Genomic DNA, 451,761 nt, shown 5'->3' with positions numbered 1-451,761 from the left:
CCGGCCCGCCGGCCCCGCCGCGCTCGCCCGTGCGCAGGGCGAGGTGCTCGATGCCGAGCGCGCAGGCGATCAGCAGCGGGGCTGGAGCGGGCTGTGTGCTCATCGACCCCCCTTGCCGGCGGCGGTCACGACGCGCGGCTCGCCGTGCACGTACCGGCCGAGCGCGGTCAGCGGGAAGACCTGCCGGTACAGGTGGTAGTTGATGGAGAAGTCCCAGGGGAAGCCGGTCCCGGTGAAGTACGGCTCGTCCCAGGAGCCGTCCTCGCGCTGGGTGGCCGCCAGCCACTCGACGCCGCGCTCGACGGCCTTGGAGTCCTTCTCCCCGGCCGCCAGCAGCGCCATCAGCGCCCACGCGGTCTGCGAGGCGGTCGAGGCGCCCCGGCCGCTCCACTCCGTGACGTCCTTGTAGGAGCGCAGGTCCTCCCCCCAGCCGCCGTCGTCGTTCTGCACCTTCTCCAGCCAGGCCACGGCCCGCCGGATCGCCGGGTGCGAGCCGGGCAGTCCGGCCGCGGTCAGTGCGGGCACCACGGAGCCGGTGCCGTAGATGTAGTTGACGCCCCAGCGTCCGAACCACGAGCCGTCCGGCTCCTGTTCGGCCAGCAGCCACTCGATGCCGCGCCGGGTGCGCGGGTCGTGCGAGAGGCCCTCGACGGCCAGCATCTCCACCACGTGCGCGGTGACGTCGGCCGACGGCGGGTCGATGACCTCGCCGAAGTCGCAGAACGGCAGCCGGTTGGGGAAGGGGCTGGTGTTGTCGACGTCGAAGGCACCCCAGGCGCCGTTCCTCGACTGCATGCCGAGGTTCCAGCGCACCGCGCGCCCGATCGCCTTCTCCACCCGCTCCGGGTCGTGGTGGGTGACCCGGCGCAGCGCGAGAGCCACCTCGGCGGTGTCGTCGATGTCCGGGTAGTTGTCGTTGTGGAACTCGAACGCCCAGCCGCCGGGCGGCAGTTGGGGCCGCTTGACGGCCCAGTCGCCGGGCCGCACGATCTCCTCGCCGAGCATCCAGTCCGCCGCTCTGACGAGTTGCGGATGGTCGGCGGGCACACCCGCGTCGGCGAGCGCGATGGTGGCCAGGCAGGTGTCCCACACCGGCGACTGGCAGGCCTCGATCATCCGGGCCCCGTCCTCGCGCCACACCGCGAACCGGTCCAGGGAGGCCAGCCCCTCGCGCATCACCGGGTGTTCGAGGTCGTAGCCGAGCAGGTACAGGGCGATGACGGAGTACACGGCCGGCGGCTGGATGCCGCCCCAGCAGCCGTCGTTCTCCTGCCGCTCGATGATCCAGCGGGCGGCGGAGTTCATGGCGGCCCTGCGCAGCCGGCGCGGCACGACCTTGCGCGCCCGGTGCAGCATCTTGTCCAGGCGCTGGAAGGCGCCGTCCCAACTCGCCACCGGGGCCAGGGGCTTGGCCGGGTTGGGGTCACTCGCGTCGGTGTGCAGCTCGTCCAGCGGGAAGGGCGCGGGACGTACCGGCCGCTTGGCGGAGACGATCGTGAGCGGCACGATCGTCTGCCGGGCCCAGCAGCCGAAGTCATAGATGTTCAGCGGCATCCACGAGGGGAAGTAGATCAGCTCCGGCGGGAGTTCGGGCAGGTCCTCCCACTTCCACCAGCCGAACAGGGCGAGCCAGATCCGGGTGAAGACGCGCGAGGCGGCGATGCCGCCCTGCTCGCGGATCCACGCCGAGGCCTTCGCCATGTGCGGGGCGTCCGGGGTGTCGCCGGCCAGGCGCAGGGCGACGTAGGCCTCGATGGTGGTGGACAGCTCGCCCGGTCCGCCGTAGAAGGTGGCCCAGGTGCCGTCCTCGCGCTGCTCGCCGCGGATGAAGAGTGCGGCGGCGGTCGCGGTGGCCTCGTCCAGGATGCCCAGGAACTGCCGCAGGAGCAGGTCCTCGGCGTCCATGGTCACGTTGGTCTCCAGGTCGCCCTTCCACCAGCCCTCCGCGTCCTGCCGGGAGAGCAGGAAGTCGGTGGCGCGCTGGGTGGCGCGTACGGCGACGTCGTGCACCCCGGCCGTCGCGGGGCTCGTGCTGTCGGTGTCGCTGGCCGAGGCAGGCCGGGGCGGGAGGGCCCCGGCACTTCCGTCGGTCGTCGCTGTCATGGCTTCCCCTTCGTGCAGTCGTGCGACTCGTGCTGCTGTGGGTCCGCCGTCGGCCGGTACCTGAAACCTCCTGTCCGGCACCGGTCGGCGACTACGCGAGGACTGTTCGACCGATAGTGATCATCTCTTTCGTACGACGACGAAGTCGGCGAGCGCCGCGAACTGGGCCCGTACCCGGTCGGGCATGTCGACGGCGTCGAGGGCTTCGATGGCGATGGTGTGCTGACGGCGTGCCTCCTCGGCCGTCCATGCGCGGCCGCCCGCCTCCTCGATGAGGGCGGCGCGGGCCGCGAACTCCTCCTCGGAGAAGTTCTCGAAGTCACTGCTCTTGGCGTCGGCGGCGAGGATCTCGCCGAGCCGCTCGGAGGCGGGACCGCCCGCCGCGAGCGCGGCCACGACCGGCAGGGACTTCTTGCGCTGGCGCAGGTCGCTCCAGGTCTGCTTGCCGGTGGACACGGGGTCGCCCCAGATGCCCAGGAGGTCGTCGACGGCCTGGAAGGCGAGGCCGAGGTGGTAGCCGTACTTCTCCATCGTGTCGGCGGTGCGGTCGTCCGCGCCGCCGAGCACCGCGCCGATGGAGGAGGCGCAGGCCAGCAGGGCGCCGGTCTTGTTGCCCTCCATCTCCAGGCACTCCTCGACACTGACGCGGTCGCGGTGCTCGTAGGAGATGTCCTGGGCCTGGCCGTCGATCAGGGCGCGGGTGGCGGTGGTCAGGCGGCGGGTGGCGCGGCCTGCCTCGGCCGTGCCGAGTTCCAGCAGCACCTCGTTGGCCAGGGCGAACAGCGCGTCGCCGACGAGGATCGCCTGTGCCGGGCCGTGCACCTTCCACACGGTGTCGCGGTGGCGGCGCTGCTCGTCGCCGTCCATCAGGTCGTCGTGCAGCAGCGAGAAGTTGTGGACGAGTTCGACGGCGACGGCGCCGGGGACGCCGACCTCGGGCGCGGCCCCGGTGACCTCGGCGGACAGGACCGCCAGGGCGGGGCGCACGGCCTTGCCGCCGTCGCCGTCGGCGGGGTTGCCCTCGGCGTCGATCCAGCCGAAGTGATAGGCGGAAACGGTGTCCATGGGAGGCGCCAGGCGGTCCACGGCCGCCCGCAGTACCGGTGTGGCAAGGGTCCGGCCGCGCTCCAGGAGCGCGGTCACGTCCACCGCGGTCCTCCGCGCGGCCGTCTCGGCCGGGGGCACAGTGGGCACAGTTTCTCCTCTTTCTGCGGTACCGGGGGTGCGGGAGCCTGCCGCCTGCTGCTCGAGCATCAAGCCGCCTCCTCGAGGTCGAAGAGGTCGTTCGGGCGTGGCCGACCCAGGGCGCCGAGCGCGGCACCGGCCGCGCTGACACCGCTGCGGACCGCACTCTCCATGGTCGCGGGCCACCCTGTGGCGGTCCACGCTCCGGCCAGGTAGAGGCCGGGGGCCTTGGTGCGGGCGCCGGGCCGCAACCGCCCGACGCCAGGGGTGGGGGCGAACGTCGCCGTGCGCTCCCTGGTCACGAAGAAATCTTTCACTTCGGCACCGTGAGTACCCGGAAGCAGGCGTTCCAACTCAGGAAGGTAGCGCTCGCGCAGCGCGGCGACGGGTGTGTCGATCTCGTCGTGCGCGGCCGACTGCGACAGCGCCAGGTACTGGCCCGCGCGCAGCCCGGACGCCTCGGTGCGGTCGAAGACCCACTGCACGGGGGTGCCCAGCGCGGCGAAGAACGGCCGGCTGAGCACCTTGCGGTCGTAGACGACGTGGATGTTCAGGATCGGTGCGGTGGCGATGTCCAGCAGTCTTTCCGGGGCGTCGAGCGCGCCGGCCGGCAGCAGGTCATGGGCCTCGCGCTGGGGTACGGCGAGCACGACGGCGTCCGCCTGGAGCGTCTCTCCGGGAACCTGAACGCTCCACCGCCCGTTTGCGTCAGTAGAGATGGAGGTGACGCGTGTACGGACCTCGGTACGCACGCCCGCGGAGTCGAGCGCCTTGCGGGCCAGCCGGTCATGCAGTTCCCCCAGCGGGACGCGCGCCCAGCCGATGTCGGCCGCGCCCGGGTCGGACAGCAGACCGGTCTTGAACACCATCGCGGCGAGCGACAGCGAGGCGTCGCCCGCGACCGCGTTGAGGGTGGCGACCCCGACCAGGTCCCACAGGGCCTCGACGGCACGCGCCGACTGACCGTGCGCGGTCAGCCAGCTGCCGAAGTCCTGGGTGTCCAGGCTCGGATCGGCGAGGTCGAGCCCCTTCAGCGCCAGTGCGGCACGCCCCACCCCGGCCCGCTCGGCGAGCGAGAGATGCGGATAGGTCGCGAGGCTGCGCCCGAGATGCAGCGGCACGGGCAGCGCGTCGCGCCGTAGTCTGCCCAGCCGCCGCCCGGCGGGCCGCGCGACGTCGAGAACGGGCACGTCGAGACGATCCTGCAAGGGCGCCAGCGCCGCGGCCCCGATGCGGTCGAGGAACCAGCGGTAGGCGGTGCAGCAGCGCAGGTAGACGTGCTGTCCGTTGTCGACGGTCAGCTCGCCGCGCCGGAAGGAGAAGGCCAGGCCGCCCAGGCGGGGCCTGCCCTCGACCAGGGTGACGCGGACGCCCGCGTCCGCGAGCGCGAGCGCGGCGGTGATCCCGGCGAGCCCGCCGCCGACGACGACGGCCTCCCTGCCGGAGCGTTCCGGCACGGCCGCGAGCGGCTCGTCGGAGCGCGTGTCGTCGCTCATCGTGCACCCTCCCCTGCGCGGCCGCCGCGGTGGTTGAACGGTGCACGGCAGGCCGTCGCAGTCAGGGACGCCACGCCGGCCCGGAGGGTTGCGTGCCGCGTGTCGCCGGTCGCGTCACCGTGACCCGTGCCGCCCATCAGGCGCGCCTCCTGACGGTCCTGCGGGTCACGTGCCGCGTGTCCAGGCCGGACAGCCCGCGCACGGCGACGTAGGCCTTCTCCCGGCCGGGCAGCGAGACCCGGCCGCGCAGCACGGCCTCCGGGTCGCGTTCGATGCGGTCCAGCAGACGGCGGTAGATGCCGGCCATGGCGGCGACGCAGGCCCCGCTGCGCCGGTCGAGCATGGGCAGCAGCCGGTAGCCCTCGGCGAAAAGTGCGCGGGCCCGACGCACCTCGAAGTGCACCAGGCCCGTGAAGTCGGAGCCCTCCGGTGGAGTGGGGCCGCTGAAGCCGGCCGAGCAGCCGAACTTCGCGAGGTCGTCGGAGGGCAGATAGGTGCGGCCGCCCTCGGCGTCCTCCCGGATGTCCCTGAGGATGTTGGTGAGCTGCAGCGCCAGGCCGAGGGTGTCGGCGTACTCCGGGGCGCGCTCGGCGCCGCGCGCCCCCGGTTCCGTGCCGAACACACCGAGCGAGAGCCGGCCGATGGCGCCGGCCACGCAGCGGCAGTAGACCTTCAGGTCGTCCCAGGTCTCGTAGGTCTCGCCGCGGACGTCCATCAGCACGCCGTCGATCAGCTCGTCCAGGCCGCCGAGCGGGATCGGGAAGGCGCCGGCGGCATGGGCGAGGGCGACCGCGACGGGGTCGGTGTCGTCCTCGGCGACCGCGCCCTCGCGCACCCGGGCCAGCAGCCCGCGGGTGTCCTCGAGTCTGGCCGCCTTGACGTCGTCCGCCAGCGCGCCGTCGCCGATGTCGTCGACGCGCCGGGAGAACGCGTACAGCGCCGACATCGCGCGGCGCTTGGGCGTCGGCAGCAGCCTGATGCCGTAGGCGAAGTTACGGGCCTGCTGCCCGGTGACGGCCTCGCAGTAGCTGTAGGCGGCGAGTACCGGCGCGGACACGTGTGGTGCAGACTCCACGGTCCGGATCACCCCTCTCCTCGCAGGGTCACGCCCACCTCGCGCAGCAGCCGGCCCTTGCCGGGCCTGGGCGGGCCGGGAAGTACGTCGTATTCGGCGGCCGCGATCGCGTGGACCGCCGCCCTTCCACCCGCCACGAACCCTGCCAGCAGCAGCTTCAACCTGCCGTGGACGCTACCCACGAGGGGGGCTCCTTCATTCAGGAGATCCCGGGCGCGTTCTGCTTCGTATGCGACCAGTGCGCGCACCGATGCGCCCGCGGTGGGTGTGGCGAGATCGGCCTCCTGGACATGAAAGTGTTTCATGTCCGCTGCGGGCAGATAGATGCGGTCACGACGGAGGTCCTCGGCCACGTCCTGGAGGTGCTCGACGATCTGCAGTGCGGTGCAGATGGCGTCCGAGAGGCGGATGCGTTCCGGACTCGAAGTGCCCGTGACCGAGAGAACCAAACGTCCCACCGGGTTGGCCGACAGCTCGCAGTAGGCGAGCAGGTCGTCGTAGGTCTCGTAGCGGCTGACGAGCTGGTCCTGGCGGTTGGCGGCGATCAGCCCGAGGAAGGGCTCACGGGTCAGCGCATGGCGCCGGACGGTGGGCTGCAGGCGGCGCAGCAGGGGGTGGCGGGGGGTGGAGTCGAAGACCCGGTTCAGGTCCTCCTCGAACGCGTCCAGAAGCAGCAGCCGGTCCGCGGCGCGCGCGGGCGGTACGCCGAGCAGGGCCGCGTCGGCGCCGCCGGGGGCCAGGTCTCCGTCGCCGATGTCGTCGACGAGCCGGGCGAAGCCGTAGACGGCCATGAGGTCGGCGCGCCAGGCCCTGGGCAGGAAGAAGGGCGCCACGGGGAAGTTCTCGCCCGCGGCCTTCTCGAGGGTGCCACGCTCCGGATCGGCGGCGTGCGGCGCGCCGGTTCCCGTCACCGGTGACCGCCCGTGGCGGGGACGGCACATGCTGCGCTGAGCTGGGGAGTTTCCGTAGCCATTGCCGTCACATCTCCCGTTCTACACTGCCGACCCAATGCATACTATTTCGGACACGCCAACCAGCCGTCCGCGCGGCCGCCCCCTTTGAGGGTGTCGTGCATTATCGCCCCACTTGCCGCCTTTCGGGACCGCTCCAGCTTACGTTGTACAACGCAGCCCGCTTCCCTGGGGTGTCCTGCACATCACAACAACACACCGATTGGCGTCAAGATTCCTTGGGCCGGACCGAGTTGACGTTTCCTTTGCAGACGCGGGGCCCCGCCGGAGCAGTTCCGGCGGGGCCCCGCGAAGCGTCCTGGGCCAGGGTGCCCACAGGTCGGTGGACTACTTGCCCGTGAACTTCTCGTACTCCTTCAGGACCTCTTCGGTGGGCCCGTCCATACGCAGCTCACCGCGTTCCAGCCACAGGACCCGGTCGCAGGTGTCGCGGATCGACTTGTTGTTGTGGCTGACCAGGAACACCGTGCCGGCCTCCTTGCGCAGCTCGCGGATGCGGTCCTCGGAGCGCTTCTGGAACTTGCGGTCGCCGGTGGCCAGCGCCTCGTCGATCATCAGCACGTCGTGGTCCTTGGCGGCGGCGATGGAGAACCGCAGACGGGCCGCCATGCCGGAGGAGTAGGTACGCATCGGCAGGGTGATGAAGTCGCCCTTCTCGTTGATGCCGGAGAAGTCGACGATCCCCTGGTAGCGCTCCCTGATCTCCTCGCGGGACATGCCCATGGCGAGCCCGCCCAGGATGACGTTCCGCTCGCCGGTCAGGTCGTTCATCAGCGCCGCGTTCACGCCCAGCAGCGAGGGCTGGCCGTTGGTGTAGACACGGCCCTTCTCCGCCGGGAGCAGACCGGCGATGGCCCGCAGCAGGGTCGACTTGCCGGAGCCGTTGGAGCCGATGAGGCCGACGGCCTCCCCGCGGTAGGCCACGAAGGAGACGCCCTTGACGGCGTGCACCTTGCGCACGCCGCGTGCCGCATCGTCGGAGCCCCGCTTGAGGATGCGGCTGAGAGCCGCCGTGGCACTGCCCTTGCCGCTCTTCGCGCCGTGCACCCGGTAGACGATGTGCAGTTCGTCGGCGATGACGGTGGGGATCCGCTCGCCGGTCCTGTCGTTGTGCCGCTCAGCCACGGCCGTACCTCTCCTCCGCCTTCCAGAAGTACAGGAACCCGCCCAGGGCGATCAGGACGGCCCAGCCGGCCGCGGCCGCCCAGACATGGTCGGGGAGGTTCTCGGCGCCGTAGCCGTCGATGAGCGAGAAGCGCATCAGGTCCATGTAGATGGCGGCCGGGTTCCACTGCAGCACGGTCGCCGTCCACTGCGGCTTGTCGGCCAGCATGATCGGGATGGAGAACATCACGCCCGAGGCGTACATCCACGTACGCATGATGAACGGCATCAGCTGCGCCAGGTCCGGGGTCTTCGCGCCCGCCCGGGCCATGATCAGCGCCAGGCCGCTGTTGAAGAGGAACTGCAGCGCGAGCACCGGGACGATCAGCAGCCAGGACAGGTCCGGCATGCTGCCGAAGCCGACCGCCACCGCGAACAGCACGACCATCGAGAACAGCAGCTGCTGGAGCTGCTGCAGCGCGAAGGAGATCGGCAGGGAGGCGCGCGGGAAGTGCAGCGCCCGGACCAGGCCGAGGTTGCCGGAGATCGCCCGCACACCCGCCATCACGGAGCTCTGCGTGAAGGTGAACACGAAGACGCCCGTGACCAGGAACGGGATGTACACGTCCTTCGACATGCCCCGGCTCGCGTTCAGGATGACGCCGAAGATGAAGAAGTACACGGCCGCGTTCAGCAGCGGCGTCGCCACCTGCCAGAGCTGGCCGAGCTTCGCCTGGCTGTACTGGGCGGTCAGCTTCGCCCGCGAGAAGGCGAGGATGAAGTGGCGCCGGTCCCAGAGCTGGCGGACGTACTCGACGAGGGAGGGCCGGGCGCCGCTCACGGTCAGGCCGTACTTCGCGGCGAGCTGCCCCGCCGGAAGGCCCTCGTCCAGCGGTACGGCCGCGCTCAGGGCGACCGTGCCTTCGTGTGTTGACTCACTCACTGGTGGAAACTTTCGTCCTCGGGATGCGCGGCCTGTGCGGGCACGGGCGGGAGCTCGGGACCCGGGCCGGGCCCGCGTCGCTCTCAGGAAAGAGCTTGTCAGATCACCGGAGGCCGGCCCAGTCGGGTCAGCCGCCACACCGTACGCCATTTCATGGGCCTGCGCGGCCCGCACGGAGTGGCCCAGCCTTCCCGGAACCCGCCGAACCAGGCCCTCAGGGCGGGCCGGGAGGGGCGGCGGACGAGGGTGAGCAGCATCCAGACGCCGAGATAGACCGGGACCAGGGGAGCCGGGAGGTTGCGGCGGGCGAGCCAGACCCGGTTGCGGGCGACCATGCGGTGGTAGACCGCGTGCCGCGAGGGCGCGGTCGTGGGGTGGTACAGCACCATGTCGGACCGGTAGTCGATCATCCAGCCCGCGTCGAGGGCCCGCCATGCCAGGTCGGTTTCCTCGTGGGCGTAGAAGAATGCGTCCGGCAGCCCGCCGACTTCGGCGAAGACCCGGGTACGCACCGCGTTGGCCCCGCCGAGGAAGGTGGTGACCCGGGAGGAGCGCATCGGGTTGGCGGCGCGCAGCCGCGGCACGTGCCGGCGCTGGGTGACGCCGGTGCCGGGGTCGGCGATGCGGAAGCTGATGATGCCGAGCTCCGGGTCGGCCTCGAAGGCCCGCCGGCACAGCTCGGCGGTGTCGTGGCCGGCGAGCAGGCCGTCGTCGTCCAGGAACAGCAGCACGTCGACGTCGCGGCCGCCGGGTCCGAAGGCCTCGATGCCGACGTTGCGGCCGCCGGGGATGCCGAGGTTCTCGGGGAGCTCGATGGTGCGTACGCCGTCGGGGACGTCCGGGACCGGCGAGCCGTTGCCGACCACGACCACCTCGACCGGCTCGCCGTCCTGCTTGGCGACCGACTCCAGCAGGGCGCGCAGTTCGCCGGGCCGGTTGCCCATCGTGATGATGACCGCGCCGACCTTCATGGCGCTCACTTCAGCCTGCTGGAGGCCAGGATGGACACCAGGTGCAGCAGGGTCTGCAGCAGCGCGATGCCCGCCAGCACCGCGACGCCGAGCCGGGAGAAGAACAGGTCCCCGCGCGCCTGGTCGGCTATCGCCAGGACCAGGATCAGCAGCGAGGCCTCGATGCCCAGGATCAGCCGGTGGAACTTGAACGCGGCGGCGGCCCGGCGGGCCAGCGCCATGCCGGAGGAGCGCATCTCGGCGGCGGCCTCCTTCACCGGGGGCAGGCCGGCCTGGTGCCGGGCGACGCCGACCAGGTCGGTCTCGGCCTTGATCAGGATCGCGCCGAGCGCGGCCAGCGTGCCCAGGAAGGCCCACAGCCAGTCGATACGGCCGCTGCCGAACAGGTCGGCGGCGCGCAGCCCGAAGCCGACCAGCACGGCGGCGTCGGTGAGGTAGGCGCCGACCCGGTCCAGGTAGACGCCGTTCATCGAGTACTGCTTCTTCCAGCGCGCGATCTCGCCGTCGACGCAGTCCAGCAGCAGGTACATCTGGACGCACACCACGCCGAGCACCGCGCCCCAGATCCCCGGCACCAGCAGCGCCGGGGCGGCGAGCACGCCGAAGACGGTCATCAGGTACGTGAGCTGGTTGGGCGTGACCCTGGTGGTCACCAGGTAGCGGTCGACCCGCAGGGACACCTCGCGCATGTAGAGGCGCCCCATCCAGTGCTCACCGCTGCGCCGGTCCTTGACCCCCGCGGGGTGGACGACCGGACGGAGTTCAGCTACCGATGGCCTTGACATAGTCGGCGTATCTGTCCTTGATCTGGTCGGTTGTCAGGTCGAGGTGCTCGAGGATGGTGTAGCGGCCGGGCCGGGTCTGCGGAGCGAACTCCACGGCGCGGACGAACTCGTCCACCGTGAAGCCGATCTCCTCCGGAAGCACCGGAAGCCCGTGCCGGCGCAGCACCTCGGCCATGTACGCCGACTCCTCGTGGGCGCCGCGCAGATGCATGGCGAAGGCGGCACCGAGGCCGCACTGCTCGCCGTGGGCGGCCGCGCGCCTGGGGTAGAGCAGGTCGAAGGCGTGGTTGATCTCGTGGCAGGCGCCGGAGGACGGGCGGGAGTCGCCCGACACGGACATGGCGATACCGGTGAGGACGAGCGCCTCGGCCAGCACCTGCAGGAAGGCGTCGTCACCGACGCCTCCGGGGTGCCTGAGCACCGCCTCGCCGGCCTGCCGGGCCATGGCGGCGGCCAGGCCGTCGATCTTCTCGCCCTTGACCCGGTTCGCCAGCTCCCAGTCCGCGACCGCGGAGATGTTGGAGATGGCGTCGCCGATGCCGGAGCGCACGAAGCGGACCGGGGCCTCACGGATCACGTTGAGGTCGATGACGACCGCGATCGGGTTCGGCACACCGTACGAGCCGCGGCCCGCGTCGTTGTCGAGGGTGGCGACCGGCGAGCACAGACCGTCGTGCGCGAGGTTGGTGGCGACGGCGACCAGGGGCAGGCCGACGCGCGCCGAGGCGAACTTGGCACAGTCGATGATCTTGCCGCCGCCGAGGCCCACGACCGCGTCGTAGTGGCCGGCCTTTATGTCGCCCGCCAGCCGGACCGCGTCGTCGATGGTGCCTCCGCCGACCTCGTACCAGTCCGCGCCGGGCAGCGAGGGGGCGATCCGTTCGCGCAGGCGGGCGCCCGAACCGCCGCTGACGGCGATGGCGAGCTTCCCGGACTGCGAGATCCGCTCGTCGGCCAGCACGCACGCCAGGTCGTCGAGGGCACCCGGGCGGATGTCCACGACGACCGGTGAGGGAATCAGCCTGGTCAGTACCGGCACGCGATCTCCCGTCCGCGGGCGAGATCGTCGTGGTTGTCGATCTCGACCCATTCGACGTCGCCGATCGGCGCCACGTCGATCCGGAAGCCGCGGTCGACCAGCTCCTGGTACCCGTGCTCGTAGAACTGCTGCGGGTCGCTCTCCCAGACCGTCTTCAGGGCGTCGGCCAGCTCGGGCGCGGCGTCGCCCTCGATGAGGGTGACGCCGATGTACTCACCGGTGGCCTCGGCGGGTTCCATCAGCTTGGTGATCCTCGTCATGCCCTTGTCCGGGTCGACGACGACCTTCATCTCCTCGTCGGCGAGGTGCTTCACCGTGTCCAGCGCGAGGATGATCCTCTTGTCCCCGCCGCGCGCGGCGAGCAGCGTCTTCTCGACGGAGACCGGGTGGACGGTGTCGCCGTTGGCGAGGATCACCCCGTCCCTGAGGGCGTCACGGCCGCACCACAGGGAGTAGGCGTTGTTCCACTCCTCGGCCTTGTCGTTGTCGATGAGCGTGATCTTCAGGCCGTACTTCCGCTCCAGGGCCGACCGGCGCTCGTACACGGCCTCCTTGCGGTAGCCGACGATGACCGCGGCCTCGCTCAGGCCGATCTCGGCGAAGTTGCCGAGGGTCAGGTCGAGCACCGTGATCGAGTCCTCTATGCCCGCGGGCCCCACCGGCACCAGCGCCTTGGGCAGGGTGTCGGTGTAGGGGCGCAGACGCCGTCCGGCGCCGGCCGCCAGCACGAGGCCGATCATGCGGGTTCTCCTTCGTCGTGTACGGCGGGCGCCCCAGCGGACACCCAGAAGCGGATGCTCTCGACGAGCACCACCAGGGCGACGGCCACGGCGAGGACCGTGAGCGCGACCTTGAACTGCGAGCCGGTGAGCAGCGCGGCGAGGACGGTGACCAGCAGCGTCCGGCCCTCGTGCCCCCCGATGGCGCGCACCAGGCGGGCCGGGGGCGCTCCGGCGTTGCCGCGGATGCGGTAGACCGTGTCGTAGTGATGGTAGGCGACCGCCGCCACCAGGCCGAAAGCCGCGGGCAGCACTCCGTTCACCCCGGACGTGGCCGCGAGCAGCAGCACGGTGCCGTACTCGGCCGCCCGGAAGACCGGCGGAACGAGCCAGTCCAGGGCGCCCTTCAGCGGCCGGGAGACGGCGGCGCCGGAGAGCACGACGTAGACCACGGCGCCCAGCACGACCTGCCAGCCGGCGCCCCAGGCCGCGGCGGGGACCACCACGAGGAGCCCGCCGATCGCGGCGCTCGCCGGCGCGGGGAAGCGGGGGGCGACGCGCGCCACCGCCTCGGCCAGCGGCCCGCTGTCCGCGAGGTCCGCCAGCGCCTGTGCGGCCCGGTCGGTGCGCCTGGCCTTGCGGGTCAGCGACCTGAGCACCCGGCCCGCGGTCGTGTACGTCGCGGCGAAGGCGCACCCGGCGAGCAGGACGTAGAAGGTGGTGCGCGGGGTCGTGACCGCGGTGAGGACGGCGATCAGCGCCCAGCGCTCGCCGATCGGCAGCACGATCATGCGCCGCACCCACACCGTCCAGCCGACGCTGTCCAGCCGGCCCGAAAGGGCCGCCGTGGGGCTGGTGTTGGCGGTGGCGTCGTGATTGGCCTCGTTGAAGGAGAAGTCGACGACGTGCCGACAGGTCTGCAGGACCATCGCGCCGAGCGCCAGGGCCCATACGTCGTCGCCGCCGCGGGCCGCGCCCAGGGCGAGGCCGGCGTAGTAGGCGTACTCCTTGGCCCGGTCGAAGGTGGCGTCCAGCCAGGCGCCGAGCGTGGAGTACTGCAGGGAGTAGCGGGCCAGTTGGCCGTCGGTGCAGTCCAGGACGAAGGAGCAGATCAGCAGGACGCCGGCGGCGACGAAGCCGACGCGGGTGCCGGTGGCCGCGCAGCCCGCCGCGATCAGCGCGGTGAGCAGGGAGGCGGTGGTGACCTGGTTCGGGGTCAGGCCCCGGCGGGCGCACCAGCGGGCGAGGTGGCGCGAGTAGGGGCTGACGAAGAAGGTGGTGAAGAATCCGTCGCGGGACTTCACGGCCGACCTCAGGCGGACGGCCTCGTCGTCCACGGCGGCGACGGCCTGCCGGGCCTCGTTGCGGGCCTGCGGGTCGGCCGGCACCTCGGCGACCAGGCTGCCCAGTTCGGGGCGGTGGACGTCGGCGCCGTCGGCGACGAGGGCGGTGACTATGCGGTCGGCGAGGTGGCCGGGACCGTCGGTCTCCCGCACACCGGCGTTCGCCCGCGCCGGGCCGCCGGCACCGGCCACGCCGCCGACCGCGGAGTTCTCCCGGGCCATGGCGCGGGTGAGCGCCTGGCGGCCGGCCGCCTGCGCGGTGACGGCGCCGGTGATCGCGGCGAGCGGGAAGCGGGGGTCGGTCAGGCCCAGGCGCAGGGCGTGCAGGTGGCCCACGAAGCGGGGGTCCACCACGGCGACCCGCTGGTCGCCGGGGACCTGGGCCAGGAGGGTTTCGGCGTCGGCGGCGTCGGCGGCGACCCGGAGGTCGAAGCCGAGCGACCGCAGATCGTCCTCGATCGACGATCCGGGGACCGGCTGACCGGTGAGGATGGCGGTCGACAACCGAACTCACTCCCTGGGTGCCGACGCGCGGGCGCCGGTCATGTGCACGGTGGTACGCCCCTTGGCTGCACCAGGCGGGCGGCATGTCGGCAGAGGTTATCGGATGCTCGCAGAGCACCGTTCACCGCCCGTTAACGGGCTGATCAACGCTGTCTGCAACGGCCTTTGCCGCGATCATCATCGGTGATCCGGGGGCCCGCCCACAAACCGCGTCGGCCGGAACAGGGGCATCCGGGACATTGGGGATCGCCGTAGCGGTGTCGGCATAGGGTGGACGACCATGACATGGCTGATCACCGGCGGAGCGGGATACATCGGGGCCCATGTGGCGCGCGCCATGAGCGGCGCCGGGGAGCGCGTCGTCGCGCTCGACGACCTCTCGGCGGGACACCCGGCGCGGCTGCCGGCCGACGTGCCGCTCGTCGAGGGCTCCTCGTGCGACGGCACCCTCCTGAAGCAGGTTCTCGCCCGGTACGGGGTGAGCGGCGTCGTGCACCTCGCGGCGCGCAAGCAGGTGGCCGAGTCCGTGGCACAGCCCACGTGCTACTACCGGGAGAACGTCGGCGGTCTCGCGACGCTGCTGGAGGCCGCGGCCGAGGCCGGCGTCGAGCGGTTCGTGTTCTCCTCCTCGGCGGCCGTCTACGGCAACCCGGACGTGGACCTGATCACCGAGGACACCCCGTGCGCGCCGGTGAACCCCTACGGCGAGACCAAGCTCGCCGGCGAGTGGCTGGTCCAGGCGGCGGGCCGGGCCCACGGCATGGCGACGGTGTGCCTGCGCTACTTCAACGTGGCGGGGGCGGCCGCGCCCGGGCTCGCCGACACGGGCGTCTTCAACCTCGTCCCCATGGTCTTCGACCGGCTCACCCGCGACGAGGCCCCGCGGATCTTCGGCGACGACTATTCGACGCCGGACGGCACCTGCGTCCGCGACTACATCCATGTCGCCGACCTGGCCGAGGCGCACCTGGCGGCGGCGCGCGGGGCGGGCGGGGGCGCGGGCGGCGACCTGACGGTCAACATCGGCCGGGGCGAGGGCGTCTCCGTGCGCGAGATGGTCACCGTGATCGGTGAGGTCACCGGCGACCGCCGCACGCCCGTGGTCGAGGCCCGCCGCCCCGGGGACGCGCCCCGCGCGGTCGCCTCGGCCGCCCGGGCCGCCGGGCAGCTCGGCTGGACCGCCCGCCGCGGGGTGCGCGAGATGATCGAGTCGGCGTGGGCCGGCTGGCGGCTGCACCACGGCGGGTGAGCCGGGTGGTGCGCCCCCGGGGCGGAACGCAGCCGTCCGGCGCGGGGAGGCGTCCTTGGGTCTCACAGCCCCGGCCGGACGGTTCCCCGCCGGTCGACGGGGCACGATCAACTACCGGGCCCCTCTCCCGGTCTCCTACCGGTGACGGCCGTGACCCGCGCCGTGCGCGGGACATGCGGGCGCACCGTGGAGTGCCGGGAGTGCCGGTTTCGTGCGGCACACTTGGGGCGCGAAGACCGATGCGAAGGATGGGTATGCCGATCACACCTGCCACCGCGACGCACACGCCGTCGAACGGCACCGCTGACGCGATTCTGCTGGAACTGGTCGACGAGAACGGCGTCACGATCGGCACCGCGGAGAAGCTCGCCGCCCACCAGCCACCAGGGCAGCTGCACCGCGCCTTCTCCGTCTTCCTCTTCGACGAGCACGGCCGGCTGCTGCTGCAGCAGCGGGCGCCGGGCAAGTACCACTCCCCCGGCGTGTGGTCCAACACCTGCTGCGGCCACCCCTACCCCGACGAGGCGCCCTTCGCGGCCGCGGCCCGGCGGACGTACGAGGAGCTGGGGGTCTCCCCCTCGCTGCTCGCCGAGGCGGGGACGGTCCGCTACAACCACCCGGACCCGGCCTCGGGCCTGGTCGAGCAGGAGTACAACCACCTGTTCGTCGGGATGGTGCAGGCGCCGCTGCGGCCGGACCCGGAGGAGGTCGGCGAGACCGCGTTCGTGACCCCCGCGGAGCTGGCGGAGCGGCACGCCGAGGACACCTTCTCGGCCTGGTTCATGACGGTGCTGGACGCGGCGCGCCCGGCGATCAGGGAGCTGACCGGCCCGTCGGCCGGCTGGTGAGGCTCAGGGCACCCGCACGGGTTTGAGCGGCAGGGCGGCCCAGATCACCTTGCCGCCGCTCGCGGTGTGCTCGACGTCGCACACGCCGCCCGCCTCCCGGGCGATCTCGCTCACCAGCAGCAGTCCGCGGCCGCCGGTGCGGGCGTGGTCGGCCTCCAGGGCGGTCGGGCGGTAGGGGTGGTTGTCCTCCACCGACACCCGCACCCACTCGGCGCCCACGGCGACCTCCACGGCGAGCACGGGCGACAGCAGCGCCGCGTGCTTGACGGCGTTCGTGGCCAGCTCGGAGACGATCAGCAGCAGGCCGTGGACGAGGTCGTCGGAGATGGGCACCCCCTGGCGGTGCAGCAGGTCGCGGACGGCGTGTCGCGCCTGCGGGACCGAGGCGTCGACGGCGGGGGCGGTGAACCGCCAGACGCCTTCGTACGGCAACGGGCCCGCTGGTTCCGGGTCGCCGGGCCCCTCGTCCCCGCCCTCCGGGCGTGGGCCGGTCCCGCGCCCGTGGTTGTCCATCGTGAGGTCGCCACCCTTGCGCTCGATTGTCACCACACGTCGAGTGTTGGTAATGCCCCGCTCCGCTCCGGATGACTGAACAGAAGTCAGCGGTAATCGAGCGTTTCTGACCGTTGGCGTATGACACCGTCAGTTGTGGGACTGCTCCTGTCACCCGTGGAGCGCCTTCGCGAACTTTTCGGGTTGTACGGGTTTGGTGGCAGGCTCGCCCATTCGTCCCGCCCGTGCCGATCACACGCCGGGCGGGGCGGCTAGCATCCGCCCCATGGAGCCCCAGCTGCTGCACGGCGTCGCCGACTCGGTCGCCACCGTCGTCATCCACCATCCGGCCAAGCGCAACGCCATGACGGCCGCGATGTGGGCCGCGCTGCCGCCGCTGCTCGACACCCTCGCCGCCGACCCGGGCGTACGGGCGCTGGTGCTGACCGGCGAGGGCACGACGTTCTGCGCGGGCGCCGACATCTCCACCCTGCGGAGCTCACCGGAGCAGGCGCAGGCGCTCGCGGTCCTTGCGGAGGAGGCCCTGGCCGCGTTCCCCAAGCCGACGCTGGCCGCCGTGCGCGGACACTGCGTCGGCGGCGGCTCGCAGCTCGCGGCCGCCTGCGACCTGCGCTTCGCCGAGGAGGGCGCGCTGTTCGGCGTGACACCCGCGAAGCTCGGCATCGTCTACCCGGCCTCCGCCACCCGGCGACTGGTGTCGCTGGTGGGGCCCGCGGCCACCAAGCACCTGCTGTTCTCGGGCGAATTGATCGACACGGCACGGGCGCTGCGCACCGGCCTGGTCGACGAGGTGCTGCCCGAGGGCGAACTCGCCAAGCGGGTCACGGAGTACACCCGGATCCTGGCCTCCCGCTCGCAGCTGACCCAGGCGGCGGCGAAGGAGTTCGCGGACGGCCGCGCCGGCCGGGACGCGTACTGGGCGGAACAGGCGCGCGGCAGCGGCGACACCGCGGAGGGGGTCGCCGCCTTCCTGGAGCGCCGCCGGCCGCGCTTCACGTGGTCGGTTCCGTGCCCAGGACGAACCGGCTCCGGGACCTGAGCAGCGCGACGACGTCCGCGGGCGCCCGGTCCGGGGACCCGGCGTCGTAGGGCGGCCGCGGGTCGTACTCGATCCCCAGCTGTACGGCCTGGGCGACCGTGTCGCCCGCCATCCGGCCGAGCAGCGCGAGCCCCATGTCGATGCCGGAGGAGACGCCGGCGGCGGTGACGTACTTGCCGTCGGCGACCACCCGTTCACCGGTGGGCTCGGCGCCGAACCGCTTCAGCTCCTCCAGCGCCAGCCAGTGCGAGGTCGCGCGGCGGCCGTCGAGCAGCCCCGCGGCGGCGAGCAGCAGGGAGCCGGTGCACACCGAGGTCGTCCAGGTGCTCGTGCGGTCGGCGCTGCGGATCCAGTCGAGGAGGGCGGTGTTCTCCATCTGCGCGCTCTGCCCGGGCCCGCCCGGGACGATCACGACATCGGGGTCCGCCACCTCCTCCAGGGTCCTGTCCGCGATGAGCGCGAGGCTGCCGCCGTCGGTGCGGACGGGACCGGTCCGCTCGGCGACGAACACGGTCTCGGAACCGGGCAGACGGCCGAGGGTCTCGTACGGGCCGACCGCGTCGAGCGCGGTGAAGCGGTCGTAGAGCAGGATCGCGAACTGCATGGCTTCCCCCTGTCGGTGAGGCGGGTGCTCAGTGGGCGGGCGCCGGACGGAACCGGCGCCGGTACTCGGCGGGCGCCGCGCCGAGCGTGCGGACGAAGGCCAGGCGCATCGCCTCCGGGGTGCCGTAGCCGCAGCTCCGGGAGATCTCCCCGATCCCGTCCGGGGTGTCCTCCAGCAGGCGGCGGGCGTGTCCGAGGCGGACCCGGTCGGCGTAGCGGCCCGGCGTCATGCCGGTCTCGGCCTGGAAGGCGCCGGCGAAGCGGCGGGGCGGGAGCCGGGCGCGGCCGGCGAGCCGCTCCACCGCCAGGTCCTCGCCGGGTGCTCGCGGGCGAGCTTGTCGCACACCGACCAGCGGCTGGTCCCCCGGGCAGTGCAGCTCGGCGCCGTCGAAGACCTCGACCGGGCCCGAGACGTCGAGGCTCTGCACGTCGTCGGAGAGGACGACCAGGACGGTTCGCATGCCCTCGATTCTTGGCGGTCCGTTCCGATGGCCGCAATGACGAGGATCCCACCTTTCCCGCCATGGCAGGATCACCTTTACCGTCCCGGCGCGGCCGGCCCTGGAGTTACGTACCAACCAGTCGGTAGCCTGCCGGTCATGACTACTGCCGCCCTCGACGCACGCGCCGGCCGCCGCTGCCACAACGTGCTCAACTCCCTGCACGCGACGCACTACTTCTCGCCCGACCTGGGCGAGGAACTGGACGCGCTCGGCATCACCCACCCCAAGGCCCGCAACTTCGCCGTCCGGGCGGCCGCGCTGGGGCCGGTCGGCCCGGGCACGGTTGCGGCGGCGTTCTACAACTACAAGTACGAGCTCGTGGCCCGGCACGTGCCCGCCGTATGGGAGAGCGCCACGCCAGCGCAGACGCTCGCCGCACGCGCGCGTGCCGCCGACGCGACCCTGCGCCGCCTGCTGGGCGAGGAGACGCTGGCCTCGCGGGAGATGGCCGAGGCGGCACGGCTGGCCCTGCGGGCCACCGAGGCCTGTACGCGCCCGGCCCGGCCGCTGTACTCCGCCCACGCCGACCTGCCCGTCCCCGACCGGCCGCACCTGGCGCTGTTCCACGCCGCCACGCTGCTGCGCGAGCACCGCGGCGACGGCCATGTCGCCGTGCTGATGTCCGCCGAACTGGACGGCCTGGAGGCCGTGGTGACCCACACCGCGACCGGCAAGGGCATGACGCCGAAGTGGGTGTTCGGCACGCGCGGCTGGAGCCAGGAGGACTGGGACGCCGCCTGCGCCCGGCTGCGTGAACGCGGACTGCTGGACGCGGCGGGCGAGCTGACCGAGCGGGGCGTCGCGCTGCGCGCCGAGATCGAGGCGGAGACGGACCGGCTGGACCGGGCCCCCTACGAGCACCTGGGCCCGGAGGGCGTCGCGCGCCTGACGGAGCTGGGCAAGACCTTCGCGGGGGCCGCGCTCGGCGCCGGAGCCTTCCCGGCGGACCTGATCGGCAAGGGCTGAGCGAAACGGGGTACCCGACCTCCCCCGGCCGTCGTGGCCGGGAGAGGAAAGGGGAAGTCCGTGTTCCGAGCGATAGCCGACGTGCTGCGCCAGATCGGTGGCGCCATCGCCACCGTCGTGACGCTGCCCTTCCGGGCCCTGGCCCGCCTCTTCGGCGGAGCCTCGTCCACCGCGCGCGGCCGCGGAGCCTGAGGGAGCCGTCCCGGCCCGCCGGGTGCCGCCCTGATCCCCGACTGTCGGTGCCACCTGCCACAATTGCGGCGCAACCTCAGTGAGAAGGCGGTACGGGATCGTGACGACACCCGGGTCCAGCACAGTCGGGACCATCGAAGGCAGGATCGCCGAGGAACTCGGCGTACGGGAGCGGCAGGTGAAGGCTGCCGTGGAACTGCTCGACGGCGGTTCGACGGTGCCTTTCATCGCCCGCTACCGCAAGGAAGCCACCGAGATGCTCGACGACGCGCAGCTGCGCACGCTCGAGGAGCGGCTGCGCTACCTGCGGGAGCTGGAGGAGCGCCGGACCGCGATCCTCGAGTCGGTGCGCGAGCAGGGCAAGCTCACCGAGGAGCTGGCGGCGCGGATCCGCGCCGCCGAGACCAAGGCCCGGCTCGAGGACATCTACCTGCCCTACAAGCCCAAGCGGCGCACCAAGGCGCAGATCGCCCGCGAGGCCGGCCTGGAGCCGCTGGCCGAGGGGCTGCTCGGCGATCCGAGTGTCGAACCGCTCGCGGCCGCCGCCGCGTTCGTCGACGCGGACAAGGGCGTCGCCGACGCGCAGGCCGCGCTGGACGGCGCCCGCGCGATCCTCACCGAGCGCTTCTCGGAGGACGCCGACCTCATCGGCGAGCTGCGCGAGCGCATGTGGGTGCGCGGGCGGCTGGCGGCCAAGGTCAAGGAGGGCAAGGAGGAGGCGGGCGCCAAGTTCGCCGACTACTTCGACTTCTCCGAGCCGTTCACCGAGCTGCCCTCGCACCGCGTCCTCGCGATGCTGCGCGGCGAGAAGGAGGGCGTCCTCGACCTGGTCCTGGAGCCCGAGGAGCCCACCGAGGGCCCGTCGTCGTACGAGGGCGCCGTCGCCGCCAGGTTCCAGATCGCCGACCGCGGGCGCCCCGCCGACAAGTGGCTCGTGGAGACCGTGCGCTGGGCCTGGCGCACCCGCATCCTGGTGCATCTCGGCATCGACCTGCGGCTCAGGCTGCGCACGGCCGCCGAGGACGAGGCCGTGCAGGTGTTCGCGGCCAACCTGCGCGACCTGCTGCTCGCCGCCCCGGCCGGCACCCGCGCGACGCTCGGCCTGGACCCCGGCTTCCGTACGGGCGTCAAGGTCGCCGTCGTCGACGCCACCGGCAAGGTGGTGGCGACCGACGTCATCCACCCGCACGTCCCGGCCAACAAGTGGGACGAGGCGATCGCCAAGCTGGCCCGCCTGGCCGGGCAGCACGCGGTCGAGCTGATCGCGATCGGCAACGGCACGGCCTCCCGCGAGACCGACAAGCTCGCCGGTGAACTCATCGCCAGGCACCCGGAGCTGAAGCTCACCAAGGTGATGGTGTCCGAGGCCGGCGCCTCCGTGTACTCGGCCTCCGCCTTCGCCTCCCAGGAACTGCCCGACATGGACGTCTCCCTGCGCGGCGCCGTCTCCATCGCGCGGCGCCTCCAGGACCCGCTGGCCGAGCTGGTGAAGATCGATCCCAAGTCGATCGGCGTCGGCCAGTACCAGCACGACCTGTCCGAGGTGAAGCTGTCGCGTTCGCTGGACGCGGTGGTCGAGGACTGCGTCAACGGCGTGGGCGTCGACGTCAACACCGCCTCCGCCCCGCTGCTGGCCCGGGTCTCCGGCATCACCTCCGGCCTGGCCGAGAACATCGTGGCCCACCGCGACGCCAACGGCCCCTTCACGTCCCGTACGGCACTCAAGGGCGTGGCACGGCTCGGCCCCAAGGCCTACGAGCAGTGCGCGGGCTTCCTGCGCATCCGCGGCGGCGACGACCCGCTGGACTCCTCCAGCGTGCACCCCGAGTCGTACCCGGTCGTGCGCCGCATGGTGAAGACCTCCGGCCAGGAGGTGGCGTCACTCATCGGCAACACGTCGGTGCTGCGCTCGCTCAGGCCGGACGACTTCGTGGACGAGACGTTCGGTCTGCCGACCGTGACCGACATCCTCAAGGAGCTGGAGAAGCCCGGGCGCGACCCGCGTCCGGCGTTCCGCACGGCCACCTTCAAGGAGGGCGTCGAGAAGATCTCCGACCTGTCCTCCGGAATGGTCCTGGAGGGCGTGGTCACGAACGTCGCGGCCTTCGGCGCCTTCGTCGACGTCGGCGTCCACCAGGACGGCCTGGTGCACGTCTCCGCCATGTCCAAGACCTTCGTCAAGGACCCGCGGGACGTGGTCAAGCCGGGCGACATCGTCAAGGTCAAGGTCCTCGACGTCGACATCCCGCGCAAGCGGATCTCGCTGACGCTGCGCCTGGACGACGAGGCGGCAGCGCAGGGGCAGCAGGGCGGCGGCGGTGAGCGCCGGCAGCGCGGCGGGCGCCCGCCCCAGCAGCGGCGGCAGGGCGGCGGCTCACGGCAGGGCGGGGGCTCACGGCAGGCGCCGCCGCCCGCCAACAGCGCGATGGCCGACGCGCTGCGGCGGGCCGGACTGCTGGATCCGAAGAACGGCAGGCGCTGAGGCCCCGGGCAACGGGCTCGTGGTCGGCCGCGGACCGGTCGCGGCCGGCCGCGACCGGTCCGCGGCCCCGCGCTCCTCGGGCCGGCCGTGCGCCGGGTGGGACCGACCTGTGCCGGGCCGGGCAGGGGCCGCGCCGCTCATCGGCTCCCGCGGCGCGTCAGCCGGACGACGACCGCCGTCGCGCCTGCCGCCGGCGGCGGCAGGACGCGGTGGCCTCGGCCGGGCGCGCGCCCTGGACGCCGTTCAAGGACCGCACCGGCTCGGGTGCCTTCGGCGACCTGGCGCTCACCCCCGTCCCCCGCTCCCTGCGGCCGGTCGGCGCCGTGGGGCGCCGGCCGCTGAGATCACCGCACCGTGCCTGACCTGGTGGTGTGCAGGGTGGCCGGGGCGTCGGCCCGCTGGAGTTCGGTGAGGAGCTGGTTCTGGCCGGCGAGCAGCTCGGTGAGGATCCGGCGGGCGGCGCGCAGGAGTTCGGCGACGTCTCCCCCGGCGAGCGCGTAGCGGACGGTGGAGCCCTCGCGCATGGACACGACGATGCCGGAGCGCCGCAGGACGGCCAGTTGCTGCGACAGGCTGGACGGTTCGATGTCGATGTCGGCCAGCAGGTCACGTACGGAGACCGGCCCGTGCTGGAGCAGTTCCAGCACCCGGATGCGCACGGGATGGCCGAGCATGCGGAAGAACTCTGCCTTGACCTGGTAGAGGGGGGCCTGCATGGGCTCGCTCCTGGTCGGGTGGGTGGGGCTGCGGCCGCCGCGGTGCGACGGCGTCGCAGGACGCCGCCGCACCCCGGACCGCCTTGGGTGCCGATCCTTCACGCCTCGGACCCGGCGGGGACGCACATTGGCACCATGCTGATGTGGTGACTTGAAGAATTCTTCACATCATGGGCAGACGTGGCCGCCGGCGTCCTCGGGCGCGCTAGATCTCGATCGCCTCCTCCACCCGCTTGAGTTGGTGGCGTGCCATCGCCAGGTTCGAGTTGGCCTTGTCCAGGACGAGGTAGAGGAACAGTCCGTTGCCCGTGCGGCTCTTCACCAGGCGGATCACGTGGTACTGGCGGTCCAGCGTGATCAGGATGTCCTCGATCAGGCCCTTGAGGCCCAGCTGTTCCATGGTGCGGACCTTCGCCCGGATGACATCTGTGTTGCCGGCCGCGGCGACGGTCAGGTCCAGCTCCTTGCTCCCGCCCAGCGTGCCCAGGGCCATTCCGCTGGTGTAGTCGACCACGGCGGCTCCCAGGGCGCCCTCGATCCCCGCCATCATCTCCTTCAGCGAAACTTCCACACTCGCCACAGCGCCTCCCATTGCGTGCCGTTGTGCGCGGGCCGTGCGCGACCCGCTCGGTCTCCGGACCGTACGCACGCCGCCGTCACGGCAGGAGGAACTCTCTGGGACTGACCTCCGACGACCGAACAACGGCGCGACCGGATCGTTCGGCGGTCCGCAACTGCCATGACAGGAGGCGAAGTTGACGCGGACGGGTGTGCCGCAGGCGGCTCAGCGCTCGGTCACCTTGCCGTCCGCCACCTCCAGGCGGCGGGTGACGTGGACCGCGTCCAGCATGCGGCGGTCGTGGGTGACCAGCAGGAGGGTGCCCCGGTAGGCGTCGAGGGCGGACTCCAGCTGTTCGATGGCCGGCAGGTCCAGGTGGTTGGTCGGCTCGTCGAGGACCAGCAGGTTGACGCCCCGTCCCTGCAGCAGCGCCAGGGCCGCGCGCGTGCGTTCGCCCGGGGAGAGGGTCGCGGACGGGCGCAGGACGTGGTCGCTCCCCAGGCCGAACTTGGCCAGGAGGGTGCGCACCTCGACCGGCTCGGTGTCGGGCACGGCCGCCCGGAAGGCGTCGAGCAGCGGCTCCGCGCCGTGGAACAGCTTGCGGGCCTGGTCGACCTCGCCGACCAGGACGCCGGAGCCGAGCGTCGCGGTGCCGGCGTCGAGCGGGATCCGGCCCAGCAGGGCCGCCAGGAGGGTCGACTTGCCGGCGCCGTTGGCCCCGGTCACCGCCACCCGGTCCGCCCAGTCGATCTGCAGCCGGACCGGGCCGAGGGTGAAGCCGCCGCGCCGGACCTCGGCGTCGCGCAGCGTGGCCACGACGGCGCCCGACCGCGGGGCCGACGCGATCTCCATGCGCAGCTCCCACTCCTTGCGGGGCTCCTCGACGACCTCGAGCCGTTCGATCATGCGCTGGGTCTGCCGGGCCTTCGCCGCCTGCTTCTCACTGGCCTCGCTGCGGAACTTGCGGCCGATCTTGTCGTTGTCGTCGCCCGCCTTGCGCCGGGCGTTCCGCACGCCCTTGTCCATCCAGGAGCGCTGCGTCCGCGCCCGCTCATGGAGCGCGGCCTTCTTGTCCGCGTACTCCTCGAAGTCGTCCCGGGCGTGCCGGCGGGCGACCTCCCGCTCCTCCAGATAGGCCGCGTAGCCGCCGCCGTAGAGGCTGGTCCGCCCCTGGGCGAGGTCGAGTTCGAGGACCTTGGTGACCGTGCGGGTGAGGAACTCGCGGTCGTGGCTGACGACGACGGCGCCGGCACGCAGCCCGGAGACGAACCGTTCGAGGCGTTCCAGGCCGTCCAGATCGAGGTCGTTGGTCGGCTCGTCGAGCAGGAAGACGTCGTAGCGGGACAGCAGGAGGGAGGCGAGTCCGGCGCGGGCCGCCTGGCCGCCGGACAGGGACGTCATCGGCTGGTCCAGGCCGACCGCCAGGCCGAGGGAGTCGGCGGTCTCCGCCGCCCGTTCCGCCAGGTCCGCCGCGCCGAGGTCGAGCCAGCGCTCCAGGCCGGTCGCGTAGGCGTCGTCGGCGCCGGGTGCGCCGTCGACCAGCGCCTGGGTGGCCTCGTCCAGTACGCGCTGGGCCTCGGCGACGCCGGTACGGCGGGCCAGGAACTCCCGGATCGTCTCGCCGGGGCGCCGCTCCGGCTCCTGCGGCAGGTGTCCGACGGTCGCCGTCGGCGGGGAGAGCCGCAGCTCGCCCTGCTCCGGTGCGAGGAGTCCCGCGAGCATCCTGAGCAGCGTGGACTTGCCCGCGCCGTTGGCACCGACCAGCCCGATCACGTCGCCGGGTGCGACGACGAGGTCGAGCCCGGCGAACAGGGAGCGGTCACCGTGTCCGGCGGCGAGGTTCTTGGCGACGAGAGTGGCAGTCATCAGGCCGCCGATCCTAGTGCCGCGGCAGGCAACGTTTGCCCGTCAAGGAGCGGCGTCCGGTGCGTGCTCTCGGTGTGCCGGCCGGAAGCCCTCGTACTGGACGTACTCGGGGTTTCGTCCGGTGCGGCGAGAGTGCGTGCCGGGCGTCGCGACGGGGCGAACGTTGCCTGTTGCGGCACTCGCCGTCGCCGCGGGCCCGCCGCCTCGGCGTTCTCAGCGGGCCGGCGCCTGCACCAGCACACTCCCCGCCGTCCGCGCCACCACGAAGGACTCGCCCCTGAGCGCCCTGGCGTCCAGGGCGATGCGGTGCCGGCCCGCCTCGAGGACGCCGTCGAAGACGTCGTGGACGCGGGTGCGGTGCAGCCGGTCCAGGCGGTAGGCGGTCAGGCGGACCCGGCAGGGCGCGCTGAGCTCGACGCCCGCCTCGCCGCCGGCCGCCACCAGCCGGGTCAGCCGGCGCCGCTCCACCGGGCTGCGGTCCAGGGCGTGTTCGATCTGGGCGACCAGGAGCGGGACGATCGGGGCGAGACCCTCGACGTACGCCACCTCGACGCCCGCCCGCTCGAAGCAGCGCCGCACCTCGGCCCGCTGCTCCTGGCCGACCGCCCGGCCGAAGGCGACCGCGCCGTAGCCGCGCAGTTCGTCAGCGGGGACGCCGCGCGCGTCCTGGGCGATGTCGGCGCCGATACCGATGATGCGCAGGGCCGCGGCCAGTCTGGCGAGCAGGGCGACCCGGGCGCCGACGAGCAGCACCCGGCGGCGCGTGCCCGGGGCGTTGCCGCCGTCGAGGAGCGCGGCGAGCGCCTCGCGGTACTGCTCACCCCGGAAGCGGAAGGGGCCTATTCCGCGGTAGCCGTTGAGCTCCGGATCGGCGTGTTCGCCGGTCTGCCAGGCGAAGTCCCGCCAGACGACGTCCTCGCCGTCCCGCTCGATGACCGCGGTGACCGCACCGCAGGCCAGGTCCGCGCACTCGGGGCAGCCGTAGACGACGTACCGGCCGTCCGGGAGCGGGGCCTCCGCCTCCAGCATGAGGCTGCGGACCTGCTCGGTGAAGATCGCGGGCGGCACGTCGGAGGCGAGCGGGGAGACGGCGTCGAGGTCGGAGAGCCGGAACAGCAGCGGCCGCCCGTCGACGATGAAGTCCACGAAGTCCCGGTGGACCTGGTAGTCACCGTCTGCGAGAAGTCCACCGGCACGCATCGCCGGTGCCAGGCCGAAGGTCGCGTATGCGGCAGACATGACCCGAGTATTCCCACCAGGGGAGCCCTCCGTGCACGGTGCGTCCGGCCGGCTGCCGTGCGGGCGCGGGCCGTGCGGAACGTGTGTGGCCGGATCGGGCCTTGTCACGAGGTGGTGCCTGACGGCCGAATGGCGATCGAGTGACAGACGGGGCCATGGACACGCCCACGGACTCAGGGACTCCACGGGCTCCGGACCGACCTCGTGCCCCTACGACTTGGAGCTTTCGTGCACCGCAGAATCATCGCGCCGGGCGCTCTCGCCGCGGCCTCCCTGATGCTGGCGATCCCGGCGTCCGCCGCGAGCTGGTCCCCCGGCGCTCCGGGCATCGGCGACCCCTACTACCCGGCCTACGGCAACGGCGGATACGACGTCTCCCACTACGACCTGCGCCTGAAGTACCGGCCCACGACGGACGAGCTGTCCGGTACGGCGACGATCCTCGCGAAGACCACGCAGGACCTGTCCAGCTTCGACCTCGACTTCCTGCTGGACGTCAGCGAGGTCCGGGTCAACGGCGCCAGGGCCTCCTTCACCACCTCCGGCCAGCACGAACTGGTCATCACGCCGAGGACCCCGCTGGCCGAGGGCACCCCGATCACCGTGGTCGTGCGCTACAGCGGGGTGCCGTCGACGAAGAGCGCCTACGGCTTCAACACCTGGCACCGCACCCCGGACGGGGCGGTCGCGGCGGACGAGCCCGAGGCGGCCTGGTGGTGGTACCCGAGCAACGACCACCCGCTGGACAAGGCGACCTACGACGTGTCGGTCGCCGTGCCGAACGGCACGCAGGCCCTCTCCAACGGCACACTGCAGTCCACGCGTTCGCAGCTCGGCTGGACGCGCTACAACTGGCGTGAGAACAAGCCGCAGGCCACCTACCTGACCACGCTGGCGATCGGCAGGTTCGACATCACGACCGGCACCTCCGAGGGCGGGGTACCGGTCGTCAACGCCTACAGCAAGGACCTCGGCGACGACGACGGGGCCGCGCGGGCGAGCGTGGAGCGGACCGGGGAACTCGTCGACTGGCTCAGCGGCTACTTCGGGCCGTACCCGTTCAGCTCGGCCGGGGGCTACGTCCCCAACACGACGACCGGGTACGCCCTGGAGACCCAGACCCGCGTCTACTACAGCCCGAGGCAGTTCGCGAGCGGCTCCAACGCGTCCGTCGTGGTCCACGAACTGGCCCATCAGTGGTACGGCGACAGCGTGTCGCTGAAGGGCTGGAAGGACATCTGGATCAACGAGGGCTTCGCGCGGTACGCCCAGTGGCTCTGGTCCGAGCACGAGGGCGAGGGCACGACGCAGGAACTCGCCGACTACGTGTACGCCGAGCATCCCGCCGACGACCCGTTCTGGAAGGTCGCGCCGGGTGATCCCGGTCCGGACAACCAGTTCGACATCGCCGTCTACGACCGCGGGGCACTGGCCATCCAGGCCCTGCGCAACGCCATCGGCGACGACGCGTTCTTCGCCGTCCTCAAGGGCTGGCCGCAGGAGCACGCGTACGGCAACGCGTCCGTCGCCGACTTCGAGGCGTACGCGGAGAAGGTGTCGGGCACGTCACTGGGGCCGCTGTTCGACACGTGGCTGTTCCAGCCGTCCAAGCCCGCGGCACCGGCGGCGAAGGGGGCGGCGATCGCCGGGTCCGCCGCCATGCCGCAGCCCAGGTCGTGGAAGAAGATCGCGGCTACGAACGACGTCCACTAGGGCCCGCCGGGTCCGGTGGTGCGGGGGCCGGGGGCCGTGCGTCGGCGGTCGCGCGGTTCCCGCGCCCCTCAAGGCTCGCCACGCCCGCAAGCAGTTCCTCGCGCGTCATCGACCGCGTCTCGGTGGACGGGACCGTGCAGGCGTGGGCGCCCGCGACCGAGCCGTGGACGGCGCTGCGGTGCGGTGTCTCCCTGTTCAGCCAGCCGTGCAGGAAGGCCGCCGCGAAGGCGTCGCCCGCGCCGTTGGAGTCGAGGACCGGCGCGGGGGGCACGGCGGCCGGTACGTGGGTGAGTTCGTCGTCGGACAGGAGGTAGGCGCCCTTCGCGCCCGCCGTGGCGACGACCACCTCGGCGCGGCCCCGGTCGGCGATGCGGCGCATGGTGCGTTCGGGGTCGGCGAGGGCGGTGGCGGAGAGGAAGACGAGGTCCGCCGCGTGGGCGAACGGCTCGTGGTAGGGGTTCTCGCCGTCCCAGTCGTGCAGGTCGGTGGAGACGGTCGCGCCCGTCTCCCGCAGCAGCGGCAGGGTGTCCGCGCAGGGCTGGGTGATGGTGACGTGGACGTGGCGGCTCGCCGCGGCCAGGGCGCCCACGGTGTCCTCGGGGAAACGGTCCTCGAACCGGGTGCGGCTCGCGTCGTACAGGGACAGCCGCCTGCCGTCGGGGCCGACCAGGTTGACCGCGCGCTTGGTCCCCGCGGGCTGCGGGACCGCCGTGAGGGCGATGCCCTTCTCGCGGTGCAGGGCCCGTACCAGCTCGCCCTCGGCGTCGTCGCCGAGCATGTCGAGGTGGTGCACGCGCAGGCCGAGCGCGGCGAGCCCCAGGGCGACGAAGTCGCCGGTCTGGCCGGCCCGGGTACGGATGCCCCGCTCGACCAGGTAGCTGTCGGCGTACGGGAGCGGCAGCCGCGGGACGTACACGATCGTGTCCACGCCCGCGCCGCCCAGCACGAGAACATCGATGTCACGGCTCATTCCGCGCCCTCCCTGTGGTCGCACACGGTGGCCCCGGCGGCCCCGGCCCGCACCCTACCCACGCACGGGCACCGGCCGCCGGGTGAGGCCGGCGCCCCGGCGGCCCGACGCCGAGCGCAGAGCGCCGGACCGGCCCGTGCGACGTCCCACCGGTTTCACAGTCCTGGTGAGACAGCGATACTGCTGCACATGACGACCGACACCGACGACGACCCCGGAGAGCCGACGCTCACGGTCGACGAACTGGCCAACCGGGCCGGCGTCACCGTCCGCACGGTCCGCTTCTACAGCACCAAGGGGCTGCTCCCCCCGCCGGTGATCGGTCCGCGCCGGGTCGGCCACTACGGGCAGCAGCACCTGGCCCGGCTGGCGCTCATCGAGGAGCTCCAGCACCAGGGCATGACCCTGGCGGCGATCGAGCGCTACATGGAGCAGCTGCCGGCCGACCTCAGCCACCACGACCTGGCGATCCACCGGGCCGTCGTGGCGTCGTGGGCGCCGGACACCGTGGAGACTCTGACGGCGCGGGAGCTGGACCGCCGGGCCGGTCGGCCGCTGAGCGGGGACGACGTCGAGCGGCTGACCGCCATGGGGGTCGTCCGGGCCGACGGGGACGCCTTCCGGGTCGACACGGGGCTGCTCCGGCTCGGGGTGCAACTGCTGGACGTACCCCTGTCCGAGGCGGCCATCCTCGCGTCGCGCAAGGTGCTGATCGAGCACTCGCGCGCGGCGGCGCACGAGTTGTCGCAGCTCTTCCGCGGCGAGGTCGGCGAGCGGGCCGAGCAGGACGTGAAGCTGCTGTCCGCGCACATGCAGCCCCTCGTGGTGCAGGCGCTGCTGACGACCTTCCAGCGCTCGCTCAAGGAGGAGGTGCACCAGTGGCTCGCGGACACCCGTCCGGAGCCGGGGCGGGACGGGGGACGACCGGGGTGGCCCGGCGGCCGGTGAGCGAGTGGCTCAGCAGCGCGGCGCCGGCTTGCTGTAGGTGGTGCTGCTCGGCGTCGCGACGTAGTGGTCGGAGACGTAGTGGCCGTTCTCCAGCCGGTCCCAGATCTTCGTGCTGCCGACCGCCGAGCCGGAACGCTGGCAGGTGACCCAGGCGACCGCGCCGTTCGCGGAGGTGCCGACGGCCGTGTAGCTCGTCCCCGGGCCGCTGCGCTCGGTCAGGCCGGCGGCGGCCGTCACCTGGTACGGGTAGGTGCAGCGCGGCAGGGGCGCGGTGTAACCGGTGGTGGAGGCGGTGTTGACGTAATGGTCCGTCACGTAACTGCCGTTGGTCAGCTTGTCCCAGACGCTCGTGGTGCCGATCTTGGCGCCGGGGGCCTGGCAGACGACGCGCACGGTCGCGCCGGGCGCGTAGGAGGTGACGACCCCGTACGACGTCGAGGGCCCGCTGCGCGCGTTGAGCGCGGTGGTGCTGGTCACCTTGTAGGAGAGGGCCACCGTCGCCGTGGGAGCGTCGACGCGGTCGCTGTCGATGTTGAGGGTGACGCCGCCGTAGGTCTCGTCGTGACCGCCGCGGAACTGCTTGGCGCGCTGGTGGACGGCCCACTTGGAGTCGGCGATGCCGGTCCATCCCTTGACGGAGTCGACCCCGTCGTAGCGGGCGATCCACAGGGCGTCCGGGCGCGCGTAGGCCGTGGAGGTGTAGACGTCGGCGAGTTGCCTCGCGCCCAGGTTGAGGTTCATGTAGACGCCGGAGACCCAGCCGAGGCGGTGCAGTTCCCGGGTCCAGGCCGACAGGTAGGTCAGGACCCCCGTGCGGCACGCGGTGTCCGTCTGGCTGTAGTTCTCGATGTCGTTGTAGAGGGCGCTGCCCGGCTGCATGCCGAGCGCCTTGGCGGCCGTGATCGCCTCGGTGGCGGCCGCGGTGCCCTGGGCTCGGGCCGTCGCCGCCGTCGTGCTGATCTTGGCGTCGGTGGGGCGGGCACCGCAGGGCGGCTGCAGCCCCTTGTGGATGGGCAGCAGACGCCACCTCAGCTGCGTCACGGAGGCCACCCAGGAGGCGGTCAACTGCGGCTGGGCGCAGGTGCGGTTGACGCCCGACACGTAGACGCCCAGGGCGCGGTACGGCGAGGCGCTCCACGCCTGGACGGACGCGAGCGGAGGGGCCGTACAGGTGTCGAGGGCCAGGCCCGAGTAGCGGGTCGCGCTCGCCCCGGACGGATAGCCGGCGGCCGTGGCCGGTTCGGCGGCGGCCGCCGGGGCGAGGACCAGCGCGGTCGTCGTGCCCAGCGCGCAGGCGGAGGAGACGGCGAGCAGTCTTCGCAGGACGGAGTGCAGGTGCGGCATGACGGCCCCCCGGCGGTGAGAAGTTGAGATGCCGTCAGGGTGGGCGCCGTGCTCAGGGCCCTGCCATGGGCCGAACGGCCTCGTGCCGGACCTGCCGGGCCCCTTCGGAGACGCTCGGAGGCCGCGGGACGCGCCGGTCGGCGGTGGCCGTGTCAGTTCCCTCGTGCTCACGGCGCGTTCGGTCGGCGGGAACGGCGACCACCGGGTGGCCGGGCTCGGGGAGGGCACGACGACGGTGTGCGTGTGGGGTGGTGACCCACAGGGTTCGGGGGTGACCTACAGGGTTCGGGGGCCCACAGAGCTCAGAGGCGGCCCATGGGGCTCTGGGGGCCGGTAGGACGGTGGGCCGGGAAGCGGGGCCGGTGGGCCTGGGAGGAGGGGCGCCTTGCCGCCCGGCGGCCCGGGCCCGCCGCCGGCGGTTCCGCTCGTCCAGGGGCGCCTTCCAAGGGCGCGCCGCCCGAGCGGCGTCGGCCTGCCCCCTCGGGGCGCCGTTCCGCCCGGACGGCTCGTCCTCCGGGCGCGGGACGGGCCGGACCGCCGGGCGGCACCGGGAAGCACCCGGGAGCGCCCGTCAGGCGTCCCTGAAGCGCCGTCAGGCGTCAGGCGTCCGTGAAGCGCTCCCCCTTCTCCGCCTTCTCCACCAGCAGCGCCGGGGGCGTGAAGCGATCGCCGTAGCGGGTGGCCAGCTCGCGCGCGCGGGCCACGAAAGCGGGCAGGCCGGTCCCCGTACCGGAGCCGCCCTCGTAACCGTTGATGTACTGGAGGACGCCGCCCGTCCAGCCGGGGAAGCCGATGCCGAGGATGGAGCCGATGTTGGCGTCGGCGACGGAGGTCAGGACGCCTTCCTCGAGGAGCCTGACCGTGTCGAGGGCCTCGGCGAAGAGCATGCGTTCCTGCATGTCCTCGAAGGGGATCTCGTGGCCCGGCTTGGTGAAGTGCTCGCGCAGGCCGGGCCACAGGCCCACGCGCCTGCCGTCGTCGTAGTCGTAGAAGCCCGCTCCCCCGCTGCGGCCGGGGCGGTCGAACTCGTCGACCATGCGGTCGACGACGGCCTCGGCGGGGTGGGCCTGCCAGGTGCCGCCGGCCTCCTCGACGGCCCGCCTGGACTCGTTGCGGATCTTGCGCGGGAGGGTGAGGGTCAACTCGTCCATCAGGGACAGGACCTTGGCCGGGTAGCCGGCCTGCGCCGCCGCCTGTTCGACCGACGCGGGCTCGACGCCCTCGCCGACCATGGCGACACCCTCGTTGATGAAGTGGCCGATCACCCGGGAGGTGAAGAAGCCGCGGGAGTCGTTGACGACGATCGGCGTCTTGTTGATCTGGCGGACCAGGTCGAAGGCGCGGGCGAGGGCCTCCTCGCCGGTGCGCTCGCCCTTGATGATCTCGACCAGCGGCATCTTGTCGACCGGGGAGAAGAAGTGCAGGCCGATGAAGTCGGCCTGGCGTTCGACGCCTTCGGCGAGCGCGGTGATCGGCAGGGTCGAGGTGTTGGAGCACAGCAGCGCGTCCGGCTCGACGATGTGCTGGATCTCCTGGAAGACCTTGTGCTTGAGCTCCGGGTTCTCGAACACGGCCTCGATCACGGCGTCGCAGCCGGCCACGTCCTGGGGGTCCGCCGTCGGCGTGATGCGGGCGAGCAGGGCGTCCGCCTTCTCCTGTGTGGTGCGGCCGCGGGAGACGGCCTTGGCGCACAGCTTCTCGGAGTAGCCCTTGCCCTTGACGGCCGCCTCCGGCGAGACGTCCTTCAGGACGACCTCGATGCCGGCCCGGGCGCACGAGTAGGCGATGCCCGCGCCCATCATCCCGGCGCCGAGGACGGCGACCTTGCGGACCTGGCGGGAGGCGACCCCCTGGGGGCGGTTGGCGCCGGAGTTGACGGCCTGGAGGTCGAAGAAGAACGCCTGGATCATGTTCTTCGAGGTCTGGCCCGCGGCGAGTTCGACGAAGTAGCGCGCCTCGATGACCTGTGCGGTCTCGAAGTCGACCTGGGAGCCCTCGACGGCCGCGGCGAGGATGTTGCGCGGCGCCGGGTAGGGGGCGCCGTTCGTCTGCTTGCGCAGGTTGGCCGGGAAGGCGGGCAGGTTGGCCGCGAACTTGGGGTTGGCGGGGGTGCCGCCCGGGATGCGGTGGCCCGGCTTGTCCCAGGGCTGCTGCGACTCGGGGTTGGCGTCGATGTAGGCGCGGGCCTTGGCGAGCATCTCGTCCCGGGTGGCGGCGACTTCGTGGATCAGGCCGTTGTCGAGGGCGCGCCGCGGGTTGTACTGGGTGCCCTGGAGCAGGACCTTCAGCAGGGCGTCGGCGATGCCCAGCAGGCGGACCGTGCGGACGACTCCGCCGCCGCCGGGCAGCAGGCCCAGGGTGACCTCGGGGCAGCCGATCCTGGAGCCGGGCGCGTCGAGGGCGACGCGGTGGTGGCAGGCCAGGGCGAGTTCGTAACCGCCGCCCAGGGCCGCGCCGTTGATCGCGGCGACGACCGGCTTGCCCAGGGTCTCGATGCGGCGCAGGTTGCGCTTGATCGCCATGCCGCCGTCGAAGAGGTCCTGCGCGGTCTCGGGGGTGACCCGGATGAGGTCGCGCAGGTCGCCGCCGGCGAAGAAGGTCTTCTTGGCCGAGGTGAGGATGACGCCGCGGATGGAGTCCTTCTCGGCCTCCAGACGGTCGGTGACGGCGGCGAGGGAGTCGCGGAACGCCTGGTTCATGGTGTTCGCGGACTGGCCGGGGTCGTCGAGGACGAGGGTGACGACGCCGTCGCGGTCCTGTTCCCAGCGGATGGTGGTGCTCTCGGTCATGAGGGGGTCTCCGTAGAAGTCTCGGGTGGCCGCTGGGGTCTTCAGACGCGCTCGACGATCGTGGCGACGCCCATGCCGCCGCCGACGCAGAGGGTGGCGAGGCCGTAGCGCTTGTCCTGGCGCTCCAGTTCGTCGACGAGCGTGCCGAGGATCATCGCGCCGGTCGCGCCGAGCGGGTGGCCGAGGGCGATCGCGCCGCCGTTGACGTTGACCTTGTCCAGGGACAGGCCCATGTCCCGCGCGAAACGCAGGACCACCGCCGCGAAGGCCTCGTTGATCTCGACGAGGTCGATGTCGTCGATGGTCAGCCCTGCCCTGGCCAGGGCCTTGCGGGTGGCGGGGGCGGGGCCGGTGAGCATGATCGTGGGCTCCGAGCCGGAGACCGCCGCGGAGACGATCCGCGCGCGCGGGGTGAGGCCGTAGCGCTCGCCGACCTCCTCGGTGCCGATCGCCACCAGGGCGGAGCCGTCGACGATGCCGGAGGAGTTGCCGGCGTGGTGGACGTGGTCGATCCGCTCCACCCAGTGGTACTTCTGCAGCGCCACGGCGTCGAAGCCGCCGAGGTCGCCGATGTCCGCGAAGGACGGCTTGAGCCTGGCCAGGGAGTCGGCGGTGGTGCCGGGGCGCAGGTGCTCGTCGTGGTCGAGGACGACCAGGCCGTTGCGGTCCCTGACCGGGACGACCGAGCGCTCGAAGCGGTTCTCCTTCCAGGCCGTGGCCGCCCGCTCCTGCGACAGGGCCGCGTACTCGTCGACGTCCCGGCGGGAGAAGCCCTCGATGGTGGCGATGAGGTCGGCGCCGATGCCCTGCGGCACGAAGCCGGTGGCGAGGTTGGTCATCGGGTCGTTGAACCAGGCGCCGCCGTCGGAGGCCATCGGCACCCGTGACATGGACTCCACGCCGCCCGCGAGGACGAGGTCCTCGAAGCCGGAACGGACCTTGGCGGCGGCCATGTTGACGGCCTCCAGGCCCGAGGCACAGAAGCGGTTCTCCTGGACGCCCGCGACCGTGTCGGGCAGGCCGGCCGCGATCGCGGCGATACGGGCGATGTCGGAGCCCTGGTCGCCCACGGGGCCGACGACACCGAGCACGACGTCGTCGATCGCGGCCGGGTCCAGGCCGGGGAAGCGGTCGCGGAGTTCGTGGATGAGCCCGACGACCAGGTCGATGGGCTTCGTGCCGTGCAGGGCGCCGTTCGCCTTGCCGCGGCCGCGCGGGGTGCGGATCGCGTCGTACACGTACGCTTCGGTGGTCACAGGCAAGCCTTTCGGGGGGTGAGGGTCGGCCGGCGGAGGGCTTCAGCCGAGCAGGGAGCGGCCGATGATCTCCTTCATGATCTCGGTCGTGCCGCCGTAGATGGTCTGGATGCGGCCGTCGGTGAAGGCCCGCGCGACCGGGTACTCGGTCATGTAGCCGTAGCCGCCGTGCAGTTGCAGGCACCGGTCGGCGACCCGCTTCTGCAGCTCGGTCGCCCACCACTTGGCCATGGAGGCGTCGACGGCGTCGAGCGCGCCGGCCCCGCCTTCTCCGTGAGCCTCGATGCAGCGGTCGACGAACGTGCGCGTGACGGCGCACTCGGTGGCCATCTCGGCCATCTCGAAGCGGATGTGCTGCTTGGTGGCGAGCGGCCGGCCGAAGGCCTCGCGCTCCTTGACGTAGTCGGTGGTGATCTCCAGCAGGTGCTCGGCGGCGGCGATCGCCGAGACGGCGATGCTGAGCCGCTCCTGGGCGAGGTTCGTCATCAGGTGGACGAACGCGCCGTTGAGCGTGCCGAGGAGGTTCTCCTTCGGCACCCGGACGTCGTTGAAGAACAACTCGGCCGTGTCCTGCGCCTTCTGGCCGATCTTGTCGAGGTTGCGGCCGCGTTCGAACCCGGGCGTGCCGCGCTCGACGACCAGCAGTGACAGCCCGTGCGCGCCGCCCTCGGGGGTCGTCCTCGCGACCACGACCACCAGGTCGGCGAGGATGCCGTTGGAGATGAACGTCTTGGCGCCGTTGAGCAGCCAGTGGTCGCCGCGGTCCTCGGCGTGGGTGCGGATGCCCTGCAGGTCGGAGCCGGCGCCGGGCTCGGTCATGGCGATCGCGGTGATGATCGAGCCGTCGCAGAAGCCGGGCAGCCAGCGGCGCTTCTGCTCGCCGGTGGCGAGCGAGGTCAGATAGGGGCCGATGATGTCGTTGTGCAGGCCCAGGGCGAGGCCGGCGGCACCCGCGCGGGTGAACTCCTCGGCCAGGACCGCGCTGTAGCGGAAGTCGGCGGTGCCGCCGCCCCCGTACTCCTCGGGTACGGCGAGTCCCAGCAGGCCCTGCTTGCCGGCCGCCCGCCAGGCCTCGCGGGAGACGATGCCGTCCTTCTCCCACTGCTCGTAGTACGGCAGCACCTCCCTGGCCAGGAAGGCGCGCACCGTCTCGCGGAACGCGTCGTGCTCGGGGGCGAAGATCTGCCGCTTCATCCGGGGTCCTTCATGGGTTCCTGGTCCTGCACGAGGTCGGGTACGTCCCAGTCGCGGGCCACGCCGGCGCTGTCCGCGCCGGGTTGCGCCGGGCCGGTCCGTACGGCCGTCGGGGTCGCGGAGAAGCGCGGCGCCGGCGCGGGCTGGGTGATGCCGCCGTGGTCGGTGAAGGTGCCGCGGGCGGCGAGGTGGGGGTGGTGCGGGGCCTCGCTCAGCGACAGCACGGACGCCACGCACGCGTCGGAGCCCTCGAAGCGGGCCGTCCACTCCCGCTGGGTGCGGGACTTGAAGCGGGCGGCCACCGCGGCCCGCAGCTCACCCCAGCGGGCCCGGTCCCTGCGGGCGCCGGAGTGCTCGGGGATGCCCAGCAGGGTCACGAACTCCTCGTAGAACCGCGGCTCCAGCGGCCCGACCGCCATGTACCTGCCGTCGGCCGTCTCGTAGGTGCCGTAGTACGGGCAGCCGCCGTCCAGGAGGTTGGCGCCGCGCCGGTCCTGCCAGCCGCCGGCGGCGAGCATGCCGTGGATCATCGCGGAGAGGTGCGCGGTGCCGTCGACGATCGCGGCGTCCACGACCTGGCCGGTGCCGCCCGCGCGCGCGTGGTGCAGGGCGGCGAGGACGCCGACGACCAGGTAGAGGGAGCCGCCCGCGTAGTCGCCGAGCAGGTTGGCGGGGACGGCCGGCGGCCGGTCCGGGTCGCCGATCATGCCGAGGGTGCCGGTGAGGGCGATGTAGGCGACGTCGTGGCCCGCGCGGTGGGCGAGGGGGCCGTCCTGGCCCCAGCCGGTCATGCGGCCGTAGACGAGACCGGGGTTGCGGGCGTGGCAGGCCCCCGGGCCTACGCCGAGGCGCTCGGCGACGCCGGGGCGGTAGCCCTCGATGAGGATGTCGGCGCGTTCGGCGAGGTCCAGGACGCGCGCGGCGCCCTCCTCGGACTTCAGGTCGACGATCACCGAGCGCTTGTTGCGGTTGGTGACGTCGTAGGCGGGATCGATCGCGAGTCCGGTGCCGCCGGGGCGGTCCACGCGGACCACGTCGGCGCCCAGGTCGGCGAGGAGCATGGCGGCGAACGGGCCCGGCCCGATCCCGGCCAGCTCGACCACGCGCACGCCGGCGAGCGGCCCCTGTCCGGGCGGCGTCTGTGCCGTTGCCATCCAGCCCCCAGCGCTGTGACACAACTGATGTAACACCAGTGATGCTAAGAACACGTTCCATTGAACACAAGACCTGGGCGAGCAAGCGCTTAGCCAATTTTCGGGGTCCGCGGCGGCCCCGCCGTCTCCTCACGCTAACCTCGGCCACCGACAACGGCGCGTGCTGCGGACCGAGGGGTGTCATGAGCAGGCTGAACAGGGCGGACCGTCCGTACGACATCGTGCTCTTCGGAGCCACCGGCTTCGTCGGGGTGCTCACCGCGCAGTACCTCGCCGCGCACGCGCCCGAGGGGCTGCGCTGGGCGATCGCGGGCCGCAACAACAGCAGGCTGGAGCGGCTGCGCGAGCGGCTGCCCGGCGGCGAGCGGGTCGGCGTGCTGCGGGCGGACGTGTCCGATCCGGCCGGCCTGCGCGAACTCGCCGGGCACGCGCGCGTGGTGGCCACGACCGTGGGCCCGTACATCACCTACGGCGAGGACCTCGTGGCCGCCTGCGCCGACAGCGGCACGGACTACCTCGACCTGTGCGGCGAGCCCGAGTTCGTGGACCTCACCTACGTACGGCACGACGCACGCGCGCGTGAGACCGGCGCCCGGCTCGTGCACGCCTGCGGCTACGACTCGGTCCCGCACGACCTGGGCGCCTACTACACCGTCCGGCAGCTGCCCGAGGACGTACCGCTGACCGTGGACGGATACGTGACGGCGGACGCCGCCTTCTCCGGCGGTACGTTCGCCTCGGCCCTCGGCCAGTTCGCGCGGGTGCGTCCGATGCTGGCCGCCGAGCGGGACCGCAGGCGCCACGAGCCGCGCCTGGTGGGGCGGCGGGCCGCCGTCCGCACGGGGGCGCCGCGGTTCGCCAAGGAGGTCGGCGCGTGGGCGCTGCCCCTGCCGACCATCGACCCGCAGATCGTGCGGCGCTCCGCGAAGGCCCTGGAGCGCTACGGCCCCGACTTCCGCTACCGGCACTACGCGGCGGTGCGCCATCTGCCCGTCGCGCTGGCCGGGGTCGCGGCCGTCGGCGGGGTGTTCGCGGCGGCCCAGCTGCCGCCCGCGCGGCGCTGGCTGTCCGGCCGCCTGAGGCCCGGCGAGGGCCCGGACGCCGAGAAGCGCGCGAAGAGCTGGTTCAGGGTCCGCTTCGTGGGCGAGGGCGGCGGGCGACGGGTGTTCACGGAGGTCGCGGGCGGCGACCCGGGCTACGGCGAGACGGCCAAGATGTTCGCCGAGTCGGCGCTGTCGCTGGCCTTCGACGACCTTCCGCCCACGGCGGGCCAGGTGACCACGGCGGTGGCGATGGGCGACGCGCTGATCGGGCGGCTGCGCGGGGCCGGCATCACCTTCCGGGTCGCCGCCCGTCAGTGAGGCGGTGAGCGGGCCCCGGGCGGACCCGGGTCCGTCCTAGAGCGACCACCCGGCCACGGTGCAGATCATGCCGGCGATCCAGCCGACCCCGGCCAGCACGGCCAGGACCAGCACGGCCGTGACGGCACGCTCGACGGGACGGCCGGGATCGGCGAGGGGCTTCGGGGTGCGGTGCGTCGTCATGCGCCACAGCCTGGCTCCCGGCGCGCCGGACCCACATCCGTACGGCTACTCAGTACACGTACTCAGGTCGCGGGCACTCAGTACGTGTACGCGGATCGCGCACGCTCGGTACACCTAGAGGCGGATCGCGCACGCTCACTGCACGCTCGCGGATCGCGGATCGCGCGCCGAGCACGCCCGGCGACGAGGCGGGGTCCGCTACGACGCGGCACGCCGGGGCGCGGGTCGGTGACCGGCCGTCGCCTCCCGCAGCGCCCGGCGGCACAGCGCGTCCGCCCGGCGTGTGGTCTCCGGGAGGCGGTAGGCCGGGGTCAGCGCCAGGGTGTGGGCGCAGGCGTTGTCCAGGCCGACGCGGTGGCCGACGGAGACGAAGACCGGCTTGACGGCGTCCCGGGTGCGAAGGGCGCGGCCGACCTCCTCGTCGCCCGCGAGCAGGGGTGACGTGCTGCCGCGCGCGGCGCCCGGCTCGTCGTGGACGAAGGTGAAGGGGTTCTTGGCGACACCGATCGTGGGCAGGTCCGTCAGGACCCCGAGGTGGCTGGCGAGGCCGAAACGGCGCGGGTGGGCCAGGCCGTAGCCGTCGCACACGACCAGCCCCGGCGGACCCGCCAGGGCGGTGAGGGCGGCGAGCACGGTGGGGATCTCGCGGAAGGCGAGCAGGCCCGGCACGTACGGGAAGGAGATCCGGCCGACCGCCGTCGCCTCCTCGACGACCTCGAGGCTCGCCGCGTCGAGGACCACCGCGGCGGCCGCGACGACGTCCCGCTCGTCGTCGTAGGCCACGTCGACACCGGTCACGCGCCCCGCGCCGGGCGGCGGCCCCGCCTCGTCGAGCACCACGCGCTCGCGCAGCGCGTCCTGGACGGCTCGGGCCTCTTCCCCGGTCGCGGGCCGGCCCGCCGGGATGCGTACGGTCGTCATGATGGCGACCAGCGTACGGGGCCCGGCCGGGCGGCGTAGGCTCGCGATCATGTTCGTACTGGAGCTGACCTACACCGCCCCGCTCGATGCCGTGGACGCGCTGCTGCCGGACCACGTGGCGTGGCTGGACCAGCAGTACGGCAAAGGCCTCTTCCTGGCGTCGGGGCGCATGGAGCCCCGCGACGGCGGAGTGATCCTGGCCGTCGCCGAGGACCGGGCCGGCATCGAGGAGGTCGTCGCGGGCGACCCGTTCGCCGTCGCCGGTGTGTGCGCGTACCGGATCACGGAGTTCCTCGCCACGAAGACGTCCCCGGAACTCGCGCACCACCGGCAGACGGCCGGCTGAGCCGCGCGGCTCAGCCCTTCTTCTTGTCCAGGGCGCGCCGCAGCTCGTCCTTGTTCATGTTCGAGCGGCCTTCGACGCCCCGCTGCCTCGCCTCGTTGTAGAGCTGGTCCCGGGTGGGGCCGTGCGAGCCGACCCGGTTGCCCGACCGCTGGCCGCCGCGCTTGCTGGACGACATGTCCTGCTTGGAGCTGCGGCTGGCGGTCCTGGACTCGCCGGAGCGGGCACGTTCCTTGTTCACGGTCCGCGAGGCGATCTCCTTGGCGCGCCCCGCGCTCTCCCCCCGGTCCTGTGCGCTCTTCTTGATGTGCTCGTACTGACGTTCGCGCTTCGGGCTGGAACCGGCCGGCATGATCGCTCCCTTCCTGCGTCGTCTTTGCGGCAGGGAACGAGTACCCGCTTTCCGGCTCCCTACCTCAGCGTTCCAGCCGGGCCACCCGGCCCTGCTCGCCCGCCGCCCAGCAGGTCGGACCGGGTGCGCAGTCGACGGTGTCGTACGAGCCGGTGTCGACGGTCCGCCAGGTGCGGCCGCCGTCGGCGGTCAGGTCGGTGCCGGTGGGACCGACCGCGAGGGCGGTGGTGCGGCTGTGCGGGAGCCAGGCGACGCCGGAGCGGTAGGCGGGCGGCGGCGCCGCGGACGGCCGCCAGGTGCGGCCGGCGTCCGCGGTGCGCGCGGCGGCCCGCGGCGAGGACCGGCCGGGGCGGTAGTCGCCGCCCACGGCGAGGCCGTGGGTGCGGTCGCGGAAGGCGAGGGCGAAGACGCCCTCGGCCGGGTCGCCCGCCGGGAGCGGGGTGTCGGCGGCGGCCCAGGTGCGTCCTCGGTCGCGGGAGTGCAGCACGCGCGCGTGTGCACCGCCTCCGGTGGCCAGCCAGACGTCCGACGGGCCGGAGGCGACCAGGCACTGGCCGCTCGCCGCGAAGCCCGCCTCCCCGTCCAGGGCGGCCGGCATGCCGTCGGCGGGCAGCACCGTCCAGGAACGGCCGCCGTCGGCGGTCGACAGGATGCGGAACCTGCCGTCCACCGGGTCGCTCACCGCGAGACCGTGGCGGTGGTCGAAGAAGGTCAGGCAGTCGTAGAAGGCCCTGGCATCGGAGTTGCGGAAGGACTCGGTCCAGGTCGCGCCGCCGTCGTCGGTGCGGTAGACGCGGGACGCCTCGCCCTCGCCGATGGCCAGCACCACGGCCCGCCGCGCGTCGAAGGCCTCGACGTCCCGGAACTGCAGCCCGCCGGCGCCCGGTGGTGAGACGTCGCGCCAGCTCGACCCCCCGTCGGTGGTGCGCAGCACGGTGCCCCCGGTTCCCGCCACCCAGGCGGTGTCCCGGCCCACGGCCGACAGCCCCCGGAAGCGCACGCCGCTCGCGCCGGTGTCCTTCGGCTCCCAGTGCGGTGCCCGGTGCCGCTGCGCGGGTGCCTGTGCCGGTGCCTGTGGTTGTGCCTCTGCCTGTGGCTGTGCCTCTGCCTGTGCCTGCGCCGGTACGGCGGTCAGCGCGGCCAGCGCCGCCGAACACACCACCCCCGCGGCCACCGTCCGGAACGTACGTCTCATCCGTCGCGAGCTCCCCGAGCGCCTCATGGCGGGCGAAGCTAGCCCAGGGTACGGACACCGTCCAGAGCGCCGCCGGAGACACACGGGCCCCGGCGGTGCGCCCAACGTGGACCTCGTCACTCCTGTGAATGAACGCGGTGACGGAGGTCACTCGGAATGGGGGTGCACGGATTGGCTGATTCCGGCGTCTCTAGCAGTGCCCGGCCCGCACGGCACCAGAGCACGGTCCGATCCGCCCCGCAGTCCGTGCGTCCATCCGTCCGTCCAGCCGTCACCGAGGGAGCAAGGCGTTGTCCACCGTCATCGAGCAGCCCGTGGAGGCCCGCCTCGTGGCCGCCGCGCCACGAATGCCCAGCATCCCGGCGACGCTGCACTACGACCGCCGCGATCCGTTCGCCGTCCGCATGACCTTCCCCGCCCCGGCCACCCTGGAGGGCGTGGACGTCTGCTGGACGTTCTCCCGTGACCTCCTCACGGACGGCCTGGAGGAGCCCGCCGGGGACGGTGACGTCCGGGTGCGCCCCTACGGCTACGACCGCACCGTACTGGAGTTCCACGCGCCCGAGGGCACCGCCGTCGTGCACGTCCACTCGGACGCGATCCACGGCTTCCTCGCCGCCACCAACGCCTTGGTGCCCGTCGGCATGGAGCACCTCCAGCTGGACCTGGACCACGACCTCGCGGAACTGATGCGCGACGCGGCCTAGACCTGGCCTAGATGTTCTGTCCACGGAGGTTGTGGACGGTGACAGGGCTCACGGCTGAGGGACCCCGGCGGGTACGTCCCCCGCGGCCCCGCCTCCTCGCGGGCCGCCCGCCCCCCGCGCCCACGCGGCCGCACGCTCCCCCGTCGGCCGCCCCGCCCCCACCGGCCGCCCCTGCCGGGTACACCACACGGCTGCCGCGATCACCCTGACCCGCGGGACCACGCCTCTGAGGGCGTCACCCGTCGCCGCGTCAGCCCCACCGCGGGCCTGCCCGCCCGTCAACGAGCCACACACCCCACGCCCACCGACGAGGCACACCCCACGCCCGGCGGCGACTCCCCGCGCCGCGCCGGACCCAGGCCACCGTGCGACCTGTCCGCGCGGTCGACTGGCCGCGCGGTCGCCTGTCCGCGCAGTCGACTGGCCGCGCGATCGCCTGGCCGCGCAGTCGACTGGCCGCACGGTCGCCTGGCCGCGCAGTCGACTGGCCGCGCAGTCGACTGGCCGCACGGTCGCCCGGCCGCACGGTCGCCCGGCCGCTCGGTCGCCCGGCCGCTCGGTCGCCCGGCCGCTCGGTCGCCCGGCCGCGCCGAGCGTGACCGCTCGGCGGCCCCCGCTGACGTCACGGCGCCGGCGTCAGGGCCGTGCACAGTTCGCCGAGGACTCCGCTCACCCCGCTGCGCTCGACGAGTTCCCCGACGCGCTCCTGGAACCGCTCGCGATCGCCGTCCGGGCCCAGGCCGGGCACCCCGGCGGCGGCCGCGAGGGCCGCCGCCGCGGCCTCCCGCCCGGAGACCTCCCCGCTCCCGGCCAGGGCTCCGCGCGCCTCCTGCCGCAGCACGCCCACGGCGTCCGCGCGCTCCAGTACGTGCTCCACGCTCGGGAAGACACCGAGAACCCGCTTCTTCTCCGCGCGCAGCCACCCGCCGGCGGTCAGCTGCTCCCGCACCGCGTCCGCCGTCACGCGCGCGTGCAGGCCCACCCAGCCCCGCCACCGGTGCGGCAGGGACTCGCGGACCAGCTCCAGCAGGCCGTCGAGGACCGGGTCCCCGGTGAGGGTGTCGAGGTCGGCCGGGGTCGCGATGCCGTCCTCGTCGGTGAGCAGGCCGCGGCGGACCAGCTCGGTCAGGGCGCCGGCCCGCACCAGACGCGCGGTCACCGACTCGGTCCCGGTGGGATCCCAGGCGAGCAGGCAGAGCCGGGCCGGGAGCGTGAGCGAACCGTGGGGCACGAGGTCTCCTTGGTGCGGCGACGGGATTCACGGTAGGTCGTAAACGCGTTGACAGCCTTCGCGGCGCCCTCCTACGGTGTGCAGCGGTTCTGTTGCCGTCGATCGGAGAAGGACGTTGCTCCTCTGAGGTCCTGAGACACCGCGTGACACACCACAGGTGTGTGCGCCGCGTGCGACCTCGGCTGTCGAGCCGTCCCGACGGAGCAGGGCTTTCTCGTGCCCCGGGCCGTTCCCTGAGGCTTCCTGCCCCGGGTCCCCCTCTCCGGCCGTGGGTTGCGCGGTGTCTCGATACGCGTTTGCCCCTGACCGCATCGAGCAACCGCGAGGCACGCATGTCAGCTTCCATCACGTGTACGTCCCTCTCCTTCGCCTGGCCCGACGGCACGTCCGTCTTCGAGGGCCTCGACGTCTCCTTCGGCGCCGGCCGGACCGGGCTCGTCGGGGTCAACGGCTCCGGCAAGTCGACCCTGCTGAAACTGATCGCCGGTGAACTCGCCCCGGCGGACGGCCTCGTCCGCGTCGCGGGCGAGATCGGCCACCTGCCGCAGAACGTCACGCTCGACACCCACCTGCGCGTCGACGAGGCCCTCGGCATCGCCGCACAGCGGGCCGCGCTGCACGCCATCGAGGCGGGCGACGCGTCCGAGGAGCACTTCGAGACGGTCGGTGACGACTGGGACGTGGAGGAACGGGCCCTCGCCACCCTCGGCGAACTCGGGCTCGACCACATCGGGCTGGACCGCACCATCGGCGAGGTCTCGGGCGGTGAGTCGGTGCTGCTGCGGCTGGCGGCCCTGCTGCTCGGCCGCCCGGACGTCCTGCTCCTGGACGAACCGACCAACAACCTCGACCTGTACGCGCGCAGACGGCTGTACGCGGCCGTGTCCGCCTGGCCGGGGGTGATGGTCGTGGTCAGCCACGACCGCGAACTGCTGGAACTCGTCGACCAGATCGCCGATCTGCGGTCGGGGGAGGTCACCTGGTACGGCGGCAACTTCTCCGCCTACGAGGAGGCCCTCGCCACCGAGCAGGAGGCGGCCGAACGCATGATGCGGGTCGCCGAGGCCGACTACCGCAAACAGAAGCGGGAGCTGGTCGACGCCCAGGTCAAGCTGGCCCGCCGCAGGCGCTACGGACAGAAGATGTGGGACCAGAAGCGCGAACCGAAGATCGTCATGGGGGCGCGCAAGCGCGCGGCGCAGGAGTCCGCGGGCAAGCACCGCATCCTGCACGAGGAACGGCTCACCGAGGCCAGGGAACGGCTCGACGAGGCGGCGGACGCCGTACGGGAGGACGACGAGATCCGCGTGGACCTGCCGTTCACGGCCGTACCGCCGGGCCGTGAGGTGCTCACCCTGCGGGAGCTGGAGCTGGCCCACGGCACGCGCGTGGCCGGCGGGCTGGACGTCCGCGGTCCCGAGCGGATCGCGCTGACCGGCCGCAACGGCGCGGGCAAGACCACGCTGCTGCGGACGATCGCCGGTGAGCTCGCGCCGGTCGCCGGCGAGGCCCACGCGCACGTGCCGCTCCGTTTCCTGCCGCAGCGGCTCGACGTGCTCGACGGCGAGCTGTCCGTCGCCGAGAACGTGGCCCGGTTCGCGCCGGGCGCCACCAACAACCGGATCCGGGCGCGCCTGGCCCGCTTCCTGTTCCGCGGCGCCCGCGCCGACCAGAAGGCGGCGACGCTGTCCGGCGGCGAGCGCTTCAGGGCCGCCCTGGCCGCCCTGATGCTGGCCGAGCCGGCCCCGCAGCTGCTGCTGCTCGACGAGCCGACGAACAACCTCGACATGGCGAGCGTCCGGCAGCTGACATCGGCGCTGGAGTCGTACGAGGGAGCACTGATCGTGGCCAGTCACGACCTGCCGTTCCTGGAGTCGCTCGGGATCACCCGGTGGCTGCTGCTGGACGGCGAGTTGCGGGAGACCGCGCCGCGGGAGGCCGGATGACGCGTTCCGGGAGCGCGTCTCAGGAGGGGCACATCCTGGCAACGGGGGTTTTGCCCGCACACATCCGGGCTGCATGATGGCGGACCGGGCCCCTCACCAAGGGGCCCGGTCCACAGTCCCGCCGTTACGGAGTCCCGTCGTGCCCAGCAAGAAGGCCCTCGTCCGCCGCCCCAGCCCGCGTCTCGCCGAAGGTCTGGTCACGCACATCGAGCGGGAGAAGGTCGACGCCGACCTCGCGGTGGAGCAGTGGGAGGCCTACGTGCAGGCGCTGCAGGCGCACGGCTGGCAGACCGTCGAGGTCGACCCGGAGGACGACTGCCCCGACTCGGTGTTCGTGGAGGACACCGTCGTCATGTTCCGGAACGTCGCGCTGATCGCCCGGCCCGGCGCCGACTCCCGGCGGGAGGAGACGACCGGGGTCGAGGAGGCGGTGGCCCGCCTGGGCTGCTCGGTGAACTGGATCTGGGAGCCGGGCACCCTGGACGGCGGCGACGTGCTGAAGATCGACGACACCCTCTACGTCGGCCGGGGCGGGCGCACCAACGCGGCGGGCGTCCAGCAGCTGCGGGCCGTCTTCGAGCCGCTGGGGGCACGGGTCGTCGCCGTCCCCGTGAGCAAGGCCCTGCACCTGAAGTCGGCGGTCACCGCGCTGCCCGACGGAACCGTCATCGGGCACATCCCCAACGTGGACCGGCCGTCGCTGTTCCCGCGCTTCTTGTCGGTGCCCGAGGACAGCGGCGCCCACGTGGTGCTGCTGGGCGGCGAGAAGCTGCTGATGGCGGCGAGCGCCCCGAAGTCCGCCGAACTGCTCGCCGATCTCGGCTTCGAGCCCGTCCTGGTGGACATCAGCGAGTTCGAGAAACTCGAAGGCTGTGTGACATGCCTCTCGGTCCGCCTGCGGGACCTGTACGCCTGACGAGTGACGCGCCCACCCTCACGGCGCCCGGACCTGCGGGTCCCCGGGCTTTTTGACATGACCTCGGAAGCCTTGGGCAGCCCGCCTGATCAGGGATCTTTACAGCACCCTTAACCTACGGCTTCGTAACCTACGGTTTCGTAGCCTACGATCCCGTAGGTTCCGGCACCGCTCGCCGGTCCGACCCTGTTGTCGCGTCCCCCTGGAGTTCCCGTGACGATCACTTCCCCGCACCTCGGCAGTCCCGCCGTCTGGACCGACGCCCGGCTGTTGTACGCCCTGGAGGAAGTGGTCGAGAGGGAACTCGACCGGCACCTGAAGGTCGCCAAGGACTGGATGCCGCACGAGTACGTGCCGTGGTCGGACGCCCGCAACTTCCCCGGTCTCTTCGAGGACGGCGAGGCCTGGGGCAAGGAGCAGTCCAAGGTCACGGACATCGGCCGCACCGCGCTCGTGGTGAACCTGCTGACGGAGGACAACCTCCCCAGCTATCACCACGAGATCGCCTCGCTCTTCGGCCGCGACGGCGCCTGGGGCACCTGGGTGCACCGCTGGACCGCAGAGGAGGGCCGGCACGGCATCGTGATGCGCGACTACCTGCTCGCCTCGCGCGCGGTGGACCCGGACCAGCTCGAACAGTTCCGGATGGCCCACATGAGCGAGGGCTTCGAGTCGGACAACCGCCACTCGATGCTGCACTCGATCGCCTACGTCGCCTTCCAGGAGCTCGCGACCCGCATCTCGCACCGCAACACCGGCCACCAGTCGGGGGACCCGGTCTGCGACCGGATGCTGGCGCGCATCGCGACCGACGAGAACCTGCACATGGTCTTCTACCGCAACCTTCTGAAGTCCGCCTTCGAGCTCGCCCCCGACCTCACCATGCAGGCGGTCCGCGACGTCGTGGTCGACTTCCGCATGCCCGGTCACGGCATCCCCGGCTTCGAGCGCGCGGCGGCCCAGATGGCCATCGGCGAGGTCTACAACCTCCGCATCCACCACGACGACGTCCTCCAGCCGGTCCTCCGCTTCCTGAAGGTCATGGAGATCGACGGCCTCGGCCCCGAGGGCCGCCAGGCGCAGGAGGAACTCGGCCTCTACATGGGCGGCCTCGACGCGGAGGCCCTGAAGTTCGACGAGAAGCTCGCCGCGCGCAAGGCACGGATGGCGGCCCGGGCCGGGGCCTGAGCGCACCGGGTCCGCGGTGCCGGTGCGGGCGGGGCGCCGCCCGCCCGCACACACACGCGCGGACGGCGCCGGCGGAACGGACGCGGCCGGTCTCCTCACCGCCGTCCCGGACCCCCACCGCGACACGGGCGCGTGACCGCGACACGAGTCCCCACCGCGCCCCAGGTCCCCCAGGGCGCCCCAAATCCCCGCCACGCCCCGGGCCCGCGCCGTTCACCGGTTCTCGCGCCGCCTGAGCTCCAGCCGCTCCTTCTCCGACAGGCCGCCCCAGACACCGAAGCGCTCGTCGTTGCGCAGGGCGTACTCGAGGCAGCGGGGCCGCGTCTCGCACAGGCCGCAGATACGCTTGGCCTCACGCACCGAACTGCCCGGCTCGGGGAAGAAGAAGTCGGCCCCGGTCTGCGCGCACAGCGCCTCGGCCTGCCAGGCGAGGTCCGTCGGGGTCATGTCGATGTGCATGACCAGAGCGTGCCGGGCGGCGAAAAACATCCGATCAACGTCCGCTCAACGCCTCCGGCCGAGGCCGCCGGGCCCCTCCGATGGTGCCGTGCCCGCACCTGGCGGCGCACGGCGGCGCGCGGGACGCGTCCGGTCCGTGCGGCACTCCGGCAGCGGTTGTCGGTGGCGGGTGCAAGACTCGGCAGTGCAGCCAACGGGACCCTTCCGAGGAGGGCGATGATGCTCACCACCCGTTTCGTCAACGGCGCTCCGAACTGGCTCGACGTCGGCACCTCCGACATCGACGGCGCCATCACCTTCTACGGCGGCCTCTTCGGCTGGGAGTTCCGGTCGGCGGGACCGGACGCCGGCGGTTACGGCTTCTTCCAGCTGGACGGCGAGACCGTGGCCGGCGGCATGCAGACCACGCCCGAGCAGGGCCCGCCCTCCTGGACCGTCTACTTCCAGAGTCCCGACGCCGAGGCCACCGCGAAGGCGGCGGAGCGGGCGCACGGCAAGGTGCTCGTGCCGCCCATGGACGTGATGGGCAAGGGCCACATGGCGGTCCTCGGCGACAAGGCGGGTGTGCCGTTCGGCATCTGGCAGCCGGGCCTGACCAAGGGCGTCGACAAGGCCAACGAGACCGGTGCCCTGTGCTGGGTCGAGCTCTACACCCTCGACATGGCCCAGGCCGCCTGGTTCTACCACGAGACCCTCGGCCTGGAGACCTCCGCGGTGCCCTTCCCCGGCGGCACGTACACCTGCGTCAACCCCGCCGGTGCCGGGGAGGACGCCATGTTCGGCGGCATCGTCGACCTCGCCGACGACCCCACCGAGGAGAGCGCCTACTGGCTGCCGTACTTCGAGGTCGCCGACACGGACGCCGCGGTCGCCCTGGCTCGGGAGCTGGGCGGCGGCGTCCGCGCCCCCGCCACCGACATCGAGGGTGTGGGCCGCGTCGCCAAGCTCTCCGACCCCTACGGCGCCCGCTTCGCCGTGATCAAGAGCGCCCCACCGCAGAGTTGAGGGGTCCGGCAGTGCCCCCAGGGGGCGGCGGCCGCACGACCGTCCACAACCTCCCCGGACAGAACGCCTAGGCCGAGGCGCGCCGTACCAGCGTGGTGGGCAGCACCACGCTGGACGGTGCGTCCGCCCGGCCCTCGCCCTCCGCCCGTTGCCCGAGCCGGCGCAGCAGCAGCCGGGCCATCAAGCGCCCCATCCCCTCGATGTCCTGACGGACCGTCGTCAGCGGCGGATCGCTCTGCTCGGCCACCGGCACCATGTCGTCGAACCCGATGACGGCCACGTCCTCGGGCACCCGCCGACCGTGCTCGCGCAGCACGCGCAGGGCGCCGGCGGCGGTGAGGTCGTTGGCGGCGAACACGGCGTCCAGATCGGGCCGGTGCTCCAGGAGCCGGCGCATCGCCCGCTCCCCGCCCGCGTGGGTGAAGTCGCTCTCGACGATCAGCCGCGGGTCGGCGTCGGACCGGGCGTCCCGGAAGCCGTCGAGCCGGTCCGCCGCCGAGGTCTGGTCGAGCGGCCCGGTGATGTGCGCGATCCGCGTGCGCCCGAGGCCGACCAGGTGCCGGACCGCCTCGCACGCCCCGGCGCGGTTGTCGCAGTCGACGTACACCACGTCGCCGCGGCCGTCGCTCCAGCCCGGCCGCCCGCCGAACACGGTCGGCACACCGGCGTGCTGGATCAGTCCGGGCAGCGGGTCGTCGAGGTGCAGGGAGAAGACGAGCGCGCCGTCGACATGGCCTCCCGCGAGGTAGCGGCCGACCCGGACATGGTCGTCGCGCCCCTCGGTGAGCAGCAGCACGAGCTGGTTGTCGTGGGCGGTCAGCTCCTTGCTGATGCCGCGCAGCTGCAGGGCGAAGAAGGGGTCGGCGAAGACCCGGGTCTCCGGTTCGGCGATGACGACGGCGACGGCGTCGTGGCGCCGCGTCACCAGGCTGCGGGCCGCCTGGTTCGGCACGTACCCGAGTTCCTCCACGGCCTGCCGCACTCGCTCGACGAGGCGTTCGCGCACCCCGTCGCCACCGTTCACCACCCGGGAGACGGTCGCCCGGGACACTCCGGCCCGGGCGGCCACGGCCTCCAGCGTGGGCCGCGGCGCTGTGTCGGTCACTTCGAAGCTCCTCATCGGCGGGTGCCGATCAGGATAACTCCGGGCGGGCGGGGAGGTCAGAGCGCTCACACGGCCGCCACGGACGGTCCGGTCCCCTCCGGCACGGGCACGGGGTCGTGCGGTGCCGCGGGGCCCGCGCGCGGCAGCGCGGCGGACATGATTCCTCCCACCGGGGCGCCCGGATCACGGAGTCGTCGGTTCTGCGGGCGGCGGCGTCGCCGCGCTCCGGGCGGGGGGCGCCTTCTTCGCCCGGCTCGGCTGCACCCGCCTGGGCTCCCCGGGCATCTTGGGGTACTCCGGCGGGTAGGGCAGATCACCCAGCCCGTGGTCGTGCTCGTCCCGGCGGGCGAGTTCGAGCAGGGCCTCCAGCGAGAAGCGGTGGTCGTCCATGTCCGCGTGCACGTCGCCGAGTTCGGCGAAGCGCGCCGGCATGGTCGCGAGGTCGAAGTCCCGCGGGTGGGCGACGCCGACCTCCTCCCAGCGCAGCGGCGCGGAGACGGGGGCGTGCGGGCGGGGGCGTACGGAATAGGCGGAGGCGATGGTGCGGTCACGCGCCGTCTGGTTGTAGTCGACGAAGATGCGCTCCCCCCGCTCCTCCTTCCACCACTTGGTGGTCACCCGCTCGGGCATCCGCCGCTCCAGCTCCCTGCCGGCCGCGATGGCGGCACGCCGGACCTGGGTGAAGCTCCAGCGCGGCTCGATCGGCACGTAGACGTGCAGGCCGCGGCCGCCCGAGGTCTTGGGGAAGCCGCGCAGGCCGCCGAACTCGTCGAGCACGGCGCGCAGTTCGTGGGCGGCGCGGACGGCGTCGTCGTAGTCGGTGCCGGGCTGCGGGTCGAGGTCGACGCGCAGTTCGTCGGGACGGTCCACGTCGTCGCGGCGCACCGGCCAGGGGTGGAAGGTGAGCGTGCCGTACTGGGCGGCCCACAGCACGGCCGCCTCCTCGGTGGGGCACATCTCGTCGGCGCTGCGGCCGCTGGGGAAGGTGATGTGGGCGGTCGGGATCCAGTCGGGCATGCTCTTGGGCGCCCGCTTCTGGAAGAAGGACTCGCCGGTCACCCCTTCCGGGTAGCGCTCGAGGGTGGTGGGCCGGTCGCGCAGGGCGCGCAGGATGCCGGGGCCGACCGCGATGTAGTAGCGGGCGAGGTCCAGCTTGGTGAAGCCGCGCTCGGGAAAGAAGACCTTGTCCGGACTGGACAGCCGGACCGTGCGGCCGCCCGCCTGAAGTTCCACCGCTGCACCCATGCGGCCACGGTAGGCGCCCCCCATGAACCTCGCATACCGGGCGAGACATGACGTATGCGAGCAGAATCGGGGCCATGGATCTTCCGGTGATGCCGCCCGTGAAACCGATGCTCGCCAAGCCGGTGGCGAGCATCCCCCCGGGCATGCAGTACGAGGCGAAGTGGGACGGCTTCCGGGCGATCGTGTTCCGCGACGGTGACCAGCTGGAACTCGGCAGCCGGACCGGCAAGACCCTGACCAGGTACTTCCCGGAACTGGTGGCCGCGCTGAAGGAGCGGGTGCCCGAGCGGTGCGTTGTGGACGGGGAGATCGTGATCGCCCGGGAGGGACGGCTCGACTTCGACGCGCTCACCGAGCGCATCCACCCCGCCGACTCCCGGGTGCGGACGCTCGCCGAGCGGACTCCGGCGTCCTTCGTCGCCTTCGACCTGCTGGCCCTGGCCGACGAGTCCCTGCTGGAGGCGGCGCTCACCGACCGGCGGGCGCTGCTGGAGCGGGCGCTGCGGGGCGTCACCGCTCCCGTCCACCTGGCGCCGGCGACGACCGACATCGACGTCGCGCGGGACTGGTTCGCGCGGTACGAGGGCGCCGGCCTCGACGGTGTCGTCGCCAAGCCGCTCACCCTGCGCTACCACCCGGACCAGCGCGCCATGTTCAAGATCAAGCACGAGCGCACGGCCGACGTCGTGGTCGCGGGCTACCGCTTCCACAAGAGCGGCCCCGTCGTCGGCTCCCTGCTGCTCGGCCTCTACGACGACCGGGGCCGCCTCCAGCACGTCGGCGTGTCCGCCGCCTTCGCCATGAAGCGGCGCGCGGAGCTCGTCGAGGAGCTGGAGCCGCTGCGGATGGAGGACACCGCGGACCACCCCTGGGCGGCCTGGGCCGACGAGGCGGCGCACGAGTCGGCCCGGCTGCCCGGCGCGCCGAGCCGCTGGTCGGGCAGGAAGGACCTGTCCTGGGTGCCGCTGCGGCCGGAACGGGTGGCCGAGGTGGCCTACGACCACATGGAGAACGGCGCGCGCTTCCGGCACACGGCCCGCTTCCGCCGCTGGCGCCCGGACCGGACCCCGGAGAGCTGCACCTACGCGCAGCTGGAGGAGCCGGTGCGCTACGACCTGGACGAGATCCTGCGCTCCCCCGGCTGACCGCTCAGGACCGGCGGCCCGCTCAGGGTGTCATCAGCACCTTCACCGCGCCGTCCCGCTTGTGCTGGAACATCTCGTACGCGCGCGGCGCCTCCGACAGCGGCAGCCGGTGGGTGGCGAAGTCGTCGACGCCGAGCGGGTCCTCGTCCGTCAGGTAGGGGATGATCTCGTCGCTCCAGCGGCGGACGTTGGCCTGCCCCATGCGCATCTGGATCTGCTTGTCGAAGAGCGTGAGCAGCGGGAGCGGGTCGGCCGTGCCGCCGTAGACGCCGACGAGCGAGAGGGTGCCGCCCCGGCGCACCAGCTCGATCGCCGTGTGGAGGGCGGCCAGCCGGTCGATGCTGAAGCGTTCGGCGAACGGTCCGCTGATCCTGCGGGGCAGCAGCGCCGAAGCCTGCTGGGCCAGCCGGGCGGCCGCGCTGCCGTGGGCCTCGGTGCCCACCGCGTCGATCACCGCGTCGGGACCGCGGCCGTCGGTCTGGTCGCGGATCGCGGCGACGAGTTCCTTCTCGCTGTCGAAGCTCCTGAGGTCGTACGTCTCCACGCCCCGGGCGCGGACCCGGCGCAGCCGGTCGCTCACCAGGTCGACGCCGAACACCTTCCCGGCGCCGCGCGCCAGGGCGACCCGGCAGGCCATGTCCCCGATCGGCCCGAGGCCCAGCACGGCGACGCTGCCGCCCTGGGGGACGCCGGCGTACTCCACCGCCTGCCAGGCGGTGGGCAGCACGTCGGAGAGATAGACGAAGCGGTCGTCCGGCGGCCCCTCGGGCACCTTGATCGGGCCGAACTGGGCCTGCGGCACGCGCAGGTACTCGGCCTGCGCGCCCGGCACCGCGCCGTAGAGCCGGGTGTAGCCGAACAGCGCGGCGCCCATGCCCTCACTCGACACCTGGGTGGTCTCGCACTGCGTGGGCAGCCCCGTCAGGCACATCCAGCAGTTGCCGCAGGCGATCTGGAACGGCACCACGACCCGGTCGCCCACCGCGAGGTCCGGCACCCCGGGGCCGACCTCCTCGACGATGCCCATCGGCTCGTGTCCGAGGATGTCGCCCGGCGTCATGAACGGCGTGAGCACCTCGTACAGATGCAGATCGGAGCCGCACAGCCCCGTCGACGTGATGCGGATGACGGCGTCGGTCGGCTCCTGGATCCTCGGATCGGGCATGTCCTCGACCCGTACGTCCCGCTTCCCCTGCCAGGTCACAGCCTTCATCGCGTGGCGCTCCCTCCGTCGTTCCGGTATGTCCGGTCCTGCGGTCCGGCCCGGGTACCCGGGCCTGCGCCTCCCGAAGCAGCTTCGGGGGCCAATGGGCGTATTCGACGCGCGCGACCAGAACGAAGCGGGTATGGCCACCAATGAACATATAAGCGCACAATCATTCACACGGGATGTGGTGGCCATGGTGAGCACGAGACGGAAAAGACGCCTGCGACGCGCCTCGACGACGGTGACCCTGCTCGCCGTCGCGGTGACGGCCGCGCTGACGGCGAGTTGCACGGCAGGGCACGGACCGGCCGACGACGGACGCGGGCGGCCGAGGTCGCCGGCCCCGCAGCACAGCGCCGTCCGCCCCGTACTCGCCGTGAAGATCGACAACGCGCCCGCGGCGCGGCCCCAGACCGGGCTCGACGCCGCCGACATCGTCTACGCCGAACAGGTCGAGGGCGGGCTGAGCCGCCTGATGGCCGTGTACGCGACCAGGCTGCCACCGGTGGTGGGGCCGGTGCGCAGCGCCCGCGAGTCGGACCTGGAACTGCTGCGCCAGTTCCACGACCCGACGCTCGCCTTCTCCGGCGCCCAGCACAAGCTGCTGCCCCTCATCGACCGCGCACCGCTGAACCCGCAGCCGCCCACGAAGGCCACCGGCGCCTACTTCCGCGGCACCGCGAAGCCCGCGCCCCACAACCTCTACCTGCGCCCCGGCCGCCTGATGCGGTCCGCTCCGGGCCCGCGCGCCCTCACCACCGGCTTCCGCTACGGCCCCGCACCCGCCGGCGGCAGGGCGGAGACGACGCGCACGATCCGCTACCCGGCCGCCGGTTTCACCTTCACCTGGTCCCCGCGCCTGCACCGCTATCTGGTGGCGATGGACGGCACGCCCACCGTGACGACCGGCGGGAAGCGGGTCGCCCCGGCGACAGTCGTCGTCCAGTACGTGAAGATGCGCAGGTCCGCATTCCACGACTTCCTCGGCAACAACACGCCGTACAGCGAGACGGTGGGCTCGGGGCGGGCCAGCGTCCTGCGCGACGGGCGCGTCTACGACGTCGGCTGGCGGCGCGCCACGGCCACGGACGGCACCACCTTCACGACCAGGGACGGCAAACCCGTCGATTTCGCCGAGGGCCAGGTCTGGGTGGTGCTCGCCCGGGCCTCCTGACGGGGGCCGGACCTGACCGGCTCAGCCGCGCGCCACGAGGGGTTCCACCGGGTTGCGGAGCCCCTCGGCCGCGTCGGCGACCCGCCGGATGAGATCGAAGAACACCGCCTGCTCGTCGCTGGACAGCGGCGCCAGGAACACCTGGCTCATCCGCGCCGTGCGCACGGTCAGCTTGCGGTGGGTGCGCAGCCCCTCGTCGGTCGGGCGCAGCAGGAAGCGGCGGCCGTCCTGCGGATCGCGCACCTTGTCCACCAGCCCGCGCCTGCCGAGCCGGCTGACGACCTCGGCGATCGTGGACCGGTCGAGCCCCACCCGCTCCCCCACCGTGCGCTGGTCGAGGCCCGGCTCGGCGACGAGCGTGTTGAGGACCGCGAACTGCGGCGAGGTGATCTCCTCCGAGACCATCGTGTTCCACAGCAGGTAGTGGGCCTGCTGCAGCCGCCGGGCCAGGTGCCCGGGGTGGGTGGTGAGGTCCACCGCGGCCATGTGCGCTCCCGAGGGTCGAAATCGTTGGTGCACTGACGATACCGGCAGACGGCTCAGGCTGTCCGCATCACCGTTCCCTGGATTGACCTCGAATTTCGTGGAGGCCTTGACGACCAGCGGCGGCGATGGCAGCGTGAAGGAAACTTCACCGAAATAGTCAGTGCCCTGATTAATCGATGGCCGGGTACATGGACGGGATGGGGCTTCACCGATGGACAAGGTGGTCGCCACGGCCGCTGATGCGGTGGCGGATGTGCCGGAGGGCGCGTCGCTGGCGGTGGGCGGGTTCGGGTTGAGCGGGGTGCCGAACGTGCTGATCCAGGCCCTGTTCGAGCGGGGTGTCTGCGGGCTGCGCGTGGTCTCCAACAACTGCGGGGCGATGGAGACGGGTCTGGCGGTGCTGCTGGCGGCCGGCCGGATCGCGCGGGTGACGGGGAGCTACATCGGGGCGAACAAGGAGTTCGCGCGGCAGTACCTCGCGGGCGAGCTGGAGGTGGAGCTGATCCCGCAGGGCACGCTGGCGGAGCGGCTGCGGGCCGGCGGCGCGGGCATTCCCGCCTTCTACACCCCGGCGGGCGTGGGCACCCAGGTGGCCGAGGGCGGGCTGCCGTGGCGCTACGACGGCGAGGGCGGCGTGGCGCTGGCCTCGCCGCCGAAGGAGGTCCGCGAGTTCGACGGCACCGAGTACGTCCTGGAGCGGGGCATCCGCACGGACTTCGCGCTCGTCCGGGCCGCCCGGGGCGACCGGCACGGGAACCTGGTGTTCAACAAGTCCACCCGGAACTTCAACCCGCTCGCCGCCATGGCGGGCAAGGTCACCGTCGCGGAGGTGGAGGAGCTGGTGGAGCCGGGTGGGATCGACCCGGACGCGGTGCACCTGCCGGGGATCTTCGTGCAGCGGGTGGTCGCGCTGAGCGCGGAGCAGGCAGGGGCGAAGAAGATCGAGCGGCGGACGGTGAGCGGCTGATGGCCTGGAGCCGTGAGGAGATGGCCGCGCGGGCCGCGCGGGAGCTGGAGGACGGCCAGTACGTGAACCTCGGCATCGGGTTGCCGACGCTGATCCCCAACCATCTGCCGGCCGGGGTGGAGGTGGTCCTGGAGTCGGAGAACGGCATCCTGGGCACCGGCCCGTACCCGGCCGAGGACGCCGTCGACCCGGACCTGATCAACGCCGGGAAGGAGACGGTCACCGTCCTGCCCGGGGCGTCCTTCTTCGACTCGGCGCTGTCGTTCGCGATGATCCGGGGCGGGCACATCGACGTGGCCGTCCTGGGCGCCATGCAGGTCTCGGCCGGCGGCGACCTGGCGAACTGGGCCGTTCCCGGCAAGCTCGTCACCGGGATCGGCGGCGCGATGGACCTGGTGCACGGGGCACGCCGGGTGATCGTGGTGATGACCCACCGCGCCAAGGACGGCAGCCCGAAGATCCTGCAGGAGTGCGCGCTGCCGCTGACCGGCAAGGGGTGCGTCAACCGCGTCATCACCGACCTCGCCGTGATCGACGTGACGCCCGGCGCACTGGTGCTGACCGAGCTCGCCCCGGGAGTGAGTGTCGAGGACGTGGTCGCCGCGACCGGCGCCGAGCTGACTGTCGCAAAGGAGCTGCTGTGAACACGGTCTACCTCGTCGACGCCGTGCGTACCCCGTTCGGCCGGTACAACGGCGCCCTGGCGGCGGTGCGCCCGGACGACCTGGCCGCCCACGTCATCCGCGAACTCCTCGCCCGCACCCCCGCACTGGACCCGGCCCGCATCGAGGACGTCTACTTCGGCAACGCCAACGGCGCGGGCGAGGAGAACCGCAACGTCGGCCGCATGGCCGCCCTGCTGGCCGGACTGCCGACCTCGGTGCCCGGCGTCACGGTCAACCGGCTGTGCGCCTCCGGCCTGGAGGCGGTCATCCAGGCGGCCCGGGCCATCGCGGCCGGCGACGCCCACATCGCCGTGGCCGGCGGCGTGGAGTCGATGACCCGCGCCCCCTACGTGCTGCCCAAATCGGACCGGCCCTTCCCCGCCGCGCACACCGAGCTGTACTCCACCACGCTGGGCTGGCGCATGGTCAACCCGAGGATGGACCCGCAGTGGACCGTCCCCCTCGGCGAATCGGCCGAGCTGATCGCCGAGAAGCACAAGATCAGCCGCGAGCAGCAGGACGAATTCGCCCTCGCCTCCCACCGGAAGGCCGCGGCCGCCCGGCAACAGGGCCTGTTCGAAGCCGAGTCGGCGCCCGTCCCGGTCCCGCAGCGCAAGGGCGATCCGGTCTTCTTCGCCGAGGACGAGTGCGTCCGCCCGGACGCCTCGCTCGCCGCGATGGCCCGGCTGAAGCCGTCCTTCCGCACGGAGAACGGCACGGTCACGGCGGGCAACGCCTCGCCGCTCAACGACGGCGCGGCGGCCCTGCTGCTCACCGACGAGGAGGGTCTGAAGGCAGTGGGCCGCGAGCCGCTCGCCCGGATCGGGGCGAGCGGCGTCCACGCCGTCGACCCGCACTACTTCGGCCTGGCTCCCGTCGAGGCGGTCAACCGGGCCCTCGCCAAGGCGGGCCGGAGCTTCGACGACCTGTCGGTGCTGGAGCTGAACGAGGCCTTCGCCGCGCAGGTGCTGGGCTGTGTGGCCGAGTGGCCGGAGTTCGACCCGGCGGTCCTCAACCCCCAGGGCGGGGCGATCGCGCTGGGGCATCCGCTGGGTGCCTCGGGCGCCCGGCTCGCCGGCACCGTCGCCCACCAGCTCGCCCGCCACGGCTCCGGCACCGGCGTCGCCACCCTGTGCATCGGCGTCGGGCAGGGCCTCGCCCTCGTCCTCGAACGCTGAGCACACCCGGGAAGCCGGAGGAATCCCCATGACTCTCACACAGCACGACATCGACCAGGAGATCGCGGCCGCACACGCCGCGTACGAGAAGCGGGTCGCCGACGGCGCCCCCGTCGAGCACCACCCGCGCCGCGACTACCCGCCGTACCGCTCCTCGGTCCTGCGCCACCCCCGGCAGCCGCTCGTCGCGATCGACGTCGGCAAGGACCCGGAGCTGGTGGAGCTGCACTCCCCCGCCTTCGGCGAGCGTGACATCACCGAGGTCGACAACGACCTGACCCGGCACCACCGGGGCGAGCCGATCGGCGAGCGGATCACGGTCTCCGGGCGGCTGCTGGACCGGGACGGACGTCCGGTCCGCGGCCAGCTCATCGAGATCTGGCAGGCCAACTCGGCCGGGCGGTACGCCCATCAGCGCGAGCAGCACGACGCACCGCTGGACCCGAACTTCACCGGGGTCGGCCGCACGATCACCGACGCCGACGGCGGCTACCGCTTCACCACCGTCCAGCCGGGCCCGTACCCCTGGCGCAACCACCTCAACGCCTGGCGTCCGGCCCACATCCACTTCTCGATGTTCGGCTCGGCCTTCACGCAGCGGCTGGTGACGCAGATGTACTTCCCCGCCGACCCGCTGTTCCCCTACGACCCGATCATCCAGTCCGTCACCGACGACGCGGCGCGGCAGCGGCTGGTGGCGACGTACGACCACAGCCTGTCCGTGCCGGAGTTCTCGATGGGCTACCACTGGGACATCGTGCTGGACGGTCCGCACGCCACCTGGCTCGAAGAAGGACGCTGAGCTGCCATGACGAAGATCGACACCAGTCGGCCCGAGACCGTGCTGCCCACGCCCTCGCACACGGTGGGCCCCTTCTACGGGTACGCGCTGCCGTTCCCGGGCGGCGGTGACATCGCGCCCCTCGGGCACCCGGACACCCTCACACTCCGGGGACACGTGTACGACGGCGAGGGCCGGCCGGTGCCGGACGCCTTCCTGGAACTGTGGGGCGCCGACCCCGACGGCAACGTGCCGACCACCGACGGATCGATCCGGCGCGATCCCGCGAGCGGCGGCTACCTGGGCCGCAACGGCGTGGAGTTCACCGGCTGGGGACGCGTCCAGACCGACGCCGGCGGTCACTGGTACGCGCGGACCCTGCGGCCCGGCGCGCGCGGGCGCAGCGCTCCGTATCTCAGCGTGTGCGTCTTCGCGCGCGGCCTGCTGACGCACCTGTTCACCCGGATCTACCTGCCGGGCGACGAGGCGGCGCTCGCCGCCGACCCGCTGCTGTCCCGGCTGGACGGGGCGCGCCGGGAGACGCTGGTCGCGAAGGACGACGGCCGGGGCACCTACCGTTTCGACATCCGCCTTCAGGGCGAAGGCGAAACGGTCTTCCTGGAGTTCCAGTGACATCTGCCGGTCCTTCCGACGCTCCTGACGACACCGGTCTGCTCGCGCCCGGGTGGGCAGGCTCCCCCGCCGCGTCGGCCACCGCCGACACGGCGTATCTGCAAGCCCTGCTGGACGCGGAGGCCGCCCTCACCCGCGCCCAGGCGGCCCTGGAGCTCGCCCCGGCCGGAGCCGCTGCCGCCGTGACCGAGGCGGCCCGCGCCGGCCACTTCGACGTCCGGTCCCTCGCCCGGCGGGCGCGAGGCGGCGGCAACCCGGTCATCCCCCTCGTCGCCGACCTGACGAAGGCGGTCGGCGAGGAGTACGGGCCCTGTGTGCACCGGGGCGCGACCAGCCAGGACATCATGGACACGGCGACGATGCTGGTCGCCGTGCGCACCCTGGACCCGGTCCTCGCCGACCTCGGGCGCACCGAGCGCGCGCTGGCCCGGCTGGCCGCCGCACACCGCGACAGCGTGCTGCCGGGCCGCACGCTCACCCAGCACGCCGTGCCGACGACGTTCGGGCTGAAGGCGGCCGGCTGGCGCTCGCTCGTCCTCGACGCCCGGGACCGGATCACGGCCGTACGGGACAGCCTTCCGGCCCAACTCGGCGGGGCCGCCGGCACGGCGGCGGCGTTCACCGCCTACGGCGCCCGGGACCCGCGGGCCCTGACCGCGGCCTTCGCCCGCGAACTCGGCCTGCGCGCGCCGCTGCTGCCCTGGCACACCCTGCGCACGCCGATCGCCGACCTCGCCGGCTGCCTGGCCTTCACGGCCGGCGCGCTGGGCAAGGTGGCCGCGGACGTCCTGGTGCTCGGCCGCACCGAGATCGCCGAGGTCGCCGAGGGCAGCGGCGGCGGGTCCTCGGCCATGCCGCACAAGGCCAACCCGGTACGCTCCACGCTGATCGCGGCGGCGGCCCGCCGGGCCCCGCTGCTCGCGGCCACGCTGTACGGCGCGCAGGCCGCCGAGGACGAGCGCCCGGCCGGTGCCTGGCACGCCGAGTGGGAGGCGCTACGGGACCTGCTGCGGCTGGTCGGCGGCGCGGCCCGGGACGCCGCCGAGCTCGCCGAGGGGCTGCGGGTGGACACCGGCGCGATGCGCGAACACCTCGCCCTCACCCACGGGTTGATCGTCTCGGAGCGGCTGTCCGCCGAGCTGGCTCCGGTACTGGGCCGCGCCCGCGCCAGGGAGCTGCTCACCCAGCTGGCCGGACGCATCTGCGCCGAGGGCCGCTCCCTGCGGGAACTCCTGGCCGAGCGGCCGGAGTTGAGCGACCTCGACCTGGACGAACTGACCGATCCCGCCCGCTACACGGGCTCCGCCGGAGTCCTCACCGACCGCGCACTGGAGCGACGTTGACCGACGAACTCCTCAACCACCGGGCCGAGGGGCCCGCTTCCGCTCCCCCGCTGCTGCTCGGGCCCTCGCTGGGCACGTCGTACGCCCTGTGGGACGCGGTGGCGCCCGAGTTGTCCCTGACCCATCGGGTGGTGCGCTGGGACCTGCCCGGACACGGCGGGTCGGCCCCCGGGCTGATCGGGCCCGGCGCCACCGTCGGCGACCTGGCCCGCCTGGTGCTCACGCTCGCCGACTCCCTCGGCATCGACCGGTTCGCCCACGCCGGTGTGTCGCTGGGCGGAGCCGTCGGCCTGCATCTCGCCCTGCACCACCCGGACCGGGTGACGTCGCTGGCCGTGATCTGCTCGTCGGCGCACTTCAACGGGGCGCGGCCGTGGCAGGAACGGGCCGGGCGCGTACGGCGCGAGGGCCTGGACTTCCTCGTGGAGAGCGCCGACGCGCGCTGGTTCGGCCCCGGCTTCACCGTGCCGCGGCTGGTGCGCGACCAGGCGGAGTGCGACCCCGACGCCTACGCCGCGTGCTGTGACGCGCTGGCCGCCTACGACCTGCGCGGCCGGCTCACGGAGATCTCCGTGCCCACGCTGCTGATCGCCGGCCGCGAGGACCGGGCCACGCCGCCGCCGCACCTCAGGGAGATCGCGGACGCCGTCGCCGGCTCCACCCTCGTCGAACTCCCGGGGGCCGCGCACCTGGCTCCGGCGCAGTGCCCGGAGGCCGTACTGACGACCCTGCGGGCCCACCTCGGCGGCGGCGCCAGGCGCGGGATGGCGGTCCGCCGCGAGGTGCTCGGCGACCCCCACGTGGACCGCGCGCAGGCCCGCCAGACGCCCTTCACCGCCCGCTTCCAGGACTTCATCTCGCGCTACGCCTGGGGCGAGATCTGGACCGATCCGACGCTCTCGCGCCGCGAGCGCAGCATGATCACGCTGACCGCGCTGGTCGCGCACGGCCACTACGACGAGCTCGCCATGCACGTGCGCGCGGCCCGGCGCAACGGGCTCACCCCCGAGGAGATCGGCGCGGTACTGCTGCAGACGGCCGTGTACTGCGGTGTCCCGGCGGCGAACTCGGCGTTCGCGGCGGCCCAGCGGGTCCTGGCGGAGGAGGACGGCCAGGGAGGGTGACCCTGGTGGTCGTAGCCCCAGCAGCATCTCGCACATGGCTGCACCGCGTGCCTACGGTGGAGCCATGTCCACCATCCTGATCACCGGCGCCACCTCGGGTCTCGGCCGCTACGTCGCCTTCGAGCTGGTCCGCGCCGGGCACCTCGTCCTCGCGCACGGCCGCGATCCCGGCCGGACGGAGCGGCTGGTCGCGGAGCTGCGCACGGAGGGGGACGCGGAGGGGTTCGTCGCCGACCTGGCCTCACTGTCACAGGTGCGCGAGCTGGGCGCGCGCGTCGCCGCCGCGCACCCCGGCCTGGACGTACTGATCAACAACGCGGGTGTGGGGGCGGGCGCCCCCGGCGCGGCTCGCGAGCTGAGCGCCGACGGCCACGAACTGCGCCTGGCGGTCAACTACTTGGCGCCGGTCGTGCTCACCCGCGCCCTCCTGCCGGTGCTGCGTGCGAACGCGCCCGCCCGCGTCGTCAACGTCGGCTCGGCCGGCCAGGACCCCCTCGACTTCGACGACATCGAGTTCCGCCGCGCCCACGACGGCTTCGCGGCCTACCGCCGCGCCAAGTTCGCCCTGGCGGCCCACACGTTCGCCCTGGCCGAGGAGCTGGCGGACACGGGAGTCGCCGTGAACGTCCTGCACCCGGCGACCTTCATGGACACGGCGATGGTCCGCGAAGGCGGCGTCACCCCCTGGAACACGGTGGCCGACGGCGCGCCGGGCGTCCTGGCCCTGGCGACCGGGGACCACGGGACGGGCGGCTACTTCGACGGCACGGACCGCGCGCGTGCGCACGAGGCGACGTACGACCGCGAGCTGCGGAAGCGCCTGTCGGCGGTGACGGACCAGCTGCTCGCGCTGTAGCGGCTTCCGGGACGCGGGCCCGGGCGGTCGACGTACGGCCGTCCCGCCTCCCGGACACCCTCAGCGCAGGCCGCGCCCCGTCTCCAGCACCTCCCGGGCCTTCGCCGCCAGCCCGTCCGCACCACACGAACGCGCCAGCGCCAGGCCCCGGTTGAGTTCGGCGACGGACCGCGCGGCGATCCCGTACTCCACCCGCGCCGCGGCATGCTCGTACTGGCAGGGCGAGGCCTCCAGATAGGCCACGGCCTGCGCGGCGAGACGAACCGCCCGCTGCCCGGTCTCCAGCGCCGCGGCGCACCTCAGTGCCTCGCCTATGGCCGTGTCCGTGCCGAACCGCTCCGCCTGCCGCCGCGCGTCCGCGGCCAGTTGCGCGGCCCGGACCGGGTCCTGCGTGGCGAGGGCACGGGCCAGGCTGAAGGCCCACGGCAGGACCACCGGATTGTGGTGGCCTCGCGCGGTCGCGTCCTTCTCGGCCTCCTCCAGTTCGTTGATGCCGTCCGTGGTGCGGCCCACGGCGAGCAGCAGGCGGCCGCGCACGGACCTCGGGTCGTGCATCACCATGGGGGACGGGTAGGGCGGTGCGAAGCCGTACTGGTCGGCGATCGCCCAGGCCTCGTCGACATGACCGCGGGCGAGCAGGACGTCGACGAGGTTGCTGGTGGCGCACCAGTACAGGGGCAGGCCGCGGCCGACGCGCTCGGCCAGGCGCAGCGCCTCGCGCAGGGACGCCTCCGCCTCCCTGAGCCGGCCGCGCCTGCGGTGCACGAGACCGATGTGGGCGTGGGCGAGGGAGAGGTGACCGCCGCTCCAGCCGGCCGTCTCGTAGGTGCGCAGGGCTTCGTTGTAGAGGCTTTCGGCGCGGTCCAGGCGGTCGGTGTAGGCGTAGGAGTTGGAGAGCATCAGCAGCAGCTCGATGCCCCACTCGGTGTTGGTCCAGCCGAGTCCCGGGGCGAGGCGGCCGTTGACCAGGGCCAGGTCGCAGGCCTCGACGACCTCCTCTGCGCTCTCGCCCCTCAGCAGGGCGTCGAAGCCCCGCAGCATCAGCAGGGCGCGTTCGGAGTTGTTGCGGCCGGTGCAGGTGCGGGCGAGGCCGGCCAGGCGCTCGGAGCGCCCCGGTGAGTTCGACTCGCCGGCGTAGATGCCCTCCCACATGTACTGCACGGCCTGCAGCCGGAGTTTGGCGGGCCCGTCCTCGTGCCGGGCGGCCTCCGCCTCGACGGTGCGCACGGCCTCGCCCAGCTGGTCGTTGTGGAGCAGGGCCTGGGAGAGGCGGACGACGGCGTCGACGCGCTCGTCGGGGTCGAGGCCGGGCATCGCGAGGGCGGACTGCAGGTGGTCGATGGTGGTGGCGGGCGCGGTCAGCAGGGTCGCGCAGCCGAGTTCGAAGAGCACATGCGCGTGGACCTCCGGGAGCGGCGGTTCCAGCAGGGCGCGTTCGAGGCAGCGGCGGGCCGCGTCGGGCGCACCGACGGCGAGGTGCTCGCGGGCGGCCTCGCGCAGTTGCCCGACCAGTTCCTCGTCGTCGTCCGGATGCACCTGGAGCAGGTGCCGGGAGGCCGCGGCGGCGCCGAGTCCGGAGTCCGTGACGACCTGGGCGGCGATGCCGTGCATGGCGGTGCGCAGGGCGTCCGGGATGGAGTTGTAGACGGCGGAGGCGATCAGCGGGTGCACGAACTCCAGGTCACCGTCGCCGAGCCGGGCGTTCACCGGGTCCGGTTCGGTCAGGATGCGGGCGCCCTGGAGCAGTTCGGCGCAGCGTGCCGCGTCGTCGTGGCCCATGGTGGCGAGCCTGGCCACCAGGCCGACGGAGATGCCGGTGCCGAGGATCGCCGCCGCCCATGCGAACCGGGTGGCGTCGATGCCGAGTTCCTCCAGGCGGGCGACGAGGCCGCCGCCGCGGGCCGAGCGGTTCAGGGCGCGCAGTTCGGCGGCCGCGTGCTCGGTCGGCTCCAGCTCGCTTTCGCGGACCTTGGCGAGGAGTTCCACGGTCTCGTACGGGTTGCCGCCGGTGACGGCCCAGACCTCGCGGCAGAACGGGGCGTCGGCGTGCGCGCCGAGCGTGGCGCGGGTCAGGCCCGCGGTGGCGTCCGGGGTGAGGGCGCTCAGCAGGGCCTGGGGCCGGCCCGCGGCGGCGGCGACCGCCTCCAGATAGCGGGCGCTCTCACCGCTGACCTCGCCGGGCCTGCGGGCCACCACGACCAGCACGGACAGGTCGTCGAGCCGCTCGGCGAAGGCGGCCAGCCAGCGCAGCGTCTCCAGGTCGGCCCAGTGCGCGTCGTCGATCAGCAGCACCAGCGGCCAGTCCCGGCGGGCCAGCCGGCGCACCCCGGCGACCAGGCCGTCGGTCACCCCCTGCGGGTCCGCCTGGCGGTCGCCGGGTTCCGTTATGCCCAGGGCGGGGCCGGCGATGTCGTACCAGTCGCCGAGGTATTCGCGCGCCTCCTCCGGCATCAGCGACACCAGCGCGGGCTGGAGCAGCTGCCGTACCACGTTGAACGGCACGGATTTGAGGGTCTCGCCGCCGCGGGCCGCCCACACCGTGCAGCCGCGCCGTTCGGCGATGCGGCGGGTCTCGCCCAGCAGGGCGGTCTTGCCGATGCCCGACTCGCCCCTGATCACCAGCAGGCTGCCCGAGGACGAGCGGTCGGCGCACAGGGCGTTGAGCGCCTCCTCGACGGCGGCGATCTCCGCCTCGCGCTCCCACAGGGGGCCCGAGGCGGCCTCCGTGGGCCCGGCCTCCGTCATCCCGCTACCTCCCCAAGTCGCCCGAACGACGTACAGACCTCGAGCGTAGCCGTCGGATCGGGGAAGCGGAGCCCGGTCGGGGCAGCTCTTGCCGTGATGGGTGACAGCCGGTGCGGGCAGGCGACGCGCCCGGCCGGTGATCTGCCCCCGGAAAGCTAACGGTCAGTCAAAAGCCGCTGAAATGGCGTCCTTTTTCGGACAACACCGGGCCGCGCGGGTCCGTCTGCGGTATGGGCTCCGGCGGCGGGGCCGGGCGGCGGCCACGTCGTCGAGCGGGGCAAGGCCGAGCAGGCCCAGGCCGGGCGGGACGGGGCCGGGCGGGGAGGATCCGGGCCCACGGCGGCTTCGCGGCCGGAACCCTCTCATCCGTCTTTCACCGACGCCTCATACGGTGGGGGCATGACGCAGGTGACTCCTCCCGGGTGGTATCCCGACCCCGGGCAGACAAGTGAGGGGCCCGCCACCGAGCGGTGGTGGGACGGCAAGGCATGGACGGACCGGACCCGCCCCGCGGGCTCGGCCGCCGTATGGGGTCCCCCGGCGCAGGAGCCGACGGCCGGGGCACATCCGGCGCCACCGCCCCATCCGGCCGGCGCGTCCGCCTTCCCGGCGTACCCGGCGTACCCGGCCCATCCCGGGCAGCCGCCGGCCGCTCCGCGGCGCGGGCTGCGCACCGGCATCGCCGTCGGGGCGGCCGTGGTCGTCCTGGCGTGCATCGGCGTGGGCGTGTACGCCCTGGCCGGCGACGACGGTTCGAACGGCGGCAGCGCCTCGCGGCAGGGGCAGGGACCGGGCGGCTTCGGGCAGGGCGGTTCCGGCGGGGAGGGCGGTTCGTCCGGCGGACAGGGAGGCCAGGGCGGCCAGGGCGGTGGAGGCGGGCCCTTCGGCGGCGGGTCCGGCGGCTCGGGCGGGGGCGACGGCGGGTCACCCGCACCCGGCCGGTCCCCGGCGCCGAAGATCAGGAGCGGGTCCGTGACCGACGGGGTCAGCGGGATCAGCCTGCCCATTCCGGACAACTGGTACGGGCAGCAGATGTCCGTGGGCGCGCAGATCACCTCCGACAAGTCCTACAAGTGCCCCGGCAACACCTCCCAGACCTGCACGAACGGCGGCGCGTACTCGGCGCCCGCGCTGGTCCTGGGAACCAAGGGCGACACGGCCGAGGCGGTCGCGAAGGCCGACATCCCGGCCAACGCCAAGGAGTCCTACGGCGGCAGGACCTACGGCTCGATCACGTCGCACCAGGTGCTCGCGTCCAGGGCGGTCACCGTGGCCGGGCAGAAGGGCTACCTGGTCCGCTGGAAGGCGGTCACCAGCAAGGGCTCGGACGGCTACGTCGAGTCGCTCGCCTTCCCCGCGCCCGCGGACCCGCAGCAGATCGTCGTCGTCCGCTTCGGTGTGGACGTCGCCGAGAAGCAGAGCGTGATCGACACCATCACCAAGGGCATCAAGGTCTCGACGGGCGGCGGCAGCGGCCAGAACGTCTGACCCGGCCGCGCCCCGCCCCGCTCCCGCGAAGCGGTCGGCCGGGCGGGACTCCCCTCCGCTCAAGGGGAACCCGCCCGGCCGGGGGTGCGCGCCGCCCCCGTCCCCACGGTGCGGCGCGGTCAGGTCCCCGTCCGGTCATCCCGCGGACGGCGACCCGGGTCTCAGGCGAGGCCGAGCGCCGGCAGCACGGCGGCCTCCACGAAGCGGACCAGGTAGTCGGGGTCGGCGTACTCCCCCTCCAGGACGGGCCGGGCCCGCATCACGCCGAACATCTGCGCGGGCACGTACGGCAGGGCCGGGTGGTCGGCCGCGATCTCGCCCCGCTCCACGCCCCGCCGCAGGATCTCCTGCAGCGCGCGGATCTCCGGTTCGACGAGCGCCTCGCGCAGCGCCTGCTGAAGGTCCGGGTCCTGGGTGACGGCGTGGCCGAGCGCCTGGTGGAGCTTGGTGTCCTTGCGCCCCCACTGCGCGGCGACCCGCGCGGCCCGGCGCAGGTCCTCGGCCAGCGACCCGGTGTCTATGCCGCCGAAGCGGACCTGCCGGGCGGAGCGCAGCGCCGCCGCCACGAACTGGGGCTTGGTCTTCCACTGCCGGTACAGCGTCGACTTGCTGCACCGCGTGCTCGCGGCGACGCCTTCCATGGTCACGGCGTCGTACCCGCACTCACGGATCTGCTCGAGCACCGCGTCGAAGAACTCCTTCTCACGCTCGGGCGTGATCTTGGAGCGGCGCGGGGAGGCGGCCGGTTCCGGGCCGTCCGCGGCCTGCGACGTCATGCGCCCTTCTCCCTCGCTTCCGGACCGGGATTATTCCCGCTTCCTCGTGTGTCGTACCTATCGATACGCCACTGTACCGGAACGCCGACGTATCGGTACACTCCCGTATCGGAACGCATTCGTTTCGGGACGGGCGCGTACCGATGAGTTCCGGCCCCGGCCGGGGTCTCACCACATACAGCACGGGCACGACGCACGACCGTCAGCAAGGGAGCCGGGGGATGAACGGACCTACTGAGCCTCCGGACGCACAGGCGGCCGCCCCGGCGCGGCCGCCGCTCGTCCGCGAGCTCCTGCTCGTCGCGGGGCTCTTCCTCGTCTACAAGTTCGGCCGGCAGCTCGCCACGGGCCACACCGGTGAGGCGCTGCGCAACGGGCACCGCGTCTGGGACCTGGAGCGGGCGCTCCACCTGCCCTCCGAGGACGCGGTGCAGTCCCTGCTGCTGCACGGCGACGGACTCGCGCAGATCGCGAACACCTACTACGCGACCGTCCACTTCCCCGCCACCGCCGCCTTCCTGATCTGGCTCTACCTGCGGCGCCCGGCCCACTACGTCTGGGCCCGCCGGGTGCTCGCCGCCGTCACCTCGGTGGCCCTGGTGCTGCCCTTCGTCTATCCGCTGGCACCGCCGCGGATGCTGGCCGGCACGGGTCTGATCGACACGGGACACGTCTACGGCCCGTCCGTGTACGGCCCGCCCTCCTCGGACCACCTCTCCAACCAGTTCGCGGCGATGCCGTCACTGCACTTCGGCTGGGCGCTGATGGTCGCCGTCGGCCTGATCGCGGCGACGCGGTCGCGCTGGCGCCTGCTGTGGCTGCTGCACCCGCTGGTGACGCTGCTGGTGATCGTGGGCACGGCGAACCACTACTGGCTCGACCCCCTCGTCGCGACCGCCATGCTCGGTGCCGCGCTCGCGCTGTTCCACCGCCCGCACCGCACAGCCGGCACGGCCGCAGGCGGCAGCGGGCGGGCCGCGCCGGCCGCCGACGACGCAGACGCCGACGCCGACGCCGACGGCAAGGCTTTGACCGGAGCGGGCCGATGACCGCCGTGCTCCTCGCCGTCGCCCTCTCACTGGTCTCCGCCGTCGCCTACGCGGCCGCGGCCGTGGCCCAGGAACGCCTCGCCGCGCGCGATTCCGGCGGCGGTGTGCTGCGGCTGCTCGGCGCGGGTGCCTGGTGGGCGTCGGTCGCGCTCAACGCCTCCGCGGCCCTGCTGCACGTCGTCGCCCTCAAGTACGGCTCGCTGACCGTCGTGCAGCCGCTCGGCGCGCTCACCCTGGTCGCCGCGGTGCCGATGGGGGCGCGGGCGGCCGGCCGCAGGGTCGGCCCGGCCGAGTGGCGGGGCACCGCGCTGACGCTGGCCGGGCTGGCCGCGCTGCTGGTCGCCGCGTCCGGTCCGGCGCCCGAGCGGGTGCTGAGCCTGACCGGGGCGCTGGCGGTCGCGGGCACCACGGCCGCGCTGATCGGCGTGCTGTCGTGGCCGGGGGCCCGGCCGGGGCTGCGGCACGCCACGGCGTCCGGGTTCGCCTCGGGCGTGGCCTCGGCGCTCACGCAGACGGTGACCGTGGCCGCGACGGACCGCTCCGGTCCCGCGCTGAGTCCGAAGGTCGTCCTGGTGGCGGTGCTGGTCGCCGCCTTCGCGGCCGGCGGGCTGCTGCTGTCGCAGACCGCGTACAAGGGCGGCCTCGGCGCTCCGCTCGCGGTGCTGACACTCTCCAACCCGGTGGCGGCCTCCGTGATCGGCCTCACCCTGCTCGGCCAGGGCCTGCGCGGCGGCGCGGCGGGCGTGCTCCTCGCCCTCGCGGGCGCGGCCCTCGCGTCCTGGGGCGTCGTGCTCCTGACCCGTCCGGGCCCCGCTCCGGCGGACGAGGAGCACCCGGTGGCCGCGGTCCTGGCCCTCGGGCCGGAGACGGCCGCGCCGGAGCCCGTGCTGGTGCCCGGGCCGTCGCCGGATCCGGGCCGGCTCACCCGGCTGTGAACCCCGGCCGGGGCGCCGGCGGATCCGCGCCGCCGGTCCGGTCCGTCCGCTACCCCAGGCCGCGCGAGTCCTGCTTGAGGGCCGTGTCCACGGTCAGCGCGGTCGCCACGACCAGGCTCAGCAGCGGCTCGGGCAGCTGGTAGTGGATCTGCAGGACGTAGTTGTCCGCGGTGGTGAACATCGTCTTGGCGAGGCCTTCCCAGGTCTTGGTGATCCGGGCGACCTCGTTGTCGGCGTGGTCCACGATGGCGAAGTTCCAGGCCCGCCAGTTCTCCGCCTTGATCGCGCCGACCTGCCCGCCGTTGGCGTTCATCGCGAAGTTGATCTTCCCGATCATGTTCTGCTGGACGATCTCGCCCACCGGTGAGCCGTCCGGGCGGCTCACCTCCACCCGCGACTTGAAGAGCTTCGCGGGCCGGGTCAGCACCAGCTGCGGCCGGCCGTGGGCGTCCCGGATCTCCAGCCGGTGCGTCATGAACTGGTCGAGGCTGGAGACGAAGCGCGCCACCTTCTTCAGCGCGCTCTGCCCGACCTCGGTGACCGAGCCGATCTGGTTGCCGTTCTGGTCCATGACCGTGTACTCGTTGGTCAGCTCGATCAGCTTGGCCTTCTGGTTCACCACCAGGACCGGCTCGGTGAACAGGCTGCCGCCGCCGGGACCGCCCGCGGTGACCCCGGCCTGCTGCCGCACCTGACGCTGCACCCGCGGGTCGGGGCCCGCGGGCTGCTGCGGCATCTGCGGCGCCTGCTGCGGGGCGGCCGGGCCCTGCTGCTGGTCGGCGTGCGTGTGCTGGGTCCACTGGCCGCCGTCCCAGTAGCGCAGGGTCCGGGGCACTCCGTGCGGATCCGGGTACCAGCCTGCAGGTGTGTTCGAATGCGTGGTCACCGGGGCACACTACCCCGGCCCCACCGACACCTCGCCACCCCTTCCATCCCGTTGTTCATCAGGTTTTACCCGGCACGTCAGGCGGTGATGATCGCCGGGTCGCTGACGCCGGACCGCCCGTTCTCGACATGTCCGGCGAATCGCCGCAGGAAGCCCCGGTCGGCCTCGCAGGTCACGGAGAGGTCGTACCAGCGCCAGCTCGCCGCGAGGCCGACGGTGTGCCTGACGGTCGCGCCGGGCCGCACCGTGAACGTCCGCGGCCGGACGCCGTAGCCGCCCGACAGTTTCAGCCGGACCGCGCCTGAGCCCTTGTTGGTGAAGGTCAGCTCGACGTCCTCGCGGGTGTGGCGGGCGGTGACCTCGGGTCCGGCGACCCTGTTCGGGCCCTTGAAGACGCGCAGGAAGCCGTTCGGGCCGTGCACGGTCAGGTCGTAGGAGCCCTCGGAGTACGCCGAGTTCCAGGTGTCCGCGACCGTCCTGCCGGCCTCGGTGGTGTAGGTCCACGGGCCGTCGGTGCGGTTGCCCGAGGTGACCAGGAAGGCGGCGCCCGCCTTCGCCCCCGAGGCGAAGGTGAGCGTGAACCTCCCGCCCGCCGTGTCCGCCGAACCGTCCACGTACGGGACGTACTTGAGGGGACGCGCCCGGCGCAGCCCGCGCTCCTGCACGGGCAGCACGCCCTTCGCCGGCGGGGTCGGCACGTAGTCGGGGTGACGGTCGTGGTCCGGCGGCCGGTAGCCGTCGGTGCCGGGCAGGGCGACCGGCTCGGTGTCCTCGCGGCAGAAGTCGAAGGCGGAGGTCAGGTCGCCGCAGACGGCCCGCCGCCAGGGCGAGATGTTCGGCTCGTGGACGCCGAAGCGGGTCTCCATGAACCGGATGATCGAGGTGTGGTCGAACGTCTCGGAGCAGACGTAACCGCCCTTGCTCCAGGGCGAGACGACGAGCATCGGCACCCGCTGACCGAGGCCGTAGGGGCCGGCCGGGTTGCTGCCGCTGCCCTTGAACAGGTCGAGGGCGGGGTCGACGGTGGACCTGCCCTGGGCGGCGGACCCCGGCGGGTACGGCGGGATCTGGTGGTCGAAGAAGCCGTCGTTCTCGTCGTAGGTGATGAACAGCGCCGTCTTCGCCCACACCTCCGGGTCGGCGGTGAGCGCGTCGAGGACCTGCGAGACGTACCAGGCGCCGTAGTTCGCGGGCCAGTTGGGGTGCTCGGTGAAGGCCTCGGGCGCGACGACCCAGGAGATCTGCGGGAGCCTGCCGCCCTTGACGTCGGCCTTCAGCCGGTCGAAGAAGCCCTCGCCCTTGGTCGCGTCGGTGCCGGTGCGGGCCTTGTCGTAGAGCGGGTCGCCGGGCTCGGCGTTCCGGTACTGGTTGAAATAGAGCAGCGAGTTGTCGCCGTAGTTGCCGCGGTAGGCGTCCGGGATCCAGCCCCAGCTGCCGTTCGCGTCCAGGCCGTCGCCGACGTCCTGGTAGATCCGCCAGGAGACGCCCGCCTTCTCCAGGCGCTCGGGGTAGGTGGTCCAGCTGTAGCCCGCCTCGTCGTTGCCGAGGACCGGGCCGCCGCCCCGGCCGTCGTTGCCCGTGTAACCCGTCCACATGTAGTAGCGGTTGGGGTCGGTGGAGCCGATGAAGGAGCAGTGGTACGCGTCGCAGATGGTGAAGGAGTCGGCGAGCGCGTAGTGGAACGGGATGTCGTCGCGGGTGAGGTACGCCATCGTCGTGGACCCCTTGCTGGGCACCCACTTGTCGTACCTGCCCCCGTTGAAGGCGGCGTGCCCGTCGTTCCAGCCGTGCGGCAGGTCCTGGATGAACGCCAGGCCGAGGTCGTCGGCGTCGGGGTGGAAGGGCAGGATCTCCTTGCCGCCCGCGTCCTGCTGGTGCCAGACGGACGTGCCGTCCGGCCAGGTCACGGGACGCGGGTCGCCGAAGCCGCGGACGCCCCTGAGGGAGCCGAAGTAGTGGTCGAAGGAACGGTTCTCCTGCATCAGTACGACGATGTGCTCGACGTCCTTGATGGATCCCGTACGACGGTGCGCGGGCAGCGCGGCAGCACGCTCGATGCTGTTCGACAGCGCGGTGAACGCGGTGGTCGCGCCCGCGAGTTGCAGGAATCTGCGCCGATTGACCTCAGGCATGGGTGGGTGCCTCTCATCCTGGTGCGGACGGCCGGAACATGACGGAATGCGCGCGAGCGAGTGTTCCAAGAGCAGCGAACGTCAGGGAAGGGTCGGGTGGCGCCCGTGTGAAAGTCGCCGGTACGGGCGGTGCGCCGGGGGGCCGCGGAGTGAGCGGCGGCAGAGCCGCGCGCCGGACTTCCGTCAGACGGAAGCGCCCTTGCCCTCGTGTGGCGCCCGTCACGAACCTGAGTCCAACCACGGCACGCGGGGCGAGGACGCCCCGCTCTCAGGGACGGGAACGCCATGCCTCACATGACCGCCTTCGCCAGGAACCAGTGGTACGTCGCCGCCTACAGCCACGAGGTCGGGCGCGAGGAGCTGCTCGGCCGGACGATACTCGGTGAGCCCCTCGTCTTCTACCGCACCGAGCAGGACGGGGCGCCCGTCGCACTCGCCGACCGCTGCGTGCACCGGCGCTTCCCGCTGCACGAGAGGCCGAGCCGGCTCGACGGCGACCGGATCGTGTGCGGGTACCACGGGTTCACGTACGACACGACCGGTACCTGCGTGTACGTCCCGGGGCAGAAGCGCGTACCGCGCACCGCCCGCGTCGCCTCCTACCCCGTCGTCGAGCAGGACTCGCTGGTGTGGGTGTGGATCGGCGACCCGGCGCTCGCCGACGCGGGGACCATCCCGCGGGCGAGGCACCTGGACTCCCCCGGCTGGGTCACCGTGCGCGGCATGGAGCCCATCGACGCCGACTACGGGCTGCTGGTCGACAACCTGCTCGACCTCTCCCACGAGACGTACCTGCACGGCGGTCACATCGGCACCCCCGAGGTCGCCGAGACGCCGATCACGACCGAGGTCGACGAGGGCGCGGGCATCGTGCGGGTCAGCCGGCACATGGACGACGCGGAGTGCCCGCCGTTCTACGCCAGCTCCACCGGCATCGAGGGGCGGATCACGCGCTGGCAGGACATCGAGTACCACGCCCCGTGCCTGTATCTGCTGCACAGCCGGATCGCGCCGGCCGGCGTGCTGCCGGAGGCCGACGGCAGCGACCCGAACGGCTTCCACACCGAGATCACGTACGCCATCACGCCCTCCGCCGACGGGCACGTGTACGACTTCTGGATGGTCTCCCGCGACTGGGCCGTCGACGACGCCGAGGTCACCGAGTTCCTGCGGGGCAGCAACCACACCGTGGTCATGCAGGACGTCGACGCGCTCAACCTGCTGCAGCGGACGCTCGGTTCGGAGCGGGCGGGGTACCAGGAGCTGAGCATCAACATCGACACCGGCGGCCTCGCCGCCCGCCGCATCCTCGCCCGGCTGGTCGAGGAGGGCGAGAAGCCCGTGGAGAAGGCCCAGTGAGCAACGGCACCACCGGTGAGATCTACCGCATCGACTGGCTGCCGGGCACCGACGTCCTGCACGGCACCTGTCACTGCGGCGCCGAGCACACCGCCCAGGACCCGGTGGAGATGTGGGAGTGGATGCTCGGCCATCCGGAAGGACACCGGCCCCGGGAGAGCAACGCGTCATGACTCTCTTCGAAGCCGAACTCGTCGTCGAGCGCCGGGAGTCGGCGGCCGACGGCGTGCTCGCCCTGACCCTGCGCCACCCGCTCGGCGAGGACCTGCCGGCCTGGCAGCCGGGTGCCCATGTCGACGTGCTGCTCGGGCCGGAGCTGGAGCGGCAGTACTCGCTGTGCGGGGACCCCGCGGACCGTTCGGCGTGGCGGGTCGCCGTGCTGCGCGAGCCGGCCGGGCGCGGCGGCTCGGCCCGTGTGCACGAGCAGGTGGGCGAGGGCGACAAGGTGCGGGTGCGCGGGCCGCGCAACCACTTCCGGCTGGAGCCGGCCGCCCGCTACCGCTTCGTGGCCGGCGGCATCGGCATCACCCCGATCCTGCCGATGCTGGCCGCGGCCGAGGCGGCGGGCGCGGAGTGGACGCTGCTGTACGGCGGCCGCACCCGCGGCTCCATGGCCTTCGTCCAGGAGCTGGCGCGCTACGAGGGCCGGGTCACCGTCGTCCCGCAGGACGAGTCGGGGCTGCTGGACCTGGACGCGGCGCTGGCCGATCTGCCCGACGGCACCCTCGTGTACTGCTGCGGTCCGGCGCCGCTGCTGGACGCGGTCGAGGAGCGCTGCCCGGCCGAGCGGCTGCGGGTCGAGCGGTTCACGCCGAAGGAGCAACCGGCCGGTGACAACGGCGCGTTCGAGGTCGAGCTGGCGCAGAGCGGCCGTACCGTCACCGTCCCACCGGACGTCTCCGTGCTGGACGCCGTCCGCGCCGCCGGTGTCGAGGTGCTGTTCTCCTGCACGGAGGGCACCTGCGGCACCTGCGAGACCGATGTCCTCGAGGGAACCCCGGACCACCGGGACTCGGTGCTCACCGACGCGGAACGGCGGAGCGGGGAGACGATGATGATCTGTGTGTCCCGCTGCCGCGGGAAGAGGCTCGTGCTGGACCTGTGACGCACGGGCCGGCGTCGGTCCGGGCGACGGCCGCGACCACCTCGCCGCCCCGGTCGCGCACGGGGGCGGCGGGCGGGCGCCGGTCATGGCGGCCGGCGCCCGGAACACCCGCTCTCAGCTGGTCAGATACGCCTCCACCTCACTGAACTGGCCGGCCGGCCAGCCGGTGTTGGCGCTGACCGTCAGGCGCAGGTAGCGCAGGCTGGTGCTCGCCGGGAGGGAGACCGTGGCCGTGTTGCCGGTGGCCGGGTCGAAGCGGTAGCCGGCCGAGCCGACGACCGTGGCGTAGTTCGAGCCGTCGGTGCTGCCCAGCACCGTGATGGTCTGGGTACGGGCGCCCCAGGCGGACGACGGCGGCAGCTTGAGCACCAGCCTGCGTACGGCCTGGGCCGAGCCGAGGTCGACCGTGAGGGACTGCGGGAAGGCGTTGTTGGTCGACTCCCAGTAGCTGTTCGCGTCGCCGTCGACCGCCTTGCCCGGTGTGTAGACGTCCTGCGAGCCGGTCGCGGTGGCCGGGCGGCCCTCGGCGAGGTTGCGGCCCGGGTCCGGGTCGGTGTTGCCCTGGCCGGGCTGCGGCCAGGACGAGCAGTCGCCCCAGGTGCTGCTCCAGCCGGAGTTGCCGCCGCCGTCCTCCACCGTGAAGACGCCCGAGCCGGACGGGTAGGGGCAGTTGTAGACGCCGGCCGCGCCGACCCCGGTGGCCTGGACGCCGCTGACTCTCGCCGTGCCCTGCGTCTCCGCCTGGACGACGACCGTGCCGGTGTTCCGCACCGTCGCGCCGCTGATGTCGACGTTGCCGGTCGAGTAGCCGTGGCCGCCGCCGGAGACGAACTCGAAGGCACTGTAGGGGCTGTCGGTGATCGTGGTGTCGGTGATGTCGACGGTCGCGTTGATCGCGCTGTCGTAGGAGTCGACGCGCAGCGCGCCCATCGGATGGTTCCAGTTGGGGTTCATGGCGCCGGTGCGCACGAGTGTGTTGCCGGAGACCGTGATCGTGCCGGCCAGCGGGGAGAAGGGGTCGAGGAACTTCTGGTTGGAGATCGCGATGCCGCTGCCGAGGGCGTTGGTGTCGGAGACCAGGTTGTCCTTGACGGCGATGTCCGTGCCGCCGTAGATCGCGATGCCGTTGGCGAGGTTCGGCTGCGAGACGGTGTTGTTCTCGAAGCTGCTGTCGGTGTCCGCCCCGTTCAGGGACCACATGGCGAGGGAGTCGTCGCCCTGGTTGCGCAGGAAGTTGCCGCGCACGCGCACCCCGTGGGCGTTGCCGTTGAGGTTGAGGCCGTCGGCGGTGGTGTCGAGGATGCGGTTGTTCTCCACCACCAGGTTGTCGTTGTCGCCCATCAGCCACAGGCCGACCTTCATGTGCTGCACCCACATGCCGGAGACCGAACTGTCCGGCCCGAGCGAGCCGTTGACGAAGTTGTCGGGGTTGGAGTCGACGCGCTCGGTGACCTCGCCGATGACCGCGAAGTCCTTGATGTGCACGCTGCCGGCGGAGCCGGACTGGTCGATGAAGCGGGAGCTGTGCACGATCGAGTACCAGCTGCCCGCGCCCTGGAGGGTGACGTTCTGCACGCCGCTGAGCGAGGACGTCAGTCGGTAGTCGCCCGGCGGGATCCACACCACGCCCCCCTGGGCCGCGGCGATCGCGTCCCGGAAGGCCTGTGTGGAGTCGCCGTTGCCGCTGGGATCGGCGCCTTTGGAGGTGACCGACACCGAACCCGCGGGCTGCGTGGCGGCCCCGTCGACCTGCTCGAAGTCCGCGACGTCCACGGTGACCTGGGTGCCGGCCGGCTCGAGGGCGACCTTGTCGCCCGGCTGGACGCTCCGGCCGAGCAGCATGCGCGTGTCGTCGAAGAAGTGGTGCCTCTTCGCACCGGCGATCCAGCCGGTGTCGATGTACGAGTACTTCGACGTCACCGGGAGCGTCTGCGCGAGCCTGGTGCCGTTGACGTACACGTTCAGCGAACCCGACCGGCCGTCCGGGACGCTGTAGGAGACGTTCACCGCGTTGGCGGCGCGCGGCACGGTGAACTCCACGCGCTGCCCGGCGTTCAGGCGTACGGCCTGGCGTCCGGACGCCTCGGAGGCGAGGGTGCCCTGGGTGTAGTCGGGGCCGATCTTCGTGCCGGTGGTGGTGGCGGACTCGGCCTCCACGGAGGTGAACGGCAGGCTCGCGCCGGCCGCCGCGTGGGCGGCGGGCGCGGTCGCGGTGAGCAGTCCGGCGGAGAGGGCGACCACCATGGCGGCTGGCATGCCCCTGACAGTCCTGTGCATGTGCTGATCCCTTCGTGTGGGGGTGCGGGGACAGCGGTACGGGTGCGCTACGGGCTCAGCCGCGCAGCCAGACCGCGGTGTCCTCCGGCAGCCGCCCCCCGGAGTCCAGGGGGCCGCTGCCGAGGAGGAGTTCGGTGTGGGCGGGCAGTTCGGCGGGGGCGTCGGCGAGGTTGACCACGCACGCGGCGCCGCCGCGGGTGAAAGCCAGGACGCCGTCCGGCGCGGGCAGCCAGGTGAGCGGGCCGGTACCGAAGACCGGGCGGAGCCCGATGCCCGCGCGGTAGAGGGCGAGCATCGAGGAGGGGTCGGCCGCCTGCAGGTCGGCGGCGTACGCGGACCAGCCGGCGGGCTGCGGCAGCCACGGCTCCTGCCGGGAGCCGAAGCCCGCGTACGGCGCCTGCGCGCTCCACGGCAGCGGGACCCGGCAGCCGTCGCGGCCGGGGTCGGTGCCGCCGGAGCGGAAGTACATCGGGTCCTCGATGCGCTCGCGCGGGATGTCGGCCTCGGGCAGCCCCAGCTCCTCCCCCTGGTAGAGGTAGACGGCGCCGGGCAGGGCGAGCGAGAGCAGGGCGGCGGCGCGGGCGCGCCGGGTGCCGAGGGCGAGGTCGGTGGGGGTGCCGAAGGCCTTGGCCGCGAAGTCGAAGCCCGTGTCGTCGCGGCCGTAGCGGGTCACCGTCCGGGTGACGTCGTGGTTGCACAGCACCCAGGTGGCCGGCGCGCCCACCGGGGCGTGCTCGGCGAGTGTGGTGTCGATGGACGTGCGCAGCCGCGCCGCGTCCCAGGGGCAGGTCAGGAAGGAGAAGTTGAAGGCCGTGTGCAGTTCGTCGGGGCGCAGGTAGCGGGCGAAGCGCTCGGCGTCCGGCAGCCACACCTCGCCGACGAACACGCCGTCGTACTCGTCGGCCACGGCCCGCCAGGAGCGGTAGATGTCGTGGAGTTCGTCGCGGTCGACGAAGGGGTGGGGTACCTGGCCCTCGACGAGGTCCGGCAGGCGCGGGTCCTTGGCGAGCAGCGCCGCCGAGTCGATGCGGACACCGGCCACACCGCGTTCGAACCAGAACCGCAGGATCTCCTCGTGCTCCTGGCGGACGACCGGATGGGCCCAGTTGAGGTCGGGCTGCTCGGGTGTGAACAGATGCAGGTACCACTCCCCGTCGGGCAGTCGTGTCCACACCGGCTCGGTGGAGCCGACGAACTGCGACGGCCAGTCGTTGGGCGGGAGCCGGCCGTGCGTGCCGCGTCCGGGCCGGAAGTGGAACAGCCCGCGCTCCGGGCTGCCCGGCCCCGCGGCCAGCGCGGCCCGGAACCAGGGGTGCTGGTCGGAGACGTGGTTGGGCACGATGTCGACGATGGTGCGGATGCCCAGCTCGCGGGCCTCGGCGATCAGCTTCTCCGCCTCGGCCAGGGTGCCGAACGCCGGATCGATCGCACGGTAGTCGGCGACGTCGTAGCCGCCGTCCTTCATCGGCGACAGGTACCAGGGCGTGAACCACAGGGCGTCAACGCCGAGTTCGGCCAGGTAGGGCAGTCTGGAGCGGACGCCCGCGAGGTCGCCGGTGCCGTCGCCGTCGCCGTCGGCGAAGCTGCGGACGTACACCTGGTAGATGACGGCGTCGCGCCACCAGTCCGTCTTCTCGTCCGTGGGGTTCTCGTCCGTCCGGTTCTCGTCCGTCCGGTTCTCGTCCGTCGGGTCCTTCACGTCCTTCTGGGCAGGGGTGGGCTGTCCCACTGTGCGTGCCTTTCTGTCGGGGGGAGGGCGTCAGCCCTTCGTGCTGCCCGCGCTGATCCCGGCGATGATGTGCCGCTGGAAGACGAGGAACAGGGCGACCATGGGAACGCTGGCGATGACCATGGCGGCGATGAGCACGGTGAGCTGGATGTTCTGCGACAGCTGGACGAGTGCCACGCTGATCGGCTGTTTGCCGGTGTCGGAGAAGACCATCAGCGGCCACAGGAAGTCCTGCCACACGGCGACCAGCGCGAAGATCGACACGACGCCGAGGACCGGCCGCGACATCGGCAGCACGATCGAGAAGAGGGTGCGCAGCTTTCCCGCGCCGTCCATCTCGGCGGCCTCCAGCACATCGCGGGGAAGCTGGTCGAAGAACCGCTTGAGCAGATAGAGGTTGAAGGCGTTGGCGACGGCCGGCAGCCAGATGGCCAGCGGGTCGTTGAGCAGGCTGGTGTGGATGAGGGGCAGGTCGGCGACGGTCAGGTACTTCGGTACGACGAGGGCCTGCGCGGGGACCATCAGCGTGGCGAGGATGCCGCCGAGCACGACCTTGCCGAAGGCGGGCCTGAGCCTGGACAGGGAGTAGGCCGCGGCCGTGCAGAACACGATCTGGAACGCCCAGGCGCCGGCCGCCTGGACCACCGTGTTCCACAGGTGCTCGGGCAGCTGCATCAGGTCCCAGGCGTCGGTGTAGCCGCCGAGGTGCCACGCCTTCGGCACCAGGGTGGGCGGGGTCCGCGCGATCTCGTCCGGCGACTTCAGGGCGCCGGTCACCATCCAGTACACGGGGAAGAGGAAGGCGAGGGCGAAGAGCAGCACGACGGAGGTGAAGACGGTCCAGTACACGGCCCTGCCGCGCGGGCGGGCGAGCGTCGCCGGGGAGACGAGGGTGCGGGTGGCGCTCATGCGTCGTCCTCTCCGGAGCGGGTGAGCCGCAGGTAGACGGCGGAGAACGCGCCGAGCAGCACCAGGAGCATCACGCTGAGCGCGCAGGCCCCGCCGAAGTCGTTGTAGAGGAAGGCGTACTTGTAGATCAGGTACAGCACGGTGACCGTGGCGCTCTCCGGGCCGCCGCCCGTGATCACGAACGGTTCGGTGAAGACCTGCATCGTCGCGATGATCTGGAGGAGCATCAGCATCAGGATGACGAAGCGGGTCTGCGGGACCGTCACGTGCCGCACGCGCTGCAGCAGGTTCGCGCCGTCCAGTTCGGCGGCCTCGTACAGCTCGCCGGGGATGGACTGCAGGGCGGCCAGGTAGATCAGGACGGTGCCGCCCATGTTGGCCCAGGTGGCCACGATCACCAGGGAGACCAGCGCGGTGTCGGCGCCGTTGGACCAGTTCGAGGTGGGCAGGTGCAGGAAGCGCAGCGCCTCGTTGGCCAGGCCCGCCCCGGGATCGTAGAACCACTTCCACAGCAGGGCGCTGACCACCGGCGGGATCATCACCGGCAGGTAGACCACGACCCTGAAGAAGGCCTTGGCGTGGCGGAGTTCGTTGAGCACCAGGGCCATCACGAACGGGACCGCGAAGCCGATCAGCAGGGCCAGCAGTGTGAAGGTCAGGGTGTTGCGCCAGGCGGCGGTGAACTCCGGGTCGTGCCAGACGCGGGTGAAGTTGGCGGTGCCGACCCACTCGGGCGCGGAGCCCGGCGTGTACTTCTGGAAGGCGATCACGACGGCGCGGATCGCCGGGTACCAGGAGAACAGGGCGAAGCAGATCAGGCCGCCGAGGAGGAAGGCGTAGGCGCGGGCCTGGTCGGCGAGGCGGCGCCGCCTCCGGTCCCCTGCCGGGGGCGGCGCCTGCACCGGGCGTACGGCGACCTCGCCGGTCGGTCGCCGTTCGGCCGTCTTCGTCATGTTCAGCCCCGTGCCAGGATGTCGTCGATCTTGCCGGACGCTTCCTTCAGCAGCTGGTCGATGTCCGCGTCCTTCTTGGTGAGGACGGCGGAGACGGCGCCGTCGAGGACGGAGTAGATCTGCTGGGCGTGCGGCGGCTCGATCTTCATTTGGAGCCGGTGGTTGCCGTCGAGGAAGGACTGGTAGTTCTCCACCGGCACGTTGGCGTTGGCCTTCTTGACCTGCTGGTCCTTGGCGTCGGCGGCGCCGGTGAACAGCCGTGGCTCGGGCAGGCCGACGGGCGCGTCCGCCTTCTTGGCGCGGGCGTAGTCGCCGAGGAAGCCCGATCCGGGGGTGAGGAACATGTGGTCGAGCCACTTCAGGCCGGCCCGGATCTGGGCGGGCGTGTCGTGCTTGTTGAACATGTAGCCGTCGCCGCCGATGAGCGTGCCCTTGCCCCCGGGCATCGGGCCGAGCGCGAGGTCCTTGTAGTTGCCGCCCTTCTCCTTGACCAGGATCGGGATGTTGTCGGGGGCGGAGAGGTACATGCCGAGCCTGCCCGAACCCATCATCTGCTGCACGTCGTTGATGACGAGGAGCTGCTTGCTGCCCATCGAGTCGTCCCTCCAGCGCATGTCGTGCAGGTTCTGCAGCACGGCGTGGCCCTCGGGGGTGTCGATGGTGGCCTTCTTGCCGTCGGCGCTCACGACGTCGCCGCCCTGGGAGTACAGCTCGGCGGTGAAGTGCCAGCCGCCCTGGTTCTGGGCGCTGTAGTCGGCGTATCCGACGGTGCCGCCGCCGAGCGCGGCGATCTTCTTCGCGTCGGCGCGGACCTCCTGCCACGTGGCGGGCGGTCTGTCGGGGTCGAGGCCGGCCTTCCGGAAGAGCTCGCGGTTGTAGATCAGGCCCATCGAGTAGCCGGTGCGCGGGATGCCGTAGATCTTCCCGTCGACGGTGTAGATGTCGCGCAGCTGCTTCTGCAGGGTGCCGTAGCTCTTCAGGTCCTTGACGTACGGGGTGAGGTCGGCCGCCTGGTTGATGTCCACCACGTGCCTGGCGTCGGTGAAGTAGGTGTAGAAGACGTCCTCCATCTGGCCGCCGGCGAGCTTGGCGTCGAACGTCTTCGGGTCCTGGCAGGGGAACGCGTCGTGCGCGACGACGTCGATGTCCGGGTTCTGCTTCTCGAAGGAGGCGACGTCCTGCTCGAAGAAACCGCGGTCGACCTTGGCGCTCTTGGGCGGTTCGCAGTTGACCGTGATGCGTGTCCTTCCGCTGGAGGAGTCGTCGTCGCTCGACCCGCAGGCGGACGCGGTCAGGGCGAGCGAACAGACGCCGAGCGCGGCGAAGGTACGGCGGAACCCGGTGCTTGTCATCGGTGGACCCCTCTGGGCAGGAGCGGTGGGCGACGCACACTCAAGCACCGCCGACATCTGGACGCAAGATGTCGCGCGCAATTTGAAATTATTCAACAGCTCGTCGGATCTCAGGGGCGGTGGACCTGCGCGGTCGACCCCCTGACCACCAGCTCGGGCTCGAACAACAGCTCTTCGGCGGCTACGGCACTGCCGCTGATCTGCGCGTTCAGCAGCTCCACGGCCGCCCGCCCCATGGCCTCGATGGGCTGGCGGACGGTGGTCAGCGCGGGCTCGGTGCAGTTCATCAGCGCGGAGTCGTCGTAGCCGACGACCGACACCCGCTCGGGGACGCCCAGTCCCTTGCGGCGCGCGGCCCGGATCACCCCGAGGGCGAGGGGGTCGCTGGCGCAGATGAACCCGGTGACGCCCCTCTCGACGAGCCGGGCGGCCGCCGCGTGCCCGCCCTCGATCGAGAACATGGCCCGGGCGACGAACTCGTCCGGGAGCTCGCCCATGGCCCGGGCGGCGGCGAGCTTGCGCTCCGACGGCACGTGGTCGGACGGCCCCAGCACCAGCCCGATCCGCTCGTGGCCGAGCGAGGCCAGGTGCCGCCAGGCCTGCTCCGTCGCCACCGCGTCGTCGCAGGAGACGCCCGGGAAGCCGAGGTCGCCGATGGAGGCGTTGACCAGCACGACCGGGATGTTGCGCTCGGCGAGCCGGCGGTAGTGGTCGTGCGGGGCGTCGGCCTGGGCGTACAGGCCGCCGGCGAAGACGACGCCGGAGACCTGCTGCTGCAGCAGCAGTTCCACGTAGTCGGCCTCGGAGACACCGCCCTTGGTCTGCGTGCACAGCACCGGCGTCAGGCCGAGCTGGGCCAGCGCCCCGCCGATCACCTCGGCGAACGCCGGGAAGATCGGGTTCTGCAGCTCGGGCAGCACCAGGCCCACGAGCCGGGCACGCTCCCCGCGCAGCTGCGTGGGGCGCTCGTAGCCGAGGACGTCCAGGGCGGAGAGCACCGCCTGCCGGGTGGACTCGGAGACCCCCGGCTTTCCGTTCAGCACCCGGCTGACCGTGGCCTCGCTGACCCCGACCTTCTTCGCCACCTCAGCAAGTCGTCGCGTCATGACCGCAAGAGTAGCGCAAGAAATGCAAGCAGTTTGCGTAATGGTGTCAGCGGGCCGCCCACAGACCGCGGACGTGCCCGAGGTGCCTGGTCATCACCTCGCGCACCCCTTCCGGGTCCCGCGCGAGCAGCGCGTCCAGCAGCTCCAGGTGCTCCTCCGCGGAGGCCCGCAGCCGTCCCGCCTCCACCAGGGCGGTCAGCCCGTACAGCCGCGAACGGCGCCGCAGGTCCCGTACGACGTCCACGAGGTGGCCGTTGCCCGCCAGGGCCAGCAGTCCGAGGTGGAAGTCCAGGTCGGCCTCGATGTACGCGATGAGGTCGCCCTTGGCGGCCGAGTCGACGATCTCGTCGGCGAGCGGGCGCAGTGCCTCCAGGTCGGCGGCGTCGGCGGTGGTGGCGAGGCCCACCGTCGTGGGGATCTCGATCAGGGACCGGACGTGCTTGTACTCGTCGAGCTGCCGGTCGGAGACGGCGGTGACCCGGAAGCCCTTGTTGGGGACGATGTCGACCATGCCCTCCTTGACCAGCTCCAGCATCGCCTCGCGCACCGGGGTCGCCGAGACACCCAGGCGGGGGGCGAGGCCGGGTGCCGAGTACACCTCTCCCGGACGCAGTTCGCCGGAGATCAGGGCGGCCCGCAGCACGTCCACGACGCGTTCGCGGAAGTTGGGCTTCCGGCCGCCGAGCGGCGGCAGAGCCGGGCGGTTCTGCGGGGCCATGGTGATCGTCCTCCTCGGGTCACCCGACAGTACCGAAGCGCCTACAGCACGAAGCCCGCGGGGAACGGGTCCTCGGGGTCCAGCAGGTACTGGGCGGTGCCGGTGATCCAGGCCCGGCCGGTGAAGCTCGGCAGCACCGCGGGACGGCCCGCCACCTCGGTCGTGCCGAGGAGCCGGCCGGTGAACCGGGTGCCGATGAACGACTCGTTGACGAACTCGGTGTGCAGGGGGAGTTCGCCGCGCGCGTGCAGCTGGGCCATGCGCGCGCTCGTCCCGGTGCCGCACGGCGAGCGGTCGAACCAGCCGGGGTGGATCGCCATCGCGTGCCGCGAACGGCGGGCGCTCGCGCCGGGCGCGATCAGGTGGACGTGGTGGCAGCCGCGGATCGACGGGTCCTCCGGGTGGACCGGTTCCGCCTCGGCGTTGACGGCGTCCATCAGGGCCAGGCCCGCCGCGAGGATGTCGTCCTTGCGGGCCCGGTCGAAGGGGAGCCCGAACCGCTCCAGCGGCAGGATCGCGTAGAAGTTGCCGCCGTAGGCCAGGTCATAGGTCACCGACCGCCCGTCGGCCAGCGTCGCCTCGCGGTCGAGCGCGACCACGAACGACGGGACGTTGCGCAGCGTGACCGCCTTGGCCGCCCCGTCCTCGACCGCCACCTCGGCCACGACGACTCCGGCCGGCGTGTCCAGGCGGATGGTGGTGACCGGTTCGACGACCTCGACCATGCCGGTCTCCACCAGCACGGTCGCGACGCCGATGGTGCCGTGCCCGCACATGGGCAGATAGCCGGAGACCTCGATGTAGACGACACCCCAGTCGCAGTCGTCCCGGGTCGGCGGCTGCAGGATCGCGCCGCTCATCGCGGAGTGCCCGCGCGGCTCGTTCATCAGCAACTGCTTGATGTCGTCGCGGTGTTCGCGGAAGTACAGCCGCCGCTCGTTCATCGTGGCGCCGGGGACGGTCCCGATCCCGCCGGTGATCACACGGGTGGGCATGCCCTCGGTGTGCGAGTCGACGGCGTGCAGGACGAGCTTGCTGCGCATGGCCGCTCTCCCTCCGGGCCTACGCCGGTCCGGCCGCGACGGCCCGCTCGGTGGCGGCCCGGACCGCGGCCTCCTGTGCGGGCAGCAGGGGCACCCGCGGCGGACGGCAGCCGCCCCCGTACCGCCCGACGACGTCCATGGACACCTTGATGGCCTGCACGAACTCCACCCTGGAGTCCCAGCGCAGCAGCGGGTGCAGCCGCTCGTACAGCTTCCTGGCCGTGCCCAGGTCTCCCGCGACGGCCGCGCGGTACAGCTCGGCGCACGCTCTCGGCAGCGCGTTCGGGCAACCCGCCACCCAGCCCTTCGCACCCGCGATCGCCAGCTCCAGCAGCACGTCGTCGGCGCCGACCAGCAGGTCCAGTTCCGGGGCGAGTTCGGCGATCCGGTAGGCGCGGCGGACGTCGCCGGAGAACTCCTTCACGGCCTGGATGCACCCCTCGGCGTGCAGCTCGGCCAGGAGTTCCGGCACGAGGTCGACCTTGGTGTCGATCGGATTGTTGTACGCCACCACCGGCACCCCCGCCTTCGCGACCTCCGCGTAGTGCGCGAGCACCGAACGCTCGTCGGCACGGTAGGCGTTGGGCGGCAGCAGCATCACCGCCCGGCAGCCGGCGTCGCGCGCCTGCTCGGCCCAGCGGCGGGCCTCGGCGGACCCGTACGCGGCGACGCCGGGCATGACGCGCTCCCCGCCGATCGCGCCGACGGCCGTCTCCACCACCCGGGCCCGCTCCTCGGGGGTGAGCACCTGGTACTCCCCCAGCGATCCGTTGGGCACCACGCCGTCGCAGCCGTTCTCGACGAGCCAGGCACAGTGCTCGGCGTACCGGTCGTGGTTCACGGAGAGGTCGTCGTTCAGCGGAAGCGCGGTGGCGACGAGAATGCCACGCCAGGGGCGGTGGCCGGTCATGAGGGTCCTCCATCGGTCGGGTGGGTGTCCGCGCGCCCCCTCGGGCGGGTGTGCTCACGGGCCAGGACGCCGAGCGGCACGGGGTGTGCGAACGGCCTTCTGGAGGGGGCGAGTTCGCAGCCGGCGAGCCCGGCGACCCCGGGCGCGCAGACCCGGCCCTGGCACCAGCCCATGCCGGCCCGGGTCAGCAGCTTCACCGTGCGCAGGTCCCCGGCGCCGAGCTCCGCGACGGCCTCGCGGATCGCGCCGGCGGTGACCTCCTCGCAGCGGCAGACGACGGTGCCGTCGCGGACCTGCTCCGTCCAGTGCGCGGGCGGCTCGTACACGGAGCCGAGCGCGGCGGCGAACTTCCGCAGCCGGGTACGGGACCTGGCGGCCGCGGCCCACTCGCGCGGGTCCGCCGCGCCGCCTCCCAGCCGGGCCGCGGCCGAACGTCCGGCGATGTGGCCCTCGGCGAGCGCGAGGGCGTGGCCGCCGACGCCGGTGGCCTCGCCCGCGGCCCAGACGCCCGGCACGTCGGTGCGCTGCTCGTCGTCGACGTCCACGGCCAGGCCGTCGAGGCGGCAGCCCAGGGTCTCGGCGAGGTCGGTGTGCGGGAGCAGGCCGTGGCCGACGGCCAGGGTGTCGCAGGGGATACGGCGCCCGGTGCCGGGCCTGACCCGGCCCCCGCCGTCCAGCGCGGCGACCGTCACGGCCTCCAGCCGGTCGCCGCCGTGCGCCTCGACGACGGTGTGCCGGGCGAGCGTGCGCACGCCGTGCCGCAGCAGCCGGGCGGCGTATCCGGCCCCTTCGGCGACCTTGCCCGGCTGCGCCGCCAGGGCCCGGGCCCGCCGTACGAACGCCCGGGCGGCGGCGGACTCCACGAGGGCGGCGATCTCGGTCCCGGCCGCGGCGAGGCCGGCCGCCACGGGCAGCAGCAGCGGCCCGGTGCCGGCCACCACGGCGGTACGCCCGGGCACCACGAGCGCGCCCTTGAGCATGGCCTGCGCGCCGCCCGCGGTCAGGACGCCGGGGAGGGTCCAGCCGGGGAAGGGCAGCACCTTCTCGTATCCACCGGTGGCCAGCAGGACGGCGTCGGCGTCCACGGTGGCCGGCTCCTGGTCGGGGCCGAGCAGGGCGTGCACGGTGAAACGGGCCGGCTGCCGCTCCGCGAACCAGACCTGATGCTCCGTCAGGTGGCGTACGGTGCCGGCCCTCAGATGCGCGTCGAGCGCCGCCTGCAGCCGCTGCCACGTCCGCCGGTCGTGGTGCGGCGCCTGCGGCCGGCGCGCGCGGAGCCCGGGGGCGGGCTGCCGGTGGAACTGGCCGCCCGCCCGCGCGGCCGCGTCGAGCAGCGTGACCCGGACGCCGTGTGCCGCGGCGGCCACGGTGGCGGCGAGGCCCGCCGGGCCCGCGCCGATCACGGCGAGGTGCGGGGCCGCGGAAGGCCGGTCAGCCATGGCGGCCCGTCCCCTCCTGCGTACGGATCGCGTCGCCCGGTTCCAGGGTGACCAGGCAAGCCCGCCGGTTCGGGCGGTCGTTGACGGTCACCAGGCAGTCGTGGCAGACGCCGATGCCGCAGAAGACGCCGCGCGGGCGGCCCGTGCCGCGCGTGGTCCGCCAGGAGGTGACGCCGGCCGCCCAGAGCGCGGCGGCGACGGTCCGGCCGGGCAGCGCCTCGATCTCACGGCCGTCCAGGGTGACGGTGAAGACGGGGCCCGGGTGGGCGTCGGCCAGGTCGAGCGGGGAGCTCACGAGACCTCCTCGGCGAAGCGGTCGGGGCGGAAGGGCGCCAGGTCCAGGTCGGGCCTGCGCGCGGTGAGCAGCTGCGCGATCAGGTGCCCGGTGCCGGTGGACAGGCCGATGCCGGCGCCCTCGTGGCCGCAGGCGTGGAGGAGGCCGGGGACCCGGGGGTCGGGGCCGACGGCCGGGAGGTGGTCGGGCAGGTAGGGGCGGAAGCCGAGGTAGGAGCGGATGGCGTGGACGTCGGCCAGGAAGGGGAACAGCCGGGTGGCGTGCGCCGCCAGGGCCCGCAGCGCGGGCAGGGAGAACGACCGGTCGAAGCCGACCCGTTCGCGGCTCGCGCCGATCAGGACCGGCCCGGCGGCCGTGCCCTCCACGACGGGCGAGGTCTGCAGCGCGGCCGAGTCACTGGCCACGTCGGCCACGTAGTCGGCGGCGTACACCTTGTGCCGGACCAGGCGCGGCAGCGGCTCGGTGACGAGGACGAAGCCGCGCCGCGGGAGGACGGGGAGGGTCGCTCCGGCGAGTGCGGCGATCTCGCCGCCCCAGGTGCCGGCCGCGTTGACCAGCGCCGGGGCGTGGATGTCGCCGTGATCGGTACGGACGCCGAGCACCGCGCCCCCGGGGGTGCGCAGGACGCCCGTCACGGTCCGCCCGGTCAGCAGGCGCGCCCCCGAGGCCCGGAGCAGACGCGCGGCCGCCAGGGCGGGCATGACCTGGGCGTCCTGCGGGTAGTGCACGGCTCCGGGCAGCCCCGGGGCGAGGTGGGGCTCGAGGCGGTACAGGGCGTCGCCGTCGACCGGTTCGGCGAGGACTCCCGCGGCACGCTGCGCGGCGGCGAGGCGCTCCAGCGCGGTCAGGCCGCCCGGGGAGGTGGCCACCACGACGCCGCCCTTGGCCTCGTACTCGATGAACTCGCCGAATTCCCCGGCCAGTTCGCCCCACAGCCGGTTCGACAGGAGCGCGAGGTCCAGTTCCGGACCCGGCTCCTTGTCGGAGACCAGGAGGTTGCCCTCCCCCGCGCCGGTCGTGCCGCCGGCCACGGGACCGCGGTCCACGACGACGACGTCCAGGCCCGAGCGGGCCGCGTACAGAGCGCATGCGGCGCCGGTCATTCCGGCGCCGACGACCACGACATCGCAGGTCAGCGGGTTGGCCACGGCAGTACTATGTCACATACCACAACCGTTGGGAACCACCGCGCGCCCCAGCCGCGCCGACCCGGCCCGCCGGACCACCGCTGGGGCGGCCTTAGACCCGGCTCCCGGTGGCCGTGTCCGAGGACAGCCGCTGAGCGACGTAGATCGGGACGACGGACAGCAGCACCAGCACGGCCGCCACCACGTTCACCACCGGCGCCTGCCGCGGTCTGGTCATGTTGTCGAAGATCCAGATGGGCAGCGTCTCGACGCCCGGCCCCGCCGTGAAGGTCGTCACCACGATCTCGTCGAAGGAGAGCGCGAAGGCCAGCAGCCCGCCCGCGAACAGCGCCGAGCGCACCAGCGGGAAGGTGACGTCGGCGAAGGCGCGGAAGGTGTCGGCGCCCAGGTCCATCGCCGCCTCCTCGTAGGAGCCGGCGGTCCGCCGCAGCCGGGCCACGACGTTGTTGAAGACGACCACGATGCAGAAGGTGGCGTGGCCGACGATCACGGTGAACAGGCCGAGCCCCAGCCCGAGGGGCTCGAGCACCGTGCCGAAGGCCGAATTGAGGGCGATGCCCGTGACGATGCCCGGCAGGGCGATCGGCAGGACGACCACGAAGGAGACGGTGCCGCGGCCGAAGAACCGGTGCCGGGCGACGGCGAAGGCGATCAGCGTGCCGAGGACCAGGGCGATGGCGGTGGCGCCGAGACCGGCCTTGACCGACACCCACAGCGCCGCACGGGCACCGGCGTTGTGCCGGGCGACCTCCCACCAGTGGAGGGTGAACCCGGGCGGCGGCCAGCTCGCGCTGCGGTCCGGGCTGAGGGAGTTGACGAGGACGAGCAGCAGCGGCACGTAGATCACGGCGAACCCGAGCGCGGCGGCGACGCGCAGCGCGATGCGGGCGGACCGGCTGAGTGTCATATGAGGCAGCACCCCGTTTCAGTCACCACAGGACTCCGTCCCGGACGGCACGGCCCCGCCTCACAGGCTGCTCAGCGCGCCCGTGCGGCGCATGGCCAGCAGGTAGACCACGATGACGACCACCGGCACCGTGCCGAGCGCGGCCGCCATCGGGAGGTTGAGTTCGACGTTGGAGTAGACGACGTTGCCGATGAGCTGGGTCTTGCCGCCGACGATCTGCACGGTGATGTAGTCGCCGAGGCTGAGCGAGAAGGTGAAGATCGATCCGGCGGCGACGGACGGCAGCACCATCGGCAGGACCACCGACCGGAAGGTGCGCCAGCTCCTCGCGCCCAGGTCGGCCGAGGCGTCGAGGAGGGCGGCGGGCAGCTGCGCCAGGGCGGTGTGGATCGGCAGGATCATGTACGGCAGCCAGAGGTAGGTCAGGGTCAGCACGGTGGCCGGCAGGCCGTATCCGGGGCCCGACATCCCGAACGGCCTCAGCATCCAGTCGGCCGGCCCGCCCTCGGACAGGATCAGCCGCCAGGCGTACACCTTGACCAGGTAACTGGCCCACAGCGGCGTGAGGATGGCGACCACCAGCAGCGGCCGCCGGGCCGGCCGGGCCACCCGGGCGGTGTAGAAGGCGAGCGGGAAGGCGATCACCACGCACACCAGGGTGACGGCGAGGGCCACACCGACGCTGCGCAGGACCACCTGCCGGTAGACGGGGACGGTCAGCAGCTGGTGGAAGTTGTCGGTCGACCAGGCCTTCACCACCTGGGAGGTGAAGGAGTTCGTCGTCCAGAAGGCGGAGACGAACAGGACGGCGAGCGAACCGAGGTAGAGGACCGTCAGCCACAGCAGCGGGGCGGTCAGCAGCAGGGTGAGCCGGAGCCGGGGACGGCGGTGCAGCGCCCCGGCGAGGCGCCGGACGGTGCCCCGCCCGGCGCCCGCCTCGACGGCGGTCACGCGCTCAGCCCTTGATCTCGGTCCAGGCCTGGACCCACTTGGCGTACGGCACGCACTTCACGTCCGTCCGGCCGTCCAGGCACTGCTCGATGGGGGTGTTCCAGAAGGCGATCTTCTTCCAGTATTTCTCGTCGGCCGCGTGGTAGACCGTGCAGAAGTTCCTGTCACTGGTCAGGGCGCACGCCTTGGAGTTGGCGGGTGCCTCGCCGAAGTACTCGGCGACCTGGGCGTTGACCTTCGGCGAGACGATCCAGTTCAGCCATTTGTAGGCGCAGTTGGGGTGTTCGGCCTTGGCGTAGACCATCCAGGTGTCGGACCAGCCGGTCGAGCCCTCCTCGGGTACGAAGGCCCTGACCTCGGCGCCCTCGTCGGCGGCGAGGTTGGCGATGACCTGCCAGGTGGTGCCGATCACGGAGTCGCCGCTCTTGAAGGCGGAGACCTCCTTGAGGTAGTCGCTCCAGTACTCGCCGACGTATCCGTTCTGCTTCTTCAGCAGGGCCACGGCGGCGTCGAACTGCTTCTGGTCGAGCGCGTAGGGATCCTTGATCTTCAACTCGGGCCTGGTGGCCCGGAGATACAGCGCGGCGTCGGCGATGTAGATCGGGGAGTCGTAGGCGGTGACATGCCCCTTGTACGGGGCGGCGTCGTCGAAGACGGCCGCCCAGGAGGTGGGGGCGGGGGTGACCTTCCGGGTGTTGTACATCAGCAGGTTGGCGCCGCGGCCGTGCGGGATGCCGTACATCCGGCCCTTGACGGAGTTCCAGCTGCCGTTCTTCAGCCCGGCGAAGACGTCCTTGTAGTTGGGCACGAGCCTGGTGTTGACGGGGGCCGCGTCGCCGGATGCGATCAGGCGCAGGGAGGCGTCGCCGGAGGCGGAGACGGCGTCGTACTCGCCGGTCTTCATGAGCTTGACCATCTCGTCGGAGCTGGCGGCGACCTTGGAGTTGACCCGGCAGCCGGTCTGCTTCTCGAAGCCGGTGACCCAGTCGGCCTTGGGGTCGTTGGAGCCGTCCTCGACGTAGCCGGCCCAGGCGATCAGGTTGACCTCGCCCTCGGTCCTGCCGAGTTTCGTGGGCGCCTTGAGGTCCGGGGGGTTGAGCCCGGTGGCGGAGGAGCCGCCGCCGGAGCCGGAGGAGCCGCACGCGCCGGCGGCGAGGAGCATGGCGGCGGCACAGGCCGCGGCCTTGAGGCTTCGGGTGAGACGCACGTCGTTCTCCCTGCGGTGTGGGGGCTTCGGTGCCGGGGCCGGGACTCAGCGGGTGTCGGGGAGCGGGACGGTGTGACGGCGGTGCCACCGCAGGCGCACCCGCGTGCCGCGGTAGGCGGCGACGTCCTCGGCGGAGGTCTCGAGGTTCTGCTGGAGCGCGGTGAGGCGCCCGCCGGCGTCGAGGTCGACCAGGAACCGGGTGCTGTCGCCCAGGTAGACGACCTCCGCGACGGTGCCGGTGGCGCCCGCGTGGTCGGGTTCGTCGCTCTCCGCGGACTCCTTCAGGACCCGGATCTTCTCGGGGCGGATGCTGTAGAGGCCGGGGGCGCCGACGACGCGCTGGGCGGCCTCGCCGTCGAGCAGGTTCGAGGTGCCGACGAAGGAGGCGACGAAGGGGGTGGCGGGGCGTTCGTAGATCTCGGCCGGGGTGCCCACCTGCTGGACGCGGCCCTGGTCGAAGACGGCGATGCGGTCGCTCATCGTCAGGGCTTCCTGCTGGTCGTGGGTGACGAGGACGAAGGTGATGCCGACCTCGCGCTGGATCTCCTTGAGCTCGACCTGCATCCGCTCGCGCAGCTTGAGGTCGAGGGCCCCGAGCGGTTCGTCCAGGAGCAGCACGCGGGGGCGGCCGACCAGGGCGCGGGCGAGGGCGACGCGCTGGCGCTGGCCGCCGGAGAGCTGCGCGGGGCGGCGGGCGCCGAAGCCTTCCAGGCCGACCTCGGCGAGGGCCTTGCGGGACCGGACCAGGCGTTCGGCCTTGGGCACCTTGCGGATTCTGAGGGCGTAGGCGACGTTCTGCTCGACGGTCATGTGCGGGAACAGGGCGTAGTCCTGGAAGACCGTGTGCACGTCCCGCTCGAACGGGGCGAGGCCGGTCACCTCCTGGCCCGCGAGCTCGATACGGCCGGCGGTCGGGGTCTCGAACCCGGCGATCAGGCGCAGGACGGTGGTCTTGCCGGAGCCCGAGGGACCGAGCATCGAGAAGAACTCCCCGTCGCCGATCTCCAGGTCGATCCCGGCCACGGCGGTCGTCTCCCCGAACGACTTGTGCAGACCGTGCAGCCGGATCGCGCTTCCCTCCATGCACGGGAACCTTTCTGGCGCTCTCGTCCGTTGCACGGAAAGATATGAAGTCATAGTTCAAAGCTCAAGTCCCCCTCAGGGCAAAGCTTGAGTCAACGCGCAAGGTGGTGGCCGTGATGCAGCAGCGGACGGACGGCGGGGCCCGCAGGGCCGTCTTCGCCCCGGTGGACAACCGGGCGCGGGTGGACGCGGTCGTCCGCCGGATCGGCGACGCCATCGAGCTCGGCCTGCTCGCCGACGGGGAGCAGCTGCCCGGTGAGAGCGAGCTGGCCGGGCAGCTCGGCGTGTCCACCGTGACCCTGCGGGAGGCGCTGATGGCCCTTCGCCAGCAGGGCCTGGTCACCACCCGCCGGGGCCGCGGCGGCGGCTCCTTCGTCTCCCTGCCCGAGGCCCCGGGCGCGGAGCGCCTCAGGGCCCGGCTGCGCGGCTGGAGCACCGAGGAGCTGCGCGACCTCGGCGACCACTGGGCCGCCCTGTCGGGCACGGCGGCCCGGCTCGCCGCCGAGCGCACCGAGCCCGGCGACCTCGTCCGACTGCGGCGCACCGCCGAGGAGTTGGCCCGGGCGGCGGACACCGCGGCGCGCAGCCGCCTCTACGGCCGCTTCCATGTGGAGCTGGCCGCCGCCGCGCAGTCGGCCCGGCTGACCCGGGAGCAGGTCTCGCTGCAGACCGAGATCGGCGCCGTGCTCTGTCTTGTGCTCGGGGACGACGCATATCGTGAAGAGGTGGCGGACCGTCACCGCTCCGTGATCTCGGCGGTGCACGATGGAGTGCGTGAGACGGCCAGGGAACTGGCCGAGCGGTGCGTCCAGGAGTCCACGGCGCGGCTCGTCGCCCTCCGCCTGACGCTGTAGGCCGCGCCGCGCCCGGTCCCCGTCCGCTGGAGGGCGCATGAGCCTCGCCACGGCGGCAGCCGGCACGGCACCGGAGAGGGCGGTCGCGGCAGGCGTCCGCTCCGCTCTGGAGAGCGTGTTCGAGGCTGTGGCCGCCACCCGCACCGACACCGCCCGGCTGCTGGACCGGGTGGCCGCCGAGGGCCGCCGCCCCGCGACCGTGGACCTCGCCGCGCTGCGTCCGGGGCTCCATCTGCGGCTGGCGCGGCAGGAGTTGATCTCCGGGGTCGGCTTCGTCGCGGCCCCGGGCCTGCTCGGCGACGTCCCGGCCTGGCTGGAGTGGTGGCAGAGCGACTCCGACGGCGGCGTACGGCCGCTGTTGCTCGACCTCGACCCCGAGCGGTCGGCGTACGCGGACTACACCCACTGGGACTGGTTCACCGTCCCCCGCGACACCGGCGAACGCGCGGTGGCCGGACCCTACGTCGACTACCTCTGCTCCGACGAGTACAGCCTCACGCTGTCCGTGCCGGTGCGGACTGCGGGACACTTCGCCGGGGTGGCCGCGGCGGACGTGTATCTGCGGCACTTCGAGGCGGCCGTGCTGCCGATGCTGCGCCGGCTGCCGGGGCCGGCCCACCTGGTGAACGCGCGCGGCCGGGTGACCGCCTCCGCCGACCCGGCCCGTCTCGCCGGGTCGCTCACCAGGGGGCCGGACTTCGCGGCCGTACTGGAGCGGGCGCGGCCCGGACGGTTCCGGGGGCTGCGGCTGATCCCGTGCCGGGACGTCCCGCTGGTGCTCGTGGTCGCGCGGGAGTGAGCGCGGTGCCGGTGATCAGGCCTGCTCGGTGGGCACCACCGTCAGGTGCGCCGCCGCCCGCCGCGCCCTGCGCGCCCGGGGCCGGTCGCGGCGGGTCTCCCGCAGCACCAGCGTGATCCGGGTGTAGCCCAGGTCCTGAAGGGCCGGCGGCGTCTCGTCCACCACGCGGCACTCGGTGGTGCCCCAGCGCGGGTCGGGGTGCTTCAGGGGGCGTACGGCACCGTCGTGCGCCACGGCCCGTTCGCCCACGGCGCGGATCCAGTGCGGCAGGCCCTGCCGGTAGGCGGCCTCCATGATCGGGTCCTGGGCGATGTCGCGGCGGATGGACTGCAGTGCGTGGTCGTGACCGTAGCGCTCCACGGCGGCCGCGAAGTGCGCCAGCATCGGCAGGCACCAGCTCGACTCGTGCGCGCCGAGGACCGTGGCCGCGTCGGGGTGGAAGAGGACGAACCTGAGGAAGTTGTCGGCCGGCATGGCCGTCGGGTGCGGGCCCACCTCGCGGAAAAGTGACGCGAAAGCGTTGTTGGAGGCGACGACGTCCCACCGGTGGTCCAGGACGACGGACGGAAAGGGAACGGCCTCCAGGAGGACCGCGTAGTCCTCCAGGTACGCCTGGGCGTCGAGACTCTCGGGGTCGGACAGCGGCGCCGACCGCTGCCCACCTGCCTGATATGCCATCGGGAGGTCACCCCTCTTGCCTCTGCGGCCTTCACGCGGCGCCTTGATCCTGCGGTCCCGAGGTGGATCGTGTCAACTATCGTGGCATTTCGTACTGGTTGACGGCTGAAATTGGCCACAGTTGTGGCGACGTCTGGATGTGAGTTCGAACTACCCGGTAATCTCCGTCGAGTTCACGGCAACCGCTTGTGAGAAGCCTGTGAGATACGTAGGAGATCTGTCGGTGACGGAAGGCTTCGATGGCCCGGGCACCACGGCGGCGAGCGCTGCTCTGCCGGCCGTCGTCGCCCGCGTCACCGCGCTCGCCGACCGGCTCGGCGTGGCCCACGCGGAGGTCTTCGACACGGGCCGCCTGTCCGCCGCCTCCGGGGTGCCCGAGCCCGTGGTCAGGGCGCTGCTGAACGGCCACCCGGCGGGCGAGCCGGATGTCCAGGCGCGGTTCCTGCAGCGCCTGGACCTGCTGCGGCGCACCCGGCTCAAGCCCAACGGGCGCAAGTACACCCAGCAGGAGATCGCCGACGGCGCGGGCATGTCGCGCCAGCAGGCGGGGGCGCTCATCAACGGCGACCGGCGCCCCACCATGGAGCACTGCGACGCCATCCAGCGCTTCTTCCGGGTGCACGCCGGCTTCCTCACGGCCGAGGACCCCGAGGCCCTCACCGGAGCGCTGCAGAGCACCGAGCAGGAGCTGCTGCAGAAGCTCGCCGAGCGGGAGGAGGCCGCGGCCTCCGACGATCCGCTGGAACGGCTGCTCCAGGACCACGGAGTGCGCGGGATCGCCTGGCGGGCCGCGCAACTGCCCACCGACCAGCACCGCGACAAGGTCGCCGAGTGGCTGGACATGCTCCTGGAGAGCGTCAAGCGGCCCGAGTCCTGAACCGGCGGCCGCAGCCGCGCGGACAGCCCGGGCCCTCCCCCCCACCAGGCGTTCCGCGGACGTGCCGGCCCCGTCGGGCGGGCGGGTCGTCGCACAGGACGCCGCCGCTCGGGCGACGCCTCGACCTGGGCCGGAGCCCCGTTGTCAGTGGTGGCGGGCAAGCTGGAGTCGCGCCCTTCCGTACGGGCGTGCAGAGACGACGCCGACAGGGGAGAGCCGACGATGCCCACCGCCGTACTGACCGACCGCGAGCGGACCGCCGTGCAGGCCTATCTGCGCCTGTTGCACACCGTACGAGCCGCCTTCGACGGTCCGCCCGGCGATCCGCGACCACCCGTCGTGCCGCCCGCCGTGCTCCAGGAGGCCGAACAGGCGCTGGCGGCCGCCGGCCTGACGGGCAACGAGGAGGAGTTCTTCCGCCTGCTGCAGACCTGGTGCCCGGAGCCGTGACGGCCGCTCAGCGGGACCTCAGGGGGTGCGGGAGACGGTGACCGCGGTCGCCACCAGCCCCCGCTGGACGGTCCACCGGCCCTCGAAGCGGCCGAGGCGCCGGCCGCCGACCAGCGGGCCGGGGACGAGGAGTTCGGCGCGGAAGCCGCCGCGCAGCGCCGCGCCCGGGTCGAGGGAGACCTCGATGTCGGCCTCCGTGAACTCCAGCCACCGCCCGGTGAGGGGGAACCACGCCTTGTAGACGGACTCCTTGGCGCTGAACAGCAGCCGGTCCCAGTGGACCTCGGGGTGCCGCCCGGTCAGGCGGCGCAGTGCGGCCGCCTCGGTGGGCAGGGCCACGGCCTCCAGGACGCCCTCTGGGAGCGGCTGGTGGGGTTCGGCGTCGATGCCGAGGGATGCCAGGTCGGTCGCCCGGACCAGGGCGGCGGCACAGTAGCCGTCGCAGTGGGTCATGCTGCCGGCGAGCCCGGGCGGCCAGCCCGGCGCGCCGCGCTCGCCGGGCAGCAGGGGCCGCGGCGGCACGCCGAGCTTGTCCATGGCGCGGCGCGCGCAGGCCCGTACGAGGGCGAACTCGCGGCGGCGCTTGGGCACCGCCCGCGCCACCACCGCGGCCTCCTCCGGGTACAGCGGCGCGTGCTCGCTCCCGTCGCCGTGCACCTCCACGGCCACCACCTCGGGCGGCAGCAGCTCCTCGATCACCCGGTGCCTCCCTCGGTCGGCAGGACGCGGCGAAGGCGTCCCGGCGGTTCGGGCCGCCTGCGCCACTCGCGTGGGTAGCCGACCGAGACCTCCTCGAAGCGGACGCCCTGGTGGAAGGTGGTCCGCGGGATGTGCAGATGCCCGTAGACCATCGTCTCCACGCGGAAGCGCCGGTGCCAGTCCGCGGTCAGCTCCGTGCCGCACCACATGGCGAACTCGGGGTACCACAGGACGTCGCAGGGGTGGCGGTGCAGCGGGTAGTGGTTGACGAGCACGGTGGGCAGCTCCGCGGGCAGTCCGGCGAGTCTGCGCTCGGTCTCGGCGACCCGGGCCCGGCACCAGGCCTCCCGGCTCGGGTGCGGGTCGGGGTGGAGCAGGTACTCGTCGCTGCACACGACGCCGGTGCCGTGCGCGTACTCGAGGCCCTGCGCCTTGGTGGCGCAGCCGGCCGGCAGGAACGAGTAGTCGTAGAGCAGGAAGAGGGGCGCGACGGCGACGGGGCCGCCGGGGCCCCGCCAGACGGGGTAGGGGTCCTCGGGCGTGGTGACGCCGAGTTCGCGGCACATCGCGACGAGGTGCTCGTAGCGGGCGACGCCGCGCAGGGTGACCGGGTCCCTGGGATGGGTCCACAGCTCGTGGTTGCCCGGCGCCCAGACCACCTTGGCGAAGCGGCTCGCGAGGGTCTTCAGGGCCCAGCGGATGTCGGACACGGTCTCCGAGACGTCGCCGGCCACCAGCAGCCAGTCCCGGTCCGACCCGGGGCGCAACTCCTCGACCAGGGCGCGGTTCTCGGGATACCCGATGTGCAGGTCGCTGATGGCCAGCAGCTGTCCGGCACCCCCGGCCGTCGTCGTCACCTCGCGTCCCCCTCCGCGCACCGGGCGCACTCGCGAACGGACACCACGACAGCACATGGCACCGCCTGCCGACAAGGCGGCCCGGCGGGTGCGCGGGGTCCGGCGACGACGGGTGCGGAGGATCCCAGGGGATCCGTAACACGGACGTTGCACGCGCGACCCTCGCGAGGCCGTATGATCGCCCCGACACCGCCGCCTCGCCTTCCCTTCCGACAGGGGCGGTTCGGTGACCCTCCAAACACCCCTGCCCGGGCACGGGCCGCTCCGCCCTGCCCGCGAACCGTGAAAGGCGGCCTGCATGGTCTCTCGCGTACGCGTCTGGCTCAACCGCACGTACGCGGAGAACGTGTTCTTCATGGATCAGCTGCGCCGAAATCCCAGCGATCGCGCGGTGAAGATCCACGCGACGCACGGGGACCCGGACTCCCCCGTGCTGGCCGCCGCCGACACCGCCGAGCTGGAGCCGGAGGGCCTGTCCCCGGCCGGGTACGTGGAGTTCGCGCTGGACCAGTGCCGGCGGCGCGGCATCGACGTGTTCGTGCCCCGGCTGCACCAGTCGGCGGTCGCGGCGCACCGCGCGGAGTTCGAGGCCGCGGGAACGGCGCTGCTGGCGCCGCCGCCGGAGGCCGTCGCCGTCTTCGAGGACAAGGTCATCGCCTACGAGGCCGTGCAGGCGATCGGGGCGCCGGTGCCGCCGTGGTGGCGGGTGCGCTCTGCGGAGGAACTGATCTCCGCCGTCGAGGAGTTGGAGGCGGACGGGCACACGGCGTGCTTCAAGCCCGCGTCCGGAGCGGGCGGGGTGGGCTTCCGCATGATCACCCGCTCCCCCTTCTCGATGACGCACCTCAGCGGCTTCCCCAGCCCGTACGTGCCGCTCGACCTGGTCGTCGCGGCGCTGCGGCGGGCCGACGAGCCCGTCGACTGGCTGGTGATGCCGCTGCTGGAGCAGCCGGAGGTGTCGGTGGACTGCCTCACCGGCCCCGACAGCAAGGTCCGGCTGGCCGTCGGCCGCACCAAGAACGGCCGCCGCCGCGGATTCACGCTGCACGAGCAGTGGCTGGAGCCGGCGCGGCGGATCGCGGAGGGCTTCGGGCTGCACCACCTCTCCAACATCCAGTTCCGCGTGTACGGCGACCGGCCGGTCCTGATGGACGTCAACACCCGCCCGGCCGGCGGGCTGCACCAGCTCTCCCTGTGCGGCCTCAACGCCCCCTGGGCGGCCGTGCAGCTGGCACTGGGCGAGGACCCGGGCGAGATCACGCCGCCCTTCCTCGGCCAGGACTACACGGTGGTGTCCGGGCCCCGCCCGCTGCGCCCGGTGGCGCTGCCGCAGCAGCGCGCCCAGGAGGCGGAGCCCCTGCTGCCCGCCGTGCCCGCCCCGGTGGCGGAACCGGCCCGGGCCGCCACCACGGACAGCGGCGTCCGGGCGGCCACGCGGACCTGAGCGCACGCGGAGCCGACCGCTCCGCGCCGCCGACCGGTATGGACCAATCAGCGCGCAGCACCTTGACACCGCGATTGGTCCATACCAACTTGGTTGCGCACCTTCCTGCACTCCCGAACACCCCCATTTCCCCTGGGAGATCGCATGCGCAACACGTCCGGGCGTCACAGACGCCGTTTCCTCGCACTGCTCGGCTCCGCCGCCCTCGCTCTCGCCGGAGCCATCGCGCTGCCCGGCACCGCCCAGGCGGCCAACATCCTGTCCAACCCCGGCTTCGAGTCGGGCGGCCTCTCCCCGTGGACCTGCTCCGGCAACCTCGGCTCCGTCGTCTCCTCCCCCGTGCACGGCGGCTCCAAGGCCCTGCAGGGAGCGGTGACCTCCAGCGACAACGCGCAGTGCACCCAGACGGTGTCCGTGCAGCCGAACACCACCTACTCGCTCAGCGGCTGGGTGCGCGGCTCCTACGTGTACCTGGGCGTCGACGGCGGCGCCTCCACCTGGACCACGTCACCGTCGGCGTACAGCCTGCTCTCCGTCTCCTTCACCACCGGCGCCTCGCAGACCAGTGCGAAGATCTACGTCCACGGCTGGTACGCGCAGGGCACGTACTGGGCCGACGACATCAGCCTGGACGGCCCCGGCGGCGGGGGCGGCGGAGGCGACACCCAGGCGCCGACCGCGCCCACCGGGCTGACCTCGACCGGCAAGACCTCCTCGAGCGTGTCGCTGAAGTGGAACGCGTCCACCGACAACACCGGCGTGACGGCGTACGACGTCTACAGCGGCTCCAACCGGGTGCTCAGCGTCTCCGGCACCAGCGCCACGGTCGGCGGGCTCTCGGCCGGCACGGCCTACACCTTCACCGTCAAGGCGCGTGACGCGGCCGGCAACACCTCCGCGGCCTCCAACTCCGTGAGCGTGACGACGGACGCGGGCGGCGGTGGCGGTGGCGGCTTCAAGCAGGCCGCGCCCTACCTCTACGAGGGCTGGGGCGATCCGCCGAGCCCGTCGACGGTGATGAGCGCGACCGGCGTCAAGTGGTTCACGATGGCCTTCGTGCTCGACTCCGGCGGCTGCAACCCGGCCTGGGACGGCAGCCGGCCGCTGACCGGCGGCGCCGACCAGAGCGCGATCAACGCCATCCGCTCCGCGGGCGGCGACATCGTGCCCTCCTTCGGCGGCTGGCAGGGCAGCAAGCTCGGCGCCAACTGCTCCTCCGCGAGCGCGCTCGCCGGCGCCCTGCAGAAGGTGATCGACGCCTACTCGCTCAAGGCGATCGACATGGACATCGAGAACACCGACGAGTTCGAGAACGAGGCCGTCCAGGCGAAGATCCTCACCGCGCTGAAGACGGTCAAGGCGAACAACCCCGGCCTGAGGACCATCGTCACCTTCGGCACGTCGACCACCGGCCCGACGTACTACGGCAACCGGCTCATCGAGCAGGCGCAGTCGCTGAACGCCGGCATCGACGTCTTCACGATCATGCCCTTCGACTTCGGCGGCGGCTCCGACATGTACGGCAACACCGTCAACGCCGCGGAGGGGCTGAAGGCCAAGCTGAAGTCGACCTTCGGCTGGGACGACGCCACCGCGTACTCCCACATCGGAATCTCCGGCATGAACGGTCTCTCCGACCAGCAGGAGACCACCACTCCGGCGATCTGGTCGCAGGTCCGCGACTGGGCGAACAGCCACCACATCGCCCGGCTCGCCTTCTGGTCGGTCAACCGCGACCGGCCGTGCCCCGGCGGCGGCGTGGTGAGCAACTGCTCCGGCATCAGCCAGAACAACTGGCAGTTCACCTCGATCACGGCCGGGTTCACCGGCTGACCCGGCCCGTCCCGTCAGGCGCGTGGGGGTGCCCCGACCGGGTACCCCCACGCCCGCGCGATCTCGGCGAGCCGCGGCGGCAGTCCGGCCGTGGTGTCCGCGGAGCGGGCCGGCTGGACGCGGCCCGACCGGATGGTGCTGGACCAGTCGCCGAGCTGCGGCCGGAAGGTGCCGTGGTCCTTGGCGCCGTAGTCCAGCATGCCGCTCTCCCACTCGACGCCGAGGTACCCGCACAGGCCGCGCGTGGTCCGCTCGGGTTCGGCGGTGAGGTCCTCGTACGTCACCACGTGGGCGTCGAGCGCGTGGCGCGCCGCCTCCAGCTTCTCGCTGTAGTCGAGGACCTCGGCCAGGATGGCCTCGTGGTCGGGGTCCGTGCGGCGGTCGGTCAGGGAGGCGATGACCGCCGCCGGGTGGCGCAGCAGCAGGATGTAGCGGGCGCCCGGCCAGCACCGGCGCAGCCGCGGCCAGACGAGGGTGTTGGGCGGCGTCTTGTCGACGATGACGTCCTTGCCGCTGCGGGTCAGCTCCAGGTGCAGCACCCGGTCCCACAGCAGGTGCTCCAGTTCGTCCTTGTCGAGCCGCAGTTCCTTCATGGCGTCGGCGGTGAACTCGCGCGAGAGGTGGACGTGCAGCGTCCGCAGGTGCATCTCGTGCGGGGCGCGGATCCGGCTGTGGCTGTTCAGCAGGACGCGCAGCAGGGTCGAACCGGAGCGCACCGAGGACAGCACGAAGACCGGCGACTCCACCAGGCGCGGAGCGGGCGGGGCGGTGTAGGAGGGCACGGCGGCGCGCGGGGAGGGCACGGCGTCGAGGGTGCGGCGCGGCGGGCTGACCGCCTGGGCCATGAGCCTCCCGCGACGCCTGAGACCCCTTCGTATCGCGGACATACGACGGTCACTCACGTGGACACCTTCCTCTCGCCCCTGGGAGTCGCATCCCAGGGGTTGCGGGCGAACCACAGGTGTCGCGCGGGAGAACACGACGGGTCACGGGCGCCGTGATCGCACCCGTGACCAGCGGACTTACCGCTCTCTTAATTTTTGGTGGAAATCACGCCGCCCCGCGCCGGGCCCGGCCGTCGCCACCCGGTCATCCCCTCCGCAGCCTCAGCGTCAGGATCTGGAACGGCCGCAGCGCGACGGGGACACCGCCGTCGACGACGTCGGCGTCCTCCAGCGGGCGCTCCAGCAGGTCCGTCACCTGCGCGCCGGCCAGGGGGAAGCCGGTGCGCAGCACGCCCCGGCCGCGGCCGCCGCGCGACTCGTACAGCCGCACCACGACATCGCCGGAGGTGTCGTCGGCCAGCTTGACCGCCTCCACGGTCACGCCCTCGCCGTCCACCGAGACCACCGGCTCCGGCGCCCCCTGGGCGTCCGCGATCCGCAGCGGGAGGTTGAGGGCGTAGCCCTCGGCGACGGCGTCCTCGATGCTCGCGCCGGGCAGCAGGGAGTAGACCAGGCGGTGGCGGCCCTGGTCGGCCTCCGGGTCCGGGACGCGCGGGGCGCGGACCAGGCTGAGGCCGACCCGGGTCGTCGTGCCGCCGTCCTCGCGGACTGTGCGGGTCACGTCGTGGCCGTAGGTCGAGTCGTTGATGACCGCGACGCCGTAACCGGGTTCGGCGATGTGCACCCAGCGGTGGCCGGAGACCTCGAAACGGGCCGCCTCCCAGCTGGTGTTGGTGTGCGTGGGCCGCTGGACGTGCCCGAACTGGATCTCCGCGCTGGAGTGCGGGGCCCGGATGTCGACCGGGAAGCCCGCCTTGAGGATCTTCTCGGTCTCGTGCCAGTCGATGTCGGTGGCGAAGTCGACACGGGGGCTGCCCGCCCGCAGCGTGATCGTCTGGGTGATCTTCGAGCCCGTGCCGAAGGAACGCTCGACCCGGACCGAGCCGACCAGTGGGTCCGCCTCGGTCACGGTGACCGCCTCGGCCCGCAGCAGATCCGTGTAGCGGTTCCTGTAGTGCTTGTCGATGTCCCAGGCGTCCCAGTAGTTGGGCAGGTCGGTGTGCAGGCGCAGCAGGTTGCCCCGGCCGGCGAGGACTTCGCGGCCGGCCCGCAGGTCGAACACGGAGGCCAGGGTGCCGTCCTCGGCCACCTCGACGCGCACCAGGCCGTTGTCGAGGACACGGCCGTCGACCATCACCGGCCGCGGTGGTTCGGCTGCGGCCAGCGGCGCGCTGCCGCTCGCGGGCACGCGCACGTACGCGGGCGCGCCCCCGGGCGTACGGACCACCTCGGCTCGGGCGTACGGGCTGGTGTTGAACACCCGGGTGCCGCCCCCGCCGAGCGCGCCGATCGCCTCCGCCGTCAGCGCCTCCAGCTCCTGTGCCACGCGCGCGTACTCGGCCTCCGCCTCGCGGTGCACCCAGGCGATCGAGGAGCCCGGCAGGATGTCGTGGAACTGGTGCAGCAGCACCGTCTTCCACAGCCGGTCCAGCCGCTCGTACGGGTAGGCGTAGCCGCTCGCGTGCAGGGCCGCGGTGGTCGCCCACAGCTCGGCCTCGCGCAGCAGGTGTTCGCTGCGGCGGTTGCCCTGCTTGGTGCGGGCCTGGGAGGTGTAGGTGGCGCGGTGCAGCTCCAGGTAGAGCTCGCCGTTCCAGACCGGGGCGTCCGGGTACTCCTCGCGGGCCTTGGCGAAGAACGCGTCGGGGTGCTCGACGACGACCCTGGGCGAGCCCTCCAGGTCGGCGAGCCGGCGCGCCCGCTCCATGATCTCGCGGGTGGGGCCGCCGCCTCCGTCGCCCCAGCCGAAGGGCGCGAGCGACCGCGTACCGCCGCCCTTCTCGGCGTAGTTGCGCACCGCGCGGTCCATCTCCGCGCCGCTGAAACGGGCGTTGTAGGTGTCGATGGGCGGGAAGTGGGTGAAGATGCGGGTGCCGTCGATGCCCTCCCACCAGAAGGTGTGGTGGGGGAAGGTGTTGGTCTGGTTCCAGGAGATCTTCTGGGTGAGGAACCACTCGTTGCCGGCGAGCTTGGCCAGCTGCGGGTAGGCGGCGTTGTAGCCGAAGGAGTCCGGCAGCCAGACGCCCTTGGTCTCGATGCCGAAGTGCTCGAGGAAGAACCGCTTGCCGTGGACCAGCTGGCGGGCGATCGCCTCGCCGCCGGGCAGGTTGCCGTCGGACTCCACCCACATGCCGCCGACCGGCGCCCACTGGCCCTTGGCGACGGCCTTCTTGATCCGCTCCCACACGTGCGGATGGTTGTCGCGCACCCACTCGTACTGCTGGGCCTGGGAGCAGGCGAAGACGAAGTCCTCGTACTCGTCGGCGAGCGCGGTGACGTTGGAGAAGGTGCGGGCCGTCTTGCGCTTGGTCTCGCGGATCGGCCACAGCCAGGCGGAGTCGATGTGCGCGTGGCCGACGCCGGAGATCGTGTGCGCGCTGGCGTGGGCGGGCCTTGCCAGGACGGGCGCGAGGACCTCGCGGACGGCCGCCGCGCTGCCGGGGACGTCGTCGAGGTCGAGGGCGTCCATGGCGCGGCCGAGGGCGTGCAGGATCTCGTGGCGGCGCGGCTCGTGCTCGCCGAGGTGGGCCATGAGCTCGCGCAGCACCTGCAGGTCCAGGTCGAGGTGGAAGACCTCCTTGTCGAGGACGGCGAGGTCGGCGCGCCGGAAGGTGTACAGCGGCCGGTCGCCGGCCGTGAGCACATCCCCCAGGGGGGTGGGCACGGCGAAGTCGTCGGCCAGGATGTCGGGGTTGGAGGCGGCCTCGACCAGGTAGTGGACCTCCTCGCCGCCCGCCGCGGGGTCGGCGACCGGGACGTACTGGTTGAGCGGGTTGACCGCCTTCAGCGGCGTCCCGTCGGTGCGGTGCACCAGCGCCTCGGCCTGGTTGCCCGGCCAGTCGCCGACGAAGCCGAGGTCGATGACCGCCTCGACGCGCCGGCCGGTCCACTCGGCCGGCACCCGTCCGCGCAGCCGGAACCAGGTCGTGCCCCAGGGCGGGCCCCAGGGGGTGTCCGTCGCGAAGGGCTCGTACGTGGCGGCGGCCGCCGCCTCGAACGGGACCGGCTCGCCCGGCGCCTGCCAGGCCTCGACCGTCAGGGGGACGGTGGCCGCGTAGAGCGCGGGCTTGATGCGCTGGGTGTGCAGGCGCGCGGCGCGCTCCTCGATCAGGCGGCGTTCGTCGTGCATGGCAGGTCTCCAGGGAGAGGGCGGCGGAAGCACCGGGGAAAGCGCTTTCCAATCGGAGCTTACTTCAGGTAGGCAAGGCCGGGGTGAACGTCCGTGTAGCCCTCGACCAGGCGTCGGGCGACGGTCACGGAGTCGACCAGCGGATGCAGCGCGAACGCCTTCACCGCGGCGGCGCGGGAGCCGGACTCGGCGGCCGCCAGCACCTCGCGCTCGACCGCCTTGACCGCGCAGACCAGGCCGGTGGCATGGCCGGGCAGCGGGGCGACGGCGACCGGGTGGGCGCCGTTGGCGTCGACCAGGCACGGCACCTCGACGACGGCCTCCGAGTCGAGCACCGGCAGGGTGGCCCGGTTGCGGACGTCGAGGATCAGCGTGGTGCGCTCGTCGCGGGCGATGGCCCGCATCAGGGCCAGGGCGACCTTCTCGTAGCCGCCGGAGAGGTCCTCGGCGGCGCGTTCGCCGGCCCCCGCGGCCTCCCGGTTCTCGGCCATGTAGGTCGCCTCGCGCTCGGCGCGGGTACGGTTCCAGGCGGTCAGCGCCCGGGCGCCGGGCTCGCGCATCTCCGCGTAGAACCGCGCCTGCTGGTCGCGGAGGAAGGCGCCGCGGGTCCGCTCGGCCCGCCGGTAGGCGTGCACGGCCTCGCGGTTGAAGTAGTAGTAGTGCAGGTACTCGTTGGGGATCGCCCCGAGGGAGCGCAGCCAGTCGGCGCCGAAGAGCCTGCCCTCCTCGAAGGAGCCGAGCAGGCCGGGGTCGGCGAGCAGGCGCGGCAGTTCGTCGCGCCCGGCGATGTGCAGGCCGCGCACCCAGCCGAGGTGGTTGAGGCCGACGTAGTCGATCCACGCCTCCCGGGGGTCGCCGCCGAGCACCCGGGCGATACGGCGGCCGAGGCCGACGGGCGAGTCGCAGATGCCGATGACGCGGTCGCCGAGGTGGCGGGACATGGCCTCGGTGACCAGGCCCGCCGGGTTGGTGAAGTTGATGACCCAGGCGTCCGGCGCCAGGCGGGCCACCCGCCGGGCGATGTCGGCGGCGACCGGCACGGTGCGCAGGCCGTAGGCGATGCCGCCCGCACCGACCGTCTCCTGGCCGAGGACGCCCTCCGCCAGCGCCACCCGCTCGTCGTTCGCCCTGCCCTCCAGGCCGCCGACGCGGATCGCGCAGAAGACGAAGCCCGCGCCGCGCAGGGCCTGGTCGAGGTCGGTCGTGGCGGTCACCGCGGGGGCGTCGGGCACGTCCGCCGCCTGCTCGGCCAGCACCCGCACGACCGCGTCCAGCCGGCCGGCGTCCAGGTCGTGCAGCACCACCTCGGTGACCCGCCCCTCGGCGTGGTCCGTCAGGAGCGCCCCATACACGAGCGGCACCCGGAACCCGCCGCCGCCCAGAATCGTCAGTTTCACGACCGCACCTCTCCTGCCAGGACCGCCTCGGCACCCGCCGCCTCCGGCGAGGAGCCGGGCGCCGTGCCGACCGGACCGTCCGTCACCACCGCGTCCGGGTCCCCGGCCCCGCGGAGCCTCACGGCACCCGAACCCGTACCCGTCCCCTACCCGTACGCGTACCCGCACCCGCACCCGCACCCGCACCCGCACCCGCACCCGGGAACATCGGCCGGCCGCGAGGAGCACGATCGTCCCGCCCGCCCCGGTCGTGGCGCACGTGACCGGCACCTCGACGGCCGTCGTGTCCATCATCCGGCTTCGCCCCCGGACCGGCCCGCCCGGCGCGGCCCGCCGCCGTGATCCCGGCCCGGGGCGCGGCCGCCGGCCGGCGCGTCGGCCCGGCCGTCCCCGGCACCGTCCGGGACCTGTCCGGCCCCGGCGACGGCCTCACCGAGGTGTCCCGGAGGTGTCCCCGTCGGCGCAGGCGCGCTCGGCCGATCGGCGGGCCACGGCGCCGGCCGGCCCGGCCGCGGCAGCCCGGCCTCCCGGCGGTACCGGTCGCCGCCGGAGGCGCGCCCCCGGAAGCGGGCGGGCCCACCGCCGAACCGGGCCGCCCTCAGGGGCGGTTGCACCATCGGCACCTTCGACCGGCCGCCCGGGCCGACGCGTTCGCCTCCCCCAGGGTCCTCGGCGCCCGGGACGTGCGGGGACCCGCCGGTACGTCGAGCGGTCCCTTCCGCACAGGTCCGGAAACGGTGACCCCTGACCCGATCCGTGATTGCATGCTCACCTCATCTCCGGTGACATGGCAGGTGCCTGATGAAGCGTCAACTCGTCGCTCTGGCCGCGGTGGCCTCCGCCCTCGCCCTCAGTGCCCCGAGCGCCCTCGCGTCCGGCGAACCGCACTGGACGCCGAGCGGTACGTCGTACACCGGCACGCTGGGCGGCGGGCAGGGCCTGGCGAGCCGTGCGGACGGCTCGGTGCTGTACCGCGGCCTCACGGACATCCCGCTGGGCCTCAGAGTCAGGGGCTGGAACCACGTCGGCGACCCGGACATCGCGCGCGGGTACACCTTCGACGCCTACCAGGGCGCCGGCACCGCCACGTCGAAGATGTTCGCGGTCACCACACCGGCCGGGAAGCGCTACGAGTACGTGCACCGGCTCGACCCGGGCGAGAAGGTCAACAACTCCTTCGCGGCCGTCTCGCCCGACGCGCGGTGGCTGGTGTCGGGCGAGTGGGGCGACCAGAACCGGCTCCAGGTCTTCCCCGTTATGTTTTCCGCGGTCCTGCAAGAGGGCCGCTGGCCTCCGGGCCCGGCATGACTGTTGCCCCCTGTCGAAGGCATGACCTGGGGGGTGGTGTCACCGGGCCCGGGAGGTGCCGTCGGAGACGCTGATCAGAGGTCCGGCCACCGCCCGGTCCGGCGCAACGCCGGACAGTTCGCGGGCGGCAGGTCTGCATAACGTGGATGCGCGAGCACGACACCCGAGCCGAGGCCGGCACCGTCAACACCCCTGGGGAAGGGGCACGATGTTCGAGATCGAAGACGTGGGCGTGTTCCTGGGCCTGGACGTCGGCAAGAGTGCCCACCACGGCCACGGACTCACCCCGGCCGGGAAAAAGGTCTTCGACAAACCGCTGCCCAACAGCGAGCCCAAGTTGCGGGCCGTCTTCGCCAAGCTGCGCGAAAAGTTCGGCACCGTCCTGGTGATCGTGGACCAGCCCGCCTCCATCGGCGCCCTGCCACTGACCGTCGCCCGCGACGCCGGCTGCCAGGTCGCCTACCTGCCCGGACTCGCGATGCGCCGGATCGCCGACCTCTACCCCGGCGAGGCCAAGACCGACGCCAAGGACGCCGCCGTCATCGCGGACGCCGCACGGACGATGCCGCACACCCTGCGCTCGCTGGAACTGACCGACGAGATCACCGCCGAACTCACGGTCCTCGTGGGCTTCGACCAGGATCTCGCGGCCGAGGCCACCCGCACGTCCAACCGGATACGCGGCCTGCTCACTCAGTTCCACCCGTCGCTGGAGCGCGTTCTGGGTCCCCGCCTCGACCACCAGGCCGTGACCTGGCTGCTGGAGCGCTACGGCTCCCCGTCCGCCCTGCGCAAGGCCGGCCGCCGCAGACTCGTGGAGCTGATCCGCCCGAAAGCCCCCCGCATGGCCCAGCGGCTGATCGACGACGTCTTCGACGCACTCGACGAGCAGACCGTCGTCGTCCCCGGCACCGGCACCCTCGACATCGTCATTCCCTCCCTGGCCGCATCCCTGGCCGCCGTCCACACCCATCGCCGGGCGATGGAAGCCCAGATCAACGCCCTGCTGGAGACTCACCCTCTTTCCCCGGTCCTGACGTCGATGCCCGGCGTCGGCGTCAGGACCGCCGCCGTCCTGCTGGTCACCGTCGGCGACGGCACCAGCTTCCCCACCGCCGCCCACCTCGCCTCCTACGCCGGCCTCGCCCCCACCACGAAGCAGTCCGGGACCTCGATCCACGGCGAACACGCACCCCGAGGCGGAAACCGGCAGCTCAAACGGGCGATGTTCCTCTCCGCCTTCGCCTGCATGAACGCTGACCCCGCCTCCCGCACCTACTACGACCGCCAGCGAGCACGCGGCAAGACCCACACCCAGGCCCTCCTCCGCCTGGCCCGTCAACGCATCAGCGTCCTGTTCGCCATGCTCCGCGACGGCACCTTCTACGAATCCCGGACACCGAAAGGCGTCGAGCTCGCCGCGTAACCTCAGCAACCCCGAACCACCCCAAACCCGACAGGAGTGCCTTGACGAAAGACATAGAGGCACCCCCCTGCTCAACCCGTCCACGCCGCGGCGGGGCGGCGAACTCCCGGAGACCCGGCAGATCACCCTGGACCGGCCGGTGCGCGACATCCAGGGCTGCGACTTCGTGACGGACACCCGCCTGGTCTGCGCCTCGGACGACGCGTCGGGCAGGCTCTTCCCGGAAAGCCGCCCCCTCCTCCAGGTCGACCTCCCGCACAAACTGGACGGGCAGCCGGTGACCGGCTCCGTGACGGCCCTGTTCGGCCTGCCGCAGCGCAGCGTCTGCACGAACGGCTCGTTCGAGGCGGAGGGAGTCGACTACGACGTGCGCACCGGCACACTGCGGGCCGAGGTCGTCCCGCCGGGGGTGTGCGCGCTGGTGACGGCCGTCCACGCGTACCGGCGGACGACGAGCTGATCGAGAACGACGTACGGTGGCCGCATGACAGGTGAGGAGTCGTTGCGGCCCCAGTCCCTCCTGCTGACGTTCCTGGGCGACCAGGTCCTCGGGCGGGACGTCTGTGTGTACTCGGGCAGCGTGATCGACGTGTTCGAGCGTGCCGGGGTGGGCGAGCAGGCGACCCGTTCGACCCTGACCCGGATGGTCAACCGGGGGCTGCTGCGCCGCCAGCGCGAGGGCCGCCGGATGTACTTCGGCCTGACCGAGCACTCGAGGGCCGTCCTGCACGACGGGGAACGGCGCATCTGGCACACCGGCGCGGTCAACCGCGACTGGGACGGCACCTGGACCCTGCTCGGCTTCTCGCTCCCCGAGTCCTGGCAGCGGCAGCGGCACGACCTGCGCTCCAAGCTCACCTGGAGCGGCTTCGGACCGCTGTTCAGCGGGCTCTGGATCGCGCCGGGCGAGACCGACGTGGCGGAGCTGGTGTCCGAACTGGGCCTGTCCGCCCATGTGAAGGTCTTCCGCGCCCACGCCGACGCCGGCATGGACATCGGCGCGATGATCGAGGAGACCTGGGAGCTGTCCGAACTGGCCGCGCGCTACGAGGAGTTCGCGCAGCGCTGGGAGGGCCGGGAGAGCCCGCTGCCGGACCCCGAGGACGCCCTCGTGCTGCGGCTGCGGCTGCACGCCGAGTGGCTGGGCATCATCCGCGGCGACCCGCGCCTGCCGGTCAAGCACCTGCCGGACGACTGGCCGGCGGAGCGGGCCGAGAAGACGTTCCGGACGGTGCACGACCGCCTCACCCCGCTCGCGCGCGAGGCATCGGAGCGCCTTCTCGACCTGGTGCCGGTCCGCCCCGATCAGGCGTAGAGACCACGAGAGGCCACGAGAACCGGGAGAGACCCGGCGCAGAGATCAGCCGCAGGGTCAGGCGTAGAAGCGGGACAGGCTGCTCAGCACGGCCGCCGGCTTGGTGCCGCCCTCGATCTCGATCGCGCCCTCCACGGTGATCTGCGCCCCGCCCGGCACCTCCTCGACCTCGGCGAGCCGGGCGGCGAGACGGATGCGGGAGCCGACCTTGACCGGTGCGGGGAAACGCACCTTGTTCAGGCCGTAGTTGACCTTCGTCGTCACGCCCTGGACGTCGAGCAGCTCGGTGAACAGGGGGATGAAGAGGGAGAGGGTCAGATAGCCGTGCGCGATGGGTGCGCCGAACGGGCCCTCCTTCGCCCGCTCGGGGTCCACGTGGATCCACTGGTGGTCGCCGGTGGCGTCGGCGAAGGTGTCGACGCGCTGCTGGGTGACCTCGATCCACTCACTGGTGCCGAGGTCGCTGCCGGCCAGCTTCTTCAGTTCCTCGATGCCGTTGACGGTGACGCTCATGAGCAGCCTTGTTCCTTAGGGGAGTCGGGGGTTCCGTAGCGCTTGCGCACCCGGGACTTCAGGAGCTTGCCGGAGGCGGTGCGCGGGAGTTCGTCCGCGAGCACCACGGATTTGGGGATCTTGTACTTGGCGAGCCGGCCGGAGAGGGAGGCCAGCACCTCGTCGGGGTCGAGCACGGCGCCCTCGCGCGGTACGACGACCGCGCGCGGCACCTCGCCCCACTTGTCGTCCGGCACGCCGATGACCGCGCACTCGACGATGTCGGGGTGGCGGAGCAGCAGGTCCTCGACCTCGGCGGGGTAGACGTTCTCACCACCCGAGATGGTCATGTCCTTGATGCGGTCGACGATGTGGACGTAGCCGTCCTCGTCGACCCGGGCCGCGTCCCCGCTGCGGAACCAGCCGTCGGTGAAGGAGCGAGCCGTCTCCTCGGGCAGGCCCCAGTAGCCGGGCATGACGTGCGGGCCGCGGACCACGACCTCCCCGGTCTCGCCGACGTCGACCGGGGTGAGGTCGGGCCGTACGACGCGGACGTCGCTGAAGAAGTGCGGGACCCCGGCCGAACCCGCCTTGTCGACCGCGTGCTCGGCGTCCAGGAAGAGCGTGCCGGGGGACGCCTCGGTCATGCCGTAGCCCTGGAGGAAGGTCAGGCCCCGCTTCTGGTAGGCGGCGATCAGCGGCGTGGACACCGGGGAGCCGCCGCAGGTGAGGACGCGCAGGGAGGACAGGTCCGCGTCCGGCCAGCGCGGGTGCCTGGCCACCTGCTCGAACATCGTCGGCACCCCGAACATGAAGGTGATCCGGTGCCGTTCGATCATGTCGAGGGTCGCCCCCGGGTCGAAGGCCTCCACCAGGACGCAGGTACCGCCCTTCAGCAGCACCGGCAGCGTCAGCATGTTCAGACCGGCCGTGTGGAACAACGGCGCGGAGACCAGGGCCCGTTCACCGGCGATCAGATCGGTGTCGACGAGGACGTTGAGGGCGTTCCAGGTGAGATTGCCGTGGGTGAGCATCGCCCCCTTGGGCCGGCCGGTCGTCCCCGAGGTGTACATGATCACGCAGGTGTCGTCGGGGGTGACCGGCTCGTCGATCGGGTCGTCGGCGGCCGCGGCCGTCAACGCGTCGTACTCGGCGCCGACTTCGACGTACACCCGTACGTCGGTGCCGCCCGGCAGACCGGCGACGAGGCCGGCGTGCGAGGGGGCGTGGACGAGGGCCCTCGCCCCCGAGTCGGAGAGCTGGAAGGCGATCTCCGGGCCCGCGAGCCGGGTGTTGAGCGGGACGAAGACGGCGCCGAGCGTGCCCGCGGCGAACAGCGTCTCCAGGTAGGAGGGGTGGTTGGGACCGAGATAGGCGATGCGGTCGCCACGCCGGACGCCGCGGGCGCGCAGCGCGTGGGCGAGGCGGGTGGCACGGTCGTACAGCTGCGCGTACGTGAACGAGGTGCCGCCGTGGACCAGGGCGGTACGGTGCGGGGTCTTGCGGGCCCGGCGTGCGGGCCACGACCCCAGTCCCTCATTGCGCATCTACGGCCCCTTACGGCTTGGCCAGCCCGAGCAGCCGGGCGGCGTTCTCCTTGAGGATCTTCGGCCTGACCTCGTCCTTGATCGACAGCTTCGCGAAGTCGGCGAGCCATCGGTCGGGGGTGAGGACGGGGAAGTCGGAGCCGAAGAGGACCTTGTCCTTGAGCAGCGTGTTGGCGTACTGCACGAGCTGCGGCGGAAAGTACTTCGGCGACCAGCCGGACAGGTCGATGTGCACGCCCGGCTTGTGGGTGGCGACGGCGAGCGCCTCGTCCTGCCAGGGGAAGGACGGATGCGCCAGGATGATCTTCAGATGCGGGAAGTCGGCGGCGACGTCGTCGACGTGCAGCGGGTTGGAGTACTTCAGCCGGATGCCACCACCGCCGGGGACGCCGGCGCCGATGCCGGTCTGGCCGGTGTGGAAGAGGGCGATGGCGCCGGTCTCCTCGATGACCTCGTAGAGGTCGTAGGCCACCGAGCGGTCGTTGGGGAAGAAGCCCTGGATGCTGGGGTGGAACTTGAAGCCCTTCACCCCGTACTCCTCGACCAGGCGGCGGGCCTGCCGGACGCCCGCCCTGCCGCGGAAGGGGTCGATGGAGGCGAAGGGGATGAGGACGTCGGGGTTGGCGGCGGCGGCCTCGGCGACCTCCTCGTTCGGCACGGGCGGGGTGCCGGTCGCCGACTCGGCGTCCACCGTGAAGATGACGGCGGCCATCTTCCGCTCACGGTAGTGGGCGGCCGTCTCCTCCAGGGTGGGCTTGCGTTTGCCCTCGACCTTGAAGTAGGCGGAGGAGGCCTCGTGCAGGTCGTCGTCCAGGGAGGAGTGGCCGCCCCGGGAGGAGACCTCCGCGTGGGTGTGGACGTCGATCGCGACCAGGTCGTCGAGGTTCATGGAAGGGAGCGCGGACGGGTTCGTGGCGGGGGTTGCGGACGGGTTCGTGGCGGGGGTCGCTGACGGGTTCGTGGCGGGGGTCGCTGACGGGTTCGTGGCGGGGGTCGCTGACGGGTTCGTGGCGGGGGTCGCTGACGGGTTCGTGGCGGGGGTCGCTGACGGGTTCGTGGCGGGGGTCACGGACGGGTTCGTGGAGGGGTTTGCGGGGGGAGCCATCACGCCTCCGGGAGCTTGGGCGCCGGGATGCCGACCGACTGGAGCTCGGCGCCCACGGACGTCGGGAAGACGTCGGCCAGCGTCTCGGGCGTCCAGCCGCCGTCGGCGTAGGCCGCCCTGATCTCCTGCGGATGCGACCAGAGTGCCACCTTGTCGCCGCCGATGCCGATGGCCTGGCCGGTGATCCGGCGGGCGGCCTCGGAGGCGAGGAAGGGCACCAGGGCGGCGCAGTCCTCGGGGGTGCCGAAGCCCTCGCCCTTGCGCAGGAAGGCCGGGAGCGGTTCGCCGTTCCTCATCGCCTCGATGTACGGGGCGAAGGCGGGGATGGTCTCGGTCATCGCGGTCGCGGCGACCGGCACGATCGCGTTCACGGTGATGTCCGCGCGGCCCAGCTCCATCGACCAGGTGCGGGCCATGGCGGCGATGCCGGCCTTGGCGGCGGCGTAGTTGGTCTGGCCGAAGTTGCCGCGCTGGCCGGCCGGGGAGCCGACCAGGATCAGCGTGCCGCCCTCGCCCTGCTCGCGCATGCGGACGGCAGCGGCGCGGGCGCAGGTGAAGGTGCCCTTGAGGTGAGTGGTGAGCACCGCGTCGAAGTCGTCGTCGGTCATCTTCCACAGCACCTTGTCGCGCAGGATGCCGGCGTTGGTGACCAGGACGTCGAGCCGCCCGAACTCCGTCACCGCGCGGTTGACCAGCCGGTCGGCGGCCTCGCTCGTCCCGACCGGGACCACCTCGGCGACGGCCCTGCCGCCCGCCTCGGTGATGGATTTCACGGCCGCCTCCGCCACGGCCTCGTCCACGTCGTTGACGACCACGGACGCGCCGTGGGCGGCCAGGGCGTGGGCATAGGCCAGGCCGAGGCCGCGGCCGCTGCCGGTGACGACGGCGGCCTTGCCGGTGAGATCGATGCTGGGCACGGGTGGGTCCCTCCACTTCGGCTCTTGTGGTGCGGCGGCTGCGATCGCTCTTCCGAGCACGGCCGCGAGATCGAAGCTAAGAGCAATAATTGTTGACGTCAATAGTTGTTGGCGACCCACGGGTGGGACATGCTGGAATCTCCACCACCCGCCCAATCCACCGAGCCCACCGAATCCGCCAAATCCACCGAGGCCATTGAGTCCGCCGAGCCCATTGAGTCCATCAAGTCCGCCGAACCCAGGGAGCCCGCCATCACACGCCAGCACGCCACCCCACAGCCCATCGACGCGGACGAGCCGTGGATGCGCGGGCTCCACGCGGACGCGGGCTACCTCCTGTACCGCCTGGGCCTGCGCTCCGGTCAGCTGTTCAACACGTTCCTGCAGGAGTCGGGGCTGCGCCTGCGCCACTACGCGGTCCTGCGCTTCCTCGCCACCTGCGAGGGCGCGCCGCAGCGCGAGCTGAGCGCCCGGCTCGGCTACGACCCGAGCGCGATCGTCGGCCTGGTCGACGACCTGGAGAAGCTCGACTTCGCCGAGCGGCGCCCCTCACCGGACGACCGCCGCAGCCGCATCGTCGCCCTCACCGGCGAGGGCCGCGCCTTCCTGCGCGACACCGACGAGGCGGGCCTGCGCGTGACGAACGAACTGCTGGGCCCGCTCGACCCGGCCGAGCGCGAGGCGCTGCACGCCCTGCTGCTGCGGATCGCGGAGGACGGACTGGGCTGATGTCGCGCATCGCGGAGGACAGGCCGACCGATGCCTGCGTCGCGGAGGACAGGCCGAGCGGTGCGCTGCGTCGCGGAGGACGGGCCAACCAATGTCCTGCGTCGCGGAGGACGGGCCGAGCAATGCCTTGCATCGCGGAGGACAAGCTGAGCCGATGCCCTGCGCCGCGAAGGACAAGCCGAGCAATATCCTGCGTCGCGGAGGACAGGCCGAGCGGTGCGCTGCGTCGCGGAGGGCAGGCCGAGCGGTGCGCTGCGTCGCGGAGGACGGGCCGACCAATGTCCTGCGTCGCGGAGGACGGGCCGAGCAACGCCTTGCATCGCGGAGGACAAGCTGAGCCGATGTTGTGCATCAGATTGACGGCAGATGTATGAATGCATAACTTCACCGGGGTTTCGTCCCGCACTCCCCCACCGGAAGGGACCCCCGTTGAAGACGCGCACCTGCCTCGCCGCACTCACCCTCGCCCTGAGCGCGGCCACCGCCCTGCCCGCGCACGCCGCCACCGACGCGCACCTCGAGGGCCACCTCCCCTCGGGCGCCACGTACCTGATGGACGTACCCGCCGGCTGGAACGGCACCGTGCTCCTCTACAGCCACGGCTACACCCCCGCCGGAGTCCCCAACCCGGCCCGGAACACCCCCGGTCCGGACTCCCGGACCAAGCTGCTGGCCGAGGGATACGCGCTCATCGGCTCCTCGTACGCCACGACCGGCTGGGCGGTGACGGACGCCGTGCCCGACCAGCTCGCCACCCTGGACCTGTTCACCCGGAGGTTCGGCCCGGCCCGGCGCACGCTCGCCTGGGGCACCTCCTACGGCGGCCTGGTCACCACGACCCTCGCCGAGCGGCATGCCGCCCGCTTCGACGGGTCGCTGTCGATGTGCGGTCTGGTCCAGGGCGGCATCGCCAACTGGAACAGCACGCTGGACCCGGCCTTCGCCCTCCGCACGCTGCTCGCGCCCGGCGCGGACATCCCGCTCACCGGCTTCGCCGACCAGTCGGCCGCCACCGCCGCCGCGCGGGCGCTCGGCTCGAAGGTCACCGAGGCCCAGCAGACCGCACCGGGCCGCGCCCGGATCGCGCTCGCCGCCGCCCTGCACGACATCCCCGGCTACAACGACCCCGCGCAGACCGAGCCGGGCCCGAGGGACTGGGACGGACAGGAGGCCAACCAGTACGCGGCCGTCACCGGGCTGGTGCGGCTGCCCGCGTTCAGCTGGCGGCAGGAGGCCGAGAGCCGGGCCGGCGGCAGCATGTCCTGGAACACCGGCGTCGACTACACCGTGATGCTGAGCCGGTCCCCGCTGTACAAAGAGGTGAAGGAGCTCTACAAGGAGGCGGGACTGTCCTTGCGCACCGACCTCACCGCCCTGAACCGCGCACCCCGGATCGGGGCCGACCCCGCGGCCGTCCGGTGGATGCGGCGCACCAGTGTCTTCACCGGCCGGCTCACCGACCCCCAGCTCGATATCCACACCACCGGCGACGGCCTGATCCCCGTCCCGGCCGAGAGCGCCTATCGCCGGGCCGCCACCGCGGCCGGCTCCGGCGCGCTGCTCAGCCAGGCCTACGTGGACGGGCCCGGCCACTGCGCCTTCACCACCGGTGAGATGCTCGGCGCGCTGCACGCCCTCGAGCACCGCCTCGACACGGGCCGCTGGGACACCTCACCCGCCACCCTCAACTCCCGTGCGCGCCGGGAGGATCCGGCGACCGCACCGCGCTACGTCGGCTACCGTCCCGCCGCCTATCCCCGCCCGTACGACCTCGCCCACCCGGGAGACACCCGGCCATGACCGCCCCCACCGCGCCCGACCGGCTGCTGTCCGTGCTCGCCGCCTTCGACCACGAGCACCCGGCACTGTCCCTGACGGACATCAGCCGGCGGGCCGGGCTGACCCTCACCACGGCGCACCGGCTGGTGGGCGCCCTCACCGACTGGGGCGCCCTGGAGCGGGACGAGGCGGGCGTCTACCACGTCGGGCTCAGGCTGTGGGAGATCGCGGCGCTCGCCCCGCGCGGGCTCGCCCTGCGGCAGATCGCGCTGCCCTATCTGGAGGACCTGTACGAGGCGACCCATGAGAACGTGCAACTGGCGGTGCAGGACGGCGTGGAGGTCGTCTACACCGAGTGGATCTCGGGCCGTTCCGCGGTCGGGGTGCACATCCGCGTCGGCGCCCGCTGGCCGCTGCACGCCACCGGGGTGGGGCTCGTGCTGCTGGCACACGGCGACCCGGAGTTCCAGGAGCGGTACTGCGCGGGCACGCTCGCGTCCTTCACGCCGTACACCATCACCGACCCGGCGCGGCTGCGCCGGGTGCTGGCCGAGGTGCGGCACACCGGGGTCGCGGTCAGCAGCCGCCAGGTGACCGACGACGCCCTGTCGGTGGCCGCCCCGGTGCGCGGGCGGGACGGCACGGTGGCCGCCGCCGTGTCGGTGGTGGTACCGCAGACCGACGCACAGGTACCGGTACTGGCGCCCACGGTAAGGCTCGCGGCGCTCGGCATCTCGCGGGCCATGGGGTGGCGGCCGGCGAAGGAGCCGTAGGGCGTCGTTCGGGCCGGATCAGCAGTTGCCGTGCACCGACGTGCCGGCGGTCCGGCCGGCGAACCAGTTCACCGAATCCCTGATCGACTGCCGGTCTCCGTTGAGGTGGCCACCGACGTCCACGGGTGGCGATCCCCACGTCACAGAACGCCCGTCGTCCGCTCTGGGGGCTGCCGGAATCGGCTCGTCGAGGAGTCCGCAGTGGTGCGGGAAGGGGAAACGGAACTCGTGGCGCCCCGCATCCGGACTGGCCTACTCCGGCATGGATCCGGCCGAGGGGCAGCCTGTCCTTGGTGCGGCTCGACGCGGACGGCGGCGAGGCGGGTGCCAGCGCTGATCGCATGGGGCGACTCGCGTCCCGTCCTGACGTTTCCCGCGAACGGGCCGCAGCCGGACGGCGGCCCCGCTAGCGTGCCCTGGTGACGATCAGACGATCAGCACTCCTCATCGGAGTCGGTGAAACGCCCCGTGCCTGTGCGAGGTTCCCCTCATTGGCCGACATCGTGGAAAAAGACCTCTCGGCGGTGGGAGACCAGGTCGCGGCGTCCGGGTACGACGGGGTGACCACACTCGGAGGGCAGGGCGGCGGCCCGGCGGGGAAGAACGACATCACCGCCGCACTGGAGCGGGCCGCCGCCACGGACTGCGATCTGCTGCTGATCTACTTCACGGGCCACGGGGTACGCGTCGGCGACACCGACTATCTTGTGCCCGCCGACGCCCACGCCCCCGCGGCCGGGCAGACCTGGTCGCAGGCGCATCTCGACTCGTTGCTCCCCGTAGACGTCACGCCCTATCTGAGCGACTGCAGGGCGCCATCAGTGGTCTACGCCGTCGACGCATGCCGTGACCGCGGACCGGACGACGGGGCGAGCCCCGATTGGGGGGCGTCCAGCATCCACGCCCCGTCCCGTCGGCTCGCTCTCCTTCTAGGTTGCGGCCGGGGACAGCGGTGCCACTACGACGCTGAGGGCAGCTTCTTCACGCGGGCACTCACCGAGTTCCTGGATCCTTTCACCCCAGAGCACACATTCGAGGAGATCGTTCGTCGGACCAAGAAACGTACGTTCGAGTACGCGCGCAAGGCGAACCATGAGCAGACTCCGAGCGTGAGCTGCGCCCCGTCGGACGAGGAGCTTGCCGCCTTCCCCGACCCGTGCGAGGGAACGGAGATTCCCCTGCGGTGGCGCGGCGCTGTGGAGCGCGCTGCGCTGTGGGCCACCGCGCCGGGCGAATCGGGACCCGACACGGCCATGCGAGACCGCGTCGCGAGATTCGCACACGAGTGCGCGGTCTCCGTGCTGAAGGACCGGCGTCGCTTCGACGACCCCTGGGAGGACCGCGGTCTGCCGACGCGCACCCTGAGCCGGGTGATGAAGGAGCTTCTGCGCAGCGCCCCCGAGCGCTCTCCACTGGAAACCGGTCTGCTGGCCGCGCTCCCCTTCCTGCGGGAGGCACTGTGGGCCCACAAACTCAGCCGCCTCGCCGACGCCGACCCGTTCGACCTGGACCCGGTACCGCCGGACGTCGGCCTTTCCATGCGAACGGAGCTGCAATACGTCCACGAAAGCCACGCCCAGCTTCTGCGCAAGGCACGCGGGCACGCCCGGCGCGGCGAAACCGAGGCGTTCCGGGCGCTGGCCGCCTGGCTCGCTCACCGCTGGGTGGGCGAACAGTTGGTCGAGCCACCCGACCCGGGCGGGGCGGAACTGATCGAGCGCCTGGCCCGGGCCCTGCTCGGGCCAGAGCAGAAACACCAGTCCGACGAGGTCTACTGGCTGTTGGTGAAAAGTGTCCAGTTCCTTTCCGACGATCCGGTGGATCCTGACCTGTACCGGCGCCATCTGGGGCAGGCGCCCTCGGCCCTGACGACCGCCGAGGGGCGATGCCCCGTACGGTGGTGGGGCGTGCTGGGCATCGTCCGCCTCGCGGGTCTCTTGGCGGCCGACGTGCACCAGTTCCCCGACGTACTGCCCGATCACGTGGGAGTGGCGGCCTCGGTGGTCCCCGCCGACGTGGTCCAGACGGTGCATGACCAGCTCGAGTGGGCCCTGGAGGGGGACCACCTCGACCTGCAGATGCTGTGTCCGCACCCGGCCCTGCACGAAGGCGTCCTGGACCTCGCGCAGCGCGCGGACACCGTGCTGCAGTCTCTGCATGCCGCGCGGGAACAACAACGCGACGACCTCCTCGACGGGTTGCCCCGGAGAATCACCACCCATGGCCTGGTCCCGGCACGCCAGAGGTACACGGAGGAGCGCCTCTACAGCGTGCCTCTGCTGCGCTTCGCGCTGGCGCAGGACGAGATACGCGAACTCCTGATGGGCCATCAACTCTACGGCGATCGCACGCTGGCTGTGCGGGAGCTGTACCAGAACGCCGCCGATGCCTGCCGCTACCGTGAGCTGCGCTGGCGGTTCCTGGACGAGCACAAGGGGGGCGTCCCCTTCCCGTGGGAGGGACAGATCAAGGTCAGCCAGGGCCGCACCCGGGCCTCCGGCGGACGACCCGGTCGCGCCTTCATCGAGTGCCGTGACAACGGCGTCGGCATGGGCCGGGCTCAACTGGAGCAGACCTTCAGCCGAGCCGGCCGTCGCTTCTCACAAACCCGAGCCTTCCGGCGGGAACAAGCCCGTTGGCTGAGTGCGGATCCTCGGCTCCGGCTCCAGCCCTACAGCCGCTTCGGCATCGGGGTCCTCAGCTATTTCATGATCGCCGACGAGGTCACCCTGGTGACCCGGGAGGTCTATCCGGACGGCCGAATCGCGCGGCAGGCTCTGGTGGTCGACATTTCCAGCAGCAGTGGCCTGTTCCGCATCCGTGTGTACGACGATGAGGACGACCCGATGCGCGAGGGCGGAACCCGCGTCCGCCTCATGCTCAGCGAACCCGAAAGGGACGAGGAGCTGGTGTCCGCACTGGAGGTGCTGAGTCATCAGGTACGGCTCAGCGAGTACGAACTGATCCTCCACGAGGACGCCGGTGAGCCCGAAGTACGATCCGCTGGGAAGCTGCTGCACCCAGCCGATGCCGACGCAGTGCCGCCGCTCGACGCCCGGGGACCGGTGTGGTGGGTTTCCGGCCAGGGCTCCGTACTCGCCGACGGCATCATCACCTCGCAGAACACCTTCGGATATGTCGTCAACCTCTCCGGCGCGCACGCCCCACAGTTGAGCGTCAACCGCAACAAGTTGCTGAGCTGGGACGAGGAGTGGGCCGCCCAGCAGGTGGGCCGTGCCGCAGCGGACCTGCCGGGCTGGGAGGGCCTGGACTTCAGATGGCTGTGGTCCTTGGAGGAGCATGATGCGACGCTGGCCCAGACGGTCATCGCCGAACTGGCGGGCCGTGGACTCACCCTGCCCGTGTACCGGACTTCCGGCTACGACCGTCCGGATCTCTCCCTCGACGACGTCGGCTGCTTCCCCGACGACCGCCAGTTGCTGCCGCGGGAACCTGACAAGGGTCGTCGCCAGCCGGACGAGCTCACGACTCCCTGGCGGCTGGCGGTCCTGCGCGACCAGGGTGTGCGGGTCGGTGACGATCGCACCGAGGGCGTGGTGCCGCCGGACGACGTCTCCGGGTATCCCGTACCGCACCCGGGTGACAGCGACCTCCTCGATCGGGCGCCAGGTTCCGGGCCCAAGCTGGTCTCGCACGCCTACCGTGCGCGGCGATCCCTCGCCGAAGCCCTACGTGACCTGCGACGTTTCGCCATCCTCGGGCGACGGGTCCGGATACCGGCCGTCACAGCGGAGCAAACCCCTGCCCTGGACTTCGTTCCCGAGTCCCACGACGACGATCTTGTGCGATGGATGCGCGACTGGTCGGACCCGCACCGGGCCGAACGGCAGCCCCCCGCGGCGGCTCTCCTGCAGCTGTCGGCCTCCAGCGGCCTGAGCGTCGGCGCCCTGCTCGAGCGGTGCCGCTGCTACGAACCTCTGGGTCTGACCGTTCCCGACGTCCCCGTGGACCGTCTGGCCGACCATGTCGCCACGTCCAGGGAGGTGGATCTACTGGCCGTGGACAGCGGCCACAACCGGGAAGGGGCTGCTCGGGGTCTGCCCAGGAACGTCCTGCCGATCCACGTCGCCCGCCTGGCCGACCGGCTCGGACTTACGGGGCCCCAGGTGTTGCAGGAGCTCAGGAGCTGGGAGTTCCTCGGTTACCGCTTGCCTGCGGAGGACGAGCTGTTGTCGTCCGCGCCCAGCTCCACGGACTGGGATCTGTTGCACAAGCTGTGGAACGCCGAGACGGACGAGGCTGGCCCCAGCCTACAGTCCGTGCTGGCCGAAGCAGCCCGCCGGGAGACGACGGTCGGCGCCCTGCTGGAGTCGGCGGGGCGAGTTGCGGCACAGGTCGGCGTGCGGCTGCCCGAGTTCCGTATGTCGACGGACACCCTGGTGACCCTGGAGTCGGCCGACCTGAAGCTGCTCACGGTCGATGCCGACGACGGCGCCCCGCTTCCCACTCCCGGCATTCCCATCGATGTCCTGGCCTTGGCCTACGCCCCGGGCGGCAAGCTGCCCGGGCTCGGATCGGATCGGGACTGGGAGCCCTGGGAGGTCTTCGCCGCCCGGGTCCGCCGCCTGGCCGACCTCGGGATGAAGGTCCCGGACGACCTCGAACCCCTGCGGCACTGGGTGGGACTGCCCACCCGGGACCGCATCGCGCTTCTCACCGGCAGTCTCGACCCCACGATCCCCTGGACCGCCGCCACCGTCGTGCTCGCAGCCGGTGAGCTCGGTGAGTCCTTGGGCGAGTGTGTGCAGCGGTTGGCCGCCCAGGCAGATCACCTCTGCAAGCAGCCACCCGACCTGCCCGCGCAGGCCCTTTCCCTGCAGCCCGCAGGCGCCGAGACGAACTTGCTGCTCGATCTGGCCGGCTTGGACGAGGGAACGCCCTTCAGAGCCGTCTGGGTCCCCATCACCCCGTTCCACCTCGCCCGATACGCCCGCGACGCCTCCCTCACCCTCGGTGAGGCACTCGAACGCCTCGCCCCGTACCAGGCACTGGGCGCAAAGGTGCCCGGCCTCAACGCCGAACAGCGCGCAGCAGTCGCCAAAATTGCGCCCGAACCGTACGACCTGCTCGCCCTGTCGATGGACATGGACCTGCAAACGCCCCGGCCCCCCTCCGCCGTCCAGGCACTGGAACTGGTCACCATGGCCGCTCGCATTGGCCGAAGCGTCCGTGCGGTGTACGAACTACTGCGGCGCTACGAGCCCTTTGGTGTCGTCGTCGACGTACCGGACGCACCCGATGTCCTTCCCGTGTGGCAGGACATGGTCCTGCTCAGCGAAGGGCTCAACGGTCGAGGGCCCGCTCTGCACGGCACCGTGTCGACCGATCGGGTCGAGGCGCTGGCCCGTGAGCTGGGCACGGACCGCAGTTGGGTGGCCCGCCGGCTGAGGATCTACGCACCCATGTTCGGGCTGCAGTTCACGACGTCCACGGAAGAGCCGTCCGGAGCGCGAGGTCCGGCAGCCCCGGCCACGCCCCAGGAGCAGGAGCGCGCATCATGACCAACCCCCCGCACGACGTGAACCTGGTCTACGCCCAGGTCCCCCTGGAAGCCGTCGCCGACCGGTTCCGGTTCAGCGTGGACGACGACGGAGTGACCGTGGCGGGTGCCTGCCCGCGGTGCCACGGTCCCACATCCACCACGTTCCCCAAGGGACTGGTCGGCACGAAGGGCTTCCCCCGCCTCCGCCGCGGCGGGGACTCCACGGCCGAACTGGAGGCGGCAGCCAGTGCTGAGACGCTGTTCTGCGAATGCGGTTTCACCCATGCGGGGCAGCCCGAGGACACGTTGTTCGAAGGGTGCGGCGCCCAGTGGACGTTCAAGTCGGCCGTGGGAGGCGCTGCTTGAGCGCGGGGGTCGACCGACGATGGGCTGAGCTGGCCAGGGAGCTGCAGTTCCAGCAGCTGGACCTGCTTCGCAAGCAGGCGGAGGGCTGGCGCAACGGCCTCCTCGGCCTCACCGCTCTGGTGACGGTCGTGACGGTGCTGAAGGGCCGTGACGACCTGTCTCAACTACCCTCGTCCTGGCGACTTCTCGCCACCTCTTCGCTGGGTGGCGCCTTCCTCCTCCTCGTGGCCGGGTCGCTGCTCGCAGTCCGGGCCTCCTTCGGCCGGCCTGGTGAGCAATTGTTGCTGGGCGGTAGCTCCCTGCGCCGGTGGACACGGACAGAGATCATCCGGGTTCGCCGGGCGCTCCATCTGAGTGCGGTCGCGTTCACCGGAGGTGTACTGCTGGTGGCCGCCGCCCTCGGGATCGCCTGGGCTCACACCGAGGACCCGGCGGCCGATCTGGTCAGGGTGTCCACAGCCGCGGGGACCTACTGCGGGGAGCTGGTCTCGTACGTCCCCGCTGCCGTCACGCTCATGCGCACGTCCGGCGACGTGGACCGGCGGTTCGTGATACCCGGCTCGGAGATCACCAAAATCGCACCAGCGTCCACCTGCTGACTTCTGGGCTCTACAGGGGCTCCCGAATAAATCCTCGGTGGCCGGCCACCGGTTCCACGCCGGCTCGATATTCACCGACATCGTCCTCATGGAGAACTCCGGCGAGCGCACCGTCGAACCGGACGATGGGCTCAACGACCGGAACCTGTCGTGGGCGGACTGGAAGGCAGGCAGTTCTTGGCACATATGCCGTTCATAGGGTGAACTCACCTACCACTGAAAGACTTTGCCTGCTTCAACTCTTGACGACCGGAGTGACCGGGAGCACATTGAGGCACTCTGAGAGCGCTCTCAGAAGAGCTCCGCGCACATGGCATCCAGCGCACCCCCACTCCGTCCCCGGGAGGCACCCCGCATGAGTGACACCTCCGGCACGCACCACAGACGGCGCCCGCTGCGGCGGGCACTCGTCGCCGCTGTCGGCACCCTCGGCCTGGTGGCGGCCGCCGCCACCCTGACCACCCAGTCCGCCAGCGCCTCCGCGCCGGCTCCCCCGTCGGGCTGGAACCAGGTCTTCCTCGACGACTTCAACGGCGCCGCCGGGTCCGGCGTCAACACCTCCGACTGGCAGTACGACACCGGGACCTCGTATCCGGGCGGCCCCGCCAACTGGGGCACCGGCGAGGTCGAGACGATGACCAACAGCACCAGCAACGTCGCGCTCGACGGCAACGGCAATCTGCGCATCACCCCGGTGCGCGACGGGTCCGGCCACTGGACCTCCGGCCGCATCGAGACCAAGCGCACCGACTTCCAGCCCCCGGCCGGCGGCAAGCTGCGCGTCGACGCCCGCATCCAGATGCCCAACGTCACCGGCAACGCGGCCGCGGGCTACTGGCCGGCGTTCTGGGCGCTGGGCGCGCCCTACCGCGGCAACTACCAGAACTGGCCGAGCGTCGGCGAGCTGGACATCATGGAGAACGTCCAGGGCATGAACAAGGTCTGGGCGACCATGCACTGCGGCACCAACCCGGGCGGCCCCTGCAACGAGACGACGGGCATCGGCAATTCGATCGCCTGCCCGGGCAGCACCTGCCAGTCCGCCTTCCACACCTACAGCATGGAGTGGGACCGCTCGGTCAGCCCGGAGGCGATCCGCTTCTACGTCGACGGCGTCAACTACCACACGGTGACGGCCAGTCAGATGGACGCGACGACCTGGGCCAACGCCACCGACCACGGGTTCTTCCTGATCCTGAACGTGGCGATGGGCGGCGGCTTCCCGGACGCCTTCGGCGGCGGCCCGACCGGCGCCACCGAGTCCGGCCACCCGATGGTGGTGGACTACGTCCAGGTGCTCTCCTCCGGCGGCGGCGGGGGCACCACACCGCCGCCCACCGGCAACCGCGACGCCTACAGCCCCATCCAGGCCGAGTCCTACGACAGCCAGTCCGGCGTCGCCACCGAGGCCACCACGGACGCCGGCGGCGGACAGGACATGGGCTACCTCGCCAACGGCGACTGGGCGCTGTACAAGGGCGTCAACTTCGGCTCCACGGCGGCCACCCAGTTCAACGCCCGGGTGGCGAGCGGCGCGGCGAGCGGGGTGAGCGGTCTGGTCGAGGTGCGCCTGGACAGCCGCAGCAACGCACCGATCGGCAGTTTCGCGCTGTCGAACACCGGCGGCTGGCAGTCATGGAGAACCGTCCCGGCCAACATCAGCTCGGTGACCGGCACGCACGACGTCTACCTCACCTTCACCAGCGGCCAGCCGGCCGACTTCGTGAACGTGAACTGGTTCGACTTCGGCCACTGACCGGGCACTTGGCGATGCCCCCGCGAGGATCCTCCCGCGGGGGCATCGCCATGCCGGTCCGCGAGGACATCGCCATGCCGGTCCGCGAGGACATCGCCATGCCGGTCCGCGGGCCCGACCCCTCCGCGGCTCCGCGGCTCCGCGCCGGGCCTACCGCAGCTCCGCCCGGAACGCCGCCGGTGTCTGGTCCGTGTGCTGCTGGAAGAACTTCGAGAAGTTCGCGGCGTCGGGGAAGCCGATCGCCGCGCCGACCCGGCCGATCGGCATGTCGGTGTGGGCCAGCAGCCGTTTCGCCTCCAGCACGACCCGCTTGTCGATGAAGCCCTTGGGGGTCTCGCCGGTGGCGGCGCGGACCGCGCGCACGAGGGTGCGGCGGGAGTAGCCGAGGGAGTCGGCGTAGGCGCTCACGCTGTGGTTGGTGGCGAAGTCCTTCTCCACGGCGTCCCGGAAGAGGGTGAACGTCGTGTCCGCCCGGCCGCGCGCCGCCTCCGCCGAGCTGGCCGCCAGATGCGCCAGGCGCAGCAGGAACGCGGTCAGGGAGTGCCGCAGCACCGCCGTGTGCAGGCTCGGCGGCAGCGTCCCCGTGTCCTCGTACTCGCGGCGCAGCTGGGCCAGGGAGGCGCGCAGGGCCTGCAGCCGGGGTGCGTCGGGGCGGAGCAGGGGCGGCTGGCCGTAGTGGTAGAGGCCGGTCGCCTCCACCGTGGCGCGGGGCAGGAAGCCGGGTTGCATGGTCAGTACGGTTCCGCGGTACTCGCTGGTCGGCGAGAAACGGTGCACCTGGCCCGGGCGGATCCACAGCAGGTCGCCGGCGGACGCCTCGTACTCGGCGAAGTCGATCATGTGGCGGACCGGGCCGCCGTCGAAGAGCATCACGACGTGGAAGTCGATGCGGTGCACCCGCTCCAGCGGTGCCTGGGCGTGCCAGGTGCGGCCCGCCCCCATCGGGCCGATCTGCATCCCGACGCCGCCCACGCTCAGCTCGACCGGGAAAGGGAACGTTCGGATGCCGTCCACCACGCCGTCATCGCCCCCGCCTTGGATGGTTCTGCCCGCCATGTCCGCCTCGTGCCGCCTCGGTCGTGCCGCCGGTGTCCCACTTTCACCACAGGCTGACACACCGCGACCTTCCGGCTCAAAAGTCAGACTTTTAGTTTTGAACGCGACCGAGCACCAGATTCGCTTCGATCGAGGACTTCTTGAAGATGAGCACGCAGACGTCTGACGGCTTCGAATGGACCGGACTCGACCGGCGCGCGGTCGACACTGCCTGCCTCCTGGCGGCCGACGCGGTGCAGAAGGTCGGCAACGGCCATCCGGGCACCGCGATGAGCCTGGCCCCGGCCGCGTACACGATCTTTCAGAAGATGATGCGTCACGACCCCGCCGACCCCGAGTGGACCGGCCGGGACCGCTTCGTCCTCTCCCCCGGCCACACCTCGCTGACCCTCTACACCCAGCTGTTCCTGGCGGGCTACGAGGTCACCCTGGACGATCTGAAGGCCTTCCGGACGCACGGTTCGAAGACACCCGGTCACCCCGAGTACGGCCACACCGCCGGCGTCGAGACCACCACGGGACCGCTCGGCCAGGGCGTCGCCAACGCCGTCGGCATGGCGATGGCAGCCCGCTACGAGCGCGGCCTGTTCGACCCCGAGGCCCCCGCGGGCACCTCCCCCTTCGACCACACCGTCTGGGCGATCGTCTCCGACGGCGACCTGGAGGAGGGCGTCTCCGCCGAGGCATCCTCGATGGCCGGCCACCAGAAGCTCGGCAACCTGGTCCTCCTCTACGACGACAACCACATCTCCATCGAGGGTGACACCGCGACCGCGTTCTCCGAGGACGTCCTGGGGCGCTACGAGGCCTACGGCTGGCACACCCAGCGCGTCGAGCCGGCCGGGGACGGCGACGTGGACGTGCCCGCGCTGCACGCGGCGCTGGAGGCCGCGCGGGCCGAGACCGGCCGCCCCTCGATCATCGCGATGCGCACGATCATCGCCTGGCCCGCGCCGAACGCGCGGAACACCGAGGCCGCGCACGGCTCCGCGCTCGGTGCCGACGAGGTGGCCGCCACCAAGCGCGTCCTCGGCTTCGACCCCGAGCAGACCTTCCAGGTCGACGCCGACGTGCTCGCCCACGCCCGCAAGGCCCTCGACCGCGGTGCCGAGGCGCACGCCGCCTGGGACAAGCAGATCGACAAGTGGCGCGGCGCCAACCCCGAGCGGGCCGGGCTGTTCGACAGGATCGTGGCGGGGCGGCTGCCGGAGGGCTGGCAGGACGTCCTGCCGGTCTTCGAGGAGGGCAAGGCCGTCGCCACCCGCGCCGCGTCCGGCAAGGTGCTGCAGGCGCTCGGCGGGGTGCTGCCGGAGCTGTGGGGCGGCTCCGCCGACCTGGCCGGCTCCAACAACACCACCATCGACAAGACCTCGTCCTTCCTGCCGGAGGGCAACCCGCTGCCGGAGGCCGACCCGTACGGCCGTACCGTCCACTTCGGCATCCGCGAGTTCTCGATGGCCGCGGAGATGAACGGCATCGCCCTGCACGGCAACACCCGCATCTACGGCGGCACCTTCCTGGTGTTCTCCGACTACATGCGCAACGCCGTCCGCATGTCGGCGCTGATGCAGCTGCCGGTGACGTACGTCTGGACGCACGACTCCGTCGGACTCGGTGAGGACGGCCCGACCCACCAGCCGGTGGAGCACCTGGCCGCCCTGCGCGCCATCCCGGGCCTGAACGTGGTCCGCCCGGCCGACGCCAACGAGACCGCGATCGCGTGGGCCGAGATCCTCCGGCGGCACTCCACCGACCCGGCCCCGCACGGCCTCGCGCTCACCCGCCAGGGCGTGCCCACCTACGCGCCCGACCCCGACGCGGCGAGGGGCGGTTACGTGCTGAAGGAGTCCTCCACCGCGATCCCGGACGTGATCCTGATCGCCACCGGCTCCGAGGTGCAGCTCGCCGTCGCCGCACGGGAGCGGCTGGAGGCCGAGGGCACCGGCACGCGCGTGGTGTCGATGCCGTCCGTGGAGTGGTTCGAGGAGCAGCCGCGCGAGTACCGCGACCGCGTCCTTCCGCCGTCGGTGAGGGCCCGCGTCGCGGTCGAGGCGGGCATCGGCCTGACGTGGTACCGCTTCACGGGTGACGCGGGACGCATCGTCTCCCTGGAGCACTTCGGCGCCTCGGCCGACGCCAGGACCCTGTTCGCCGAATTCGGCTTCACCCCCGAGAACGTCGCCGCCGCGGCCCGGGAATCCCTGGCCGACGCCCGCGGCTGATCCCGATCGCGAGAAAGAAGATGATCACTGTGACCGAAGCCACCGCGGCCGCCGGAGCCCTGAAGCGCCTCAGCGACGAAGGCGTCTCCGTCTGGCTGGACGACCTCTCGCGCCGGCGCATCGAGTCCGGCGACCTCGCCGGACTCGTCCGGGACAGAAACGTGGTGGGCGTGACCACCAACCCGTCCATCTTCCAGGCCGCCATCGGCTCCACGGCGTGGGGATCCTCCCGCTCGAGCGAAGCCGAGAGTGGGGGAGGGTACGAGGAGCAGCTCGCCGACCTCGCGGTGCGGGGCGTGGCCGTCGACGAGGCGGTACGGATGATGACCACCGCCGACGTGCGCGCCGCCGCCGACATCCTGCGGCCGGTGTACGACGCCACCGACGGCCGCGACGGCCGGGTCTCCATCGAGGTCGACCCCCGCCTGGCGCACCGCACCGGGGCCACCGTCGCCGAGGCCAGGCAGCTGGCCTGGCTGGTCGACCGGCCCAACGTCATGATCAAGATTCCGGCGACGAAGGCCGGCCTTCCGGCGATCACCGAGGTCATCGGGCTCGGCATCAGCGTCAATGTCACGCTGATCTTCTCGCTGGAGCGCTACCGCGAGGTCATGGACGCCTACCTGGCCGGCCTGGAGAAGGCGCGGGCCGGGGGCCTGGACCTCGCCGCCATCCACTCCGTGGCCTCCTTCTTCGTCTCCCGTGTCGACTCCGAGATCGACAAGCGCCTGACCGTGCTGGGCACCGGCGAGGCGCTCGCGCTCAAGGGCAGGGCCGCGCTGGCGAACGCGCGGCTCGCGTACGAGGCGTACGAGGAGGTCTTCGGCTCCGTGGCCGGTCCGGTGCGGCCGTCGGCGCGCTGGAGCGCGCTCGCCGGTGCGCGGGCCAACCCGCAGCGCCCGCTGTGGGCCTCCACCGGTGTGAAGGACCCGGCGTACAAGGACACCCTGTACGTCGACGAACTGGTCGCGCCCGGCACCGTCAACACGATGCCGGAGGGCACGCTGAACGCCACCGCCGACCACGGCGGGATCACCGGCGACACGGTGACCGGCGGCTACGCACAGGCCCGCGCGGACCTGGCCGCCGTCGAGGCGCTCGGCATCTCCTACGACGAGGTCGTCCAGCGGCTCGAGGACGAGGGTGTCGCCAAGTTCGAGGCGGCCTGGCAGGACCTGCTGGACGCCGTGACGAAGTTCCTGGACGGCGAGGGGGTCGACGCAGTATGACCGAGCAGGATGCGGCAGGGGCGCAGCTCCACTGGAGCAATCCGCTGCGCGACGAGCGCGACCGCCGGCTGCCCCGGGTCGCGGGCCCGTCCGGTCTCGTCATCTTCGGCGTCACCGGCGACCTGTCCCGCAAGAAGCTGATGCCGGCCGTCTACGACCTGGCCAACCGCGGCCTGCTGCCGCCGGGCTTCTCGCTCGTCGGCTTCGCCCGCCGCGACTGGGAGGACCAGGACTTCGCGCAGGTCGTGCACGACGCGGTGCGCGAGCACGCCCGCACCGAGTTCCGTGAGGAGGTCTGGCAGCAGCTCGCCGAGGGCATGCGGTTCATCCCCGGCGACTTCGGCGACGACACGGCGTTCGAACTGCTGCGCAGCACCGTCGACGAGCTCGACAAGGCCCGCGGCACCAACGGCAACTACGCCTTCTACCTCTCCGTACCGCCGAAGTTCTTCCCGAAGGTCGTCCGGCAGCTGAAGGAACACGGTCTGGCGAACGCTCCCGAGGGCTCCTGGCGGCGCGCGGTCATCGAGAAGCCCTTCGGGCGCGACCTGGCGAGCGCCCGCGAGCTGAACGCGATCGTGCACGACGTGTTCGAGCCGGACCAGGTGTTCCGCATCGACCACTACCTGGGCAAGGAGACCGTCCAGAACATCCTGGCGCTGCGCTTCGCCAACCAGATGTACGAGCCCGTCTGGAACCGGTCGTACGTGGACCACGTGCAGATCACCATGGCCGAGGACATCGGCATCGGCGGCCGGGCCGGCTACTACGACGGCATCGGCGCCGCCCGCGACGTCATCCAGAACCACCTGCTGCAGCTGATGGCGCTGACCGCGATGGAGGAGCCCATCGCCTTCGACGCCGAGTCGCTGCTCACCGAGAAGCTCAAGGTGCTCAAGTCCGTACGGCTGCCGGAGGACCTGGGCAGGAACACGGTGCTCGCGCAGTACGCGGAGGGCTGGCAGGGCGGCGAGAAGGTGGCCGGCTACCTCCAGGAGGAGGGCATCGACCCGAAGTCGAGGACCGACACCTACGCCGCCGTCAAGGTGGAGATCGACAACCGCCGCTGGGCGGGCATCCCCTTCTACCTGCGCACCGGCAAGCGCCTGGGCCGCCGGGTCACCGAGATCGCCGTCGTGTTCAAACGGGCGCCGCACTCCCCCTTCGACTCCACCGCCACCGAGGAGCTCGGCGAGAACGCGATCGTCATCCGCGTCCAGCCGGACGAGGGCATGACGGTCCGCTTCGGCTCCAAGGTGCCGGGCACCTCGATGGAGATCCGGGACGTGTCGATGGACTTCGCCTACGGCGAGTCCTTCACCGAGTCCAGCCCGGAGGCGTACGAGCGGCTCATCCTGGACGTGCTGCTCGGCGACGCCAACCTGTTCCCCCGTCACCAGGAAGTGGAAGAGTCCTGGAAGATTCTCGACCCCATCGAGAAGTACTGGGCGGACCACGGCAGGCCGGCGCAGTACGCCTCGGGTTCCTGGGGACCCGGGGAAGCCGACGAGATGCTCGCACGAGACGGACGGAGCTGGCGCAGGCCATGAAGATCGACCTGACCGACACCACGGCAAGCAAGATCAACAAGGCGCTGGTGCAGGGCCGCCGCGCCCTCGGCACGCCCGCTGTGGGCATGGTCCTGACGATGGTCATCGTCACGGACGAGGAGAACGCCTACGACTCGATCAAGGCCGCCGAGGAGGCCTCGCACGAGCACCCCTCGCGCACCCTGGTCGTCATCAGGCGGCAGGCCCGCACCCCGCGTGACCGCGTCGTCTCCAAGCTGGACGCCGAGGTGCGGGTGGGCTCCGACGCCGGCACCGGCGAGACGGTCGTGCTGCGCACGTACGGCGAGGTCTCCGACCACGCCGACTCGGTCGTCCTGCCGCTGCTGCTGCCGGACGCCCCGGTCGTCGTCTGGTGGCCGGTGGACGCGCCCGAGGTGCCCGCCAAGGACCCGCTCGGCGCCCTCGCGCAGCGCCGGATCACCGACCTGTACGCCGTCGGGGACCCGCTGGCGACGCTGGAGCAGCGGGCCCGCTCCTACGCGCCCGGTGACACCGACCTCGCCTGGACCCGGCTGACGCCGTGGCGCTCGATGCTCGCCGCCGCCCTGGACCAGGCCCACACGACGATCGTGTCGGGGGCCGTCGAGGCCGAGGCCGACAACCCGGCGGCCGAGCTGCTGGCGCGCTGGCTGGAGGCCCGGCTGGGGGTGACCATCGACCGCGTGGTCACCGCCGGCCCGGTGGTGACCGCCGTCCGTCTCGGCACCGGGAGCGGCGACATCGTCATCGACCGCCCGGAGGGCCCGCTGGCCACGCTGACCCTGCCGGACCAGCCGCCGCGCACCCTCGCCCTGAAGGTGCGCACCATGTCGGAACTCATCGCCGAGGAACTGCGCCGCCTCGACGCCGACGAGATGTACGCCGTCGCCCTGCGCGGCGAGGCCGCCACGAAGGAGACCGTCTGACATGCCCGACTCTTCGGCCGACTCCCCCAGGCTCACCCGGCGCCCGGAGTGGACCGCTCTGGAGGACCACCGCGCGCAGGGACTGCGACACCCGCGGCTGCGTGAGCTGTTCGCGGCGGACCCCTCCCGCGCCGAACGGTACGTCGTACGCGTCGGCGACCTGCGCATCGACTACTCCAAGCACCTGATCAACGACGAGACCCTCGCGCTGCTCCAGGAACTGGCCACCGCCACCGGTGTGTCCGGGCTGCGCGACGCCATGTTCCGCGGCGAGAAGATCAACACGACCGAGGACCGCGCCGTGCTGCACACCGCGCTGCGGGCGCCCCGGGACGCGGTGATCGAGGTCGACGGCGAGAACGTGGTGCCGCGGGTCCACGCCGTGCTGGACAGGATGGCCGGCTTCGCGGACCGGGTCCGCTCCGGCGCCTGGGCCGGCCACACCGGCAAGCGCATCAGGAACGTCGTCAACATCGGCATCGGCGGCTCCGACCTCGGACCCGCGATGGCGTACGAGGCCCTGCGCACCTTCACCGCACGGGAGTTGACGTTCCGCTTCGTGTCGAACGTCGACGGCGCCGATCTGCACGAGGCGGTGCGGGACCTGGACCCGGAGGAGACGCTGTTCATCGTCGCCTCCAAGACCTTCACCACGATCGAGACCATCACCAACGCCACCTCGGCCCGCTCCTGGCTGCTCGCCGGGCTCGGCGGCGAGGAGAAGGCGGTGGCGAGGCACTTCGTGGCGCTGTCGACCAACGCGGAGAAGGTCGCCGGGTTCGGTATCGACCCGGACAACATGTTCGAGTTCTGGGACTGGGTCGGCGGACGCTACTCCTTCGACTCGGCGATCGGCCTGTCGCTGATGATCGCCATCGGCCCGGACCGCTTCCGCGAGATGCTCGACGGCTTCCGCATCGTCGACGAGCACTTCAGGACCGCGCCCGCCGAGCACAACGCCCCGCTGATCCTGGGCCTGCTGGGCATCTGGTACGGCGACTTCCTCGGGGCCGAGTCCCACGCGGTGCTGCCGTACAGCCACTACCTGTCGAAGTTCACCGCGTACCTGCAGCAGCTCGACATGGAGTCCAACGGCAAGTCGGTCGGCCGCGACGGCCACGTGGTGGACTGGGCGACCGGTCCGGTGGTGTGGGGCACGCCCGGGACCAACGGCCAGCACGCCTACTACCAGTTGATCCACCAGGGCACCCGGCTCATCCCCGCCGACCTGATCGGCTTCGCGCGTCCGGCGGCGGAGCTGAGCGACGAACTCAAGGCGCAGCACGACCTGCTGATGGCCAGCCTGTTCGCGCAGGGGCAGGCGCTGGCCTTCGGCAAGACGGCGGAGGAGGTGCGCGCGGAGGGCGTCCCCGAGGCGCAGGTCCCGCACCGCACGTTCGCGGGCGACCGCCCCACCACCACGATCCTGGCCCCGGAGCTGACCCCGTCCGTCCTCGGCCAGCTGATCGCCCTCTACGAGCACAAGGTGTTCGTGCAGGGCGCCGTCTGGAACATCGACTCCTTCGACCAGTGGGGCGTCGAGCTCGGCAAGGTCCTCGCCAAGCGCGTCGAGCCCGCCCTGACCGAGGGCGCCTCCGTCCCCGGTCTGGACCCCTCCACCACCGCTCTCGTGGCCGCGTACCGCGAGCTCAAGGAAGTGCACTGATATGACAGCGATGCAAATGGGTCTCATCGGTCTCGGCAAGATGGGCGGCAACATGCGCGAGCGGCTGCGCCGCGCGGGCCACACCGTGATCGGCTACGACCGCGACCCCGACCTCTCCGACACGGCGAGCCTCGCCGAACTGGTCGACAAGCTCCAGGCGCCGCGGGTGGTCTGGGTGATGGTCCCGGCCGGCGCCGCCACCCAGTCGGTCGTCGACGAGCTCGGCGGGCTGCTGTCGCCCGGCGACACCGTCGTCGACGGCGGCAACTCCCGCTGGAGCGACGACGAGAAGCACGCCGCGGAGCTGGGCGCCAGGGACATCGGCTTCGTCGACGCCGGTGTCTCCGGCGGCGTCTGGGGCCTGCAGAACGGCTACGCGCTCATGGTCGGCGGCGACAAGGAGCACGTCGAGCGGCTGCAGCCGATCTTCGATGCGCTGAAGCCGGAGGGCCCCTACGGCTACGTCCACGCCGGCAAGGTGGGCGCCGGGCACTTCTCCAAGATGGTCCACAACGGCATCGAGTACGCGATGATGCAGGCCTACGCCGAGGGCTGGGAGCTGCTGGAGAAGGTGGACTCCGTGGACAACGTCCGCGAGGTCTTCCGCTCCTGGCAGGACGGCACCGTCATCCGCTCCTGGCTGCTGGACCTCGCGGTCGGCGCCCTCGACGACGACGAGCATCTGGACAAGCTCAAGGGCTTCGCGCAGGACTCCGGCGAGGGCCGCTGGACGGTGGAGGCGGCCATCGACAACGCCGTGCCGCTGCCCGCGATCACGGCCTCCCTCTTCGCCCGGTTCTCCTCCCGCCAGGAGGACTCCCCGCAGATGAAGATGGTCGCCGCACTGCGCAACCAGTTCGGCGGGCACGCCGTCGAGTCGAAGTAGGCCGGCCCGAGGGGTGCCGCGCGGGTCACGGGCCCGCGACGGCACCGGCGGGTCCTCGGTGACCTGATCACCACGACCCCGCGCGTCCCGGCGGCCGGGTTCCGCTGCACGTCCTCGGGTGCCGCGGCGCTCGTGGAGACCCGGCTCCGCCGCCCCCTCGGCGGCCGGACGCCCGGCGGCTGCCCGCCGGGAGCTCTCCGGGAGGGCCGACACGCCGGTACCGGGCGGGCCCGCGGAAGGTCCGGGCGCAGGCCCCCGGACGGATCCGACGGACGTGGCTACCGGTTCGACCAGCCCCGTTCGCACAGCACCAGCCGGTACCCGTCGGGATCCTCGACCGTCACCCCCCACCGGTTCCAGTACGGATTGGGCGAGGCCACCCGCCTGCCGCCGTGCTCCTCCAGACGGGCGAGCAGCTCCTCCGGCACCGGACCGTCGACGTAGACGACGAGAAGGTCCTCCTGCGTGGGCCGCGGCTCGACGGGCCGTCCCGGTTCGCGGACGAGTTCCAGGTGCCAGCCGGCATCCGGCCAGCCGACCATCAGCAGCTCGTGCTCGCCGGGTTCCGAGCCGCCCTCGGTCCGCCACACCACGCTGAGACCGAGCCCGCCGACCCAGAACCGCTCGGCGGCCGCGAGGTCCCGGGACGGACGGGCGAGACGGACATGGCTACGGCCGTCGAGGGGCATGCTGACCTCTTTCCGGGCTGGGGTGCGGTCCCTCGCAGCCTAGGCAGCCGGCGGTGCCCGGACCATCGGCCGTCGGTCCTGCGCCCCGGGGCCTAGGTCGGCCCAGATCCTGCGGGATTCCTCGGCGCCCGGTCCGCGGTCCGCGGGAGGGGCGCCGTTGAGACGTGGCGCGCGCTGCGGTCATCATGAGGGGACGCGTGCCCCGGCCGGATTCAGGGGCGGCCGGAGCGCGCGGCCCGGGCGCGCCGGGGCTGCTCTCAGCCCCGGTCGGCCCCCTTCGGCATCCCGTACGCGCGCTCCACCTTCAGCCGCACCACCAGGCGCCGGTCGCGGACCATCGCGGCACGGTAGTCGTCCCAGTCGGGGTGCTCGCCGACGACGTCGCGGTAGAGCCGGACCAGCTCCTCGACGGTGTCGTCGTGCGGATCCCTGGCGACCGGTGAGAGTTCGGCCGAGCCCTCGACGACGGCGTAGGCCCGGCGGTCCGCGGTGGTCACGTGGTACGACGCCCGCGGGTCCCGGCGCAGATTGCGCGTCTTGGCGCGGCCGTCGGTGACCGAGATCCGGAGGAGGCGTTCGCCGGGGTAGTAGTGGTGGCTGACGTTCGACAGCTGGGGCCGGCCGTCGCGCTTGAGGGTGACCAGCACCCCGCCGCGGCCCTCGGAGAGCAGCTCGAGCAGTGCGTCCTGAGTCATGCCTGGATCAACTCCGCCGTCCGAGCCGCGCATTCCCGGATGATCGGCCCTCGCGGCCGGGCTGCCGACCGGGCCGGTCGGGGGCGCGGGACGCGCGCCGCCGGAACGCTCCACGCAAACGATCAATCCTGGCCGACAGGGGGACCCGGGACGCCTTCCTGCGCGACGATGAGATCCGAGGCCGTCCGGACGGGTACCGCCGGACCACACCTCGACGAGCGGATGTGGAGGAGAGCAATGGCAACGCTGCGGCAAGAGGCCGAACCGGACGAGGCCGGGCTGGACGTGAAGGCGCTGGACCGACTCGACCGGGCCTGCGCCCACTACGTCGACGAGGGACGTCTGCCCGGCTTCCTGGTGGCCGTGGCCCGCGGCGGGCGCGTCGCGCACCTCACCACCCACGGCCGGCGCGACGTCGCGGCGGACCTGCCCGTCGAGGCCGACACCCTGTGGCGGATCTACTCCATGACCAAACCGGTCACCTCGGTGGCCGCGCTGATGCTCGTGGAGGAGGGCCGGCTGTCGCTGGACGACCCGCTCGACCGGTACGTCCCGGCCTTCGCGAGCCCCCGCGTGTACGAGAGCGGCGCGGGCGACGAGGTACGCACCCGGCCCGCCGACGGGCCGATACGCATCCGCCACCTGCTCACCCACACCTCGGGCCTGACCTTCGGCTTTTACCACAGCCACCCCGTCGACACCCGCTACCGCGCGGCCGGCCTCGAGTCGTCCGTGGTACCGGGCACCGACCTGGCGCAGACGGTCGACGTGTACGCCCGTATGCCGCTGCAGTTCGAGCCGGGCACCCAGTGGAACTACTCGGTCTCCACCAATGTGCTCGGCCGGGTGATCGAGGTGGTGTCCGGGCAGCCGCTCGACGCGTTCTTCACCGAGCGGATCCTCGGACCGCTCGGCATGACCGACGCCGGCTTCCACGTCACCGACGAACAGGCCCCCAGGCTCTCGGAGTTGTACGGCGAGTCCGACGGCGGCGGCATCGAGCCGGTCCCCGGGCTGCCGCTGCGCGGCGGGCGGCCCCGCTTCCTGTCCGGCAGCGGCGGCATGGTGGCCTCCGCCCACGACTTCCACCGCTTCATGGAACTGCTGCGCCGCCGCGGCGAACTCGACGGCGTCCGCCTGCTCGCCCCCGGGACGGTGGACCTGATGACCCGCAACCATCTCCCCGGCGGAGCCGACCTGCGCGCCTACGGCAGCCGCCCGGCCCACGACGAGCCCACCAACGACGGCGTCGGCTTCGGCCTCGGCGTCTCCGTCGTCATCGACCCGGAGCGCACCCTGTCACCGACGGCGGCCGGCACGTACGGCTGGAGCGGCGCGGCGACGACGACCTTCTGGGTCGACCCCGGCCGCGACCTGACCGTGCAGTTCATGACCCAGGTCCGCCCGAAGTCCTCGCTCCGGATCATCCCCGAACTGCGGCGCCTGGTCCACGAAGCCGTCAAGGAGTAGGCGCTGCCGTGGGGGCCGAACGCCCGCACCGGACGGCGCGGGGGACGGAGGGGCGTACGGCGTTCGGTGCTGCGGCCCACCTCGCCGACGGCGCGTCCCCTGCGGACACCGGCGGCGAGGTGGCGTGCGTGTTCAGGACAGGTGCGCCACCGCGTCCAGATGCGGCAGCACGTGGTCGAGCCGTTCCCGCTTGGTGCGCAGGTAGGTGATGTTGCTCTCGCACGGCGGGATCAGCAGCGGGACGGTCTCGGCCACCTGCACGCCGTGCCGCACCAGTGCCTCCTTCTTGCGCGGGTTGTTGGACATCAGGCGCACCGAATGCACGCCCAGGTCCCGCAGGATGCCGGCGGCCACCCCGTAGTCGCGTGCGTCGACCGGCAGTCCGAGCGCGAGGTTCGCCTCGACGGTGTCCAGGCCCTCCGCCTGCAGGGCCATCGCCCGCAGCTTGGCCAGCAGCCCTATGCCGCGGCCCTCGTGACCGCGCAGGTAGACGACGATGCCGCTGCCCTCGGCGGCCACGGCCTTGAGGGCGGAGGCCAGTTGGTCGCCGCACTCGCAGTGCCGGGAACCGAACGCGTCACCGGTCAGGCACTCGGAATGCAGCCGGGTGAGGACGCCTTCCGTTCCGATGTCCCCGTAGACGAGGGCCACCTGCTCATCACCGCGGTCGTGATCCATGTAACCCACCGCCCGGAATTGCCCGTACACCGTGGGCAGCGGTGCATTCACGATCCGTTCCACACCCGTGCGCGGTGGGGACTTCTTGCCGAGGACGCCGATTTTTTCTGTCATGATCTGATTCCTAAGCAGAGACGAAAGGCCGTGAAGAAATGAGTGTTTCGGGCGCGCGTACGGCGGCGGACGGGCTGGTGCCGGCGGACACTACGGAAGAGGTACGGACCAGGGCCGCGCGTGTCTCAACGCAGGTCGCGGTGCTTCCCGTCGGCAGCTTCGAGCAGCACGGCCCGTTCCTGCCGCTGGCGACCGACACGCTCGTCGCCTGCGCCGTCGCCCGGGAGATCGCCGCGGCGTACCCGGTGCACCTCCTTCCCCCGGTGACGATCTCCTGCTCGCACGAGCACGCGGCCTGGCCCGGTACGGTCAGCATCTCCTCGGTGACCCTTCATGCGGTGGTGTCGGACATCGCGGCCTCGCTCCGCCGCTCCGGCGTCGACGCCCTGGTGGTGGTCAACGGGCACGGCGGGAACTACGTACTGGGCAACGTCGTTCAGGAAGCCTCCGCCCGCGGCGAGCGGATGGCGCTGTTCCCGGCCGCGGAGGACTGGGAGGCGGCGCGGCGGCGGGCGGGGGTGACCACCTCGCTGCTGACCGACATGCACGCGGGAGAAATCGAGACCTCCATCCTGCTGCACGCTCATCCGGAATTCCTCCGGCCCGGTTATGAGACCTCCGATTTCGTCGCGGACGACCGGCGTCATCTGCTGACCCTCGGTATGTCCGGCTATACCGATTCGGGCGTCATCGGGCGCCCTTCGCTGGGTTGTGCGGAAAAGGGGAAGGAACTGCTGGCGAGCCTCGCGGATTCCTTCGGCGCGTATTTCTCGCTCCTCGCCCCGGCGGACGGCCCGGCGTAGCCTGCGGCGGCCTCCGGGCCCGGCCCGGCCGTCCGGGGGCCGGTGCGCAGGGCGGTGCACCAGCGGGCGAGGAGGACGCCGGCGCCCGGCAGCGCGGCCACGAAGCTGAGCACGCCGTAGACCACGGCGACCGCCACGCCGCTGCTCGCGCCGAGGCCCGCCGCGCCGAACGCCCAGGCGGTGGCGCCCTCGCGGGGTCCGAAGCCGCCGACGTTCAGCGGCAGCCCCATGGCGGCCAGCGCCAGCACGGCCAGCGGCAGCAGTACGGCGACGGGGGCGCCGGAGCCCGCGACCCGGGCGGAGAGCACGAACAGCGCGAAGTGCCCGGCCAGGATCAGCAGCGACGACAGGGTCACACCGGGCCAGTTGCGGCGTGAGAGCAGCCCCTCGCGCGCCTCGCTGAGCGTCGCTCGCAGCGCCCGTCCGCGCCGCGACGGCGCCTTGTTCATCCGCAGCGCGAGGACGACGGCGAGCGCGCCGACCGCGGCGAGCCCGACCAGCGGGGCGAACTGCCGCACCTCGCCCCGTACCGGCGACGGCATCGTCAGCAGCGTCGCCGCCCCGACCACCGTCAGCGTGACCTGCCCGGCGACCCGTTCGAGCAGCACCGACCGCACACCGCGGCCCAGGTCACCGGCGCTCCGCCCGTGCCGCACCGCCCGGTGCACGTCCCCGAGGACGCCGCCGGGCAGGGCGGCGTTCAGGAACAGCGACCGGTAGTAGTCCGCGACGGCCGTCCGAAGCGGCAGCCGGATCCTCAGGCCCCGGGCCACCAGTGCCCAGCGCCAGGCACTGAGCACGGTGGTCACCACGCCGACGGCGAGCGCGAGCAGCAGCGTCGGCGCGTCGATGCGGCGCAGCCCGTCGAGCAGGACACCGGTACCGAGCCGCCACAGCAGCCCACCGACGATGGCGACGCCCGCGACGGTGCCGAAGTGGGTGCGTACGGCCGGGGAGTTGAGCACGGCCGCCGCCTTGCGCCACCAGGGCGCGGCCGCCGTGCGGGGCGCGGCTGCCGGCCCGCCGCGCACCTCGCGCACGACCACCGCGGCCCGCACCGTCTCCACGCCCACGACTTCCACGCCCACGAGTTCCACGCCCACGAGTTCGGCGCCCACGACCTCCACGCTCATGACGCCCCGCCCGTCGGCCGGGACAGCGCCAGCAGGTCGCTGTGGTGGACGGTGACGTGCAGCTCGCCCGCCTCGCAGGCGGCCAGGCGCTCGCGCAGATACCGTTCCGCGCGCGCCTTCAGGCCGGGCCGCTGTTCCACGGCCGCACCCACCCAGCCGCGCAGCCACTGGGCCGTCAGCGGGGCCTCGTCCGGTCCGAGCCGCCAGGGGCTCGGGGCGATCCGGACCGTCGCGCCCCGCTCCGAGAAGGCCTCGCACGCCGCCGTCACCGCGTCCGGGCCGAGCAGGCCGTTCCGGCGCTGATGGGCGTTGAACGCCTCCGCGATCTCCTCGTCCATCGGGTCGGACGGACCGAGTTCGACGCGTCCGGCGACCGAGAGCGTCAGCAGGGCCGGGCAGCCGGCCTGCGAGCAGGCGTCGGCGAAGGTCTCGATCTCCTCCTGGGTGAGGACGTCGAGGAGCGCGGAGGCGGTCACCAGGGAAGCGCCGCGCAGGGCGTCCGCGGTGAGCCGGGCGACATCGCCGCGCCGGGTCTCCACGGTGACCCGGCTGCCGTCGGCGGCCGAGCGCGGGGAGGCGGCGGCCGCGAAGTGCAGCAGATAGGGGTCACGGTCGTGCAGGATCCAGTGCTGGGCACCGTCCAGCCGGGGCGCGAGCCAGCGGCCCATGGAACCGGTGCCGCAGCCGACGTCGTGGATGACGAGACCGCCCCTGCCCGGCAGGTTGGCCAGCCGGATGCGCAGCGGGTCGAGCAGGTCGTGCGCCCGCGCGGCGGCGTCGGCGGGCTCCCGCAGCTGAAGCCACTCGGGCGCGTACCGCGCCGGCTCCTCGGACCCGCCGTCCCGCAACCGGACGGTGGCACGCTCCCCGGGGCGGGGGGCGGGACCGGCGCCGGGGATCACGGGGTCCGCCGGTTCGGGGCCGGACACCACCGAGTCCGCCGATCCGGGGCCGGACTTCATGGCGCCCGCCGTTTCGGAGCCGTCGCGCGGCCCGGGCTGCACCGGGACCTTCCCACCGATCTGCGCGGTCCTGTTCATGCCGCCCTCCTGGGTTCGCTCGGTAGCCGGCCCAGTACTCCGGCAAGGCTTCGGGCCGTGGTCGCCCAGCCGTCCAGGGCGGCCCGCCGGCCCCGGGCGGCGGCCTTCAGCCGGCGCCGTACGTCGGCCTCGCCGAACCAGCCGCGCAGTTCGGCGGCGAGGGCCGCCGGGTCCTCCGGCGGCACCAGGATGCCGGGGACACCGCCGTCGGGGGCGCGCCCGACCGCCTCCGGCAGCCCGCCGACGTCCGTGGCCAGCACGGGGATGCCGCGCGCGAGGGCCTCGGTCACCGCCATGCCGTACGTCTCCGCGTAGGAGGTGAGGACCATCAGGTCGGCGGCGGCGTAGCTGGCGTCGAGCTCGGCGCCGGCCTGCGGGCCGGCCAGCTCGATGCGGTCCTCGAGGCCGTGCTCCCTGATCAGCTGCCGCAGGTGGCCGACGTACTCCGGATCGTGCCCGAGTCCGCCGACGCACACGCAGCTCCACGGCAGGTCGGCCGCGGCGGCCAGCGCCTGCACCAGCCGGTGCTGCCCCTTGCGCGGGGTCACGGCGGCGACGCACAAGAGCCGGGAGACACCGTCGGTGCCGGGGGCCGGCGGCGCGATGTCGGCGCCGGGGGCGGCGGCATGGACCCGCCCGGGGGCGAGGCCGTGGTGCGAGACGAGACGCCGTACGGCCCAGTCGCTGGTGGCGATCACGGCGGGCACGGCCCGCAGCACCTCCCGCTCCTTCGCGTCCAACTCGGCGGCCACGGAAGGCTCCAGGCCCGTCTCGTCGCCGAGGGGGAGGTGCACCAGCACGGCGAGGCACAGCCGTTCGGCCTCCGGGACGACGACGTCCGGGACGCCGCAGGCGACGATGCCGTCCAGCAGGACGACCGAACCGTCCGGCAACTCCCGCAGCGTACGGGCGAGATCGGCTCGTGCCGCGGCCGTGGGCCGGGGCCAGTCACCGGCCACGGCGTGCTGGTGGACCTGCCAGCCGAAGCCGGGCAGGTCGAGGCTGACGCGCCGGTCGTAGGCGTTGCCGCCGCTCGGCGCGGCGGGGTCGTCGACACCGCCCGGCACGACGAAGTGCACGGAGCGCAGGGACATGGGAATGATCTCGGCGTTCTTCACGGCGGAGTGCGGGCGGGGCGGGTGGCCGAGCGTCGTCCGCTCCGCCGGTCCCAGGCCCTCCCGTGTCCTCTGCTCCACCTTCTCCAGGGTCACGTGGGTCACAGGGCACGCTCGTAGCTCGCCCAGGCGATGTGCGACTCGTGCAGGGTCACGCCGATCCCCGCGATGCCCCTGGCGCCCTCGCCCAGGGCGCCCTTCCCGATCCGCTCGGCGAGCCGGTCGGCGATGACCTTCGCCAGGAACTCCGTCGAGGTGTTGACCCCGGCGAACTGCGGCTCGTTGTCGAGGTTTCTGTAGTTCAGCTCGGCGACGACGGCGCCCAGTTCCTGCGTGGCCAGTCCGATGTCGACGACGATGTTGTCGTCGTCCAGCTGCTCGCGCCGGAACGTGGCGTCCACCAGGAACGTCGCTCCGTGCAGGCGCTGCGCGGGCCCGAAGACCTCGCCGCGGAAGCTGTGGGCGATCATGATGTGATCGCGGACGGTGACACTGAACAACGGACGACCCTCCAGGTGCGGCGCGTCTGGCCCCCCGGCCGATGCCTGCCGGGGGATGCCCTTAATACGGCTCCTCGCTTCCCCGTGTTCAGCCCGCTCGCACTCTTTTCTCAGGTCAGGCCGTCCCGGGGTACCTCACACGGTGACACAGCGCGGGAAGCTCGCCGGAGGCCAGCCCCGGCATCACCTCCGGCAGGTCCTCGAACCTGCTCTCCCCCGTGATGAGCGCGTCGAGCGCGGGGTCGGCCAGCAGATCGAGGGCGAGGGCGAGGCGGTCGGCGTAACCGCGGCTCGTGCGGGCCGGGGAGACGGTGCCGACCTGGCTGCCGCGGATGGTCAGCCGCCGGGAGTGGAAGGCCTCGCCGAGCGGGAGGCTCACCTTCCGGTCGCCGTACCAGCTCAGTTCCACGACGGTGCCCTCGGGCGCCAGCAGCTCCAGCGCACGCGCGAGGCCCTGCTCGGTGGCGCTGGCGTGCACGACGAGGTCACGGTCGCCGAGCGCGTCCGCGGGCGCGGCGAAATCGACGCCGAGGGCCCGCGCGACCGCGGCGCGGCCCGGATCGGCGTCGACGAGCTGGACCCGCACACCGGGGAAGCGGGCCAGCAGCGCCGCCACCGAGCAGCCGATCATGCCGCCGCCGACCACGGCGATCCGGTCGCCGACCAGCGGCGCGGCGTCCCAGAGCGCGTTCACGGCGGTCTCGACGGTGCCGGCGAGGACGGCCCGCCCGGCGGGCACGGTGTCCGGTACGACGGTGACGGCGGCGGCCGGGACGACGTACCGGGTCTGGTGCGGATACAGGCAGAAGACGGTCCGTCCGACGAGTTCCCCCGGTCCCTCCTCCACCACCCCGACGCTGAGGTAGCCGTACTTCACGGGGGCGGGGAAGTCGCCCTCCTGGAAGGGCGCGCGCATGGCCGTGTGCTGGCTCTCGGGCACCCCGCCGCGGAACACGAGCGTCTCCGTGCCCCGGCTTATGCCGGAGTACAGGGAACGCACGAGCACCTCGCCCTCCGCGGGTTCCGGCAGGTCGGCGGTCCGTATCTCGCCAAGACCGGGGCGACTGAGCCAGAACGCTCGAGCGATGCGGTTCATCGGGTGTCCTCCTGAACGATCGGGAAGCCGTTCACGTACCGAGGTGTGCACAGGCCGCGCACAGTACGCGGCGTTGATCGACTCTGTCATACGGCCGGAGGGTGTGCGGTGGCCCTGAACAACACTTACGACGCAAGGCTGGTCCAGCAGGAGACCGCTGTGGGAGCGGGCGTTCAGATCCTGTTGCTGGCCCTGCTCGGCACGGCGATCGGCATGGGGCCGGCGGGCTGGCTGACCGGCCTGGCCTTCGCCGTGGCCAGCTGGGCGGTGCTCTCCCGGGCGCTGCACCGTTCCCGGCTGCGCTCGTTCGGCCCGGCCAACCGGGTGACCCTGGGCCGGGCCACCCTGGTGGGCGGTGTCACGGCCCTGGTCGCGGACTCCTTCGAGAGCTCCCCACCGGTCACGCTCTTCGTCGGCCTGACGGCGATCGCGCTGATCCTGGACGGCGTGGACGGCAAGGTCGCCCGCGCCACCGGCACCTCCACCCCGCTGGGCGCCCGCTTCGACATGGAGGTCGACGCCTTCCTCATCCTGGTCCTCAGCGTCTACGTGTCCATGGAGTTCGGCCCGTGGGTGCTGATGATCGGCGGGATGCGCTACGCCTTCGTCGCCGCGGCCCGCGTGTACCCGTGGCTGAACGCCGAACTCCCGCCCAGCATGGCCCGCAAGACCGTGGCCGCCACGCAGGGCGTCTGCCTGCTGCTGGCCGCGTCGGGCTATCTGCCGCGGTCCGTGTCCCTCGCCGTGGTCCTGCTGGCCCTGGCCTCCCTGACCTGGTCCTTCGGCCGCGACGTCCGATGGCTGCACCGCACCTCCCGGATCCAGGACGCCGAGGTGGAGGAGATGCTGGGACTGGCTCCGGAGCCGCAGACGGTGACGTCCTGAGGCAGACGACTCCTCAGCCGCCCAGGGCCATCCGGTACGCGCTCGACTCCCGCGGCTCGAACCCGAGCCGCCGGTAGAGCCGGTTGGCGCCCTCCCGGTCCGGCCGCGAGGTGAGATCGACGGTCCGGGCCCCGGCCCGACGGGCGACCCGCAGGGCCTCCTCGATCAGCAGCCCGGCGACCCCGTGCCCGCGCGCGGACGCGTCGACCACGACGTCCTCGATACGCGCCCGCAGCCCGGCCGGCAGAGGAACCATGACGAGGGTCAGGGTGCCGACGATCACCCCGTCGCCACGGGCGACCAGCACCGTGTTCGCGTCACACGCGAGAATCCGCCGCACCGCTCCGGCGTCGAGCGGCTTCGCCCTCGCGGACAGCTGCGGCAGCAACCGGCCGAAGGCGTCGACGAGTTCCGGGCCCGCCTGCCGGGCACGTGCCACTTCGATCTTCATGAGGGGACCTTACCGGCGCGGCGACGCGGCGGGCGCGGGCTCCCCCGGCCCGCGCCCGCCGCCGTCCGTGTCAGGCCGCCCGGCGGTCCCGCTCGCGGTGGGCGCGGACGATGTCCGCGTACCGGTGGCCGGTCCCCTTGATGGTGCGGACCTGGGTCCGGTAGTCCACGTGGACCAGGCCGAACCGCTTGTCGTAGCCGTACGCCCACTCGAAGTTGTCCAGCAGCGACCAGGCGAAGTAGCCGGCCAGCGGGGCGCCCTTGCGGATGGCCGAGGCGCAGGCGGCGAGGTGGCGTTCGAGGTAGTCCTGGCGCTCGGGGTCGTCGATGGTGCCGTCGGGGCGTACGACGTCGGGGAAGGCGGAGCCGTTCTCGGTGACGTACAGGCGGCGGACGGGGTACTCGTCGGTGAGGCGCAGCAGGAGCGTCTCGATGCCGTTCGCGTCGATCTCCCAGTCCATGCCGGTGCGCGGGACGCCGAGGCGGCGCACGGAGCGGACGTGGGGCGCCGGCGCCGAGGGGTCGTCGGCGACGGTGGACGGCATGTAGTAGTTCAGGCCGTGCCAGTCCAGCGGCGCGGCGATCCGCGCGAGGTCGCCGTCCCGTTCGGGGAGTTCGACGCCGTACACCTCGCGCATGTCGGCCGGGAAGCCGCGGCCGTAGACCGGGTCGAGCCACCAGCGGTTGATGTGGCCGTCCTGGCGGCGGGCGGCCGCCACGTCCTCGTCGCGGTCGGTGGCGGCGTGCACCGTGGAGAGGTTGGTGACGATGCCGACCTGGGCGGCAGGGGCGGCGGCGCGGATCGCCTGGACGGCGAGGCCGTGGCCGAGCAGCAGGTGGTAGGAGGCGCGGACGGCGGCCGTCAGGTCGGTCAGGCCGGGGGCCATCCTGCCTTCCAGGTGGCCGATCCAGGCGGAGCACAGGGGCTCGTTCAGCGTGGCCCACTGCGGCACGCGGTCGCCGAGGCGCTCGGCGACGACCGAGGCGTACTCGGCGAACGCGAGGGCGGTGTCCCGCTCGGGCCAGCCGCCGCGGTCCTGGAGGGTCTGCGGCAGGTCCCAGTGGTAGAGGGTGACGGACGGGGTGATGTCCGCCTCCAGCAGGGCGTCGATCAACCGGTCGTAGAAGGCGAGGCCCCTGGGGTTCACCGGGCCGTCGCCGCCCGGCACCACCCGCGGCCAGGCGATCGACAACCGGTAGGCGTTGGTGCCCAGCCGGCGCATCAGGCCGATGTCCTCGCGCCAGCGGTGGTAGTGGTCGCAGGCGACGTCGCCGTTGTCGTTGCCCGCGACCTTGCCGGGCGTGTGGGAGTAGGTGTCCCAGATCGACGGGGCGCGGCCGTCCTCCGCGACGGCTCCCTCGATCTGGTACGCCGCGGTGGCCGTCCCCCACAGGAAGTCGCGGGGGAAGGCGGCGAGGTCGATGCGGTCGGACACGGAAGTCCTCTCGAGGCGATGGGAGTTGGTCACTTCACGGCCCCCGCCGTCAGTCCGGCGACGAGATAGCGCTGCAGCAGCAGGAAGCCGGCCACCACGGGCACGCTGACGACCAGCGAGGCGGCCATGATCTGGTTCCAGTAGACGTCGTTGAGCGTGGAGTAGCCCTGGAGGCCGACCGCCAGGGTGCGGGTGGCGTCGTTGGTCATGACGGAGGCGAACAGCACCTCGCCCCAGGCGGTCATGAAGGCGTAGACGGCGACGGCGACGATCCCGGGGATCGCGGCCGGCACGACGACCCGGAAGAGCGCGCCCAGCGGTCCGCAGCCGTCCACCAGCGCCGCCTCGTCCAGGTCGCGCGGCACCGAGTCGAAGTACCCGATGAGCATCCAGATCGAGAACGGCAGGGAGAAGGTGAGGTAGGTGAGGATCAGGCCGCCGCGCGAGCCGAACAGGGCGATGCCGGTGGCGTTGCCGATGTTGACGTAGATGAGGAACAGCGGGAGGAGGAAGAGGATGCCCGGGAACATCTGGGTGGACAGCACGGTGACCGTGAAGACCCGCTTGCCGCGGAAGCTGTAGCGGCTGACGGCGTAGGCCGCGAACACCGCGACCACCACCGAGCAGACCGTCGCCGAGACCGCCACGATCAGCGAGTTCATGAAGTACTTCGCGAGCGGGACGGTCGACCAGATGTCGATGTACGGGCGGATCGTCAGACCGCTGGGCAGCCAGCGGAACTTGCCGGTGACGTCCGCGAGGGGCTTCAGCGAGCTGGAGACCATGACGTACACCGGGACCAGCACGAAGCCGGTGAGCAGGGTGAGGAAGATCCGCCGGGACCAGAGGAAGGAACTCGGCGGCGCCATGGGCGACCTGGCCGCCCGCTTCGACGGTGACAGCGGCCTCGACCTGGGCATCCGCAGCGACTCAGACATCTCCCGTCCTCCGTCCGCGTGAGGTGAGCACCAGGTACACGCCCGTCACGACGAGCAGGAACAGCAGCAGGAGCACGGACATCGCGGAGCCGGTGCCGAAGTTCCAGGTGACGAAGGACGCCTGGTAGATGTGGACCGAGATGAGGTCGGCGGCCTCGGGCGCGGCCTTGCCGAACAGGACGTACGGCGTGTTGAAGTCGTTGAACGTCCACAGGAACAGGACCAGGACCAGCACCTGGTTGACCGGGCGCAGGGACGGCAGGGTGATGCGGCGGATCTGCTGGATCAGGCCGGCGCCGTCGAGCGCGGCCGCCTCGTAGAGCTCCTTCGGGATGTTCTGCAGCCCGGCCATGACGATGAGGAAGGCGAACGGCCAGCCCTTCCACACGGACACGATCAGCAGCGCGTAGAAGCTGTTGTCGCCGATGAGCCAGAAGGACGGCTTGCCGGTGAGGTGCAGCTGGTCGTGCAGCACGTGGTTCACCAGGCCGTTGTCGTGCTGGAACATGAACACCCAGGTGATGACGGCCGCGTAGACCGGCAGCGCGTACGGCACCAGGAACAGGGCCCGCAGCAGGCCGCGGCCCCGGAAGGTGTCCTGCATGTAGATCGCCGCCGTCGTGCCGATCAGCCAGCACAGGCCCACCGACAGCAGGGTGAAGCCGACGGTGACGAAGAACGAGTGCAGCAGTGCCTCGCCGACGGGGGCGTGGAAGTCCACCGACACCTTGTAGTTGCCGAAGCCGGACCAGGGCGCGGTGCCCCAGTCGCGGATGTAGAACTGGGTGAGCTCCTTGAAGCTCATCACGATGCCGATGACCATCGGCACGAGATGGACCAGGAGTTCGAGGAGCAGGGCGGGCAGGAGGAGCAGGTACGGCAGCCCGATCCGGCGGATGCGCCCGGGGCGGCGGCGCTGTTCGCGCGGCCGGGCCCCGGGGGCGCTCCCCCTCACCGGCTCCTTGAGGGTCGTGGTGGTCATCGGGCTCACTTCGCCGGCATCTGCTGCTGGGCCTTCTCGAGCTTCGCCTTCACCGAGTCGGTGGTGACCGCGCGCCCGGCGGCCGCGTCGGCGAACAGCTCCTTGACGGCCGTGCCGACCGCGGTCTCGAACTGCGACTCGTCGGCGACCTGCGGCAGCGCGGCGGCGCTCGTCGCGAGGGTCTGCTTCAGCACGGCGTTGGCGGGGGAGTTGAACGCGGCGTCCGACTGCGCGCCCTTGACCGGCGGGATGGAGCTGTAGGCCGTGTTGAGGATCTTCTGCTCGGCGTCACTGGTCATGAACTTCACGAACTTCGTCGCGCCGTCGAGGTTGTGGGTGTTCTTGAAGACGGCGAGGTTGATGCCCGCGACCATCGAGTTGACCTGGGTGCCGGTGCCCGGGGTGCCGGACTGCACGGGCACGGGCGCGATGCCGTAGGCGTCCTCGCTCATGCCCTGCGACTTGAGGTTGGCCGCCGCCGACTGCCACAGCAGCATGGCCTGCTTGCCCTTGGCGAAGTCGCTCACCGACTGGTTCTGCGCGTACTCGGCGTCGCCGGTCGGGATGACCTTGTCCTTGGCCATCAGGTCGACGTACTGCTCGACCGCGGCGACCACCTTGGGGTTGGTGAAGTCGGGTTTGCCGTCGGCGGTGAAGAAGTCGCCGCCGTGCTGCTTGGCGAAGACGAAGACGTGGTGGATGTTCTCCGAGACGTTGGCGCCCTCGGCGCCGAGCGGCGCCTTGCCCTTCGCCTTGATTTTCTTGCCGTCCGCGATCAGCTCGTCCCAGGTGGCGGGCGGCTTGCCGATGCCGGCGTCGGCGAAGATCGCCTTGTTGTAGTAGAGGGCGTAGGCCATCGAGTACAGCGGGACCGCGGCCGGGTCCTTGCCCTCGGCGCCCGTGGAGCCGAGGGCGGAGTCCACGAAGCGGTCCTTGCCGCCGATCTTGGCGAAGTTGTCGGCGTCCCAGGGCAGCAGGGCTCCGGTGGCCTGCAGCGAGGCGCTCCAGGTGTTGCCGATGTTCAGCACGTCGGGGCCCTGGCCGGAGGTGGTCGCGGTGAGGATCCGGTTGAGCAGGTCGGACCAGGGGACGACCTCCAGTTTGACCTTGATGCCCGTCTGCTTCTGGAACTTGTCGAGTTCGGGCTGCAGGACCTTCTTGTCCACGGCGATGCTCGCGCCCTGGTTGGAGGCCCAGTACGTGAGGGTCTTCGGTGAGTCGTTGGAGCCGCCCCCGCTGGACGACCCGCCTCCGCAGGCCGAGGCGGCAAGGGCGAGTGACATGGTGACGGCGCCTATGGCCGCGGCTCGGATGCTGCGCATGGCTCTGGGTGTCCCTTCAGGGATTGCACTCACGGCTTAATTTAGGACGTGAGTTAAACCTCAGGAGATGGCCCAGTCAAGAGGTACGGCAACCGTTGTGGAACTCCGGTCCCACCTCTTGACGGACTCCTTCGGATAGTTGAAGCATTCACCGGCGAGAGAGCGCTCCCAACGCCCTGCCCCGTTCACTTCATGAACAGGAGAGCCGCCCCATGCCCCTGCCTGACATAGGCCGCAGAACCGTCCTCGGCGCCGCAGCCGCCTCCGCGCCCGCGGTGCTGGGACTGTCCGCCCCGGCCTCGGCCGCCCCGCGGCCGAAGAAGCGGCACAAGAAGCCGTGCCACCTCCACGGCGGCGGCGACCTCGGCCCGAACGTCCTGGTCTTCGACCCGTCCACGCCCGGCATCCAGGCCAAGCTGGACGAGGTCTTCGCACAGCAGGAGTCGGCCCAGTTCGGCACCGGCCGCTACGCCCTGCTCTTCAAGCCGGGCTCCTACGGCGGCCTCAACGCCCAGCTCGGCTTCTACACCTCCATCGCGGGCCTCGGCCTCTCCCCCGACGACACGACCATCGACGGCGACGTCACGGTCGACGCGGGCTGGTTCAACGGCAACGCCACGCAGAACTTCTGGCGTTCGGCGGAGAACCTGGCCCTCGTCCCGGCGAACGGCACCAACCGGTGGGCGGTCGCCCAGGCGGCGCCGTTCCGCCGGATGCACGTCCGCGGCGGCCTCAACCTCTCGCCCACCGGCTACGGCTGGGCCAGCGGCGGCTACATCGCCGACAGCCGCGTCGACGGCCAGATCGGCCCGTACTCGCAGCAGCAGTGGTACACCCGCGACAGCGCGATCGGCAGCTGGCTCAACGGCGTGTGGAACATGGTGTTCTCGGGCGTCGAGGGCGCTCCCGCGCAGAGCTTCCCCAGCCCGCCGTACACCACCCTCGACACCACCCCGGTCTCCCGCGAGAAGCCCTTCCTCCACGTCGACGGCGGCGGCCGGTTCCGCGTCTTCCTGCCCGCGAAGCGGACGGACGCCCGGGGGGTGAGCTGGGGCAACGGCACGCCGAGGGGGACGTCGCTGCCGTTGTCGCGGTTCTACGTCGCCAGGCCGGGCGTGACCGCGGCGACCCTCAACCAGGCGCTCGCGCAAGGCCTGCACCTGCTGCTGACGCCGGGCATCTACCACCTCGACCGGGCCATCCGGGTGACCAGGCCCAACACGGTCGTCCTGGGCCTGGGGTACGCCACGCTGGTGCCCGACGACGGGGTCACGGCCCTGAAGGTCTCCGACGTCGGCGGCGTACGCCTGGCGGGTTTCTCATCGACGCCGGGCCGGTCAACTCCGCCACCCTGCTGGAGGTGGGCCCCGAGGGTGCCTCCAGGGACCACTCCGCCAACCCGACCACCGTCCAGGACGTGTTCGTCCGCATCGGCGGCGCGGGCGCCGGCAAGGCCACCACCAGCATGGTCATCAACAGCCGGCACACCATCGTCGACCACACCTGGGTGTGGCGCGCCGACCACGGAACGGGCGTCGGCTGGGAGACCAACCGGGCCGACTACGGCATCGTCGTCAACGGCGACGACGTGCTGTGCACCGGCCTGTTCGTCGAGCACTTCAACAAGTACGACGTGCAGTGGAACGGCGAGCGGGGCCGCACGATCTTCTTCCAGAACGAGAAGGCCTACGACGCCCCGAACCAGGCGGCGATCCAGAACGGCTCGGTGAAGGGCTACGCCGCCTACAAGGTCGGCGACTCGGTGACCTCGCACGAGGGCTGGGGGCTGGGCAGTTACTGCTACTACAACGTCGATCCGACGATCGTGCAGCACCACGGCTTCGCCGCGCCGGACACCCCCGGGGTGAGGTTCCACGACCTGCTGGTGGTCTCGCTGGGCGGCCAGGGCCAGTACGAGCACGTCATCAACGACACCGGCGCGCCGACGTCGGGCACGTCGACGACGCCGTCCACGGTGGTGTCCTACCCGTGAGCCGGAGGCGGCCCCGCCCGCACGGGCGCGGGGCCGCCCCGCACGAGTCGGCACGGGGCCGCCCCGCACGCGTCAGGACGGGGCCGCCGCGCCGGTGCCGGAACGGGACCGCCCCGCCGGTCGCCGTACCCCGCACCCGGCCTCGTGAACTTTCGGCGACCAGCCGGAACTTATCCACCGGTCCGTGAGTTTCCACGGTGCTGCAGATCTCTTACCACCACCGACAACATGGAGTTCGCATGGCCCTGTGGGACCGCATCAAGGAATCCGCGTCGACGATGCAGACCCAGCTCACGGCGAAGAAGAACGATCTGAAGAGCGGCGCCTTCCGCGACGCGAGCATGGCGATGTGCGCCCTGGTCGCCGCGGCGGACGGCACCATCGACCCGGCCGAGCGGCAGCGCGTGGCCCAGTTGATCGCCACCAACGAGGTCCTGCAGAACTTCCCCGCCGACGATCTGCGCCGCCGCTTCGAGGAGAACCTCGACAAGCTGACGGCCGACTTCGCCTTCGGCAAGGTCAGCGTGCTGCAGGAGGTCGCCAAGGCGAAGAAGAAGCCCGCCGAGGCCCGTGCCGTCATCCAGATCGGCATCGTCATCGGCGGCGCCGACGGCGACTTCGACAAGACCGAGCAGGCCGTCGTGCGGGAGGCGTGCTTCACCCTCGACCTGCCGCCCCACGAGTTCGATCTCTGATACCGAAGGCAGGGATCCCTGACCGGCCGGCCCCGACCGGGTCCGGCCGGGGCGCCCCGCGGAGGAATCCGGTGTTCCGGGGTTTAGGCCGCGAAGAAGCGGTCAGGCGCGGAGGGTGTCCTCACCTCAGACCACACCCGCAACCCAGGTAAGACAGTCCCCGAAGAGCACTGGTTCCCCTCGGGGCGGGCGGGATGAACGGCCGGCGCGGCGCGACGCCTACTTCGACAACGCGAAGTACCTGGCGATCGTGCTGGTGGCGATGGGGCACGCCTGGGAGCCGCTGCGGGACGGCAGCCGGACCGTCACCGCGCTCTACGACTTCGTCTACGCCTTCCACATGCCGGCGTTCATCGTGATCTCCGGCTACTTCTCCCGCAGCTTCGACGCGAGTCCGGCGAAGATCAAGCGCCTGGTGACAGGCGTCGTGGTGCCGTACGTCGTCTTCGAGACGGCGTACACCCTCTTCACCCGCTGGACCGACGGCGTCCCGGACCGGCCGATCACGCTGCTGGATCCGCTGTATCTGACGTGGTTCCTGATCGCGCTGTTCATCTGGCGGCTGACGACCCCGATCTGGAAGCGCGTACGCCATCCGCTGCCGGTGGCGCTCGTGATCGCGATGCTGGCGACCCTCTCGCCGTCCATCGGCAACGACCTCGACCTGCAGCGTGTGCTGCAGTTCCTGCCGTACTTCGTACTCGGCCTGTGCCTGCGTCCCGAGCACTTCCGGCGGCTGCGCACCCGGCGAGTGCGCGCGCTCGCCGTACCGGTGCTCGCCGTCGCGATCGCCGTGTCGTACTGGGCGGTCCCGCGCATGACGGGAGCGTGGTTCTTCCACCGCGACAGCGCCCAGGAGCTGGGCGCGCCGGCCTGGTACGGGCCCCTGGTGACGCTCGCCTGCTTCGGCTGCTCGACCCTCCTGGTCGCCTGCTTCCTGTCCTGGGTGCCCGGACGCCGCCTGTGGTTCACCGCGCTGGGCGCGGGCACCCTCTACGGCTACCTGCTGCACGGCTTCCTCGCCCAGGGCTCGAAGTTCTGGGGCTGGTACGACCCCGCCTGGGTGCACGGCCCGTTCGGCGAGATCACCGTGACGCTCGTCGCCGGCGCGGTGGTGACCGCCCTGTGCACGGCACCCGTCCGGCGGGCCTTCCGCTGCGTGGTCGAGCCGCGGATGGAGTGGGCGTTCCGGCGCGAGGGGCAGGAGCCGCAACCGTCCTGACGGCCGGCCGCTCCGGGCGGGACGGGACGCACGCGGGCAGACCGGTGAAACGCGAGAGACCCCTGATCATCAGGGGTCTCAGCTGTGTCCGAGGGGGGACTTGAACCCCCACGCCCGATAAAGGGCACTAGCACCTCAAGCTAGCGCGTCTGCCATTCCGCCACCCGGACGAGGTGTCCGCCGCCTTGACCGAAGGGTTCGCTCCGGCGACATGGACAACAATACCAAGGTTTCGGGGTGCCTTTCACCTGCGTATCCGGGCCCCGGGGACCCGGCTCCCGACCTGCCGGGGCGGCCGGGAGGCGGGGCGCCGGTGGTGACCGGATCATGACCTCTGGTCGTGCCACGGACCGGGGTGCGACGTGGTCGCCGGGTGGCGTCCCCGGGGCGTGGACACCGGGGACGCCACCCGGCCGTCGTCACGGCACGAGGTGGGAGTCCGGCCGTCGTCACGGCACAAGGTGGCGGTCCGGCCGTCGTCACGGCATCAGGTGGTAGTCCGGGAAGTTCCCGGGCAGCCGCTCCCCCGCCGGGCCCTGGGTGACGGCGCGGACGAGGAGTTCGCCGCCGACGAAGGCGCCCCGCCAGGACGCTCCGAAGCCGCCGAACAGCTCGTCCCGGTCGCCGCGGGAGCGGGGCTTGCCGTGTCCTGTCTTGAAGGCGCGGATCTGCGGGGCCAGCCGGTCGAAGGTGGCCCGGTCGTCGGTGGACAGGGTGGCCACGAGCGCGCCGTTGGAGGCGTTCATCGCGGCCAGCAGCTCCGCCTCCGTGTCCACCAGGACGATCGTGTCGACCGGGCCGAACGGCTCCGCGTGGTGCAGCGGCGACGACGGCGGCGGGTTGAGGAGGGTGACGGGCTGGACGTACGCCGAGGTGTCCTGGCCGGGCAGGAAGCGGGCCCCGGCCGCGTCGGCGCGGTGCAGCGGGACGGCGCCGCGCTCGATGGCCTCGGCGACCTGGTCGCGCAGTTCCTTGGCCTTGGCCGCGTTGATGACCGGCCCGAAGTCGAGTTGCGGATACGGGTCCCCGGGCCGCTCCACGGCGAGCGGGTGGCCGACCTTCAGGGTGCGCACCGCCGGGAGGTACGCCGCCAGGAAGTCGTCGAAGAGCTGCCGCTGGACGACGAAGCGCGGGTAGGCGGTGCAGCGCTGCTTGCCGTAGTCGAAGAGTTTGGGGATGACCGCGGCGAGCGCGTCCCAGTCGGAGTAGTTCCAGATTCCCCAGGTGTTGAGTCCCTCCTGTTCGAGCACGTGGCGCTTGCCGAGGTCGGTGACGGCCGTGGCCACCGCGGCGCCGGTGTCGCGGCCGCCGACGAAGGAGACGCAGCCGATCTCCGGCGCCCGCACCAGCGCCTGGGACAGCTCGCCCCCGCTGCCGCTGACGAGGGTGGCCGGGATGCCCTCGCGCGCGGCGAGCGCGCAGGCCAGGGTGAGGCACGCGGCGCCGCCGTCGGTCGGGGTCTTGGCGATCACCGCGTTGCCGGCCAGGGCCTGGACGAGCATGGCGTGCACGAGCACGCTCATCGGATAGTTCCAGCTCGCGATGTTGGACACCGGGCCCTCCAGCGGGGCCCGGCCGGCGAGCATGGGCTCGATGCCGTCGACGTACCAGCGCACGCCGTCGATCGCCCGGTCCACGTCCGCCCGCGCGAGCCGCCAGGGCTTGCCGATCTCCCAGACGAGCAGCAGGGCGAGGAGTTCGCGGTGTTGGGTGAGCGCGTCGAGGGTGGCCGCGACGCGGGCGCGGCGTTCCTGAAGGGGGACGTGCCGCCAGGCGCGGTGCTGGTCGAGCGACGCGCGGACGGCCTGGTGCGCGGTGTCGCGGTCCAGGCGGGGCGGGCCTGCGACAGGGCTGCCGTCGACGGGGCTGGTGGCGGGCAGGGCCCGGCCGCCGGCCTGCCAGCCGGCGCCCCAGAGGTTGAGGACGCGGTCGTCCTGGAACGCCTCGGGGGCCACGGCCAGGCAGCGCCGCCAGGCGTCGTCCCAGGACGTGCCGGACTTGAGGGTGAGGGTGGACGTGTCGGGGGTGAGGATCGATGCCATTCGGCTGCTCCGCTCTCGGTGCACAGTCGGGGGCGGGGGATGCGTGGCTCGTCGCGCGCACGGACTCGCACCGCCGTGCGCGGACGTCGAGATCGGCGCCGGCGTGCCGGCGCCGCGGGAGGTCGGTGACCTCCCGTCAACTATGGGTGACTCAGCGTCCTTCTTCGAGACGTGCGAGCACAAGTTTCGCCGTCTCGGTCGGTGTGCTGCCCACACCGACCCCGACCGCCTCCAGCGCCTCCTTCTTCGCCTGCGCGGTGCCGGAGGAACCGGACACGATCGCACCCGCGTGCCCCATCGTCCTGCCCTCGGGCGCGGTGAAGCCGGCGATGTAGCCGACCACGGGCTTGGTGACGTGCTCCTTGACGTACGCGGCCGCGCGTTCCTCCGCGTCGCCGCCGATCTCGCCGATGAGGACGATGAGTTCGGTGTCGGGGTCGTCCTGGAAGGCGGCCAGGCAGTCGATGTGGGTGGTGCCCACGACCGGGTCGCCGCCGATGCCGACACAGGTGGAGAAGCCGATGTCCCGTAGTTCGTACATGAGTTGGTAGGTGAGCGTGCCGGACTTGGAGACCAGGCCGATACGGCCGGGCTTGGCGATGTCGGACGGGATGATGCCCGCGTTGGACTGACCGGGAGTGATCAGGCCGGGGCAGTTGGGACCGATGATCCGCGTGCCCTTCGACTTCGCGTACGCGTGGAAGGTGACGGAGTCGTGGACGGGGATGCCCTCGGTGATGACGACCGCCAGGCCGATGCCGGCGTCGGCGGCCTCGGTCACGGCGGCCTTCGCGAAGGCGGGCGGGACGAAGACGACGGTGACGTCGGCGCCGGTGGCGTGGACGCCCTCGGCGACCGAGCCGAAGACGGGGACGGACATGGGGGTACCTCCCAGGCCGTTCAGGCACTGGGGGACGTCGAAGTCGACGCTGCGGCCGGCCTTGCGCGGGTTGACGCCGCCGACGACGTTCGTGCCGGCCGCGAGCATCCGCCGGGTGTGCTTCATGCCCTCGCCGCCGGTCATGCCCTGGACGAGAACCTTGCTCTCCTTGGTGAGATAGATGGCCATGTCGTCCCGTCTCCTCAGTTGGCGGTGGCGAGTTGGGCGGCCCGGGCCGCGGCGCCGTCCATGGTGGTGGCCTGCTGGAGCAGCGGGTGCGCGCGCTCGTCGAGGATGGCGCGGCCGCGGGCCGCGTTGTTCCCGTCGAGCCGGACGACCAGCGGCTTGGTCAGCCGCACGGCGTCCAGCGCCCGCACGATGCCGTCGGCAACCGCGTCGCACGCGGTGATCCCGCCGAAGACGTTGACGAAGACCGACTTCACGCCCGGGTCGGAGAGGATGACGGACAGGCCGTCGGCCATGATCTGGGCGGAGGCCCCGCCGCCGATGTCCAGGAAGTTGGCGGGGCGGGCGCCGCAGCCCGCGACCACGTCGAGGGTCGACATGACCAGGCCCGCGCCGTTGCCGATGACGCCGACCTCGCCGTCCAGCTTCACGTAGTTGAGGCCCTTGGCGGCGGCGGCCGCCTCCAGCCCGTCGTCGTGCTCCGCCTCGTCCGCGCCCCAGCGCGCCTGCCGGAAGCGGGCGTTGTCGTCCAGGGTGACCTTGCCGTCGAGGGCGACGATGCGGCCCTGCCCCGTCCGCACGAGCGGGTTGACCTCGACGAGCAGCGCGTCCTCCCGGACCAGGACCTGCCACAGCCGTACGAGCGTGTCGACGGTCTGCGGCGGCAGGCCCGCGGCCTCGGCGATCCCGGCCGCCTTCGCCGAGGTCACGCCCTCGGCCGGGTCGATCGGGACGCGAGCCACCGCCTCGGGCCGGGTGGCGGCGACCTCCTCGATCTCCATGCCGCCCTCGGCGGAGGCGATCGCCAGGAAGGTGCCGGCGGCGCGGTCGAGTACGTAGGAGACGTAGTACTCGGTCTCGATGTCCACGGGCTGGGCCAGCATGACCTTTCCGACCCGGTGGCCCTTGATGTCCATTCCCAGGATCTGCCGTGCGGTGAGCTCCGCGGCGGCCGGGTCGGCAGCCGGTTTCACACCTCCGGCCTTGCCTCGTCCGCCCGTCTTGACCTGGGCCTTCACCACCACTCGCCCACCGAGCCTGCGGGCGATCTCGCGTGCCTCCTTGGGCGAGTCGGTGACCTCGGCCCTCGGCACCACGATGCCGTGCTCCTCGAAGAGTTCTCTTGCCTGGTGTTCGTACAGGTCCATTTCGGCTCCTGTCTTAAAAGTGCCGCACGCCCCCTGGACACCACCCACCGGATGCGGGATAACAAGGTTCATACAGTATTCGTCGACTGTATGCAATGTACCGCGAGAGCAGTTCCACCCCCTACGAAGGGACAGGACTTCGCCATGCCCGACGACACCCAGGACGTGATTTCCGGCGGTCATCTGGTGGCCAAGGCCCTCAGGGCCGAGGGGGTCGACCGCATCTACACGTTGTGCGGCGGCCACATCATCGACATCTACGACGGCTGCGTCGACGAGGGCATCGAGGTCGTCGACGTCCGCCACGAGCAGGTCGCCGCGCACGCCGCCGACGGTTACGCCCGGCTCACCGGCAGGCCCGGCTGCGCGGTGGTCACCGCGGGTCCGGGGACGACGGACGCCGTCACCGGTGTCGCCAACGCCTTCCGCGCGGAGTCACCGATGCTGCTGATCGGCGGCCAGGGGGCCCTGACCCAGCACAAGATGGGCTCGCTGCAGGACCTGCCGCACGTCGACATGATGACGCCGATCACCAAGTTCGCGGCGACCGTGCCGGACACGGCGCGCGCCGCGGACATGGTGTCGATGGCGTTCCGCGAGTGCTACCACGGCGCCCCCGGCCCCTCCTTCCTGGAGATCCCGCGCGACGTGCTGGACGCCAGGGTGCCGGTGGAGAAGGCGCGCGTGCCGAAGGCCGGCGGCTACCGTGCCTCCACCCGCTCGGCCGGCGACCCCGAGGCCGTCGAGAAGCTCGCCGACCTGCTGGTGCACGCCGAGAAGCCGGCCATCCTGCTCGGCAGCCAGGTCTGGACGACCCGCGGCACCGAGGCGGCGACCGAACTCGTGCGCAGCCTCAACATCCCGGCGTACATGAACGGCGCCGGCCGCGGCACCCTCCCGCCCGGCGACCCGCACCACTTCCAGCTGTCGCGCCGCTACGCCTTCTCGAACGCCGACGTCATCGTCATCGTCGGCACGCCCTTCGACTTCCGCATGGGCTACGGCAAGCGGCTCTCCCCGGACGCGACCGTCGTGCAGATCGACCTCGACTACCGCACCGTCGGCAAGAACCGCGACATCGACCTCGGCATCGTCGGCGACGCGGGACTCGTGCTGAAGTCGGTCACCGAGGCGGCCTCCGGACGTGTCAACGGCGGGGCCGCGAAGCGCAAGGAGTGGCTCGACGAGCTGCGCGCGGCCGAGCAGACCGCGATCGAGAAGCGGCTGCCCAGCCTGAGGTCGGACGCCTCACCGATCCACCCCTACCGGCTGGTCAGCGAGATCAACGACTTCCTCACCGAGGACTCGATCTACATCGGCGACGGCGGCGACATCGTCACCTTCTCCGGGCAGGTCGTGCAGCCCAAGTCCCCCGGGCACTGGATGGACCCGGGCCCGCTCGGCACCCTCGGCGTCGGCGTGCCCTTCGTGCTCGCGGCCAAGCAGGCGCGGCCCGACAAGGAGGTGGTGGCCCTCTTCGGCGACGGCGCCTTCTCGCTCACCGGCTGGGACTTCGAGACCCTGGTCCGCTACGACCTCCCCTTCGTCGGCATCGTCGGCAACAACTCCTCCATGAACCAGATCCGTTACGGCCAGAAGGCCAAGTACGGCCAGGAGCGCGAGCGGGTCGGCAACACCCTCGGCGACGTCCACTACGACAAGTTCGCGCAGATGCTGGGCGGCTACGGCGAGGAGGTCCGCGACCCCGCCGACATCGGCCCCGCGCTGCGGCGCGCCCGCGAGTCGGGCAAGCCGTCGCTGATCAACGTCTGGGTCGACCCGGACGCGTACGCCCCCGGAACCATGAACCAGACCATGTACAAGTGAGGTGACCTGGTGACCACGGAGATCATTCCGACCGCGCAGCAGACCAAGGCGCTCGCCGGCATCCGCGTCCTCGACATGACCCACGTCCAGTCCGGGCCCTCCGCGACCCAGTTGCTGGCCTGGCTCGGCGCGGACGTGATCAAGCTGGAGGCGCCGACCGGAGACATCACGCGGGGGCAGTTGCGCGATCTGCCGGACGTCGACTCCCTCTACTTCACGATGCTCAACTGCAACAAGCGCAGCATCACCCTCAACACCAAGTCCGAGCGCGGCAAGGAGATCCTCACCGAGCTCATCCGGCGCTCCGACGTCATGGTCGAGAACTTCGGGCCGGGCGCGATCGACCGCATGGGCTTCACCTGGGACCGCATCCAGGAGATCAACCCGCGGATCGTCTACGCCTCCATCAAGGGCTTCGGCGAGGGCCCGTACACCAACTTCAAGGCGTACGAGGTGGTCGCGCAGGCCATGGGCGGGTCGATGTCGACCACCGGTTTCGAGGACGGGCCGCCGATGGCGACCGGGGCCCAGATCGGGGACTCGGGCACGGGCGTCCACGTGGTGGCGGGGATCCTCGCGGCGCTGTTCCAGCGCGAGCACACCGGGCGCGGCCAGCGGGTGAACGTCGCCATGCAGCACGCCGTGCTCAACCTCTGCCGGGTGAAGCTGCGCGATCAGCAGCGCCTGAGCCACGGCCCGCTCGCCGAATACCCCAACGAGGACTTCGGCACCGAGGTGCCCAGGTCGGGGAACGCCTCCGGCGGCGGCCAGCCGGGCTGGGCGGTCAAGTGCGCGCCCGGCGGGCCGAACGACTACGTGTACGTCATCGTCCAGCCCGTCGGCTGGAAGCCCATCAGCGAGCTGATCGGCCGGCCGGAGCTGGCGGACGACCCCGAGTGGGCGACGCCGCAGGCCCGCCTGCCCAAGCTCAACAAGATGTTCCAGCTGATCGAGGAGTGGTCCTCGACGCTGCCCAAGTGGGAGGTGCTGGAGCGGCTGAACGCCCACAACATCCCGTGCGGGCCGATCCTGTCCACCAAGGAGATCATCGAGGACCGGTCGCTGGTCGCCAACGAGATGGTCGTCACCGTGCCGCACCCCGAGCGCGGCGAGTTCACCACGGTCGGCAGCCCGCTGAAGCTGTCCGACTCCCCCGTCGAGGTGACCAGTTCACCGCTGCTCGGCGAGCACAACGAAGAGGTCTACGTCGGCGAGCTCGGCCTCGGCGACGAGGAGCTGCGCCTGCTCAAGTCGAACGGAGTGATCTGACGTGATGGCGGAAGACCGGGAGCTGAGGGTGCGCTCGCTCCTCGACGCCGTGCGGGCCGAGGGGCGGACCGCGCTGACCGCGCCGGAGGGCAAGGTGATCGCCGACGCGTACGGCATCGCGGTACCGGGCGAGGAGCTGGCCACCGACGTCGACGAGGCCGTCTCGTACGCGGCGCGCTTCGGCGGCCCGGTCGTGATGAAGATCGTCTCGCCGGACATCCTGCACAAGACCGACGCCGGCGGTGTGATCGTCGGCGTCGAGGGCGCCGCGGCGGTACGGGCGGCCTTCCACAAGATCGTGGAGAACGCGCGGGCGTACGACGCCCGGGCGCGCATCGAGGGCGTACAGGTCCAGGAGCTGCTGCCGCAGGGGCAGGAGGTCATCGTCGGCGCGGTGACCGACCCGACCTTCGGGAAGGTCGTCGCCTTCGGGCTCGGCGGGGTGCTCGTCGAGGTCCTGGGGGACGTCACGTTCCGGCTCGCGCCCGTGAGCCCGGACGAGGCGATGTCGATGCTGGACTCGATCCGCTCGGCGGAGATCCTGCACGGGGTGCGCGGCGCCGCGGCCGTGGACCGGTGGGCGATCGCCGAGCAGATCCGCCGGGTCTCGCAACTGGTGGCGGACTTCCCGGAGATCGCCGAGGTCGACCTCAACCCGGTGATCGCGACCCCGGAGGGCGCCGTCGCCGCCGACATCCGCGTGATCCTCGCCGGGAAGCAGCCGCCCCCGCGCAGGACGTACACGCGCGAGGAGATCCTCACCTCGATGCGCCGCCTGATGCAGCCCTCCTCGGTCGCCGTGATCGGCGCCTCCAACGAACAGGGCAAGATCGGCAATTCGGTGATGCGCAACCTCATCGACGGCGGCTTCCCCGGGGAGATCCATCCGGTGAACCCCAAGGCCGATGACATTCTGGGCCGCAAGGCGTACAAGAGTGTCACGGACGTTCCCGGTGAGGTGGATGTGGCCGTGTTCGCCATCCCCGCCAAGTTCGTGGCCCCGGCCCTGGAGGAGGTGGGACGCAAGAACATCCCCAACGCCGTGCTGATCCCCTCCGGTTTCGCGGAGACCGGCGAGCACGAACTCCAGGCGGAGATCGTGGCGATCGCCGAGCGGTACGGCGTCCGCCTCCTCGGCCCGAACATCTACGGCTACTACTCCACGTGGCAGGATCTGTGCGCCACGTTCTGCACGCCGTACGACGTCAGGGGCGGCGTGGCGCTGACCTCCCAGTCCGGCGGCATCGGCATGGCCATCCTGGGCTTCGCCCGCACCACCAGGACGGGTGTGTCGGCGATCGTGGGCCTCGGCAACAAGTCGGACCTGGACGAGGACGACCTGCTGACCTGGTTCGGCGAGGACCCGCACACCGAGTGCATCGCGATGCACCTGGAGGACCTCAAGGACGGGCGGGCCTTCGTCGAGGCCGCGCGCGCGACCGTGCCGAAGAAGCCGGTCGTGGTGCTGAAGGCGGGCCGTACGGCGGCGGGCGCGAAGGCCGCCGGCTCGCACACCGGGGCGCTCGCGGGCGACGACGCCGTCTACGACGACATCCTGAAGCAGGCCGGGGTGATCCGGGCGCCGGGGCTGAACGAGATGCTGGAGTACGCGCGCGCGTTGCCGGTGCTCCCCACGCCCCGCGGCGACAACGTCGTGATCATCACGGGGGCCGGCGGCAGCGGCGTACTGCTGTCCGACGCGGTGACCGACAACGGCCTGTCCCTGATGGAGATACCGCCGGACCTGGACGCGGCCTTCAGGAAGTTCATCCCGCCCTTCGGGGCCGCGGGCAACCCGGTCGACATCACCGGGGGCGAGCCGCCGTCGACGTACGAGGCGACGATCCGGCTGGGCCTTCAGGACCCGCGCATCCACGCCCTGGTCCTCGGCTACTGGCACACCATCGTCACTCCCCCGATGGTCTTCGCGGAGCTCACCGCGCGCGTGGTGGCCGAGTTCCGCGAGCGCGGCGTCGCGAAGCCCGTGGTGGCCTCGCTCGCGGGCGACGTCGAGGTCGAGGAGGCCTGCCAGTACCTCTACGAGCGCGGGGTGGTGGCCTACCCGTACACGACCGAGAAGCCGGTGGCCGTGCTCGGCGCGAAGTACCGGTGGGCACGTGCGGCGGGGCTGTTGGGGGGCGGTTCATGAGGTGAGCGAGACGCGGGGCCGGCCGGCAGTGCGGCCGGCCGGCCCCCGGGACCCGTGCGCACGCGAAACGCATTGGACAGGGGGCGCTGGCCAGAGCTTTCGACGCAAGGGGCACTGAGCAGATGACAACCACCCACTACCCGTCCGTCCCCTGTAGGGAGGTGACGGACCGCAAAGGCCGCGTGTACCGGATCGGCGAATCGGATGTCGATCTGATGGGCCGGACACGCACGTCGATGGTCATCCTGCCCTGGCTGGGCATGATGGGCATCACCTCCGCCGAACTCGCAGTCGCGTCGGCGGGGGGCACACTCCACCAGGCGCACACGTGGAGCGGCGGGCACATGTTCCGGCTGCTGGGCGTCTGGGTGTTCTTCCAGGCGGCCGCGGCCCACCGCGCCGGACTCCTGCGGGAGAACGGCGGACTCCGGGCCCGTACGGCCATGTCCCTCGGCGCGGCCGGCGCGCTGCTGGGCTTCGTGTCGCTGGCGCTCGTGCCGGACCCGGCGGTCTCCGAGGCCGGTTTCGGCGTCCTGGGCGGCATCGGCGCGGGTCTGGTCCAGGCGACCTGCCTGAACGCGACCGCCAAGTGGTATCCGGAGCGCAAGGGCCTCGGGACGGGCATCGTCGGCGGGGCTCCGGCCTTCGGGGCCGTGGCCTTCGTCCTGCTGCCGGCCGCGGGCCCCTACCGGTCCGGGTACGCGGTCGCGGGCATCGGGCTGTGCCTGATGGTCGCCGCGGTGGGCCGGTTCCTCCAGGACCCGCCGAAGGACTGGTGGCCGGCCCATGTGGATCCGCTCCGGCTCACCGGCGGCCCGAGGACCCGTCGGGCCCTGCGGAAGAACCCGCCGGCGGTCAGGCAGTACAGCGTGCGGGAGGCCGCCCGCACACCCGTCCTGTGGATGATGTGGCTCTGCCTGCTGTGCACGGCCGGCGTCGCCGTCCACGCCATCGCCGTCCTGGTGCCGTTCGGCGACGGTCCGGGCTTCGCAGGCGGGTCCGTGGCCACGGCGACGGCCCTGACGGTCCTCGGGTACGGCACCGGGAGCGTCGCCGCCGGCGGGGTCTCCGACGTCTGGGGGCGCCGCAACACGCTCGTCACCGTCTGCGTCGTCCTCGGCACGGCCCAGTTCGGCCTGCTGCTCTCCGGCCGGGCGGGCGGCACGGCGCTCCTCCTGGTCTGCTGCGTCGTCTCCGGTCTCGGCGGCGGGGCGGTCCTCCCGCTGTTCGCGGCGATGACGGCGGACCACTTCGGTGAGAACAACAACGCCGCCGTCCACGGCCTGCTCCACGGCTCGGCGCTGGTCGCCGGGCTCGCCGCCGCGGGCGCAGCCGCGCTCGCCGTCGGCTCGTGGGCCTCCCACGGCGCTTTCGTCCTGGCCGGCTCCGTCGGCCTGGCCTCCGCAGTACCGGCCCTCTTCCTGAAATCCCCGGGCAGGCCCAACGCCCGGCGCATCGTCCCCAACCCGCACCCGCTCGGCGAGGAGATGTCCCTGACATGACCGCGGACCCGATGGCAACAGGCAGTTCGTCGGCAGAATCCGGCGCCGCACACCGTCCCTACCGAGAAGTCACAGACTCCCACGGCCGTGTCTACCGCGTCGGCGAGACCGACAAGGACATCCTCGGCCACTCCCGCAAGCTGATGGTGTACCTGCCGTGGATCGCCATGATGGCGATCAGCGTCTCCGAGTACGCCTACGGCTCCGCGGAGGACACCCTGTCCTCGGCGCACGGCTGGACGCAGAGCAACACCTTCTGGATCCTCAGCGTCTGGGTGTTCTTCCAGGCGGGCATCGCCTTCCCGGCCGGCTGGCTGCGCGAGCGCGGCATCCTCACCGCACGCCGGGCCATGTTCACCGGCGCGGCGATGTGCCTGCTCGGCTTCCTGGCCCTGTCGCACCTCGACAGCGTGCTGCTGGCCATCGTCGGCTTCGGCGTCGTCGGCGGGCTGGGTTCGGGACTGATCTACGCCACCTCCATCAACATGGTCGGCAAGTGGTTCCCCGAACGGCGCGGCGCCAAGACCGGCTTCGTCAACGGCGGCTTCGCCTACGGCTCGCTGCCGTTCATCTTCATCTTCAACTACGCCTTCGACACCGGGAACTACAACGAGGTGCTCGACCTGATCGGCGTCTACGTGCTGATCGTCGTGGCCGTCTGCGCCTTCTTCTTCAAGGACCCGCCGAAGAACTGGTGGCCCGCGGACATCGACCCGCTGTCCTACTCCGGCAACAGCAAGAGCGCGGCCAGCCTGGCCAAGAACCCGCCGGCCGTACGGCAGTTCACGCCGAAGGAGGCCATCAGGACCGGCATGCTGCCGCTGATGTGGATCACCATGGTGGCGAGCGCCGGCGTGTCGATCTTCGGCATCTCCTTCCAGGTCGACTTCGCCAAGGAGGCCGGCTTCGGGCCGCTGGTCGCCGCCTCCTCGATGGGCGTCATGGCCGTCATCAACGGTGTGGGGCGTGCCGTCATCGGCTGGCTGTCGGACCTGTGGGGGCGCAAGACGTCGCTGGTGTTCGTCATCGTGGTCCTCGGCCTCGCCCAGTTCGGTGTCATCTGGGCCGGTGACATCAAGAACGAGTGGCTGTTCCTGTTCTTCGCCTTCCTCTCCGGCTTCGGCGGCGGCGCCTTCTACCCGATGTTCGCCGCCCTCACCCCGGACTACTTCGGCGAGAACTACAACGCCACCAACTACGGGCTCGTCTACAGCGGCAAGCTGGTCAGCGGCCTGTTCGGCGGCGGCCTCGGCTCCATGGTGGTCGCGGCCTGGGGCTACAACGGGGCGTACGCCCTGGCCGGCGGCGTCTCGATGGTCGCCGCGGCGATCGCGCTGATGCTGCGCCAGCCCGGGCGCGACGGCCGGGACGCGGTGACCGCGCGGCCGCAGCCCGCGAGCTGACGGCACGCGCGGGTGCGCAGGCCCTCCCCGGACGCGGGAAGGGCCTGCGCCCCGCGCACGTCTGCGCCGGTCCGCCCGCCACGGCCACACGGCGGGCGGCCGGCGGCCGGCTACGACGCCGCCCGCTCGTGGTACGACCGCCGGGTGTGCTCCGTGTGCTCGCGCATCAGCCGGGTGGCGCGCTGCTCGTCCCGCTCCACGATCGCGGCGATCAGCGCGCGGTGCTCGATCCAGGACTGGCTGCCGCGCTGCCGGGCGATCGGCGTGTAGTACCAGCGCACCCGGCGGTCCACCTGGGCCGCCAGCTCCGAGAGCACGGCGTTTCCGGCCAGTTCCATGATCTTGGCGTGGAAGCGGGCGTTCGTGCCGACGGCCGCGTCCACGTCGTCGGCGGCGACGGCCTGCTCGCCCTCCGCGCACAGGTCCTCCAGGGCCTTGATGCCCGCGGCGTTCGCGTTGGCCGCGGCGAGCCGGGCCGCCTCCGCCTCCAGCAGCGTACGGACGGTGAGGAGCTGGTCGGCCTCCTCCTGCGTGGGCTCGTGCACGAACGCGCCCTGGGCGGGCCGCAGGTCGACCCAGCCCTCGGTGTTCAGCCGCTGCAGCGCCTCCCGCACCGGCTGCCGGGAGACGCCGAGGTGGCCCGCGAGTTCGCTCTCGACGAGGTGCTGGCCGGGCTGCAGGGCGCGCGTGGTGATGAGTTCCAGCAGCGCCTCGTAGACGCGGTCGCGCAGCGGGCCGGGCCGTTCGAGCTTGGGTACCGCGCCCTGCGGCAGTCCTGTCGACAACATCGGTCGGTCCCCCTCCTTGGCGGCACGAGCAGCCTGCGGCCGGAAAGCCAGTATGGATTGTCTTTCGTCTACAGTCTACGGCGCACAGGGTCGGTCCGGTGGGGAGTCGGGGACGGAGTCGGCTGTGTCACACTCCGCCGTAGGCGCAGGTCACGGGCAGCGGACGACCTGCCCGGCGTAGGAGAGGTTGCCACCGAAGCCGAAGAGCAGGACCGGGTCGCCGGAGGAGATCGCGCCCCGCTCGGCCAGCTTGGAGAAGGCGAGCGGAATGCTCGCGGCCGAGGTGTTCCCGGACTCGGCGACGTCCCGCGCGACGACGGCGTTGACGGCGCCCAGCTTCTCGGCGAGGGGCTCGATGATGCGCAGGTTCGCCTGGTGCAGCACGACTCCGGCGAGGTCCTCGGGCGCGAGCCCGGCGCGCTCGCAGGCCCGGCGGGCGATGGGCGGCAGCTGCGTGGTCGCCCAGCGGTAGACGCTCTGGCCCTCCTGGGCGAACCGCGCCGGGCTCCCCTCGATCCGCACGGCGTGACCCATCTCCGGCACCGATCCCCACAGCACCGGGCCGACGCCCGCGTCCGGCGACGCCTCGACGACGGCCGCCCCCGCGCCGTCACCGACGAGCACGCAGGTGGTGCGGTCGCTCCAGTCGGTCACGTCGGACATCTTGTCGGCGCCGATGACCAGCGCGCGGGCCGAGGCACCCGCCCGCACCGCGTGGTCCGCGGTGGCCAGGGCGTGGGTGAACCCGGCGCACACGACGTTGACGTCCATCGCGGCGGGCGAGGGGATGCCGAGCCGGGCGGCGACCCGGGCGGCCATGTTGGGCGAGCGGTCGACGGCCGTCGAGGTGGCGACCAGCACCAGGTCGATGTCGCCCGGCGCCAGGCCCGCCGCGGCGAGGGCCTTGGCGGCGGCGTGGGCGGCCAGCTCGTCGACCGGCTCGTCGGGCCCGGCGATGTGGCGCGTGCGGATGCCGACCCGTGACGTGATCCACGCGTCACTGGTGTCGACCATGTCCGCCAGGTCCTCGTTGGTGAGCACCCTGGCGGGCTGGTAGTGGCCGACGGCGGCGATGCGCGAGCCGATCATGCGGTGATCCCCCTGTTGCCTCGGGTTGCGGATCCACCAGTCTGATCAGTGACTCACGGGTACGACGGCAGGCGAGCGGACAGGATTACGGCGTCCGGGTTGTCGGCTTCTGTCAGACTCCCGGACGCCCGAGCGCCCACCGGACGGTCACCCGGTGAACAGCCGCGCCGCCTTCCGGACCGGCTCGTGGAGACTCCCCGGGGGCGGGGATGCGGGGGCGGGCGCGAGATACGGCATGCGTGCCGCGACGAACGGTCGGACCGACCGGTTTTCCAAAGCGTGCGCGACCCCTTGCCGCCCTCAACACCATACTGTAGACAATATTCAGTCGACGAAGCTCGGCAGTGTGCCACCTCCGCGGTATCCCCTCGAACCGAACGGAGCTCCCTCGTCATGAAAGTCGCAGTCCTCGGCGCCGGTGCGATCGGCGCCTACGTCGGAGCCGCGCTCCATCGCGCCGGCGCCGACGTCCATCTCGTCGCCCGTGGACCGAACCTGACGGCCATGAGGCAGCACGGAGTACGGGTGCTCAGCCCGCGCGGCGACTTCACCGCGCGCGCCCACGCCACCGACGACCCGGCCGAGATCGGCCCGGTCGACTGTGTCTTCCTCGGTCTGAAGGCCAACTCGTACGCGGCGTGCGGGCCGCTGATCGAGCCGCTGCTGCACGACCGCACGGCGGTGGTCGCCGCCCAGAACGGCATCCCCTGGTGGTACTTCCACCGGCACGGCGGCCCCCACGACGGCCACCGCGTCGAAAGCGTGGACCCCGGCGGCGCGGTCAGTGCGGTGCTCGCGCCCGAACGGGCCGTCGGATGCGTCGTCTACGCGGCGACCGAGCTCGAACGGCCGGGTGTCGTACGGCACTTGGAAGGCACCCGGTTCTCCGTCGGCGAACCCGACCGCAGCGTGTCCAAGCGCTGCACGAGGTTCAGTGAGGCCATGGTCGCCGGCGGCCTGAAGTGCCCGGTGGAGCCGGACCTGCGCAACGACATATGGCTCAAGCTGCTCGGCAACATCTCCTTCAACCCGATCAGCGCGCTGGCCCGCGCCACCATGCGGCAGATGTGCCTGCACGGCGGCACCCGCAAGGTCATCGAGACGATGATGGCCGAGACGCTCGCCGTCGCCGAGGCCCTCGGCTGCGAGGTCGGCATCTCCATCGAACGCCGGCTCGCGGGCGCCGAGAAGGTCGGCGACCACCGCACCTCCACGCTCCAGGACCTGGAGCGCGGCAAACCGCTCGAACTCGACGTACTGCTGGCCGCCGTCGTCGAGCTGGCGGAGATCACCGGCGTCGACGTGCCCACCCTGCGCACCGTGCACGCCATCTCGGACCTGCTCGCGCTGAGGAGCGCCGCATGAGGAGTCCCGTATGAGGAAGCGGCAACCGAAGACCTACACCCGACTGACCCACCCGCTCGTCCGGGACTCCCGCGAGGAGCCGTTCCGGCGGGCCACCTGGGAGGAGGCCCTGGACCGGGTGGCCCGGGGCCTGGAACGCAACCGCGGCGCGTTCGGCATGTTCGCCTGCGCCCGCGCCACCAACGAGATGAACTACGTGGCGCAGAAGTTCGCGCGGGTCGTCATGGGCACCAACAACGTCGACTCCTGCAACCGCACCTGCCACGCCCCGAGCGTCGCGGGCCTGTCGGCCGCCTTCGGCTCCGGCGGCGGGACCTCCTCCTACGAGGAGATCGAGCACACGGACGTCATCGTGATGTGGGGCTCCAACGCCCGCTTCGCGCACCCGATCTTCTTCCAGCACGTGCTGAAGGGCATCAGGAACGGCGCCCGGATGTACGCCGTCGACCCGCGCCGCACCTCCACCGCCGAGTGGGCGGAGAGCTGGCTCGGCCTCAACGTCGGCACCGACATCCCGATGGCGCACGCCGTCGCCCGCGAGATCATCCACGCGGGCCTGGCCAACGAGGCGTTCATCGAGCGGGCCACCACCGGCTACGAGGAGTACAGGAAGCTCGTCGAGCCGTGGACGCTCTCGCTGGCCGAGAAGGTGACGGGCGTACCCGCGAAGGCCATCAGGGAACTCGCGCACGCCTACGCCCGCGCCGAGCGCGCCCAGCTGTGCTGGACCCTCGGCATCACCGAGCACCACAACGGCACGGACAACGTCCGCGCGCTGATCAACCTGTCGCTGCTGACCGGCCACGTGGGCCGCTACGGCGCCGGGCTGCAGCCGCTGCGCGGCCAGAACAACGTGCAGGGCGGCGGTGACATGGGCGCGATCCCCAACCGCCTGCCGGGCTTCCAGGACATCCTCGACCCCGGCACCCGGCACAAGTTCGAGTCGGCCTGGGACACCGTCATCCAGCCCCACTACGGGCTGAACCTGACGGAGATGTTCGAGGCGATGGAGGACGGCTCGGTGAGGGCCGTGTACTGCGTCGGCGAGAACCCCGCGCAGTCGGAGGCCGACAGCGAGCAGGCGGTGCGCCGTATGCGGCAGCTCGACTTCCTGGTGGTGCAGGACATCTTCCTCACCAGGACGGCCGAGCTGGCGGACGTCGTGCTGCCCGCCACCGCCGGCTGGGCGGAGACCGACGGCACGACCACCAGCAGCGAGCGGCGGGTGCAGCGGGTGCGCAAGGCGGTCGACCCGCCCGGCGAGGCCCGCGAGGACGTGGACATCATCTGCGAGATCGCCGCCCGCCTCGGCCACGACTGGAAGTACGCCGGCTCCGAGGCCGTCTGGAACGAGCTCAGGTCCGTCTCCCCCGACCACTACGGCATGACGTACGACCGGCTGGAGGAGCTCCAGGGCATCCAGTGGCCGTGCCCGAGCACCGAGGAACTCGAACCGACCTATCTGCACGGCCGGTTGTGGGAGAAGGACCCCGAACGGCGCGGCCTGCCGGCGCCGTTCGGGCTGGTCCAGCACGACCCGCCGGTCGACCTGACGGACGAGGAGTACCCGGTCCGGCTGACCACCGGGCGGCGCCTGGACTCCTACAACACCGGTGTGCAGAGCGGCGGTTTCGCCTCTCCGCTGCGGCGCGGCGAGTACGTCGAGCTGAGCCCGGAGGACGCCGAGCGCTACGGGGTCGTCGTGGGCGAGGAGGTACGGGTCTCCTCCCGGCGGGGCGCGGTCGTGGCCCCGGTGTGGGTCGAGCCGGCGCTGCGGCCCGGGCTCGCCTTCATGACCATGCACTTCCCCGACGAGGTGGACACCAACAGCCTGACGATCGAGGCCAACTGCCCGATCGCCGGGACGGCGGAGTTCAAGGCGTCGGCCATCCGGATCGAGAAGCTTCCCGTCGCGACCATCGTGAGGTGACCTGGTGGATCTGCACTTCGGTGACAGCAAGCCGACGGACGAGGAACGGGCGGCCGTCGACGCACTGCTCGGTCCCGCTCAGTCCTCCTGGGAGGGCGCCGCCCGCGACGAGATGAGGGCCGCCGACCTCAGGTGGGCGCGCGGCGGCCGGGAGGCCAGGGACCGGCGCGAGCTGCTGCTGCCGGGGCTGCACGCGATCAACGACCGGGTCGGCTGGATCAGCGAGGGCGCCCTCGACTACCTGTGCCGGCGGCTGACCGTGCCGCCGGCGGAGGCGTACGGCGTCGCCACCTTCTACGCCCTGTTCTCGGTGAAGCCGCGTCCGGCCACCGTGCTGCGCGTCTGCACCGACCTCGCGTGCGCGGCGGCCGGGGCTTCCATGCTGTGCGAGGGCGTGGAGTCCCGGCTCGGGCCCGGCAGCGGTGTGCACGTCGAGCGCAGCCCCTGCCTCGGCCTGTGCGAGCGGGCGCCGGCGGCGCTCGCGGTCAGGGCCGGGGACCCGGTGCGGACGGCGGTGTCGGCGCCCGCGACGGCCGAGGCGGCCGTCCTCGCGGCGACCTCGCCCGGCTCGGCGCCCGAGGAACCGCCGGCCGCGATGGCGGTGCCCCAGGCCGGGGACCCCGCGCTGAGCCTGCTGCGCCGCGTCGGCGTCGTGGACCCCGCGTCGCTGGACGACTACCGCTCCCACGGCGGTTACGCCGCCCTGCGCCGGGCCTTCGAGCTCGGCCCCGCCGGGGTCATCCGCGAGGTGACCGACTCCGGCCTGGTCGGGCGCGGCGGCGCCGCCTTCCCCACCGGCCGCAAGTGGCAGGCCACGGCGTCGCAGCCGGACCACCCGCACTACCTGGTGTGCAACGCCGACGAGTCCGAGCCGGGCACCTTCAAGGACCGCGTGATCATGGAGGGCGACCCGTACGCGCTGGTGGAGGCGATGACGATCGCGGCGTACGCGACCGGCGCGCACCGGGGGTACGTCTATCTGCGCGGCGAGTACCCGCGCGCCCTCGAACGCATGGAGCACGCGATCGCGCAGGCCCGCGCGCGCGGCTTCCTCGGCGAGGACGTCCTCGGCCAGGGCTACGCCTTCGACATCGAGATCCGGCGCGGCGCCGGCGCCTACATCTGCGGCGAGGAGACGGCCCTGTTCAACTCCATCGAGGGCCACCGGGGCGAACCGCGCTCCAAGCCGCCCTTCCCGGTGGAGAAGGGCCTGTTCGGCCGGCCGACGGTCGAGAACAACGTGGAGACGCTGGTCAACGTCCTGCCGGTGCTGACCATGGGTGCCCAGGCGTACGCGGCGATCGGCACCGGGCGGTCGACGGGCCCGAAGCTGTTCTGCGTCTCGGGCAGCGTGGCACGGCCCGGGATCTACGAGCTGCCGTTCGGCGCCACCCTGGGCGAGCTGCTGGACCTGGCCGGGGTGCGCCCGGGGCTGCGGGCCGTGCTGCTGGGCGGGGCCGCGGGCGGCTTCGTACGGGCCGACGAACTCGGCATCCCGCTCACCTTCGAAGGCACCCGCGAGGCGGGCACCACGCTCGGTTCGGGCGTGGTGATGGCCTTCGACGACACCGTTCCCCTGCCCCGGCTGCTGCTGCGCATCGCGGAGTTCTTCCGCGACGAGTCGTGCGGGCAGTGCGTGCCCTGCCGGGTCGGGACCGTGCGGCAGGAGGAGGCGCTGCACCGGATCGTGGAGCGCACGGGCGCGGCCGCCGCCGAGGACATCGCCCTGCTCAGAGAGGTCGGCCGCGCGATGCGGGACGCCTCGATCTGCGGTCTGGGACAGACCGCGTGGAACGCCGTGGAATCCGCCATCGACCGTCTGGGGGCGTACGAATGACCGTGACACCGCTGGGGATCCCGCGCCGGCTGCTGGAGTTCACCATCGACGGAGAGGCCGTGCGCGCGCCCGAGGGGGCGACGGTCCTCGACGCCTGCCGGGCCGCGGGCAAGGACGTCCCGACCCTCTGCGAGGGGGACACGCTGCGGCCCAAGAACGCCTGCCGCCTCTGCGTCGTCGAGGTGGAGGGGTCCCGGACCCTGGTCCCGGCCTGCTCCCGCAAGGCGGAGCCCGGCATGGAGGTGAGGACCGGCACCGAGCGGGTCCGGCACAGCCGCAAGATCGTCCTCGAGCTCCTCGCCTCCTCGGTCGACCTGTCGACGACTCCGCAGGTCGCGGACTGGATCAAGGAGTACGAGGCGAAGCCGGACCGCTTCGGCCCGGACGCGGCCCGCCTCGACGAGGAACCGAGGATCGACAACGACCTGTACGTGCGTGACTACGACAAGTGCATCCTCTGCTACAAGTGCGTGGACGCCTGCGGCGACCAGTGGCAGAACACGTTCGCGATCTCGGTCTCCGGGCGCGGTTTCGACGCGCGGATCGCCGTGGAGCAGGACGCCCCGCTCACCGACTCGGCCTGCGTGTACTGCGGCAACTGCATCGAGGTGTGCCCCACCGGGGCGCTGTCGTTCAAGTCGGAGTTCGACATGCGCGCGGCGGGTACCTGGGACGCGTCGGCCCAGACGCGGACGACGACCATCTGCGCGTACTGCGGTGTGGGCTGCAACCTCACGCTCCATGTGCAGGACAATGAGATCGTCAAGGTCACCTCCCCGCACGACAACCCGGTGACCCACGGCAACCTCTGCATCAAGGGCCGCTTCGGCTACCAGCACGTACAGAACCGGGACTGAGGCACGACATGGGACGAGTCACGGAACGACGCAAGGTGATCCGCATCCGGGACGGGGCGGTCTCCACCCGCCCGGACACGCTCGTCGCCGAGGAGCCCCTGGAGATCAGGCTGAACGGCAGGCCGCTGGCGATCACCATGCGCACCCCCGGCGACGACTTCGCCCTGGCCGCGGGTTTCCTGGTGAGCGAGGGGGTGCTGGCCGAGCGGTCGGACCTGCAGAACATCGTGTACTGCGCGGGCGCCACGGCCGACGGCCAGAACACCTACAACGTGGTGGACGTGAAGACCGCTGCGGGTGTGGCGATCCCCGACATCACCCTCGAGCGGAACGTCTACACGACCTCGTCCTGCGGCCTGTGCGGCAAGGCGAGCCTGGACGCGGTCCGCACCACGGCCCGCTGGCCGATCGCCGACACTCCCCCGGTCCGCCTCGAGCCCGAGCTGCTCGCGAGCCTCCCCGACCGGCTGCGGACGGCCCAGCGGGTCTTCGACCGGACCGGGGGCCTGCACGCGGCGGCTCTGTTCTCCGGGGAGGGCGAGCTGCTGGACATACGGGAGGACGTGGGCCGGCACAACGCGGTCGACAAACTGGTCGGGCGGGCCCTGCAGAACGGGCACCTGCCGCTGTCCCGGGCGGTCCTGCTGGTCTCCGGCCGGGCCTCCTTCGAGCTGGCGCAGAAGGCGGTCATGGCCGGGATCCCGGTCCTGGCGGCCGTCTCGGCGCCGTCCTCGCTGGCCGTCGACCTGGCGGCGGAGACCGGGCTGACCCTGGTGGGATTCCTGCGGGGCAGCTCCATGAACGTGTACGCGGGCGAGGACCGCATCGCCCTGCGGACCGCGGCCGCCCAGGGGTGAGTCGCCTCCCCGCGACACGGCGGCGGGGCCCCGGCCGGCGGGGAGCGCCCCCTGCGCCGCAGGGGCCCCGCCTCAGATCCGGGAGGTGGCGGTCCGCGGCGTCCGCCGCTCATGCCACGAACCGGACCTCCCGCGCCGTCACCACCGTCCCCAGCCGCGGAAAGTCCAGCCGCACGGACGCCTCGTGCTCGGCGGCGGTGAAGGCCGACATGGCGTCCTCGACGAAGACCAGGTCGTAGCCGAGGTCGCCGGCGGCGCGCGCGGTGGATTCGACGCCGAGGTTGGTGGCGACGCCGCCGAACACGAGCGTGCGGACGCCGCGTTCGCGCAGCCGCTCGTCCAGACCGGTGCCCTGGAAGGCGCCGATGGTCCGCTTCACGACCTCCAGGTCGCCGTCCCGGGCCAGTCCGGCGACGAGTCCGCTTCCGGGCGGCTGCTCGGCCACGCCACCGCGTTCCACGCGGACCAGGACGACGGGCGCGCCCGCCGCACGGAAGGCGGCCGCCAGCTCCTCGGCGGCCCGGAGGACTTCGGTGCCCTTGCGGGGCTCCAGGGGCAGCGCGACGATCCGCTCCATCAGGTCGACGAGGACGAGGGCGGTGCGCGCGGGGTCGAGGGCGAGGGGTGCGGTCATGACGGAACGTTATCCGCCGTCAGCCCTCCGTGCCCGGGATCCGGATCAACAGGCCCATGAACCGGTCACGTCCGGGGCCCGCGGGGGCCCGCCGGGGGCCGAGGGAGGAACCGAGGGGAGACCGGGGGAGGGAGCGAGGGGGACCGAGGGGGACCACACACCGATCAGGCGCACGGCCGTCGTGGGCTCGGCAGGGGTGCGACCGGCCCCGGTGGCCCGGACGCCGGACGGGGCATGACCGCCCATGGACCGGGTGCGCGGCGGCCGCTAACGTCCCGTGCGTGCCCGAGGACGCACGAGCACGACAGCGGACGGGAACCGGCCTCGGCCTGCTGCTGGCCCTGGTTCTCGGGGCCGTGCTGCTCACCGCCCTCCCGGACCACCCCGGCCGGCAGGGCGGCGGCTGCGCACCGCGCGAGGTCGCCTCCTGGTCCGCCGACCAGCGCCTGACCGGAGAGTTCGCCCGCTACGGCGACGACGCCGCCCGCACCGACGACTGGACCGGCGGTGACGGCACCCACTCGGTGCGGCTGCCGGACGGCCGGGTGCTGTGGCTGTTCTCCGACACCTACCTCGGCCGGGTCCACGGCCCGCCCGACCCGGTGGGAGAGTCGTCCGCCTGGCGGGACGCGACCGCCCCGCTGGTGCGCAACTCGGGCGTGGTGATGGACGGCGAGGGCCGGCTGCGGACCACGCTGCCCGCCCCGCTCTTCCCCGACCCCGCGCCGGGCCAGTGGCGCTGGCCGGTCGCCGCCCGGGTGGAACCCCGCTCACCCGGCTCCTCCGAGAAGGTCGTGCGGGTGCTGCTGTGGGTGCGCACGGCCGGGCGGTCCCCGTGGATCTACGGCGTGCCCACCGCCACCGAGGTGGCCACGCTCTCGCTGCCCGGCCTGCGGGTGGAGTCGGTCGTGAAGGTGCTCGACCAGAGCCTGGTGCCCGATCCCTCCCGGCGCGTGCTGTTCGGCACCACGCTGGTGGGGAAGGACGGCTGGACGTATGTGTTCGGCGGGGACGACGGGTGGACGGCGTCCCGGTCCGCCTCCTCGGCGTACGTCGCGCGGGTGCCCGAGGGGCGGCTCGGCGAGCCGGCCGCCTGGCGGTACTGGGACGGCTCCCGCTGGGGTCTCCGGCCGCGGGCGCTGGCCGGTGCGAAGGTGGGCAGTGCCTTCTCCGTGGTGCCGGTGGACGGCACCTACGTGCTGTTCACGATGGCCTCGGGCACGGCGGGGCTGACCACCGTGACCTCCTACTGGGCCTGCTCCCCCACCGGGCCGTGGCACGGCCCGGCGAAGGACTTCAGCCCGCGGCTGCCGACGGCCGGGGTGGCCGCGTACAACCCGCAGGCGCACCCCGCTGTGCCGGACAGCGCCTCCGGCGCGGGCGGCGGCGGGCGGCTGGTGCTCAGTTACGACGTCAACTGGCTGGAGACGACCGGTGCGTCCGCGAGCATCAACGCGGACGTGGCGCTGTACCGACCGCGGTTCGTGACGGTGCGGCTGACTCGCGCGGGGTGAGGGGGGCGCCCTCGCCGCCGGGCCCGGACGCGCCGGGGTCCCGCGCACGGCGCTTGGCGATCACCGCGCACACCATCAGCTGCATCTGGTGGAAGAGCATCAGCGGCAGCACCGCCAGCGAGGCGTGCGCGCCGAACAGGACGCTCGCCATGGGCAGCCCGGAGGCCAGGGACTTCTTGGAGCCGGCGAACTGGATGGCGATGCGGTCCTCGCGGCCGAAGCGGAGGGCCTTCGCGCCGTACCAGGTCAGGGCCAGCATCACGGCGAGCAGGGCGGCCTCCACCACCAGCAGGCCGCCGAGCCGGGCCGCGCCGACCTGGTGCCAGATGCCCCTGACCATGCCCTCGCTGAACGCCGCGTAGACGACGAGCAGGATGGAGCCGCGGTCGACCAGGCCGAGGACCTTGCGGTGCCGGGCCACGAAGCCGCCGATCCAGCGGCGCAGCACCTGCCCGGCGACGAACGGCACCAGCAGCTGGAGCACGATCTGCACGAGCGAGTCGGCGGAGAACCCGCCCGCGCTGCTGCCGAGCACGGCGGCCGCGAGGAGCGGTGTGACGACGATGCCGACCAGGGAGGAGAAGGAACCCGCGCAGATCGCGGCGGGCACGTTCCCGCGGGCGATCGAGGTGAAGGCGATCGACGACTGGATGGTCGACGGCACCAGGGTGAGGAAGAGCAGGCCCTGGTAGAGCGGCTGGTTCAGCAGCACCGGGACGAGGCCGCGGGCGGCGAGGCCCAGCAGCGGGAAGATCACGAAGGTGGACGCGAGCACGGTGACGTGCAGCCGCCAGTGCCGGAGTCCGTCGAGCGCCTCACGGGTGGACAGCCGGGCGCCGTACAGGAAGAACAGGAAGGCGATCGCGGCCGTGGAGGCGCCCGAGGCGACGTCGGCCCCCGTCCCGCGCGCGGGGAGCAGGGCCGCGAGCCCCACCGTCCCGAGCAGCAGCAGGATGTAGGGGTCGATCGGCATCCAGCTCGGCCATCGCAGGCGTTTCACGGTGCTCCACTTGCTGCTCGCTGTCATCGGTCCGGGGCCGGAGGGCCCCCGTCCATCGTCCTCCTCCGGCGGCCGATCGGGAATCCGGTATACCGCTCTGACTGCCATCGCGATCCATGATGAGCGGCTACCGTTGCCCGTATGTACGAGCCCTCCCATCTGCGTACCTTCCTGGCGGTCGCCCAGACCCTGAGCTTCACCCAGGCCGCCCGGCGGCTGGGGCTGCGCCAGTCGACGGTCAGCCAGCACGTACGGCGGCTGGAGGACGCGACCGGGCGGCAGCTGTTCTCCCGGGACACCCACTCGGTGGAGCTCACCGAGGACGGCGAGGCGATGCTCGGGTTCGCGCGGCGGATCCTTCAGGTGCAGGAGCAGGCGGCGGCGTTCTTCACGGGTACCCGGCTGCGCGGCCGGCTGCGCTTCGGCGCCTCGGAGGACTTCGTGCTGACCCGGCTGCCGGAGATCCTGGAGGGCTTCCGCCACGACCACCCCGAGGTGGACCTGGAGCTGACCGTCGAGCTGTCGGGCACCCTGCACGAGCAGCTCGCGGCCGGGAGGCTGGACCTGGTGCTGGCCAAGCGGCGGTCCGGGGACCGCCGCGGGAAGCTGGTCTGGCACGACGAGCTGGTGTGGATCGGCGCGGAACGGCTGCGCCTGGAGACGGACCGCCCGGTGCCGCTGATCGTCTTCCCGCCTCCCGGCATCACGCGTGCCGTGGCCCTGGAGTCCCTGGAGCGCGCGGACCGGCCCTGGCGCATCGCCTGCACCAGCGGCAGCCTGAGCGCCCTGATCGCGGCGGCCCGCGCGGGCCTGGGCGTCATGGCCCACTCCCGGGGCCTGATCCCACCGGGCCTGGTCCGCCTCCCGGACCGCTTCGGCCTGCCCGAACTGGGCCGCGTCGACTTCGTCCTGGTCGACGGCCACCGTCCCGGCGGGTCCCGGGAGGCGGCGGACGCCCTGGCGGCGACGATCCTGGCGGGCGGTGACAGACTGCAGCGCAGGCGGGCGACGTAGGCGGGGCGCGGGGCGCGCCCGGCCGCAGACCACCCTCGACCTGGACCGGAGTGACGAATTCCGCCCCTCGTACGCTGAGGGAGGAGGCGGCCGGACCGCGCCGGTGACGTCGTTGACCAGCAGTCAAGGGCGGTAGGCAGGTCGTACAGATTCGGTGGAGATTACGGAACCGAAACTTACTCAACCGTCAGTTTTCTGTCCGACCCTTCCGGATGTGGGCGCATTTTCCAGCCGCTGACCAGGCCGAGACTGAGGGTTGTTCGCTTTTGACCCCCCTCCCGCCCCGTCTCCGGGTGGGGTAGCTTTCACGGCGCTTGCGGGTCTCGATACAGCGCTGAGGGAGCGGGGAGTGAGTTTGCGCGAGTTCACCAGCCCTGCGTTGACGCTGGCACCGACAGTGGGCGGTCTGGCCGACGTGGTGTTCGAGCGTGCCCAGAAGGACCCGCTGCACGTCTCGCTCGGCCGCAAGGACGACGGCGGACGCTGGCGGGACGTGACCGCGGCCGAGTTCCGGGACGAGGTGCTGGCGCTCGCCAAGGGACTGCTCGCCCGGGGCGTCCGGTTCGGCGACCGCGTCGCGATCATGTCCCGTACCCGCTACGAGTGGACCCAGCTGGACTTCGCGCTGTGGACCATCGGCGCCCAGGTGGTGCCGATCTACCCCACCTCGTCGGCCGAGCAGTGCTTCTGGATGCTCTACGACGCCGAGTGCACGGCCGCGATCGTGGAGCACGAGGACCACGCGATGACGATCGCCACCGTCATCGACCGGCTGCCCCAGCTGCACCAGCTCTGGCAGCTCGACAACGACTGCGTGCAGGAGCTCTACGACGCCGGCGCCCACCTCGACGACGAGGTGGTGCACCGGCACCGGCAGGCGATCACCCCGGACTCGGTCGCGACGATCATCTACACCTCGGGCACCACGGGCCGCCCGAAGGGCTGTGTGATCACCCACGGCAGCTTCATGTACGAGTCGGACACCGTCATCGAGCGCTGGGAGCCGGTGTTCCACACCAAGAAGGGCGACGAGGCGTCGACCCTGCTCTTCCTGCCGCTCGCGCACGTCTTCGGGCGGATGGTGGAGGTCGCCACCATCCGCGGCGGGGTGCGCCTCGGCCACCAGCCGCAGCTGAACGCCTCCGCCCTGCTGCCCGACCTGCAGGCGTTCCGGCCGACGTTCATCCTGGCGGTGCCGTACATCTTCGAGAAGGTCTTCAACGCCTCCCGCCGCAAGGCGGAGAAGGAAGGCAAGTCCGGGCCCTTCGAGAAGGCCGTCGACATCGCCGTGAAGTACGCCGACGCCGTCGAGGCGAAGGCCTGGGGCCTCGGGCCCGGCCCCTCGGCCGGCCTGCGCGTGCAGCACCAGCTCTTCGACAAGCTCGTCTACTCCAAGGTGCGCGCCGCGATGGGCGGCCGGATCCGCAACGCCATGTCGGGCGGCTCCGGGATGGACCGCAGGCTCGGCCTGTTCTTCGCGGGCGCGGGCGTGCAGATCTACGAGGGTTACGGCCTCACCGAGTCGACGGCCGCCGCGACCGCGAACCCGCCCGAGCGCACCCGCTACGGCACCGTCGGCCGGCCCATCCCGGGCGTCACCGTGCACATCGCGGACGACGGCGAGATATGGCTGCACGGCCCGAACGTCTTCGCCGGCTACCTCAACAACCCCAAGGCCACCGACGAGACCCTGCACGACGGCTGGCTCGCCACCGGCGACCTGGGCTCCCTGGACGAGGACGGCTACCTCACCATCACCGGCCGCAAGAAGGAGATCCTCGTGACCTCCGGCGGCAAGAGCGTCTCGCCCGGCGTGCTGGAGGAGCGGGTCCGCGACCATCCGCTGGTCAACCAGTGCATCGTCGTCGGCAACGACCGCCCCTACATCGCCGCCCTGGTCACCCTCGACCAGGAGGCCGTCGAGCACTGGCTGCAGATGCGCGGCAAGCCCCGGATGGGCCCCGCCCAGCTGGTGCGCGACGCCGATCTGGAGACGGAGGTGCGGCGCGCGGTGGTCGCCGCCAACACCCTCGTCTCCCAGGCCGAGTCGATCCGCACGTTCCGGATACTCGCCCAGCCGTTCACCGAGGAACACGGTCTGCTGACCCCGTCCCTGAAGCTGAAGCGCAAGGCCATCGAGAACGCCTACGCCAACGAGGTCGAGGCCCTCTACCAGGCCTGACGGCCGGTCGGCCGGGGGTGGTGCGCCGCTCGTCCGCCACCGGTCGGTTCCGGCGGATTGTTCTGTCAGGAATGCATCACGGCCCGTGATCGTTGACGATGGGGAGTACCACCTGACGACAACCGTAAGGATCGAGAGCTCGTGAGCAGCAAGGTCCCCCCGATCATCCTCAACAACGGCGTCGAGATGCCCCAGCTGGGCTTCGGCGTCTGGCAGGTGCCGGACGACGAGGCGGAGCGGGCGGTCGCCACCGCGCTGGAGGCCGGGTACCGCAGCATCGACACAGCGGCGATCTACGGCAACGAGGAGGGCACCGGACGGGCGATCGCGGCCGCCGGCGTCCCGCGCGAGGACATCTTCGTCACCACCAAGCTCTGGAACAGCGACCAGGGGTACGACTCCACCCTGCGCGCCTTCGACACGTCGCTGCGCAGGCTCGGCCTGGACCACGTCGACCTGTACCTGATCCACTGGCCGACCCCGGCCCGGGACAAGTACGTCGACACCTACAAGGCGTTCGAGAAGCTGCACGCCGACGGCCGCGTCCGCGCGATCGGCGTCTCCAACTTCGAGCCGGAGCACCTCCGGCGGCTCATCGCCGAGACGTCCGTCATCCCGGCGGTCGACCAGATCGAGCTGCACCCGTACCTGCAGCAGCACGCGGCGCGCGAGTACCACGCGGAGCAGGGCATCGCGACCGAGGCTTGGTCGCCGCTCGGCTCGGGCAAGGGGCTGCTGGAGGTCCCGGCGATCGTCGCCATCGCCCAGAAGCACGGCCGCACCCCGGCCCAGGTCGTGCTGCGCTGGCACCTCCAGCTCGGCAACATCGTGATCCCGAAGTCCGTCACGCCGTCGCGGATCAGGGAGAACATCGAGGTCTTCGACTTCAGCCTGGACACCGAGGACCTGGCGGCCATCAGCGCACTCAACGAGGACCGGCGCCTGGGTCTCGACCCGTCCGCCTTCAACGCCGCCTGACGCGGTCCCCCGGCCGGCGTCCGCCCCGCCGCGCGGCTTCCGCGCGGCGGGGCGGACGTGCTCGGTTCACCCCGCCCGCACATCGGTGAAGACGGTCTCGAACTCCTCCAGCGTGGTCACGGAGACGTGCGCCTTGGCGGCGCCCTCGTGCCGGATCGCCGCGTGGGCCCCGCGAGAGGCGGCGAGGCGGGCGCGGTCGGTGAACAGCGCGCCGATCATGCCGCGTCCGCGCTCCCGGTCGACGAGCAGGGACGTCCTGGCCAGCCCGGACAGGGCCTCGAGTCCGGGGGCCACCGACGCGCGGAAGGTCTCGGCGAGCAGACCGGTGTCCACGGGGTCGAACTCCAGCCTGCTCAGCCGCAGCCCGCCGCCCGCCTCGGGCGGCCGTACCTGGTGGAAGACGGCCGCCTCGTAGTTCTCGACGAGGGTCGTCGCGGCGAACGGCTCCAGCATCCCCCCGCGCCGCTCGCGCATGACCTCGTCGCTGTTGCGCCGGGCCTCCTCGGAGGTCCACCAGCTGACGGCCAGCAGCTTGCCGAGCGTCCGATCCACGAAGACGCCCGACCCCCGGTAGCCGGGACGGTCCTCCAGCAGGTCCCGTCCCTGCGCGTTCAGTGCCCTGACGGCCGCGTCGATCTTCGAGGGGTCGCCGGTCGAGTACACGGTCCGAACGAACATGGCGCCTCGCCTCCCAGGGTCGGGCGGTGTCCGGGTGGTGCCTCGCCGCCAGTCTTCTCCCGGGACCCGGGCGCCGCAATCCGTGCACCGGCCTCTCGGGGCGCCCTCCGCGGCGAGCACCGCCCACAGACTTGACGCGAGCATGCCCTTGGGGCCACCTTGTACGGCAACCCGGTAAGGAAAGTTTCCTAACAGAAGGGTTCCCCCACAGTGCGCATACGAACTCTGACCCTCGCCGCGGCCTCCGGAGCCGCCCTGCTCGCCGCCGGAGTGCTCCCCGCGAACGCCTCCAGCTCGCCTGGGCCCGCGTCCGCCCAGGAGGGCTCGGTCAGCGCGGCCGACCTGCTCGCCAAGGTGAGGTCCTGCTCCCAGATCTCCCACGGCAAGTACCGGACCGACGAGGAGACCTCGGCCACCGTCCCGGTCTGCGGCAAGAACGGCGCCGTGTTCTGGAAGGCCGACATGGACATCGACTGCGACGGCCGGCGCACGTCGAAGTGCAACGAGAACACCGACCCCTGGTACCAGGACGACACGGCCTTCCACCAGTCCGACGGCAGCCCGCTGCGGGCGGACTCCCTGCCGTACGTCGTCGTGCCCAGCTCCAGCGGCATCTGGGACTACTCCGGCGCCGGCATCAGGGGCGGCGGCGTGGTCGCCGTGATCTACCACGGCAGGGTCGAGTACGCCGTCGTCGGCGACACCGGCCCCACGAAGATCATCGGCGAGGCCTCCTACGCCACCGCCCACGCGCTCGGCATCGACCCCGACCCGGAGAACGGCGGCACCGACTCCGGGGTGACCTACATCCTCTTCAAGGACTCGCGGGTGTCCCCCATCGAGAGCCACGGCGCGGCCGTCACGCTGGGCGACAAGCTGGCCCGGCGGTTCCTGCGGGACAACTAAGGCTCGACTGGGGCGTATTTCGCCCCGGGCCCCCCGGTCAGGGCGCGGGCGGCCCGGCCGGCCTCCGTGCGGGGGTCAGTTGGGCTGCCCGATCGGGCGTACGACGACGGTGTTGACGTCCACTCCGGCCGGCTGGCGCAGCGCCCAGACGACGGAGTCCGCGATCTGATCGGCGGTCAGCAGGTGACCGGGCGGCAGAGTGCCGTCCCAGAACGGGGTCTCCACGCGGCCGGGCGCGATCAGCGTGACGCCGATGCCGAAGTCCGTCACCTGACGGCGGGTGTTCTCGGCGAGGCCGGTCACCGCCCACTTGGTCGCCCCGTAGATGTTGCCGGGCGTGTTCACGAATCCGGCGACGCTGCCGACCAGGACGATCCGGCCCCGGGTCTCCTTCAGGGCGTCGACCGAGGCGCGGATGAGCAGCGCCGGGCCGAGGACGTTGGTCAGCACCATCTCGGTCCAGCCGGCCGGGTCGCCGTCCGCCACCGCGTCGTGGGTGGCGAACCCGGCGTTGGCGACGACCGTGTCCAGCCGTCCGTACGCCTTGAGCGTGCTCTCCACCGCGGACCGCACATCCGCGTACTCGGCCGCGTTGCCGGCCAGGGTCAACAGCTCCTCGGGCCGGCCGAGTTCGTCGGCGAAGGCGTGCAGCCGCTGCTCCCGGCGGCCGGTGACGGCCACCCGGTGCCCGGCGCCGAGCAGTTGCCGCGCCACGGCCGCGCCGATGCCGGTGGCACCGCCGGTGATCAGCGTGACGGGAGACTCCGCGCGGTGTGTGCTGTCTGTGCTGGTGGACATGGCTACCCCCTGTGTCGCGTCCGGCCCGTCCGGGCCCGACGACGGGAGTAGATCAGTTGGAGCGTTCTCGAAGTCAAGCGCCGGCCGGCGGACGCGCCCCTCACATCGCGTGGGCCGCCGTGTGCAGCGTGTGCGCCGCCAGCACGAACACATCGGGGCGGTGGTGCACGCTCGCCTTGTCGTCGGGGTCGAGCAGACGGTCGAGGGTGGCGCGGTCCGTCGGGTCGAGCCGGTCGGCGAAGCCGTCGCGGAGGCGGGAGAGGGTGGCGGCGACGTAGCCGCGGGCCCGGTCCCCGGCCGGGGCGGGCAGGTCGAGGAGGAAGGTGCGGGTGCCGGTGGGCCTGAGGCCCGCGGCGGCCATCAGGGCCGGCCAGTCCTCGGTCTCGGCGACGGAGTCGGGCAGGCCCGCGCGCATCTCGGCGAACCACTCCTCCTCCAGTACGTCGAGCCGGGTCTGCAGACCCGGGCGGCCGATGCCGATGTCGCGCGGCAGGAAGCGGGCGGGCAGCCCGCCCTCCATGATCGCCAGCGTGCCGCCGGGCGCGAGCCGGTCGGCGAAGGCGGCGAGGGCGGCCCGCTGGTCGCCGAGGTGGTGCAGGCTGCGGCTGGCCCAGAGCAGATCGGCCGGATAGTCCAGCTCCTCCAGCACGCCTGGCAGGTCACCGGTGACCGTGCCGAAACGGTCCCCGACGCCGAGCCGGCCGGCCCGTGCGCGCGCCCGTTCGAGGAGCTGCTCGGAGCCGTCGACGGCGACGACCCGCGCGCCGGGGAACGCCTCGGCGAGCAGGCAGGCCACGACGCCTGGCCCGCTGCCCGCGTCGACGATCAGCCCGGGCTCGGTCTGCTTGTCGGTGAGCCAGTTCATGGCCCGCTCGTACAGGGGGGTGAACAGCTCCGCCTGCGATTCCAGCAGCGGGGCCATCTCCGCCCAGTCGATGTCCGCGTGGTCGTGGTGATGAGGGCTCCCGTGGCCCCCGTGACCCGCGTGTCCTGGGTGCTCTGCGTCCTGATGTCCGTGCGCCATGGTGTCAGCCTCTCGTCCGGGTCCGGCCAGGGTGCGCCGACGCGCCGCGCAACGGCAAGCACAGTTGCCGACCCGGCAAAACGGGGCGTCCGGAAAATGAGGTGCGCGGTCGCGGACGGCTCCCCGACGATGGCCCGATGGACGACACGGTGGTGGAGGATTTCCTCCGGGACGGATTCGTGAGGATCGAGGGGGCGTTCCCGCCGCGCGTCGCCGAGGACTGCGCACGCCTGCTGTGGCGCGAGACGGGGTACGACCCCGAGGATCCCGCCACCTGGAAGGACCCGGTGGTCCGGGTGGGCGGCATGGCACAGGGTCCGTTCGCCGCCGCGGCCAACTCCCCCGTGCTGCACGAGGCGTTCGACCTGATCGTCGGCGCGGGCCGCTGGCTGCCGCGCTACTCCCTGGGCACCTTCCCGCTGCGCTTCCCGCACGAGGAGGAACCGGACGACGCGGGCTGGCACATCGAGGGCAGCTACCTCCCGGACGGGGAGAGCTGGTACTTCACCAACCTCCGCTCCAGGGACCGCGCGCTGCTGATGCTGTTCCTGTTCAGCGAGGTGACCGAGGCGGACGCCCCGACCCGGATCCGCGTCGGCTCCCATCTCGACGTGCCGTCCCTGCTGGAGCCGTACGGCGAGACAGGCGTCTCGGGCCTCGAGATCGCGCCGAGGCTGGTCGAGGCCTCCGCCGACCGTCCCCTGGCGTACGCCACCGGCGGCCCCGGCGACGTCTACCTCTGCCACCCCTTCCTGGTGCACGCCGCCCAGCCCCACCACGGCACCCGCCCGCGCTTCATGGCCCAGCCGCCGCTGATGCCGGCCGTCCCCTACGAGCTGGAACGCCCCGACGGCGACTACTCACCGGTCGAGTGCGCGATCCGCCGGGGGCTGGCCGGGAAGGCCTGACCCCGGCGGACCGCCATGTCACCGCGGCCGCCGCGTCACGACAGCGGCGGGTACGCGTTCTGCATCAGCTGCTGGAACTGCGCCGAGAACCAGTGCCCCGACAGCGGAGCGTTCGGCAGCGCGCCCGACATGTTGTTGCCGTTGCGGGCGTTGCCCGTGTACGTCGGGTCGCACATGCGGTCGAAGCCCTTGCCCTCGTCGTTGGCGATGGCGGTGCTGGAGCCGTCCGACTCGCCCGGAGGCTTCATCCACACGTAGGCGTCGATCCCGCTCGCCGGGTCGGCCTGCGGGCGCTCGCCGAGACCGGCGCCGGACTGGTTGCACCAGTTGCCGACGTGGATCCGGCGGTCGTAGCGGCCGCCGTCGACGTAGGCGTCCACGCTGGTCCTCGGGCCGGGGCCGGTGGGCCGGGCGGTGCCGCCCCAGCCGTTGCGGGAGGTGTCGATCAGCATGCCGATGTCCGAGTTGAAGCCGACGGAGACCAGTTCGTCGCGGAACGCCTGCGCGAACGACAGCTCGTCGACGTACCGGTTCCAGTCCACCCACTTCGACTGGCGCACGGACGTGCCGTTCACCGTGTCGTCCACGGTGAAGTTGTCCTCCTTCAGGGCGCTGTAGTTGGCCGTGTTGGTGATGAAGCCCTGCACGTCGTCGACGGTCGCGCCCTCGCTGGTGGCGGCCTGCTTCATGATGTCGGCGGACGGGCCGAAGTTGTCGTCCCAGCCGAGCCAGCCGTGGTGCCCGGCGTCGAGGTAGTTGTAGACGTTCGGGATCGCGCCGAGCTTGGCCAGCGCGTAGCCGACGCCCTTCACGTAGTTGCCGTTGGCGAGCATGGTGTCGCAGTTCGGGGTGGCGGTGGCGCGGCTGCCGGTGTTGGTGACCAGGTTGGGCAGCGAGTCGATCTCGATCGTGGTGACGATGCGCAGGGAGGCGTACTTGGCGTCCGACAGGATCGCCGCGATGGGATCGATGAACTGCGTCTTGTACTTGTCGATCTCGGTCGGGCCGAGTTCGCCGTTGGAGGCGAGGGCCGAGCAGTCCCGTCCGGGGAGGTCGTAGACGACCAGCTGGACGACCTCCTCGCCACTGCCCTTCTGCTGCAGGGCCGCGTCGAGGTGGTCGCGCAGGCCCATGCCGCCGTTCACGCCGTCGATGGCGGCGATGCGGTCGAGCCAGACGCCGGTGGGCTGGTCGGAGACGCGGTCGCCGCCCGGCTCGGCGGCGGCCTTCGCGGACCACTCGGGGTTGACGTACACCTTGGCGCCGGCGTACGGGTTGTCGACCCGGCCGCTGGGATCGGTGCCGCCACCGCCGTCTCCGCCCCCGCCGCCGCTGCTGCCGTCGTCGGCGTTGCAGGTCACACCGTCGAGCGTGAAGGCGGTCGGCACCGCGTTGGTGCCGCTGTAGGTGCCGTTGAAGCCGAAGCTCACCGAACCGCCCGCGCCCAGCGTGGCGTTGTAGGTCTCGTTGGCGGCCGTGACGGTGGCGCCGCTCTGGCTGAGCTTCGCGTTCCAGCCGCTGGTGACCTTCTGGTTTCCGGCGTACGACCACTTCACCGCCCAACTGCTCTTGGCGGCGCCGTTGTTGGTGACCGTCACGGCGGCGGTGAAGCCGGTGTCCCACTGGTTCTGCACCGTGTAGTCCACCGTGCAGGGCACGGCCGCGAGCCCGGTGTCCGGGGGGACGGCGGCCGCCGCGGTCCCGGCGGACGCGGCGATCAGCGCCAGGGCGCCGAGTAACGCTGTTCTGGTACGACTGCTCATGAGTGCGGGTTTCCTGTCCTGTAGGGGATCAACCGTTCAGGGCGCGCAGGTGGTCGCGCAGCCCGATGCCGTACGACGTGGGAGTCCCGTCGTAACCGGAGATGAGCGAGGGGCCGGAGGAGCAGTCCCAGGTGTTCCAGGTCCAGCCGAGGTAGGAGAGCCCCCGGGCGTCGAACCACTTCATGACCCGGTCGACGAAGGAGTGCGCGCAGGTGTTCTCCCCGATCTCCCCCGCCACCAGCGGCACCTGGGCCGCGACGGGCGCGAGCGTGGAGTTCCAGCAGCTCTCGTTCGAGCAGGTGTTGAAGTTGTAGACGTGGTAGGCGGCGACGAGATTGCCGGTCGGGTCGCCGGGTCTGTACGTCAGCCACTGGCCGAGGTCGTTGGAGTACGCCAGTCCGCCGGCCATGACGACGTTCCGGGCGCCGGTGGAGCGCACCGCGTCGACGAGGTCCTGCATGCCGGCGACCTCGTAGCCGATACCGGGGCAGGTGCCGCCGTCCCGCCAGCACTGCCACGCCTGCGCGGCCGTGGACGTCGCCCGGTCCGGATAGGGCTCGTTGAACAGGTCGAACACCACCGCCTGGTCGGCCTTGAAGGTGTCGGCCACCGACGACCAGAACGACGGCGTGTACCGCGCGTCCGGCATCGGCTTCTGGCAGGTGGCGTGCACGTCGGAGCAGCCCGCCGAGTTGCCGGTGTACTGGCCGTAGGTCCAGTGCAGTTCGACGATCGGCGTCATGCCGTGCGCCTCGACCCGGGCCACCAGGTCCCGGACCGCGCCGATGTAGGCGGCGCCGCCGTACTGCGGCTCGATGCCGGAGAGTCCCAGCCAGCACTCCTCGTTGAGCGGAATGCGGACCGCGTTCGCCTTCCAGTCGGCGATCGCCCGGATCGCGGCGTCGTCGACCGGACCGTCGAAGATGCCGCGGCCCTGTACGCACATGAACTCGCCGCCGGAGCGGTTGACGCCGAGCAGCCGGCGCGTGGCGCCGCCGGCGTCCACCAGCCTGTTGCCCGAGACGTGCAGGGCGGGTGCCCCGCCGCTCGCGGGCGGACCGGTCGGTGGCGGCGGCGTCGGTTCCGGAGCCGCGTCGCACGTCGTCCCGTTGAGCTCGAACGACGTCGGTGCGGCGTTGCTCCCCGATCCCGGCCGGGAGGCGAGGAACCCGGCGCTGACGCTCGCGCCGGTGGCCAGCGAACCGTTGTAGCTCTCGTTGGCCGCGGTCACCGCCGTACCGGACTGGGACCACTCGGCGTTCCAGCCCTGGGTGACCTTCTGGCCGTCAGCGAAGTCGAAACCCAGCTTCCAACTGCTCGTGGGCGCCGAGTTGTTGGTGATCTTCACGGCGCCCTGGAAGCCGGTGTCCCACTGGCCGGTGACGGAGTACTCCACCGAGCAGGCGGGCGCGGCTCCCTGTGCCGCGACGACCGGAATGGTCATGGACCCGACAAGTCCGGCCGCCGCGGCGACGGCTAAAAGTACTGAACGCGGGGGGTGTCGCATGAGCGACTCCTTGCAGCTCGGGCGCGCCGGGACGGACGCGTCGACTGATGGAACCGCTCCCACTGGTGCCGATGAAGGTAGCGCCAAGTGACGGCAAAGGACAGGGGAGTCACAGAAGTTCGCTGACTTTCCCTCAACACCCCGCTCCTCGCCGCCGTCCACCGCTGTCGAATCTTTTCGACTCTTCGAGCCCCCTTGACCGCCTCCACCCCCTTCCGCACTATGGGAGCGCTCCCACTGGTTCACGGCTTGTTGCTCCGCCCCCCACTTCTCCGAGCCGCAAGGAGGAACCAGCACATGCACTCCAGACGCAGACGCCGCGTCACGCGGCGGTTGTGGACCGCTGTCGTGGCGGCCCTCGCCCTCCCGCTCCCGATGCTCGCCACCGGCTCGACACCCGCACACGCGGCGGCACTTCAGTGCAGCGTCGACTACAAGGCCAACGACTGGGGCTCCGGTTTCACCGCGGACCTGACCCTCACCAACCGCGGCACGGACGCGATCGACGGCTGGACCCTGACGTACGCCTACACCGGCAACCAGAAGCTCAGCAACGGCTGGAACGGCACCTGGTCGCAGTCCGGGCGGTCGGTCAGCGTGAAGGACGCCGGCTACAACGCGAAGATCGCCGCGGGTGCCGCCGTCTCCACCGGCGCCCAGTTCACCTACAGCGGCACCAACGCCGCGCCGACGAGCTTCGCGGTCAACGGCACCACCTGCGCCGGCGCGCACCAGCCGCCGGTCACCGTGCTGACCAGCCCGGCCGCGGGCGCGGTCTACTCGCAGGGCGAGGCGGTGCCGCTCGCGGCCACCGCCGCCGCGGCCGACGACGCGAGCATCAGCAAGGTCGAGTTCTACGACGACACGACCCTGCTGGGCACGGACACCAGCGCGCCCTACACGCTGTCGGCCACCGGCCTGGCGGTGGGCAGTCATTCACTGGTGGCGAAGGCCTACGACAGCCTGGGTGCGTCGGCCGACTCCACGCCGGTCGGCATCACGGTCGCCGCGGGCCCCTCGGTGGTCGCCTCCCCCACCCAACTGGGCGTCCGGCAGGGCGCGTCGGGCACGTACGCGGTGAAGCTGTCGACGCAGCCGGCCTCCGACGTGACCGTGACGACGGCCCGCGCGAGCGGCAACAGCGGTCTGTCGGTCACCGGCGGCGCGACGCTCACCTTCACGCCCGCCGACTGGGACACCGCGCAGACGGTGACCGTCACCGCGGACTCCTCCGGCACCGGCTCGGCGACGTTCGAGTCGACGGCGGCGGGCCACGGCAAGGCGACGGTCACGGTGACCGAGCTGGCGGCGCAGAAGGCGTACGACGCCCGTTTCCTGGACCTCTACGGGAAGATCACCGACCCGGCGAACGGCTACTTCTCCCCCGAGGGCATTCCCTACCACGCGGTGGAGACGCTGATCGTGGAGGCCCCGGACCAGGGCCACGAGACGACATCGGAGGCCTACAGCTATCTGCTGTGGCTGCAGGCGATGTACGGCAAGGTCACCGGTGACTGGTCGAAGTTCAACGGCGCGTGGGCCCTGATGGAGAAGTACATGATCCCCACCCACGCCGACCAGCCGACCAACTCCTTCTACAACGCCGCCAAGCCGGCCACCTACGCGCCCGAGCTCGACACCCCGGACGAGTACCCGGCCAGGCTCGACACCTCCGTCTCCGTCGGCTCGGACCCGATCGCCGGTGAGCTGAAGAGCGCGTACGGCACCGACGACGTCTACGGCATGCACTGGCTCGAGGACGTCGACAACGTCTACGGCTACGGCGACACCCCCGGCGGCACCTGTGAGGGCGGGCCGTCGGCGAAGGGCCCGTCCTACATCAACACCTTCCAGCGCGGGGCGCAGGAGTCGGTGTGGGAGACGGTGCCGCAGCCGACCTGCGACGCCTTCAGGTACGGCGGCCCGAACGGCTACCTGGACCTGTTCACCGGCGACTCCTCGTACGCCAGACAGTGGAAGTACACCGACGCCCCGGACGCCGACGCGCGGGCGGTGCAGGCCGCGTACTGGGCGGACGTGTGGGCCAGGCAGCAGGGCAAGGGCGCGGACGTCTCCGCGACGATCGGCAAGGCCGCGAAGATGGGCGACTACCTGCGCTACGCCATGTACGACAAGTACTTCAAGAAGATCGGTGACTGCGTCGGGCCGTCCACCTGCGCCGCAGGGACCGGCAAGGACGCATCGCACTACCTGCTGTCCTGGTACTACGCCTGGGGCGGTGCGAACGACACCGGCGCGGGCTGGGCCTGGCGCATCGGCTCCAGCCACGTCCACGGCGGCTACCAGAACCCGCTCGCCGCGTACGCGCTGAGCAGTGACGCCGACCTGAGGCCCAAGTCGGCCACCGGCGCGAGCGACTGGTCGAAGTCCCTGACCCGGCAGCTGGAGTTCTACCGCTGGCTGCAGTCGGACGAGGGCGCCATCGCGGGCGGTGCGACCAACAGCTGGGCGGGCCGGTACGCCACCCCGCCAGCCGGGACGTCCACCTTCTACGGCATGTACTACGACCAGCAGCCCGTCTACCACGACCCGCCGTCCAACCAGTGGTTCGGCTTCCAGGCGTGGTCGATGGAACGGGTCGCCGAGTACTACCAGCAGACCGGGAACGCGGCCGCCAAGGCGATCCTCGACAAGTGGGTCGCGTGGGCGCTGTCGAAGACCACGATCAATCCGGACGGCACCTATCTGATCCCCTCCACGCTGCACTGGTCGGGGCAGCCCGACACCTGGAACCCGTCGAGTCCCGGCGCCAACAGCGGCCTTCACGTCACCGTCGCCGACTTCACCGACGACGTCGGCGTGGCCGCCGCGTACGCCAAGACGTTGACGTACTACGCCGCCAAGTCCGGCGACGCGCAGGCGAAGACGACCGCCAAGGCGCTGCTGGACGGCATGTGGGACCACTACCGCGACAGCCTGGGCATCGCGGTGCCGGAGACCCGCACCGACTACAGCAGGTTCGGCGACAGCGTGTACGTGCCGAGCACCTTCAGCGGCACGATGCCCGACGGCGACGCGATCAACTCCTCGTCGACCTTCGCCTCGCTCCGGTCCTTCTACCGGAACGACCCGGCCTGGTCGAAGATCGAGGCGTACCTGGCGGGCGGGGCGGCGCCGTCGTTCACGTATCACCGGTTCTGGGCCCAGGCGGACATCGCCATGGCCATGGGTTCGTACGCGGAGCTCCTCGAATAGCCCCCGCCGGGCGCTCCGCGGGTCCGGTCGTTGCCCGCGGCAGCGCCTGAAGGCTCCGCGTGCGTGGTCCCGTCATCCGGCGACGGGACCGGCGGGCCGGGCGGTCCTCACCGCAACGGGGGACCGCCCGGCCCGGCCGCATGGTCACGGTGGGTCATGTTCGAGTTGCGGAGCGTACGCAGCGGTATGAGGCTGATCAAGGAAGTCCTCCCATAGCTGTCGAAAGGACAGATATGTCGCAGCGCACCAGCAAGGCGACCCGCGCCCGCGTCGCGGCGGTCCTCGCCGCTCCCGTACTCGCTCTGACCCTTATGGCGCCGTGCGCCTCTGCGGCTACCGCGACCGACACCCCCGCCAAGTGCGACGGGACCACCCATGTGTCCCTCCTGGGCCACGAGGCCTGTCTCACGCCCTCCTCCGGCGACGATTCCTCCTCGGCGTCCGGCCTGCTCGGCGGTCTGCTGGGAGCCGTGACCGGGCTCCTGGGCGGGCTGCTGGGCAGTCTTTGAGCACGCGGTGAGGCGGTCGTCCGCAGCCCGCGGGCGGCCGCCTTCCCGTGTCAGGGGGCGAGCGCCCCGGGCCGTCGCCGGAGCGGGCTCACGAGCCGGCCGGCGGGCGGGGGCCGCCCGGACGTCCCGTGGACGCCCGCCCCTCAGCCGCCGCGGTGCTCCGCCGGGTCGCCGTATCGCCCGGCCGGTTCGGCCACCGTGCGGGCGAGGCGCGCGCGCAGTTCCGGCGGCTGAAGGACCTCGATCGCCGTGCCGAGGCTCAGGAACTCGCCGTGGGCGTGCTCGACGGACTCGATGGGGACCCGGGCGCGGACCCGGCCGTCCGCGTCGGTGCCCGCGTCGACGGCCCTCGGCAGCCGCACGCCCGGGGCCGGCCGGACCACCGCCTCCCGCCGGTAGAGCCGTTGCGTGACCAACCGGACGACGGCCCTCACCCGGCCGGCTTCCGGAACGACCGCAGGCTGAAGACCGGGTCGGCGCGCGGCCGGTCCTGGTCCGGGAGCGCGGCGAGCCCGGCGGCGAACCGCTCGGTGAGCGGGTCGCCGGGCGGCAGCGTGGTGAACCAGCCGCGCCCGAGGTCCGCCACGGTGCGCCGGGGACTGCGGCCCTGGCCGTGGCCGCGGAAGCCGGCCCGTCCGGCGGGCAGCAGCCCGCAGGCCGCCGCGCACTCCTCGACGAGGGGCGCGGCGTCCCGGGCCGCCCGGCGCGGGCGCCCGGCCAGCACGACGTCGATGTCGCTGCCCACGTCGTGCGCGGCGGCCTTGTCGACGGTGGTGACGTACACCCCGCCGGGCCGCAGCACCCGGGCGCACTCGGCGACGGCGGACCGCACGGCGCGGGCGTCGTCGAGGAGGTGCAGCAGCCAGACGCTGGTGACGGCGTCGAAGGTGCTGTCGGCGAAGGGCAGCCGGCGGCTGTCGGCCAGGACGACCGCGCCGGGCAGCCGGGCGGCCGCCATCCGCGCCATGCCGTGCGTCAGATCGGCGCCGGTGACCCGCAGGCCGGGGCGTGCCGAGGCGAGCCGGCGGGTGACGATGCCGGTGCCGCAGGCGGTGTCGAGGAGCCGGCCCGCGCCCTCGGGAACCAGGCCGAGGACGGCGGCGGCGGCCGCCGCCGCGCGGGGCTCGCCGCCACGGCTGTCGTCGTAGGCGCCGGCCTCCTTGTCGTAGTCGAGCACGTCACCGGGCTCCGTGCCCGGCAGCGAGCGCCTCCGCCCTGCGCGCCAGCTCGAAGTCCTTCTCGGTGAGGGCGCCGCCCGCGCTGTGCGTGGTCACCGCCAGGGTGACGGTGTTGTAGCCCAGGGTCAGGTCGGAGTGGTGGTCCAGCTCCTCCTGCACCTGCGCGATGTGCACGACCATCGCCGTCGCCCCGAAGTGCGAACCGAGGCGGTACCGGCGGGTGAGGCGGCCGCCGTCGACGGACCAGCCGGGCAGCTCCGCGAGCCGGTCCTCGACTTCCTTCTGCGACAGCGGTTCGACGGCCATGGGCTGGCTCCTTCCGGGACCCGGGGTTCTTCCTCAGCCTGCCACAGAGCGGTGCCCACGGCCCTGGTGGGACGGGTGTCCGGGCAGGCGGACGGAGGCGTCCGGCCGAGTGCCGGGCGGCCTCGTCCGCCGCCTCGGCGCCGGCGGATCGGCATCCCTCCGGCGCGTCTCCTCGACTACCGTCGTACACATGACCACTGCCGCGACCGGACCCTCCGCCTCCACAGCCGCCCCCGCGGGCCAGGGCGTCGGTCCGCTGCTGCGGGCCTGGCGGGAGCGGCGGCGGGTCAGCCAGCTGGAGCTGGCACTGCGCGCCGACTCCTCGGCCCGGCACATCAGCTTCATCGAGACGGGCCGCTCCCGGCCGAGCGAGGAGATGGTGCTGCGCCTCGCCGAGCACCTGGACGTGCCGGTGCGCGAGCGCAACGCCCTGCTGCTGGCGGCCGGTTACGCCCCGCACTACCCGGAGACCCCGCTGGACTCCCCCGCGCTGGAGACCCTGCGCGAGGGCATGGAGCGCCTCATCCAGGGCTACGAGCCCTACCCGGCGCTGGTCGTCGACGCGATGTACGACGTGGTCGCGGCGAACCGGGGGGTGGCGATGCTGCTGGACGGCGTCCCGGAGCACCTGCTGCGGCCACCGCTGAACGTGATGCGGCTGACCCTGCACCCCCAGGGGCTGGCGCCGCGCATCCGCAACCTGCGCGAGTGGCGCGGCCACCTGCTGGCGCAGATGGAGCGGCAGATCGCCCTGTACCGCTCCGCACCGCTGCGGGCGCTGTACGAGGAGGTCGCCGCCCACCCGGTGCCGGAGACCGCCATGGACCCGGAACCGGCCGGTCCCGTCCCGTACTTCGCGCTGCCGATGCGGATCGAGCACGAGGGCCGGGTGCTGTCGTTCATCTCGTCGATCTCGACGTTCAACACCCCGATGGACGTGACCGTCGCCGAGCTGGCCATCGAGACGCTGCTCCCGGCCGACCCGGCGACGGTCAAGTACCTGCACGGGCTGCTGTCCTGACGTGCCGTCAGGGCCCGGGGCGTGGCTGGCGGCGGCCCCGCGGCCGAAGGCGCCGGTCACCCCGGTGGCCGGGCCGGTGCGTCCGGGGGGTGACGGGCCCGCGGGCGGTCCGCGCGGCGGGCGACTCCTCACGGACCCGTGAGATGGCCGCCGGAACGTGACACACTGCTTCGCGCATACTTCGGCGCGTAAGGGGAGGCGTGGCGTGAGTGAGCGGCGTCCCGCGCCCACCGTGGGCCAGGTTGTGCTCGGAAAGCGTCTGCAGGAGCTGCGGGAGGCGGCAGGGCTCAGGCGTGAGGAGGCGGCGCGCGTCCTGCGGGTGGCCCCCGCGACCGTCCGGCGCATGGAGATGGCCGAGGTCGCGCTGAAGATCCCGTACGTGCAGGTGCTGCTGGAGACCTACGGCGTCCCGGACGACGAGGCGGCGGCGTTCGTCGCCCTCGCCGAGGAGGCCAACCAGCCGGGCTGGTGGCAGCGGTTCCACGACGTGCTGCCGGACTGGTTCAGCCTCTACGTGAGCCTGGAGGGCGCCGCCACCCTCATCCGCTCCTACGAGCCGCACTTCGTGCCGGGGCTGCTGCAGACCGAGGACTACGCGCGCGCCGTGCTGGAGGCGGGCACCATAGGGCAGACCGGGCCGGAGACGATCGAGCGCCATGTGTCGCTGCGGATGGCCCGGCAGCGGCTGCTGGAGAGACGGGACCCGCCCCACCTGTGGGTGATCATGGACGAGACGGTTCTGCGGCGCCCGGTGAGCATCCGCGGCGAGGTGATGCGCGAACAGCTCGACAAGCTGCTGGAGTTCGCCGAGCGCGACCGGGTGACCCTTCAGCTCGCCGAGTTCAGCGACGGTCCGCACCCGGGGACGTACGCGCCCTTCACGCTGTTCCGCTTCGGTGAGCCGGAACTGCCCGACATGGTCTTCACCGAGTATCTGACCGGAGCCCTGTACCTGGACTCCCGCACCGAGGTCTCCGCGCACCTGGAGGTCCTCGACCACATGACGGCGCGGGCCGCCTCGGCCCAGCGCACCAGGAAGATCCTGCGGGAGTACCGCGAGGAGTTCTGAGCCACGCACCGCGCCCCGGCCGTCCCCTGCCCCGAGGAGAAGACACCGCATGTCCGGATCCGACGCCTTACCGCAGATCGACACCAGCCGCCCGCACCCCGCCCGCGTGTACGACTGGTGGCTGGGCGGCAAGGACAACTACCCGGTGGACGAGGAACTGGCCCGCAGGATCCTCGCCCTGGACAGCACCGCCGTCCGCGGGGCGCGCGCCAACAGAAGGTTCATGCACCGGGCCGTCCGCACCGTCGCCGAGGCGGGGACGCGTCAGTTCCTGGACATCGGCACGGGCATCCCCACCGAGCCCAATCTGCACCAGGTCGCGCAGGGCGTGGCGCCGGACGCCCGGGTGGTGTACGCGGACAACGACCCGATCGTGCTGCGGCACGCCGAGGCGCTGCTGCGCGGCTCGGGGGAGGGCACCACGGACTACGTGCACGCGGACGTGCGCGACGCCGAAACCCTGCTGCGGCGGGCCGCCGAGTCCCTGGACCTCACCCGGCCCGTCGCGCTGTCGCTGGTCGCGCTGACCCACTACCTGGGCGACGAGGCCGACGGCGACGACGTCCACGGCCTGCTGCGGACGTACCTCGCGGCCCTCGCCCCGGGCAGTCATCTGATCCTGTCGCAGGTCACCGCCGACCTCAATCCGGAGGCCGTCGCGCAGGCGGCGGACGCCTTCAAGGCCGGCGGCACCCCCTTCTTCCCCCGCTCGATCACCGAGTTCCAGCGCTTCTTCGAGGGGCTGGAGCTGCTCGGTCCCGGAGTGATCCCGGTGACCGGATGGCGTCCGGAGGCCGAGGACGTGGCGGCCCAGGCGGAGGGTGTCGTGCCGGTGTACGCGGGGGTCGCCCGCAAGCCCTGACACCGGCCTCCGGTGCACCCGTTCGGGTGCCGTGAACGGGTACGCTCCCCCGCCCGCCCCTAGCGTCGAGGCACAGGGCGAGCAAGGGAGCGCACGTGGCCGACATACGGACACCGCCCACCCGGCCGGGCACGGCGCCGGCGCGCGCCGGGAGGCGCCGGCGTCCCGGCACGGCCGCTCCCGCCGGGCCCGTCGCCGCCGCGCGGCCCGCCGCCGTCGGCGGCGCGCGACGGCCGCGGGACACGGCGCCGCCCGAGGGCCGCCGCGTCCTCGAACAGCGCCTGCACGCCGAGCTCGGTCGCGAGGACGCGGCGGGGCCCGGGCGGTCCCCGCCCCTCCGCCCGGTCCCCGGGACGCAGGCAACCGCCACCGGTGCCCGCGGACGGCCTTCCCGTCCGGAGCGGGCACCGCACGGCCGACGCGAAGGAGGTCCGATGCCCTCGGACGCCGTGCTCTACCAAGCCGCCGCGCTCTGCCTCACCTACCCCGGCGAGGACTTCCGCGCCCGGCTGCCGCTGCTGCGCGAGGCCGCCCCGCAGCTGCGCGCGTTCGCCGACCACGCGGCCGTGACGCCGGCCCGGGAACTGGCCGCGCACTACGGGCAGCTCTTCGGTGCCGAGAACCGCCAGACCCTCTGCCTGACCTGGTGGGGGCACGGCGGCGTCCGCGGCAACGGTACGTCGCTGGCGCGCTTCGCGGACGTCTACCGTGCCGCGGGCCTGACGTTCACCGGCGAGGAGGTGCCGGACTTCCTGCCCGCGGTCCTGGAGTACACGGCCCGCACCGGCGACACCGCCCTCCTCACCGAGCACCGCGACGCCCTGCGCCGGCTCCGTTCCCACCTGACCGGCCTCGGCACGCCGTACGCGTCCGTCCTGGACGCCGTGTGCGCCGCACTGCCGGCCGCCGGCACCGGGGAACGCCCGTGAGGGCACGGCCTACGCCGCTCCTCCCTTCTGCTCCTTGTCCTCGTCCACGATCTCCGCGTCCACCACACCCTCTTCGTCGGATGTGCTCTGCTCGTGCGCCGTGCCCGGTGCGTCGGTCGAGTCGCCGGAGGCGGACGCGTACATGGCCTGGCCCATCTTCTGGCTGACGGTGGCGAGTTTCTCGACGCCGGTGCGCAGTTCGCCCGTCTCCGCGTTCCGCTCCAGCAGGCCCTTCAGCTCGGTGGCCGCGGCCTCGACCTCCGACCTGGTGTCGGGCGGGATCCGTTCCTCGTTGTCCCGCATGAACTTCTCGGTCTGGTAGACGAGTTGCTCCGCCTGGTTCCTGGTCTCGGCGGCCTCGCGGCGGTTGCGGTCCTCCTCCGCGTACTGCTCCGCCTCCCGCATCATGCGGTCGATGTCGTCCTTGGGCAGGGCCGAGCCGCCGGTCACCGTCATCTTCTGCTCGCGGCCCGTCGCCAGGTCCTTGGCCGAGACGTGCATGATGCCGTTGGCGTCGATGTCGAAGGCCACCTCGATCTGCGGCACCCCGCGCGGCGCGGGCGGCAGCCCGGTCAGGTCGAAGACGCCGAGCTTCTTGTTGTACGCGGCGATCTCCCGCTCGCCCTGGTAGACCTGGATGCCCACCGAGGGCTGGTTGTCCGCGGCCGTGGTGAAGATCTCCGAACGCCGCGTCGGGATGGTCGTGTTGCGCTCGATCAGCTTCGTCATGATGCCGCCCTTGGTCTCGATGCCCAGGGACAGCGGGGTGACGTCGAGCAGCAGGACGTCCTTGACGTCGCCGCGGATCACGCCGGCCTGCAGCGCCGCGCCGACGGCCACGACCTCGTCGGGGTTGACGCCCTTGTGCGGCTCCTTGCCGGTGAGCTCCTTGACCAGGTCGGTGACGGCCGGCATCCGGGTGGAGCCGCCGACGAGGATGACGTGGTCGACCGCGGACAGCTTGATGCCGGCGTCCTTGACCGCCTGGTGGAAGGGGGTCTTGCAGCGATCGAGCAGATCGGCGGTGAGCTCCTGGAACTGGGCGCGGGTCATCTTCTCGTCGAGGTGCAGCGGGCCCTCGGCGGAGGCGGTGATGTAGGGCAGGTTGATCGTCGTCTCGGAGGAGCTGGACAGCTCGATCTTGGCCTTCTCGGCGCCCTCCCGCAGCCGCTGCAGGGCCATCTTGTCCTTGCCGAGGTCGATGCCGTACTGCCCCTGGAACTTCTTCACCAGGTGCTCCACGATCCGCTGGTCCCAGTCGTCGCCGCCGAGGTGAGTGTCGCCGTTGGTGGCCTTGACCTCGATGACGCCGTCGCCGATCTCCAGCAGCGACACGTCGAAGGTGCCGCCGCCGAGGTCGAAGACCAGCACGGTCTGCTCCTCGCCCCGGTCCAGGCCGTAGGCGAGGGCGGCGGCCGTCGGCTCGTTGATGATCCGCAGGACCTTCAGGCCCGCGATCTCCCCGGCCTCCTTGGTCGCCTGCCGCTGCGAGTCGTCGAAGTACGCGGGGACGGTGATCACCGCGTCGGTGACGTCCTCGCCGAGGTAGGACTCGGCGTCCCGCTTGAGTTTCTGCAGCACGCGCGCGGACAGCTCCTGCGCCCGGTAGCGCGTGCCGTCGACGGACCCCTGCTCCGGGAAACGCCAGTGCGCGTCGCCCATGTACCGCTTCACCGAGCGGGCGGTCCGCTCCACGTTCGTCACGGCCTGCCGCTTGGCGACCTCTCCGACCAGCACCTCGCCGTTCTTGGCGAAGGCCACGACCGACGGTGTGGTCCTGGCCCCCTCCGCGTTGGCGACGACCGTGGGCTCGCCGCCCTCCAGGACGGCCACCACCGAGTTCGTGGTCCCGAGATCGATCCCGACCGCACGTGCCATTTCCGTCCCCTTCCGCCAGGGCACTCCTCAGACACCAGCACAAAACTTGAGTGCGCTGTTGTCAATGCCGCATACCCCGAGTACCCCGGGTACCCCGCGAACGCCGGTGCCGCGCCCCCCTTGTGGGAGCGCGGCACGCAGGGGACCCCGGCAGGGCGGGCGTCAGGAGAGCTTGGCCGACAGGGTGATCGTCGTGCCGGTCAGGGCCTGGCTGACCGGGCAGTTCTTCTTGGCGTCCTCGGCCGCGGCGACGAAGGCGTCGTTGTCGATGCCGGGGACCGTGCCCTCGACGGTGAGGTGGATGCCGGTGATGCCCTCGCCCGGCTGGAAGCCGACGTCCGCCGAGGTGACCAGCTTGGTGGGCGGGGTGCCGGCGCCGTTCAGGGCGTGCGACAGCGCCATGGAGAAGCAGCTGGAGTGCGCGGCGGCGATCAGCTCCTCGGGGCTGGTCCTGCCGCCCGCCTCCTGGGAGCGCGAGGCCCAGGTGACGGGCTGCGCCTCGATGGCACCGGAGGAGTCGAAGTTGACGACACCGCTGCCCTCGGTCAGGTTGCCTTCCCAGACGGTGTGTGCGGAGCGCGTGGTGGCCACGGTGAATCCTTTCGAATTCGGGCTGTTGCTTGGTGCTCGGGACCCCATCCGATCACACTCCGGCCCACCGCACCCGGAAGACCGGCCCGCGGGCGGTGAACGGCGGCCGCGACCCGCGGGATCGGATACGGGTGCGCGCGCCGCACCCGCAGCTCGTCGCACCGGCCGTCCGTGATCACCGGCGGCCGGTTCTCACGCCGCCCGCTCCTCCTGGTCGCTCTCCACCGGCACCTGGGGGCCGTTGGACTCGCGCAGCCAGCGGCGCAGGACGCGGTGCATCCGCTCGGCGCCGACGAGTTCGAGCCCGTCCTCGGCCGGCTCGGAGAAGGCGAGCGGGGAGAGCAGGAACGGTCTGGACTGCGCGCCGCCGAGCCCGCCGTGCGAGCCGATCTGCTCCTCGAAGGCGAGCACCTCGCCGTCGGCCGGGTCGTGGAAGGAGTTGACCATGATGTCGGCGGTGTGCGGGAAGGAGTGGGTGCGCCGGACGGCGTCGGCGGCGCCGGGACCGAACGGCTCCAGCGGGCCCGGCTCGTCGTCCAGCCGGTCGAGCGGGATCTCGGCGCCGTACGCGCCCAGCACGACCCCGCCGTGCTCCTCGCTGCGCACCAGCAGGAAGCCGATGCCTGGGTGGTTGGCGAGCGTCGTCAGCAGCGCCGGGTGGCGGGCGTCGATCTCCTCCTTGCTCATCCGGTGCGGCACGTCCGGGAACGAGATCAGGCCGAGGTTGCCGGAGGCCAGCACCAGCGGCTCGGAGCGGCGGCGGGAGGGGTGCTGCAGCTCCCCGCCGGCCTCGACGGGCCGGCGCAGCGCGGCCCGGACGGCGGCCCGGGCCTCGGCTCCGCTGTGGGTGCGCCGCGCCCTGCGCGGCACGGGCAGCCCGCAGCCGGCCCGCACCAGGTCGCCGAGGCCGAGGCCGTAGCGGGCGCGGAAGGTCTCGCCGGGGCTCTGCCCGTGGTCGGACAGGACGACGATCCGGTACGGCCGCGGGGCGTGCTCGGCGACGTTCGCGATCAGCTCCAGCGCGCGGTCGAGGCGTTCGAGGACCTTCTCGGCGTCCCGGCTCACCGGCCCGGAGTGGTGCGCCACCTCGTCGTAGGCCACGAGGTCGGCGTAGACGGCGGTGCGTCCGGCGAGCATGTCGCCCATCACCGCGGCGACGACGACGTCCCGTTCGACGACGGTGGCGAAGGCGCGTACGAAGGGGTAGAGGCCGCCGCGGGCGACCCGCGGGCGCTGTCTGCGGGCGACGGCCCGGGTGGACTGGCCGATCTCGCGGCCGGCCTCGGCGACGAAGGACATGGCGGTGCGCACGGCGTTGGCCGGGTCGGAGAAGTACGCGAAGTAGCCCGCCCGGGAGCGGTTGTCCCGGCCGCGGCGGCGGGTGGCGATGGACAGCACCAGTGCCTGCTCGTCGGCGCCGCCGCTGAAGAGGTTGCCGCGGCTCGCGCCGTCGGCGGCGAGCAGCCCGCCCTCGCCGGTGCGCTCCACGGCCCGGCGCTGGAGTTCGGCGGCGCTGGTCGGCCGGTTGCAGACCATCACCTCGCGGGTGTCCTTCTCGTACCAGCGGAAGGCCGGGACGTCGTGGTTGCTGCCGTGCAGGATGCCGAGCTGGCTGGCGCCGGTCTGGCTGGACCAGTCGGTGCGCCAGGGGGTCAGCCGGTGGGTGGCCCCCAGCCACCGGGCCACCGTGGGCATCACGCCCTTGCCGGCCGCGGCCACGAGCACGTCGTGGCCCACGCCGTCGAGTTGCAGGAAGACCGTGCCCGGGGTGGAGGGTCCCGGGGGCCGGTGTCTGCGGCGGCGGTCGGAGAGCCGGTACAGGCGGCGCCGGTAGGCGTCGTCGTCGCGCACCGCGAGGGCGGCGCCGGTCGCGGAGGCGACGGCGGACATGACGGCGGCCACCACCACGGCCGTCTCGGGTGCGGCCTCGGCGCTGCTGGAGGGGTTCAGCCGCAGGGCGACCAGCAGCAGGGAACCGTTCAGGACGAAGACCAGCAGCCCCAGCACGAGCGCGGGCACGAGCAGCATCAGCCGTACCAGCAGCGGCCACACCAGGGCCGACAGCACACCGAAGGCACCGGCGCCGAAAGCGGCGGTGACGGCTATGTGCGTGGCGCTCTCGCCGTCGGGGGACTGGAGCCGGAAGTCCGGCAGGATGCCGGCGAGCACGAGCATGGTGAGCGTGGAGACCGCCCACACCGTGACGCTCCGCCCCACCTGACTCGCGATCCGCCGCCACCGCCCGCCACGCACGCCCAGCCCACCTCATGTCCCGGCCCGTCGTCGCTGCGGGCCTGTACTCAGCCTGTCATACGGGTCGGACAACCTCTTCCCGCCGGGGGAGCGGCCGTCTCACCGCCCGTCGTACCCGGCGGTCGGCATCGACAGCCTCCGGTGCACCCGCGCCTTCATCTGCGCGTCGTAGCAGGGCTCCGCGGAACCCACGGTCTCCACCCGCACCCCCCGCCGGGCGCACTCCGCGGTGAACTCCTCGACCGACGACAGCGCGCTCTCCAGCACCCGGCGGCTGGGCGCCACGAACAGGTCGACCCCCGGCCGGACGCCGTCCCACAGCACGCAGTGGTCCGCCCGCACTCCCCGCACCAGCAGCTCCCGGCTGACGATGTAACCCCGCTCGGCGGCCCAGCGGGCGCACATGGCGTGCTGGCTGCGGGAGTCCACCAGGAAGGGATCGGCGTCCAGTTCCTCGAGCGGCGTCAGACTCGCGATCGCCGTGACCCGCACCGGTCCCATGGCGTCCCCCTCACCTCTGGGTTTCGGCGCCGACCCTACTCCTGCCCGTAGGCTTCGGGGAGTCGCGCGAAGGAGGCAAAGAACGGTGCCGGTGGACATCACCTGGTGGGGTCACGCCACCTGCACGGTCAGTGACTCCGGCGTGCGCCTGCTGACCGACCCCCTGTTCGCGCGCCGCCTCGCCCACCTCCGCCGCCGCCGCGGGGCGCTGCCGCCGCCGGGCGCCTGGCGCGCCGACGCCGCCCTGGTCTCGCATCTGCACGCCGACCACCTGCATGTGCCGTCCCTGGAGCGGCTCGCCGAGGGCACGCGCCTGCTGGTGCCCCGGGGTGCGCCCCGGGCGGTCCCCGGACTGCGCCGGCTCACTCACCTCAGGGTGAGCGAAGTGGCGCCCGGTGACCGGGTGAGGGTCGGTGAGGTCGTCGTACGGGCCGTCCCCGCACGGCACGACGGCCGGCGGCTGCCGTTCGGACCGCACCGCTGCCCCGCGCTCGGCTACGTCGTCGAGGGCGAGGGGCGCACCTACTTCGCCGGGGACACCGGGCTGTTCGACGCGATGGCGCGGGAGGTCGGGCCGGTCGACGTGGCGCTGCTGCCGGTGGGCGGCTGGGGCCCGTTCCTCGGCGAGGAGCACCTGGACGCGGGGCGCGCGGCCCGCGCGCTCACCCGGCTCGCGCCGCGCAGCGCGCTGCCGGTGCACTACGGCACGTACTGGCCGGTGGGGATGGACGCGGTGCGGCCGCACGAGTTCCACTCCCCCGGCGAGGAGTTCGTGCGCCTCGCGGGCGAGTACGCCCCCGGGGTCGACGTGCACCGGCTCGGGCACGGCGAGAGCATACGGCTGGAGGTCGCCCGGTGACGTGGCTCGCCTTCCCGGCGACCGTGCTGCCCGAGTCCACCCAGCAGGCGTTCGGGGCTCCGTCGCTGTTCCTGCTGGTGCTGTTCGGGGCCCTGGTGCCGGTCATCCCGACCGGGGCACTGGTGAGTTCGGCGGCCGTGGTGGCCTTCCACCAGACGTCGCCGTTCTCACTGGCGCTGGTGTTCGTCACGGCGTCGCTGGCCGCGTTCCTCGGGGACGCGGCGCTGTACTGGCTGGGGCGGCGCGGGATGAGGTCGAAGAACGGCTCGCGGTGGCTGGAGGCGATCCGGGCGCGGGCGCCGGAGGACCGGCTCGAGCAGGCGCAGTCGAAGCTGGCGGGGCACGGGATCGCCGTGCTGGTGCTCTCCCGGCTGGTGCCGGCCGGGCGGATCCCGGTGATGCTGGCCTGTCTGCTGGCGAAGTGGCCCATGCGGCGGTTCGCCCGGGGCAACCTGCCGGCGTGCGTCGCCTGGGCCGTGACGTATCAGGTGATCGGGATTCTGGGGGGCTCGTTGTTCCCCGAGCCCTGGGAGGGTGTGGTGGCGGCGGTCGCGCTGACCGTCGTGATCAGCGCGGCGCCCGGTGTGTGGCGGCGGGTGCGGGCCGCGCGGTGAGGGGTCGTCCCGGGTGCGGGCCCGTCGTGGCCGGTCGCATGGTTCCCGCGGCGCCCCGGACCCGGTCTAGGGATGCCGCAGCACCCGGGACCCTCCGATCGGCAGGTCCCAGAGGTCGTCGCGGTCCAGACCGGCCCCTTCCCATGCCGCGCGGACCCGGGTGAGGGGCTCCAGCACGGGTTCCGCCGAGAGGACGAAGGTGGCCCAGTGCATCGGGGCCATCCTCCGCGCGCCCACGTCCTGGGCCGCCCGTACCGCTTCCTCGGGATCGCAGTGGACGTCGCTGAGCCACCAGCGGGGGTCGTAGGCGCCGATGGGGAGCAGGGCCAGGTCGATGCCCGGGTAGCGGCGGCCGATCCGGGAGAACCAGTGGCCGTAGCCGGTGTCGCCGGCGAAGTAGACGCGCCGCCCGTCGGGGGCCGTGAGGACCCAGCCGCCCCACAGGGAGCGGCAGGTGTCGGTGAGGGTGCGCTTGGACCAGTGGTGGGCGGGCACGAAGTCGAGCCGCACTCCGTCCAGTTCGGACGCCTCCCACCAGTCCAGCTCGGTGACGGTGGTGAAGCGGCGGCGGCGGAACCAGGCGCCCAGGCCCGCGGGCACGAACACCGGGGTGTCGCGCGGGAGGCGGCGCAGCGTGGGGGCGTCCAGATGATCGTAGTGGTTGTGGCTGATGACGACCGCGTCCACGCGCGGGAGGCTGTTCCAGTCGATGCCGACCGGGGTGACGCGCGCCGGGGTGCCGAGGATGCGGCGGGACCAGACCGGGTCGGTGAGCACGGTCAGCCCGCCGATCTGCACGACCCAACTGGCGTGTCCCGCCCAGGAGACCGCGACGGTGCGGGCGTCGGCGCGGGGCACCGGCCCGGGCTCGCAGGGCAGCCGGTGAATGCCGGCGAGACCCTCGGGCCCGGGGCGGATGGCGCCCTCGCGGGCGAAGCGGGCCATGGCCTTCAGCCCGGGCAGCGGAGCGGTCAGACGGTCGTGGAAGGTCCGGGGCCAGACCCGGCGCTCACCCAGCGGGCGGGGTTCGGCGAGGGGCGGGAAGGGGGGCGCGAACTCCCGCGTGGACGCGGGAGCGCCGGCTTCCCGGCCGGTCGCGCTCGTGGTCGTGCCCGTGGTGGTCGACTCGGACTGCTGCGTCATCGAGGAGGCTCCCGTCGCCGAGCGTCGTCGCGAAGGTCGTCGAAGACCGACTTCACATGGGTCAACGCGCGTTGCACGTGTGGCAGTTCCAGGGGCATGGGGGAAGCGAGGCATTCCGCGCGTTCCTCGTCCGTGCGCCCCAGGAACGCGCCGGTGGACAGGCGCACGCGCAGGGCGCCGAGTGCGTCGCCGAAGCGGTGGCCGCCGGGCGCGGACATGCCGAGCCGGGCGGCGAGGAAGTCCTCCAGCTCCTGCGCGTCGCCCACACCGCGCGCGGTGAGCGCGGGGCGCAGCGGGCCGAGGTCGGCGTAGAGGTGCCGGCCGGCCTGCGGGGGCCGGGACAGGGCGCCCGCCGCGACGATCTCCTTGTGCACGGCGGCGGCCACGCACGCGTGCAGGCGTACGGCGGCGCGCACCCGGGCGGTGACCGGCTCCGGCTCCGCCAGCGCACAGGCGGCGGGGACGGCGACCGGTCCCGCGATCCGGGCGCCGAGCGCGGTCAGCACGTCCAGCACGCGCGCGTGCAGCGCGCGGCCGGAGTCGTCCACCGGGAACCGGGCGACCGCGGCCGGCCAGCCCGGCGGCAGCAGCGCGCCCGCCAGGTCGGTGACGACCGTGACCCGGTCGGGCAGCATCTCGGCGGGGCTGACCAGCACGGTCTCGTGCGGGTCGTGCACGGTGTCGCGCCAGGTCTCGTCGCTGACCAGGTGCAGGCCCGCGCCGGCGGCGGCCTCGACGCACTCGTGCAGCACGTCGGGCGGGGCGACGGTGGCCGTGGGGTCGTCGGCGACCGACAGCACGAGCAGCCGCGGGTCACCGCCCTCGGCGCGCACCCGGCGCACGGTCTCCAGCAGGGCGAACGGATCCGGGACGCCACCGCTCTCGGCCGGAGTCGCGACGTGGAAGACCGGCCTTCCCAGCAGGCGCGCGTACGGCGCCCACCAGGCCGCGCAGGGCCTGGGCACCAGGACGTCGCCGCCGAGCGCGGCGGTCAGCGCGAGCAGCAGGGCGGGCGCGCCGGGGGCGGCGGCCACGAGGCCGGGCTCGGCGGTCAGGCCGCGCCGCTCCCAGTAGCCGCAGGCGGCCCCGGTCAGGTCCGCTCCGCCGCCGATGGGTTCCCCCTCGGTGCGGGTCGCGGCCGCGGCCAGTGCGGCGGCGAGTCCGGGCGGCACGGGCAGCCCGTCCTCGGGGAGCGGGGGCCCGTAACGGACGGGGCCGCGGCCTTCCGGGTCCGTCCGCCGCATACGTACCTCCGCGCAGTCATGGCCCTGGGGCCCTGAGTACCCAGGGTGCCGCCGGGCCATGGGTGTCCGCCGGCGTTGCGCCCGTCACAGGCGGTGTCAGCCGCGCGGGGCCAGGACCCGGTGGCGCAGCCGGTAGCCTGCCGCGCCCAGCGCCCCCGCGATCAGGATGCCGCCCGCCACCAGCGCGGGCACGGAGCCGGTGAAGGAGCCGCCCTCACCGGCCTCTACGCCGTGCTGGACCGGCGCGTCGGCGCAGGGACCGGCATCCGGCCCGGCACAGGGCCGGCCGGCGCCGTCGCCGCCGGGTTCGACGCCGCCGGGTTCGACGCCGCTGCCGCCGCCCGGGGCGACGCCGCCGTCGTCGCCTCCGGGTACCGCCCCGCCGCCGTCGTTCGCGTGGAAACCGGCGTGCCACGGCTTGCCCTTGCCGCCGGGTGCGGCCGGGCAGGTGCCGTCGACGGTCCAGGAGGCGTCCTGGGCCGCGTCGTCGGGGCCGTCGTCCGCCGCGAGGTCATCGGTGGAGGAGACACGGGCGGTGCCCCGGTAGGTGGGGCCGGCGCTCTCGTCGCCGGTGCCGGGGACCCGCTGGAGCTGGACGGTGCCCTCGTCGAAGGCCTCGGACGTGGCGTCGATGGTGGCGGGGGCCTCGCCGCCGGTGGCCTCGCAGGTGACCGAGACGGTGACGCTGCCGCCCGGGGAGACACTGCTCGGGCTGACCTCCGCCCCCGGGTCCGCGAGGGCGGCCGAGGCGGCGAAGCCGAGCGTGGCACTGGCCAGGGCCGCCACGGAGAGGACACGGGCGGTGGGACGCATGGGCGGGGCTCCTTCGACCGACGGGTTTCTCAGGAGCACGCAGGTCGTGCCCCATAACCCAGCACAGACCGCCCCGCCCCGAGGCGCGCGCGGCGGGGCTCCGTTCGCGGGACGAAAACACCCGGGCGGGTGACACGGCCCACCGCACCGGGCGCTCCGGCCGGAGCGGGTGCGGCGTCGGCTCGGAGCGGCTGCGGCGCCGGCCGAGCGCCCCGCCGCACGCGTCCCGTCCCGCGCACGCGCCTGGACGCGCCGCCCCCGCGGCCGGGCGCTGCCGGACCGCGGGGGCTTCGTCCGGACCGTTCAGGCCGACTCGCGCATGATCTGGTCCCGCATCCGGTCGCAGCAGCGGCTGATCAGCCGGGAGACGTGCATCTGCGAGATGCCGAGCTGCTCGGCGATCCGGCTCTGCGTCATGTCGCCGAAGAACCGCATGTACAGGATGGCCCGCTCCCGCTCGGGCAACGCGGCCAGCCGCGGCTTGACGGACTCACGGTCCACGACGGTGTCCAGCGCGGCGTCGGGTGAGCCGAGGGCGTCGCTCAGGGAGTACCCGTCGTCGCTGCCGGGCAGTTCGGCGTCGAGCGAGAGCGCGGTGAAGCTCTCCAGCGCCTCCAGGCCGACCTGGACGTCCTCCTCGCTCAGATCGGCGTGCTGGGCGATCTCCGCGGTGGTGGGCCTGCGGCCCGAGATCGTCTGGGAGAGGTCCTGGCTCGCGAACCGTACCCGGTTGCGCAGGTCCTGGACCCGGCGCGGCACGTGCAGCGTCCACATGTGGTCGCGGAAGTGCCGCTTGATCTCGCCGGTGATGGTGGGCACGGCATAGCTCTCGAAGGCGTTGCCGCGTTCGGGGTCGTACCGGTCCACGGCCTTGACCAGCCCCAGAGAGGCGACCTGCCGCAGGTCCTCGTAGTTCTCCCCGCGGCTGCGGAAACGCCCCGCGAGCCGTTCGGCCATCGGCAGCCAGGCCTCGACTATCTGCCCGCGCAGGGCGTCGCGCCGCGGTCCCGGGGGGAGCCCGGCCAGTTCACGGAAGGCCTGGGCGGTGTCGGGGGCGTCGTCGTGGGGGTGGTTCTTCGCGCTCACTTTGGTGGGCATGGGGGTCGCAACTCCCTTGGTGGTGCTTTGACATGGACGGTCACCATGGGAGGGCGAACACGCGTTCGGACAGACACGGTCCGGGCGGCGCGGTGCCGCACCCACGGACGTGCCTCCTGTCCGAAGCACTCAACTGCGCCTGCCCAGCAGCCGCCGCCGCAAACCTGCGCGCGGGTCCTCCCGGAAGCCGACGGGCGCGGGCGCGGGCGGGGGCGTCAGGGCGAAGGCAGACGGGGCGTCAGGGCGAAGAGGCGGGCGTTCCCGCCGTACCGCGCGAAGTGAGCGGGGACCGACGGGAAGCAACAGGCCGCGGAGAGACGGGCCGAGGGGAGACAGGCCGGGGGGAGACAGGCCGCCGGGACCGCCGGGACCGCCGGGAAACGGAAGGCTCCGGGGCCTGCCGGTCCCCTTCCTCCCGTCCGCTCGGCAGCAGGAGTTCCTCGTAGCGGCCCAGTGCCAGCACCAGGCCCAGCATGAGGATCGGGATGATCACTGCGAGAACGGCCATGGCGCGTCCCTCCCCAGGTGATGTCCGTGGGGGGCGCGCTCCGGGTCTCCTCGGACGGGGCCGGCAAACCCCGTGTCGGCGTCCGGTCTCCGGGTACGCGGTGCGGACCCCGAAGATCTGGAGGGAGCCATGCAGCGAGGCAACGACCGGCTGAGCGTCCATCGCGACGACGAGATGAAGCACGAACTGCAGGGACTGCTCCGTTCCGGGCACCCCACACGGACCGAGGAGTGGCACGACCCGGAACCGACCGCCGACGACGACCCCGAGGTGGCGGGCGGCCCGGTGGCGCCGGGGAGCACCGGCGCGCCGTTCGAGACGGTCCGGCTGGAGCTGGCCCGCATCCTGGGACGCACTTCCTTCCCCGCCGGCCCCGGCGAGCTGACGGCCGTGCTGCGCCGCGAGAACGCGCCCGACGTCCTCGTCGAGGCGCTGGAGCGGCTGCCCCGCAAGGACCGCTACCAGAACGTGCAGGAACTGGCCGAGGCCCTGACCCGGCCCGGGAACGCCGGGTCCGAGAACGCCGGGAGGGGCTCGCAGTGACGGCCGATTTCGTCAGGGACGTCATGACCCCGGGCGTGGTCGCCGTCCGCCCCGACGCCTCGCTCGTCGAGGCGGCGCAGCTGATGCGCGCGCAGGACATCGGTGATGTGGTGGTGGCCGACGGACAGCGGGTCGTCGGTGTCCTCACGGACCGCGACATCACCGTGCGGGCGGTCGCCGAAGGCATCGACCCGGTGACCGCGAGCGCGCGCTCCGTCTGCAGCGCAAAGCCCCTGCTGGTGGCTCCGGACGACCCCGTGCCGACGGCCGCGGCGCTCATGCGCGCCCACGCCGTGCGGCGGCTGCCGGTCGTCGAGGACGGGCTGCCCGTGGGCATGGTGAGCCTCGGCGACCTGGCCGAGGCGCAGGACCCGGACTCGGCGCTCGCCGAGATCAGCCGCGCCGAACCCGACGGGCAGGACACCTTATGAGGCGTGGGCAGGCCGCCGAGATCAGCGCCACCGGCGCCGGGACCAAGGTCGACGTCCGTGACGTCACCACCCGCTACCTCCTCTACGGGCTGCTGCCCGGCTGGTTCGTGCCCGGTCTCGCGGACTGGGCGATGCACCGGCGCAGCCGCATCGAGGACACCGCGGGCACCAAGGAATCCCTCATCCACTCCTTGATGATGACCGAGGTCGGCATCCCCATCGCGCTGACGCTGCGCTACGAGGTCAATCCCCTGCTGCTGCTCGTGCAGTCGCTCGGGGCCGTGGTGCACGAGGCGACGGCGCTGTGGGACGTGCGGACGGCGGTGGCCAGCGACCGCGAGGTCACCCCGCTGGAACAGCACATCCACAGCTATCTGGAGTCCCTGCCGTACGGCGCGCTGTCCGCGCTCATGTGCCTGCACGCCGACCAGGTCGGGTCCCTGCTGCGCGGGGGCCGCGGCGACCGTGACGCCTGGCGTCCGGTGCCGCGGCAGCGGCCGCTGTCCCGCGCCTATCTCGCGGGCGTCGCGGCCGCGATCACCACCTGTGTGGTGCTGCCGTACGGCGAGGAACTGCTGCGCTGTGTGCGCGCGGGCCGCCGTAAGAAAGAGCGCGCTTCCGACCAGGGGAAGCGGCGCGCGAGGAAAGGACGTCGAACATCATGCGTATCGCATTTCTGACCGCACCCGAGGGTGTGGAGCAGGTCGAGCTCACCGAACCGTGGCAGGCGGCGAAGAACGCCGGGCACGAGCCCGTGCTCGTGTCCACCGAGTCCGGTGAGATCCAGGCCTTCAACCACCTCGACAAGGGCGACACCTTCCCCGTGGACGAGGTCGTGGGCGAGGCATCGGCCGACTCCTTCGGGGCGCTGGTCCTGCCGGGCGGCGTGGCCAACCCGGACTTCCTGCGCATGGACGACAAGGCCGTGTCGTTCGTGAAGGACTTCTTCGAGCAGGGCCGTCCGGTCGCCGCGATCTGCCACGGCCCGTGGACGATGGTGGAGGCGGACGTCGTGCGCGGGCGCACCATGACCTCCTGGCCGAGCCTGCAGACCGACATCCGCAACGCGGGCGGCACCTGGGTCGACGAGCAGGTCAAGATCTGCGACCAGGGTCCCAACAAGCTGGTCACCAGCCGCAAGCCGGACGACCTGAAGGCGTTCTGCGACGCGTTCCTGCACGTCTTCTCCGAGGGGGCCGGCTGATGGGTTCCCCGGCAGACCGCAAGATGCAGCAGCGGGAGTCCTTCCACGCCGACGACCCCGCCGAGGGGCCGCTCACCACCGACCAGGGCGTGGAGGTCGACCACACCGACGACTCGCTGGCCGCCGGCGAGCGCGGGCCGACCCTGATGGAGGACTTCCACTTCCGGGAGAAGCTCACCCACTTCGACCACGAGCGGATCCCGGAGCGGGTGGTGCACGCGCGGGGCGCGGGCGCGTACGGGTACTTCGAACCGTACGAGTCCTGCGCCGAGTTCACCCGTGCCGCCTTCCTGCAGGACCCGTCCGTGCGGACGCCGGTCTTCGTGCGGTTCTCCACGGTCCAGGGCCCGAAGGGCTCGGCGGACACCGTGCGGGACGTGCGCGGCTTCGCGACGAAGTTCTACACGTCGGAGGGCAACTACGACCTGGTCGGGAACAACATGCCCGTCTTCTTCATCCAGGACGGCATCAAGTTCCCCGACTTCGTGCACGCGGTGAAGCCGGAACCGCACAACGACATCCCCACCGGCGCGTCCGCGCACGACAGCCTGTGGGACTTCGTGTCGCTGCAGCCCGAGACGATGCACATGATGATGTGGCTGATGTCGGACCGGGCGATCCCGCGCAGCTACCGCATGATGCAGGGCTTCGGCGTGCACACGTTCCGGTTCGTGAACGCCGAGGGGCGCGGCACGTTCGTGAAGTTCCACTGGAAGCCGAAGCTCGGTGTGCACTCGCTGGTGTGGGACGAGGCGCAGGAGTGCCAGGGCCGCAACCCGGACTTCAACCGGGCCGACCTGTGGGACGCGATCGAGGCGGGCGAGTACCCGGAGTGGGAGCTGGGCGTCCAGCTCGTGCCGGAGGAGGACGAGTTCGCCTTCGACTTCGACCTGCTCGATCCCACGAAGATCATCCCGGAGGAACAGGTGCCGGTGCGCCCGATCGGCCGCATGGTGCTGAACCGCAATCCGGAGAACTTCTTCGCGGAGACCGAGCAGGTCGCCTTCCACACCGCGAACGTGGTGCCCGGCATCGACTTCACCAACGACCCGCTGCTGCAGGCCCGCAACTTCTCCTACCTGGACACGCAGCTGATCCGGCTGGGCGGCCCGAACTTCGCGCAGATCCCGGTGAACCGGCCGATCGCGCCGGTACGGACCAACCAGCGCGACGGCTACCACCAGAGCGCCATCCACCGGGGCACGAACTACTTCCCCAACTCGCTCGGCGGCGGCTGCCCCGCGCACGCGGGCACCGACGGGAGCGCCTACACGCACTACGCGGAGCGGGTGGACGGCGCCAAGATCCGCAAGCGCAGCGAGAGCTTCAAGGACCACTACAGCCAGGCCGCGATGTTCTTCCACAGCATGACCGACTGGGAGAAGCAGCACATCGTCGACGCCTTCCGGTTCGAGCTCGGCAAGGTCGACGCGATGACGGTGCGCTCCCGCACGGTGGAGCAACTGGCCAAGGTGGACGGCGAGCTGGCGGCCGAGGTGGCGCGCGGCATCGGTGTGCCGGAACCGGGCGCGCAGGGCTCGGCGCACAAGTACGAGTCCCCGGCCCTCAGTATCGCCTCGCTGCCCGGCGACGGCTCGATCCGCACCCGCACGGTCGCGGTCCTCGTCACCGACGGCGTGGACGCGGGGCAGGTGACCTCCGTGCGGGAGGCGCTGGCCGCGGAGGGCGCGGTCGTCGAGGCGCTGGCGCCGGCGGACGGCACGGTGACGGGTGCGGACGGCGCGCAGTACACGGTCGACCGGGCGCTGCCGACCGTGGCCTCCGTGCTCTACGACGCCGTGCTGGTGCCCGGCGGCCCGGACGGGACGCCGCCCGTGGCCGAGGACCCGGACGCGCTGCGCTTCGTACGGAGCGCCTATCTGCACGGCAAGCCGGTGGGCGCGCTCGGCTCCGGCGTGGGCGTCCTGTCCGCCCTGGAACCGGACGGCCTCAGGCTGTCCACGGACTCCGTGGTGGCCGACCGGGGTGTGGTGACGGACGTCTCGCCCGGTGCCGCGGACGCGGAGTTCGTCCGCGCCTTCGTGGCGGCGATCGCGGCGCACCGGCACTGGGACCGGCCGCCGGCCCGCCGCTGAGCGGGCGCCGTCAGCTGCGGGGAGTCGCCGACTCCCCGCAGCGGCGTTCCCGGGCACCCTCGCGGGTGCGGCCCGCGGCCACCATGCGCCGCGGGTTGCGGCGCAGGAACTCGCCCTCCAGCTGGGCCATCCGGTCGTTGTGGGCCCGCAGCGCGTCCGTCGAGCCGTACAGCAGTGTGTCGTGGCGCGTGCGGTGGATCGTCTCCAGCTCCTTCATGAGCTGCTGGTCATCGAGCCTGCTGGGGTCGACTCCGGTCATCGTGGTGCCCCGCTCGTCGTGTTCGTCCATGCGGTCCGGGTACCCGCCCGGTGTTCCACAGTCCCTAGCGGCATCCGGGAGGCAGCCATGGATCTCGCCTTTCTGCATCCACTCTACGAACAACCCGGCCCCTGGGCCTCCGTGTACGTCGACACTTCCCGGCATACGCAGGACACGCCCCATGAACGGCATCTGACCGCCGTGGCGCTGGCCAGGGACCTGGACGGCCAGGGAGCGGACCAGGCGACGTGCGAGGCCGTGCGCGAGGCCCTCGACGGACTGCAGCACTCTTCCGAGCCGAACGGGCGGGCCCTGTTCGCCCGGGCCGGCGAGGTGGTCCTCGATCCGCCGCTGGCCCGTCCCCCGCAGCGGGACAGCGCCTTGTGGGCACCCCTGCCGCACACCGCGCCGCTGCTGGAGCTGGCCGGGGAGGACCCGGTCTGCCTGGTGGCGTACATCGACCGCAGGGGCGCCGACCTGGAGCTGCGCACCTCGCTGGGCCGGCGGGACGCGGGCTCGGTGACCGGACGGCAGTGGCCGGTACACCGTACGAGCACGGTCGACTGGTCCGAGCGGCACTTCCAGCTCAAGGTCGAGAACACCTGGGAGCACAACGCGGGCGAGATCGCCGACGCGCTGGCCGGCAGCCAGGAGGAGACCCGGGCCGACCTGCTGGTCCTGGTGGGCGACGAGCGGGAGCGGCGGTCCGTCCACGACCGGCTGCCCGCGCACCTGAAGGACCTCGTCGTCGAGGCCCCGCACGGCGCCGGCAGCCGGCTCCTCGACGGGGACGTGGAGAGCGCCCGTCAGGAGCATGTGCGGCGGCGGGCGCGGCGCGAGCTGGACCGCTTCGTGGCGGCCCGCGAGCCGGACACCGAGGGGCACTCCGGCGCCGTCGAGGGTGTCCCCGCGCTGGTGGAGGCCGCCCGGGAGCACCGCATCGACGAGCTGCTGATCCGCCCGGACGGTCCCGACGCCCACCGCGAGGTCTGGATCGGCGAGGACCCCGACCAGCTGGCCGTCCGCCGCACGGACCTGAAGATCCTCGGCGAGCAGCACTCGTGGTCGGCCCGGGCGGACGACGCGCTGATCCGCTCGGCGGTGGCGACGGGAGCGCCGGCCCTGTCGGTGACGGCCGCCGAGCAGGAGCGGGAGGAGGTCCCGGTGGGCGGCCTGGGCGCACTGCTGCGGTGGACGTGAGCCCGGCCGGCCGGTCCGGCGCCTGACGACGGGTCCCGTCCGGTGCCGCGGCGGGGTCCGGGGGCACGGCCCCCGGACACGCCCCCCGGCGGCCCGGCCACCGGTCACCGCGCCCGCTCGACCCTCCGCTCGTCCCAGACGGGAGCAGCGCTCTCCCGGACGCGGCCGTCGCTGCCGAAGACCAGGTACCGGTCGAAGGAGCGCGCGAACCACCGGTCGTGCGTGACCGCGAGGACCGTGCCCTCGAACGCCTCCAGTCCTTCCTGCAGGGCCTCCGCGGACTCCAGGTCGAGGTTGTCCGTCGGCTCGTCGAGGAGCAGCGCCGTGACGCCCTGGAGCTCGAGCAGCAGGATCTGGAAACGGGCCTGCTGGCCGCCGGACAGGCGTTCGAAGGTCTGCTCGGCCTGACCGGTCAGCTCGTAGCGCCGCAGCCGGGACATGGCCGCGCCCCGGTCCTGGGAGTGCTCCTGCCACAGGATGTCGACCAGCTTGCGGTTCCGCAGCTCGGGGTGGGCGTGGGTCTGCGCGAAGTGGCCGGGCACCACCCGCGCCCCGAGCCTCCACTGCCCCGTGTGCGCCACCTCGTCGCCGGCCAGCAGCCGCAGGAAGTGCGACTTGCCGGAGCCGTTGGAGCCGAGGACGGCGACGCGTTCGCCGTAGAAGACCTCCAGGTCGAAGGGCTTCATCAGGCCGGTGAGCTCGAGTGCCGCACAGGTGACGGCCCGTACGCCGGTACGGCCGCCCTTGAGGCGCATGGTGATGTCCTGCTCGCGCGGCGGCTCCGGCGGTGGGCCGGCCTCCTCGAACTTGCGCAGCCGGGTCTGGGCGGCGTGGTAGCGGGAGGCCATCTCATGGCTGACGCTGGCCGCCTGACGGAGGTTCAGCACCAGCCTCTTCAGCTGGGCGTGCTTCTCGTCCCAGCGCCTGCGCAACTCCTCGAAGCGCGCGAAGCGTTCGCGCCGCGCCTGGTGGTAGGTTGCGAAGCCGCCGCCGTGCACCCAGGCGTCGGCGCCCGCGGGCGACGGCTCCACGGAGACGATCTTCTCGGCGGCGCGGGCGAGGAGTTCGCGGTCGTGGGAGACGAACAGGACCGTCTTGCGGGTCTCCTTCAGCCGCTCCTCCAGCCAGCGCTTGCCGGGCACGTCGAGGTAGTTGTCCGGCTCGTCGAGGAGCAGCACCTCGTCGGTGCCGCGCAGCAGGGCCTCCAGGACCAGCCGCTTCTGCTCGCCTCCGGAGAGCGTGCGCACCTGGCGCCACTGCGCCTTCTCGTACGGCACCCCGAGTGCGGCCGTGGTGCACATGTCCCACAGGGTCTCCGCCTCGTAGCCGCGTGCCTCGGCCCAGTCGGCGAGCGCCTGGGCGTAGCCGAGCTGGGCCGCCTCGTCGTCGACGGTCATGATGGCGTGCTCGGCCCGGTCGACGGCCCGCGCGGCCTCCCGGATGCGGGGCGGCGCGACCGACACCAGCAGGTCCCGTACGGTCGTCTCGTCCCGTACGGAGCCCACGAACTGCCGCATCACGCCCAGGCCGCCGCTGACGGTGACCGTGCCGCCGTGCGGTGCCAGCTCGCCGGAGATCAGCCGCAGCAGCGTCGTCTTGCCCGCGCCGTTGGGTCCCACCAGGGCCACGGCGGCCCCTTCGCCGACCCGGAAGGAGACATCGCCGAGCAGCGTCCTCCCGTCGGGGAGGCAGTACTCGAGGTGCGCGGCTTCCAGGTGTCCCATGGGGTCGCATTCTGCGGGCCGCCCCGGAGGGCGGGCAAACGGTTATAGGGGCCGGCCCGCGGGTCCGCCCTCGCCCGCCGGGGTCACCAGGGCGCCTGCCCAGGACAGCGCCTTCCAGCCGCCGGCGGGCGAACCCTCCAGGACCACCACGCCGGTGTTGTCGAGGGGGCGGGCGGCGGCGAAGGGGACGTCGACGTTGTCGGCGCGCGCCGCCGTCCACATGCGGATCGCCGCACCGTGGCTGACCATGGCGACCGTCCCGGCGCCGGACCGGGCCGCCTCCGCGACCACGGCGTCGTAGCGCCCGAGCGCCTCCTCGCCGCTCTCCCCGCCGGGCATCCTCAGCGCGGTGTCCCCGTCCGCCCAGGCGAAGACGGTCTTCATGTAGAGGCGGCCGTGCTCCGTGTCGCCGGGCAGCATCTCCAGATCGCCCGCGGCGACCTCGCGGATGCCGTCGCGGACCCGGACCTCCAGGCCGCGGGCGGCGGCCAGCGGGGCCGCGGTCAGCTGGGTGCGCACCAGTGTGGAGGCGTACAGCGCCTCGATGTCCTCGTCGGCGAGCGCCTCGGGAAGGACGGCGGCCTGCTGCTCGCCGAGCGCGGTCAGACCCGGGCCCGGTACGGCGGTGTCGAGCAGGAGGTCGACGTTCGAGGGGGTCTGGCCGTGGCGTACGAGGAGCAGACGCATGCGGGACCCTCCGGGTGTCGTTCACCGCCCGTGGGACAAGGAACGGGCCCTTCAGGGTAACCGGCACCGCATGAGCCCCGAGGCCGGCCTCACCCTGCCGGAAACCGGTCCCCGCCGCCTGCGCGAGCGGCGCGCGGAACCGGCCGGCCGCCGGGGCGCGGGCCGCGGGCGGCGCACCGAACGCTTGCCCCGGGCGTCGATGGTCAGCGAGGCCGGACCCGGGGCCGCCCTCGCCCGTGCCGGCCGATGACTGACGCATGGTCAGTCCATATGGCAAAACAGGGGTCTCATCATCCGACACGCGGGCGTAGCGTGAAGCTCACCGACACGATGTCGAACGAGGGAGTTCTGTCATGCCGAAGCCGCAGGAGAGCGCCGTCTACACGCACGGGCACCACGAGTCGGTGCTGCGTTCCCACACCTGGCGGACCGCCGCCAACTCCGCGGCCTATCTGCTCGGCTCCCTGAAACCGCACATGAGGATCCTGGACATCGGCTGCGGCCCGGGCACCATCACCGCCGACCTGGCGGCACTGGTGCCGGACGGACGGGTCACCGGCGTCGACCGGGCGCCGGGCGTGCTGGACCGGGCCCGGGCCACGGCCGCCGAACGCGGCCTGACCAACGTCGACTTCGCGGTCGCGGACGTGCACGCCCTGGACTTCCCGGACGACACCTTCTGCGTGGTGCACGCGCACCAGGTGCTCCAGCACGTCGGCGACCCGGTGCGGGCGCTGCGGGAGATGAAGCGGGTCACGAAGCCGAACGGGTTCGTCGCGGTGCGCGAGTCCGACTACGCGGCCATGACCTGGTATCCGGCGTCCCAGGGGATGGACGACTGGCTGGACCTGTACCGGCGGGTGGCCCGCGCGAACGGCGGTGAGCCGGACGCCGGCCGGCGGCTGAAGTCCTGGGCGCTGCGGGCGGGGCTGACCGACATCACGGCGACGTCCAGCACCTGGACCTTCTCCACCCCCGGGGAGCGGGCGTGGTGGAGCGGGCTGTGGGCGGACCGGACGCTGGCGTCGGCGTACGCGGACCGGGCCGTCGGGGGCGGCCACGCCACCCCGGACCGGCTGCGGGCCGTGTCGGACGCCTGGCGGGAATGGGGCGCCCGGGAGGACGGCTGGTTCGGTGTGCTGCACGCGGAAATTCTGTGCAGAAAAACCGCCTGATCCCTGATTTACGGGTTACCCGACGAGCAGGAGGTTGGGAACTATGGTTGCTGTCCTGCTCGTATTGCTGCTGGCGCTGCTTCTCTTCGGCGCCGGATTTGCCCTGAAGATACTCTGGTGGATCGCCCTCGCCGTTATCGTGCTGTGGCTCCTGGGATTCCTGGTACGTGGTACGACGGCGTCCGGGAGCCGGGGCCGCTGGTACAGGTGGTGAGGTGAACCGGCGAGCTCACCGCCGGGAATACAGCGGAGAGCTCATTGCCGGGGAAGCAGTGGTCCGAGCGGCCCGAGGTCCAGATTCAGGTCCTCGGGCCGCAGTCCGTAGCGGTCGCGCAGTTCGCCCATGCGGTCCTCCAGGAGCATGAGTGTGAGCCCGATCCGCTCCTCCTGGTCCTCGGTGAGGTCTCCGGTGTCGAAGCGGCGCAGCGCCTGGCGCTCCATGAGCTGGCGCAGCAGTTCGACGACGGTCAGCACGAGTTTGACCAGGTCGCGTTCGACGGTGTCGGGGTCCAGGTCCAGCCGGTTGCCGCGGGCTGTCACGTCAGCTCTCCCAAGGTGATGGCACTTGCGCGTTGACCGAGCTGATCAGCGCGTTCAGGTCGATGCGGACGAGGTCGACGTCCGCGATGCGCAGCGTGATGTCCCCGGTGACGACCACCCCGCCGGCCAGCAGCCGGTCGAGCAGGTCCACGAGGGCGATCTCACGGCGTTCGACTACGGTCACGGCCGCTCCCCGGCGTTTTCGTTCTTGACATTCTCGACCTCCGCGACGAAGGAATACGCCGCCCACGGCCCGGTGAGTTCCACCCGCATTCCCGGAACGTCGTCCTTCGTACGGTCCACCGCTTCCACGAATTCCTCGGAACGATCGCGCGGCACCAGATAGGCGGCATTCAGCACATTCTGTCCCGGGGTGCCGGAGAGCGCGGAATTCTGCGGGGCGTGCAGCCGGGAATCCTCGGCGTGCGCGGAAAGCGCCGCGTGCAGCCGGTCCGCGAATTCCTCGGCCTGCTCCCACATGTTCTCCTGCGCCCGCGCGTGCAGGCGCCGCCGGCGCAGGTAGTCGCGGCCCGACACCGGCTTCTTCGCCGGCCCGGACGGCTCAGGCGGTCCGCCCGGCTCGTTCTCGGCGTAGACCTTGACGCCCCATTCGACCCGCCCGTCGAGCCGCTCCAGGGTGCGCCGGAAGGCCTCCTCACGCGCCTCCATCATCACGCGTACGCCGCTGTCGTCCCGGAAGACCGTGCCCAGCCGCAGGGGCAGCGGGGTGGTGACGACGGTGAGCGCGTCGATCACGCCCTGGTGGGCGCGGGCGGTCGCGGTGAGCCAGTCCAGGTCCTCGAGATGCCGCCGGAGCGGGTCTTCGGCGAAGTCCCGCTCCGGCACATGGCTGACCACGGCGACGAGGCCGCGATGGTTCAGCATCCTGGGCGGGTCGCCCGCCACCCCGGTCAGCTGGGCCTGCAGGGGCGCGCCCAGGGGGCGGCAGACGGCGTAGACGTAGCGCAGTCCGCTCATGAGCCCTCCTCCATGGCGCGGGTGCGGCCGGAGTGCGAATCGCTCTCCAGTTCGGCCAGCCGCTCCCTCAACTCGGCGTTCTCCCGGACGAGTTGGTCGCGGCGGGCGCCGGAGGACAGCGCCGGGTCGGTCTCCCACCAGTCGATGCCCATCTCCCGGGCCTTGTCGACGGAGGCGACGATGAGCCGCAGCTTGACCGTGAGGAGTTCGATGTCGAGCAGGTTGATCCGGATGTCACCGGCGATCACCACACCCTTGTCGAGCACGCGCTCCAGGATGTCGGCGAGGTTGGCGCTGCCGTTGTGTCCGTACGGATCAGGCAGCCTGCTGGGCGTGCTCATCGACGGCTCCCGCCCCCGGCGTACTCGTACTCGTACTCATCCTCGTCCTCGTACTCGCCCTCGGGCTCCTCGCCGCCGGCCTCGTCCTCGGACTCTTCGTCGTACTCCTCCTCGTCCCGGGGCTCCTGGTCCTCGTCGTACTCCTCCCCGGGTTCCTCCTCCTCGTCCTCCTCCCGGGGCTCTTCCTCCTCGTCGTACTCGTCGTACTCGTCGCTCTCCTCGTCGCCCTCGCCCGCCGACTCCTCGGGCTCCTCCTGCTCGCTCTCCTCCTCGGCGACCGCGTCCTCGTGGCTCTTGACGACCTCGCCGTCGCGGATCTCGCCGCGCCAGCCGTCCTCCGCCTCGCCCTTGAGGGTGATGTAGCGGACGTAGTTCTTCAGGTCGAGCCGGGCCCGGCGGCCCTGGGCACGCCAGATGTTGCCGGTCTTCTCGAACAGGCCCTTGGGGTAGTACTCGATGACCATCAGGACCCGGGTGAGGTTCTCGCCGAGCCGGTGGAAGGAGACGACGCCCTTCGTGGTGCCCTTGGCGCCCTCCGACGTCCAGGAGACCCGGTCGTCCGGCACCTGCTCGGTCGTGTGCGCCTTCCAGCTGCGGCTGGACCAGAAGATCTTCATCTGCCAGTCGGAGTTCGTGTCGTCGGCGCGGTTGGCGCTCTTGACGCCCTTGGCGAAGGTGCTGAACTCCTGGTACTGGGTCCACTGGTCGTAGGCCGTGCGCAGCGGGACGCCGACGTCGACGGACTCGATGATGACGGTGGGCTTGTTGCCCGCGCCGCCCTTGCGCTTGCCCTTGCCGCCGCCGATGCTCTTCAGGGCGCCGAGCACGTTGTCCTTGGCGCTCGAGGCGCCCGCCTCCAGTGCCGAGCGCAGCGGACCCTTGCCCTCGGCCAGCTTGCGGCCGCCGTCGAGGGCAAGTTTGGCGAATCCGGGGCTGTTGCCCTCGGCTATGTCGTTCAGCTTGCCGGTGGTCTCGCCGAGTTTGCGCCCGAAGCCGGTCAGCAGCCGGGTCGCCTGTGCGGCGAGGTAGTCCTGCAGTTCGGCCTTGAGCCGGTCGGCGGCCTCGCTGTGGGCCAGTCCGCCCAGCGGGCCGGGCGCCGCCTCCTCGGCTCCGCGTGCCGCCTTCGACGCCGATCCCAGTGCCTCGGTCATCGCTCACCGCCTCCCTTCGGCAGACGGGCCCGCGCCGAGCGGGCGCCGCCGCCGGCAGCGGCCGTCTTGCGCGCCGTCGTCTTCTTGGCGGCGGTCTTCTTCGCCGTCGTCTGCCGGCCCGCGGTCCTCTTGGCCGCGGCCTTCTTCGCCGGGGCCTTCTTCGCCGGCGCCCGCTTGGCGGTCTTCTTCGCCGGAGCCTTCTTCGCGGCCTTCTCGGCGGTCTTCCTCGCCGGGGGCTCCTCACCGGCCTCGGACTCGTCGCCCTCGTCCTCCTCGTCGACGGCCCTTTCGCTCTCCGGTCCCTCGTCCTCGTGCTCCTCCCGGGGCTCCTCCTCGGCGCCCTCCGGCTCCTCGCCCTCGTCCTCCTCGTCGGAGACGAGACCGCTCGCCTGGCCCGCGGCGCCCGAGAGCTGGTCGCGGACCTCGGAGGTGCGCCCGTGGAGACGGTCGGCGAGCGCGCTCATCTGCCGCTCCACCATCGCGCCCGAGGCCGCCTTGCCGACGCCCCGCAGGTCCTCCCGCAGCTGGTCGCCGATCTCCTTGAACTGCGGGTTGTTCTGCAGCTGCTGGGAAGCCAGGTCCGCGAGCGCCCGCGGGCCGAGATTCATCCGCTTGCCGGCCACGAGCGTGCCCAGCGCGAACGCCATCTTCATCTTCTTCGTACGTCCCAGGACGTATCCGGCCCCTACCGCGAGGCCGAGTCCCACTCGGTTCATCGTGCCGTCCCGTCGCCTGTGGCCCCGCCGGTGCGCAGGCCGATCTCCAGCCGGTCCAGAAGTTCGTCCTCACGTCGGTCGAACTCCTCCTCGTCGATCTCGCCGGCCTCCAACTGCTCCTCGAGACGGGCCAGTTCGGCCCTCACCGCGGCGGGGTCGTAGTAGATCCGTTCCGCCTCGTGCAATACCTGTCCGATCACCCAGGCGCTGCCGCGCACCGGGGCGAAGGGCAACAGGACCACTTCCTTGATCAGTCCCACGTGCTCACTCCAGAGCGGCGTCCCGGCCCGCCGCGCCCTCCGCGTGCTCCGCGGAGTCGGGCTCCACGAAGCTGTAGGGCGGCAGGGGGCCGTTGACGCGCAGTTCGATGTGCGGATGGGCCTTGCGCAGCTCCTCCACCGCGCCCAGGAAGCGCTCGGCCGTGTCGCGTTCCACGAGGAAGGAGAGGTTGGCCAGCCACCCGCTGGACTCGGGGCCGACGCTCACGTCGGACACCACCGGTTCCAGAGTGCGCCGCAGCTCGGCCGCGTCCTCGACCTCACGCGCCTTCACCGCGGCCACGACCATCTCGCCGAGCCGCAGCCGGTCGTCGTAACTCCCGCCGCCCGCCTGCCGGTTGGCCTCGGCCATGGACCGGACCTCGGCGTTCTCGGCCATCACGCGGTGCAGGACGGCCTCTTCCTGGTGGGTGGCCTTGATGTTGTACTCGACCTTGCCGTCCAGCGCCCTGAGGCGCTCCTTGTAGTGGCCGGCGCGGTCGGCGAGCGCGCCGGTGACCGAGTCGTCGTCCGCCGCGAGGCTGCCGAACCGCATGGGCAGCACGACGGCCGCCGCACCCGCCTCGGCCAGCACGTTCTGATGGGCGAGCAGGTCCCTGCGCTTGGGCCGCAGCCCTTCGGGGGCGTCGCTCACGACGGCCGCGAGGTCGCCCTCCTTCAGGATCCGCACCGGGCGCGGCGGGTCGCCGACACCCCCCATGCCCTCCGGAAGCGCGGGGTGCGAGCCCTCGGTGATGCCGTAGACGTACGTGCTCACTCCTGCTCCTCCCTCCTGCGCGAGGAGGTGGACTTGCGGGCGCGCGGCCGGGGCTCGGTCTCCTTCTTCTCGCGCCCCTCCTCACGCGCCTGCTTGAACGCGTCGGAGACGGTCTCCGCGGCTCCGGAGAGCGCACCCTTGGACTTGCCGCGGGCGCCGGATTCGGTGACCTCGCCGACGACGTCGGGCAGGCCCGGGGTCTTGTTGCTGCCGGCCTCGAGGTCGAGGCGGTTGCACGCCTCGGCGAAGCGCAGATAGGTGTCGACGCTGGCCACGACGACACGCACGTCTATCTTCAGGATCTCGATGCCGACCAGTGAGACCCGGACGAAGGCGTCGATGACGAGACCCCTGTCGAGGACGAGTTCCAGAACGTCATAGAGGCCGCTGCTGCCGCCCCCACCGCCGGTCTGCTGTGCCGGGACAACGGTCATACCGACCGTTCCTCCTTGTCTGTGTGAGTGACGCGGGGGCGGCCTAGCGGCCGCCCGGCCTGTGTGCGTCGGCCCGCCCGCGTTCGTAGCGGCGGACCCGCCGGTAACCGGTCAGCTGCCCCTCGGGGTCCAGGTCGACCTGGTAGCTCGCCATCAGGCTCATCGTGTCCGGTACGCGAGCCAGCTCGAGGACCTCGACCTCCAGGGTCCAGCCGTCCTCCGTCCGTTCGAAGGACGAGACGGTCTCGGCGGCCATGCCGGTGAGCTCCGTGAGCTGCGCGCGCGCCTGGCTCAGGACCTCCATGGGACTCGGCCGCTTCTCCGCCACACCGTTTCCTTTGTCCGAATTCTGAGATTTCTGAGACTTTTGCGAGTTCTGTGAATCCTGGGGAGTTTGGGTGTGTCTTGTGTTGGACATGGGCACCTCTTGTCTGCGGGTGGCCGCTATCCCGGCGACCAAACCCTCACGAGGTGCGCAACGTCTCCAGCCTCCGCCGGGCCGGCCCCAGGGCGCGGCCCCGGCTCATGACGCCGTCCCAGGGGTCGGAGCGGGCCTGTTCCACGGCGTCGGCGATGGTCCAGCGGCGGGCGTGCAGGGCCGGGTCCTCCAGCTGGGACCAGGCGATCGGAGTGGCCACCGGGGCACCGGGACGGACCCGGACGGTGAGCGGCGCGACCGCGGTCTGCGCGTAGGCGTTGCGGGCGATGTCGAGGTAGAGCCGGTCGCCGCGCCCGGCCTTGCGGGCGGCGGTGGTGAGCTTGTCGGGATGGGCACCGGCCAGGGTGTCGGCGACGTCCCGGGCGAAGGCGCGGACCTCGTCGAAGTCGTGGCGGCCGTTCAGCGGCACGATCACGTGCAGTCCGCGCGAACCGGTGGTCATCAGGCCCGAGGGGAGTTTCAGTTCCCCGAGCAGGCCGCCGAGCAGCGAGGCCGCCTCGCGCACCGCCTCGAAGTCGTCCCCGTCGGGGTCGAGGTCGAAGACCATGCGGTCGGGCCGCTCGGCGCTGCCGGCCCGGGACAGCCAGCGGTGCAGCGTCACGGCGGCCTGGTCGGCGAGGTAGAGCAGGGTGGCGGAGTCGTCGCACACGGTGTGGCAGACGGTGCCGCCCTCCTTGGCGACCTCGGCCCGGGTGATCCAGTCCGGATAGCTCTCCGGGGTGTTCTTCTGCATGAAGCGCGGGCCGCCGAGCCCGTCCGGGTGCCGCTCCAGCATCAGCGGGCGCCCGCGCAGGTGCGGCAGCATCAAGGGCGCGGCGGACCGGTAGTAGTCGACCAGATCGCCCTTGGTGTACTCCTCCAGGTCGCCGTCCGCCGGGAAGAGCACCTTGCCGGCCCGGTGGACCCGCACCGTGCGGCGCCCGGCCCGCACGGTGCGTACGCGGTCCTCGCTCACCGCACGACCGCCTCCTCGACCAGCAGCTTCCCTGCCGCGGCGATCGCCTCGGCGTCGATGCCGGCCGCGTGCAGCTGCTCTTCCGGGGAGGCCGAGCCCGGCATGGTGCGCACGGCGAGGCGCGCCAGCCGCGGCACGGGCCGCCCGTCGAGGAAGGCGTCCAGGACGGCGTCGCCGATGCCGCCCTCCTCGTGGTGGTCCTCCACGGTGATCAGGCAGCCGGTGTCCTCGGCGGCCTGCCGCAGCGTCTGCCGGTCGACGGGCTTGACCGAGTAGAGGTCGATCACCCGGGCCCGGATGCCGTCCCGGTCGAGCGCGTCGGCGGCGGCCAGCGCCTCCGGCACGGTGACGCCCGCGGCGACGAGGGTCAGCCGGTCCTCGGAGGAGGAGCGCAGTACCTTGCTGCCGCCGACGGGGAACTCCTCGTCGGGGCCGTAGATCACCTTGCTCTCGCCGCGCGAGGTGCGCAGGTACCGGATGCCCTCGAGGTCGGCCATCGCGGCGACGAGCCGCGCGGTCTGGTTGGCGTCGCACGGGTAGAGGACGGTCGAGCCGTGCACGGCGCGCATCATCGCCAGGTCCTCCAGGCCCATCTGGGACGGGCCGTCCTGGCCGATGGCGATGCCGGCGTGGCTGCCGACGAGGTTGACGCCGGCACCGCTGACGGACGCCATGCGCACGAAGTCGTAGGCGCGGGTCAGGAACGCCGCGAAGGTGGCGGCGTAGGGCACCCAGCCGCGCGAGGCGAGGCCCACCGCCGCGGCGACCATCTGCTGCTCGGCGATGTAGCACTCGAAGTACCGCTCGGGGTGCTCCTTGGCGAAGAACTCGGACCGGGTGGAGTCGCCGACCTCACCGTCGAGGGCGACGACGTCGGAGCGTCCGCCGCCGAGGGCGGCCAGCGCCTCGCCGTAGGCGTTACGGGTGGCGACCTCGTCCCCCGGGTCCCAGCGGGGCAGTTCGAGGTGCCCGGCGGGGGCCGCGTGCGGCGTGCGGGCGGCGGGCGGCTCCTGCACCCGGACCCGGAGGTCGCGCCGGCCGCCGAGCTCGGCGATCGCCTCGTCCGCGTCCGGCAGCGGCTTGCCGTGCAGGCCCTCGCGGTCCTGGACCGCCTCGACGCCCTTGCCCTTCAAGGTACGGGCGATGATCGCGGTCGGCTGTCCCGTGGTGGACAGCGCCTCGCCGTACGCCCGGTCGATCGCGTCCACGTCGTGCCCGTCCACCTCGACGGTGTGCCAGCCGAAGGCCTGGAAGCGGCGGGCGTAGGCGTCGAGGTCGTGCCCGTGCCGGGTCTCTCCGCGCTGGCCGAGCCGGTTGACGTCGACGATCGCCGTGAGGTTGTCGAGATTCTCGTACGCCGCCTGCTCGGCGGCCTCCCAGACGGAACCCTCGGCCATCTCGCTGTCCCCGCACAGCACCCACACGCGGTATCCGGCGTGGTCCAGCCGTTTGCCGGACAGCGCGATGCCGACGCCGACGGGCAGCCCCTGGCCGAGCGATCCGGTGGCCGTCTCGACCCACGGCAGCCTGCGCGGCGTCGGATGCCCCTCGAGGCGGCTGCCCAGCTTGCGGAAGGTGAGCAGCTCCTCGTCGTCGATGGCGCCGACGGCCTTGTAGGCGGCGTAGAGCAGGGGCGAGGCGTGGCCCTTGGACAGGACGAAGCGGTCGTTGCCGGGGTGGGCGGGCCGCTCGAAGTCGTAGCGGAAGTGGTGTGCGAGCAGGACGGCCATCAGGTCCGCGGCGGACATCGAGGAGGTCGGGTGCCCGGACCCCGCGGCCTGCGCCGCGCGCACGCCGTCCACGCGCAACTGCTGTCCGAGCTCGACGAGTTCGTCGGTGTTCATCGGTCTCCCTCCGCGGGTGTGTCGGTACGCTTGACGGGCCCGGGCGGTTCGGCCGACGCACCACCGCCACCACTCTCGACGGCCGCCCCGCCCGACTGCGTCTTGGCGGCTTCACCACCGGGCTGCTTCTTGGCGGCTTCACCACCGGGCTGCTTCTTGGCGGCTTCACCACCGGGCTGCTTCTTGGCGGCTTCGCCACCGGGCTGCTTCTTGGCGGCTTCACCACCGGGCTGCTTCTTGGCGGCTTCGCCACCGGGTTGGTTCTTGGCGGGCTCACCACCGGGCTGGTTCTTCGCGGCTTCACCGCCAGGCGGTTTCGTCGCGGCATCGCCACCGGGCTGCTTCTTGGCCCGCTCACCACCGGGCTGGTTCTCCCCGGCTTCGCCACCGGGCTGGTTCCTGGCCGGCTCACCAGCGGACTGGTTCCTGGCCGGCTCACCACCGGGTTGGTTCTTGGCGGGCTCACCACCGGGCTGGTTCTTCGCGGCTTCACCGCCAGGCGGCTTCGTCGCCGGGGCAGCGGCGCTCGCCGGGTTGCTCGTGGCCTCGGCGTGCGCCGGTTTCCCGGCGGCCCCGGCGCCCGCCCGCTTCTTGGCCCCTCGGCCGCCCGGTCGCTGTCTCGCGGACCGCCCGCCCGTCTGCTTCGCCGCGGTGTCACCGCCCGTTCGGCTTCCCGCCGACGCGTCGCCCGGCCGGTCCTTCACGGCCTCCGCGTCCGGCGCGCTCCCCGCGGCCGGCTCGGCACCGGACGGGCGCTTCCCGGACGCGGTCCCGGTTCCCCGCTCCGCGGGCGCGGAAGCGGCAGGTGCGTCGTCGTCCGTGGGCCCGGCAGGGCGATCCGTGTCGTCGGGTACGCGGGCCAGTTCCGGTGATGCGGTGTCCAGGGGGACCGACCAGGAGCGCACCAGGCCCAACTGGACGCCCTGGCGGGGCAGTACGGCGTCCAGGAGCCAGTCCGCGGCGACGCGCACGCGGTTGCCGGGCATCGCCGCGAGGTGGTAGCCGCGGGTGACCGCTCCCGCCAGCACGTCGGGCAGATGGACACCGAAGGGGTTGGCGGCGGCCTTCGCGCCGCCCAGGTCGACGACGAAGCCCAGGTCGCGATGGCCGTAGACGCGCCGCTCGCCGACGCCCAGGGACGCTGCGACGTTCCGCGCCGCGACCTTGCCGTGCCGCCAGGCGTGCTGCGCGGTCATCGGCGTGTACTTCCCGGGGCTGTTCGGATCCGGCACCGCCGCGGCGTCGCCGCAGGCGAACACCTCGGGGTGGCCCGGCAGTTGGAGGTGCGGGTCGACGAGGAGCCGCCCCCGCTCCAGCGGCTGCCCGATGCTCTCGACGAGGGGGTCCGGCCGTACCCCGACGCACCACACGAGCGTACGGGTGTCGACGAACTCGCCGTCGGTCAGCAGGACTCCGTCGTGCGTGGCCTCCTTCACGGACGTGCCCATGCGCACCTCCACGCCCCGCTGCCGCAGCACCCGGTCGGCGGTGCGCGAGAGCCGCTCGTCCAGCTCCGGCAGGACGCGCGGCGCGATGTCGAGCAGCAGCCAGCGCGGCCGCATCCCGTGCCGCAGCGGGTGCTTGCGGACCTGTGCCTCGGTGTACCGCTGTCCCTGCGCCGCCACCTCGGTGCCGGTGTAGCCGGCGCCGACCACCACGAAGGTGCACCGCGCGGCGCAGCCGGCCGGGTCGTCCGCGGCGGCGGCGAGCTCCACCTGACGGGTGACGTGGTCACGCAGGTACAGCGCCTCGGGCAGTCCCCGGAAGCCGTGTGCGTGCTCGGCGACCCCGGGGATCGGCAGCAGTTTGTTGACGCTGCCGACGGCGAGCACCAGCCGGTCGTAGGGCAGCGTGCCGTCCCCTCCCTCGGGGTCGGTGTAGTGCACGGCGTGCCCGTCGAGGTCGACGGAGTGCGCCTCGCCGAGCACCAGCCGGACCTGCGGCAGGGTCCCGGAGAGGGAGACCGCCACCCGGCGCGGCTCCAGGAGCCCGGCGGCGACCTGGGGCAGCAGGGGCAGATACAGGAAGTAGTCGGTCGGGTTCAGCACGGTGATGTCGGCCTTGTGCCGTACCAGCCGGGAGAGGGTGCGGGCGGTCTGGTACCCGGCGAAGCCGGCACCGACGATCACGATGCGGGGTCGAGCCACGGTTCGCCTCCGGCGCTGTCGCGTGCGTCGTACGGAGCTTTCCGCGTCCCCCTGGCCGCAGCGCCCAAACTGGCCACGGCGGCGGAACCGGTCAGGGCACCGGGCATGCGCGACATGTACCGGTTTCCGACCCGGCCCCCGGGTACCCGGACGGCGATCCTTCCCCTCGGACCCGAACCCACCGGAGGTACCCCCATGACCGAGTACGGCTATTTCCTCTCCTGTGAGGAGTTCGGTCCCGCGGAGCTCGTCGAGCAGGCGAGGATGGCCGAGCAGGCCGGGTTCCGGTCCCTGTGGATCTCGGACCACTACCACCCGTGGAACGACGCGCAGGGCCAGAGCGCCTTCGTGTGGTCGGTGATCGGGGCGCTCTCGGAGGCGGTGTCGCTGCCGGTCGAGACGGCGGTCACCTGCCCCACCGTGCGGATCCATCCCGCGGTGGTGGCGCAGGCCGCGGCCACCTCCGCCGTGATGACGAACGGCCGCTTCCGGCTGGGCGTGGGCACGGGCGAGGCGCTCAACGAGCACATCCTCGGGCACGTCTGGCCGCCGGCGACCGTCCGCATGGAGATGCTGGAGGAGTCCATCCAGATCATGCGCCGGCTCTTCACCGGCGAGGAGGTCACCCACTACGGCACGCACTACAAGGTGGAGAACGCCCGCCTCTACACGGTCCCGGACGAGCCCGTCCCGATCGACATCTCCGGCTTCGGACCGGCCGCCACGAAGCTCGCCGCGCGGGTGGGCGACGGCTACATCACGATGATGCCCCAGGAGTCGATGGTGGAGCAGTTCCGCAAGGGGGGCGGGGGCGGCAAGCCGGTCAGCGGAGGGACGAAGGTGTGCTACGGCACCGACCGCGACGAGGCCGTACGGCTGGTCCACAGGCGGTGGTTCAACGAGTTCCTGCCGGGCGAGATGAGCCAGATCCTGCCCTCCCCGAAGCACTTCGAGCAGCTGGAGCCGCTCGTCACCGAGGAGATGGTGCGCGAGAACGCGGTGTGCGGCGACGACGTCGACGAACACGTCTCGGCTCTCAAGGCCTTCGACGACGCCGGTTTCGACCGGGTCTACGTCAACCAGATCGGCCCCGACCAGCGCGGCTTCTTCGACTTCTACCGTACGAAGGTGCTGCCTCAGCTCCAGCAGTCCTGAGAGCCCGGGAGCGCGACCGGTGCGCCGGAGCGCGGCGGGGTCGGTCCCGCCGCGCTCCGGCGCACCCGCTCCGGCGCACCCGGTGTCACGCCCGGTGGTGCGGCTCCTCGGGGTCGATGTCGTCGCGGGGCGGTGCCGCGGGGCCGACGCCGCCGGGGGTGGCGGAGCCGGCCACGGACGCGCCCGAGGCGCCGCTCGCACCGCCGGGCGCGACCGGCGGCATCGGCGGGTACGGCACGCCCGTACCGCCCGGGGGCGCCGCGGGGGCCTCGCCGCCGATGACACGGTCGCCCTGGCCGGCGCCCGCGGCGAGTCCGGCCTCTCGGGCGGGCGTGGGCCCGGACGCACGGGGCCGGGCCGCGCCGCGCAGGACGTAGGCGACGACGCCGAGGATGCCCGCGGTGACGAGGGCGGCGGCCCAGTCGGGCAGGCCGATCGCCAGGGCCAGGCCCACGCCGAGCGCGACGGCCGCGCCCGCGTAGAGAGCGACGGCTCCGGACGCCGCGTACAGCATCGCCGTACGACGCTGCCTGCGGGTCTGTTCGCGCAGTTCGTCGCGCACCGTCTCGCGCGCGACCTGCGCCAGCTCGTCGACCAGGTGCTTGTCCAGGTGTTCCAGATGATCCAGGCCTTCCATGGGCTCCGGGTACCCGCACAGACGTACGGATAACGCGCAGCGTCACGGCTGGAAAACGCTGCGTCGGCACCCGGGGCCCGGGTACCCGCCCGCCCGCAAGGCCGCAACGACCAGACCCTCACAACCCCCTACAGGAGAGCGGGATGAACCAGCACACCGACGTGGTGGAGCTGCTCAAGGCACAGCACACCCGGATCCGAGAACTGTTCGACGAGGTGGCGAACACCAAGGGCGAGGACCGCAAGCGGCACTTCCACGACCTCGTCCGCCTCCTCGCGGTGCACGAGACCGCCGAGGAGGAGGTCGTCCACCCCTTCGCCCGCAAGAACATCGACGGCGGTGAACTGGTCGTCAGGGACCGGATCGAGGAGGAGGAGAAGGCCAAGCGGGTGCTGTCCGCGCTCGAGGACGCGGACACCGACTCGCCCGAGTTCCTGGACCGGTTCACGGCCCTGCGCGAGGACGTGCTCGCGCACGCCGACAGCGAGGAGCGCTACGAGTTCGCGCACTTCCACCGGGTCGCCGACCGCGGCAGGCTGGAGAACCTGGCGCGCGCGGTGCAGGCGGCCGAGGCCCTGGCGCCCACCCGGCCGCACCCGGGCACCGACACCGCCGCGAAGAACCTCGTCGCGGGTCCGGTCGCGGCCGTGATCGACCGCACCCGGGACGTCGTGCGCAAGGCGATGGGCTGACCGGCACCCCCTGACCGGCCGGCCGGCCGGCACCGTGGCCGGCCGGCCCGCGCCGGGGCGGCCGGGGGAAGGCGATCGGGTGAAACGATCACCTTCCCCCGGCCGCCCCAACTAGGCTCGGGGCATGGACATTCTGGGAGCCACGCTGCGCATCTGCGTCGACGACCTGGAGACTGCGGTCCCCTTCTACGAACGGCTCGCCGGCGGCCGCGCCCTCCGCTTCGAACGCGGTGGCGTCCAGGTGGCCGCGGTCGGCTGTTTCCTGCTGATGAGCGGGGAGCGGGCGGAGATCGAGGTGCTGCGCAAGGTCGCCGCGACGATCGCCGTCAAGGACGTCGACGAGGCCCACCGGGTGCTCACCGAACTCGGCGCGCACATCGTCGCGGGCCCGGTGGCGACGCCGGCGGGCCGCAACCTGATCGCGATGCACCCGGACGGTGCGGTCTACGAGTACGTGGACCGCAACTCCTGACAGCCCGGCCTCCCGAGAACGTCCGGGACCCGGCCGCTCGTACGGCCGGTCAGGACTCCTGCGGCCGCATCCGGAAGTCGTAGTGGGCCGGGAGCGGTTCGTCGGACAGCCGCGCCCACAGCCGGCCGATGTCCTCCGCGCCCTCCCGCAGGTCGGCGACCTCGAAGCTGGCCCGGAAGACGTCCCGCGCCTCCTCCGGCTGCCCCTGCGCGAGCAGCAGCCGGGCCTGCAGCAGCCGGAACCGGCCACGCTCCCGGACGGCCGGGTGCAGCCGTTCCCAGACGGCGCGCGCCTGGTCGTCGCGGCCCACGGCGAGCAGGGCCTCGATCGCCTCGCGGGCGAGCGCGGCGGTGGCCGCCGTCCACCGGTCCCCGTTGTCACGCCGCTCCCGGCACAGGTCGTCGAAGGCGTCGGCGTACCGGTCCGCGGCCCGCTCGTGGTTGCCGGCCTCCCGGTCGGCCACCGCCAGGCAGCGCAGCAGCGGCCAGAGGGACGGGGCGAGGTCGAGGGCCCGCTCCCAGCTGCGCACCGCCTGCGCCACATCGCCGGCGTGCCACTGGGCGACACCCAGGTGGTATTCGGTGAGCGGGGTCGCGGGCGCGGTCTCCAGCATGTCCCGCCAGGGCTGGGCGACCAGTGTCTCGCCGGGCGGCCGCACCCGGCGCGGTTCGGGCAGCGAACCGGAGCGCAGCAGGTGCAGCCAGGGCTCCTGCGCCTCGCCGAGGGTGCTGTCGTCGAAGGGTGTGCCGGGCAGCTTGAAGTCGGCGCGCAGGACTTCGAGCGCGCCCCAGCCGGAGCCGGTGGCGAGGATCTCGCCGGGTTCGGTGTCGGCGTGCGGCTTCCACGCGGCGTGGGCGGCGTCGACGCCGTCGCGCGGCAGCGCGGCCTCCAGCCGGGCCTCGGCCCCGTCCACGACGGCCGCCCAGGAGGGGCCTTCCGGCGCCGCGTCCAGCGGCCCGTACGCCTCCAGCCAGCTCACCTCGCTTCGCGCGTCCAGCCGCACGTGTTCCAGCTGGGTGCGGGCGAGCCCGGCCTGGATCTCGCAGTAGCCGCCGGTGCCCGGCTCGGTGAGCCACTCCTGCCAGCGCCGCCCGCCGCCCGAGCTGCCCCAGACGAACAGCTTGCGGCCGCGCAGCAGGTCGGTGGACGTCTGCACCAGGCCGTGTCCCCCGGTGTCGAGGGCGGCGATCCAGCGGCGCCGGTCCCCGTCCGGCTCGTAGAAGTAGTCGGCGGCGTACGGGCTGTTGAGCGGGTGGCTGCGGTCGATGCCCTCGTAGCAGGGCACGGGCACCCGCCGCAGGCGGTGCTCGTGGCCGAAGTACCAGGCTTCCCCGGCGGGTGCCAGCACCCGGCGCTCCTCCGGCACGGCGGTGTTCGACCACCAGTACAGCGGCGCGGGCCGCTCGTGCGGGTTGCGGACGCGGACGCCGACGTACAGGAAGTCGGAGTGCCGCGGCAGCCAGAGGTCGATCTGGAAGGGCAGGTCGCGCAGCCGCTCCCACTCCCACAGCCGGAGCATCTCGCCGCCGTCGGGGGCGGGGACGCGGGCGGCGTGCAGCGGGGCGCAGGACAGGGTGGTGTGGCCGGTGGCGCCGATGTTCCATTCGATGCCGCCGGAGTACCAGGCGCCGTTGAGGGCGAAGTTGGCGGGCTGGAAGACGGGGTTGCGGTAGAGGAGTTCGCGGCCGGTCGGCCGGTGCAGGAGGGAGGCGACACGGCCGCCGAGGCCGGGCAGGACGGTGGCGCGCAGCCGGCCGTTGTCGAGGACGAGGGCGTCGACCGGCCGCGGCTCGCGCGTTCTGCCGTAACCGTCCCGCACCCGCACCGGGAGCAGGCTGCGCAGCGGCTCGTAGCCCGCCTGCCGCGCCATGTCGCGCGGCAGTTCCTCCCGGTCGCGGTCGTCGATGCGGTGTACCTCGTGGAGCAGCCGCAGCGGGGGCAGGGGGTTGTCGGGACCCAACTGCGCCGCGGGCAGCGTCAGTACCTCACGTCGGATCGTCGTCACGATCACCATGGAAGCCGCTCGCCGGTGAACCGGCCAGGGGAGGTATCGGTCAGGATTGTGCAAAGGTGCCGAGGACGGCCGCGTCGGGCGGCCGTGCAATTCCGTGTGCGGTCCGTCCCCGGCGACGTACAGTCGGGCCTTCGGCGCAGGACGACACGGGAGCAGGGATGAGCGAGCAGCACACGTACCGGGTGATCGTCCGGGGCACCTGGGACGGACTGACCGACGAGGCGCGGCAGCGGCTGCTGGCCGAGGCCGGCGAGCACGGCATGACGAGCATGCGGTTCGCCGAGGAGGGCTCGCTGTCGTACGAGCCGGCGCCCCTCAAGCACTTCTCGATGCGCTACGTCGTGGTGTCCGACGCGGCGGACGGCGAGGAGATGGCGGGCGCGATCGCGGAGGACCGGGCGGAGGGCGCGCTGCGGGAGCTGGGCTACGGCTTTCGCGACCTCAGGTCGACCGTCACCGACCTCGACACCATGAAGATCAACCGCAAGCCCGCATCTCGGCGGTGATCGCCCAGCGCTCATGGTCGCGCCAGGCCCCGTCGACGTGGATCATCTTCGGGGAGAAGCCCTCCAGCCGGAAGCCGCAGGAGCGGGCCAGGGCGATCGACGCGGCGTTCAGCGGCTGCACGTTGATCTCCAGGCGGTGCAGCCGCATCGGGCCGAAGGCGTGGTCCACGACGAGGTCCAGGCCCTCGCGCATCAGCCCGCGCCCGGCCGCGTGCGCGAAGGCGCCGTAGCCGAGGGCGCCGCACCGGAAGCCGCCCTCGACGATGTTGTTGATGTTGATGAACCCGGCGATGGCCCCGGCGCCGTGCTCGCCCTCCTTCTCGCAGACCAGGAAGCCGGCCTTGGCCGGGTCCGCGATCAGCCGGCCCGCGTACGCGGTGTACGCGCTCGGTGAGTCCGGCGGGAACAGCCACGGCTGGTGCAGCTGCTTGCTCTCGCGGGCGCGGGCGGTGAACTCGGCGCCGTCCTCGTGACTGAAGGGACGTATGCCCACGCGGGGGCCTTCGGCGAGGTAGCGGGGTGCGGTGTGCGGCATCCCGCCAGCCTACGGCGGGGTCAGCCGCCGAGTACGGGCAATCGCAGCGTCCCGGTGTCCCCGGGCGCGCTGACCACGGTCACCGGCTTGATCCCCCGGTTGCCGAAGTACGCGTCGTCGCTCGCCGCGATCACGAACCGCAGCCGGTGGCCCTTCTCGTAGCGGTGCACGATGCCCGGCAGGGTGACGGTGAAGCCCTTGGTCACGTCCGGCACCCGGACCGGCGCGACCAGCCGGTGCACCAGCGTCTCGCTGCCGTCGGGCGCGACGTCGTAGAGCTTGGCGAACAGCACCAGGCGGTCGGCGGCGTCGCCGGAGTTCTGCGTCCGCGCGGCCGCCGGGGAGAGGACCCGGAGCGTGGCCCTCGGCGCGCCGACGACGTCGGTGGCGCGGGCGAGCGGTGCGCTGGTCCAGCCGAGGAAGGTGCCCGGGGTGTCGTACGGCCCCGGGTCCGGCAGCCCGACGGTGGCGGCCAGCGAGCTCTCCGAGTGGCTCGTGGGCGTCAGCCGGTTGGTGTAGGTGCGGCTGCCGCGGGCGACCTTCCGGCGGTTGTCGACGAGTTTGCCGTCGCCGGAGAGGTAGTACGTCCGGCTGAGCGCGGGGAGCCGGCCGGCGGTGCCGTAGGTGTGGCCGGGGTCGGTGATCCAGTCGCGGTAGTAGGCGAAGGCCGGGCCGGTGCCGGTGTCGTGCCCGTGCAGGTAGCGGTCGAACCAGGACAGGATCCGCCGGCCGACGTAGGAGGACTCCAGGTTGCCCTTGCCGAGGTCGAGTTCGCCGCCGGCCGGGTCGGTGATGCCGCCGCTGTGCCCCCATGACTGCCAGATCATCTTGGCGGTGGTGCCCTGCGCCGTGAGCGTCCGGTACGTCGCGGCCGCCTCGTTGAGGTTGAACAGGGTGTCGGCCTGCCCCTGGATGAGCAGGGTGGGTGCCTCGACCCGGCTCAGGTACGACACCGGGGAGACACTGCGGGCGTAGGCGCGCATCGCGGCGGTCGGGGCGGGGCGGTAACTGCCCGAGTTCAGCGTGCGGATGGTGTCGCAGGCCTTGGTGACGAAGTGCAGGCAGGTGAGGGAGTTGAAGCGGGACGGGTCGAGGCCGGGCTCGGTCAGCGGCTGGCCCTCGCCGATGAGGTAGAAGCCGTTGGTCCACTGCCACTTGAAGACGCCGGGGACGGTGGTGGAGGCGTTGTTCGGGTCGAGCGAGTAGGTGAGGTCGTGCCAGGTGATCAGCGGCACGAGCGCGTCGACGCGGTGGTCGACCGCCGCCGTCGCCAGCTGGACGGCGCCGCCGTAGGAACCGCCGATCATGCCGACCCTCGGGTCGCCGGCGCGGTCGAGGGTGACGTAGTCGGCCCTGGTGCCGTCGTCCGCGGCGCGCTCGCCGCCGAGGAAGTCGATGAGCCGTGAGGCGGCCGTGCCGTCGATCCGCGGATCGTCGAGCGAGATGAGGCAGCCCGATGTGCCGAACCCGAGCCCGGAGTAGATCAGGGACACGTAGCCGCGCTCGGCGAACGCCCTGCCGATGGCGTCGGTCGAGCCGTCGGACTTGCTGCCGCCGAAGCCGTTCGTGGCGAGTACGGCCGGGGCGCGGTGGGCGCTGTCGACGCCCGCCGGACGGTACAGATCGGCGTCGACGGTGCAGTCGCGGCCACCGGCCCGGACGGTGAACTTCAGCGCGGAGACGGTGTATTGCCCGGCCGCCGGAGCCGCGGGCGCGGTGAGCGCCAGGGGGGCGGTGAGCGCCGCGCCCAGGGCGAGAGCGAGGGCGTAGGTGGCTCGGGATCTGGGCACGCGTCGGGACACTGAGACCTCCACACTCGGGACAGCCCTGCTTACCGACCAGTAAGTACCGGTCGGTTGTCATGGTGTGACACGTGTCAGACGAGGTCAATCGCCCAGTCGAGTGCCGTTGCCGGACATGCGGTGAAGGGACGTCAGCGCAGGGCCGGCTGATGGAGCGTCAGGGTCCTCGCGTCCGCGTCCAGTTCGGCGGCCACGCCGAACGGAACGGTCAACGCGCCCGCGCAGTGGCCGAATCCGAACTCCTCGACCACGGGAACGCCGAGACCGGCGAGCCGGTCGAGGAGCACCGCGCGCACCCCGTCGTACGGACCGCACTCCTCCCACGACCCGAGCGCCATCCCGGTGACGCCGTCCAGCCATCCGCCGCGCAGCAGCTGGGTCAGCGCCCGGTCGACGCGGTACGGCCGTTCGCCCACGTCCTCGAGCAGCAGCAGCCCGCCCCGGGCGCCGTCGTGGGCGTGCGGCGTGCCGAGGTCGGTGGCGAGCAGGGCCAGGCAGCCGCCCAGCGTGACCCCCCGGGCCCGCCCGGGCACCAGGGTGGCGCCCGCGGAGGCGATGGTGCGGGCGTCCTCCGGCGCGAACAGCGTGGTCCGCAGGTGCTGCTGCGCCCGGGCGTTCTTGATGAAGTCGGCACCGGCGGCCGCCGGGCCGTACAGCGTGACCAGGCCCAGCCGGGTGGCGAACGCCTGGTGCAGCGTCGTGACGTCGCTGAAGCCGACGAACACCTTGGGTCCCGCCGCCCGCATCGCCTCCCAGTCGAGCAGGTCGACCATCCGCTGCGCCCCGTACCCGCCCCGCGCGCACAGCACCGCGTCCACCGACGGGTCGCACCAGGCGCCCTGCAGGTCGGCGGCGCGCGCCCCGTCCGGGCCCGCCAGATAGTCCAGCTCGCCGTGCCGGCCGAGCACGTGGGGCGCCACGACCGGATCGAGGTCCCAGCCGCGCAGCACGTCGAGCCCGGCCTGCAGCCGCTCCTCGGGCACGGGGCCGCTGGGGGCGACGACGGCCACACGGGCGCCGGGTGCCAGCCGGGAGGGCCGCCGCAGCTCCGGCAGACGCTCACTCACTTCGACAGCTCCAGGGTGGGTACGCCGCGCGGATGGAGGCCGAACACCTGTGCGTACAGGGAGAGTTCGGACTCCAGGGCCCGGATCATGGTGTCGGCCCGGCGGAACCCGTGCCCCTCCCCCTCGAAGGCGATGTACGCGTGCGGCACGCGCCGTCCCGCCAGCCGTTCCAGGAAGCGCTCGCACTGCGCGGGCGGGCAGATCACGTCGTCCAGGCCCTGCAGCAGCAGGAAGGGCGCGGTGACGCGGTCGGCGTGCTCGGCGGGCGAGCGCTCCGCGTACCGGCCGGGCACCTCGTCGAGCGGCCCGACCAGCGTGTGCAGGTACTGCGACTCGAAGTCGTGGGTCTCCCCCGTGCCCCAGCCGGCCAGGTCGAGGATGGGGTAGAGGATCGTGCCGCAGGCGTACACGTCGGTGGCGGCGAGCGAGGCGGCCGCCGTCCAGCCGCCCGCGCTGCCACCGCGGATCGCCAGCCGCCCGCGGTCGGCGGTGCCCTCCTCGGCCAGCGCCAGGGCGACCGCCGCGCAGTCCTCGACGTCGACCACGCCCCACTGCTCGCGCAGCCGGTTGCGGTACTCCCGCCCGTGCCCGGTGGAACCGCCGTAGTTGACCTCCGCGACCCCGATGCCGCGGGAGGTGAAGTAGGCGATCTCCAGGTCGAGCACGAGCGGCGCCCGGCTGGTCGGGCCGCCGTGCGCCCAGACGACGTAGGGCGGCAGCTCGCCGCCGGGCGCCACGCAGCCGGGGTTGTGGGGCGGGTAGACGTGCGCGTGGATGTCGCGTCCGGCGGGCCCGGTGAAGGTGCGGATCTGGGGCTCGGGGTAGTAGGCCGGATCGACGGCGTCGTCGTGCTCGGCGCCGATCACCCGGGCCCGGCCCGTGGCCGTGTCCAGCTCCACGACCTCGTAGGCGCTGCGCGGGCTGGCGCCGACGGCGGCCACGCGCTCGCCGTGGACCGCGAGCGTGGGCGCGAACTCCGTCCAGGGCCCGGCCGCGTCGACGACCTCGCCGGTCTCGGGGTCCAGGATCCCGAGCGCGGTGGCGCCGCGGCCGTGCACCACGGCGATCGGGCCGCCGGGCAGCGGCGCGAACCAGCGCTGGCCCAGCTTCCACAGCGGTCCGCCGAACTCCTCCTCCCGCGTGCACAGCGGCACGCCGTCGCGGTAGAGGTTCCACCAGCCCGTACGGTCGCTCGCGTACAGCAGCGCGCCGTCGGCGGCCCACTCCGCCTGGGCGATCGACTCCTCCGCTCCCCCGGCGACGGTCCGGGGCTGCCGAAAGGTTCCGGCCTCGTCGACCCCGGCGACGATCAGCTCCGTGCCGTCCCACGGCATCCGGGGGTGGTCCCAGGCCAGCCAGGCCGCGCGCCGCCCGTCGGGCGAGAGGCGGGGGCCGGTGACGAACCGGTGCCGTGCGCCGGTGAGTTCGCGGACGGCGCCCCGGTCCCGGGCCGCCGAGCCGTCCAGCGGTACCGCGGCCGGCACACGGCGCACGTCGGTGGGTCCGTCGCCGGTGAACTCCTCGAGCACGGCCCACACCTCCCCGCGTTCGGCGAACACCTGCGGCTCGGCCCAGCGCAGCCCGCCGCCCACCGGGGACACCGGGGTGAGGGGGCGCGGGTCGCCGCCGGGCTCGTGGCGGTACAGACGCTGGTCGGCGTGGTTCACGAACACCACCAGCGGCCGGCCGTCCACCACGGTGCCGGCCCAGGGCTGCCCGCCGTACTCGATGACCCGGCTGCGCACGTTCCACGGAGCGGGCAGCACCGGCTCCTCGCGGCCGTCCGCGCGCCGCCGCACCAGGGTGCGTCTGCCGCCCTCGGCGGGCCGGGGCTCGGTCCACCACACCTCGTCGCCGACGAAGCCGACGTACTCGGGGCGCCCGTCGTGCGCGGCGGCGAGCGCCGCGCGGATGGGCGAGGGCCAGGATCCGTACGCCAGAGTCTGCACGTTCTCCCCCACCTTGCTCAGGCCGTCCGCAGGAACCGGTCGAGTACCCGCACGCCGAAGTGCAGTGCCCCGGCCGGGACCCGCTCGTCGACTCCATGGAACATGGCCTGATAGTCGTAGCCCTCCGGGAGCTTCAGCGGCGTGAACCCGTATCCGGTGATGCCGAGCCGCGAGAACTGCTTGGCGTCCGTGCCGCCGGACATGCAGTACGGCACGACGTGCCCCTCGGGCGCGAACTCCTCCAGGGCCCGGCACATCCGCGCGTACGTCGGCGAGTCCAGGGGCGCCTGCAGGGCGACCTCGCGGTGGTAGAACTCCCAGTCCACGTCGGGGCCGGTGAGCCGGTCGAGGGTGGCGCGGAACTCGTCCTCGCCGCCCGGCAGGAAGCGGCCGTCGACGTGGGCGACCGCCTCGCCCGGAATCACGTTGACCTTGTAACCGGCGTCCAGCATGGTCGGGTTGGCGCTGTTGCGGACGGTCGCCTCGACCAGCCCCGCGGCCGGGCCGAGCTTGCGCAGCAGCGCGTCGACGTCGTCCAGGTCGGCCTCCAGGCCGTAGAGCGCCGCGAGCGCGGCCAGCGAGGCCCGCACCGTGGGGGACGGCCGCAGCGGCCACTCGTACTCGCCGATGCGGGCGAGGGCGGCGGAGAGCCGGGTGACCGCGTTCTCCTTGTTCACCTTGGAGCCGTGACCGGCCCGCCCGCGCGCGGTGAGCCGCAGCCAGCCGGTACCGCGCTCGCCGGCCGCGACCGGGTAGATCTGCCGCCCGCTGCCGTCGTGGAAGGTGAACGCCCCCGACTCGCTGACACCCTCGGTGCAGCCCTCGAAGAGCTCCGCGTGCTCGCCGGCGAGGAACCCGGCGCCGTCCCGGGCACTGTCCTCCTCGTCGGCGGTGAACGCGACGACGATGTCACGCCGGGGCCGGACGCCCTCGCGCGCCCAGGCCCGCACAACGGCGAGGATCATCGCGTCCATGTTCTTCATGTCGACCGCGCCGCGGCCCCACACCACCCCGTCGACGACCTCCCCGGAGAAGGGGTGCACGCTCCAGTCCGCGGCCCGGGCCGGGACGACGTCCAGGTGACCGTGGAGGAGCAGCGCGCCGGCGGAGGGGTCGCTGCCCTCGACGCGGGCCACGACGTTGGTCCGCCCCTCGGTGCGTTCCAGCAGCGTGGGCTCGAGCCCCGCCCCCGCCAGCTGCTCGGCAGCGTACTCGGCGGCGGGCCGCTCCCGGCAGTCGCCGCCCCCGCGGTTGGTCGTGTCGATGCGGATGAGATCCGAGGTGAACCGGACGACCTCGTCCAGCGCCTGCGCGTCAGCCATACTGCTCCTCCACCGCGGCCGAGACGATCGTCGTGACCGCCTTGAAGGTACGGATGCACTCGTACATGGTGGCGCTGGTGTACGCCACCTTCCGCTCACCGGACCGGTCCACGCCCGGCACGACGGTGGCGGACATCGCGAGGTGCTCGGCGTCGAACTCCATGGCCAGGGTGAACGGCCCGGCCCGCACCGGCTCGTGCCGGACCGCCAGCCGCGCCGCCTCCTCGGCGGCGGCCCGGATGCCGGCGGCGGTCCTGGCCGGCGTACGGCACACGGCCGCGTACCGCGAGACATGGTCCTTGACGGCGACCTTCAGCGCCCCGGGCGCGTACCCGAGGGCGTCCTCGCAGGCCACGTCGTCGCCGGTGACGAGGACGACGGGCACCCCGAACTCGGCCGCCACGTGCGCGTTGAGCAGGCCCTCGCTGGCCCGTACGCCGTTCAGCCACACACCGGTGAGGGAGTTGGCGAGATACGTGTGCGCGAGGACGCCCTCCATGCCGGCCCCGGCGTGGTAGCCGACGAAGGCGATGCCGTCCACGTCCCCGTGCTGCACGCCCTCCACCATGGACAGCGCCTTGTGCCGTCCGGTGAGCATCTCGGTGCGCTCGTCCAGCCGCTCCAGGAGCAGGTTGCGCATGCTCCAGTGGGCCTCGTTGACGACGACCTCGTCCGCCCCGCCGTCGAAGAACCCCAGCACGGCGGCGTTCACGTCGGAGGTGAACATCGAACGGCAGCGCTCCCACTGCGCGGTCCCCGGCAGCACGTCGGCCGGCCAGGTCACCCCCGTGGCACCCTCCATGTCGGCGCTGATCAGGATCTTCATGGTGCGTCACGTTACGCGCCGCGCGGTCGGCGGGCCAGGAAGACGGGTCGGACCTCAGGTCCTGCGCCCCGCCACCAGCCACTTCGAGGGCAGCTGGATACGGCTGCCGTCGGCGGCGTACTCGGTGGTGGTCAGCGGCAGTTCACCGCTCGCCAGGACGGTGAGGCCGGCGGCGCGCAGATACCCGGGCACCGCGTCGTCGGCCACCTCGCCGGGCGCGAGGCCGTGCTGGAAGACCGGGGCGAGCTTGGGCGGCGGTCCGGCGGGGCTCTGCGCCAGGCCCAGCAGGACGGGCTTGGCCGCCTCGGCGAGCTCGACGAGGAAGGCGCGGCCCCGCTCACCGACGAGCGCGGCGATCCCGTCCGCCATGGGCTGCCGGTCGTCCGGCTCGGCCTGGTGCAGCACACCGCGCATGTAGACGTTGGCGTCGCCGAGTTCGGCGTGCAGCGTCTCGGTCTCGCCCTTGTCGACGGCGTCGAGGACGCGGTACGTCGCCTGCCCGGCCGGATCGGCGTGGCGGGCGTGCTCCACGGCGGCGTCCGAGAGGTCGGCGCCGACGACGTGCCCGAACCGCTCGGCGAGGAAACGGGTCTGCGTGCCGTTGCCGCAGCCGAGGTCGACCATCGCCAGGCCCGGGTCGGCGAGGTAGGGCTCGAACAGGGCCAGGTGGACGCCGGCCGTCAGCGCCGGCTCCGCGTCCCAGAAGACGGCTCCCGGGTCCTCGGGGGCCTCACGCCAGAAGCCCTCCCATGCCTCACGGTACCGACTCGTCACGCTCATGACCGACTCTCCCCAGGGTGCGACGCGCTGACCCGCCCCGAGTGACGGGCCAGTACGGTCTATCGCGCCCCGGTGGTGGCGACAAGCGCGTCGCGCATTCCTTCACCCCGCTTTCGACAGGTGTGCGCCCGCGCGCCCCCGCGCCCCGCTCGTGCGGTCAGCGCCGCGGCGGCTTCAGCTCGAACCAGACGGTCTTGCCCGTCTTCGTGCGGCTGGTGCCCCACTCCCGGGCGACGGTGCTGACCACGCGCAGCCCGCGCCCGGAGTCGTCGCACGGACCGGCGCCGCGCAGCGCCGGCAGCTCGTGGTCGTCGTCGTCCACCTCGCACAGCAGGGTGTCGCCCCGGATCAGCCGCAGCTCGACGGGACGGCTGTGGGAGTGCCGTACGGCGTTGGTGACCAGCTCGCTGACGAGCAGCTCGGCGGGGTGGCCGAGCTCGGTGAGCCCCCAGTGGTGGAGCTGTTCCCGGACGACGGCACGCGCGCGGCCGACCTCCACCGGGTCGAGGGCGAGGCGCCACTCGGCCACGTCGTCCGGCGCGACGCCGTTGAGCCGGGCCAGCAGCAGGGCCACGTCGTCCTTGCGGCCGCCGCGGGTGTTGAGGGCACGGATGATCGTGTCGCAGGCGTCGTCCATGGACGCGGCCGGGTGCGCCGCGGACTCACAGAGCGTCGCCAGGCCCAGCTCGATGTCCTCGCCGCGCACCTCGACGAGCCCGTCGGTGCACATCACGAGCCGGTCACCGGGCTCCACGCGCACGCGTACCGCCTCGAAGGGCACGCCGCCGACGCCGATCGGCGCACCCGTCGGCAGGTCGAGCAGCTCGCTGCGGCCGTCCCCGGCACGGACCAGGACGGGCGGGACGTGCCCGGCGTTGGCGATGTCCAGCTCGCCCGCGATCGGGTCGTAGACGGCGTACAGACACGTCGCGAGGTAGGTCTCGCCGAGGCGCTGCGCGAGGTCGTCGAGGTTGCGCAGCAGCCGGGCGGGCGGCAGGTCGAGGGCGGCCATGGTCTGCACGGCGGTCCGCAACTGGCCCATCATCGCGGCGGAGTTCAGGCCGTGCCCCATGACGTCGCCGACGACGAGGGCGGTGCGGGCGCCGGGCAGCTTCACCGAGTCGAACCAGTCGCCGCCGACGCGGCCGAGCAGCGTGCCCGGCAGATAGCGGGTGGCGATGTCGCAGCCCGCCATGCGCGGCGGGATGTGCGGCAGCATGCTGTCCTGGAGGGTCTCGGCGACGCTCTCCTGGTAGGTGTACATGCGCGCGTTGTCGAGCACCAGGCCCGCGCGGGCGGCGAGTTCGGCGCCGGTGACCCGGTCCATGTCGTTGAAGACGGGCCGTTCCGGATGGCGCAGCAGGATCATGAAGCCGAGCACGACGTTCCGCGCCTTGAGCGGCACGACGAGCATGGAGCGGTGGGTGATCAGCGGCCTGATGTCCCGCTTCTCGAACTGCGCGGCGATGGCGTGGCCCATCTCCTCGCTGATGCGCGGCACCAGGACGGGCTCGCCGGTGGTCATGCACTGGAAGAACGGCGTGTGCGCGGGGAAGGGCATGGCCTCGCCGACCGGCACGACGTCGTCCCAGCGGCCGGGTTCGTCGGTGTGCTCGAGGGCGACCCGGTGCCACAGGGTCGTGGTGTCCGGCACACCGTCGGGGAACCCCTCGCCGGCGACGACCTGCTCGCGCAGATAGGTGCCGGCGACGTCGGTGAAGCGCGGGACGACGGCCTTGCTGACCTCGATGACGGTGTGCGACAGGTCGAGCGAGGTGCCGATGCGCCCGCTGACCTCGTTGAGGAACTCCAGGTGCTCGCGCACGGCCGCGTACTCCAGGTCCTCGCCCTGGTCGGCGGCCTCCCGCGGTACCGGCCGCCCCTCGGCCCTCGCGCGGGCGGCGAGCTCGCGGCGGGCCCGGTGCCCGGCGCGCCGCGGAACGCCCCAGTCGGGGGTGACGGGCACCCGGTCGTTCTGGGTGAACTCCAGGACCGGGTAGCCCAGTTCGAGGACCTGAGAGACGATGCGGGCGCTTTCGCCGACGCTCATGCTGGGCAGGATCTCGGGCAGCCGCCGGGCCAGCTGCTCGGCCCCGGGGAAGTCCGTGTGCAGCGCGAAACCGGGCGCGATCCGCTCGAACGCCGTGTCCGTGGCGTCCTCGCCGGGTTCGTCCTGCCGGAGCGCGCCCGTGTCGGCGGCGAGGACGAGCAGCCGCTCGGGCCCGGGGCCCACCAAGGGGTACGCCCACCACAGCACGTCCACGCGCGCCTGGTGCCGTCCGGGAGCGGGGACGGTCAGCCGGGCGCGGCCCGCCGCCGGGTAGGGGAGCCTGCCGTCGAGGGACGACTCGAGGTCGGGGCCGAGTTCGTCGTACGGGGCGAACGCGCCGTAGGGGGCGACGTCGTCGTCATCGGGCAGTGCGCCGGAGACCGGCAGCAGGTCGAGCGCCGGGTGCCCGAGCGCCTCGTCCTTGGGGACGCCGAACAGCCGGCCCGCGCCCCGGCTCCAGTGGGACACGAGGCCGTCGCGGTCCACGATCACCACGGCCAGCGGGACACGGCCGACCGCGGCGGGCTCCGTCGCCACGCCGCCCCCGGCTCCGCGGCTGGGAGGTGTGTCCCTCTCGGCGCCGCGGTCGGTGCCATTTTCCATGGCCCAGGCCCTCTCTCCCCGCGGTGCCCAAGATCTGCGCCGCCTACTCCACCGTACGGCTCCGGCCGGTGGTGATGTGCGGCAACACGGGAATTGGTGCCGCGCCACGGCCGCCGGCGCGCGGGAGCGCGCGCCGGGCGGGCAAGCCCGGTGACGCTGCGTCAGGTCACGCCCGGCTGCCGGCCGGCGCCGCCGGACCGGTGCGGAGCCGTCGGCCCCCCGCGCCCGGAGGGTCAGTCCTCGTGCCCCAGCTGCAGGTCCCGCTCGGTCCGTCCGCCTCCCGCGACCTGCAGGACGGTGGCGACCGGCGGGTAACCCGCGGCGATCACGGTGTACTCGCCGGACGACAGATCGACGAACCGGAAGGCGCCGTCGGCTCCGGTGGTGAGCGTGTCCACGACGTTGCCCGCCGCGTCGAGCAGGGTCACGCGCGCGTCCTCGACGGGCCGGCCGCCGCCCGCCCGCACGGTGCCGCGCAGCACGGCGCCGCCCGCGAGCTCGACGTCCTGGCGGGTCTCCCGGGCGGCCTGGACGGTGACCGGCAGCGCGGCCGGGCGGTAGGCGGGCGCACTGGCGGCGAGCGTGTACTCGCCGGCGACCAGTTCGGTGATGACGTAGCCGCCCTCGCGTCCGCTGCGCGTGGTGGCGACGACCTCGCCGTGCACGTTGGTGAGGGTGACGGCGGCGTCCCGTACAGGGGTGCCGTCGGCGGTCAGCACGCTGCCCGCGAGGCGCCCGGCGCCCCCGAGGACGACGTCCAGCTCGACGGGGCGCTCCCCGACGGTGACGGACACGGCCTGCGGCTGGTGGCCACCCGCGGCGGCGATGAGCACGTACGGCCCGGAGCCGGGCGTGGACAGCGCGTACCGCCCGTCCTCGCCGCTCGCGCCCCGGCCGACCTGCTGCCCCGCCACGTCGATCAGCGTCAGCGCCGCGCGCGGCACGACGGTCCCGTCGGGGTGCTGCACCGTGCCGCACACGGGGAGCCCGGCGGGGTGCGGCGAGCGCGGCGGGGCGGGGGTCCCCGCGGCCGGGGGCCGGGGGACGGCCTGCGGGACCGGGGCGGTCAGGGACTCCGTCCCGGCCGCGTGGTGGGACGCTGCGCTGTTCAAGAGGGGGATCTCCTTGAGGAAGAAGGCGATGACGAGGCCGAGGACGAGCACCGGCACCAGATAGAGGAAGATCCGGGGCATGGCGTCGGCGTAGGCCCGGATGTAGACGTCGCGCAGCGGTGCGGGCAGCGCGTGGACGAGCTGCGGGGTGATGGACTCGGGGTCGGGCAGGCGCTCCCCCGCGCGCGCGGGCAGCCGCTCGGCGAGGGCGTCGGCGAGCCGGCGGGAGAAGAGGGTGCCGAAGACGGCGGCGCCGACGCTGCCGCCGATCTGCCGGAAGTAGTTGTTGGCGCTGGTGGCGGTGCCGAGGTCGGCGGGGCGCACGGAGTTCTGCACCGCGAGGATCAGGACCGGCATCACCATGCCGATCCCGGCGCCGAGGACCGCCATCCAGACGCTGTACTGCAGCCGGGGCGTGTCGATCTGCAGGCGGGACAGCAGCCACATGCCGAGCACGGACACGGCGCTGCCGAGGACCGGGTAGAGCTTGTAGCGCCCGGTGTGGCTGATGAGCTGTCCGCAGATGACGGAGGCGCCGACGATCCCGCCCATCATGGGCAGCATCAGCAGGCCCGACTCGGTGGCGGAGGCTCCGTCGACCATCTGCAGGAAGGTCGGCAGATAGCTGGCGGCGCCGAACAGGGCGACGCCGATCACCAGGCCCACCAGGCCCGTGACGTTGAACACCGAGTCCCTGAACAGCCGCAGCGGGATGAGGGGTTCGGCGGCGAAGTGCTCGGCGACGAGGAAGAGCAGGGCGGCGACGGCAGCTCCGGCGCCGAGCCCGAGGATCTCCCGCGAGCCCCACGCGTACCGGGTGCCGCCCCAGCTGGTCAGCAGCACCAGGCAGGTGGAGGCCGCGGCGAGCAGCAGCGCGCCGGGGACGTCGAGCCGGGGCCTGGTCCGCGGCCTGGGCAGCTTCAGCACGACGGTGACGACGGCCAGGGTGACCAGGCCGAACGGCACGTTGAAGTAGAAGCACCAGCGCCAGGAGAGGTGGTCGGTGAAATAGCCGCCCAGCAGTGGCCCGGCGACGGACGCCAGGCCGAACGCGGCGCCGATCAGGCCCATGAAGCGGCCGCGCCGGCGCGGCGGCACGATGTCGGCGATGATCGCCTGCACGCCGATCATGAGCCCGCCCGCGCCGACGCCCTGCACCGCGCGGAAGGCGATGAGCTGGTCCATGGACCGCGCACGGCCCGCGAGGGCGGCGCCGATCACGAAGACCACGATGGCGAACTGGAAGACGCCCTTGCGGCCCAGGAGGTCGCCGAGCTTGCCGTAGACCGGGAGTCCGACGGTGGCGGTCAGCAGGTAGGCGGTGATCGCCCAGGACATCCGGTCCAGGCCGTGCAGCTCACCGACGATCTTCGGCAGCGCGGTGGCGACGATCATCTGCTCCAGTGCGGCGAGCAGCAGCGCCAGCATCAGCCCGAGGAAGACCAACCGTACCCGGCGCGGGCTCAGTTCGGCCGTCGCGGCGAGCGGGGCGGCGGGGGCCCGCGGCGGGGCCGGCGCCGCTTCCTCGTGCACCAGAGTCGTCCCGCCCACGTACCGCTCCCCTCGTCGCGCCGCCACGCGATTCCCGCGTAAGGCGACAACTACGAGCAAGCGCGACGAGTTACGGCACGTCCGCGCGACCCGGGGAGATCCACCCGAACCGGTGAGGGGGGCCAACGCCCCACGGAGGCCGGGGACTTGCCGGGCGAGTCCGGCCGCACCGCCTCTCGGCCCCGGTCGCTCCGCCCCCGGCCCAGGTCGCTCCCCCGCTCCGCCCCGGTCGCCCTACTTCTCGACCTCGGTGGCGAGACGGGCGAGCACCGCGTCGTAGATGCGGCCGAGGCCCTTGGGCGCGAAGGTCTTCTCGAAGAAGCCGCCGATGCCGCCGGCACCGTTCCAGACGGTGGTCACGACGACCCGGGACCTGCCCTCGCCGGCCGGGGTGACCCGCCAGGTGGTGACCATCGAGGAGTTGCGGTCCTTCTCGACGAGCTCGCCGTCGGTGGGCTCGCTCACCTCCAGCAGGCAGTCGCGGACGCGCTTGCTGGTGGCCTGGAGCTTCCAGTGGACGAGGGTGCCCTCGCCGTCGCCGCCCTCCCGCACCTCGTACTCGCTGAACTGCTCGGGCAGCAGCTTCGCGCGCGTGCCGCTGTAGTCGGCGAGGGCGTCGAACACCTTCTCCGCGTCTGCCGCGACGACCCGCTCGGTTGTGGCCTCGACCTGCGCCATCGGTTCCTCCAGGACTTGCGTTCTCGGGTGGGTGCAAGCCAACCACCCCCGCCCACGGCCGCCCAAATCGGGGTGCCATCGGCGATGCGAAGCGATCGGAAAGCGCCCTTGCACGAAAAATCGAACACGTGTTTCACTCGGGTGGCAGCGCTACCGAGGAGGCGTCATGCGCTGGGAGAACCTCACAGTGGAGTCCGGCGGCCACGGCCGCGCGGCCGACGCCGCGCTGTTCGGCGCGGACGCGGTGGTCAGCCGTACCTTCGACACGCCCGAGTTCCGCGGGATCACCTTCCACGAGGTGCGGGCCCGCTCGATCATCAACCGGGTGCCCGGGGCCTCGCGCATGCCCTTCGAGTGGACGGTGAACCCCTACCGGGGGTGCTCGCACGCGTGCGTGTACTGCTTCGCCAGGAAGACGCACACCTACCTCGACCTCGACCCGGGTCTCGACTTCGACTCGCAGATCGTGGTGAAGGTGAACGCCCCTCAGCTGCTGCGCCGTCAGCTCGGATCCCGCCGCTGGCCGGGCGAGCACATCGCGATGGGCACGAACGTCGACTGCTACCAGCGCGCCGAGGGCCGCTACCGCCTGATGCCGGGCATCCTGGCCGCGCTGCGCGACCACGCCAACCCCTTCTCGATCCTGACCAAGGGCACGCTGATCCTGCGCGACCTGGACCTGCTGGTGCAGTCGGCGCGGGTGACGGACGTCGGCGTCTCGGTCTCGGTCGGCTTCACCGACCCCGAGCTGTGGCGCACGGTGGAGCGGGGCACACCGGCCCCCGAGCGCCGCCTGGACGTCGTCCGCACGCTCTCCGAGCACGGCCTCGGCTGCGGTGTCCTGATGGCCCCGGTGCTCCCGTTCCTGAGCGACCGGCCGGCCCAACTGCGGGCCACCGTACGGGCGATCGCCGCCTCGGGGGCCACCTCCGTCACGCCTCTGGTGCTGCACCTGCGGCCCGGCGCGCGCGAGTGGTTCATGGCCTGGCTGGCCCGGCACCACCCGCACCTGGTGCGCCGCTACGAGCGCCTGTACGCGGACGGCTCCTACGCGCCGAAGTGGTACCAGCGCCGGATCACCCGTCAGGTCCACGAGCTGGCACAGGAGTACGGGATCGGGCCCACGCGCGCGGGGACGCCCCGCCGGATCCGGCCACCGGAGCCGCCCGCCGCGGACGTGACCGAATCAACCCAACTCACGCTCATTTGAGATCATTCGAGGGCATCCGGCGACCCAATTGGGTCAAGTATTGCCAGAACGAGTTCGTCCGGGGGCGCTTTCCGGGACGATGCGGCGAGGACCGTGAGACTCGCGGTCCGCGACCCTCCGTCCTGGGAGGACTCCATGAGAAAACGCGCAGCAGTGCTGTGCGGTGCCGTCGTCGTCGTGGCCGGGTCCTTCACGGCTCTCCCGGCCGACGCCAGCACCGCGCACACCGCGCACCCCGCTTCCGCCGCGAAAGTGACCTGGAAGAGCTGTGGCACCACCGACTATCCGACGCTGCAGTGCGCGTCGCTGAGAGTGCCGCTGGACCACGACAGACCGCACGGGCGGCAGATCACGCTCGCGCTCTCGCGCGTGCCGCACACCGCGAAGAAGAGCCAGGGCCCGCTGCTGGTCAACCCCGGCGGCCCCGGCGGCAGCGGACTCTCGCTGGCCGGATTCGTCGCGTCCTCGCTGCCCAAGGCGGTCGCGTCGCAGTACGACGTCATCGGCTTCGACCCGCGCGGCGTCGGGCGGAGCGAGCCCGCCCTGAACTGCGCGCCGGGCTACTTCAACCCCGTGCGCCCGGACTCGGTGCCGCGCACGCCGGCCCTCGAGAAGGCCAACCTCACCCGCGCCAGGTCCTTCGCCGCGGCCTGCGGCAAGAAGTACGCGAGCCTGCTGCCGTACATCAACACGATCCAGACCGTGCGGGACATGGACTCCATCCGCGCGGCACTCGGCGCCCGCAGGACCAGCTACTTCGGCTACTCCTACGGCACGTATCTGGGCGCGGTCTACGCCAAGCTCTTCCCGCAGCGCGTGAAGCGCCTCGTCCTCGACTCGATCGTCGACCCCACGGGTGTCTGGTACGACGACAACCTCGCGCAGGACCAGGCCTTCGACGCCCGCCACAAGGCACTGATGACCTGGATCGCCAAGTACGACTCGACGTACAAGCTGGGTACCGACCCGGCCGCGGTCGAGGCCAAGTGGTACGCGATGCGCAAGGCGCTCGCGAAGAAGCCGGCCGGCGGCAAGGTGGGGGCCTCCGAACTGGAGGACACCTTCATCCCCGGGGGCTACTACAACGGCTACTGGCCCTATCTGGCCGAGGCGTTCGCGGCGTACGTGAACGACCACGACTCCGACCCGCTGGTCGAGGCCTACGACAACTTCGCCGCCGTCGACGCCTCCGGGGACAACGGCTACAGCGTCTACACCTCGGTGCAGTGCCGTGACGCCGTCTGGCCGCGGGACTGGAACCAGTGGCGCAAGGACAACTGGGCGGTGTACGGCAAGGCTCCGTTCATGACCTGGAACAACGCCTGGTACAACGCGCCGTGCGCCTTCTGGCCGACGCGCCACCAGCACCCCGTCAGCGTCGCCAACCACAGGCTGCCGCCGGTCCTGCTGTTCCAGGCGACCAACGACGCGGCCACCCCCTACGAGGGCGGCGTGACGGTCCACCGCCTGCTGGCCCGCTCGAGCTTCGTGGTCGAGCAGGGCGGCGGCAACCACGGCATCACGCTGAGCGGCAACGCCTGCCTGGACAAGTACCTCGCCGGCTACCTGGCGAACGGCACGGTCCCGCGCAGCGGCGGCGCGGTCGACGCGGTCTGTCCCAGGCTGCCCGATCCGACCCCGCTGAGCTCGAAGGCGGCACCCACGTCCGCCGGCGGCGCGGCGCTGCACGGAATGCTCGGCTTCCACGGCTGAGGGCGGTTCGTCCGTTCCGCGTCCGAAGTCCCGTCGGGGGCGCTGTCAGACCCATGGTCCACGATGGACGCATGAGTGAGCTGACCAGGATCCCCGCCCCCGACGGGGTCTTCCCCGCCACCCAGTACAGCCACGTCGTGACGGGCACCGGCCGCTTCGTCGCGATCGCCGGCCAGATCCCCGTCGACGAGGACGGCGAACCCGTCGGCGAGGACGACCCCGAGGCGCAGGCCCGCCAGGTCTTCGAGAACCTCCGCCGCTGTCTGGCCGCCGCCGGCGCCGGCTTCGACGACGTCGTCAAACTCACCTATTTCGTCACGGACATGGCTCACCTGCCCGCCATCCGCAGGGCCCGCGCCGCCCATCTCCCCGACGACCGCCTCCCGGCGTCCTCGGCGATACAGGTGGCCGCGCTGGTCCGGCCCGAATTCCTGATGGAGGTCGAGGCGTTCGCGGTGGTGTGAGCCCCGGCGGGTCGGGACGGGCCGGCCTCTGCCGCGGATCCGCGCCCGCCGCGCGGCGCCCGGCACGCCCTCCCGCCGCGGGCCCGGCTCACCGCTGCTCGGGGATCCGTGCCAGCGCGCGTACCGCCGCCTCCGCGAGGGCCGGATGGGCCAGCGCCTCGTTGAGGACGGGGCGGGCCCGGGCGTCCTCCAGGGCGCCGAGGCCCTCCACGCAGGCCAGGGCCACACGGCGGTAGGGGTCGTGGGGCCGCAGTCTGCGCTCCAGGGTGGTGATGAGCGCGGGTACGGATTCCGGGGCGCGCAGGCGGGTCAGGAGGCGGACCGGGTACAGGGCGTAGGCGACGCGCAGTTCGTTGGTGGCGAGGGCGGCGGCCGCGCGGGCGGTGCGGGGGTCGTCGAGGCGGGCGAGGGCGTGGGCGGCCGAGGCGCAGCGCTGCGGGTCGCGGTGGTTGAGGAAGAGGACGAGGGACTCGAAGGCGCGCCGGTCGCCCGCGAGCCCCAGCCGGAACGCGGCCAGTTCCCGGGCCCACAGCGGCTGTCCGCTCTCGGTGAGCACCCGCGCCAGTTCGTCGAGGTCGCCGGTCGCCACCAGACGGTCGTAGGCGGGGGAGCCTCCCGACTCCGCGCGTAAGCGCTCCGTGAGTGATCGCAACTCTTCGTCCATGGCCCCGAGCCTAGAGGGGCTGTCGATCTCCCGGGACGTACATCACAGAGCCGGGGGCTGGTGTGCTCGTTACCCACCGGTTAAGCTCATACGAGCGAGTCACCCACTCGCGACCCTTACGGCGGCCTGGTGACGCAGCCGCCGTGTGGGGGCACCACCCACGCCCTTGCAGGCAGTGGGGGAAGTCGGTTCGGTACCCCGAGTACCGCAGCACGACCCGGCCCCGGGACAGGGCCGGTCGGTTCCCGCCGTTCGCTCCAGGCGTGTGCGCGCCCATGGCGACGGTTCCGGGCGTGTGCGCTCGCAGCCCGGCAACACCCGCACTCAGCAACGCATCCGGTGCGCCGCGGGGTCCCGGCCTCGGCCGGCTCCCCCGCGCACCCGGACGCGCTCCCAGTCGTCACCCCTCATTCCTGGAGTCCCGCGATGGCCACTCCCCTGTCCCCCTCTTCCTCCTCCGGCCCCTCCTCCTCGTCCCCGCTGTCGACCATCGCCGTCGTCGGCCTCGGCACCATGGGCACCGGTATCGCCGAGGTCCTCGCCAAGGCAGGCCGCGAGGTCGTCGGCATCGACATCAGCGAGGCAGCGGCCGCCAGGGCCGTCGCCGCCCTGGAGGCCGCGACCGCCCGGGCCGTGGCGCGGGGCCGCCTGACCGAGCAGGAGCGCGCCGGCGCCCTCGCCCGCTTCCGCACCTCCACCGACCTGCGCGCCGCTGCCGACGCCGACCTCGTCATCGAGGTGGCCCCGGAGTCGTACGAGATCAAGCAGCAGATCTTCCGTGAACTCGACGGGATCGTGCGGCCGGAGGCGATCCTGGCGACCGGCACCAACGCCCTGTCCGTGACCCGCCTCGCCGCCGACTCCTCCCGGCCGGAGCGCGTGCTCGGCCTGCACTTCTTCAACCCGGCGCCGGCCATGAAGCTCGTCGAGGTCGTCTCCTCGGTGCTGACCGCTCCGACCGCTGTCTCCGCGGTCACCAACCTCGCCCTCGACCTCGGCAAGGAACCCGTCGCGGTCGGCGACCGCCCCGGATTCGTCGCGGACGGGCTGCTGTTCGGCTACCTCAACCAGGCCGCCGCGATGTACGAGGCGAAGTACGCCTCCCGCGAGGACATCGACGCCGCGATGCGGCTCGGCTGCGGTCTGCCGATGGGCCCGCTCGCACTGCTCGACCTGATCGGCGTGGACACCGCCCGCACGGTCCTGGAGGCCATGTACGCCGAGTCCCGCGACCGCCTGCACGCCCCGGCCCCGATCCTCAAGCAGCTCAGCGAGGCGGGCCTGACCGGCCGCAAGTCCGGCCGCGGCTTCTACACCTACGAGGCCCCGGGCAGCGCCACCGTCGTGCGCGACGCGCTGACCCCGCTGGAGGGCGCCGCCCTCACCCCGGGCCGGGAGGTCCGCTCGGTCGGCGTCGCGGGCTCCGGCACCATGGCGTCCGGCATCGCCGAGGTCTTCGCCAAGGCCGGGTACGAGGTCGTGCTCGCCGCCCGCAGCGAGGAGAAGGCGCAGGCCGCCAAGGCCCGTATCGGCAAGTCGCTCGCGCGCTCCGTCGACAAGGGGCGGATGACCGCCGAGGCGGCGGCGCAGACCCTGGACCGGATCGCCGCGGCGGGTTCCTACGAGGCCTTCGCCGACGTCGACCTGGCCGTGGAGGCCGTCGCCGAGGACCTGGAGATCAAGCGGCAGCTGTTCCAGGCGCTGGACAAGGTCTGCAAGCCGGGCGCGGTCCTGGCCACCACGACCTCCTCGCTGCCGGTCGTCGCCTGCGCCCGCGCCACCTCGCGCCCGCAGGACGTCATCGGCATGCACTTCTTCAACCCGGCGCCGGCGATGAAGCTGGTCGAGGTCGTCCGCACGGTGCTGACGGCCGAGGACGTCCACGCGACGGTCCGCGAGGTCTGCGTGAAGGTCCGGAAGCACCCGGTCGACTGCGGGGACCGCGCGGGCTTCATTGTGAACGCGCTGCTGTTCCCGTACCTCAACAACGCGGTCAAGATGGTGCAGGAGCACTACGCGTCCCTCGACGACATCGACGCCGCCATGAAGCTGGGCGGCGGCTACCCGATGGGCCCGTTCGAGCTCCTGGACGTCGTCGGGCTCGACGTCTCCCTCGCGATCGAGAAGGTGCTGCACCGCGAGTTCCGGGACCCGGGCCTGGCCCCCGCCCCGCTGCTGGAGCACCTGGTGGCCGCGGGCTGCCTGGGCCGCAAGACCGGCCGCGGCTTCCGTGAGTATGCCCGGCGCTGACGGCGTCGGCGACTGGTTCGCAGGCGGCGAGGACTGGGGCGGGCTGCTCGATCCGGGCGGTTCCTCCCCGGCCTCGGGGCACGGCGCTCCCCCGGCCGCCGGGGGCGGGGGAAACCCCGTACCTGCGCGACAAGCTGCACACATGCAGTACGTTCGGGTCATGCCCCAGCCCGCCAGGTCCTCCCGTACACCAGCCACGCCCGACGTGCCGGAAAGCGCCGCAGGCTCCCGCGCGGCCGCCCAGCGCCTCAAGATGCGCCGCGAACTGGCGGCCGCGGCGATGGAGCTGTTCGCGACCAAGGGGTACGAGGCGACCACCGTCGACGAGATCGCGGCCGCGGCCGGGGTCGCGCGCCGCACCTTCTTCCGCCACTTCCGCTCCAAGGAAGAGGCGATCTTCCCGGACCACGACGACACCCTGGTCCGCGCGGAGGCGGTCCTCAACGCGGCGCCCCCGCACGAGCACCCGCTGGACACGGTGTGCCGCGGCATCAAGGAAGTCATGCGGATGTACGCGGCCCGGCCGGAGATCTCGGTCGCCCGCTACAAGCTGACACGCGAGGTGCCCACCCTGCGCGAGGCGGAGATCGCCTCGGTGGCCCGCTACGAGCGCCTGTTCACCCGCTATCTGCTCGGCCACTTCGACGAGCACGCGCACGACGACGACGCCAACGACGACCCGCTGCTGGCGGAGGTCGCCGCGTCCGCCGTGGTCACCGCCCACAACCACGTCCTCAGGCGCTGGCTCAGGGCCGGCGGCCAGGGCGACGTGGAGGCGCAACTGGACCACGCCTTCGCCATCGTGCGCAAGACGTTCGGCACGGGCATCGGGGCGGGGCGCTCGGCGGCGCCGCAGCAGCCGGCCCCCGCCTCGGTGGCCCGTCAGGGCGAGGTGCTGGTCACCGTCGCCCGCACGGACGCCCCGCTGGACGAGGTCATGCGGACCATCGAGGAGGCGCTGAAGGACCGCTGAGGGGCTTCGCGCCCTGTGATGACGGCCACCCTTCGGGGTGGCCGTTTTGGCATGTCAGGACCCCTTTTCCGCCGTCTTCGACGGCCCGTCCGATCGATCATCGCTCATTTGTTACGTAAAGATTTCACCTGAGAGCAATCTCTGGCACTCAGTGCCTTGCGGGGTGACACGCGGTGTCATACGTTGAAGGGGTCCGGGCGGCCGGCGTGCAGCGACCTTTCGTACGCCGGCTGTCCCAGCAGGCCCATGGCCCGCGCGCCCGGACGCCTGCGTCACAGGCAACCTCCCGCGCCACAAAGCGCTGCCGAAGCACCACCGAGCCGAACCGACGGCACCTCCATAAAACCCTCAGCAGCACCGACGCAACCCTCAGCGCCCTCCCCCGGGTGCTCATCGCCGGAGGCAACACCGTGACCGTGAAGGACATCCTGGACGCGATCCAGTCACCGGAATCGACGCCGGCCGACTTCGCCGCCCTGCCGCTGCCGGAGTCGTACCGCGCGATCACCGTGCACAAGGACGAGACGGAGATGTTCGCGGGCCTCGAGACCCGCGACAAGGACCCGCGCAAGTCGATCCACCTCGACGACGTGCCGCTGCCCGAGCTCGGCCCGGGCGAGGCCCTGGTGGCCGTCATGGCCTCCTCGGTCAACTACAACTCGGTGTGGACCTCGATCTTCGAGCCGCTGTCCACCTTCGGGTTCCTGGAGCGCTACGGCCGCACCAACGAGCTGGCCAAGCGCCACGACCTGCCGTACCACATCATCGGCTCCGACCTCGCGGGCGTCGTCCTGCGCACCGGCCCGGGCGTGAACGCCTGGCGCCCCGGTGACGAGGTCGTCGCACACTGCCTGTCCGTCGAGCTGGAGTCCAGCGACGGGCACAACGACACGATGCTCGACCCCGAGCAGCGCATCTGGGGCTTCGAGACCAACTTCGGCGGCCTCGCCGAGATCGCGCTGGTGAAGTCCAACCAGCTGATGCCCAAGCCCGGCCACCTCAGCTGGGAGGAGGCCGCCGCCCCCGGTCTGGTCAACTCCACCGCCTACCGCCAGCTGGTCTCCCGCAACGGCGCCGGCATGAAGCAGGGCGACAACGTCCTGATCTGGGGCGCGAGCGGCGGGCTCGGCTCCTACGCGACCCAGTTCGCGCTGGCCGGCGGCGCCAACCCGATCTGCGTCGTCTCCAGCGACCAGAAGGCGGACATCTGCCGCGCGATGGGCGCCGAGGCGATCATCGACCGCAACGCCGAGGGCTACCGGTTCTGGAAGGACGAGAACACCCAGGACCCCAAGGAGTGGAAGCGCTTCGGCAAGCGCATCCGCGAGCTCACCGGCGGCGAGGACATCGACATCGTCTTCGAGCACCCCGGCCGCGAGACCTTCGGCGCCTCCGTCTTCGTCACCCGCAAGGGCGGCACCATCACCACCTGCGCCTCCACCTCGGGCTACATGCACGAGTACGACAACCGCTACCTGTGGATGTCGCTGAAGCGGATCATCGGCTCGCACTTCGCCAACTACCGGGAGGCCTGGGAGGCCAACCGGCTGATCGCCAAGGGCAGGATCCACCCCACGCTGTCGAAGACGTACTCCCTGGAGGACACCGGCCAGGCGGCCTACGACGTGCACCGCAACCTGCACCAGGGCAAGGTCGGCGTGCTGTGCCTGGCCCCGGAGGAGGGCCTGGGCGTGCGCGACGAGGAGATGCGTGCCCGGCACATCGACGCCATCAACCGCTTCCGGAACGTCTGAGAGCCACAGATGACAGAGCGTCAGACCGCGCCTCGGTCGCAGGCACAGAAGGAAAGGGACCGTCCGTGGCTCATGCGGACGTACGCGGGCCACTCGACCGCGGAGGCGTCCAACGAGCTGTACCGGCGCAACCTCGCCAAGGGCCAGACGGGTCTGTCGGTGGCGTTCGACCTGCCGACGCAGACCGGCTACGACCCCGACCACGTCCTCGCCCGCGGCGAGGTCGGCCGGGTCGGCGTGCCCGTCTCGCACCTCGGTGACATGCGCCGGCTGTTCCAGGACATCCCCCTGGAGCAGATGAACACCTCGATGACGATCAACGCCACCGCCATGTGGCTGCTGGCGCTCTACCAGGTCGTCGCGGAGGAGCAGGGCGCCGACATCACCAAGCTCCAGGGCACGACCCAGAACGACATCGTCAAGGAGTACCTGTCCCGGGGGACGCACGTCTTCCCGCCGGGGCCGAGCCTGCGCCTGACGACGGACATGATCGCGTACACGGTCTCCCACATCCCGAAGTGGAACCCCATCAACATCTGCAGCTACCACCTGCAGGAGGCCGGGGCCACACCGGTGCAGGAGATCGCGTACGCGATGTCCACCGCCATCGCGGTCCTCGACGCCGTGCGCGACTCCGGGCAGGTGCCGCAGGAGCGCATGGGTGACGTGGTCGCCCGCATCTCCTTCTTCGTGAACGCGGGCGTCCGCTTCGTCGAGGAGATGTGCAAGATGCGCGCCTTCGGCCGCATCTGGGACAGGATCACCCGCGAGCGGTACGGCATCGAGGACCCCAGGCAGCGCCGCTTCCGCTACGGCGTCCAGGTCAACTCCCTGGGCCTGACGGAGGCGCAGCCGGAGAACAACGTCCAGCGGATCGTGCTGGAGATGCTCGCGGTCACCCTCTCCAAGGACGCCCGCGCGCGGGCCGTGCAGCTGCCCGCCTGGAACGAGGCGCTGGGCCTGCCCCGGCCCTGGGACCAGCAGTGGAGTCTGCGCATCCAGCAGGTGCTCGCCTACGAGAGCGACCTGCTGGAGTACGAGGACATCTTCGAGGGCTCGAAGGTGATCGAGGAGAAGGTCGGCCGGCTGGTCGAGGACGTCCTCGCCGAGATCGACCGCATCCAGGAGATGGGCGGCGCGATGGCCGCCGTGGAGTCCGGCTACCTGAAGTCCCAGCTGGTCGCCTCGCACGCCGAGCGCCGGGCCCGGATCGAGTCCGGCCAGGAGAAGATCGTCGGCGTCAACATCTTCGAGGGCACCGAGCCGAACCCGCTGACGGCCGACCTGGACACCGCGATCCAGACGGTCGACCCGGCGGTCGAGGCCCGGGTCGTGGAGTCCCTCCGGCAGTGGCGGGACACCCGCTACCAGCCCCCCTTCAACCACCCGCGCCCCTGCAAGGCGCTGGAGAAGCTGAAGGAGGCCGCCAGGGGCACCGGCAACCTGATGGAGGCCACCCTGGAGTGCGCCCGGGCCGGCGTCACGACCGGCGAGTGGGCCGGGGCGCTGCGCGAGGTGTTCGGCGAGTACCGGGCGCCCACCGGGGTCTCCTCCGCGCCGGTGGCCGTCGCCGCCGAGTCCGGCTCCGCGCTCGCCGACGTCCGCGCCCGGGTGGACGCCACCGCCCGCGAACTGGGCGTGGGCAAGCTGCGCTTCCTGGTCGGCAAGCCCGGCCTGGACGGGCACTCCAACGGCGCCGAGCAGATCGCCGTGCGCGCCCGCGACGCCGGCTTCGAGGTGGTCTACCAGGGCATCCGGCTGACGCCGGAGCAGATCGTGGACGCGGCCCTGGCCGAGGACGTCCACGCGGTGGGCCTGTCGATCCTGTCCGGCTCGCACGCACGGCTGGTGCCGGACGTGCTCGAACGCCTCCGTGTGGCCGGTGCCACAGATATACCGGTGATCGCCGGTGGCATCATCCCGAATGGTGACGCCGCGCAGCTCAGGGAAGCCGGAGTGGCCGCCGTCTTCACCCCGAAGGACTTCGACATCACCGGCATCATCGGCCGCATCGTCGACGAGATCCGGAAAGCGAACAAGCTCGACCCCCTGGAGGTCCCCGCATGACGACCGTCAACCGTCTCCGCCCGCGGCGCTCCTGCCTGGCCGTGCCGGGCTCGAACCCCCGCTTCCTGGAGAAGGCCCAGGGTCTGCCCGCCGACCAGGTCTTCCTCGACCTGGAGGACGCCTGCGCCCCGCTCGCCAAGCCCGAGGCGCGGCACACCATCGTGAAGTTCCTCAACGAGGGCGACTGGACCGGCAAGACCAGGGTCGTGCGGGTCAACGACTGGACCACCGAGTGGACGTACCGCGACGTCGTCACGGTCGTCGAGGGCGCCGGGCAGAACCTCGACTGCATCATGCTGCCGAAGGTGCAGACCGCCCAGCAGGTCGTCGCCCTCGACCTGCTGCTGACCCAGATCGAGAAGACCATGGGCTTCGAGGTCGGCCGCATCGGCATCGAGGCGCAGATCGAGAACGCGCAGGGCCTGAACAACGTCAACGAGATCGCGACGGCCTCCCAGCGCGTCGAGACCATCATCTTCGGCCCGGCCGACTTCATGGCCTCCATCAACATGAAGTCGCTGGTCGTGGGCGAGCAGCCGCCCGGTTACCCGGCGGACGCCTACCACTACATCCTGATGAAGATCCTGATGGCCGCCCGCGCCAACGACCTCCAGGCGATCGACGGCCCCTACCTGCAGATCCGCAACATCGACGGCTACCGCGAGGTCGCCCGGCGCGCCGCCGCGCTCGGCTTCGACGGCAAGTGGGTGCTGCACCCGGGCCAGGTCGAGGCGTCCAACGAGATCTTCTCGCCCTCGCAGGAGGACTACGACCACGCCGAGCTGATCCTGGACGCGTACGACTACTACACGTCCGAGGCCGGCGGCAAGAAGGGCTCCGCGATGCTCGGCGACGAGATGATCGACGAGGCCAGCCGCAAGATGGCGCTGGTCATCTCCGGCAAGGGCCGTGCGGCCGGCATGCAGCGCACGTCGAAGTTCGAGATCCCGGAGGCCTGACGATCATGCAGTTCGGACGCACCTACGAGGAGTTCGAGGTCGGGGCGGTGTACAAGCACTGGCCGGGCAAGACGGTCACGGAGTACGACGACCACCTCTTCTGCCTCCTCACCATGAACCACCACCCGCTCCACATGGACACCAACTACGCGGAGAAGACGACCGACTTCGGCAAGAACGTCGTCGTGGGCAACTACATCTACTCCCTCCTGCTCGGCATGTCCGTCCCGGACGTCTCCGGCAAGGCGATCGCCAACCTGGAGATCGAGTCGCTCCGGCACGTGGCGCCGACCTTCCACGGCGACACGATCTACGGCGAGACGACCGTGCTCGACAAGTGGCCGTCGAAGTCGAAGAACGACCGTGGCATCGTCCACGTCGAGACCAGGGGCTACAAGCAGGACGGCACGCTGGTCTGCGTCTTCCGCCGCAAGGTGATGGTGCCGACCGAGACGTACACCAAGGAGCGCGGCGGCGAGCAGCCCGGCCGCCCGGAACTTCAGGAGGGCTGAGCCCCATGGCACGCCTCGCCCAGACCGCCGGTCTGACCGACATCCAGCAGGAGATCCTCTCCACCGTCCGCGACTTCGTGGACAAGGAGATCATCCCGGTCGCCACCGAGCTGGAGCACCGCGACGAGTACCCGCAAGCGATCGTCGACGGCCTCAAGGAGCTGGGCCTGTTCGGCCTGATGATCCCCGAGGAGTACGGGGGCCTGGGCGAGTCGCTCCTCACCTACGCCCTCTGTGTCGAGGAGATCGCCCGCGGCTGGATGTCGGTCTCCGGCATCATCAACACCCATTTCATCGTGGCGTACATGCTCAAGCAGCACGGCACGCAGGAGCAGAAGGACCACTTCCTGCCGCGCATGGCGGCCGGCGACATCCGCGGCGCCTTCTCGATGTCGGAGCCCGGCCTCGGCTCGGACGTCTCGGCCATCACCTCCAAGGCGGTCAGGGACGGCGACGAGTACGTCCTGAACGGCCAGAAGATGTGGCTGACGAACGGCGGGACGTCCTCTCTGGTCGCCGTCCTGGTCCGAAGTGACGAAGGACACTCCCCCGAGGAGGCGGCCGCCAAACCCCACAAGTCGATGACCACCTTCCTGGTCGAGAAGGAGCCCGGCTTCGGCGAGGTCCGCCCCGGCCTCACCATCCCCGGGAAGATCGACAAGATGGGCTACAAGGGCGTCGACACCACCGAGCTGATCATGGACGACCTGCGGGTTCCGGCCGATCGGGTGCTCGGCGGCACGACCGGCCGAGGTTTTTACCAAATGATGGACGGCGTCGAGGTCGGCCGCGTCAACGTGGCGGCGCGCGGCTGCGGCGTCGCCCAGCGCGCCTTCGAGCTCGGTGTCCGCTACGCCCAGCAGCGGCACACGTTCGGCAAGGCGATCGCCCAGCACCAGGCCATCCAGTTCAAGCTGGCAGAGATGGCCACCAAGGTCGAGGCCGCCCATGCGATGATGGTGAACGCGGCGCGCAAAAAGGACTCCGGCGAGCGAAACGACCTCGAGGCCGGGATGGCCAAGTACCTCGCCTCCGAGTACTGCAAGGAGGTCGTGGAGGACGCCTTCCGGATCCACGGCGGCTACGGCTTCTCCAAGGAGTACGAGATCGAGCGCCTCTACCGTGAGGCGCCGATGCTGCTGATCGGTGAGGGTACGGCCGAGATCCAGAAAATGATCATCGGTCGCAGGCTGCTCGAAGAGTATCGATTCCAGGGCTAGATGTCCGGATACGGGGTGTTTTCTTGGAGAAGAAGGTCACACCCCGTCATCCCTCTTCGATCTCCGACTCGGCTTCCTGGCTTGCCCAGTTGCGGTCCGCGACCGGTACGATCCCGGGAAAGCCGCCGTCCCCTGTTACCGCGCGGCATCATCCGCTACGAAGGTCATCCATGCCCCACAGCCAAACCTCTGCACCACGCGACAGCCGGGCCGGCGTACGCCTCGCGCGCGGAGCATCGCCGTGGCTCCTCCCGACCGTCGCCACCGCAGCCCTCAGCCTGGCCCGCGCCCGCCGCTCCGGCGCGGCCAGGGCCGTGGCCGTGCCCGCCACCGCGCTCGCGGCGGGCATGCTGTGGTTCTTCCGCGACCCCGAGCGCGAGATCGCCCCGGGCCGGGTCATCTCGCCCGCCGACGGTGTGGTGCAGAGCATCATGCCGTGGAAGGGCGGCCGCACCCGCGTCGCGATCTTCATGAGCCCGCTCAACGTCCACGTCAACCGCGCGCCGCTGTCCGGCACGGTGACGTCGGTCGAGCACATCCCCGGCGGGTTCGTGCCGGCGTTCAACAAGGAGAGCGAGAACAACGAGCGCGTAGTCTGGCATTTCGACACCGAACTCGGCGACATCGAGATGATCCAGATCGCAGGTGCGGTGGCCCGCCGCATCGTCCCGTACATCCCGCAGGGCACGAAGGTCGAGCAGGGTGACCGCATCGGTCTGATCCGCTTCGGCTCGCGCGTCGACATCTACCTGCCCGAGGGCGTGGAGGTCGCGGTCGAGGTCGGTCAGAAGACGGTGGCTGGGGTGACTCGCATTGACCGTGATTGATCCTGAGACCCAGGCGGGCTGGGTACCCGCGGCCGACGAGGTGGACGACGAGGAGGAGATGCCCCTCTCTCTGCGCCTGTCGATAGCCGACACCCTCACCCTGGGCAACGCCACGTGCGGCTTCATGGCCGTGTACTTCACCACCACCGGCATCCTGATCCCGCACCTCACCGGCGACCAGGAGACCGGCATGGCCCGCCACAGCGCGGCCACCGCGGTGATCCTGATGCTGTGCGCGGCGGTCTTCGACCTGTTCGACGGCCTGGTGGCACGCAAGCTCCGCTCCTCCCCCATGGGGGCCGAGCTGGACAACCTCTCGGACCTGATCAGCTTCGGCCTGGCGCCGGCGTACTTCGTCCTCGTGTACGGCATGGTCGCGGACGACGCGCATCAGCGGGTGGCCGCGCTCGGGGCGATCGTGGTGCTCCTGGCCGTCGTGCTGCGTCTGGCGCGTTTCTCCTGCGTGACGGTGCCGAACGGCATGTTCCAGGGCATGCCGTCACCGTTCGGGGCGCTGACGGTCGTCTCGATCGTGCTGCTGGAGCTGCCCTTCGTGGCGACGCTCCTGGCGATCCTGGGCACCGCCTGGCTGATGGTGAGCCGGGTCGAGTACCCGAAGCCGCGGGGCCGTCTCGCGGTGGCGATGCTGTCCTGGATCGTCGTGTCGATGGGGCTGCTGGCGGCCTGGGCCTTCGACGCCCCGAGCGGTCAGCTGCTGCTCCAGACGGGTTGCGCGCTGCAGCTGGTCATGGGCGCGGTGATCCCGCTGTTCGCCACGGCCCGCCGGGTGAACAACTTCCGCGACAACCGGCGTGAGGCGCGGGCGGCCCAGTCGTAGCGGGCGTCGTGCAAGGGCGTAGGGCCCGGGACCCGGGACGGGGTCCGGGGCCCTACGCCCTGCAGCGTGGGGTGGGCCCTCGAAGGCCCGCTCCACGCTGCGGGTGCTCTCAGCTCAGGAAGTCCCGCGCGATCTGCTCCGCCACCCGCTCCAGGATCGGACCCGCCTGCGCGACGCACTTCGCCACGTCCGGTTCGAGCTCCGTCAGCGGGTAGGCGCGGCGGATGCCCGCGCGGCCCAGTGCCTCCGGCGGAAGGGCGAGGCGGCCGCAGACCGCGACGACCTCCTTGTCCGCGGCGCGGGCCGCGGCGGCGACGCCCGCGGGGGCCTTGCCGTGCAGGGTCTGCTCGTCCAGGGAGCCCTCACCCGTGATCACCAGCTCCGCCCACTCCAGCGCGGGCGCGAAGCCCAGCACCTCCAGCATGATCTCGATGCCGGGGCGGAAGCGGGCGCCGAGCAGGAGGGCGCCGTAGCCGATGCCCCCGGCCGCGCCCGCGCCGGGCGAGGCCGCGTACTCCGCCGCCTTCGGCCCGGCCGCCTTCTCCAGCACCTTCGCGTAGTGGGCGAGGGCGGTGTCCAGGACCTCCACGTCGTCCGGGGAGGCGCCCTTCTGCGGGCCGTAGACGGCCGGTGCGCCCTTCGGGCCGGTGAGCGGGTTGTCGACGTCGCTCGCCAGCACCAGCTCGACCGAGCCGAGGCGCGGGTCCAGTCCCGAGAGGTCGGCGAAGGCCAGCTCGCCCAGGCCGCCGCCGCCCGGCGGGACCGGCTCCCCGTCCGCGTCCAGGAACCGCGCGCCGAGCGCGGAGAGCATTCCGGCGCCGCCGTCGGTGGTCGCGCTGCCGCCCACGCCGAAGACGACGGTCCGCGCGCCGGCGTCCAGCGCGGCCCGCAGCAGCTCGCCGGAGCCGTACGTGGACGCCGTGAGCGGTGCGAAGACGCCGGCCGGCAGCCGCTGGAGTCCGCTCGCCTCCGCCATCTCGACGACCGCGGTGCCCGCCCGCAGCGCGAACGCCGCCGTGACCTCGCCTCCGAGCGGCCCCGCGACGCGCACCTCGCGCCGCTCGAAACCGGCCGCGACCGCCGCGTCCACGGTGCCGTCGCCGCCGTCGGCCACGGGCAGGGCCTCCACCTGGACGTCCGGTACGACCCGGCGCAGCCCTGCCGTCACCCGTTCCGCGACCTGCACGGCCGTCAGCGACCCCTTGAACTTGTCCGCGGCGATGAGCACCCTACGGGCACTCCTACCTGCAGCGTCCGCCACCTTGTCTTCCCCTTGCTCTCCGGGCCCCGCACATGTCGAGGCCAGTCGCGCCGCTGCGACCATAACCGGAGGAAGCCACCGCCGTCATGCGCCGCCCGGAGCGTGGGACGCGCCGGGCGGCCGCCCGCGGGTCCTCGCGCGAAGAGCGGGCGGGCGGGTGCGGAATCGGGTAGACCAGGAGCTATGACCGCTGTGGGCACCGAGCCGGAACTCGCCGACCGGATCTTCGGGGGCTGGCTGGGCCGGATCGCGGGCAACATGCTCGGCAAGCCGGTCGAGCAGGGCGACCTGTGGACACGCGACCGCATCGACCGCTACCTGCGGCGGGCGGCGGCCCTGCCCCTCACCGACTACCTGCCCGAGCCCGCCGTGGAGAGCGACGGCGTGGAGCTGCGCCCCGAGTGGCGCCAGTGCGTACGCGGCCGCATCCACGGCAGCTGCCGCGACGACGACGTCGACTACGCCGTCCTCGGCCTGGACCTGCTGGAGACCCACGGCTTCGGCTTCAGCACCGAGCAGGTCGGACAGCTGTGGCTGCTGCGGCTGCCGTATCTGCAGACCTTCACGGCGGAGCGGGCGACGTACCGCAACCTCGCCAACGGCATCAAGCCGCCGCTGACGGCCACGTACGACAACCCGTACCAGGAGTGGATCGGCGCCCTGATCCGCGCCGACATCTACGGCTGGACCTGCCCCGGCGCCCCGCGCCGCGCGGCCTCGCTGGCCCGCCGGGACGCGGTGCTGTCCCACACCGGCAACGGCGTGTACGGCGCGATGTGGGCGGCGGCGCTGATCGCGGCGGCGTTCACCGCGCCCACCGTGCGGCATGCGGTGGACCGGGCGCTGGCCGTCATCCCCGCGAGCAGCCGGCTCGCGCGCACCGTACGCCGCGTCGTCTCCCTGCACGACACCCGGATGACCTGGGAGGACACCCTGACCACGGTCTCGGAGGAGGCCGCCGGGCTCGGCTGGATCCACACCGTCCCGAACGCCGCGGTGCTCACTGCGGGGCTCCTCTACGGCGACGGCGACTTCACCCGCACCATCACGCTCACCGTCCGCGGCGGTCTTGACACCGACTCCAACGGCGCGACCGCCGGCTCGGTGGCCGGGGTGCTGACGGGAGCGGAGGCGATCCCGGCGCAGTGGAAGGAGCCGCTCGAGGACACCGTGCGCAGCGCCGTGTTCGGCTTCGACGGGGTGCGGATCAGCGAGCTCGCGGAGCGCACCCTGCGGCTGGCGGCGGAGAGCCGGCCGTCGTGACCGGTGGACGGACGTTCCCGCGCCGGCTGGTTACCCTTCCTGGATGACCTCCACTCCGGACTTCGCCACGTACATCGCCGGTCTCCCCCGCGTCCTGGCCGGCGCCGCAGCCCTCTTCCGCGACGCCGGGGGCCGGGTGCTGCTGGTCGAGCCCAACTACCGCGAGGGCTGGGCGCTTCCGGGCGGCACGATCGAGTCCGACGACGGCGAGACCCCGCGCCAGGGCGCGCACCGCGAGACGCTGGAGGAGATCGGCCTCGACCGCGAGCTGGGGCGCCTGCTCGCGGTGGACTGGGTGTACCGGCCGGGCCTGCCGCCGCTGGTGGCGTACCTCTACGACGGCGGTGTCCTCACCGAGGACGACTTCAAGGCGATCCGCCTGCAGGAGGAGGAGCTGCTGTCCTGGCGGCTGGTGGAGCGCGAGGAGCTCCCCGGCCACCTGCTCGGCACCCTCGGTCACCGCGTCCTCGCCGCCCTGGACGTGCTGGCGGAGGGCTCGGGCACGGCGGAACTGGAGAACGGCCGCCGGGTGGGCTGAGGCACCCCTACTCGGCGAGCGCCTCTTCCGGGTCGATGTGGCCGTGGTGGATCCGGCTGTGGTCGCGGTCGTTGCACGCGTCGTCCACCGACTGGGCGGTCCAGGGCGCGGCGAGCGGCACGAGCGCCGTGGCCTCCTTGCACAGTGCGTTGGTGGACAGGGTCCGGCCGCCGACGTTGATGCGTCCGTGTCCGCCGTCGTCGGCGTGGGCCGGGGTGGCGAGCGTGAGACCGGCCATGGTGAGCGCCGCCAGGGCGCCGATCTTCTTCATGGTCTGGCCAACGACGCCGGGATGACCAGGTCACGCCGCCGGGAAAGTCTTGGCCGCGCGCGGGAGGGCGCCCTTACTCTCGGCGTATGACCAGGCCTCTCGTCGCCATCCTCAGCGGCGCCGGGATCTCCACCGATTCCGGCATCCCCGACTACCGCGGACCCGGCGGCCTGTGGCGCACCGATCCCGAGGCCGAGAAGCTCGTGACGTACGAGTACTACATGGGCGACCCGGAGATCCGGCGGCGGTCCTGGCGGATGCGGCGCGAGAGCCGGGCGCTGCGGGCCGAGCCGAACGCCGCGCACCGGGCCGTCGCCGAGCTGGCGGAGTCCGGTGTGCCGGTCAGGGTCATCACCCAGAACGTCGACGGACTGCACCAGCTCGCCGGCCTGCCCGCCCGCAAGGTGCTCGAACTCCACGGCAGCGCGCGCAGTGTCGTGTGCACCGGGTGCCGTGCTCGCGGGTCGATGCGGGAGGCGCTCGCGCGCGTCGACGCCGGAGAGGCCGACCCGCCCTGCCGGGAGTGCGGTGGGGTGCTGAAGTCGGCGACCGTGATGTTCGGCGAGCGCCTCGACCCGGCGGTGCTCGCCGAGGCGCTCGCCATCAGCCGGGCGTGCCAGGTCTTCATCGCCGTCGGCACCAGCCTGCAGGTGCAGCCGGCGGCCGGGCTCGCGGGCGTCGCCGCCGACCACGGGGCCCGACTCGTCATCGTCAACGCCGAGCCGACACCGTACGACGAACGCGCCGACGAGGTGGTACGGGAGCCGATCGGCACCGCCCTGCCCGCGCTGCTGCGCACGCTGCGCGACGAGCGCTGACCGGTGCGGCACCGCCGCCCGTACCCACGGCGCGCGGGTACGGGCGTCCTCGGCGGGGCGCTCAGCCGCGGGTTCACACCAGACGGCGCCTCTTCACCAGCAGGAGCACCAGCCCCGCGATCATGAGGGCCGCTCCGGCTGCGGCCGGCCACAGGGTCGTGCCGGTTTCGGCGAGATCGCCCGCCGACTGCGGTTCGGTCTGCGATCCCGCGGCGGACGAGCCTCCGCCGGTGACGGACGTCCCTCCCGGGCTGGTGGTGGCGCTCCCCGGAGCGTCGTTCGAACCGTTTGGCGGCACCGTGGCCGTCGGGCCCCGGTCGCCCGACGCCTCGTTGGAGGATCCGGAGGATTCGGCCGGGGAGGACGTCCTGTCCGCCTTGGGCGCCGCGGCGCTGTCCTGACCGGTCGCCGAGCCGCCGACCGCCGATTCAGCCGTCCGGGTGGTGGCCGAGGGCTGCGGCATCTCCTTGCCGCCGGAAGTGCCGTGGTCCGCCCCGCCCTTGCCACCGGCCCCGGTGCCGGCTTCGAGGCTTGCGGTCGGCTTGTCCTGTGGCTGCTTGCCGGAGTCGGCGCCCGCCCCGCCACACTGTTTGCCGTTGTTGATGCAGTCGACCACCCGGTTCATCAGGTTCTGGTCCATGACGCTGATGAAGTCGTCGTGGTCGGTGATCGCCTTGTGCAGCTCCTCGGGGAAGCCGTCGACCGCGTACGGGTTCTTGACCTGACCGTTGGCGATGGTCGGCGTCGGAACGTCGTACACCAGGCGCTGCGTCAGCTGCGGGATGGCCTTGAAGCCGTTGGGGCAGGCGCCGCTCGCGGGGTCGGCGAAGGCCACGTGCGTACGGTGGTTGGCGCTGTCGATGTTCTGGCCGTCCCAGCAGCTCTGGAAGGCGAACGTACGGACCACCTTGCTGCCCTGCGGGCACAGCGGGTACTGGTTGGTCAGCTGGACCTTGTCCTCGAAGCCGGTGCAGCTCCAGTGCGCGTTGGCGTTCGCCGCGCCGTTGGTGGCCGCCTTGGCGTCACCGGTGATGATGCGCAGGAACGTGGGCATCGCCACGACCTTGCTGGTCGGGTTGCCGACGTAGGTGATCTGCGCCGACTCCGCCCGCAGGATCTTGCCGACGTTGCCCTCCTTGCCGCCGCCGAGCTGGTTGGCGTCCTTCTCCTGGGTGCCGTCCTGCAGGCGCAGCACCGGCCAGTAGTAGGCCGACTTGTCGCCCTGCTCGGAGCAGGTGGTACTGGCCTTGGCCAGGGTGTCGTTGCTGGAGAAGGCGTTGACGTCCTGGTTGCCCACGTAGTCGTGGGTGTGGTGCGCGCCGTTGTTCACGCCGGGCGCGACGATCAGGTTGTCGGTGTTGCGGTTCTCGTTGGCGTTGACACCGCAGTTGAGGCTGAACGTGCCGGTCGAGGCGTTGTTGCCCTTGTCCGGCTTGCCCTGCACGTTCGGCGCGACCTTCGTGATGTCGACGAAGTCGGCAGCGACCGGCCCGGCCGCACCGTTGCCGTTGTCCTGCTGCCGGCCCGCGCCGGCGGTGGCACCCGCCGAGGGAGAGGCGGTGGCCTGGTCCCCGCCGTTGTTCTGCTGCTGGCTGCCGCCGTTCCCGTTCTGGCCTTGACCGGCGCTGCTCTCGGTGCAGGCGGCCAGCCCGCTCAGCGAGTCGGGGACATCGGCGCTCGCCTGCTGCAGGTCCATCTTGATGCGGTCGATGACCGCGGTGCGCTTCTCCTTGAGGGGCCCGAGGATCGCGTTATGGACGAAGCCGGTGTCCTGCGCCTGCTCCTGACGCGTCGAAGTCAGCCGGGCGTACGCCTCGGTCACCTGCTGGTCGAGGTTGGCCAGCTCCTTGTCGACCTTCGCGCGCGCCGTGTCCGGTACGTCGGTCAGCTGCTGCCCGACATCCGGGCACGAGATGGTGCTCGCCCCGGACGCCGGAACCTGGTCGCCGTCGCTGCGATACGGCCGTTGCTCCTGGGCACCGCCCGAACCGCCTTCTGTCGCCGAGGCGTAGACGTTGGCGGTGACCAACCCCCCTCCGCCCAACATCAACGCGACCGCCGCAAAAGTCGCCCGCCGTGCGCCCGTGGGGCGTCTGCGCGTCTTCCGTCTCACTGAAGTACTCCTACACGTCACAACGACACAGGCATGAGGACTTGTCCTGAGTACGGACGGGAACCCTGCCGCGTTCAACGGCCCCACGGATTCACATCAGATCCACCGCTGTGGCGTCCGCGCCGCACCGGCGGGCTCGCGGGGCGGTGCGGCGATCAGAACAGGGAGCTGCCCCTTTCGAGGTCGAGCAGGCGCTGCTTGCGCTCGAGGCCGCCGCCGTAGCCCGTGAGGCCGCCGTCGGCGCCGACGACGCGGTGGCAGGGCACGATGACGCCGATCGGGTTCCTGCCGTTGGCGAGGCCGACGGCGCGGGAGGCGGAGGGTTTGCCGAGGGCGTCGGCGAGTTCGCCGTAGGAGCGGGTCTCGCCGTAGGGGATACGGCGGAGCTGGTTCCAGACGTCGCGCTGGAACGGGGTCCCGCGCAGGCGGAGTTCGAGGGTGAACTCCTTCAGTTCGCCCGCGAAGTAGGCCGTCAGCTGTTCCTCGGCCTCGGCGAAGGGGGTGTCGTCGCGGTCTCCGAAGGTCTCCTCCGGCGGGCGGTGGCGTTGGCCGGTCATGTAGAGGCCGCACAGGACGCCGTCCTCGGCCACGAGGGTGAGGGGGCCGCAGGGGCTGGTGACGACCGTGTGCCGCAGGGTGGGGCTCATGGCGGGAACTCCTTATGCCGGGAGGAAGTTGATCGGGTGGCTGTCCGTCGCCCACAGGTACTGGACCGCGTACGCCCGCCAGGGGCGCCAGGCCGCCGCGCGGGCCGTGAGGGCCGCCGGGGTCGACGGCAGGCCCAGCTCCCGGGCGGCGCGGCGGATGCCGAGGTCGGTGGGGAGGAAGGCGTCGGGGTCGCCGAGGGCGCGCATGGCGATGACGTCGGCCGTCCAGGGGCCGAAGCCGGGCAGGGCCAGGAGCCGGGCGCGGGTCTCCGGCCAGTCGCTCTCCGGGCCCAGGTGGAGGGTGCCGTCGGCGAGCCGGCGGACGAGCGTGGTGACGGTGGTGCGGCGGGTGCGGGGCATCGCCAGCGACTCGGGGTCCGCGGCGGCGAGCGCGCCGGGGGTCGGGAAGACGTGGGTCAGGCCGCCCTCGGGGTCGTCCACCGGGTCGCCGTGCGCCGTGACGAGACGGGCCGCGTGGGTGCGGGCCGCGGCCGTGGAGACCTGCTGGCCGAGCACGGCCCGTACGGCGAACTCCGCCTCGTCGACCGTGCGCGGGACGCGCCGGCCGGGTGCCTTGCCGACCAGCGGGGCGAGCAGCGGGTCGGTGCGCAGCTGGTCGTCGATCGCCACCGGGTCGGCGTCCAGGTCGAGCATGCGGCGGCAGCGGCTGATGGCGACGGGCAGGTCGCGCAGGTCGCCGAGGGTGAGCCGGCAGGCGATGTGGTCGGGCCGGGGCGTCAGGGTCACGATGCCGTGGCCGTAGGGGAGGCGGAGCGTGCGGCGGTAGGCGCCGTCGCGCCACTCCTCGACGCCGGGTACGGCGGTGGCCGCGAGGTGGCCGAAGAGGTTGTCGGGGTTGAGGGGGGTGCGGAAGGGCAGGCGCAGGGTGAGCGCGCCCGGCGTGGCGGCCGGGGTGTTCCCCTTCGGCAGCCGGGACCGCAGCTCGCCCGGTGCCAGGGCGAAGACCTCGCGCACGGTGTCGTTGAAGGTGCGGATCGAGGAGAAGCCTGCGGCGAAGGCGATCTCCGCCATCGGGAGGGCTGTCGTCTCGATCAGCAGGCGTGCGGTCTGGGCGCGTTGGGCACGGGCCAGGGCGAGCGGGCCGGCGCCCAGCTCGGCGAGCAGCTGGCGCTCGATCTGCCGGGTGCTGTAGCCGAGGCGGGTGGCGAGGCCGGGCACGCCCTCGCGGTCCACGACGCCGTCGGCGATCAGGCGCATCGCGCGGGCCACGAGGTCGGCGCGCCGGTTCCACTCCGGGGAGCCCGGGCTGGTGTCCGGGCGGCAGCGCTTGCAGGCACGGAAACCGGCCTGCTGGCAGGCGGCCGCGCTCGGGTAGAAGGTCATGTTCCCGGGCTTGGGAGGGACGACGGGGCAGCTCGGCCGGCAGTAGACGCGGGTGGTCAGGACCGCCGTGAAGAACCATCCGTCGAAGCGCGCGTCCTTGGACCGGACGGCGCGCACGCAGCGTTCCCGGTCGGTGTGCATCCCGTTCTGCATACGTCCAGCATCGGCGAGACGCGGGGCCGGGGCTGGCGAGAATGCGACATCAAGCTCGCGGGCGCTGGACCGGCGCGGATCGCCTGCCGCCTCATGTCCCGCTCGCGTCGAGCAGTTCGCGCAGGGCGGCCTCCTGGGCCGAGGTCAGGCCGGTGACGAAGTGCTGGAGGGCGGCGATCGGGTCGGGGCCGCGGGCCAGGGCGCGGTGCATGGCCTCGGCGGTCAGCTGGGCGGCGTTCTTCACCGGGCGGTAGGCGCCGCGCCGGCCGTCGGCGTCCCGCAGGACGAGGCCCTTGTCGTGCAGCCGCCGCAGGATCGTGTGCACGGTGTTGTAGGCGAGGCCGCCGCGCAGACAGGCCTGGATCTCGGCCGGCGTGAGCGGGCGGTCCGTCGCCCACAGGGTGGCGAGGATCTCGCTCTCCAGCTCGCCCGGGCCGCGTCGTACGGCCCTGTCGCGAGGAGTCGCGCCGGCCATGGCACCACAGTACGGCGCATACCGGCGGTGGTCAGTCCGGACGTCCGCCCCGCCCGCCGGTCACCACGGGGGCCTGCTCCGAGGCCCGGCGGGCCCGCGCGCGCCGCGCCTCCAGGGCGATCGGGACCAGGGAGACGACGACCACGAGCGCGACCAGCGGCAGCAGGTAGCGGTCGACGTTCGGCACCGAGGAGCCGAGCGCGTAGCCGGCCATGGTCAGGCCGATCGTCCACACCAGGCCGCCGGCCGCCTGCCACACGGTGAAGACCCGCCCCGGCACCTCCAGCGCGCCGGCCAGGGGGTTCAGCACGGTGCGCACGATCGGCACGAAGCGGGCCAGGACCACGGCCTTGGCGTGCCCATAGCGTTCGAGCAGGTGTTCGGCGCGCTCCGCGCCCTCGTGCAGCTTCTTCGACCGGCTGCGCGCCAGCAGCGCCCGGCCGCCGCGGCGCCCGAGCCAGTACCCCGTCTGGGCGCCGAGCAGCGCGCCGACGACGGCCGCCACCAGCACCTGCCAGAGCGAGAGGTGGACGGATCCGCCGTCGCCGCCGCCCGCGCACAGCAGCCCCGCCGTGAACAGCAGGGAGTCGCCGGGCAGGAAGAAGCCGACCAGCAGTCCGGTCTCGGCGAACAGCACGACGGCGACGCCGAGGGCGCCGAACGCGGACAGCAGGGAACCGGCGTCCAGGACGTTCACCGCCTGGGTCACGGCCAAGTGGGCAGCTGCCACGGGGACGACCCCTCTCATACTGGGACGTGGACGGAGCGGGAGCCCGCACCGAGCGACTACAGTCACGTAGACGTCCACCGCACTGTAGACGAACGAGAGCCGAGGAGCGTTCCCATGTCCGAGCGGCACAGTGACGAGCCGGTCGACGGGCGCACGGACCGCCGGCCGGCCGGCGAGCTGGAGGCGAGCGTACTCGCCGCTCTGTGGGCCGCCGGCAAGCCGCTCACGCCCGGCGCCGTCCGCAAGGAACTCGGCGGCCGGCTCGCGCGTACGACCGTGACGACGATCCTCACCCGCCTGCACGCCAAGGGCGCGGTCACCCGCGCGCGCTCGGGCCGCGGCTACGCCTACGCCCCGGCCCAGGACTCGCACGGCCTCACGGCCCGCCGGATGCACGCCGAGCTCGACAAGGACGCCGACCGCGGCACCGTCCTGGCCCGGTTCGTCTCGGATCTCAGCCCCGAGGACGAGCGGCTGCTGCGCACCCTGCTGGAGGGCGGCTCCGCGCGGGACGCCGGTTGACCGCACCGGCCGCCTGCGCGGGCCGCCCTCCGGGATCACTTGCGCCGGATCACCCCCGGCCCGGTCATCCGGGGAAGTCGGTGGCCGTGGGCCGGCGGGAGGCCGCCGTCGCCCCGCCGACGTCCGTCAGGGGACGCAGCCGGTAGGTGTAGGCGTAGTCGCGGTCGGCGAAGAGCTTGTAGGCGTCGTGCGTCTGCGCGCCCCAGCTGTTGTCGCCGCCCACGCCCATCTGCCGGTGGTTGACGCGCAGCACGACCTCCTCGCGCGGGGTGAGCTGGTACTCGTGGCGGGCGGCGAGTGACAGGTCCTCCGGGGTGAAGTGGGAGGCGTTGACCTCCAGCAGCGGCTCGCCCGACACGAGCAGTCCCCTGCCGCGGCCGTCGGTCAGGGCGGCCCACCGCACGTCGGTCTTGTTGCCGTTCTCCTGCGGGCGGATGTAGGACGTCCACTGCTCCGCGACGGTCCCGGAGTACAGGCCCACGTCGGTGCCGTCGTGGCGGTCCCAGTGGTTCTCCTCGGGGCCGCGGCCGTAGTAGTGCAGCCGCTGGAGCCGGCCCGGCAGGAACAGCAGGGTGCCGACCTCCGGGATGTAGGGCAGGTCCGGTGCGCCCGGGTGCAGGGTGTTGTCGACCTTGATCTCGCCGTTGCCGAAGACCGTGTAGGTGGTGGTGTACGTCGACTCGACGGTGGTGGGCAGCGTACCGGCCACCTTGATCTCGACGGCCCGGTCGCGCAGCGCCCGCACGCCGACGCCCGTCACCTCGCGGCGGGCCCCGGCGTCGCGCCAGGTCTGGTTGCGGGTGTGCTGGCCGTTGCCGCGGTCGTTGTCGGTGGGAGCGCGCCAGAAGTTCGGCGCGGGCCCGTCGGTGATCAGGTCGGCGCCGGCGGCCCGGTAGGAGGTGATGGTTCCGTTGCCCTTGTCCACGGTGACGGAGAATCCCTCGCCGGTGACGGTGACGGACGCGTCGTCCTCCTCGTGCCGCAGTGCCGGGACGCTCTGCAGCGCTACGGGAGTGACCGCCGGGGCACCCGCGTCGAGCGGCAGCTGCTGCGCGGCCACCTCGAAGCCGGCCTCCGCCCAGGGCGTGGGCTGCCTGGTGGTGAAGGAGAACTCGAGGAAGTACTCGGTGCCCGGTGCCGGTTCGGCCGGCAGGCGGACGGGCACGGTGACGTCCTTGCTCGACAGCGGCGGCACGTCGAGCTGGCCGCGGCTGAGCCTCCCGCGCCGCACGGTCCTGCCGTCGGCCACGAGTGCCCATCTGCCGTCGTAGGCCCGGAGGTTGGTGAAGAGGTTCTCGTTGGTGAGGGTCACCGCGCCCGGGCCGCCGGAGGCCGCGGTGACATTGACGGCCTGGTAGATCCGCTTGATCTCGGCCGCCTTGCCGGTGTGGGCCCGGTCGGCGGTGACGATGCCGTTGGCGCAGAAGTTGCCGTCGTTGGGGTTGTCGCCCCAGTCGCCGCCGTAGGCGAGGAACGTCCGCTCGCGCGGCCGCCGTTCGGTGACGGCGACGGTGGCCGCGTCGAACCAGAACCGCACGCCGTCGTCGCCGGGGCCGCGGTCGGCGGCCAGTTCGGCCGCGGTCAGGGCACGGGCGTAGACGCGGGCCCGCCGGATGGTGCCGCTGAACTCGCGGGTGGGGTTGTCGGCGTCGCTCGCGAGGGCCAGGGGCGCGGTGTTGCTGCCGGGGACGCGGGTGGTGGTCCTGGTGGCCTTCACCGCGCCGTCCACGTACAGGGTGAGCGTGCCGGCCCGCGCGTCGAACACGCCCGCCAGGTGGTGCTCGGAGCCGGTCCAGTCGTCCGGCACGCCCCAGCTCGCGGCGATCCACTGCCCGTCCCCGTGGATGAAGAACTCCAGGGTCCGGCCGCTCTGTTTCAGCGCGTACTGGGTGTCGCCCTTGGCGATGACCGGCTGGTGGTAGCCCGTCGCGCGCGGAGTGACCCAGGCCTCCAGAGTGAGCGAGCCGGTCAGGTCCAGGCGGTCGTCCCGGGCGAAGACGGTCGCGCCGGACAGGCCCCTGGCCCGGTCGAACGAGCCGCTGGGGTCGCGGAGTTCGCCGCGCAGGCCGACCGGCCCGCTCTCGGTGAGGATCGTGCGGGCGGGCGCGGTCCGGCTCAGGGACTGGTCGACGAAGTCCCAGATCCAGCCGCCCTGCAGCACGTCGTGGCGGCGGATGACGTCCCAGTACTCCTTGAAGTTGCCGTTGGAGTTCCCCATCGCGTGCGCGTACTCGATCATGACGTACGGCCGGGTGTCGCCCGTGTCCTTCGCGCGGGCCTCGATCCGCGAGGGCGATTCGTACATCGCCGAGCGGATGTCGCTCATGGCGGGGCGGTCGTCGCCCTCGTACTGGATGACCCGCGTGGGGTCGTAGCCGCGGATCCAGTCGTGCATGGCGACGAAGGTGCTGCCGGTGCCGGCCTCGTTGCCCAGCGACCAGATGACGACCGAGGCGTGGTTCTTGTCGCGGTGGACCATGTTCTTCGCGCGGGCCACGCAGGCCGCCGTCCAGTCGGCGTGGTCGCCCGGGTAGCGGTCGCGGACGCCGTGGGTCTCGAGGTTGGTCTCGTCGACGAGGTAGAGCCCGTACTCGTCGGCGAGGTCGAGCCAGACCGGGTCGTTCGGGTAGTGCGAGGTGCGCACGGAGTTGATGTTCAGCCGCTTGATGATGCGGATGTCCTCGACCATGTCCGCACGGGTGAGGGCGGTGCCGCGCACGGGGTGCATCTCGTGCCGGTTGGTGCCGCGGATGGAGACGGGCTTGCCGTTGATGCGCATGAGTCCGTCCTTGAGGGCGAACTCGCGCAGGCCGACCCGGTGCGAGAGGGTCTCGGTCACCTTGCCCGCGGGGTCGCGCAGCGTCAGAACGGCGGTGTAGAGGTACGGCCGCTCGGCCGACCACAGCCGCGGCGCGGGCACGGCCCTGGCGGCGTGCACGGTGCTCTCGTCGCCGGAGGAGAGGTCCACGGTCTGCCGCAGGGGGCGCGACCACACCGGATGGCCGTGCGCGTCGTAGAGCTGGGTGTCGACGGTGTAGCGGCCCGCCGCGCCGCCCGCGTAGTCGCGCACGCTCGCGGTCACCGACAGCCGGGCGGAGGTGTGGTCGTCGCCCAGCGGGGTGTCGAGCTTGAAGTCGCGCAGGTGGACGGGGGGTGTGGAGTACAGGAAGACCGAGCGGAAGATGCCGCTCAGCCGGATCATGTCCTGGTCCTCCATCCAGTCCCCGTCGGAGAAGCGGTAGACCTCCACCGCGATCTGGTTGGTGCCGGGCCTGAGGTGCGCGGTGATGTCGTACTCGGCCGGGGTGCGCGAGTCCTCGTGGTAGCCGACCAACTCGCCGTTGATCCAGACGTAGTGGGCCGACTTGACGCCCTCGAAGTGCAGGAAGGTACGGCGTCCCGTCCAGTGGCGGGGGACGGTGAAGGTGCGTCTGTACTGGCCGACGGGGTTGAAGCGGGTCGGGGCGGCGGGCGGCTGGGCGTCCTCGCCGAGACCGTTGGCTCCCCACCACGGGTAGGTGATGTTGACGTAGATCGGGAAGTCGTGGCCGTGCTGCTGCCAGGCGGAGGGGACGGGGATGGTGTCCCAGTCGCCGTCGTCCAGGTCGGTGCGGTGGAAGTCGGGGTCGCGGTCCTCGGGGCGGTCGGCGTGCGCGAACTTCCACGTTCCGTCCAGGCTGAGCCGGTACGGCGAGCGGGTGCGGTCGGCGGCCAGCGCCTGGCCGAGGTTCGCGTAGGGCATCAGCGTGCTGTGCGGCGGCTCGGTGCCCACCTGGAAGAGGGCGATGTCGCCGTTCCACTCGGGCGTGCCGTCGGCCGCGGCGCCGGCTCCGGCCGCGCGTGCGGTGGCCGGCGGCGTGGACAGGGCGAGCGCGCCGAGGACGGCGGCCCCTCCTTCGAGGAGGCGGCGGCGGCTGACGAGCCGGTCGGCGAGGGACGGGTGCGGCATGATCGTGGCCTTCCTCGGGACGACGGTGCGGTGCGCGTACTGAGGGTGCGTCAGATGGTGTCGCAAGATGTTGGGATACGGGAGTTGCTGTCGGGTCAGTCGGCAACCGACGGTGACGCGATGACTGCGAGAGACAGCTGCACCCTAGGTCGGCGGGTGTGAGGCAGGCAACGATCCTGTCGGAGTCTGTGCGATCCTGAGGATCCGGTCCCCCGCAACACCACACAGGGCGTACACGGCCCGCGCCGCACGGCCGCGGCCGTGGCCCGTCACACGCCGCACGCCGCACGCCGCACGCCGTGTGAATTCGGCCGGAAGTCAGGCCGCCCGCCCGCCCTTTACGGCAATGCGCACCGGACGTAGCGGGCCGGAATGTGAATGCCTGGACTGCTTATGCACAATTGTTTAGAGTCTTGCACATGCGTTCAATCCGCGACGACCGGACCACGCGCGCGGTCATCCGCGACGAAGCCCTCCGTCTGTTCTCCGCCGACGGACCCGAAAAGGTGACGGTCCGGCAGATCGCGGCTGCCGCGGGCATTTCACCCGGCCTGGTCGCACATCATTTCGGGTCGAAACAGGGACTGCGCCAGGAGGTCGACCAGTACGTTCTGGACTTCTTCGGGGCGATGCTCGGCGAACTGACCGGAGGAGGCGGAGCGGAGCTGCTCGATCCGGAATCCGGGGCCGTTTCGCTCAGTGAGGCGTTCGCACGCCACCTGCCCGACGATTCACCGCTGCCGGCCTATGTGCGCCGGCTGCTGCTGTCCGATTCGGACGCCGGGCGGCTGCTGTTCCGGCGGCTCTTCGAGGCGACCACGGCCACGCTGGACGGCATGGCCGCAGCCGGCCTGGTCGCGCCCGGGCGCGATCCGGCGATGCGGGCCGCGTTCCTGCTCGCCAACGACCTCGCCCTGTTCCTGCTGCGCGACCGCCTCACCGAGGTCCTGGGCATGGACCCGCTCTCCCCCGAGGGCGTCACCCGCTGGTCCCCGGAGATGCTGAGCATCTACGCGGGCGGCCTGACCGCGACGCCGCCGCCGCAGCAGCCTCAGCCACAGCCGCCCGGGGACGCTCCCTAGGCGCCCCGCACCCGCCGTCGCCAGGTGTCCCGTTCCGGCCGGGAAAAGTGTGGCCGGGACAGCTTGGCCAATTCACGGCTTCCGCCGTCCCGGTCATTAATTTATACTGTGCAAAGTTACATATCCGAAGTAATCCCGGGCGTCTCGCCATTGGTGGACACGGGCCGCACGCCCGCGAAACCCAGGAAGGCAACGATGACGCACGACGAGGGTGCTCCCCGCCGCACTCAGCCGCCCACCGGATGGCGCCGGTGGGCGTTCCGCCTTCCCATCCGTCTGTACAAGGCCGGACTGGGACCCCTGCTCGGCAAGCGATTCCTGCTGTTGCACCACATCGGCCGCAAGTCCGGCCAGCAGCGCCAAGCGGTGATCGAAGTGGTCTCCCGCGACCCGCAGGCCGGTACCTGGACCGTCGCCTCCGGCTTCGGACCGAAGTCGGACTGGTACCGGAATCTGCGTCAGCAACCGCGGGTGACCATCCAGTTCGGCAGGCGGCACTACACCGTCACCGCACATTTCCTCACGCCTCAGGAGGGTGCCGACATCATGGCCGCCTACGCCGCCCGGCACCCGCGGGCCGCTCGCCGGCTGTGCTCGCTGATGGGTTTCACCGTGGACGGCAGCGAGGCCGACTACCGCAAAGTCGGAGAGGCCACTCCGTTCGTGCGGCTGCAGGACACGGCGGCGGCGTGAACCGGGGTTCGGTCTTCCGCTGAGCCGGCGCCGGCCTAGCGGAAGACCGAACCCCGGCCGCGGACCATCCCGTCCAGCGTCTCCTGGATGGTGTCGCGGACCTCGTCCGAGAGCTTGTGCACGAACATCGGGTCCTGAAGCGTCTCGGCGGAGTAGTGGTCGGTCCGGACCGGCTCGCCGAACCGGATCGTCCACTTGGACGGCAGGGGGACGGCGCCCAGCGGACCGAGCAGGGGGAACGTGGGGGTGATCGGGAAATACGGCAGCCCGAGGCGGCGGGCCAGGGGGCCGGCGTCCGCGACCATCGGGTAGATCTCCTCGGCGCCCACGATCGAGCAGGGCACCAGCGGGCTGCCGGTCTTCAGCGCCACGGCGGCAAAGCCGCCCCGGCCGAAGCGGCGCAGCCGGTACCTCTCGGCGAACGGCTTGCCGAGCCCCTTGTAGCCCTCGGGCATCACACCGACCAGTTCCCCGCGCTCCAGCAGCCGCAGCGCGCTGTCCATGCAGGCGGCCGTGTGGCCGGCCCTGCGGGCCAGGGTGCGCAGCAAGGGCAGTTCGAAGACCAGGTCGGCGGCGAGCAACCGCAGCGCCCGGCGGGCGGGGTGATGGTCGCGCAGGGCGACCTGCAGCATGAGGGCGTCCAGCGGCAGGGTCCCCGAGTGGTTGGCGACGATCAGGGCACCGCCCTCGGCCGGTACGTTCTCCAGGCCCTCCACGTCGACGCGGAAGTACTTCTCGTAGAGCGGCCGGAAGGGTGCCAGCAGGACCTCGTCGGTGAGTTCGGGGTCGAAGCCGAAGTCGTCGGCGCCGTGCTCGTCGGTGAAACAGCGGTCGAGCACGTCCCGCCCCCGGGCCAGGGCGAGCATCCCCTGGGCGACCGCGTCCATGAGCAGGTCTCGCGGACTCACCCGCTCCTGCTCCCGCTCCGGCGGGGTCTCTCCCCGGCGTGCCTCGTCCATGCGCGTCTCCTTCCGCAGCGTGCTCGGGAACGGCGTGCGCGGTGCGGCCCGCCCTGCTTTCCGGGACCGCACCGCGGACGCGGTCAGTAGACGAACGGCACCAGCTTGGCGGTGCTCCGGGAGTACTCCTCGAAGGCGTCGCCGTACCGCTCGGCGAGGTACTTGTCGAGCATCGGGATGTTCAGGAACGCGAACATGGACGCCATGACGGCCGGGATGACGAAGGCCCACGGACTGCCCGTCACCAGCGCGAAACCGGTGAAGAGCACGACGTCACCGAAGTAGTTGATGTGCATGGAGTACCTGAACAGGCCCTCCGTGTAGAGCTTGCCCTTGTGCTCCGGCGCCTGCTTCCAGACCTTGCGCTGGTACTCCGAGCCGGTGTTCAGGTAGGAACCGACGAGGTAGAGCAGGACGCCGACCCAGGTGAACACGCCCACCGACGCGGTGTGGGTGCCGCCCAGGTAGGCCATCGTGCCGTGGATGATGAGGACCCAGACGCCCACGGTCGCGGCCTCGGACCACTCCATGCTGCGCTTGAGCATGACGAAGGCCGTGGCGATGAACCGGAGCAGGTAGATCGCCGACAGAGCGAGCAGCAGTCCGCGGCGGAGCGGCTCGGCATGGCCGAAGTGGGTGCCGAACCAGCCGGCCACGGTGTCCGTACCGCCGAAGAGGAACCAGGCGGCCGCCGCGACGGCGGCCGTGTTGCACACGGTCACCAGGGTCTTCGGGCCGATCGATCTGTCGTACCCGCCGTACATCTCTCACGCTCGCTTTCGGATGGAGTGGGTGGGGGGTGGGTGGGTCGTGGAACGGTGCCGGGGGGCGGGGCCGGGGGCCGTCAGGACCTGGCCCTGGCCAGACTGCCGGACTTCGGTTCGGCGGTGCCGCGCTTCGTGCGGGCGCCGTTCGTCCGCCGGGTGCCGTCGCCGTCCGCCGCCGCTGCCCGGCCGGTGTCGCGCTCGCCGCTCACCGCGGTGTCCGCGTGGGCCGCGGCCTCCGCCTTGAGCCGGTCGCGCATCTGCAGGAACTTGGCGTTCATCTCGTCCACCGAGATGAACTTGTTCACGCCCCGTTCGCTGACCTTGGGCTCCTGACGGAGCATGATGCCCACGTCCTGCGGGTCCTGGACGAGCCTCTCCATGAGCAGCGACGCCCGCAGCACCCAGGGCCGCAACTGCTTGATCGGCACCATGGTCCGCAGCCTGGGGTACTCGTACAGGCGCATGATCGCCAGGGTGTTCTCGTCGTCGATGGGGGTGAGCCAGGTGGTGATCTCCAGGAGCCCGGTCTTGACGTGGGTCAGGCCCGGTGCCTGGTAGATGAGGTTGAAGTGGGAGCTGTTGTCCGGGTTGGCCTCCTCGCACTGGTCGAAGGTGGAGCGGATGGTGGTCCCCTCGACCTCGACCCGGTGGTTGACGATCTTGTTGGCGGCGAGGTAGCGGTCGCGGCCGTCCGTCCAGAGGTTGCGCGCGGTGCCGTACATGAAGGTGTAGTCGATGTTGTTCGTCCAGTGATCCCGGTGCACGAAGGTCACGTGGTAGAACTCGAGGAGGCTCTCGATGTAGCGCGTGTAGTGGATCGGCCGGGTCCACGAGATCGTCTCGTACGGCCGGGGGTTGCCGGCGAGCTCGGTGGGCAGCTCGATGGCCGGCAGTTCCTCGCGCTGGTCGCCCCACCACATCCAGACCAGGCCGTGCTCCTCGCGGACCGGGTACGTCCGCAGCTTGAGCGAGGCGGGGATGCGCGCCTCGGAGCCCAGGGCGGGCACCACCTTGCAGGTGCCCTCGGCGTCGAAGCGGAAGCCGTGGTAGGGGCACTCGACGGTGTTGCCCTTGAGCCGGCCGTCGGCGATGTTGGCGCCCTTGTGAGGGCAGCGTGCCGTCTGGCACACGAGCGTGCCGTCGAGGTCGCGCCACAGGACCAGTTCCTCGCCCATGCGGCGCACCCCGGTGGGCCGGTCGTGCTTGAGGTCACCGGTCTGCAGGATCGGGTACCACTGGTTGGGGATCATCCGGCTGTCTTCCTCTCGTCACCCGCACCGGGGTGAACCGGGCGCGGTGTACTGGCGGACGGGCGGCAGGGCTGCTCAGCCCTCGACGACCTCGACGACTCCGGTGTCGCCGTCGACCGTGACCAGGTCGCCCGTGTTGATGCGCTGCGTGGCGTACTTGGTGTTGACCACCGACGGCACGTTGAACTCGCGGGACACGATCGAGCTGTGGGAGAGCATCGAGCCGATGTCGGTGACCACGCCGCCGGCGATCGCGAAGAGGGGGGTCCAGGAGGCGTCGGTGTAGCGGGTCACCAGGATCTCCCCCGGCTGGAACTCGTCGGCCTGCCAGACCAGGTCCTCCACGATGCGGGCCCGGCCGACGATCCGGCCCGGGCTGGAGCCCAGCCCCTCCAGGCGCGTCCCGCCCGCCGCCGGCCGCACCGACCGGGTCGGGTCGTGCTCGCCGACGAACGTCAGGGGCGGCTCGGGCAGCCGGTTGTGGTAGTCGTGGACGCGCCGGCGCTCGTCCAGCTTCGCGCGGGAGAACACCTCGCGTGCGCCGCGCCCGCCGGCCAGGTAGGCGCGCACGTCCTCGAAGTCGAGGTGGGCGACCTCGTCCGTGGAGTGCAGGACGCCCTCGGCCACGAGCCGGCGGCCGACCTCGTAGACCACGTTCCGGACCAGCCAGATCGACGTGATCATCGACATGCGCGTGGTCTCGCGCAGCTCGCTGCACAGGGTGTACAGGCCGATGACCGTCTCGAGCGTCCTGCGCCGGGGCAGCGGCAGCTTCTCCAGCGCCGCGCGGGCGTCGCCCTCCGCCCGGGCCCGGCTGCGTCCCATGATGTCGTCGACGGAGAAACCGTCGGCGGCGTAGCGGCGGATCATCTGGAAGATGTACGACGGGTCGTCGATCCAGCGCGGGTGGGTGAGCTCCATCTCCTGCCGGCCGCGGGTCCCGTTGGCCCGCATGAACGGTTCCATCTCGGTGTCCCAGAAGGCGCGGCCCTCGTCGTCCTCGCGCAGCCGCCGCGCGATCTGTTCCAGCGGCGCCCCGTCGATGATCGCCATGACCCCCGGCCGGGCCTTGGCGGCCTGGGCGATCTTCCAGATGTCCTGCGCGGAGGCCACGGTCCGCAGGCTCGACATGTCGGTCTTGAGGCGGTTCTGCAGATTGTCGCCGGCGTCCCCGAGCCACTTGCCGCACAGCTCCGTGAGGACTCCGTAGAAGCCGAACGCGTTGATGTAGTACGGCATGTAGCCGACGTGCGCGTCGTGGAAGAAGTCGAGGTAGCGCCCGAGTTCGGCGTGGAGCTCGCGGCGGCTCATCCGGGTGAGGTCCAGCCGCCGCGCGCGGTCGAACTCGTAGAGCCGGGTGGCGACCATCTCCTCGGCCCGGTGCTTCATCGTCAGCATCTCGGTCCCCGTGAACCGCACCCAGTGCAGGGTGGACAGCAGGTCCTCGATGCCGCCGGGGAAGGTGCCGAAGGGGTTGTCGTAGGTGCTGAGGTCGGCCTCCTCGCTGACGAAGCGGCTGGTGAAGTGGCGCTGGTCGCGGGTGGGCAGGCACTGGCCGAGCAGGTGGGCGGTGTAGGAGATGTTCAGGTAGACGTGGCCCTGGAGGTAGCCCATGTGCAGGTCCACGTCGCCGGTGTCGCGGACGCCGAGGGCCGCCGCGCAGTCACGGTGCACGTGCTGCTGGTAGTAGCGGGCGAAGCTCAGGCCCAGGGGTGACATCAGCCCGACGAAGATCTCGCCGATGTCCATCCGCGACCACAGCGTGCCCTCCCGCACCGCCTCGGACTGCGGCGCGACGTAGGGGCTGTGCTTCTCCCCCGCCGTGTGCTCACGGGGGCGGGTGGTGATCGGCCTGGTCTGCAGCAGGTACAGCGTGCCCTCCCGCATGGCCCACTCGATGTCCTGCTCGGTGCCGTAGTGGGCCCGGACGTCGAGGGCCAGCCGGGCGAGCGCGGTGAGCTGGTCGCGGGTCAGGCAGGGGGCGCTGCGGTCGGCGGCGTCGACCTTCGTCATGCCGATGGTGCCGGGTGTCACGGAGGCGCACTTGGTCACCTTGTAGCGCACGCGCTCCTCGACCACCTCCAGGGTGCGGTCGTCCACGGCGAAGAAGTCGCTGGAGACGCGCCCCGACACCAGGCCCTCGCCGAGCCCGCAACAGGCCTCCACCACCAGCCGGTTGGGCCTGCCGCCGACCGGATCGACGGTGAACAGGACGCCGCTGACGTCGGCGTGGACCATCTCCTGCACGACCACGGCGATCGAGCCCGCCGTGCCGCCGTCCCGGTAGGCCGCGGCCCGGTCGGACCAGAGCGAGGCCCAGCAGGTCCGGACCGCGTCCAGCAGCGCCGCCTCGCCCGAGACGTCCAGGACGGTGTCGTGCTGTCCGGCGAAGGACTGGTCGGCGGAGTCCTCGCGGCAGGCGGACGACCGGACCGCGACCCGTGGCCGGCCCAGGTCCGCGTAGGCGGCGAGGACGGTCCGGGCGATGGGGCCGGGGATCTCCCGGGAGACGATCAGTTCGCGGATCGCCGCGCCGGCGGCGCCCCGGGCCTCGGCGGCGCGGATCTCCGCCGCCAGGCCGGTCTCGCGCAGGAACAGGTCGAACAGGCCCGTGCTCAGGCAGAAGGCGGGCGGCACCGGGAGGCCGGCCGCCGTCATCTCGCCCAGCCGGGCGGCCTTGCCGCCGGCGGTCTCCACCGCGAGGGGTTCGGGGCCGAGCGCGATCACGAGGTCCGCGTGCGGTGCCTTCGGGAGCGCCGCGGTGGCCGTGACGCTGTCGGTCGGGGTTTCCATGATGAGCCTCCTGGCCTGTCAGGCGCTCTGGGCGGGAGAGTTGGTGCCGACGAACGCGCGGAACGGCTGGCCGGGGACGATCCGTGTGGCCCGCACGTCGGCGAAGCCCGCCTTCTCCAGCTGCGCGACCAGTTCCTCCGCCCGGGGCAGCGGGCCGCCGAAGTCGGCGTACGAGAACCAGAGGTTGAGCACGTCGAGACCGGCGTTGCCGCCGCCCTGGCACGAGGTGGTGAGCAGCAGCCGGCCGCCGGGGGCGAGGAAGGACCGGGCCCGCCGGAGCGCCTCGACGCGTTCGGCCTCGGGGAAGTAGTAGATGTTGTTGTGCAGGGTGACCAGGTCGAACTGGGGCTGCAGGTCCAGGGTGCGCAGATCGCCCTGACGGGTCTCCACACGCTCGGTGAGGCCCCACTCGGCCATGTTGCCGGCGGCGCGCGCGGCGACCTCCTCCTGCAGGTCGACGGCCACGGCGGTCAGCCGTGGGTTCGCCTCGGCGGCGTAGCGCACATAGGCGCCCGTCCCGCAGCCGATCTCCAGCAGCCGGACCGGGCCCTCGCGCTCGAGCGTGCGGTCGATGGCCGCCTGGACCAGACCGCGCAGCGCCAGGGACGACCGCGCGATGACGGTGCCGTCCTGGTCGCCCAGGGAGAAGCGGCGGCCGGCGCTGAGCATGCGGGGCGCGTCGAGCAGCACCGGCACGTGGAAGCGCAGGATCTCCTCGAGGGCGGCGGCGACGGCGTCGTTCCCGGGCTGGGCCAGCAGCCGGGCCGTCGGGCTCTTGAGCCGGTAGCAGCCCTCGCGCCTGCCCAGTTCGCCGAGGCGGACGCCCGTCTCCAGCCAGGCCCGCAGCTGCGGGCGCTCGTCCTGGGGGATCTCCAGGTACTCGGCGAGGCTCTCCAGGTCGCACGGGCGCACGGCCAGGCACCGCAGGACACCCGAGCTCGCCGCGGAGGCCAGGAACGCCGCCCGGTACAGCGGGTTGACCAGCACGGTCGACAGCGCCAGCAGCAGCGGGTTGCGCGGGTCGGCGGCGATCCTCGCCACGCTCAGCACGTCCGTGAGCGGTTCCTCCACCCGGTGCTTGACGGTCCTGGCCAGGCTCAGCAGATCCATGAGGGTTCCCTCTTCGCAGTGGGGAGTCGGTCGGGCGCGTCCGGGGCGGGTGCGGCCGGCTCGTCGGTGAGCCGGGCGAGTTCGCTCCGTATCCCGCGCAGGAGTGACAGCCGCGAGGGGCCGTTCAGGAAGAAGTGGTCACCCTCCAGGTGGTGGTGCAGGAGGGAACCGCGGGTGTAGGTCCGCCACGCCTCGACGGCGGGGCGCGGTGCGATCGGGTCGCGGGTGGCCGAGAACGCGGTCATGGGACAGCCCAGCGGGGGCCGCGGCCGCCAGCGGTACTCCTCGCAGACGGTCAGGTCGGCGCGCAGCACGGGCAGCCGCCGCTCCAGGTAGGAGCTGCCGATGGCCCGGTCCTCCCCGAGGCCGCCGAGGGCCCCGACCAGCCGCCGCAGGTCCGCGTCGGAGAGCGTCCGGTCCTCGCGGTCGCCGTAGAGGTGGGGTGCCCGGCTGCCGGAGACGAACAGGTGCCGGGGTTCGCGGTGTCCCCGCCGGCGCAGTTCGCAGGCGACCTCGTAGGCGAGCAGCGCGCCCATGCTGTGGCCGAACAGGGCGTAGTCGCCCACGAGTTCACGCTCGAGGAGGGCGTCCGCGAGGTCGCGGGCCAGTGGCCGCATCGCGGTGTAGGGGTGCTCCCGCAGCCGCAGTCCGCGCCCGGGCAGCAGGACGGGGACGACGGCCACGCCGGAGCCCAGCCGGTCGTCCCAGCCCCGGTAGACGGAAGGGGTGCCGCCCGCGTACGGGAAGCAGATCAGCCTGAGGGGCGGGGTGCCGGCTCCGCTGCCGGGCGTGAGGCCCGGGAACCAGCCGGCGGCGGGTGGCCGCGGGGCGGGGCCGGGCCCCGGCGGCCGCTCGGTGATGGGCACGTGGATCCTCACAGTCCTCGGTCGTCGCTGTGCGTCGGTCTACGGGGGCGGGTCGTCGCGGCCGGTCTCAGCGCGGCACGTGCCGGCGGCCCTCGGGCGAGTTGAGCCAGGCCAGGGTGAGGTCCATGCCTTCCTGGAAGCCGACCTCGCTCTTGAAGCCGAAGTCGTCGCGGGCCCGGTCGATGGCGTAGGACTGGTCGCGGTCGAAGAGGTGGACGGCGTGCCGGGTGAGCACCGGGCGGGACTTGAGCCCCAGGGCGCCGTAGAGCTTCTCGGACGCCGTGGCCACACCGCGGGCCAGCGGCGTCGGCAGGCTGAAGGCGGGCGGCCTGACGCCCAGGCCGTGCGCCAGTGCCTCCACGTACTCGCGCCAGGTCGTCAGGTCGCGGTCGCGCAGGTTGTACGCCCGGCCGGCCGCGGTCCCGGAGGTGCAGGCGGCGATCATGCCGTCGACGAGGTTGCCGACGTAGACGAGTCCGGCCGGTACGTCGCCCCGGCGGATGTAGACCATCTGCCTGCTCAGCAGGAGCGTCGCGATCTCGATCACGAAGTCCTTGCTGCGCGGGCCGTAGACCGAGACCGGCCGGACGACGGTGAGGGGCAGTCCGGCTCGCTCGGCCGCCTCCCGGACGGCGCGCTCGCCGAGCACCTTGCTGCGGTTGTAGGGGAGCCCGATGTCCCGCAGTTCGGCGGACTCGTCGCAGGGCGTGACCGGATAGCCGTAGACGTCGGTGGTGCTGACGTGCAGGAAGCGTTCGACGGTGCCCGCGTGGTGCGCGGCCTCGACGAGCCGGCGGCTGCCGTCGACGTTGACGCTCCGGAACTGCTCCCAGGGGCCCCAGTCGGCCGACATGCCGGTGCAGTTGTAGACGTGCCGTACGCCCGCCGTGGCGCGGCGCAGGCTGTCGGGGTCGCCGAGGTCGCCGGTGGCGATCTCCACGTCGGCGCCGTCGAAGGCGGAGCGGTCGCTGCCGTCCCGGACCAGTACCCGTACGCGGTGGCCGTGTTCGGCCAGCCGCCGGGTCAGGTGCCCGCCGATGAAGCCGCTCGCGCCCGCGACCAGCACGTCGGGGCCCGAGTCGGGGACGGGGCCCGGTACGGGGCGCGCGGCGGCGTCCGGCACGGTTTCTGACGGGTTCTCGCCGGGTGCGGTCTCGTCCGCCGCCCCGGAGGCGGTGGCCGGGTTCGCGGTCGGGTGGTCTGCCATGGCACGCCCCAGGAGGTCGAGGGAATGGAGCAGGTCTTCTTCGCTGTGGTCGGCGTTGATGAAGAAGCGCAGGCGGCACTCGTCGCGGGCGACGGCCGGGTAGCCGATGGGCATCACGTTCACGCCGCGCTCGAGCAGCGTGTTCGACAGCGCCATGGTCTTCTCCCAGTCGCCGATGACGACCGGGATCACCGCGGACGCCCGGGACACGCCGATGTCGAGACCGCGGGCCCGGGCCTCGTCGCGGAAGTACTCGGCCAGGTGCCGTACCCGGGCCACCCGCCGCGGGTCGTCCCTGACGACCCGGATCGCCTCCAGGGCCGCGGCGGTGTTGGCCGGGGAGATCCCCGTGCTGAAGATGTGCAGGGGAGCGGTGAACCTCAGGTACTCGATGAGCGGTTCGCGGGCCGCGATGTAGCCGCCGAGGCTGCCGAGGGCCTTGCTCAGCGTGCCCATCCACAGGTCGACGTCGCGGCGGTCGACGCCGAAGTACTCGCCGATGCCCCGGCCGGTACGGCCCAGCACGCCGATGGAGTGGGCCTCGTCGATCATCAGCATCGCGCCGTGGCGCTTCTTGACCTCGATGAACCGCAGCAGGTCGGGGAGGTCGCCGTCCTGGCTGTAGGCGCCCTCGATGAGCACCAGCGCCCGGCGGTGGCCCGCCCGCAGCGACCCCAGCATCCGGTCCAGGGCCCGCCAGTCGTTGTGCGGGAACGGCCTGCGCCGCGCCCCGGACAGGATGCAGCCGCGGACGGCGCTGTCGTGGATCCACTCGTCGTGCAGGACCAGGTCCTCGGGGCCGAGGAGGTGGCCGATCGTGGCCACGTTGGTGGCGTGGCCCCCGGCGAAGACGATCGCGGCCTCGGTGCCGAGGAAGGAGGCGATCTCGGCGTCCAGTTCGTGGTGCAGCGGCGTCTCGCCGAACAGCAGGGGCGTGGCCGAACTGGACGTGCCGTAGCGGTCGATGGCGTCCTGCGCCGCCTTGCGCACGCGCGGGTGGTGGGAGAGCGCCAGGTAGTTGAAGGAGGCGAAGTTCAGCACGCTGCGGCCGTCGACGGTGGCACGGCCGGCGTTGTGCCCCTCGTGGACGCGGCCGTACGGGTTGGCACCGCTCGACCCGGCCTGGCGCAGCCTGCCCTGCAGCTCCGCGTACTCGGCCCACTCCTCGAACTCCCGCTCCTGCCGGACCGCCGGGGCCGGTACGGCCGCCGGGGCCGGCGCGGTCGCGGCGTCGGGGAGGCGTTCGGGCGGGGGCGCGGCGCTCGCGGCCGGGGCGGCCGTCTCCGCGCCGAGCAGGCCGGCCAGTTCCCGGACGCTGGGGTCCTCGGGGAGGTCGTCCCGGTAGGTCCGGAGGCATCCGGGGTAGTGCCGTTCGAGCGCCCGCTGCAGTTCGGTGCGCATGAGGGAGTCGAAGCCGAGGTCCCTGCCCAGGCGCGCGTCGAGGGGGATCTGGTCGACGGGGAAGGAGCACACGGCCGAGACCTGTTCGAGGACCACCCGGCGCGCGTCCCGGCCGCCGGCGGGCCCGGCCGCGGCCTCGTGGCCGTCCCGGGCGACGGGATGCGGAACGGGCTGCCCGGCGGCCTCGTCGTGCTCGTGCCGGGCTGCCATGTCGGGTGCGGGATGCTGTGTCACGGCCGGGGCCTCCTGCGGGGGCGACGTGAACCAGTACGACTGCCTCTCGAGGACCGTGTGCGGTACGGGCACACGGGCTCGCCGGTGTCCCTCGTCGAGCGCCGCCCAGTCCACCTCGCCGCCGGCGCAGTGCAGGCGGCCGAGCGACTGCAGGAGGGTCCCCCAGTCGCCGCTGCCCGCCGGACCGCCCCTGCGCAGCGAGGGAAGCCACAGCGCCGGGTGCTCGTCGTCCGGGGGCGTCGTCGTGCGGGCCAGGTTGAGCAGGGTGGGGTGCGGGCCGATCTCGACGAAGGCGTCGCAGCCCAGCCGGCGCAGCGTGCCGAATCCGTCGGCGAAGCGGACCGTGCCGAGCATGTGCTCCACCAGATCGTCGGCGCCGATGCGCCCGGTGACCTGCTCGCCGGTGGCGTCAGAGATCCACGGGATGGCCGGCTCGGCGAACCGCACGGCACGGGCCGCCTCCCGCAGCGGCCCCGCCGCACCGGCCATCAGCGAGGAGTGGAAGGCGTGCGAGACGGCCAGCGGGCGCACCGCGACGGACCGCTCCTGGAGCAGGTGACGGGCCTGTTCGATCTCCTCCCGGGCACCGGAGAGGACCAGGTGGCCGGGCGCGTTGACGGCCGCCACCGAGACGGAGGGGAAGCCGCCGGCGACCGAGCGGATCACGTCCGCGGCTCCGGCGCAGGCGGCCATCGCGCCGTCGCCGGGCTGCTGGTCCATGTGCCGCCCGCGCAGCGCCGCCAGCGTCAGCGCGTCCTGCAGCGACATCACTCCGGCCACGCACGCGGCGCCGTACGCCCCGATGCTGTGGCCGAGCAGCGCGGCCGGCCGCACCCCCAGCGACATCCACACCTCGGCGAGGGCCACCTCGAGCGCCACCAGCGCGGGCTGGCAGTGGCGGGTGCCGCGCAGCCGGTCGCCGCCCGCCTCGGTGAAGAGCAGGTCCGGCAGCGGCAGCCCGATGAGCGGCCGCAGCACCTCGTCCGCCCGGTCGAGGGTGCGGGCGAAGCCGCTGTGGGTCTCGTACAGCCCCTTGCCCATGCCGGTGTACTGGGTGCCCTGGCCGCTGAAGAGGAAGGCCACCTTCGGTGCCGGGCCGGTACGGGCCCGGTCGCGGACCACGGCCGTCGACGCCTCGCCGCGTACCAGGGCGTCGAGCGCGGCGTCCAGCGCCTCGGCGGAGCCGCCGGTGACGACCGCGCGGTGGCCGAGCCGGGGGCGGCCCGTGTTCGCCGTGCGGCACAGGTCCGCGACGTCGGCGTCCGGATGGGCGGCCAGGTGGGTGCGCCACCGCCGGGCCAGTTCGGTCAGGGCCGTCGGCGTGTGCCCCGAGAGGCACAGGGCGTGCACCGGGCGCTTCGGCGCGGCCGACTCGCCCGGGGTGGTCCCGGGGGCCGCTTCGAGGACCAGATGGGCGTTGGCGCCGCCGAACCCGAAGGAGCTGACGGCGGCCCGCGCCGGGGTCCCCTCCGCAAGGCGCACCGGCCGCGTCGGCACCTCCAGCGCGGCGCCCGGCAGCAGATGGCGGTTGGGGGTGCGCAGGTGCAGGGTCGGCGGCACCCGGCGGCGGCCCACGACGAGCGCCGCCTTGATCAGGCCGGCGATGCCCGCGGCGGCCTCCAGGTGACCGATGTTGGTCTTGACGGAGCCGACGAGGCAGGGCCCGCCCCCGGCGCGGTCACGGCCGTAGACGGCGGCCAGGGCCTCCCACTCGACGGGGTCGCCGAGCGGGGTTCCGGTGCCGTGGGCCTCGACGTAGTGGATCGCCGCGGGCGGCAGGCCGGCCTGGTCCAGGGCCCGCTCGCAGACGGCGCGCTGCGCCGAGGTCCGCGGCGCCGTCAGGCCGTTGCTCCGCCCGCCGTGCCCGGTCGCCGAGCCCCGGATCACGGCGTGGATCCGGTCGCCGTCGGCCAGGGCGGCGGAGAGCGGCTTGAGCAGCACCAGTCCCGCGCCCTCACCGCGCACATAGCCGCTCGCGGAGTCGTCGAAGGAGCGGCAGCGGCCGTCCGCGGAGAGCATGTTGCCCGCGGCGAACGCCACGGAGAGGCCGGGTGTCACCATCAGGTTCACCCCGCCCGCGAGGGCCGCCGAGCACTCCCCGCGGCGCAGGCTCTCACAGGCGAGGTGGACCGCCAGCAGGGAGGAGGAGCACGCCGTGTCGACGGCGAGGCTCGGGCCGTGCAGATCGAGGGTGTACGAGAGCCTGTTGGCCGCGATGGAGTGCGCGTTGCCCGTGGCCGCGTGGACGTCGATCGCGGCCGGCCGGCTCATCTGCAGTTCGGAGTAGTCGTGGCTGCTGATGCCGACGAAGACCCCGGTGGCGCTGCCCGCCAGCCGGCCCGGGTCGAGCCCGGCGTCCTCCAGGGACTCCCAGGCGACTTCGAGCAGCAGCCGCTGCTGCGGGTCGGTGCGGGCGGCCTCCCGTGCCGACATGCCGAAGAAGCGGGCGTCGAACTCGTCCACCGCGTCGAGGAAACCGCCGTGGGCGGGCGCGTCGACCCGGTCGGCGTCCCAGCGGCTGCCCGGCACCTCGGTGATCGCGTCGCGGCCGTCCATCAGCAGCCGCCAGAAGCTGTCCGCGTCGGGCGCGCCGGGGAAGCGGCAGCCGATGCCGACGATCGCGACCGGCTCGGCGGCGCCCGGCTCCGCGGCCCGGCGCGCGGCCGGTTCCCGGGCTTCGAGGGGGGCGCCGGCGGGCAGGGCCTCCGCGCGGTGCGGGGCGCCGGCCGCCGCGGTGGTGGGGGCGGCGAGGTGACGGGCGACGGCACGCACCGTCGGGTGGTCGAAGACCGCGCCGGTGGTGACCTCACGGCCCGTCAGCGAACCCAGTTCGTGGACGATCTCCACCGCCTGCTTCGAGTCCAGCCCCAGGGAGGCCAGTGGCCTGGTCGCGTCGATCGCCTCCTCCGGCAGTCCCAGGCGGGCGGCGATCCTCCGTACCAGCCAGCCCTCGACGTCCTCCGGCCGGCCGGGCCCGGCCGGCTGTGCGGCCTCGGAGGGCGCGGGGGCGGGCGGCGGCGTACCGCCGCCGGGCCGCTCGCCGAGGAACAGCGCGATCAGCGTGTCGACCCGGGGGCGCACGAGGAGTTCGCCGAACGGGATGGCGGTGCCCAGCCGCCGCTCCAGCTCCCGTACGGCGCTCAGCAGTGCCGGGTGGTCGAGGTCCAGTTCGGCGAAGGTCCAGTCGGTGATGTCCGGCGCGTCGTCCGCCGGGGCGGCTCCGGTCAGTACCTCGGTGACCGCGTCGATCACCTGCCGCCCGCGCCGGTCGGCGGGAAGGCCGGCGAGTGCCCCGCCGGGAGCCGGGGGCTGCGCGTCCCGGGTGACGCTGGCCGCGACCGCCGTCAGCCGCAGGTCGACGAAGTCCCGTTTGCACGCCTGGCGCTGGATCTTCCCGCTGGTCGTCTTGTGCACGGTCGAGCGCTTGAGCAGGACCACGGCGTGCGGCGTGACGTCGTGCGCCTCGGCGATGGCGGTGCGCAGCCGCGCCAGCAGGGCGGGGGCGTCCTCGACGCGCCGGCCCTCGACCTCGTAGGCGACGACCATCTCCTCGGCGCCGTCCACCTCCACCGAGAACACCGCTCCGCTGCCCGCGCGCAGGCGCTCGTCGGTCTGCTCGACGGTGAGCTCGATGTCGTGCGGGTAGTGGTTGCGGCCCTGCACGATGACGACGTCCTTGGTGCGCCCGACGACGTACAGCTCTCCCTCGCGCAGGAATCCGAGGTCGCCGGTGCGCAGGTGGGGCGTGCCGTCCTCCCCCTCGACGCGGGCCCTGAACGCCTCGGCGGTGGCCGCGGCGCGCCGCCAGTAGCCGTGGGCGACGTTGCCGCCGGAGATCCAGATCTCCCCGATCCGGTCCGGCGAGGTGATCCGCCGCCGGGTGGCCGGGTCGACGATCGCGACCTGCACGCCGTCGACGGCCGGGCCGCATCCGACGACCTCGGTCACCCGGGCGTCACCGGTCGCGGCCACGGGCCGCACCGTGCCGTCCCCGAGGGCCCGGGAATCGAGGGTGCCGACGGTGGGCGCCGCGTCGGCGCGCACACCGGTCACCATCAGCGTGCCCTCCGCGAGGCCGTAGCACGGCAGCAGGGCGCTGCGCCGGAAGCCGCGGGAGGCGAAGCGGTCGGTGAAGCGGCGCAGCGTGTCCGCGCGCACCGGCTCGGCGCCGTTCAGCGCCAGCCGCCAGTGGCTCAGGTCCAGGCCCGCGCACTGCCGGTCGGTGATCCTGCGCACGCAGTGCTCGAAGCCGAAGTTGGGTGCGACGCTGGTGGAGGCGCGGGTGTCCGACAGCGTCCGCAGCCACAGCAGCGGCTGCCGTACGAAGGACATGGGCGCCATCAGATGGGCGGGGAACCCCCCGTAGAGCGGGGTCAGGATGCCGCCGATGAGGCCCATGTCGTGGTACGGCGGCAGCCAGGAGACCATCGCCGAGGCGGCGTCGTGCCCGAGGCGCCGGTGGATCGCGCGGAGGTTGTGCAGCAGGTTGTCGTCGCCGACCATGACGCCCTTGGGGGACGACGTCGAGCCCGAGGTGTACTGCAGGAAGGCGGGCGTGTCCCCGCGGGGACCGGGGTCACGCCAGTCGTCGGCGCCGGTGGTGTCGAGTGCGTCGGTCACCAGCCAGCGCAGACCGCCCAGGCCGAGCCTGGCGAGCTCGTCGTGCCGGTCGCCGACGAAACGGGAGATCTCCCCGGTCGTCACCGCGTGCGTGGCCCCCGCGTCCCGGGCGATGGCGGCCAGTCGCGGCATGCTCTGCCCGAACCGCCGGGTGTCCGGGGGATACGCCGGTACGGCCACGGCTCCCGCGTACAGACAGCCGAGGAAGGCGGCGATGTAGTCGAGGCCGGGCGGGTGGAGCAGCAGGACCGGCTTGCCGGCCAGGCCCTCGCGGCCCAGCGCGACGGCCACCGCCCTGACGCGCGCGTCGAGTTCGCGGTAGGTGAGGGACTCGCCTTCGCCGCCGGCGCCGGTGAGGAAGCGGTACGCGAGGGCGTCCGCACGCTGTTCGCAGTGGTGCCGCAGGAGCCCGGCGACGGTCCTCGGTTCCTCGCGCCGGAGAGTGCCAGTAGGGCCTTGGTTCATGAGCGTCTCCGTCACTTTCCGGGCAGGGCCCGCGCCGGCCGGGCCGGGCCGGGCGTCTCGCACAGCCGCCGGTAGTCCGTCTTGCCGTTGGCGTTGCGCGGGAGCTCGTCGAGCCGGGTCGCCGTCTGCGGGAGCATGTACCGGGGCAGATAGCGCGCACAGTGCCGTTTGATCTCGATGAGCGCCGGTCCGCGTCCGCCGTCGCGGGGCGTGTAGTAGAGGGCGATCCGCCGTTCGGGGCTCCGGGCGTCGACGACGACGGCCGCGGAGGCGATGTCCGGGTGCCGCAGCACGGCGGCCTCGATCTCTCCCAGTTCGACCCGGTAGCCGGAGAGTTTGACCATGCGGTCCCTGCGGCCCCGGTAGACCAGCTCGCCCTGTTCGCAGCTGACGAGGTCCCCGGTGGCGTGGCGGCCCTTCCAGTGGTCGGCGGCCGCGGGCTCCGACTCCCTGCGCCAGTACCCGGGCGTGACGCAGTCGCCCTCGACGACCAGCTCCCCGACGGCGTCCGGGCCCTGGAGCGCCCGCCCGTCCTCGTCCACGACCGACACCCGGGCGCCGGGGACCGGGCGGCCGATCGGTACGGGCTCCTCCCGGGCCAGGTCCTCGGGGCGGACCCGGTGGTAGGTGCAGACGTTGGTCTCCGTGGGGCCGTACAGGTTGTACAGCCGTGTGGCCGGCGGGAGCAGCGCCGCCAGTGCCCGCAGCTGCCGGATCGGGAAGACCTCGCCGGCGAACAGGACGTGCCGCAGCCCGCGTGCGGTCTCCGGGGTCAGCGCTCCCGACGTGGTCAGCAGGTGCAGCACCGACGGCACGGAGTACCACACGGTGACGCCGTGCTCGCGGATGCCCGCGGCGAGCGCGCCGGCGTCGCGCGCCTGGTCGTCGGCGACGATCCAGAGCCGGGCGCCGGCCGACAGCGCGGTGAAGAGGTCGAAGGTGGACAGGTCGAAGTTGAACGAGGCGTGGTTGGCGAAGACGTCGTCCGGGCCCACCGGCAGCTCGGCCCGCGCCCACCGGATGAAATTGGCCAGGTTCCGGTAGGTGATGCGGACGCCCTTGGGCGTGCCCGTCGATCCCGAGGTGTAGAGGATCGACGCGAGGTCGTCGCGGTCCAGCGCGGGCAGGAACACGACGTGCCGCGCCGCGCGGGCCGCGAAGCCCTCCCAGGTCTGCGGGGCGATCCGGCCGCCGTCCGCGGCGGCGCAGGCGGGCCGCGGTTCGGGTGCCGTGCCGTGGCAGACCACGATCGTCCTGACCGAGGCGGGCAGTGCCCGGTCCGCCAGCCGCTCCCAGTGGTGGGTGTCGGTGAACAGGGCCACCGGCTCGCAGTCGGCGAGGATGGTGCGGACCCGGTCCGCCGGCTGGCCGCCGTCGAGGGGGACGTAGGCGCATCCCGCCTGCAGGGTGCCGAGGACGGCCTCGGCGTAGCGCGGCTGCTTGTCCATCCAGATCGCCACCCGGTCGCCGACCGCGGCCCCGGCGCCGAGCAGGCCGCAGGCGAGGGAGGCGACGCTCCTCTGCAACTCGCCGTAGGTCACGGTCCGTTCGCCCACCAGGGCCGGGCGGGCCGCCTGCCGGGCCGAGAGGGACCGCGGCAACCGGATCAGCGCCGTGTCGGACTCGCTCGTCGTCTGCGTCATGCCTGCTCCCATCACCGTTGCCTCAGGCCGCCGAGGGCAGCACACCGACCTCGCGGGCCGCCTCGACGAAGATCCCCGCGGCCTCCTCCAGGTCCCCGCGCGTGTGCTCGGAGGTGACGCTGACGCGCAGCCGGGCGTCGCCCAGCGGTACTCCGGGGAAGACCACGGTCTGGCAGTACAGGCCGCGGGCGCGCACCGCGCGTCCCATCTCCATGGCCTGGCGCTCGTCGCCGATGACGATGGGCAGGATGGCGCTCTGCGTGTGCTCCAGGTCGAAGCCCGCGTCGGCCAGCTGCCCGCGCAGCAGGCGGATGTTGGACCACAGCCGGGTGATCCGCTCGGGCTCGGCCTCGATGACGTCGATCGACGCGATCAGGCCGGCGGCCACGCCGGCCGGGATGTTGGCGGCGAACACGTAGGAGTTCGAGTAGAAGCGGAGGTACTCGACGACCTCCTCCTCGCCGACGACGAAGCCGCCCATGCCCGCCAGCGCCTTGCTCATCGTGCCGAGTTCGAGGTCGACCTCGCCCTTGAGGCCGAAGTGCTCGGTCGTGCCGGAGCCCCGCTCGCCCAGGACGCCGGTGGCGTGGGCGTCGTCGATCATGATCCGGGCGTCGTACTCCCTGGCCAGACGGACGATCTCGGGCAGGTCGCAGATGTCGCCGTGCATGCTGAACACGCCGTCGGCCACGATCAGCCGGCCCCCGGACCCCTCGTCGGCGCGTTTGAGGATGCGCTCCAGGTCCGCCATGTCGTTGTGCTGGTAGATCTTGCGGATGCCGCCGGAGAGCCGGGCGCCGTCGACGATGCTCATGTGGTTGAGCCGGTCGACCACGAGGGTGTCGTAGCTCTTGACGAGGGCGGAGATCGCGCCGAGGTTCGCGGCGTACCCGCCGGGATAGACGATGCAGGCCGGACGCTGCTTGAAGGCCGCGAGCCGGCGTTCCAGCTCCTTGTGCAGGACGTTGGTGCCGCCGATGAAGCGGGAGCCGGTGTGGGTGGCTCCGTAGGCGCGGGTGGCGTCGCAGACCGCCTCGATCACCCGGGGATGGTTGGCGAGCCCGAGGTAGTTGTTGGAGGCGAACATGAGGAACTCGCGTTCGCGGCCGGCGAGTTCGTCGAAGATGACGGCCCGGTTGCCGCACCGGGACCGCAGGGGCATCCCGTACCAGTAGAGCCGCTCGGCCTCCCGCCGCCGCAGATACGACCCGAAGCTGCGGGTCTTGGCGAACAGGTCGCGGTCGCGCTCCTCCACGAAGTCCTTCATGGAGCGGCCGTCCCACTCCGCCGTCTCCGGGCCGGGCCCCCGGCCCGCCCGCGGCCCGGAGGGTGACCCGCCGCCGGCGGCGGGCGCGGGGCTCGCGCCCGCCCGGGCGGCACGCAGTTCGGCGGCCATCCCGCGCAGCGACGTCGCCGTGAGCGAGTCCCGTACGCCGTCGCCGAGGGCGAGTTCCGCCACGGCGTCGGCGACGATCGAGGCCAGCACGACGGAGTCGATGCCGAGCTCGCTCTCGAAGTCCGCGTCGAGGGCCAGTTGGTGGCGCTGGTACTGGGTGTGCCGCTGCGCCGCGGCGACGACCGTCTCCAGCACCGCGTCGCCGTCCCCGGCTCCTCCGGCGCCTTCCGCGCCCGCCGTGCCTTCGCCGGCGACTCCGCCGGCGTGGGGCGCGGCCGGGCCGGCACCGCCGTCCAGCGACTCCGCGACGGCGTCGACGAGTTCCCGGATCGTGGCGGGTCCCGCGGCCAGGGGCGGGCGCAGGCCGAAGTGCTCGTTGACCGACGTCAGGATGGATTCGAGGATGACCGAGTCGATCCCGAGGTCCGCCTCGAAGTGGCTGTCGGGCAGCAGGTACGACTCGTCGTACAGCGTGCGCGAGGCCACGATGTCCACGACCTGCCGGTGGACGCCTTTCCGGTGCGTCCCGTCCCCCGCGGAGTCCGTCATCGGACACCCTCCCTTTCGCCCTGGAGCCGTTCCACGAGTGACGTGATCGCGTCCACGGTCCGGAAGTTCGCCGGGGAGACCTCGCGCAGCGGGACGGTGATGCGGAAGCGGTCCTGCAGGTAGTGCACGAGGTCGAAGATCTCCGCGGAGTCGATGATGTTGAGTTCGGCGAGGGGGACGTGCGCGTCGAGCCCGTCGGCGTCGCCGTCGAGCCAGACCTCGGCGATGTGGTCGATGATTGACTGCTGGGTGCTCATGGTCGTCCTCGGCTGTGTGTCCGGCGGCCCTCGGCCTGGTTGCTACGGGGCGGCGGCGGTGGCTGTGGCGGATCGTGCGGGTGCGGTCATGAGGAGGCCGTGGAGGAGGAGGCCGCGGAGGTGGTGTGCCGCTCCAGGAGCTCCGCGACCTGGGCGACCGTGTCGCCGGGCGAGGCGGCGTCGTCGTCGATCTGGACGCCGAACTCCGACTGGATCACCAGCAGCAGTTCCACCAGGAATAGGGAGTCCATGTCGAGGTCCTCGAACGTGGTGTCCGGCCCGATCTCGGCGCGGTCCACCTCGAAACGGCCGACGAGAAGATCGACCAGCCTGCCGTACATCGCACTCATGGCTGAGCTCCTGCTCTGTCGTGGTCGGTCACCGACCGGATGCGGCCGGTCAGGGTCGGTCCAGTCGCGGCCAGGTCAGCACCGTCGACCCCCAGGTCAGCCCGCCGCCGAACGCGGTGAGCAGCACCCGCTGCCCGGGTCTGAGCACGCCACGGGTGTGCGCCTGGTCCAGCGCGAGGGGGATGGACGCGGCCGCCGTGTTCCCCACCTCGGCGATGTTGCTGAAGCACCGCCGCGCGGGAAGCCCGAGCCCCTCCGCGACGTGCTGGGTGATCCGGGAGTTGGCCTGGTGGCTCACCAGGTGGTCGACGTCCCCGGCGCTCCAGCCCGCCCGGTCGAGCACGGCCTTCGCCGAGCCGGTCATACGGCGCACCGCGTGCCGGAAGACCTCTTTGCCCGACATGGAGAAGTACTGCTCGTCCGCGCGCGGCGGCTGTCCGGACAGGCGCTGCCGCGAGCCGCCCGCGGGCACGGTGATGAGTGCCTCGCCCTCCCCGTCGCTGCCCAGGTCGAACGGCCCGAGCGCGCCGGCGTCCGCGCGGGAGCCGGCGCGCAGGACCACGGCTCCGGCCCCGTCCCCGAAGATCACGGTGGTGGACCGGTCGTCCGGGTCGAGAAGGGTCGAGAAGGTCTCCGCGCCGATCACCAGGACCCGGTCGGCCACCTCCGCCATGATCAGGCCCGCCCCGGTCGCCAGGCCGTACACGAAGCCCGTGCACACGGCGGAGACGTCGTAGGCGGCCGTTCCCGTCATGCCCAGACGGGCGGCCACGACCGGAGCGGTCGCCGGGCAGGGGCGGTCCGGCGTGGTCGTGGCCACGATCACGGCGTCCACGGCGGACAGGCCCGAGCACTTCAGTGCCTCGGCGCCCGCGCCGACGGCGAGGTCCGACGTCGCCGTGCCCGGCGCCGCGACGTAGCGCTGCGCGATACCGGTCCGCGAGCGTATCCAGGCGTCGGAGGTGTCCAGCCGCCGCGCCAGCTCGTCGTTGGGCACGGCCCGGGCCGGCAGGCAGCTGCCGACGCCGGCCACGACCGCGGCCCGGTTCACCGGACACCGCCGGGCGAGCCGGAGGGTGCGACGGTACCCGGCTTCGGCCTGTCCGCACGGCGTGCCACCACGTGCGCTCCTCGTCTTCCGGGTCCGATGCGCTGTCCGGGCGATTCCGGGTCCGGCGCACTGTCCGGGCCGAGTCTTGCCCGGGGGCCTTACCGATGGCTGACCGCGCGCTGACCGATGGCTTACCGGGCACGTCGCCGCGGTCCGGGCGCCCTCCGGCGCGTCCGGTTCCCGCGAACGCCGAGGTCGCGGCCGGTCAGCGAGTCGTCAGCCATCGGTCAGTGCACAGTCAGCCCCGCGGCCCAGACTCGGTACGACGAACTCCCGGCACGCGAATGCGCGTTCGCCCCCGCTCCCCGCGGAGCGCGGGACGGGCCACCGGAAAGGCAGGGCGCATCCCATGAGTGCGATGTACGGCAGGCTGGTCGATCTTCTCGTCGGCCGTTTCGAGGTGGACCGCGCCGAGATCGGGCCGGACACCACGTTCGAGGACCTCGACATGGACTCCCTGTTCCTGGTGGAACTGCTGCTGGTGATCCAGTCGGAGTTCGGCGTCCAGATCGACGACGACGCCGCCTCGCCCGGCGACACGGTCGCCCAGGTCGCGGAGCTCCTGGAGCGGCACACCACCTCCGCGGCCTCCTCCCGCACGGCCTCCTCATGACCGCACGCACACCGCCCGCCACGGCCGTCACCGGGATCGGGCTGGTCACCGCCGCCGGTATCGGTGCCGACGCCACCTGGCGGGGCGTGTGCGCGGGCAGGTCGGCCGCGGCGCGCAACCCGCTCCTGGCCGGCCTCCCCGTGGACATCTCCTGCACGGTGCCGGGTTTCTCCCCGCGCGAGCACGTCGGGCGGCGCAGCACGCTGACCCAGGACCGGTTCATCCAGCTCTCCGTCGCCGCGGCGCGCGAGGCCGTCGGCGACGCCGGGCTGGACCCGGGGACGTGGGACGGCGCCCGGGTCGGGGTGGTCGTGGGGTGCGGCCTGGGCGGCGTGGCGACGTGGGAGGCCCAGCACCGGCGGATGCTGGACGACGGCCCCCAGGCGGTGTCGGCGCTGCTGATCCCGATGCTGGTGCCCAACATGGTCGCCGGCCACCTGGCCATGGACCTGCGCGCGACGGGCCCCAACCTCGTCACGGCGACGGCCTGCGCGTCCGGGGCCACCGCCATCGGCACGGCCCTGCAGCTGCTGCGCGACGACAGCTGCGACGTCGTGCTCGCGGGCGGCGGCGAGGCCGGCGTGAGCCCCCTCATGGTGACCGGCTTCGCCCAGATGGGGGCGCTGTCGAGGCGGCTCGACGAACCCGGCGCCGCCTCACGGCCGTTCGACGCGGACCGCGACGGGTTCGTCATCGGCGAGGGCAGCGGCATGCTGGTCCTGGAGCGGGAGGCCGACGCCCGGGCCCGTGGCGCGCGGGTACGGGCGAAGGTGGCCGGCTACGGGGCGTCGGCCGACGCCCACCACATGACCGCTCCGGACCCCGAGGGCGCCGGCGTCGTCCGGGCCCTGCGCACGGCGCTGGCCGCGGCGGACGTGATGCCCGACGAGGTCGATCACGTCAACGCCCACGGCACGTCCACCCCGCTGAACGACGCGGCGGAGGCACGGTCACTGCGCAAGGTCCTCGGCGAGGGTGCCGTGGTGACCTCCGCCAAGGGCGTCCTCGGGCACACGCTGGGGGCGGCCGGCGCGATCGAGGCGGCGCTGACCGTGCTCACCGTCGAGCACGGCGCCGTTCCTCCGACGGCCAACCTGCGGCGGCTCGATCCCGGGATCGAGCTGGACGTGGTCGCCGGGCCCCCGCGCCGGTGCGACGTGCGGGTGGCGGTGAGCAACTCCTTCGGCTTCGGCGGCCAGAACGCCGTCCTGGTCCTCACGGCCGCGTGAACCGCGGGCACGGCCGACAGATCTTGTCCGGAAAAACCACCGGCCGGCGGGCCATGACATCGGAAGAATCCGACAGGTGACCAAACGAATCCTGGTTCTTCAGCGCATCGTGGGCGTCCTCTACATCATCGCGGGCGTCGGCAAGTTCTTCCCGCAGATCGAGTCGGTGAAGCAGCGTCTGAACGACGCCGCCGACGCCAACCACGGCGTCGCCGTGATCGGCGCCTTCACCGACTGGCTGGCGAAGTACCCGACGGGCGTCACCGTCTTCGTCGCGGCGGCGATGATCTCGAGCGGCCTGGTGCTGATCCGCAACCGTGAGCTGGTGCTCGCCGCGCTCTACGGGCAGTTGGTGATGCTCGTCTGCTTCGTGATCATCCTGGTCGGCAGCGTGCCCCAGATCCTCGTGCTGGACGCCGCGTTCTTCGCCGCCGCCATCTACCTGATCGTGGTGCACCGCCGTGCCCAGGCCGGCGTCTCCCCCGTCCCCGCCCAAGCCGGGACGGACACCGACACGTAAAGGCGCGATGCCCATGTCCTTCACCGTTCCCCACGCCGAACTCGACCGCCTGGAACACCGCGTCCAGGCCGCGCTGCGCACCGCCGACGACAGCGCCCTGGACATCCTGGGCCACGGCGAGGTCACCCTGGTGCTCCGGCTGCGGACCGACGACGGCGCCTACGCCTGCAAGCGGCTGCCGGTCTTCCCCGACCGGGCGCGCTTCGAGAACTACCGGCGTGGCCTCGACGACTACCTCCGGCGCCTGGCGGACAGCGGACTGAACGTCGCGGACACGCGGTTGTGGCACGCCCACCGGCCGGGCGGGCGGGTCGTGGCCTACTGCGTGCAGCGCGAACTGCCGGAGCGGCGGCTGTGCTCCCGGCTCCTGCACACCGAGGACGAGACATGGGCGAAGGACTTCTTCTCCCGCTTCCTCGACCAGGTGGACCGGACCGTGTCCCCCTCCCTCGGGCTGGACGCCCAGGCCTCCAACTGGGTCGACACCGGCGGTGAGCTGGTGTACGTGGACGTCACCACGCCGCTCATGCGGGACGAGCGGGGCCGGGAGAAACTCGACGTCCGGCTCTTCTTCACCTCGCTGCCCTGGGTGCTGCGCGACGCCGTACGGCTGTCGATGAGCAAGTCGATCTTCGACAAGTTCTACGGCACGCGCGGCGTGCTCCTGGACTTCCTCGGCAACCTCCACAAGGAGCGGCTGGACGCGCTGATCCCGGCCTTCCTGGAGCAGGCCAACGGGCGCCTCACCGAGCCGATCACGGCCGCGGAGGTCGCCGCCTACTACCGCGGGGACGCCCGGATGTGGGAGCTGATCCAGCGGCTGCGCGCGGCCGACCGCTTCTGGCACTTCAAGGTGCTGCGCCGTCCCTACCCCTTCCTGCTGCCGCCACCGGTGGATCGCTGACGTGCGCACGGTGAGGACACCACCGGTCCGCGCCGCCCCGCCCGGACTCGACGACCGCCTGGCCCTCGATCCGGCACGGCCCCTGTACGTCTGCCACGTGCGCGGGCCGCTGACCCTCGCCGTCGTGTCGATCGCCTGGCTGCGGGCGGGCGGCGAGCAGACCCGTGCGGCCCTCGAGTCCCGGCACCTCGGCGCCGCCGAGAGGGCGCAGGCGCGGCAACTGCGCCTGCCCAAGCGGCGCTTGGAGTGGCTGGCGGGGCGCCTGGCGCTCAAGCACGGGGTGTGCGCCTACCAGGGGCGCCACTTCGGGACACGGCCCGGCACCCGCGACGTCCGCGTCAGCGCCGTCACCGGCGGTCTGCGGGCCGGCAAACCGCAGGTCGACCACCCGGTCCAGGTCGGGCTGTCGCACTCGGTGGACTTCGCCGTCGCCGTGTGCGGTCCGCGTGCCGTCGGCATCGACGTCGAACGGGTCCGCCGGATGCCGCCGATGCTCACCGCGCTGCTCAGCTCCCCGCCCGGCGCGGCGGACACGGGATCCGGCCGGCTGCGGGCCATGCCGCCGTCGCTGCGCTGGGCGTGCAAGGAGGCGGTGCTCAAGCACTTCGGCTTCGGCCTGCGGGTGGACCCGGGGGAGGTGGAGCTGACCGGCTGGCGTGCCGACGGCCGCTTCTCGTGGCGTGCGGGGCCGGCTCTCAGGCGGCACGTCCCCGAGGGCGACGGGCCGCGGTTCGACAGCTGGGCACGTGAAGTCGACGGCTACTCCGTGGCGTTGGTGTGGCGATAGGAGTTCAGCGGCAGTGACATCGACATCCGGGTCCCGGTCCGTTCCCGCGAGCCGGGGCGTGGCCTTCGAGGACGCGCTCCACTCGGCGGCCGAGATCGCCGCCCGCAGCCCCTCGTCGCACAACTGCCAGCCCTGGGCCGTCGGCTGGCCGACGGGCACGCTCGCCCGGCGCGCCGCGGCGGCGCTGCTCGGGCGGCCCACGGCCGGCGAAGGCCGTCCTGCCGGGCGGGACGACGGCGAGTTCCTCGTCCTCGCCCTGGACCGCGAGCGGCGGCTGTCGGCGCTCCCCGCGCACGGGACCGAGATGCTGCTCAGCTGCGGCGCGTACGGGCAGATCCTGACGCGCGCCCTGGCCGCGCAGGGCTGGCCGGCCGACGGCGTCCGCTTCCTCGATCCTGCGCCGGGGGGACACGGCCCGGCGGACGGCGCCCCCGGCCGGATCTTCGGCGACCGGTGGCCGGATGCCTGGGTGCCGCTGTGCGTCGTCCGCCTGCGCCGGGGGCACGCGTCCGCGCGGGACCTCGACGAACTGCGCGGGACCGTGCGGGCCCGGCACACCAACCGCGGCCCCTACGACGTGGCCGGCATCGACCCCGCCGTGCTCGCGGGACTGCCGACGGCGCGACCGGGTCCGCCGTCCCTCCTGACGGGAACGGAGCACGGCCCCGAGGTCACCGTCCGCCATGTGGTGGCCGACGCCGAGCGCGCCGCGGTCGCCGACCTCGTCTCCCGGCACGGCGGGCGCGACTTCAGCCACCGCCTCGCCTGGACGGAGACGTACTCGTTCGTACGCCGCGACGAGGCGGAGGCGGCGGCGCGCGGTGACGGGTTCTCCCTCGGCCAGCTCTTCGGGCCGCTGTCGCCGCCGCGCCGGTTCGGCATGCGGATCGCCCTGGCGCCCCCGACCATGCGGATCCTGCGGCACGTCGGCTACCACCGGATCCTCGCCCGTCAACTCGCCGCCGTGGTACGGCACTCCCCCGCCGTCGTCGCCCTGTGCTTCGGCCAGGAGGAACCCGGTGCCGGGTCCGTCGTCCGGGGCGGCGCCGTGCTGGCCGACTACTGGCTGGAGGCGACCCGCGCCGGGCTGGCGCTGCACCCCGTCAGCGTCCTCCTCCAGCACGACGACGTGCGGGCCGAGTTGGAGCGGCGGCTCGGCCTGCCCGGGCGGGCGTTCTTCGTCAGCCGGCTCGGGCGCGCGGTCTCGGCGTTCCCGCCGTCCCAGCGGCTGGCCGCGCCGCGAGCGCTGCGCCGCGTATGACGTTCCGCCGCCGCGCGGCGGTCGGCAATTCGCCCACGGGGCGGTGAAGCCGGTCCCGGGCGGGGCGGGCGGGTTGTTCGGGCGGTGACCTGTCTTCCGAATGCGGTGCAGCCGCGTCATCCCGTGCTAGCCTCAATAAGCTGCTTATATGAAATATTGCACGGCCGAAAAACGACCACCGCATTCGGTCGTCGCAAGCAGCAAGGAGTGTCGGAAGAGCGCTTAGGCGCCCTCTCGGGGGAGGCACGAACTTTGCACCACCACAACCGAACAGAACCGAAAGCCGCCTGCCGGTTCTTCCGGACGGCCCGCCTGGCCGGCGCCCGCTGAGGGCACCTCTCACCAACGTCACATCCCGGGCCGTAACGGGTGAACCACCCATGCACCCGCTCGGCCCCACCTCAGGGGAGGCAGTCGGTGAACATCCGCGTACTCGTCTGCTGCGAGGATGCGATCCTGGGCGCGGGAATGCGGGCACTGCTCGACCAGCAGCCCGACATCACCGTGATCGGCAACACGACCGGCGCCGAGTCCGCGGCGGCCGCGGCGCGGCAGGAACCGGACGTCCTGGTGATCGTGTCCCCCTCGCTGACCGTGGAGCACAAGCGGGAACTCGCCGCCCTGTCCGCCGACACGAAGGTGGTCCTCATCGCGAAGGCGGAGAACGCGCCGCGCTCCATCGAGGCCCTGCGGGTCGGCGTCCAGGCGGTCCTGACCCCGGGCAGCTCGGCGGACGAACTGGTCCACGTACTGCGCACGGTCAGTGTCGGCGGGGCCATCGTCCTGCCCGAGGAGGCCAGGTCGAGCCTCCACCACCTGCCCGACGAGGGGCCGTCGGCGTCCGCCACGTGCCTGGTGGCCGCCCTGACACCACGGGAGTCCGAGGTGATCGTCCTGCTGGCCCAGGGGAAGTCCAACGCCGAGATAGCGGAGAAGATGTCCGTTTCCACGGCGACGGTACGCTCCCACGTCCACCACTTGCTGAGGAAACTCGGGGTCGGGACACGCGCCCAGGCGGTGGCCGTCGCCTACGAATCGGGCCTCATCTCCGCTCTCGGACGGAATTCCATCCCTCCGGACCCAGTCGACTGAAGAGAATTCAGTATGTGTTTCAACCACACTTCACCGTCGCTGTGCCCGATATCCGTCCCCGATCCGTTCTCCGGTCACCTCGTCGACGACTTTCGCCATTTGGCCGAATTGCACGACGAGTTGTTGAAACCGCGAGCTTTTCATGTCCCGCTCGAACTCCTCGCGGCTGCTCACCTCGATGATCTCGAAGTAGCCGGGATCCTCGGCGCCGGGCGCCCCGGCGGAGGCGTCCACCACCCGCTGGACACCGAAGGCCAGCACACTGGGCAGGTCGGGACATGCCGCGTAGTCGACCTCCCGCACCCACCTCTCGAAGCGCCCGGGTGCGACGCCGTCGTGCAGTCGTATCCGGTGAACGATGATCGCCAAGGGAAACCTCCGTGTCCGAGGGGTGGTCGGGTGCCGTGGGCGGGCCCGGATCAACGCCGGCGGTTCGGCCGGCGGTTGCTCCCCAGCCCCAGCGCGCGTGCGACGTTGTTCTTCTGGATCTCGCTGGTGCCGGAGAAGACGCGGGCGGGCAGGGCGTCGCGGAGGAAGGTCTCGGCCTCTCCCCCGACCATGCCGAGGCCGCCCCGCACCTGGACGGCGTCCAGGCCCAGTTGTACGGCGGCCTCGCTCACCGCGAGCTTCGCGAGGGCGGGCGCGATCTCGTCCTGGTCGCCCCGCGCCAGGCCCCGGGCGGCCTTGTACAGCAGGAGCCGGGCGGACTCCAGGCGCAGCGTCATGTCGACGATCCGGTGGCCGACCGCCTGGAAGCCACCGATGGGGGAACCGAACTGCTCGCGCTCCTTGGCGTAGGCGATCGTGGACTCCAGGACGCGTCGCATCGCGCCCAGGTAGATGGCGAACAGACAGACGCGCTCCCACTTCATGGACGCGGAGAACACGGTCGCCCCGGCCCCTTCGGTGCCCAGCACCCGGCCGGCCGGGACGACGCACCCGTCGAAGTGCACGTCGGCCGTGGGCGATCCGCGCAGGCCGACCTTGTCGTAGGGCGCTCCGACGCTCAGCCCCGGGGTGCCGGCCTCGACGACGAACGCCGTCAGGCCGAAGAAGCCGCCGCTCGGCTCGGTCGCCGCCTGGACGACGAAGACATCGGCGACGGGCGCGTTCGTCGTGAAGCACTTGCTGCCGTGCAGGACGTACTCGTCCCCCTTGCGCTCCGCACGGGTGCGCAGGCTCAGCGCGTCGGATCCGGCCTCCGGCTCGGTGATGCCGTGCGCGGCGATCAGCTCCCCCGAGCAGAGCCCGGGCAGCCACTCGCGCTTCTGCTCCTCCGTGCCGAACTCCACGACGGGCATCAGCGCGGCGAACAGATGGGCGGCGACGGAGAACGCGAAGCCGGTGTCCTCACCGCCGTAGCCCAGCGCCTCCATCACGGCCGACGAGGCGACGGCGTCCAGGCCGCTGCCACCGTAGTCGGCGGGCACGGCGCCGCCCACCAGCCCCTGTTCGCCCGCGCGCCGCCAGCGCCGCCGGAAGCCGGCCGTGTCGAACGGGGCGCGCGCCGTATCACCCCGGCCGGCGAGCTCGCGCTGGGCGAACGCGACGACCATGGCACGCATCTCCTCGGTGTCCGCGTCGAATTCGAGGTTCATCGTCCGTCCAGGTGTTCTTCGATGAGTACGTGGTAGTTGATGCCCCCGGTGCCGAAGGAGCTCACCGCCGCGCGCCTCGGCAGGCCGGGCTGCCGTGTCCACTCGGACGGCTCGGTCGACACGGCCGCCGGGATGGCGTCGAGGTCGAGTGCCGGATTCAGCGTGCGGAGGTTGGCGTTGGGGGGCAGCGTCCCCGCCCGCATGGCGAGCAGCGCGCGCAGCAGGCCGGCGCTGCCGGCGGCCGCGAACGTATGGCCGAAGAACGACTTCGCCGAGCCGATCTCCAGGGGCCTCGCCCGGGGCTCGCTGCCGTAGATCCGGGCCGCGGCGGCGATCTCGACGCGGTCTCCGACCTTGGTTCCGGTGCCATGGGCCTCCAGGTAGTCGACGGCCGACGGCCCGAAGTCCACCTCGGCGAAGGCCCGCCGCATGGCCAGCAGTTGCCCCTCCACGTCGGGGGCGATCAGGGACCTGGCGTCGTTGGACGCGCCCGTGGCCCGGATGAGGCCGACGATGTCGTCACCGTCGCGGCGGGCGTCGCCGTACCGCTTGAGCAGGAAGAGGCCGCAGCCGTCGCCCGGGCTGAAGCCGTCGGCGGCCTGGTCGAAGGGGGCGATCCGGCCGTGCGACAGCAGCCCGAGCGCGGAACAGAGCACCATGTCACGTGTGTTGCAGGCCAGCTCGACGCCACCCGTCACGGCGAAGTCCGCCGTGCCGAGCCGCAGGGCCCCGACGCAGACGTCGAGCGCCGCGAGGGACGACGCACACGCGGCCTCGACCCCGACGGGCACGGCGTCGAGGCGGTACTCATGGGCGATGAGCGCGGCCACGCCACTGGCGAGGCAGCCGTCGAGAAAGCCCGGTGACAGCGCGTCGTCGTCTCCCGTCCCCGGTGACTTCTCGCGTACCGACGCCAGCAGGGCCTTCCTGCACAGCGGGGACAGACCGTCCAGAGCGGCGAGCCGTCCGGTCTCCTCGTCCCAGGACTGCAGGGACAGCCGTGCGTTGGCACGGCGCTCGCGCGTCAGACCCAGGTTGGTGCCGATCGCGACCAGCCCCCTGCCGGTGAGCCGCCCGGCGGCACCGCGCGCGCCCGGATCCCCCGCCGGGTACGGCGCCCGTCCCCGCAGCAGTTCGGCGGCGACGGCGAGCGCGAGGCGCTGTGTGTCGTCCAGGGCCGTGTGCCGCGCGGGGACGATCCGCACATCGCCGGGTGGCTCCTCGGGCACCGGCACATGGGCGCCCTGGTCGGTGTAGCTGTGGGTGAGGCTGAGGGCACCGGGCGCGTGGTACAGGCGCCGCTCCAGTACGGACTCCGGCACCGGGCCGATGCGGGTCCGGCCGGAGCTGACCACCTGCCAGAAGCCCTCGGCGTCTGGCGCGCCCGCGAAGCGGCCGGCGAGAGCCACCACCGCGATCGGCTCCGGGCGCCGCACCGGGGCCGCAACGGCCGCGGTCCGGGCGGGGCCGGGCCGGGCGGGGGCCGGCCCGGGCGAGGCGTTCGGGCCGGCCGGCCGCCTCGCTCCGCCGGTGCCTCCGGCGGCGTCGCCGTCGGCGTCCCCGGCGTACTCCTGCAGGACGAGGTGGCAGACCGTCCCGGTGAACGAGGATCCGTGCACCACCGCGCGGCGGGGCGCGGCGTCACCGCCCGCCGGCCACTCCTCGCTCGGGGACGGCGGCGCGAGTGCCGTGCCGGGCGCGCCGCTCCCGGCGGCGCGGCCCGGTGCGCCGCGGGGCGGGATCCGCCGGTGGTGCAGGGCGAGAGCGACCTTGCTGACGGCGGCGACCCCGGCGTTGGCGAAGGTGTTCCCGAGCCGCTCCCGCACACTGCCGAGGGCCAGGCCGGCGGGAAGGGCGCCACCGTGCAGCCCGGCCAGCGCCTGAAGTTCCGGCTCGGCCTGCGGGCCGAGGGGCACGCCGGCGCACTCCACGTACGTCACCGACCCGGCGCTCACCCCGGCGGCGCGCAGTGACGTCTGCGCGAGCGCACGGCGCAGCCCGGCGGAGCGGGAGGGGCGGAAGGCGCCCGGACGGGAGTCGTGGCGCACGGAGGAGTCGAGGATCACGGCGTAGACGCGGTCACCGTCCCGTACGGCGGTGGACAGCCGTTTCAGCAGCAGTGCGCCGACGCCCTCGCCGACCCGGTCGTACGTCTGCCCGGGCAGGCCGGCGCCCATCGCACCCGGGAGTCCTCCGGCGCGCAGGGCCCTGGTGACGACGGGGCTCTCCCACCGCTGTCCGGCGACGACGAGGACCGCGTCGGAGACCTCGCGGCGGAGGTTGTGCACCGCGTGGTCGATGGCCAGGAAGGAGGTCGCCTCCGCCGACTCGAGCGCGAGCGTCCGTCCGTGCACCTTGAACGCGGTGGCGATCCGGGCGGGGATCGTGCTGGCCATCTCGCCCACCCGGTCGTGCGGGGAGGCTCCCAGGCGCCGTGCCGTCCGCGACCGCAGCTCCTCGGCGGCGGCCCGCGCGGCCGCCTCGTCGACTCCCGCCGCCACCGCCGCCCGTTCGACCTCGTGGGCGTAGCGGCCGGCCTCGATCCGCAGCGCGTTGGCCTGCTGGCGGTCCAGGCCGAAGCAGGTGCCGGTGATGACATCGGTGCGTTCGGCGGGCAGCGGGCGCCGGGGGTGTCCGGCGTCGGAGAGGCACTGGCGTGCCGCTTCCAGCATGAGGACCTGCATCCGGGCCATGGCCCCGGCCTGGGCCGGCGGAATTCCGAACCGGGCCACGTCGATGTGCAGGTCGTCCAGACCGCGCGTCACGGCACCGCCCGGACGTTCCCGGTTCAGTAATTCCCAGTATTCCTCAGGACCCGAAGCGCCGGGATACAGCGCCGCAATCCCCACGATCGCCATGGGCTCCTTCGGGAATGCGCTCTCTTCGGGGCGCGATTCCGAATCGGACGGCATGATGCGACCTCTCCTCTATGTTGTTCCGGCCCCCGACGGACAAGGGATCGCGCGCGGGCCGAAGGAGGGAGACAGGGGGAACGTGGTGCTCCGGCGAACGGCCGGCACCGGCCCGGGCGGCCAGGGCCGGGTGATCCGGCCCTGGGTGATCCGGGCCGGGGTGATCGGGGCCGGGGTGATCGGGGCGGCCCGCCGGTCACGGCCCGTGACCGCTACCTGCTGACCACCGCGGGTTCGCCCAGGCCCGGCAGGATCGCCGCGGGCAGCCTCAGGGCCGGGGCCTGGGCCAGGATCTCGGCGTGCAGGCGCTGCAGTGGCGGCCCGGGCTGGATCCCCAGCTCCTCGTCGAGCCGCTGCCTGGTCCGCAGGAAGGAATCCAGCGCCTCCCCCTGGCGGCCGGAGCGGTAGAGGGCGAGCATGAGCAGTTCGCAGAACCGTTCCCGCAGCGGGTAGAGGGCGACCAGCTGGCGCAGTTCCGCAATCGCGCGTGCCTCGTCACCGACCGACAGCAGGGCGTTGACCAGGTCCTCGCACGCGGTGAGCCGGCGTTCGTCGAAGAGGGCCGCCGCGCCCCGGACACGCAGCCCGTCGCCCGCGTCGAGGAGGGCGGATCCGCGCCAGAGGTCCAGGGCCGACTGCAGCAGTTCCAGGGAGCGCACGGGGTGGGTCTGCAGGTGCGCGGTGCCCCGGGCGGCCAGGTCGAGGAACCTGTTGCCGTCCACGTACTCCGGTGCCAGCTCCAGGAGATAACCGTTGTTCACGCCGCGCAGCACGGAGCCGCCACGGCGGTGCAGGGCGGGCTCGATCACCCTGCGCAGCCGGGTCGCGGTCGCCTGCAACGCGTTCCGCGCGTTGCCGATCGCGTGCCCGGACCACAGTTCGTCGACGAGGTCTTCATTGGACACCGCCCGGCCCGCCTTGAGCGCAAGGGTGGCGAGCATGGCCCTCACCTTGCTGGCTCGAATGGTGCGGGCCTGTCCGTCGGTGATGACAGAGACTGGGCCCAATATATTGATCTGCAAGTCACTCCCCCGGGTCTGACGCGAAATGGAATCGGCCCTGCAGTCGGACAGGGACGCACCATTCGAAATGACCAGTAACTCTTCCCGCCGGAACGCTGCGATTCTCAGGCGACAGGCGTGTTGTATCCGCTGAACTCTGGCCTGATTTTTTCAGTCGCCGTGAATTCTGTCATCCATCAGCTGATGGTTTCCGCGTTCCACAATAGGTTGACTCGCGGGGCCCGGCCGCCTCCACCGTTCGTTGAGCAGCTCCCGGGCGCGCCGGGGGTCTCACCGCGCGTGCGGCCGGCCCAGCCGCCGGACGAACGCCTCGTGGGCCCGCTCGTCGAAGAGCACGAACCGGACCTCCTCGACCGACGTCCGCGCGGCCCGGACCGTCTCCACCGCGATGCGGGCGCCGTCGTCCATCGGCCAGCCGTAGACACCGGTGGAGATGGCGGGAAACGCGACCGTACGGGCGCCGAGCGCGTCGGCGACGCCGAGTGACGCGCGGTAGCAGGAGGCCAGCAGCTCGGAGCGGTCCTCGCCGGGGGACCAGACCGGGCCCACGGTGTGGATCACCCAGCGGGCGTCGAGGTCGCCCGCGGTGGTGGCGACCGCCCGCCCGGTGGGCAGGCCCCCGCCGTACTCCGAGGCGCGCAGCTTGCGGCACTCCTCGAGGATCGCGGGTCCGCCGCGGCGGTGGATGGCGCCGTCGACGCCTCCGCCGCCCAGCAGGGAGGAGTTCGCGGCGTTGACGATCGCGTCGGCGCTCTGCCGCGTGATGTCGCCCTGGGCGAGCGTGATGGTGGTCATGTCTGCCTCAGCCTCCTCCAGACGGCCTTCGCGGCGTTGTGCCCGGACATGCCGTGTACCCCGGGGCCCGGCGGCGTCGCCGACGAGCAGATGAAGACGGCCGGGTGCGGGGTGCTGTACGGCGAGAGGGAGAGCTTGGGGCGCAGCAGGGTCTGCAGTCCGCAGACCGCGCCGGAGCCGATGTCCCCGCCGATGTAGTTGTGGTTGCGGGCGGCGATCTCGGGCGGGCCCGCGGTGGCGCGGGCGAGCACGCGGTCGCGGAACCCCGGTGCGAAGCGCTCCAGTTGACGCTCCATGGCGTCCGTGAGGTCGCCGGTCCAGCCGCTCGGCACATGGCCGTAGGCCCAGAAGACGTGCTTTCCCCGGGGTGCGCGGGTGGGGTCGACGACGCCCGGCTGCACGGTGATCATGAACGGCCGCTCGGGGGCCCGGCCCCTGCGGGACGCCTCCCGCAGCGCGGTGCCGATCTCGGCGCTGTCCGCGCCGATCTGCACGGTGCCGGCGCTGCGGGCCTCCTCGGCGGTCCACGGCACCGGGCCGTCCAGCGCGTAGTCGACCTTGAAGACGCCCGGGCCGTAGCGGTAGCCCTCGTAGTAACGGCCCAGCCCCGCGATGCGGGCCAGCGCGGTGGGCGAGGTGTCGAAGACGTACGCGCGCGCGGGCGGCAGGTCGTCGAGGCGCTTGACCTCGTAGTCGGTGTGGACCACGCCGTCCAGGTCCTTCAGGTACGCGGTGAGCGCGTCGGAGATGGACTGGGAGCCGCCGCGGGCCACGGGCCAGCCCCGGGCGTGCGCGGCGAGCGCGAAGACCAGCCCGACGGCGCCGGTGGCGAACCCGGTCAGGGGCGCCATGACGTGCGCGACCAGGCCCGCGAACAGGGTCTTGGCGGGCTCGTCGCGGAAGCGGCGGGTCAGCCATGTCGACGGGGGCAGGCCGACCAGCCCGAAACGGGCCAGGGTGACCGGGTCGCGCGGGAGCGCGGTGGCCGGCAGGGACATGAAGTCCCGGGCCAGTGTGTCCCACTTGGGCAGGAACGGCTCGACCAGCCTGCGGTACGCACCCGCGTCCCGCGGGCCGAACGAGGCCGCCGTCTCGGCCACCGATCGCGACAGCACGGCCGCGCTGCCGTCGGTGAAGGGATGGGCCATGGGCAGCTCGGGGTGCAGCCACTGAAGGCCGTAGCGCTCCAGCGGGAGGGCGCGGAACGCCGGGGAGTTGATGCCCAGCGGGTGGGCCGAGGAGCACGGGTCGTGCCGGAAGCCGGGCAGGGTGAGTTCTTCGGTGCGGGCCCCGCCCCCGACGGTGTCACGGGCCTCGAAGACCGCCACGGAGAAACCGCGGCGGGCCAGCTCCACGGCGGCCGTCAGCCCGTTCGGCCCCGCACCCACCACGACAGCATCGAGCATCGACGGCACCTTCGGACCCCTTCGTCAGCCGATGGCCTGTGCGGATCAGGATATGCCGCGGGGCCGGCGCTCTCCCGAGGCGGGTGGTTCAGCCCTGAACGGCCGCCCGGGTCACGCCCCGTCCGGCAGCAGTCCCCGCACCCGGCGCGCCGTCGCCGTGTCGCGGGCGGCCGTGAACGGCAGGACGTTGCCCCCCGTGACGCGGAACGGCTCACCGCCGGACGTCAGATGCGCGCCGCCCGCCTCCTCGACCAGCAGGATGCCCGCGGCGTGGTCCCACGCGGCTTCCCAGCTGAAGGCGACCGCGTCGGACTCGCCGCGGGCGACGGCCAGATACTCCAGGCCGGCCGAGCCGCAGGCACGCGGCGCGATGCCGTCGCTCCACAGGCCGAGCAGGGCCCGCTTCTGCTCGTCGGTCGTGTAGTCCGGGTGGGAGGTGGCCACCCGGAGGTCACGGCCGGGGGCGGGCGCGCCGGCGCGCAGCCGCCGGCCGTCGAGGAAGGCGCCCCGGCCCCGCACGGCGGTGGCGAGCCGGTCCTCGACCGGCAGGTACGTCCACGAGGCGAGCAGCACCCCGCGCCGGGCGAGCGCGACCAACGTGCAGAACCCGGGGTCGCCGTGCACGAACTGGCGTGTCCCGTCGACCGGGTCGACGATCCAGACCGGGGCGTCGCCGCGGATCGCCTCGTACGTCGCCGGGTCGGCGTGCACCGCCTCCTCCCCGACGACGACGGACCCGGGCAGCAGCTCGGCCAGCGCCCGCGTGAGATACCGCTCGGCGAGGCGGTCCGCGTCGGTCACCAGGTCGTGCGGTCCGCTCTTCTGGTCGATCTCGTGCGCGGCCAGGCCGCGGAAACGGGGCATGATCTCGGCCGCGGCGGCCTTGCGGACCGCCTCCTCCACGTCGGCCGAGTGGCGGGCGAGAAACTCGTCGATGGTTTCCTTGTCTTCGATCATGCCTCCATGAGAGCACGCGCCACTGACAATCCCCGCCGGAAGGGTGGATCCCCGGTGGAATCGGCGTGAACTCGGCGCTGTCGATCAGTGACGGGCACCACACCGGCGCGCTCCCACCGAACGTGCCGTCCTCCCGGTCAGCGGCCGACCGCGTACCCCTGCATGCCCCGCGGGTTGGCGGCCGCCGACAGCACGCCGGTCGCGGGGTCGCGGGCGACCGCGCACAGCCGCCCCTCCGACCAGGGGTCGCCGACGGTCACCCGGTGGCCCCGGCGCCGCAGTTCCCCGACGACGCCGGCCGGCATGCGGGACTCGACGGTCACGCTGCCCGGCCGCATGCCGCGCGGGTAGAACGAGCCCGGGAAGCTGTCGTTGTGCCAGTTCGGGGCGTCGATCGCGCCCTGCAGGTCGAGGCCCCCGCGGACCGGTGCGCGCAGGGCGAGGGCCAGGAAGAAGTGCAGCTGCCACTGGTCCTGCTGGTCCCCGCCGGGCGTGCCGAACGCCAGCACCGGGACGCCGCCGCGCAGGGCGATCGAGGGCGTGAGGGTGGTGCGGGGGCGGCGGCCGGGCGTCAGCGTGTTGGGCAGGCCGTCCTCGAGCCAGGTCATCTGCAGCCGGGTGCCGAGCGGGAAGCCCAGTTCGGGCACGACCGGGTTGGACTGCAGCCAGCCGCCGCTGGGGGTGGCGGCGACCATGTTGCCCCAGCGGTCGACGACGTCGAGGTGGCAGGTGTCGCCGCGGGTGGTGCCGTTCGCCCCGACGGGGGGCTCGCCCGGCACCGGGGAGACCGGCGGCTTGGCCACGGTGGGTTCGCCGGCGCCCATGGGGCTGAACCCGGGCTCGTCGCCGACGACCACGTGCGCGTGCGCGCTGAGCCGCGGGACGCGTCCGCCGGGGCTGCCGGGGCGCAGCTCGTGCGAGGCCCTGGCGCCGACGAGGTGGCGCCGGGCCGCGTTGTACGGCGGCGACAGCAGGTCGCCGAGGGGGACCTCGGCCGCGTCCCCGTACCAGGCCTCCCGGTCGGCCATGGCGAGCTTGCAGCCCTCGATCAGCAGGTGTACGTAGTCGGCGCCGCCGTACTCGGGCAGTTCGGGCGGGAGCAGGGCGAGCTGCTGGAGGAAGGCCGGGCCCTGGCTCCAGGGGCCGGCCTTGCACACGGTCCAGCCGTTCCAGTCGTACGTCGCCGGGGCCTCGTAGGCCGCGGACCAGCCGGCCAGGTCGGCGGGCGTGAGCGTGCCCGTGTGGCGCTCGCCGGTGGTGTCCCTGGTCGGCCGCCGTGCCTGCCGGACCAGGGCCTCGGCGATGAACCCCGAGCGCCACACCTCGCGCGCGGCCTCGATCTGCGCGACCCGGTCCCCGGCCCCGGCGACCTCGGCGAGCAGCCGCTTCCAGGTGGCGGCCAGAGCGGGGTTGCGGAAGAGCTCACCCGGGCCCGGGGCCTTCCCGCCCGGGAGATAGACCTCCGCCGAGGAGGTCCACTCCGTCTCGAAGAGCTCCCGTACGGTCTCGACGGTCGCGCCGACGTTCTCCACGGGCGCGTGCCCGTGCTCGGCGTATCCGATCGCGTGGGCGAGGACGTCGGCGAGGGGCTTGGTGCCGTGGTCGCGCAGCAGGAGCATCCACGCGTCGAACGCGCCGGGCACGGCGGCGGCGAGCGGCCCGGTGCCGGGGACCAGTTCCAGGCCGAGCGACCGGTAGTGCGCGACCGTGGCCCCGGCCGGGGCCACGCCCTGGCCGCACAGCACCCGTACCCCGCCGCCCGCCGGGGCGAGCAGGATCGGCACCTCGCCGGCCGGCCCGTTGAGGTGCGGCTCGACGACGTGCAGCACGAACGCTCCCGCCACGGCCGCGTCGAAGGCGTTCCCGCCGGCCTCCAGCACCGCCATCGCCGACTGCGAGGCCAGCCAGTGGGTGGAGGACACCATGCCGAAGGTGCCCTGCAGGGTCGGCCGGGTCGTGAACGGCATCTCTCACCTCGCGGTTGACGCGCCCGCGCCGTGCGATCGGCGCTCGGCTCCACCGGCAGGCTACCCAGCCCCCAGGCACCGCAAGATCCCGCGTTCCGCCGGACAACGCGGCAACGCGGCAACGCGGCAACGCGGCAACGCGGGAAACGCACGGACCGCCCGCCCCGCCTGCCGGACGGCCACGCGGTGCCGCGGTACCCGCTCAGGCGTGCCGCGGCGAGACCAGGCCCGACTCGTAGGCGAAGACGACCAGTTGGGCGCGGTCCCGCGCCCCCAGCTTCGTCATCGCACGGCTGACATGGGTCTTGGCCGTGAAGGGGCTGACGACCATGTGGGCGGCGATCTCCTCGTTGCTCAGGCCCCGGGCGGCCAGGGCCGTCACCTCGCGTTCGCGCCGTGTCAGGCAGTCGAGTCCGGGCGCCGTCGCCCGGTCCGGCGGCCGGGACACGAACTCGCCGATCAGGGTGCGGGTGACCGACGGGGAGAGCAGGGCCTCGCCGCGGGCCACCACCTCGATGGCCTGGAGCAGGTCCGCCGGTTCGGTGTCCTTCAGCAGGAAGCCGCTCGCGCCGGCCCGCAGGGCCTCGAAGACGTACTCGTCCAGGCCGTAGTTGGTGAGGATCACGACGCGTACGGCGGCCAGGCCGGGGTCCGCGGCGATCCGGCGGGTGGCCTCGATGCCCGTCATCACCGGCATCTGCACGTCGATCAGCGCGATGTCGGGCGTGTGCGCGCGCACCAGCGCCAGGCCCTGCTCGCCGTCGGGCGCCTCCCCCACCACCTCGATGCCGTCCTCGGCCTCCAGCAGGGCGCGGAACCCCGCCCGCATCAGCGCCTGGTCGTCGACGAGGGCCACCCTGATCATCCCGCCTCCCCCAGCGGCAGCCGCGCCCGCACCTCGAAACCGCCCTCCGCGCGCGGGCCGGCGCGCAGCGTGCCGGCGAGGGCGGTGACGCGCTCGCGCATACCTGTCAGGCCCACGCCGGGGGTGTGCGGGCGGGACGGGTCGGCCGTGCCGTCGTCGCTCACCGTCACCGTCACCTCGTCGGCGTCGTAGGCCAGCCGGACCCGTACCTTCGCCGGGCCCGCGTGGCGGGCCGCGTTGGTCAGGGCCTCCTGGACGATGCGGTAGACGGCCCGGTCGAGCGCCGGCGGCAGGGTTCTGACCTCACCGGTCACCTCCAGGTCGGCGGCGAGGCCCGCCGCCCGGGCCCGCTCCACCAGCAGCGCGGGCGTGCCGGTCGGTTCGTCGCTGCGCAGCACCTCCAGGGTGGAGCGCAGTTCGCGCATCGCCTCACTGGAGGCGTCCTGGATGGCGAGCAGCGCGGGCGGCACCTCCTCGCCGCGCTTGCGGGCCAGGTGGACCGCGACGCCCGCCTGGAGCTTGACGATGGAGATGCTGTGGGTGAGCGAGTCGTGCAGCTCCCGGGCGATGCGCAGGCGCTCCTCGCCGGCGCGGCGCAGGGCCGCCTCCTCCCGGGTGCGCTCCGCCTCCAGGGCGCGCTGTTCGGTCTGGCGCAGGTACGCCTGCCAGTTGCGGTCCGCCATGCCCGTGATCACCGCGCACAGGAACCAGCCCGCGAGCAGCGCGGTTCTCTCGACGACGTCATGGGTCGTGGGCCCGGTGGGGATGTACGCGGCCACGAACACCCCGCTCGCACCGGCCGCGTACCCGCGGTGGCCCGCCCGGGCCGCCACCAGCACGGCGGCGAAGACGGGCAGCGACGCGGCCGGTCCCGGATGGGCGTGCAGCACGTAGGCGCCGCCGGTCGCCGTCGACACCGCCAGCACCGCCCGCGGGGCCGCGCGGTGCAGGGCGAGCGCGGCGGAAGCCACCGCGATCAGCGCGTAGTCGAGGGCGGTGGTGTCCGCGTCGAAGGCGGCCGCGGTCAGCACGATGGCGCCGACGGCGACCGCGAAGGCCGCGTCGGCGAGGCGTCCGCGTGAGACCCGGTGCCCGCTCATGCACGCACAGTAGACGGCCGCACGGACAACGGCGTCAGCCCTGTGGACGGCTCTCGCGCTACTCCCGCCGTAGTAGGGCCGGGCGCCGGTGGCCCCCGCGGTCGCAGGGCACACGGCATGCGGCCGTACGACGACTCCGACCGCCGCCGGGGCGCACCCTGCTGCTCATGTCCACACCGTTCCGCTTCACCGAACCCCTGCCGCCCGGGGCGGCCACCGGCCGCGTCGCCGAGGTCTACGGGCAGCTCGCCCGCGACTTCGGCGTCGACAGGGCCCCCACCTTCGTGGTGCTGTCCTCCGCGCCAAACGTCCTCGCCGCCGCCTGGGCCCTGGTGCGCGAGTCGCTGATCGCCGGGCCGGGCAGCCGCACCGGCAAGGAGCTGGCGGCCTACGGGGTGTCGCGCGCCAACAAGTGCCCGTTCTGCGTGGACGCGCACACGGTCCTGCTGCACGCCACCGGCGACCACGCGCTCGCCGAGCGGCTGGCGCGGGGCGAGCAGCCGGAGAACGCCCGGCACGCGCGCGTGCTGGCCTGGGGGCGGCACACGCGCGTGCCGGGCGCCGGCCTGATGCCGTACCCGTTCCCGCCCGAGCACGCTCCCGGCTACATCGGCACGGCGCTCGCCTTCCACTTCGTCAACCGGGTCGTCTCGGCCCTGCTGACCGAGCGGCTGCTGCCGGGCAACGTCCAGAGGTGGCGCCCCGTGCGCAGCCTCGCGGGCCGTTCGATCGCCGGGACCGTGCGCCGCCCCGCCGTGCCCGGCGCGGCCCTCGCCCTGCTCGACGACCCCGGGCCGGGCCCCGCGTGGGCGGCCGGCACGACCGTGGGCCCGGCCTACGCGGCGCTGCGCGCGGCGACCGCGGCCGGTGCGGGCCTGCTCGACACCGACGACCAGGCCCTCGTACGGGAGGCCCTGTGGGACTGGGACGGCTCGCATCCACCGCTGTCCTGGGCGGGGCTTCCGGACCGGCGTGAGCGCCCCGGCGCGCGGCTGGTTCTGCTCGCGGCGCTCGCGCCGTACCGCATCACGCGGGAGGACGTGACGGCCTGGCGGCGGCCGGAGCACACCGACGGCAGCCTCGTCCGCCTGGTCGCGCACGGCGCGTTCGCCGCCGTGGACCGCGTCGAGAGCGCGTTCACCCTGCACGCGGCCAGGGAGGGGGCGTGACCGCGCCCGCCCGCACCGGCCGGGTGCGGGCGCTGAGGCACCCGGCCCGCGGTGACTGAACGGTAACCACGCGTGTACGGAGCGAGTTGACACTTCCGTCTCACAGAGACTCATGTGAAACTGGCGCCCCGTCCGCAGTGCGGACCATTTCCGCACACCATCCCCCACCGAGAAGTGTGCCGTGCGCGATTTCCCTCTGCCGCTCGCTCTGACCGCGCGCCTGTCCCCGGTCGTCGTGCTGGCCGCGGCCGGCTGGGCGCTGTCGTCCGGACCCGCCGCGACGCCCGCCGCCGCGCACAAGGAGACGCACGAGACGAGCACCCCGTCGGCCACCGCCCCGGCCACGGCGGCTCAGAGCAAGTCCTACTCCGCCGCGCCCGCACCGTGCGGCAGCGTGGACGTCAAGACGCTCAAGTCCCTGGTGCCGGGCGCCAAGACGGCCGGCAAGGAGATCAAGTCGACGGACGAGAAGCTGCGCCGCACCTGCTCCTGGAACGCACTCCACGGCTACGACTACCGCTGGCTCGACGTCTCCTTCGAGGTCATGGACTCCGACCAGGCGGGACAGACGGCGTACAAGAGCCGCATCGCGGACAAGAGCGGCGGCGGAGCGGTCCCCGGACTCGGTGACGAGGGCTACTCCGTGGTGAACCTGACCACCCAGGACAAGCAGCAGACCCGCGAGGGCGTGGTGATCTCCCGGGTGGGCAACGTGCTGGTGGCCGTGACCTACAACGGCAGCGACTTCGAGACCAAGAAGGCGCCCGGTACCGACGAGATCAACAAGGGCGCCATCAAGGCCGCCAAGGAGGCCGTGGCCGCGCTGCGCAGCGGCCGGGCGAGCTGAGCCGCGCCGGCCGCCCCCGGGCCGCGCGTCAGACGCCGCGCTCCGCCCGCCGTCCGCGCGCCGTCATCAGCACCAGGTACAGCACCATCGAGGTGCCGAGGCCGACCGCCCAGCCGTAGTCCGCCAGGGGCCTCAGCGCCGGAACGGGCCGGCCGTCGAGCAGCGGCTTGAAGTCCGCCCCGCCGATGGCCAGTACGCCGCCCGCCAGGAAGGCCACCACGGCCCGCCAGTTCCAGCCGCCCGTGTACCAGTAGCGGCCGCCCGCGCGGTACAGGTCGACCAGGTGCAGCCGGGCGCGGCGCAGGATCCAGTAGTCGGCGATGAGGATGCCGGCGACCGTGCCGAGCAGACCGCCGACCAGGCCGAGCCAGGTGAAGATGTAGCCCTGCGGGTCGGAGTACAGCTTCCACGGGAAGATCAGTACGGCGAGCACCGCGGTGATCAGCGCGCCGGCGCGGAAACTCACCTTCCGGGGCGCGACGTTGGAGAAGTCGAAGGCCGGCGAGACCAGGTTGGCCGCGATGTTCACGGAGAGGGTCGCGACCAGCACGGTCACCAGCGCGTACAGCAGGCCGAGCACGTTGTCCGTCTTGGCCGCGAGCTGGACCGGGTCCCAGATCGTCTGGCCGTACACGGCCTGCGAACCGGAGGTGACCAGCACGGAGAGGAACGCGAAGAGCGTCATCGTGGTCGGCAGGCCCAGCGCCTGCCCCCAGGTCTGCGCCTTCTGGCTCCTGCCGTAGCGGGTGAAGTCCGGGATGTTCAGCGACAGCGTGGACCAGAAGCCGATCATGCCCATGAGGGACGGCCAGAACAGCGTCCAGAAGTCGCCGCCCCAGCCGAGTTTGGAGGGCTGGTCGAGCAGCGGGCCGAAGCCGCCGGCCTTGTCGCTCATCCACCACAGCATCACCAGCGCGCCGACGATCACGAAGGGCGCGGCCCAGTTCTCGAACCGGCGGATCGTCTCCATGCCGCGGTAGATGATGGCGACCTGGATGACCCAGAAGACCACGAACGACACCCACATCGTCCACGGGTGCCCGCCGGTCTTCGCCGCGTCGGACCAGCCGTTGCCGATCAGTTTGCCGGCCAGGAAGAAGATCGCCTCGCCGCCGATCCAGGTCTGGATGCCGAACCAGCCGCAGGCCACCAACGCCCGTACGACGGCGGGCAGGTTGGCCCCGCGGATGCCGAAGGAGGCCCGTGCGAAGACCGGGAAGGGGATGCCGTACTTGGGTCCGGCGTGGCCGGTGAGCAGCATCGGGACCAGCACGATCACATTGGCCAGGGCGATGGTGAACACCGCCTGCTTCCAGTCCATGCCGACGGCGATCAGACCGGAGGCCAGCGTCCAGGAGGCCGTGTTGTGGGCCATGCCCACCCACAGCGCGGAGAAGTTGTACGTGGTCCAGGTGCGCCCTTCGACGGGCACCGGGAGCAGGTCCTTGTTGGCGTAGGGACCGCTGGGCCGGGGAGATCCGGGCGCGATCTCCACGCGCCCGTCGGCGAGGGTGACCTGGGCTGTCGGTGGTATGGCTGAGGGAGCGGTGTCGGTCATGAGCAGGCCAATCGATCAAGGATGGTCCGGAAAGGCCGTGCGGGTCTCCGGTCTTCGGCCCCCTCCCCGGGGAGGTGGGGAGGGGGAGAACGGGAGTGGGGGGACGGTGCGTTGCGCGGATGCCGCGGACGTCAGGCGTTGACCGCCGGGATGACCCGCGCGCCGTAGGCGTCGATCACGGTCTCCTGCGCGTCGTGCATGTCGTACACGGCGAACTGGTCGACGCCCAGCTCGCGCAGGGCGTTCAGCTTCTCGATGTGCCGCTCGACCGGCCCGATGAGGCAGAACCGGTCGACGATCTCGTCGGGCACGAACCGGGTGTCGGGGTTGTCGGCGCGGCCGTGGTGGGAGTAGTCGTACCCTTCCCGCGCCTTGATGTAGTCGGTGAGTTCCTCCGGTACCCGGGAGGAGTGCTCGCCGTACTTGGAGACGAGGTCGGCGACGTGGTTGCCGACCATCCCGCCGAACCAGCGGCACTGCTCCCGCGCGTGGGCGAGCGCCTCGGGCGAGTCGTCCGCGGTGACGTAGGCGGGGGCGGCGACGCAGACGGTGACGTCGCCGGGGTCGCGGCCGGCCGCGGCGGCCGCGTCCTTGACGGCCCTCACCATGTACTCGGTGAGGTAGAGGTCGGCCAGCTGGAGGATGAAGCCGTCCGCCTCCTCACCGGCCATCTTCAGGGCCTTGGGGCCGTACGCCGCCATCCACACGGGGAGCCCGGCGCCCGGCTTGATCCAGGGGAACTTCACCACCGTGCCGCCGCCGAGGTCGGCCTCCTCGCCGCGGCCGAGGGCGCGGATGACCTTCATCGCCTCGCTGATGCGGGCCAGGGTGTTGGGCCTGCGGCCCGCGACGCGCATCGCGGAGTCGCCCCGGCCGATGCCGCACACGGTGCGGTTGCCGAACATGTCGTTGAGGGTGGCGAAGGTGGAGGCGGTGACCTCCCAGGTGCGGGTGCCCGGGTTGGTGACCATCGGGCCCACGGTCAGCTTCTGCGTGTTGGCGAGGATCTGGCTGTAGATCACGAACGGTTCCTGCCACAGCACGGCGGAGTCGAAGGTCCAGCCGTAGCGGAAGCCGTTGCGCTCGGCGCGCTTCATCAGGCTGACGACCCTCGAGGCCGGAGGGTCGGTCTGCAGAACGAGTCCGAAGTCCATGGCGCCACTCCTAGTTGAGGAACTGACAGGTGGAGCGCGGGGTGTACACGCCGTGACCCGCGTGTCCGGTGTACTCCCGCTCGTGGATGACGCTCTCGCCGCGCGAGAGGACGGTCTCGACCCGGCCGGTGACGCGCCTGCCCTCGTACGCCGAGTAGTCGACGTTCATGTGGTGGGTCTCGGCGGACAGGACCTGCTCGGCGTGCGGGTCGTAGATGACGACGTCGGCGTCGGCGCCCGGCGCGATGGTGCCCTTCTTGGGGTACATGCCGAACATGCGGGCCGGGGTGGCGCAGGCGATCTCGATCCAGCGGCGGCGGCCGATGTGCCCGTCGACGACGGCCTGGTGGAGCAGGTCCATGCGGTTCTCCACGCCCGGCAGGCCGTTGGGGATCCTGGAGAAGTCGCCGCGGCCGAGCTCCTTCTGGCCCACGAAGCAGAAGGGGCAGTGGTCGGTGGAGACGACCTGGAGGTCGTCGGTGCGCAGGCCCCGCCACAGGGCGGCCTGGTGCTCCCTGGGCCGCAGCGGGGTACTGCACACGTACTTGGCGCCCTCGAAGTCCGGCTCGGCGAGGTTGTCGGTGGACAGGAACAGGTACTGCGGGCAGGTCTCGCCGTAGACCGGCAGGCCCTCGTCGCGTGCCCGGGCCAGCTCCGCGACCGCCTCCGTCGCGGAGACGTGCACGACGTAGAGCGGCGCCCCGGCGACCTGCGCGAGCCTGATGGCACGGTGGGTGGCCTCGGCCTCCAGCAGGGCCTTGCGGACCTCCCCGTGGAAGCGCGGGTCGGTCTCCCCGCGCGCCAGCGCCTGCTCCACCAGCACGTCGATGGCGATGCCGTTCTCGGCGTGCATCATGATCAGGCCGCCGTTGTCGGCGGCGCGCTGCATGGCGCGCAGGATCTGGCCGTCGTCGCTGTAGAAGACGCCCGGGTAGGCCATGAACTGCTTGAAGGAGGTGACGCCCTCCTCGACGAGGAGGTCCATCTCCTTCAGCGTCTCGGCGTTCACGTCGGAGACGATCATGTGGAAGCCGTAGTCGACGGCGCAGTTGCCCTCGGCCTTGGCGTGCCAGGCGTCCAGGCCCTCGCGCAGGGACCGGCCGACGCTCTGGATCGCGAAGTCGACGATGGTCGTCGTACCGCCCCAGGCGGCGGCCCGGGTGCCGGTCTCGAAGGTGTCGGCGGCGTAGGTGCCGCCGAACGGCATCTCCATGTGGGTGTGGGCGTCCACGCCGCCCGGGATGACGTACTTGCCGGCGGCGTCGATGGTCCTCTCCGCCGTGAACGCCTCGGCGGCCGGGGTGCCGGAGGCGGCGAGTGCGGCGATCCGGCCGTCCTCGATCAGGACGTCGGCGTGCATCTCGTCGGCGGCGGTGATGACGAGGCCGCCACGGATGACGGTACGGCTGCTCATGGTCCCTCTCCTGCCAGGCTGGACGGTTCGGTCAGGGTGCGGTCAGCGGCTCGTACGCCTCCGGGCGGCGGTCGCGGTAGAACTGCCAGCGGTCGCGCACCTCGCGCAGCTTGGCCAGGTCGAGGTCGCGCACGATCAGTTCGGTCTCCTTCTCGGAGGCCACCTCGCCGACGAACTGCGCCTCCGGGTCGACGAAGTAGGAGGTCCCGTAGAAGTCGTTGTCGCCGTACTCCTCGACGCCGACCCGGTTGATCGCGCCGACGAAGTACTCGTTGGCGACGGCCGCCGCCGGCTGCTCCAGCTGCCAGAGGTAGCGGGAGAGGCCGCGCGAGGTGGCCGACGGGTTGAAGACGATCTCCGCTCCGCCGAGGCCCAGCGCCCGCCAGCCCTCCGGGAAGTGGCGGTCGTAGCAGATGTAGACGCCGATCCTGCCGACGGCCGTGTCGAAGACCGGCCAGCCGCTGTTGCCCGGCCTGAAGTAGAACTTCTCCCAGAACCCCTGCACCTGGGGGATGTGGTGCTTGCGGTACTTGCCGAGGTAGGAGCCGTCCGCGTCGATCACCGCGGCCGTGTTGTAGAGGACGCCCGGCTGTTCCTCCTCGTACATCGGCAGGATCAGGACCAGGCCCAGTTCCCTGGCCAGCGCCTGGAAGCGCTGGACGACCGGGCCGTCCGGGATCCGCTCGGCGTACTCGTAGAAGGCCTTGTCCTGGACCTGGCAGAAGTAGGGTCCGTAGAACAGCTCCTGGAAGCACAGGACCCGGGCGCCCTGGGCGGCCGCGTCGCGGGCCGCCCGCTCGTGCACCTGGATCATCGATTCCTTGTCGCCCGTCCACGCGGTCTGGAAGAGGGCGGCACGGATCACTCGGCTCATCGGGACCTCCGGTCGCTCGGTGTGCCGGAAGCGTAGAAAGACCGGAAGTCGTCTTTGAGGTGCACGGTGTCACGCATCCGGCCCGTCGGCGTGTCACGGTGTCACCCTGTCCCAGGCCCATGTTTCACCGCCGTTTTCCGAGGTCGTGACGTGTTTCAGCGCTGTTGCGCGTCGTGCGCGAGGAGCGCGATGTGCACCGACGCGGCCTGCTCGAAGTCGTCGAGGTCGACGCCGAGACGGCTCTGTATGGCCTCCAGCCGGCGGTAGAGCGCGGGCCGGGAGACGTGGTGGAGCTGCGCGGTGCGGGACTTGTTGCGGCCGGTGGCGAGGTAGGTGCGCAGCACGGACAGCAGGTCGTCGCCGCCCGGGCACAGCAGCCCGTCCAGCTCCCGCTCCGCGAACGACTGCACCTGCGGATCGTCCCGCAGCAGCCGTACCAGGCCCCGCAGATGGACGTCCTTCAGCCGTACGACGCAGGGCGGGTCCAGGCCGGCCGAGGAGTCCGCCACGGCGTCGGCGACGTGCCGGGCCTCGCGCAGCCCGGCCGGCACCTCGTCCCAGGAGGTGCGGGGGTCGGCGGCGGCCACGACCGTCCGGCCGGCCTCCGAGCGCATCCTGGCCGCGAGGTTGGCCACGAGCGCCGGGGCGTCCTGGTCGCGGGCGAGGCTGAGCAGCACGACGGTGGCCCCGTCGGCCGGCTCGGCGACGAGACCGGGCAGGCCCAGCATCCGCAGCACCCGCTCGACCGGGGCGGGTTCACCGCCGCGCACGACCAGCGGCACGAAGGTGCGCCGGTTGACCGGCAGTCCGGCCGCACGCGCCCGCGGCAGCAGCTGCCGTGCCGGTACGACACCGCCGGCCAGGTCGGTCAGCAGGCTGTGCGCCGACTGCTCCTCCCAGCTGTGCGCCGCGGTGCCGCCGAGCATGCGGTGCAGGACGAGGGCCTCGGCGGCCCGGTCGGCGAGCAGCCGTCCGGTGGCGGTGCCGCCGCGGTAGCCGCACAGCACGATCCGGCCCCAGTGTTCGCCGCGCCCGCCGAGCTCGGCGCTGATCCAGCCGTCGCCCTCGCTGCCTCCCCCGGTGCCCGAAGGGCCCGGGCGGTGCCCCCATGCCTGCCGGGCGATGCGCTCCCAGTCACGCAGCACGTCGTCCACGGCGGGCCGCTCCCCGGCCGTGGCGAGGACGCGGTGGGCGAGGTTGGTGACGACGACCGGGCAGGCGCCGTGCCGGGCGACCTCGTCCAGGAGCCGTTGCAGCGGGGCGCCCGCGGTGATGAGGCCGGTCAGGGCCGTGCGCACGGACTCGGAGAGGCTGACCGCGGCGAACTTCCGCCGCACCAGCCGCGCCTGGACCTCCTCGGTCAGCTCCGCGAAGGGGAACGGCCGGTGCAGCACCACCATGGGCAGCCCGCAGCGCTCCGCCGCCCGGCGCATCACCTCCGGCGCGGCCGGGAACGCCCGCCCGAGGCCGAGCACGACGGCCGCCGCCTCCGCGCGGTGCAGCGAGCGGATGTACTCGGCCTGCTTCTCCTCGTCGCCGGCGAGCAGCACCCCTGTGGTGAGCACCATCTCGCCGCCGGTGAGCATCACGCCGACGTCGGGCGCCTCGGCCACATGCACCCAGCGCACCGGCCGGTCGAGCTGGCCCGCGCCGGCCACCACCTCGGGCTCCCCGGCGAGCACCCGTTCCAGGGCCAGCACCCGGCGCACCGAGAGCGCGGGTTCGAGGGTCCCGAAGGTGGTGGTCATGGCAGTCGTCCCTTGCTCGGTGCACCGCTACGACAGGCTCCTGAGAGCACGCTCGAGGATCGCGGCGCCCTCCTCGGCCTCCGCGACCGTGAGGGACAGCGGCGGCGCGATGCGCAGGGCGCTGGTGTCGTGTCCGCCGCCCTTGCCGATGAGCAGCCCGTCCGCGCGGGCCGCCTCCAGCACGGCGGACGCGGCCCCGGGATCCGCCTCGTCCGTGCCCGGCTTCACCAGCTCGACGCCGATCATCAGCCCGCGCCCGCGCACCTCCCGTACGTGCGGAACCTGCGCCGCGACGACCCGCAGCCGCTCCAGGAGCAGGCCGCCGACGCGCCGGGCGTTGCCCTGCAGGTCGTGTTCCAGCAGGTGGTTGAGGTTGGCGAGGCCCGCGGCCATGGTGATCTGGGTGCCGCCGAAGGTCGAGATGCTGTTGGCGTCCAGGCAGTTCATGATCTCGGCGCGGGCGACCACACCGCCGATGGAGCTGCCGTTGCCGATGCCCTTGGCGAAGGTGAGCAGGTCCGGCGGGCCGTTCTGCGCGTGGGCCTGCCAGCCCCAGAAGTGGTCGCCGGTGCGGCCCCAGCCGGTCTGCACCTCGTCGGCGATCCACAGGACGCCGTGTTCGGCGAGCACCTCGCGGAAGGCGGCGTAGAGGCCGTCCGGCGGGGAGGTGAAGCCACCGACGCCCTGGACGGGCTCGGCGATCAGGGCCGCGGGCGCCCGGGTGTGGCCGAGCAGGTCCTTGAGGTCCTCCACGCAGGCGGCGATGAACGCGTCGTCGCCGAGGGAGGCGTACGGGCCGCGGGTGCGGACGCCGCCGTGGACGTACAGGGTCTGCAGCGGGGAGAGCGAGGTCGGGGACCAGCCGCGGTTGCCGGTGATGCCGACCGCGCTGAAGGAGCGGCCGTGGTAGCTGTTGCGCATCGCCAGCAGCGTGTTGCTGCGCCGGTGGGTGGTGGCGAGCAGCAGGGCGGTGTCGTTGGCCTCGGTGCCGGAGGTGGTGAAGAAGACGCGGGCGTCCGGGATGCCGCTCAACCGGGCGATACGCTCGGCGAGTTCGACCATCGGCCGGTTGAGGTAGAGGGTGGAGGAGTGCAGGATCCGCCCGGCCTGCTCGCTGACCGCCTTGGTGACCTCGGGCAGCGCGTGCGCGGTCATGGTGGTGAGGATGCCGCCGAAGAAGTCCAGGTACCTGTTGCCGTCGGAGTCCCACACGTGCCGGCCCTCGCCGTGGGTGATCTCCAGCGGGTCCTCGTAGTAGAGGGCCAGCCAGTCGGGCAGCACCGAGCGGTGGCGTGCGTACAGGTCGTTCACGGCCGCACCAGCCCCTCGTAGGCGTCGGGTCGCCGGTCGCGGTAGAACGCCCACTGCCGGCGCACCTCCTCGATCAGGTCGAAGTCGAGGTCGCGCACCACCAGTTCCTCCTTGCTGTCACTGGCGACCTCGCCGACGAACTGTCCGCGCGGGTCGACGAAGTACGAGGTCCCGTAGAAGTCGTTGTCGCCGTACTCCTCCTGGCCGACGCGGTTGATCGCGGCGACGAAGTACTCGTTGGCGACGGCCGCGGCGGGCTGCTCCAGCCGCCACAGGTACGACGAGAGACCGCGGTGCGTGGCCGACGGGTTGTACACCAGCTGGGCTCCGTTGAGACCGAGCTGACGCCAGCCCTCGGGGAAGTGGCGGTCGTAGCAGATGTAGACGCCCACCTTGCCGACCGCGGTGTCGAAGACGGGCCAGCCCGCGTTGCCCGGCTTGAAGTAGAACTTCTCCCAGAAGCCCTCGACCTGCGGGATGTGGTGCTTGCGGTACTTGCCGAGGACGGTGCCGTCGGCGTCGATCACGGCCGCGGTGTTGTAGTAGAAGCCGGACTGCTCGACCTCGAAGACCGGCACGACGATCACCATGCCCGTCTCGCGGGCGAGCTCCCGCATCCGGCTCACGGTCGGCCCGTCGGGCACCGGCTCGGCCCAGCGGTAGTGCTCCGCGTCCTGCACCTGGCAGAAGTAGGGGCTGTTGAAGACCTCCTGGAAGCCGATGATCCGCGCGCCCTGCCGGGCCGCCTCCCGGGCGTGCTCCTCGTGTTTCGCCACCATGGACTCGGTGTCGCCGGTCCAGGTCGCCTGGACCAGAGCGGCACGTACGACGTTGGCCATGAGCTGCTCCTTCGGCGTGTCGTCAGAGCCTCTACGCCCGTAGACGGGGCCGTAGAGGGATGAACGTAAGCCTCCGGGAGAGCCTTGCCAAGACCATCGCCGTCAACCCGCCAAGTCGATCACGTTTCGCACTCCTGTGGGTGAGCGGCAGGGGTGGCCGGGGGCGTCAGGTGGCGAAACCGGCGACCCGGAGGGCGTGCACCAGATCCCAGTGTCGCTCCTGCGAGACGCCCCGCGCAGCCCCGAGCAGCAGCGGTACGAGGACCCGCGGGTCGGGCTCGGCGCTGCGGGCCGCCTCCTCGGGGGTGCGGACGCGGACGTAGGCGTCGAGCAGCGCCTCCACCTCGCGGCTGCGGCCGTCCGCGGCCAGTCCCAGCACGGCCTGACCCATCTCGGCGGCGGGCCGGGCGACGCCCTGGCGCAGGATCTGCTCGCCGTCCGCCCCGCGCCCGGCCCCGGCCAGCGCGTCCGCCGCCGCGACCAGCCGGCCCGCGGGCAGCGAGGCGGCCTCCCACAGCAGCGTCGCCCAGTCGGCGCCGAGCCCGGCCCGCCAGAGTTCCTCGGCCAGCAGCGGCAGGCGGGCGGGGGGCCAGTGGGCGGCCTCGGCGAGCAGGACGTGCGCCTCGCCGGTCCGGCCCTCCGCCCGCAGCCCGGCGAGGTCGGCGACGGCCCCGGCGACCTCGCGCGCGTCCGCCCCGTCCACCTCCGCGGTCCGCGGCCGCGGCGGCTCGGGCGACTCGGTGGCGGCCCCGGCGAACCGGGCCCCGCGCGGGACACGCCCGCCGGCGTCCGGGGCGGGCAGAACCAGCCCGGCAGTGGGCGGTACGACGACGGGCGCGCTCTCCTCCTCGGCCATCCCGGCGAAGCGGGCACTGCCTCGGCGGCGCCTGCGCTGCCGGTGACCGGGGGGCGGCGGCTCGGGGGCGGGGGCCGGTGACGGTGACTCAGGGGCGGAGTGCGGTGACTCGGGGGCCGGTGACGGTGACTCAGGGGCGGAGTGCGGTGATGCGGCAGCGGGGTGCGGTGTCACGGGAGCGGGGTCCGGTGATGCGGCAGCGGGGTGCGGTGTCACGGGAGCGGGAAGCGGCGGTTCGGGCGCGGGCGGCCGTCGGGTGGGGCCCGGGTGACGCGCGGTGGGCGCGGACCGCGGCGCCGGGGCGGCCGCGCGGGGCGCGCCGGCATTGTCCGGGCCGCGGGCGTGCCCGGGCGTCCGCCGGTCCATCTCGTCCATGCGGGCGCGCAGTTCCGCGCAGCGGGCGGTGGCCCGCGCGTGGTCGTCGCGGGCCCAGGCGAGGTCCAGGCGGAGCGCGTCGGTCTCCTGCCGGGTGGCGGCGGAGGCGATCAGGCGGTCCAGTTCGAGCCGGCGTTCGGCAGCGTAGCGCTGCTCGCGCAGCATGACGTCGAGGCGGTCGCCCAGCGCCTCCCTCCCGCCGGGACGGCCGTCGTACGCGGCGACCGCGGCGGTGTGCAGCGGGCGGGCCCGCTGCGACTCCCGGGCCGCGGCCGGAGCGCCGTAGCCGGCGGCGAGGTCCTGCAGCAGCGCCTCGACCACGTCCCACGGCGGCACCTCACGCCCGTCGAGACAGGCCCGCATGCCGTCCGGGTCGCGGTGCCAGAAGACCGCGCACCACCCGCCGCCCTGGTCGAGGCGGCCCAGCAGGCCGTTGAGGTAGTTCGCGAACTCCCGCACCCGGCCCGGGAGTTGATCCACAGCCATCGCCGACTCCCGCCCGACCGGAACACTCCGGTTCCGTAGGCAACACCAGCCGTGTTACGGCGGTGCTACGGGGAGTTTTCGGGGGGCGTGCGGATGGATGCCGCATTGCCCGATCTTGACCGAGGCGCGTCACGGAGTCACACGGGCACCAGGGCGCACCGCTCGACCAGTTCGTCCATCGACAGGCCGAGCGCGCGGGCGAGCGCGGCGACGGTGAAGAAGGCCGGAGTCGGCGCCCGCCCGGTCTCGATCTTGCGGAGCGTCTCCGCGGAGATCCCGGCCTCGGCCGCCACGTCCGTCATGCTCCGCCCGCCGCGGGCCTCGCGGAGCAGCCCGCCGAGCCGTTCACCGCGTTCGCGCTCTTCGGGGGTGAGAGGGGTGCGCACCATGCCGCCATTCTAAGCCCGGATTTCAACCCGGTCGAGAAAGCCGGTATATTAATTGGCATGGTGGAACTGAAGACGGACACATCGATCGACGCCATGTACGAGGCGGGGCAGGTCACCGGTCGGGCCCTGACGGCCGTACGGCACGCCGCCCGCGTGGGGGTATCCCTGCTGGAGCTCGACGAGGTGGCCCGGGCGGTGCTGCGCGAGGCCGGAGCGTCCTCGCCCTTCCTCGGCTACCGCCCCTCCTTCGCGCCGACCCCCTTCCCGGCCGTCATCTGCGCCTCCGTCAACGAGGCGATCGTGCACGGCATCCCGACCGGCTACCGCCTGCGCGACGGCGACCTGGTCTCGATCGACTGCGGCGCCGAACTGGGCGGCTGGGCGAGCGACTCGGCGATCAGCTTCGTCGTCGGCGCGCCGCGCCCGGCGGACGTACGGCTGATCGAGACGGCGGAACGCGCGCTGGCGGCCGGCATCGGCGCCGCGGTCGTCGGCAACCGCACGGGCGACATCGCGCACGCGGTCGGCACGGTGTGCCGGGACGGCGGTTACGGCATCCCGCAGGGCTTCGGCGGGCACGGCGTGGGCCGCCGGATGCACGAGGAGCCGGACGTGCCGAACGAGGGGCGCCCCGGCCGCGGCTTCCCCCTGCGGCACGGCATGGTCGTCGCCATCGAGCCCATGCTGATCGGCGGCGGCCGGGACGGCTACCACGAGGCGGCCGACGGCTGGACCCTGTGCACGAACGACGGCTCGCGCGCGGCCCATGTGGAGCACACGGTGGCGATCACGGAGACCGGGCCGCGGGTACTCACCGAGCGGTCGTCGCAGCGGCGCCCGGACACCCGCCGACGCCCCTGACGTGCCCCCGTCCGAGGACGCCCGGACACCCACCCGCGCTCCCGGCACGCCCTCGCCCGCGCTCCCGACATGCCCCCGTCCTGACGCCGTGCGAAGGTGGTGTGACCGGGCCCTGTTCGGGGCACCCGCGTGGGCCAGCACGTCGACCAGCGAGCGCGTCCCGGGCCGCGCCTCGGGACGCCGGAACGGAAGGCCATGACCAGCGGTTTCAGCGGACCTGAGGGCTACGACCCCTTCGGCGAATTCCTCGCCCGCTTCTTCGGCGGCCCGCGACCGGGCCCCCGGCAGATCGACATCGGCAGGCTGCTCAGTCAGCCCGCCCGCGAGCTGGTCCGCGGGGCCGCGCAGTACGCGGCCGAGCACGGCAGCCGGGACCTCGACACACAGCACCTGCTGCGCGCCGCGCTGTCCAGCGAGCCGACCCGCAGCCTGCTCAGCCGGGCCGGCGCGGACCCCGACTCGCTGGCGTCGGAGATCGACGAGCGCTCCGGCCCGGCCCAGCACACGGCGCAGGACGCTCCGCCGCCCACCTCGCTCTCGCTCACCCCGGCCGTCAAGCGCGCCCTGCTCGACGCCCACGACCTGGCGCGGGCCAGCGGCGCCGGCTACATCGGCCCCGAGCACGTGCTCAGCGCCCTGGCCGCGAACCCCGACTCGGCCGCCGGCCACATCCTCAACGCGGCCCGCTTCGCCTCCTCCGGGCTGCCGCCCGAGGCCCCGGAGGCGGCCCCGCCGCGCGGCGGCGAACGCCCCCGCCCCACCGACACGCCCACCCTCGACAAGTACGGCCGCGATCTGACCGACCTGGCCCGGCAGGGCCGAATCGACCCGGTCATCGGCCGGGACCAGGAGATCGAGCAGACCATCGAGGTGCTCTCCCGGCGCGGCAAGAACAACCCGGTGCTCATCGGTGACGCGGGCGTCGGCAAGACCGCCATCGTGGAGGGGCTCGCACAGCGCATCGCCGACGGCGACGTGCCCGACGTGCTGCTCGGACGGCGGGTGTTCGCCCTCGACCTGACCGGTGTGGTCGCCGGCACCCGCTACCGGGGGGACTTCGAGGAGCGCCTGAACAACATCGTCGGCGAGATCCGGGCCAACTCCGAGAAGCTGATCGTCTTCATCGACGAGGTGCACACCGTCGTCGGCGCCGGAGGCGGCGGCGAGGGCGGGGCCATGGACGCCGGCAACATCCTCAAGCCGGCGCTCGCCCGCGGCGAGCTGCACATCGTCGGCGCCACCACGCTGGAGGAGTTCCGCCGGATCGAGAAGGACGCGGCGCTGGCCCGCCGCTTCCAGCCGATCCTGGTGCCGGAGCCGACCGTGCCGGACACCGTCGAGATCCTGCGCGGGCTGCGCGACCGCTACGAGGCCCACCACCAGGTCCGCTACACCGACGAGGCCCTGGTGGCCGCCGTTGAGCTGTCCGACCGCTATCTCACCGACCGCCGTCTGCCCGACAAGGCCATCGACCTGATCGACCAGGCCGGCGCCCGGGTGCGGCTGCGGGCGCGCACCAAGGGCACCGACGTCCGCGCCCTGGAGCGCGAGATCGACCAGCTGACCTGCGACAAGGACCAGGCGGTCGCCGACGAGCAGTACGAGCGGGCGATGCAGTTGCGCGACCGTATCGCGGAACTGAAGCAGCAGGTCGCGGACACCGACGGCGGGGACAAGGCCGACGAGGGGCAGCTGGAGGTGACGGCCGAGGCGATCGCCGAGGTGGTGTCCCGGCAGACGGGCATCCCGGTCAGCAGCCTGACCCAGGAGGAGAAGGAGCGGCTGCTCGGCCTGGAGGAGCACCTCCATCAGCGGGTGGTCGGCCAGGACGAGGCCGTCGGCGTGGTCTCCGAGGCGGTCCTGCGCTCCCGCGCCGGTCTGGCCAGCCCCGACCGGCCGATCGGCAGCTTCCTCTTCCTCGGACCGACCGGCGTCGGCAAGACCGAGCTGGCCCGCGCCCTCGCCGAGGCCCTGTTCGGCAGCGAGGAGCGCATGGTCCGCCTGGACATGAGCGAGTACCAGGAACGCCACACCGTCAGCCGGCTGGTCGGGGCCCCGCCCGGGTACGTCGGCCACGAGGAGGCCGGCCAGCTCACCGAGGTGGTGCGCAGGCACCCGTACTCGCTGCTCCTGCTCGACGAGGTGGAGAAGGCGCACCCGGACGTCTTCAACATCCTGCTCCAGGTGCTCGACGACGGGCGGCTGACCGACTCCCAGGGCCGCACGGTCGACTTCACCAACACGGTCATCGTGATGACCAGCAACCTCGGCTCCGAGGCGATCACCCGGCGCGGCGCCGGCATCGGTTTCGGAGCGGGCGGCGCGGAGGCCGACGAGGAGGCGCGGCGCGAGCAGATCCTGCGGCCGCTGCGCGAGCACTTCCGGCCGGAGTTCCTCAACCGCATCGACGAGATCGTCGTCTTCCGCCAGCTCACCGGCGACCAACTGCGCCGGATCACCGACCTGTTGCTGGAGCAGACCCGCCGGCTGCTGCACGCGCAGGGCGTCACGGTCGAGTTCACCGGCCCGGCCGTCGACTGGCTCGCCGAGCGGGGCTACCAGCCCGAGTACGGGGCCCGCCCGCTGCGCCGCACCATCCAGCGCGAGGTCGACAACCAGCTCTCCCGGCTGCTGCTCGACGGCCGGGTCCAGGAGGGCGGCCGGGTGACGGTGGACGCCGAGGACGGCCGGCTGGCGTTCCGCACGGAGGACCTGCCGACCGCCCCCGAACTCTGATCAGCGCGCGGGACGCACCACCATCGCGGAACCCCCGCCCCGGCGCACCTTCTCGGCGGCGGCCAGCCACCTGCCGCCCGGCAGCCGCTGGACGCCGGTCGCCGCGCCGATCTCCGGGTTGCGGGTGAAGGCGTGCCCGACGGCCTCCAGCCGGGCGCGCGGGCCGGCCGGGCCGGTGTCGTCGTAGAGCGCCGGCTCGAGGTCCGTCCTGGCGGTGTTGCGCTGGCTGGCGCGCGGCGCGGCGATGGCGTCGACGAGCGGCAGGCCGCGGTCGAGGAACTCCGTCAGCGTCTGCAGCACCGTGGTGATGATGGTCGAGCCACCGGGTGAACCGAGCGCCACCACGGGCCGGTTGTGCCGGTCGAGCACGATCGTCGGCGAGATCGACGAGCGCGGCCGCTTGCCGGGGCCGGGCAGGTTCGGGTCGTGCACGGCCGGGTTCGCCGGGGTGAAGGAGAAGTCCGTCAGTTCGTTGTTGAGCAGGAACCCGCGGCCGGGCACGGTCATCGCGCTGCCCCCGGTCTGCTCGATGGTGAGCGTGTAGGAGACCACGTTCCCCCACTTGTCGGCCACCGTGAGATGGGTGGTGTCGTCGCCCTCGTACGTGGTCGGGGCCGCCGTGCCGCCGCTGCCGCAGGAGGCCGGACGCCGTGGGTCGCCGGGCGCCACCGGGCTGGTGAGGACCGCGTCGTCCCTGATCAGACAGGCCCGCGAGTCGGCGTAGCGCTGCGAGAGGAGTTCCCTCGTGGGCACGTCCTCCTGGGCGGGGTCGCCCACCCAGCGCCCGCGGTCGGCGAACGCGATCCGGCTCGCCTCGAGGTAGTGGTGCAGGTACTGCGCCTCGCTCGCCCTCGAGAGGTCCGTCCGCTCCAGGATGTTGAGCGCCTCGCCGACGGTGGTGCCGCCGGAGGAGGAGGGCGCGATGGAGTAGACGCCGAGACCGCGGTACGAGATCCGGGTGGGCGCCTGGAGTTCGGCGCGGTAGGCCGCGAGATCCTTGCCGGAGAGCTTGCCGGGGCGGGCGTTCCAGCCCGAGCCGGGGTCGACCGGCGGCTTGTTCACGGTGCGGACGATGTCCTCGCCGAGGTCGCCGTGGTAGATCGCGCCGACGCCCTTCCTCGCCAGCTCCTCGTAGGTGCGGGCGAGTTCGGGGTTCTTGAAGGTGGAGCCGACCGCCGGGAGCCGTCCGCCGGGCAGGAACAGCTTCGCCGTGGCGGGGAAGTAGCGGAAGCGGGTCTCGTTCGAGGCGGTCTGCGCGCGGAAGGTGCCGTCGACGGTGAAGCCGTGCCGGGCGATGCGCTCGGCGGGCCTCAGCACCGTCCCGAGCCTCCTGCTGCCCCACTGCTCGAGCGCGGTCTGCCAGGTGGCCGCCGTGCCGGGTGTGCCGACGCTCAGCCCGCTGCTGACGGCGTCGGCGAAGGCGAGCGGCTCGCCGTTCTCCAGGAACAGACCGGAGTCGGCGGTCAGGGGGGCCGTCTCCCGGCCGTCGATGGTGTGCACGGTGCGGGATGCGGCGTCGTAGTAGACGAAGTAGCCGCCGCCTCCGATGCCGGAGGAGTAGGGCTCGGTGACGCCGAGTGCGGCGGCCGTGGCGACGGCCGCGTCGACCGCGTTGCCGCCCTTGCGCAGGACCTCGATGCCCGCGGCGGTGGCGTCCGCGTCGACGCTCGAGACGGCGCCGCCGTAGCCGACGGCCACGGGGGCTTTCGCGGGGGTGCCGGTCTTCGGCGCGGCGGGTGGCGCCGCCGCGCACACCGACACCACGGCGGCCGCGACCGCCAGGACCGACAGCTTCCGTGCCACAGGACGACGCATGCGCACCTCCGGTGAGGGACCGTCAGCGCAGCTTAATCCAACGGCATGTCCCCGTCAGGAACGGCTCGAACACGGTTTCCCGGCGCCCGCTAGCATGCGCGCCCATGAATGACGACGTACGCAACATCGTCCTGGGCGTGGTCGCCGCCGGTGTCAGTGCCGCGCTCGGCTGGCTGGCCCGCACCTACCTGTGGAAGCGGAAACTGCGCCGCAAGCAGGCGTTCTTCGGGCTGCCGGACAACTCCGAGTCACTGCTCGTGGTGAACCGCGGGGCCGGCGGGCCCGAACTGACGGTGATGCGCTACGACGTGTTCGCCCTGCTCGAACTCGCCGCCCTCATCAAGGACTGCAACGCCCATGCCCAGATACTCGCGCACGACGCGGCCCGCCAGGGCTTCGGCGAACGCACCGAGTTCTGTGTGGGCGGCCCGGCGTCCAACCGGCGCATGGTGGCGCATCTGGCCTCCATGCTCCCCGGGGTGCGGGTGAACGTGGACGCCGAACCCGGCCCCGACCGCGGCGCCTTCCAGATCGGCACGGAGCGCTACCGCGTGCAGCCGGGCCGGGAGGAGTACGCGCTGCTCGCCCGGCTGACGGCCGGCCAGAGCCCGAACGTCCGGCCCGTCTTCCTCTTCTGCGGCCAGACCGCCATCACCAACCAGGCCGCCACCCGCTATCTCGCCCGCAACCACGAGCGCCTCAGCCGCAAGCACGGCAACGGTTCCTTCGTGCTGCTGCTGAAGGTCGTCAACTCCCAGGCGTACGGCCCCGACGTCGTCGAACTGGTCGCGGACGTGACGCGCGCGGCGCAGGCGGAACTGCCCGCGGCGAGTGCGGCCACGCGCAGTTCGCACCGCGCGTCCTGAGGGTCCGGCCCGTGCCGACAACCTTTACCGGCACGTAACTTACCGGCGGGTTACTTCCGGTGGGAGCCCGAGGTTACTGTCTGGTCACTTTGCACTGACACGAGTGAGGAGGGACCGTGGGACCCCATCGCAAGGCCCTGCGCACGACCGCCGCGGGTGCCGTCTGCGCGACCCTGATCGCCGCCGGCGCCCTCGGGCTCGCCCCCACCGCGCAGGCCGCGGACGCCGTCCGTTTCGTCGACATCACCGGCGACGGGGGCGTCGTGCTGAAGGCGAACGTCGTCTTGCCCGCGGGAGCGGACGGCACCCGCCGGTACCCGCTCCTGGTGCTCCCGACGAGCTGGGGCTTCCCCCAGGTCGAATACCTCGCCCAGGCGCGCAGACTCGCGAACCGGGGCTATGTCGTGGTGAGTTACAACGTGCGCGGCTTCTGGCAGTCCGGCGGCGAGATCGACGTGGCGGGACCGCCCGACACGGCCGACGCGTCCAGGGTCATCGACTGGGCGCTCGCCCACACCCCGGCGGACGCGCGGCGCATCGGCATGGCGGGCGTCTCCTACGGCGCCGGCATCAGCCTGCTCGCCGCCGCGCACGACAGACGGATCAAGGCGGTGGCGTCCCTCAGCGGCTGGGCCGATCTCGTCGGATCGATCTACTCCGGCCGCACCGAGCACGTCGAGGCCACCGCGCTGCTGGACGGCGCGAGCCTGGTCACCGGCCGTCAGAGCCCCGAGACCCGCCGGGTGCTCGACGACTTCTACGCCTCCGACCCGGCCAGGGAGCAGGAGCTCATCGCATGGGGGAAGAAACGTTCCCCCGGGACCTACGTGGACCAGCTCAACAAGAACGGCACGGCGGTCATGCTCGCCGACTCCTGGGGCGACACGATCTTCCCGCCCAACCAGAACGCGGACTTCTACGAGCGGCTGACCGGACCCAAGCGCCTCGAACTCCGCCCCGGCGACCACGCGACCGCCGAGCTGCCCGGGCTGCTCGGACTGCCCAACGACGTCTGGACCGACACCGAGCGCTGGTTCGACCACTACCTGGAGGGCGCGGACAACGGGATCGGCCGCGAGGCGCCGGTGCGGCTGGAGTCCCGCTCCACGGGCGGCTACGAGGTCTATCCGGACTGGAAGTCGGTGGCCGCCACCGAGCGGAAGATCGCCCTGGGCGGCACCACCACGATCCACACCAACGTCGACTCCGGCGCCGACGGCGGGATCGTCTTCCTCTCCAGCATCCTCGACCAGGTGGCCAGGCTCCCCCCGCTCGCCTGGGTCCCCCTGCTCCCCCGCCGCTGGGCCGCCGTATGGCAGTCGGAGCGGTACGGCACGGTCCAGCGGATCCGCGGCACGGCGAAGCTGCACACCACCCTCACGCCGACCAAGGAGAGCGGCACCCTCGTCGCCTACCTCTACGACGTGGGGCCGCTCGGCCTCGGCAAGCTGGTCAGCAACGCGCCGTACACCTTCCACGGGCGCACGCCCGGAAAGCCGTTCGGTCTCGACCTGGACCTGTTCTCCACGGCCTACGACGTCCCGGCAGGGCACCGGCTCGCCCTGGTCGTCGACACGGTCGACCCGCTCTACATCGAGCACAACCCGTCCGGCGCTCAGCTGACCTTCTCCTCGCCGGCGGACGACCCGTCGTACGTGTCGGTTCCGCTGCGCGAGCAGTGATCTCCGGCTGCCGCCGGGCGGGTGGGCTCTTCGGCTCAGTGCCCCGGGGCCCCGGGCGGCGGGCCCCCGGGCGGGAAGGGGCTTCGCCCGCCGCCCGGGCCGGCTGCCGTCACGGGCCGGTCGGCCGGCGTGCCCCGCGGGGCCCGGAAGCCGGCGGGACCGCTTGTGGGCGTCCTCCTTCGATGACCACGACCACCTCCCCCTGGCCGGTGGTGAGGCCGATGCCCTGCAGGACATTCAGCTCCCCGGAACACCTGTTGACGTCATGGAGTGCGATCAACGGATCGACGGCCATACGCAGCCCTACCCACTCTCAGCTGTGTCGTCCTTTCGGCAAACTATCCGGGCCAGGGGGGAGCGATCGCACGACACGCACTTTCCGGGCATAAGCCGTATTTACGTCGATCTTAGGTCCAACGGGTCACGCCTCCGCGACCTCGGCGTACAACTGCGAGAGCTCGGGCGCCCCGCTCACGGCCCATTCGTGCCCGGAGGCGACGACGTCGAACTCGCGGCCGGAGGCCAGCCGTACGACCGGCTGGCCGCTCGGCCAGATCTCCCAGGCGGCACCGGGCACGGTGTGCACGATGACGGTGCCCAGGTACAGGCCGGCGTCGTTGCCGAGCCAGTGCAGCACCTCTTCGTCATCCCTCCAGCGCGGCAGCAACTGATCCAGCGCCTCCAACGAGGCCGCGGAGTCGTCCAGCCGGACGCCGTCCTGGGCCGCCTGGGAACGCAGCAGCTCGCACTCGGCAAGGAGCTCGGCGATCCCCTCCGGGTCGGGGACGCCCTGACTCTCCTGCCGGTGGCCCAGAAAAGGGATCTTCATACACCCAGCGTGTCACTCGCACCGGTGTGCGCACCACAGGCGCGCGGGCAGTCGCTGCGCGCTGATGTCACGCCGGGCCGGTGCGGGACACCTCGGCGGGGCCCCGGCCGTCTCACCCGCATCACCCCGCGACTTGCGCCCCGCCGGCAGCGGGCTCCGTGTCGGGGCGATCCCGACAACGCGGCGAGCGTGCGTGCCGGGCGCCGCCGGGCAGGCGGGACCTTCGACGCCCTAGAAGGCTGCTGAAAATCTTGTTGTGGGGCTGTCCGGCCGTGGGCTGGGCGGCCCTTCTTGGTTATGCGGTGGCCGGGGTGAGGTGCCAGCTGCCGTTGGCCCGGGCGAGTCCGAGGTTGATCAGTCGGCGGAGGTTGAGGGCGGCTGCGCGGTGGTGGAGCCAGAGGTTGTTGGCGATGGCGCCGCGGTAGGGGACTCGCCGGTTGCCCTTGGCGACCAGCCAGGCGATGGCGCGTTCGACCGGGGGCCGCCATCGGCGGTATTCGTCCTGCCAGGCGGGGTCGGTGGCAGCCTGGTGACGGGCTGCGGTGAGCAGTTCGTGCCGGGCGTGGACGTTGAGGGTGCGTCCGGTCTTGGAGGTGGTGCAGCGTCCGCGCAGGGGGCAGTCGCTGCACACGCGCTTGAACTGGGCGGTGCGGGCGCCGTCCGCTTTGACCTGTCCGAGGTGGGCGGTGTGTCCGGCGGGGCAGGTCGCGGTGCCGGCGGCCGAGTCGATGAGGAAGTCATCGATGGTGAAGCCGCCGGGGACGGCCTGCCGCAGCGGTGGCGGCTTGATCACCAGAGTGTGGCCATCTGCCTGCAACCGGGCGCGCAGGTCGCCGGTTCCGTAGGCGGAATCGCCGAGCACGGTTAACTCCTGGCCCTCGTCCTCCTCGGCCAGCAGATCGCAGGCGACAGCGGCCTCGTGGCTGTCAGGGCCATAGCCGCTGGTGAGGGCAACCGCGGTGAACAGCCCGCTCTCCGGCTCGAAGGACGCATGCCCTTTGAAGCCGTCCTGATGGCGGGTGCGGTTCTTGTGGATGTGGCGTGCGTCCGCATCGACGGTGGACACGGTCCGGTCCGCCACCGTGCGCCGGGCGATGCGCCAGCGTCCGTCGCGCCCGTCGGAGTCCTCGGCCGGCTCCACGTCCTGGCCCGCGACCAGGGCCAGCAGGCCCACCGCGTTCGCCGCTCTCTCGCCCAGTTCCTGCTCGGGCAGGTGCCCGAGCAGGTTGACCGCGTCGGTGACCAGCGCGTCGACCAGCGTGGCACGGGCGGCCTCGTCGTCCCAGGCAATCCTCGGCTTGCCCGGGTCGGTGTAATCGTGCGCGTGGCACCACCGCGCCGCGGTCTCCCCGCCCCTGGGGACCTCGCGGATCACCCGGCGGATCGCGGAGATGATCTGGGTGACGGTGTCCTGGGTGGCCACCGCGTCGTCCAGCACAGTCGAATCCAGCGCTCGCCGCTGCTTGCCTTTGAGTACCCCGGTCGCGGCCACGACCTCCTTGACCTTGGTGAAGATCCGCGTCGGATCGGCCGAGTGACGCAAACGGCGCCGGAAGTACGTCAGCAGCGAGGGATCGAACGCGGTGTCGTACAGGCCGAGCCCGCAGGCCGCCTTCCAGCGCAGGTCACACCGCAGTTCCTGAACCGTCTCGAAGTCCGACAGCCCGTGCAGGCTCTGCAGCACCACCGTGGCGGCCAGCACCTGCGGCGGCAGACTCGGACGGCCGTTGGACGAGGGGTACATATCCGCAAACATCCCCGGCGGGAACAGCACCTCCCGGTGCTCGGCCAGGAACGCGAACACACTGCCCGCCGGGATCAACTCCCGGCAGGTCTCCCACACATCCGGCCCGACCATCTCCCCGGCCCACTCCCCCTGCATGCCTACAAGACTGGCCCCAACTCCACCGAGCCGGGGCCAGAACCCGAGATTTTCAGCAGCCTTCTAGACGTCCAGGTCCACGACCACCGGGGCGTGGTCCGACGCGCCCTTGCCCTTGCGCTCCTCGCGGTCCACGTAGGCGTCGGTGACCGCCTCGGCGAACGGCTCGTTGCCGTAGACCAGGTCGATGCGCATGCCGCGGTTCTTGGGGAAGCAGAGCTGGCGGTAGTCCCAGTAGGTGTACGGGTGGTCGTACTTGAGGGGACGCGGGACGACGTCCCTCAGGCCGGTCTCGCGCAGGGACGTCAGGGCGGCGCGCTCGGCCGGTGTGACGTGGGTGGAGCCCTCGAACGCGGCCCGGTCGTAGACGTCGTCGTCCGTCGGCGCCACGTTGTAGTCGCCCAGCACCGCGAACGGGCGGCTGCCGCCCGCGTCGCCGGCGACGGCCGCCCTGAGCGCCTCGAACCACCGGAGCTTGTAGGCGTAGTGCGGGTGGTCCACCTCGCGCCCGTTGGGCACGTACACCGACCAGACGCGGACCGGGCCGCACGTCGCGGAGACGGCGCGGGGCTCCACGCCGCCGTCGTAACCCGGGTCGCCGGGCAGGCCCTTGACGACCTCCTTCAGGCCCACGCGGGAGAGTACCGCCACGCCGTTCCACCTGCCGGTCGCGTTCACCGCCGACTCGTAGCCCAGTTCGCGCAGCTGGTCGAACGGGAACTGCTCCTCGGCCAGCTTGGCCTCCTGGAGGCAGAGCACGTCCGTGTCGCTGGCCTGCAGCCAGGCCAGGAGCCGCGGCAGGCGGGCGGTGATCGAGTTCACGTTCCAGGTCGCGATGCGCATGTCCCACAACCTACCGGGCGGGTCCGACAACGCCGTCCCGGCCGGGTCAGAGGTCGGCGGACGACCCCGGCGCGAGCCGCAGGTGCTCCGCGCCGCCGAGCGCGCCGATCTGGCGGTCGTAGATCGGGCGGGCGAGATCGGTGAGCAGGGCGTCGTGGATGTCGAACGCACGCTGCGGCGCGACCTCGCGGACGTAGTCGATGACCTCGGAGATCTTGTTCCAGGGGGCCATCACCGGGAGCATCAGCGTCCGCACCGGGTGGTCGGGGACGGTGAGGGCGTCGCCGGGGTGGAAGACACTGCCGCCGTCGACGAGGTAGCCGACGTTGGTGATGCGCGGGATGTCCGGGTGGATGACGGCGTGCAGCTCCCCGTGGACCTGGACGTCGAAGCCCGCCGCGGTGAACGTGTCGCCGTGGCCGACGGTGTGCACACGGCCGGGGAACGCCGCCGAGAGCTGCTCGGCGACCGACCGGAGGGTCCAGATCTCGGCGGCGGGGTCGGCCTCCATGGCCGCCCGCAGCCGCCGCTCGTCGAAGTGGTCCGGGTGCTCGTGGGTGACGAGGATCGCCTCGGCGCCGACCGCGGCGTCCTCCTCGCTGAACCCGCCGGGATCGAGGACCAGGGCGCGCCCGTCCTTCTCGAGCCGGACGCAGCTGTGCGACTTCTTCGTGAGCTTCATGGCTCCCATCCTGCCTCTTGACGGGGTCACTCCGTGGGAGTCGTCTCCTCCCTTATGACCTGCTGGGCCACCGTGAAGGCGCGGCCGGCCGCCGGCAGACCGCAGTAGACGGCCGCCTGCAGCAGCACCTCCTTGATCTCCACCGGGGTGAGGCCGTTGCGCAGGGCGGCGCGGACGTGGGAGGCGAGCTCGTCCGTGTGGCCGCCCGCGACCAGGGCGGTGAGGGTCACGCAGCTGCGTGAACGCCGGTCGAGGCCGGGGCGGTCCCAGATCTCCCCCCACGCGTACCGGGTGACGAGCTCCTGGAAGTCCCCGGAGAAGTCGTCCGCCTGCGCCAGCGCCCGGTCGACGTACGCGTCGCCGAGCACCTCGCGGCGCACCTTGATCCCGGTGTCGTAGCGGTCGGGCCGGCCCGGCGTCCGTCCGGACTCGACCACCGGGGGTGCGATCTCGGCCACGGGCACCGGCTGCGGAGGAGCGGCGGCCAGCACCGGCTTGGCCGGCGCGGCGGGGATGGCCATCTGGCCGGTGTCCGAGTCGAACGCGGGCTTCCAGGCTGAGGAGAAGTGCCGCACGAGCAGGTCGGTGACGGCGGCGGGCTGCTCGACCGGTACCAGGTGGGAGGCCCCGGGGACGACGGCCAGGCGGGCGTCGGGGACGCCGGCGACCAGGGTGCGCGCCTGCGCGGGGCCGGTGACCCGGTCCTCGGAGCCGGCCAGGACGAGGGTCGGCACCCCGACGCCGCCCAGCTGGGACCGTACGTCGAAGGTGGCCAGCGCCTCGCAGGCGGCGATGTAGCAGCCCGGGTCGGTGGTGCGCACCATCTGCACGGCCCAGTCGGTGATCGGGGGCTGTGCGGAGGCGAACCCGCCGGTGAACCAGCGGTCGGGAGAGGTACGGGCGATGGGGTCGAGGCCGTTGGTGCGCACGATCACCCCGCGCTGGCGGAACTCGTCCGCCGTCCCGAAGCGCGGCGAGGCGGCGATCAGCGCGAGCGAGGCGATCCGCTCCGGGTGGCGCAGCGCCAGTTCGAGGCCGACCGCGCCGCCGAGCGCGCAGCCCGTGTAGCCGAAGCGCTGGACGCCGACCGCGTCCAGCGTGGCGAGCAGCCGTGAGGTCAGCTCGCCGACCGAGGCCACGGGGTACGCGGGCGCGCCGCCGTGCCCGGGAAGGTCGAAGCGGAAGACACGCCACTGCTTGGCCAGTTCGGGAACCTGGCGGTCCCACATGTGCCAGGTCGTGCCGAGCGAGGGACCGAGGATGAGGACCGGGGCGTCTTCCGGGCCGTCGAAGCGGTACTGGAGGGCAGGGGTCTTCGTCTCGTTCACCGCTTTAAGCTAACCGCCCCTCGCGGCCTCCCGGATGCGGGGCCCCACGTCCTCACACCTGACTCCCGCGGATCACCGGGGAATGCTCACACTGCCTTCACCAGCGATCCCGACGTCCCGGTGCCGGCGTTCCGATACCGACGTCCCGGTGCCGACTCACCAGTGTCGACGTCGCGGAGTCGGCGCCCCGGGATCGACGTCCCGGTGCCGGTACCGCCGTGTCAGCCTTCCGGTGAGGCGCCCAGGCCGGTGAGCGCGCCGACCGGGTCGAGGTCCGGGGTGCCGCGCGGCCACCAGTCGTCGTGGCCCGGTTCCGACTCGTAGGCGTACCACAGCCCGTCGCGGCCGAGGCGGAGCTGGACATGGCCGCGGGGGTGGGTGAGGTGGTTGCGCCAGGGGCGGAAGGGCGGCAGGTCTGCGGCGAGAAGGAGGGGGCGGGCGCGGTCGAAGCGTCCGGCCGGCGGGTCCCACGGCTCCTCGAGGACGGCGAGACCTTCGAGGCCCCCCTGTCGCCAGGCCGCGACCGCGCGGGCCAGCTCGGCGGGTGTCCGCCCGGCGGCGGTGGCGAGTGAGGCGTACAGCGCGCGGGAGCCGGCGGTGAGGCCGGAACCGGGGCGGGCGGCGGCGAGCCGCACCGCGTCCTGCCACAGCGTCAGCTCGGCCACCGGGTCGCGGCCGGTGCTGAGCAGGGCGTGGGCGCGCGCGGCCGCGTCCGTCGCCAGCTGGTCCAGCGCGAAGGGGTCGGGGCCGCCCGGCGCCGCCGGGTAGACCGGGGGCTGCTCGGGGTGCGCGGGCACGGGCAACGGGGCCGGGAGCGGCGGCAGCCGGCGGTCGGTCAGGGCCTTCGCGGCGCGTACGCCCGGGAGCGGGGCCGGTGCCCGCTCGCGGGCGGCGCGGGCCGCGCGGGTGGCGTTCAGCCGGGACAGCGCGTCGAGCAGTTCGCGCTCACCGCGGCCCCGCAGCAGGAGCAGCACGAAGGGGTCGGCGTCGAGCAGACGGGCCGTCTGGTAGCAGAGCGCGGCGGCGTGTTTGCAGGGGTGGCCGCGGTCGGGGCAGCTGCAGTGGGGCTCGAGGTCGCGCGGTCCCGGCAGCAGCGGCACTCCGCAGTCGGCGAGCGACTGGGGCAGTTCCTTGTCGAGGAGCGCCGCGATGTGCCCCGGCCGCTCCGCGGCCGTCTCCAGCAGCCGCGCCCAGTCCGCGTCGTCCAGCGTGCGCAGCCGCACCTGCACGCGGTACGGGCGCGGCCGGCTGCCCTGCACATAGGCCAGCACGAGCCCGGGTGTCACGGTGATGGCGTCCACGTTGCCCTGCTCGGCGTAGCCCCTGCCCCGCGCCAGCCGCTTGGCGTCCAGCGCTCCCTCCTCCAGCGCCGTGACCCAGGCGTTGCCCCACCAGGTCTCGGCGAAGCGGGTGCCGGCCGGGGGATCTCCGGCGCGGGACGGGAACGCCGGGAAGGTGCGCCGCAGTTCGCCGTCACGGCCGGGGGCCGCCATGGACGGCGCGCGCGAGGGGGCGGGCCCGGACCGGTGGGCCTCGTCGGCGCCACGGGCACGGCCCGGCGCGGCTTCCTCCCGGCCCCGGCCCTCCGCGGTGCTCCGGCGCTCCGTCGCACTCCCCTGCCCGGGGCGCGCACCACCGTCGTACGCCTCCTGCGGTCCGGCTGCCGGGTCGGCCGCGGGAGCGGGCCGGGCGCCGGCCGGCGGCTCCCACAGGTCACTCACCGGGAAGCCGGGGGTACGGCGGGGCCCGCCACCGGAGGCGCCGGACGCCGGACGCCGCGGCCGGCGCCCGGCCTGCTCCCGTACCCGCAGCGACTGCGCTCGCGCGGACCGCAGCGCCTCGCGCGCGATGTCTCCGGGACGCCCCGCGGCGGAGCCGGGCGCCCCTGGCCGGCGCTCCGGGTCCTCGAGGGCCCGGGGCCGCTCCCCCGGTGCCTGCTCCTCCTCCTGCGGTGCCCGGGCCTCCTCGTCCGGCGTTCCGCTCGGCGGCGCAGGAGAGGTCGTCCGGCGCAGCGCCGCGCGGGCGGCGTCGCCGGGCCGCGGCTCGGCGCGCCCGGGCCTCCCGGCGCCGGGCTCCCCGGGCGTGCCGGGCTCCCCGGGCGTGCCGGAGGTCTGCCCCGGCACGGCGGCCTCCTCCCGCTCCCGCGCCTGCCTCAGCGCCCGGCGGGCCTCGTCGGCCGGGCCCGGCGTCACGCCGGCCTCCGCAGGGAGACCAGGTCGGAGAGCTCGCGGTCGGTCAGTTCCGTCAGGGCCGACTCGCCGGAGCCGAGGACGGCGTCGGCCAGGGCGCGTTTGTTCTGCAGCATCTCGGCGATGCGGTCCTCGACGGTGCCCTCGGTGATGAGGCGGTGGACCTGGACCGGCTGGGTCTGGCCGATGCGGTAGGCGCGGTCGGTGGCCTGTTCCTCGACGGCGGGGTTCCACCAGCGGTCGAAGTGGACGACGTGCCCGGCGCGGGTGAGGTTCAGGCCGGTGCCGGCGGCCTTCAGGGACAGCACCAGCACCGGTGTCGCACCGCTCTGGAAGCGGTCCACCATGCGTTCGCGCTCCGGTACCGGCGTGCCGCCGTGCAGCATCTCCACCGGAACGGCGCGGGAGGCCAGATGGGCGGTGATCAGCCGGGCCATGCCGACGTACTGCGTGAAGACGAGCGCCGAGCCGTCCTCCGCCAGCAGCGTGTCCAGCAGTTCGTCGAGCAGCGCCAGCTTCCCGGAGCGGGCGAGCAGGCGGCCGTCGGCCGCGGCCCCCTCCTTCAGGTACAGCGCCGGGTGGTCGCAGATCTGCTTCAGCGCGCCGAGCAGCTTCAGCACCAGGCCCCGGCGCGCGATGCCCTCCGCGGTCCCGATGGCGTCCATCGACTCCCGCACCACCGCCTCGTACAGGGCCGCCTGCTCGCGGGTGAGCGGCACCGGGTGGTCCGTCTCGGTCTTGGGCGGCAGCTCGGGCACGATCCCGGGGTCGGACTTCCTGCGGCGCAGCAGGAAGGGGCGGACCAGGCGGGCCAGCCGCCGCACGGCCTCCTCGTCCTCGCCGTTCTCCACCGCGCGCGCGTGCCGGGCGCGGAAGGACTTCAGCGGGCCCAGGAGGCCGGGTGTGGTCCAGTCGAGCAGGGCCCACAGCTCGGAGAGGTTGTTCTCCACGGGGGTGCCGGTGAGCGCCACGCGCGCCGGGGAGGGGATCGTGCGCAGGGCCTTGGCCGTCGCCGAGTACGGGTTCTTCACGTGCTGCGCCTCGTCCGCCACGACCATGCCCCAGTGCCGCTCGGCCAGCCGCGGGGCCGTGGTCCGCATCGTGCCGTACGTCGTCAGGACGAAGCCGCCGGACAGGTCCTCCAGGGTGCGGTCGGGTCCGTGGAAGCGGCGCACGGGGACGTCCGGCGCGAAGCGGCCGATCTCCCGCTGCCAGTTGCCCAGCAGGGAGGCGGGGCAGACCACCAGGGTCGGCTCGCCGCGGGCGCGCTTGAGGTGCAGCGCGATGACCGTGACGGTCTTGCCGAGGCCCATGTCGTCGGCGAGGCAGCCGCCGAGGCCCAGGGAGGTCATCAGCTCCAGCCAGGCCAGACCGCGCAGCTGGTAGTCGCGCAGGGTGGCCCGCAGGCCGGGCGGGGGCTCGGCGGGGCGGATCCCCGCGGTGAGCCGGTCGCGCAGGCCGGCCAGGGCGCCGACCGGGACCGCCTCGACCGTCTCGCCGTCCACCTCCGCGCTGCCGCTGAGCGCGACCGAGAGCGCGTCGACCGGGTCGAGCAGGCCCAGCTCCCGCTTGCGGGCCTTGCGGACGAGTGCGGGGTCGACCAGCACCCAGCGGTCCCGCAGGCGTACGACCGGGCGGTGGGCCTCCGCGAGGGCGTCCATCTCGGCCTCGCTGAGCGGGTCGCCGCCGATCGCCAGCTGCCAGCGGAACTGCAGGAGTTCCTCGCTGTCGAAGAAGGCGGTGCCGTCCGTCGCGGAACCCGGCGCGGGCCGCACCACCGCGCTCGCGCTCAGGTCCTGCGCCAGGTCGCGGGGCCAGTGCACGGCGACTCCGGCGGCCGCGAGCCGGGTCGCGGCGACGCCGAGCAGGTCGCCCAGCTCCTCGTCGTACAGGGGCAGGACGTCGGGCACGTCCTGTTGGCAGAGCCGGTCGAGCGGTGGCCAGATCCGCGCCGCGCGGCGCACGGCCAGCGCCGCGTCGACCCGTGCGCGGGGGCCGAACGCCGCGTCCGCCTCGCCCGCCCACAGGGCCGCCGCGTCGGCGACCAGGGTGGGGTCGGCGAGGCTGTGCACCTGGACGACGGCGGCGCCCGCGGTGCGCACGCCCTCGTCCCGGTCGAACAGCTCGTGGGCCGACAGGTCCAGGCGGAGCGAGACGCGCACGCCCGCGTCCATGCCGGCGGCGACCTCCGCGGCCCAGTCCTGGGCGTCGGGCAGGTGCTGCGGCCGGTGGTCCGCGAAGGGCCGGCCGGACGCGTGCGGCGCGGCGGGGGTGCGCGGGAGGGTGTCCGCGACCGCGTCCAGGAAGGCGCGCACCAGCGCCTCCGGCTCGGGCAGCCGGAGCGGGCCCGGTCCGGGCAGCGGGACGGCATGGCCCTCGGGGGGCAGCGCCGCGGCGACGGCGCGGAGGTGGGCGATGTCGTCGGGGTCCAGGGGTCCGGCCCGCCAGGCGTCGTGGCCGGTGGCCGTCAGCCCGGGCAGCAGGCGTCCCCGCGCGGCGAGCCGCAGCGCGTGCAGGGCCGCCGCGCCCCAGCAGGCGGTGGCGGGGTGGGCACCACCGTCGCGCCGGGCGCGGACGAGCAGGGGCAGGGCCTCGCCGACGGGCAGGGACAGCGCGGGCACCGTGCCGCGCCGTACGCCCGAGCCGCGGCGCCGTACCACGGTGAGTCCGGTGTCCTCGGCGGGCAGCGGGCCGCCGTCGGGGTCCCAGAAGGCGACCCGGCCGTCCCTCGGCAGGGGCGCGGGCAGGAAGACGGCGGCGAGGCCGAGGGGGACGGACGTCTCCGCGCCCCGCTCGCGCTCGGCCACCGCGGCCCTGTCGCCCATACGACCTGTCACCTCCCGCCCGTGAGTCGGATCATCCGTGTCCGACTCTACGGGCGGGGTCCGACAATCGGCTCCGGTGACGGCGGCGGGGCGTGCCGGCTCAGGGAACCGTGCGGGAGACGACGTAGAAGAACGGGTTGTTCCTGTTCCCGAAGCTCACCATGACGTCCTGGGTCGGCTTCGGTGCCTTCTGCTTGTGGACCAGGCCGTACCAGGGGCCCGGGCTGGTGAAGTCCCAGCCGGTGATCTTCTGGTCGCGGGCACTGATGGTGACGGCGCCCTTCTTCAGGTCGGACCGCTTGACGCCCATGTCGTTCAGGAAGACGTCGAGGTTGACCTTCGGCGTCTGGAACTGGACGTAGAGCCGGCTGGTCTTCCAGTTGTTGGTCTCATAGGAGGCGACCTTGCCCGACGGGTGCGGCATCGGCACCTGGTAGAGGCGGCGCTGCACCTTCGACGGCCAGCCCTTGGTGAGGCCGGTCGCCGCGTACTTGGCCTCCTTGTCCTTGCCGCTGTCACGGCTCTGGTTGGCGGAGATCACCAGGTAGCCGGCCGGGATGCCGATGAGCAGCACGATGATGAGGAGGGTGAGCGCCCTGCGGCGGACCTTGTGCCTGCGGTCCTCGGGCGGGCGGGGCGGCTCGTTCGGGGACCCGCCCTGGTGCGGGAGCGAGGCCGTCACGCGGTGTCCCTCTGGGAGCGGCGGGCCTGTGTGTAGCGCGCGTAGCGCTCGTGCCGCTCGACCCTGCGCCGGTTGGCGCGGCGGAAGCGCCGGGCGACCAGACGGGCCAGGTCGGCGGCGCCCACCATGCCCGCCTCGGGGCCGAGCTGGGCCCGGACGATACGGGCCTCGGGGCGGTAGCCGCGGCCGGTGAGCTGGCGTTTGAACGCCTCGCGCGCGGGAGCGATCAGCAGGTCGTCGGCCGCGGACACGCCGCCGCCGATGACGAAGCAGGACGGGTCGAGGGCCGCGGCGAGGTTGGCGATGCCGACGCCGAGCCACTGGCCGATGTCCTGCAGCAGCTCGATGCACATCGCGTCGCCCTCGCGGGCCAGCTCGGTGATCATCGGACCCGTGATGTCGCCGATCTGGCCCTTGACGTGCTCGATGATCCCGTACGCCACCGGGGAGTCGGCGGCGGCCAGCTCCTTGGCCTCGCGGACCAGCGCGTTGCCGGAGCTGTACTGCTCCCAGCAGCCGCGGTTGCCGCACGGGCAGCGGTGACCGCCGGGCACGACCTGCATGTGGCCGAACTCGCCCGCGACGCCGTACTTGCCGCGCTTGACCTGTCCGTCCTCCAGGATCGCGCCGCCGATGCCGGTACCCAGCGTGATCATGACGAGGTGGTCCTCACCGCGGCCGGCGCCGAAGCGCCACTCGGCCCAGGCGGCGGAGTTGGCGTCGTTGTCGACGAGGACCGGCACGGCGAGCCGGCTCGCGAGGCGGTCGCGCAGCGGCTCGTTGCGCCAGGACAGGTGGGGCGCGAACAGGACGCGGTTGCGGTCGGCGTCGACCCAGCCGGCCGCGCCGATGCCCACCGCGTGCACGTCGTGCCGGTCGGACAGGTCCAGCACCAGCTCCACGATGGTGTCCTCGACGACCCTGGGGCTCTTGGACTTGTCCGGCGTCTCCGTGCGGACCTTCTCCAGGATGTTGCCGTCGGCGTCGACGACGCCCGCCATCACCTTGGTGCCGCCGATGTCGATGCCCACCGTGGGCACACGCGGCGCGCTCAGGTGCGAGCGGCGCTCCCTCGTGCCGACCGTGCGCAGGGCCGGAGCGCGGCGGGAGCCTATGGGGGCGGTGAAGTTGCCGTAGGTGCTCATCAAGGCCCGATTCTGCCGCACGCTCACGCTGTGTGCCGAATGGGGCTGCGTACGGGCCGCACGGGGCCGGTCGGTCAGGACCGCACCAGCAGCTGGAACTCGAAGGAGTACCGGGAGGGGCGGTAGGTGTGCGTGCCGTACTCGACCGCGCGGCCGGTGTCGTCGAAGGTGACCCGCTGCATGGTGAGCAGGGGGGCGCCCTCGGGCTCGGCGAGGCGCTCGGCCTCGGCGGCGGTGGCCGCGCGGGCGCCGATGGTCTGGCGGGCGCTGTGCAGGGTGATCCCGGCGGCCCGCATCATCCGGTACAGGCCCGTGGACTCCAGCTGCTCGGTGTCCAGGTCGAGCAGGCCGGGCGGGATGAAGTTGCACAGGTGGGCCATCGGCTCGCCGTGCGCGAGCCGCAGCCGCTCCACCCGGTGCACGTCGCTGTCCTCGGCCAGGTTGAGGGCGGCCGCGGCCTCGGCGCCGGCCGGGACGACCGTGTTGACGAGCACCCTGGTCGCGGGGCGCTGCCCGGCCGCCTCCAGGTCGTCGTAGAGGCTGGAGAGCTCCAGGGGGCGTTTGACCTGGCTGTGCACGACCTGCGTGCCGACGCCGCGGCGGCGCACCAGGAGGCCCTTGTCGACGAGCGACTGGATGGCCTGGCGGACGGTGGGCCGGGACAGGCCGAGCCGTGCGGCCAGCTCGATCTCGTTGCCGAGCAGGCTGCCGGGTGTGAGCGCGCCGTGTTCGATCGCGGCCTCCAGCTGCTGGGAGAGCTGGAAGTACAACGGCACCGGGGAGCTCCGGTCCACACTGAGCTCGAGCGACACGGTGGGGTCCACTTCTGGTTTCGGCACGGGGCGAGCGTAGCTCCAGGCGTTGTTGACGGGAAGTTGTGTAGTCAGATTGTCCTGACATATGCATTGACAGCGTCCGCACGGAACCCTCACTTTGTTTCCATGCGCATCGGGGTCATCGGTACGGGGCGGATCGGCGCCATTCATGCGAACACCCTCAGCCGCCACCGCGACGTGGGGTCGCTGATCCTCACGGACGTCGATCCGGCGCGGGCCCAGGAGCTCGCCCGCCGGCTCGGGGAGACGGCGGCCCCGGGGGTGGACGAGATCTTCCGGTGGGGCGTGGACGCGGTGGTGATCACCACCGCGACCGCGGCCCACGCCGAACTGATCGGTCGGGCAGCACGGTCGGGGCTGCCGGTGTTCTGCGAGAAGCCCATCGCGCTCGACCTGCCGGGCACGCTGCAGGCGGTCGCCGAGGTCGAGGCGGCCGGGACGATCCTCCAGATGGGCTTCCAGCGCCGCTTCGACACCGGCTACCAGGGCGCGCGGGACGCGGTGCTGTCGGGCCGGCTCGGGCGGCTGCACACCGTACGGGCGCTCACCTCCGACCAGGCCCCTCCCCCGGCCGCCTGGCTGCCGCTGTCCGGCGGGCTGTACCGGGACGCGCTGATCCACGACTTCGACGCGCTGCGCTGGGTGACCGGGCGCGAGGTCGTCGACGTGTACGCGGCCGGCTCGGACGCGGGGCCCGCGATGTTCCGCGAGGCGGGCGACGTGGACACGGGGGCCGCGCTCCTCACGCTCGACGACGGCACCCTCGCCACGGCCACGGCGACACGGCTGAACGGCGCTGGCTACGACGTCCGCATGGAACTGGCCGGGGAGCTCGACCAGATCGTGGTCGGCCTCGACGACCGGACGCCGATCGCCTCCACCGAACCGACCGGGCCGCCCGCCGCGGACAAGCCGTGGAGCGGCTTCCTGGAGCGCTTCGGGCCCGCCTACGAGGCCGAGCTGGCCGCGTTCGTCGAGGTCGTGACCGAGCAGCGCGCCAACCCGTGCGACGGCCGCGAGGCCCTCCAGGCGCTGCGGATCGCCGAGGCGTGCGACGTCTCCAGACGGGAGCGCAGACCGGTGGCCCTCGCGGAGATCCCGGGACGGGCCGAGACCGCGTTCAGGTGAGCGGGCGGACGGCGGGCGCCGCGGTGTCCGTGACCGCCGGCTCCTCGCAGCGCGCGCAGCGCGGATCGCAGGGCCGGACCAGGCGGGTCCGGACGCCCTGCCTGCCGGGCTCCCCGGCCTTCGGGCGGCGGGAGCCGAGGTGCAGCCGCACCGCGGCGGACGCCGTCAGTGCCCGTCCGTCCCCGGCTCCTCCAGAAGCCCGGCGTCGTGGGCCAGCAGCGCGATCTGTATCCGGTTGTTGAGGCCGAGCCTGGCCAGGACGCGGGAGACGTGTGTCTTGACGGTGGCGACGCTCATGAAGAGCGTGGCGGCGATCTCGGTGTTGGACAGGCCGCGGCCGACCGCGACGGCGACCTCGCGGTCGTTGAGGGCGGCGATGCCCACGCGCGCGTGCCTGCGCCGGGTGCCGGCGGCGCCGTCCGCCGCGTGCCCGGCTCAGCCCCACGGCAGCCGGGCCCGCACCCGGAACCCCCCGCCCGCCTCCGGCCCGTGCTCCAGCCGGCCGCCGGCCAGCGTGGCCCGCTCGGCGAGTCCGATCAGGCCCTGCCCGGACCCGGGGACGGCGGGGACGTCGCCCTCCGGAGCGGAGTTGCGCACGTCCACCACGAGGCCGTCGCCCGGGCCGCCCGTGACCGAGACGGTGACCTCCGTGCCGGGGGCGTGCTTGCGGGCGTTGGTCAGGGCCTCCTGGGCGACGCGGTAGGCGGTGCGGCCGGCGGAGGAGGGGACGGCGGCGGGGTCGCTGACACGGCCGGAGAGGGTGACCTTCATGCCGGCCTCCCGGCACTCGGCGACCAGCGCGTCGAGCGCGGCGAGTGACGGCTGGGGCCGGCCCGCGTCGTCGGGCTCGCCCGCGCGCAGGACGCCGATGATCTCCCGCAGGTCCTGCAGCGCCTCGTGCGCGCTCTCCCGGATGACGCCGGCCGCCCGTGCGATCTCCTCCTGCGGCGCGTCGGGCCGGAACTCCAGGGCGCCCGCGTGCACGCTCAGCAGCGTCAGCCGGTGCGCGAGGACGTCGTGCATCTCGCGGGCGATGGCCTCGCGGGCCAGCCGCTGTGCCTGCTCGGCGCGCAGCCGCGCCTCCGTCTCGGCCCGCCGGGCCCGGTCGCGCAGGCTCAGCATGAGCTGGCGCTTGGAGCGGACGAACATGCCCCAGCCGATGACGGTGAGGGTGGCCAGCTCCGTGAAGGCGACCGCTCCGGCGTACGGCAGGTCGGGGTCCGGGCGCAGCCAGAACAGCAGCGGGATCTGCGCGATCGCGATGCCGCCGATCCAGGCGACGTAGCGGAAGGGCCGGTGCACGGCGAGGGTGAACAGGACGACCATGCCGGCGCCGCCCGCCGTGTTCGACACCAGGCCGACGGGGACCATCGCGACGGCGAGACCGAGCGGCCAGCGGCGGCGCAGCCAGACGGCCGCGCAGGACAGCACGCCGAGCAGCTGGTCGACGACGGCGAGGGCGTGCGGGGTGTGGGGGTCGTTGCCGAGGGTGTCCGCGGCCGCCAGGCCGAGGGCGACGGCGAGCAGGAAGCACGCGAGGTCGACGGCCCAGTCACGCGCGGTGCGCCGGGGCCGCCGGCCGCTCCGCTCCACGTCGGGGTCGAGTTCATGCAGCAGGGCCGACGGGAACAGCCATCTGCGCCCCACGATCCCCGCTGCCGCCGGCGTCGGCCTGTCCTCGCTCACGGTCGACAAATCTACGCAGGAACGGCCGGTGTCACCGCCCCGTTGGGGGGGATCCCCGGCCAAAGTCGCGGCACCGGATACTTTCGGCGCGATCGGCTCGCCGGCGGCGCGGGCGAGCGCGCCGTTCGCCGCCCCGGGGAGCCGGAAGCCCGGCCGGCTGGGAGCCGGGCTTCCGGCGGGTCGCGCCGTTCCTCGCGCCGAGCGGTGAAGTCGCTCAGCGACCGAAGTGGATCAGCAGCCGAAGTCGATCAGGTCGAAGGTGGCGTAGTGGTCGGAGGTGTAGTAGTCCTCCTGGGTCTGCTCACCGGTGACGATCCGGCGGGCGCCGCGCGTGGAGGAGCCCGGCGTCCTGACCGTGTACTCGTGGTAGTAGCCGGACGGCTGGCCGGGCAGGACGCCCTCCCGGTTCGAGAAGACGGTGCCGTCCTGCTCGTACGGGTACGGGCCGCCCTGCGCGATCAGGTCCAGGGTGTCGTGCGCCTGCGAGGGCAGGGCGCCGTAGCAGATGCCGCCCACCGAGGCGGCGGAGGCGTCCGCCGTGGTGGCGGAGACGGTGCCGCCCACGAGGAGGGCGGACAGGAGGGCGGCTGCGGCGCCGATACGGGTGGCGCGTGGGGGGATTCGCATGCCCTCATGATGACGCGCGTAGACAGTGGCATGTCAATGACAAGCCGAGGAATTCGCCCCGACGTACGGCGAGTTCGCCGCGAGTTGACCCGCGCACGGCGCGCCCGGCCGTGCGGCGGCTCGTCCCTCGTGGCCTCATGGGCGCGGCTCGTCCCTCGTGGCCTCGTGGGTGCGGCTCATCCCTCGTGGGTGGAGAACAGACCGCCCGTCGGGCCCTGCTTGTCGCCGCCCTGGGCCTTCCGCAGGGCGTTGGCGAGGCCCTCGATGGTGAGGGACTGCAGGATCACCCGGCCGCTGCCCTCCAGGGTGGCGAGCGACAGGCCCTCACCGCCGAAGACGGCGTTCATGACACCCTGGCGGTTGAGGCCGCCGACGCGCTGGACGCCGTACCGGATGCCCTCCTCGAAGGCGACGACGCAGCCCGTGTCCACCTCGATACGGCCGCCGAAGTCGGCGGGGTCGAGGTCGATGAAGTTGCCCGCGCCGGCGATGATCACGGTGCCGCGGCCGGTGAACTTCTCCAGGACGAAGCCCTCGCCGCCGCTCATGCCCGTGCGGCCGCCCTGGAAGGCGATGCCGAACTCGACGGTGGACTCGGCCGCGACGAAGGCGTCCTTCTCGGCGAACCACGCGCGCGTGCCGTCGAGTTCCAGGGCGCGCATCTCGCCGGGGAGCACGCCCGCGAAGCCGACGGTTCCCTCGCCGCCCTGGGCGCTGAAGTACTGGAACGCCATCGACTCGCCGGCCAGCATGCGCTGGCCGACCTGCATGGCGGTGCCCATGGCCTGGCGGAGCATGCCGCCCATGCCGCCTCCGCCGCCCTGCGCCCGGCCGCCGTCCGACGGGCCCGACAGACGGGTCTCCATGGTGACGTTCGACGTCTTGAACAGGAACTTCCCGGCCTCGCAGTACACGGTCTGCCCGGGGCTCAGGCTGACGACCGCCATCTGCATGGCGTTGCCGACGATCTCTTGCTGAAGGGTCACGTGGGGAGAACGCGGGAGGAGGAGCGAAGAGTTCCGGCCCGGCGTGTTCCGGCCACGCGGTCTCGGTGTCCGTTCGCCGCCGGTCCGTTCGGGCGACGGCCGCTGGAATGGAGCCATGACGACGGATCACGGACATCTCACAGGCAAGGTCGCCCTGGTCACCGGCGGCAGCCGCGGCATCGGGGCGGCGACGGCGCTGCGGCTCGCCCGGGAGGGCGCGGACGTGGCCCTCACCTATGTGAACGGCGAGGAGGCGGCACAGGACGTGGTACGGCGGATCGAGGCGCTGGGCCGCGGGGCCGCGGCCCTGCGCGCGGACGCCGCGGACGCGGAGGAGGCGGCGGCCGCGGTGGAGCGCGCGGACCGGGCGCTGGGCGGGCTCGACATCCTGGTCAACAACGCCGGGGTGGGGGTGCTCGGTCCGCTGGAGGGGCTGTCGCTCGCCGACGTCGACCGGGTTCTCGCGGTGAACGTCCGGGGGGTGTTCCTGACGTCGCAGGCGGCGGCCGCCCGGATGTCCTCCGGCGGGCGGATCGTGACCATCGGCACCTGCATGACGCAGCGGGTGCCGGGGCCGGGCGGGACGCTGTACGCGACGAGCAAGGCGGCGCTGGTGGGCCTGACGAAGGCGCTCGCGCGTGAACTCGGGGCCCGCGGGATCACGGCGAACATCGTGCACCCCGGGCCGACGGACACCGACATGAACCCGGCGGACGGGCCGTACGCGGCGGGCCAGGCGGCGATGACGGCGCTGGGGCGGTTCGGGACGGCGGAGGAGGTGGCGGCGACGGTCGCGTATCTGGCGGGCGCGGACTACGTCACGGGTGCGGAGTTCGCGGTGGACGGAGGGCACGCCGCCTGAGCCTCCGGCGGACCGGCCGGGGGGCGCCGGTGCCTCGTGGCTCGCGTCCCCCGTGCCCCGCCTCGTGCCGCACGGCCCCGTCCTTTGCCGCCGGGCGGGCCGGCGGGGCCCGCTCCGTCCGGCGCCGGGGAGGCGAGGCCCGCTCCGTCCGACGGCCGGGGAGGCGGGACCCGCTCCGTCCAGCGGCCGGGGAGGCGAGGCCCGCTCCGTCCGGCGGCCGGGGAGGCGGGACCCGCTCCGTCCAGCGGCCGGGGAGGCGAGGCCCGCTCCGTCCGGCGGCCGGGGAGGCGGGGTCAGCCGCCCAGTTCCTGGTGGCGTGCCGCCAGCGTCGCCGCGCCGGATTCGGTCAGGGAGCCGTACAGGCGCAGCCGCGAGATGCCGCCGTCGGGGTAGATGTCGACGCGCGCGTGTGTGCCGACCGCCGGGGCCTGCAGGACGAAGCGGTGGCCGGTGTCGGGCTGGAGGCGGGTGCGCGGGAGGACCTCGTGCCAGGCGCCGCTCTCGCCGTCCTTCACCGAGACCGACGCCCAGCCGGCGCTGTTGCCCTTCAGGTACGCCGTGTCGATCTCGACGGCGCGGATCTCGGCCTGGGCCGCGAGGCCGTAGCGGATCCAGTCGTTGCCCCGGTCGCGGCGGCGGCGGGTCTCCCAGCCGTCGTCCATCTTGCCCGAACGGCCCGGCTGGATGGTGTGGGCGGCCGGGGAGTAGAACAGGTCGGAGGCGTCCTCGACCCGGCCGCCGTTCTCCAGGGCGACCACGTCGAAGGTGCCGAGGGCCCGCAGCCAGGCGGGGTCCGGTACCACCTCGCCGTACACGCGCAGGCGTGCGATGCCCCCGTCGGGGTGCTGGTTGACGCGCAGGTGCGTGAAGCGCTGTTCGGCCGAGACGGCGAAGCCGTTGGCCGCGTGGCCGCCGACCGGCGTGCGGGGCACCAGCGTCGTCCACTTGACGTCGTCCCCGAGGAGTTCCTCCGGCGAGGGCGTGCCGGGCACGGACGTGGCCTCGACCGACACCGCCTGCGGGTGGTTGCCGCGGAAGTGGGCGGTGTCGACGACGATCCCGCGGACCACGCCGGGCGCGCCCAGGCGGACCAGCGCCCAGTCGTGGTCCTCGGCCGCCGGCCACGGGTGGCCGGCGGAGGCACCGCGCCGGCGGCGGGTCTCCCAGCCGTCCATGACCTTGCCCTTGTGCCCGAAGTGCTCGGGGTCGAACTCGGCCGGCCCGGGCACCAGCAGGTTCTCCCGCTGGGCGAAGAACTCGTCGTTGGCGGCGATGACACCGGCGCCGAGCCGCCGGTCGGCGAGGTCGGCGTACCGGGTGAAGGGGAAGTCGGCGGCGCGGTAGTCCGCGTACGGGTCGCCGCCTTGGTAGGGGTTCGCGTCACCGGTGAAGCTCGGGATCGCCGTCACGTCTTTCCTTTCGTTCTCGCCGCGCTGTGCGGGGGATCAGGGGGTGCGGGTGAGCAGCCGGCCCTTCGGCCCGGTGAACTCGCCGTCCGCCACGATGCGTTCGCCGCGCAGCCAGGTCGACCTGACCACGCCGTGCAGGGTCTTGCCCGCGTACGCCGTCACGCGGTTGCGGTGCTGGAGCGCCGCCGGGTCGACGGTGAAGGTCTCGTCGGGCGCGAGGACCGCGAAGTCGGCGTCGCGGCCGGCCTCGATGGCGCCCTTGCGGCCGTCCAGGCCCACCAGCCGGGCCGTCCGCGACGACATCCAGCGGACCACGTCCTCCAGGCCGTGACCGCGCCTGCGGGCCTCGGTCCACACCGCCGCCAGGCTCAGCTGAAGGCCGGAGATGCCGCCCCAGGCGGTGGCGAAGTCGTGCGTCTTGAGGTCGGCCGTGGAGGGCGAGTGGTCGGTGACCACGCAGTCGACGGTGCCGTCCGCCAGCGCCTGCCACAGCAGGTCCTGGTTGGCGGCCTCGCGGATGGGCGGGCAGCACTTGAACTCGCTCGCGCCGTCCGGGACTTCCTCGGCGGTCAGGGTGAGGTAGTGCGGGCAGGTCTCCACGGTGAGCCGCACGCCCTCCGCTCTGGCCCGGGCGATCAGCGGCAGCGCGTCGGACGACGACAGGTGCAGGACGTGCACGCGCGCGTCGAACCGCTTGGCCTGCGCGATGAGCTGAGCGATCGCCGTGTCCTCGGCGTCGCGCGGCCGGCTGGCGAGGAAGTCGGCGTACCGGGGGCCGCCGTGCTGCGGGGCGGCGTCCAGGTGGTGCGGGTCCTCGGCGTGCACGATCAGCAGCCCGCCGAAGGAGGCGATCTCGGCCAGGGACCGGGCGAGCCGGTCCTGGTCGAGGTGCGGGAACTCGTCCACGCCCGACGGGGACAGGAACGCCTTGAAGCCGAAGACACCGGCCTCGTGCAGGGGGCGCAGGTCCGCGACGTTGTCCGGCAGGGCGCCGCCCCAGAAGCCGACGTCGATGTGCGCCTTGTCGGCGGCGGCCTTCTGCTTCGTCCGCAGGTGGTCGACCGTCGTCGTCGGCGGGAGGGAGTTGAGCGGCATGTCGACGAGGGTGGTGATGCCGCCGGCCGCGGCCGCGCGCGTGGCGGTCCAGAAGCCCTCCCATTCGGTACGGCCGGGGTCGTTGACGTGCACATGCGTGTCGACCAGGCCGGGCAGCAGGACGTCGTCGCCGAGGTCCTCCAGGCGGGCGCCGGGCGCGACGGCGGCGTCGTGGGGAAGGACGGCCGCGATGCGCCCGCCCGCGACCGCGACGGACGCGGCACGCGTCCCCCCCGGCGTGATGACGCGCGTCGAGCGCAGCACCAGTTCCACGTCGGACACCCGAACCCCTCTCAGCCGCCGTGGGGTACTCCCACGGAACGGATTTCAACGTTCTGTTGAAGGAGTCTTCACTCCCGGTTCCGAGCCGTCAAGGGCACACTTCTTCAGAGTGCGCCTTCCGCATCGACTCTGGACGATTCCACAAAGCGGAATTAATATTCCGACAAGCAGAACGTAGCCATGCACGACCAGGGAGTCAACCGACCGCCGGGTAGGCTTCAGCGACTTCCCGCCAGCCCCGAAAGGAACGCGCCGTGCCGACGTCCAGCGCCAGCACCACCGACTCCGCCAGGTCCAACGGCGGCGGGGTCCAGTCACTCGAGCGCGCCTTCGACCTGCTCGAGCGGATGGCCGACGCGGGCGGCGAGGTGGGCCTGAGCGAGCTGTCCGCGAGCAGCGGACTGCCGCTGCCGACCATCCACCGTCTGATGCGCACCCTCGTCGCCTGCGGATACGTCCGCCAGCAGGCCAACCGCCGGTACGCCCTCGGCCCGCGCCTGATCCGGCTCGGCGAGTCCGCGTCCCGTCTGCTCGGCACCTGGGCCCGCCCCTATCTGGCCCGCCTGGTCGAGGAGACCGGCGAGACCGCGAACATGGCGCTGCTCGACGGCGACGAGATCGTCTACGTCGCCCAGGTGCCCTCCAAGCACTCGATGCGCATGTTCACCGAGGTCGGCCGGCGGGTCCTGCCGCACTCCACGGGCGTGGGCAAGGCCCTGCTCGCGAACACCCCGGACGAGGAGGTGCGCGCGCTGCTCCGGCGCACCGGCATGCCCGCCGCGACGGAGAAGACGATCACCACCCCGGAGGGCTTCCTGGCCGCCCTGGAGGACGTGCGCCGGGCCGGTTACGCGGTCGACGACAACGAGCAGGAGATCGGCGTGCGCTGCCTGGCGGTCTCCGTGCCCGACTCCCCCACCGCCGCGGCCATCTCGATCTCGGGTCCGGCGGGCCGGGTGACGGAGGCGGCGACGGAGAGGATCGTGCCGGTGCTGCAGCAGGCGGCGGCGGAGCTGTCGGAGGCGCTGGCCAGCTCCGGGGGGTGAGGGGCCTTCGTCACGGGACTCAAGGGGGAGGCGCGCGGCCGTGTGCGGGCGCAGGTGACAGGTGAGGAGAGCGGCCACGCGGCGCCCTGACGCCCCGTCAACCGCGCGGCGGCTCCCCGAACAGCTCCACCGCGTTGCGCACCTCCGCCAGACCGCGGGAGAGCGCGCTGACCGAGCCGATCGCGCCGGCGATCAGCAGCAGCGAGCGGCGCAGGCGGCGGGCCTCGGGGGCACCGTCGGCCGTCATCGCGGCCAGGGCGGCCAATTCGTCCTCGGCGATCCCGCGGTCGGGGAACTCGGCGGGGTGGGCGGCGAGTTCGCGGCGCAGCCGGGACACGGCGGTCCGCAGTCCGGCCACCCTCGGGTCCTCGTCGCTGCCGATCACTGACCTCTGCCCCATGCTCCGCAACACAAGCCTCCCCCTCGCACGTCCTCGTGCGCGCACGCGTGATCCCGCCGAACAGCCCGAGGCGCGGGTCGGCTGCCGGGGTCGCGGGCCAGTAAACGCCACCCGGTGCGGGCCGCGCCACCGTGCGGACGGAAATTCAGCCCCCGGAAACCGGGCACCCGTCCCGGCGTCAGGTATGCAGAACACATGACGGTAGACGAAGCCCGGATCGCCGGGCTGCTGCTCGCGGCGGGCGGCGGACGACGGCTCGGCGGGCGGCCCAAGGCGCTGCTGGAGCACCGCGGGCGGCCGCTGGTCGAACACGCGGTCGCCGTACTGCGCGCGGCCGGCTGCACCCGCGTCCACGTGGTGCTGGGGGCGCGGGCCGACGCCGTACGGGAGCGGGCCGGGCTGGAGGGGTGCGTGCTGGTGGAGAACCCGGAGTGGGAGCGGGGCATGGGGTCCTCGCTGCGGGCCGGGCTGGACTCGCTCGCCGGGACGGAGGCCGAGGCCGCCGTCGTCTCGCTGGTCGACCAGCCGGGGATCGGCCCGCGGGCCTTCGGCCGGGTGCTGGCCGCCTGCCGGGACGAGACCTCACTGGTGTCGGCCGCCTACGACGGCGTGCGCGGGCATCCCGTCCTGTTCGGCCGGGCCCACTGGGCGGGCATCGCCGAGACCGCGACCGGGGACCGCGGGGCGCGCGCCTACCTGGGGGCGCACGAGCGGGCGATCACACTCGTCGAGTGCGGTGACGTGGCGCGGCCGTACGACATCGACACGGCGGCCGATCTGCACCACCTTGAGTGAACGGGGTGGCACCGAGCGCCACCTTCCCTCGACCCGGAGAATCTCGACGTCAACAAACCATTGAAGTTCCACGATGAGGAAACTAGTATCCACTGTTCAGAAGCGCCCTACCGCTCCACGGGTGCTGTCCGCCGTACCCGGTTCGACTGGCACCCGGTGCCACCGCTGAAGGAAGTGACAGCTCATGTCCGCACCAGCGCCGTCCCCGCTGGCCATCGTCGACGCCGAGCCCCTGCCCCGGCAGGAGGAGGTCCTCACCGAGGCGGCGCTCGCCTTCGTGGCCGAGCTGCACCGGCGGTTCACGCCGCGCCGTGACGAGCTCCTCGCCCGCCGGGCCGTGCGCCGCGCCGAGATCGCCCGCACCTCCACGCTCGACTTCCTCCCGGAGACCGCCGCGATCCGCGCCGACGACTCCTGGAGGGTCGCCCCCTGCCCCGCGGCCCTCGAGGACCGCCGCGTGGAGATCACCGGTCCCACCGACCGCAAGATGACCATCAACGCCCTCAACTCCGGCGCGCGGATCTGGCTCGCCGACTTCGAGGACGCCTCCGCGCCGACCTGGGAGAACGTGGTCCTCGGTCAGGTCAACCTGGCCGACGCCTACACCCGGAACATCGACTTCACGGACGAGGCGTCCGGCAAGTCCTACGCCCTGCGCCCGGACGGGGAACTGGCGACGGTCGTCATGCGCCCGCGCGGCTGGCACCTGAACGAGCGTCACCTCGTCGACGCCGACGGCGCCCAGGTGCCCGGCGCCCTCGTCGACTTCGGCCTGTACTTCTTCCACAACGCCCAGCGCCTGCTGGACCTCGGCAAGGGCCCGTACTTCTACCTGCCGAAGACGGAGTCGCACCTCGAGGCCCGCCTGTGGAACGACGTCTTCGTCTTCGCGCAGGACCACCTCGGCCTCCCGCAGGGCACCGTCCGCGCCACCGTCCTGATCGAGACGATCACGGCCGCGTACGAGATGGAGGAGATCCTCTACGAACTCCGCGACCACGCCTCGGGGCTGAACGCCGGCCGCTGGGACTACCTGTTCTCCATCGTCAAGAACTTCCGTGACGGCGGCGCCAGGTTCGTCCTGCCGGACCGCAACGCGGTGACGATGACGGCCCCGTTCATGCGGGCGTACACCGAACTCCTCGTCCGCACCTGCCACAAGCGCGGCGCGCACGCGATCGGCGGCATGGCGGCGTTCATCCCCTCGCGGCGCGACGCCGAGGTCAACAAGGTCGCCTTCGAGAAGGTCCGGGCCGACAAGGACCGCGAGGCGAACGACGGTTTCGACGGCTCCTGGGTCGCCCACCCCGACCTGGTGCCGATCGCCATGGAGTCCTTCGACAAGGTCCTGGGCGACCGGCCGAACCAGAAGGACCGGCTGCGCGAGGACGTCCACGTGGAGGCCGCCGACCTGATCGCGATCGACTCGCTCGACGCCAGGCCGACCTACGCCGGCCTGGTCAACGCCGTCCAGGTGGGCATCCGTTACATCGAGGCCTGGCTGCGCGGCATGGGCGCGGTCGCCATCTTCAACCTCATGGAGGACGCGGCCACCGCGGAGATCTCCCGCTCGCAGATCTGGCAGTGGGTCAACGCGGGCGTCGAGTTCGAGCACGAGGGCAGCACGGTGAAGGCCACCCCGGAGCTGGCCCGCGAGGTCGCCGCCGGGGAACTCGCCGCCATCCGCGCGGAGATCGGCGAGGAGGCCTTCGCGGCCGGCCACTGGCAGCAGGCCCACGACCTGCTGCTGACGGTCTCCCTCGACGACGACTACGCGGACTTCCTGACGCTGCCCGCCTACCAGCAGCTCGAGGGCTGACCTGCCCCGGGCGGCCCCGGCCGGGCGGCCGCGGGAGCTCTCCGGGGCCACTCGGCCGTCCGCGGCGGTCGCTCGCCCGGATCTCCTCAGCCGAGGTGCGCCGGCCGGTGCGGCCGGGCGGCCGGCTCGCCGTGCAGGTCCGGGACCCGCTTGAGCCACTCCGGGCGGCCCTCCTGCGAGCGCGCCGCCCGCCGGGCCTCCTCGGCGGCGAGCTCCCGCCGGGTGGGGAAGTCGGTGGGGAGCCACGCCGCGGAGGCCCGCACGCGCGCCTGGAGGTAGTCCACGTAGGCCGACCGCGCGTCGTCCGGCGTCGGGAAGCCGTCCTCGGCGGCCAGCCAGGCGTCGGGGACCTCCGCCGTGATCCCGCGCAGCAGTTCGCGGGTCACCCTCGGCGCGAGCTCCGCGTCGGCCGCGCGGACGTCCGGGGCGTAGCGGCCGAGGGCGTGGTGACGGAAGTCGTAGGCCTTGTCGGGCGCCGATGTGTCCCAGCGGTGGTGGAAGACGAGCGCCGCGCCGTGGTCGATCAGCCACAGGCGCGGGGGCACGGTGCCGAGCGTCGGCCAGACCATCAGGTTGGAGCTGTGGACCGTGCGGTCGACGTTCACCGTCAGGGCGTCGAGCCAGACGATCCGGCCCGCCTCCACCGGGTCGACCGGGAAGACCTCGGCGACCTCGGGGGTGAAGTCCCTGGCCCCCGGCAGGAAGTCCATGCCGAGGTTGAGGCCCCCGCTGGCCGCGTGCAGAGCTCGCACCTCCTGGTGCGGCTCGTCGCCGGCGATCGCCGGGTCGAAGTGGACGAGGACCAGTTCGGGGAAGCGCAGCCCGAGGGCGCGGGCCAGTTCTCCGACGATCACCTCGGCGACCAGCGCCTTGCGGCCCTGTGCGGAACCGGTGAACTTCACCACGTAGGTGCCCAGGTCGTCGGCCTCGACGACGCCGGGCACGGAGCCGCCCGACCGCAGGGGGGTCACGTATCGAACGGCAGTCACGTCGCGCAGCACACCCGCCAGGGTATGTCAGCGTCCCGGCACCGGCCGGGCCAGCGGGTTGGGCAGCGGCAGGTAACGGGCGTCGGCGCCGTCGGCCCCGGCCCAGCGCAGCAGCAGGTTCGTCTTGCCGGGGAGGGTCGGCGCGGTGAGCAGTGCGGCGATCTCGGGGAGGTCGTGGCGGCCGAGCTCGCGGCGGGCGGCGGGCCAGGGGTCGAAACCGGGACGGTGTCCGGCCAGGGCGGCCGCGACCTCGGCCAGGTGGTTGACGACCAGGGTGTAGACCAGCCGCTCCCAGCCGGCCTCCCGGCCCACGTCCGCCAGCAGCTTCACGCCCTCGGCGTCCCGGAACAGCGCCTGCACGGGCAGCCCGTCGGCGTCGACGGCGACCAGCGTGTTCTGCAGGTGCGCCTCGAGCACGACGCCGTGCCCGGCGAACGCGGCCAGCGCCGGCGGGACGACGGCCCTCAGGTAGGCCTCCCACCAGGCGGCCGGGTCCGCGGCGGCGGCCAGCGGGCTGCCCGTGAAGCCCTCCACCAGTCCCGCGGCGAGCAGCGGGGTCGCGCCGGGCAGGAGATGGCCGCGCAGTCCGTCGCGGACGAGGACGGCGAGCTCCTCGAAGGCGAAGCCGGCGGTGCGGTAGCCGCGGTCGCTGAGCCAGGCGGCGGATCCGCCCGGCGCCGCGAACGCCTTCGCCGCCTCCGCATCGGTGCGGCGCAGTGCGCGCAGGTCGTGCCGCCAGAGCCGGCGGATGTCGTTGGTGATGCGCACGTCGAGGCTGAACTTCAGGAACAGGTCGCGCCCGGGGGCGTACAGCGTCCGGATCGCGGCGGTCGGCCAGACGTCGAACGCGGTGGTGCCCAGGCGCACCAGGCGGCCGTCGGCGAACGCCCCAGTGAGCTCCCGGCCGGCGAGGTCGAGCTGCCACGGGTGGGCGGGCAGCAGCCGGTAGCCGGGCGGGGCCTGTCCCAGCGCGTCCAGCGCCGAGGTGTCGCCCTCCTCGGCGACCGCGTCCTCGCGCACGCCGAGCAGCACCAGCGGGAAGCGGGCGTGCGCCTCGGGGGCGTACGGCAGCCAGCCGGCCGCCGGGCCGCCGCCGCGCGCCTTGGGGGCGGGGTGGTGGGGGTGGCCGGTGATGAGGGACTGCTCGGAGCGCAGATACGGGTCCTCCGGCTCCCTGGCCCGCGCGCGTGCGGCGAGCAGCGCGGCCACCGCCTCCCGGCTGTCGATCATGTCGGCGGGCAGCTCGTGGTTGGACAGTCCCGTGTGTCGGCGCAGTTCCTCGGCCACCAGCTTGACCAGCTCGGTGTGGCCGATGCGGTGCCAGTGACCCGCCGCGTAGACCTCGGGGCCGGTGGGCCGCCGGACGCCCCGGACGCGCAGCAGCCGGTCCACGCCGGGCAGCCGGTACGTGCGCAGGCCGCCGGAGTCCGCGACGGGCCGGGCCACCTCGCGCAGGAGGCAGTTGAGCAGCGGTGCGGCCGCGTAGGCGTCGGCGCGGGCGGCGAGATCGTCACCGGTCGGCGGGGGGATGGAATCCACGCGATCCACTCGTTCCCTGAAGTCCTGAGGGCGAAGACGATCAGTATGGATGCCGTCGCACCCTGTCCGTGACGCCCCGCTCGTACCCGAGGAGTCCACCCGTGCACCGTCCCCACCCCGCGGAGGCCGAGGTCGCCGACGAGCTGGCCGGGGTCCGGCCGGACCTGCTGTCACGGTACGCGACCGAGCTGCCGGGTGCCCGCGCGGCCGTGCTGACCCGGCTGTGGCGGGCCCTCGCCCACGAGCCCCTGCCGTGGATCGCGGGCCGTGAGCGGGGCCGCGCGGAGCTCACCCTGCGCCTCGCGGACGGACGACGGCTTCACGGCCCGTCCGCGGACCCGTACGCCACCGCCGCGTACGTCGCCTCCGTACGCCTGGACGAGACGGTGTACGACCATCCGGCGCGGCTGATGAGCCGTCTCGGCGTGCCGCACGGCGATACTCTCGCGGCCGAACTCGGCGGCAGCGTCGCGTCGCTGGCCCTCTCCCGGGCGGGGCAGCCGGACCCCTCGAAAGAGTGGCCCGTCCGGGACTGGGAGTGGGAGCAGCGGGTGGTCGACGGGCATCCCTACCACCCCGGCTGCCGCTCCAGGCCCGGTTTCTCGGTGGTCGAGCAGCTGGCGTACGGGCCCGAGCACCGGCCGGTGGTGCGGCTGGGCACGGTGCCGGTACGCACCGAGGACTGCCTGGTGAGCGGGGCGTGGCCGGACACGCTGCGGGACGGGGGGCGGCTGTTGCTGCCGGTGCATCCGTGGCAGGCGGCACATGTCCTGACCCGGGCGGGTGCCGCGCGGGCGGCGGTGGGTGGAGAGGGGTTCGCCGCGCACCCGCTGATGTCCCTGCGCACCCTCGCCCTGCCGGACGGACCGCACGTCAAGACCGCGCTCAGCACCCGGCTGACGTCCTCCGTGCGGGACATCTCGGTCTACTCGGTGGGGCTGTCGGCCACCGTGTCGTCCTTCGCCGAGGCGGTGGCGGCGCGCACGGACGGTCTGTTGCACGTCACCCGCACGTTGGGCGCGGCCGCGGCCGGTTCGCCCGACCTCGCGGCCGTGGTACGGGAGTCGCCGCAGACGTACGCGGCGACGGACCGGGGCGAACGGGTGGTGCCGGTGGCCTCGCTGACCACCACGGCACTGCCCGAATCCCCCTCCTGGCTCGCCCGCTTCACCCGTCTCACCCTCACCGTCGGTCTGTGCCTGCTGGAGCTGGGTGTGGCGCTGGAGGCGCACGGCCAGAACCTCCTGGTCGTGCTCTCCGGCACGGGTGCCCCGTTGCGGCTGGTCTACCGCGACCTGGCCGACATCCGCGTCAGCCCGGCACGGCTATCCCGGCACGGCGTCCCGCTCCCGGAACTGACCGGACGGATCGTCACGGACGACGAGGAGGCCCTGCGGCGCAAGCTGTTCGGATCGCTGGTGGCGGGAGCCCTCGCCGCCACGGCGGGTTCGGCGCCGGCGCTGGGCACGGCGCTGGAGGCGGCCGTACGGGATCTGCCGCGCACGCCCGACCTGGCCGCGCTGCTCGGCCGGCCGCTGCCCGCGAAGGCCCTGACGCTGATGCGGCTGTCCCCCGGGACGCCCGGGGACCAGTGGGCCGAGCTGCCCAACCCGCTGGCGGACAGGCCCTGGTGACGTCCCGTTTTGGAGCCCGGCAGGTCTGATCAATAGGATCCGCCGATGATCAGAACACAACGGCTGGCGGCAGGAGTGTGCGCCCTGCTCGCCACCCTGGCGGCCGGGCTCGCGTTCCCGGCCGCGGCACGCGCCGGCGAACCCACGGGCGAGGGCACGCCGAAGGTGGACCTCGTGCTCGACGTCAGCGGCTCCATGCGGAGCCGGGACATCGACGGCGGCTCCCGGATGGCGGCGGCGAAGCAGGCGTTCAATGAGGTGCTGGACGCGACGCCGAAGGACGTCCGGCTCGGCATCCGCACCCTCGGCGCGAACTACCCGGGCGAGGACCGCAGGACGGGCTGCAAGGACACCGCGCAGCTCTACCCGGTCAGCACCCTGGACCGCACCGAGGCGAAGACCGCGGTGGCGACGCTCTCGCCGACCGGCTGGACGCCGATCGGCCCGGCGCTGCTGAAGGCGGCCGGCGACCTCGGCACCGACGCCGGCTCCAAGCGGATCGTGCTGATCAGCGACGGCGAGGACACCTGCGCGCCGCTCGACCCGTGCGAGGTGGCCCGCGAGATAGCGGCCAAGGGCATCGGCCTGACCATCGACACCCTCGGCCTGGTCCCGAACACCAAGCTGCGCAAGCAGCTCAGCTGCATCGCCGAGGCGACCGGCGGCACCTACACCTCCGTCCAGCACACCGACCAGCTCACCGACAAGGTCAACCAGTTGGTGGACCGCGCGGCCGACCCGGTGGTGACGCCGGTGGCCACCGAGGGCGCCGCGCGGTGCACCGACGCGCCGTCCCTGAAGTCCGGTCTCTACACCGACCGCGAGGAGTTCGGGCAGCAGCGCTGGTACAAGGTGGAGGTGCGGCCCGGCCAGGAGCTGCGCACCTCGGTGAGCGTCGCCGCCGACCGGGCGGTGAACCCCGACTACGGCGTCCTGCTGCGGGCGGTCACGGTGCACGGCCGGGAGATCGTGCGCGGCGAGGCCGCGGGCAACGGCCGTACGGACGTGGTCTCCACGGGCCTGCGCTACCCGAAGGCGGAGAGCGACGACGAGCAGGCTCCCGCCGAGACGGTGTGCCTGCAGGTCACCAACTCCTTCTCGGCGGCGTCCGGCGTGAAGACCACGCCGGGCATGCCCGTCGAGCTGACCGTGGACGTGGTCGGCGGCGCGTCGCAGGCGCACGACGTGGCCTCCTTCGGGCTGGGCCGCGGCTGGTGGCTGCTCGGCCTGCTCGTGCTGACCGGCTTCCTCGCGGGTCTGGTCTGGGGCTGGGTGTCACGCTGGCGGGTCGCGGTCTGGAGGACCAACTGATGCGGGTTTCCCATGTGCTGAGCGCGGCAGCGCTGATGTTCGGGCTGGCCGTCACGCCGGCCGCCGCCGACTCCTCGCCGTCGCCGAGCGCGTCCGGCGACGGCTCGGCGCCGACCGCGGCGGGTACGTCCTTCCGTACGGCGGCGGAGATCGAGCAGGGGCAGCAGGCCACGGCGAGCGCCTCCACCGGCGACTACCTGTACTGGTCGTTCCCCGCCGACACCGGGCAGCGCCCCACCGTCAGGGCGACGGTGAAGCTGCCGGGCACGCACGCGGCGCAGACCTGGCAGATCGACGTGTACGACGGCCTGCGCCGCCGTCAGTCCTGCCAGTACGGGGCGCAGACGCGCACCGCGGCCCAGGGCGCGGCCTCGGTCGACCTGGCCTGCACGCTGCGTACCGTGCGCTCCTGGTCCGAGGAGTGGGCCAACGACCCGCTGCCGGGCACCTATTACGTCCGGCTGACGGCGGTGAACCTGGCGACGGCCGACCTGGGGCAGCCGATCGGCGCCTCGGTACGGGTCGGCTCCAAGGACATCGGCGGCTCGGCGGCGGTCGACGGCTCGCTGGCGAAGCCGCTGGTGCCGGGGATCGCGGTGACGTCCGGGTCCGGGCAGGGGCAGGGCGACACGTCGAAGGCCGCGGTGCTGTCGGGCATCGAGCCCGGCGGCGGCTGGTCCTCCGGCTGGTGGTCCGACCGCTGGGTGTGGACCGCGGTGGGCGCGGTACTGGCCGCTCTCGCGGGCATCGGCGGCTACACGCTGACACGGGGTTCGGGCCGGCCTCCACGGATACCGCCGGGCGCCTGACGGCCCATCAGCACGACCTGACGGCACACGCCGGCACGATCCGACGGCACGCCGGCACGATCCGACGGCACGCCGGCACGATCTGACGGCACGCCGGACGCAGCCGTCGTGCACCGAAAGGCCCGCCGCGCCCCCTCGCGGCGGGCCTCTCCTCACGCCTCCCGGAGCCCCTTCGCCACGGTGCCCTCGCCCGTCACGGTGACCCGGCCGCCCCGGACCGCCTCCGTGACGCTCACATCCCCGCGGCCGACCGCCGCGCACGTCTCCGCGTCCAGGACCAGCCGCGCGTCGGGCTCCCCGGGAGCGGGTCCGTCGCCGTACACGGGACCGTCCCCGGCGCCGAGGCGCAGATGGAAGTCCCCCTCCTCCAGGCGCACTTCGACCAGCCCCTCACCCTCGAGCGAGCGCAGCAGCGGCAGGGCGAACCAGTGGGCGCGCAGGGCGTCGGTCGGCCGCCGCTCCCCCAGCTCCGCCTCGCCCCACCTCCCGAGGGCCTGCAGCACGGGCAGCAGCTCCCGCCCCCGCACGGTCAGTTCGTAGACGTAGGCCGCGCCCGGCGGCGGCAGGCGGCGCCTGGTCGTCAGGCCGTCGCGCTCCATGTCCTTCAGCCGGGAGGCGAGTACGTCGGTGCTCACGCCCGGCAGGTCCGCGTGCAGATCGGTGTAGCGCCGGGGGCCGGCCAGCAGCTCACGGACGATCAGCAGGGTCCAGCGGTCACCCACCAGGTCGAGGGCGCGGGCCGCGGAACAGTACTGGTCGTAGCTTCGGCGTCGTGACATGCGACGCAGTCTAGACATGTCATTGGACTTTCCAAGCTCCCACTTGGTAAAACCAAGCACCACCAGATACCGGAGGGGCGCAATGGAGTTCCGGCAGTCGAACAAGCTCAGCGAGGTCTGTTACGAGATCCGCGGCCCGGTGATCGAGCACGCCGACGCGCTGGAGGAGGCGGGCCACAGCGTGCTGCGCCTGAACACCGGCAACCCGGCCCTCTTCGGATTCGAGGCGCCGGAGGAGATCCTCCAGGACATGATCCGGATGCTCCCGCAGGCGCACGGCTACACCGACTCCCGCGGCGTCCTCTCCGCCCGCCGCGCGGTCGCCCACCGCTACCAGACCCTCGGCCTGCAGGTCGACGTCGACGACGTCTTCCTCGGCAACGGAGTCTCCGAACTGGTCTCCATGGCCGTACAGGCGCTGGTCGAGGACGGCGACGAGATCCTGGTTCCCGCCCCGGACTTCCCGCTCTGGACGGCGGTGACGACCCTCGCGGGCGGCCGGGCGGTGCACTACCTGTGCGACGAGCAGGCCGAGTGGTACCCCGACCTGGCGGACCTGGCCTCGAAGATCACGGACCGGACGAAGGCCGTCGTCCTCATCAACCCGAACAACCCCACCGGCGCGGTCTATCCGAAGGAGGTCGTCGAGGGCGTCCTCGACCTCGCCCGCCGCCACGGCCTGATGGTCTTCGCCGACGAGATCTACGACCAGGTCCTCTACGACGACGCCGTCCACCACTCGGCCGCCGCCCTCGCCCCCGACCTGGTCGTCCTCACCTTCTGCGGGCTGTCGAAGACCTACCGGGTGGCCGGCTTCCGCTCGGGCTGGCTGGTGGTGACCGGTCCGAAGCAGCACGCGCGCAGCTACCTGGAGGGCCTGACCATGCTGGCCTCCATGCGGCTGTGCGCCAACGCCCCGGCCCAGTACGCCATCCAGGCCGCGCTCGGCGGCCGCCAGTCCATCCGCGAACTGACCGCGCCCGGCGGGCGGTTGCGCCGGCAGCGCGACGTGGCCTGGGAGAGGCTCAACGAGATCCCCGGGGTGTCGTGCGTGAAGCCGAAGGGCGCGCTGTACGCCTTCCCGCGCATCGACCCGAAGGTCCACAAGATCCACGACGACGAGCGGTTCGTCCTGGACCTGCTGCTGCGGGAGAAGATCCAGGTCGTCCAGGGCACCGGCTTCAACTGGCCCGCCCCCGACCACTTCCGCATCCTGACCCTCCCGCACGCGGACGACCTGGAGGCGGCGATCGGACGGATCGGGCGGTTCCTCGGCGGGTACCGGCAGTAGCGGGCGACGGGGCCGCCGCGCTCCCGGGGCCCGCTGCGGCAGGGCCTAGCCTGGTGGCATGAGTGATCTTTTTCTCGTCCGGCACGGTGAGACCGAGTGGTCCCGCTCCGGGCGGCACACCGGCTGGAGCGACGTCCCGCTGACCGAGCGCGGGCGTGAGGAGGCGCGGCGGCTGGTGCCGCTGGTCCGGTCGCACCGGATCGGGGCGGCGTTCTGCAGCCCGTTGCAGCGGGCGCGCGAGACGGCGGAGCTGATCGGTCTGCAGGACGTGCGGATCGACGTGGACCTGCGGGAGTGGGACTACGGCGGATACGAGGGGATCACCACCGTGGAGATCCACCGCACCCGGCCCGACTGGTTCCTGTTCACGGACGGGGTGGCACCGGGCCCGCCGGAACACCCCGGTGAGAGCCCGGAACAGGTCGGCGAGCGGGCCGACCGGGTGCTGGCGGAGGTCGACGCTGCGTTCGCCAACACCGAGGGCTGCGTGGTGCTGGTGGCGCACGGTCATTTCCTGCGGGTGCTGACGGCCCGCTGGCTGGGGCTGCCGGCGTCGAGCGGGGCGCTGTTCCAGCTGGCCACCGGGACGGTGGGCCGGCTGGGGACGGAGCACGGGCGGCCCGTGATCGCGGCGTGGAATGTCAGACCCGCGGCGTAGTGTCCGAAGGGCCGGTCACGCGGGCGCGACGGCCCCCGTGCGGACCTGCCGGGGAGAGGAGCACGCCGTGACGCGACCGCCCACCGCCGCGCAGCGGCGTGTGATCGACGCCGCCGACCCCGTGACCGGGCGGCTGAGGGGTACGCCGCCGCAGCTCGCGGCGCTGGTGAAGCGCGGGCTGGCGTTCCGGCACCCGCGGCCGCCGCACGACCACTTCCTGACGCCGGCCGGGCACCGGATCCGGGAGGGGACCGACCGGCCGGCGCCGGCGGAGCCCGAGGCGCCCGCCCCGGCCGCGGACGTCTTCGCCGCCCGCGTCGGCGGAGAGGAGCGGGCGCCGCGGACCGGCCACGCCCGTGCGCGTGAGGTGCACAGCGCCTGGCAGGGCCTGCTGGAGCTGCGCCGGATGACCCGTCCGGACGGCGCCACGGACCGGCCGTGCGGCTGGGAGCGCGCGCATCTGGTGCAGGCCGCCGCGCTCGCCCTGGAGGCGGCCGGCCACCGCCCGGCCGGCCCGGAGGGCGCGGACGGCTACCGGGTGCGCGCGACCGCACAGCCGGAGGCCGTCGCCGTGTACGAGCCGGCCGCCGAGGCCCGGCGGGCCTGTGCGGCGACGCTGGAGCGGGCGGGCTGGCAGGTCGGCGAGTACGCGCAGCCGCGCACCGGGACCCGCTATCTGCTGGCGTCGCCCCGCCGGACGTGACGAACATGCCAGGATCAGTGATCGTTGCAGCAGGGCACGAGAATCCCGTACGAGAAGGGAACGCAGTGAGCGAGCCGTTTTCCGTCCCGGTGACCGTCCGCGGGTACGAGACCGACGTCCAGGGCCATCTCAACCAGGCCGTGTACCTCAACTACGCCGAGCACGCCCGCTGGTCGCTGCTGCGCGCGGCCGGGATAGGCCAGGCGGAGCTGATAGGCCAGGGCGTCGGCCCGGTGGCGCTGGAGACCACCATCCGCTACCGGCGGGAGCTGCTCGCGGGCGACGAGGTCGAGGTGACGTGCGCCTTCGTCTGGGGCGAGGGCAAGACGTTCCGCATCGAGCAGACGATCCGCAAGGCGGACGGCACGGTCGCGGCCGAGATCTCGGCGGTCGGCGGCCTGATGGACCTCAAGGAGCGCCGGCTGGTGCCCGAACCGCAGAGGTACTTCAAGGAACTGGCGGCCGAGCCGGAACTCTTCGGCTTCTGACCGACACGGACCTGCCCGGCCGCCGGCCGGCCGGGCCGGCCGGTCGCGCACCGCGCCCTGCGCGGCGGGCGTCAAACGACGGCCGGCGGGCGCGGGGGCCCGTCCCCGTCGCGGCCGCGGGGCACGGCGATCGCCGTGCCCCGCGGCCGGCGGGTTCAGTGCACGACGGCGATCTGCTCCCCGGGCTCCATGGGATGGGTCACGTCCTGCTTCTGCCGGCCTCCGCGGAGGTGGTTGAAGACCAGGTTCAGCACCACCGCCGCCACGCAGCCCGTGGAGATGCCCGAGTCCAGTACGATCCGCGCGGTCTGCGGGAAGGCGTGGTAGAAGTCCGGCGCGGTGATCGGGATGATGCCCACCGCGAGCGAGACGGCGACGACCAGGACGTTGTCGTCCTTCTCCAGGCCCGCCCTGGCCAGGGTCTGGATGCCGCTGGCGGCGACCGAGCCGAACAGCACCACCCCCGCCCCGCCGAGCACCGGGCGCGGTACGACGGCGATGAGCGAGGCGGCCATCGGGCACAGGCCCATCAGGACCAGGAAGCCGCCGCCGGTGGCGACGACGTACCGGCTGCGGATCCTCGTCATGGCGACCAGGCCGATGTTCTGGGCGAAGGCACTGCACATGAAGCCGTTGAAGAGGGGGCTGAGGGCCGAGCCGAGGGTGTCGGCACGCAGCCCGGCGGCGATCGTCCGCTCGTCCGCGGGGCGCTCGACGATCTCGCCCAGCGCCAGCATGTCCGCGGTCGACTCGGTCATCGAGACCACCATCACCACGCAGAGCGAGAGGATCGCGGCGAGGTGGAACTGGGGGCCGCCGAAATGGAACGGGGTCGGGAAGCCGATCACGTCCGCGTCGGCCACCGGGCCGAAGTCCGTGACGCCGAAGGGTATCGCGATCACCGTGCCGGCGATCATGCCGAGCAGCACCGCGATCTGCTTGACGAACCCGCGGGTGAGGCGGCGAAGCAGCAGCACGATCACGAGGGTGGTGGCGGCGAGGCCGAGGTAGGTGGCCGAACCGTAGTCGTGCGCCGCCGGGTCGGGGCCCTGCGCCCAGCCGAAGGCCACGGGCAGCAGGGACACGCCGATGAGCGTGATCACCGTGCCGGTGACGACGGGCGGGAAGAAGCGGACGGCCTTGCTGAAGAAGGGGGCCGCCAGGAAGCCCAGCAGGCCGGCGACGATCACCGCGCCGAAGATGATGGGCAGCGCGTCGGACTTGTCCCTGGTGGAGGCCACGACCGCCGTCATGGGCGCGACACCGGCGAAGGTGACACCGTTGACGAAGGGCAGTCGCGCGCCGATCTTCCAGACGCCGAGGGTCTGCAGGAAGGTGGCGAGACCGGCGGTGAAGAGGCAGGCGCCGGTGAGGAAGGTCAGGTCGGTGGCGCTCAGGCCGATGGCCGCGCCGACGATGAGGGGCGGGGCGACGACCCCCGCGTACATGGCGGCCACGTGCTGCAGGCCGGTCGTCGCCATCTTGAGTGCGGGCAGGCGTTCGTCAACGGGATGGGCGGCCACGGCGGCTCCTCCGGTCGGGTACGTGTCGGCTCTGACACGGGTTTCAAGGAGGTGGTGCGCTGGTCATGAGGGGTGCCTCACGCTCGAGCGGACTCGTCGGGAGCGGGGGAGGGACCGGGACGGAGACCGTTCCGGGGCGCACGCGTGCGCACGCCCCGGAGACGGCCGCCGTGGAACCACTGGATCCACGGCTACCGGTCGGGGGCCGTCCCCCCCGACCGGAGATCTTCGGCTGTTCAGGCCCGCTCGGCGATCCGTGCGAGCCGCTGTGCCTCCTGCCGCGTGGAGCGGGCGACGGCGTCCTCGTCCACGTGCAGCAGACGGCCCTCCTCGACCACCTGGCGGCCGTTGACGAACGACGCGGTGACGGGAGCCGCCGCGCCGAGGACCAGCGCGGCCACCGGGTCGGCGATGGAGGAGTGGGCGAGGGTGTCCAGCTTCCACAGCACCAGGTCGGCGAGCTTGCCGGGCTCCAGGGAGCCGATCTGCGCGCCGCGGCCGAGCACCCGGGCTCCGCCGTACGTGGCGAGGCGCAGCGCCTGGCGGGCGTTCAGGGCCGCCTCGCGGTGCGCGCCGAGGCGGTTGATGAGCAGGGCGTTGCGCAGTTCGGTGTGCAGCTCGCCCGACTCGTTGGACGCCGTGCCGTCGACGCCGAGGCCGACGGGGACGCCGGCCGCCAGCATGTCGGGGACGCGTGCGATGCCGGCCGCGAGGCGGGCGTTGGAGGACGGGCAGTGCGCGACACCGGTCCCCGTGCGGCCGAAGGCGGCGATGTCGGAGTCGTTCATGTGGACGCAGTGCGCCATCCACACGTCCTCGCCGAGCCAGCCGGTGGACTCGAAGTAGTCGGTCGGGCCCATGCCGAACTGCTCGTGGCAGAACTTCTCCTCCTCCACCGTCTCCGAGCCGTGGGTGTGCAGGCGCACACCGAGGCGGCGCGCCAACCCGGCTCCCTCGCGCATGAGTTCGGTGGAGACGGAGAAGGGGGAGCAGGGCGCCACGGCCACCTGGGTCATCGCGTCGAAGGAGGCGTCGTGGTACTCCTCCACGGTCTGCTCGGTCGCGGCGAGGGCGTCTTCCAGGGTCTCGACCGCGAAGTCCGGGGGCAGGCCGCCGTCCTTCTCGCCGCGGTCCATGGAGCCGCGGGCGAGGGTGAAGCGGACACCCGCCTCGCGGGCGGCGCGGATGATCGCGCCGGACAGGTCGCCGGAGTCGCGGGGGTAGACGTAGTGGTGGTCCATGGCGGTGGTCACACCGCCGCGGACCATCATCGCCAGGGAGCCCTGGGCGGCCGCGTAGACCATCGGCTCGTCGATGCGCGCCCAGGTCGGGTACAGCGCGACGAGCCAGTCGAAGAGGTTGTGGTCCGTGGCCAGGCCCCGGGTGATCCACTGGTAGAAGTGGTGGTGGGTGTTGACCAGACCGGGGGTCACCAGGTGGCCGGAGGCGTCGATCCGGCGTACGACGTTCTCCAGGCCCTCGGGGGCCCCGCCCGCGCCGAGCGCCTCGATGCGGTTGCCGGCGATGACGACGTGCCCGTGTCCGTACTCGGTGTCGTCGGCGTCGACCGTCGCGATCGAGCAGTTCTCGATGACGATGCGCTGGGCTGCTGCCATGATGCGTCCTTTTCGCTCGATGGACCGGTGCGGAGGGCACGGCAGGACCCTGAGGTTTTGAGTGCCGTGACCGGGGATACGGGGAGGCGGGTTCCCCGGTCACGGGTGCCGAAAGGGAGTCCCCCGGAAGGGGAAGGAGTCCCCCGGAAGGGGAGGGAGTCCCCCGCAAGGGGGCGGGGGGGACGGAGCGGAGGGAAGGGTCAGGGGCTGGTGAGGTCCACCGGGATCCTCGCCTCGCAGCCGTCCCGCAGGACCGTCCCCTCGATCAGGCCGTAGGGGCGGTCGGAGGCGAAGTACACCTCATTGTCGTTCTTCAGTCCGAAGGGCTCCAGGTCGACGAGGAAGTGGTGGCTGTTGGGCAGAGAGAAGCGGACCTCGTCGATCTCGCCGCGGTGGTCGATGATCCGCGAGCCCATCTGGTAGAGCGTCTGCTGCAGCGAGAGCGAGTACGTCTCGGCGAAGGCCTGGAGCAGGTGCGTCCTGGTCTGCTCGTAGGACTCCTCCCAGTCGGGCGTCTGCTGCCGGTCGTCGGTCCAGTTGAACCGCCAGCGGGCGGAGACCGAGGTCGCCAGGATGCGGTCGTAGGCCTCCTGGAGCGTCGTGTACTTGTCCTTGACGAAGCCCCAGAACTCGGAGTCGGTCGAGTTCATCACCGTCAGGTCCTTGAGGCCGGAGACGACCTCCCAGCTCTCGCCGTCGTAGGTGACCTGGGTGAGGCGGGTCTCCCGGCCCTGCCTCACGAACGAGTGCCCGGCCTCGTCGGACGAGTGCCTGGCCGCGTCGGCGCCGACGGGCCGCGAGCCGGCCCCGGAGGCCGCGATCCGCTCCCAGGCGTACTCCTCGACGCGGATGCGGGCCCGCCGGATCGGTTCCTGCGAGGTGACGAAGTGGCGGGCGAGGTGGATGCCGAACTGCTCGGCCGACTCGATGCCGTGCTCCTTGGCGAAGGCGAACACCGTGTTCTTGGTGGTGTCCGTCGGCAGCACGTTGGCGTTGGAGCCGGAGTAGTGGACCTCCTCCATGTCGCCGGAGAGGGCGACGGAGACGTTGAGGTCCTTGATGTGGTGGGTGGCGCCCTCCCGCGTGATCCTGACGACTCGGTTCTCTGCCTTGCCGTACTGGTTCTGTCCCAGGACCACAGGGCGGGCAGGGCGGGAATTGTCGGTCATGTGTCTGCTAGCTCCCTCGGTATACGGAGTAGCCGAACGGGTTGAGCAGCAGCGGTACGTGGTAGTGCTCCCCGGGCGTCACCGCGAAGGTGATCGTCACCTCGGGGAAGAACACGGCACCGCTGTCCCGATTCGCGGGGGCGTCCTGCTGCGCATCGGCTTGTTTCTTCTCGGTCTTCTCGGTCTTCTCGGTCTTCTCGAAGTACGCCTCGACCGCGAAGTCGAGCCGTACGTGGGTGGTTCCCCGCGGCAGCGCCGGCAGGTCCTTGCACCGGCCGTCCGCGTCGGTCGCGGAGCCGCCGAGCGCCTGCCAGTCCGCCTCGCGTCCGGCGCGGGCCGCGAGCCGGACGGCGACGCCCTCGGCGGGGCGGCCGGCGCTGGTGTCCAGGATGTGCGTGGACACGGAGGCGGCGGTGGTGCTGGTGCTCATGGGTCAGACTTCCTCTTCGACGAGCCGGGCCAGCCGGATGCGGTTGATCCCGCCCAGTTCGGTGCGGATGATCTCCTGTTCCCGCTCAGGCGGATTGCCGATCCGCTCCCTGACCGCGTCGCGCATCTGCTCACCGGTCCGGCCGGTGGCGCAGATGAGGAAGACGTGGCCGAACTTCTCCTGGTAGGCCAGGTTCAGTTCGAGCATCTCGGCCCTGAGCTCCGCGGAGGCGCCGGCCATGCCGCGCTGTTCCCGGGCCGAGGTGGACTCCCCCGGTTCGGGGCGGCCGATCGGCGGGTGCCCGGCCATCGCCTCGGCCAGGTCCGCGGCCGTCAGGTCGGCCGTGGCGGCGTCGCTCGCGGCGTAGAGCCGGTCGGGGGTGGCGTAGGGGCGGGCGGCGGTCAGCCGCCGCGCCCAGGTGGTGGAGGCGCACACCTCGCGGAGGGCGGCGAGGGCCGCGTGCTCCTGAAGTGCGTTGAACCGGGACAGGCCCGGGGGCGTGGAAGTCGACGTCACGGGAGCCTCCGTGGCCGCGTTGGGCCGTCGTGCTGAACGGGCGTGCCGATAGCTAACGCCCTCGGCAACCAGCCGTCAACACTTTGTTGAAAATTCACGGCGGCGGGACGGGACCGGCGATTTCAGGCGCCTTTGTCCCGGTTCAGGTAGTTGTACACGGTGAAGCGGCTGACGCCGAGGGCGCTCGCGACGGTCTCCACGCCGTGCCGCACCGCGAAGGCGCCCCGGGCCTCGAGCATCCGCACGACCTCCTGCTTGGCCCTGCGGTCCAGATCGGCCAGCGGCATGCCCCGCTTGCGCTCCATCGCGGCGAGGATGTGGTCGAGGGAGTCCGCGAGCTGGGGCAGGCGCACGGCGACCGCGTCGACACCCTGCCAGGAGAGCACGACGTCGTCGGGCCCGGCCTCGTCGGGCGGGAGCAGCTCGCCGCCCATGGCGTCGACCAGCGGTTTCACCGCCGTGATGAACGGTTCGTCCCCGGCCGCGGTCACTCGGCACCCTCCCCGGCGCCGACCACGTTGACCTGGAGCGAGATCCGGGTGGCGCCGGCCCGCAGCGTCCTGCGCAGCAGCGTGTCCACGGCGGTGAGCACGGCGTCCGTACCGCCCTCCACCGTGTTGCCGAACGGCCCGACGTCCACCGCGTCCAGCTCCGCCGCCTCGATCACCTCGCGGGCGGCCACCGCGTGCGCGGGGGCCTCGTCGAGGTCGAACGGCTCGGTCGTGAACTCCACTCTCAATCGCACGCGCACAACCTAACGCCCGGCGGGCGGGTTCCGGCAGGTCTGAACCCGGGCCAGCGCCGCCCGGCGGAGCCCCGGCGCGGCAGCGCGGGCCGCCGGTTTGCGTGAGCGCTCTTGACAGGTCTCCCCGGTCACAGGCAGTCTTCCATTAAGCAGAAACGAACTTCCGTAATACGGAATCACTTCACGGAAGGGAGCGCCGACCCCCATGGGATTCGCAGAGCAGCGCTTCAACGTCAACCTGTCGATCCTCTTCACGGAACTCCCGCTCCTGGAGCGCCCCGCGGCCGCCGCCGCGGCCGGCTTCACCGCGGTCGAGCTGTGGTGGCCCTGGGTCGACTCCCCCACCCCCGAGCGGTCCGAGCTCGACGCCCTGAAGACGGCGATCGAGGACGCGGGCGTACGGCTCACGGGGCTGAACTTCTACGCCGGGCGGCTGCCCGGCCCCGACCGGGGCGCGCTGTCGGTCCCGGGCGAGGAGTCGGAGAGGTTCCGCGCCAACATCGACGTGGCGGCCGGCTTCGCCCGGTCCCTGGGCTGCACGGCGCTCAACGCGCTGTACGGCAACCGCGTCGCGGGCGTGGACCCGGCCGAGCAGGACGCGCTGGCCCTGGAGAACCTCGTCCTGGCGGCCCGCGCGGCCGACCGCATCGGCGCGACCCTGCTGATCGAAACGCTCAACCAGCCGGAGTCGCCACTGTATCCGCTGGTCAGCGCACCGGCCGGGATCGGCGTCGTGGACCGGGTCAACGACGCGACGGGGCTCGGCAACGCGCGCTTCCTCATGGACCTCTACCACCTGTCCATGAACGGCGAGGACCTGCCCTCGGTGATCGAGCGGTACGCGGACCGGACCGGCCATGTGCAGATCGCCGACAACCCGGGGCGCGGCGCGCCGGGGACGGGCTCGCTGCCGCTGGAGGACCTCCTCGACCGGCTGGGAAAGGCGGGTTACGACGGCTGGGTCGGCCTGGAGTACAAGCCGGGCGACCGCCCCAGCGCCGAGGCCTTCGACTGGCTGCCCCGCGAAGCGCGCGCCGCCCGCTGACCTCCCTCACCGAAAGGCACACTTCATGAACACCCCCGCAGACTCCTCCCGCCCGGCGATCGCCTGGATCGGCCTCGGCATCATGGGCTCCCCCATGTCCGAGAACCTGATCAAGGCGGGTTACGACGTCACCGGCTTCACGCTGGAGCAGGACAAGCTTCAGCGGCTGGCCGCGGCCGGCGGCACCGCCGCCGCCTCGATCGCCGAGGCCGTCAGGGACGCCGACGTGATCATCACGATGGTGCCCGCCTCGCCGCAGGTCGAGGCGGTCGCCTACGGCCCCGACGGCATCCTCGAGAACGCGCGGCCCGGCGCGTTGCTGATCGACATGTCGTCGATCACCCCGCAGACCTCCGTCGACCTGGCGAAGGCCGCCGGGGAGAAGGGCATCCGGGTGCTGGACGCGCCCGTCTCCGGCGGTGAGGCCGGCGCCGTCGAGGCCGTGCTGTCCATCATGGTCGGCGGCGAACAGGCGGACTTCGACGCCGCGAAGCCGATCTTCGAGGCGCTGGGCACGACCATCGTGCTGTGCGGCCCGCACGGCTCGGGCCAGACCGTGAAGGCCGCCAACCAGCTGATCGTCGCCGTCAACATCCAGGCGTGCGCCGAGGCCGTGGTCTTCCTGGAGAAGTCGGGCGTGGACCTGAAGGCGGCGCTGGACGTGCTGGGCGGCGGCCTCGCGGGCTCCACCGTGCTGACGCGCAAGAAGGACAACTTCCTCCAGCGCGACTTCAAGCCGGGCTTCCGTATCGACCTGCACCACAAGGACATGGGCATCGTCACCGACGCCGCCCGCAACGTCGGAGCCGCGCTGCCCGTCGGCGCCGTGGTGGCCCAGCTGGTCGCCTCGCTGCGCGCCCAGGGCGACGGCGGCCTGGACCACTCTGCCCTGCTGCGGGCGGTGGAGCGCCTCTCCGGCGCCCGGCTCTGACGCGGCAAGGAACTTCCGGGCGGCGCCGCCGCCGACATCTGTCCTGTCGCGCCCAGGCGACGGCGCCGCCCGGAATCGACGTCACGGTCCACGCCCTGCGCGGGGACCGGCACAGACGGCCCGCGCACGAGCGGACCGGCCCGGATGAGGGGTGGCCGGCCGGACGTGCGCGGGCGGGGCGAGGACCGCGGCGGTGTGCGAGCCAGTGCGGTGGTGAAGGTTCCGGGCCCTCCTTCTTCGACCTGAGGGAAGGAGCGCCGCGGTGCCGTCGCATCCGCCGCGGTCCCAGCCGTCCTGGTACGGCTCCAGCAGACCCCGTCCGGCGGCGCGAACGTACTGTCGCGCCCAGCCTCGCGCCGCCGGACGGCCACAACCGAACATCTCACCGGCCGTCGGCGCCGGATGCGGACGCTCCCGCATCCGGCGCCGATCCGGTCCCGCCGGGGCGTGTGACAGCTGCTTCCGCACCACGAGGAGGCGTGAGCGGCCGCGTACGCCGGAGGACGCGGGACGTTCACGCGATCCTCAGAAGAACCTCTGAAGACGGCTCGGCACGCTGCAACCGCCCCCGCCTGGGGGCACGTTGTCCTCACGCGGGGCCCGCCGGCACGGGGGCGGCGGGCCCCGCGACGGGGTGTGCGACGGCAAGGTCCACGGCGGTCGTGCCCGGGCCGCACGAGAGCGCGCCGATACGGGGCGGCCGGCGGGCCGCGGTCACCGTCGCCGTACTCGGTCTGCGTCGGCGCGGGCCGCGGGCCGGGCGGGCACCGTGCGGATCTCGGGTCCGGCCGCGGGGGCCGCTCCTCCGCCGCCGGCGCCGGCGCCGTGCGCGCGGCGCTCCACCGGGGCCCGCGGGCACGGTGCGGTTGCCGGGGCGCCGAGGCGTGCGCGGAGCGCTCGCGGCGGCGCGGGACGGTCTTGCGTCCGCCGGGTCGCCGCGGGCCTTCCCGCCGGGCCGCACCGGCGCCGCGCGCCGGCCGCTCAAGGGACCGCGCGAGCGGCGTCCGCTGCCCGTGGAGCGGGCCGGCCGGCGGCGGAGATCCTGTGCGCGGTCGCGCTGCACGGCGAGAGGGCGCTGACGGCGCTCGTGCCGCGCTTCGCGCGGGGAGGCCGGGCCGACCGGCCGGACCGGTACCACGGAAGGTGAGCCGCCCGGCGTCTCCCGCGGCGGCGGGCTGAGCCGCGCGTCGGTGTGACGGCGCGGGCACGCGCGAAGGGGCGGCCCGTCCCACCGGACGGGCCGCCCCTTCGTCCGCACCCGGCGCGTCAGGCCTTCAGCGCCTTGATCGAGGTCGGGGCGTGCCCGGGCTCGGTCGCGATCTCCTCGAACTCGGTCACCTTGCTGATGTCGTTGGTGGTCGACATCGAGATGTTGGTGACGCGCTCCAGGATCGCCTCGACGACCACCGGCACCTGGAACTCGGCCGCGAGCTTCTTGGCCTGCTCCAGGGCCGCGCCCAGTTCGGCCGGGTCGGTCACCCGGATCGCCTTGCAGCCCAGGCCCTCGGCGACCTTGACGTGGTCGACGCCGTAGACGCCGAGCTCGGGCGAGTTGACGTTCTCGAACTCGAGGTTGACCTGGAAGTCGATGTCGAACGCCCGCTGCGCCTGGCGGATCAGGCCGAGGTAGGAGTTGTTGACCAGGACGTGCACGTAAGGGATCTTGTGCTGCGCGCCGACCGCCAGTTCCTCGATCATGAACTGGAAGTCGTAGTCGCCGGAGAGGGCGACGACCTGCGCCTCGGGGTCGGCCGTGGCGACGCCCAGCGCGGCCGGGATCGTCCAGCCGAGGGGGCCCGCCTGGCCGCAGTTGATCCAGTGGCGCGGCTTGAAGACGTGCAGCATCTGGGCGCCGGCGATCTGCGAGAGGCCGATGGTGGAGACGTACCGGGTCTCCGGTCCGAAGGCCTTGTTCATCTCCTCGTAGACGCGCTGGGGCTTGATCGGGATGTCGTCGAAGTGGGTACGGCGCTGCAGGACCGCCTTCTTCTCCTGCGCCGAGGCGGCCCACGCGGACCGGTCGGGCAGCTCGCCGGCCGCCTTCGACTCCCGTGCCACCTCGACGAAGAGCTCCAGCGCGGCCTTCGCGTCCGAGGCGATGCCGTACTCCGGGGCGAAGATCCTGCCGATCTGGGTGGGGTCGACGTCCACGTGGACGAACGTGCGGCCGGCCGTGTAGACGTCCAGCCTGCCGGTGTGGCGGTTGGCCCAGCGGTTGCCGATGCCGAGGACGAAGTCGGACTCCAGGAAGGTCGCGTTGCCGTAGCGGTGCGAGGTCTGCAGGCCCACCATGCCGGCGTTCAGTTCGTGGTCGTCCGGCAGCACGCCCCAGCCCATCAGGGTCGGGACGACCGGGATGCCGGTCAGCTCGGCGAACTCGACGAGGAGTCCGGCGGCGTCGGCGTTGATGACGCCGCCGCCGGCGACGATCAGCGGACGCTCGGAGGCGTTCAGCAGCGCGAGCGCCTTCTCGATCTGGGCCCGGGTCGCGGCCGGCTTGTGGACCGGCAGCGGCTCGTACGTCTCCGGGTCGAACTCGATCTCGGTGAGCTGGACGTCGATCGGCAGGTCGATCAGGACCGGGCCGGGGCGGCCGGAGCGCATCAGGTGGAAGGCCTGCTGGAAGACGCCGGGCACCTGCGCGGCCTCCAGCACCGTGACCGCCATCTTCGCGACCGGCCTGGCGATCGAGGCGATGTCGACGGCCTGGAAGTCCTCTTTGTGGATCACGGCGGTCGGGGCCTGGCCCGTGACGCACAGGATCGGGACGGAGTCGCCGGTGGCGGAGTACAGGCCGGTGATCATGTCGGTGCCCGCCGGGCCCGAAGTGCCGATGCAGACGCCGATGTTGCCCGGATGCGTACGGGTGTAGCCCTCCGCCATGTGCGAGGCGCCCTCGACGTGGCGGGCGAGGGTGTGGCGGACACCGCCGGATGCCTTCAGCGCGGCGTAGAAGGGGTTGATCGCCGCGCCGGGCACACCGAACGCGTTGGTGACGCCCTCGCGCTTGAGGATCTCAACTGCCGCGCGGGCAGCGGTCATACGTGCCATCGAGTACTCCTGCTTCGGCTGTCGGATTCGCACGCCCGTCGCGCCCCGCGGTGGCTCTTCCGTGTCGGCTTCACTCTGTCTTCCGCATTGCGGAAACATATTTCTACTATCTGGAATCAATGTAGGAGGGGTGAGGAAGGCAGTCAAGAGAGGGACAAGCAGGCGTCCGCAGGAGGACGATGAGGGTCATGTCCGAGAGCGTCCCGGTCCGCTGTCCGGCCTGCCGGCGCGAGCACCTGTACACGGCGCCGTCGTATCCCTGTGTGTGCGGCGCCCGTGTCGCGCCCTCGCTCGACCGGCACGGGAGCGCGACGGCCGTCACGTACGAGAGCTGGGAGGACGGCTGGGTCACCCTGCGGTGCGCCGGCTGCGGCCGCGGGAACCAGTGGCCGCGCCCGGAGCTGGGCTGCCCGTGCGGCACGCTGCTGCGCGTGCCGACGGCGGAGGGCGAGGCCGCGACCGCGGCGGCCACGCCCTCCGGGCCCCGCGGGGGACGCCGCTCCCCCTTCCGGCCCGTCACCATCCACACCGCCCGCGACGCGGTGACGGCCACCGCCGTGTATCTGCGCTGGCTCGGCTACCGGGACATCCGCCGCGCCGACCAGCGGCCCCCCTCCGGCATCGGCATCGCCGCCCGCGGCCTGGTGGCCCAGGTCGACCCGACCGCCTACCCGGCCTCCCCGCGGGACGTGGAGTGCCTGTGGCTGACCGCCATGACGGAGTCGGCGAACTGCGTCTACTTCTCCCTGACCGGCTACGCCTCCGAGGCCCGCACCCGCGCCGACGCCCTCGGCATCCCCCTGTTCGTCCTGGACCTCACGGGCACCCCGCAGCCGGTGAACGGCCCGGCGGACGAACTGGACGCCACCGGCGTCTGAGCACCGGTGGCGTCACGGAGGCGAACCGCCCGGACACGGGCGGGACTTCAGTCCCCGTACCTCTCCCGCAGCTCCACCTTGCGCACCTTGCCCGACACGGTCATCGGGAAGTCCTCCAGGACCTCGAGCAGGCTCGGGACCTTGTAGTGGGCCAGCCGGCCCGCGCAGTAGGCGCGCACGTCGTCCAGGGTCGGCGGGTCGGCCGGGTCGCGGGGGATGACGCAGGCGAGGACCTCCTCGCCGTAGCGTTCGTGCGGCACGCCCACGACCTGGACGTCCCTGATCTTCGGGTGGCCGTAGAGGAACTCCTCGATCTCCCGCGGGTAGATGTTCTCGCCGCCACGGATGATCATGTCCTTGATGCGGCCGACGATCTCGACGTAGCCGTCCTCGCGCATCGTCGCCAGGTCGCCGGTGTGCATCCAGCGGCCGGCGTCGACGGCCTCGGCGGTCTTCTCGGGCTCGTTCCAGTAGCCGAGCATCACGCTGTAGCCGCGGGTGCACAGCTCGCCCGCGCTGCCGCGCGGCCGGGTCACCCCGGTGGCCGGGTCGACGACCTTGACCTCGATGTGCGGCAGCACCCGGCCGACCGTGCCGGTGCGGTGCTCCAGGTCGTCGTCCATCCGGGTCTGCAGGGAGACCGGGGAGGTCTCGGTCATGCCGTAGCAGATGGAGACCTCCTCCATGTGCATCTCGGCGACCACCCGCTTCATCACCTCCACCGGGCAGGGCGAGCCCGCCATGATCCCGGTGCGCAGGGAGGTGAGGTCGTAGCCCGCGAAGCCGGGGAGGCCGAGCTCCGCGATGAACATCGTCGGCACGCCGTACAGCGAGGTGCAGCGCTCCTGCTGGACCGCGTCGAGGGTGGCCTTCGGCTCGAACGAGGGGGCCGGGATGACGATGCAGGCGCCGTGCGAGGTGGCGGCGAGGTTGCACATCACCATGCCGAAGCAGTGGTAGAAGGGCACCGGCACGCAGATCCGGTCCTGCTCGGTGTAGCCGACCAGCTCACCCACGAAGTAGCCGTTGTTGAGGATGTTGTGGTGGGAGAGGGTGGCCCCCTTGGGGAAGCCCGTCGTGCCCGAGGTGTACTGGATGTTGATGGGGTCGTCGCAGGACAGCGCCTCGTACGCCGCCTCCGGCGTGGCCCGGGCGAGCAGCGCCTCCCAGCCCGGGTCGCCGATGTACACCACCTCGCGCAGCTCCGGGCAGCGGCCGCGCACGTCGCCGACCATCGCCCGGTAGTCGCTGCCCTTGTGGCTGAGCGAGGCGAACAGCAGCGAGACGCCCGACTGGTTCAGGACGTACTCGACCTCGTGGGTGCGGTAGGCCGGGTTGATGTTCACCATGACGGCGCCGATACGGGCGGTGGCGTACTGGACCAGGACCCACTCCGGGCAGTTGACCGCCCAGATGCCCACCCGGTCCCCCTTGGCGACCCCGCTCGCCCGCAGCGCCCGCGCCAGCCGCTCGACGTCCGCGCCGAATCCGGCGTACGTCCAGCGCCGCCCCGACGGCACGTCGACGAGCACCTCGCGGTCGGGCCAGGCCGCCACGGCCCGGTCCAGGTTGGCGCCGATGGTGTCCCCGAGCAGGACGGTGCCGCTCGTCCCGTGCGCGTACGACAGCTCACTCACCGGAAGTCCTCCTCGCGGTACTCCTGGTCCGAACCGGCGGCGGTCGCCTCGCGCAGCTCGACGCGGCGGATCTTGCCGGAGACGGTCTTGGGTAGCGCCGCGAACTCCAGCCGGCGGATGCGCTTGTACGGGGCGAGCACCTCGCGGGAGTGCTCGAAGATCACCTTCGCGGTGCCGGGGCCCGGCTGCCAGCCCTCGGCCAGCACCACGTAGGCCTTGGGGACGGCGAGGCGCACCTCGTCCGGGGCGGGCACGACGGCCGCCTCCGCCACCGCCTCGTGCTCCAGCAGCGCGCTCTCCAGCTCGAAGGGGCTGATCTTGTAGTCGGAGGCCTTGAAGACGTCGTCGCTGCGGCCGACGTAGGTGATGTAGCCCTCGGCGTCCCGGGCGCCGATGTCGCCGGTGCGGTAGTAGCCGCCGGCCATCGCCTCCGCGGTGCGCTCCGGGTCGCCGTGGTAGCCCGTCATCAGGCCGGCGGGGCGGGCCGACAGGTCGAGGGAGATCTCGCCCTCCGTGGCGCCGGGCGCGCCCGTCACGGGGTCCAGCAGCTCGACCCTGTACCCCGGGCTCGGCCGCCCCATGGACCCGGTCTTCAGCGGCTGGCCGGGGCTGTTGGCGACCTGCACGGCCGTCTCCGTCTGCCCGAAGCCGTCCCGGACGGTCACGCCCCAGGCGCGCCGCACCTGCTCGATGACCTCGGGGTTCAGCGGCTCCCCGGCGGCGACGGCCTCGCGCGGCTTGCCGCGCAGCCGGGTGAGGTCGGCCTGGATGAGCATGCGCCAGACGGTCGGCGGGGCGCAGAAGGTGGTGACGCCCGCGCGGTCCATCTCGGCCAGCAGGCGGGCCGCGTCGAAGCGCGTGTAGTTGTGGATGAAGACGGTCGCCTCGGCGTTCCAGGGCGCGAAGAGGTTGGACCAGGCGTGCTTGGCCCAGCCGGGCGAGGAGATGTTGAGGTGCACGTCGCCGGGCTTGAGGCCGATCCAGTACATGGTGGCCAGGTGGCCGATCGGGTACGAGGTGTGGGTGTGCTCGACCAGCTTGGGGCGGGCGGTGGTGCCCGAGGTGAAGTACAGCATCAGCGGGTCGTCGGAGAGCGTCGGGCCGTCCGGCAGGAACTCGGCGGGCGCGACGGCGTACGCGTCCTCGTACGGCTCCCAGCCGTCCGCGGGCAGCCCGCCGACGCTGATGCGGGTGTAGGCGCCGGGGACGTCGTCGAACTTGGCGGTGTCCTCGGCCCGCACCACGACGTGCCGGACGCGGCCCCGCTCGACGCGGTCGCGCAGGTCGACCGGGCCGAGCAGCGGGGTGGCCGGGATGACCACGGCGCGCAGCTTCATCGCGGCCAGCGCGGTCTCCCACAGCTCGACCTGGTTGCCGAGCATGACGAGGACCCGGTCCTCGGCCCCGACGCCCCGGTCGCGCAGCCAGTTGGCCACCCGGTCCGAGCGCTCGGCCATCTCCGCGAAGGAGACCCGCACCTCGCTGCCGTCCTCCTCGACGATGTGCAGGGCGGTCCGGTCGTTGCCCTCGGCGATGACGTCGAACCAGTCGAGCGCCCAGTTGAAGTGCTCGGGCCGGGGCCAGCTGAACCCCTCGTAGGCCTTCGCGTAGTCCTCGCGGTGCTCCAGCAGGAAGTCCCGCGCGCTGCGGAAGAGCTCCGTCGCGGTCGTCATGTGTCCTCCTCGTGCCGGACCATTGCCGGGCGGCTCTCTGCCATCGTGTAATCCGTGATGCAGGTCTCACTACCCCCGAACGGGGGTGTGTGCTGCAGGAAAGGGCAGAACAGGTGACAGCAGACCCGGCCGGAGCGGTCGAGATACGCAACGCCCTGGTACGGCTGCGGCGCGCCACCGGGCTCCCGGTCGCCTTCGGCGGGCTGGTGGAGGCGGGCCGCCACCAGGTGCGCATCAGCGAGCTCAACGGCGCGGCCACGCTCGCGCTGAGCGGCCTCCCGGTGAGCTCCGGCAACGGCCTGGGCGGCCGGGCGGTCGCCCTCGCCCGGCCGTGCGCCGTCACGGACTACCGCGCGTCGCCGCAGATCAGCCACGAGTACGACATCCCCGTCGCCACGGAGGGCCTGCACTCCATCCTCGCGGTGCCGGTGGTGGTACGGCGCCGGGTGCGCGGTGTGCTCTACGGCGCCCTGCGCACCCCCCGGCCGCTCGGCGACCGCGTGCTGGACGCGGCGATGGTGGTGGCGCGGGACGTGGAGCAGGCGCTGGCCGTCGGGGACGAGGCCCGGAGCCTGGCGGCGGCCGCCCGCGCCGGGCAGGCGCCGGACGCCTCCGCGGGCGCGGCCTGGGAGCAGGTGCGCGAGGCGCACGCGGCGCTGCGGGCGCTGGCGCCGCGGATCGCGGACCCGGCGCTGCGCGCGGAACTGCTCGACGCGTGCGAGCTGCTGACACCGGAGGTGGCCGGCCCGGCGGTGCGGCTGGCCCCCCGCGAGCTGGACGTGCTCGCCTGCGTGGCGGCCGGCGCCACGAACGCCGTCACCTCGGAGCGGCTGGGGCTGCGCCCGGAGACGGTGAAGAGCTACCTGCGCTCGGCCATGCGCAAACTGGGCGCGCACACGCGGGGGGAGGCGGTCGCCGCGGCACGCCGTACCGGGCTGCTGCCGTAGTCTGGGGCCACCGCGCGCGCCAAGGTCATCTATTCCTGCGGCCGGGTTCTGAATTTCCCCATGCTGCACCATTGTTATGTCCCTCACCGCCCCGTCCGCCGGGATTTCAAAGAGACATTGCCTAGAATTTGGTGGGGACACGACACGTGGAGGGGAGCGGACCGTGCGAGGGGACTTCAAGGAGCCTGCCCGTCGCCGCCCCGACCTGGTCATCGGCAGGGAGGAGCTGCTGAGGGCGGCGCGTGAGCAGCTCGCCCGCGGCGGCAGTGTCCTGCTCCACGGCCCCGCCGGAATAGGAAAGTCGACCGCTCTGCGGGCATTGGCCACCGAATACGGGACGGCGACCCGTACGGTGTTGCGCTGCTCGGCGACCGAGTCCGAATCCCATCTCCCGTTCCTGGCCCTCGCGGACCTGTTCGGGCTGGTCGCCGAGGAGGTGTCCGGCAAGCTCCCGCCCGCCCAGCGCACGGCCCTGGAGTCGGCGCTCACCGGCCGCGGCGAGTCCACCCTCCAGCGCGACGGCCTCGCCCTGCGCCTGGCCGTGCTCTCCGTCCTGCGCGCCCTGGCCGCCGAGGGCCCGGTCCTGCTCGTCGCCGACGACCTGCAGTGGCTGGACTCGGCGAGCGCGGAACTCCTCGGCTTCGCCGTCCGCCGCCTCGGCGACGCCCCGGTGCAGCTGCTGTGCGCGGTGCGCACCGAGGGCCAGGAGTACGACCGCCACCTGCGCGCCGCGCCGCCCGACACCCTCGCCGTCCGGCTCGGGGCGCTCACGCGCGGCCAGGTCTCCGCGCTCCTGGACCACCGCGGCTACACCGGCCTGCCCCGCTCCACGGTCCGCGACATCCACCGCACCAGCGGCGGCAACCCGCTCTTCGCCCTGGAACTGGGCCGCGCCCTGGCCGAGAACCCCACCCCGCCCCGGCCCGGCGAGCCGCTGCCGGTGCCCACCTCGCTGCGCACCCTCGTCCTCAACCGCCTCGACCTGCTGTCCGCCGAGGCCCGCCGCACGCTCCTGGTGGCGAGCGCCGGCGCCCGGCCCACCCTGGCCCTGCTGCACGCGGCCGGCCGGGACGACGCCGAGGCCGAGACCGTCCAGGCCGCCGAACTCGGGCTGCTGGCGACGGAGCCGGAGGGCCCCGCCGTACGGTTCGCGCACCCGCTGGTCTCGGCCGCCCTGTACGCGGAGGCGCCCGCGCAGGAGCGGCGCGCCGCGCACGCGGCGCTGTCCACGGCGGCCTCCGACCCGATCGAGCGCGCCCGTCACCTCGCCCTCGCGACCACCGGCACCGATCCGGAGGCCGCGGCCCGCCTCGCCGAGGCCGCGGCGCTGGCCCGGGACCGCGGGGCGCCCTCGGTCGCCGCGTCGCTCGGACTGCTCGCCGCCCGGCACACCCCCGCCGGCCACGAGCCGGGCCCGGACGAGCGCCGGCTCCAGGCCGCCGAGGACGCGATCACCGCCGGCGAGGCGGACCTCGCCCGGGACATCGCCCGCGACGTGCTGACCCGGGCCACCGCGCCCGCGGACCGGGTCCGGGCCTGGATGGTGGTGATCGAGGCGGCCGGGCAGGCCCTCGGCGACGTCGACACGGCCTATCCGCAGGCCCTCGCCGACGCCGGCGACGACCCGCGGCTGCTCGCCCTGGTCCACTACCAGCTGGCCTGGCGCGGACTGGTCGTGGAGGGCGACTTCGCCGAGGGCCGGGAGGAGGCCGCGCACGCGGCGGAGCTCGCCGCCCGGGCCGGCGACCGCCGCACCGAACTCCTCGCGCTCGCCCTCCAGGCGCAGACGGAGACCCTGATGGGCCATCCGGACGCCCCCGCGACCATCAAGCGCGCCCTGAAGGAACCCCAGGACCCGCAGGTGGCCTGCCATCACAACGGGGTGGGCGCGACCCGCTTCCGCTGGCTGATCATGAGCGATCAGCTGCCCGAGGCCCGCGCCACCGTCAACGCGCTGCTGCGCGAGGCGCGGCGGCGCGGCATGGTCGAGAGCGAGGTGCACTTCGTGCGGCTGCTCGCCGAGACCGAGCTGCGCTCCGGGCACTGCGGCCGCGCCCTCGACCTGGCCCGGGAGAGCATGCGGCTGGCCCGTGACTCCGGGGTCGGCGAGATCCCCTCCGCCGTGCTCGCCTCCCTGACCGAGGCCTCGGGCGGCGACCCGCAGCGGGCGCTGGCGCTGGCACGGGAGGCGGTGGAGCACGCCGAGCAGGCCGGCGACCAGATGTACGTGTCGCGCGGGCTGACCGCGCTCGGGCACGCCCAGCTGGTCGCGGGGGACGCCAGGGGCGCCGTCCGCTCACTGCGCCGGGTGCGGGAGCTGGAGCGCGGGTTCGGCATCACCGACCCGGCCCGCGGCCGCTGGCACGGCGACCTCGCCGAAGCCCTCGTACGGACCGGTGAGCCCGACGAGGCGCAGCACCTGGTCGACGTGGCGCGCGCCCACGCGCTGCGGCTCGGGCGGGAGAGCGTGCTGGGGGTGCTGGACCGGGCCGAGGCGCTGGTGAAGGCCGCGCGCGGGGAGCACGAGGCCGCGCTCGCCCAGCTGACGTCGGCACAGGACCGGCTCGCCAAACTGGGGTACGGCCTGGAGGAGGCACGGGCGGCGTTCGCGCTGGCGTCGCTGCGCCCCGGCCGGCCCGGCTTCGCCGCGGGGGCCCGCGGGTGGCGCGAGCACGAGCGCGCGGAGGCCCGCGAGCACGAGCGCGCTCCCGCCACCGGCCCCGGCGTCCCGGAGACGGGCCGGGAGGACACCCCCTACGACGAGGCGGCCCGGCTGTTCCGCCGCTGCCGGGCGCTGCCCTGGCTGCGGCAGGTGGAGGCGGCCGCAGCGGCGAGCCGGGTGGAACCGATCGCCCCCGCCGCCGCGTCGGAGGGTCTGGAAGGTCTCGCGTCGATGGAACGCCAGGTGGCCGCGCTCGTCATGGAGGGGGCCACCAACCGGGAGATCGCCGCCCGGTTGTTCATCAGCGTCAAGACCGTCGAGGCGACGCTGACCCGGGTCTACCGCAAGCTGGGGATCCGCTCGCGCGTGGACATCGTCCGTTTGGCGGCCGCACGGCGCGCGAAGTGACGGCGCGCCGGGTTAACTGAGGCCGACCGAGGGTTTTCCCTCACCCCACCCCCTAGGGGGTTCCCTCATTGGGAGCCCGGGGTTCGGGGTCCTAGCGTGATGGACGTGCCGCTCGCCCGGGCATACGGGGGTCGGTCCCGCGGCCCCCGTGCTACGCCCCCACCCGCGCGACCCCCCACCGGCAACACCCGCTGAGGAGACTCATGTTCGGGCTCACCCGTGCCAGACAGGCAGCCGCGCTCGTGGCGGCGACCGCAGCGGCGGCCGCCACCGCACTGCTCGGCGCGCCGTCCGCGGCAGCCGCGCCCCAGCCCATCGTGGGCGGCACGACCACCACCACAACGGCCTATCCGTTCGTCATGCAGATCACCGACGCCTCGCAGCGGCAGTTCTGCGGCGGCACCCTCGTCTCGGCCACCAAGGTGGTCACGGCCGCCCACTGCATGGCCGGCGAGACCCCCGGCGCCGTCCGCGTCGTCGGCGGCCGCACCTACCTCGACGGCACGAACGGAACCGTCGGCAAGGTCAGCGGGATCTGGGTGGACCCCGGCTACACGGACGCCACCAAGGGCGACGACGTGGCCGTCCTGACGCTCGCGAAGGCCATGCCGTACCCGGCGGCGGAGTACGTCACGGCCGCGGACACCTCGGTGTACGCGGCCGGCACCACCGCCCGCATCCTCGGATGGGGCACCACCTCGGAGAACGGCAGCTCCTCCGACCAGCTGCGGACCGCGACCGTCCCCGTCGTGGCCGACTCAGGCTGCAAGAGCTCCTACGGTTCGGACTTCGTCCAGTCCGACATGTTCTGCGCCGGATACTCCTCCGGCGGCGTAGACACCTGCCAGGGCGACAGCGGCGGTCCCCTGCTCATCGGGGGCGTCCTGGCAGGGATCACTTCCTGGGGCGAAGGGTGCGCGGAGGCCGGTTACCCGGGTGTCTACACCCGGCTGACCACCTTCTCCGACCTGGTCACCGAGCAGATCCGCTCATGACCCGGCAGGACTGAGCACCCCTCAGGTGAGAGACAAGGGGGCGTTGCGGGCTACCACGAGCTGCCCGCAGCGCCCCCTTTCCACGTTCCGTTTCCGCGTTCCCTTTCCACGTTCGGTTTCCGCGTTTCCACGTTCCGTGGACCCGGCTCTGGAGGGGAGCCGGCGGGCCCTGCTTCAATGAGCGCCCGGATGGGAGTGATGCGCATGGTCTCCACGGACCGTCTCCTCGCCTTCGCCGCGATGTCCCTGCTGGTCATCGTGATCCCGGGCCCGAGCGTGCTGTTCGTCATCGGCCGGGCCCTGGCCCACGGCCGCCGCACCGCCGTGGCGACGGCGATCGGCAACGTCTTCGGCTCCTATCTGCTGGTGGTGGCCGTCGCGGTCGGCATCGGCGCGCTGGTGGAGCGGTCGGTGACGGTCCACCTGGCGGTGAAGCTGGCCGGTGCGGCCTACCTCGTGTACCTGGGCGTGCACGCCTTCCGCCACCGCGGACAGCTGAGGGCGTCGGCCATCGACCGGCCGGCCGGGCCGGCGCGCGGTGATCTGCGGACCGTGCTGGACGGCGTGCGGCGGTCGGAGCGGGCGAACCAGGCGCGCGCCGCCGACGCCGTCAGACCCCAGAGGGCGTCGGTGACCAGGCCGATCGAGATCGGGACCAGGCCGAGCAGCAGCATCTGCACAGGGACGTGGCCCGCCGGGTGGTCGACGAACTGGGGGAGCACGGCGGCGAAGAACACCACCCCCTTGGCTTCACGATGATCGGGCTGGGGCTGACGGTGGCCGTGACGGGCCGCGCCGACTGACGGGCCCCGGTCCCGGTACGCGGTGCTCACGGGATCACGGTCCCGAACCGGATGCCGTGGGACTCCTCCGGGTGCATGGTCGCGAGCATCCGTTCGCCCTCCCGCACCAGCTCCTCCCGATCGCGCCCGCCGAGCGTGCCGAAGGGCTCGATGACGAGCGCGTCCTCCGTCAGCTTCCACACCCCGGCCAGGAAACCGTCGACGAGGAAGGTGCGGTGCACGACGTTGCCCACCCAGCTGCGGCCCCGGTACTCGGCGGGGACGACCCGGGTACGGTCGGCGTGCGAGAGGAGCAGGTTGTCGAACTCGGGCAGGAAGCGGGGCGGTGCGGGCGTGCCGGCGTCCGGGCGGGGCGCGTCGGGGAGGTCGAAGAGCTCGACGCCGTTGCTGTCGCGGAAGGTGACGAGCCGCGGGCGCAGCCGCTCGAAGACCTCGCGCAGCCGGGTCAGCCCGGCCCAGGTCTGCATGTCCTTCACGGAAGCCGGACCGAAGGCGGCGAGGTAGCGCAGGACGGTGGCGTCGGGAGCCGGGGCCGCTTCGGCGGGGCGGCCCAGCCAGTGCTCGGCGGTGGTCAGGGCGACCCGGCCGCTTCTGCCCCACAGCCCGCGCGGGGTGACCTGGACCAGCGGGAGCGTGCAACGGGCGGCGACGGCGAGGGACTGCGGGTCGGCGTCGGGCCACTCGGCCAGCAGGGCCTCGCGCAGCTCCTTCATGGTGCGCGGCTCGGCCTCCACCAGCTCGCGGGCGAGCGTGGCGAGCCGGCCGAGGTCGACACCGGCGAGTCCCTTGCGGAAGCCGGTCAGTTCGCGGTCGCGGGCCGGCTGGACGAGCGGGCGCAGGGTGAGGCAGTCGGCGGCGGTGTGGGTGTGGATGGTCGAGCGCATGGTGACGATGCGGACGACCTCGCGGTCCGCCATCAGCGCCGACAGCTCCTCGGGGCGGAAGCCGTCGAGACGGGCGGCGAGCGCGTAGTACGGCGGCTTGACGTTCTGCGCCTGGAGCCCGAGGAGATGTCCGACCGCCGCCTTCGCGTCCAGCGGCGACCGGCCCAGCAGCAGCTGCCGTCGCAGCGTGGCGCGGTTGAGGTCGCGGGTGCTGAGCACGGGGCTCGTCGCGGTCGTGGTCTTCGGGGCGGTTCGCTGCGTCGTGCTCCGCTTCGTCATGCTCCGCACGCTAACCGCTCCGCTGGGTGTACGGCGCCGGGTCGTCGTCCGTCCGCGGCGCCGCCGTGGCCGGTCGCGCGGTTCCCGCGCCCCTTCGGGCGCGGCCGGACGGCAGCCGACTCCGCCGGACCCGCTCAGTGCCGCGACGGGCCGACGGCAATCCGCGGCACGTCCCGGCCGGCCGCCCGGTCGCCCGCGCCCCCTGCCCGCACCGCCCCTCCCCCGGCCCGCTCGCGGACCCCGCGCGCCGCGACGCTCACCGGGCCCCGCGACCGCGGGCCGTCCCGCCGTCATCCGTCCCGGATATCCTGCCCGGGATCACGCCGGCCGCGAGCAGGAACCGGGAGGCAACCGCATGTCCGAGCGACGCGCCCGTCCGGAGGCGAGGAGCACCCGCAGGTCCGTCTGGCGCCGCGCGCCGGCCCCGCCGCCACCGTCGTCGGGGACGCCGGAGCCCGCGGCCGAGCCGGCCTCCGGGGAACCGGCGGAGGCCGGGGGCGTGGTCCGGGCGGCGCTGTACCGCGACGGCGTCCGTGTCTCCTCGCCCGCCACCCTCGCCGACACCTACCGCGAGCTGCGCGACCGGCCCTCCGGCATGGCCTGGATCGGCCTCGCCCGCCCCACCGAGGCTGAACTGCTGTCCCTGGCCGCCGAGTTCGGGCTGCACCCGCTGGCGGTCGAGGACGCGATGGAGGCCCACCAGCGCCCGAAACTGGAGCGCTACGGCGACACGCTCTTCGTCGTGCTGCGCGCCGCCCGCTACCTCGACGCCCCGGAGGAGGTCGACTTCGGCGAGCTGCACGTGTTCGTGGGCCCCGACTTCGTCATCACCGTCCGGCACGGCCCCGCCCCAGACCTGTCCGCGGTCCGCCGCCGTATGGAGGACTCCCCGGAGCTGCTGAAGCTGGGGCCGGAGGCGGTCCTGTACGCCATCCTCGACGCCGTCGTCGACGGGTACGCGCCGGTCGTCGCGGGCGTGCAGAACGACATCGACGAGATCGAGACCGAGGTCTTCCGCGGCGATCCCGAGGTCTCCCGCCGGATCTACGAACTCTCCCGCGAGATGGTCGAGTTCCAGCGCGCCACCCGCCCTCTGGTCGGCATGCTGCACGGCCTGATCGCCGGGTTCTCCAAGTACGGCACCGACGAGGAGCTCCAGCGTCATCTGCGGGACGTCGCCGACCACGTCACGCACACCAGCGAACGCGTCGACGGCTTCCGCCAGGCCCTCACGGACATCCTCACGGTGAACGCGACGCTGGTCACCCAGCAGCAGAACGCGGAGATGCGGGCGCTCGCGCAGGCGGGGTTCGAGCAGAACGAGGAGATCAAGAGGATCTCGTCCTGGGCGGCGATCCTGTTCGCGCCGACGCTGGTGGGCACGATCTACGGGATGAACTTCCGGCACATGCCGGAGCTGGGCTGGGGCTTCGGCTACCCCTTCGCACTCGGCCTGATGGGCGTGGTCTGCTTCGGCCTCTACGTGATCTTCAAGCGGCGGGACTGGCTCTGACGGCCGCCGCCCGGCGCCCGCCGCGGGCGGCCGATCGGGGGAACCGCGCGTGTGTCGGCGGGGCGCGCCGGGAAGCGGGGCGCCAGGGTGACCGCCATGAAGAAGACGATGCGCCTGCTGGCGCTCACCGCCGTGCTGACCTGCCTGCTCGGGGCCTCCTCCGGCGACCCGAAGGAGGGAACGCAGTACTTCCGCCTCAAGCACCCGGTCGCCGGTGTGGACGCCCACCAGGTGGTGGAGGTGTTCTGGTACGACTGCCCCGACTCCTACGCGTTCGAGAAGCCGCTGGAGACCTGGGCCGCACGGCAGCATCCGCGGGTCAAGGTGGTGCGCGTGCCCGCGGCCTGGCCCGACCGGCCCGACCAACTCGCCTACGCCCGCCTGTACTACACCCTGGACCGGCTCGGCCTCGCGGAGCGGGAGGCGCTCCCGGTCTTCCGTGCCGTACGCGACCGGCACCAGGACCTCACCTCCGAGAAGCGCGTCCTGGCCTGGGCGGCCGAGCGGGGACTCGACGTGGGCGCGGTACGAAGGGCCTACCGCTCGAAGGCCGTTGACGCCGCTGTCGAGGCGGCGCCCGCGCTCCGGGAGCGCTACCAGGTGGTCGAGGAACCCACCGTGGTGGTGGGCGGCCGCTTCCGTACGTCACCGCTGCAGGTCGGCAGCGCCTCCGAGACCGTCTCGGTGATGGACCACCTGTACCGCACCGCCTGAGCGGGGACGGGAAAACGGTCGCGTACCGTCCGGAATCCGGCGTCCCGTCCGTGCCGTGCCGCGCCCGGGCCACTGGTCCACGTGCGTGACGCACCGCTGAACAGCCCAGTGAGCAGCGCGGATTGCCTACGATTCGTCATGTGGTCAACTTCCTTCTCGAACGCACGGCACCGCTCCCCCTCGACGAGGCGTGGCGCCGCCTCACCCAGTGGCGCCGCCACGGCGACGTGATCCCCCTGACCCGGGTGACCGTGGTCCCGCCGGCGCCGACCGATGTCGGCACGCTGGTCGTGACCCGTTCGGGAATCTGGCCCCTGGCCTTCGAGGACCCCATGGAGGTGACGGTCTGGCGCCCGCCCACGGACGCCGCGGCGGGCCTGTGCCGGCTGGAGAAGCGGGGGCGGGTCGTCACCGGCTGGGCCGAGATCGAGGTCCGTCCGGGGCCGGGCGGCCGGAGCAGGGTGGTCTGGCGCGAGGAACTCGCCGTCGGCTTCCTCCCCCGCCTTCTCGACCCGCTGCTCGGCGCGGCGGCCCGCTCCATGTTCGGCAGAGCGGTGAACCGGCTGCTCAGGACGGCCTGACGCCCTGCCGGCCCGATGCCGGCCCCTCGCCTGCGACGGCGGGTCAGTGCGGGGGGTCGTCGTCCAGGCGGGACTGGTGGTGGACGACGTCGTGCGCGACGTCCAAGAGGGGGCGGTTGTGGGTGAAGGCGTAGGCGCGCAGCCGGGCGAGGGCCTGGTCGATGGGGATGTCGAGCAGGACGGTCAGGGCGCCCGTCGCCTGGTGGATGAGGGCCCGGTGCAGGGGCAGCGGGTCGTCGCTGCCCATGTCGTGCGTGCCGTCGGGCGTGGTGAGGATCGCGGTGGCGCCCTCGGCGAGCGCGAGGAGGCCGCTCATCTGGTGGCGGGTGAGCGGGCCGGGGGTGGCGCGGTGACCGGTGAGAGCGCCCAGCCGGATGGCACCGAGGTCGAGGGGCACGGCGTGCACGGCGCCCGGGAGCCGGTCGCGGGTGGCGGGCAGCAGGGCGGGCCAGCGCTGTTCGGGCACGGCCTGCAGGTCGGGGACGAGCACGGTCTCGCCGGTGCGGACCGCGTCCAGGGTGGGCCCCTCGCCGAGGGTGTACTGCAGGTCCTCGAAGGAGATGCCGGTGGTGTCGGCCGGGTCGTACCAGATCAGTTCGAGGCCGGACCGGTCCAGCAGGGCGATGGTCAGTCCGTCGAGACCGATCGCGGCCGCGCAGAGGGCGGGCCGGAGCGCGCTGAGGCCCTTGCCGCCCTGGGCGGCGGCGGCCAGCAGCGCGGGGATGTCGGGGACGTCTGCGAGCACCGCGGGGCTCCTTGGTGAGCGCGTCGGGCGGCCGGTGGCGCCGACTGCGGGCAGGGACCGTGAAGGATACGGACAGACCGTCAGGCGTGCGGCGGCGGGGTGGGGGGCGCGGCGAACTCGTCCGCGGTCACCTGGCCCTCTATGACGAGCCGGCACAGCCGGGTCAGTGACGTGCGGCGGGCGCGGGCGTACGCGCGCAGCCGCTCGAAGGCGGCCTCGGGCGTGACGTTCAGCCGCGCCCCCAGAGCGCCCTTCGCCTGTTCGATCACGATCCTGCTGTTGAGCGCGGTCTGCAGCTGGCCGACCCGTTCCGCCTGGTCCTGGGAGAGGCGCTGGTGCAGGATGCCGATGGTCGCCGCGTCCGCCAGGGCCTGTCCCAGGCGCAGGCCGGCCGGGTGCAGCCCTGACCGGCTCTCGTGGAAGACGTTCACCGCCCCGATGACCTCCTCGCGCAGGCGCAGCGGCAGCGCGGCGACGACGGCGAAGCCGGCCGCGCGGGCGGCCGGGGTGAAGCGCGGCCAGCGCTCGGCGGTCGCGGGCGGGGCGAGGTCCACCGGGCCGATCTGCTCATGGCCGCTGCAGCTGTCCTTGCACGGGCCCTCGTCGAACTCGACCTGGACCTCTTCCAGCTGATGCGCGGCGTGAGTGGAGGCGGTCACGTCCACCAGGCGTTCCTGGGCGTCGACCATGACGACGCCGATCGCCGTCACGTCCAGCAGCTCGATCATGTGGTCGGTCAGCACGTGCAGGAAATCGACCAGGTAGAAGCCCTCCACCATGGTGTCGGCCAGTTCCAGGAAGGCCCGCGCGAGTCGTTCGTCGCGCTCCCACTGCGTCATCGGAGATCCCTCCTCCCCTGCCTCCACCGCGCCGGCACGGCGCGATGAGGGGACACTATCGGCCCACGACCATTGTTGCCCAAAGCCGTGTCCCAGGAGCGCGTACCTCCGCACGGCCAGGCGGTGCCCGCCGGGAGGACCCGGGTGCCGCCGCGGGCGCGGCGCACGATGGCGCGGGAGACCCGCGCGGAAGGAGCCGGTCGCCGGCGGGAGGCACGGGTCGAGGCAAGGGGGTGCCGCCCCTTCGGACCCGGGCGGCGGCGCAGTGGCATCGGGCGGCGGCGCGGCCGGCCCGCTCAGGCCACCGACCCGATCCGCCCGGCCGGCACCGGCGTGTCGTCGTGGTGGATCGGCGTGTGGGCACCGGTGAGGGGGACGCCCGTGCCGCCGCGGCGGTCGGCGACGATCTCGGCGGCGATCGAGAGGGCCGTCTCCTCGGGGGTGCGGGCGCCGAGGTCGAGGCCGATCGGGGATCGCAGGCGGGCCATCTCCGCCTCGGTGAGGCCGGCCTCGCGGAGGCGTTCGCCGCGGTCCAGGTGGGTGCGGCGGGAGCCCATCGCGCCGACGTAGGCGACGGGCAGGCGCAGGGCCAGCTCCAGCAGCGGTACGTCGAACTTGGCGTCGTGGGTGAGGACGCACAGGACGGTGCGGCCGTCCACCGGCGTCCGCTCCAGGTACGTGTGGGGCCACTCGATGACGACCTCGTCCGCGTCAGGGAAGCGTGCCCTCGTCGCGAACACCGGGCGCGCGTCACACACCGTGACGTGATGGCCCAGGAACTTGCCGACGCGGACCAGCGCCGCCGCGAAGTCGATCGCACCGAAGACGATCATCCGCGGCGGGGGGACGGAGGACTCGACGAGGATCGTGAGCGGGGCGCCGCAGCGCGAGCCCTCCGCGCCGATCTCCAGGGTGCCGGTGCGCCCGGTGTCCAGGAAGGCCCCGGCCTCCGCCGCCACCGTGCGGTCCAGTCCGGGGTGGGCGCCGAAGCCGCCCTCGCGGGAGCCGTCGGGGCGCACCGCGAGCGCCCGGCCGAGCAGTCCGGCCGGGCCCCGCACGATCCGCGCCAGCGCCGCCGCCCGGCCCTGGGCGGCGGCGCCGAGCGCGGACTCGACCGCCGGGCGGGCGGGGTCTGCGGCCCGTACCGGCGTGACGAGGATGTCGATGACGCCGCCGCAGGTCAGGCCCACGGCGAAGGCGTCCTCGTCGCTGTAGCCGAACCGCTCGAGGACGGTTTCGCCGTCCCGCAGGGCCTGTCGGCACAGCTCGTACACGGCCCCCTCCACGCAGCCCCCGGAGACCGAGCCGATCGCCGTGCCGTCGACGTCCACCGCGAGGGCGGCGCCGGGCCGGCGGGGTGCGCTGCCGCCGACGGCCACCACGGTGGCCACGGCGAAGTCGCGTCCCTGCCCGGCCCACCGGTTCAGCTCCTCGGCGATGTCCAGCATGTCTCGGTCTCCTCACGGGGTCGCTGCGAAGGGCTGGGGGCGGGCGCCGCGGACGGACGACGGCCCGGCGCCGTACGTCCGGCGCAGCGCTCAGCGCACGCCCATCCAGCTCTCGATCGGATGGAGGGCGAAGTAGATCAGGAAGACCGCCGTCAGGCCCCACATGAAGGCGCCGATCTCCCGCGCCCTGTTCTGGGCGATCTTGATGGCGGCGTAGGAGACGACCCCGGCCGCGACACCGGCGGTGATGGAGTACGTGAACGGCATGATCACGACGGTCAGGAAGACCGGGATCGCGGTGGCGCGGTCGGCCCAGTCCACGTGGCGGGCGTTCATCATCATCATGGCGCCGATCACCACCAGGGCCGCGGCCGCGACCTCGCCGGGGACGATCGCCGTCAGCGGGGTGAAGAACAGACAGGCCGCGAAGAACAGGCCGGTGACCACGGAGGACAGGCCCGTACGGGCTCCCTCGCCGACGCCGGTCGCGGACTCGACGAACACCGTCTGGCCGGACGCGCCCGCCACACCGCCGACCGCGCCGCCCGCGCCGTCGATGAACAGCGCCTTGGACAGGCCCGGCATCCGGCCCTGGTCGTCGGCCAGCTCGGCCTCGGTGCCGACGCCGATGATGGTGGCCATGGCGTCGAAGAAGCCGGCGAGCACGAGGGTGAAGACGATCATGCCGACGGTCATCGCGCCGACGCCGCCCCAGCCGCCGAACTCCACCTTCCCGAAGAGCGAGAAGTCCGGCATGGACACCGCGCTGCCGTGCAGTTCGGGAGCGCCGCTCGCCCACTGCCTGGGGTCGACGACCCCGGTCGCGTTGAGCACGACGGCGGCCACGGTGCCGCCGAGGATGCCGATCAGGATCGCGCCGGGCACATCGCGCGCCAGCAGCATGAAGATCGCGAGCAGGGTGACGGCGAAGAGCAGCACCGGCCAGCCCGCGAGTTCGCCGGTCGCGCCGAGGGTGACCGGGGTAGCCTTGCCCTGGTGCACGAACCCGGCCTTCACCAGGCCGATCAGGGCGATGAACAGGCCGATGCCCATGGTGATCGCGTGCTTGAGGGCGAGCGGGATCGCGTTCATGATCATCTCGCGCAGGCCGGTGACGACCAGCAGCATGATGACGACGCCGTACATCACGCACATGCCCATGGCCTGCGGCCAGGTCATCTGCGGGGCCACCTGCGAGGACAGCACGCCGGAGACGGACAGACCCGCGGCGAGGGCGAGCGGCACCTTGCCGACGAAGCCCATGAGCAGCGTGGTGAAGGCCGCGGCGAAGGCGGTCGCCGTGATGAGGGCCTTCTGGCCGAGCGTGTCCCCGGCCGCGTCCTTGCCGGACAGGATCAGGGGGTTGAGCAGCAGGATGTACGCCATCGCCATGAAGGTGGTGACGCCGCCGCGCACTTCTCGTGCGAGCGAGGATCCGCGCTGGGATATGTGAAAGTACCGGTCGAGCCAGGACCTGCCGGCCGGGACGCGGGTTCCCGCACCCGCGTCGTCGGCGGTGGTCCTGGGCTCCAGTGACTGCTGGGCCATGGTGCCGTCTCCCAAGGTTCATAGGGGCACCCGCGGATCGCCTGCGGCGGATCGCGGGGTTTGGGATGTGCACGACCCGGGGGACGGCCCGAGACGGACAAGGGGGGGTCCGGGGGACGGGGCCCCCGGACGGCTCACCGGTGCGACCCCCGTGGGGTCGGGTGGGTCAGGTCCCGGTGAGGTGCTCCGGCCGGACCGGAGTCCTGTTCAGCTCGAGCCCGGTCGCGTCGCGGATCGCCGCGAGGACGGCCGGGGTCGACGACAGGGTCGGTGCCTCACCGATGCCGCGCAGCCCGTACGGGGCGTGGTCGTCGGCGAGTTCGAGCACGTCGACGGGGATGGTCGGCGTGTCGAGGATCGTGGGGATCAGGTAGTCGGTGAAGGAGGGGTTGCGGACCTTCGCCGTCTTCGGGTCGACGATGATCTCCTCCATCACCGCCACGCCCAGGCCCTGGGTGGTGCCGCCCTGGATCTGGCCGACCACGGAGAGCGGGTTGAGCGCCTTGCCGACGTCCTGGGCGCAGGCCAGCTCGATGACCTTGACCAGGCCGAGCTCGGTGTCGACCTCCACGACGGCGCGGTGCGCGGCGAAGGAGTACTGCACATGGCCGTTGCCCTGGCCGGTGCGCAGGTCGAAGGGCTCGGTCGGGCGGTGCCGCCACTCCTGTTCGACCTCGACGGCCTCGCCCTCCAGCACGTCCACCAGGTCGGCGAGGACCTCGCCGCCGTCGGTGACCACCTTGCCGCCCTCCAGGAGCAGTTCGGCGGTGGCCCAGGCGGGGTGGTACGTGCCGAACCTGCGCCGGCCGATCTCCAGGACCCGCTCGCGGACGAGCTCGCAGGCGTTCTTCACGGCGCCGCCGGTGACGTACGTCTGCCGGGAGGCCGAGGTCGAACCGGCGGAGCCCACCTGGGTGTCGGCGGGGCGGATGGTCACCTGCGCGACGCCCAGCTCGGTGCGGGCGATCTGCGCGTGGACGGTGACGCCGCCCTGGCCGACCTCCGCCATCGCGGTGTGGACGGTGGCGACGGGCTCCCCGGCGACGGCCTCCAGGCGCACCTTGGCGGTGGAGTAGTCGTCGAAGCCCTCGGAGAAGCCGACGTTCTTGATGCCGACCGCGTAGCCGACGCCGCGTACGACGCCCTCGCCGTGGGTGGTGTTGGACAGACCGCCGGGCAGCTGCCGTACGTCGGCGCCCTCGCTGGACTCCCACTGGCGCTCCGGCGGCAGGGGCATCGCCTTGACGCGGCGCAGCAGTTCGGCGACCGGGGCCGGGGAGTCGACCGGCTGCCCGGTCGGCATGATGGTGCCCTGTTCCATGGCGTTCAGCTGCCGGAACTCCACCGGGTCCATGCCCAGCTCCTTCGCCAGCTTGTCCATCTGCGCCTCGTAGGCGAAGCACGCCTGGACCGCGCCGAAGCCGCGCATCGCGCCGCAGGGCGGGTTGTTGGTGTAGAGGGCGATGGCCTCGATGTCGACGTCGTCGATCACGTACGGGCCGACCGACAGGGACGCGGCGTTGCCGACGACCGCCGGGGAGGCGGAGGCGTAGGCGCCGCCGTCCAGCACGATCCGGCACCTCATGTGGGTCAGCTTGCCCTCGCGCGTGGCCCCGTGCTCGTAGTGCAGCCTGGCGGGGTGGCGGTGGACGTGCCCGAAGAAGGACTCGAAGCGGTTGTAGACGATCTTGACGGGTTTGCCCGTGCGCAGGGCGAGCAGGCAGGCGTGGATCTGCATCGACAGGTCCTCGCGGCCGCCGAACGCGCCGCCGACGCCGGCCAGGGTCATCCGCACCTTGTCCTCGGGCAGGCCGAGCACGGGCGCGATCTGGCGCAGGTCGGAGTGGAGCCACTGGGTGGCGATGTAGAGGTGGACGCCGCCGTCCTCCTCCGGCACCGCGAGGCCGGACTCGGGACCGAGGAAGGCCTGGTCCTGCATGCCGAAGGTGTACTCGCCCCGGACGATCACGTCGGCCCGCCCCGCGGCGTCGTCCGCGTCGCCGCGGACGATCGGCTGGCGGTGGACGATGTTCGGATGCGGGACGTGCCCGCTGTGGTGGTCGTCGCGGCCCTCGTGGAGGAGCACGGCGCCGGGCGCGGTCGCGGAGGCCTCGTCGGTGACGACGGGCAGCTCGCGGTAGTCGACCTTGATCTTGGCGGCCGCGCGGCGGGCGGTCTCCGGGTGGTCGGCGGCCACGATCGCGACCGGCTCGCCGTGGTGGCGCACCCTGCCGTGCGCGAGGACCGGGGTGTCCTGGATCTCCAGGCCGTAGTTCTTCACCTCGGTCGGCAGGTCGTCGTAGGTCATGACGGCGTACACGCCCGGCGTGGCCAGCGCCTCGCCGGTGTCGATGGAGACGATCTCGGCGTGCGCGACCGTGGAACGCAGGATCTGGCCCCACAGCATGTCCTCGTGCCACATGTCGGACGAGTACGCGAACTCGCCGGTGACCTTCAGGGTGCCGTCCGGGCGGAGCGTGGACTCGCCGATGCCGCCCCTGGTCTGCGACCCCTGGGTGATCCTGGTGGGAGCTCCGTTGGTGGGCATCCGGCTCAGACCGCCTCTCCCTGCCGGGCGGCCGCGAGGCGGACCGCGTCCATGATCTTCTCGTAGCCGGTGCAGCGGCACAGGTTGCCCGAGAGCGCCTCGCGGATGTCCGCGTCGCTCGGGTCCGGGTTGCGCTCCAGCATCTCGTCGGCGGCGACCAGCAGACCCGGCGTGCAGAAGCCGCACTGGACGGCCCCGGCGTCGATGAACGCCTGCTGGATCGGCGAGAGGGCCGTGTCCGGCGAGATCGCGCCCTCGCCGGTCTGCGAGTCCTGCCCCTTGGCCGCCCACGCCTGGGCGTCCTGCAGCGACGTACCGCCGGCTCCGGAGGCACAGCCGCCGTGCCCGGCGCGCTGCTTGGCGAAGTCCGCGAGGCCCTCGACGGTGACGACGTCGCGGCCCTCGGCCTGCCCGGCCGCGACCAGGCAGGAACAGACCGGCACGCCGTCCAGGCGGACCGTGCAGGAGCCGCACTCACCCTGCTCGCAGGCGTTCTTGGAGCCGGGCAGGCCCAGGCGCTCGCGCAGGACGTAGAGCAGGCTCTCGCCCTCCCAGACGTCGTCCGCCTCCTGCGGGCGTCCGTTGACGGTGAAGTTGACGCGCATTACGCAGCTCCCTCGGTGATGCGGCGGGCGCCGCGGTAGGACTCCCAGGTCCAGGTGAGCGTGCGGCGGGCCATCACGCCGACCGCGTGGCGGCGGTAGCTCGCGGTGCCCCGGACGTCGTCGATCGGGTTGCAGGCTCCGGAGCACAGCCGGGCGAACTGCTGGGCGACGGACGGGGTGATGATCTTCCCGTTGTCCCAGAAGCCGCCCTCCTCGAGCGCCGCGTTCAAGAACTCCTCCGCGGCCTTCGCCCGCACCGGGGTGGGCGCGGCGGAGCCGATGCCGGTGCGGACCGTGCGGGTGGCGGGGTGCAGGGCGAGGCCGAAGGCGCACACCGCGATGACCATGGCGTTGCGGGTGCCGACCTTCGAGTACTGCTGCGGCCCGCCGGCCTTCTTGATGTGCACCCATTTGATCAGCTCGTCCGCGGCGAGGGCGTTGCGCTTGACGCCGGTGTAGAACGCGTCGATCGGGATGCGGCGGCTGCCGCGCACCGACTCGACCTCGACCTCGGCGCCGGCCGCCAGCAGGGCGGGGTGGGCGTCGCCGGCCGGGGAGGCGGTGCCGAGGTTGCCGCCGACGCCGCCGCGGTTGCGGATCTGCGGGGAGGCGACCGTGTGCGAGGCGAGGGCGAGCCCCGGCAGCTCGGCCCGCAGGTTCTCCATGATCCTGGTGTACGGGACGGAGGCGCCCAGCCGTACGCTCTCCTCGCCGACCTCCCACTCGAAGAGGTCGCCGACGCGGTTGAGGTCGAGCAGGTACTCGGGCCGGCGGTGGTCGAAGTTGATCTCGACCATCACATCGGTGCCACCCGCAATCGGCACAGCGGTGGGGTGCTCGGCCTTCGCGGCGAGCGCCTCCTGCCAGCTGGCGGGGCGAAGGAAGTCCATTGCCGGCTCTCTTCTTCGTCTCGTGGTCGTACGGATCGAGCCAGATCGGGTGCGGCGGTCCCGGCTCGTTCATGTGCTGTTTACGCGAAGTGGAGTCAGTACACAGCGCCGTACTCCGCCGGGGTCAGTCACGGAAACCATGAAGGAGTTGGCTGGCCAGGCCGGGCATCTTGTAGATTCGTATGAACGGAGGTCATCAGCAACCTCCCCGTTCTCCTGTAGAAACGCAGGAAACAGCCTGGCCATCGAAGGACGCGCCGCGCGCGGCGGTCGCCGGGGCCCTGCCACCGGCCCTCCTGACCACTCATCGTAGATTTCGAGACACAGAACGGCGGCGACGAGAATGCGGCTGCGCGCACTGCTGGACACCGACGCGCTGGGCCTGCGGCTGCTCGGCGGCGAGGACGAGCTCGACCGCGCCGTGCGCGGGGTGATGACGACGGACCTGAGGGACCCCAGCCGCTACCTCTCGGGCGGCGAGCTGGTCCTCACGGGGCTGGCCTGGCGCCGCGACGCCGACGACTCCGAGCCGTTCGTACGGATCCTGGCGCAGGCCGGCGTGGCCGCGCTGGCGGCGGGTGAGGCGGAGCTGGGGGCCGTCCCCGACGACCTGGTCGCGGCCTGCCTCCGGCACCGGCTCCCGCTGTTCGCGGTGCACGAGTCCGTGGCCTTCGCGACGATCACCGAGCACGTCGTACGGCAGGTGTCCGGCGAGCGCGCCGGGGATCTCGCGGCCGTCGTGGACCGGCACCGGCGGATGATGACCTCGGGTCCTGCGGGCGGCGGCCCGGACGTCGTCCTCGACCTGCTCGGCTCCGACCTGGACCTGCGGGCCTGGGTGCTCTCCCCCACCGGGCGGCTCATCGCGGGGCCGAAGGCCGCCGGGCCCGCGATGCCCGCCGAGCTCCGCGCCAGGCTGGCCGCGGAGCACCTCGCCGCCGCCCGCACGGGCCGGCGCGGGCCGCACCGGGTGACGCTCGGCCCGACGACGTACAGCCTCTTCCCGATCCGTTCCTCGGGGCACCGCCCGGGGGCCGAGGCGGGACGCTCGGCGCAGGGCGCGCGGGACGTGCGCGCGACGGTGCTGTCCGACTGGCTGCTCGCCGTCGAGGCGGACGCCGGGGACTGGCCCGCGGCGCGGCTGGACCTGCTCCAGGGGGTCACGCAGCTGATCTCGGTCGAGCGGGACCGCCGGGACGCGGCGCGCACGGTGCGCAGACGGCTGGCGCAGGAGGTCCTGGAGCTGGTGCAGACGGGTGCGGCGCCCGCCGAGATCGCCGCCCGGCTGCGGGTGGCCGCGCCGGTGCTGCTGCCCGGTCTGGGGACCGCCCCGCACTGGCAGGTGGTCGTGGCCCGGGTGGAGTGGCAGGACTCGGACATCGAGGCCGGTCCGGCCGCGCAGTCCCTCCTGGAGGAGATCCTGGTCGACCCGCTCGCCACGGGTCCCGAACCCTCCGACCGCATCGCCGTGGCCCACACCGGCGACGAGGCCGTCGCGCTCGTACCGCTGCCCGCCGTCTCGGCCGAGCACGGCGGTGCCGAGCCGGAGATCCTCGCCGACACGCTGCTGGAGTCCGTACGCGATCCGCTCTCGGCGGGCCTGGACGACGACGGGCAGGTCACGCTGGGCGTCAGCGCCGCCGTGCACTCGGCGGAGGGGCTGCGCGGCGCGCTGGAGGAGGCGCGGCACGCGCGGCGGGTGGCGGCGGCGCGGCCCGGGCGGGTGTGCGCGGCGGGCCACCAGGAACTGGCCTCGCACGTGCTGCTGCTGCCGTTCGTGCCGGACGACGTCCGCCGCGCCTTCACCGCCCGGCTGCTGGATCCGCTGCGCGACTACGACCGCCGCCACCGGGCCGAGCTGATCCCCACCCTGGAGGCCTTCCTCGACTGCGACGGCTCCTGGACGCGCTGCGCGGCCCGGCTGCACCTGCACGTCAACACGCTGCGCTACCGGGTCGGGCGGATCGAGCAGTTGACGAGCCGTGACCTCTCGCGCCTGGAGGACAAGCTCGATTTCTTCCTGGCGTTGCGGATGAGCTGAGGTGCCACGGGCCCCGCACCGGACGGCACCGGATGCCGTCACCGTCCCACGACTTTGTGAAATCCTTCACCCGCCCCCTTGGCCGGGCCACGGAATTCGTGCTGAGATGCCGCCACCACTCATAGCTCGATGGCGCGCTCGGGGAGGGCAACGTGGCGCAGACCGCCATGTCTGGTTACGGAACGACCGCTGGTGACGATCCCCTCCAGACCGCGGTGTGGCGGCTGCGCTCACGGGCCTGCTGGGCCGACGCGGCCGCCCTGCTCCGACCCGGTACCGCCGACGCGGCGCTGCAGCGGACCGCGCTGCTGGTCGAGCGGTGTCTCTACACCGAGCAGGGCTGGGAGGAGGCCGAGGACGCGCTGCGCACGGCCGAGGCGCTGGCCCACACCGACGACGAGCGGGGCGCGGCCGCCTGTGAACGCGGGCAGCTCGCGTACGCGGCGACCCTGCACGGCGTGCGCGACCGGGCCGACGAGGCGCGGGCGGCGCTGGGACGGGCGGCCGCGCTGATCGCTCCGGGCGCGGCCGGCCGGGCCGTGCTGGACTTCCGGCGGGGGCTGCTCGCGGAGAACCTCACCGGGTCGCCGCAGGCCGCCCGGGCGGCGTTCCGGCGGGCGCACGCGGGCGCGACGGCCCACTCCGACCCGCTCCTGCTGTCCTTCACCTGGCGCCACCTCGCCGGACTCGCGCTGCGCGAGGGCGAGCTGGCCGAGGCCCGGCACGGCTTCGCCGAATCGCTGCGCATCCGCGAGGAGCTGGGCTACCTGGTGGGCACGGCCCCCGCGCTGGTCTCCCTGGCCGACACGGAGGCGGAGCCGGAGGCGTCCCGGCTGCGGGAGGAGGCGCGCCGGCTGTTCCGGCTGCTCGGCGGCGTACCGACCTGGCTGGCACGCCACCTGGCCCCACCGCCCCCCGGAGCGGCGACAGCCTGACGGCCCGGCACCTGCCCGGCGGGCCGGACCGGACCGGGCGCGGGCGGACGGGCGACAGCGCGACCGGGAAACAGGGCAACCGGAGCCCCGGCCGACACCGGCGGGGACGCCTCGGCCGACGTCGGCGAGGGTGGCCCGGGTCTCGGTGCGCGCGGTGGTCCGGGTGTGCACGGTGGTCTCGGCGCGCACGGTGGTCCGGGTGTGCGGTCGGGCGGCAGGGGCCGCAGGGGCCGCAGGGGCCGCAGGGGCCGCAGGGGCCGCAGGGGCCGCAGGGGCCGCAGGGGCCGCAGGGGCGGAACGTCGCAGGAGGTCCTGCGGTTCGCGAGGGTCCGGGCGGTGGGCGGACGACGCCGGGGCCCTGCCCGAGACGGCGAAGTGGCCGGGCGGGGGGCGGACGACGCCGGGGCCCTGCCCGAGACGGCGAAGTGGCCGGGCGGGGGGCGGACGACCCCGGGGCCCTGCCCGAGACGGCGGACTGGCCGGGCGGTGGGCGGACGACGCCGGGGGTTTCGCCGATGGCGGCCGTCAGACGGTCACGGTGATCCGGTGAAGTGCTCCCCCACCAGGGCCCGCACCAGCTCGAGGTCCCGCGCGATCAACGCGTCCAGCAGCGCCGCGTGTCCGGCCGCGTCCGCCAGGAGCTCGGTCCGGCCGCGGGACGCCGGGGGGCCGACGAGGGGCCACTGGGCGCGGCGGTGGAGGTCGTCGGCGATCTGGACGAGCTGTTCGTTGCCGGAGAGGGAGAGCAGGCCGCGGTGGAAGGCGCGGTCCGACTCGGCGTAGGTGGCGCGGCAGCCGGAGGACGCGGCGCGGACCGTCGCCTCGGCCAGCGGGCGCAGCTGCGCCCACCGCTCGACCGGGACCGTGCGGGCCAGCCGCAGCACCACCGGGACCTCGATCAGCGCCCGGACCTCGGCCAGTTCGGCCAGTTCGCGGCTGCCGCGCTCGGTGACCCGGAAGCCGCGGTTGGGGACGACCTCCACCGCGCCTTCGAGCGCCAGCTGCTGCATCGCCTCGCGCACGGGCGTCGCGGAGACCCCGAACCGCTCCCCCAGTGCCGGCGCCGAGTACACCTCGCCCGGTGCCAGCTCGCCCGCGACCAGCGCCGTGCGCAGCGCGTCGAGGATCTGGCCGCGCACCGAGGCGCGCCGCACCGGCCGGGGCCGGGGGATCGGCGGCTCACTGTGCGTGTGCTCGCCGCGCGTGGCACCGGCGGCGGCTCCCCCGCGCTCGGCCTCGCGCGCGCGGGGAGACTCCCGCCGCTCCCGGTCGGCGTCCGCCGCGGCGGGCTGCTGCGGCACCCGCGGCGTGGCCGCCGCCCATCCCCGGGGAGTTCCCGTCACCGCTCTTCGAGGGGTCCCCGTCTCCGCCGAGCCGTGCGTGCTCTGCCTCACGGGTCCTCCATCGGACGTATCGGTACTTGGGGCCATTACGGCGGGTTGTTACCCGCCCGTCAAGCACCATAGGCGCACAAGCCGTCAGTTCAAACCTCGACCATCTCGAGTAAGGTAAGCCTTACCTACAGATGATCTCGGATCGGCGGTCCCGCATGCCCGCGCACCCACCCGTGCCCCCCACGGCGCTCACGGCCGCGTACACCCGGCTGACCGCGGCCTTTCCGGGCCTGGAGATCACACAGCTCGGCACGGACGAGCCGATGCCCCGGACCGGCGGATGGGTCGGCGCCGACGCGCTCGCCGCGGGCGGGGCCGCGCTCGACGCCTTCCTGGAGCGGGACGACGCACAGGTGCTGCGCGACCACGGAACCCGGGCCCGCCCGGACGTCGTGGCGAGCTTCGGCCTGCACCGGTACGCCTGGCCCGCCTGCCTGCTGATCACCCTGCCGTGGTTCCTGCTGCGCCGGGTGCCCCGCCTCCCCGTGACGCACGTCGCCCACGACCGCACGGCCCCCGGCCTCTCCGTCGGCCGGATGGCCGTGCGCCCGGCCGGCTTCGCCTGCCTGCCCGGCGACCCGGCGGCCGCCCTGCCGGGGGCGCGCGTGGTCGCCGGCGAGGAGGCGCTGCGGGCGGAGGTGCGGGCGGCGGTCGCCGAGCACCTCGCACCCGTCCTCGCCGGGTTCGGGCCGCGGACGCGGCGGCGCGGACGGGCCCTGTGGGGCATGGCGACCGACGAGATCGTGGAGGGCCTCTGGTACGTCACCCATCTGCTCGGCGAGGAGCGGCGGGCGAGGCGCGAGCTGGAGGCGCTGCTGCCCGGCGCCACCGAGCCGTACGCCGGGTCCGCCGCCTTCCGGGAGCTCACCGGGCCGGACGGCGAGGTCCTGCCCACCCGGGACCGGGCGAGTTGTTGCATGTTCTACACCGTGCGCCCCCAGGACACGTGCGCCACCTGCCCGCGCACCGGTGACGCGGAGCGGGTGGCCAAGCTGCTGGCCGCGGCCACGAGTTGAGGCACCCTCAGGCGCGGCGGGCCCCGGCCGTCGCGTAGGATCAGCCACACGACGAGGCGCCCACCCGGTCACCGGCAATTCACAACTTCCTCACTTGTCGCAGGAACTTTCCGTGGAACCACCCGTACGGGTAGTCTTATTCGAACTCAACTCCCGCCCCTCAAGCGGCAGTTCGAGCAGAACGCTGCCATGGGCATCCCCTTGCACTTCCTTGGCGGCCTCTTGCCCCGAAACCCCCTGAGGGCCGGTGGGATTGGGCCACTATGGCGGGCGTTACGCCCTATCCCAATGCAAGGGACCCCAGATGAGACTGACCGACATATCGCTGAACTGGCTGCTTCCGGGCGCCGTACTGCTCCTGGGCATGCTGGCGGCGGTGGCGGTGCTCGCACGCAGCAAGCGGTCCGGGGAGCACGCGAAGACGGAAGACTCGTGGGAGCGCAGCGAGGAGCGCCGCAGGCGCAAGGAGGCCATATACGGCACCGCCTCCTACGTCCTGTTGTTCTGCTGCGCGGCGGTCGCCGCCGCGCTCTCCTTCCACGGACTGGTCGGCTTCGGCGAACAGAACCTCGGCCTCACCGACGGCTGGGAGTACCTCGTGCCGTTCGGCCTGGACGGTGCGGCCATGTTCTGCTCCGTGCTCGCGGTGCGTGAGGCCAGCCACGGCGACGCGGCCCTCGGCTCCCGGATACTGGTGTGGACGTTCGCGGGCGCCGCGGCCTGGTTCAACTGGGTCCACGCGCCCCGGGGCATCGACCACGCGGGCGCGCCGCAGTTCTTCTCCGGCATGTCCCTGTCCGCGGCCGTCCTGTTCGACCGCGCGCTGAAGCAGACCCGCCGGGCCGCCCTGCGCGAGCAGGGTCTGGTGCCGCGTCCGCTGCCGCAGATCCGTATCGTCCGCTGGCTGCGGGCTCCCCGCGAGACCTACAAGGCCTGGTCGCTCATGCTCCTGGAGGGCGTGCGCAGCCTGGACGAGGCCGTCGACGAGGTGCGCGAGGACAAGCGGCAGAAGGAGGCGAACCGGCTGCGCCGGCGCGAGCAGGACCGCCTGGAGCGGGCCCAGCTCAAGGCCATCAGCCGGGGTCACCGCGGGCTGATCGGCCGCGGCGGCGGCCGTCAGGTCGAGCCGCAGGCCCTGGAGCGCGCCTCAGCCTCCGCGGAGCCCGCCATACCGGCCCCGGAGCCGCTGCCCGTACGCTCACGCCCGTCGCTGCAGCCCGTCCGCAAAGGCGGTTCTGAATCGGTGACCGTCGACCTCACCGCGGAGGACGACACAATGGCCCTGCCACGCCTTGACTCCCTCGAGCGCAAGCTCAAGGACCTCGAGCAGCAGTTCGGCTAGAAGCGGCATCCGGGAAAAGGGGGCGCGGCCCGCGGGCCGCGCCCCCTTCCCGTTGCCGTGAGCCGGTTCGCCGCGTTCCTGAGCTCGCAGGCAACACGCCTAGAGGGCACCGGCGTCCAGTTCGAACCACACCACCTTGCCCACCCCGTGCGCGCGGACCCCCCAGGCGTCGGCGAGGGACTGCACCAGCAGCAGACCCCTGCCGTGTGTGCCGTCGTCGGTGTTCGTGACGCGCAGCCTGGGTCTGCGGGCCACGAAGTCCCGTACCTCGACCCGCAGTCCGCGGGAGGAGACCGTGGCCGTCAGGACCGCGTCGGTGTCGGTGTGGATGAGTGCGTTGGTGACGAGTTCACTGGTCAGCAGCTCCGCCACCTCCGACCGGCCGGGCCTGCCCCACTGCCGCAGCAGCTCGCGCAGTGCCCTGCGAGCCTCCGGCACCGCCTTCAGGTCCGCCCGTCCGAGTCTCCGCCGCAGCTGGGACGGCCGCGCCTGCCCCGCGCCGTCGTCCGCCCGTGCCTGCGCCGTCTTCGCCGAGAAGGCCCCGATCGCCATGGGACCGCCCCCTCGCGCCTGCCTCTTCATGACCCCCGCCCGCGTGCCGATGTCGGTCCCCTCCGTGTCGAACACGTTCACGGGGGATGCTTGCCCCTCTGAGCACGCCCCAGTCATGTCGAATCCTCAACGGCCGGGCGCCCGGCCACGGATGCGAGGATTCCGGCCGGGTGGGTGCCGTCCCGGGCCGCGCCGTCCGGGCGCCGGAGGAGCCACCGCACGCCAACCGGACCCTGGTACCCGCGCGCCTGGAACGCGCCCGGGGACGCTTCCCGCGGCCCGACCGGTGCGCGGAGCGCGTGCCCCTGGTCCCGTGCGCCCGGCATCCGCCCGGCGCGCCGGGGCCGGGCGGATGGAACCACCGCGTCGACCAGGGCTTTCCCACGGGTGCCCGGGGAGCGGGCGGGCCACCGCGTGGCGGCGGTGACCGGCCCCGGTCTCCCCGGCGTCGACGCCGAGTCCCCTCTCGACGCCCCCCGGTCGCCGGGCAGAGTGCCTCCGCCAGGACGCCGCGGACGTGCGGCTGAAGGCCGTCCACCCCCGCGACCGGCAGCCGCCGCCGGTTCCCCGGCCGGCGGGGACGGGCCGGTGCATCTGCTTGTGGAGGCGGCCCCCGATCCGGCCGTGCCGCACGGCTTCGCGGCTACGCGCCCGCCGGACGTACTGACCACCGGGGCTCGGCCCGTCCACCGGTTCCGCTCTGCCGACCTCGCCGTATCCGGTGAAGGCGTGGGACGGCCGGTGCTGGACGTGCGGGTGTTCTCGGACGACGGACCCGGCGGCTCGCAGGCGCGGCGGGACGCCCGGGTGAGGGGGAACCAGCCACACACGGGGGGCCGGTCAGGCATGCGGAGCCGGACGGCACCTGGGCGCCCGGCGGCCCGCTGTGGGGCGACACGGACGCCAACATGCCCGGCGGTGAGGTGCTCGCGCGGCAGATCGTGCGCGCGGAGCGCTCTTTCGCCGAAGAACCCGGCGTGCGGACCGGAGGCAGTCGGCCGCCGGACTCCTTCGGCCGCACCGCCGTCTTCCCCGGCTCCCGAAACTGGCCGGAATCCGCTCGTCCCTGACGCGCCTCGCCGGGCCCCCGGAGATGCTGCACACCGCTCGGCGACGTTCTGCCGGGCCATGACCGTCACCGGCCTTCGGTCTCCGGGCCTTCGGTCGCCAGCCTTGGCTCTCCGGGCCTTCGGTCCCCGGGCCTTCGTCCACCGGATCCCTCCGGGTTCCCTCACGGCACGGGCCCGGCCCTCACGCCTCCCACACCGCCGCGGCCGTACGGTCGTCCGCGTACCCCTTGACCCTGACCTGGGCGTCGGAGAGGAACGAGGCGAGACCGGGCGGGCTGGCCCCGGACCACCGGGTCGCCAGGTGGCGGCACAGGTCGGGTTCGCCGCGCAGGGGCTCGGCGAGTCCCCCGGTGCACATCAGCAGCGCGTCACCCGTGCGGGCGACGGAGGCACGGAAGCGGAAGGGCTCCCGAGGCGGTTCGGGGGCGGTCTCGTAGGGGCTCGGAGGTGTGGGGATCCCGAGGTCCATGGTGAGCCGGTCGCCGTCGGGGGTCTCGGCCGGCAGCGAGCCGAAGCCGACGACGGGTTCGCCGGCGACCTCGCCGACCCGCGGCTCGATGTCCTGCCAGTCGCCGTCACGCAGCCGGAACAGTCCACCGGTGCCCACGCCGAAGAAGACACGGATACGGCACCGCGGGTCGGCGGGCAGCAGCAGGCACCGCAGGGAGGCGGCGTACTCCTCCGGGTCGATGCCCTGTTCGGCGGCGCTCGCGCGGAGCTTGCCGAGGCTGCGGTCGGTGAGGCGGTGCAGGCCCGACTTCAGGTCGCCGCGCCGCCCGGCGCCGATGTCCTCCGCCAGCCGCGCGTGGCTGCGGCCGACGGCCCGGCCGATCCAGTGGCAGGCCTCGGCGGCCGCGCGGTGGGCACCCGGTGTGGCGCGGGCACCGGTGGCCATGGCCACCAGGACCAGGGCCTGTTCGCCGGCACCGAAGCGGGCGGTGAGGAGGGAGTCGCGGCGCGGCTCGCCCCGGTAGCGCGCGGAGTCGCCGCGGACGGAGACGGCACGCAGCGTGCAGGCGCCGTAGCGGGCGCCGTCCAGCACTGTGTCCGCGACCAGGTCGTCGAGGTCGTCCGGGTCGGCGGGCGGCAGCGCGGTGGGCTCGGCGTCGTAGGTGGGCGGGCCGGAACCGACGTAGTCGACCTGGGCCGGCGGGAGGGCGGGAACGTCCAGGCGGGTGGCGGTGCGGGCGGCCCGCCCGTCGGGCGCGGGGTCCCGGGACGGGTCCGCCCCGGCGCCACCGGTGTGCGCCGGGGTCGCAGTGGGGGCGGGGGCCGTCGTGGCGGGTTCCTCCGTGGAGGTGCGGCCCCCGGCGGGCGCCGACGGGCCTGCGGGCGCGGACGGCGGCTCCGAGGGCTGCCGTTGCGGGGCGATCCCGGCGCGCGGCGGTGCCTGGGGCGCCTCGGAGCCCTCGTGACCGGGCCCGCCCACGGCTCCCGCGGCCGAGGCGAACCGGTCGTCGAGGGTGTCGGGCGCCGGTGCGGGCCCGGTGTCCTCGGTGGCCTCGTCGTACAGCTGTCCCCACCAGTCGTCCTCGTGACCGGTGGGACTTCCCCCCTGCTGGCTCATGCCCCTAATTGTCCACCGACCGGGCCTGGTGGAAACGGGGCATCGGGTAAATCGGGCACGGCGGTCCGCCTCGAACGGCGCGCCTCTCCAGCTCGAACGGCGTGTCGGGTGAATCGTCGAACGTCGGTGCGTCAAGGCCGCCGGGCGGTTCCACCCCCCACGGGAGAACCGCCCGGCGACGCGGGGGTGATCCGGGCCCGAATCCCCTTCGTGCCGGCGCTGCGCCGACGGCACGTCTCGGGCCCGGATCACGTTTCTGGGTGCCGGGATCACGTCTCCGGGTGCCCCGGGCGCCTTTCCGGATGCCCGGATCGCGCCAGGGCGCCGGTCGGCCGGACCCGGGCGCGGGCGGCCTCCCGGGCGACCGGCCGTGCGTCGCGGGCGTGCCCCTCCGCCGTGCACAAGTGCTGATCAAACGGTGCGTGCCCACACCCTGGCAGAGGGCCGGGTGCTACGGCGATGATGTGCCGAGGCGGGTTTGCGCCGTGGCCGTTTTCCGCCACGGCGCCCACCGCGCGGAACTCCGGGGAGGGGCGAGAGGCCGATGCTGGGCGTGCTGGGGCTGGACGAGAGGCACGAGTCGGCGTACCGGGCGCTGGTGTCCGTGGGCGCCGCGGACGTACCCGATCTCGCGCGGCGGCTGGTCCTCGGCGAACGGGACGCCGAGCGCGCGCTGCGCCGGCTGGAGCGGCACGGGCTGGTCGCGCAGTCGCCGGCACGGCCGGGGCGCTGGGTGGCGGCGCCGCCCGCGGTCGCGCTGGGCGCGCTGCTGACCCAGCAGCGGCACGAGCTGGAGCAGGCGGAGCTGGCGGTGGCGGTACTCGCGGAGGAGTACCGGGCGGCGGCGCCCGAACCCGCCGTGCACGACCTGGTGGAGGTGGTGACCGGCGCGGCGGCGGTTGCCCGGCGCTTCCTCCAGCTGCAGCTCGGGGCGGACGAGGAGGTGTGCGCCCTGGTCACCGGCGCCCCGGCCGTCGTCACCGGCGCGGACAACGAGGCGGAGGAGCAGGCGGCCGGGCGCGGGGTCCGCTACCGGGTGGTGGTCGAGCGCTCGGTGCTCGACCTGCCGGACGGCATCACCGAGCTGACCGCCGCGCTCGGCCGCGACGAGCAGGTGCGGATGGTGGACCGGGTGCCGACCAAGCTGGTGGTGGCCGACCGCACGCTCGCCCTGGTGCCGCTGACCACGCACTCGGCGGAGCCCGCCGCCCTGGTCGTGCACGAGAGCGGGCTGCTGGAGCTGCTGTCCGGGCTGTTCGAGTCGGTGTGGCGGGACGCGCTGCCGCTGCGGCTGGGAGCGGACGGGATCACCGAGCGGCAGCCGGACGCCCCCGACGCCACGGACCTGGAGGTGCTGTCCCTGCTGCTGGCCGGCCTGACGGACGCGAGCGTGGCGAAACAGCTCGACCTGGGCCTCAGGACCGTACAGCGCCGGGTGAAGCGGCTGATGGAGCTGACGGGCGTGACGACCCGGCTCCAGCTGGGCTGGCACGCCTACGAACGCGGCTGGGTGGCCCGGGACCGACGGGGCGCCGACGGGGGCGGCGTAGGACCGACGGCGTAGGACGAGAACCCGATGTGCGAGCCGGGCCGGCGTGTTTGGCTGTCGGGCATGACCGCATTCAGTGAGGCCGAGAGCGCGTATCTGAAGTCGCAGCGGCTGGGGCGGCTGGCCACCGTCGACCCGCAGGGACAGCCGCAGGCGAACCCGGTCGGCTTCTTCCCGCAGGACGACGGCACCATCCTGATCGGCGGCGTGGCGATGGGCCGCACCAAGAAGTGGCGCAACCTCCGGCGGAACCCGAAGGTGGCCCTCGTGGTCGACGACGTCGTCAGCGTGCGCCCCTGGAAGGTGCGCGGCGTCGACATCCGCGGCGAGGCCGAACTCCTCACCGGGCCGCACGAGTTGGGCCCGCACTTCAGTGAGGAGGTGATCCGCGTCCATCCGCGGCGGATCCACAGCTGGGGTCTGGAGGACTGACCGGCCGGGTCCCGGGACCGCGGGCGGGAGCCGTCACGGCCGGCCCGGCTCACCCGCAGCGCGCAGGTGCCGCAGGGCGTACGAGCGCCAGGGCCGCCAGCTGCCGGGAACGTCCGGGCCGGGCGGGGCGACGTCGGGGTCGCCGAGGGCGCGGGTGCGGATGACGGCGACCGTGCCGGCGTCCAGGCCGGGCAGGGCCAGCAGGGCCGCCTCCGCCTCCTGGCGGTCGGCGCCGGGATCGAGGCGTACGGCGCCGTCGGCGAGGGCGGTGGTGAGCGCGCCGAGCGCACCGTGGGGTTCGGCCCCGGCGAGGACGGCCGGTTCCGGGAAGAGGTGGGTGAGGCTGCCGGAGGGCGAGTCGAGCGCCTTGCCGTAGCGCCGCACCAGCCGTTCGGCCCGCGCCCTGCCCGCCACCGCGCGCACCGCCAGCTCCTCGGGGTCCGCGGCGCCCGGCGACCGCAGCCCCGGCCGGGCGGCGACCAGGGGCGCGAGCCGGTCGTGGGCGCCGAGCCGCTCGTCGACGGCGTAGGGGTCGGCGTCGAGGTCGAACAACCGCCGCAGCCGCCCGACGGCGGTGGTCAGATCGCGGGGGTCGGTGAGGTGCAGCCGGGCGTCCAGCCAGCCTCCGGGATGGGCCCCGGACGCCGGCCCCGCACCGCCCGTCCGCTCGTCGACGGCGGCGATGCCGGTGCCGTGCGGCAGCCGGAGCGTACGGCGGTACGTCCGCCGCCCGCGCTCCCCGCTCATCTCCTCGACGCCCGGCACGGCCTCGTCCGCCAGCAGGTCGAAGACGGCGTCGGACCGGTACGGCCCCCGGTACGCGAGCCGCAGCGGGATCCCGGCGCCCTCGGTGGCCCGGCGGCCGCCCCGGCCGCCGTCCGGTGCGGTGGCGCGCAGCTGGGTCGGCGTCGCCGCGTACACCTGCCGGATGGTGTCGTTGAACTGCCGCACGCTGGCGAACCCGGAGGCGAACGCGATCTGTGTGATCGGCAGCCGCGTCGTCTGCACCAGCACGCGCGCGGTGTGCGCGCGCTGGGCCCGGGCGAGCGCGACCGGCCCGGCGCCCAGTTCGGCGGTCAGCTGCCGCTGCACCTGCCGGGCGCTGTAGCCGAGCCGGGCCGCGAGCCCGGCGACGCCCTCGCGGTCGACGACGCCGTCCCCGATCAGCCGCATGGCCCGCCCCACCACGTCCGCGCGCACGTTCCACTCGGCCGAACCCGGCACGGCGTCCGGCCGGCACCGCCGGCAGGCCCGGAACCCCGAGCCCTGCGCGGCGGCGGCCGTCGCGAAGAACCGCACGTTGCGCCGCTTGGGCGTCACCGCCGGGCAGCTGGGCCGGCAGTAGATCCCGGTCGTCCCGACGGCGAAGAAGAACTCACCGTCGAAACGCGCGTCCCGGCTGCGGACGGCTTCGTAGCGTGTGTCGTCGTCCATCACGCCTCCCAGTCTCCGCGGTCCACGGCGGCCCTGCTCGCGGGAATCGGACACGACGGCGGGACACGCCCGCGCGGGCGGGGCGAGCCTCGCGGCCGGCGACGACGGCACCGCAACCGGCAGACGGCAAGCGGCAGACGGCGCCGCAATCGTCAGCCGGCAGACAGCAGACGGCAGACAGCAGACAGCAGACGGCAGACGGTCAGCCGTGGTGCCTGCGGCGGCGCGCTCAGCGCCGGCGGCCGCGCTTGAGGTCCATCGCCGCCCTTCCCTCCGCCCCCTTCCGCTTCCAGTCCCGCCGCAGCTCCGCACGGACCCGCGCGTCGGTCTTCGCGACGATCCACTGGTTCTCCCGCATCAGCTTGCGGTAGCTCTCCAGGCGGCGGACCGGCAGGTCACCGGAGTCGACGGCGGCCAGCACGGCACAGTCCGGCTCGCCGGCGTGGGCGCAGTCGTGGAAGCGGCACCGCCGCGCCAGGTCCTCGATCTCGGCGAAGACCTGCCCGACGCCGCTCTCGGCGTCCCACAGGCCGACACCGCGCAGGCCGGGCGTGTCGATGAGGACGCCCCCGCCCGGCAGGGCGAGCAGGTTGCGGGTGGTCGTCGTGTGGCGTCCCTTGCCGTCGGCGTCGCGGATGGCCCGCACCTCCATCACCTCGGTGCCGAGGAGCGCGTTGGCGAGCGTCGACTTGCCCGCGCCCGACTGGCCGAGCAGCACCGACGTACCGCCGGAGACGGTCGCGACCAGGACGTCGAGCCCGTCCCCGTCCACGGCGCTGGTCGCCGCCACCGGCACGCCCGGCGCCGACAGCTCGACGTCCCGCACCAGGTGCGCGCGCGTGGCCGGGTCCGGCACGAGGTCGGCCTTGGTGAGCACGACGAGCGGTTGCGCGCCGGACTCCCAGGCCAGGGCCAGGAAGCGCTCGACGCGCCCGAGGTCGAGCTCGGCGGCGAGCGACACGGCGACGATCGCGTGGTCGACGTTGGCGGCGAGGATCTGCCCCTCGGACCGCTTGGAGGAGGTGGAGCGCACGAAGGCGGTACGGCGCGGCAGACACGTGCGGACGTAGCGGGGGTTGCCGCCCGGTTCGACGGCGACCCAGTCGCCGGTGCACACGACGCGCATCGGGTCGTGCGGGGTGACGAACGCGGTGTCGGCCCGAACGACCCCGCCGGCGGTGACCACGTCGCACTGACCGCGGTCGACCCGGACCACCCGGCCGGGCAGCAGTCCTTCGGTGTCGTAGGGGGCGAACTCGTCCGCCCATGCCTCGTCCCAGCCGTAGGGGGCGAGCGCGGAGAAAACGGAAGCAGCGGAGCTGGAAGTCAAGGGAGGGCCCTTCGAAGGGCGGCCCCGGCGAGGTGAGAGGTCGTCAGCCGGTGGCCACGGAGGTGGACTTGATGATCTGGATGCGGGCAGCGCTCATCGCAATGACAGCCATCGGTCGACACCTCCTCGGTCGCACTCACGTGGCGGAACGGCGGTGGGAGGCCGCCGTGGGAACCGCCGCAACAGTAGCCCGCCGCGACGGTGGCCCGTCAACCGGTTTTCGCGCAGGCACGGCCGTTCAGCGTGAAGCCGTACGGGGGCGAGTTCGTCCCGCTCCAGGAGGCGAGGAACCCGAAGGTCAGGGTGGCGCCCGCGGTGACCGACCTGTTGTAGTCGGCGGCGGTCGCCGTCACCCGGGAGCCGTTCTGGGCGACGTTCGCGTCCCACATCTGGCCGACCCGCTGGCCGTCGCGGAAGGACCAGGCGACCTGCCAGCCGTCGAGCGCGTCGGCGGTGGTGACGGAGACGGTGGCCTGGAAGCCGTCGGGCCACTGGTTGTCCAGGTGGTAGCTGACCTCGCAGCCGGCCGGCTCGCTCCTGCCGGGCACCGGCTTGCCCGCGGCGGTGGAGGAGGAGGTGCCCTGGGGTTCGGGGTCCGTGTTCCTGTCCTTGCCGCGGGTCCCGGTGCTCTCGCGGGTCTTCGTCGCCGTGGGGGACGGCGTCGGCGAGGCGGCCGGCGACGTGCCGGGGGCGGGCAGGGACGGGGCCGGGGCCGCGACCGGCGAGCTGTCGGCCGGGGTGTCGCCGCGGGCGGCGTCGTCGTCCGCGGAGCCGAACGGCATCAGCGACACGGCCAGCGCGAGCAGCGAGACGACCACGGCGGTGACGAGGAGACCGCCGCGCACCACACGCGCACGGTCGGTGCCGCTCTTGGGCCCGCCGCCCTCGGCGTCGGCGCGCTCCGGGCGCCCGGCCCCGAGGCGCACCTCGGCCGCGCGGCGGCGGCGTTCCAGATAGGCGAGGCCGCCCCAGCCGATGACGCCGCCGGCGAGGGCCGCGGACAGTCCGCCGCCCTGCGGGCGCAGACAGGCGGCGGCCTCCGCGCAGTCCACGCAGGTGGCCAGGTGCCGGGAGAGGTCCGGCGGGACGTCGGCGGCGGGCGAGCGGGTGACCGCGTCGAGCAGGCGGGCGTAGCTGCGGCACTGCGCGTCCATCGGCGTGTCGATGTGGGCGCGGTGGCAGCGGTCCCTGAACAGGCCGCGCACCTGGGCGAGTTCGTCGCTCACCAGGTCCGGGTCGAGGCCGAGCCGGCGGGCGACCACCGGCAGCGGCAGCGCCTCCACCTCGGCCAGCCACAGCAGCGCCGCGTCCGGCTCCTGAAGGTCGCGCAGGGCGCGCAGGGCCAGCGGGCGGCGCAGCGGAAGTCCGGTGTAGCGGGCGGCCTTCTCCGAGTTGAGCCACAGCCGCAGGTCCGGGTCGAGGTCGGACCCCCGCCCGCCGGACTCCCAGTCCGTCGCCGCGGTGCGTACGGCGGTCAGCAGCAGCGGGATCACGGGCAGCCGGGACCGGCGGCGGCCGCCGCCGCGGACGGCGTCGCCGTCGGCCGCGCGGACCTCGCGGATACCGAGCGCGAACGCCTCCGTGGCCAGCTGCGTCGCCGCGGCCGAACCGGCGGTGCACAGGTCCGCGTAGGAAAGCACCGCGTCCCAGCACTCGGAGAACAGCGCTGCCTCGGCGGCGTCCTTCGGGGTCGGCAGGTCGGGCATGGGTCTCCTGCATCCAGAAGCAAGGTCAACTCACCATGAGGGCGATGAAGTTGGGGGGCCTCGCGGCAGGGCAGGAGCCTTTCACGTTCTTCTCACAACTGACAAGCGCCGTGTTCAGTTGTCCTGACAGACACCTGCGGAACCTGCCGCGGGGCACGACTCCGGCCTCATGTACGCAAGCTCATGTACGCAAGGAGACCACGCTTCGACTCACCGTGCCCGGAGTTCACCCGGACCTCCGGCTCACACCTCCGCGGTCTCCGCGCTCTCCGCCGCCTCACGCGCCGGAAGGCTGTCCATGAAGGAGCTGACGGAGAAGACGGCGCGGCCGGGACCGGGCGGGCCGTAGCCGGGGGGCGAGGACAGGCCGAAGTCGTCCATGGTCCGGCGATAGGCCTGCAGCAGCCGGATGTGGTACTCCAGCGGGGCGCCCTGCGGGTTGGCCTTGCCGAGCGGGGTGGTCGGCTCCGGGCACCAGGTGGTGAAGCGGGGCGTGATGCCGTGCGACATGAAGAAGCGCAGGCCCTCGGTGGTCGACTCGATGGCCTCGTCCACCGTCGTGAAACCGAAGGGCTCGGCCATCTCCACCCCCGCCACGAAGTTGGGGATGACGTTGCGCGCGCCGAAGACCTCGGCCGAGTCCAGGATCCGCCTGTGCCACTCGTCGCGGCCGACGTAGCGCTCCTTGCCCGGGCAGTACAGCTCGAACAGACGGCGGTCCCACACCTCGTAGTTGGGGTGGTAGATCTGCACGCCGTGGTCCTTGAAGCGCTGTACGTCGTCGCGCGGCAGCGCCTGGGCGACGACCTTGCCGATCCAGCGGCCCGGGAAGCGCTCCTCGATGGCCTTGGCGTAGTGCCCGTAGAAGTCGGCCTCGTCCCGCCCGGCGACGGTCCTGGTGATCGCGCCGCCGGTCAGCGTGTACGCGGTGGAGGCCTTCGCCGTGTCGTAGCGGTCGATGATCTCCAGTGCCTCCAGGACCTCCTCAACGTCCTTGACGCCGGTGTAGGGCCGCCCGGCCGCCTTGTGCTGGCGCCAGTTGTGGTTGATGTCGCAGTACTGGCACTCCTCCTTGGCGCCGAAGTACTGGCAGACGCGGAAGACGGTGAGGTAGATCAGATAGCCCCACTGGATGGTCGGGGCGACCTCCATGACCGACTTCCCGTTGGACAGGGTGTGCCGGTAGTACTCGGGCATGGGCGGCACGCCGACGTCCGCGATGCGCCTGCCGTCGAGGTAGAGGCCGAGCATGCCGTCCTCGCCGGCCGCGACCCGGTACGGCGAGGAGGGGTTCACGCGCACGGAGACGACGGTCCGGCGCAGGTCGTACGGGCCGCCGGTGAGGATGATCTCCTCCGGCGGGCGCCGCAGCGCGGCCTCGCCCAGCTCCGGCAGGGTCCCGTGGTCGAAGGAGAAGATGAAGTACGACTTCGGCTTGACCTCGCCGGACTCGTTGTCGCTCAGCGCGGACGGGTCGAAGGCCACGCCTCCTCGCAGCAGGTCCTCCTTGAAGACGGCCTCCCGCGGCACGTGCGGGAAGCGCTCCATCAGATCCTCGACCAGTGCGGTACGGCTGCCCATCCCCACTCCTCTCCCGGCCTCTTCCGGCTCGGACGTTCGACTCCTCACGGTATGCCTTCACCCGCACGTCGGCCGTGCCGGGTCCCCCCGCGGCGCACGGGGCGCCCACGGGACGGTCACCGCGGGTGCCCAGGTTCACGCGATCCGCGGGTGCGAAACCCGCGCCCCGCTCAGGCCTCGCGCTCCAGCACCGCCGGATCCACCCCGTGGGCCGGCGGCTCCCCCGCCACCAGCCGCGCCGCCTCCTGGGCGACCACGCTGCCGAGTCGGGAGACCTCGTTGCCCTGCGAGCCGGCCAGGTGCGGGGTGACGAAGGCGTTCGGCAGGTCGTACAGGGGCGAGTCGGGGGGCAGCGGCTCGGGGTCGGTGACGTCGAGGACGGCGGTGAGGCGCCCCGTGCGCAGTTCGGCGATCAGGGCCTCGTGGTCGACCAGGTGGCCCCGCGCGGTGTTGATCAGGACGGCGCCGTCGGGCATCAGGGCCAGTTCGCGGCGGCCGATCAGACGGCGGGTGCGCGGGGTCGCCGGGGCGTGCAGCGTCACGATGTCCGAACCGCGCAGCAGGTCGTCCAGGGACAGCAGCGGCACGCCGAGGGCGGCGGCCGACGCCTCGTCCACGTACGGGTCGGTCAGGCTGGGCCGCAGGTCGAAGGGGCGCAGCAGCTGAAGCAGGCGGCGGCCGATGCGGGAGGCGCCGACGACGCCCACCCGGCGGCCGTGGTTGCCGATGCCGGGGACGATCTCCCAGCCGGGGAAGACCCGCCCGGTGCGCAGCCGGTCGCGGGCGCCGAGGACGTCCTTGCCGGCCAGCAGGATCATGGCGAGGGTGTACTCGGCGACCGGGACCGCGTTGGCGGCGGCCGCCGAGGAGACCGCGATGCCGCGCCGCCACACCTCGGGCGTGACGAAGCCCTTGACCGAGCCGGCCGAGTGCAGCACCGCGCGCAGCCCGGGCGCCGCGTCGAGGGCGGCTCCGTCCAGGCGGGGGCAGCCCCAGCCGGTGACGAGGATCTCGGTGCGGGCCAGCACGTCGCGCAGCGCGGGGTCGGCGAAGTCCCGGACCACCCGGGCGGGATCGATGTCCACGGACTCACGCAGCCGCGCCAGCACCCGGGGCGGGAACACCCGCGGAACGTTCTCGGGGGTCATGGCGAACAGCGCCTGGGGACGCTCGGGCAACGGCGTGTCCTTCCGCAGGGCGGCACGAGGACCCCGGCGGCACGAAGACCGGGGGCACGGTGACCACGTGGAAAACGCTCTCTAAGGTAGGCGGGTGCGGATGAGAGGGTCAATGCGCACACACTCCGAGGAGGGGCGGCACGCATGACGGACACGGTCACCAACTGGGCGGGCAACATCACCTATGCGGCCAAGGAGGTGCAGCGCCCGCACTCGCTCGACGCGCTGCGTGCCCTGGTGGCCCGGAGCACGGCGGTGCGCGTGCTGGGCAGCGGGCACTCCTTCAACAAGATCGCCGAGCCGGGTCCGGAGGGGGTCCTGCTCTCGATCGCCGGACTGCCGCCGGTGCTCGACGTGGACACCGCGGCCCGCACGGTACGGGTCTCGGGCGGCGTCCGGTACGCGGAACTGGCCCGCGCGGTGCACGCGCACGGGCTCGCCCTGCCCAACATGGCGTCGCTGCCCCACATCTCCGTCGCCGGTTCGGTCGCGACCGGCACCCACGGCTCGGGGGTGGCCAACGGCTCGCTCGCGTCGGCCGTACGGGAGGTGGAGCTGGTCGTGGCGGACGCGTCGACGCTGCGGATCGGGCGCGGCGACGAACGCTTCGACGGGGCCGTGACCTCGCTGGGCGCGCTGGGCGTCGTGACCGCCCTGACCCTGGACCTGGAGCCGGCCTACGAGGTCGAGCAGCATCTGCACACCGGACTCCCGCTGGACGGGCTGGACTCCGGGACCTTCGGGACGATCATGGCGTCGGCGTACAGCGTCAGCCTGTTCACCGACTGGCGTGCGCCGGGCTTCCGTCAGGTGTGGCGCAAGCGGCGTACCGACCAGCCGCTGCCGGACTTCCCGTGGGCCCCGCCCGCGACCGAGAAGCTGCACCCGGTGCCGGGCATGCCGGCGGTCAACTGCACCGAGCAGTTCGGCCGGCCCGGCCCCTGGCACGAGCGACTGCCCCATTTCCGCGCCGAGTTCGTTCCCAGCAGCGGTGCCGAGCTGCAGTCGGAGTACCTGCTGCCCACGTCCCACGGCCTCGACGCGCTGCACGCGCTCGACGCGGTCCGCGCGACGCTCGCACCGGTGCTGCAGACCTGCGAGGTGCGGACCGTGGCCGCCGACCGCCAGTGGCTGAGCCCGGCGTACGGGCGGGACACCGTGGCGCTGCACTTCACCTGGGTCGAGGACACCGAGGCCGTGCTGCCGGTGGTGCGGCGGCTGGAGGAGGCGCTGGACCCCTTCGGGGCGCGGCCGCACTGGGGCAAGGTGTTCACCCTGCCGGCGCCCGCGGTGCGGGGGCTGTACCCGCGGCTGGCGGACTTCCGGGCGCTGGCGCGGGCGCTGGACCCGGCGGGTAAGTTCGCGAACACGTTCGTGCGGGACGTGCTCGACGGCTGATCCCCGCCACGGAGCTCGCGCGGGCACGTGATCCACGCCACGGACCCCGCGCGGGCGCGCCGCGCGCGGGCCGTCTCCCGCACGCGGGGGTCCCAGGGCTTTCCCGAACCCCTTTCCTAAGGCCTTGTCGAAAGCCTCCCGCAGGCCATAGCCTTGCGCCGCGCCGGGGAGCGCCGGCAGTGAGGGGACGTCGATGAAGCGGGGCACATCACGGGACATCCGCACCGCGAACCGGTATGAGGTGCTGCGTCAGATCATCGCCCGCTCCCCCACCTCACGGCAGGAGCTGGCGGCGGCGACCGGGCTGAGCCTGGCGACGGTCGCCACGCTCGTCGGCGAGCTGCTCGAACTGCGGATGATCACCGAGGTCGGCTTCGAGGACTCGGCGGGCGGCCGCCCCCGGGGCCTCGTCGCCGTCAACGCCTCGGGGGGCGCGCTGATCGGCGTGGACATCGCGGAGACGTACGTCCACGTCGAGCTGTTCGACCTGGCGCTGAACGTCCTGGCCCGCGCCGAGGAGGATGTCCGCCCCGGCGAGAGCCTCCCCGGGCAGGTGGTCGGTCATGTCGCCGCCGCCGTCGGCTCGGTGGTCGCCCAGGCCGGGATCGAGGGCGCCCGGGTGCTCGGCGCCGGGGTGAGCGTCCCGGGACAGGTGGACCGCGCGACCGGCTTCGCGGAGTACGCGCCCAACTGGAACTGGCACGACGTGCCGCTGCTGGACCTGCTCACCGAGCACATCGCCTACCCGCTGTACCTGGACAACCCGCTGCGCGCGTCCGCGGTGGCCGAGCTGTGGTTCGGGGCGGCGCGCGGGCACGGCGACGCCGTGGTGGTCAACCTCGGCACCGGTGTGGGCGCCGGACTCGTCCTGGGCGGCGCCCTGCACCGGGGCGTAAGCAACAGCGCGGGCGAGTGGGGCCACACCACGATCGTCCTGGACGGCCGGCTGTGCCGGTGCGGCAGGAACGGCTGCGTGGAGGCATATGTCGGCGCGTCCGGGATCATGCTGACTCTGCGGGAGCTGAGCCCGGACGGCCCGCTGCTGCACACCGAGGACCAGACGGCCACCGTCGACGCGCTGGCGCGGGGGCTGCGCGCCGGCGACCCGGTCGCGGTGAAGGTGGTCCGCGACACCGTCAAGTACCTCGGCGCCGGGATCGCCGACCTGGTCAACCTGTTCAACCCCGAGGTGGTCGTGCTCAGCAGCTGGGTCGCGACCGCCCTCGGCGACCCGCTGATCGCCGAGGTGCGCGAGGCCGTCGCCCGGCACGCGCTGCCGCGGCCGATGGCCGCCACCGAGATCGTCCTCTCCCCCATCCCCACCGACCCGGTGTGCCTGGGCGCGGCCACGTTCGCGCTGGAAGGGGCGCTGCAGTCCGTCGGGCAGCGCGGCGCCCGACGGACCGCAGCCGCCAGGAGCCGTACGGCACCGCCTTCGTGACGAAGGAAGGGACGCGCATGACCGACCCGCACCGCGGCTGACCGTTCCTGACGCCGTAGCCGGCCTGCACCGTACGAGGGCCGCCGGGGCCACCGGCCCGGCGGCCCCAACCCCGTGCGCCCTCACCCTGTTCGGCATCCCGAACCGCGTGCAACGCTTCGAGCAGACTTCGTCCAACCCCTTGCCGAAGGATTGGCCGAAGAATAACGTCCCCGCACCGCACCGCAATTCGAGCCACGTCGCGCTGAAGCCGTGGAGCCGCAGCCGCAATCGAGACAAGGACGTCAGCATGTCGGCAATGAGCAACAGCAACTGGTCCCGCCGATCCCTCTTCCGCGCCGCCGCGGGCATGGCGGCCGCCGGCACGCTCGCCGCGTGCGGCGGCAACAACGGCCGCGGCGGCGGCTCGGGTTCGGGCAAGCAGCTCGTGCAGTACTTCCACGCGTACGGCGAGGCGGGGACGGAGCAGGCCATCAAGCGGTACGCGGCGGCTTACCACGGCGCGCACGTCAGCACCCAGTGGATCACCGGGTCGAACTTCGAGAGCAAGCTCTTCGCGAGCCTGCTCACGGACAACGCGCCGGACCTGTTCGAGTTCCACCCGCAGTACCAGCTCATCAAGAGCGGTCAGGTGGCCGACCTGACCGACATCATCGAGCCGGTCAAGGACGACTTCAACCAGGCGGACATCGCCTCGCACACGATGGACGGCAAGACATACGGCATCCGCATGATCGACGACCCGCAGTTCTTCTTCTACCGGAAGTCGATGCTGGAGAAGGCGAACATCGAGCCGCCCACCACCCTGGACGAGCTGATCGCCGCCGCCGCCAAGCTCACCACCAGCAAGGTCAAGGGCCTGTTCCTCGGCAACGACCTGCACGCCGTCATCCAGCCGCTGTTCTACGCGGCCGGCGCCGACACCCTCGACGACAAGAACCGGATCGCCTACCACACGGACGGGGTCGTCACGGGCCTGAAGGGGCTGCGCAAGCTGTTCACCAGCGGCGACCTCCTCCTCGACGCCCCGGCCGACTTCTGGGACCCGTCCGCGCTCAACCAGGGCCTGTGCGCCATCCAGTGGTGCGGCATGTGGGCCATGCCGCAGTTCCAGAAGACGCTCGGCGACGACCTCGGCATCATGCCGTTCCCGAAGGTCGGCGACGCCGGCAGGCCGGCCGTCTACAACGGCGGCTGGTCGATGTTCGTCAACGCCAAGGGCAAGAACGTCGACGCGGCCAAGGAGTACGTCAAGTGGCTGTGGATCGACCAGAAGAAGTACCAGGAGGACTGGGCCCTGTCCTACGGGTTCCACATCCCGCCGCGCACCTCCATCGCCCGGTCCGCCACCAAGCTGAAGACGGGTCTGCCGGCCGAGGGCGTGAAGCTGTTCAACGACTACGGCCACTTCGACCGGATCGGCTGGACCCAGGCCATGATCACCGCGACCGAGAACGTCTTCGCGGACTGCGTCCGCAAGGGCGGGGACCCGGAGGCCGCCCTCGACAAGGCCGACAAGACGGTCGACGCCGAGCTGAAGAAGCTGTTCGGTTAGGCCACCGGACGGACCACGACATGTCGACGACCACCACGCGCGGCCTCGCCAGCCCCGCCCCGGCCAAGGCCTCCCCGGCCCGGCCGAGGCGCGGGCTGCGCGGCAGCCGCACCTTCAACTTCTGGCTCTTCACCAGCCCGTTCCTCATCGGGCTGATCGTCTTCGTCTACGTTCCCATCGGCTGGAGCGTCTACCTCAGCTTCTTCGAGGCGCGCTTCACCGTCACGCCCAGCGACTTCGTCGGCCTGGGCAACTACCGGGAGCTGCTGTCGGACGGCCGCTTCACCAGCTCGCTCGTCACCTTCACCGTGTTCGCCGTGTTCATCGTGCCCACCACGTGGGCGGTCTCGCTGGGGCTGGCGCTGCTGGTGAACCGGCTGCGGTTCATGCGGGCCTTCTACCGGTCGGTGTTCTTCCTGCCGACGGCGTGCAGCTACGTCGCCGCCTCGCTGGTCTGGAAGATGTCGATCTTCAACGGGGTTCGCTTCGGTCTGGCGAACACCGTCCTCGGCCTGTTCGGCGTGGACAACATCGCCTGGCTCGCCAACCCCGACCCGCCGTGGTACTGGCTGGTCATCATCACCGCCCGGCTGTGGCTGCAGTCCGGCTTCTACATGATCCTGTTCCTGGCCGCGCTGCAGAACATCCCGCGGGAGCTGTACGAGGCCGCCGCCATCGACGGCGCCAAGCGGGGCTGGCAGACGTTCTGGTACATCACGCTGCCGCAGCTGCGGGCCACCTCCACGGCCGTGATCCTGCTGCTGATCGTGGCCGCGTACCAGGCGTTCGACGAGTTCTTCAACCTGCTGTCCAGGACGACCTGGGGGCGCCCGCCGCTCGTCGAGCTCTACTACACCGCCCTCGGGCAGGACCAGAACTACGGCAAGGGCAGCGCCGGCGCGGTGATCCTGACGCTGCTGATCTGCGTCGTCACCCTGTTCCAGGGCCGGATCATGGGCTTCGGAAGGGGTGAGGAGTCCAAGTGACCACGACCGCACCCGAGGCCGGAAGGCCACGCCGCGCCAGGCGGGGCGGCGCAGTGATGAGCTCCACCGGTCTCTACGTCGCCACGAGCATCGCAGCCGTCCTGTTCCTGGTCCCCTTCTACATCCTGATCCGCAACGCCCTGTCCACCGATCCCGAGATCACCGGCGAGAACTGGAAGTTCTTCCCCACCCACATCCAGTGGGGCAACGTCACCGAGCCGTTCCGCGACGTGACGGTCGACTTCGGGCAGTCGATGGTGAACTCGCTGATCGTGGCCGTCCTGCACACCGCCGGCACCCTGCTGGTCTGCTCACTGGCCGGCTACGGCCTGGCCCGCATCCCCTACCGGCACGCCAACAAGGTCTTCTACGGCGTGCTGTTCACCCTGATGGTGCCGACCGCCGTCACCTTCGTCCCGAGCTTCGTGCTGGTGTCGTCCCTCGGCTGGGTGGACAGTTACCGGGGCCTCATCGTCCCGGGCCTGTTCACCGGCTTCACCTGCTTCCTGTTCCGGCAGTACTTCCTGGGGTTCCCCAAGGAGCTGGAGGAGGCGGCACGGGTGGACGGGCTCGGGTACTGGGGCGCCTACTGGCGCGTCGTCGTCCCGAACTCGCTGAACTTCTTCGCGGCCATCGCCACCATCACCTTCATCAGCGGCTGGAACTCGTTCCTGTGGCCGCTGGTCATCGGCCAGGACCCCAGCGCCTGGACCGTGCAGGTCGCGCTGTCGTCGTACATGACCAACCAGACGGTCAACTACCACCTGATCTTCATGGCCACGGCCATCTCCATCCTGCCCCTGCTGTTCGTCTTCCTCTTCCTCCAGCGCTGGCTGGTGCAGGGGATCGCGCAGACCGGCATCAAGGGCTGACACCCTCCACTGCCTGCACCCGACGCCTGGAGACCGATGTCTTTCCGTACGACCACGGCCAGTACCTACGTCGAGGACGTCTCCCCGGGCGACGGGGCCCTGCCGCCCCGCGCCTGGTACGCGTCCTCGGACGCGAAGTCCCTCTCGCTGAACGGCGGCTGGCGGCTGCGTGTGTCGCCGACCGCCGACGCCGAGGACGACTCGTTCGCCGAGCCCGGGTTCGACGCCGGGGACTGGGCCGAGGTCACGGTCCCCGGCCACTGGGTCCTGCAGGGCGGGGGCGCCTTCGGCCGGCCCGTCTACACCAACCATCTCTACCCCTTCCCGGTCGACCCGCCGCGCGTGCCGACGGAGAACCCGACCGGCGACCACCTGCGCGTCTTCGACCTGCCAAAGGACTGGCCGGACCGCTCCGACGGCGGTGCGGTGATCCGCTTCGACGGGGTGGAGTCCTGCGCCCGCGTCTGGCTCAACGGCACGGTCCTCGGCGAGTTCAAGGGCTCCCGGCTGCCACACGAGTTCGCGGCCGGGCACCTGCTGAAGCCGAGCGGCAACGTGCTGGCCGTCCGCGTGCACCAGTGGTCGGCCGGCTCCTACCTGGAGGACCAGGACCAGTGGTGGCTGCCGGGCATCTTCCGTGACGTGACGCTGCTGCACCGCCCGGCCGGCAGCGCACGCGACTTCTTCGTGCACGCCTCCTACGACCACCTCACCGGCGAGGGCACCCTGCGCGTCGACTCCGACGTCGACGGGCGGGTGTCCGTGCCCGCCCTGGACATCGATGTCGAGACCGGCACGCCGGTGACGGTGCCCGTCGAGGCGTGGACCGCCGAGACGCCGAGGCTCTACGACGGCGTGCTCGTCACCGGGGGTGAGCGGGTGCCGCTGCGCATCGGCTTCCGGACCGTCGTCCTCGAGGACGGCCTCATCAAGGTCAACGGCAGGCCGCTGCTCTTCCGGGGCGTCAACCGCCACGAGTGGCACCCCGAGCGGGGGCGCGCCCTCGACCCGGAGACCATGCGCGAGGACGTGCTGCTGATGAAGCGGCACAACGTCAACGCCGTGCGCACCTCGCACTACCCGCCGCACCCGGCCTTCCTCGACCTGTGCGACGAGTACGGCCTGTGGGTCGTCGACGAGTGCGACCTGGAGACCCACGGCTTCACCGAACAGGCCTGGCGCGACAACCCGGTCGACGACGACCGCTGGACCCCGGCCCTCCTCGACCGCGCCGCGCGGATGGTCGAGCGCGACAAGAACCACCCGTCGGTGGTCGTCTGGTCGCTCGGCAACGAGGCCGGCACCGGGCGCGGGCTGACCGCCATGGCCGAGTGGATCCGCGGCCGCGACTCCGCACGTCTCGTGCACTACGAGGGCGACGTCGACTGCCGTGACACGGACGTCTATTCACGGATGTACGCCGACCACGGCGAGGTCGAGAGGATCGGCCGGCGGCTCGACGGCGGTACCCGCCGGCGACGCGAACTGCCCTTCGTCCTCTGCGAGTACGGACACGCCATGGGCAACGGTCCGGGCGGTCTCGCCGACTACCAGCGGCTGTTCGAGGCGCACGACCGGCTCCAGGGCGGCTTCGTCTGGGAGTGGATCGACCACGGCATCACCCACCCCGAGCTGGGTTTCGCCTACGGCGGCGACTTCGGCGAGGAGCTGCACGACGGCAACTTCGTCTGCGACGGCCTGCTCTTCCCGGACCGGCGGCCCTCCCCCGGCCTGCTGGAGTTCAAGAAGGTCCTCGAGCCGGTCGGGATCGAGGGCGTGGGCTCCGGCGCCGTGCGCATCACCGACAAGCGCGACTTCGCCGACCTCAGCGACCTCGCCTTCGAGTGGTCGTACCAGGTGGACGGGGAGACGGTCGGGACGGGCCCGCTGCCGGTGCCGGCGCTCGCGCCCGGCGAGTGGGCCGAGGTGAAGCTGCCGGAGCCGCCCGTGCGGGCGCACGGCGCCGAGGCGGGATGGACGGTACGGGCGCTGCTCGCGGCGGACACCGCCTGGGGGCCGAGGGGGCACGAGGTCGCGTGGGGGCAGGTGCCCGTGGCCGCACGGCCGTCGCCCGTCCTCGCGGCGACCGCCCGGCCGGTGCTCGCGGACCGGGTCATCACCCTCGGCCCGGCCTCCTTCGACGCCCGCACCGGCGCGCTGCGGGCCGTCGGCGGGGTCGAGGTGCAGGGCCCGCGGCTGGACGTGTGGCGGGCGCCCACCGACAACGACGCGGGCGCCGAGTGGCAGTCCGGGACCCGCTGGGCTGCGGTCTGGCGCACCTGCGGCCTGCACCGCATGCGGCACCGCCTCGACGCCGTGGACATCGGCGACGACGCGCTGAGCGTGCGGATGCGGGTGGCGCCGGCCGCCCGGGAGTGCGGTCTGTGCACGGTGCTGCGCTGGACCTCGGACGGCGACCGGCTGAGGCTGACCGTGTCCGTGGAGCCGGACGGCGAGTGGACCATGCCGCTGCCGCGCCTCGGCGTGCGCCTCGGGCTGCCGCGGGCCGACGCCGTGCGGTGGTTCGGCGGCGGTCCCGGCGAGGCGTATCCCGACACCGGGTCAGCCGCGCGCCTGGGCCGCTGGGAGTCCACCGTGGACGGGCTGCAGACGCCGTACGTACGTCCGCAGGAGAACGGCGCGCGCGCCGGTGTCCGCTGGGCGGAGATCGGCGGGCTGCGCATCGAGGGCGACCCGGAGTTCTTCCTCAGCGCCCGGCGCTGGACGAGCGAGCAGCTGGACGCGGCCGCGCACCTGACCGACCTCGTGCCCGGCGACACGGTCTGGGTCAACCTCGACCACGGCCTGCACGGCATCGGTTCGGCCTCCTGCGGCCCGGGCGTGCTGCCGCGGTACCGGCTGGCGGCCGAACCGGCCGAGTTCTCCTTCGTCTTCACGGAGACCGGCTGAGCGCGGCGGTCCCCGGAGCGCGCGGCCGGCCGGCGCCTCACCCGGCCGGCGGTGCCCTCCGGTCGCGGCCGGCCGCGGTGAACGCGTCCCGCACCGTTCTGGCCCGGCATCCGGAGCGGCCGGGCCACGTCGTTGGCGCGCGAGCCGCCGTGCGTGGGCGTGCTGCCGGACGGCGCACGCCGGCAGGCCGTGTTCCGGGAGGTGTACGACACCTACCGCACGGCCGGGCTCCGGGCGGCCGGCGCGCGGCTGGGCGCGGTCCTCACGGAGACGGAACCCGCGCCGTCCGGCGAACCACGGCCCCCCTCCCCGAGCATCCCGTGGCATGCGCCGGACCGCTCGCGGAGACGCTCGTTCCGGTCGACGACTCACAGGCCCCGCAGACCACTTAGACTGGAATCTTCGCGGAAGTCACGTGCAACCCCGGGGGAGGGAGCACGCCTTGTCTCAACAGCAGCTGGGACGCCGTCCCTTGAGAACCGGCCGTACCCCACCGCCGGAACCCGGCCGGAGCGAGACCGCGCGCTTCGTCGGCTGGCTGGGCAGCCTCGGATGCGCGGCGGCCGGGTACGGGGTGTTCCAGTTCCTGTTCGGGGTGCTGCCCGACTCCCTCGGCGGCGAGCCCGCCCGCTACCTGGTGGCCGGGGTCAGCGGCATCGGGACGGGTGCGGCCGCCTGGCTGGCGGCGGCTCTGGTCCGGGCCCGGAGCGCGGCCGGACCGGCCCGGGCCGTCGTTCGCGTCCCGCTCGCCCCGGAGCGCCCCTCCCCCGGCCCGCTCCCCGAGGTCCTCGCCGCCGCGTACGGCACGCTCGCCGAGAAGGTCGCCGTCATCGACGACCCGGACCGCGGCCGGCTCACCGGCTGGTCGCACTTCCTCAGCGAGTCGGCGCCGCTCCGGCGGCCCACCTCCGTCGGCACCGCGTACGGCCTGCACATCGTGCTCGATCTCGGCGTGCCGGACGGCCGGCTGCGCACCGGCGACCTGGTGGACACGCTGTGGCGGCTCAGGCTGCCGGACGGGGGCTGGTCGGCGCGGTCGCAGGGGGCGCAGGCCCGGCCCGAGGTCACGGCACTGGTGCTGGGCGCACTGGCCCGGGCAGGCGTGCCCGGCGAGCGGCTGGCGGCGGAGGTGGGCCGCTGCACGGACCGGTTCACCCATGAACTCGACCGCGCCGGGCGGGAGTCGACCCATGTGGTGACGACCGTGCTGCGCGGACTCCTGCGCGCCGCGCCGGACGCCGCCGCGGTGCCCCTGCTGCGCGAGGCCCTGGCCGACGGCGCCATCGGCGACGCGCGCCGTGACCATCTGCGCTGCTGGGGCTACCGGCTCGACCCGCCCTACGGTCCGCCGTCCGCGCTGCACACCGCGCAGGCGGTGGTGGCCCTGGACCGGGCGGCCCGCGTCCTGGGCGACGACGAGGCGGTGCGCGCCACCCGGGAGGACGGCGTCCGCTGGCTGCTCACGTGCGCGGACGCACCCCACCACCGCTGCCAGGACCTGCGGAACCTGCGCGAGGAGGTGCGCCGCCCGCGCACCGACGACCCCGCACGCCACGAGGTGCTGAACGTACGGCACTTCACCGCATCGTGGGTGGTCCGCGCCCTGATGACGCCCGGTGCCCGCGAGGTGGCGGCCCAGGACGGGCTGCAGGAGGCGTGGCGGGAGCGGCTGGACGGGGCGGCCGCCGCGGTGTGGGCCGGGCAGACCGGCGGCATCTGGTCCTGGGGGCTGCCCGACAGCGGTGAGCTGCGGCAACCCATGTGGATGACCTACCAGGGGCTTTCGGCGCTGCGGGCCCATGCCGTATGGATGTATCAGCCGGAACAGTGATCGCGGGCCCCGGTCGACCGGGGCCGGAGGGGCAGGGACGTGCATGGGCGGTCGGCAGGTTCTGCGTGCCCGGCGGCTGCTGACCAGGACGCTGGACGGTGATCTCCCCGAACACGAACTGGTCGCCGCCGCCCGCTCCGTCGTCGCCGAACTCGGCCCCGCCGAGCGGCTCGTGGAGCTGGTGACCGATCTCGCCTCCGGGGCGGGCGATCCGCGGGGATGCGCCCGGCTGTCGTACCGGCACGTCCTCGGCTTCGACAAGCTGCTGCTCATCGACGGCGGGCCGCGCCACATGCTCCGCGCCCATCTGTGGCACCACGGGTCCGGTGCGATCGGCGAGGAGGACGTGCACAACCACCGCTCCGCCCTCGCCTCGTACGTCGTCCGCGGGCGGCTGTCGATGGAGCTGTACGAGGCCGCCGGCGACGCGGCCGGCGGCGGGGTCCCCGCCACCCGTTACGAGGAGTCGCTGTCCGGCGGTACGGCGGACTGGCTGCTGTCACCGGCCGGTCCGGCCCGGCTGCGGCTGACCCAGGTGGGGCAGTACGCCGCGGGCAGCGCCTACGCCCTGCCCGCGCACACCCTGCACCGGGCCTGGTGCGACGCGGACGTGCCGACGGTGACCCTGTTCCTGGAGACGGGACCCCGACGGCGGCCCCGCACCGACGTGTTCACGGCGGCGGGCCCGCATCCGGCGGCGGTGGCGAAGGTGCCGCTCGGCGTGGACGACTATCTGCGGGCGCTGAACGGGCTCGCCGAACTGCTCACAGGGTCGTGAAGAGGGGCGTGTGGTGAGGGCCGTGAAGGCGGCGCGGGCGACCGCTCAGAGCGCCGCGAAGGCCTGGCCGACGATGTCGAGGTTGTAGGCGTCGATGTCGACCGAGGTCAGCTCCGAGCGCGTCAGCCAGACGTGGTCCTGGTCGGGCCGGGGCAGCACGATCTGCCGGCTCAGCGGCCTGACCAGGAAATTCTCCTGCCAGTTCTTGACCTCGTGGCCGCGGTACTCGCTGACGAAGGAGGACTCGCCGACCTTGCGGACGACCTCGCCGAGCAGCCCGGTCTCCTCCTTGAGCTCGCGCAGCGCACCGTCCCGGGCACTCTCGTCCGGTTCGAGCTTGCCGCAGGGAACGCCCCACACGCGGGGCAGGAACGTCTCCGTCTCACTGCGGCGGACCAGCAGCACCCGGCCCTCGTCGTCCATCACGACGGCGGCCGCCAGCCGCTTCTCGCCGGGGATGTCCATGTCCATGGTTCCTCGGTCCCTCGCCGGAGATGAGTCCAAAGGGTCTGATACCCACGAAAGCGTCCAGCGTACCAAGGAGTCACCGTCCGGCGCTGTGAGCCGGATCGCCCCGCCGGGCCCACGCGTCGGCATCCGCGTACGACGGTGCCGCGCCCCGCGGGGTCCGGCCGGCCCGGATCTCCCTCACCGCCTCCAGGGCCGCGCCCAGGGCCCGCCGGTACGGCAGCGAGCCGAGGCTGACGCGCCGGACGCCGAGGTCGGTGAGCCGGCCGAGGGTGGGGCCGGCGGGCGAGTAGAGGACGTTGAGGGGGACCTCGTCCAGGTGCCTCACCAGAGCCGCGATACGGCGCGGGTCGGTCAGCCCCGGGACGAACACCCCGTCGGCGCCCGCCTCCCGGTAGGCGTCGAGGCGGCGCAGCGTGCCCTCGCCGTCGCCCAGCCAGCAGGTGTCGGTGCGGGCGTTGACGAAGAGCTCCGGTGCGGCGGCCTTCACCGCGGCGATCTTCGCCGCGTGCCGCTCGACGGGGCCGAGTCCGTCCTCCAGGTTGATGCCGACGGCTCCGACGGCTGCCAGCAGCCGGGCGAACTCGCCCACCTCTTCGGGTACTTCGCTGTATCCGCCCTCCGCGTCGACGGACAGCAGGAAGGGTGCCGAGCCCAGGGTGAGGGCGAGCCGCAGGGTCTCGTCGCGGGTCGCGGACGTCCCGTCGGGCAGGCCGGCGGCCGCGGCGACGCCCAGGCTGGTCGTCCCGACGGCGCGGAAGCCCTCGGCGGCGAACGCCGTCGCCGAGGCGTGGTCCCAGGCGCCTGGCAGCAGCAGGGGTCCGGCGCCGTGGTGCAGCTCGGCGAACCCGGTCATGACAGATCGCCCACCGAGTCGGCGTAGTACGCCGATCCCGCCACGTGCCGGGCCAGTTCGCGGAAGCTCCAGCCCTCGCCCGGCGAGCGGTCGAGCTGCTCCTCGGTGAGGGCGTCGAGGCGGTTCGCCCAGATGCGGCCGAGCCGGACCAGGCGGCTGCGGGCCTCGTCGAGGTCGGCCCGGGTGAAGGGCGCGAGATCCGCCTCGGTCGTCACCGCGGACGCGTGCCAGTGGTCGGGCTGCGGCGCCTCGCCCGCCAGCCGGGCCTCCAGTTCGGCGAGATGGTCGACCAGGTGGTCGGCGACCCGGCGGATCGCCTTGTGCGGGGTGTGGACGCGGTCGTCGGCGTGGACGGGCGTGCCGTCCCAGTCCGTCCAGGTGGCGGCCAGTTCCAGGACGTGGCCGACCATGCCGGTGACGGCCCGGGCGGGTGTCTCCTGCGGGGTCTCGGTCATACCGGCACGCTAGAGCGGCGTCGCTTCGGCGCCGGCCGAAGTGTCCCGGCCCACGGCCGGACCGGGGGGCTCGCCCCTCGCGCTCCGCCGCGCACCGGGCTCGCCGCCCGCCCGATCGGCGGCCACGGGGTCCTGGCCCCCGGCGTGACAACCGGCCGGCCGCAACGGGGCGTCACGGCCGGCCGCCGGGTCATCGGCCGGCCGTCGGCAGGACCTGCGCCCCGGAGTCGTTCCACCGGACCCGCGCCCCGGCCCCGTCGCTCCACCGTACGGTCAGCTCACGCTCCCCGGCGGCCCGTACGCTCACCGTCTCCGCCAGAGGCACCGGGTCCGTCTCCCCGGTCAGCCGGGCCAGCGCGGCGAAGACGGTGCCGTCCTCGCCGGTGACCCCCGTGAGCGCCTCGGACAGGCCCACGGCGGGCAGCAGTTCGGCGCGCAGCCCGTCCGGCGCCGCCCACCCGGTCACCCGCACCGGCGTTCCGGGCCGGGCGCCCGCGACCAGATGGGCGCGCACCTCGACCGCTCCCCGGGCCAGGACGACGCTGGTCACCCTGGCTCCCCCGCCCGCCGTGTGCCGGGAGGCCGCCCAGCCGTCGCCCACGCCCAGCGGTTCGATCTCCGTACGGCTCGGATCGCCGCCGACGATCACGCTGTTGTCGTACGACGCTGCGGGCCGCGTCACCGTCGAGTAGGCCAGGCGCGTGTAGTGGGGGTCGTAGCGGACGTCCTCGCTGCCGTGGTTGTGCAGGCGGACGACGCCGTCCGAACGCGTCGACTGCAGCAGCCAGTTGGGTGCGGAGACCGCCGTGAGGGCGTCGGAGCGCTCCGCCGGGCCCGGTTCCTCCGGTGCCGTCCACACGGGGTGGTCGTCCGGCAGGAGCAGTCCCAGGAAGCCCTTGCTCGCCCAGTAGGGGGACGCGGGGCCCGAATAACCCTGCAGGACGGCCGTGTCGGGGCCGTGCCAGCCGAGCGTGAGCAGGCCGCGGGAGTCCACCGCGCCCCGCTCGAGGAAGTACCTCAGCGCCCCGGAGGCCAGCCGGCGCGTCTGCCCCGGCGGCAGCGGCGTGTGCCCCGTCAGCGCGCCCAGCCACAGCGGGGCGGTCGTGGCGAACCGGTAGGTGAGGCTGCGGCCCTGGTGCATCGGGGCGCCGTCGCCGCCGAACAGCCGGGCGTAGTCGGCCAGATGCCGTGCGAGCCGGCGGCCGTAGCGGTCGAGCAGGCCGGCGTCGTCCGCCAGCCACGCGTGCAGCACCGGGTAGAGGTGCATCGCCCAGCCGTTGTAGTAGTCGAACTTGCGGCCGTCGCCGTCGGTGTACCAGCCCGCGGCGACGTACCACTCCTCGATCCGCTCCAGGCCGCGCTCGATCGCCTTGCGGGCGGCGTCCGGCCGGTGGCCGATCTCCTGGAGGAAGCCGCCCACGGTCACCGGGAACAACTCCCAGTTGCAGGGCCATGCTTCGGCGGTCAGCGCGTCCCCGAGCCAGGCCGCCGCCCGCTGCCGTACGCCGTCGTCGAGCCGGTCCCACAGCAGCGGGCGCGTCAGGCGCAGGGCCAGGGCGATCGACGCCGCCTCGACCAGCGGCTGGCCGCGGTCCTCGATCCGGGGCCAGACGCCCGCGACACCGGCCGCCAGTCCCTCGGCGTACCGCTGGAGCACGGTCTCGTCCCGGCGGAAGGCCGCGGCCAGCAGCGTACGGGCGTAGCCCTCCAGGCCGTCCGAGAGCCGGCCCGACCAGCTCGGGTGGTCCCCGGGGAGGTGATAGAGCGCGCCGCCCTCCGCCGCGTAGGGCTCGACCGCGGCCAGCAGGGCGTCGGCGGCGGCCTCCCAGTGGGCGCGGGTGTACCCGGTGCGCGGGCTGAGCGTGCGGTCGTCGGGCGGCAGTTGCATCGGCTCTCTTTCACGGCGTGCGGCTTCGGGGCGTACGGCTCGCGGGCGCGGGACCTCGGGAGATGCGGCGTCCGTGCGCGGGGCGGACGGAGGGGAGACCTGGGGCGCCCCGGTTCCGGTCGGGACGCCCCAGGGGTTCATCCCACCCGCACAAGGCCCTTCGACACCAGATGCTGGGCGACGAGCGCGTCGCGGACAAGCCCCTCGTACCCCGTGGCGCCGCGGACCGGCGTGTGCTCCGCGGCGACCGAACGGGTGACAGCAGGATGGTGCACGCCGGGAGTGTTGACCAGCGGGGCGGCATCGCCGTCCAGGGCGCCGTCCGCGTCGGACCGGCGCCGCACGGCCGGATGCGCCGGTACCGGACGCCCGCACTTCTCCCGTACGGCTGCGGGTTCCCCGGACGGGTGGCCCTACTCTCCGGCGGCCTCACCGCGGCCGGACACGGACGGGCCCGGTGGAGAGGTCCGGTACGTCAGGTGCCGCGCGTCCACTGCTGGTTGGCGCCGCCGTTGCAGGTGTAGGTGATGATCGGGGCGGAGTCGGCGGTGGACGCGCCGGACACGTCCAGGCACTCGCCGCTCGCGCGGGACCTGAGCGTGACGTAGGAACCGGACGCGGCCGGCGACCACTGCTGGGTGGCGGCCGAGGAGTCGCAGTCCTCCTGGGTGACCGTGCTCGCGTTCTCCTGCACGCACAGGGAGCTGTTCCTGACCACCATCTGGTAGTAGCCGCCGCCGACGGACCTGAACCAGTACTTCTGGTTGCCGCCGCCGTTGCAGTCGTACTGCTTGACCTGCGCGCCCTGCCACAGCGACTGGCTGGTGACGTCGGCGCACCGGCCGCTGTGCCGGGCGATCAGCGTGTCGTACGTCGCGCTGGTGCCGGTGACGGTTCCGGCGGCCGTGTCGACGGTGATCTCCGGATACCAGGACATGGACAGGGAGGTGGGGCCCGGGAAGGCCAGCGGCAGCCACACGTACCGCGAGTCGTCCACGGTCCCGCCGAAGGAGTTGCCCCAGCGGTCGCCCAGGTAGAGGTACGAGGTGCCGGACGTGCCCGTGACGGGAAGGACGTACGCGGTCTGGGAGCCGTACGCCGTGGAGTCGCCGACGTTGCGCCACGGGGTCCACGGGCCGGAGAGCGAGGTGGCGGTGGCGTACTGCTGCTGGTTGGGGCTCCAGCCGGTGGCGCCCGAGGTCAGCATGAAGTAGACGCCGTCCCGCTTGAAGAGCGCCGGGGCCTCGCGGTGGCCGCCCGGCCAGGGGTTGGCGACGAGGCCGGCGATGCCGGTGTAGTCGGCGGTGAGCCGGTAGATGTGCAGGTCGTAGTTGTCGTTGGCGGCCGAGACCATATAGGCGGTGCCGTCGGTGTCGACGTAGGCCGTGATGTCCCGGGACATCGAGGAGCCGAGCGGGCGGAAGCTGCCGCGGTAGGTGTAGTCGCCGTCGACCGTGGCGGAGACGGCGACGGCCGCGCGGGCCTCGCTGTAGTCGACGCCGTTCTCCTTGTGCATCCACATCACGAAGGTGCCGGTGGAGGCGTTGTAGATGACCTTGGGCCGCTCGATGTAGGCGGTGCCGAGCTCGGCGGCCGAGGACCGGGTCAGCACGTGGTTCCTGAACTCCCAGTTCTTCAGGTCGGTGGAGCGGTAGGCGTCGACGTACCGGAAGGTGTTGTCCGCGTTGCGGTCCTCGCCGAACCAGTAGTAGTACGAGCCGACCTTGATGACCCCGCCGCCGTGGGCGTGCACCGGGTTGCCCGACGTGTCGCGGAACTGAACGCCGTTGGCGACCGTCCGGGCGGCCGCCCGCGCCGGTCCCGCGGTCACGAGGGCGCCGGCCAGCGCCAGGCAGAGGGCGAGCAGCACCGCGTACGCACGTCTCGTCCCGCTCGCTCCCCTCCGCCCCGGGAACGGGGCCGGCTCCGGCCCCGGCGCGGCGGTCGTCACGGCCGGGGTGGACGCCAGGGCGCCCGCGGCGGCGACCGCGGCTGCTGTCGGCGTCGGGCGACGGCTGGGGCGGTCGTGATCTCGGCTCATACGGCTGCCTCTCGCGGTGGGGGGCGGGGGTGCGGGGGACGAGGCGACACATGTCCGTACGGCATCTCGAACGGCATCTGCCATGACGAACGCCGAAAAGGTAGAGGTGCGGGAGGGAGAGGTCAACGGGTCCGGCGGGACTCGTAGACAGCGCTTTCCGTCCCGGCTCGCCGCCGCTTCTCGCGCTGCCGCCCCCGCTCGGCTACCGTCGGCCGCATGACCGGCACGGACACCCTCGCGGCAGCGCTCGCCACCGGGACCGTCGTGCTCGACGGCGGCCTGTCCAACCAGCTGGAGTCCGCCGGGCACGACCTCGGCGACGAGCTGTGGTCGGCGCGGCTGCTCGCGCAGCGGCCCG

At 72.8% G+C, this 451,761-nt stretch carries 382 protein-coding genes, 1 tRNA gene and 8 pseudogenes (2 of these 391 cut by a window edge); 165 read left to right on the top strand and 226 right to left on the bottom strand.

Annotated features, from left to right (window positions below):
* The 14 genes from ACJ9NR_RS32240 to ACJ9NR_RS32175 form a co-directional block, all read right to left on the bottom strand.
* Window positions 1–103 carry the 5' portion of a phosphorylase family protein gene (locus tag ACJ9NR_RS32240; protein WP_412491165.1) on the bottom strand. Its footprint begins 539 nt before the window's first position, so the window shows 103 of its 642 coding nt (coding positions 1–103); the start codon lies at window positions 101–103; the stop codon falls past the left edge of the window.
* Window positions 100–2,103, bottom strand: coding sequence for a squalene--hopene cyclase (gene shc / locus ACJ9NR_RS32235; protein ID WP_412491166.1), 2,004 nt, complete (start codon window positions 2,101–2,103; stop codon window positions 100–102). The genes ACJ9NR_RS32240 and shc overlap by 4 nt, the downstream gene beginning before the upstream one ends.
* Before the next feature lie 120 nt (window positions 2,104–2,223).
* The gene (locus tag ACJ9NR_RS32230) at window positions 2,224–3,288 is read right to left on the bottom strand and encodes a polyprenyl synthetase family protein (RefSeq protein ID WP_412491856.1); all 1,065 of its coding nucleotides are present in this window, start codon (window positions 3,286–3,288) and stop codon (window positions 2,224–2,226) included.
* 68 nt (window positions 3,289–3,356) lie between these two features.
* Entirely contained in the window at window positions 3,357–4,784 is a 1,428-nt protein-coding gene (gene hpnE / locus ACJ9NR_RS32225) for a hydroxysqualene dehydroxylase HpnE (RefSeq protein WP_412491167.1), read from the bottom strand.
* Window positions 4,781–4,921 (bottom strand): DUF6380 family protein, encoded by a 141-nt coding sequence (locus ACJ9NR_RS32220; protein WP_412491168.1) that lies wholly within the window; start codon window positions 4,919–4,921, stop codon window positions 4,781–4,783. The genes hpnE and ACJ9NR_RS32220 overlap by 4 nt, the downstream gene beginning before the upstream one ends.
* Entirely contained in the window at window positions 4,921–5,871 is a 951-nt protein-coding gene (gene hpnD, locus ACJ9NR_RS32215; RefSeq protein WP_412491169.1) for a presqualene diphosphate synthase HpnD, read from the bottom strand. The genes ACJ9NR_RS32220 and hpnD overlap by 1 nt, the downstream gene beginning before the upstream one ends.
* A complete protein-coding gene (hpnC, locus tag ACJ9NR_RS32210) occupies window positions 5,868–6,800 on the bottom strand; it encodes a squalene synthase HpnC (protein ID WP_412491170.1) in 933 nt (310 codons plus the stop codon). The genes hpnD and hpnC overlap by 4 nt, the downstream gene beginning before the upstream one ends.
* A 357-nt stretch (window positions 6,801–7,157) precedes the next feature.
* Window positions 7,158–7,955, bottom strand: a complete 798-nt coding sequence (locus ACJ9NR_RS32205) for an ABC transporter ATP-binding protein (RefSeq protein ID WP_412491171.1) — start codon at window positions 7,953–7,955, stop codon at window positions 7,158–7,160.
* Complete coding sequence (locus ACJ9NR_RS32200; protein WP_412491172.1) at window positions 7,948–8,877, bottom strand: ABC transporter permease; 930 nt, start codon at window positions 8,875–8,877, stop codon at window positions 7,948–7,950. Before ACJ9NR_RS32200 ends, ACJ9NR_RS32205 begins: the two co-directional genes overlap by 8 nt.
* A gap of 98 nt (window positions 8,878–8,975) precedes the next feature.
* On the bottom strand, window positions 8,976–9,848 hold the full coding sequence (locus ACJ9NR_RS32195; RefSeq protein WP_412491857.1) for a glycosyltransferase family 2 protein: 873 nt from the start codon (window positions 9,846–9,848) through the stop codon (window positions 8,976–8,978).
* Between the two features lie 5 nt (window positions 9,849–9,853).
* A complete protein-coding gene (locus ACJ9NR_RS32190) occupies window positions 9,854–10,633 on the bottom strand; it encodes a CDP-alcohol phosphatidyltransferase family protein (RefSeq protein WP_412491173.1) in 780 nt (259 codons plus the stop codon).
* Entirely contained in the window at window positions 10,611–11,672 is a 1,062-nt protein-coding gene (locus tag ACJ9NR_RS32185) for an iron-containing alcohol dehydrogenase family protein (RefSeq protein ID WP_412491174.1), read from the bottom strand. The genes ACJ9NR_RS32190 and ACJ9NR_RS32185 overlap by 23 nt, the downstream gene beginning before the upstream one ends.
* Window positions 11,660–12,412, bottom strand: a complete 753-nt coding sequence (locus tag ACJ9NR_RS32180; protein WP_412491175.1) for a phosphocholine cytidylyltransferase family protein — start codon at window positions 12,410–12,412, stop codon at window positions 11,660–11,662. The genes ACJ9NR_RS32185 and ACJ9NR_RS32180 overlap by 13 nt, the downstream gene beginning before the upstream one ends.
* Window positions 12,409–14,238 (bottom strand): DUF5941 domain-containing protein, encoded by a 1,830-nt coding sequence (locus tag ACJ9NR_RS32175; RefSeq protein WP_412491176.1) that lies wholly within the window; start codon window positions 14,236–14,238, stop codon window positions 12,409–12,411. Before ACJ9NR_RS32175 ends, ACJ9NR_RS32180 begins: the two co-directional genes overlap by 4 nt.
* Before the next feature lie 280 nt (window positions 14,239–14,518).
* On the opposite strand from ACJ9NR_RS32175, the gene galE reads away from it, so the two are divergent.
* Both galE and idi read left to right on the top strand, forming a co-directional pair.
* Window positions 14,519–15,487 (top strand): UDP-glucose 4-epimerase GalE, encoded by a 969-nt coding sequence (gene galE / locus ACJ9NR_RS32170; protein WP_412491177.1) that lies wholly within the window; start codon window positions 14,519–14,521, stop codon window positions 15,485–15,487.
* A gap of 254 nt (window positions 15,488–15,741) precedes the next feature.
* Window positions 15,742–16,335, top strand: coding sequence for an isopentenyl-diphosphate Delta-isomerase (gene idi, locus ACJ9NR_RS32165; protein ID WP_412491178.1), 594 nt, complete (start codon window positions 15,742–15,744; stop codon window positions 16,333–16,335).
* 3 nt (window positions 16,336–16,338) lie between these two features.
* On the opposite strand, the gene ACJ9NR_RS32160 is transcribed toward idi, so the two are convergent.
* Window positions 16,339–16,848: an ATP-binding protein gene (locus ACJ9NR_RS32160; protein ID WP_412491858.1), complete on the bottom strand. Its 510-nt coding sequence runs from the start codon at window positions 16,846–16,848 to the stop codon at window positions 16,339–16,341.
* A gap of 265 nt (window positions 16,849–17,113) precedes the next feature.
* On the opposite strand from ACJ9NR_RS32160, the gene ACJ9NR_RS32155 reads away from it, so the two are divergent.
* On the top strand, window positions 17,114–17,887 hold the full coding sequence (locus tag ACJ9NR_RS32155; RefSeq protein WP_412491179.1) for an enoyl-CoA hydratase/isomerase family protein: 774 nt from the start codon (window positions 17,114–17,116) through the stop codon (window positions 17,885–17,887).
* Here ACJ9NR_RS32155 and ACJ9NR_RS32150 read toward each other — a convergent pair.
* Together ACJ9NR_RS32150 and ACJ9NR_RS32145 are read right to left on the bottom strand one after the other, a co-directional pair.
* The gene (locus tag ACJ9NR_RS32150) at window positions 17,841–18,491 is read right to left on the bottom strand and encodes a DJ-1/PfpI family protein (RefSeq protein ID WP_412491180.1); all 651 of its coding nucleotides are present in this window, start codon (window positions 18,489–18,491) and stop codon (window positions 17,841–17,843) included. The genes ACJ9NR_RS32155 and ACJ9NR_RS32150 overlap by 47 nt on opposite strands.
* A gap of 28 nt (window positions 18,492–18,519) precedes the next feature.
* Window positions 18,520–18,810 (bottom strand): annotated as a pseudogene (locus ACJ9NR_RS32145) (helix-turn-helix domain-containing protein); the annotation flags it as partial.
* 279 nt (window positions 18,811–19,089) lie between these two features.
* Between ACJ9NR_RS32145 and ACJ9NR_RS32140 the strand changes: the two are divergent.
* From ACJ9NR_RS32140 to ACJ9NR_RS32130, 3 genes are all read left to right on the top strand, one after another.
* Complete coding sequence (locus ACJ9NR_RS32140) at window positions 19,090–19,959, top strand: SCO6745 family protein (protein ID WP_412491181.1); 870 nt, start codon at window positions 19,090–19,092, stop codon at window positions 19,957–19,959.
* Window positions 19,960–20,019: 60 nt separating this feature from the next.
* The gene (locus ACJ9NR_RS32135) at window positions 20,020–20,151 is read left to right on the top strand and encodes an LPFR motif small protein (RefSeq protein ID WP_016431377.1); all 132 of its coding nucleotides are present in this window, start codon (window positions 20,020–20,022) and stop codon (window positions 20,149–20,151) included.
* 100 nt (window positions 20,152–20,251) lie between these two features.
* Window positions 20,252–22,633, top strand: a complete 2,382-nt coding sequence (locus ACJ9NR_RS32130) for a Tex family protein (RefSeq protein WP_412491182.1) — start codon at window positions 20,252–20,254, stop codon at window positions 22,631–22,633.
* Window positions 22,634–22,977: 344 nt separating this feature from the next.
* On the opposite strand, the gene ACJ9NR_RS32125 is transcribed toward ACJ9NR_RS32130, so the two are convergent.
* The 4 genes from ACJ9NR_RS32125 to ACJ9NR_RS32110 all read right to left on the bottom strand — a co-directional run bounded on the left by ACJ9NR_RS32125 (window position 22,978) and on the right by ACJ9NR_RS32110 (window position 27,013).
* A complete protein-coding gene (locus ACJ9NR_RS32125) occupies window positions 22,978–23,349 on the bottom strand; it encodes an ArsR/SmtB family transcription factor (RefSeq protein ID WP_412491183.1) in 372 nt (123 codons plus the stop codon).
* A 205-nt stretch (window positions 23,350–23,554) separates the two neighbouring features.
* On the bottom strand, window positions 23,555–23,929 hold the full coding sequence (locus tag ACJ9NR_RS32120; RefSeq protein ID WP_412491184.1) for a roadblock/LC7 domain-containing protein: 375 nt from the start codon (window positions 23,927–23,929) through the stop codon (window positions 23,555–23,557).
* 204 nt (window positions 23,930–24,133) lie between these two features.
* The gene (locus ACJ9NR_RS32115) at window positions 24,134–25,774 is read right to left on the bottom strand and encodes an ABC-F family ATP-binding cassette domain-containing protein (protein WP_412491186.1); all 1,641 of its coding nucleotides are present in this window, start codon (window positions 25,772–25,774) and stop codon (window positions 24,134–24,136) included.
* A gap of 213 nt (window positions 25,775–25,987) precedes the next feature.
* Entirely contained in the window at window positions 25,988–27,013 is a 1,026-nt protein-coding gene (locus ACJ9NR_RS32110; protein WP_412491188.1) for an oxidoreductase, read from the bottom strand.
* A 228-nt stretch (window positions 27,014–27,241) separates the two neighbouring features.
* On the opposite strand from ACJ9NR_RS32110, the gene ACJ9NR_RS32105 reads away from it, so the two are divergent.
* Complete coding sequence (locus ACJ9NR_RS32105) at window positions 27,242–28,726, top strand: M1 family metallopeptidase (protein WP_412491189.1); 1,485 nt, start codon at window positions 27,242–27,244, stop codon at window positions 28,724–28,726.
* Here ACJ9NR_RS32105 and ACJ9NR_RS32100 read toward each other — a convergent pair.
* A complete protein-coding gene (locus tag ACJ9NR_RS32100) occupies window positions 28,707–29,696 on the bottom strand; it encodes a PfkB family carbohydrate kinase (protein WP_412491190.1) in 990 nt (329 codons plus the stop codon). The genes ACJ9NR_RS32105 and ACJ9NR_RS32100 overlap by 20 nt on opposite strands.
* A 189-nt stretch (window positions 29,697–29,885) precedes the next feature.
* Between ACJ9NR_RS32100 and ACJ9NR_RS32095 the strand changes: the two genes are divergently transcribed.
* Window positions 29,886–30,644: a MerR family transcriptional regulator gene (locus ACJ9NR_RS32095; RefSeq protein WP_412491191.1), complete on the top strand. Its 759-nt coding sequence runs from the start codon at window positions 29,886–29,888 to the stop codon at window positions 30,642–30,644.
* A gap of 9 nt (window positions 30,645–30,653) precedes the next feature.
* Here the strand turns inward: ACJ9NR_RS32095 and ACJ9NR_RS32090 are convergent, their stop codons facing one another.
* The 5 genes from ACJ9NR_RS32090 to ACJ9NR_RS32070 all read right to left on the bottom strand — a co-directional run bounded on the left by ACJ9NR_RS32090 (window position 30,654) and on the right by ACJ9NR_RS32070 (window position 38,381).
* On the bottom strand, window positions 30,654–31,988 hold the full coding sequence (locus tag ACJ9NR_RS32090; protein ID WP_412491192.1) for a glycoside hydrolase domain-containing protein: 1,335 nt from the start codon (window positions 31,986–31,988) through the stop codon (window positions 30,654–30,656).
* Between the two features lie 599 nt (window positions 31,989–32,587).
* Complete coding sequence (locus tag ACJ9NR_RS32085) at window positions 32,588–34,777, bottom strand: 3-hydroxyacyl-CoA dehydrogenase NAD-binding domain-containing protein (RefSeq protein WP_412491194.1); 2,190 nt, start codon at window positions 34,775–34,777, stop codon at window positions 32,588–32,590.
* Between the two features lie 41 nt (window positions 34,778–34,818).
* Window positions 34,819–36,033, bottom strand: coding sequence for an acetyl-CoA C-acetyltransferase (locus tag ACJ9NR_RS32080; RefSeq protein ID WP_412491196.1), 1,215 nt, complete (start codon window positions 36,031–36,033; stop codon window positions 34,819–34,821).
* Between the two features lie 42 nt (window positions 36,034–36,075).
* The gene (locus tag ACJ9NR_RS32075; protein WP_412491197.1) at window positions 36,076–37,227 is read right to left on the bottom strand and encodes an acyl-CoA dehydrogenase family protein; all 1,152 of its coding nucleotides are present in this window, start codon (window positions 37,225–37,227) and stop codon (window positions 36,076–36,078) included.
* Window positions 37,224–38,381, bottom strand: a complete 1,158-nt coding sequence (locus tag ACJ9NR_RS32070) for a CaiB/BaiF CoA transferase family protein (RefSeq protein WP_412491198.1) — start codon at window positions 38,379–38,381, stop codon at window positions 37,224–37,226. Before ACJ9NR_RS32070 ends, ACJ9NR_RS32075 begins: the two co-directional genes overlap by 4 nt.
* Window positions 38,382–38,563: 182 nt before the next feature.
* Between ACJ9NR_RS32070 and ACJ9NR_RS32065 the strand changes: the two genes are divergently transcribed.
* Window positions 38,564–39,742 (top strand): saccharopine dehydrogenase family protein, encoded by a 1,179-nt coding sequence (locus ACJ9NR_RS32065; protein WP_412491199.1) that lies wholly within the window; start codon window positions 38,564–38,566, stop codon window positions 39,740–39,742.
* Window positions 39,743–39,778: 36 nt separating this feature from the next.
* Here ACJ9NR_RS32065 and mmpA read toward each other — a convergent pair whose 3' ends face one another.
* Complete coding sequence (gene mmpA / locus ACJ9NR_RS32060; protein ID WP_412491200.1) at window positions 39,779–39,925, bottom strand: morphogenic membrane protein MmpA; 147 nt, start codon at window positions 39,923–39,925, stop codon at window positions 39,779–39,781.
* 198 nt (window positions 39,926–40,123) lie between these two features.
* Window positions 40,124–40,846: an endonuclease V gene (locus tag ACJ9NR_RS32055; RefSeq protein WP_412491201.1), complete on the bottom strand. Its 723-nt coding sequence runs from the start codon at window positions 40,844–40,846 to the stop codon at window positions 40,124–40,126.
* Between the two features lie 49 nt (window positions 40,847–40,895).
* Here ACJ9NR_RS32055 and ACJ9NR_RS32050 point away from each other — a divergent pair, with 49 nt between their 5' ends.
* The gene (locus tag ACJ9NR_RS32050) at window positions 40,896–41,192 is read left to right on the top strand and encodes a YciI family protein (protein WP_412491859.1); all 297 of its coding nucleotides are present in this window, start codon (window positions 40,896–40,898) and stop codon (window positions 41,190–41,192) included.
* 10 nt (window positions 41,193–41,202) lie between these two features.
* On the opposite strand, the gene ACJ9NR_RS32045 is transcribed toward ACJ9NR_RS32050, so the two are convergent.
* The gene (locus ACJ9NR_RS32045; RefSeq protein ID WP_412491202.1) at window positions 41,203–41,541 is read right to left on the bottom strand and encodes a plasmid stabilization protein; all 339 of its coding nucleotides are present in this window, start codon (window positions 41,539–41,541) and stop codon (window positions 41,203–41,205) included.
* A 64-nt stretch (window positions 41,542–41,605) separates the two neighbouring features.
* Window positions 41,606–42,736: a WD40/YVTN/BNR-like repeat-containing protein gene (locus ACJ9NR_RS32040; RefSeq protein WP_412491203.1), complete on the bottom strand. Its 1,131-nt coding sequence runs from the start codon at window positions 42,734–42,736 to the stop codon at window positions 41,606–41,608.
* 290 nt (window positions 42,737–43,026) lie between these two features.
* Between ACJ9NR_RS32040 and ssgD the strand changes: the two genes are divergently transcribed.
* Window positions 43,027–43,443 carry a spore wall synthesis regulator SsgD gene (gene ssgD / locus ACJ9NR_RS32035; RefSeq protein WP_412491205.1) on the top strand — a complete coding sequence of 139 codons (417 nt, stop codon included), beginning with the start codon at window positions 43,027–43,029 and terminating at the stop codon, window positions 43,441–43,443.
* A gap of 622 nt (window positions 43,444–44,065) precedes the next feature.
* Here ssgD and ACJ9NR_RS32030 read toward each other — a convergent pair.
* Entirely contained in the window at window positions 44,066–44,674 is a 609-nt protein-coding gene (locus ACJ9NR_RS32030) for a GOLPH3/VPS74 family protein (RefSeq protein WP_412491207.1), read from the bottom strand.
* A 332-nt stretch (window positions 44,675–45,006) separates the two neighbouring features.
* On the opposite strand from ACJ9NR_RS32030, the gene ACJ9NR_RS32025 reads away from it, so the two are divergent.
* From ACJ9NR_RS32025 to ACJ9NR_RS32015, 3 genes are all read left to right on the top strand, one after another.
* A complete protein-coding gene (locus ACJ9NR_RS32025) occupies window positions 45,007–46,620 on the top strand; it encodes an ABC-F family ATP-binding cassette domain-containing protein (RefSeq protein ID WP_412491209.1) in 1,614 nt (537 codons plus the stop codon).
* Window positions 46,621–46,759: 139 nt separating this feature from the next.
* Window positions 46,760–47,536 (top strand): dimethylargininase, encoded by a 777-nt coding sequence (ddaH, locus tag ACJ9NR_RS32020; RefSeq protein WP_412491211.1) that lies wholly within the window; start codon window positions 46,760–46,762, stop codon window positions 47,534–47,536.
* 213 nt (window positions 47,537–47,749) lie between these two features.
* Complete coding sequence (locus ACJ9NR_RS32015) at window positions 47,750–48,724, top strand: acyl-ACP desaturase (protein ID WP_412491212.1); 975 nt, start codon at window positions 47,750–47,752, stop codon at window positions 48,722–48,724.
* Between the two features lie 213 nt (window positions 48,725–48,937).
* Here the strand turns inward: ACJ9NR_RS32015 and ACJ9NR_RS32010 are convergent, their stop codons facing one another.
* Window positions 48,938–49,183: a WhiB family transcriptional regulator gene (locus tag ACJ9NR_RS32010; protein WP_412491213.1), complete on the bottom strand. Its 246-nt coding sequence runs from the start codon at window positions 49,181–49,183 to the stop codon at window positions 48,938–48,940.
* A 219-nt stretch (window positions 49,184–49,402) separates the two neighbouring features.
* Between ACJ9NR_RS32010 and ACJ9NR_RS32005 the strand changes: the two genes are divergently transcribed.
* Window positions 49,403–50,188, top strand: coding sequence for a VOC family protein (locus tag ACJ9NR_RS32005; protein ID WP_412491860.1), 786 nt, complete (start codon window positions 49,403–49,405; stop codon window positions 50,186–50,188).
* A 67-nt stretch (window positions 50,189–50,255) separates the two neighbouring features.
* On the opposite strand, the gene ACJ9NR_RS32000 is transcribed toward ACJ9NR_RS32005, so the two are convergent.
* Both ACJ9NR_RS32000 and ligD (ACJ9NR_RS31995) read right to left on the bottom strand, forming a co-directional pair.
* The gene (locus ACJ9NR_RS32000) at window positions 50,256–51,293 is read right to left on the bottom strand and encodes a LacI family DNA-binding transcriptional regulator (protein ID WP_412491214.1); all 1,038 of its coding nucleotides are present in this window, start codon (window positions 51,291–51,293) and stop codon (window positions 50,256–50,258) included.
* Window positions 51,294–51,476: 183 nt separating this feature from the next.
* Window positions 51,477–52,538 carry a non-homologous end-joining DNA ligase gene (ligD, locus tag ACJ9NR_RS31995; RefSeq protein WP_412491216.1) on the bottom strand — a complete coding sequence of 354 codons (1,062 nt, stop codon included), beginning with the start codon at window positions 52,536–52,538 and terminating at the stop codon, window positions 51,477–51,479.
* Between the two features lie 74 nt (window positions 52,539–52,612).
* Between ligD (ACJ9NR_RS31995) and ACJ9NR_RS31990 the strand changes: the two genes are divergently transcribed.
* Window positions 52,613–53,683 carry an ATP-dependent DNA ligase gene (locus ACJ9NR_RS31990; RefSeq protein WP_412491217.1) on the top strand — a complete coding sequence of 357 codons (1,071 nt, stop codon included), beginning with the start codon at window positions 52,613–52,615 and terminating at the stop codon, window positions 53,681–53,683.
* A gap of 22 nt (window positions 53,684–53,705) precedes the next feature.
* Here the strand turns inward: ACJ9NR_RS31990 and ACJ9NR_RS31985 are convergent, their stop codons facing one another.
* Window positions 53,706–54,896, bottom strand: a complete 1,191-nt coding sequence (locus ACJ9NR_RS31985) for a zinc-dependent alcohol dehydrogenase (protein WP_412491219.1) — start codon at window positions 54,894–54,896, stop codon at window positions 53,706–53,708.
* Between the two features lie 187 nt (window positions 54,897–55,083).
* Here ACJ9NR_RS31985 and ACJ9NR_RS31980 point away from each other — a divergent pair, with 187 nt between their 5' ends.
* A complete protein-coding gene (locus ACJ9NR_RS31980; protein WP_412491220.1) occupies window positions 55,084–56,064 on the top strand; it encodes a DUF3048 domain-containing protein in 981 nt (326 codons plus the stop codon).
* A gap of 21 nt (window positions 56,065–56,085) precedes the next feature.
* Here ACJ9NR_RS31980 and ACJ9NR_RS31975 read toward each other — a convergent pair whose 3' ends face one another.
* Entirely contained in the window at window positions 56,086–56,550 is a 465-nt protein-coding gene (locus ACJ9NR_RS31975; protein WP_412491221.1) for a MarR family winged helix-turn-helix transcriptional regulator, read from the bottom strand.
* A gap of 211 nt (window positions 56,551–56,761) precedes the next feature.
* Between ACJ9NR_RS31975 and ACJ9NR_RS31970 the strand changes: the two genes are divergently transcribed.
* From ACJ9NR_RS31970 to ACJ9NR_RS31935, 8 genes are all read left to right on the top strand, one after another.
* Window positions 56,762–57,517: a CoA transferase subunit A gene (locus tag ACJ9NR_RS31970; protein WP_412491223.1), complete on the top strand. Its 756-nt coding sequence runs from the start codon at window positions 56,762–56,764 to the stop codon at window positions 57,515–57,517.
* Window positions 57,517–58,161, top strand: a complete 645-nt coding sequence (locus tag ACJ9NR_RS31965) for a CoA transferase subunit B (protein ID WP_412491224.1) — start codon at window positions 57,517–57,519, stop codon at window positions 58,159–58,161. The genes ACJ9NR_RS31970 and ACJ9NR_RS31965 overlap by 1 nt, the downstream gene beginning before the upstream one ends.
* Window positions 58,158–59,360: a thiolase family protein gene (locus tag ACJ9NR_RS31960; protein ID WP_412491225.1), complete on the top strand. Its 1,203-nt coding sequence runs from the start codon at window positions 58,158–58,160 to the stop codon at window positions 59,358–59,360. Before ACJ9NR_RS31965 ends, ACJ9NR_RS31960 begins: the two co-directional genes overlap by 4 nt.
* A gap of 28 nt (window positions 59,361–59,388) precedes the next feature.
* A complete protein-coding gene (pcaH, locus tag ACJ9NR_RS31955; RefSeq protein WP_412491226.1) occupies window positions 59,389–60,162 on the top strand; it encodes a protocatechuate 3,4-dioxygenase subunit beta in 774 nt (257 codons plus the stop codon).
* A 6-nt stretch (window positions 60,163–60,168) separates the two neighbouring features.
* Window positions 60,169–60,774 carry a protocatechuate 3,4-dioxygenase subunit alpha gene (gene pcaG, locus ACJ9NR_RS31950; RefSeq protein ID WP_412491227.1) on the top strand — a complete coding sequence of 202 codons (606 nt, stop codon included), beginning with the start codon at window positions 60,169–60,171 and terminating at the stop codon, window positions 60,772–60,774.
* The gene (pcaB, locus tag ACJ9NR_RS31945; RefSeq protein ID WP_412491228.1) at window positions 60,771–62,117 is read left to right on the top strand and encodes a 3-carboxy-cis,cis-muconate cycloisomerase; all 1,347 of its coding nucleotides are present in this window, start codon (window positions 60,771–60,773) and stop codon (window positions 62,115–62,117) included. The genes pcaG and pcaB overlap by 4 nt, the downstream gene beginning before the upstream one ends.
* Window positions 62,114–63,241, top strand: coding sequence for a bifunctional 3-oxoadipate enol-lactonase/4-carboxymuconolactone decarboxylase PcaDC (gene pcaDC / locus ACJ9NR_RS31940; protein WP_412491229.1), 1,128 nt, complete (start codon window positions 62,114–62,116; stop codon window positions 63,239–63,241). Before pcaB ends, pcaDC (ACJ9NR_RS31940) begins: the two co-directional genes overlap by 4 nt.
* A 64-nt stretch (window positions 63,242–63,305) precedes the next feature.
* Window positions 63,306–64,097: an SDR family NAD(P)-dependent oxidoreductase gene (locus ACJ9NR_RS31935; RefSeq protein WP_412491230.1), complete on the top strand. Its 792-nt coding sequence runs from the start codon at window positions 63,306–63,308 to the stop codon at window positions 64,095–64,097.
* Window positions 64,098–64,157: 60 nt separating this feature from the next.
* Here ACJ9NR_RS31935 and ACJ9NR_RS31930 read toward each other — a convergent pair whose 3' ends face one another.
* Entirely contained in the window at window positions 64,158–66,842 is a 2,685-nt protein-coding gene (locus ACJ9NR_RS31930) for an ATP-binding protein (RefSeq protein ID WP_412491231.1), read from the bottom strand.
* Between the two features lie 399 nt (window positions 66,843–67,241).
* Here ACJ9NR_RS31930 and ACJ9NR_RS31925 point away from each other — a divergent pair, with 399 nt between their 5' ends.
* Window positions 67,242–68,330, top strand: coding sequence for a DUF2510 domain-containing protein (locus ACJ9NR_RS31925; protein WP_412491232.1), 1,089 nt, complete (start codon window positions 67,242–67,244; stop codon window positions 68,328–68,330).
* Window positions 68,331–68,491: 161 nt separating this feature from the next.
* On the opposite strand, the gene ACJ9NR_RS31920 is transcribed toward ACJ9NR_RS31925, so the two are convergent.
* Entirely contained in the window at window positions 68,492–69,106 is a 615-nt protein-coding gene (locus tag ACJ9NR_RS31920) for a TetR/AcrR family transcriptional regulator (protein ID WP_412491234.1), read from the bottom strand.
* Between the two features lie 221 nt (window positions 69,107–69,327).
* Here ACJ9NR_RS31920 and ACJ9NR_RS31915 point away from each other — a divergent pair, with 221 nt between their 5' ends.
* Window positions 69,328–70,155: a phosphatase PAP2 family protein gene (locus tag ACJ9NR_RS31915; RefSeq protein ID WP_412491235.1), complete on the top strand. Its 828-nt coding sequence runs from the start codon at window positions 69,328–69,330 to the stop codon at window positions 70,153–70,155.
* The gene (locus ACJ9NR_RS31910; RefSeq protein ID WP_412491237.1) at window positions 70,152–71,090 is read left to right on the top strand and encodes a DMT family protein; all 939 of its coding nucleotides are present in this window, start codon (window positions 70,152–70,154) and stop codon (window positions 71,088–71,090) included. The genes ACJ9NR_RS31915 and ACJ9NR_RS31910 overlap by 4 nt, the downstream gene beginning before the upstream one ends.
* 49 nt (window positions 71,091–71,139) lie before the next feature.
* Here the strand turns inward: ACJ9NR_RS31910 and ACJ9NR_RS31905 are convergent, their stop codons facing one another.
* Both ACJ9NR_RS31905 and ACJ9NR_RS31900 read right to left on the bottom strand, forming a co-directional pair.
* Window positions 71,140–71,976: an LURP-one-related family protein gene (locus ACJ9NR_RS31905; protein WP_412491239.1), complete on the bottom strand. Its 837-nt coding sequence runs from the start codon at window positions 71,974–71,976 to the stop codon at window positions 71,140–71,142.
* Between the two features lie 77 nt (window positions 71,977–72,053).
* The gene (locus ACJ9NR_RS31900) at window positions 72,054–74,108 is read right to left on the bottom strand and encodes a phosphocholine-specific phospholipase C (protein ID WP_412491240.1); all 2,055 of its coding nucleotides are present in this window, start codon (window positions 74,106–74,108) and stop codon (window positions 72,054–72,056) included.
* A gap of 285 nt (window positions 74,109–74,393) precedes the next feature.
* Here ACJ9NR_RS31900 and ACJ9NR_RS31895 point away from each other — a divergent pair, with 285 nt between their 5' ends.
* From ACJ9NR_RS31895 to ACJ9NR_RS31885, 3 genes are read left to right on the top strand one after another with little or no spacing between them, the layout of a single operon-like run.
* Window positions 74,394–75,467, top strand: coding sequence for a Rieske 2Fe-2S domain-containing protein (locus ACJ9NR_RS31895; RefSeq protein WP_412491241.1), 1,074 nt, complete (start codon window positions 74,394–74,396; stop codon window positions 75,465–75,467).
* On the top strand, window positions 75,464–75,640 hold the full coding sequence (locus ACJ9NR_RS31890) for a hypothetical protein (protein WP_412491242.1): 177 nt from the start codon (window positions 75,464–75,466) through the stop codon (window positions 75,638–75,640). The genes ACJ9NR_RS31895 and ACJ9NR_RS31890 overlap by 4 nt, the downstream gene beginning before the upstream one ends.
* Entirely contained in the window at window positions 75,637–76,572 is a 936-nt protein-coding gene (locus tag ACJ9NR_RS31885) for a PDR/VanB family oxidoreductase (protein ID WP_412491244.1), read from the top strand. The genes ACJ9NR_RS31890 and ACJ9NR_RS31885 overlap by 4 nt, the downstream gene beginning before the upstream one ends.
* 114 nt (window positions 76,573–76,686) lie before the next feature.
* Here ACJ9NR_RS31885 and ACJ9NR_RS31880 read toward each other — a convergent pair whose 3' ends face one another.
* The 16 genes from ACJ9NR_RS31880 to ACJ9NR_RS31805 all read right to left on the bottom strand — a co-directional run bounded on the left by ACJ9NR_RS31880 (window position 76,687) and on the right by ACJ9NR_RS31805 (window position 94,599).
* A complete protein-coding gene (locus ACJ9NR_RS31880) occupies window positions 76,687–78,828 on the bottom strand; it encodes a discoidin domain-containing protein (protein ID WP_412491246.1) in 2,142 nt (713 codons plus the stop codon).
* Between the two features lie 76 nt (window positions 78,829–78,904).
* On the bottom strand, window positions 78,905–80,446 hold the full coding sequence (locus ACJ9NR_RS31875) for a glycoside hydrolase family 13 protein (protein WP_412491861.1): 1,542 nt from the start codon (window positions 80,444–80,446) through the stop codon (window positions 78,905–78,907).
* A 162-nt stretch (window positions 80,447–80,608) separates the two neighbouring features.
* Entirely contained in the window at window positions 80,609–81,487 is an 879-nt protein-coding gene (locus tag ACJ9NR_RS31870; RefSeq protein WP_412491248.1) for a carbohydrate ABC transporter permease, read from the bottom strand.
* Window positions 81,484–82,440, bottom strand: a complete 957-nt coding sequence (locus tag ACJ9NR_RS31865; protein WP_412491250.1) for a carbohydrate ABC transporter permease — start codon at window positions 82,438–82,440, stop codon at window positions 81,484–81,486. Before ACJ9NR_RS31865 ends, ACJ9NR_RS31870 begins: the two co-directional genes overlap by 4 nt.
* 2 nt (window positions 82,441–82,442) lie before the next feature.
* Window positions 82,443–83,792 (bottom strand): ABC transporter substrate-binding protein, encoded by a 1,350-nt coding sequence (locus tag ACJ9NR_RS31860; protein ID WP_412491252.1) that lies wholly within the window; start codon window positions 83,790–83,792, stop codon window positions 82,443–82,445.
* Between the two features lie 110 nt (window positions 83,793–83,902).
* On the bottom strand, window positions 83,903–84,898 hold the full coding sequence (locus ACJ9NR_RS31855; protein WP_412491254.1) for a LacI family DNA-binding transcriptional regulator: 996 nt from the start codon (window positions 84,896–84,898) through the stop codon (window positions 83,903–83,905).
* Between the two features lie 46 nt (window positions 84,899–84,944).
* Window positions 84,945–85,616, bottom strand: a complete 672-nt coding sequence (locus ACJ9NR_RS31850; protein ID WP_412491256.1) for a GntR family transcriptional regulator — start codon at window positions 85,614–85,616, stop codon at window positions 84,945–84,947.
* A 41-nt stretch (window positions 85,617–85,657) separates the two neighbouring features.
* Complete coding sequence (locus ACJ9NR_RS31845; protein WP_412491258.1) at window positions 85,658–86,659, bottom strand: proline racemase family protein; 1,002 nt, start codon at window positions 86,657–86,659, stop codon at window positions 85,658–85,660.
* A 19-nt stretch (window positions 86,660–86,678) separates the two neighbouring features.
* On the bottom strand, window positions 86,679–87,569 hold the full coding sequence (locus ACJ9NR_RS31840; RefSeq protein ID WP_412491259.1) for a dihydrodipicolinate synthase family protein: 891 nt from the start codon (window positions 87,567–87,569) through the stop codon (window positions 86,679–86,681).
* Complete coding sequence (locus ACJ9NR_RS31835) at window positions 87,566–89,008, bottom strand: FAD/NAD(P)-dependent oxidoreductase (RefSeq protein ID WP_412491261.1); 1,443 nt, start codon at window positions 89,006–89,008, stop codon at window positions 87,566–87,568. The genes ACJ9NR_RS31840 and ACJ9NR_RS31835 overlap by 4 nt, the downstream gene beginning before the upstream one ends.
* Window positions 89,001–89,303 carry a (2Fe-2S)-binding protein gene (locus ACJ9NR_RS31830; RefSeq protein ID WP_412491263.1) on the bottom strand — a complete coding sequence of 101 codons (303 nt, stop codon included), beginning with the start codon at window positions 89,301–89,303 and terminating at the stop codon, window positions 89,001–89,003. Before ACJ9NR_RS31830 ends, ACJ9NR_RS31835 begins: the two co-directional genes overlap by 8 nt.
* The gene (locus ACJ9NR_RS31825) at window positions 89,300–90,451 is read right to left on the bottom strand and encodes an NAD(P)/FAD-dependent oxidoreductase (protein ID WP_412491265.1); all 1,152 of its coding nucleotides are present in this window, start codon (window positions 90,449–90,451) and stop codon (window positions 89,300–89,302) included. The genes ACJ9NR_RS31830 and ACJ9NR_RS31825 overlap by 4 nt, the downstream gene beginning before the upstream one ends.
* Before the next feature lie 91 nt (window positions 90,452–90,542).
* Window positions 90,543–91,358, bottom strand: a complete 816-nt coding sequence (locus ACJ9NR_RS31820; RefSeq protein ID WP_412491267.1) for an ABC transporter permease — start codon at window positions 91,356–91,358, stop codon at window positions 90,543–90,545.
* Between the two features lie 60 nt (window positions 91,359–91,418).
* Entirely contained in the window at window positions 91,419–92,309 is an 891-nt protein-coding gene (locus tag ACJ9NR_RS31815) for an ABC transporter permease (RefSeq protein ID WP_412491269.1), read from the bottom strand.
* A gap of 4 nt (window positions 92,310–92,313) precedes the next feature.
* Window positions 92,314–93,516, bottom strand: coding sequence for an ABC transporter substrate-binding protein (locus ACJ9NR_RS31810; protein ID WP_412491271.1), 1,203 nt, complete (start codon window positions 93,514–93,516; stop codon window positions 92,314–92,316).
* Window positions 93,517–93,561: 45 nt separating this feature from the next.
* On the bottom strand, window positions 93,562–94,599 hold the full coding sequence (locus tag ACJ9NR_RS31805) for an ABC transporter ATP-binding protein (RefSeq protein WP_412491273.1): 1,038 nt from the start codon (window positions 94,597–94,599) through the stop codon (window positions 93,562–93,564).
* A gap of 116 nt (window positions 94,600–94,715) precedes the next feature.
* Between ACJ9NR_RS31805 and ACJ9NR_RS31800 the strand changes: the two genes are divergently transcribed.
* Window positions 94,716–95,453, top strand: coding sequence for a FadR/GntR family transcriptional regulator (locus tag ACJ9NR_RS31800; protein ID WP_412491862.1), 738 nt, complete (start codon window positions 94,716–94,718; stop codon window positions 95,451–95,453).
* Window positions 95,454–95,490: 37 nt separating this feature from the next.
* Window positions 95,491–96,252, top strand: a complete 762-nt coding sequence (locus tag ACJ9NR_RS31795) for a cache domain-containing protein (RefSeq protein ID WP_412491275.1) — start codon at window positions 95,491–95,493, stop codon at window positions 96,250–96,252.
* A 15-nt stretch (window positions 96,253–96,267) separates the two neighbouring features.
* On the opposite strand, the gene ACJ9NR_RS31790 is transcribed toward ACJ9NR_RS31795, so the two are convergent.
* Window positions 96,268–96,930 (bottom strand): MmyB family transcriptional regulator, encoded by a 663-nt coding sequence (locus tag ACJ9NR_RS31790; protein WP_412491276.1) that lies wholly within the window; start codon window positions 96,928–96,930, stop codon window positions 96,268–96,270.
* Window positions 96,931–97,153: 223 nt separating this feature from the next.
* Between ACJ9NR_RS31790 and ACJ9NR_RS31785 the strand changes: the two genes are divergently transcribed.
* Window positions 97,154–97,807 carry a helix-turn-helix domain-containing protein gene (locus tag ACJ9NR_RS31785; RefSeq protein WP_412491277.1) on the top strand — a complete coding sequence of 218 codons (654 nt, stop codon included), beginning with the start codon at window positions 97,154–97,156 and terminating at the stop codon, window positions 97,805–97,807.
* 222 nt (window positions 97,808–98,029) lie between these two features.
* Window positions 98,030–98,257 carry a hypothetical protein gene (locus ACJ9NR_RS31780; RefSeq protein ID WP_412491278.1) on the top strand — a complete coding sequence of 76 codons (228 nt, stop codon included), beginning with the start codon at window positions 98,030–98,032 and terminating at the stop codon, window positions 98,255–98,257.
* An 18-nt stretch (window positions 98,258–98,275) separates the two neighbouring features.
* Here ACJ9NR_RS31780 and ACJ9NR_RS31775 read toward each other — a convergent pair whose 3' ends face one another.
* Together ACJ9NR_RS31775 and ACJ9NR_RS31770 are read right to left on the bottom strand one after the other, a co-directional pair.
* Entirely contained in the window at window positions 98,276–98,956 is a 681-nt protein-coding gene (locus tag ACJ9NR_RS31775; RefSeq protein WP_412491279.1) for a 4'-phosphopantetheinyl transferase family protein, read from the bottom strand.
* Window positions 98,953–99,813 (bottom strand): metallophosphoesterase family protein, encoded by an 861-nt coding sequence (locus tag ACJ9NR_RS31770; protein ID WP_412491280.1) that lies wholly within the window; start codon window positions 99,811–99,813, stop codon window positions 98,953–98,955. Before ACJ9NR_RS31770 ends, ACJ9NR_RS31775 begins: the two co-directional genes overlap by 4 nt.
* 298 nt (window positions 99,814–100,111) lie before the next feature.
* Between ACJ9NR_RS31770 and ACJ9NR_RS31765 the strand changes: the two genes are divergently transcribed.
* Window positions 100,112–101,257 carry an ATP-grasp domain-containing protein gene (locus tag ACJ9NR_RS31765; protein ID WP_412491281.1) on the top strand — a complete coding sequence of 382 codons (1,146 nt, stop codon included), beginning with the start codon at window positions 100,112–100,114 and terminating at the stop codon, window positions 101,255–101,257.
* Between the two features lie 144 nt (window positions 101,258–101,401).
* On the top strand, window positions 101,402–103,090 hold the full coding sequence (locus tag ACJ9NR_RS31760; RefSeq protein ID WP_412491282.1) for a carbohydrate binding domain-containing protein: 1,689 nt from the start codon (window positions 101,402–101,404) through the stop codon (window positions 103,088–103,090).
* 14 nt (window positions 103,091–103,104) lie between these two features.
* Here ACJ9NR_RS31760 and ACJ9NR_RS31755 read toward each other — a convergent pair whose 3' ends face one another.
* The 3 genes from ACJ9NR_RS31755 to ACJ9NR_RS31745 all read right to left on the bottom strand — a co-directional run bounded on the left by ACJ9NR_RS31755 (window position 103,105) and on the right by ACJ9NR_RS31745 (window position 108,618).
* The gene (locus tag ACJ9NR_RS31755; protein WP_412491283.1) at window positions 103,105–103,935 is read right to left on the bottom strand and encodes a sulfotransferase family protein; all 831 of its coding nucleotides are present in this window, start codon (window positions 103,933–103,935) and stop codon (window positions 103,105–103,107) included.
* Window positions 103,936–104,179: 244 nt separating this feature from the next.
* Window positions 104,180–107,221, bottom strand: a complete 3,042-nt coding sequence (locus tag ACJ9NR_RS31750; RefSeq protein WP_412491284.1) for an alpha-mannosidase — start codon at window positions 107,219–107,221, stop codon at window positions 104,180–104,182.
* 59 nt (window positions 107,222–107,280) lie between these two features.
* Window positions 107,281–108,618: a 6-phospho-beta-glucosidase gene (locus ACJ9NR_RS31745; protein ID WP_412491285.1), complete on the bottom strand. Its 1,338-nt coding sequence runs from the start codon at window positions 108,616–108,618 to the stop codon at window positions 107,281–107,283.
* 801 nt (window positions 108,619–109,419) lie between these two features.
* On the opposite strand from ACJ9NR_RS31745, the pseudogene ACJ9NR_RS31740 reads away from it, so the two are divergent.
* The 4 genes and pseudogenes from ACJ9NR_RS31740 to ACJ9NR_RS31725 form a co-directional block, all read left to right on the top strand.
* A pseudogene (locus ACJ9NR_RS31740) lies at window positions 109,420–109,872 on the top strand (hypothetical protein); the annotation flags it as partial.
* A 262-nt stretch (window positions 109,873–110,134) separates the two neighbouring features.
* A complete protein-coding gene (locus tag ACJ9NR_RS31735) occupies window positions 110,135–111,352 on the top strand; it encodes an IS110 family RNA-guided transposase (protein ID WP_412487501.1) in 1,218 nt (405 codons plus the stop codon).
* A 64-nt stretch (window positions 111,353–111,416) separates the two neighbouring features.
* Window positions 111,417–111,812, top strand: a pseudogene (locus tag ACJ9NR_RS31730) (hypothetical protein); the annotation flags it as partial.
* A 24-nt stretch (window positions 111,813–111,836) separates the two neighbouring features.
* Window positions 111,837–112,667 carry a PaaX family transcriptional regulator gene (locus ACJ9NR_RS31725; protein ID WP_412491286.1) on the top strand — a complete coding sequence of 277 codons (831 nt, stop codon included), beginning with the start codon at window positions 111,837–111,839 and terminating at the stop codon, window positions 112,665–112,667.
* 57 nt (window positions 112,668–112,724) lie between these two features.
* Here ACJ9NR_RS31725 and ACJ9NR_RS31720 read toward each other — a convergent pair whose 3' ends face one another.
* The 4 genes from ACJ9NR_RS31720 to ACJ9NR_RS31705 all read right to left on the bottom strand — a co-directional run bounded on the left by ACJ9NR_RS31720 (window position 112,725) and on the right by ACJ9NR_RS31705 (window position 116,728).
* On the bottom strand, window positions 112,725–113,180 hold the full coding sequence (locus ACJ9NR_RS31720) for a MaoC family dehydratase (protein ID WP_412491287.1): 456 nt from the start codon (window positions 113,178–113,180) through the stop codon (window positions 112,725–112,727).
* Window positions 113,177–114,706 (bottom strand): acyl-CoA synthetase, encoded by a 1,530-nt coding sequence (locus tag ACJ9NR_RS31715; protein WP_412491288.1) that lies wholly within the window; start codon window positions 114,704–114,706, stop codon window positions 113,177–113,179. Before ACJ9NR_RS31715 ends, ACJ9NR_RS31720 begins: the two co-directional genes overlap by 4 nt.
* A gap of 10 nt (window positions 114,707–114,716) precedes the next feature.
* Entirely contained in the window at window positions 114,717–115,595 is an 879-nt protein-coding gene (locus ACJ9NR_RS31710; protein WP_412491289.1) for an amidohydrolase family protein, read from the bottom strand.
* Between the two features lie 215 nt (window positions 115,596–115,810).
* Entirely contained in the window at window positions 115,811–116,728 is a 918-nt protein-coding gene (locus tag ACJ9NR_RS31705; protein ID WP_412491290.1) for an SDR family NAD(P)-dependent oxidoreductase, read from the bottom strand.
* 303 nt (window positions 116,729–117,031) lie between these two features.
* Here ACJ9NR_RS31705 and ACJ9NR_RS31700 point away from each other — a divergent pair, with 303 nt between their 5' ends.
* From ACJ9NR_RS31700 to ACJ9NR_RS31670, 7 genes are all read left to right on the top strand, one after another.
* Complete coding sequence (locus tag ACJ9NR_RS31700) at window positions 117,032–117,457, top strand: MarR family winged helix-turn-helix transcriptional regulator (protein ID WP_412491863.1); 426 nt, start codon at window positions 117,032–117,034, stop codon at window positions 117,455–117,457.
* 429 nt (window positions 117,458–117,886) lie between these two features.
* Entirely contained in the window at window positions 117,887–119,257 is a 1,371-nt protein-coding gene (locus ACJ9NR_RS31695; RefSeq protein ID WP_412491291.1) for an alpha/beta hydrolase family protein, read from the top strand.
* Window positions 119,254–120,009: an IclR family transcriptional regulator gene (locus tag ACJ9NR_RS31690; RefSeq protein ID WP_412491292.1), complete on the top strand. Its 756-nt coding sequence runs from the start codon at window positions 119,254–119,256 to the stop codon at window positions 120,007–120,009. Before ACJ9NR_RS31695 ends, ACJ9NR_RS31690 begins: the two co-directional genes overlap by 4 nt.
* A gap of 491 nt (window positions 120,010–120,500) precedes the next feature.
* Window positions 120,501–125,531 carry a wHTH domain-containing protein gene (locus ACJ9NR_RS31685; RefSeq protein WP_412491293.1) on the top strand — a complete coding sequence of 1,677 codons (5,031 nt, stop codon included), beginning with the start codon at window positions 120,501–120,503 and terminating at the stop codon, window positions 125,529–125,531.
* Window positions 125,528–125,878, top strand: a complete 351-nt coding sequence (locus ACJ9NR_RS31680) for a hypothetical protein (RefSeq protein ID WP_412491294.1) — start codon at window positions 125,528–125,530, stop codon at window positions 125,876–125,878. Before ACJ9NR_RS31685 ends, ACJ9NR_RS31680 begins: the two co-directional genes overlap by 4 nt.
* The gene (locus ACJ9NR_RS31675) at window positions 125,875–126,477 is read left to right on the top strand and encodes a death domain-containing protein (RefSeq protein WP_412491295.1); all 603 of its coding nucleotides are present in this window, start codon (window positions 125,875–125,877) and stop codon (window positions 126,475–126,477) included. Before ACJ9NR_RS31680 ends, ACJ9NR_RS31675 begins: the two co-directional genes overlap by 4 nt.
* Window positions 126,478–126,832: 355 nt before the next feature.
* Window positions 126,833–128,233, top strand: coding sequence for a glycoside hydrolase family 16 protein (locus ACJ9NR_RS31670; protein ID WP_412491296.1), 1,401 nt, complete (start codon window positions 126,833–126,835; stop codon window positions 128,231–128,233).
* 150 nt (window positions 128,234–128,383) lie between these two features.
* On the opposite strand, the gene ACJ9NR_RS31665 is transcribed toward ACJ9NR_RS31670, so the two are convergent.
* The gene (locus ACJ9NR_RS31665) at window positions 128,384–129,289 is read right to left on the bottom strand and encodes a helix-turn-helix domain-containing protein (protein ID WP_412491297.1); all 906 of its coding nucleotides are present in this window, start codon (window positions 129,287–129,289) and stop codon (window positions 128,384–128,386) included.
* 146 nt (window positions 129,290–129,435) lie between these two features.
* Between ACJ9NR_RS31665 and tkt the strand changes: the two genes are divergently transcribed.
* From tkt to gnd, 6 genes are read left to right on the top strand one after another with little or no spacing between them, the layout of a single operon-like run.
* Window positions 129,436–131,511 carry a transketolase gene (gene tkt, locus ACJ9NR_RS31660; protein WP_412491298.1) on the top strand — a complete coding sequence of 692 codons (2,076 nt, stop codon included), beginning with the start codon at window positions 129,436–129,438 and terminating at the stop codon, window positions 131,509–131,511.
* A gap of 20 nt (window positions 131,512–131,531) precedes the next feature.
* Window positions 131,532–132,740, top strand: coding sequence for a transaldolase (tal, locus tag ACJ9NR_RS31655; RefSeq protein ID WP_412491299.1), 1,209 nt, complete (start codon window positions 131,532–131,534; stop codon window positions 132,738–132,740).
* Complete coding sequence (gene zwf / locus ACJ9NR_RS31650; RefSeq protein ID WP_412491300.1) at window positions 132,737–134,290, top strand: glucose-6-phosphate dehydrogenase; 1,554 nt, start codon at window positions 132,737–132,739, stop codon at window positions 134,288–134,290. Before tal ends, zwf begins: the two co-directional genes overlap by 4 nt.
* Entirely contained in the window at window positions 134,287–135,216 is a 930-nt protein-coding gene (gene opcA, locus ACJ9NR_RS31645) for a glucose-6-phosphate dehydrogenase assembly protein OpcA (protein ID WP_412491301.1), read from the top strand. The genes zwf and opcA overlap by 4 nt, the downstream gene beginning before the upstream one ends.
* A 1-nt stretch (window position 135,217) precedes the next feature.
* Window positions 135,218–136,882, top strand: a complete 1,665-nt coding sequence (pgi, locus tag ACJ9NR_RS31640) for a glucose-6-phosphate isomerase (RefSeq protein ID WP_412491302.1) — start codon at window positions 135,218–135,220, stop codon at window positions 136,880–136,882.
* Between the two features lie 10 nt (window positions 136,883–136,892).
* Window positions 136,893–137,768, top strand: a complete 876-nt coding sequence (gene gnd / locus ACJ9NR_RS31635) for a phosphogluconate dehydrogenase (NAD(+)-dependent, decarboxylating) (RefSeq protein WP_412491864.1) — start codon at window positions 136,893–136,895, stop codon at window positions 137,766–137,768.
* A gap of 278 nt (window positions 137,769–138,046) precedes the next feature.
* Here the strand turns inward: gnd and ACJ9NR_RS31630 are convergent, their stop codons facing one another.
* Complete coding sequence (locus ACJ9NR_RS31630; protein ID WP_412491304.1) at window positions 138,047–138,457, bottom strand: VOC family protein; 411 nt, start codon at window positions 138,455–138,457, stop codon at window positions 138,047–138,049.
* A gap of 257 nt (window positions 138,458–138,714) precedes the next feature.
* The gene (locus tag ACJ9NR_RS31625; RefSeq protein ID WP_412491305.1) at window positions 138,715–139,152 is read right to left on the bottom strand and encodes a PPOX class F420-dependent oxidoreductase; all 438 of its coding nucleotides are present in this window, start codon (window positions 139,150–139,152) and stop codon (window positions 138,715–138,717) included.
* A gap of 237 nt (window positions 139,153–139,389) precedes the next feature.
* Here ACJ9NR_RS31625 and ACJ9NR_RS31620 point away from each other — a divergent pair, with 237 nt between their 5' ends.
* Window positions 139,390–140,622: a serine hydrolase domain-containing protein gene (locus ACJ9NR_RS31620; RefSeq protein WP_412491306.1), complete on the top strand. Its 1,233-nt coding sequence runs from the start codon at window positions 139,390–139,392 to the stop codon at window positions 140,620–140,622.
* 132 nt (window positions 140,623–140,754) lie between these two features.
* Here ACJ9NR_RS31620 and ribA read toward each other — a convergent pair whose 3' ends face one another.
* Window positions 140,755–141,414, bottom strand: a complete 660-nt coding sequence (ribA, locus tag ACJ9NR_RS31615; RefSeq protein WP_412491307.1) for a GTP cyclohydrolase II — start codon at window positions 141,412–141,414, stop codon at window positions 140,755–140,757.
* 38 nt (window positions 141,415–141,452) lie between these two features.
* On the opposite strand from ribA, the pseudogene ACJ9NR_RS31610 reads away from it, so the two are divergent.
* Window positions 141,453–142,193, top strand: a pseudogene (locus ACJ9NR_RS31610) (creatininase family protein); the annotation flags it as partial.
* Here ACJ9NR_RS31610 and ACJ9NR_RS31605 read toward each other — a convergent pair.
* The 5 genes from ACJ9NR_RS31605 to ACJ9NR_RS31585 form a co-directional block, all read right to left on the bottom strand.
* Complete coding sequence (locus ACJ9NR_RS31605; RefSeq protein ID WP_412491308.1) at window positions 142,085–143,350, bottom strand: lysylphosphatidylglycerol synthase transmembrane domain-containing protein; 1,266 nt, start codon at window positions 143,348–143,350, stop codon at window positions 142,085–142,087. The pseudogene ACJ9NR_RS31610 and the gene ACJ9NR_RS31605 sit on opposite strands and share 109 nt — an antisense overlap.
* The gene (locus ACJ9NR_RS31600; RefSeq protein ID WP_412491865.1) at window positions 143,347–144,312 is read right to left on the bottom strand and encodes a methyltransferase domain-containing protein; all 966 of its coding nucleotides are present in this window, start codon (window positions 144,310–144,312) and stop codon (window positions 143,347–143,349) included. Before ACJ9NR_RS31600 ends, ACJ9NR_RS31605 begins: the two co-directional genes overlap by 4 nt.
* Window positions 144,313–144,386: 74 nt before the next feature.
* Window positions 144,387–145,562 carry a glycosyltransferase family 4 protein gene (locus tag ACJ9NR_RS31595; RefSeq protein ID WP_412491866.1) on the bottom strand — a complete coding sequence of 392 codons (1,176 nt, stop codon included), beginning with the start codon at window positions 145,560–145,562 and terminating at the stop codon, window positions 144,387–144,389.
* 44 nt (window positions 145,563–145,606) lie between these two features.
* A complete protein-coding gene (locus tag ACJ9NR_RS31590) occupies window positions 145,607–146,005 on the bottom strand; it encodes a 6-pyruvoyl trahydropterin synthase family protein (RefSeq protein ID WP_412491309.1) in 399 nt (132 codons plus the stop codon).
* 115 nt (window positions 146,006–146,120) lie between these two features.
* Complete coding sequence (locus ACJ9NR_RS31585; RefSeq protein WP_412491310.1) at window positions 146,121–147,101, bottom strand: zinc-dependent alcohol dehydrogenase; 981 nt, start codon at window positions 147,099–147,101, stop codon at window positions 146,121–146,123.
* A gap of 108 nt (window positions 147,102–147,209) precedes the next feature.
* Here ACJ9NR_RS31585 and ACJ9NR_RS31580 point away from each other — a divergent pair, with 108 nt between their 5' ends.
* Entirely contained in the window at window positions 147,210–147,986 is a 777-nt protein-coding gene (locus tag ACJ9NR_RS31580; RefSeq protein ID WP_412491311.1) for a CDP-alcohol phosphatidyltransferase family protein, read from the top strand.
* Between the two features lie 13 nt (window positions 147,987–147,999).
* Here ACJ9NR_RS31580 and ACJ9NR_RS31575 read toward each other — a convergent pair whose 3' ends face one another.
* The 5 genes from ACJ9NR_RS31575 to ACJ9NR_RS31555 all read right to left on the bottom strand — a co-directional run bounded on the left by ACJ9NR_RS31575 (window position 148,000) and on the right by ACJ9NR_RS31555 (window position 153,114).
* On the bottom strand, window positions 148,000–148,437 hold the full coding sequence (locus tag ACJ9NR_RS31575) for a GNAT family N-acetyltransferase (RefSeq protein ID WP_412491312.1): 438 nt from the start codon (window positions 148,435–148,437) through the stop codon (window positions 148,000–148,002).
* Window positions 148,438–148,507: 70 nt separating this feature from the next.
* Window positions 148,508–149,872, bottom strand: coding sequence for a GH1 family beta-glucosidase (locus ACJ9NR_RS31570; RefSeq protein ID WP_412491313.1), 1,365 nt, complete (start codon window positions 149,870–149,872; stop codon window positions 148,508–148,510).
* Between the two features lie 29 nt (window positions 149,873–149,901).
* The gene (locus ACJ9NR_RS31565) at window positions 149,902–150,792 is read right to left on the bottom strand and encodes a carbohydrate ABC transporter permease (RefSeq protein ID WP_412491867.1); all 891 of its coding nucleotides are present in this window, start codon (window positions 150,790–150,792) and stop codon (window positions 149,902–149,904) included.
* A 10-nt stretch (window positions 150,793–150,802) separates the two neighbouring features.
* A complete protein-coding gene (locus tag ACJ9NR_RS31560; RefSeq protein WP_412491314.1) occupies window positions 150,803–151,792 on the bottom strand; it encodes a carbohydrate ABC transporter permease in 990 nt (329 codons plus the stop codon).
* Window positions 151,793–151,797: 5 nt separating this feature from the next.
* On the bottom strand, window positions 151,798–153,114 hold the full coding sequence (locus ACJ9NR_RS31555; RefSeq protein WP_412491315.1) for an ABC transporter substrate-binding protein: 1,317 nt from the start codon (window positions 153,112–153,114) through the stop codon (window positions 151,798–151,800).
* Between the two features lie 212 nt (window positions 153,115–153,326).
* On the opposite strand from ACJ9NR_RS31555, the pseudogene ACJ9NR_RS31550 reads away from it, so the two are divergent.
* From ACJ9NR_RS31550 to ACJ9NR_RS31540, 3 genes and pseudogenes are all read left to right on the top strand, one after another.
* Window positions 153,327–155,107, top strand: a pseudogene (locus ACJ9NR_RS31550) (pectate lyase-like domain-containing protein).
* 239 nt (window positions 155,108–155,346) lie between these two features.
* The gene (locus ACJ9NR_RS31545; RefSeq protein ID WP_412491316.1) at window positions 155,347–155,802 is read left to right on the top strand and encodes a tellurite resistance TerB family protein; all 456 of its coding nucleotides are present in this window, start codon (window positions 155,347–155,349) and stop codon (window positions 155,800–155,802) included.
* Between the two features lie 115 nt (window positions 155,803–155,917).
* A complete protein-coding gene (locus ACJ9NR_RS31540) occupies window positions 155,918–157,024 on the top strand; it encodes an acyltransferase family protein (protein WP_412491317.1) in 1,107 nt (368 codons plus the stop codon).
* A gap of 85 nt (window positions 157,025–157,109) precedes the next feature.
* Here ACJ9NR_RS31540 and ACJ9NR_RS31535 read toward each other — a convergent pair.
* From ACJ9NR_RS31535 to sucC, 4 genes are all read right to left on the bottom strand, one after another.
* Window positions 157,110–157,194, bottom strand: a tRNA-Leu gene (locus ACJ9NR_RS31535).
* A gap of 309 nt (window positions 157,195–157,503) precedes the next feature.
* Window positions 157,504–159,066, bottom strand: a complete 1,563-nt coding sequence (locus tag ACJ9NR_RS31530; protein ID WP_412491318.1) for an aldehyde dehydrogenase family protein — start codon at window positions 159,064–159,066, stop codon at window positions 157,504–157,506.
* Window positions 159,067–159,217: 151 nt separating this feature from the next.
* Window positions 159,218–160,135: a succinate--CoA ligase subunit alpha gene (gene sucD, locus ACJ9NR_RS31525; RefSeq protein WP_412491319.1), complete on the bottom strand. Its 918-nt coding sequence runs from the start codon at window positions 160,133–160,135 to the stop codon at window positions 159,218–159,220.
* A gap of 14 nt (window positions 160,136–160,149) precedes the next feature.
* Entirely contained in the window at window positions 160,150–161,280 is a 1,131-nt protein-coding gene (sucC, locus tag ACJ9NR_RS31520) for an ADP-forming succinate--CoA ligase subunit beta (protein WP_412491320.1), read from the bottom strand.
* Window positions 161,281–161,424: 144 nt separating this feature from the next.
* On the opposite strand from sucC, the gene ACJ9NR_RS31515 reads away from it, so the two are divergent.
* The 5 genes from ACJ9NR_RS31515 (at window position 161,425) to ACJ9NR_RS31495 (ending at window position 169,430) form a co-directional block, all read left to right on the top strand.
* Complete coding sequence (locus ACJ9NR_RS31515) at window positions 161,425–163,107, top strand: thiamine pyrophosphate-binding protein (protein ID WP_412491321.1); 1,683 nt, start codon at window positions 161,425–161,427, stop codon at window positions 163,105–163,107.
* A gap of 24 nt (window positions 163,108–163,131) precedes the next feature.
* Window positions 163,132–164,376, top strand: a complete 1,245-nt coding sequence (frc, locus tag ACJ9NR_RS31510; RefSeq protein WP_412491868.1) for a formyl-CoA transferase — start codon at window positions 163,132–163,134, stop codon at window positions 164,374–164,376.
* Window positions 164,377–164,380: 4 nt separating this feature from the next.
* Window positions 164,381–166,525 (top strand): acetate--CoA ligase family protein, encoded by a 2,145-nt coding sequence (locus ACJ9NR_RS31505; protein ID WP_412491869.1) that lies wholly within the window; start codon window positions 164,381–164,383, stop codon window positions 166,523–166,525.
* A gap of 122 nt (window positions 166,526–166,647) precedes the next feature.
* Window positions 166,648–168,027, top strand: coding sequence for an MFS transporter (locus ACJ9NR_RS31500; RefSeq protein WP_412491322.1), 1,380 nt, complete (start codon window positions 166,648–166,650; stop codon window positions 168,025–168,027).
* Entirely contained in the window at window positions 168,024–169,430 is a 1,407-nt protein-coding gene (locus ACJ9NR_RS31495; RefSeq protein ID WP_412491323.1) for an OFA family MFS transporter, read from the top strand. Before ACJ9NR_RS31500 ends, ACJ9NR_RS31495 begins: the two co-directional genes overlap by 4 nt.
* A gap of 110 nt (window positions 169,431–169,540) precedes the next feature.
* Here ACJ9NR_RS31495 and ACJ9NR_RS31490 read toward each other — a convergent pair whose 3' ends face one another.
* Window positions 169,541–170,218 (bottom strand): GntR family transcriptional regulator, encoded by a 678-nt coding sequence (locus ACJ9NR_RS31490; protein ID WP_412491324.1) that lies wholly within the window; start codon window positions 170,216–170,218, stop codon window positions 169,541–169,543.
* A 150-nt stretch (window positions 170,219–170,368) separates the two neighbouring features.
* Complete coding sequence (locus tag ACJ9NR_RS31485; protein ID WP_412491325.1) at window positions 170,369–171,307, bottom strand: beta-ketoacyl-ACP synthase III; 939 nt, start codon at window positions 171,305–171,307, stop codon at window positions 170,369–170,371.
* A gap of 393 nt (window positions 171,308–171,700) precedes the next feature.
* On the opposite strand from ACJ9NR_RS31485, the gene ACJ9NR_RS31480 reads away from it, so the two are divergent.
* The 5 genes from ACJ9NR_RS31480 to fdhD are packed head-to-tail and all read left to right on the top strand — an operon-like array spanning window position 171,701 to window position 178,153.
* Window positions 171,701–172,672: a 2-dehydropantoate 2-reductase gene (locus ACJ9NR_RS31480; protein ID WP_412491326.1), complete on the top strand. Its 972-nt coding sequence runs from the start codon at window positions 171,701–171,703 to the stop codon at window positions 172,670–172,672.
* 10 nt (window positions 172,673–172,682) lie between these two features.
* A complete protein-coding gene (locus ACJ9NR_RS31475; RefSeq protein ID WP_412491327.1) occupies window positions 172,683–174,602 on the top strand; it encodes a molybdopterin oxidoreductase family protein in 1,920 nt (639 codons plus the stop codon).
* Window positions 174,603–174,606: 4 nt separating this feature from the next.
* Window positions 174,607–176,439, top strand: coding sequence for an NADH-ubiquinone oxidoreductase-F iron-sulfur binding region domain-containing protein (locus ACJ9NR_RS31470; RefSeq protein WP_412491328.1), 1,833 nt, complete (start codon window positions 174,607–174,609; stop codon window positions 176,437–176,439).
* Complete coding sequence (locus tag ACJ9NR_RS31465; RefSeq protein ID WP_412491329.1) at window positions 176,436–177,296, top strand: 2Fe-2S iron-sulfur cluster-binding protein; 861 nt, start codon at window positions 176,436–176,438, stop codon at window positions 177,294–177,296. Before ACJ9NR_RS31470 ends, ACJ9NR_RS31465 begins: the two co-directional genes overlap by 4 nt.
* Window positions 177,297–177,304: 8 nt before the next feature.
* The gene (gene fdhD, locus ACJ9NR_RS31460) at window positions 177,305–178,153 is read left to right on the top strand and encodes a formate dehydrogenase accessory sulfurtransferase FdhD (protein WP_412491330.1); all 849 of its coding nucleotides are present in this window, start codon (window positions 177,305–177,307) and stop codon (window positions 178,151–178,153) included.
* A gap of 109 nt (window positions 178,154–178,262) precedes the next feature.
* Here fdhD and ACJ9NR_RS31455 read toward each other — a convergent pair whose 3' ends face one another.
* Window positions 178,263–178,787: an isochorismatase family protein gene (locus ACJ9NR_RS31455; RefSeq protein WP_412491331.1), complete on the bottom strand. Its 525-nt coding sequence runs from the start codon at window positions 178,785–178,787 to the stop codon at window positions 178,263–178,265.
* 281 nt (window positions 178,788–179,068) lie between these two features.
* Between ACJ9NR_RS31455 and ACJ9NR_RS31450 the strand changes: the two genes are divergently transcribed.
* Window positions 179,069–180,301, top strand: coding sequence for a DUF5005 domain-containing protein (locus ACJ9NR_RS31450; protein WP_412491332.1), 1,233 nt, complete (start codon window positions 179,069–179,071; stop codon window positions 180,299–180,301).
* Here the strand turns inward: ACJ9NR_RS31450 and ACJ9NR_RS31445 are convergent.
* On the bottom strand, window positions 180,237–181,301 hold the full coding sequence (locus ACJ9NR_RS31445; RefSeq protein WP_412491333.1) for a bile acid:sodium symporter family protein: 1,065 nt from the start codon (window positions 181,299–181,301) through the stop codon (window positions 180,237–180,239). The genes ACJ9NR_RS31450 and ACJ9NR_RS31445 overlap by 65 nt on opposite strands.
* A gap of 141 nt (window positions 181,302–181,442) precedes the next feature.
* Here ACJ9NR_RS31445 and ACJ9NR_RS31440 point away from each other — a divergent pair, with 141 nt between their 5' ends.
* The 3 genes from ACJ9NR_RS31440 to ACJ9NR_RS31430 all read left to right on the top strand — a co-directional run bounded on the left by ACJ9NR_RS31440 (window position 181,443) and on the right by ACJ9NR_RS31430 (window position 185,475).
* Entirely contained in the window at window positions 181,443–182,315 is an 873-nt protein-coding gene (locus tag ACJ9NR_RS31440; RefSeq protein WP_412491334.1) for a LysR substrate-binding domain-containing protein, read from the top strand.
* A gap of 355 nt (window positions 182,316–182,670) precedes the next feature.
* A complete protein-coding gene (locus tag ACJ9NR_RS31435) occupies window positions 182,671–184,497 on the top strand; it encodes an AMP-dependent synthetase/ligase (RefSeq protein ID WP_412491870.1) in 1,827 nt (608 codons plus the stop codon).
* Between the two features lie 141 nt (window positions 184,498–184,638).
* Window positions 184,639–185,475 carry an aldo/keto reductase gene (locus ACJ9NR_RS31430; RefSeq protein ID WP_412491335.1) on the top strand — a complete coding sequence of 279 codons (837 nt, stop codon included), beginning with the start codon at window positions 184,639–184,641 and terminating at the stop codon, window positions 185,473–185,475.
* 66 nt (window positions 185,476–185,541) lie between these two features.
* On the opposite strand, the gene ACJ9NR_RS31425 is transcribed toward ACJ9NR_RS31430, so the two are convergent.
* A complete protein-coding gene (locus ACJ9NR_RS31425) occupies window positions 185,542–186,153 on the bottom strand; it encodes a hypothetical protein (RefSeq protein WP_412491336.1) in 612 nt (203 codons plus the stop codon).
* A gap of 210 nt (window positions 186,154–186,363) precedes the next feature.
* Between ACJ9NR_RS31425 and ACJ9NR_RS31420 the strand changes: the two genes are divergently transcribed.
* Window positions 186,364–187,059 carry a glycoside hydrolase family 75 protein gene (locus ACJ9NR_RS31420; protein ID WP_412491337.1) on the top strand — a complete coding sequence of 232 codons (696 nt, stop codon included), beginning with the start codon at window positions 186,364–186,366 and terminating at the stop codon, window positions 187,057–187,059.
* Window positions 187,060–187,134: 75 nt separating this feature from the next.
* Here ACJ9NR_RS31420 and ACJ9NR_RS31415 read toward each other — a convergent pair whose 3' ends face one another.
* A complete protein-coding gene (locus tag ACJ9NR_RS31415) occupies window positions 187,135–187,857 on the bottom strand; it encodes an SDR family oxidoreductase (protein ID WP_412491338.1) in 723 nt (240 codons plus the stop codon).
* Window positions 187,858–187,957: 100 nt separating this feature from the next.
* Window positions 187,958–188,881 carry a class I SAM-dependent methyltransferase gene (locus ACJ9NR_RS31410; RefSeq protein WP_412491339.1) on the bottom strand — a complete coding sequence of 308 codons (924 nt, stop codon included), beginning with the start codon at window positions 188,879–188,881 and terminating at the stop codon, window positions 187,958–187,960.
* A gap of 137 nt (window positions 188,882–189,018) precedes the next feature.
* Between ACJ9NR_RS31410 and ACJ9NR_RS31405 the strand changes: the two genes are divergently transcribed.
* On the top strand, window positions 189,019–189,789 hold the full coding sequence (locus ACJ9NR_RS31405; protein WP_412491340.1) for a phytanoyl-CoA dioxygenase family protein: 771 nt from the start codon (window positions 189,019–189,021) through the stop codon (window positions 189,787–189,789).
* Window positions 189,790–189,824: 35 nt separating this feature from the next.
* On the opposite strand, the gene ACJ9NR_RS31400 is transcribed toward ACJ9NR_RS31405, so the two are convergent.
* Window positions 189,825–191,552: a glycoside hydrolase family 6 protein gene (locus ACJ9NR_RS31400; RefSeq protein WP_412491341.1), complete on the bottom strand. Its 1,728-nt coding sequence runs from the start codon at window positions 191,550–191,552 to the stop codon at window positions 189,825–189,827.
* A 28-nt stretch (window positions 191,553–191,580) separates the two neighbouring features.
* Window positions 191,581–193,059, bottom strand: coding sequence for a cellulose binding domain-containing protein (locus tag ACJ9NR_RS31395; RefSeq protein ID WP_412491342.1), 1,479 nt, complete (start codon window positions 193,057–193,059; stop codon window positions 191,581–191,583).
* A gap of 297 nt (window positions 193,060–193,356) precedes the next feature.
* On the opposite strand from ACJ9NR_RS31395, the gene ACJ9NR_RS31390 reads away from it, so the two are divergent.
* Together ACJ9NR_RS31390 and ACJ9NR_RS31385 are read left to right on the top strand one after the other, a co-directional pair.
* Window positions 193,357–196,275, top strand: coding sequence for a glycoside hydrolase family 48 protein (locus tag ACJ9NR_RS31390; protein WP_412491343.1), 2,919 nt, complete (start codon window positions 193,357–193,359; stop codon window positions 196,273–196,275).
* Window positions 196,276–196,508: 233 nt separating this feature from the next.
* A complete protein-coding gene (locus ACJ9NR_RS31385) occupies window positions 196,509–196,784 on the top strand; it encodes a hypothetical protein (protein ID WP_412491344.1) in 276 nt (91 codons plus the stop codon).
* Window positions 196,785–196,927: 143 nt separating this feature from the next.
* On the opposite strand, the gene ACJ9NR_RS31380 is transcribed toward ACJ9NR_RS31385, so the two are convergent.
* The 3 genes from ACJ9NR_RS31380 to ACJ9NR_RS31370 are packed head-to-tail and all read right to left on the bottom strand — an operon-like array spanning window position 196,928 to window position 198,268.
* A complete protein-coding gene (locus ACJ9NR_RS31380) occupies window positions 196,928–197,218 on the bottom strand; it encodes a WCX domain-containing protein (RefSeq protein ID WP_412491345.1) in 291 nt (96 codons plus the stop codon).
* Complete coding sequence (locus tag ACJ9NR_RS31375) at window positions 197,215–197,961, bottom strand: class I SAM-dependent methyltransferase (RefSeq protein ID WP_412491346.1); 747 nt, start codon at window positions 197,959–197,961, stop codon at window positions 197,215–197,217. The genes ACJ9NR_RS31380 and ACJ9NR_RS31375 overlap by 4 nt, the downstream gene beginning before the upstream one ends.
* A gap of 1 nt (window position 197,962) precedes the next feature.
* Window positions 197,963–198,268 (bottom strand): 4a-hydroxytetrahydrobiopterin dehydratase, encoded by a 306-nt coding sequence (locus ACJ9NR_RS31370; RefSeq protein WP_412491347.1) that lies wholly within the window; start codon window positions 198,266–198,268, stop codon window positions 197,963–197,965.
* 190 nt (window positions 198,269–198,458) lie between these two features.
* Here ACJ9NR_RS31370 and ACJ9NR_RS31365 point away from each other — a divergent pair, with 190 nt between their 5' ends.
* From ACJ9NR_RS31365 to narJ, 4 genes are all read left to right on the top strand, one after another.
* On the top strand, window positions 198,459–199,289 hold the full coding sequence (locus ACJ9NR_RS31365; RefSeq protein ID WP_412491348.1) for a helix-turn-helix domain-containing protein: 831 nt from the start codon (window positions 198,459–198,461) through the stop codon (window positions 199,287–199,289).
* Window positions 199,290–199,494: 205 nt separating this feature from the next.
* A complete protein-coding gene (locus ACJ9NR_RS31360; RefSeq protein WP_412491349.1) occupies window positions 199,495–200,358 on the top strand; it encodes a Sco1979 family transcriptional regulator in 864 nt (287 codons plus the stop codon).
* Between the two features lie 49 nt (window positions 200,359–200,407).
* Window positions 200,408–201,220, top strand: a complete 813-nt coding sequence (locus tag ACJ9NR_RS31355) for an SAM-dependent methyltransferase (RefSeq protein ID WP_412491350.1) — start codon at window positions 200,408–200,410, stop codon at window positions 201,218–201,220.
* A 434-nt stretch (window positions 201,221–201,654) separates the two neighbouring features.
* On the top strand, window positions 201,655–202,149 hold the full coding sequence (narJ, locus tag ACJ9NR_RS31350) for a nitrate reductase molybdenum cofactor assembly chaperone (protein WP_412491351.1): 495 nt from the start codon (window positions 201,655–201,657) through the stop codon (window positions 202,147–202,149).
* A gap of 9 nt (window positions 202,150–202,158) precedes the next feature.
* On the opposite strand, the gene dnaK is transcribed toward narJ, so the two are convergent.
* From dnaK to ACJ9NR_RS31330, 4 genes are all read right to left on the bottom strand, one after another.
* Window positions 202,159–204,027, bottom strand: coding sequence for a molecular chaperone DnaK (gene dnaK / locus ACJ9NR_RS31345; protein WP_412491352.1), 1,869 nt, complete (start codon window positions 204,025–204,027; stop codon window positions 202,159–202,161).
* Window positions 204,028–204,189: 162 nt separating this feature from the next.
* Window positions 204,190–204,618: an OsmC family protein gene (locus ACJ9NR_RS31340; protein WP_412491353.1), complete on the bottom strand. Its 429-nt coding sequence runs from the start codon at window positions 204,616–204,618 to the stop codon at window positions 204,190–204,192.
* Window positions 204,619–204,810: 192 nt separating this feature from the next.
* The gene (locus ACJ9NR_RS31335; protein WP_412491354.1) at window positions 204,811–206,871 is read right to left on the bottom strand and encodes a phage holin family protein; all 2,061 of its coding nucleotides are present in this window, start codon (window positions 206,869–206,871) and stop codon (window positions 204,811–204,813) included.
* A 99-nt stretch (window positions 206,872–206,970) separates the two neighbouring features.
* Window positions 206,971–207,372, bottom strand: a complete 402-nt coding sequence (locus ACJ9NR_RS31330) for a hypothetical protein (protein ID WP_412491355.1) — start codon at window positions 207,370–207,372, stop codon at window positions 206,971–206,973.
* 85 nt (window positions 207,373–207,457) lie between these two features.
* Between ACJ9NR_RS31330 and ACJ9NR_RS31325 the strand changes: the two genes are divergently transcribed.
* Window positions 207,458–208,231, top strand: coding sequence for an MBL fold metallo-hydrolase (locus ACJ9NR_RS31325; RefSeq protein ID WP_412491356.1), 774 nt, complete (start codon window positions 207,458–207,460; stop codon window positions 208,229–208,231).
* Entirely contained in the window at window positions 208,228–208,845 is a 618-nt protein-coding gene (locus tag ACJ9NR_RS31320; RefSeq protein WP_412491357.1) for a DedA family protein, read from the top strand. The genes ACJ9NR_RS31325 and ACJ9NR_RS31320 overlap by 4 nt, the downstream gene beginning before the upstream one ends.
* A gap of 66 nt (window positions 208,846–208,911) precedes the next feature.
* On the opposite strand, the gene ACJ9NR_RS31315 is transcribed toward ACJ9NR_RS31320, so the two are convergent.
* The 4 genes from ACJ9NR_RS31315 to ACJ9NR_RS31300 all read right to left on the bottom strand — a co-directional run bounded on the left by ACJ9NR_RS31315 (window position 208,912) and on the right by ACJ9NR_RS31300 (window position 213,143).
* Window positions 208,912–209,988 carry an MBL fold metallo-hydrolase gene (locus ACJ9NR_RS31315; protein ID WP_412491358.1) on the bottom strand — a complete coding sequence of 359 codons (1,077 nt, stop codon included), beginning with the start codon at window positions 209,986–209,988 and terminating at the stop codon, window positions 208,912–208,914.
* On the bottom strand, window positions 209,985–211,232 hold the full coding sequence (locus ACJ9NR_RS31310) for an aminotransferase class I/II-fold pyridoxal phosphate-dependent enzyme (protein ID WP_412491359.1): 1,248 nt from the start codon (window positions 211,230–211,232) through the stop codon (window positions 209,985–209,987). The genes ACJ9NR_RS31315 and ACJ9NR_RS31310 overlap by 4 nt, the downstream gene beginning before the upstream one ends.
* Before the next feature lie 96 nt (window positions 211,233–211,328).
* On the bottom strand, window positions 211,329–212,045 hold the full coding sequence (locus ACJ9NR_RS31305) for a hypothetical protein (RefSeq protein ID WP_412491360.1): 717 nt from the start codon (window positions 212,043–212,045) through the stop codon (window positions 211,329–211,331).
* 303 nt (window positions 212,046–212,348) lie between these two features.
* Entirely contained in the window at window positions 212,349–213,143 is a 795-nt protein-coding gene (locus ACJ9NR_RS31300) for an RNA polymerase sigma factor SigF (RefSeq protein ID WP_412491361.1), read from the bottom strand.
* A gap of 637 nt (window positions 213,144–213,780) precedes the next feature.
* Between ACJ9NR_RS31300 and ACJ9NR_RS31295 the strand changes: the two genes are divergently transcribed.
* From ACJ9NR_RS31295 to ACJ9NR_RS31275, 5 genes are read left to right on the top strand one after another with little or no spacing between them, the layout of a single operon-like run.
* Window positions 213,781–214,194: a DUF2795 domain-containing protein gene (locus tag ACJ9NR_RS31295; protein WP_412491362.1), complete on the top strand. Its 414-nt coding sequence runs from the start codon at window positions 213,781–213,783 to the stop codon at window positions 214,192–214,194.
* Window positions 214,191–214,625 carry a CBS domain-containing protein gene (locus ACJ9NR_RS31290; protein WP_412491363.1) on the top strand — a complete coding sequence of 145 codons (435 nt, stop codon included), beginning with the start codon at window positions 214,191–214,193 and terminating at the stop codon, window positions 214,623–214,625. The genes ACJ9NR_RS31295 and ACJ9NR_RS31290 overlap by 4 nt, the downstream gene beginning before the upstream one ends.
* Window positions 214,622–215,305: a diguanylate cyclase gene (locus ACJ9NR_RS31285; RefSeq protein ID WP_412491364.1), complete on the top strand. Its 684-nt coding sequence runs from the start codon at window positions 214,622–214,624 to the stop codon at window positions 215,303–215,305. The genes ACJ9NR_RS31290 and ACJ9NR_RS31285 overlap by 4 nt, the downstream gene beginning before the upstream one ends.
* Entirely contained in the window at window positions 215,287–215,829 is a 543-nt protein-coding gene (locus ACJ9NR_RS31280; protein WP_412491365.1) for a type 1 glutamine amidotransferase domain-containing protein, read from the top strand. Before ACJ9NR_RS31285 ends, ACJ9NR_RS31280 begins: the two co-directional genes overlap by 19 nt.
* Window positions 215,829–217,925 carry a catalase gene (locus ACJ9NR_RS31275; protein WP_412491366.1) on the top strand — a complete coding sequence of 699 codons (2,097 nt, stop codon included), beginning with the start codon at window positions 215,829–215,831 and terminating at the stop codon, window positions 217,923–217,925. Before ACJ9NR_RS31280 ends, ACJ9NR_RS31275 begins: the two co-directional genes overlap by 1 nt.
* A 10-nt stretch (window positions 217,926–217,935) precedes the next feature.
* Here the strand turns inward: ACJ9NR_RS31275 and ACJ9NR_RS31270 are convergent, their stop codons facing one another.
* Window positions 217,936–218,214: a DUF6158 family protein gene (locus tag ACJ9NR_RS31270; RefSeq protein ID WP_412491367.1), complete on the bottom strand. Its 279-nt coding sequence runs from the start codon at window positions 218,212–218,214 to the stop codon at window positions 217,936–217,938.
* A 57-nt stretch (window positions 218,215–218,271) separates the two neighbouring features.
* Here ACJ9NR_RS31270 and ACJ9NR_RS31265 point away from each other — a divergent pair, with 57 nt between their 5' ends.
* Window positions 218,272–219,384 carry a baeRF2 domain-containing protein gene (locus tag ACJ9NR_RS31265; protein WP_412491368.1) on the top strand — a complete coding sequence of 371 codons (1,113 nt, stop codon included), beginning with the start codon at window positions 218,272–218,274 and terminating at the stop codon, window positions 219,382–219,384.
* Window positions 219,385–219,488: 104 nt separating this feature from the next.
* On the opposite strand, the gene ACJ9NR_RS31260 is transcribed toward ACJ9NR_RS31265, so the two are convergent.
* Complete coding sequence (locus ACJ9NR_RS31260) at window positions 219,489–221,108, bottom strand: ABC-F family ATP-binding cassette domain-containing protein (protein ID WP_412491369.1); 1,620 nt, start codon at window positions 221,106–221,108, stop codon at window positions 219,489–219,491.
* 42 nt (window positions 221,109–221,150) lie between these two features.
* Window positions 221,151–221,795 (bottom strand): histidine phosphatase family protein, encoded by a 645-nt coding sequence (locus tag ACJ9NR_RS31255; protein WP_412491370.1) that lies wholly within the window; start codon window positions 221,793–221,795, stop codon window positions 221,151–221,153.
* A 353-nt stretch (window positions 221,796–222,148) separates the two neighbouring features.
* Between ACJ9NR_RS31255 and ACJ9NR_RS31250 the strand changes: the two genes are divergently transcribed.
* Both ACJ9NR_RS31250 and ACJ9NR_RS31245 read left to right on the top strand, forming a co-directional pair.
* Window positions 222,149–222,970 carry a class I SAM-dependent methyltransferase gene (locus ACJ9NR_RS31250; RefSeq protein ID WP_412491371.1) on the top strand — a complete coding sequence of 274 codons (822 nt, stop codon included), beginning with the start codon at window positions 222,149–222,151 and terminating at the stop codon, window positions 222,968–222,970.
* 43 nt (window positions 222,971–223,013) lie between these two features.
* A complete protein-coding gene (locus ACJ9NR_RS31245) occupies window positions 223,014–223,184 on the top strand; it encodes a hydrophobic protein (RefSeq protein WP_412491372.1) in 171 nt (56 codons plus the stop codon).
* Window positions 223,185–223,225: 41 nt separating this feature from the next.
* On the opposite strand, the gene ACJ9NR_RS31240 is transcribed toward ACJ9NR_RS31245, so the two are convergent.
* Genes ACJ9NR_RS31240 through ACJ9NR_RS31180 form a run of 13 tightly spaced genes read right to left on the bottom strand, consistent with a single transcriptional unit; the run spans window position 223,226 to window position 233,550 of the window.
* Window positions 223,226–223,510, bottom strand: coding sequence for a gas vesicle protein K (locus ACJ9NR_RS31240; RefSeq protein ID WP_412491373.1), 285 nt, complete (start codon window positions 223,508–223,510; stop codon window positions 223,226–223,228).
* Window position 223,511: 1 nt separating this feature from the next.
* Window positions 223,512–223,694 (bottom strand): gas vesicle protein, encoded by a 183-nt coding sequence (locus tag ACJ9NR_RS31235; protein WP_412491374.1) that lies wholly within the window; start codon window positions 223,692–223,694, stop codon window positions 223,512–223,514.
* The gene (locus ACJ9NR_RS31230) at window positions 223,691–224,488 is read right to left on the bottom strand and encodes a GvpL/GvpF family gas vesicle protein (RefSeq protein WP_412491375.1); all 798 of its coding nucleotides are present in this window, start codon (window positions 224,486–224,488) and stop codon (window positions 223,691–223,693) included. The genes ACJ9NR_RS31235 and ACJ9NR_RS31230 overlap by 4 nt, the downstream gene beginning before the upstream one ends.
* Window positions 224,485–224,829 carry a gas vesicle protein gene (locus tag ACJ9NR_RS31225; protein WP_412491376.1) on the bottom strand — a complete coding sequence of 115 codons (345 nt, stop codon included), beginning with the start codon at window positions 224,827–224,829 and terminating at the stop codon, window positions 224,485–224,487. The genes ACJ9NR_RS31230 and ACJ9NR_RS31225 overlap by 4 nt, the downstream gene beginning before the upstream one ends.
* Window positions 224,826–225,980 (bottom strand): SRPBCC family protein, encoded by a 1,155-nt coding sequence (locus ACJ9NR_RS31220; protein WP_412491377.1) that lies wholly within the window; start codon window positions 225,978–225,980, stop codon window positions 224,826–224,828. The genes ACJ9NR_RS31225 and ACJ9NR_RS31220 overlap by 4 nt, the downstream gene beginning before the upstream one ends.
* On the bottom strand, window positions 225,977–226,696 hold the full coding sequence (locus tag ACJ9NR_RS31215; RefSeq protein WP_412491378.1) for a DNA primase: 720 nt from the start codon (window positions 226,694–226,696) through the stop codon (window positions 225,977–225,979). The genes ACJ9NR_RS31220 and ACJ9NR_RS31215 overlap by 4 nt, the downstream gene beginning before the upstream one ends.
* Window positions 226,693–226,956 (bottom strand): gas vesicle protein GvpG, encoded by a 264-nt coding sequence (locus tag ACJ9NR_RS31210; protein WP_412491379.1) that lies wholly within the window; start codon window positions 226,954–226,956, stop codon window positions 226,693–226,695. Before ACJ9NR_RS31210 ends, ACJ9NR_RS31215 begins: the two co-directional genes overlap by 4 nt.
* 4 nt (window positions 226,957–226,960) lie before the next feature.
* Complete coding sequence (locus tag ACJ9NR_RS31205) at window positions 226,961–227,731, bottom strand: GvpL/GvpF family gas vesicle protein (RefSeq protein ID WP_412491380.1); 771 nt, start codon at window positions 227,729–227,731, stop codon at window positions 226,961–226,963.
* On the bottom strand, window positions 227,728–228,165 hold the full coding sequence (locus ACJ9NR_RS31200) for a gas vesicle structural protein GvpA (RefSeq protein WP_412491381.1): 438 nt from the start codon (window positions 228,163–228,165) through the stop codon (window positions 227,728–227,730). Before ACJ9NR_RS31200 ends, ACJ9NR_RS31205 begins: the two co-directional genes overlap by 4 nt.
* A gap of 43 nt (window positions 228,166–228,208) precedes the next feature.
* Window positions 228,209–228,583 carry a gas vesicle protein GvpO gene (locus tag ACJ9NR_RS31195; RefSeq protein ID WP_412491382.1) on the bottom strand — a complete coding sequence of 125 codons (375 nt, stop codon included), beginning with the start codon at window positions 228,581–228,583 and terminating at the stop codon, window positions 228,209–228,211.
* Window positions 228,584–228,629: 46 nt separating this feature from the next.
* A complete protein-coding gene (ligD, locus tag ACJ9NR_RS31190; RefSeq protein WP_412491383.1) occupies window positions 228,630–229,559 on the bottom strand; it encodes a non-homologous end-joining DNA ligase in 930 nt (309 codons plus the stop codon).
* Window positions 229,556–231,403: a transketolase gene (locus ACJ9NR_RS31185; protein WP_412491384.1), complete on the bottom strand. Its 1,848-nt coding sequence runs from the start codon at window positions 231,401–231,403 to the stop codon at window positions 229,556–229,558. Before ACJ9NR_RS31185 ends, ligD (ACJ9NR_RS31190) begins: the two co-directional genes overlap by 4 nt.
* Window positions 231,400–233,550 carry an FAD-dependent oxidoreductase gene (locus tag ACJ9NR_RS31180; RefSeq protein WP_412491385.1) on the bottom strand — a complete coding sequence of 717 codons (2,151 nt, stop codon included), beginning with the start codon at window positions 233,548–233,550 and terminating at the stop codon, window positions 231,400–231,402. Before ACJ9NR_RS31180 ends, ACJ9NR_RS31185 begins: the two co-directional genes overlap by 4 nt.
* 195 nt (window positions 233,551–233,745) lie before the next feature.
* On the opposite strand from ACJ9NR_RS31180, the gene ACJ9NR_RS31175 reads away from it, so the two are divergent.
* A complete protein-coding gene (locus ACJ9NR_RS31175) occupies window positions 233,746–234,705 on the top strand; it encodes an LLM class F420-dependent oxidoreductase (RefSeq protein WP_412491386.1) in 960 nt (319 codons plus the stop codon).
* Between the two features lie 85 nt (window positions 234,706–234,790).
* Here ACJ9NR_RS31175 and ACJ9NR_RS31170 read toward each other — a convergent pair whose 3' ends face one another.
* Window positions 234,791–235,342, bottom strand: coding sequence for a phage holin family protein (locus ACJ9NR_RS31170; RefSeq protein WP_412491387.1), 552 nt, complete (start codon window positions 235,340–235,342; stop codon window positions 234,791–234,793).
* Between the two features lie 143 nt (window positions 235,343–235,485).
* Here ACJ9NR_RS31170 and ACJ9NR_RS31165 point away from each other — a divergent pair, with 143 nt between their 5' ends.
* The gene (locus ACJ9NR_RS31165) at window positions 235,486–236,034 is read left to right on the top strand and encodes a hemerythrin domain-containing protein (RefSeq protein ID WP_412491388.1); all 549 of its coding nucleotides are present in this window, start codon (window positions 235,486–235,488) and stop codon (window positions 236,032–236,034) included.
* 124 nt (window positions 236,035–236,158) lie between these two features.
* A complete protein-coding gene (locus ACJ9NR_RS31160) occupies window positions 236,159–236,506 on the top strand; it encodes a VOC family protein (protein ID WP_412491389.1) in 348 nt (115 codons plus the stop codon).
* Between the two features lie 49 nt (window positions 236,507–236,555).
* Here ACJ9NR_RS31160 and ACJ9NR_RS31155 read toward each other — a convergent pair whose 3' ends face one another.
* Window positions 236,556–238,520 carry a DUF5107 domain-containing protein gene (locus ACJ9NR_RS31155; protein ID WP_412491390.1) on the bottom strand — a complete coding sequence of 655 codons (1,965 nt, stop codon included), beginning with the start codon at window positions 238,518–238,520 and terminating at the stop codon, window positions 236,556–236,558.
* Window positions 238,521–238,678: 158 nt separating this feature from the next.
* Between ACJ9NR_RS31155 and ACJ9NR_RS31150 the strand changes: the two genes are divergently transcribed.
* Window positions 238,679–239,026, top strand: coding sequence for a DUF6204 family protein (locus ACJ9NR_RS31150; protein WP_412491391.1), 348 nt, complete (start codon window positions 238,679–238,681; stop codon window positions 239,024–239,026).
* Here ACJ9NR_RS31150 and ACJ9NR_RS31145 read toward each other — a convergent pair.
* The 10 genes from ACJ9NR_RS31145 to ACJ9NR_RS31100 all read right to left on the bottom strand — a co-directional run bounded on the left by ACJ9NR_RS31145 (window position 238,998) and on the right by ACJ9NR_RS31100 (window position 253,301).
* Window positions 238,998–239,561, bottom strand: a complete 564-nt coding sequence (locus tag ACJ9NR_RS31145) for a GNAT family N-acetyltransferase (RefSeq protein ID WP_412491392.1) — start codon at window positions 239,559–239,561, stop codon at window positions 238,998–239,000. The genes ACJ9NR_RS31150 and ACJ9NR_RS31145 overlap by 29 nt on opposite strands.
* A 20-nt stretch (window positions 239,562–239,581) precedes the next feature.
* Window positions 239,582–241,351 carry a CocE/NonD family hydrolase gene (locus ACJ9NR_RS31140; RefSeq protein WP_412491393.1) on the bottom strand — a complete coding sequence of 590 codons (1,770 nt, stop codon included), beginning with the start codon at window positions 241,349–241,351 and terminating at the stop codon, window positions 239,582–239,584.
* A 143-nt stretch (window positions 241,352–241,494) separates the two neighbouring features.
* Window positions 241,495–242,418, bottom strand: a complete 924-nt coding sequence (locus tag ACJ9NR_RS31135; protein ID WP_412491871.1) for a S66 peptidase family protein — start codon at window positions 242,416–242,418, stop codon at window positions 241,495–241,497.
* Between the two features lie 8 nt (window positions 242,419–242,426).
* Window positions 242,427–244,379, bottom strand: a complete 1,953-nt coding sequence (locus ACJ9NR_RS31130) for a prolyl oligopeptidase family serine peptidase (protein ID WP_412491394.1) — start codon at window positions 244,377–244,379, stop codon at window positions 242,427–242,429.
* A 17-nt stretch (window positions 244,380–244,396) separates the two neighbouring features.
* A complete protein-coding gene (locus tag ACJ9NR_RS31125; protein WP_412491395.1) occupies window positions 244,397–245,701 on the bottom strand; it encodes a M20/M25/M40 family metallo-hydrolase in 1,305 nt (434 codons plus the stop codon).
* Window positions 245,694–246,527 carry a M55 family metallopeptidase gene (locus tag ACJ9NR_RS31120; protein WP_412491396.1) on the bottom strand — a complete coding sequence of 278 codons (834 nt, stop codon included), beginning with the start codon at window positions 246,525–246,527 and terminating at the stop codon, window positions 245,694–245,696. The genes ACJ9NR_RS31125 and ACJ9NR_RS31120 overlap by 8 nt, the downstream gene beginning before the upstream one ends.
* Before the next feature lie 54 nt (window positions 246,528–246,581).
* On the bottom strand, window positions 246,582–247,307 hold the full coding sequence (locus ACJ9NR_RS31115) for a class I SAM-dependent methyltransferase (RefSeq protein WP_412491397.1): 726 nt from the start codon (window positions 247,305–247,307) through the stop codon (window positions 246,582–246,584).
* A 157-nt stretch (window positions 247,308–247,464) separates the two neighbouring features.
* A complete protein-coding gene (locus ACJ9NR_RS31110) occupies window positions 247,465–249,960 on the bottom strand; it encodes a SpoIIE family protein phosphatase (RefSeq protein WP_412491398.1) in 2,496 nt (831 codons plus the stop codon).
* A gap of 233 nt (window positions 249,961–250,193) precedes the next feature.
* Window positions 250,194–252,623, bottom strand: a complete 2,430-nt coding sequence (locus tag ACJ9NR_RS31105; RefSeq protein WP_412491399.1) for an MFS transporter — start codon at window positions 252,621–252,623, stop codon at window positions 250,194–250,196.
* 234 nt (window positions 252,624–252,857) lie between these two features.
* Window positions 252,858–253,301, bottom strand: a complete 444-nt coding sequence (locus ACJ9NR_RS31100) for an SRPBCC family protein (RefSeq protein ID WP_412491400.1) — start codon at window positions 253,299–253,301, stop codon at window positions 252,858–252,860.
* Between the two features lie 166 nt (window positions 253,302–253,467).
* Between ACJ9NR_RS31100 and ACJ9NR_RS31095 the strand changes: the two genes are divergently transcribed.
* The 3 genes from ACJ9NR_RS31095 (at window position 253,468) to ACJ9NR_RS31085 (ending at window position 256,688) form a co-directional block, all read left to right on the top strand.
* Window positions 253,468–254,511 (top strand): Rv2578c family radical SAM protein, encoded by a 1,044-nt coding sequence (locus ACJ9NR_RS31095; RefSeq protein ID WP_412491401.1) that lies wholly within the window; start codon window positions 253,468–253,470, stop codon window positions 254,509–254,511.
* A 135-nt stretch (window positions 254,512–254,646) separates the two neighbouring features.
* Window positions 254,647–256,224, top strand: coding sequence for an alpha/beta hydrolase (locus ACJ9NR_RS31090; RefSeq protein ID WP_412491402.1), 1,578 nt, complete (start codon window positions 254,647–254,649; stop codon window positions 256,222–256,224).
* Between the two features lie 71 nt (window positions 256,225–256,295).
* Window positions 256,296–256,688 (top strand): RidA family protein, encoded by a 393-nt coding sequence (locus ACJ9NR_RS31085; RefSeq protein WP_412491403.1) that lies wholly within the window; start codon window positions 256,296–256,298, stop codon window positions 256,686–256,688.
* Between the two features lie 88 nt (window positions 256,689–256,776).
* On the opposite strand, the gene ACJ9NR_RS31080 is transcribed toward ACJ9NR_RS31085, so the two are convergent.
* A complete protein-coding gene (locus tag ACJ9NR_RS31080; RefSeq protein WP_412491404.1) occupies window positions 256,777–257,352 on the bottom strand; it encodes an adenylosuccinate lyase in 576 nt (191 codons plus the stop codon).
* Window positions 257,353–257,778: 426 nt separating this feature from the next.
* Here ACJ9NR_RS31080 and ACJ9NR_RS31075 point away from each other — a divergent pair, with 426 nt between their 5' ends.
* The 9 genes from ACJ9NR_RS31075 to pssA all read left to right on the top strand — a co-directional run bounded on the left by ACJ9NR_RS31075 (window position 257,779) and on the right by pssA (window position 268,752).
* Window positions 257,779–259,602, top strand: coding sequence for a 3-hydroxyacyl-CoA dehydrogenase family protein (locus ACJ9NR_RS31075; RefSeq protein WP_412491405.1), 1,824 nt, complete (start codon window positions 257,779–257,781; stop codon window positions 259,600–259,602).
* A 142-nt stretch (window positions 259,603–259,744) separates the two neighbouring features.
* On the top strand, window positions 259,745–260,575 hold the full coding sequence (locus ACJ9NR_RS31070) for a TetR family transcriptional regulator (RefSeq protein ID WP_412491407.1): 831 nt from the start codon (window positions 259,745–259,747) through the stop codon (window positions 260,573–260,575).
* Window positions 260,576–260,985: 410 nt separating this feature from the next.
* Entirely contained in the window at window positions 260,986–262,329 is a 1,344-nt protein-coding gene (ccrA, locus tag ACJ9NR_RS31065) for a crotonyl-CoA carboxylase/reductase (RefSeq protein ID WP_412491408.1), read from the top strand.
* Window positions 262,330–262,338: 9 nt separating this feature from the next.
* Window positions 262,339–264,396: a protein meaA gene (locus ACJ9NR_RS31060; protein WP_412491410.1), complete on the top strand. Its 2,058-nt coding sequence runs from the start codon at window positions 262,339–262,341 to the stop codon at window positions 264,394–264,396.
* Window positions 264,393–265,355, top strand: coding sequence for an HpcH/HpaI aldolase/citrate lyase family protein (locus ACJ9NR_RS31055; protein WP_412491411.1), 963 nt, complete (start codon window positions 264,393–264,395; stop codon window positions 265,353–265,355). Before ACJ9NR_RS31060 ends, ACJ9NR_RS31055 begins: the two co-directional genes overlap by 4 nt.
* Window positions 265,356–265,360: 5 nt before the next feature.
* Window positions 265,361–265,867, top strand: a complete 507-nt coding sequence (locus ACJ9NR_RS31050; RefSeq protein WP_412491412.1) for a MaoC family dehydratase — start codon at window positions 265,361–265,363, stop codon at window positions 265,865–265,867.
* Window positions 265,868–265,872: 5 nt separating this feature from the next.
* On the top strand, window positions 265,873–267,087 hold the full coding sequence (locus tag ACJ9NR_RS31045) for an acyl-CoA dehydrogenase family protein (RefSeq protein WP_412491413.1): 1,215 nt from the start codon (window positions 265,873–265,875) through the stop codon (window positions 267,085–267,087).
* A gap of 170 nt (window positions 267,088–267,257) precedes the next feature.
* Window positions 267,258–267,914 (top strand): phosphatidylserine decarboxylase, encoded by a 657-nt coding sequence (locus ACJ9NR_RS31040; protein WP_412491872.1) that lies wholly within the window; start codon window positions 267,258–267,260, stop codon window positions 267,912–267,914.
* Between the two features lie 58 nt (window positions 267,915–267,972).
* Complete coding sequence (gene pssA, locus ACJ9NR_RS31035) at window positions 267,973–268,752, top strand: CDP-diacylglycerol--serine O-phosphatidyltransferase (protein ID WP_412491873.1); 780 nt, start codon at window positions 267,973–267,975, stop codon at window positions 268,750–268,752.
* Window positions 268,753–268,861: 109 nt separating this feature from the next.
* Here the strand turns inward: pssA and ACJ9NR_RS31030 are convergent, their stop codons facing one another.
* Window positions 268,862–269,980 (bottom strand): glycerate kinase, encoded by a 1,119-nt coding sequence (locus ACJ9NR_RS31030; RefSeq protein ID WP_412491414.1) that lies wholly within the window; start codon window positions 269,978–269,980, stop codon window positions 268,862–268,864.
* 216 nt (window positions 269,981–270,196) lie between these two features.
* On the opposite strand from ACJ9NR_RS31030, the gene ACJ9NR_RS31025 reads away from it, so the two are divergent.
* Window positions 270,197–271,276, top strand: coding sequence for an ADP-ribosylglycohydrolase family protein (locus tag ACJ9NR_RS31025; RefSeq protein WP_412491415.1), 1,080 nt, complete (start codon window positions 270,197–270,199; stop codon window positions 271,274–271,276).
* A 43-nt stretch (window positions 271,277–271,319) separates the two neighbouring features.
* Window positions 271,320–271,814, top strand: a complete 495-nt coding sequence (locus tag ACJ9NR_RS31020; protein ID WP_412491416.1) for an NUDIX domain-containing protein — start codon at window positions 271,320–271,322, stop codon at window positions 271,812–271,814.
* 7 nt (window positions 271,815–271,821) lie between these two features.
* Here the strand turns inward: ACJ9NR_RS31020 and ACJ9NR_RS31015 are convergent, their stop codons facing one another.
* Window positions 271,822–272,085 (bottom strand): hypothetical protein, encoded by a 264-nt coding sequence (locus ACJ9NR_RS31015; RefSeq protein WP_412491417.1) that lies wholly within the window; start codon window positions 272,083–272,085, stop codon window positions 271,822–271,824.
* An 86-nt stretch (window positions 272,086–272,171) separates the two neighbouring features.
* On the opposite strand from ACJ9NR_RS31015, the gene ACJ9NR_RS31010 reads away from it, so the two are divergent.
* Window positions 272,172–272,903, top strand: a complete 732-nt coding sequence (locus tag ACJ9NR_RS31010) for an SIR2 family NAD-dependent protein deacylase (RefSeq protein ID WP_412491418.1) — start codon at window positions 272,172–272,174, stop codon at window positions 272,901–272,903.
* A 73-nt stretch (window positions 272,904–272,976) separates the two neighbouring features.
* Here ACJ9NR_RS31010 and ACJ9NR_RS31005 read toward each other — a convergent pair whose 3' ends face one another.
* The 5 genes from ACJ9NR_RS31005 to ACJ9NR_RS30985 form a co-directional block, all read right to left on the bottom strand.
* Entirely contained in the window at window positions 272,977–275,016 is a 2,040-nt protein-coding gene (locus ACJ9NR_RS31005) for a DUF1996 domain-containing protein (RefSeq protein ID WP_412491419.1), read from the bottom strand.
* A gap of 155 nt (window positions 275,017–275,171) precedes the next feature.
* Complete coding sequence (locus ACJ9NR_RS31000) at window positions 275,172–275,663, bottom strand: methylated-DNA--[protein]-cysteine S-methyltransferase (protein WP_412491420.1); 492 nt, start codon at window positions 275,661–275,663, stop codon at window positions 275,172–275,174.
* 12 nt (window positions 275,664–275,675) lie between these two features.
* On the bottom strand, window positions 275,676–277,148 hold the full coding sequence (locus ACJ9NR_RS30995; RefSeq protein WP_412491874.1) for an AlkA N-terminal domain-containing protein: 1,473 nt from the start codon (window positions 277,146–277,148) through the stop codon (window positions 275,676–275,678).
* Between the two features lie 103 nt (window positions 277,149–277,251).
* Entirely contained in the window at window positions 277,252–277,635 is a 384-nt protein-coding gene (locus tag ACJ9NR_RS30990; protein ID WP_412491421.1) for a BlaI/MecI/CopY family transcriptional regulator, read from the bottom strand.
* A gap of 31 nt (window positions 277,636–277,666) precedes the next feature.
* A complete protein-coding gene (locus ACJ9NR_RS30985) occupies window positions 277,667–278,365 on the bottom strand; it encodes a DedA family protein (RefSeq protein ID WP_412491422.1) in 699 nt (232 codons plus the stop codon).
* Window positions 278,366–278,479: 114 nt separating this feature from the next.
* Here ACJ9NR_RS30985 and ACJ9NR_RS30980 point away from each other — a divergent pair, with 114 nt between their 5' ends.
* Entirely contained in the window at window positions 278,480–278,887 is a 408-nt protein-coding gene (locus ACJ9NR_RS30980; protein ID WP_412491423.1) for a BlaI/MecI/CopY family transcriptional regulator, read from the top strand.
* Between the two features lie 64 nt (window positions 278,888–278,951).
* Here the strand turns inward: ACJ9NR_RS30980 and ACJ9NR_RS30975 are convergent, their stop codons facing one another.
* Window positions 278,952–282,836, bottom strand: coding sequence for a glycoside hydrolase family 2 TIM barrel-domain containing protein (locus ACJ9NR_RS30975; protein ID WP_412491875.1), 3,885 nt, complete (start codon window positions 282,834–282,836; stop codon window positions 278,952–278,954).
* 419 nt (window positions 282,837–283,255) lie between these two features.
* Between ACJ9NR_RS30975 and ACJ9NR_RS30970 the strand changes: the two genes are divergently transcribed.
* Together ACJ9NR_RS30970 and ACJ9NR_RS30965 are read left to right on the top strand one after the other, a co-directional pair.
* Window positions 283,256–283,918, top strand: coding sequence for a TetR/AcrR family transcriptional regulator (locus tag ACJ9NR_RS30970; protein WP_412491424.1), 663 nt, complete (start codon window positions 283,256–283,258; stop codon window positions 283,916–283,918).
* A gap of 195 nt (window positions 283,919–284,113) precedes the next feature.
* Window positions 284,114–284,611, top strand: a complete 498-nt coding sequence (locus ACJ9NR_RS30965) for a nitroreductase family deazaflavin-dependent oxidoreductase (RefSeq protein ID WP_412491425.1) — start codon at window positions 284,114–284,116, stop codon at window positions 284,609–284,611.
* A gap of 35 nt (window positions 284,612–284,646) precedes the next feature.
* Here the strand turns inward: ACJ9NR_RS30965 and ACJ9NR_RS30960 are convergent, their stop codons facing one another.
* The 12 genes from ACJ9NR_RS30960 to ACJ9NR_RS30905 form a co-directional block, all read right to left on the bottom strand.
* A complete protein-coding gene (locus tag ACJ9NR_RS30960) occupies window positions 284,647–285,570 on the bottom strand; it encodes a lysophospholipid acyltransferase family protein (RefSeq protein WP_412491426.1) in 924 nt (307 codons plus the stop codon).
* Window positions 285,571–285,653: 83 nt separating this feature from the next.
* Window positions 285,654–286,334 (bottom strand): DUF1295 domain-containing protein, encoded by a 681-nt coding sequence (locus ACJ9NR_RS30955; RefSeq protein ID WP_412491427.1) that lies wholly within the window; start codon window positions 286,332–286,334, stop codon window positions 285,654–285,656.
* A gap of 80 nt (window positions 286,335–286,414) precedes the next feature.
* The gene (locus ACJ9NR_RS30950) at window positions 286,415–287,587 is read right to left on the bottom strand and encodes a Rieske 2Fe-2S domain-containing protein (RefSeq protein WP_412491428.1); all 1,173 of its coding nucleotides are present in this window, start codon (window positions 287,585–287,587) and stop codon (window positions 286,415–286,417) included.
* A gap of 75 nt (window positions 287,588–287,662) precedes the next feature.
* On the bottom strand, window positions 287,663–290,380 hold the full coding sequence (gene redH / locus ACJ9NR_RS30945; protein ID WP_412491429.1) for an undecylprodigiosin ligase RedH: 2,718 nt from the start codon (window positions 290,378–290,380) through the stop codon (window positions 287,663–287,665).
* Window positions 290,381–290,398: 18 nt separating this feature from the next.
* Window positions 290,399–291,490: an SAM-dependent methyltransferase gene (locus ACJ9NR_RS30940; RefSeq protein ID WP_412491430.1), complete on the bottom strand. Its 1,092-nt coding sequence runs from the start codon at window positions 291,488–291,490 to the stop codon at window positions 290,399–290,401.
* Window positions 291,478–292,356, bottom strand: a complete 879-nt coding sequence (locus ACJ9NR_RS30935) for a thioesterase II family protein (RefSeq protein ID WP_412491431.1) — start codon at window positions 292,354–292,356, stop codon at window positions 291,478–291,480. The genes ACJ9NR_RS30940 and ACJ9NR_RS30935 overlap by 13 nt, the downstream gene beginning before the upstream one ends.
* A gap of 67 nt (window positions 292,357–292,423) precedes the next feature.
* Window positions 292,424–300,283 carry an aminotransferase class I/II-fold pyridoxal phosphate-dependent enzyme gene (locus tag ACJ9NR_RS30930; protein ID WP_412491432.1) on the bottom strand — a complete coding sequence of 2,620 codons (7,860 nt, stop codon included), beginning with the start codon at window positions 300,281–300,283 and terminating at the stop codon, window positions 292,424–292,426.
* An 11-nt stretch (window positions 300,284–300,294) separates the two neighbouring features.
* Window positions 300,295–301,926, bottom strand: coding sequence for a D-alanine--poly(phosphoribitol) ligase (locus ACJ9NR_RS30925; RefSeq protein ID WP_412491433.1), 1,632 nt, complete (start codon window positions 301,924–301,926; stop codon window positions 300,295–300,297).
* A 22-nt stretch (window positions 301,927–301,948) separates the two neighbouring features.
* The gene (locus ACJ9NR_RS30920; RefSeq protein WP_412491434.1) at window positions 301,949–303,871 is read right to left on the bottom strand and encodes an aminotransferase class I/II-fold pyridoxal phosphate-dependent enzyme; all 1,923 of its coding nucleotides are present in this window, start codon (window positions 303,869–303,871) and stop codon (window positions 301,949–301,951) included.
* Entirely contained in the window at window positions 303,868–304,128 is a 261-nt protein-coding gene (locus ACJ9NR_RS30915; RefSeq protein ID WP_412491435.1) for an acyl carrier protein, read from the bottom strand. Before ACJ9NR_RS30915 ends, ACJ9NR_RS30920 begins: the two co-directional genes overlap by 4 nt.
* An 86-nt stretch (window positions 304,129–304,214) precedes the next feature.
* A complete protein-coding gene (locus ACJ9NR_RS30910) occupies window positions 304,215–304,478 on the bottom strand; it encodes an acyl carrier protein (RefSeq protein ID WP_412491436.1) in 264 nt (87 codons plus the stop codon).
* Between the two features lie 49 nt (window positions 304,479–304,527).
* On the bottom strand, window positions 304,528–305,529 hold the full coding sequence (locus ACJ9NR_RS30905) for a beta-ketoacyl-ACP synthase III (RefSeq protein WP_412491437.1): 1,002 nt from the start codon (window positions 305,527–305,529) through the stop codon (window positions 304,528–304,530).
* A 409-nt stretch (window positions 305,530–305,938) separates the two neighbouring features.
* Here ACJ9NR_RS30905 and ACJ9NR_RS30900 point away from each other — a divergent pair, with 409 nt between their 5' ends.
* The 7 genes from ACJ9NR_RS30900 (at window position 305,939) to ACJ9NR_RS30870 (ending at window position 311,995) form a co-directional block, all read left to right on the top strand.
* Complete coding sequence (locus ACJ9NR_RS30900) at window positions 305,939–306,202, top strand: acyl carrier protein (protein WP_412491438.1); 264 nt, start codon at window positions 305,939–305,941, stop codon at window positions 306,200–306,202.
* Entirely contained in the window at window positions 306,199–307,431 is a 1,233-nt protein-coding gene (locus ACJ9NR_RS30895) for a beta-ketoacyl-[acyl-carrier-protein] synthase family protein (RefSeq protein WP_412491439.1), read from the top strand. The genes ACJ9NR_RS30900 and ACJ9NR_RS30895 overlap by 4 nt, the downstream gene beginning before the upstream one ends.
* 76 nt (window positions 307,432–307,507) lie before the next feature.
* Window positions 307,508–307,951, top strand: a complete 444-nt coding sequence (locus tag ACJ9NR_RS30890) for a DUF6041 domain-containing protein (RefSeq protein WP_412491440.1) — start codon at window positions 307,508–307,510, stop codon at window positions 307,949–307,951.
* Window positions 307,952–307,964: 13 nt separating this feature from the next.
* Window positions 307,965–308,855 (top strand): DUF6206 family protein, encoded by an 891-nt coding sequence (locus ACJ9NR_RS30885; protein WP_412491441.1) that lies wholly within the window; start codon window positions 307,965–307,967, stop codon window positions 308,853–308,855.
* A gap of 1 nt (window position 308,856) precedes the next feature.
* On the top strand, window positions 308,857–309,642 hold the full coding sequence (locus tag ACJ9NR_RS30880) for a 4'-phosphopantetheinyl transferase family protein (RefSeq protein WP_412491442.1): 786 nt from the start codon (window positions 308,857–308,859) through the stop codon (window positions 309,640–309,642).
* A 13-nt stretch (window positions 309,643–309,655) separates the two neighbouring features.
* Window positions 309,656–310,903, top strand: coding sequence for a nitroreductase family protein (locus tag ACJ9NR_RS30875; protein WP_412491443.1), 1,248 nt, complete (start codon window positions 309,656–309,658; stop codon window positions 310,901–310,903).
* A gap of 417 nt (window positions 310,904–311,320) precedes the next feature.
* Window positions 311,321–311,995, top strand: a complete 675-nt coding sequence (locus ACJ9NR_RS30870; RefSeq protein WP_412491444.1) for a LuxR C-terminal-related transcriptional regulator — start codon at window positions 311,321–311,323, stop codon at window positions 311,993–311,995.
* Window positions 311,996–312,025: 30 nt separating this feature from the next.
* On the opposite strand, the gene ACJ9NR_RS30865 is transcribed toward ACJ9NR_RS30870, so the two are convergent.
* From ACJ9NR_RS30865 to ACJ9NR_RS30820, 10 genes are all read right to left on the bottom strand, one after another.
* On the bottom strand, window positions 312,026–312,364 hold the full coding sequence (locus ACJ9NR_RS30865; protein ID WP_412491445.1) for a RedY protein: 339 nt from the start codon (window positions 312,362–312,364) through the stop codon (window positions 312,026–312,028).
* 50 nt (window positions 312,365–312,414) lie between these two features.
* Window positions 312,415–313,593, bottom strand: a complete 1,179-nt coding sequence (gene redW / locus ACJ9NR_RS30860; protein ID WP_412491446.1) for an L-prolyl-[peptidyl-carrier protein] dehydrogenase — start codon at window positions 313,591–313,593, stop codon at window positions 312,415–312,417.
* Window positions 313,590–316,505 (bottom strand): beta-ketoacyl [acyl carrier protein] synthase domain-containing protein, encoded by a 2,916-nt coding sequence (locus ACJ9NR_RS30855; RefSeq protein WP_412491447.1) that lies wholly within the window; start codon window positions 316,503–316,505, stop codon window positions 313,590–313,592. Before ACJ9NR_RS30855 ends, redW begins: the two co-directional genes overlap by 4 nt.
* 212 nt (window positions 316,506–316,717) lie before the next feature.
* On the bottom strand, window positions 316,718–317,455 hold the full coding sequence (locus ACJ9NR_RS30850; RefSeq protein WP_412491448.1) for an AfsR/SARP family transcriptional regulator: 738 nt from the start codon (window positions 317,453–317,455) through the stop codon (window positions 316,718–316,720).
* Window positions 317,456–317,797: 342 nt separating this feature from the next.
* Window positions 317,798–318,322, bottom strand: a complete 525-nt coding sequence (locus ACJ9NR_RS30845) for an O-acetyl-ADP-ribose deacetylase (protein ID WP_412491449.1) — start codon at window positions 318,320–318,322, stop codon at window positions 317,798–317,800.
* A complete protein-coding gene (locus ACJ9NR_RS30840; RefSeq protein WP_412491450.1) occupies window positions 318,319–319,728 on the bottom strand; it encodes a phytoene desaturase family protein in 1,410 nt (469 codons plus the stop codon). The genes ACJ9NR_RS30845 and ACJ9NR_RS30840 overlap by 4 nt, the downstream gene beginning before the upstream one ends.
* Window positions 319,729–319,839: 111 nt before the next feature.
* Entirely contained in the window at window positions 319,840–320,685 is an 846-nt protein-coding gene (locus ACJ9NR_RS30835; RefSeq protein ID WP_412491451.1) for an inositol monophosphatase family protein, read from the bottom strand.
* A 137-nt stretch (window positions 320,686–320,822) separates the two neighbouring features.
* Complete coding sequence (locus ACJ9NR_RS30830) at window positions 320,823–322,652, bottom strand: gamma-glutamyltransferase family protein (protein ID WP_412491452.1); 1,830 nt, start codon at window positions 322,650–322,652, stop codon at window positions 320,823–320,825.
* 202 nt (window positions 322,653–322,854) lie between these two features.
* A complete protein-coding gene (locus ACJ9NR_RS30825; RefSeq protein WP_412491453.1) occupies window positions 322,855–323,517 on the bottom strand; it encodes a response regulator in 663 nt (220 codons plus the stop codon).
* Complete coding sequence (locus ACJ9NR_RS30820) at window positions 323,514–324,617, bottom strand: sensor histidine kinase (protein WP_412491454.1); 1,104 nt, start codon at window positions 324,615–324,617, stop codon at window positions 323,514–323,516. Before ACJ9NR_RS30820 ends, ACJ9NR_RS30825 begins: the two co-directional genes overlap by 4 nt.
* Before the next feature lie 167 nt (window positions 324,618–324,784).
* Between ACJ9NR_RS30820 and ACJ9NR_RS30815 the strand changes: the two genes are divergently transcribed.
* Together ACJ9NR_RS30815 and ACJ9NR_RS30810 are read left to right on the top strand one after the other, a co-directional pair.
* The gene (locus tag ACJ9NR_RS30815) at window positions 324,785–325,786 is read left to right on the top strand and encodes a carboxymuconolactone decarboxylase family protein (protein ID WP_412491455.1); all 1,002 of its coding nucleotides are present in this window, start codon (window positions 324,785–324,787) and stop codon (window positions 325,784–325,786) included.
* A gap of 181 nt (window positions 325,787–325,967) precedes the next feature.
* Window positions 325,968–326,633, top strand: a complete 666-nt coding sequence (locus ACJ9NR_RS30810; protein WP_412491456.1) for a hypothetical protein — start codon at window positions 325,968–325,970, stop codon at window positions 326,631–326,633.
* A 28-nt stretch (window positions 326,634–326,661) separates the two neighbouring features.
* Here the strand turns inward: ACJ9NR_RS30810 and ACJ9NR_RS30805 are convergent, their stop codons facing one another.
* The 9 genes from ACJ9NR_RS30805 to ACJ9NR_RS30765 form a co-directional block, all read right to left on the bottom strand.
* Entirely contained in the window at window positions 326,662–328,191 is a 1,530-nt protein-coding gene (locus tag ACJ9NR_RS30805) for an NCS1 family nucleobase:cation symporter-1 (RefSeq protein WP_412491457.1), read from the bottom strand.
* A 131-nt stretch (window positions 328,192–328,322) separates the two neighbouring features.
* On the bottom strand, window positions 328,323–329,345 hold the full coding sequence (locus tag ACJ9NR_RS30800; RefSeq protein ID WP_412491458.1) for a TIGR03842 family LLM class F420-dependent oxidoreductase: 1,023 nt from the start codon (window positions 329,343–329,345) through the stop codon (window positions 328,323–328,325).
* Window positions 329,346–329,355: 10 nt separating this feature from the next.
* Window positions 329,356–330,759: a dihydropyrimidinase gene (hydA, locus tag ACJ9NR_RS30795; protein WP_412491459.1), complete on the bottom strand. Its 1,404-nt coding sequence runs from the start codon at window positions 330,757–330,759 to the stop codon at window positions 329,356–329,358.
* 31 nt (window positions 330,760–330,790) lie between these two features.
* Window positions 330,791–331,633, bottom strand: a complete 843-nt coding sequence (locus tag ACJ9NR_RS30790) for a nitrilase-related carbon-nitrogen hydrolase (RefSeq protein WP_412491460.1) — start codon at window positions 331,631–331,633, stop codon at window positions 330,791–330,793.
* Window positions 331,634–331,788: 155 nt separating this feature from the next.
* Window positions 331,789–333,381 carry a PucR family transcriptional regulator gene (locus ACJ9NR_RS30785; RefSeq protein WP_412491462.1) on the bottom strand — a complete coding sequence of 531 codons (1,593 nt, stop codon included), beginning with the start codon at window positions 333,379–333,381 and terminating at the stop codon, window positions 331,789–331,791.
* A gap of 27 nt (window positions 333,382–333,408) precedes the next feature.
* Entirely contained in the window at window positions 333,409–334,692 is a 1,284-nt protein-coding gene (locus tag ACJ9NR_RS30780) for an aspartate aminotransferase family protein (protein WP_412491463.1), read from the bottom strand.
* Window positions 334,689–335,531, bottom strand: a complete 843-nt coding sequence (locus tag ACJ9NR_RS30775; RefSeq protein ID WP_412491464.1) for a nitrilase-related carbon-nitrogen hydrolase — start codon at window positions 335,529–335,531, stop codon at window positions 334,689–334,691. Before ACJ9NR_RS30775 ends, ACJ9NR_RS30780 begins: the two co-directional genes overlap by 4 nt.
* Window positions 335,532–335,697: 166 nt before the next feature.
* Window positions 335,698–337,248 (bottom strand): hypothetical protein, encoded by a 1,551-nt coding sequence (locus tag ACJ9NR_RS30770; RefSeq protein WP_412491465.1) that lies wholly within the window; start codon window positions 337,246–337,248, stop codon window positions 335,698–335,700.
* Window positions 337,249–337,385: 137 nt separating this feature from the next.
* A complete protein-coding gene (locus ACJ9NR_RS30765) occupies window positions 337,386–337,637 on the bottom strand; it encodes a helix-turn-helix domain-containing protein (protein WP_412491466.1) in 252 nt (83 codons plus the stop codon).
* A gap of 57 nt (window positions 337,638–337,694) precedes the next feature.
* On the opposite strand from ACJ9NR_RS30765, the gene map reads away from it, so the two are divergent.
* Together map and ACJ9NR_RS30755 are read left to right on the top strand one after the other, a co-directional pair.
* Entirely contained in the window at window positions 337,695–338,498 is an 804-nt protein-coding gene (map, locus tag ACJ9NR_RS30760; protein ID WP_412491467.1) for a type I methionyl aminopeptidase, read from the top strand.
* A 195-nt stretch (window positions 338,499–338,693) separates the two neighbouring features.
* Window positions 338,694–341,234 carry an ATP-dependent Clp protease ATP-binding subunit gene (locus tag ACJ9NR_RS30755; protein ID WP_412491468.1) on the top strand — a complete coding sequence of 847 codons (2,541 nt, stop codon included), beginning with the start codon at window positions 338,694–338,696 and terminating at the stop codon, window positions 341,232–341,234.
* Here ACJ9NR_RS30755 and ggt read toward each other — a convergent pair whose 3' ends face one another.
* Window positions 341,235–343,049: a gamma-glutamyltransferase gene (gene ggt, locus ACJ9NR_RS30750; RefSeq protein ID WP_412491469.1), complete on the bottom strand. Its 1,815-nt coding sequence runs from the start codon at window positions 343,047–343,049 to the stop codon at window positions 341,235–341,237.
* Window positions 343,050–343,153: 104 nt separating this feature from the next.
* Between ggt and ACJ9NR_RS30745 the strand changes: the two genes are divergently transcribed.
* Window positions 343,154–343,915 (top strand): hypothetical protein, encoded by a 762-nt coding sequence (locus ACJ9NR_RS30745; protein WP_412491470.1) that lies wholly within the window; start codon window positions 343,154–343,156, stop codon window positions 343,913–343,915.
* A gap of 116 nt (window positions 343,916–344,031) precedes the next feature.
* Window positions 344,032–345,597: an alpha/beta fold hydrolase gene (locus ACJ9NR_RS30740; protein ID WP_412491471.1), complete on the top strand. Its 1,566-nt coding sequence runs from the start codon at window positions 344,032–344,034 to the stop codon at window positions 345,595–345,597.
* A 421-nt stretch (window positions 345,598–346,018) separates the two neighbouring features.
* Here the strand turns inward: ACJ9NR_RS30740 and ACJ9NR_RS30735 are convergent, their stop codons facing one another.
* The 10 genes from ACJ9NR_RS30735 to ACJ9NR_RS30690 form a co-directional block, all read right to left on the bottom strand.
* A complete protein-coding gene (locus tag ACJ9NR_RS30735) occupies window positions 346,019–346,426 on the bottom strand; it encodes a DUF6278 family protein (RefSeq protein ID WP_412491472.1) in 408 nt (135 codons plus the stop codon).
* Window positions 346,427–346,721: 295 nt separating this feature from the next.
* Window positions 346,722–348,308 carry an IS1182 family transposase gene (locus ACJ9NR_RS30730; protein ID WP_412489983.1) on the bottom strand — a complete coding sequence of 529 codons (1,587 nt, stop codon included), beginning with the start codon at window positions 348,306–348,308 and terminating at the stop codon, window positions 346,722–346,724.
* Between the two features lie 63 nt (window positions 348,309–348,371).
* Window positions 348,372–349,151: an exodeoxyribonuclease III gene (locus ACJ9NR_RS30725; RefSeq protein ID WP_412491473.1), complete on the bottom strand. Its 780-nt coding sequence runs from the start codon at window positions 349,149–349,151 to the stop codon at window positions 348,372–348,374.
* Window positions 349,152–349,197: 46 nt separating this feature from the next.
* Complete coding sequence (locus tag ACJ9NR_RS30720; protein WP_412491474.1) at window positions 349,198–349,833, bottom strand: MBL fold metallo-hydrolase; 636 nt, start codon at window positions 349,831–349,833, stop codon at window positions 349,198–349,200.
* Between the two features lie 26 nt (window positions 349,834–349,859).
* Window positions 349,860–351,161: a bifunctional 3-oxoadipate enol-lactonase/4-carboxymuconolactone decarboxylase PcaDC gene (pcaDC, locus tag ACJ9NR_RS30715; RefSeq protein ID WP_412491475.1), complete on the bottom strand. Its 1,302-nt coding sequence runs from the start codon at window positions 351,159–351,161 to the stop codon at window positions 349,860–349,862.
* A 221-nt stretch (window positions 351,162–351,382) separates the two neighbouring features.
* Entirely contained in the window at window positions 351,383–353,353 is a 1,971-nt protein-coding gene (locus tag ACJ9NR_RS30710; protein ID WP_412491476.1) for an SWIM zinc finger family protein, read from the bottom strand.
* Window positions 353,350–356,175: an SCO1167/SCO6262 family helicase gene (locus ACJ9NR_RS30705; RefSeq protein ID WP_412491477.1), complete on the bottom strand. Its 2,826-nt coding sequence runs from the start codon at window positions 356,173–356,175 to the stop codon at window positions 353,350–353,352. Before ACJ9NR_RS30705 ends, ACJ9NR_RS30710 begins: the two co-directional genes overlap by 4 nt.
* A 100-nt stretch (window positions 356,176–356,275) precedes the next feature.
* The gene (locus ACJ9NR_RS30700) at window positions 356,276–356,857 is read right to left on the bottom strand and encodes a sugar kinase (RefSeq protein WP_412491478.1); all 582 of its coding nucleotides are present in this window, start codon (window positions 356,855–356,857) and stop codon (window positions 356,276–356,278) included.
* Window positions 356,854–358,002, bottom strand: a complete 1,149-nt coding sequence (locus tag ACJ9NR_RS30695; RefSeq protein ID WP_412491876.1) for an ROK family glucokinase — start codon at window positions 358,000–358,002, stop codon at window positions 356,854–356,856. The genes ACJ9NR_RS30700 and ACJ9NR_RS30695 overlap by 4 nt, the downstream gene beginning before the upstream one ends.
* Window positions 358,003–358,076: 74 nt before the next feature.
* A complete protein-coding gene (locus ACJ9NR_RS30690) occupies window positions 358,077–358,814 on the bottom strand; it encodes a GntR family transcriptional regulator (protein WP_412491877.1) in 738 nt (245 codons plus the stop codon).
* 129 nt (window positions 358,815–358,943) lie between these two features.
* Between ACJ9NR_RS30690 and ACJ9NR_RS30685 the strand changes: the two genes are divergently transcribed.
* Window positions 358,944–359,966 carry a Gfo/Idh/MocA family protein gene (locus tag ACJ9NR_RS30685; RefSeq protein ID WP_412491479.1) on the top strand — a complete coding sequence of 341 codons (1,023 nt, stop codon included), beginning with the start codon at window positions 358,944–358,946 and terminating at the stop codon, window positions 359,964–359,966.
* A 165-nt stretch (window positions 359,967–360,131) separates the two neighbouring features.
* Here the strand turns inward: ACJ9NR_RS30685 and ACJ9NR_RS30680 are convergent.
* From ACJ9NR_RS30680 to ACJ9NR_RS30665, 4 genes and pseudogenes are all read right to left on the bottom strand, one after another.
* Window positions 360,132–360,395, bottom strand: a pseudogene (locus ACJ9NR_RS30680) (response regulator transcription factor); the annotation flags it as partial.
* A 6-nt stretch (window positions 360,396–360,401) separates the two neighbouring features.
* Window positions 360,402–361,661, bottom strand: coding sequence for a sensor histidine kinase (locus ACJ9NR_RS30675; RefSeq protein ID WP_412491480.1), 1,260 nt, complete (start codon window positions 361,659–361,661; stop codon window positions 360,402–360,404).
* Between the two features lie 222 nt (window positions 361,662–361,883).
* Window positions 361,884–362,279, bottom strand: coding sequence for a ribonuclease domain-containing protein (locus ACJ9NR_RS30670; protein WP_412491481.1), 396 nt, complete (start codon window positions 362,277–362,279; stop codon window positions 361,884–361,886).
* Between the two features lie 176 nt (window positions 362,280–362,455).
* Window positions 362,456–363,265 carry an AIM24 family protein gene (locus tag ACJ9NR_RS30665; RefSeq protein ID WP_412491482.1) on the bottom strand — a complete coding sequence of 270 codons (810 nt, stop codon included), beginning with the start codon at window positions 363,263–363,265 and terminating at the stop codon, window positions 362,456–362,458.
* 115 nt (window positions 363,266–363,380) lie between these two features.
* Between ACJ9NR_RS30665 and ACJ9NR_RS30660 the strand changes: the two genes are divergently transcribed.
* Entirely contained in the window at window positions 363,381–364,127 is a 747-nt protein-coding gene (locus tag ACJ9NR_RS30660) for an SDR family oxidoreductase (protein ID WP_412491483.1), read from the top strand.
* A 293-nt stretch (window positions 364,128–364,420) separates the two neighbouring features.
* On the opposite strand, the gene alc is transcribed toward ACJ9NR_RS30660, so the two are convergent.
* Window positions 364,421–365,536, bottom strand: coding sequence for an allantoicase (gene alc, locus ACJ9NR_RS30655; RefSeq protein ID WP_412491484.1), 1,116 nt, complete (start codon window positions 365,534–365,536; stop codon window positions 364,421–364,423).
* Window positions 365,537–365,572: 36 nt separating this feature from the next.
* Complete coding sequence (gene allB / locus ACJ9NR_RS30650; protein WP_412491485.1) at window positions 365,573–366,913, bottom strand: allantoinase AllB; 1,341 nt, start codon at window positions 366,911–366,913, stop codon at window positions 365,573–365,575.
* Between the two features lie 254 nt (window positions 366,914–367,167).
* Here allB and ACJ9NR_RS30645 point away from each other — a divergent pair, with 254 nt between their 5' ends.
* Window positions 367,168–367,959: an IclR family transcriptional regulator gene (locus ACJ9NR_RS30645; RefSeq protein ID WP_412491486.1), complete on the top strand. Its 792-nt coding sequence runs from the start codon at window positions 367,168–367,170 to the stop codon at window positions 367,957–367,959.
* A gap of 97 nt (window positions 367,960–368,056) precedes the next feature.
* Here the strand turns inward: ACJ9NR_RS30645 and ACJ9NR_RS30640 are convergent, their stop codons facing one another.
* Window positions 368,057–368,359: a DUF5955 family protein gene (locus tag ACJ9NR_RS30640; protein WP_412491487.1), complete on the bottom strand. Its 303-nt coding sequence runs from the start codon at window positions 368,357–368,359 to the stop codon at window positions 368,057–368,059.
* A 195-nt stretch (window positions 368,360–368,554) separates the two neighbouring features.
* Between ACJ9NR_RS30640 and ACJ9NR_RS30635 the strand changes: the two genes are divergently transcribed.
* Together ACJ9NR_RS30635 and aceB are read left to right on the top strand one after the other, a co-directional pair.
* Window positions 368,555–369,154 (top strand): nucleotidyltransferase family protein, encoded by a 600-nt coding sequence (locus ACJ9NR_RS30635; protein ID WP_412491488.1) that lies wholly within the window; start codon window positions 368,555–368,557, stop codon window positions 369,152–369,154.
* A gap of 184 nt (window positions 369,155–369,338) precedes the next feature.
* A complete protein-coding gene (aceB, locus tag ACJ9NR_RS30630) occupies window positions 369,339–370,973 on the top strand; it encodes a malate synthase A (protein WP_412491489.1) in 1,635 nt (544 codons plus the stop codon).
* An 86-nt stretch (window positions 370,974–371,059) separates the two neighbouring features.
* On the opposite strand, the gene ACJ9NR_RS30625 is transcribed toward aceB, so the two are convergent.
* Window positions 371,060–371,974 carry a HipA family kinase gene (locus tag ACJ9NR_RS30625; RefSeq protein WP_412491490.1) on the bottom strand — a complete coding sequence of 305 codons (915 nt, stop codon included), beginning with the start codon at window positions 371,972–371,974 and terminating at the stop codon, window positions 371,060–371,062.
* Window positions 371,975–371,989: 15 nt separating this feature from the next.
* Window positions 371,990–373,510 carry an IucA/IucC family protein gene (locus tag ACJ9NR_RS30620; RefSeq protein ID WP_412491491.1) on the bottom strand — a complete coding sequence of 507 codons (1,521 nt, stop codon included), beginning with the start codon at window positions 373,508–373,510 and terminating at the stop codon, window positions 371,990–371,992.
* 92 nt (window positions 373,511–373,602) lie between these two features.
* On the opposite strand from ACJ9NR_RS30620, the gene ACJ9NR_RS30615 reads away from it, so the two are divergent.
* From ACJ9NR_RS30615 to ACJ9NR_RS30605, 3 genes are read left to right on the top strand one after another with little or no spacing between them, the layout of a single operon-like run.
* Window positions 373,603–375,135 (top strand): IucA/IucC family protein, encoded by a 1,533-nt coding sequence (locus ACJ9NR_RS30615; RefSeq protein ID WP_412491492.1) that lies wholly within the window; start codon window positions 373,603–373,605, stop codon window positions 375,133–375,135.
* A gap of 45 nt (window positions 375,136–375,180) precedes the next feature.
* On the top strand, window positions 375,181–376,446 hold the full coding sequence (locus tag ACJ9NR_RS30610) for a VWA domain-containing protein (RefSeq protein ID WP_412491493.1): 1,266 nt from the start codon (window positions 375,181–375,183) through the stop codon (window positions 376,444–376,446).
* Complete coding sequence (locus ACJ9NR_RS30605) at window positions 376,446–377,255, top strand: hypothetical protein (protein ID WP_412491494.1); 810 nt, start codon at window positions 376,446–376,448, stop codon at window positions 377,253–377,255. Before ACJ9NR_RS30610 ends, ACJ9NR_RS30605 begins: the two co-directional genes overlap by 1 nt.
* A gap of 152 nt (window positions 377,256–377,407) precedes the next feature.
* On the opposite strand, the gene ACJ9NR_RS30600 is transcribed toward ACJ9NR_RS30605, so the two are convergent.
* Window positions 377,408–378,034, bottom strand: a complete 627-nt coding sequence (locus ACJ9NR_RS30600; protein ID WP_412491495.1) for a winged helix-turn-helix transcriptional regulator — start codon at window positions 378,032–378,034, stop codon at window positions 377,408–377,410.
* An 82-nt stretch (window positions 378,035–378,116) separates the two neighbouring features.
* Between ACJ9NR_RS30600 and ACJ9NR_RS30595 the strand changes: the two genes are divergently transcribed.
* The 4 genes from ACJ9NR_RS30595 (at window position 378,117) to ACJ9NR_RS30580 (ending at window position 381,174) form a co-directional block, all read left to right on the top strand.
* Window positions 378,117–379,325 (top strand): pyridoxal phosphate-dependent aminotransferase, encoded by a 1,209-nt coding sequence (locus tag ACJ9NR_RS30595; RefSeq protein ID WP_412491496.1) that lies wholly within the window; start codon window positions 378,117–378,119, stop codon window positions 379,323–379,325.
* A 58-nt stretch (window positions 379,326–379,383) separates the two neighbouring features.
* Complete coding sequence (locus tag ACJ9NR_RS30590; RefSeq protein ID WP_412491497.1) at window positions 379,384–379,983, top strand: histidine phosphatase family protein; 600 nt, start codon at window positions 379,384–379,386, stop codon at window positions 379,981–379,983.
* 67 nt (window positions 379,984–380,050) lie between these two features.
* Window positions 380,051–380,686, top strand: coding sequence for a hypothetical protein (locus ACJ9NR_RS30585; RefSeq protein WP_412491498.1), 636 nt, complete (start codon window positions 380,051–380,053; stop codon window positions 380,684–380,686).
* A gap of 65 nt (window positions 380,687–380,751) precedes the next feature.
* A complete protein-coding gene (locus ACJ9NR_RS30580; RefSeq protein WP_412491499.1) occupies window positions 380,752–381,174 on the top strand; it encodes an acyl-CoA thioesterase in 423 nt (140 codons plus the stop codon).
* A 155-nt stretch (window positions 381,175–381,329) separates the two neighbouring features.
* Here ACJ9NR_RS30580 and ACJ9NR_RS30575 read toward each other — a convergent pair whose 3' ends face one another.
* The 7 genes from ACJ9NR_RS30575 to ACJ9NR_RS30545 form a co-directional block, all read right to left on the bottom strand.
* Window positions 381,330–382,697 (bottom strand): nucleobase:cation symporter-2 family protein, encoded by a 1,368-nt coding sequence (locus tag ACJ9NR_RS30575; protein WP_412491500.1) that lies wholly within the window; start codon window positions 382,695–382,697, stop codon window positions 381,330–381,332.
* Between the two features lie 236 nt (window positions 382,698–382,933).
* The gene (locus tag ACJ9NR_RS30570; protein ID WP_412491501.1) at window positions 382,934–384,313 is read right to left on the bottom strand and encodes an 8-oxoguanine deaminase; all 1,380 of its coding nucleotides are present in this window, start codon (window positions 384,311–384,313) and stop codon (window positions 382,934–382,936) included.
* Window positions 384,314–384,513: 200 nt separating this feature from the next.
* The gene (gene pucL / locus ACJ9NR_RS30565) at window positions 384,514–385,482 is read right to left on the bottom strand and encodes a factor-independent urate hydroxylase (RefSeq protein ID WP_412491502.1); all 969 of its coding nucleotides are present in this window, start codon (window positions 385,480–385,482) and stop codon (window positions 384,514–384,516) included.
* Window positions 385,483–385,489: 7 nt separating this feature from the next.
* Window positions 385,490–385,912, bottom strand: a complete 423-nt coding sequence (uraH, locus tag ACJ9NR_RS30560) for a hydroxyisourate hydrolase (protein WP_412491503.1) — start codon at window positions 385,910–385,912, stop codon at window positions 385,490–385,492.
* Window positions 385,913–385,915: 3 nt separating this feature from the next.
* Window positions 385,916–386,428: a 2-oxo-4-hydroxy-4-carboxy-5-ureidoimidazoline decarboxylase gene (uraD, locus tag ACJ9NR_RS30555; RefSeq protein ID WP_412491504.1), complete on the bottom strand. Its 513-nt coding sequence runs from the start codon at window positions 386,426–386,428 to the stop codon at window positions 385,916–385,918.
* 122 nt (window positions 386,429–386,550) lie between these two features.
* A complete protein-coding gene (locus ACJ9NR_RS30550) occupies window positions 386,551–386,919 on the bottom strand; it encodes a helix-turn-helix domain-containing protein (protein WP_412491505.1) in 369 nt (122 codons plus the stop codon).
* Entirely contained in the window at window positions 386,916–387,173 is a 258-nt protein-coding gene (locus ACJ9NR_RS30545) for a hypothetical protein (protein WP_412491506.1), read from the bottom strand. Before ACJ9NR_RS30545 ends, ACJ9NR_RS30550 begins: the two co-directional genes overlap by 4 nt.
* A 205-nt stretch (window positions 387,174–387,378) precedes the next feature.
* Here ACJ9NR_RS30545 and ACJ9NR_RS30540 point away from each other — a divergent pair, with 205 nt between their 5' ends.
* Window positions 387,379–388,218, top strand: coding sequence for a TIM barrel protein (locus ACJ9NR_RS30540; protein ID WP_412491507.1), 840 nt, complete (start codon window positions 387,379–387,381; stop codon window positions 388,216–388,218).
* A gap of 25 nt (window positions 388,219–388,243) precedes the next feature.
* Complete coding sequence (locus tag ACJ9NR_RS30535) at window positions 388,244–389,149, top strand: 2-hydroxy-3-oxopropionate reductase (protein WP_412491508.1); 906 nt, start codon at window positions 388,244–388,246, stop codon at window positions 389,147–389,149.
* A gap of 1,266 nt (window positions 389,150–390,415) precedes the next feature.
* Here ACJ9NR_RS30535 and gcl read toward each other — a convergent pair.
* Window positions 390,416–392,200: a glyoxylate carboligase gene (gene gcl, locus ACJ9NR_RS30530; protein WP_412491509.1), complete on the bottom strand. Its 1,785-nt coding sequence runs from the start codon at window positions 392,198–392,200 to the stop codon at window positions 390,416–390,418.
* A 179-nt stretch (window positions 392,201–392,379) separates the two neighbouring features.
* On the opposite strand from gcl, the gene ACJ9NR_RS30525 reads away from it, so the two are divergent.
* Window positions 392,380–393,078 (top strand): hypothetical protein, encoded by a 699-nt coding sequence (locus tag ACJ9NR_RS30525; RefSeq protein ID WP_412491510.1) that lies wholly within the window; start codon window positions 392,380–392,382, stop codon window positions 393,076–393,078.
* Between the two features lie 47 nt (window positions 393,079–393,125).
* Here the strand turns inward: ACJ9NR_RS30525 and ACJ9NR_RS30520 are convergent, their stop codons facing one another.
* Window positions 393,126–394,715 (bottom strand): AMP-binding protein, encoded by a 1,590-nt coding sequence (locus ACJ9NR_RS30520; protein WP_412491511.1) that lies wholly within the window; start codon window positions 394,713–394,715, stop codon window positions 393,126–393,128.
* Window positions 394,712–396,388: an AMP-binding protein gene (locus ACJ9NR_RS30515; RefSeq protein WP_412491512.1), complete on the bottom strand. Its 1,677-nt coding sequence runs from the start codon at window positions 396,386–396,388 to the stop codon at window positions 394,712–394,714. Before ACJ9NR_RS30515 ends, ACJ9NR_RS30520 begins: the two co-directional genes overlap by 4 nt.
* 113 nt (window positions 396,389–396,501) lie before the next feature.
* Between ACJ9NR_RS30515 and ACJ9NR_RS30510 the strand changes: the two genes are divergently transcribed.
* From ACJ9NR_RS30510 to ACJ9NR_RS30495, 4 genes and pseudogenes are all read left to right on the top strand, one after another.
* Window positions 396,502–397,335, top strand: coding sequence for a response regulator transcription factor (locus ACJ9NR_RS30510; RefSeq protein ID WP_412491513.1), 834 nt, complete (start codon window positions 396,502–396,504; stop codon window positions 397,333–397,335).
* A gap of 163 nt (window positions 397,336–397,498) precedes the next feature.
* Window positions 397,499–400,405 carry an AAA family ATPase gene (locus ACJ9NR_RS30505; RefSeq protein WP_412491514.1) on the top strand — a complete coding sequence of 969 codons (2,907 nt, stop codon included), beginning with the start codon at window positions 397,499–397,501 and terminating at the stop codon, window positions 400,403–400,405.
* A 203-nt stretch (window positions 400,406–400,608) separates the two neighbouring features.
* Entirely contained in the window at window positions 400,609–401,400 is a 792-nt protein-coding gene (locus ACJ9NR_RS30500; protein ID WP_412491515.1) for a S1 family peptidase, read from the top strand.
* Between the two features lie 204 nt (window positions 401,401–401,604).
* Window positions 401,605–402,203, top strand: a pseudogene (locus ACJ9NR_RS30495) (LysE family translocator).
* Between the two features lie 26 nt (window positions 402,204–402,229).
* On the opposite strand, the gene ACJ9NR_RS30490 reads toward ACJ9NR_RS30495, so the two are convergent.
* On the bottom strand, window positions 402,230–403,366 hold the full coding sequence (locus tag ACJ9NR_RS30490) for a winged helix DNA-binding domain-containing protein (RefSeq protein ID WP_412491516.1): 1,137 nt from the start codon (window positions 403,364–403,366) through the stop codon (window positions 402,230–402,232).
* A 355-nt stretch (window positions 403,367–403,721) separates the two neighbouring features.
* On the opposite strand from ACJ9NR_RS30490, the gene ACJ9NR_RS30485 reads away from it, so the two are divergent.
* The 3 genes from ACJ9NR_RS30485 to ACJ9NR_RS30475 all read left to right on the top strand — a co-directional run bounded on the left by ACJ9NR_RS30485 (window position 403,722) and on the right by ACJ9NR_RS30475 (window position 406,174).
* A complete protein-coding gene (locus ACJ9NR_RS30485) occupies window positions 403,722–404,879 on the top strand; it encodes a magnesium and cobalt transport protein CorA (protein WP_412491517.1) in 1,158 nt (385 codons plus the stop codon).
* 96 nt (window positions 404,880–404,975) lie between these two features.
* On the top strand, window positions 404,976–405,593 hold the full coding sequence (locus ACJ9NR_RS30480; RefSeq protein ID WP_412491518.1) for a thiol:disulfide interchange protein DsbA/DsbL: 618 nt from the start codon (window positions 404,976–404,978) through the stop codon (window positions 405,591–405,593).
* A 140-nt stretch (window positions 405,594–405,733) separates the two neighbouring features.
* Window positions 405,734–406,174, top strand: coding sequence for an SRPBCC family protein (locus ACJ9NR_RS30475; protein ID WP_412491519.1), 441 nt, complete (start codon window positions 405,734–405,736; stop codon window positions 406,172–406,174).
* Window positions 406,175–406,217: 43 nt separating this feature from the next.
* On the opposite strand, the gene ACJ9NR_RS30470 is transcribed toward ACJ9NR_RS30475, so the two are convergent.
* The 7 genes from ACJ9NR_RS30470 to ACJ9NR_RS30440 form a co-directional block, all read right to left on the bottom strand.
* Window positions 406,218–406,919, bottom strand: a complete 702-nt coding sequence (locus ACJ9NR_RS30470) for a GAF and ANTAR domain-containing protein (RefSeq protein WP_412491520.1) — start codon at window positions 406,917–406,919, stop codon at window positions 406,218–406,220.
* An 80-nt stretch (window positions 406,920–406,999) separates the two neighbouring features.
* Window positions 407,000–407,758 (bottom strand): ANTAR domain-containing protein, encoded by a 759-nt coding sequence (locus ACJ9NR_RS30465; protein ID WP_412491521.1) that lies wholly within the window; start codon window positions 407,756–407,758, stop codon window positions 407,000–407,002.
* 296 nt (window positions 407,759–408,054) lie between these two features.
* Window positions 408,055–409,206: an XdhC family protein gene (locus tag ACJ9NR_RS30460; protein ID WP_412491522.1), complete on the bottom strand. Its 1,152-nt coding sequence runs from the start codon at window positions 409,204–409,206 to the stop codon at window positions 408,055–408,057.
* Window positions 409,207–409,296: 90 nt separating this feature from the next.
* Entirely contained in the window at window positions 409,297–410,754 is a 1,458-nt protein-coding gene (locus tag ACJ9NR_RS30455; RefSeq protein WP_412491523.1) for an NCS2 family permease, read from the bottom strand.
* Between the two features lie 166 nt (window positions 410,755–410,920).
* Window positions 410,921–413,302: a xanthine dehydrogenase family protein molybdopterin-binding subunit gene (locus tag ACJ9NR_RS30450; protein WP_412491524.1), complete on the bottom strand. Its 2,382-nt coding sequence runs from the start codon at window positions 413,300–413,302 to the stop codon at window positions 410,921–410,923.
* A gap of 5 nt (window positions 413,303–413,307) precedes the next feature.
* A complete protein-coding gene (locus ACJ9NR_RS30445) occupies window positions 413,308–413,907 on the bottom strand; it encodes a (2Fe-2S)-binding protein (RefSeq protein WP_412491525.1) in 600 nt (199 codons plus the stop codon).
* The gene (locus ACJ9NR_RS30440; RefSeq protein WP_412491526.1) at window positions 413,907–414,797 is read right to left on the bottom strand and encodes an FAD binding domain-containing protein; all 891 of its coding nucleotides are present in this window, start codon (window positions 414,795–414,797) and stop codon (window positions 413,907–413,909) included. The genes ACJ9NR_RS30445 and ACJ9NR_RS30440 overlap by 1 nt, the downstream gene beginning before the upstream one ends.
* A gap of 343 nt (window positions 414,798–415,140) precedes the next feature.
* Between ACJ9NR_RS30440 and ACJ9NR_RS30435 the strand changes: the two genes are divergently transcribed.
* Window positions 415,141–416,838 carry a PucR family transcriptional regulator gene (locus ACJ9NR_RS30435; RefSeq protein ID WP_412491527.1) on the top strand — a complete coding sequence of 566 codons (1,698 nt, stop codon included), beginning with the start codon at window positions 415,141–415,143 and terminating at the stop codon, window positions 416,836–416,838.
* Window positions 416,839–417,005: 167 nt separating this feature from the next.
* A complete protein-coding gene (locus ACJ9NR_RS30430; RefSeq protein ID WP_412491878.1) occupies window positions 417,006–417,773 on the top strand; it encodes a hypothetical protein in 768 nt (255 codons plus the stop codon).
* A 533-nt stretch (window positions 417,774–418,306) separates the two neighbouring features.
* Here ACJ9NR_RS30430 and ACJ9NR_RS30425 read toward each other — a convergent pair.
* Entirely contained in the window at window positions 418,307–419,167 is an 861-nt protein-coding gene (locus tag ACJ9NR_RS30425; protein WP_412491528.1) for a GntR family transcriptional regulator, read from the bottom strand.
* Window positions 419,168–419,322: 155 nt separating this feature from the next.
* Here ACJ9NR_RS30425 and ACJ9NR_RS30420 point away from each other — a divergent pair, with 155 nt between their 5' ends.
* Together ACJ9NR_RS30420 and ACJ9NR_RS30415 are read left to right on the top strand one after the other, a co-directional pair.
* The gene (locus tag ACJ9NR_RS30420) at window positions 419,323–420,183 is read left to right on the top strand and encodes a (2Fe-2S)-binding protein (protein WP_412491529.1); all 861 of its coding nucleotides are present in this window, start codon (window positions 419,323–419,325) and stop codon (window positions 420,181–420,183) included.
* A 304-nt stretch (window positions 420,184–420,487) separates the two neighbouring features.
* Window positions 420,488–421,525, top strand: a complete 1,038-nt coding sequence (locus tag ACJ9NR_RS30415; protein WP_412491530.1) for a DUF2637 domain-containing protein — start codon at window positions 420,488–420,490, stop codon at window positions 421,523–421,525.
* Window positions 421,526–421,624: 99 nt separating this feature from the next.
* Here ACJ9NR_RS30415 and ACJ9NR_RS30410 read toward each other — a convergent pair whose 3' ends face one another.
* Window positions 421,625–422,077 carry an ATP-binding protein gene (locus ACJ9NR_RS30410; RefSeq protein WP_412491531.1) on the bottom strand — a complete coding sequence of 151 codons (453 nt, stop codon included), beginning with the start codon at window positions 422,075–422,077 and terminating at the stop codon, window positions 421,625–421,627.
* An 866-nt stretch (window positions 422,078–422,943) separates the two neighbouring features.
* Here ACJ9NR_RS30410 and ACJ9NR_RS30405 point away from each other — a divergent pair.
* A pseudogene (locus ACJ9NR_RS30405) lies at window positions 422,944–423,147 on the top strand (glycoside hydrolase family 38 N-terminal domain-containing protein); the annotation flags it as partial.
* A 181-nt stretch (window positions 423,148–423,328) separates the two neighbouring features.
* Here ACJ9NR_RS30405 and ACJ9NR_RS30400 read toward each other — a convergent pair.
* Window positions 423,329–424,714 carry a protein phosphatase 2C domain-containing protein gene (locus tag ACJ9NR_RS30400; RefSeq protein WP_412491532.1) on the bottom strand — a complete coding sequence of 462 codons (1,386 nt, stop codon included), beginning with the start codon at window positions 424,712–424,714 and terminating at the stop codon, window positions 423,329–423,331.
* Between the two features lie 544 nt (window positions 424,715–425,258).
* On the opposite strand from ACJ9NR_RS30400, the gene ACJ9NR_RS30395 reads away from it, so the two are divergent.
* Window positions 425,259–426,278, top strand: coding sequence for a helix-turn-helix domain-containing protein (locus tag ACJ9NR_RS30395; RefSeq protein ID WP_412491533.1), 1,020 nt, complete (start codon window positions 425,259–425,261; stop codon window positions 426,276–426,278).
* 48 nt (window positions 426,279–426,326) lie between these two features.
* The gene (locus tag ACJ9NR_RS30390) at window positions 426,327–426,695 is read left to right on the top strand and encodes a PPOX class F420-dependent oxidoreductase (RefSeq protein ID WP_412491534.1); all 369 of its coding nucleotides are present in this window, start codon (window positions 426,327–426,329) and stop codon (window positions 426,693–426,695) included.
* A gap of 33 nt (window positions 426,696–426,728) precedes the next feature.
* Here ACJ9NR_RS30390 and ACJ9NR_RS30385 read toward each other — a convergent pair whose 3' ends face one another.
* From ACJ9NR_RS30385 to ACJ9NR_RS30365, 5 genes are all read right to left on the bottom strand, one after another.
* Window positions 426,729–428,129: a DNA-3-methyladenine glycosylase 2 family protein gene (locus ACJ9NR_RS30385; protein ID WP_412491535.1), complete on the bottom strand. Its 1,401-nt coding sequence runs from the start codon at window positions 428,127–428,129 to the stop codon at window positions 426,729–426,731.
* 229 nt (window positions 428,130–428,358) lie between these two features.
* The gene (gene rsgA / locus ACJ9NR_RS30380) at window positions 428,359–429,459 is read right to left on the bottom strand and encodes a ribosome small subunit-dependent GTPase A (RefSeq protein ID WP_412491536.1); all 1,101 of its coding nucleotides are present in this window, start codon (window positions 429,457–429,459) and stop codon (window positions 428,359–428,361) included.
* A 209-nt stretch (window positions 429,460–429,668) separates the two neighbouring features.
* On the bottom strand, window positions 429,669–431,165 hold the full coding sequence (locus ACJ9NR_RS30375) for a cellulose binding domain-containing protein (protein ID WP_412491537.1): 1,497 nt from the start codon (window positions 431,163–431,165) through the stop codon (window positions 429,669–429,671).
* A gap of 243 nt (window positions 431,166–431,408) precedes the next feature.
* Window positions 431,409–432,746 carry a radical SAM protein gene (locus tag ACJ9NR_RS30370; protein WP_412491538.1) on the bottom strand — a complete coding sequence of 446 codons (1,338 nt, stop codon included), beginning with the start codon at window positions 432,744–432,746 and terminating at the stop codon, window positions 431,409–431,411.
* Between the two features lie 170 nt (window positions 432,747–432,916).
* The gene (locus ACJ9NR_RS30365) at window positions 432,917–433,924 is read right to left on the bottom strand and encodes a hydroxyacid dehydrogenase (protein WP_412491539.1); all 1,008 of its coding nucleotides are present in this window, start codon (window positions 433,922–433,924) and stop codon (window positions 432,917–432,919) included.
* Window positions 433,925–434,068: 144 nt separating this feature from the next.
* Between ACJ9NR_RS30365 and ACJ9NR_RS30360 the strand changes: the two genes are divergently transcribed.
* From ACJ9NR_RS30360 to ACJ9NR_RS30325, 8 genes are all read left to right on the top strand, one after another.
* Window positions 434,069–435,322 carry a D-arabinono-1,4-lactone oxidase gene (locus ACJ9NR_RS30360; RefSeq protein ID WP_412491540.1) on the top strand — a complete coding sequence of 418 codons (1,254 nt, stop codon included), beginning with the start codon at window positions 434,069–434,071 and terminating at the stop codon, window positions 435,320–435,322.
* A 193-nt stretch (window positions 435,323–435,515) separates the two neighbouring features.
* Window positions 435,516–436,763: an ROK family transcriptional regulator gene (locus ACJ9NR_RS30355; RefSeq protein ID WP_412491541.1), complete on the top strand. Its 1,248-nt coding sequence runs from the start codon at window positions 435,516–435,518 to the stop codon at window positions 436,761–436,763.
* 289 nt (window positions 436,764–437,052) lie between these two features.
* A complete protein-coding gene (locus ACJ9NR_RS30350) occupies window positions 437,053–438,318 on the top strand; it encodes an ABC transporter substrate-binding protein (protein ID WP_412491542.1) in 1,266 nt (421 codons plus the stop codon).
* Between the two features lie 20 nt (window positions 438,319–438,338).
* Window positions 438,339–439,304: a carbohydrate ABC transporter permease gene (locus ACJ9NR_RS30345; protein ID WP_412491543.1), complete on the top strand. Its 966-nt coding sequence runs from the start codon at window positions 438,339–438,341 to the stop codon at window positions 439,302–439,304.
* A complete protein-coding gene (locus ACJ9NR_RS30340; protein WP_412491544.1) occupies window positions 439,301–440,176 on the top strand; it encodes a carbohydrate ABC transporter permease in 876 nt (291 codons plus the stop codon). The genes ACJ9NR_RS30345 and ACJ9NR_RS30340 overlap by 4 nt, the downstream gene beginning before the upstream one ends.
* 36 nt (window positions 440,177–440,212) lie before the next feature.
* Complete coding sequence (locus tag ACJ9NR_RS30335; RefSeq protein WP_412491545.1) at window positions 440,213–443,086, top strand: glycoside hydrolase family 2 TIM barrel-domain containing protein; 2,874 nt, start codon at window positions 440,213–440,215, stop codon at window positions 443,084–443,086.
* 442 nt (window positions 443,087–443,528) lie between these two features.
* Window positions 443,529–444,917 carry a prenyltransferase/squalene oxidase repeat-containing protein gene (locus ACJ9NR_RS30330; protein ID WP_412491546.1) on the top strand — a complete coding sequence of 463 codons (1,389 nt, stop codon included), beginning with the start codon at window positions 443,529–443,531 and terminating at the stop codon, window positions 444,915–444,917.
* 43 nt (window positions 444,918–444,960) lie between these two features.
* The gene (locus ACJ9NR_RS30325) at window positions 444,961–445,695 is read left to right on the top strand and encodes a hypothetical protein (RefSeq protein ID WP_412491547.1); all 735 of its coding nucleotides are present in this window, start codon (window positions 444,961–444,963) and stop codon (window positions 445,693–445,695) included.
* Window positions 445,696–445,740: 45 nt separating this feature from the next.
* On the opposite strand, the gene ACJ9NR_RS30320 is transcribed toward ACJ9NR_RS30325, so the two are convergent.
* The 6 genes from ACJ9NR_RS30320 to ACJ9NR_RS30295 all read right to left on the bottom strand — a co-directional run bounded on the left by ACJ9NR_RS30320 (window position 445,741) and on the right by ACJ9NR_RS30295 (window position 451,403).
* Window positions 445,741–446,160, bottom strand: a complete 420-nt coding sequence (locus ACJ9NR_RS30320) for an NUDIX hydrolase (RefSeq protein WP_412491879.1) — start codon at window positions 446,158–446,160, stop codon at window positions 445,741–445,743.
* Between the two features lie 79 nt (window positions 446,161–446,239).
* Window positions 446,240–447,019 (bottom strand): isocitrate lyase/PEP mutase family protein, encoded by a 780-nt coding sequence (locus ACJ9NR_RS30315; RefSeq protein WP_412491548.1) that lies wholly within the window; start codon window positions 447,017–447,019, stop codon window positions 446,240–446,242.
* Window positions 447,016–447,474, bottom strand: a complete 459-nt coding sequence (locus ACJ9NR_RS30310; protein ID WP_412491550.1) for a hypothetical protein — start codon at window positions 447,472–447,474, stop codon at window positions 447,016–447,018. Before ACJ9NR_RS30310 ends, ACJ9NR_RS30315 begins: the two co-directional genes overlap by 4 nt.
* A 190-nt stretch (window positions 447,475–447,664) precedes the next feature.
* On the bottom strand, window positions 447,665–449,362 hold the full coding sequence (locus tag ACJ9NR_RS30305) for a DUF2264 domain-containing protein (protein ID WP_412491551.1): 1,698 nt from the start codon (window positions 449,360–449,362) through the stop codon (window positions 447,665–447,667).
* Between the two features lie 137 nt (window positions 449,363–449,499).
* On the bottom strand, window positions 449,500–449,706 hold the full coding sequence (locus ACJ9NR_RS30300) for a hypothetical protein (protein WP_412491553.1): 207 nt from the start codon (window positions 449,704–449,706) through the stop codon (window positions 449,500–449,502).
* A 131-nt stretch (window positions 449,707–449,837) separates the two neighbouring features.
* Complete coding sequence (locus tag ACJ9NR_RS30295; RefSeq protein WP_412491554.1) at window positions 449,838–451,403, bottom strand: RICIN domain-containing protein; 1,566 nt, start codon at window positions 451,401–451,403, stop codon at window positions 449,838–449,840.
* A 216-nt stretch (window positions 451,404–451,619) separates the two neighbouring features.
* Here ACJ9NR_RS30295 and mmuM point away from each other — a divergent pair, with 216 nt between their 5' ends.
* A protein-coding gene (gene mmuM / locus ACJ9NR_RS30290) for a homocysteine S-methyltransferase (protein WP_412491555.1) crosses the window boundary here: on the top strand, window positions 451,620–451,761 show its 5' end (the start). The gene runs 776 nt beyond the window's last position; only the first 142 of its 918 coding nucleotides appear in the window; it begins with the start codon at window positions 451,620–451,622; the stop codon falls past the right edge of the window.

The organism is Streptomyces sediminimaris, assembly GCF_047049295.1.
Lineage (GTDB): Bacteria > Actinomycetota > Actinomycetes > Streptomycetales > Streptomycetaceae > Streptomyces > Streptomyces sediminimaris.
Note: the sequence above shows the minus strand (reverse complement) of the source record. Positions and strands in the feature narration are given on the sequence as shown.

What these genes read in the sequence shown, in the direction of transcription:
- shc (WP_412491166.1), bottom strand. Translation starts at nt 2,103, where the DNA reads ATGACAGCGACGACCGACGGAAGTGCCGGGGCCCTCCCGCCCCGGCCT.
- hpnE (WP_412491167.1), bottom strand. Translation starts at nt 4,784, where the DNA reads ATGAGCGACGACACGCGCTCCGACGAGCCGCTCGCGGCCGTGCCGGAA.
- ACJ9NR_RS32220 (WP_412491168.1), bottom strand. Translation starts at nt 4,921, where the DNA reads ATGGGCGGCACGGGTCACGGTGACGCGACCGGCGACACGCGGCACGCA.
- hpnC (WP_412491170.1), bottom strand. Translation starts at nt 6,800, where the DNA reads ATGTGCCGTCCCCGCCACGGGCGGTCACCGGTGACGGGAACCGGCGCG.
- ACJ9NR_RS32195 (WP_412491857.1), bottom strand. Translation starts at nt 9,848, where the DNA reads ATGAAGGTCGGCGCGGTCATCATCACGATGGGCAACCGGCCCGGCGAA.
- ACJ9NR_RS32190 (WP_412491173.1), bottom strand. Translation starts at nt 10,633, where the DNA reads ATGTCAAGGCCATCGGTAGCTGAACTCCGTCCGGTCGTCCACCCCGCG.
- ACJ9NR_RS32180 (WP_412491175.1), bottom strand. Translation starts at nt 12,412, where the DNA reads ATGATCGGCCTCGTGCTGGCGGCCGGCGCCGGACGGCGTCTGCGCCCC.
- galE (WP_412491177.1), top strand. Translation starts at nt 14,519, where the DNA reads ATGACATGGCTGATCACCGGCGGAGCGGGATACATCGGGGCCCATGTG.
- idi (WP_412491178.1), top strand. Translation starts at nt 15,742, where the DNA reads ATGCCGATCACACCTGCCACCGCGACGCACACGCCGTCGAACGGCACC.
- ACJ9NR_RS32160 (WP_412491858.1), bottom strand. Translation starts at nt 16,848, where the DNA reads ATGGACAACCACGGGCGCGGGACCGGCCCACGCCCGGAGGGCGGGGAC.
- ACJ9NR_RS32155 (WP_412491179.1), top strand. Translation starts at nt 17,114, where the DNA reads ATGGAGCCCCAGCTGCTGCACGGCGTCGCCGACTCGGTCGCCACCGTC.
- ACJ9NR_RS32150 (WP_412491180.1), bottom strand. Translation starts at nt 18,491, where the DNA reads ATGCAGTTCGCGATCCTGCTCTACGACCGCTTCACCGCGCTCGACGCG.
- ACJ9NR_RS32140 (WP_412491181.1), top strand. Translation starts at nt 19,090, where the DNA reads ATGACTACTGCCGCCCTCGACGCACGCGCCGGCCGCCGCTGCCACAAC.
- ACJ9NR_RS32125 (WP_412491183.1), bottom strand. Translation starts at nt 23,349, where the DNA reads ATGCAGGCCCCCCTCTACCAGGTCAAGGCAGAGTTCTTCCGCATGCTC.
- ACJ9NR_RS32115 (WP_412491186.1), bottom strand. Translation starts at nt 25,774, where the DNA reads ATGACTGCCACTCTCGTCGCCAAGAACCTCGCCGCCGGACACGGTGAC.
- ACJ9NR_RS32110 (WP_412491188.1), bottom strand. Translation starts at nt 27,013, where the DNA reads ATGTCTGCCGCATACGCGACCTTCGGCCTGGCACCGGCGATGCGTGCC.
- ACJ9NR_RS32100 (WP_412491190.1), bottom strand. Translation starts at nt 29,696, where the DNA reads ATGAGCCGTGACATCGATGTTCTCGTGCTGGGCGGCGCGGGCGTGGAC.
- ACJ9NR_RS32095 (WP_412491191.1), top strand. Translation starts at nt 29,886, where the DNA reads ATGACGACCGACACCGACGACGACCCCGGAGAGCCGACGCTCACGGTC.
- ACJ9NR_RS32090 (WP_412491192.1), bottom strand. Translation starts at nt 31,988, where the DNA reads ATGCCGCACCTGCACTCCGTCCTGCGAAGACTGCTCGCCGTCTCCTCC.
- ACJ9NR_RS32085 (WP_412491194.1), bottom strand. Translation starts at nt 34,777, where the DNA reads ATGACCGAGAGCACCACCATCCGCTGGGAACAGGACCGCGACGGCGTC.
- ACJ9NR_RS32075 (WP_412491197.1), bottom strand. Translation starts at nt 37,227, where the DNA reads ATGAAGCGGCAGATCTTCGCCCCCGAGCACGACGCGTTCCGCGAGACG.
- ACJ9NR_RS32070 (WP_412491198.1), bottom strand. Translation starts at nt 38,381, where the DNA reads ATGGCAACGGCACAGACGCCGCCCGGACAGGGGCCGCTCGCCGGCGTG.
- ACJ9NR_RS32065 (WP_412491199.1), top strand. Translation starts at nt 38,564, where the DNA reads ATGAGCAGGCTGAACAGGGCGGACCGTCCGTACGACATCGTGCTCTTC.
- mmpA (WP_412491200.1), bottom strand. Translation starts at nt 39,925, where the DNA reads ATGACGACGCACCGCACCCCGAAGCCCCTCGCCGATCCCGGCCGTCCC.
- ACJ9NR_RS32055 (WP_412491201.1), bottom strand. Translation starts at nt 40,846, where the DNA reads ATGACGACCGTACGCATCCCGGCGGGCCGGCCCGCGACCGGGGAAGAG.
- ACJ9NR_RS32050 (WP_412491859.1), top strand. Translation starts at nt 40,896, where the DNA reads ATGTTCGTACTGGAGCTGACCTACACCGCCCCGCTCGATGCCGTGGAC.
- ACJ9NR_RS32045 (WP_412491202.1), bottom strand. Translation starts at nt 41,541, where the DNA reads ATGCCGGCCGGTTCCAGCCCGAAGCGCGAACGTCAGTACGAGCACATC.
- ACJ9NR_RS32040 (WP_412491203.1), bottom strand. Translation starts at nt 42,736, where the DNA reads ATGAGACGTACGTTCCGGACGGTGGCCGCGGGGGTGGTGTGTTCGGCG.
- ACJ9NR_RS32025 (WP_412491209.1), top strand. Translation starts at nt 45,007, where the DNA reads ATGTCAGCTTCCATCACGTGTACGTCCCTCTCCTTCGCCTGGCCCGAC.
- ACJ9NR_RS32010 (WP_412491213.1), bottom strand. Translation starts at nt 49,183, where the DNA reads ATGCACATCGACATGACCCCGACGGACCTCGCCTGGCAGGCCGAGGCG.
- ACJ9NR_RS32005 (WP_412491860.1), top strand. Translation starts at nt 49,403, where the DNA reads ATGCTCACCACCCGTTTCGTCAACGGCGCTCCGAACTGGCTCGACGTC.
- ligD (WP_412491216.1), bottom strand. Translation starts at nt 52,538, where the DNA reads ATGGGTGCAGCGGTGGAACTTCAGGCGGGCGGCCGCACGGTCCGGCTG.
- ACJ9NR_RS31990 (WP_412491217.1), top strand. Translation starts at nt 52,613, where the DNA reads ATGGATCTTCCGGTGATGCCGCCCGTGAAACCGATGCTCGCCAAGCCG.
- ACJ9NR_RS31985 (WP_412491219.1), bottom strand. Translation starts at nt 54,896, where the DNA reads ATGAAGGCTGTGACCTGGCAGGGGAAGCGGGACGTACGGGTCGAGGAC.
- ACJ9NR_RS31980 (WP_412491220.1), top strand. Translation starts at nt 55,084, where the DNA reads ATGGTGAGCACGAGACGGAAAAGACGCCTGCGACGCGCCTCGACGACG.
- ACJ9NR_RS31975 (WP_412491221.1), bottom strand. Translation starts at nt 56,550, where the DNA reads ATGGCCGCGGTGGACCTCACCACCCACCCCGGGCACCTGGCCCGGCGG.
- ACJ9NR_RS31970 (WP_412491223.1), top strand. Translation starts at nt 56,762, where the DNA reads ATGGACAAGGTGGTCGCCACGGCCGCTGATGCGGTGGCGGATGTGCCG.
- ACJ9NR_RS31965 (WP_412491224.1), top strand. Translation starts at nt 57,517, where the DNA reads ATGGCCTGGAGCCGTGAGGAGATGGCCGCGCGGGCCGCGCGGGAGCTG.
- pcaH (WP_412491226.1), top strand. Translation starts at nt 59,389, where the DNA reads ATGACTCTCACACAGCACGACATCGACCAGGAGATCGCGGCCGCACAC.
- pcaG (WP_412491227.1), top strand. Translation starts at nt 60,169, where the DNA reads ATGACGAAGATCGACACCAGTCGGCCCGAGACCGTGCTGCCCACGCCC.
- ACJ9NR_RS31935 (WP_412491230.1), top strand. Translation starts at nt 63,306, where the DNA reads ATGTCCACCATCCTGATCACCGGCGCCACCTCGGGTCTCGGCCGCTAC.
- ACJ9NR_RS31930 (WP_412491231.1), bottom strand. Translation starts at nt 66,842, where the DNA reads ATGACGGAGGCCGGGCCCACGGAGGCCGCCTCGGGCCCCCTGTGGGAG.
- ACJ9NR_RS31925 (WP_412491232.1), top strand. Translation starts at nt 67,242, where the DNA reads ATGACGCAGGTGACTCCTCCCGGGTGGTATCCCGACCCCGGGCAGACA.
- ACJ9NR_RS31920 (WP_412491234.1), bottom strand. Translation starts at nt 69,106, where the DNA reads ATGACGTCGCAGGCCGCGGACGGCCCGGAACCGGCCGCCTCCCCGCGC.
- ACJ9NR_RS31915 (WP_412491235.1), top strand. Translation starts at nt 69,328, where the DNA reads ATGAACGGACCTACTGAGCCTCCGGACGCACAGGCGGCCGCCCCGGCG.
- ACJ9NR_RS31910 (WP_412491237.1), top strand. Translation starts at nt 70,152, where the DNA reads ATGACCGCCGTGCTCCTCGCCGTCGCCCTCTCACTGGTCTCCGCCGTC.
- ACJ9NR_RS31900 (WP_412491240.1), bottom strand. Translation starts at nt 74,108, where the DNA reads ATGCCTGAGGTCAATCGGCGCAGATTCCTGCAACTCGCGGGCGCGACC.
- ACJ9NR_RS31895 (WP_412491241.1), top strand. Translation starts at nt 74,394, where the DNA reads ATGCCTCACATGACCGCCTTCGCCAGGAACCAGTGGTACGTCGCCGCC.
- ACJ9NR_RS31885 (WP_412491244.1), top strand. Translation starts at nt 75,637, where the DNA reads ATGACTCTCTTCGAAGCCGAACTCGTCGTCGAGCGCCGGGAGTCGGCG.
- ACJ9NR_RS31880 (WP_412491246.1), bottom strand. Translation starts at nt 78,828, where the DNA reads ATGCCAGCCGCCATGGTGGTCGCCCTCTCCGCCGGACTGCTCACCGCG.
- ACJ9NR_RS31870 (WP_412491248.1), bottom strand. Translation starts at nt 81,487, where the DNA reads ATGAGCGCCACCCGCACCCTCGTCTCCCCGGCGACGCTCGCCCGCCCG.
- ACJ9NR_RS31865 (WP_412491250.1), bottom strand. Translation starts at nt 82,440, where the DNA reads ATGACGAAGACGGCCGAACGGCGACCGACCGGCGAGGTCGCCGTACGC.
- ACJ9NR_RS31860 (WP_412491252.1), bottom strand. Translation starts at nt 83,792, where the DNA reads ATGACAAGCACCGGGTTCCGCCGTACCTTCGCCGCGCTCGGCGTCTGT.
- ACJ9NR_RS31855 (WP_412491254.1), bottom strand. Translation starts at nt 84,898, where the DNA reads ATGACGCGACGACTTGCTGAGGTGGCGAAGAAGGTCGGGGTCAGCGAG.
- ACJ9NR_RS31850 (WP_412491256.1), bottom strand. Translation starts at nt 85,616, where the DNA reads ATGGCCCCGCAGAACCGCCCGGCTCTGCCGCCGCTCGGCGGCCGGAAG.
- ACJ9NR_RS31845 (WP_412491258.1), bottom strand. Translation starts at nt 86,659, where the DNA reads ATGCGCAGCAAGCTCGTCCTGCACGCCGTCGACTCGCACACCGAGGGC.
- ACJ9NR_RS31840 (WP_412491259.1), bottom strand. Translation starts at nt 87,569, where the DNA reads ATGACCGGCCACCGCCCCTGGCGTGGCATTCTCGTCGCCACCGCGCTT.
- ACJ9NR_RS31835 (WP_412491261.1), bottom strand. Translation starts at nt 89,008, where the DNA reads ATGGCTGACCGGCCTTCCGCGGCCCCGCACCTCGCCGTGATCGGCGCG.
- ACJ9NR_RS31820 (WP_412491267.1), bottom strand. Translation starts at nt 91,358, where the DNA reads ATGACACTCAGCCGGTCCGCCCGCATCGCGCTGCGCGTCGCCGCCGCG.
- ACJ9NR_RS31805 (WP_412491273.1), bottom strand. Translation starts at nt 94,599, where the DNA reads ATGGAGGGAAGCGCGATCCGGCTGCACGGTCTGCACAAGTCGTTCGGG.
- ACJ9NR_RS31800 (WP_412491862.1), top strand. Translation starts at nt 94,716, where the DNA reads ATGCAGCAGCGGACGGACGGCGGGGCCCGCAGGGCCGTCTTCGCCCCG.
- ACJ9NR_RS31795 (WP_412491275.1), top strand. Translation starts at nt 95,491, where the DNA reads ATGAGCCTCGCCACGGCGGCAGCCGGCACGGCACCGGAGAGGGCGGTC.
- ACJ9NR_RS31790 (WP_412491276.1), bottom strand. Translation starts at nt 96,930, where the DNA reads ATGGCATATCAGGCAGGTGGGCAGCGGTCGGCGCCGCTGTCCGACCCC.
- ACJ9NR_RS31780 (WP_412491278.1), top strand. Translation starts at nt 98,030, where the DNA reads ATGCCCACCGCCGTACTGACCGACCGCGAGCGGACCGCCGTGCAGGCC.
- ACJ9NR_RS31765 (WP_412491281.1), top strand. Translation starts at nt 100,112, where the DNA reads ATGGTCTCTCGCGTACGCGTCTGGCTCAACCGCACGTACGCGGAGAAC.
- ACJ9NR_RS31760 (WP_412491282.1), top strand. Translation starts at nt 101,402, where the DNA reads ATGCGCAACACGTCCGGGCGTCACAGACGCCGTTTCCTCGCACTGCTC.
- ACJ9NR_RS31755 (WP_412491283.1), bottom strand. Translation starts at nt 103,935, where the DNA reads ATGGCCCAGGCGGTCAGCCCGCCGCGCCGCACCCTCGACGCCGTGCCC.
- ACJ9NR_RS31750 (WP_412491284.1), bottom strand. Translation starts at nt 107,221, where the DNA reads ATGCACGACGAACGCCGCCTGATCGAGGAGCGCGCCGCGCGCCTGCAC.
- ACJ9NR_RS31735 (WP_412487501.1), top strand. Translation starts at nt 110,135, where the DNA reads ATGTTCGAGATCGAAGACGTGGGCGTGTTCCTGGGCCTGGACGTCGGC.
- ACJ9NR_RS31725 (WP_412491286.1), top strand. Translation starts at nt 111,837, where the DNA reads ATGACAGGTGAGGAGTCGTTGCGGCCCCAGTCCCTCCTGCTGACGTTC.
- ACJ9NR_RS31720 (WP_412491287.1), bottom strand. Translation starts at nt 113,180, where the DNA reads ATGAGCGTCACCGTCAACGGCATCGAGGAACTGAAGAAGCTGGCCGGC.
- ACJ9NR_RS31715 (WP_412491288.1), bottom strand. Translation starts at nt 114,706, where the DNA reads ATGCGCAATGAGGGACTGGGGTCGTGGCCCGCACGCCGGGCCCGCAAG.
- ACJ9NR_RS31710 (WP_412491289.1), bottom strand. Translation starts at nt 115,595, where the DNA reads ATGAACCTCGACGACCTGGTCGCGATCGACGTCCACACCCACGCGGAG.
- ACJ9NR_RS31700 (WP_412491863.1), top strand. Translation starts at nt 117,032, where the DNA reads ATGCGCGGGCTCCACGCGGACGCGGGCTACCTCCTGTACCGCCTGGGC.
- ACJ9NR_RS31690 (WP_412491292.1), top strand. Translation starts at nt 119,254, where the DNA reads ATGACCGCCCCCACCGCGCCCGACCGGCTGCTGTCCGTGCTCGCCGCC.
- ACJ9NR_RS31680 (WP_412491294.1), top strand. Translation starts at nt 125,528, where the DNA reads ATGACCAACCCCCCGCACGACGTGAACCTGGTCTACGCCCAGGTCCCC.
- ACJ9NR_RS31670 (WP_412491296.1), top strand. Translation starts at nt 126,833, where the DNA reads ATGAGTGACACCTCCGGCACGCACCACAGACGGCGCCCGCTGCGGCGG.
- ACJ9NR_RS31665 (WP_412491297.1), bottom strand. Translation starts at nt 129,289, where the DNA reads ATGGCGGGCAGAACCATCCAAGGCGGGGGCGATGACGGCGTGGTGGAC.
- tkt (WP_412491298.1), top strand. Translation starts at nt 129,436, where the DNA reads ATGAGCACGCAGACGTCTGACGGCTTCGAATGGACCGGACTCGACCGG.
- tal (WP_412491299.1), top strand. Translation starts at nt 131,532, where the DNA reads ATGATCACTGTGACCGAAGCCACCGCGGCCGCCGGAGCCCTGAAGCGC.
- zwf (WP_412491300.1), top strand. Translation starts at nt 132,737, where the DNA reads ATGACCGAGCAGGATGCGGCAGGGGCGCAGCTCCACTGGAGCAATCCG.
- opcA (WP_412491301.1), top strand. Translation starts at nt 134,287, where the DNA reads ATGAAGATCGACCTGACCGACACCACGGCAAGCAAGATCAACAAGGCG.
- pgi (WP_412491302.1), top strand. Translation starts at nt 135,218, where the DNA reads ATGCCCGACTCTTCGGCCGACTCCCCCAGGCTCACCCGGCGCCCGGAG.
- gnd (WP_412491864.1), top strand. Translation starts at nt 136,893, where the DNA reads ATGCAAATGGGTCTCATCGGTCTCGGCAAGATGGGCGGCAACATGCGC.
- ACJ9NR_RS31630 (WP_412491304.1), bottom strand. Translation starts at nt 138,457, where the DNA reads ATGCCCCTCGACGGCCGTAGCCATGTCCGTCTCGCCCGTCCGTCCCGG.
- ACJ9NR_RS31625 (WP_412491305.1), bottom strand. Translation starts at nt 139,152, where the DNA reads ATGACTCAGGACGCACTGCTCGAGCTGCTCTCCGAGGGCCGCGGCGGG.
- ACJ9NR_RS31620 (WP_412491306.1), top strand. Translation starts at nt 139,390, where the DNA reads ATGGCAACGCTGCGGCAAGAGGCCGAACCGGACGAGGCCGGGCTGGAC.
- ribA (WP_412491307.1), bottom strand. Translation starts at nt 141,414, where the DNA reads ATGACAGAAAAAATCGGCGTCCTCGGCAAGAAGTCCCCACCGCGCACG.
- ACJ9NR_RS31605 (WP_412491308.1), bottom strand. Translation starts at nt 143,350, where the DNA reads ATGAGCGTGGAGGTCGTGGGCGCCGAACTCGTGGGCGTGGAACTCGTG.
- ACJ9NR_RS31600 (WP_412491865.1), bottom strand. Translation starts at nt 144,312, where the DNA reads ATGAAGTCCGGCCCCGGATCGGCGGACTCGGTGGTGTCCGGCCCCGAA.
- ACJ9NR_RS31585 (WP_412491310.1), bottom strand. Translation starts at nt 147,101, where the DNA reads ATGAACCGCATCGCTCGAGCGTTCTGGCTCAGTCGCCCCGGTCTTGGC.
- ACJ9NR_RS31575 (WP_412491312.1), bottom strand. Translation starts at nt 148,437, where the DNA reads ATGAAGATCGAAGTGGCACGTGCCCGGCAGGCGGGCCCGGAACTCGTC.
- ACJ9NR_RS31565 (WP_412491867.1), bottom strand. Translation starts at nt 150,792, where the DNA reads ATGCCCAGGTCGAGGCCGCTGTCACCGTCGAAGCGGGCGGCCAGGTCG.
- ACJ9NR_RS31560 (WP_412491314.1), bottom strand. Translation starts at nt 151,792, where the DNA reads ATGACCACCACGACCCTCAAGGAGCCGGTGAGGGGGAGCGCCCCCGGG.
- ACJ9NR_RS31555 (WP_412491315.1), bottom strand. Translation starts at nt 153,114, where the DNA reads ATGCGCAGCATCCGAGCCGCGGCCATAGGCGCCGTCACCATGTCACTC.
- ACJ9NR_RS31545 (WP_412491316.1), top strand. Translation starts at nt 155,347, where the DNA reads ATGGCCCTGTGGGACCGCATCAAGGAATCCGCGTCGACGATGCAGACC.
- ACJ9NR_RS31530 (WP_412491318.1), bottom strand. Translation starts at nt 159,066, where the DNA reads ATGGCATCGATCCTCACCCCCGACACGTCCACCCTCACCCTCAAGTCC.
- sucD (WP_412491319.1), bottom strand. Translation starts at nt 160,135, where the DNA reads ATGGCCATCTATCTCACCAAGGAGAGCAAGGTTCTCGTCCAGGGCATG.
- sucC (WP_412491320.1), bottom strand. Translation starts at nt 161,280, where the DNA reads ATGGACCTGTACGAACACCAGGCAAGAGAACTCTTCGAGGAGCACGGC.
- ACJ9NR_RS31515 (WP_412491321.1), top strand. Translation starts at nt 161,425, where the DNA reads ATGCCCGACGACACCCAGGACGTGATTTCCGGCGGTCATCTGGTGGCC.
- ACJ9NR_RS31505 (WP_412491869.1), top strand. Translation starts at nt 164,381, where the DNA reads ATGGCGGAAGACCGGGAGCTGAGGGTGCGCTCGCTCCTCGACGCCGTG.
- ACJ9NR_RS31500 (WP_412491322.1), top strand. Translation starts at nt 166,648, where the DNA reads ATGACAACCACCCACTACCCGTCCGTCCCCTGTAGGGAGGTGACGGAC.
- ACJ9NR_RS31495 (WP_412491323.1), top strand. Translation starts at nt 168,024, where the DNA reads ATGACCGCGGACCCGATGGCAACAGGCAGTTCGTCGGCAGAATCCGGC.
- ACJ9NR_RS31490 (WP_412491324.1), bottom strand. Translation starts at nt 170,218, where the DNA reads ATGTTGTCGACAGGACTGCCGCAGGGCGCGGTACCCAAGCTCGAACGG.
- ACJ9NR_RS31485 (WP_412491325.1), bottom strand. Translation starts at nt 171,307, where the DNA reads ATGATCGGCTCGCGCATCGCCGCCGTCGGCCACTACCAGCCCGCCAGG.
- ACJ9NR_RS31480 (WP_412491326.1), top strand. Translation starts at nt 171,701, where the DNA reads ATGAAAGTCGCAGTCCTCGGCGCCGGTGCGATCGGCGCCTACGTCGGA.
- ACJ9NR_RS31475 (WP_412491327.1), top strand. Translation starts at nt 172,683, where the DNA reads ATGAGGAAGCGGCAACCGAAGACCTACACCCGACTGACCCACCCGCTC.
- ACJ9NR_RS31465 (WP_412491329.1), top strand. Translation starts at nt 176,436, where the DNA reads ATGACCGTGACACCGCTGGGGATCCCGCGCCGGCTGCTGGAGTTCACC.
- fdhD (WP_412491330.1), top strand. Translation starts at nt 177,305, where the DNA reads ATGGGACGAGTCACGGAACGACGCAAGGTGATCCGCATCCGGGACGGG.
- ACJ9NR_RS31455 (WP_412491331.1), bottom strand. Translation starts at nt 178,787, where the DNA reads ATGACCGCACCCCTCGCCCTCGACCCCGCGCGCACCGCCCTCGTCCTC.
- ACJ9NR_RS31440 (WP_412491334.1), top strand. Translation starts at nt 181,443, where the DNA reads ATGTACGAGCCCTCCCATCTGCGTACCTTCCTGGCGGTCGCCCAGACC.
- ACJ9NR_RS31425 (WP_412491336.1), bottom strand. Translation starts at nt 186,153, where the DNA reads ATGTTCGTTCGGACCGTGTACTCGACCGGCGACCCCTCGAAGATCGAC.
- ACJ9NR_RS31415 (WP_412491338.1), bottom strand. Translation starts at nt 187,857, where the DNA reads ATGTCCACCAGCACAGACAGCACACACCGCGCGGAGTCTCCCGTCACG.
- ACJ9NR_RS31410 (WP_412491339.1), bottom strand. Translation starts at nt 188,881, where the DNA reads ATGGCGCACGGACATCAGGACGCAGAGCACCCAGGACACGCGGGTCAC.
- ACJ9NR_RS31405 (WP_412491340.1), top strand. Translation starts at nt 189,019, where the DNA reads ATGGACGACACGGTGGTGGAGGATTTCCTCCGGGACGGATTCGTGAGG.
- ACJ9NR_RS31400 (WP_412491341.1), bottom strand. Translation starts at nt 191,552, where the DNA reads ATGAGCAGTCGTACCAGAACAGCGTTACTCGGCGCCCTGGCGCTGATC.
- ACJ9NR_RS31395 (WP_412491342.1), bottom strand. Translation starts at nt 193,059, where the DNA reads ATGCGACACCCCCCGCGTTCAGTACTTTTAGCCGTCGCCGCGGCGGCC.
- ACJ9NR_RS31390 (WP_412491343.1), top strand. Translation starts at nt 193,357, where the DNA reads ATGCACTCCAGACGCAGACGCCGCGTCACGCGGCGGTTGTGGACCGCT.
- ACJ9NR_RS31385 (WP_412491344.1), top strand. Translation starts at nt 196,509, where the DNA reads ATGTCGCAGCGCACCAGCAAGGCGACCCGCGCCCGCGTCGCGGCGGTC.
- ACJ9NR_RS31370 (WP_412491347.1), bottom strand. Translation starts at nt 198,268, where the DNA reads ATGGCCGTCGAACCGCTGTCGCAGAAGGAAGTCGAGGACCGGCTCGCG.
- ACJ9NR_RS31365 (WP_412491348.1), top strand. Translation starts at nt 198,459, where the DNA reads ATGACCACTGCCGCGACCGGACCCTCCGCCTCCACAGCCGCCCCCGCG.
- ACJ9NR_RS31355 (WP_412491350.1), top strand. Translation starts at nt 200,408, where the DNA reads ATGTCCGGATCCGACGCCTTACCGCAGATCGACACCAGCCGCCCGCAC.
- narJ (WP_412491351.1), top strand. Translation starts at nt 201,655, where the DNA reads ATGCCCTCGGACGCCGTGCTCTACCAAGCCGCCGCGCTCTGCCTCACC.
- dnaK (WP_412491352.1), bottom strand. Translation starts at nt 204,027, where the DNA reads ATGGCACGTGCGGTCGGGATCGATCTCGGGACCACGAACTCGGTGGTG.
- ACJ9NR_RS31330 (WP_412491355.1), bottom strand. Translation starts at nt 207,372, where the DNA reads ATGGGACCGGTGCGGGTCACGGCGATCGCGAGTCTGACGCCGCTCGAG.
- ACJ9NR_RS31315 (WP_412491358.1), bottom strand. Translation starts at nt 209,988, where the DNA reads ATGACGCAGCAGTCCGAGTCGACCACCACGGGCACGACCACGAGCGCG.
- ACJ9NR_RS31310 (WP_412491359.1), bottom strand. Translation starts at nt 211,232, where the DNA reads ATGCGGCGGACGGACCCGGAAGGCCGCGGCCCCGTCCGTTACGGGCCC.
- ACJ9NR_RS31305 (WP_412491360.1), bottom strand. Translation starts at nt 212,045, where the DNA reads ATGCGTCCCACCGCCCGTGTCCTCTCCGTGGCGGCCCTGGCCAGTGCC.
- ACJ9NR_RS31300 (WP_412491361.1), bottom strand. Translation starts at nt 213,143, where the DNA reads ATGCCCACCAAAGTGAGCGCGAAGAACCACCCCCACGACGACGCCCCC.
- ACJ9NR_RS31295 (WP_412491362.1), top strand. Translation starts at nt 213,781, where the DNA reads ATGCAGCGAGGCAACGACCGGCTGAGCGTCCATCGCGACGACGAGATG.
- ACJ9NR_RS31285 (WP_412491364.1), top strand. Translation starts at nt 214,622, where the DNA reads ATGAGGCGTGGGCAGGCCGCCGAGATCAGCGCCACCGGCGCCGGGACC.
- ACJ9NR_RS31280 (WP_412491365.1), top strand. Translation starts at nt 215,287, where the DNA reads ATGCGTATCGCATTTCTGACCGCACCCGAGGGTGTGGAGCAGGTCGAG.
- ACJ9NR_RS31275 (WP_412491366.1), top strand. Translation starts at nt 215,829, where the DNA reads ATGGGTTCCCCGGCAGACCGCAAGATGCAGCAGCGGGAGTCCTTCCAC.
- ACJ9NR_RS31270 (WP_412491367.1), bottom strand. Translation starts at nt 218,214, where the DNA reads ATGGACGAACACGACGAGCGGGGCACCACGATGACCGGAGTCGACCCC.
- ACJ9NR_RS31265 (WP_412491368.1), top strand. Translation starts at nt 218,272, where the DNA reads ATGGATCTCGCCTTTCTGCATCCACTCTACGAACAACCCGGCCCCTGG.
- ACJ9NR_RS31260 (WP_412491369.1), bottom strand. Translation starts at nt 221,108, where the DNA reads ATGGGACACCTGGAAGCCGCGCACCTCGAGTACTGCCTCCCCGACGGG.
- ACJ9NR_RS31255 (WP_412491370.1), bottom strand. Translation starts at nt 221,795, where the DNA reads ATGCGTCTGCTCCTCGTACGCCACGGCCAGACCCCCTCGAACGTCGAC.
- ACJ9NR_RS31250 (WP_412491371.1), top strand. Translation starts at nt 222,149, where the DNA reads ATGCCGAAGCCGCAGGAGAGCGCCGTCTACACGCACGGGCACCACGAG.
- ACJ9NR_RS31245 (WP_412491372.1), top strand. Translation starts at nt 223,014, where the DNA reads ATGGTTGCTGTCCTGCTCGTATTGCTGCTGGCGCTGCTTCTCTTCGGC.
- ACJ9NR_RS31230 (WP_412491375.1), bottom strand. Translation starts at nt 224,488, where the DNA reads ATGAGCGGACTGCGCTACGTCTACGCCGTCTGCCGCCCCCTGGGCGCG.
- ACJ9NR_RS31225 (WP_412491376.1), bottom strand. Translation starts at nt 224,829, where the DNA reads ATGAGCACGCCCAGCAGGCTGCCTGATCCGTACGGACACAACGGCAGC.
- ACJ9NR_RS31220 (WP_412491377.1), bottom strand. Translation starts at nt 225,980, where the DNA reads ATGACCGAGGCACTGGGATCGGCGTCGAAGGCGGCACGCGGAGCCGAG.
- ACJ9NR_RS31215 (WP_412491378.1), bottom strand. Translation starts at nt 226,696, where the DNA reads ATGAACCGAGTGGGACTCGGCCTCGCGGTAGGGGCCGGATACGTCCTG.
- ACJ9NR_RS31200 (WP_412491381.1), bottom strand. Translation starts at nt 228,165, where the DNA reads ATGACCGTTGTCCCGGCACAGCAGACCGGCGGTGGGGGCGGCAGCAGC.
- ACJ9NR_RS31195 (WP_412491382.1), bottom strand. Translation starts at nt 228,583, where the DNA reads ATGTCCAACACAAGACACACCCAAACTCCCCAGGATTCACAGAACTCG.
- ACJ9NR_RS31185 (WP_412491384.1), bottom strand. Translation starts at nt 231,403, where the DNA reads ATGAACACCGACGAACTCGTCGAGCTCGGACAGCAGTTGCGCGTGGAC.
- ACJ9NR_RS31175 (WP_412491386.1), top strand. Translation starts at nt 233,746, where the DNA reads ATGACCGAGTACGGCTATTTCCTCTCCTGTGAGGAGTTCGGTCCCGCG.
- ACJ9NR_RS31170 (WP_412491387.1), bottom strand. Translation starts at nt 235,342, where the DNA reads ATGGAAGGCCTGGATCATCTGGAACACCTGGACAAGCACCTGGTCGAC.
- ACJ9NR_RS31165 (WP_412491388.1), top strand. Translation starts at nt 235,486, where the DNA reads ATGAACCAGCACACCGACGTGGTGGAGCTGCTCAAGGCACAGCACACC.
- ACJ9NR_RS31160 (WP_412491389.1), top strand. Translation starts at nt 236,159, where the DNA reads ATGGACATTCTGGGAGCCACGCTGCGCATCTGCGTCGACGACCTGGAG.
- ACJ9NR_RS31155 (WP_412491390.1), bottom strand. Translation starts at nt 238,520, where the DNA reads ATGGTGATCGTGACGACGATCCGACGTGAGGTACTGACGCTGCCCGCG.
- ACJ9NR_RS31150 (WP_412491391.1), top strand. Translation starts at nt 238,679, where the DNA reads ATGAGCGAGCAGCACACGTACCGGGTGATCGTCCGGGGCACCTGGGAC.
- ACJ9NR_RS31145 (WP_412491392.1), bottom strand. Translation starts at nt 239,561, where the DNA reads ATGCCGCACACCGCACCCCGCTACCTCGCCGAAGGCCCCCGCGTGGGC.
- ACJ9NR_RS31125 (WP_412491395.1), bottom strand. Translation starts at nt 245,701, where the DNA reads ATGGCTGACGCGCAGGCGCTGGACGAGGTCGTCCGGTTCACCTCGGAT.
- ACJ9NR_RS31120 (WP_412491396.1), bottom strand. Translation starts at nt 246,527, where the DNA reads ATGAAGATCCTGATCAGCGCCGACATGGAGGGTGCCACGGGGGTGACC.
- ACJ9NR_RS31115 (WP_412491397.1), bottom strand. Translation starts at nt 247,307, where the DNA reads ATGAGCGTGACGAGTCGGTACCGTGAGGCATGGGAGGGCTTCTGGCGT.
- ACJ9NR_RS31110 (WP_412491398.1), bottom strand. Translation starts at nt 249,960, where the DNA reads ATGGAAAATGGCACCGACCGCGGCGCCGAGAGGGACACACCTCCCAGC.
- ACJ9NR_RS31100 (WP_412491400.1), bottom strand. Translation starts at nt 253,301, where the DNA reads ATGGCGCAGGTCGAGGCCACAACCGAGCGGGTCGTCGCGGCAGACGCG.
- ACJ9NR_RS31095 (WP_412491401.1), top strand. Translation starts at nt 253,468, where the DNA reads ATGCGCTGGGAGAACCTCACAGTGGAGTCCGGCGGCCACGGCCGCGCG.
- ACJ9NR_RS31090 (WP_412491402.1), top strand. Translation starts at nt 254,647, where the DNA reads ATGAGAAAACGCGCAGCAGTGCTGTGCGGTGCCGTCGTCGTCGTGGCC.
- ACJ9NR_RS31085 (WP_412491403.1), top strand. Translation starts at nt 256,296, where the DNA reads ATGAGTGAGCTGACCAGGATCCCCGCCCCCGACGGGGTCTTCCCCGCC.
- ACJ9NR_RS31080 (WP_412491404.1), bottom strand. Translation starts at nt 257,352, where the DNA reads ATGGACGAAGAGTTGCGATCACTCACGGAGCGCTTACGCGCGGAGTCG.
- ACJ9NR_RS31075 (WP_412491405.1), top strand. Translation starts at nt 257,779, where the DNA reads ATGGCCACTCCCCTGTCCCCCTCTTCCTCCTCCGGCCCCTCCTCCTCG.
- ACJ9NR_RS31070 (WP_412491407.1), top strand. Translation starts at nt 259,745, where the DNA reads ATGCAGTACGTTCGGGTCATGCCCCAGCCCGCCAGGTCCTCCCGTACA.
- ACJ9NR_RS31060 (WP_412491410.1), top strand. Translation starts at nt 262,339, where the DNA reads ATGACAGAGCGTCAGACCGCGCCTCGGTCGCAGGCACAGAAGGAAAGG.
- ACJ9NR_RS31055 (WP_412491411.1), top strand. Translation starts at nt 264,393, where the DNA reads ATGACGACCGTCAACCGTCTCCGCCCGCGGCGCTCCTGCCTGGCCGTG.
- ACJ9NR_RS31050 (WP_412491412.1), top strand. Translation starts at nt 265,361, where the DNA reads ATGCAGTTCGGACGCACCTACGAGGAGTTCGAGGTCGGGGCGGTGTAC.
- ACJ9NR_RS31045 (WP_412491413.1), top strand. Translation starts at nt 265,873, where the DNA reads ATGGCACGCCTCGCCCAGACCGCCGGTCTGACCGACATCCAGCAGGAG.
- ACJ9NR_RS31040 (WP_412491872.1), top strand. Translation starts at nt 267,258, where the DNA reads ATGCCCCACAGCCAAACCTCTGCACCACGCGACAGCCGGGCCGGCGTA.
- pssA (WP_412491873.1), top strand. Translation starts at nt 267,973, where the DNA reads ATGCCCCTCTCTCTGCGCCTGTCGATAGCCGACACCCTCACCCTGGGC.
- ACJ9NR_RS31025 (WP_412491415.1), top strand. Translation starts at nt 270,197, where the DNA reads ATGACCGCTGTGGGCACCGAGCCGGAACTCGCCGACCGGATCTTCGGG.
- ACJ9NR_RS31020 (WP_412491416.1), top strand. Translation starts at nt 271,320, where the DNA reads ATGACCTCCACTCCGGACTTCGCCACGTACATCGCCGGTCTCCCCCGC.
- ACJ9NR_RS31015 (WP_412491417.1), bottom strand. Translation starts at nt 272,085, where the DNA reads ATGAAGAAGATCGGCGCCCTGGCGGCGCTCACCATGGCCGGTCTCACG.
- ACJ9NR_RS31010 (WP_412491418.1), top strand. Translation starts at nt 272,172, where the DNA reads ATGACCAGGCCTCTCGTCGCCATCCTCAGCGGCGCCGGGATCTCCACC.
- ACJ9NR_RS31000 (WP_412491420.1), bottom strand. Translation starts at nt 275,663, where the DNA reads ATGAGCCCCACCCTGCGGCACACGGTCGTCACCAGCCCCTGCGGCCCC.
- ACJ9NR_RS30995 (WP_412491874.1), bottom strand. Translation starts at nt 277,148, where the DNA reads ATGCACACCGACCGGGAACGCTGCGTGCGCGCCGTCCGGTCCAAGGAC.
- ACJ9NR_RS30990 (WP_412491421.1), bottom strand. Translation starts at nt 277,635, where the DNA reads ATGGCCGGCGCGACTCCTCGCGACAGGGCCGTACGACGCGGCCCGGGC.
- ACJ9NR_RS30980 (WP_412491423.1), top strand. Translation starts at nt 278,480, where the DNA reads ATGTCCGAGCGGCACAGTGACGAGCCGGTCGACGGGCGCACGGACCGC.
- ACJ9NR_RS30975 (WP_412491875.1), bottom strand. Translation starts at nt 282,836, where the DNA reads ATGCCGCACCCGTCCCTCGCCGACCGGCTCGTCAGCCGCCGCCGCCTC.
- ACJ9NR_RS30970 (WP_412491424.1), top strand. Translation starts at nt 283,256, where the DNA reads ATGCGTTCAATCCGCGACGACCGGACCACGCGCGCGGTCATCCGCGAC.
- ACJ9NR_RS30965 (WP_412491425.1), top strand. Translation starts at nt 284,114, where the DNA reads ATGACGCACGACGAGGGTGCTCCCCGCCGCACTCAGCCGCCCACCGGA.
- ACJ9NR_RS30960 (WP_412491426.1), bottom strand. Translation starts at nt 285,570, where the DNA reads ATGGACGAGGCACGCCGGGGAGAGACCCCGCCGGAGCGGGAGCAGGAG.
- ACJ9NR_RS30955 (WP_412491427.1), bottom strand. Translation starts at nt 286,334, where the DNA reads ATGTACGGCGGGTACGACAGATCGATCGGCCCGAAGACCCTGGTGACC.
- ACJ9NR_RS30950 (WP_412491428.1), bottom strand. Translation starts at nt 287,587, where the DNA reads ATGATCCCCAACCAGTGGTACCCGATCCTGCAGACCGGTGACCTCAAG.
- redH (WP_412491429.1), bottom strand. Translation starts at nt 290,380, where the DNA reads ATGGAAACCCCGACCGACAGCGTCACGGCCACCGCGGCGCTCCCGAAG.
- ACJ9NR_RS30940 (WP_412491430.1), bottom strand. Translation starts at nt 291,490, where the DNA reads ATGGATCTGCTGAGCCTGGCCAGGACCGTCAAGCACCGGGTGGAGGAA.
- ACJ9NR_RS30930 (WP_412491432.1), bottom strand. Translation starts at nt 300,283, where the DNA reads ATGAACCAAGGCCCTACTGGCACTCTCCGGCGCGAGGAACCGAGGACC.
- ACJ9NR_RS30925 (WP_412491433.1), bottom strand. Translation starts at nt 301,926, where the DNA reads ATGACGCAGACGACGAGCGAGTCCGACACGGCGCTGATCCGGTTGCCG.
- ACJ9NR_RS30920 (WP_412491434.1), bottom strand. Translation starts at nt 303,871, where the DNA reads ATGACGGACTCCGCGGGGGACGGGACGCACCGGAAAGGCGTCCACCGG.
- ACJ9NR_RS30915 (WP_412491435.1), bottom strand. Translation starts at nt 304,128, where the DNA reads ATGAGCACCCAGCAGTCAATCATCGACCACATCGCCGAGGTCTGGCTC.
- ACJ9NR_RS30910 (WP_412491436.1), bottom strand. Translation starts at nt 304,478, where the DNA reads ATGAGTGCGATGTACGGCAGGCTGGTCGATCTTCTCGTCGGCCGTTTC.
- ACJ9NR_RS30900 (WP_412491438.1), top strand. Translation starts at nt 305,939, where the DNA reads ATGAGTGCGATGTACGGCAGGCTGGTCGATCTTCTCGTCGGCCGTTTC.
- ACJ9NR_RS30895 (WP_412491439.1), top strand. Translation starts at nt 306,199, where the DNA reads ATGACCGCACGCACACCGCCCGCCACGGCCGTCACCGGGATCGGGCTG.
- ACJ9NR_RS30885 (WP_412491441.1), top strand. Translation starts at nt 307,965, where the DNA reads ATGTCCTTCACCGTTCCCCACGCCGAACTCGACCGCCTGGAACACCGC.
- redW (WP_412491446.1), bottom strand. Translation starts at nt 313,593, where the DNA reads ATGAACCTCGAATTCGACGCGGACACCGAGGAGATGCGTGCCATGGTC.
- ACJ9NR_RS30855 (WP_412491447.1), bottom strand. Translation starts at nt 316,505, where the DNA reads ATGCCGTCCGATTCGGAATCGCGCCCCGAAGAGAGCGCATTCCCGAAG.
- ACJ9NR_RS30845 (WP_412491449.1), bottom strand. Translation starts at nt 318,322, where the DNA reads ATGACCACCATCACGCTCGCCCAGGGCGACATCACGCGGCAGAGCGCC.
- ACJ9NR_RS30840 (WP_412491450.1), bottom strand. Translation starts at nt 319,728, where the DNA reads ATGCTCGATGCTGTCGTGGTGGGTGCGGGGCCGAACGGGCTGACGGCC.
- ACJ9NR_RS30835 (WP_412491451.1), bottom strand. Translation starts at nt 320,685, where the DNA reads ATGATCGAAGACAAGGAAACCATCGACGAGTTTCTCGCCCGCCACTCG.
- ACJ9NR_RS30830 (WP_412491452.1), bottom strand. Translation starts at nt 322,652, where the DNA reads ATGCCGTTCACGACCCGGCCGACCCTGCAGGGCACCTTCGGCATGGTG.
- ACJ9NR_RS30825 (WP_412491453.1), bottom strand. Translation starts at nt 323,517, where the DNA reads ATGATCAGGGTGGCCCTCGTCGACGACCAGGCGCTGATGCGGGCGGGG.
- ACJ9NR_RS30820 (WP_412491454.1), bottom strand. Translation starts at nt 324,617, where the DNA reads ATGAGCGGGCACCGGGTCTCACGCGGACGCCTCGCCGACGCGGCCTTC.
- ACJ9NR_RS30815 (WP_412491455.1), top strand. Translation starts at nt 324,785, where the DNA reads ATGTCCACACCGTTCCGCTTCACCGAACCCCTGCCGCCCGGGGCGGCC.
- ACJ9NR_RS30805 (WP_412491457.1), bottom strand. Translation starts at nt 328,191, where the DNA reads ATGACCGACACCGCTCCCTCAGCCATACCACCGACAGCCCAGGTCACC.
- ACJ9NR_RS30800 (WP_412491458.1), bottom strand. Translation starts at nt 329,345, where the DNA reads ATGGACTTCGGACTCGTTCTGCAGACCGACCCTCCGGCCTCGAGGGTC.
- hydA (WP_412491459.1), bottom strand. Translation starts at nt 330,759, where the DNA reads ATGAGCAGCCGTACCGTCATCCGTGGCGGCCTCGTCATCACCGCCGCC.
- ACJ9NR_RS30790 (WP_412491460.1), bottom strand. Translation starts at nt 331,633, where the DNA reads ATGAGCCGAGTGATCCGTGCCGCCCTCTTCCAGACCGCGTGGACGGGC.
- ACJ9NR_RS30785 (WP_412491462.1), bottom strand. Translation starts at nt 333,381, where the DNA reads ATGACCACCACCTTCGGGACCCTCGAACCCGCGCTCTCGGTGCGCCGG.
- ACJ9NR_RS30775 (WP_412491464.1), bottom strand. Translation starts at nt 335,531, where the DNA reads ATGGCCAACGTCGTACGTGCCGCTCTGGTCCAGGCGACCTGGACCGGC.
- ACJ9NR_RS30770 (WP_412491465.1), bottom strand. Translation starts at nt 337,248, where the DNA reads ATGGCTGTGGATCAACTCCCGGGCCGGGTGCGGGAGTTCGCGAACTAC.
- ACJ9NR_RS30765 (WP_412491466.1), bottom strand. Translation starts at nt 337,637, where the DNA reads ATGGTGCGCACCCCTCTCACCCCCGAAGAGCGCGAACGCGGTGAACGG.
- map (WP_412491467.1), top strand. Translation starts at nt 337,695, where the DNA reads ATGGTGGAACTGAAGACGGACACATCGATCGACGCCATGTACGAGGCG.
- ACJ9NR_RS30755 (WP_412491468.1), top strand. Translation starts at nt 338,694, where the DNA reads ATGACCAGCGGTTTCAGCGGACCTGAGGGCTACGACCCCTTCGGCGAA.
- ggt (WP_412491469.1), bottom strand. Translation starts at nt 343,049, where the DNA reads ATGCGTCGTCCTGTGGCACGGAAGCTGTCGGTCCTGGCGGTCGCGGCC.
- ACJ9NR_RS30745 (WP_412491470.1), top strand. Translation starts at nt 343,154, where the DNA reads ATGAATGACGACGTACGCAACATCGTCCTGGGCGTGGTCGCCGCCGGT.
- ACJ9NR_RS30735 (WP_412491472.1), bottom strand. Translation starts at nt 346,426, where the DNA reads ATGAAGATCCCTTTTCTGGGCCACCGGCAGGAGAGTCAGGGCGTCCCC.
- ACJ9NR_RS30730 (WP_412489983.1), bottom strand. Translation starts at nt 348,308, where the DNA reads ATGCAGGGGGAGTGGGCCGGGGAGATGGTCGGGCCGGATGTGTGGGAG.
- ACJ9NR_RS30725 (WP_412491473.1), bottom strand. Translation starts at nt 349,151, where the DNA reads ATGCGCATCGCGACCTGGAACGTGAACTCGATCACCGCCCGCCTGCCG.
- ACJ9NR_RS30720 (WP_412491474.1), bottom strand. Translation starts at nt 349,833, where the DNA reads ATGAAGCTCACGAAGAAGTCGCACAGCTGCGTCCGGCTCGAGAAGGAC.
- ACJ9NR_RS30705 (WP_412491477.1), bottom strand. Translation starts at nt 356,175, where the DNA reads ATGGGCGACAGGGCCGCGGTGGCCGAGCGCGAGCGGGGCGCGGAGACG.
- ACJ9NR_RS30695 (WP_412491876.1), bottom strand. Translation starts at nt 358,002, where the DNA reads ATGAGCACCTACGGCAACTTCACCGCCCCCATAGGCTCCCGCCGCGCT.
- ACJ9NR_RS30685 (WP_412491479.1), top strand. Translation starts at nt 358,944, where the DNA reads ATGCGCATCGGGGTCATCGGTACGGGGCGGATCGGCGCCATTCATGCG.
- ACJ9NR_RS30670 (WP_412491481.1), bottom strand. Translation starts at nt 362,279, where the DNA reads ATGCGAATCCCCCCACGCGCCACCCGTATCGGCGCCGCAGCCGCCCTC.
- ACJ9NR_RS30660 (WP_412491483.1), top strand. Translation starts at nt 363,381, where the DNA reads ATGACGACGGATCACGGACATCTCACAGGCAAGGTCGCCCTGGTCACC.
- ACJ9NR_RS30640 (WP_412491487.1), bottom strand. Translation starts at nt 368,359, where the DNA reads ATGGGGCAGAGGTCAGTGATCGGCAGCGACGAGGACCCGAGGGTGGCC.
- ACJ9NR_RS30635 (WP_412491488.1), top strand. Translation starts at nt 368,555, where the DNA reads ATGACGGTAGACGAAGCCCGGATCGCCGGGCTGCTGCTCGCGGCGGGC.
- aceB (WP_412491489.1), top strand. Translation starts at nt 369,339, where the DNA reads ATGTCCGCACCAGCGCCGTCCCCGCTGGCCATCGTCGACGCCGAGCCC.
- ACJ9NR_RS30610 (WP_412491493.1), top strand. Translation starts at nt 375,181, where the DNA reads ATGATCAGAACACAACGGCTGGCGGCAGGAGTGTGCGCCCTGCTCGCC.
- ACJ9NR_RS30605 (WP_412491494.1), top strand. Translation starts at nt 376,446, where the DNA reads ATGCGGGTTTCCCATGTGCTGAGCGCGGCAGCGCTGATGTTCGGGCTG.
- ACJ9NR_RS30600 (WP_412491495.1), bottom strand. Translation starts at nt 378,034, where the DNA reads ATGTCACGACGCCGAAGCTACGACCAGTACTGTTCCGCGGCCCGCGCC.
- ACJ9NR_RS30595 (WP_412491496.1), top strand. Translation starts at nt 378,117, where the DNA reads ATGGAGTTCCGGCAGTCGAACAAGCTCAGCGAGGTCTGTTACGAGATC.
- ACJ9NR_RS30590 (WP_412491497.1), top strand. Translation starts at nt 379,384, where the DNA reads ATGAGTGATCTTTTTCTCGTCCGGCACGGTGAGACCGAGTGGTCCCGC.
- ACJ9NR_RS30570 (WP_412491501.1), bottom strand. Translation starts at nt 384,313, where the DNA reads ATGGCAGCAGCCCAGCGCATCGTCATCGAGAACTGCTCGATCGCGACG.
- pucL (WP_412491502.1), bottom strand. Translation starts at nt 385,482, where the DNA reads ATGACCGACAATTCCCGCCCTGCCCGCCCTGTGGTCCTGGGACAGAAC.
- uraH (WP_412491503.1), bottom strand. Translation starts at nt 385,912, where the DNA reads ATGAGCACCAGCACCACCGCCGCCTCCGTGTCCACGCACATCCTGGAC.
- ACJ9NR_RS30540 (WP_412491507.1), top strand. Translation starts at nt 387,379, where the DNA reads ATGGGATTCGCAGAGCAGCGCTTCAACGTCAACCTGTCGATCCTCTTC.
- ACJ9NR_RS30535 (WP_412491508.1), top strand. Translation starts at nt 388,244, where the DNA reads ATGAACACCCCCGCAGACTCCTCCCGCCCGGCGATCGCCTGGATCGGC.
- gcl (WP_412491509.1), bottom strand. Translation starts at nt 392,200, where the DNA reads ATGGCACGTATGACCGCTGCCCGCGCGGCAGTTGAGATCCTCAAGCGC.
- ACJ9NR_RS30525 (WP_412491510.1), top strand. Translation starts at nt 392,380, where the DNA reads ATGAGGGTCATGTCCGAGAGCGTCCCGGTCCGCTGTCCGGCCTGCCGG.
- ACJ9NR_RS30515 (WP_412491512.1), bottom strand. Translation starts at nt 396,388, where the DNA reads ATGACGACCGCGACGGAGCTCTTCCGCAGCGCGCGGGACTTCCTGCTG.
- ACJ9NR_RS30500 (WP_412491515.1), top strand. Translation starts at nt 400,609, where the DNA reads ATGTTCGGGCTCACCCGTGCCAGACAGGCAGCCGCGCTCGTGGCGGCG.
- ACJ9NR_RS30490 (WP_412491516.1), bottom strand. Translation starts at nt 403,366, where the DNA reads ATGACGAAGCGGAGCACGACGCAGCGAACCGCCCCGAAGACCACGACC.
- ACJ9NR_RS30485 (WP_412491517.1), top strand. Translation starts at nt 403,722, where the DNA reads ATGTCCGAGCGACGCGCCCGTCCGGAGGCGAGGAGCACCCGCAGGTCC.
- ACJ9NR_RS30480 (WP_412491518.1), top strand. Translation starts at nt 404,976, where the DNA reads ATGAAGAAGACGATGCGCCTGCTGGCGCTCACCGCCGTGCTGACCTGC.
- ACJ9NR_RS30465 (WP_412491521.1), bottom strand. Translation starts at nt 407,758, where the DNA reads ATGACGCAGTGGGAGCGCGACGAACGACTCGCGCGGGCCTTCCTGGAA.
- ACJ9NR_RS30460 (WP_412491522.1), bottom strand. Translation starts at nt 409,206, where the DNA reads ATGCTGGACATCGCCGAGGAGCTGAACCGGTGGGCCGGGCAGGGACGC.
- ACJ9NR_RS30455 (WP_412491523.1), bottom strand. Translation starts at nt 410,754, where the DNA reads ATGGCCCAGCAGTCACTGGAGCCCAGGACCACCGCCGACGACGCGGGT.
- ACJ9NR_RS30450 (WP_412491524.1), bottom strand. Translation starts at nt 413,302, where the DNA reads ATGCCCACCAACGGAGCTCCCACCAGGATCACCCAGGGGTCGCAGACC.
- ACJ9NR_RS30445 (WP_412491525.1), bottom strand. Translation starts at nt 413,907, where the DNA reads ATGCGCGTCAACTTCACCGTCAACGGACGCCCGCAGGAGGCGGACGAC.
- ACJ9NR_RS30440 (WP_412491526.1), bottom strand. Translation starts at nt 414,797, where the DNA reads ATGGACTTCCTTCGCCCCGCCAGCTGGCAGGAGGCGCTCGCCGCGAAG.
- ACJ9NR_RS30435 (WP_412491527.1), top strand. Translation starts at nt 415,141, where the DNA reads ATGCGGCTGCGCGCACTGCTGGACACCGACGCGCTGGGCCTGCGGCTG.
- ACJ9NR_RS30430 (WP_412491878.1), top strand. Translation starts at nt 417,006, where the DNA reads ATGTCTGGTTACGGAACGACCGCTGGTGACGATCCCCTCCAGACCGCG.
- ACJ9NR_RS30420 (WP_412491529.1), top strand. Translation starts at nt 419,323, where the DNA reads ATGCCCGCGCACCCACCCGTGCCCCCCACGGCGCTCACGGCCGCGTAC.
- ACJ9NR_RS30415 (WP_412491530.1), top strand. Translation starts at nt 420,488, where the DNA reads ATGAGACTGACCGACATATCGCTGAACTGGCTGCTTCCGGGCGCCGTA.
- ACJ9NR_RS30410 (WP_412491531.1), bottom strand. Translation starts at nt 422,077, where the DNA reads ATGGCGATCGGGGCCTTCTCGGCGAAGACGGCGCAGGCACGGGCGGAC.
- ACJ9NR_RS30400 (WP_412491532.1), bottom strand. Translation starts at nt 424,714, where the DNA reads ATGAGCCAGCAGGGGGGAAGTCCCACCGGTCACGAGGACGACTGGTGG.
- ACJ9NR_RS30395 (WP_412491533.1), top strand. Translation starts at nt 425,259, where the DNA reads ATGCTGGGCGTGCTGGGGCTGGACGAGAGGCACGAGTCGGCGTACCGG.
- ACJ9NR_RS30390 (WP_412491534.1), top strand. Translation starts at nt 426,327, where the DNA reads ATGACCGCATTCAGTGAGGCCGAGAGCGCGTATCTGAAGTCGCAGCGG.
- ACJ9NR_RS30385 (WP_412491535.1), bottom strand. Translation starts at nt 428,129, where the DNA reads ATGGACGACGACACACGCTACGAAGCCGTCCGCAGCCGGGACGCGCGT.
- ACJ9NR_RS30375 (WP_412491537.1), bottom strand. Translation starts at nt 431,165, where the DNA reads ATGCCCGACCTGCCGACCCCGAAGGACGCCGCCGAGGCAGCGCTGTTC.
- ACJ9NR_RS30370 (WP_412491538.1), bottom strand. Translation starts at nt 432,746, where the DNA reads ATGGGCAGCCGTACCGCACTGGTCGAGGATCTGATGGAGCGCTTCCCG.
- ACJ9NR_RS30360 (WP_412491540.1), top strand. Translation starts at nt 434,069, where the DNA reads ATGACGGACACGGTCACCAACTGGGCGGGCAACATCACCTATGCGGCC.
- ACJ9NR_RS30355 (WP_412491541.1), top strand. Translation starts at nt 435,516, where the DNA reads ATGAAGCGGGGCACATCACGGGACATCCGCACCGCGAACCGGTATGAG.
- ACJ9NR_RS30350 (WP_412491542.1), top strand. Translation starts at nt 437,053, where the DNA reads ATGTCGGCAATGAGCAACAGCAACTGGTCCCGCCGATCCCTCTTCCGC.
- ACJ9NR_RS30345 (WP_412491543.1), top strand. Translation starts at nt 438,339, where the DNA reads ATGTCGACGACCACCACGCGCGGCCTCGCCAGCCCCGCCCCGGCCAAG.
- ACJ9NR_RS30335 (WP_412491545.1), top strand. Translation starts at nt 440,213, where the DNA reads ATGTCTTTCCGTACGACCACGGCCAGTACCTACGTCGAGGACGTCTCC.
- ACJ9NR_RS30325 (WP_412491547.1), top strand. Translation starts at nt 444,961, where the DNA reads ATGGGCGGTCGGCAGGTTCTGCGTGCCCGGCGGCTGCTGACCAGGACG.
- ACJ9NR_RS30320 (WP_412491879.1), bottom strand. Translation starts at nt 446,160, where the DNA reads ATGGACATCCCCGGCGAGAAGCGGCTGGCGGCCGCCGTCGTGATGGAC.
- ACJ9NR_RS30315 (WP_412491548.1), bottom strand. Translation starts at nt 447,019, where the DNA reads ATGACCGGGTTCGCCGAGCTGCACCACGGCGCCGGACCCCTGCTGCTG.
- ACJ9NR_RS30310 (WP_412491550.1), bottom strand. Translation starts at nt 447,474, where the DNA reads ATGACCGAGACCCCGCAGGAGACACCCGCCCGGGCCGTCACCGGCATG.
- ACJ9NR_RS30305 (WP_412491551.1), bottom strand. Translation starts at nt 449,362, where the DNA reads ATGCAACTGCCGCCCGACGACCGCACGCTCAGCCCGCGCACCGGGTAC.
- ACJ9NR_RS30295 (WP_412491554.1), bottom strand. Translation starts at nt 451,403, where the DNA reads ATGAGCCGAGATCACGACCGCCCCAGCCGTCGCCCGACGCCGACAGCA.